The organism is Microbulbifer mixtoriginis (SeqCode), from assembly GCF_052466715.1.
In genome coordinates, this window is record NZ_CP174288.1 from 925244 (window position 1) to 1383810 (window position 458567).

Below are 458567 nucleotides of genomic sequence, written 5' to 3' on the forward strand. Positions count from 1 at the left end.
CATAAGCGGGTTGTTTTGTACAGCCCGCTTAAGGAGCTTGGAATCTAGGTGGCCGCTGCCCTTGTTTCTAAAATGACTGAATAAATTCAGATGTTTTTTTAGTCCTTTGCTTTTATCGGTAAGATTTTTGGGTTCTTTGATTTTAAGGGCTTGTATTGCGTCGTCTACATTGGAGAGGGAGATGGAAAGCCCGCGGACTGCTCTAAGAGAATCAACTTTTTATGTATATCTATCGGAGGGTAGAGGAGGGTGGACTTATAGTGGGATATTTCATCCTCAAGTAAAGTAAGCCTAAGGTAATTAGACTTCAATTCAATTTGATACTTTTCTTCTGACATCTGAACTTCCTTCAGTGCTTGGAGGGCATCTTTTGTACCCAAATTCTGAATTTATCAGTGATGTTGATGAACTTATCTAAGTGATTAGTCCCTGTCACTCGACATAAGTGAAAGAGGGTAAATTCATTACGTATGTATACGTAGGTGTTCTTAGCGTTAGCGCTATTCGAGAGTGGATCGAAGCGACTTTTTAAGTTTGGGCAAACTGGTGAGGGTGGTGCTCTAGGAGTGAAAACTTGCCTTAGGATCAAAGCAAAGGTTCACGCAGGGATAGCTAGTTTTGGGGTTAGCGGTAAGAGAGTTATGCAGGTGATACAAGTTGGGCTTTATGTTGGGTAAAGCACCGAGACATCCCTAACTCATTGATTTTAAAAGAAAGATGGTACCAGAGGCCGGACTCGAACCGGCACGCTTTTAAGGGCGGGGGATTTTGAATCCCCTGTGTCTACCAATTTCACCACTCTGGCACTTTCGCTGTTCGACCTTGGGGTCGGTGCGAAGAGGGCGTGATTATAGCAATGCTTTGGTCTGGGTCAACCAGTGATTTCAATAACTTAGCGCATTTTCTGTCGTCCCAGTTAACAGCTCCTAAAATTTCCTATAACCTTCGCGGCCTCTCCATAGTTTCTAGATTTCCAGGATTCCATGCAGCGTCAGGACTTTGACTTTCATCTGCCCGATGAGCTGATCGCCCGCGCGCCTACTGAAGAGCGCCGTGGCAGCCGTCTTTTGTGTCTGGATGGGCCCAGTGGGGCCATTGCACATCGGCAGTTCCCAGATATTCTCGACCAGGTCCAAGCTGGTGACCTGATAGTCTTTAACGATACCCGGGTGATCCCGGCGCGTTTGTTCGCGCAGAAGGAGACCGGCGGTAAGTTGGAAATCCTGGTGGAGCGGGTGCTCAACGAGACGGATATCTGGGCCCATGTGCGCTCCAGCAAGTCGCCCAAACCCGGTTCTACCATTGTTCTTGAAGACGGTACCCGTATAGAGGTGACCGGCCGCAAGGATGCACTGTTTGAATTGTCCTTCCCAAAAGAAGAGGGTGTGCTGGCGATTCTGGATCGCCTCGGCCATATGCCGCTGCCTCCTTATATTGATCGTGAAGACGACGCCAGTGATCGCGAGCGCTACCAAACCGTATACGGCCGCAACGCCGGTGCTGTAGCGGCGCCGACGGCGGGGCTGCACTTTGATGATGAAATGATCGGTGCGCTGCGGGATAAAGGTGTCGAGGTTGTCTTCGTTACCCTGCATGTGGGTGCCGGTACTTTCCAGCCGGTGCGCGTGGACAATATTTACGAGCACCAGATGCACAGCGAAGTGCTGGATGTCTCCCAAGAAGTGGTGGATGCGGTAACCGCTTGCCGCGCTCGCAATGGCAGCGTGATTGCGGTGGGTACCACCAGCGTGCGCGCGCTGGAAAGTGCGGCGCGCAGTGGCCAGTTACAGGCCATCGTGGGAGAGACAGATATCTTTATTTATCCCGGTTATGAATTCCAGGTTGTGGATAAGTTGGTCACCAACTTCCATCTACCAGAATCCACCTTATTGATGCTGGTGAGCGCCTTTGCCGGGTACCAGCATACGATGGCCGCCTATAAGGCCGCAGTTGAGGAGCGTTACCGCTTCTTTAGTTACGGCGATGCCATGTTTATTACCCGCGATCCCAATGCCAAAAAAGAAGAAGTCGCACCAGCGAAAGGAGATACCCAGTGAGCCGCGAATGTTTTATGCAGTTTGAAGTGGATACCACTGATGGCAAGGCCCGTCGCGGCCGCTTGCGCTTCCCTCGCGGTGTGGTGGAAACCCCGGCGTTTATGCCGGTGGGTACTTACGGCACCGTGAAAGGCATGTTGCCGAGGGATATCGAAGGGATCGGTGCACAAATTATTCTGGGCAATACTTTCCACCTGATGCTGCGCCCGGGTACCGAAGTGGTTAAAGCCCACGGCGATCTGCACGATTTCACTCAATGGTCCGGACCGATCCTCACCGACTCCGGCGGTTTCCAGGTGTTTAGCCTGGGTGAGCTGCGCAAGATTACGGAGGAGGGGGTTTCCTTCCGCTCGCCGATCGATGGCAGCCCGGTATTCCTGGACCCGGAAGAATCCATGCGGGTTCAGCGGGACCTGGGTTCCGATATCGTCATGATCTTCGATGAGTGCACCCCTTATCCGGCCACTACCGATGAAGCGCGTAAATCTATGGAGTTGTCCCTGCGTTGGGCGGAGCGCTCCAAGAAGGCCCACGGCGATAGCCCATCGGCGCTGTTCGGTATTGTGCAGGGTGGTATGTACCCGGAGTTGCGCGATGTGTCCCTGCGCGGCCTCACCGAGATTGGTTTCGATGGCTATGCCATTGGCGGCCTGTCTGTGGGTGAGCCGAAAGAGGAGATGATCAAGGTATTGGATCACCTAGCGCACAAGATGCCGGAAGATAAACCGCGCTACCTGATGGGCGTGGGCAAGCCGGAGGATATTGTCGAGGCGGTTCGCCGTGGGGTGGATATGTTTGACTGCGTCATGCCCACGCGCAATGCGCGCAACGGCCACCTGTTTACCTTCGAGGGTGTGGTGAAAATCCGCAACGCCAAGCACCGCCACGATACGGGCCCCTTGGAGGAAGAGTGCGATTGCTACACCTGTGAGAACTTCTCCCGAGCTTACCTGCATCACCTGGATCGCTGCGGTGAAATTCTCGGTGCGCAGCTGAATACCATTCACAATCTGCGCCACTACCAGCGCCTGATGCAAAAGCTGCGCGATGCCATTGCCGCCAACGAGTTGGAGGCGTATGTCGCGGAGTTCTACCGCGGCCTGGGCCGTGAGGTGCCGCCGCTGCAGGCCTAACCCTGTCGCACTTTTATCCTATCTGGGGCGCAGTCGATCGCACGATTGTGCCCCTGTCATTTGTCCGTTCATTCGATCCCCGTATAATCGCTCCCACTTTTGTCGGCGGCTGTGCACCTTGCAATTTGTGTACTGCGCCCACATATCCAGGCAGATTGCCAAGATTTACCGGCCCTCGGGGTCACACTAGAACAATGAGAACAGCATGAATCGCTACCCGATCTGGAAGTACTTTCTGATTCTCGCGGTTGTGGCCTTCGGCCTGATCTACGCCGCGCCCAACCTCTACAAGCCGGACCCTGCGGTGCAGATTTCCGGGCAGTCCAGTGCCATGGAGATGGACGAGAACGTCCTCACCAAGGCGCGCAAAGCCCTGGATGAGGCGGGTATCCCCCACTTCGGTGGTGAGGTTGGTGACAAGGCGATTTTGATTCGCCTCGAGTCCATCGACCAGCAGCTACCTGCCAAGCGCGCGATTCAGGAGGCTCTGGGGCACAGCGACTATGTGGTTGCTCTAAACCTGGCATCGACTACCCCCCAGTGGCTCAGTGATATCGGCGCCAGCCCGATGAAGCTGGGTCTCGATCTGGCCGGTGGTGTGCACTTCCTGATGGAGGTGGATACCAACACCATCGTAAAAACCAATATGGAAGGCTATGTGCAGGATGTGAAAACCAAACTGCGCGCGGCCAAGGCCCGTTACCGTAGCGTTAACCTGATCGACGATCGCGAGATTGTGGCGCGTTTCCGCAACGAGGAGCTGCGCAGCCTGGCCCTTTCCACCATGCGCAAGGAATTCCCGCAGTTGCAACTGCGCGAGACCGGCAGTGGCGAGAACCTGGAAATCCGGGCCACCTTGTCTGAGCAAGAGATCAAGCAACTTGAGGATTACGCGGTTTCCCAGAACCTCACCACCCTGCGCAACCGGGTGAATGAGCTGGGTGTGGCCGAGCCGATCGTACAGCGCCAGGGGCGCAACCGTATTGTGGTGGAGCTGCCCGGTGTTCAAGACACTGCCGAAGCCAAGCGGATTATCGGTAAGACCGCGAACCTGGAATACCGTATGGAGGCCCGCCCCGATGAGCTGGTCACCAACAAAGAGTACTTCGAGTACCGCAGCGAGCGCCAACAGCAGATGTACGGCGGCGCCTGGCTGGAGCGCAAGATCATCATCAAGGGTGACAGCGTAACCAATGCGCGTGTCGGCTACGATGAGAGCGGTCTTCCCCAGGTGAATATCACCCTGGATTCCCGTGGTGGTGAGCTGATGCACCGTGCCACCTGGAAGAATGTCGGCCGCCGAATGGGCACCCTGTTTATCGAGACCCGTTTTACCCCGCAGACCAAAACGGATGCCGAGGGCAATGAGATTGTCGAGCAGGTTAGAACCGAAGATAAAAAGATTATCAGCCTGGCCACCGTGCAGAGCGCCCTGGGTAAACAGTTCCGTGTAACCGGACTGGACAGCCCGGCAGAAGCCCAGGAACTGGCCCTGCTGCTGCGCGCTGGTGCGCTGGCCGCTCCCATGTACTTTGTGGAAGAGCGTGTGATCGGCCCGTCCTTGGGTGCGGATAACATCAAGGTGGGTGTGCAATCGGTACAGATCGGTCTGCTCGCAGTCATTATTTGTATGCTGATCTCTTACCGGGTATTTGGTCTCGCCGCCAATATCGCCCTGGCGGTCAATATGATTCTGCTGGTGGCGGTGATGTCGATTCTCGGCGCCACCCTGACGCTACCGGGTATCGCCGGTATCGTATTGACCGTGGGTATGGCGGTGGATGCCAACGTGCTGATCTTCTCGCGAATACGGGAGGAGCTCAGGAATGGGATGCCTCCCCAAACGGCGATTAGTGCCGGTTTCGATAACGCCTACAGCACCATTGTGGATGCGAATATCACTACCCTGATTGTGGCGGTGATCCTCTATGCTATCGGCTCCGGCCCTGTACAGGGCTTCGCGGTGACCCTGTCTATCGGTATTCTCACCTCTATGTTTAGTGCCATCATGGGCACACGCGCAATCATCAACTTGTTCTACGGCGGTCGCCGTGTACAGAAACTCTGGATTTAAGGAGGCTGGCCATGAGTGAGACCAAAGTGGAAAGCGGAAAGATTACCGAGTACATGGGCAAGCGCGTGTACGACTTTATGCGCTGGCGCAAGTTTGCCACCGTACTATCCGTTGTACTGGTGCTGGCTTCGATCGGGATACTGGCGGCCAAGGGCCTGAAGTTCGGTCTGGACTTTACCGGCGGTACCCAGGTAGAAGTGGGTTACGAGGTTACTCCGTTTATTAACGACGTGCGCACTCAGTTGGAAGATGCCGGCTTCGAAGGTGCCACGGTTGTTAACTACGGCTCCGATAACGAGCTGATGATCAAGTTGCCCCCAGAGGTAGCCGAAGAAGAGACTCGTATTAGCGCCACCGATCAAGAGACCACTACGCCTATTGGTGACAAGGTGGTTGAAGTTCTACGTGCCGGCAGTGAGGGCACCGTTACCCTGCGCCGGGTCGAACTGGTCGGCCCGCAAGTGGGTGCTGAGCTGCGCGACGACGGCGGCCTGGGTATGTTGGTAGCGCTGGCACTGGTGATGATGTATGTGGCTTTGCGCTTCCAGTACAAGTTCTCGGTTGGCGCGGTAGCGGCATTGGGCCACGACGTCATTATTGTGCTGGGCTTCTTTGCTCTGATGGGGCTGGACTTCGATCTGACCGTGTTGGCGGCGGTGCTGGCGGTGATCGGTTACTCGTTGAACGATACTATCGTGGTATCCGACCGTATCCGAGAGAATTTCCGTAAAGTGCGCAAAGCAGAGTCGGAGGAGATTATTAACATCTCTATTAGTCAGACCCTGGGCCGTACCTTTATGACCTCTTTCACCACCTTGTTAGTGCTTTGGGCACTGCAGTTCTTTGGTGGTGAGCTGATCCACAACTTCTCCCTGGCGTTGATCGTCGGTGTGGTTGTGGGTACTTACTCGTCTGTTTACGTCGCAGCGAACGTGCTGATGGCATTGAAGATCAGTAAAGAGGATCTGATGCCGCCGGTGAAGGAAGGCGCAGAGCTGGAAGAAATGCCCTAATCAGGAAGAGCTTCCAAATAAAAAAAGGCCGCTGTTTAGCGGCCTTTTTTTTGCCCCGATTGTTCAGTCCTGACAAGCAAATACTGATCCCGGGGTTTTCACTGTGGGGTGATTTGCGTAGCTAGTGGCAAACAGTTAGCTGCGAGGTTTTTTGCCCAGAGTGATATGTTTGGGGCCGGAAGTGTTGGTCTGGCCGCTGACACCCTTGGGGACCTGCTCGATCTCGCCACCCTTCTCCAAAAAGGCTTGCACTTGCGCCTCAATACTCTCGCTGGTCTCTAAGGGGGCGGTCTGCTTACGACTGGAAGAGGAGGATGCTTTTTTGGCCACGGTGACTGTCCGGTGTTTTGGGTTGGCCAGTCATCATACAGCAAATTGGATAAAAAAGCATCCAACTGCCTAAGTGGCACTCATAGTGCACAGTTTGCCGCCATTAAAGCAGCAAGGATATTGCCGCCGCCAGCAGTGGCGACTTACTTTGTACGTGATAATGGGAACTTAGCAGTCGCGCAAAATAAGGCGTCCCGCGGAACCCCAGAAGGGGGGAATAAACTGCTTGGCGCTGTTATGTGTGATCATTATCACCAGACTTTGAGAAAAGCCAAGTTCCATCCTGGATTAGGATGCGTAATGTGATTGGGAGAATTGCAATCGCTACCAGCATCTTCATTGAAAATGCCACCCACTTAGGTACACCTTTAATGGCGGAGTAGATTCCTATAAGCCAGCAGATGGATAAAGCTACGTAGAAATATGGAGAATCCAGCAGTGAAAACATCCAATCCCCACGTATGTGAGCAGAGCTAGAGCCTCCAGCGCCCCCCAAAAATACAAAAGGAATCATTAAACCAAAGACGAAGCCTGTGGCGAGTACACAATATATTACTGCTTTCGCAACAACCTCCGGCTTACTCGGTTTGTACTCCACCATTACCTCACACAATAAGTGATTAAGAATCGCGAGAGCGATGATCGCCTCTCCAGCTCCACCTGGAGCTCACCTAAGTAAGAGGCTCGCAGAGAATTATTCGGTCTCCTGCTCCAGGAGTTCGGTATTGGCCACTGGCCAGCCACCCAGCTCCCGCCATTTGTTGACGATACCGCAGAACAGGGTTGCGGTTTTTTCCGCGTCGTATTCGGCGGAGTGGGCGCAGCTATTGTCGAACTCAATGCCGGCTACCTGGCAGGCTTTCGCCAGCACGGTTTGGCCGTAGGCGAGCCCGGCGAGGGTAGCGGTGTCAAAGCAGGAGAAGGGGTGGAAGGGATTGCGCTTGATCCCGGTCCGTTCAACCGCGGCATTCACAAAGCCCAGGTCGAAGTGGGCGTTGTGGGCAACCATAATGGCGCGGGTGCAGCTGTGTTTCTTCACGGCACTGCGGATCTTGCGGAACATTTCCGGTAGGGCGATTTCCTCGGGCCAGGCCTCGCGCTCGGGGGATTCCAGATCGATGCCGATAAAGTCGAGCGCCGATTGCTCCACATTGGCGCCATCGAATGGTTCCAGGTGAAAGCTGTGGGTTTCCAGCGGGAAAAGTTTCCCCTCTTCATCCATATCCAGGATTACCGCCGAAATTTCCAGCAGGGCATCGGTGCGCGCATTAAAGCCGCCGGTTTCCAGATCGATCACAACCGGCAGGAAGCCGCGAAATCGCTGGGCAAGGGAGCTCTTTGGTCCTGTGGGTTCTTCGGCCGGGGTCACTTTGGGTCCTTGTAAATCTCAGTTGTGCCGGGGTAAATCCGGCGGGGTAGGGGATTCGCGGGCTTGGGCCCGCGAGGGTTTGAACTGGAATTATACGAGCTTCCAGTTCAGGGTTTCACCGGCGGCCAGGGGGATCAGCTTTTCGCCGCCCATATCCAGCGCTTCGGGAAGTGCCCAGGCCTGCTTCACCAGAGTGATGGTGTCCTGATTGCGCGGCAGACCGTAGAAATCCGGGCCGAAATTGCTGGCGAAGCCTTCGAGCTTATCCAGCTTACCGGCGCGCTCAAAGGCTTCGGCGTACAGCTCGATAGCGGAGTAAGCGGTGTAGCAACCGGCACAGCCGCACTCGTGCTCTTTCTTGTGGTGCGCGTGGGGGGCCGAGTCAGTGCCGAGGAAAAATTTCGGGCTGCCACTGGTGGCGGCTTCAATCAGTGCGGACTGATGATCGCCGCGCTTGAGAATTGGCAGGCAGTAGAAATGCGGGCGAATACCGCCAACCAGCATATGGTTGCGGTTGTACAGCAGATGGTGCGCGGTAATCGTCGCAGCAACGCCTTCGCGGGCATTTTGCACAAACTCAGCGGCATTGGCGGTTGTGATGTGCTCAAAAACCACTTTTAGAGTGGGGAAATCTTCTACCAGGCGCGCTAGGGTCTTCTCGATAAATACCTGCTCGCGGTCGAAAATATCGATATCGCTGGTGGTGACCTCACCGTGTACCAACAGCTTCATGCCGCAGGACTGCATTTCTTCCAAAGCCGGGTAAATATTGGCGATGTCAGTTACGCCGGAATCGGAGTTGGTGGTGGCACCAGCCGGGTAGAGTTTTGCTGCGATTACGCCGCTGGCGTGGGCCTGGCGAATCACTTCGGCATCGGTTTTGTCGGTGAGGTAAATCACCATCAGCGGTTCAAAGGTGCGGCCGGCTGGGATATGCGCGAGAATGCGCTCGCGATATGCGGCTGCGCCTTCACCGGTGGTGACGGGCGGTACCAGGTTTGGCATCACAATTGCGCGGTGGAATTGTCGGGCGGCATCGCCAACGGTGCGTTCCAGGGCGGTGCCATCACGCAGGTGAATATGCCAGTCGTCGGGGGCGCGAAGAGTGATTTGCTCCGTCATGGTACTCCAGGATATCAATTGCTGTAGAAGTGTCTCTGTGCGGCGCGCATGCTACCCGATGCAGGGTCAAAATGCGATGCGCGGTCCGGTTAAAAGTTAATCAATTGTATAGACTCTCACCTTGGCGCTAGTCGATTGCGAGCAGAGGCGCTACAATCGCGCCCCGATAAAGTGTGTGGGTATTAATTGTGCCCATAAATACCGAGCCTGGGCATACCTCCAAGAATAACCTCCCCCAGAACGAAACAAACTTCACAGATAGGTGATTCCAATCGCCGCACTTTGATCGTGGCGGCAAAAATCCAGCAGCAGAGGACAGCAATGAGCAAAATCGAGAAGGTAGTACTGGCATATTCCGGCGGACTGGATACTTCAGTGATTGTGCGATGGCTGCAGGATACTTACGGCTGTGAAGTAGTGACCTTCACTGCGGATATTGGCCAGGGTGAGGAAGTTGAACCGGCGCGGGCCAAGGCCGAGGCGCTCGGTGTGAAAGAGATTTATATCGACGATCTGCGCGAGGAATATGTGCGGGACTTCGTTTTCCCGATGTTCCGTGCCAATGCGATTTACGAGGGCGAGTACCTGCTGGGCACCTCTATCGCGCGTCCGCTGATCGCCAAGCGCTTGATTGAAATTGCCAACGAAACTGGTGCCGATGCTATTTCCCATGGTGCCACCGGTAAAGGCAACGACCAGGTGCGCTTTGAGCTGGGTGCCTACGCACTGAAGCCGGGTATTCAGGTAATCGCGCCCTGGCGCGAATGGGACTTAAATTCCCGCGAAAAGCTGATGCAATACTGCGAACAGCACAAGATTCCAGTGGATTTCTCTTCTACGAAGAAAAAATCCCCTTACTCGATGGATGCCAACCTGCTGCATATTTCCTACGAGGGCGGCATCCTCGAAGACCCCTGGGCGGAAGCCGAGGAAGACATGTGGCGCTGGAGTGTGAGCCCGGAGGCCGCACCAGAAGAGCCGACTTACATCACCATCGGCTTTGAGAAAGGTGATCCAGTCTCAATCGATGGTGAGCGTTTGAGCCCGGCCACCCTGCTGGAAAAACTGAACAAGTTGGGTGGAGCTAACGGCATTGGCCGCCTGGATATTGTGGAAAACCGCTATGTGGGTATGAAATCCCGCGGTTGTTACGAAACTCCCGGTGGAACAATTTTGATGAAGGCGCACCGCGCTATCGAGTCCATTACGCTGGATCGCGAAGTGGCGCATATGAAAGATTCCTTGATGCCGCGCTACGCGGATCTTGTGTACAACGGTTACTGGTGGTCGCCTGAACGCCGCATGTTGCAGGCCGCTATCGATGAATCCCAGGAAGTGGTGAATGGTGAAGTACGCCTGAAACTCTACAAGGGTAGTGTCAGTGCAGTAGGCCGCCGCTCTGTAGATAGCCTCTTCGATGAGCGTATCGCAACCTTCGAGGATGATGCTGGAGCCTACAACCAAAAAGATGCAGAGGGCTTTATCAAGCTCAATGCTCTGCGCCTGCGCATCGCCGCCGGTAAAGGAAGAAAATTGATTTAGTCGGCTTAGTTGATTTAGATCAGTCAAGGCTGGAAATGGATGCGCTTAAATCCTTTTCTGGCCAACAGTGACAGTTATGTGTATGCCTTCGACGTTATGAGCGGGTTCATACATGACTGCTGCAGACCCAGTGGTGGGCCAGGCCCGCTCAGTGGAACCGAATTTTAAAAGCAACGGAAGTAAAAACATGACGACAACGGTGGCAAAGACCGGCCCTGTGCCGGACTATGACTACAATATCGTGCGCCAGTTCACCATCATGTCCGTGGTCTGGGGCATCTTTGGTATGGGCATGGGCGTATTGATCGCGGCTCAGCTGGCCTGGCCCGAGCTGAACGATTTCTGGCAGCCCTTCTCGCACTTTGGGCGATTGAGGCCACTGCACACTAATGCGGTTATCTTCGCATTCGGTGGTAGTGTTCTGTTTGCCACCTCCTACTATGTGGTGCAGCGCACCTGTCAGGTTCGCCTTTGGGGCGGCTGGCTGATTCCCTTCACCTTCTGGGGATGGCAGGTCGTTATCGTGGCAGCGGCTATTACCCTGCCGATGGGCTTTACCTCCACCAAGGAATACGCTGAGCTGGAATGGCCGATCGATATCCTGATCGCCGTAGTTTGGGTTGCCTATGCACTGGTGTTCTTCGGCACCATCATGAAGCGCAAGACTTCCCACATCTACGTTGCCAACTGGTTCTTCGGTGCTTATATCATCACCATTGCCGTACTCCATATTATTAATAATTTGGAAATTCCGGTTGCTCCGTTCAAGTCTTACTCCATCTACTCCGGTACCAAGGATGCGATGATCCAGTGGTGGTACGGCCACAACGCGGTAGGCTTCTTCCTGACTGCAGCCTTCCTCGGCATCATGTACTACTTCGTACCTAAGCAAGCTGGTCGTCCGGTTTACTCCTACCAGCTGTCTATCGTTCACTTCTGGGCACTGATTTCCCTGTACGTTTGGGCCGGTGGTCACCATCTGCACTACTCAGCGCTGCCCGACTGGGCGCAGAGCCTGGCGATGGTAATGTCCCTGATCCTGTTGGCGCCTTCCTGGGGCGGTATGATCAACGGCATCATGACCCTGTCTGGCGCTTGGCATAAGCTGCGCACCGATCCTACCTTGCGCTTCCTGGTGGTATCCCTGTCCTTCTACGGTATGTCCACCTTCGAAGGCCCGATGATGTCCATCAAGACTGTGAACGCTCTGTCTCACAACACCGACTGGACTATCGGTCACGTACATTCCGGCGCATTGGGCTGGGTTGCGATGATCTCTATCGGTGCTCTGTACCACCTGGTTCCGGTTCTGTGGAAGCGTCGTGAAATGTACAGCACCAAGCTGATCAACGCGCACTTCTGGCTGGCCACTGTAGGTACGGTTCTGTACATCGCTGCGATGTGGGTAAACGGTATTACCCAGGGCTTGATGTGGCGTGCATTTAACGCCGACGGCACCCTGACTTACAGCTTCGTGGAAAGTGTTGTTGCGAGCCACCCGGGCTATGTGGTGCGCTGGTTGGGCGGTGCCATGTTCCTGGTCGGTATGCTGCTGATGGCTTACAACGTCTACCGCACGATTACTGAGAAAGTAAACGATGCCGAAGCCGATAACACCGTTCGTGCAGTGCCTGCGGCATAGGAGTTTAGATCGTGAAGAATCATGACATCGTAGAAAAAAATATCGGCTGGATGATCTTTTTCACCATTATCGCCATCAGCTTTGGTGCTCTGGTAGAGATTGTCCCGCAGTTCTTTACCAAGGCGAACTACACTCCGCTGCCGGGTCAGAAGCCGCTGACCGCAATAGAGCTGGAAGGCCGCGATATCTATATTCGCGAAGGCTGTCACGTATGCCACACCCAGATGGTGCGCCCACTGCGCGCCGAGGTGGAGCGTTACGGCCACTATTCCATGGCACAGGAATCCGTGTACGAGCATCCCTTCCTGTGGGGCTCCAAGCGTACTGGTCCTGACCTGGCCCGTGTGGGCGGCCGCTATTCCGATGAATGGCAGCGTGCTCACCTGTACAACCCGCGCAGTGTAGTGCCTGAATCCATCATGCCGGCCTACCCCTGGTTGTTCGACAATGTGGTTACTGGTAATTACACCGCGCGTAAGATGGAAGCGCTGCGCCTGGTCGGTGTGCCCTACACCGATGAGGATATCGCCAATGCCGCTGAGCCTTTCAAAGGTGGCAAGGTGAAAGAAATTGATGCGCTGGTCGCTTACTTGCAACAGCTGGGTACCCTGGTTACCCAAAAACGCTAATAGCGAGGAAGGAAACTCGTGACTATCGAAACTTTGCGGGAAATCGGACTGGTTCTGGGATCACTGGCCTTTCTGGCTATTTGCTGGTGGGCTTTCTCTCCGAAGCGCAAGAAGCGCTTCGAAGAAGATGCCAATTTGCCATTTGCCGATGATGAGCAGCAAGCCGATAAGGATGATTCGTCGGCTGCTCAGAAGGACGAATCCAAATCCGGGCAAAAGCCCGGGACTGAACGAAAACAGGGGCAGGATAAGTAATGAGTACATTCTGGAGTGTGTGGGTAATTGTACTCACCCTCGCCAATCTGGCGTTGATTACCTGGGTGTTGTTCGCCAACCGAAAAGTAGCGGTTGACGACCAGGCTGAACCGGAAAACAAAACAACCGGCCACGTCTACGACGGTATTGAGGAGTACGACAATCCTCTTCCCAAGTGGTGGTTCTTGCTGTTTATCGCCACACTGGTGTTCTCAGCAGTTTACCTGGTGATCTACCCAGGCCTGGGTAACTTCAAAGGCCTTGGTGGTTGGTCATCTGTCGGCGCGTTGGAAGCTTCTCAGGCTAAGGCCCAGGAAAAGTTCGACGAGCAGTTTGGCAAATACCTTGATATGCCTATTGAGCAGATTGCGCAGAGCCCGGAAGCCCTAAAAATGGGTTCTCGAATCTTCGCTAACAACTGTGCGGTGTGTCACGGTGCCGATGCCGGCGGTAACTTTGGCTTCCCCAACCTGACTGATAACGCCTGGTTGTACGGTGGTACCCCGGAGAAAATCCTTGAGACCCTATACAATGGGCGTCAGGGGATGATGCCTCCACAGGGTCCGATTATTGGTGAAGAGGGTGTGCGCAATGCCACCGAGTATGTGCTCTCCCTCAATGGCCTAAACCACGACAAGGCGATGGCTGCTGAAGGCCAGAAGGTGTTTAACACTGTATGTATGGCCTGTCACGGAATGGACGCCAAGGGTAATCAAGCCCTGGGCGCTCCCAACCTGACCGACGATCTGTGGCTCTACGGCAGCAGCCGGGAGCAGATCCAGCACACCATTCGCAGTGGGCGCTCCAATATGATGCCCGCGCAGAGAGATAAACTGCGTGAAGACAAAATCCGCCTGGTAGCGGCTTATGTCTACAGCCTGTCCCAGCAGGACGAAGAACAGCAGTAATTTACTATTGAGGCCCGGCATTTGCTGGGCCTTGTTTTTTCAAGGGACTCCGGGCGCTGCAGGGACGGAGAAAAAAGCCTCAAAATAAGTGGCTACCTGGCCCGCGTACAAGATGTGTCCGTGCGAGAGTGAGGTTTGTGTGAGTGATTTAATTCCAACCCGTGAGGAACAGGAAGGTGATGGCGAGGTTCGCTATCGCATGCTGTATGAGTCGGACGATAAAATTTATATCCGACATATCAAGGGTGTTTTCACCCGTATCCGCAAATATACTGGCCTGCCGTTGTTGCTGGCTTTCTTCTTTCTTCCCTGGATCAATATCGACGGGCGCCAGTCAGTCTTTTTTGATCTTCCCACCCGACAATTTCATATTTTCTGGACAACCTTTGGCCCCCAGGACGGCTTCCTACTAGCTTGGCTGCTGATTATTGCCGCCTTCGCCCTGTTTGCTATTACCACCTGGATGGGGCGGGTCTGGTGTGGCTTCACTTGCCCTCAGACCGTATGGACCATGATGTTTATGTGGGCAGAGCGTATCTGCGAGGGTGATCGCAACAAGCGCATGAAGTTGGATAAGGCGCCATGGAACGCGGAAAAGGTTCTGCGCAAGGGCGGCACGCACGCTTTATGGCTGTTGATTTCTCTGGCTACAGCCTTGGCTTTCGTTGGCTACTTCTATGGCATTCGTGAGCTGGTTGTAGACCTCGCCACCTTCCAAGCTCATCCGCAAGGTGTCTTCTGGGTAGCCTTCTTTACCTTTGCCACTTACATGAACGCGGGCTTCTTGCGGGAACAGGTATGTAAATACATGTGCCCTTATGCGCGCTTCCAGTCGGTGATGTACGACGAGGATACCCTTGCGGTTTACTACGATGCCAAGCGTGGTGAGACTCGCGGGCCGCGCAAAAAGAACGTGGACTACAAAGCCGAAGGTATGGGTGACTGTATCGATTGCTATTGGTGTGTGCAGGTTTGCCCGGTGGATATCGACATTCGCGATGGCTTGCAGTTTGAGTGTATCAACTGCGGTCTCTGTGTCGATGCTTGTAACAGCGTCATGGATAAGATGGGCTATGAACAGGGCTTAATTCGCTTCACCTCTGAAGACGAGCTACAGACTGGCAAGACGAACTTTTTACGTCCGCGACTGTTTGGCTACGCAGTCGTTTTGCTGGCCATGATAGGATTGTTTTCGCATCAGGTGGCAACTCGCAGTCCTATCGAGGCAGAAGTCACCCGTGACCGCGGTGCCCGTATGTATCGGGTTTCACAAGGGTTGGTGCAGAATGTGTATACCGTGAAGATCAACAATATGGATCAGGCAGCTCATGAGTTCACGATCCGTGTTGAGGGCAATCCGAATTATGACTATTCGGTGCGCAAACCGCGCAATATTTACCTGAAGGCCGGGGAGATCTACCCGGTACCGATTCGGGTGAGTGTGCCCGAGACCCAGCTGAAGGACACCAAGCACGATATTGATATCGTGGTGCAGGCTGTCGATGACCCGGAGCTGGTCAATAAGCATCGAGCGGTATTTATTGGTCCCAAGCAGTAGACGGGAAGCCGTTCCCGTTGCAAAGTACGGGCCCGCTCAGGCGGGCTCTGCTTTTCTGCATAAAACGGTAATTTTGGTAACGCGATGAATGAACCAACGTCGAAACCCTGGTATCGGGAATTCTGGGCCTGGATGGTCTTGGCACCGTTGATTACGGTGGTTGTAGTCTCCTCTATTACGGTCTCCATTGCCGTGCGCTTTGCTGATGATCAGGTCAGCGATACCTACTACAAAGACAGCCGCATGTACCATTTTTCCGCGGAGCAAGACCAGCGTGCCAAAGCTCTGGGGCTGGCGGCCTTGGTGCAGTTCCAGCGCACTGAAGGTGGCGTTACTGTCGAATTGAATGGCAATACCGACTACCCGGAAAAACTTCTGCTGACTTTGAGCCACCCGATGGAAGAGGATCTGGACCAGCATATCGAGTTGTCACAGCTCTCTGTGGGGCGCTATTCCGGTGAAGTACCGGGCGCCTTAAAAAGCCGCTGGTACCTGCGCCTGATGCCTGAACTTGACCCAAGTGCACATCAGCAAGCCGAGTGGCGTTTGAAAGGCGAGATTAACTTCGACCTGGGCAACGCGGCGCCCATGAATCCCGGCAGTCAATGAAGTCACCCTGTTATCACTGTGGGCTACCGGTTCCCGCTGGCAGTAATCACTCTGTTGTGATCGAAGGTGTCCCGCGCAGCATGTGCTGTCCGGGGTGTGAGGCCGTGGCGAGTGCAATTGTCTCCGGGGGATTGGACGGCTTTTACCGTTATCGGGAAAAACAAAGTGATCGCCCGGAGCAGAACCAGCCACAGGATCGCTGGAGTGCTTATGATCTTCCCGAAGTGCAGCAGCAGTTTGTGCACGACTGGGACGGCGGGCGCCAAATGGCGGCGCTGCTGATCGGTGGTATTACTTGTGCCGCCTGTGTCTGGTTGATAGAAAAACATCTGGGGCAATTGGCCGGTATCGAGAAAGTCTCGGTCAACGCCAGTACCCAGCGCGCGCAAATTGTTTTCGATCCTGAGCAGATTCAACCCAGCGCCCTGTTTGAGGCCCTGGAGCAGATCGGCTATCGCCCTGCGCCGGCGACTGCCGCCAACCGCGAAAGTGTAATTCAGAGTGAGCATCGCGCTGCCCTGCGCCGCCTTGGGGTCGCTGGTCTCGGTACCATGCAGGTGATGATGTTCGCCATCGCCCTCTATTTTGGTGCCGGCAGCGGTGATGTGGGTGAGTTCGAACGTTACTTCCGCTGGGTCTCTCTGCTGGTAGCCACTCCTGTAGTGTTCTATGCCGCGCGGCCTTTCTTTAGCGCGGCCCTGCGCAGTCTGCGCACGCGCCACTTGAGTATGGATGTGCCGGTTTCCCTCGCTATTGGCCTGGCCTATGGGGCCAGTTTCTATGCCACCGTATTCGGTACCGGCGAGGTATATTTTGAATCCATCTCCATGTTTACCTTCTTTTTGCTGTTGGGGCGCACTGTTGAGATGCGCGCGCGCCACCGAGCGGGACTAGCCAGCGGTGGGCTCGCGCAGCTGTTGCCCATGACCGCGGCAAGGTATGACGGCACTGAGATTACCCACGTCCCCGTAGCAGCCCTGGCGGCTGGCGACCGGATTTTACTGCGCCCCGGCGATACGATTCCCGCTGATGGTGAGGTACTCGAAGGTGAAAGTGGCGTAGATGAATCGCTACTCAGTGGTGAATCTGCGCTACAGCAAAAGACCGTGGGCAGTCCTGTGTATGCAGGCAGCGTCAACGGCGATTCCAGTCTTACCGTGCGTGTCACCGCCGCCGGAAAATCCACGCGCTTGTCGGCGATTGAGCGTCTTGTGGAGCGCGCCCAGCTGGAGAAACCAGCTCAGGTAGCCCTGGCGGATCGGGTTGCCGGCATTTTTGTCGGAGTCGTACTGGTTGCAGCCCTGAGTGCTTTCGCGGTCTGGTGGCAACTGGACCCGAGTAGGGCATTTTGGGTGGCCTTGTCCGTGTTGGTGGTGACCTGTCCCTGTGCTTTGTCTTTGGCGACACCTGCAGCATTGGCCTCAGCAACTCTGCGCCTGCAAGAGCTGGGCTTGTTGGTTGCTGGCGGCAGTCTTTTAGAAACCTTGCCCCGTATCAGCCGCGTGGTGTTCGATAAAACCGGTACCTTGACCCGTGGCGAACCCCGCATCCTGCGTATTGATTTACTGCGTGATGGCTGGACCGAACAGAAAGTCAAAGATGTGGCTGCAGCACTCGAGTCCCAAACTCACCATCCACTGGCGCGGGCATTTCGTGCCTGGCGTGGCAACCTTACTGCAAGCCAGCTCAAGGTACATACAGGCTGCGGCCTGGAGGGGCAGATAGAGGGCAACCGCTACCGCCTGGGCCGTGCCGATTTTGCCATCACGCAATCTATTGCGGCTCCACAGGGAGAGGGGCAGTGGCTGTTGCTGGCCGATGATATTGGCGCTATCGCCTGGATCGCGCTTGGCGATAAATTGCGGGACTCCGCCGCACAGGCGGTTGAGCAGCTGGGCCAAATGGGCCTGTCAGTTGAATTGTTGAGCGGCGACCAATCCGCTGAAGTAAAACGGTTGGCTGCCCAGGCGGGCATTGAAGGTTTCCGCGCTGGCGCATCGCCCGAAGACAAGCTCTCCCATATGAAGCAGCGGCAGGATGCGGGGGAGAAAGTCCTGATGGTGGGTGATGGCCTCAATGATGTGCCGGTATTGTCAGGTGCTGACGCGTCGGTGGCGATGATGTCTGCCGCTGACCTGGCCCAATCCCGCGCAGATGCGATTCTGCTCAACGGTGATCTGCGAGTGTTGGCGCAGTCTATCGCTCTGGCGCGTAAGTGTCGCCGGGTGGTACGTCAAAATCTGGCCTGGGCCCTGGGGTATAACGTCATAGCACTGCCCCTGGCGGTGTGCGGCCTGGTGCCTCCATGGGCTGCCGCTATTGGTATGTCTCTGAGCTCTCTGGTTGTGGTTATCAATGCACTGCGCTTGTCTCGAGCCGCACCTTCTACAGAGGACACCAGCCGTGTAGAGCCCAATATTCGCCCCAGATTGGCGGATTAATACAGAGGAGTGAAGCGTGGACAGTCTCTATTTCCTGATTCCTATTGCGGTGGTATTTGTTGCTCTCGCCATAAAGGTCTTCTTCTGGGCCGTAAATAATGGCCAATATGACGATCTGGAGACGGAGGGACGACGAATCTTGTTTGAAGATGATCTGCAGGCATCATCCACAAAGACTGAGGAAAAGGAGTAGTAGTTCGTGGGGGATTGGGGTTTTTTGGCGGCTGCGCTCGCCATTGGTTTTCTCGGCAGTAGTCACTGTATTGGTATGTGTGGAGGGATTTCTGGCGCGCTGGGCATGGCGGTGCCAGGTAGGCAGACTGCCTGGGTGCAACTGGGTTCCTACCAGTTGGGGCGCGTTGCCAGTTACACATTGATGGGTGGCCTGGCCGGTGCCCTGGGGGCTGCCGTCATTCCGGCACTGACACCCTTGCGGTTTGCTGCAGGAATAATGTTGATTGTGATGGCGCTCTATGTAGCGGGCATCTGGCGCGGCCTGGTGTGGCTTGAGAAGGGCGGTAGCTATCTCTGGCGCTATGTTCAGCCGCTTTCCGCTAAGTTGTTGCCGGTGCGTTCCGCGGGACAGGCTATTGCACTGGGTTCTCTGTGGGGTTGGTTGCCCTGCGGTTTAGTCTACAGCGCCCTGACTTTTGCTTTGGCCCAGGGCAGTGCGGAACGCTCGGCGTTGGCGATGCTTGCTTTCGGCCTGGGCACCTTGCCAGCCATGTTGGCCACTGGCGCCGCCGCCGTACAGGTGCGTAATTTCGTGCAGAAGCCAGGGGTGCGTCTGGGGTTTGCCGCTGCGATTATGCTGTTTGGCTTTTGGACATTGTGGGGCGCTCTCGGCCATGGGGGGCACGGAGATCACAGCAATCACGGTGCTATGAATGCTGTGGAATCTGTTGAGGAGAAGCCACAGGAAGAAAGCCACCACCATCATCACTGATTGTTGTTGGCGGGCTTGTGGGGCACGGCAGTAGCAGCACTGTGCCCCTTCAAATCTAAAATTCGATACGCAGCGATAGGTCGACCGCACGCAGGTGCTTGGTCAAACTGCCAGAGGATATGTAGTCGACCTCCAGTTCCGCCAGCTGTGCGATTCGCTCCCGATCTACACTGCCAGAAATTTCAATTCTCGCGCGCCCCTTGGCCATATCCAAAGCACTGCGGGTGTCCGCATCGTTGAATTCATCGAGCATTATTACATCTGCACCGCTATCTAGCGCTTGCTGGAGTTCTTCGAGAGTTTCCACCTCAACCTCTACCAGTGCCTCCGGTTTGATCGTTCTCGCCTGGGCTACGGCCTTGTCGATACCACCGGCAGCGGCGATATGATTTTCCTTGATAAGAAAAGCGTCGTAGAGGCCGATGCGGTGATTGTGGCAGCCTCCGCACAGTACGGCATATTTTTGCGCGCTGCGCAGGCCGGGGATGGTTTTGCGGGTATCGAGGATTTTTACCTCGGTACCGGTGGCGCGTGCGGCGAACTCTGCGGCAGTGGTTGCTGTGCCGGACAGGGTCTGCAGAAAGTTAAGCGCGGTGCGCTCGCCGGTGAGGATTGTGCGGGCATTGCCCTCGAGTTCAAAAATCACGCTATTGGCGGAAACTCTATCGCCATCGGTAAAATGCCAAATTAATTGCAGGTCGGGATCTAGTTGTCGAAAGATCTCCTCAACCCAGGCGCGCCCGCTCAGGGTGCAGTCCTCGCGGGTGATCACGCGGGCGCGGGCACTGCGATCAGCGGGGATCAGTTGGGCGGTGATATCGCCATCGCCAATATCCTCCTCCAGTGCCGTTCGCACAGCCCTTTGCAGGTCGGTCATGATGTTTGGGATGGTGGAGTCTTTAGGGTGCATTGGCAAACCTCGAAATAAACGCGCGGGCAGTTTACCAAAACCCATGGGATTTGGATTGCCTGGGGGGCCATGCCACTCCTTTGCATGTATTTTTCCCGATAGCAGCTGCCCCAACATTTCGCTGTGACAAGTGTCTCAAATGTGTCGCGAAACTGTGTCAATAGGGCAGTTATCATGGGTAAAATCCAAGGCGGATGGGTATCGGCGTAGGCGCACGTTATCCCTGTCTTCACTATTCAATTTATCTGCATTAAAAAGCTTGAAATCTGAGCAAAATCAAGAGGTTATTGGTTTTTTTCAAGCAAAATGTCGATTAATTTCAATTAGTGGTGGCGGTGTGCATCCCAACCTGTTTCCACGGATTGATAGAAGTGGTGTAGGTAAAAAGTAAGGCTTGGTTATTTACCGCGACTTGTGCGGCCAACAAGATTTAAGCCAGCAAATACGTAATAGCCGGATGGTATTTGAAGGACCTCTTGGAAATGAGTGAATCCAGCAAGGTAGTTTCCCTTTCAGAGAAAAGCGCAGAGCGATCTACGGCGCTTGCAGGTAAAGCCATGGTGCTTCCATCGGCCGTTGCAATGTTGAAGGAGAAGGCTTGCGCCGAGTTATTCGAGCGGGTCAAGTCACTGTTTGGCAAAGTGGATGACTCACTTTTTGCCATGGCCGAGCGTGCCCATGGTCAGGAAGAGCAAGATGGATTGTTCCAAGCCTTGCGCCTGTTGCGGGTTGAGCGCCGCAATATTGCAGAAAACTTCATCGGCAATGTCCAACAGGCTTTTCAGATTCGCCAGGAGGCTCAGGACACACCCAGCTTTGCTCCAGATAACCTGTCACTGGTCCACAACGATGATCTAGAGCAGTTGGTGGCTGCAGATACCATGGTGGCTTCTGCAAAACGCGATTTTGCAGAACCTTTAACGGAATTGTGTCTGCGCCTGGATACCCTTTATTCGGTTAAGATTTACGACAAGAACAACCCCTTGGGGCCCGATGTTATTTGCGACGCCTTTGTGGAGGCAATCCAGCCCCTCGATCTACATATTCGCGCCCGCCTCACCCTGCTGAAAAAGTTTGAGCAGCTTGTTATGCAACAGCTGCGGGGGTTTTATGATTTTTGTAACCAGTTGTTGGTGGAGCAGGGAGTATTGCCCTCTCTGAGGGAGCAACAGCGTGCGGCGCGCCAACGGCCTGCACATTCTACGCCGGTGTCAGGTGGTGCCCAGACTACAGTGGGTACCGGCCATGCTGCGGCTGAGGGACAGGGGCCGGTTGCTTCAGGCGTTCCAGTTAGCGGCCACGTTGCTCCGGGCCTAGTACCTGCTACAGCTGGTATGACCCCCATGCCGGCGGGAGATCTGCTCAGCCACCTGGGCGCCTTACAGAGCGGAGCTCATTACCAGGGCGGTGGTACGGCCCAATTGCTCAATGTGGGTGAGCTATTACAGCAGCGTTTGGTAGAGGCAAACCAAGCGGCATCGCTGGCGAAAGTGGACAGTGATGTTATCAAGCTGGTGGAGATGCTGTTCTCCTTTATCCTGGAAGATCGCAGTCTGGCAACGCCCATTAAATCCTTGTTGGGTCGTTTACAGCTGCCTTTGCTAAAGGTGGCTATCGCCGATAAGTCATTCTTTAGTAAAGGGGGGCACCCCGCACGTAAGCTGCTCAACGAGCTCGCCGATGCAGCCACGGGTTGGCAGGCTCCGGAAAACTATGAGTCCGATCCTCTTTACCGGGAAATCTCCCAGATTGTTGAGCGCGCCCTGAATGAGTTTGATCAGGATATTCATATCTTTTCAGCCTTGTTGGAGTCCCTGCGTGAATTTATAGCCCGCGAGCGCAAACGCGCCGAGATGCTAGAACGCCGGGTGGTGGATGAGGCCGATGGCCGTGCAAAAACCCAGGCCGCGCGAGCGCGCGTTGCCGCTGTTATGGATGCGTTGGTGGCGGAGCGCGATCTGCCGCCGGTTGTGCAGGATTGGCTCAATAAGGTTTGGAATAACGTTTTATTCCTCACCTGCGTTAAAGAGGGCACTGACAGTGAGGCCTGGAGTCGCGATGTACGCACCGCTCGGGACCTGGTCTGGAGTGTGCAGGCGCCGATGCCGGAAGCACGTAAGCAGCTTTTGAGCCTTCTGCCAACTTTGCAGGAGCGCCTGAGGGAAGGTATCGAGGCGCTTTCCTACAATGCCTTTGAGGCCCGTAGTCTGTTTGCTGGCCTTAAGGAAATTTATCGCGAGCGCTTCGCCTTGGCACAACGCTTAACAGAGGAGCGCGAGCGCTTAGTCAAAGAGCAGGTAGCCAGGGAAGTCCAAGCGGCTACTGCCGTAGAAGTGGTGGCGGAAACACCGGCTGAAACAGCCAAGATTGAAGCAGTTGCAGAATCGCCAGAAGCCGAAGTGGCCTTGGCTGAGGATCGGGTAGCGGTTGATAGTGCCGAAGCCAAGGAGGAAGTTGCTCTGCCGCCTATGGAGGAGATTGAGCAGGCGGTGGCCCAAGCTGAAGTCGCCCCGATTACCGAAGAGCAGCAGGGACTGGCACAACTCGATGAAGACGATCCCCACTGGCAGATGACCTTTCGCCTGGCTCAGGGTAGCTGGTTCGAGCTGAAGCGATCCGAAGAGGAACAGTTCCGCTGTCGTTTGGCGGCGGTGATCCGGGATATCGACCAGTTTATTTTTGTAAATCGCAATGGTGCCAAAGTAGCGGAATTTGCCCGCCTGGAACTGGCCCATGCCCTACGCTCAGCACAGTTGTTACCCCTAGATGACGGCATGCTGTTCGAGCGCGCCCTGCAGTCAGTAATCGGTAATGTACGTAAAAAGCGCAGTGAACAGCGTTAGGGAATAAAAAGGCAATTTCATATGCCCGGCAGTCTAGACCGGGTTTCCACTTCTGTCGTCAGACAGTTCCAAACGGATTGGCATATCGATCAACGCTTCCATAAAATGGTTACTGCTGAAATCCCGGGCTACTCGGGTTGGTAGTTTTTTGGAGCGGAGATCGCAGATTGAAATATCAAGTGGATTCCGGCTGGTTATCAGGGGCGCGTCGTGTTCCCAGCCCACACTGCAACAGCCGGCCGGATAACTGCCCTGTAGACCTACTGGTGATTCACAGCATAAGCCTGCCCCCAGGTCAGTACGGTGGCCCTTATATTGATACGTTTTTCCTTGGGCAGTTGGACATTGATGCCCACCCTTACTTCACGGAAATTGCCGCTTTACAAGTTTCTGCCCACTTGCTTATCAATCGCGACGGCATCGTCACTCAATATGTGCCTTTGGACCGGCGAGCCTGGCACGCGGGCAAGTCGGAGTTTAGGGGGCGCAGCAACTGCAATGATTTTTCCATTGGTATTGAGCTGGAGGGCCTGGATACGGATATTTATACCGATGCTCAGTATCTGGCGCTGGCAGAAGTTACCCGAGCGATAATGCAGGCTTATCCGGGGATAGGGGTCGATAAAATTACCGGGCATTCTGATATAGCTCCTGGGCGCAAATTAGATCCGGGCCCAGGCTTTGACTGGCAGCGCTATCTGGGGGACGTAAAAAAAGGCGCCGAGTAATTGTGAGCGGTATTATTGGCACATATTTATTAATTAAAGAGTCTTACAATCGAATCTCGGCACTTTTGTGCCGGTAACTGAATTTCTTTACGCACTATCACGGCAACGTTATGACCTTGCTGATTATTTTATTGACCTTGGGTTTGGTACAAATTTGGGGATCGGGCGCGCCTTTACATCGCGATCACTGGTTCGATCGCTGGAGTACCCACATCGAGGGGCTTTCCCCGCTACAGGGAAAAGAAGGCTTGCTAATCGGATTTAGCGTCCTGCCGCCGGTTCTGGTGGCGGCGCTGGCAATGGCTTTTGCCCAATCTTCCGCTGGGGCTTTGGGGGGGCTTTTGCTAGGGGTCCCTCTACTGCTCTATTGCCTGGGACGTGGAAATTTTAATGAGACTTTGAGTGCTTATCTGCGCAACTGGTATCGGGGTGATTTTAACGGGGCCGCCGAAGCGGCACGCCCCCTGTTGCGGGAAATTCACGAGAGTGCCGCCGAGGGCGGACGTTTGCATGAGCAGGTATTTCGCGGAGCGGCCTATTCCGCCTTCGAGCGACTTTTTGCCGTTTTGTTTTGGTTTATCCTGCTGGGTATTCCGGGGGCGCTGCTGTTTCGCCTGAGCGCTCTTTACGCGGAGCGTGCTCGGGGAACCGAACGAGAGGCTCTGGCCGCGCGCTGGCTGTGGTTGCTGGAGTGGGTGCCAGTAAGGTTGATGGGGCTAAGTTTCGCCATTGTCGGTAACTTTGCCGGCTGTTACAGGGCCTGGAGGCAGTGCCTGATGTGCCGGGAACGGGATACTGATCAGGTTCTCGAATCCTATTTGGAGGGGGCCCTGGGGGGGATTGATGCCAGTGAGTGCAGTGCCTCTGCAGATCTCTCCCATATCCAGCGCCAGAGTGGTGCGGAGATCGAAGGTTTGCAGGCGTTACTATCCAGGTCCCTACTGCTGTGGATTACCGCACTGGCACTTACTGTCTTGTTTTTCTAAGTGTGAACACTCGCACCCATTGGGATCAAAGTTCCACAAAAAATTATAAAGTGGGATTAATTTGCTAACAGTTACTTGACTTAACACCAGTATCCAAGAAGATTGCGCCCGCTACAAAATCCAGGTTCTTTGCCTGGCTGCGGGCGACATATACTTAGTGGAGGATGCAGGGGTTGAAGGTTTCATTACTGGAAGCACAAATGCTGTCAGATCTCAGTGTGGCAAGTGGTGGCAATACCGCAGCTTTGGTTGCTGGCCTCAGGGCTTATTTCCGTAGTGGTGCCACTGTGGAACTGAGCTGGAGACGCCGGCAGTTGAATCAACTGCGCAAGATGCTCAGTGAAAATGAAACCCGCTTTATTCAGGCCCTGGGTGAAGATTTACATAAGGCGCCACAAGAAGCTTATCTGACCGAGATTGCTTTCCTCTACGCTGATATCGAACATACTCTGAAACACTTGAAGCGCTGGGTTCGCCCTCGCAAAGTATCCTCACCACTTTTGACCCAGCCCGCAAACAGTTACATCCAGCCGGAACCGCTTGGGGTGGTTCTGATTATTGGTGCCTGGAATTACCCTTTGCAGTTGTTGTTATCGCCATTGGTTCCCGCGATTGCTGCGGGTAACTGCGCAGTAGTGAAACCCTCGGAGCTGGCTCCCAGTACCTCCCAATTGATTGCTGAACTGCTGCCACGTTACCTCGACCACGACGCTTTTGCCTGTGTTGAAGGCGCTGCGGCCGAGACCTCTAAGTTACTGGAGCAGCGCTGGGATCATATTATGTACACCGGTGGTGCTAGAGTCGGCAGGATTGTTATGGCGGCTGCAGTTGAGCACCTGACGCCGGTTACATTGGAGCTGGGGGGCAAGAGCCCCTGTATTGTGGCTGACGATGCCGATATTGAACTCGCCGCCCGCCGCATTGCTTGGGGAAAGTTTACCAATGCAGGGCAGACCTGTATCGCACCGGATTATGTGCTGTGCACCCGCCACACCGCCGATCTCCTGGTGCCTGCTATTCAGCAGGCGGTGACAAAAATGTTCGGAGAGGACCCGCAAAAGAGCTCGGACTACGGACGTATCGTCAATAGCCGGCATACTCTGCGCCTGGCGGATCTTCTCAGTGGTGGAGATGTTATTTATGGCGGTGAGGTAGATGCCGACAACCGCTATATAGCGCCGACACTGATGCGCTGCGTCGATCTCGAAGCTTCAGTGATGCAGGATGAGATCTTCGGGCCAATCCTGCCGGTGGTCGAACTGGATGACTTCGGAAAAGTGGAGGGATTTGTCAATCAGCGGGAAAAACCGCTGGCCCTGTATATTTTTACTAAAAGCGATAGCTTGGCCGAGCGGATTCTTTCCAGCTGCAGCTCCGGTAACGCCTGTGTGAATGACTGCATGATGTTTATGCTGGCCCAAGATCTGCCATTTGGTGGGGTGGGAGCCAGCGGTATGGGTTGTTATCACGGTGAACATGGCTTTAAAACTTTTAGCCACTATAAAGCGGTAATGAAGCGCAAAAATATTTTGGATGTTAATTTACGTTACGCCCCTTACAGCAAACGCAAATTCAGTTTGTTGAGAATGCTGCAGAAGTAGAAATACTGAGAAGTGTGACCAGCAGCGGGGATTTTACTGGTTTTTTGGGGGGCTGAATTGGTACATTCAGCAAAAATTATTTAGATAAAAATGCTATGCCCTCGGATCGTAATGACCTACCCACCAGTGCGGATGTTTTTTGTGCCGCGCAAACCATTGCTGACTCTGTCCACCGAACACCGCTAATTCGCTCCCAATTACTCGACCAAGTGGGGGGCGCTAACCTCTGGTTCAAGTGTGAACACCTACAGAAAGTAGGTGCCTTCAAAGCCCGCGGTGCCACCAATGCCCTTGCCAACCTGCCCGCTGGAGCTGAAGTGGTAGCGACTCACTCCTCGGGAAATCATGGTGCTGCTTTGGCCTGGGCTGCTGCTGAGTTGGGCCTACCCTGTATTGTGGTGATGCCCGAGACGGCGCCCAGGGCTAAGCGTGAGGCTGTACAGAGTTATGGCGCACAAATAATTATTTGTGGTCCTACCCAATCGGAGCGCGAGGCCGCACTGCAAACCGTAGTAGAGGAAACGGGGGCCCATGTGGTTCCGCCTTTTGACGATAGTCGTATTATCGCCGGGCAGGGTACCGTTGCCCTGGAAGTGGTGCAGCAATGCCGCGATCAGGGTTTTACTCCGGATGTACTCCTGGCACCCGTGGGGGGTGGGGGGCTACTCGCCGGAATTGGTTTGGCCATGGCAGCCCTGGCACCAGATGTCTTGGTAATTGGTGCGGAACCCGCTGGCGCTGATGACGCTCAGAGATCACTACGTGGTGGTGTGCATGTCACCACCCAGCAGCCGCAAACTATCGCAGATGGTCTGCGCACCACACTGGGGCGCAGAAATTACTCTGTAATTCGGCGCACGGTGCGAGATATTGTGACAGTTTCAGAAAATGGTATCGTGCGGGCAATGGAGCTGTTGTGGACACGTACCAAGCAATTGGTTGAGCCCTCTGCGGCAGTTGGCCTGGCAGCTGTGCTAGAGCACAGCGCGCGCTTTCGCAATAAGAATGTTGCGATTGTCCTTACCGGCGGCAATATGGATTTGGACCGGGCTTCAAGCTTGTTGGCCGAAGCCGAAAAATAACTACAGGACGATTGAATATGAATTTAGGATTTGGCCGCTTTATTTACTGCAAACTCAGAGCGGGCCTGGTGGCATCGGCCCTTTTCCTGGCGGCAATGGCTGCACAAGCTGGGCAGCTGACGCTCACTTCCAGCTCATTAAAACCCGGTGGCAAAATGCCGCTGGCCCATGTGTACAGTGGATGTGGTGGAGAAAACCTCTCCCCCGAATTGAGCTGGAGCGGCGCCCCTGAAGGTACTAAAAGCTATGCGGTAATGGTTTACGACCCCGATGCGCCAACTGGCAGTGGCTGGTGGCACTGGGTGATGTTCAATATTCCCGCTGAGGTAACCAGTTTGCCAGAGGGCGCGGGCGACCTGAAAAATGGTTTGGTACCAGAGGCCGTTCAGGGGCGCAATGATTACGGCAACCCCGGTTATGGTGGCGCCTGTCCACCAAAGGGGCACGGCGATCATCGCTACCGTTTTCGAGTCTATGCCCTGAAAGTAGACTCACTGCCATTGGATGAGAACTCCTCCCCCGCTAAAGTGGGTTTCAATGTAAATGCCAATAAATTGGCGGAGGCTGAGCTCGAGGTTCTGTGGGGCCACTGAGCGCATCAGTTCTAAATTGATGGCCAAGTGCGGGCTAGTTGCCCGCATTATTTTACCAAGGCCAATTATGGGGTTTAAGGGGAAAGGTTGAATATGTCGCAGCAGCAACTGACATGGGGGCAAGCCCTCGGTGCTTACCTTAAGCCTCGTGTACTCACCATGTTTTTTCTTGGCTTTTCTGCCGGCCTTCCGCTCTTATTGGTCTTCTCTACCCTGACCGCCTGGCTGAGAGATTTTGGTGTAAGCCGCACAGCTATTGGTTTCTTCGCTTGGGTGGGAATTACCTTTTCGATAAAAGTGCTTTGGGCCCCAATTATTGACCAACTACGATTGCCTTTTTTCACTGATAAGTTGGGTAAACGCCGCGGTTGGATGTTGGTATCTCAAGTGGGGATTGCTATCGGGCTAGTGGGTATGGCCAGCGTTAACCCGCAGCAATCACTGATGGAAGTAGCCCTGCTCGCTTTATGGGTTGCCTTCTGTTCGGCTTCGCAGGATGTGGCAATTGACGCATACCGAATAGAGGCCATGGATGAAGATTACCAGGGTGCTATGGCGGCTAACTACGTATTCGGTTACCGAGTCGCAATGCTGATTGCCGGAGCCGGGGCGTTATTTATTGCGGATGCTTTCAGCTGGTCAGGTGCTTATCTTGTGATGGCAGCCCTCATGGGGGTGGGGGTGATTACATGCTTGGTAGTCTCCGAGCCTGATCACAGCAAGGTGAACAAAGAGGCAGATAAGCTGCAAAGTGAGTGGGAAGAACGCCTGTTGGGGAAGGGGGAGCACAGCCGCCTGAAACAGTGGTTTATTCGAGCTGTAGTGTGCCCTTTTGTTGAATTCTTTCAGCGCAATGGTCGCTTTGCCCTCGTTTTATTGGTTTTTATCGGTATTTTCCGTCTCAGCGATATTGCGATGGGGATAATGGCGAATCCGTTTTATCTGGATTTGGGGTTCACCAAGACTGAAATCGCGGAAATCAGTAAACTATTTGGGTTTTTCTGTACCATTATCGGTTCCTTTCTCGGCGGGGTTTTAGTTGTTCGCTATGGTGTGCTGCGCCCATTAATACTCGGTGCAGTGATGGTGGCATGTACCAATCTCTTGTTTGCTCAGCTTGCACTGATAGGGCCGGACAAGGCGTGGCTCGCGCTGGTGATTAGTGCCGACAATATCAGTGGTGGTATGGCTAATGCTGTGCTCGTTGCTTATCTTTCCAGCCTGGCCAATAAGGCCTATACAGCCACCCAATATGCACTGTTCAGTTCACTCATGACACTGCCGGGTAAATTTATCAGTGGCTTCTCCGGTATCGTGGTGGATGCTCAGGGCTACGCCCAGTTCTTTATTTATGCGGCACTAATGGGGCTGCCGGCCATATTCCTTTCTATCTATTTTTGGCGGCGGGAGAGACGTGGCTGGAGTGAAGAACAGCCCCAGCCGGGTTAAGGGCTTATCGCAGCCATAGTGTGCCCCCTCTCTTTTCGTTTTTCCTATCGAAGGCTTATCGATTTTCTTTTTGGCCACTGAACGTGGCCTTTAGCGTTTTTGGTTACCAGCTATTTGTGCATTGGGTGACGGTAGTCACCGAGCATTTTTGTCAGCTTGTGTCTATGTTGGTGGAGGGGAAACCACTACCTCTCCTGTGCGCCGCTAATACTCCCCCCGCATTTGGGTTTATCGCTGTGTTAATTGGAGAGCGCACATTTTCAATTGCAGAGTTAACAAATAAACGCGACAAACTATGTCCCACGAAACAGTCAGGGAAGCGGTATTTAACCGGAGAATGCTGATCTGTATCGGCACCGGCTTTTCCTCGGGGATGCCGCTGTTTGTGCTGATTCAGCTGGTACCTGCCTGGCTGAGAACTGAAGGGGTGGACCTGGCGACGATAGGCATCTTCTCCCTCTTGGGATTGCCCTATACCTGGAAGTTTATCTGGGCGCCGCTTATGGAGCGCTACGCATTTCCAATACTGGGGCGCCGCCGGGGGTGGATGTTGGTGATGCAGCTGCTGCTGATCCTTTTTATTGGCGCATTGGGCATGTTCAATCCCCAGTTTAATATTTGGACGATCGCGGCCCTGTGTTTTGGCGTAGCCTTCTTTAGTGCAAGCCAGGATATTGTCCTGGATGCTTTTCGCCGGGAAATTCTACCGGACTGGGAGTTGGGGCTTGGTAACTCTTTTCATGCTAACGCATACCGGATTTCCGGCTTGGTACCGGGCTCTCTCAGCTTGATTCTCTCTGATCATCTGGCCTGGGGACAGGTTTTCTGGGTGACGGCAGCTTTTATGCTGATCGCAGTTTTTATGACCTTGATGGTAGCTGAGCCGCAACACCCGGCGGAGCGGCCTAGGTCCTTGCGCGAAGCAATTGTCCTGCCTTTTGTGGAATTCTTCGGTCGTAACGGTGTTAAGCATGCCATTTTAGTATTGGCATTTATGTTTCTTTACAAGCTGGGCGACAGTATGGCAACAGCCCTGGCGACACCTTACTACCTGGATATGGGCTACTCCAATACGGATATTGGTATTGTTGCTAAAAATGCTGGACTTTGGCCGGCGGTAATTGGCGGCTTTCTAGGCGGCCTGTTAATCGTTCGTATCGGTATTAATAAGTGCCTGTGGATTTTTGGGGTTATTCAGCTTGTTTCGATCTTCGGCTTTATGATTCTGGCCCAAGCCAATGAGGGCTTGGTTGCCACCCCGGGCTTTAAGCCCAGCCTCTGGTTACTGGCAGTGGTGATTGCTTTTGAATACTTAGGGGTGGGGCTCGGGACAGCGGTGTTTATTGCCTTTATTGCTCGAACAACCAGTAAATTACACACTGCGACACAACTGGCACTTTTTACAGCATTGACCTCCCTGCCCAGAACTTTTGCCAATGCCTCCACGGGGTACTTGGTAGAGTCTATGGGATGGACCAACTTTTTCCTGTTGTGCGCAGCGCTTGCGGTGCCGGGGATGCTGTTACTCTTTGTCGTAGCCCCCTGGAGAGGCGAGGGCGAGGAGGCCTAATAGGCAAGATCACTCCATGACTGTGCAGAGGATGCTTGATCTAGGGTTTCCAGCGATATTTCGCCATATCTACCCGTCCCTGAAGAAAACTAACCCCTTCACTCTCCAGCCGCTCCCGCTGGCGAGAGGCTCCTGGCTCTGGCAGGGAGATACGGCCCTGGGCATTAATCACCCTGTGCCAGGGGAGGGTTGTGTCTTTGGGTAACTTCCTCAGTTGTTGGCCCGCAAGTCGTGCAGCTCTGGGGAAGCCGGCCATTTCCGCCAGATCCCCATAGGTGACTACATGGCCACATGGGATTGAGGCCAGAACGCGGCATATTCTGGCAAGTGTATCGCTGGCTTGTTCTTTGCTCACAAAATTTCTCTGCTAAACCATTTACCGGAAGTTAGCTTCAGTTTGCCGCAATTGATGCCGAATAGGCTATAAATGAGCATCTAAAGAAGTCTTGCCCATGTATTGCCGTGGGTAGTTGGGTAGTAACGGCGTGCCAGATTAATGACAGTTATGGCATTATTGCAGCTTGTTTTGTTTTTTTAGAACGGTTTTCACTGTTGGTTCACCCAGAAACTTTAAGGTCCTCCTGTGGTTCTATCGACACGTTTGTCTAGGTTTTTCACGCAAACTCTTCTCTGTCTGGCGTCTTTGCCACTCCATGCTGGTGTGCTCACCCTTGAGAATGGTGACCGTATTCAGGGAGAGTTGGTGCTGGTTGATAGCGAACAGGTAATTTGGAATTCAGAAACTTTTGGCCAGGTCAAAGTCGATAAGTCCAAAGTCGTCTCTATGGACGTTGATACCGACTTGAAGATTGCCGGGCGCGATGAGCCCTGTACCCTGGCGGGGCACCGGCAGGAGCAGTGGGAAGTCTACTGCGCAGAGGGAGATGGTTGGTTAATTGATTTCCCTGGAGTCGAGCGGGCGGAGCCGTATCCGCACTTTGTCAGTAACCCACTGACTTTCAAAGGCAACGTGAGTGCTGGGGGTGTCTTTGAATCTGGTAACCGTGAGCGAAAAGACCTGGATACCAAACTCAACTTGGATGTACGTCATGGGGATTTTCATCATCTGATAGGAGCTCTCTACCAGAACCAAGATAGTGAAGATGATGGTGCCCTGGAAAAATACCAGCTGGCCTATGACTTGCGCTGGATCTTCGCAGAAAAGTGGTTTGCCGAGGCAAACACTGAGTGGGAGCATGAAGAGGCGCGCAACTTGGATTTGGGGACCACTATGGGTCTCGGTCTTGGTTACCTATTCTACGATACAGACAAGACTGCATTTTCACTGGCAGGTGGTGTCAGTAGCCTGCAGGAAGATTTTATCGATACCGAGTTGAGTGAAGACCAGGACGACCAATATGTGGCGGGTCGAATTAAGCTAGATTATCGCTATAAATTTTCCCTGGGTCCGGAAATTTACTTTAACCAGGAAACCCTACAGTCTTTTGATCATAGCGATGATTACCAAGCAAATGCCGAATTGGGTGTACGCACGCCATTGGTTGAAGGCGTATTGATGGAAATCGGCTATCAGTGGCAGTACGACAACACACCATCACTGGAGAGTGAAAAAGAGGATACCAAGGTAACCGTGGGTGTCGGTTATGAATGGTAGTATCTTGCTGGCAACCTGCTTTTAAGAAGGTTGCCAAGGCACAGCAGTAATAAAATTTAAAAATAAGGAGTTCATCATGCAGATTGCCGGCAGCATAGTGGCGATTACTGGCGCAGGCCAGGGTTTGGGGCGAGCAATGGGGGAATACCTGGCTGCACGCGGAGCCCGGCTTGCATTGATTGATGTAAATGAGGAAGGCCTCAAGCAGAGCGTTGCCGCTTGTGAAAAGCATGGCGCCGAGGTTCGTAGCTATATTATCAATGTTGCCAGTGAAGAAGAGGTAGATAAGGGCTTCCTGCAAATTGCCGAAGATTTTGGTGGCCTGCAGGTGCTGATCAATAATGCCGGAATTATGCGCGATGGCATGTTGTTGAAATGCAAAGAGGGCAAAGTGACCGATCGTATGTCTCTGGCCCAGTGGCAGTCTGTTATTGATGTTAATCTGACAGGTGTCTTTCTTTGTGGCCGAGCGGCAGCGGGCATTATGGCGGAGAGTGGCAAGGGCGGGGTGATGGTTAATATCTCCAGCCTTTCCCGAGCAGGTAATATGGGGCAGACCAACTACTCTGCCAGCAAGGCGGGTGTTGCCGCTATGACCGTAACCTGGGCCCGTGAACTGGCTCGCTACGGTGTGCGGGTAGCTGCAATTGCTCCAGGTTTTATTGGCACTGATATGGTTGCGCAGATGCGCCCGGAAATCCTGGAAAGTCTGGTTAAGCAAGTGCCATTGAGACGCCTGGGTGAGCAAGAGGAAATTGCCTCAACCGTGGCGTTTATTCTGGAGAATGATTATCTAACTGGTCGAGTTTTGGATATCGATGGTGGTGCACGTATTTAATAATTAAGCAGTGCGCGATCAGAAGAGGGTGAACTTTGTTCGCCCTTTTTTATTTCCCTTTCAGTAATGACTCTAAGGTTTATCTATCCCTTCCTTGCATATCGCGTGTTGAGAGTCTTTCGATAAAACAGGTAAACAAATAAGGAAATAATGAGCCAAGCCAGGATGGATGCCACTTCGTGAAATACGGTTTGCTCTAAAGATAAGTGAAAATCCCGCATCACAAAGCCTTTGATTAGTGCCGACCAGGCATACAACATCTTGCACATATGCAGGGCCCACCATGGTCGGCCTATTATTTGTGGTCGGAAAAAAAACGTATAGACATCGAGTCCAACAAAAAACAGCATTAACGCGGATGGAGCCAAGTAAATGTTGGCATAATTGGGGTGTTTACCAATATCGTAAAGAAAAACCTGGAAATAGAAGACCGCGACCCAGGCAGCTATAGCAGCCAATACCCAATCGATAATATTGGAAGTGATTCTGCCATCATTAGAGTGCTTGATTCTCGGCCATATTCGGTAAGCAGAAAATATGGAGTAGCTGAATATACTGATCAATCCCAGTAATAAAAGGTCTGGGTGGGTATTGTAGACATAGGCAATATCGATCTGGTATTTGGGAATATCTGCCTTGAGATGCGGGATGATGTAAGGGTTGAATAGCATCAGCAGGGCACTGATGGAAAAGATAATGGCAATCAACAATGAGCTGAGGCCACCGATCCGATGGTAACGGCTACCCTTCTTCATCAGAAGAGTTAATGGGATAGTAATGAACGTTAAGATGATGGCTGCAACCGTATGAACCTCGATAAATAGATTTAGTCCTTCAGGGGTTGTGAATAGATAATGCATTTAGTAAAGACCTGGCGGCAGCAAGTATTAATAAGGCTTACAGGCAAATGGCGATAGTTAATGGATTTGATTATCAGGAGAAAGGTCTGGGGAAGCTTTGATAGAAGTAGAGCTTAATCGCTGCTACCAATTGCTCCCCCAGACTTTTGGAACTCTCAATGTTGGAAGAATTTGAAGTCTTTAATCAAAAATTTCTTGAACTAGCAAATTCTCTCCACACCGCCAACCCTATTTTTTGAGAGCATCCATTGCCAGAGCTGTACTCTGCGAACTCTAAATGTAGCGGCGCAGAACAAAAGGTAATAGCGCCACATACGATAAAAGCGTCTGCCGTAACGATCGGCAAAGCGCGGCCAATTTTCCTCGAAATTTTTATGCCATGCCATCAGGGTTTTATCGTAGTCAGGCCCAAAGTTATGCAGATCTTCAAGTGTGAGAAGGTCTTGGGCTGCCTTGGTTATCTGCGTTGCAGCCGGTATTTCCCCATTGGGGAAAATGTATTTTTCAATCCATGGATCGGTATTGGCTGGTCTTGCTTTACCGATAGTATGGAGCAGTAAAGTTCCATCTTTCTTTAGGCAGCGTTTAGCCACTTCCATAAAAGCTCGATGATTTTTACGCCCAACATGTTCAAACATTCCGACACTGGCAATACGGTCGAAAGGCTCATCAAGCATTCGGTAATCCTGTAGGGAGACGGTAATCGGTAGGTTGGCATAGCGTTCGGAAACATAGGCTCTTTGTTCGCGGGAGATCGTTACTCCGACACACTCTACCTGGTATTTCTGGGCGGCATAGCCGATCAGGCTCCCCCAGCCACAACCGATATCCAATAGACGCATCCCAGGTTCTAGTTGCAGCTTACGGCAGATAAGGTCGAGCTTGGCTTCTTGAGCTTCGTCCAGGGTTTGAGCATCCTTCCAATAACCGCAACTATAGGTAAGGCGGTTATCGAGCATACCTGTATAAAACTCGTTTCCGAGATCGTAATGGTGCTCACCAACCTCGAAGGCGCGACGACGGCTTTGCAGGTTGATTAAGAAACTGCGCAGGTAGCGCCAAGCATAGCGCCAGGTCTTGGCATGGCGGCCAAGGTCGGCTTCCAGAATTTTGTACACAAATTGGTCCAGCGCTTGGACATCCCAATCTCCGCGCATATAAGTCTCACCGAGTCCCATACTGTGACGAGCGACAATCTCGTCTAGGGCCTCCTCGCGGTGGACTTGTATATCCCAGGGCCTATCACCATTCACCTGGATGTCGGCCTCGGCTAATATTTCGTCTACCAAGTGGCGACTGCGGCCAATGGCCGGCACTTCTATGGTGTCCTGCTGCTCGCTTGCCATCAAAGCCTCCCTCTCTCCTAGTTGCTGTGGGTTGATTGAGGCGCCCTTGAATAATTTGCCTCCCCACTCCATTTACTTCAGCATATTGAAAAACCTTGATCGTCCCAGCTTCGTAGAGCTGGTTTATTAGGAATTCCCTCAATGCGCCCATTACTGCTTCTATTTATAGTCCTACCTGTACTTGAAATGTGGGTTTTAATCACCGTAGGGAGAGAAATCGGCGCCTTGCCCACGATTGGATTGGTATTTTTAACCGCTATTGTTGGCGTAACCCTGTTGCGGCGGCAGGGCATATCGACCCTAATGCGGGCTCAGGAGAAGATGCGAACAGGCGATATACCTGCCCAGGAGATGGTTGAAGGAATCTTTCTTGCCGTGGGCGGGGCATTGTTGCTCACTCCTGGATTTATCACCGATGCCCTCGGATTTGCCTGCCTGATACCGGGTTTACGCCAACTGCTACTGGGGAGACTGGTGCGTCATATCACCATTGTGCGGCCTGGTGACCCCCGCAGCTCGGACCCCAACCAACGCGGTCCAGATATTATCGAGGGGGAATTTTCTAGGGATGAGCGAAAACCTATGGATCAGGTAGATCACAAGCATCATAAAGATTGAGCTGGTTAAATAGTGCACTATTTTGTGCTTCACCCGGCACTTTTGTAGTTTTTTTATTGAAGACTGTTGAAATCCATTCTCGCGCCCATAGATAGGGTTCAACTGAGAATTAAGCCCCGCCTCTGGGAATCAGAGAGGGGTGAGGTTACCGGCCCATAAAGCCAGTGCCGCCGATGTTGAAAACCTTAAAAAAACGACTCAATGGAGAACTTATCCATGAAAATTCGTCCTTTACACGACCGCGTCGTAGTACGCCGTAAGGAAGAAGAAGCGATGTCAGCTGGCGGTATCGTGCTGCCAGGTGCTGCCAAAGAAAAGCCGAACCAAGGTGAAGTGGTAGCCGTGGGTGAGGGCAAGCAGCTGGACAATGGCGATGTTCGCGCACTGTCTGTGAAGGTGGGTGACACTGTTGTTTTCGGTCGCTATGCCGACAGCAATACCCTCAAGGTGGACGGCGAAGAGCTGATCATCATGAGCGAAGGTGACATCTACGGCGTGTTGGAAGGCTAAGAAAAGCCTTTAACTTTACTCGCAAAAAGAATTTGAGGAATAAGAATCATGGCAGCTAAAGACGTAATTTTTGGTGACGACGCTCGTCAGAAAATGCTGAAAGGCGTAAACATCCTGGCAGACGCCGTTAAAACTACCCTGGGTCCTAAAGGCCGCAACGTAGTTCTGGACAAGTCCTTCGGCGCACCTACCGTAACCAAAGACGGTGTTTCCGTAGCAAAAGAAATCGAACTGAAAGACAAGTTCGAAAACATGGGCGCGCAGATGGTGAAGGAAGTTGCTTCCAAAGCTTCTGACACGGCCGGTGACGGCACCACCACCGCTACCGTTCTGGCCCAGGCTATTGTAACCGAAGGCCTGAAATCCGTAGCCGCTGGCTTTAACCCGATGGATCTGAAGCGCGGTATCGACAAAGCGGTAACCGCAGCGGTCAACCACATCGCTGGTCTGTCCACTCCTTGTGCAGACACCAAGTCTATCGCTCAGGTAGGTACTATCTCCGCTAACAGCGACGAGAGCGTTGGTACCATCATCGCCGAAGCCATGGAAAAAGTGGGCAAAGAAGGCGTTATCACTGTTGAAGAAGGTTCTGGCCTGGAAAACGAGCTGGACGTAGTAGAAGGTATGCAGTTCGACCGCGGCTACCTGTCTCCTTACTTCATCACCAACCAAGAAAACATGACTGCTGAGCTGGATAGCCCTTTCATCCTGCTGGTAGACAAGAAAATCTCCAACATCCGCGACCTGCTGCCCCTGCTGGAGCAAGTAGCTAAGGCTTCCAAGCCGCTGCTGATCATCGCTGAAGACGTAGAAGGCGAAGCGCTGGCAACTCTGGTTGTAAACAGCATGCGCGGCATCGTTAAAGTTGCTGCTGTTAAAGCTCCTGGCTTCGGCGACCGTCGTAAAGCCATGCTGCAGGACATCGCTATCCTGACTGGCGGCACCGTAATTTCTGAAGAAGTTGGTCTGGAGCTGGAAGGTACTACTCTGGAGCACCTGGGTACTGCTAAGCGTGTAACCCTGTCCAAAGAAAACACTGTAATCGTTGATGGCGCTGGTGATGTTAAAGACATCGAAGCTCGCGTTGGCCAGATCCGTGCACAGATCGAAGAGTCCTCTTCCGACTACGACAAAGAGAAGCTGCAAGAGCGCGTAGCCAAACTGGCTGGCGGTGTTGCAGTAATCAAAGTAGGCGCCGCTACTGAAGTGGAAATGAAAGAGAAGAAAGCTCGCGTAGAAGACGCTCTGCACGCTACCCGCGCTGCAGTAGAGGAAGGTGTAGTACCTGGCGGTGGTACCGCTTTGGTTCGCGCTACTCAGGCTATCTCTGTAACTGGCGACAACGAAGACCAGAACCACGGTATCGCTGCAGCCCTGCGCGCTATGGAAATGCCCCTGCGTCAAATCGTTGCCAACGCTGGTGATGAAGCTTCTGTAGTTGTTGATAAGATCAAGCAAGGCGAAGGCAACTTCGGTTACAACGCTGCTACCGGCGAGTACGGTGACATGCTGGAAATGGGCATCCTGGACCCTGCTAAAGTAACCCGCTCTGCACTGCAAGCGGCAGCTTCTATTGCTGGTCTGATGATCACCACCGAAGCTATGGTTGCTGAGATCCCGGAAGACAAGCCGGCTGCTCCTGACATGAGCGGTATGGGTGGCATGGGCGGTATGGGCGGCATGATGTAAGCCGGCCTAACAGCCTATCTAAAAAGCCCCGCAATTGCGGGGCTTTTTTTTGTCCAGAACAAAATACTAGATAGCTGCTGTGACGAGTCGAAGCATGCCTGGATATTCCCAATGATGGTTAGACTTGGGAAAAGTTTATGGACTCAATGTGAGTGCCTTTGCTTGTTGTGCAAGTAACTTTGCTGTTTCTTCGGGAATACCCGTGATGGGAGGAGTATTTAACTGCGATAAGCCTACTAGATGGAAAGCAAAGACTAGAGAAGATAGATAGACACCCTTACGGTTGGGATGGCTTCCATCATGAGTGTAAAGGTCGATGTTTTTATCTAAAGAGTGAATTGCCTCCCACGCAAGGCCGACTGGAACGATTTCTGAGAATGTTGTTTTAGCCATATTTTGGTAGCCTTCTAGCAGACGAGTTTGCATTTTGCTGCGAGTATCGTCAGGAATATTTTGAATATCTCCATGTTTGCGTCCCCAGGTTAGAAAGAGCAGAGGGGTGGCTCCGGCTTTTCGAACCTCATCCGTCAGTTTTTTCGCGTAAGGGTAAATCTCTTTTCGTCTCTGTTCTTCAGGAAAAGATGGAAGTTGGCTCTGTTCCTGAAGCACTACATAGTCCCATTTTCTCTCATGAATAGCTTCTAATGTCTCTTCAGACTCAGAATGTTTTCGCAAGGTCCATCCACCTGGGGTTAAGGATCTATAGGTGATTTGTGTCCCATTAATTTCAGCGATTGACTGGATCATTGTAGGAAGCGGGCGAGTGTAGCTATTACCAATAAAAAGCACGGAGAGAATTTTCTGGTGTTCTTGATCAGTTTGCGTCTTTTGCGCTACTAATAAAAAAGTTCCTACTGCTAATAGAGAGATAAGAAAAAATATTTTAAGTTTTAAATAAATTTCGGGTTTTTTCATTGTTTCAGGCTTTCAAATGGGTCAATTTCTGCTTAGATTAAGTTAACTCTCGGCTTATTTCTGTGCAGAGCGTTTAAGATCTATATCCTTATTTGGTGAAACAGGTAATTGAGTAGATAACTCTTTCTTTTGAAAATAATCCTTCGATTGTTTTTGTTTATTACCTTCTGAATTGTAACAAGGATGATGAATATAGGTCGGCAAAGACTCGATATATTTTTATTTAATACTAATTTTGAGAAGAAACATTACATATATTTAATGTTCAGTCCAGCAAAGGGTTAGCATGTCCTTTTAGACTCCCCTTTCAGTAAATGGGAGGAAAGAGCAGATATGTTGTTATCAAAAGGTAATCTTGTACTAGCTGCCTGTCTTGCAGTACTAGGCTGCAAGGATTCGGGGGGCTCCGGAGAGGGGCAGGCGTTAGAATCCAGAAGTTCGCAAGTAGACTTAAGCCAAGCGTCGGCTGGTTTTTTCGCGCACTATACCCGTGTCAACTCAGTAGATATTCCGGAAAAGATCACAGGGCTTTATGCTGACATCATTGTGAACCTTGAAGGGAAAGGTAAGCTTGTTTTTGCTCGTGATCATAGTTACCGGCCTGTCTGGCATTTTGGAAACAATTCTAATCCTGTAGCGCATTTGGCTGATATTTCGAGTGATGCCAATACTCGCTTTGATAAATCAAATGACTTTTCTTATGTTCGTATCTTAGAACAGTCAGATGAAAAGGTTGTTATTCATTGGCGTTACTTTCCGAAAGCTAATGCGAAAATGGGGCGAGATCCCGAAGGGGTAGTCCATGAGATTTATACGATTACTCGAGATGGCAATGTAACCAGGTTATACCGGCCAGGCACTGATACCATCACAGACTGGGATATGCGTAGAGGGGCCATTATTCAGACTATGCGTCTCACGGAAAATGGCATAGCTGATATACAAAATAAGTCTGGAGAGCTACAGGCAGATGTGTCTCAGGGTAATGGAAATGCGATAGTCAATTATACTCCCCCTGGCTTGCCAGTGGCTCATTGGAAGTTTGATGAGGGTAAGGGCACGAGTACTGTTGAGAGCTTGAAATCAGCGACTGGATATATTGATAGCCACGGAGGAGATTGGGTCGCTGGTGTGTCTGGTTCGGCCCTTTTTTTTGACGGTTATAGATCAGCAGTGGTGGTCGCGCAGGATGAGGCACCCATATTTAAGGAGGCTCTTTCCATTGAAGCCTGGATTAATCTAGCCGCTTATCCATGGAATAACGCCCCTATCATTCACCAGTCAGATAATATGGGAAATGAGGGGTATTATTTTGGAGTAAGTTCTGACGGTAAACTCCTTTTTACGGTAAATGGAAAAACTTTAATCTCTGATAGCGTAATCCCAGTTAATCAGTGGGTTCATGTTGGTGTTTCTGCAGAAAAGAATTTATCACTCTATATCAATGGTGTTTTAGATAAGAGTCAACCTTATGATGTCAATCTTTCAACTCCAGATATGCCAATGATTGTGGGGATGAATAATTCACCTTTACCGGCAACCGATGGGGTTCGGGAGAGTGAATTAAATGAATTCAATCACTTCTCCAGTATATTCGGTATTGAGGGGGCAATAGACGAAGTTGCCATTTATAAGCGCTCTCTGACATCTAAGGATTTTTATGATAGTTACAATGATTTTTTATTAGCACAAAAGAAAGCTCCAGATCCTAGTTTTACAAAGCGGCAATTGCCAGATTTGGAAAAATACCCTCAGAAGTTTGGTGGAATTTATACAAAGTTAGACTTTCATGATGCTTGGGATAACCTATGGAGGGTTACGGATAACGAAGATATTGTAGTCCGGTTCGATAATAAGCCGATTAGCTATGTATATTGGCGAGGAACATCACACGGCATGAACTTGGTGACGGATAATCGGTGGATGTCTGATCAAAGTGTGGAGTTAGTAATTCCAGATCCAGATGATCCTGAAACTCCAGCTTCAGTCAATCCAATTGTTTCTTTGGCTGAACACATGTCTGATAAGGCGGCTCTACGAACCCATGTTCGCATGATTGAAAATACTCCTGCACGGGTTAAGGTTCACTGGCGTTATGCTGCTGCAGATGTATTTGATTTACTCGTTATGGATACTGCTTATATTGATGAGGTGCATACAATTTATCCCGATGGGGTGGCAATCCGGGATGTTTTTTACCATCCTGCAGCTGATGAAGGTGGAGTAGAATTTTACCAGGACTTCCAATGGTTACTAGGACCTGGTCAAAAGGCTGAGGACTTCCTGAATTATAATGCAGTTTCGATTGCAGGGCTTAAGGGGGACTCCTCTGATATAATTTATCCTATATCCTTAGATAGACCTAATGATGGAGTGGACCCCAGCCCTTTGCCCGGTAATATTGCGGTGCTCAATAGCCAAACAAACTGGAAGGTCTTTGGAGTAAGTCAGGCAGGTGGTTTTTTTCCCTCTGCTAATGAGGAGAGTTCAGAGCATATAGATTTCCTGGGAGGTATTTTTCCGTTTGCAGGCCCTTGGAATCATTGGCCAATAGCTCAAATTCCTTCCGATGGTCGATTCTCCGTTGCCAATGATAGAGTTTCTCACTTCGCGGTTGGTAATCTAGAGGCCTTTGAATATGGTTCTGGATCTATGATGTATGGATTTACTCAGGGAACACCGGTTGATTTACAAGACTTGGCAAGTTCATGGATTTCTCCACCTGTCATAGATGCGGTTCAAGGTGTTAAGGACAATGCAATTACTTTTATCACAGATGAAAGAGCCTATAGCCTGACATCAGATGGGATATCAGGAGATATTTCTTTGCTGGTGAAAGCTAATGATAGAAGTCCTTTGGTAAACCCATCACTAATTATTCGCCAATGGGGAACAAGTAAAACTCCGAAAGTAAAATTCAATGGTAAAGCACTATCCGATGTAAAATTGGGTATTATCAGAGATACTGATGGATCTCAGACTTTGATTGTATGGTTGCCTGTAACGGCGACCATGGATTCATCCATTGAAATTATTCGTGATTCTGTTGGTGAGAGATGACCTTCTTGTTGGTTGTTATATTTTAAGAATAAGCAGAATTGCCATACCATAGTATGGCAATTCTGCTTTGTAAGTGGAAATTAACTATAAATAATTTTTTATTTTCCTCTTACAGATAAACACTCAATATAATTTAGTGGGCTTGCTTTCTTGAGAATTTAAAGGATGGGCGGAATGTGGTTCTGTGATTGATGGGATATCTATCTGTATCTTTAATCCATTGCAGTTAGCTAAATGAATCTTGGCTTTGTGTAAATTGCAAACAGCTAAAACAAGACTTAATCCAAGCCCGTTGCCTTTTGTATGCCTATGCGATTCCAACCGGTAGAATCGTTCAAAGACCTTTTTTTGATCATCTTCTGGAATTCCTGGACCGTTATCGTGTAGCTGCAGACGAAGATAATCTCTACCCTTCTGAGATTGGGCTGAAAGCCTAATATCCAGATTGCCACTTCCTGCCGCGTACTTAATTATATTATCAAATAGATTTGCAATAGACTGAGACCATTGGTTTTTATCCCCAAAAATCATATGCTGCTCATCATCTAAAGTGATGGTTGGAAGTATTCCCTGATCATGAAAAGTCGGTTCATAGACTTCTATTAGGGTTTTAAGGAGTTTGTGTAGTGAAAAGTGTCGAAATTCTGACCTTTTCGTTCCTTGCTCAATTTGTGAGATCCTGAGTAATGCATTAAAGCACTCTATGATCTTGTCATTTTCATTAATAATGGCTTCTATGGTATCTTTATCTGGTTTTTCTATATGCAATAATAGTTCTAGCTGGCCTCGTAGCCGAGAAAGTGGGGACTTTAGGTCATGGGCAATGTTGTCGGAAACCTGCTTTATCCCCATCATCAACTGTTGAATTTTGTCCAGCATTGTATTGATATGTATAGATAATTGATCATAGTCTCCGCCATTACTATTATATGGGATCCGTCTGTTCAGATCGCCAGACATAATTTGGCGGCATACTTTGTTGATCTCGCTTATTCTTCTGACTGATTGCCTAGATACAAGATATCCACAAATTAGACTAATAATTGTAGTGATCAAAAGCCCATAAAAAATAGCTGAGTTAAGGTTTTTCAATAAGTGAAATTCTTGGGTGAAATCCTTTCCCAGTATGAGTTCTCCTCCATCACTAAGTTGAGAAGATTTTGCTAGGCATATGTGTTGTTCATGTTCTTGAGAAAATGAAGAGTCTGGATTGTAGGTTGCTGTGTATGTAGACTTATAATTCGTGCTTTGTGGGGAAGTTCCTTCGATATTGCTGAGTATAATATTTCCCCTTCTATCCTGAAGCTGTACACAGAGGTCCTCTGTATCTAAAAAATACTCTGTCTCAATATAATATTTTGTAAGTAGTGTTGTATCTATGTGACGTTTTTTATGTTGTTGGGGCCAGTGGCTAAATCGTTCATCAGTAATCTGGTCTACATAATCGTGAAAATCTTCGGGAAATTCGCTGTTAAGTAGATGCCAGATTAAGTTGGCGGGAATCTTTTCTAGAGGGGGATTTATGTCCTCTCCCAATGCGAATAATCGCCCTTGAATAGCAAGTTTCTCTTGCTGACTTAAGCTGCTTTTACTTAAAAGGTTTTTGAAGTGGTGTATGTAATCGCTAGTGAATTTTTCTGGTGAAACGTGGTTGTTAATAAAATTATTAGGTTTTACATTTTGGAAGTTTGGAAAAAGGTCGGGGTGAAAAAACTCTAGGTCATTGATTGCCGCAATAGATTCTTTTGTTATATTTTCAACTTTATGAAATGTTGGATGTGTCAAGGATTTCTTTGTGAGTAAATAGATGCTTGCCAGTGAAATGCTGGAGCTAAGGCAGACGCAGCTGAATGTAATAATTGCCAGTCTGAAACTAGAGCTTTTATGTAGCTTAATTTTTTTCGTGAAGGACATAACCGGCCCCCCTTACTGTGTGAATAAGAGGGCTATCCTGAGATTGGTCAACTTTTTTTCTCAGTCTGCTTACGTGTACTTCTACTACATTGGTCTTGGGGTCAAAATGAAGGTCCCAGACTTGCTCCAAAAGCATTGTTTTTGTAATAATTTGACCTTCATGTCTCATAAGATATTCTAGGAGTTTGAATTCTTGGGTTAATAGCTCAATACTACGGCCTCTGCGTTGTGCCTTTCTTGTTAAGAGATTGAGCTCAAGGTCTGAAACAATAAGGGTTTCATAGGTATTGGACTGAGGTTGGCGCCTACTAATGACTTCGACTCTGGCTAAAAGCTCCGTAAAAGAAAAAGGTTTGGAAAGGTAGTCATCACATCCACTACGTAAACCTTCAACGCGATGGTCAACGTCTCCAAGGTTACTTAGCATTAAAACTGGTGTACTGATTTCCATTCCCCTCAGGGACCTTAATAGCTTTAGCCCATCCATACCAGGAAGCATTCGGTCAAGGATGATTACATCAAAATTTTCGGTGCTAGCTTGAATTAATCCTGTTTTTCCATCATGGCATAGCTCTACACTATGCCCTTCCTGGTTGAAGCCCTTGTGAAGGTAATGGCTTAATTTGATGTCGTCTTCTATTATAAAGATTCGCATATATCTTTAGCTGGTAAATAGTTTTGGTTGCCAGTTACTTGTTGATCGAGTTCTTTAAATTGATTTTTTAAGTTTTTGATTTATCTCAGGCTAAGTCATGTGTGCATGGTGAATATTAAAGGGTAACTAAATGTTGCCAGGAACTTTCAGCCTTTTAGACATGAACATAATTAATTTAAAAGTGATAAATGCTATTTTTACACCATACTGAAGGGTTGGGAGTAGTGAAGCCTTTCTAGATTCTTGCATGTGGAGAACACTAGCAAAAAACAGTTGTTAGGCTAAAACTGCGTCTTAAATTGTGTGTTAAGTGTGCTTCATGCCCCTTGTAATATCAATGCTATATAAATCAAGTACCAAGAGAATACCCTGTTGTTTAAGCCCAGGCTGGTGTAATCAGTGTATGAATGTTAGAACGCTGGGTTTACGGAGTCACAGTATATGACTCAATTGAGGTAGAGGTTCTTACTCTCCAGAGTGGACAGTGACGCGACCATAAAGTCACAGCATCAAAAATAATAAGTAACGGTAGCCTGAATACACTGAATTTTAATAGGTATGGTATATACGAGGGCAATGGTCACCGCTAGTGAAAGCTACTCTAGGAAATTATTCCGTCTTTACCCAAAAGTAGCGTCTCTCAAGTTCTGGGGTTGCGATTTCAATACCCTTAATACGAGAAACGAGATCTCGAGCTTATTTCATCGTTTCTGAAAAAATCTTAGATAAGTTGAAACTATCCCTTTGAGCGATGGCATGTTTGGATAGCCAACCGGCACAATCGGATTCTTGGCTGGCGTCTTTAGTATATATACTGATTCTAAGATTAACACTTGGGAGACAATTTGATGGAAGCGGCACTTATCACAGGAGCCTCTGGTGGTATTGGTCTGGAGTTGGCCAAGATACATGCGGCTAAAGGTGGCAACCTGGTTCTGGTTGCTCGGTCTGAGGGGAAGCTTTTATCACTCAAGCAGCAGCTGGAGAAAGAGTTTGGTGTCCAAGCAATGGTAATTGCTGAAGATCTATCTGACCCGTTGTCCGCACAGAGAATTTTTGAGCGAACCCAAGGTGAGAATGTGGAGGTTGGTACCCTGATCAACAATGCGGGTTTTGGTGGTCATGGCCTTTTTCATCAGCGGGACTTGGAAGCTGAGCAGAGTATGATGCAGGTAAATATGATTTCCCTTACCAATCTCACCCATCTGTATTTAAAGGGTATGGTTGCCCGAAATAGTGGGCATATCCTTAATGTCTCATCTACAGCCTCTTTTATTCCCGGCCCTTTACAGGCGGTTTACTACGCAACTAAAGCCTATGTAACTTCATTCAGCCAGGCACTGGCTGAGGAGCTGAACGGCACAGGTGTGACAGTAACCGCTTTGTGCCCCGGCGCTGTTGCAACAGGATTCGTCGCGGCAGGTGATCTTCAGGGTGTCGATATTTGGAAGAATGCCCGCTCAGCTGAGTCTGTTGCCAGATGTGGTTATCAGGCTATGGAGCGTGGAGATCTGCTTGCTTTCAATGAGACGCGGCTAAAGTTGTTTCTGAATTGGATAATGCCTTTATTGCCTCGTAAAATGCTACTGAAGTTTTCCCGTCAGACGATGGAAAAGTCTTAATTGTAGGAAGGCCCGGTAATGATCAGGCGTGCAGCTAAATTTTTGGTACCTCCCAGCTGGAAGTTGATATTACACGATATGAATATCGATACAGCGCTGGCTCTGGCCTATGCCGGGTTACCTGCGGATTTATTACAGCGGGAGTCTGTGACACTGACTCCGGTGGAATATTTCCGCTTCTGGTGTGGTATTGACCAGGCTTCGAAGGATAAGCCACTGCCGCTCTTATTGGCAGAGCATCTTACGGCTGAAACATTTGATCCCCCTGTGTTTGCGAGCCTTTGCAGCGAAAACCTGAAGCAAGCTTTATTGCGGATACAGCAGTACAAACCATTGATTGGTCCAATGGAATTGCACTTGGATATTACTGATAAGTACACAAGGCTTAATTTAGAGTGCTATGGCAGTGATGAAATTATCCCCACAGCTTTGGGATTGAGTGAATTAATTTTCTATATCCGCCTGGCTCGATTGGGAACCCGGGATAAAATTCAACCTTTGGAATTGGCTCTACCGCAGTTACCGGAAGAGCAAACGCCTTATCAGAAGTTCTTTGGTTGCTCAATTAAGAAATCAGACCGGGTGAGAATTTGCTTCTCAGCACAAGATGCACAAAAACCGTTTCTGACTGCCAATGCCCGTATGTGGGATTTCTTTGAAGGTAAATTGAGTCAACAGCTAAAGGACCTGGGCAGCGAAGCCACAATGGGAGAGCGGGTCGGGTCCGTGTTAATGGAGTTATTGCCAGCTGGTGAGAGTTCTATCGAGGCTGTATCTGAACGTTTAATGATCAGCAAAAGAACTTTACAGAGAAAACTTGGGGAGGAAAATCACACTTTCCAGTCTGTCTTACAGGAGATTAGGGTAAGTTTGGCTGATCACTATCTCTCTAAGTCTAATCTCCATTTGGGAGAAATTTCCTTTATGCTAGGATTTAAGGAGCCTAATTCATTTATACGCGCTTACCGAGGATGGAAAGGGGTGACACCTCTTCAATATCGGAATTCGATTTATTGATCATATTTATCTTTGGTTTTAGTGCTGCTACTAGATTGAAGGTAAATCATACTGGGCCCTAGCGGTGTAGTTAATTATGCTTCTTCATAGTCAGTATAAAGTCGTAAGTCTATTTAAATGCTCTACTTTAAGGCCAGTTGGGAGTTTGGGGCGGACAGCTAGGTAATCTCAATATAAGTTAGGATACTTTCTCTTAAAATTATACACGGCTTCAATGGTGTAAGGAGTGGCAACTTCTACTTTGCGGCCTAATTTAATAATAAAACCATTCAAATAGGAAAGCTCAGTAACTTTATTTTCTCTAGCATCCTGGTAGGTTGAAGTGTAATGATCCAAATTTTTGGCTTGTTGGGTGAGTTTTTTCCACATCTCTTGTTTGTCTTGATTGATCTCAATTTCTTTTGAGAGAACTTCGTAGGATTCATAAAGTACATTTTTCATGTGCTTGGTTATTTTGTCGTCTGCAAAAAGCTCCCTGAGGGTTCTTGAATAGGTGGCAGAAAAGATATTTGTTGTGCAATTGAAGATAGTCTTTTCAACACGATGCTGTACTATGTTGCTGGTTGTTCTTGTCTCGATAAGTGAGTTTTTGAATAGCTGTAGTAAGCTTTCTGAATATTTGTCATTTCCAACGAGAAACCCAGAACCTTTTGTATGCTTCAGTTTATTGTTATTCAGATTGAAGCCGTCATATACCAAGACGCTCGTGAAGTCTTTCTGATAAGTGTGTTCAAACTCTGAGATATCAAAAAGGCAGTTTTGTAATAGAATAATAATTTTTGATTTTGGGCTTGTCTTGCTTAAATTGATGAGATTTTTCTTTAGGTCATAGATTTTGCATGTTAAAAAAACAAAGTCATAGGTTGATTGAGTACTGATCTCTTTTGAGGTGGGCGGGAAGTTATATCTCTTAGAGTTGATGAGGAGGTGTTCTCCAATTCTATCCGCTTTTCTACCTATGACATCTACATGATAGTTTGCCCGGAAAAATTTTGCCGCTAGGTATGACCCAATGGAACCTGCTCCGAGTATTAATATTTTTCCTTTTTTCATAAGGTTGGTTCAGGATTTTCTTGTTACCTATTGGCTGGTCGATCTGCAAAAATAATTCCATTATCTGGGTTTACTTCCAAGGCTCGGAGCTCGCCCTGGTAAACTGCTTGAATCTTCCAGCGCCCCCCCACGAAGCGCATACTGGTTATAGGCTTAAACCCCAGATTGTAGAGTTTTGCCCTAATAGTCGATGGATCTAGAGCAATAACCGAAGGCGTTGCTCCGTAAAGATCGGGGCTATCATAGATTGGGGCGGGTTTGTTCGGGTCTAGCCCTGGGGGAATGGGGTTTGTCAAATTACTAACGAGCATGACCGTTACAATAAAACTCACGCGAGGCTCCACACTACAACTAAGCCATGTTTTTAGTGTGGACGGTGGATGATCATTACGCCAGTGATTTTAATTAAATGTTTGAATGAATCGAAAATAATAACCCGGCGTATGGGTTCGCCGGGTTATTATTTTTAAATACGATTATGCTTTCCAGTACCTAATTTTATCGGGTCATCTTGAGCATAAGGTTCAATAGTTTATTGGAAAGTTTTCCATAGGGGGGGCGCATTAATTTCAATAGGTCGATTGGTCCCTGTTGGTAGATGGGGCGCAATTTGGAGAAGGTAAGGAAGCCTTCGTAACCGTGGTAATGACCCATGCCACTTTCCCCAACCCCGCCAAATGGAATATCGTGCTGTCCAACATGTAATACACAGTTATTTATCGACACACCGCCAGACATAATTTGCTCAATATAGCGATTTTGCAGGTTCTTATCGTTCGTGTAGGGATAAATTGCCAGTGGTCGTGGCTGAGCATTGATATAGTCAATGACTTCTTCAGGCCTTGAATAGGTCATAATTGGCAGAAGCGGGCCAAAAATTTCCCGCTGCATTGCCAGCATGTCCCGATTTACGTTGATTAATAGATGGGGAGGGAACTTTCGCAGGCTGTCATTTCGTTTGAGTTCTCCGGCACTCAGGTCGTAAACCTTAGCCCCCTTATCGACGGCATCATCCAGTGTTTTCCACAGGCGCTGGTAGGCTGCGTTGTCAATAATGGAGGTATAGTCAGGGCTCTGCCAGTCGGGGAAGTGCTTTTTTATTACCCGCTTGGCATGCTCAATAAAGGTATCCAGTTGGTTCTCAGGGATGAAGAGATAATCTACATTGACACATATTTGCCCGGCATTGACCATTTTCCAGTGGATCAGACGCTCCGCAGCTTTTTCGATGGGAAAATCGGGGGCGATGATAGCGGGGGACTTCCCTCCAAGCTCTAGTGTGACTGGAGTCAGGTTTTCTGCAGCGGAGCGCATCACGGCCCGCCCAGTAGTGCTGGAGCCGGTGAAAATTAGGTGGTCAAATTTTAGGCTGGAAAATAGTGGACCTATTTCACCATAGTCAGCAATAAAAGAGAGTTTCTCCTCTGGAAAATACTTGGGGCTAACCTCTTTTAACAACTCAGCAAGCCGACAGGAGTTGGTAGACATCTTTACCATTGCGTGATTGCCTGCGGCAAAGATATTGGTTAGAGGTGAAAAGCTAAGGTTAATGGGGAAGTTCCACGGCACGATTACCCCAACTACTCCCAGGGGTTGAGGTACTACAGTATTTTTTGACAGGGGGTAGGCTTTGAAGTCGATATGGCGCCGCCTGGGCTTCATCCATTTCTTGATATTCTTTATGGCATCCTTGATGCCGGAAAGCGCAGGATATATCTCCAATAGCAGGGTTTCTTCCCGCGAGCGATTGCCGTAGTCACAGCATATGGCTTCAATGATGGCTTCCTGCTGTTCACGCAGCATTCGTGCCAGGGTTTTTAGATCTTGAACACGCTGCTGATAGCTGGGAACAGGGTTGGCGTGATGGGCTCGGCGCTGGTTGTCTAGCTGGTTCTGGAGTAGCGCCTTGTCTGCATCCTGCCGAGTAAGCGTCTGGATGGTCATTTTATTATCCTTTGGCGTTTGTCTTAGACCAGACTAACGCATTCATCCTCGCGGTGCTTGACCAATTACGTCAGTGAATAGACATAATCACTGTGGTTACGTGAGTTGCCACCACATTGGTAAAAACTGTGATGAATTCAGGCCCTCCCTAGAGTATCCCTAATCCGGGGAGGGCTGGTAGGAATGATCGCAGACTATGCGAGTCAGCTGTTATCGGGTTTTTCGGATTGGACCTCTGCTGAATTAGGATCCACAATCAGGTCGTATTTCTGATCGCCCTTGTAGGCCTCCACTTTCCAGCGTCCTCTTTCCAGGTCTACCTCCACAATAGGGGTGTAACCCTGTTGCTCTAACTTTGTGAGCACCATAGAGAGTGCCATAGCCCCGGGAGGGGGTTTCTCGTCGGCGATGGCGACTTGTAGCGTGGTTGCGGCGATTAGTGCCAGCAACATTCTGCTGAAGAACTTCATTTTTCACTACCTCGCTTGCGGACCCGGTTGAAAAATTGACCGGGTAATAGAAGGTTTACATCTCGCTTTTACTCAGCAAGATACTTGGCCTTTTGATTGCCTTACAGGCCCTGGTCACCGGGGTGACTGAGACGTTTCTGAACTGCTAGACACCACTCCGGGCTGCCGGGCTTTACATCGGCCAGGTTGCCGCCCGTCAGCTTGGTGATTGCGTCAAACCACTCTGCACTGCCAATGGGGGGGAGACCTGATGGGTACATTTTTTTCAGGTCGCCATCTTGTTGGGCCATCACTTGCCGCTGTACCCAGGTAAACCAGCCCGGTGTACAAATGGTTTCACTACCCGAAGCGGTAGCCTGTAGCTGATTGGTGGGGTCTTCCGCCGTGCTGCTCGCGTTTTGCTTAATCGGCTGTTTCATTGCCTCGCTGGCTGTTTGACCGGCGGTTACTTCACTACCCGATGATTGGGCCTTATGTGGCTCACCCTTGCGGTCGCAGCCGGATAAGGCAAAAACCAGAGCGAATGGCAGAATAAGGTAATGCATAGAGCCTCTGCAGGTGACTGGCTTGAATCTAAGCATAAGCATAGGAGGGATTTTGCGACTTTGCTGGGTATAGAAGTTCCAGGTTGACATTAATACCTTTCCAAATGAGAATGCTTCTCAAATTAACCCCAGGGTGATAGGACTCCCATGTTTACCAGATCTCTATTTCAAAAAGCGATTGCAACTGTTGGTTTGATTGGTGCCATTGGGGCCAATGCCGCTGAGCAAGTAAATATTTACTCCTACCGACAACCTTTCCTGATTGAGCCGATCTTGCAGGAGTTCACCGAGAAAACCGGTATTGAGACCAAAGTGGTCTACGCCAGCAAAGGCTTGAACGAGCGGTTGCAAAGGGAAGGGCGCAACAGCCCTGCCGATCTGGTTCTGACTTCCAATACCAGTAGTCTGATGGACCTGCTTAATAAGCAGCTGACCCAACCGGTAAGCAGTGAAATCCTGGAAGACAATATCCCGGCGCAATTCCGTGATAAGGCCGGTAACTGGTTCGGCCTGACAACCCGGGCGCGTTTAATTTACGCCTCCAAAGACCGCGTTAAACCCGGTGAGATCACTCGCTACGAAGAGCTGGTAGAGCCTAAGTGGAAGGGCCGAATCTGTACCCGCAGCGGCAAGCACCCCTACACCCTGTCCTTGATCGCCTCCATGATCGCCCATCACGGTGAAGCAGAAACTAAAGAGTGGTTGCAAGGCGTGAAAGCGAATCTGGCGCGTAAGCCGCAGGGCAATGACCGTGCACAGGTGAAAGCCATTAGCGAAGGTGTCTGCGACCTCTCCCTGGGTAACAGCTACTACTTCGGTAAAATGATTACCAATAAGGAGCAGCCGGAGCAGGTGGATTGGGCCAAGTCTGTAAACCTGATCTTCCCTAACCAGAAGGATCGCGGTACCCATATGTTTATTTCCGGCGCGGCGCTGACCAAGCATGCCCCCAACCGTGAAAACGCCGTTAAGCTGCTGGAATTCCTCAGTGGTGCCGATGCTCAATACGCTTACGCTGAGAAAAATTTTGAGTTCCCTGTACGCCCCGGTACTGCTCGCTCTGAGTTGATCAAGGAATATATGGGTGAGTTTAAAGAAGACGATCTGAGCCTCACGGAAATCGGCTCCTACGTTCCGGCGGCTTCCCGTATGGTTGATGAAGTACGCTTTGACTTTTAGAATGATTAACTGAATGGGAGTTGTTGCCCAGCCTATTGGCAGCACTATCTCAGCCTTATTCGAACGGCCCTGTCGAGAGACCAGGGCCGTTCTTTTATAATGAGCTTTTGATTTCTTAATTCATGCTAAACCGAGCGAATTTATCAGCGTCGCGCTGGCTGCTACTGGTAGCTACTATTTCCCTACTGGTAGCCCTGCCAGTGCTATCTATCTTTTGGTTGGCATTTTTCCCTGAAGAAAATATCTGGCCGCACCTGTTAGACACGGTGCTGTTTCACTATGTGTCCTCCACATTGATTCTGGCTGGTGGTGTCGGTTTAGTAACGTTGATAGCAGGCGTGGGCAGCGCTTGGCTGGTGAGTATGTGCCAGTTCCCCGGACGCCGGTTGTTCGAGTGGGCGTTGCTACTGCCGTTTGCAGTTCCCGCCTATGTGATTGCCTACGTCTATACAGATTTACTGGAGTATGCGGGTCCAGTGCAAAAGTCCTTGCGGGCTTGGTTTGGTTGGCAGACGGCCAGGGATTACTGGTTCCCTGAGATCCGCAGTATGGGTGGGGCGATTGCCATGCTGTCACTGGTGCTCTTCCCCTATGTGTATATGCTCTCGCGCGCGGCCTTTATCGAACAGTGCGGCAGTATACGGGCCGCGAGCCGGTCATTGGGCTGCACGCCCTGGCAGAGCTTTTTGCGCGTATCCCTGCCAATGGCACGCCCGGCAATTGCGGTGGGCTTGTCACTGGTGCTGATGGAAACCCTGAATGACTTCGGCACTGTCGATTTCTTTGCCGTGCGTACCTTGAGTGTCGGAATTTACGATACCTGGCTGAGCCGCGGTAATTTAGGAGGCGCGGCACAAATTGCCTGTAGCACCCTGATTTTTGTTGTTCTGTTAATTACGCTGGAGCGAATGGGGCGGGCGAGACAGAAGCACTTTGTACAGTCGCCAAATTCTCAGCGTGAACGTTATGTATTGTGCGGTTGGCGGGCTGGCGTAGCTCTGTTGTTCTGCGGGTTACTGTTGGTGGCCGGTTTTATTATTCCCCTGCTGGTTCTGGGAGGATACGCACTCAGTAACTTTTCCAGCTATTGGAGCGAAGATTTTATACAGATCGCCAGCAATAGCTTGTTGCTGTCTATTGCAGCGGCACTGGTTTCTGTATTGCTGGGCTTGCTGTTAGCTTACGGTAAGCGGCTGCAACCCAAGAGGTCTGTGAAGCTTTTGGTCGGCTTTTCCAAGCTGGGTTATGCAATGCCCGGGGCGGTACTGGCGATTGGTGTCCTGATTCCACTGGCCGCATTTGATAATGCCGTCGACGCTTTTTTACGTGAGCACTTCGATATTTCCATAGGGCTACTGTTAAGCGGCAGTATTTTTGCCATTATTTTTGCCTATACGGTGCGCTTCCTGGCGGTATCCACGGGGGCCATAGAATCCAGTCTGGAGAAGGTAACCCCATCAATGGACAGGGCTGCCCGCTCCCTGGGGCGCAATAGCTGGCAAACCCTGTGGGCCGTGCACCTCCCCTTGGTGCGTACAGGGCTGCTAACGGGTGGCTTGGTGGTCTTTGTGGATTGTATGAAAGAACTGCCGGCAACTTTGCTACTGCGCCCCTTTGGCTTTGACACCCTGGCGACCTATGTTTACCAGTTTGCTTCCGATGAGATGCTGGAGCGCTCGGCCCTGGGGGCTTTATTGATTGTCCTGGTGGGATTGATACCGGTAATTTTGCTGAGCCGTTCCATTGGGTGGCGTAGAGGTGAGGAGCGCACAGCCCTGGCGAGCTCTGAAGCGCCCGCCCTGTCTTGATAGCTGCTATCGGGCCTGGTCAAACACCAGTGCAGAGGAGAGGCGTAGGGGAATTTTATCACCGGGAGCGGCTTGAACATTTGCATTCAAAGCGGCCTCGACAGTTTCCCCTTCGGCTAACTGGAAGCGATAGCTCACTTGATTGCCGAGAAAATTCTTTTCCACAACCTGGGCCATAACCGCACTGGGATGTTCGCCTGCGGCAATATCCTCACTGCGCACAAACAGTTCGAGCCTATCTCCACTTTCGTATGCAGCTGTTGGCATATTTACTTCCCCTAATGGGGTGCTGATTAGGTCATTGCCCAGGACAGTGCCGGAGATAATATTCCCTTCACTAACGATTCTCGCAACCGCCAAATTCTTTGGCTTCTGATAAGTATCCTGTGGGCTGTCCCACTGCTGTAATTGACCTTGGCTGAGTACTCCCAGCTTGTCTCCAGCAATAAAGGCCTCGTGGCGGTCGTGGGTAACAATAATCGCAGGGATCTTCTCTTCGCGCAGTATATGGCGGACTTCGGCGGCGAGACTGCGGCGCAGCTCGGTATCCAGGTTAGAGAAGGGTTCATCCAGCAGCAACAACTTGGGGCGCGGTGCCAGTGCCCGAGCCAGAGCGACACGCTGCTGCTGACCGCCGGATAGTTGGTGCGGATACTGTTGCCCAAAACCTTTCAGGCGTACTAGCTGTAGCAACGACTGGGTACGAGATTGCCGTTGGCCTTTCGGCATTGACTGGATACCGAAGGCAATATTTTGCTCAACGGTGAGGTGTGGGAAGAGGGCATAGTCCTGAAATACCACCCCAATTTTCCGCTGCTCCGCTGGAACCTTTACTTTGGGAGAAGAGATTACTTCTCCAGACAGTTGAATATTCCCTGCAACGACTGGCTGAAATCCAGCGATGGCGTGCAGTAGGGTTGTTTTGCCGCAGCCGCTGGGGCCCAATAAGCAGGCAATCTCCCCGGCCTGTAAAGCAAAGGAAACTGATTCGATAACCACCTGCTCGCCGTAGCGGCACTGCAGGTTTTCTATGGAGAGTATGGGGTGCACGGGTTTTCCGGTAGTTTGGATTTTAAACACATCGGGCAGCGTTCGGGTGTAGTTGCTGATCATAGTTATCACTAAGCTAGCCGGCAACCAGTCCCGTGTGAAGCATACTATTAGCAGCCCAGCGGAGGCTTCTTCTGATTGGAAAAGAGTTGAGTGTTTTTTAAGCAGGTGGGTTATTATAACACCTACCCTAAACCTCATATGCCAATGTACCCTTTCTCATAGAGAATAAGTTCTTGCCTATCCCAGAATCACAGTGGTCAGCTGAATAGAATCAATATCTAACTGTAAAATAAGCCGACCCAAATCAGATTGTACCATCAGCCTCGGTATAGATATCTTGAACCGCCTAATGCTTGTTGGTAAAGGTTTACTTTAGTGCTTTGCTTTACTGCCAACCATGTTGATCATTTTTAGAGCTTCCTCCGAACAATCGCTTAAAAAGCTCGGAAAAAATACCTGCAACGATATCCTCTTTGTTGATAGAGTCTTTTTCTCGTAGCTTCTCTGCCTTTCTGTCCAGCTGTTTGGCCATGGAATAATTATTGTTTACTCTGGCGTCTTCAGCCTGTGCTTCTAGTTCATTAGCTTTGGCATTTCTCTCATATATGTTAGCGGTAGAAACACACCCGGAAATAAATATAACTGACAGAGTGAAAAACAATCTTCTCATACTCGGCGAAACAAATTTGAGATTCATAATATTTTTATGGCCGGTGTTGGCTGGTATAGTGTTGTTTGCACTATACCATAGTCTGATGCAGTAACGCGTTATGTGATGTTGAAAGCAGGCATCAGGTCAAAAGCATAGCATCCTTAGATCCTTAAAAAACTCCTTGCAGGTCTTTCCCTTTACGCCGTGGCCAAATTAGCTTTGCCTCTACAATTATCATGCCTGTTTTTTAATCTTTGCTTTATAATCATTCATTAATAGAAAATAAATCCATAAGGTAGATAATGCAGCAAAGAAACACCAGGTTGATACCCACGTTTCACGCTGTGTAAAGTAGATGATAACGCCGAACAGCATGACAAGTGCCCAAAATTTCCTAAAAACTTGGTTGCTTGATAATAAAAATAAAAAACCTAGTGAAGAATAAATAATGTGTCCTGCTGTAATGGAAAACAAGCTGCCATCGGACAGTATGTAACATAAGCTATGCCCACATACGCTGGTTTTTACTAAATGTCTTGGTCCTGTTTCCAATAGGACGGGTGTCCAAAGATATAAGCCAAAAACAAAGCCTATGATGATTAATGTGATAAAAAAAATCCTTTTCCACTTTTTTGTTTCAAGGCTAAAGGCTACGGTTGGTATCCAGGCAAGCCAAAAAAGCAGAGCAAAAAACAAATAGAAAATGGAGGCTGCGGTTGTCAGTGATGTTAAATTTCCGTTGTATCCAATCCATACCACACCTTCACTCGCTTGTTGTAACGCGAAAAAGATAGGGGTAATCGCAAGCAACAAATAGGTTTTATCATTTTTTATAGCGTGTCTTGTACACAAAGCACCACCAACAAGAAGAACAGCTGCTGATCCGAATGATGCTGTGGCTGAAAAACACATAATGGTTTTCTCTGTATGTGAAATATTGTCATTTAAGCCAGAGTCCTAAAGCTTAATGAACTATATAACAATAGCCTTAACCTAAAAAATAGGTTGAAATTCTCTGTTTTGTACTAAGATTTTTAATTAATCTGGAAGGGCTGAGCCAATCTCAACGCCGTCATTTCACCCGGTGGGTGAGATTGAAAAAACCATCAAAGATGCGTCGAATTTGTCTATGGGGATCAATACTTATGCAGATAAATTCTATATCGGATGAGGGCAACTAGTTGCTTAGTGGTGTGTCCGTTGTTAATCGGCAGGAGTTTTTTAGGCATCTGTTTCCTTATCAGTTGTAGTGAGGTATAAGAGCACGATGCCAATTATGACAACTAAGCGAAAAGCAGCTTGTTGTCCATTCCACATATTGGATTGCCACATCAGGAACCACTCTCCGCCAATGGTTATGAATCCTGAAAACCACAAAACAATACCCAGGGTTAATCCGAGTATTGCGAAGCCTTTGGCTTTATTAAATAGATTTGGTTTTTTTGCCAGCTTTAATAGACGGAAACCTCCTAGCCAACAGAAAATTGCAATTAAAGCCTCTATAAAAATTATGAATCTGTATACCAAGTGATAAAGCAAGGTGGAGTTTGTAGACCGCCACATACCCTTGTTATTAGAGGATATAGTATCCATCTTAAGGACATGGTAAACGAACTGATAGTTGGTATCATAATCAGTAAGGTTATTGAAGACCACTATTGAAGAGAAAAATGCAACTGCCCAGACGAGAGCAACTTTTGAAAGTCTTGTATACATTATACTTTAAATTGTTAAGTTAGTGGTGCCTTACGCCTCAATTGGGCGCTGCTTCAGCGGTCAGCCGCATTGATTTGTTCTGACTTTTTACACATAGGAAATACGCCCATGCAATTAATATAATTTGTAGTGGTTCACGTATTAATAAATAAACAGGTCCCCATTGATGTCCTCCAAGACCAGTATCGTTAAATGCCGCATAAATATTTGCCGGGAAGAAAATAACGAAAACTACAATTGCAAGTCTTGCAGCAAGTGGCTGATATCTTGGGGTAAAAAGAGCTATACCTATCAATAGCTCAATCAATCCAGTGAGATAGACTAATGCTAAGCGGAAAGGAATCCAAGGCGGTAACATTTCTACCATTTCTACCATTTCTACCATTTCTACCATTTCTACCATTTCTACCGTTTTAAATAGGTGTCCAATGAAAAAGAAGATAAAGGATATTCCCAGTCCCCAACAGGAATACTTGGTAACGTTCAGAGGTCTGTCATTAAACTTTGAATAAAAAAAGGCGATGCCCAAGGGGCTGACTAACAGTAAAAGAATAATTGTAGGAGTTACCATAAGTCTCTCATGAGGTTATAAAGCTATAGTCAACCATAGCTTACTTTGTTAGGTGCGACGATTGGCTCGCTTATACTTTTCCTGGTACTCGCGGCGCTGCTTGGTAACTTCATACAATACAATCCCAGAAGTTGTTCCAAGGTTTAAGCTTTCTATCATTCCAAACATTGGAATAGATACGCAGAAATCGCTATTTTTGACTGCAAGATCACTGATACCTCTAGATTCGTTACCAAACCATACTGCTAATCTTGGCTGAGTGTAATCGGCCTCATGCAATATAAAGTTGTCTTTTCCTTTTACATGCGGAGAGGTAACAATCGAGGTAAATCTGTTGTTCGCCAAATGATCCAGGCATTCTTCGGTACTATCAAATCGCTTTACAAAGCTCCATTTGATTGCTGAGACAGACGGTTTTGAGAGTGATTTCCTTTCTCGCATTTCCTGCCATTCATCAGGCAATGAGTTGCGTGGATCAATAATATAGGTTTTTTCGACGCCTAAAGCATTGACGTTTCGAATGACTGTCCCTATGTTCTTCATATCCATCGGGTATTCAAGAACACATATTAGATTTTTACAGCGATAAGGCTTAATTTGATTGGCTCTTTTTCGAGCGTCGCTTTTATCAACTTTCATCTTCTTGAAGATCTCAGATAATTTATTCAGACCTAACGTTGCCAGCAGGAAGCCGAAGTGGGACGTTGTTTGTAGCATAATAGGGATACAGGTCCTTGCACAAGAAGGTGTATAGCTTTGGGCGTTGAATGGACCCCATTGTTAAGGTTATTCACAAATTACGGTACCGGCATTGTATGGAGTAAAACTGAAAGTACATTTATCTGATATGCATTGCGCAATGACATATGAGCCCCAGCCACAACCATTTCCTATATGGCTCACATAATAATGGCACTAATTGGTCACTGTACCGTCACATTTGCTAACTTCAATACTTTCACCATCATAGTTATACCGTGACACATAGGAGAGATATTGCAATGCAATAGTTCTTACAACTGAATACTCCACTCCCGAAGATTCAATTTGAACCTGAAACTTTGGCTCCGGCTTTCTCTGCTCTTTGGTACTTGTACAGGCTGAAAGCAATAAGACAATTACTACCAATATCGTTCGATACATTGCTGTCTTATCGTCAACAGAGGCCTAAAGGGCCGGAACAAGCTACCTGCGAGTGTTAGGGCGAGATACCACAGCGTTTCACCAATGGAGGATTATATGCTTTTGCCTGCATAACATACCTCATGGAGCTTTCCATCGCTTCCTCTCTTGCACGCTCGCTTAGCCCATAAGATTTCCAGTTTATAGTGTCTTCAGAGATAGATTGTTGTCTTCGATATTCATCGCAGACATATTTCTCCAGAGTTTCTGAAATAGTTAAATTTTGATTTTTCTGGGACTCGGAGAGTAAATCAGTGATTGCGACCATTGCTCTACCTCGGATTGTTAATGCACTCGCATCATGATGAATCCGCCACTGATTAGCCATAATGAAGTATGATGCAGCACTTCCTATTGCGATACCCGATAAGAAAATCACTATTTTTGATTTCATTGCACTAACACCCTGGGTATGCCGCAGATCGCACAAAGCATGGGCCGTCTGGTGGAAGCCACGTAGTGACTGGAACGAAATTCATCGTATTGTCATTAGTTTTACTACAGATCATCTGAATTCCCAATTGCAGTGCATAGGCAGCACACTTCTGGTTTCCACGATACAGAAATTTATGGGGTGAGCTCTTCTTTTTTCCATATTCGTACAACGTCCGCCGTACAGGCGAGCAGCTCGTTACGAGCCCAGCGACGTAGTGCATGATTGTGTCGGCGCTCCAAAATTATCGATGGTTTTGGAGAGTCGACTTATTCTGGATACCTTAAGGCCTCATGCTGCGTTGCGTTGCGTTGCGTTGCGTTGCGTTGCGTTGCGTTGCGTTGCGTTGCGTTGCGTCCGGCAGCCTTGACTTGTTATTTTTACTTGTAGTGTGCACATATAGTATTCACTTTAACTCCTTTTGAGAAAGTTACTCTATGACTGATATTTGCTACCTCTACCGATGGACTTAAATTGAAGTATTGATTTCTGCTTTGCCAAGCACTCATGGGGTAACACTTAGAAACACGTTCAAGGTCACATAGAACTTCAAAAGGTTCGTTTGAGCTTACTCCATTGCAACCTTCCTTTCCGAATTCGCACAGTTCGGATTTATAGAACATTGCCTTGTGAGTAGGTGGGTGTTGCTTAAGGCATAATTTTTCATGCTTCTCAATTGGCTTCTCATTCTTCCTGAATGTGAAACTATCCGCGAAAGCACAAGAAGAAAATATTAAAAGCAATACTATAATTCTCATGAATTTCCCTTGAAAACATAACGCTCGGCACACCGGTGTAGTAAAACTGGTGACTTTTGTGTACAAGTATAAAGGTGACAGATTTTTCGGAATCTGTGTGCTACTTTTTGTTATGCGCTGATTCTTTCAATGACTGCTTCTACTTCACTTTTCCAAGCGTCGAGATCTTCAGTCTCTCCCCAAAGCTCGTTGAGCTCGGATTCTTCACCCAAGATAGCATTTGCTGCTTTGACAGCTTTCTCTATTAGTTCTTTTGATGGTTCAATGCTGTTTTTGGACACCCATTTATCAACACTTTCGGTATAGCTATCTTTCTTGCCGAAATGGCCTTTCACACGGGCTAGTGTATCAATAGCGGCCAATGCTTCGCTTCCTATATCAGAATCGATGTAATCGTCTTCGAATACAGCATTGATAGCACTCTCTATCACTGAAAGATCAGAACTTTCTACAAGTGCATAAGTCCAATCACCAGCAGAATCGTTATCGAAATTTCCTACTCCCCAAGCACCCATTTTCTTTCTCCTTAGTTAGTTTATTGACTGCGCAGAACACTTGCCTATGGGGTTCCTTAGGCGTCCCACGAGCGAAGCGAGGAACACTATGCTCTTGTTATGCTTTGGTTGCAAGGACGGTACCAGTTCCAATCATAGTTGCACCGGCAATACGGTTAAGTGTCTTTTGCGAGTGTCTGTTATTTAATGCTTTCTTTGCTCGTATTGCTGTATATCCGTAGAATAGTAAAGTTGAACCCAACACTATTGCTGCCATTGAACTTATCGCCAAAACATCTATGGCTAAAAGTGTTTCTAAGTTCATAAATGTTGGTAAGAATACAAGGTAGAAAAAGATTACTTTGGGGTTTCCTAAGGTTATGAAGAGGCCAGCGAAGAAACTTTCTCGTTGAGAAGTTACTTTTGCTGACTCAATCTCTGCTATATCTGGCTCGGATGACCAGAGTTTCCATCCTAAATATATAAGGTATGCAGCGCCAAAGTATTTAATCAGTATGAATAACCAATGTATTTTTTTAGCTACTGCACTTAAGCCATAAATTGCAAATAGCAGGAAGATAATATCTCCGACAACGATACCTAAAACAACAATGGAAGATTCCTTCATTCCAGATGTTAGTGCTCTTGCGATCGTTGCGAAAACCCCCGGGCCAGGAGTAATAGCAAGGAGCAGCATCGCTCCAGAAAAGATAAGAAGTGAAGTTAATGACATAGTTCCCTCAAAAACACAACGCTGCGTTCAGTCGCAGCTTTGGATGTCGAGCTGCAACGTCTTGAAATGTTTGTCCAGTTAATCCTTTTGCACCCAAACCGTTAGAGTTTCGCCTTCCTCTGATTGGGAGATTTCGGATACGTAATCGATCTCATCAACGTTAATGTAATGAAATTTACTTTTGGCTATTTCTAGGTCCCTTTCGGCCATATTCCTATATAGAACGTCCATGTTTAAAATAGTAGCGCCGAATCCAGATCTTCTTTGAAAATGGAAGGCGCCCAAATAAATGGGCTTTCCCGGCTCAACAGTAAATTTTGTTGAAAAATTATTAGAAGACCAAAAGCTAGCCATACCACTGTTCGATTGCCAAGAGTATATTTCATACTCTCCAGCCTCTAACTCTGAAACATAGACATTTCCTCTCAATCCCGGCTTTTCAATATCCCACTCCATCATTCCTGGCGGGATTAATGCTGCGTTTGAACCTAGAACAAAAGTAATTGGTTTATTAGAGCCCTTTTTTCTTAAAAATATTTAATATTCTGCAAACGAGCCTGTGTAGGATAAAGATGTGATCACCACACCTTTGCCGCTCTCCGCCGACAAGTAATACTCTTTTGGTACATTTACTTTTAAATTTCCAGATGTGCACGCCTGAAGTAAAATGAGGCTAAAAATACATATTATTTTTTTCATAAATGTTCCTTGAGACATAGCGGTACGCTTCAAAGCTGACGTTAAGCATTTTGCTCTTTTTTGTTTCGTAATCGACTTGCATTGATTTTACAGTTGAGGCCACTTGGTGACTATTGCATCAAATACGTTTTTCATCTCTTCGAGTGTGTTAAATGGAAATCCCCGATCCATAGATGGTGCAATTTCACATCGCTCCAGTGAATTACCTTTGAGCCTTTTTTTGTGTCTCAATAATGTCATCATCATTATCTGCTTCACGCTAAGTAGGTAGGCAAAATATTATAGTGAGAGCTGAAGGCGAAAAATTATTAGCCTTTATCTCGAGATTTCTTCAATAATTTCTTTGATAGTCATTACAATTTCAACATATTGCGGCTTAATAACCCGAAACTGAATCGTAGTGAAGCGGAGTGTAAGCTTTCGGGCGCCAAATGTACGTAGTTAATTGACTTGTTAAATGTACTTATGTCAAACATGTAGCGTCCCCTTGGTGTACAAGCTGGAATCATCAGAATAGGTATTACCTACGACTTGCTCCATATTTGTCATATTGTGCTTGTAGCCAAAAGGCAGCTTACAATGATGTTCACTAACTACTGAAGTACGTATTTGGCCAGCTTGCTTATCTAGCCAAGAATAAAAAACTATGGCTGAACCACTACGTTTCCGCTTGTAAATATCAGCACATTTGCCCAAAAAATATTGAACAGAATCATACTCCCACTCACAGAGTAAGCCCTGGTTAAAGTCAAAAGAAAATATGTTTGAGGTTGCCTCTTCATTAATTTAAGCGGCAGAAACAATCTCAACTTCTGTTTCTAGATCTTTAAGGTATCTTTTAAATGCGCTATACATGTTTATGAAATTTAACGCCTGCATCACTGCGACTTTTATGGTGGATGATTTTTTCGATAAAGTGGCTTGCTCACTCGAAAATAGCACACGCTATAAAATGGCCGGTGCACGCCCTTGCTAGCTCTCGTGTTTTTGTGTGAGCGTTATATCTCCCAAATCCGTGTCTTTGTTAGATTGCATTACAAAGTCGACTGCTCTGACTATATCTTCTACTGGTATTGGAATAATGCCAGCTAATTCACCGGACTCGATATCAGCCAGAACTTCATCCGTTCCAACAAGACCTGGGTTTATCGTAGTAAATCCGATGCCTTCATTTTTATAGCTAATTCGAAGGGAGTGGACTGCTCCACGGAGTCCGAACTTAGAGGCGCTATACGCAACTTCGGATGTGGTGGATGAATCAAGCCCTGAAGTAGCACCTATAAATACCGCCCGTGGATTTTCAGCTTTACGGAGATTATCTAGCAGGCCTTTTACAATCTCAATAGGAGCTATTTGGTTTACATTAATTACGGTTTGAGTTTCGAAATAAGAGGTTCTTTCAAAGTCATATTCTTCAGTGAATGCGTTATGTTCCCAAACACCTCCCATAAATAAGAGACCATCTATAGCTAGCTCAGATACTGTGTCCAGTACCTTTTCGATGCCATTTGGTATTGAGATGTCAGCCTCTATCCATTTACCCACTGTTGGTGGTGTTCTTGAGACAGAAATAACATTGTCTCCTTTTGCGTCGTAGAATTCGGCAACCGCCAATCCAATCCCACGACTTGCTCCTACAATAAGAAGATTTTTGCTCATAAGACAATCCTTATCGCTAACGCCCCAATAAGCCGAAGAAAGAAGTGTAGCGTATTGAAGTCGGATTAATTGGCTTGCTAGACTGATTTATGCAATGCATAGATATCTCTACTCAAGCCATCATTAAACTTTTCCCGCCTTGTTTTTTTGCCACCTAGCCTTTCTACTAAGGCTCGCGCAGCAATATTCTCATCATTCATATAGGTTTCAACTACATCCCATTTAAACTCGTTATAAGCGTACAATAAAGCTGCATTAGATGCTTCTGTAGCTATACCTCTCCCGCGCCCTTCAGGTATGACCCACCAAGTAAGTTCTCTTGGCCAGTCTTTACCCTGCCAAAAACCACACGTTCCAATATAGTTATTGTCTGATTTTAACTGGATTACCCAAACACCAAAACCCAGCAAATGCCATGATCCCAGGTCGGCTTTCAATCTAGTCAAAACTTGTTCTTTATTAATAGGTCCGCCATACATTTTCGATGCTTCTTCGTCTGTATAAAATTTCTCATATGCATCAAAGCACTCTAGGCTTGGCGGAACCAATTTAAGCCTTTCAGTTTCTATTGTTGGTATCATACTTTTTATTTGAGCATAACGTTGACAGCAAGGGCAGCTCAGTCTCAGCAATCTTGCCTAGCTTGGTTATAGCTGGTACGCACTGAATCGCTTACATTCTTCCTGTCAGACACTGTCCGATAAAATTTTAGGGAAAATACCATACTTTCCCCACTAATTAACTATCTGATTGACACTTTACAATGGGGCAGCTAGCTTACAGAACTTATTAACTTAAAACGAAGGCACTAGCATGAAACTGCGGTGCTCGCTTGTAGCAAAGTTCTTTGGAGGAAAGTGTTCAGGTAGAGATTGGTACTTACAACAACTGCAAACCATCTAAAAAATGATCTCCGCAATAACGCTGTCCCATGGAGGCCCAAAGTGAATTTCCCGGCCTTTTTATGAATAGCTACTTGTTGCTGTCCTGGATAATAAGCGACTCTATATCTCTGCCACTACTGTATAGAAGACAATGCCGCCCACCCGGATGATTGAGGGACATATCTCTCTTCGACAGTTTGTTTAATCCACCGACAGCCCTTTGGGCTCAAAATATTCGGTGACGTTATTGGCCAAATCCTGCAGATCTTCCACCAACAAAATTGAACTTGTATTCAGCCTCCGTTCCTTAACAGGGCCCCAACGGAAAACTTTAAACTGCTGCGATTGGTTATCATGCCAGCGCTGCACACCACCAATGCACTGACAAGTAAAGTAGCCATGATCCATAACCAATCTGGCTTGTAATTAATGCCAAATTGAGACTGATAGATCAATTGAGCTGTAAGGTTGGTACCTAAAATAGCCCCCACGCTAGCAATTAAAGAAGTCAGCAACCACTCGAACAGGCTTAGTTTACAGCACGCAAGACGTGATTGGCCAAAGCTGATCAGTAAAGCGTTCTTTTTACGCTCATCAGCTTCATAGCCTTTGACCGACGCACTGATCACCAGCAGTGCCAGTAAAATAATCATCAAACTAAATCCAGATACCAGCTTAATCACCATCGACAAAGTATCGTCAAAGCGTTGCGTCAATTCGCGCACCGAGATTAACCGCAATGATGGGTGACGCTGCCAAAGCTCTGCCAGCTGACCCCAAGCAGTGTCCGCAAGCTCAAGGCTACCCATATAAAGTGGCGGTGTTTGAAGCTGGTTCTTGGTGCTTTGTGGCACATTAAACCAAAAGGTGATGGAACCTTTGCCAGGCACGTATTTGTGACTGGCTTTGATTTCAAAGTTCAAAGATTGCCCCGCAACTTCAAACTGTAATTGGTCGCCGAGTTTCAACCCCATATCAGTCATGACTTCTTGCTCTACCGATACTTGTTGCCAGTCGGCATCTCGATCTTGCCAGCGTTGGCCTGTCACCGTTTGGTTGTTGGTTGCTTGCTGAATACTGAAATGCAAGCGGACAGGCTTTTGTAAACTAGCCAAACTTTCGCTGGGGCTGGTGGCAAATTCCGCCAACGTCTGGCCATTGATATGGCTTAACTGCCCGTACCAAAACGGCTTTAATTGGCGAATGCCACTGCCAGTTTGTGCACTCCACTGGCGAATGTCTTGCACCTGTTGTTCATTGGCCTGGGTGATGATCAGATTACCATCGTGCTCGCGGGTATAGCCTTCCATGGTTTGGCCAATGTCTTTCATCAAACTCAAGGTGAACAGCAACAAGGTGGCACACATTCCAATGCCCAAAATTTGAATGGATTTGCTAAGTAATCGCTGTTTCATCATATAAAAACCAAAAGCTATCATACCCATTGCATGGCTCGACACCGTATGGCCCAAACTCAGTACCAACCAAGTCAATACCATCATCAGTATCAAGGTCGCTGCCATAGCGGATAGCGTCATGGCCGTGAGCAGACCGTTGTCGGAGTAAACAAAAGCCACCGCAGCCACACTGATTAACGCAAATCCATAGCGAGGCAATAAGTGATTCGGACTCGACATTTGGCGAATCAACTGTGCCGGGGTTACTTTGGCCATCACTAACCAATTGGGAATTTGGAAAATTGCCAATAGAGCCAACAATAGCGCGTAACTGCTGAGGAAATCTGTCCATACCCAGGTGGTGGTTAGGTCAGCAAACTGTGTCTGCATCTGCTGCAAAATTAGGTATTCGGCCCCCCATGCCAAGGCGGTTGCCGGAATTAGCCCTGCAATGACGGTTAATAGCCATTGACCAAATGATAAAGCAAACACTCGGGGTTTATCGCTGCCCATGGCCAGACACACCGCCACAAAACGCTGCTGGGATAACAACTGACGTCGACCGGCTTGGTCGATGGCAATGGCCGCCATCAAAAACAACAGTACCGATGCTAAGCCCACAAAATTCTCAACCCGTTGCCAAAACATTGCCAGCGGATGGCCACTGTTTTTGTCATAAAGCTGTGCAGTTACTAGCTCAGTGGTGGCCCATTGTTTTAGGGTGTTCAGTTCGCTTTTATCCCCCGTAAGTAAATAGCGAAAGTGGGCATTGTTGGCTTGTATCAGTGAAAGGTCATCTAGATGCACCAATGCCCGCATCGCCACCGAATGGCCTTCGAGCAGACGGTCGGGTTCATGTTGTACCAAACCTGTGAGCTTTAATTGTCCATGTCCCATATCTAAGGGTTGGCCAAGGGTAAGCTGCAGCGAAGCAAACAATCGGTTATCTACCCAGATTTCACCGGATTTAGGCCCATGGCTCAGGGATTGTCCTTGTCCATCCGTCTCAAACGCCACTTGCACGGTGCCTTGCACTGGATAATGATCATCCACTGCTTTTAACTGCACCGCTTGCCAATGGTGATCATGGGTCAAGGTTACGTTCACCAGCTGGCTCACGCTCAACTGCTGCGCATGCTGGTGCAACTTGTTTAGTTGCGCATCGGTTAGGGCTTGATGCTGAGAAATTACCAAATCGCTGCCGAGCATTTGCTGCAAATTATTGGCCAAATAAGCCTGAATGGAACTGCTGGTTAAACTGAGCGTTAAAATGAAGAACATCAAACTTGCTTGGGTCCAGCGAATTAAGCGCGCATCCCCTTGATGGTATCGCTGGCGGAATAATTGCCACACTAATAAAATCAGCATAATGCGCCTACCATAGACGTAGCTTGGTAGCGCGCCTTGACCGTTAATTTGCCTTGACCCAATTGCAGTAAAGTATCGGCCTGCTGCGCTAATTCCATCGAGTGAGTGACGAGTACCAGCCCCGTGCCGCTTTGCTGACAGCAATCAAACATCAATTGCGCGATATGTTGCGCGGTTTTTTCATCTAGGTTACCCGTGGGTTCATCGGCAAAAATAAATTGCGGCTGCATGACAAAAGCACGGGCAATGGCCACCCGTTGTTGCTCACCACCGCTGAGCTGTTGTGGTTTATGACACATTCGCTCAGCTAGCCCCACTTTGTCGAGCCATAATTTGGCTGTGGTTAATGCACGTTTATCGCCTTTTAGTTTTAAAGGCAGCGCGATGTTGTTTAAGGCATTGAGTTCGGGTAACAAATGAAACTGCTGAAAAATAAAACCTGAGCTTTGACGCAGGCTCTTTAATAGCTGCGGCTTACCGTTTTTCTGGAATTGCACTTTGCCAGAAACGGGAGGTTCAAGACCCGCCATTAACAGTAATAAGCTTGATTTACCTACTCCAGAGGGCCCCACAATGGCATAAGACTGACCACTGTGCAGTTCAATATTTAAATCCTCAAACAGGCTGACCTGTTGTTTGGCCAAGGCAAAGCGATGGTCAATTTGCTTTAAGTGAATACTGCTAGACATGGCTAGCTCCTTTAAAGAACTGGTTGAGCATCACTTTAAAGAAGCAGAGGTGAAATGAAGGTGAAATCAGTAGAAACAAGTTGCTAAGTTGTCAGAGTACAAGTAGTGAGACTTTATGTTGTTTGATAACGCCTAGCTTATCAGTGAGGGTAACGAGTCCAATAGAGGCTGCTGATCGGAACGTAGTGCATCTGCTTGTTAAATTTATTGCTTGGAACTGCCTTTGACCGTGAATTTTTTTGTTAGCTTACGATCGGTGAGTAAATTTAGGTTTTCAGCGTAGTAATTTTGATCAATAGATAACACCCAGATGGTACCAGAAAGATTAATGGTAGCTTTAAGAGGAAATGTCACCGAGAACCTCGTTAAGATTGCTTTAGCTTCAACTCCATCTTGTGGTAACGCACCAGTCAGCAGTTCTGGTTCACCAGTGCATTCAAGCTTTAAAAGTTGAGAACCTGGTTGCTGATTATAAAGCTCTGTTTCTACATCCTTTACTACAAAGCTACGATAATCCGTTCCCAGTCCTAGCCACTCAATCATATGAGTGCTTTTATCTGCACAGTCAAAACCCGAGATTTCAATGTGCTTACCTTTGTTAATGGACTCAATAGACTCTGCCAGTACCGACATACTCAATAGTGTAAATGTTATAAGTTTCAGAATCTTTAGCACGATATCTCCGTGAATTTAATGCCCGTCGCAAAGGCGAGCAATTTGTTGTGAGTCCAGCGCAAGAAGTGCGTGCATATGCCGGCTTTCGTTAGAGAAGTAGCGCACTACCGGCACTGATATGAAACGGTTCTCCAACAACCTCAACTATTTCTGGGATAGGAAAGTTGTTACCACTACAGTCTATTTCTATGTATTCAACCATTCCTGATTTTCCAGAGAATATTAGGATCTCTAACGTTTTACCTGCTTCTGCAAGATTAAAGTTTGCTTCAAAAATTACACCATATTTACCTGGAACTGCAATGGCCTTGGTGAAATCCGGGACCAGAACTTTGAAGCTATTACATCCGCACTGACAGAACTCAGAAAACACGGCTTTGTCGAGATGATTCTTTAGCGCTTGTGTATCAGGGAACTGACATCTCTCTAAAATGAAGTTAATCCAATCCCTTGCTCTGTATTCGTTATTCATAGTTTCTCTAACATTGACTGCATTGTGTATCGTTAAGGTTTGTAACCTGAAAGCTCCACAATTTTTTCTACACGAGCCTGCTCCACTGGAACATCAAAACGCTCTAGCCAGCTATACGAAAACGGCAAAATCAATTCACAAAAATCAACCGTACTATTTTTAATTAAAAAAATGTATTTCTCGCTAATTGAAAGTTGTAAAGAATCACGGCTCTGTATATTTAATTTTCTTCCCAAATTTCCTTTAAGCCAATGCTTGACCGAAAGTTGGTATTCATACTCATCTTTTGCGTTCAGATCGTACTTTCCTGAAACCACTTGGGCAACAATAACTCTGGGGCGCTGATTCTAGAATTCCTCTATGCAAATTGGCGGATCACGCTCGGCACATTCCCAGCTGTAGCAGGTGCTGGAACAAAGAAACAAAAATATTGGTAGTAGTTTCATAGTGCTTTAACGTCCGCGGAGGCCCGCTGGGCCTTAGCATCCTGCTTGCGTTTGTTAGATTTAGTCGAAGCAAATAGCATGGTTTACCATACCTAGCTCGACATTTGCCCAGCGACCACAAGGATTATTGGAGGTAGAGCACTGACCCATGGCAAAAACGTTGCCAGCCTTACTCTCCGAAACCCTACATTCACCCTGGCATTGTGAGCTACTTAGACAGGATTTTCCGGCATCTGAATAGTTAACGATGCACATTCTAGTACCGGACATACATACAGGACGAAGCTCCCCACCAACCGCGAGGCACTGTTCTGCTGTTTCAATTGCATTGAGTCTGGCAAGTTCTTCTTGCTTATCTTTAGAAAGCATCCACTGCTTCATAGCAAATAATATCAAGATTACTAAAACAACGGTTGATAATGACTTGACCATGGCAATCTAACGTCTGCAAGAAACGTGAGCGTTGTGAGTCGAGGCCGATAGGCCGGTTTGTTTGCGTTTGTTAGCCAATTCTATCCACTATAGTTTGATCTTTGATATATCCCAATTGAAATAGCTCTAAGGCAATTCTTTTAATCTCAGATGTCTCTTTTGCATTACGACCTTTTTTCACACTAAGGATCTGATATCTCTTTTGCATCAGCTTAATGTTCTGATCATTTTTTCTGCAGTCGACGCATTTGGTACAATCGGCATCAACATAAAACCCCAGCCCTTCAAACCAGTGCTTCTGCTCGTTAGCAAAAAAAATAAACCATCGCCTGCATTGAATACAACAGCGTTCTATATCTACGTAAAACTTACGCGGAAATATTGAATAGTTCTGCCTATCAATATTTGCCGGGATAGCCGTTTTGGGGAAAACACTATCTTTATCAAGGCTCCAATGAGCAGACGCAGCCATTTCAGCCGTCATCTTGCTTCCGGAGTATATTGGTTTGGAACCATATCGTGGATGATCTACGTACTCTCTGTATCTCATTTTACGCTTCTTTGACATTAGTTTTTGGTTAACGCCCAGTTAAACGGCTCGCGCTTGTGCGAGTCCGGCGATCAAAGGGAACGTCTGCTGCGGTTTGTTAATTACTTTGTATAAGAGCATAAGGAATTAGGACTGTTGCAGCCAAGGCTCCCAGTAAGATTGGAATCAGGAAAACCCAAGCTATAGGCCGCCACCAGTCACTCCATATAATAGAGCCCTCTAAATGGTTGATAGGTCCATAAGTTAAAACAATAAATAGTCCTAAATTGGTCCACACCCATAGCATTACCAGCAGTGCCGTGGAGGCAGGAGACAAACCTATAAAAGGAAGAAAAAAGGACACAACTAATAACCACCTATATGGATAAAGCTTAAGTGCAACCTTTGTATAAAAATCAGTAAATAGTCTCATAGTGTGTACAACAGTCAGCGCCGAGTTGATCGGCGTGTTAATAGGGCACTTCTCGGTAGCGACCATGCTGCGCGGCGGAAGAAAAGCGCCCGGTGACTCGTCCGCCGTTAGGTCGCAGTAGTTCCAGAACCCATTTGGCGCAGGATAGCATCAGCACACTCGAATCCCCATAGGCCAAGGCTCAGCCCCCCGTTTACCGAAAGGTCGAATCCAGGGAAGAATAGGGTGGACTCAACGATGCTAAGGCTACGGCCATCGGTCCGAGGCATTAGGCGGGACATCTCGTCATTCCATTCTAGGAATCTTGCTGGCTCCTCGAACAAGTCATCTAACCCCGGCTCCATTCCAGTAGCAAATACGACCAAATCAAAATCTTCGTGGCCATTTTGGAAGACGGCGCCCCTCTTGCTCAATCGTTGCAGGGGGTTCTCTTTCGCATCAATTACTTTGATCCGTCCCTGGTTTATCGCTTTTACGGTGCCTTGATCCATCCACGCTACTCGGCCGTGCAATGAGATTTGGGTCGCCGGGCCCGAATCCGGCGGATGGATTCCATACTCGCTCATATCGATTGAGAAGGTAGAGAGGAACCTGTCCTTCTTTGCGAGTTTCTCCCGAAACGCTGGGTGAGAGCGCGTATAGGCGTGCGACTCTTCAATGTGCTTTGAAGTGAACCCGGTCTTGAGGAACCGCGCAACACGGGCAGCGATTCCCAGGCCTCTCAATGACAACACATGGCGCGGGCCTCGGATGAGCATCTTGACTTCGCGGGCGCCACCCTCAGCGAGATCCAAGGCGATTTCTGCGGCAGAGTTTCCACTTCCGATTACAAGGGTTCGCTTGCCTTTGAACGGGGTCGCATTGTGATACTGTCGACTATGTATCGCCGTTCCCCCGTATTCGCTTAAGCCATTAAGCTTCGGCCAAATTGGTTTCCGATTGGACGCCGTGGCAACTACCAAAAACCGTGATCGGAATTCCGACTTAGAGCTCCTTATCGACCAGCGCCCGGCGTCCAGAGCAATTGACGAAACCTCCGTGTCTGCCACGATATTGCCGAGCAAGTTGTGGCGTGCTGCGTATCGTTCGAAATATTCGATGAGGTCGTCTCTCGGAAGGAACTCAGGGTAGTCGCGGCGAATTCCACCGTCATCGGGCAATTCGTGAAACGGCGTGTGAAGGCGGATCCGGTCATAGTTCCCACGCCAGAATCCTCCGCATCCTTCCCCCTTCTCTAAGATGGCCAAGTTGGTGAGACCTGCGCTCTTCAGTCGGGCGGCACAGGAAAGTCCGGCGAATCCGGCTCCAATCACTACTACAGCGTGCTCGTTATCCATCGGACGCCTCCAGCTGATGGTCGAAGCGGGGGAGCACTTATGTCACCTAAACGCCTCAATAACCGGCAGCAGGCTCGGAGCGAAGCGCAATATAAGCTGTCCGGCGCCGCAGGCGCGAAGTTAATTGACTTGTATGGTTGTTCTTGCCCGATTCTGATGTTGAAAATCCTTTTCGCTAACGAGTCAATTGAGACCCACCTTCAGCGGCCACCGAAGGCCTTGTTTATCACAGTTCGCTGCCTGGCAGGTCCGTAAAAGACCGATAACAAGTATGAACGTGAAAAGCACTCACTAGGCATAACTCGAATAGCCATGTGGGCCTTGAGCCCGAATAGCAAGATGGAGATGGCTTATCTTATGGAACCTCAAGAGATCAATGTCGGTATTTATTCCAGTAGTAAACAACTCGATATTTATGTGAGATCTACTGGCCAATTCTTTAGTGTTAACAATGCCAAAAATGGCATTAAAGATGCCATTAAACAACTACAACCTCTTAAACCTCAGAGCGTATTAATAGAGTCTATTGAAAGACGCGAATTAGAGTTTGTTTGCGCCGCAGATAAAGCAGGATTACCTATTGTCGCTTGCAATCCGTCTCAGATAAGAAGCTTCGCTAAATCCGAAGGACGCCTCGCCAAACCGACGGGCTAAATGCAATTGATATTGCACATTCTGGTGAGGCCATGAAGCCAAGACTATCGGCGCTAAAGCCAGAAAAACTCAGGGAGATCAGTGACTTACTGACTTTAATAAGCCAGTGCTTAGAGATGAGCACAATGCAAAAGAATCGACTTCAGAGGATGCCTAGGTCAGTACTCAAACCTATACAGACCATTCTAAACACCATAAAGAAAGAGCTACAAGGTATCGACAAGCAACTGGATAAACTGGTTAACAGTGTGCCTGAGTGGCGGCAAAGGCGCGACCTACTGTTGAGTGCTAAAGGGGGCGGAAATGTATTGGCTTATACGTTGATGAGTGAGCTTCCCGAGGTAGGAAAATTGAACCGTAAAAAAAACGCTGCACTTGGCGGTATCACCCCGATGAACCGTAATAGTGGCAGCTTCCAGGGTTAGCCCTATATTCGAGGCGGACGACATCGTGTGCGTACAGTCTTATTTTTTCTATGATGTCGGCAATACAATGCACCCTAAATGAAAACCAATGTATGAGCGCCTAGTCGCTGCTGGTAAACCAAAAAAGATGGCTTAAATAATTGACTAAGGACCATAGTCACTTGTTATGCCACCTTAACCAAGGGAGCTACATGTGCCATATAGTTTACCTTTCCCAAAGGAACCCCTTTCATTCGCATGATGTTGTAAGCAGAAACCATATGAAAATAAAAGTTGGGGATTAGAAATTCTTGAATGTAATCCTTCCCCTCTAACTCAAGATATTGATTTCCACCAAGGTTTATTCGCTTTAGTTCTGACAATTTTGAATCTCTTAGCTCCGAATCTTGAAGTTGAGATTTAGTTCGCTCAATTAGGTTCTTAGCTACGGTTAAGGACTCAATTTTAGGAGATAGATTATCGGATTCCTGATTTTTGCACCAAAGCGAGAAATTGTAAGGCTGATTACATGCGTAGGCGATCTGTGTGCCAAAAGGAAGCATGTCTTCAATTAGTCGAAAATCCAATATGGATTCTGACTCCTCATGGAAGTGCTGTTCAGAAATTTCAAAAATATGACCAAGAGTCGTTAGTCTAGACGAAAATAAATCGACTAAGCTCTTAGTTCTTTCCTTTGACATTGTATTACCTCCTTAACAGTGGAAAATATAACGCCCAAAGCACTGGCCGGAACGTAGTTGGTTGATTTTGTGCTATTAAAGCACAAAATAAAGCGGCGCAGTGGAGGTCAAGTGCATTGCTTTGTCAGTTTTTTGAATCGCAAAATGATAGCTTATTGCGTAAAACCAAACCAATAATCCCATTAGGATCTGAAGAAAGCTCGACGATTGATTGTTTGTTATCGCCGATTGGTATTCGATGACACGGATTAGACTGGATTTGATCATTTTTCCGATATAGAAAATACAGTTGAACTGAACCCAATTCAACAGGTATCCATGAGTCATTAAATGTAAATCGATCCCCTATTTCAAAAGTACTCTTGATTGAATTCAATACCAAGAAAGTTGAGTCGATACCTCGATTCAGATCTTGCAATCTCTCCCACGCTGGAGAGTCACGCCACTCAATAGGCTTTGCGTTATATGAGCTAATTTCATGTGTCATATCTGCGTACGCGATGCGGCCTGAGATTTTCTTAGCAATAACAATGTCAGTGGCATTATTTAAATCAACGCTTAAATTCTTATGATCATATTCAAACGAAATGGCTCGCTGAGAATAAAGGATGATTAATAAGGTTAGATATATAACGTTCATTGATCGAAGCCCGATGAAAACTAACGCCTTGCAGCAGAGGTCGGCACGTAGCGACGGTCCTGCTGACTGCGACTGTTATATTTCGTTTTTCTTGAGCTGGTTTTCAAGGCTCTTTAAATCACCCAGTACCCATACATCAGAGATTCGATCACCTTCAAAGGTAAACAAGGCACACCCATTCCAAGTTACGCGTTTATGTGATGGTAAAAAGCCCATAAACTCATCTCTATGAAATCCGGTAAAGGACATCTTTGCAAAAACCTTGTCTCCCTCTTCTACGAGATCTTCAATAATGCATCTGTAATCACCCAGCGCTTTGTGAACCATATCGACATATTCAGCGAAACCTTTGTGACCTCGCTTTTCCTGCCCCAATGATCCTCTAAAGGAGAAGCTCTTATGCAGGATCGATGGCATTGCTTTCTTATCGTGGGCATCCCAAAGAACCTCATAAAATCTTCGAACTTGATTTTTATGCACTAGTCATCCTCAGAAACATAACGAAGCGGCGTGTAAGCTGTCGGGCACCAAAGGCGCGTAGTTAATTGACTTGGTACGCCCAGCATGAGCGTGAACTAATGGGGTGAAAGTCCCCTGTAGGAGGATCACCATTTAATGGATTCCATTAAATGCTAACTACTAGCGAATGGCAACTGCAACACTGTGAGGTCTTTTGGGGAGGAAGCCGCTAGCAAAACTACGAGCTGACGAATAGAAACATCCTATAAGGCTTAGCCTGGATGCGAGGTGGAAAAGGACATCGAAGCCATGTGGCTAATGGGCCGAGCTAATGATGTAGTCGTGTATTGAAAGTTCACGTTCTTATCTGGAGGGGTCTGTTTAGCTTGCTACTGTCTGCGTGGCCCAGCAGTCACAATAAGACCTAATCCGCCAGTCTCGATTCAGTAAGCCCACTTTATAGCCTATGTAGATCTCAAGCCGATCGGTGCCATTTCTCAAAAGACGCAGCCTATCCTTGAGTGGCTGGGCATCTCAGCAAAACACTGGCTCTATCTTAATCGGAATTTTGAAAGTCGCTTCAAAGGGCTGGTGGGATCAGCAGAGGTTGTACGGTAAGCCTGTATTCAGCTCAATAAACGTTGGGTACATGGCTTAGGGGACTGCCAACGTTTCCTTTCGGCAAGCCCTTCCTAATTCCCACCCAGCCTTTCGAAACTATTCCTTCCGGTTGGCTAAAATCACGCAACTTTCAAACCTAAATCATAAATTTTCAGTATTTCACCTTGCTCGATACCAGAGCAGGAGAAATGGCCGTTAAAGTGGAAGGCCCGTACCGCTTCCGGTGTCATATTTCAATCTGTGGGTGTCCTAGTATTGCTTTACATTTTTTAGAACGCTGTATCAAGCTCAATCCCTCGGCTACATAAAAAATCAATAATGTCTGAAAAGAGCTCTGATGTAGATTGACCTCCAGATGTCCTATATATCAGATGGTCAATTGAAAACTTATAGCACTGAGCTTTTCTCGGATTGTAGAAACCTGCATATTTCCAGCGTCTATTGCCTGTAGAATGTTGCAACGCCAAATAAATCAATAGTTGCTTAATATCTTTTCCTGCTATGTTTCTAGAAACCGTTTTTACTTCATAAAGAGTGTCATCGATCGATAGATCAGCTTTGCATAAACCCAGAAACCCTGCTCCTGCCACCTGCGGGCTAAATTCGACGTTGGTTGCGCCTTGTTTATCAATAAAGTAATCGTATTGCTCTGCAAGTATAAGAGATTCTTCAACCTCTTTTTCATTTAGAACAATGCTTTCATCTTCTGTAGAGTATTTTTTAAGAAAAGATACTGCGCTCAAATAAGCTGAATCAATGTTGTTTTTATCAAGCTTTAACTCGTCAATCCACAACGATTTTTCTTGTGCCAACTTAGCTAGCTGAAAGGCAAATTCTGCTACCAAGTCATGCTTTTGTACTTGGCTGCCTATTGGCACTCGTTTTATTTCTGTCAGGGGATATTCAGTTAAGTCATTAAGGTTTGCCTCATTAAAAACTCTAACAAAAGAAGAGGTTAGCAATGGCAGTGATTCGTTCCAAAACCCCTTAAATTCTGAAGCAATACTTTTTTCAGAAATCATAATGGAAACTTCATTTTTTTTTGGAATCTGTTTGAGTACCAGTCTCTAATGATTTTTTCAGGCTCACCCCATGTATCTTTTGTGTGGATTCGCCAATGCTTCCCCTCATCACCTAATGAGTAAGATGCAATTATTAGAGCTCTCTTTTCCCATTCAGTAAATCCACTATACTGACCCTTAATATCAGTTAACCAATAGTGGCACTCCCAACTTGCCATCACCATAATCACTTGCCTCTTAATTAACGGCTTTGTCGTTCTGTCAAAAATACTTATAAGTATTTCTTCCTTCGTAAGCGATCTTCGTTTTGATAAGGCTAATACATAATAACTTATGTTCAGGTCGACACTTAACAGCTGCGACCCTTTCTCGTAGAGGGCAACCAATTGTTTATCTATGAACTCTTGGCCATAGTCTGGTATATCGTCATAAACACCTTTGATAGCTCTCATTACCAGAACGAAAACTGGTGAAAGCACTGTGATGTTATCTCCCTCAAGAAGAGTAGATATCGCCCCATACTTTTCATGTGGCTCCAAAGCATCAATAGCATTGATTGCTTGCTTTGTTACTGTCGCGTCTATTGTTGTTTTAGAAACTTCTCTGCCTAGAATGCCAATAATATCTACGTCTTTGACTGCTGACTTGAGCGCTTCATAGTCCTCGTCGGCTGTATCTGAATAAGGATCATAACGCAACGATATATTTAGTAGTTTTTGTTCTTCTTCTGCTAAAGGGTCTTGTTGACTGGCAGGGTCTAACATTCTTGCAGTTTCCCTGAACTCTTCAGTTGTGATTATCTTTGTTTTTTTCTTCTGCAGCGATAATCCCTCATTATGTAACTTCTCCGATAAAAGCACTAAAACTTTATATGCATCAGACTTACTTTCACAAAAAATACAATAGTCATCTGCATATCGACAGAACTTTATATTTCTTCTAGAAAGTTGGAGATCAGTTGTGACTAAAGCAAGTTCGGCTAGAATTCTCGACGCAGGGCCTCCTACAGGTAGGCCATATGAGACATTCTTGGAGAATGAAAATAATAAGTCCATTATTCGCTTGGGCGTATCGCCAACATCTGGCAGCCGCCGAAGCGCATTCTCAATTCTATGATGATAGATTCTTGGATAAAAATCAGCTATGTCCGTAACCACAACATACTGATAATCATTGCTCAGCTCTAATCCCTTTTGCTTATAGTCATGCCATGTGCTAGGTAGGAATAGTTTAGCTGCATCCTGATCCCATGAGTATCTATAAGAATAAACTGAGCCTTTTTCTATAGGTTCTCTAGTAGCTTCAATTTTCTCTGTAATTGAAATAACTAATGCTAGATAATAAACATTCCAAAATGGTTCTATTTGGGTAGCCCATCTGAATCCTGTATATCCGACTTGAGTAAGAGTTTCTAAGGTTGATGGTGGCGACTGCGCCATGTAATTTTCAAAGTTAGCATGCATGTCTAACAAGATCTTTTTGCATTCTTCTGGATGGTCAAAAAATACATGAGTCTCAAAAGGAAATGGGAATACATCAGTATCACCATGGCGAGCAATATTTTGAATTGCCAAATCTATTGCTGTTTCTATATTCATTCATTTTCCTTGTGGTGCACTTTCTTGTTGCGAAATGTAACGCAAAGCACATGGGCGATTTTGTGTTTTGGCCTGCTTTATAGGTCGAAACACAAAATTTTCCTCGTGCCGTGTATTGTTATGTATGGAGTGTCTAAGCATATAGAGCGTCAATCAGTTCTTTCAGCGTCTCTGATTTCGCCAATATTCTTAGCAACTACACCTACCTGATTGCGGGAAATAAGCTTGTTAAAAACTGCCTTGAATTCCATACCATTATTTTTCTCACGCCATTCCCTTTCAACTGCATCAATTTTGAACGTAATCCCGTCCTCTGAACTTTCAAAAATCAATTCAGCCATATCGCAAACTAGAATATCAATATCCTTCATATACTTCCTTAATTACACATAACAGTTTTATTATGTTTTTATGCCCAGTTCTATGGCTGCAGTTTCATGGAGCACTTGTAGAACAAAGATGGTTTGTGGAATATTGACGTATTCAGTACTCTTTTCATAAATGTACCGCCAGTTAACGAAAGCATGATTTATACTTTTCAGGTGGTCTTTGAATAAAACCCCTTGCTCCACCTCATACTGGAATTCAAAGTTTTTACAGGTTTTGTTTATTCTGTCTTTTACTTTGTTAGGCAACGACTTAAACAAGGCAGTTAAAACATGAGATTCTGTAACCTCACCATGAATTTCTTGAAGGCACTTAAGGTACATCTCGGCGCTGAAAGCCGCATTAACAACAAAAGGAGTGATCCCTTGCGGGTTTCTGGGTAACGACTTTAAATCCTTCTCATATATATGTGCGGATGCGTTAGCAAATGACTGAGCCTGGTTATAGATCATCTCTGCCTTTGGTATGTCGCGCCAAAGCCCTTTAGACTTGAGTAGCTCCTGAGCTAGCTTAGCGGCCTCTTCTTGATCTTCGACATCTTTGACATAGCCTACAGGCTTGTTGTCACACATCACTGTTTTCATACCTTTCGGTGGCTTAATGTCGATATCCATATTAACTCCGAGCTATCCCGAAATAGAACGCCCGCATTTGCGGCTGGTTTGGAGCGCAGCGGAAAACCAGTCCGACAACATGCGCTTGTTACGTTTATTCATCAAAGAGCTCATGCTCTTCAATTTCAATAAGTTCCCCATTATCAGGGTCGAGTTCTATGTAAGAGTCTTCGATATAAACTTCATTTAGTGCTGTATTTACAGCTAAGCCATCCTCGAAGTCTATCCATGCATAAGCTTTGCAAGTTACTATATCTCTGACTTTTCTACTCGTTTGAGCCGTAAATAGGTATTTCTTATCTTCGGAATCCCAGATCGAACGGTCATAATCTGTCAAGCTATGCCAAGCTTCGACAGCAAACTTAACAGTTAATGAAAACTCTGCATACTCTCGATCAGCTTTAATAATGTTGGTATCAACAATCTCTAGATCGTATGCGTTGACATCAGTAACTTCATCATCAATATCGTAGCCTGAAGTTGAATATTCAAGATCATTAATGCTTTCTTCAAGGCTTCTTGTGATCTCATCCAAACACTCACCAAACCTGTCATTAGCGAATTTCGCGAGATCTTTGAGTTCTTCATCGTTGTTAATGACTAAATTGATAAACCCATCGAGATCTGAAACAGCTTCAAGCCAACCATCAGAGGTATTACAAAAGCTATCCATATCTCCGTCTTTACTCAAAATATAAACACGCGCATTCTTTTGCTTTGCCCATTCCAATAGTGAAATAAGCATTAAAGCATCTGGGAATTCATCTTTTTTCTTACCACTGAATGGAGGCGTTTTCTTGAAATAATGCTCAGTAACAACGGATGGTTTAGCTAAATCAATATCCACCCACTCATGGACTGCTTCATCTTTAAATTCTGCATATTTTTCTAAAAGCAACTTTTCAGTATCACTTTTAGTTAACTCTTCGAAAATCCCATGATGCTTCAGATCAGGAAGATTTCTAAGAACCTTAATTGTTTTTTTAAATTCTTTTACATGCTTCGCAGCTTCATGAGCTTTCTCTGCAAGGTGGGAGGTTATTTCTCCATCAATTACAGGGCTCATTAGTAAATAGAGATTTTGCTCACTGCATAAACCTTTGAATCTACCGAGTGCGTGCTGATGAAACTGATAGTTTTTACTCTCATACATTGAGGTATCAACAAACACATATCTTGTTTCTAACTCTTCTGGCACTCATGTCTCCTTGAAACGTAACGCCGCTAGCACCGAGCGAAGCACGCAGTGCGTAGTCCGGTGCCTAGCCTGGTTAAATGCATGATTAGGCATCTGCTCGTCTTTTCAGCTTGACGCAGCACAACGTTGTAAACATGTAGCTGCCTTTTTCATGCTCTACTTCTACAACGACATTATCTTTTTCTAAAACGTTGTCTGTTGTAACCCATTGCAAAAATCCTTCTTCTAGTTCGCTGTGAGAATAGTCTTCTCCGAGCATTACAACATTTGCAGATACGAATTCGTTTGGGCCCACATCGTATTCAACGATATCACCCAATTTTACTTCTTCTCCAGATTCGTATTGCATAAGCATTTAACGCCGCCGGCAGGGGCAGCTTACCTTGTGCGCATTTTGCGCGAAAATGGGAGCGCAGCGACCTGCGCAAAACGTGCACAAGGTAAGCTGTCCCGCGGAGGGCCGTCGGCCCGGAGCAAACTGCCCGGCTTTGTTAAGGTTTGCGGGGGCGGATGTCACTAGGATTTACCCCTACGCTCTTTACTTGCCACAAACCAGAACTCATATGAAAAGCTACTATTTTTTCTCCGACCTGGACATTAGGAGAACCGCACGAGCCAAGCTCAATTTCGACTAATTTCTCTTCTAAGGCGGCGCCTAATAATGTTTCCACGAGCGATACTTTAATGGTGCGATCATATAGGCCCGATATTTCCATGGGAGGGAATTGGTCTTCAGTAACATTTTCGATGCTTTTTACTCTGAGACTAGTGACATACCCTACATAAATACCTTTCGAATTTTTTATCAAGTGGGCAGTGGTTTCCTGCGGTATTTCACAAGCATTTGTCACTTGGCAGATAAGACCAAGAAGTAGAACCACAATGTATTTCATACTTGAAACCTTAACGCCCCAAGCTGCGGCGCGAAGCGTCCGACAGCCTTGGCTTGTTAACTGCTTTAACTGTCGTTGGCATCTAGTGCATAAAGTGTAAATTTTATATCAAAACCTAGTTCGACTACGTTGCGAAGTAAGTCCTGAGATAACAAGTTGGTTACGTGCCCTTCGTCACCGCTATCATAGCCTATATCGAATATGCGCCTGCTACACCTTGAAACTAATGCTTTTGATTCTGACGATAACGAATCTAGTAATTGAATAAACACTTCCAAAACATCCGCTGGATTATCACTATTCATTGAACATTCAAAGGCCAGATTATATTCGCCATCAACAAATTGATCCGTCAGCGGATATATCTTTTCCTTGAGTTCTCTTCCGATTGAAGACAAATCTTCTACAGAGAAGAGTTCAAGATCTACGTTGATGAACGATGTTTGAGTCATAGTATTCAGTTAACAGCTATATAGTAATCATTCTGACCACTATTATCCTGATTGTTATCTCAGAATCAATTTCTACGCTAAGGCCTAAATTTTTATTTAAGACCATAGACTTAAAGTATCCTGATACATCCGTACAAACTGGAAAAACGATCACTTTGACTACTATCCTAATTTTAACGTTAGCCCGTAACCCATTGATTTCATGATTTTTTTTTGGGTTTATCTTCTTGTTCTCCAATATCACGGTCAATATGATCGCAAATCCCTAAGCTAGCACTCGCCAACTTTTACAGGCTGGTATTAGTTGGGGAGTGGTTAAGGTATCCAGGGTTCCTCTGAATCACTCTGTAATATCTCTGCGGATCTTGAAGGCTAAAGATGTTAGGTGCAGTTCGCCGCGAATGGACGTAGCCCTTTGCAAGCGTTGCAAAGCAGCAGATGTGGTCTTCAAGGGTCGGCCTGAGGGGCTTTCATAGCGATTTATGCACCATGTTGAGACTTCTTCTAAGGTCTAGTCATTCCTGTGGAACTGCGCTTTTATTGAAACCACTCTGTAAGTAGAGGCATCACTGGGTTATTCAGAGGCTCTTAAGTCTCGCAGTAATATTCTAAAAGTCTGCAAGTTACTTTGGTCTATGGAGAGATTTTTTCTGTAGATATGTGGAGTACGTATTAAGTCGAAGCATTGATGATCTAATGTTGTCTGAACTCCAGCGTGGGAGCGGTGGGTATATTAATCTAAACGGCCATTTTTATATGCAACCGAAATTTTTAATGAGTGAGTAACAAAAAATATAGGCACAAAAATAATCTTATTAGATTTTATTAGGATTGTTTTAGTGTCAAAGCCACGTAAAATCGATAGATATTTATTGGTAGTTTGGCCGCGATTAATAAGCCATCTAAAGGCAACAATCAAAGCAGCTCGGTTCAAGAGTATCGAGAGAATCAAGAACCCAAGAATCCTCTAAAAATCACCCCTCAAAGGAGAACGGTAGCGTGAAGTAAGAATAAGTAAAAGGCGCTGACCCAAGGTGCTGGAACACCTGGGGCCAGCTAACCAAGTTGATAATCACAGTATCAAAGTGGCTATATGCATAGTACGCTACAAACCCGCTCGTCTTCAATAAAGTGGAGCACAATCAGCGGCTTGGAGAGTTTCCCCAAGTCCTGGGGGCGTTGCGTCTGCCTTTTTTTATTCTATGCCTACCGTTCTCGCGCACCTCCTCGTAGTTACTCAAAACATTTCTATTCAAGCTTTCCCATTATGGAAGGTCTATCTTTGGTTTGAGTATCAGTAGGAAACAAATATGTTGATCTTAAAGCGCCGTACAGGCGAAAACTTACGGATTGGAGCGAATGTCTCAATCACAGTATTAGGCGTTAAGGGTAATCAGGTAAAGGTGGGAATACTTGCTCCAAAATCCCTGCCCGTACACCGTGAGGAGATTTATAGGCGGATCAAAAGGGAAGGAAATATGGACAATGGGAATCGCTGAGAATTTGATCGAGATGGTGGCGCTTAGCCATGAATGGGTTGTGTTGCCATTGAAGGGCTAACTAATGATAGTTAGCCCTTCAATTTTCAATCGAACCAGACGAGCCTCTCGCTGCGACTAGAGCCAATGTTTAAGCTCAGGAATAAGCTTTATTAGTGATGCTTAAACCCAGCGGCAAATTTGTCTGCTAATTTAAAGTATTCCTTTAGGTCCTTACGGGTCTTTTCTGTGCGGTTGTTCTCGGAGTTAAGATGGATATTCTCCACAACAACGGCAATTTCTTTTGCCAGCTCTTGCTTGTCACCCTTTAGGTTCTCAGCGAAAAACTCAACACTTTTCTCAAGCGTGTAGGTGATGACATGTATCTGGTGAAGCTCAGCAGCATCAAGCTTTTGCTTGCTCTTAATTTCTGCGGTTTTCTCAACGAAAATCTTCTTGGCATCCTTCATCGAAGTAACATCCGCGACTTTAAGGTGCTGAATGGGCTTTTCTCCAGAAGCATCGCTAGCTTGCGCTGTGGTAGCAAAAGTAACCGCAAAAAGTAGTGCAATTAAAATTCTCATCTTTCCTCTCTGACGCCCAAACTTTAAGGGTTGGTAAGGCATTGATCGGGCGAGGTGAATGCCAAACGCTTAACAGTGATCATTTTGCTCACTTTGATCGCTATCGTAAATGAGGATAACTATCATTAAGATTTATGATACAGGAATTTTTAGGTGCTCAAAACATTTGTCGTAAAAATTGCGATCAAGCTGATCGAAATTTGTAAGGAATAAGAAAATTGAATCTGGAAAGGATGCGCAGGGGAGGGGGCAACGGAGGTTTTTAGCCAGGAAGAGGCGACTCCCGTATTATGGAATTTGATCTGTTAACCCTCTCTTCGTGTAATAAAGAGAAGGTTATTTACAGAAAGAGCCGGTTAACTCTGTATTATTGAGACCGGTTTCACAAATTAATTGGTACGAAGGCTAGGAAATCTCTCCCAGAACATTAACCATCGCCGAAGTTAATTGGCTGAGGTCTTCTTTCGAAATCACATAGGGCGGCATGGCGTAGACCAGCTTGCCGAAGGGGCGCAACCAAACTCCGCGTTCGATTAGAGCTTCCTGTACTTTGGCCGTATTTACCGGCTCTCGCATTTCCACCACGCCAATTGCTCCAAGGGCTCGAACATCGGCGACACCCGGTGCGGATTTTAATGGGGCTAGCTGTTCGGTCAGCTGTTGCTCGATTGCGGTTACTCGCTCCTGCCAGGGTCCGCTGAGTAGCAGTTGAATACTGGCATCGGCGACGGCACAAGCCAGGGGGTTACCCATAAAAGTGGGGCCGTGCATAAATACACCGGCTTCCCCTCGGCAAATACCTTCAGCTACTTTATCGGTACAGAGAGTGGCGGCGAGGGTCATGGTGCCGCCGGTGAGGGCTTTGCCCAGTGTGAGGATATCCGGGGTGATATCGGCGTGTTCACAGGCAAATAACTTGCCGCTGCGGCCAAAGCCGGTAGCGATTTCATCGGCGATTAATAGCAGATCGTGCTCGTCACAGAGCTCGCGTACACGGCGCAAATAATCGGCAGAATAAAAACGCATGCCGCCAGCGCCCTGGACGATCGGCTCTAAAATAATCGCGGCCAGTTGATCGCGGTTTGCTTCCACTTGCTGGCGCAGTTCGGCGATATCACTGTCACTACAGGTGTTGCCAAAGGGAACCTGTGGTGCGGGGGCGAACAGGTGCTGGCTCAGCTGCCCGGCAAACAGGTGATGCATTCCGGTGACCGGGTCACAGGTGGCCATAGCTCCGAATGTATCACCGTGGTAACCATTGCGCAGGGCGAGCAGTTTGCTCTTCTGGGGTTTTCCCTGGGAGTGCCAGTATTGAATGGCCATTTTAATGGCCACTTCCACAGACACTGAACCGGAGTCAGCCAGAAATACCCGGTTGAGGCCGGGTGGAGTGATTTCCACTAATTTCTTGCACAGCTCGATTGCCGGCTCGTGAGTTAAACCCCCGAACATCACATGGGACATTTTGTCCATCTGATCGCGCATGGCCTGGTTTAGCTCGGGCACATTGTAGCCGTGCAGGGCACTCCACCAGGAGGACATGCCGTCGATCAGGCCGCGCTCGTCTTCCAGGTAAAGTCTTACCCCTTCGGCCCGCGCTACCGGATATACCGGGGGCGGGTCGATCAGGGAGGAATAGGGATGCCAAATATGTTTGCGATCGAAATCCAGGTCCATAAAAACTACATCTTTATTCTCAAGAGCCGACATTCATCAGTTAGGCCAGTTCGCGCAATACTCTGAGCGGGGGCTGGCTGATCGAGCTGTAACAGGCCAGGGTACCGGCGGTGCCAACCAGTACTGCACCGGTGAGTGGTCCGGTTAGCCAAAGGACTGGGTGCAATATCACCGGCAGTTCAAAGACCCAATAAGACAGCACAGCCAAGGTGGCTTCAGCACCGATAGCCGCGAGCAAACCGGCGGCAAAACCCAGTAGGCCAAATTCCAGTATCAGGCTTCTCAGTAACAAGCGCCTGCGGCCCCCCAGTGTGCGGATAATTGCCGCTTCCTGCAATCGCTCGGCGATACTGGCGCGGACCCCGGCGATTAATACCAGGACCCCGGCAACCAACATCAGGGTCATAACCGATTCGATAGCGAAGGACACCTGGTTAATGGTGTCGCGGATACGCTGGATGATCTTATCCAGCTCTATCACACTGACGCTGGGGAAGGCGCGAACCAGATCGTTGACCAGCAGCTTGTCCTCCGGTGGGAGGTAAAAACTGGTGATATAAGTAGCCGGGAAATCATCGATAGTGCCCGGTGCAAATATCATATAGAAGTTGGGGCGCATGCTGTTCCAGTCCAGCGAGCGGAAGCTGGCTACGGGGGCTTCTACTTCGAGTCCGCCGATTGAAAAGCGCAACTGATCTCCCAGTGATAGCTCCAGCTGGGCTGCCAGCTCCACTTCTACGGAAACACCTTCGCTGGCTTTGTCCCACCACTCGCCTTCCAAGATGCGGTTATCCGGCGCCAGGGTATCGGTGTAGCTCAGGTTTAATTCCCGGCGAACGCCGCCGGGACGATCTTTTTTCTCCTTAATTGAGACGCCGTTAATTGCCACCAAACGGCCGCGCACCATGGGGTAAAACTCGGTGCTGCTTACCTCGCCCTCTGCCAGCATATTTTCCATGGTTGGAACATCGTGGGGGGCGATATTCAGGAGGAAGTGATTGGGGGCTTTTTCCGGTAATTGCATCCGCCATTCGTCCACCAGGGCGGTGCGGGCAAAGACCATGGCCAGCATGGCCAATAATCCGGTGCCAAAAGCGGCAATCAATAGGGTGTTAAACGCGGCTCGGCGTTGCAGGCTACCCAGGGCAATACGCCAAGCGCCCCCAAGGGAGGCCAATTTGCCGCGCACCAGGAGGCGGTTAACCAGGGCGCTGCCCGCTACCAACAGGAGCATGCCGACAAACAAGGCGAGCGTCATAAGCAGGCTGCCGGACAGCCACCAGATCAGAAGCAACATGGCGCTGGGGCCGAGAATCAGCCCGAGCCATTCGCGTCTGTCCGGGTTACTCCAGTCGTGCCTCAGGGTTTGCATTGGGTCTGTACGCGCCAAACGGAAAAGTGGCGGCAGGGCGAAGCCCAGGGCGCAGGCGAGGCCGGTGGCGAGTCCAATCAGCAGTGGGCTCCAGCTGGTGGCCGGCGGTTGAACCGGGAAGAACCCTTCCATCAGGTTGACTGCCTGGCTCTGGATAAAGGTGCCCAGTGCCAGCCCGATAGCGGTGGCAATCAGGGTGAGGGCGGCCAGCTGCCCCAGGTAGATACCGAGAATTTTATTGCGCCCGGCACCGAGGCTTTTCATTACGGCTACGTAGGCGCCGTGGCGCAGTCCGTAGCGTCTGGCTGCCAGGCCAACGGCGACGCTGGCGAGCAGTACGGCCAGGCTGGCGGCGAGAAACAGGAAGGACTCGGCTCTATCCAGGGCAGAGGCAACCCGGGGCTGGCCTTCGCGCAGGTCCAAGATCCGCTGGTGTTCAGTCAGTTGAGGTTTGAGCCAGTCAAAGTAATCCTTCAGGACTTGGTCATCGCCAGCAAACAGATAGCGGTAGCGCACACGGCTGCCGGGCTGGATTACACCTGCGGCGGGCAGGTCGGCGGTATTGGCTAATACTCGCGCGCCCATATCAAACAGACTGGTGCCCCGGTCGGGTTCCCGCTCCAGTATGGCTGTCACTTTCAGTTGGGTGTCGCCGAGGGCGATAGGATCGCTGAGCTGGATTCCCATCAAGGGTAGAAGGCGGGACTCCACCCAGGCTTCTCCCGGGGGAGGTCCTTGCGGTGCCACTTCCCCTGGGCCGTCCGGGGACTTGCTGATTTCCAGTTGCCCCACCAATGGATAGCCTTTGTCGACGGCTTTGACCGAGACAAACTGGAACTGGTCGTTGGCAGAGATCATGGATGAAAACTGGACTATCTGGGCCTGTTCCAATCCCTTTTTGTCGGCTTCCTCCAGCCATGCGCTATCCACAGGCTTACTGCTGCGCAGCACCCGCTCTGCGGCCAGGAAGGTGAGGGATTGCTGCTCCATGGCGCGGGTAAGGCGGTCGGTGAAATGGGCGATCGCAGTGACACAGGTAACAGCCAAAATCAGGGCTGAGGCAATTAGCGCCAACTCGCCACCGCGCCAGTCCCTGAACAGCAATCTAAGTGGCAGCATCAGGCGGATACCTCCGAGAAGTTGTCGTCACCGGCGAGGGGCTCGTAAGACTCCACGGCACCTGCAGACATACGCAAGTGAGTGGCGCAACGTTCAGCCAGGCGCTGCTCGTGGGTCACCAACACCAGAGTGGTGCTGGATTCGGCATTGAGCTTAAAGAGTAAATCGATGATCTTGGCGCCGTTGCCGGCATCCAGGCTGCCGGTGGGTTCGTCGGCAAAAAGGATAGCGTCCTCGCCGCTGAAGCTGGCGAATGCCCTGGCAATGGCGACCCTTTGCTGCTCCCCTCCGGAGAGTTGGCGCGGGTAATGGCCCAGGCGATGCTCGAGTCCGACCTTGGCCAGGAACTCCTCCGCGCGTTTGGCGGCGCCGCGTTCACCGCGCAGCTCACTGGGCAGCATGACATTCTCGCGAGCGGTGAGACCGGGTAGTAGCTGGAAGGTTTGGAAGACAAACCCCACACAGCGGGCGCGCACCGCCGCACGTTGCTCTTCATCCATGGCGGTAATTTCTTCCCCGGCCAGCCAGATTTTTCCCTCACTGGGCTTGTCCAATCCAGCTAATAGACCGAGCAAGGTGGACTTGCCGGAACCTGAGGCACCGGTCACAGCCAGACTCTCTCCACGCGCCAGCTGCAGGGAGATATTGTTTAATAGGGTCAATGGCCCTTCGCTGGTGGAGACTCTGTGATACAGGTTTTCTGCCGTAAGAATGGCGGACATACTGTGTTCCCTATACGGATGCGCGAATTTTTGGAGAGTATGACATGACGACAGCCATTTTTCGGCAGATGGCGGCTCAATTCAGCTTGGTACTGTTGCTGTTTATCCCCATTGGAGCTGCCCAGGCAAGTAAGGCAGATACCTTGTTGGTCTTGGGTGACAGTATCAGCGCGGCCTACGGTATCAATGAAGAGCAGGGGTGGGTGCAATTACTGCAGGAGCGTTTGCAGGAAAAGGGCAAAAAAGTTCGGGTGATCAATGCCAGTATCAGCGGAGAGACGACTTCTGGTGGATTGACGCGTCTGCCGCGCCTGATGCAGGAGCACAATCCGCGTTGGCTGATTGTAGAGCTGGGCGGCAATGATGGTCTGCGGGGATACCCTCCCCAGTCTTTACAGCGCAACCTGATGGAGATGGTGAAACTGGCGAAGAATTCTGGTGTAGAGGTATTGCTGCTCGGCATGCGTATCCCGCCCAACTACGGCCGCGCCTATACCAATGCCTTTGCCGCTGTTTACCCCAAGGTGGCCAAATCCGAGCAGGTCGGGTTGGTGCCCTTCTTCCTGGAAACTGTCGCTCTTGAAGACGGCGCCATGCAATCCGATGGTATCCACCCAACTGCCAAAGCACAGCCTGCCTTGCTGGAGCATGTTTGGCCCTGTGTTGAGTTCTTGTTAGCGGATAAGTCGGATGGGGAGTCGTGTACTCCGTGATCGAAATGCGTACAATCGCGCCCCCTAGCAATATGAAAGCCTCGCTCCACACAGATAGGCGATGGCTGTGACCCCCAGCCCCGGTCACCGGTACCGAAATAGTTAGAGAGACACCATGTCCGAAGTGGAAAATCGCCGCGAGCGACTCGAATTCAACAAACTGCAGAAACGCCTACGCCGCCATGTGGGTCGCGCTATTGCCGACTTCAACATGATTGAAGAGGGCGACAAAATCATGGTTTGCTTATCTGGCGGTAAGGATTCTTACGCCATGCTGGATATTCTGCTGAACCTGCAAAAAACCGCCCCGGTGAACTTTGAGTTGGTGGCGGTGAATATGGACCAGAAGCAGCCTGGTTTCCCTGAACATATACTGCCGGAGTATCTTCGCTCCCTCGGCGTGCCACACCATATCGTAGAGAAAGATACCTATTCGGTGGTGCAGGAAGTGGTGCCAGAGGGCAAGACCACCTGTAGCCTTTGTTCACGACTGCGTCGGGGTACCCTTTACGGCTTTGCCGAGGAAATCGGTGCTACCAAAGTGGCCCTTGGTCACCATAAAGACGACATTGTCGAGACCTTGTTCCTGAATATGTTTTACGGTGGTCGCCTGAAGGCGATGCCGCCCAAGCTGCGTGCCGATGATGGGCGCAATATTGTGATTCGCCCGCTGGCTTATTGCCGAGAAGAGGATATTGCCCGTTACGCGGAGTTCAAGGAATTCCCCATTATTCCCTGTAATTTGTGTGGTAGTCAGGAAAACTTGCAGCGCCAGGCGATCAAGCAGATGTTGCGGGAGTGGGACAATAAATTCCCAGGGCGTAGTGAAAATATCTTTGCCGCATTAACACGTATATCCCCGTCGCAATTGGCGGACAGGGATCTCTACGATTTTGAAAGTCTGGAATTGGACCGCTCTAAGCCGTCGGCTGCCGAGCGCCCTGACCATTTAATTCAGCGCCAGGTGAATTCGTGGGAGCCGGACGATGCCCAGGAGGTTGAGCCCCAGTATATCTCGGCGCTGAATTTGTAGGATCTGCACCGCTTACCAGCTGGGCATAGCTGCATTCAAAATCCCGCGTAGTGGCACTGGGTCCGTGATGGAAGTGCTGGTGCCACAATCGCGCCATTTTGGCCACATCGTGGGTGTCTGATTCGGGTATTTTGTGCACTTCTGCCGAGCGGTAAACCAGCCAGGCGATAGCGGTGGCATAGCGCAGGTTGGTGGTCAGTTCGCTGTGGGGGTGGTCGAGAAAATCCCGTTGGCTGGCGAGCCCTCGAATTTTTGAGGCCAGTGCGGGGTGATCAATCAGGTAGTTATCCCAGATTTCCCGGTGTGTATGTGGCTGGATTTGATAGATCCCCAACCCGTGGCGCCGTCCCTGCTTGAGATGAAAGCCCAGCTGTGACTCCTGTGCAGCGGTGCCCAGCAAAAGGTTTTCCATGCCCTGGCTCCAGGCTCTCAAGTGCTTGAGGGTTGGACGGATAACCTGGAGGCGCAGTTCGTCCAGACAGATGCCCATAGTATTGTCTTTTTTCTGTGGTTGTTCTGAATATTTAGTTTGTGGATTGAGTTGGCGCCAGCCGTTAAGTAGATTTACGCGCAATAAACATAATTATTTTTGAAGTGGCTCCGGTTCTGTAGTGCATTTTGCTCAAAAAGCGAGCAAGTGTCGCAGTCATTGCCTTCTTTCGGTGCCATTCCGTTTTTGAGCAGAAGGAATTCCCATGTCCGCACAGTGGCTCGTCGCCCTAACTTTTATCGCCTACCTGGCTCTGATTCTGGTGATCGGTATTTACGCCTATTTACGCACCAAAAATGCCAGTGACTATTTCCTTGGTGGCCGTTCGCTGCCCCCAGCTGTAGCAGCCTTGTCGGCTGGCGCTTCGGATATGAGCGGATGGTTACTGCTGGGTTTGCCCGGAGCTGCCTATGCTGCAGGCCTCTCTGCAGGCTGGATCGCTATAGGCCTGTTCTCGGGAATTGTGTTGAGTTGGGTTAGCATGGGGCGTCGCCTGCGTATTTATACCTATGAGTTGGATGACTCCCTCACAGTTCCCGCTTACCTGGATCGTCGCTTCAAAATGGGGCACCCCTACCTGCGCACGGTATGCGCGGTCTTTATCCTGCTGTTTTTCCTCTTCTATGTGGCTTCTGGTCTGATTGCCGGCGGTAAGCTATTTGAAACGGTATTCGGTTGGGATTACCACTGGGCGGTAATTGTTGGTGCTATAGCTGTCATTTCCTACACGCTGTTTGGTGGGTTCCTGGCGGTATCCTGGACTGATGTGTTTCAGGGCTTATTAATGAGCGCTGCTCTGATTGCCGTACCATTGGTTGTGATTTCTGACCAGGGCGGTTTCTCCGCCAGCTGGGCCCAGTTGCAAGCGCAGCAACCGCAATTAACGCATTGGCTCACAGATGGCAGCGGCCAGGCATTGGGCTTAGTGGCGATTCTCAGCTCTTTGGCCTGGGGGCTGGGTTACTTTGGTCAGCCCCATATCCTGGCGCGCTTTATGGCAGTGCGCAGCCCTGATGATGTGCCGGCAGCGGCAACCATTGCCGCGGTGTGGTCCCTGATCGGTTTTCTCGGCGCCATGGCGGTGGGTCTCTTTGCCCATCTGCAAATGGAACAAGGGCTGCCCGATGGTGAGACTGTCTTTATGGAGCTGGTTCAGGTGTTGTTCCACCCGATTGTTGCCGGTGTGCTGTTGGCAGCGATCCTCTCAGCCATCATGAGTACGGCAGATTCCCAGCTGTTAGTGTCATCTGCGGCACTGGCGGAAGATATCTATCATGTTTGGTTTGGTCGCAAGACCAGTCCGGAGGCCATGGTTAAAGTGGGGCGCTGGGCTGTTGTTGGGCTCTCCCTGATCGCGGTGTGGATCGCGATGGACCCGGATTCCAAGGTTTTGGATGTGGTGAGCTATGCCTGGGCAGGACTCGGTGCCGCGTTCGGCCCGGCACTGTTGATCAGCCTTTACTGGTCCCGTATGACGGGCAGTGGAGCCATTGCCGGGGTTGTTGTCGGTGGGCTTACTGTAGTGATTTGGGAGCAGCTGTCTGGGGGAATCTTCGATATCTATGAGTTGCTGCCAGGTTTCATTTTCTCAGCAGCTGCTATCGTCATAGTTAGCGCGCTGACGAAATGCCCGGAAACTGTGGCCTCCCAACACAAGAAACTGCTGGGATAAGCCCGGGGGCTGCGGGGCCCTGTTGCATTGGCCCGGCCACTTGTCTGCAGTGCAGAGGACGCGTCCTACTCATGGGCGCGACTGTTGTGAAGCGAAAAGGATTTCCATCCGCAGCGATTATTCAAATAGCGGTTGGAGATACTGAGTGATCAAAGTTCATCTCGGTGATATCACACGATTGAACGTCGATGTCATCGTCAACGCCGCCAATACACGCCTGCTCGGCGGTGGTGGTGTGGACGGGGCCATTCACCGTGCCGCAGGTCCTAAGCTACTGGAAGCTTGTCGAAGTATCGGCGGCTGTCCAGTTGGCGAGGTCCGTGCTACCAGCGCTTTCTCAATCCCCGTTAAACGTATTTATCACACGGTCGGACCCGTTTGGCGCGGGGGCCGCCTGGGTGAGCCAGAGCTGCTATCGAGCTGCTATCGCCAGTGTCTGGCCTTAGCGCGGCGAGAGAGCATGTACTCTATAGCCTTCCCCGCGATTAGCTGCGGTGTTTACGATTACCCTCCCAGGCAGGCTGTGGAAATTGCTGTAGAGCAGGTACAGCAACACCAGGAGAGGGAAGGGGCGCCAGTGAGTATTGTTTTTTGTTGTTTCGACGAGGAAATGGCAGAGCTCTATCACACCCAACTGGATGCCTATGTGCGGCGTTAGCTGATTACTTTGCGCTTTTGCCTGATACATTCGGCCATTGATTGCGTTGCAGCTGTTTAGCAAGATGAGCGTCTGACAATAAAAAATAAGAAAAGGAGATTGTCATGCGCAGTGCCCAACAGTGGTTTGCCGAATATGGTGAAAGCCATCAGAACCCCGTCAATAAATCGATTCACTGGATTGCGGTACCAGTGATTTACGCCACCGTCGCTGGCCTCTTATGGGCCATACCCCAGCCGCAATTTATGGCATCAATACCCTGGTTAAATTGGGCCGTAGTGATCACAGTGCCGGTGATGTTGTTCTATTTCGCCCTGTCATTCTCCATTGGCCTGGGGATGACTGCACTAACGCTGGTGTGCCTGTGGGCCTGGTCTGTGGTAGAGCGGCTGGGAATACCCGTCTGGCAAACCGCGCTGGGACTGTTTGTGCTGATGTGGATTTTTCAGTTTATCGGTCACCATATCGAAGGAAAAAAACCTTCCTTCTTCAAGGATATTCAATTCCTGCTTATCGGCCCCGCCTGGGTGATAGGCTTCATCTATCGAAAGCTCGGAATTCAGTACTGATTTCATGTGCTGTTAGCAAGCAAGAGAGGCGATGGATCAGTCGTCTCTCTTGTGATCTAACTCCGCAAATTGGGGCTAACGGTTGTAATGGACCGGCACCTCTAAAGTCTCTTTCACTTCCTCCATTACCACATAGCTGGTGCACTCCTGTACCTCCGGTAGGGTCAAAAGGGTCTCACCATAAAACTTACGGTAGGCGCTCATATCGGCAACTCGTGCCTTGATCAGGTAATCGAAGTTGCCTGATACCAGGTAACACTCCTGTACTTCCGGCAGGGCTGCTACAGCATTGCGGAACTCCTCGAAGGCGTCCTGGGCGGAACGGTTTAGGCGAATCTGCACAAAAACCACCAGGGCTGCGTCGAGAAACTCTGGATTGATCAGCGCGGTATAGCCCTGAATAACCCCATCGTTTTCCAGCCGTTTCACCCGCTCGACACATGGCGTAGCAGTCAATCCCACTTGACGAGCTAGCTCTGCATAGCTGGTACGGCCATTTTTTTGCAGAACCCGCAAGATATTGCGGTCTACGGTATTCAGCTCTCCCGCGCGCTTGCGCATATCTTGTTTCCTTTGTGGGCGATCAGATCAAAAAACAGTCTTGTTACTATTGTAAGCAGTTGATTCCACTAGTTTGTTAAAAATTCTTGTAGAAATCCACTTTTAGAGTGGCCCTATACTGGGTAAAACACAGAAAGTAGGTGTAGCTCCAAGCTTTTTGCGGAGACTACGCCAAACGCAGAGATTAAGGAGCAGAAAATGTTGATTGGCGTCCCGAAAGAGATCAAAAACCACGAGTACCGTATTGGCCTGACGCCGTCTAGTGTTCGCGAACTGATCGGCCATGGTCACCAAGTAATCGTACAGAAAGATGGCGGTGCTGCTATCGGTTTTACTGATGAAATGTACGAGCAGGCCGGAGCCAAAATCATCGAGACTCCGGAAGAGATCTTTGCTACTGCCGATATGATCGTCAAGGTGAAAGAGCCGCAGCCCAATGAGTGCGAAATGCTACGCCCAGGGCAGGTTCTCTACACTTATCTCCATCTTGCTCCAGACCCCAAGCAAACCGAGCTGTTGGTGAAATCTGGTGCAACCTGCATCGCCTATGAAACTGTGACTGACCGCTTTGGCGGCCTGCCTTTGCTGGCCCCCATGTCCGAAGTTGCCGGCCGTATGTCTGTACAGTGTGGTGCGCATCATCTGGAAAAAGCCCAGGGCGGCCTCGGTGTACTGCTGGGTGGTGTTCCCGGTGTTGCACCTGCCAAAGTGCTCATTATCGGTGGTGGTGTTGTTGGTACCAATGCCGCCAAGATGGCGCTGGGTATGGGTGCCGACGTCACCATCTTGGATCGTTCATTGCCACGTCTGCGTCAGCTGGATGACATTTTTGGTGGTGCTGTACGCACCGAGTACTCCACGAATGATGCGATTGAAAAGCACGCCCTGGAAGCAGACCTGGTCGTAGGTGCAGTGCTGATTCCTGGCGCCGCAGCTCCCAAGCTGCTGACCCGCGATATCATCAGCCGTATGAAGAAGGGTGCAGTGGTGGTGGATGTAGCTATCGACCAAGGTGGCTGTTTCGAAACCTCCAAAGCGACCACTCACCAGGAGCCCACTTACGTTGTCGATGGTGTAGTGCACTACTGTGTGGCCAACATGCCCGGTGGTGTAGCGCGTACCTCCACCATGGCTCTGAACAACGCTACCCTGCCTTACGCTGTAGCCTTGGCAAACAAAGGCGCTAAGCAGGCGTTGCTGGATGATGCCAACCTGCTGGAAGGTCTGAATGTTCACGCCGGTATGGTGACTTACAAGGCAGTTGCCGATGTACTGGGATATGAGTTTGTAGATCCGAAGCTGGCTTTGCAAAAAGTAGCTGAGGCGGAAGGCGCCGTAGCTTAATGTGGTGCGGCTGCGTCAGCCGCACCTTGAACAAGAAAGCGGTAACGCGCTTGTTTTGAAGGGAAATTTTCCCCGGAGCGCTCTTTGGCGTTCCTCTCTGTGAGACCTGGTGGCTTGTGCCACCATTGTAGCCGCGTTTAAACGCGGCTTTTTTATTGCTAATTTATCGTTACCCTTGAACGATAGCTCCGCTCCCCCTAAAAAAATAATTTTACTCCTTAACTATTTTTCATTTCTCAACAAATACAGTGAATTGTGTCGTAAAAAAGGAGGCCGCGGTGGCCTCCCTTTAGATATCTATTTATCCAGCCTTATTCGTTTCTTCTTCCCTGATTCTGGCCGGACTTTAATGGCTAGAGTAGCCAAACTTCAACTCGACGATTTTTAATTTTTGCGCTGGAGTTATTCGAGGCGATTGGGAGGTAAGCACCAAAACCCTGCACTGGCGCAGTACTAATTTTATAATCGCGCAGAGCTGAACGTACGGTAACTGCGCGAAGTTTGGATAGGATAACCGAACGTTCAGGGCTGACCTTCTCATCGCCAAACCCGACAAGTAATAGTTTTCGTCCTTGGTTCTGTGGCTTTTCCATGTACTTTGCCAGTCTTTCAATATCCTGCTGAGCCTTGTTATCCAGGGAGGCACTGCCCTCGGAGAAACGGAAATTGATACTGAGTCGCTCAGCATTTCGGGTAAGCTTCAAATATTCATTTGGTCCTTCCCGAGAATCCTCTGGTTTAAAGCCGATGGGAGTTTGCGCGACGAATCCAGAGGATTTCACCTGTTCCTGTCCCAGCTCACTCTGTACAAAACGCAGAAATTCTTTCGCTGTAGAGTTGGAGGAATAAATCGGAGTGTATAGGAAAAGGCGGCGTGACAGAGGGTAGTCTTCCGTAGCAATGGTTAGGTACTCTGGAGCCTGCGGCAGTGTATTTTGGTCAGAAACGGCAACAGCCTTTGCTTGACGGATGGATGCTAGCCCAACAAAACCGATTCCGCGCGGGTCAGAGGTAACACGGTCGGAAAGTTGATCATTGGACTCGAAGCGCTTGGCCCTGCTGGTGAGAGCGTAACGCTTGCCAAGCACCAAGCTTTTAAAGGTATCCCAGGTGCCTGATTGGTCGTCTCGGGCATAAACGTTAATTCGCCCTTTGCCTTTACCGAGTTCCGACCAGTCTTTAATTTGACCAGAAAAAATAGCACTTATTTGCTGTAGGGTCAGTTGGTGAAGTGGGTTGCGTGGATGCACTATTATGGCCAGTCCATCTATGGCAATGACATGCTCCGCATTGCGGCTGCGCATATCGCCCAGCATGCTCAGCTCTGTGAATTCACCGTCTTTGATCGGGCGCGAAGCCATGGCGATATCGGCCTTTGCCAGTTTTAACCCAGTAAAACCCGTACTGGAGCCATGTGCAGCAATATCGACAAATACAGAATTGCTGCCAACTTTTGCCTGAATACGGACTTCGTTGGGGGCGTCTAGTGGCTGGACACTAATGTCACTCGCCCCTTTCGCAGTGAAATAGTCTTGAACCAAGTTGGGTGCCAATTGTGCGCCAATAGTATTGGAGCCGTGTAGGCTAAATAACTTTCCATTGCTGTCTGAAGGAAAAGGAGGAAGTTCAGCGGTGGCGAAAGGGCTTAGAAGGTTAGTAGCAAGCAGTATTAATAGTATTAATGAGCGGCACAGTCGTTGAAGAAAAAGGTACATGTGATCTCAGAGCCTAGGGAAGTAAAACGAGGCCGCAAAATATGTCTTAATTGTGACAAAATGATGAAATATTCATGAAGGAAGCGTGCAAAAGTCACAAATTTGAGTCCAGGACAATTTGCGGTAAACAAGACCATATTGCCGTAGCTTTTTGAAAGCTTGGGGAGAGCGATATTAATGGCTTGTGAAATAAATATGAGAAGTATGGATCACATGCGCTGTGAAATTGGCATGTGATCACGACTCGAGACTTACACTTAACAGGAGGGGAAAAGTCGGCTAACCAGAACTGGTAGGGCTGTTTCCACTCGGAGAATTCGTGGGCCCAGGTGTACAGAGTGAAACCCCGCTTCTTTTAACTTCTCAACTTCGTAGGCAATAAACCCCCCTTCAGGACCAATTGCCAGGGTGCAGGCCTCTCCGATGTCTACTGGGCAAGCAGTGCCACCGACCGGGTGAGCAACCAGTTTTTGAGAGCCCTGACACAGCTCAGGTAGCTCATCTTCCACAAAAGGTTTAAAGCGTTTGCGCAATAGAATTTCTGGCATTTGTGTGTCGACGGCTTGCTCGAGCCCAAGCAGGCATTGTTCAAAAAGCTTTTCCTCTTCTAGCCATGGGGTTTGCCAATAAGACTTTTCCACCCGGTAGCTATTGATCAAGACCAGCTTTTTAACTCCCAGTGCGGTGACATGCTGGATAATGCGCTTCAGCATTTTGGGGCGTGGCAGCGCCAGGATCAGGGTGATGGGAGGAGGTGTTGGAGCGTTTTTACTTAGCTCCACCCGGAGCTCTACTTGCTGATCGGCGAGAGTAGTGATTTGCCCATAGCCGATATTTCCGTCCAGCAGACCTACGCGCAGTTGCTGACCGGGCTCGGCCCGGTGGACACTGACAATATGCTCTAGCCTACGGCCAGAGAGGCGGACGACATCAGGGCTGATAAAGTCCGTTTCTTGCAAAAGAATCAAATTCAAAATCAAGTCTCTTGAGACTATGGAGAATTGTTGGTTTTAGTGGCTTTTACAGGGGCTAGAGTTTAGCACTGGCAATGGCTCCTTTGCCGAGCCCCTCATAGGCGCGCACTTTGACTTCACTGCCGGGGTACTGTTCGGCAAGAGTCGTGGCGATATATTGAGCCAGCTGCTCAACAGTGGTATCGCAATCCAAAATTTCACAGGCGTTTGCGGGCAACTGCAAAGTGAAATCTCCCTGTTGGGCTCTATAGGCGAAGACCAGGCTATGTCCATTCTCTTTATTTTCTTCACGCAGGTCTTCACGGGTACCCAGGTAAATATCTTTCCAACGTTGAGACCACTTTTCTTCTAGCGATTTGTCTCTCTTTCCATTAACAAAAATTTGGATGCGAGAGCGGTGGCCGTGGGCAATACGTTGGCAATTGCCCTGATGTTTTTTCAGTCCGTGGCTGTAGTGGTAAAAGGCATCCTGAATTTGCTCGTCTTCAAAAGATAGCTTGAGCTGCTCAACACTGGCAGGGAAGGAGTTAGCCAGTTGCTGAACACTCCAGCGGGCAACACTTTCAGCATTGATGCTATCACTCTCTACCAGGGCGAATGCCTGTTCTGGTCCAGATACTGAAATCTGCTCGCCGCTTGCGAGTTGCCACTTGAGAGAGATATTGCCGTCTTGATGGGCTAGCGCCAGGCCAGGGGCGAGGATCGGAACCAGGAGGCGGTGATCCAGCTGATCATCTAGCCAGTGGCGCAATGTCTTTTTAACGATACCAAAATCGCAAACCATGCCCTGGTGATCGAGAGCCCCATCCAGGGCGGCATTCGCTAGCCAGGTTTCGCCCACTAAACCACGCTGGTGGTCCAGGTAGCTGAAATCAACATTGGTCAAATTATCGACAAACAGATGCATGGTTAACTCTTCAGAAGGGGATAAAGTAGTAGTCGCCTATTATAACCTGTTAATAGGGCTGGAACTTGCGCCTTTAACCCTCTATAATCGCGCCCTCTTCGGATGCACCGAAGATCGTTGTGGTGGCCCTTCCGGTCCCCTCGCAATGAGCAGCTGCGAACCCCGCCAGGCCCGGAAGGGAGCAACGGTAGCAGTGGTATCATGTGCCGAGGGTGTTGCTGGTTGGGCTGCCTCCTTAAACGCCTTCCTTTTCAAAGCTTTCCCTGATTCTTCGCCAGATGGCCTCTGAGGCTAATCGTCCCGCTGTCTGTTGGCAGCTGTACCCGATCACGCCGTATTTTTCCCCAGAAACCTTCGAATACGTGAGATTTTGTGTCGATCTGTAGCTAACTCATAAGCTTACCGTCGCTGCTAGCAGCTTGCTTATGCTATAAACGGCGACAGTTATAGCTAGACCCAATAACGATTATTTGAGGGGAAGATGAAGAAAGTTGCTCTTGCCATTGCCGCTGCAGTAGCGCTGTCTGCCTGTGACAGCAATCAGCAGTCACCAAAATCCATGGGGGTGGCTCAGGCTACCGCAGAAAGCCCAGCGGCCAAAAATGGCCCGCTGACTGCTGAGGATGCCAAGGCATTCCTCAATGATGCCCAGGCCCGCCTGGAGAAAATGGCTCAGGAAATGAGCCACGCCGCTTGGTTGGCATCCACTTATATCAATCTTGATTCGCAGTATGTAGAAGCCCTCGCTTCCGAGCGCTATACAACGATGGCTGTGGAGCTCGCTTCGGAAGCGGCAAAGTTTAATGACTTGGAGCTCGATCCAGATACCCGTCGCCAATTGACCATGCTGAAGCAGGGTTTGGTGTTCCCGGCGCCGAAAGATCCCGCTTTGACCGCTGAGCTGGCCCAGATCGGCTCGAAAATGCAGGGTATGTATGGTGCCGGTAAGTACTGTCGGGAAGAGGAAGGGGCTGAAAAGTGTTACACCCTGACCGAGATGGGTCAGGTTATGGCTAGCAACCGCGACCCAGAGCTGCTTAAGGATTTGTGGGTGGGCTGGCGTAAAGTTTCCCCTCCAATGAAGCCTCTGTATGAGCGTCAAGTGGAGATCGGCAATGCCGGCACTGAGGAGCTGGGTTACGATAACCTGAGTGTTTTCTGGCGCTCCAAGTACGATATGGAGCCAGATGCCTTCGCTGCCGATATGGATGCTCAGTGGGGCAAAGTGAAGCCTTTGTATGAGGCATTGCATTGCCATGTACGCGCCAAGCTAAATGATCACTACGGTGATGAGGTAGTACCTGCTCAGGGTAAAATCCCCGCACATCTGCTTGGTAATATGTGGGCTCAGGAGTGGGGCAATGTCTATGACCTGGTCAAAGACGATGACATGCAGGCACCCTATGACCTGACTCAGCTCGTTGTTGACTCGGGGATGAGTGAGCAGGATATGGTCAAGGCGGGTGAGAAGTTCTTTACTTCTCTCGGCTTCAAACCATTGCCCAAAACTTTCTGGGAGCGTTCTCAGTTCACGCAGCCCCGTGATCGCGATGTTGTCTGTCACGCCAGCGCCTGGAATATGGACGGCCAGGATGATATCCGCATCAAGATGTGTATTAACAAGACCGGAGAAGATCTGGTTACTATCCATCATGAACTGGGGCACAACTTCTATCAGCGCATTTATAAGGAGCAGCCCTTCCTCTATAAAGAGGGGGCCAACGATGGTTTCCACGAAGCTGTCGGCGATACCATTGCCCTGTCTATCACACCTAAGTACCTGAAGGAAATTGGCCTGATGGATGAGGTGCCGGATGAGAGTAAAGATATCGGTTATCTGATGCAGCAGGCGCTGGATAAAATTGCTTTCCTGCCTTTTGGTTTGCTGGTAGATAAGTGGCGCTGGCAGGTTTTCAATGGTGAGGTTCAGCCGGCTGATTACAATAAGGCTTGGTGGAAGCTGCGTGAGGAATATCAGGGTATCCAGGCCCCGGTAGAGCGCACAGAAGCGGACTTCGATCCGGGTGCCAAGTACCATATTCCCGGCAACACTCCTTATGCCCGCTATTTCCTTGCTCGCATTCAGCAGTTCCAGTTCCACCGTGCATTGTGTGAAGCTGCTGGCGAGACCGGGCCACTGCATCGCTGCTCTATTTATCAAAATGATGAAGCGGGCAAGAAATTGCGTACCATGTTGGCTATGGGTGCCAGTAAGCCTTGGCCGGATGCGATGGAAGCTTTGACTGGCCAGCGCGATCTGGATGCTTCTGCAATTATCGATTACTTCCAGCCTTTGATGGCATACTTGGAAGAGCAGAACAAGGGTCGTCAGTGCGGCTGGTAATTTGCTAACTTTGCGAGAAGTGGCCAAAAAAGGGGAGTGTTACTCCCCTTTTTTTGTGCTTAAAAAATGTCAGGGCTGCATTTGAGTTAAGGGGACTTCAACTTCAGAAAAGTCTACAGCGGCTTTAATAAAAGCCTCCATTGGAGGGTGAAGTGATCCAGTGCCGGCCATATAGCGATTCATATTTTTGTGTGCCAGGCCGGAGTTGATTGTTGGGGTTGTATTGGTCTTGACGATCTTTAATAGGTCGAATCCAAGCGGTGGCCCCCGATCATCAATACCTGGAGTTAAGAATGAATCACTCTCTGAGTGTGCAATGCTATACATCTTGAGAGTGTTGTCGATCGTGTCCAGGTTTGAACCGGATAGTGATTTCACAGTACCACCAAGCCCTACGGTTTCGGTTATTGCGCTGTCACCCATATCGCGGTTGACATCCGCAGGTGTAATTCCGGGCATCAAAAAACCGCGTCCAACACCGGCCAAGCCGGTAAACCATTTTTCACCGAGTCCTGATATCTTGATGCCGAACTCGGTACCATTACGCGCCATGGTTGTGATAATACTGCTATGTGGTATGCCATTACCCGCATCTGCAATTGCTTTACAGGTGGCCATAATGGCATTCAGGGAAAATGATTCATCTTGGTAAATCTGTGAGGCAATTTTCTCTATCCACTCTTTTTTAGGGCTGGCCTTGATAACACCAGGGAGGAGAATTCTGGAAAATATTAAAGTGGCAGCATTGGTCATTACATGGCAGTCATCGCCCATAAGTAGGCTTCTGCCGATGATTGGCAGGAAGTCAATCCCATCGACATCGACATCGGCAATGGCTTGATTGAGAACTGGGGCCACATTGTTCTCAACCCAGTGGAGGTAATCGATAGCGCTTTTTTCGTAAACGCCAAAGCGAATGGAGCTTCCACGAAAATCACCTCTATCATCACTGAGGTTGGAGTAAGTTCTATAGCCAGAGAGTTGGTCCTCAACAATATACACTGACATCGAAGAGGTAATAATGCCGGCCATTGGTCCAACGGCATTGTGATCATGGCAAGGCTCTAAATCCACCTCCCCTTTTTTCATCATCTCTATGGCGGCTTCTTTGTTTTTTGCGAGCCCTTCAAATAGGAGGCCGGCAATAATTGCCCCCTTTAAAGGGCCAGAGGCCTGGTTCCATGTGATTGGTGGGCCGGCGTGTAAAATCAGATTCTTGCGCATGCCGGGTATGTGATCCCCAGCTTTGCCAATCCCTATTAATATCGGCACGGACTGCTTCATACGTTTTATGGTTTCGTCATTAGCTTGTTGATTTAGGCCTCGGAATTTTGGCGTTGCCAGCTTTTCCAGAAGCTCCTCCATACTGGGCCTAAATTCAACATCTGTTTTCATGGCTATTCTCTTGAGTCCAGCAAGTTGGCATATTGCTTGGTAACGACATCCATATCGCGCAGCATCAAGTCTGTAGTGCCAGTAATTACTTGAATCTGACGCTGTTCAGATAGTTTCATTTCCCCTTCAAAGCCTCGGCTGGCATAACTGAGATGATCCTTGGCTTTGAGAAGGTTGCTGCTGATTTCAGGGGTGTTGAGTGTGCTCTCCAAAAGGCGGGTTAGGCGACTGGAGTACTCTGTAAGATCTTGTTGTAGCCCTTGCTCCGCTTCAGCTGGTAAGATGTCCCAAAGTTTAGCAGCATAATTCTTGCAAATTCTTTGAGAAAGCATTCGCTGCCGACCGGCAATATTGATTAGTTCGGCAGAGTTGTGATTGGCGAGTTGCTGTAATTTAACCACGTAGCTGTGCGTTTCTGTTAATAGCTTATTACTGCGCAGGAATAACTCGGTTGCTCCTTCCCTGGTTACCGGTTGCAGACTGAGTTGCTTAAAGGGTTGCCATTCGCTCTGTACTTTTTTTAGCTGATCTTTGATTTTTTCTGCAGCTGGGAACGTATTGAGTTTCTGATTGTTACGCTCGAATTCCTGCACTGATCGTTTCAATACTTTCTGGTGGCGTTGTGCTTCGGGTTGTATACCGTTTAGGATAAATGCTTGCGTAATTCTTTGAGATAGCATTCGTTGACGCCCTGCTATATTTATCGCCTCTCCTATGGTTAATGCTGCAACATCAAGGCTTACTATAAGTAGGAAAAATACTGCGGTTAACTTCATGTTTTGCTCTTTTGGTTTGACTTTTTAAGTTTGAGGTTTTGGGCTTGTCTGCTAGTTTTTTTGCTACCCCTTTTCAGACTTATTAGTGAGAGGGTTACCTTTCTTTTTTGGAGTCACTGTTGTCGCTTACTGTGGCATGTTACAAAAATTATCTAGAAGGCTGGTGTTCGCGATAAAGTCATTTTGTTTTTTTAAGTGAGCGTTATTAGTTTGTATGTTTTCAATAATGAATCGATTTTCGATGTTGTGTTGTTTTTCTAAATTGTTGAGGTGGCTATATAACAAATTACTTTCGATAGATATCTAACCACTAATTCTTAATATTGCTATTAAGTGGTATTGGTGCTGATGGGGTGAGGTGTTGGTGGGTCTAGAGGTGGTGGGGTGAGAGGTCGATAGGAGAATTAAAAAAGGCCCTACCGGGGTAGAGCCTTTTATTTGCCGAGAGGGCGAAATTACTTAGAAGCTGTAGTTTATACCTGCACTGAATAGCCAGGCCTCAGTCTTGGTGGTGCCGCCATCGTAGTATGCGAAAACAGCTCCAGGCTCTGAAACTTCCTGGATTCGCTCATCATCACCCCAGATGAAAGCGAAGCCAGCATCAACACTCAGGCGATCATTGTGAGTGTAGGTGCCGCCCAGGGTCAGCCATTGACGGTCGGTATCGGGGATAGACAGTGTGCGCCAAGTAATTGGTAAATCGAAGCCTGTCTCTTCTCTAATAACTTCCTCTTCGTGGCGATTGAAGCCGTCACGAGCTGCACCTTCGTCATGGGCGTAACCAAAGCGTACGGTTACATTGTCATTAAAGAAGTATTCGGCCGCAAGGCTGAAGCGGGAGCCGCTCTTAAAGTTTTCCTCTTTAAGTACTTTGGGGTCCCACTCGGCGCCGCCCGCTGGAACAAATGCGGCTAGGCGCTCGAAGCGATCCCAGTTAGTGTACATATAGCCAACAGCGATAGCCCAGTTGTTATCGTAACGATGGTATAGACCCAGCTCCAGGGTGTCGGGTAGGTTCAGGGTCAGGCTGCCGCTGGCATCATCAAAGGGATCTTCTGCGGGGGTAACATCCGAATTAACATCACCCTTTAGCTTGGGGTCGTACTTTGCGTGGTAAGAAATACCTGCGCGGGTGTTGTCACTAATGCGCCACAGGGCGCCGACTGTCCAGCTTACATCCCAGCCATCCCCTTTAACATCCAAGATAGTTGCATCGGCCAGAGCAGGAACAACATCGTAATCTGTGGGGAAGGTGGTTAATAATTCTGCTTCGGCGTAGAGGAAGTTAATAGATGCGCCGATACTAAAGGTGTCATTAATATCGTAAGCAACAGAGGGCTGGATATTAAGGGTCAACAAGTTGGTTTTGTTGGCGATGATGGTGCCGGGGAAGCTGTCGGGGAAATCAGTCTCAAGACCGAAATCTGTGTACATAGCTAAGCCCCAGGACCAATCGTCATTGATTGGTGCTGCCAGATACCCATTGGGGATAAAGGCGCTGGTGGCATAGTCACTAGCGTCAGCCACAGAAGAGCTAACGGCAACATATCTGCCAAGTTCAGGGACAAAAGCGTAGTTAGTAACTGTTCCGGCCACGTCGATTTCGGGGTCGACGTAGGTGAGGCCGCCAGTCAAAGTATAAGTATCAAATAGTGCAGAACCAGCCGGGTTACGGGCTAGGATGGAGGCATTATCACCGATAGTGTTTTCGGCAGCGAAGGCACGGCCAAGGCCGGATGCGCTGGTTTCCTGTAGGTAGAAGCCCGCGGCCATAGCGCCTTGGGAAACGGAGCCGATTGCTGCGGCTAAAACTGCATGTCGCAGGTATTTCTTATTCATGAGAGCCCATCTCTAAGTCTGCTGATTACTGAAAACCATAAGTAGCATTGGAAATGCTGGGATATGGAGGGAAGGCCATTAGATTTATATAGATGCCTTCCGTTTTCGTAGCAAATCCCTCGCTTTTAAACAGGTTAGGCAACAAGGAATTGCCTGAGCAAGGGAAAGGAGTCACTTTATAAAGAGAAAGGAGGCAAAAATCCATCAAATGTGAACATTTTTTTTGCCTCTGTAAAAAAATGGTAATTTATTGGCCAGCACCGACACTTTTGCCATTGATAGATAGCTTTTTCAAAGTAATTTGGTACTTTTTGCCATTCTCCTCACGTTGTACCAGCTTCACTAGGGCGTAGTTCCATTGAGGCGCAATCCAGACGGTCGTCTCTCTTTCTGAGTCCGCATCTCTAACCCGGCGTACCTTTATTGCTTCTACTTTTCCCATTGGTGTTTTTACTACTTCGGTGCCCTCTTTGGCGAAAGTGTACTTGCGAATCTTCTTACCATCGGCGACCTCATATTGGAGATTTTCTTTGCCTGCGGCGACATCCAGTGTTAGCTGCATTTGGTAGCTCAATTTATCCAGGATGTTTGGCGATACGTTTTCCATATCCCGTTCTGGGTTGGAGACGTTGAACACCATGCCTTTGTCGGGTTCGAAGCTGAGAACTGTACCGCGATCGCGGCCGAGTCCTTTGCGGCGATACTCATAGTGGTAGGGGGTAATATTGCCGTCCTGGCTGATAAAGCGGGAATATTCTTTAATACTGGCAAAAAGCGCAAAGGTATTAAAGTCCAGCCGCCAACTCCCTTCTTGCCCAGTAAGCTCACGAGTGGCTGTAACACTAATGCCGTTGTACCTTGCGGTATAAGTCGCCTTAAAGGGCTCCAATTGGCTGGCGAGTGATTGAGTGGAGAGAAGGAGAAAAAACAGAGAGGAGATAAAAATGCGCACGACAGAGCCTCGCAAAATCTGAACCTCTTTGAATACTAGCTGGCGCGACCCGCAAAGTACATTGCAATGCTGATCCCGCCAGCTTGGCTTTGCTTAACTATCGATTCTGGCGCCACTAAGAGGTAGAAGCTCGCCGTCCAGTTGCGAGCGGTCTGCCAGCATTTTTAGGCGCCCCTGGGCAAACCAGGTAACAGCCATGGGGTAAATGACGTGTTCCTGTACCTGAACCCGCTTTGCCAAAGATTCGGGAGTGTCCCCTTCCTTTATAGGTACGGCGGCTTGAACGATGGGTGGTCCGCCATCGAGCTCTTCGGTGACAAAATGAACGGTAACACCGTGCTCACTATCACCGGCTTCCAGAGCACGCTGATGGGTATGGAGCCCTTGATATTTTGGCAGTAAAGAGGGGTGAATATTGAGCAGGCGACCGCTGTAGTGGCGAACAAACTCGGGAGTGAGGATACGCATAAACCCGGCCAGGACAACCAAATCCGGCTGATGGCTGTCGATTTCTGCGATTAGCGCCTGGTCGAAGCTTTCTCTGCCGGAGAAGTTGCGATGGTCGACCACTGATGTGGGGACTCCGGCCTCGGTGGCGCGCTTGAGGCCGAAGGCCTCGGGCTTATTGCTGATTACTGTGCAGACGGAAAAGTCTGCCCCGGCATTTGCCGAGGCATCCAGGAGCGCCTGCAAGTTGCTGCCGCTACCGGAAATCAGCACGGCAACTTTGCATACTCCCTGTGACATTACAGGCCCGCCAGCTCTACGGCATCTGCGCCTGCCACAGCATCTTCGATTTTGCCCACGACGAAGGCGTCTTCACCTGCTTGCTTCAGGGTTTGCAGTGCTTGGTCGGCTTGTTCCGCAGGTACGCAAATTACCATACCGACACCACAGTTGAAGGTGCGGTACATTTCGCGGGCGTCGATGTTGCCTGCCTGTTGGAGCCAGCGGAACACTTCGGGCATCTCCCAGCTAGTGACGTCTACACGAGCAAGACAGCCTTCTGGGAGTACGCGGGGCAGGTTTTCCAGCAGGCCGCCGCCGGTGATGTGGCTGAGGGCATTTACCTGGACGCTCTTCATCAGTTGCAGCAGATTCTTAACATAGATGCGGGTGGGGGCCATCAATGCCTTGGCCAGCGTTTCGCTACCGCATTCCTGTTGTAAATCGGCGCCACTGACTTCGAGTACCTTTCGGATTAAAGAGTAGCCATTGGAGTGGGGGCCGCTGGAAGCGAGTCCAATGAGCACATCACCACTCTTTACTTTTTTGCCATCAATAATCTCGGATTTCTCCACGACCCCGGTGCAGAAACCGGCCAGATCGTAGTCGTCGCCTTCATACATGCCGGGCATTTCGGCGGTTTCGCCACCGACCAGGGCACAGCCTGCCAACTCACAGCCTATACCAATACCGGAGACAACCTCAGCGGCGATATCCACATTCAGCTTGCCAGTGGCATAGTAGTCGAGGAAGAAAAGTGGTTCGGCACCTGCTACCACCAAGTCATTGACACACATAGCAACCAGGTCGATACCAATGGTGTCGTGGATGCCCAGGTCCATCGCCAGGCGCAATTTGGTACCCACGCCATCGGTGCCGGAAACCAAGACTGGCTCTTTATAGCCGCTGGGGAGTTGGCAGAGAGCGCCAAAACCGCCCAGGCCTCCCATGACTTCCGGGCGGGAAGTGCGCTTGGCGACATGCTTGATACGCTCTACCAGGGCGTTACCCGCGTCGATATCGACACCGGCGTCTTTATAAGAGAGGGATGTTTCAGCGGATTGCGGCTTGGAATCGCTCATGATTCTTCCTGCAGTGGGTCTTCGAAGGGCGCGTATTCTAGCCGGGTCTTGGTCCGGTAGCCACGCCCAGTGGGCATCTCAATGAAGGAATCTGGTATTTATCTTCAGTTAAACGGCTAGAAACCCTCTAATAGTGAGAACTCGGGGCTGAGAGAAGTCGCCGACGCTGATACAATAGCCCCAATTTTTATCCCAGCCGTGGATTTTGGCGTCTTGCGCAATAACAACGATTTCGTGCAAGCTCACGGGTTGGAATGAGGTTTGGAGAAGAATCCTATGCACAAGCTGCTCCGGCAGGGATTGGTGTTGCAGTTTTTGGTCCTGTTGTTCGGTGCCCTAATTCTGCCAGTCCAGGCTCGAGTTATCTCGGACCTGTATGAAGTGGTCGAGGCTGTACCGAGCCGTGGGGCTACTGACCGCGCGAGTGCTGGCAGCCGGGGGCTGGAGCGGATATTTGTGCGTGTCACCGGAGACGCCGCAATTGGCAGTAATCCAAATTTGCAGCCTATCCTGAAGAAAGCTCAGCATTTCCTAGAAGGTTACCGCTACACCAGCGAAGATAATCAGCTCTACCTTCATCTCTCTTTCGATCCCCAAGCTATTTCCAGGCAAATCCATCAGTTGGGTTTGCCGATGTGGCCCAATAATCGCCCCGGCACTCTGGTGTGGCTGGCTGTGGATACCCTAAAGGAAGGGCGCAGTATCCTCAGGGAAGAAGATGCCCCGGAGCTCTTTTCGGTATTGGATGCTATGGCTGTGGAGCGCGGTGTGCCATTGGATTTCCCGGTGATGGACCTCAATGACCAGCACAATATGCCTCTTGGTGACCTTTGGGCTCAGAGTGAACAGGCCGCAGAGCGCGCTGGTTTACGCTACAGACCGGATGCCACTTTGATGGGGCGCTTGCTTCAGGCGTCGGGACGCCGCTGGCAGGCTGATTGGTTATTACTGCACGGTGGTCGCAGTTATGCCTTTGATAGCAATGGTGGCTCTTTGGAAGAGGTTGCACTGCGCGGTGTTAATCAGATGGCTAACTTGCTTGCCCAACGCTATGCCGTGCGCCCCGGTATTGAGGATGCCCAACAGGGCTCAATTTTTGTGGAGTTATCTGGCGTGGATAGCTTTGCCGATTACGCAGAGGCCTCGGCCTATTTACAGGGACTGGCGCAGGTGAGCAGTGCAAATCTCCTTTCTGTGGAGGGAGATCGGATGCGCTTGGCATTGAGTGCCACCGTAGGCCTACGCAATTTGCGCGATACCCTGGCGTTAAATCATAAGTTGCGAGCACATGGGGACGAGGATGCCATTGAGTTGAATGGGCACCGTGCACCTTTGGGCAGCGCTGATAATCCGTTGCGCTATCGTTGGGATTGAGATGAGTATTCCGCAACAGTTGCCGCTGGGAGTATCCCTGCGAGACGATGCTACCTTCGATAACTTTTATCTGTCGGAGTCGGACCCCAACCGCCAAGTTGTAGCTCTGCTGCAGTCATTTGCCAGTGGGCAAAATCCCGAAGCGGTGATTTACATCTGGGGGGATGCAGGAAGTGGTGTTAGCCACTTGCTGCAATCTGCTTGTCAGAGTGCCGAGGCCAATGGTCGCAGTTTCCAATATATTCCTATGGCTGAATTGATGGCCATGGACCCGGTTGTACTGCTCGACGGCCTCGAGCAGTTGGATCTGGTGTGTATTGATGATCTGCACTTGTTAGAGGGGCAGCCCGAGTGGCAGACGGCGATGTTCCATTTATACAACCGGGTCAGAGACAGCGGTAGGCAGTTATTATTAGGGGCGCGAAAATCTCCGCGGGGGATGGATATCTCCTTGGCTGATTTGTTGTCGCGCCTGCAGTGGTCGCTGGTATTCCAGTTACAGCCAATGAATGATCGCGACAAAGTGGCGGCCTTGCGCAGGCGTAGCCGCCTGCGCGGCTTCGATCTGCCCGAAGACGTGGCACAGTACATTTTGCACCGAGCGCCAAGGGATACTCGCGCACTGTTCCTGCTGTTAGAGCAGTTAGATAGGGCCTCCCTGATGGCACAGCGTAAAATTACCATCCCCTTTGTAAAGCAGGTGCTGGATATCTAGGGTATCCAATTTGCCCCTAAGCCTAACTCAGTAGTTGACCTAGGAGACTGTCAAAGAGTTCTGGGTCATCTGCCGCCGCCCCTTCTATAACCCCCCCTTTGCTTCCTCTTTTGTTCCCAGGTTTGTATTCAATCTGGTGGTGACTAGAGCTGCACTTCTATTCTTCTTCTGTGAATTGGCTTTCATCGACCATATTAAATGGTGGTGGCCGCAGGGGCTGCATGGTGGTCTCCGTCTGCTTTTACCTCCAATGCCCTCAGTTTGAGGAAATTGTTATGCCGAATATTCATAAAGTCCTCTATGTGAGCCATGCTGCTGAAGATGAGTCCAGTGGGTTGTTACAGGCTTTTGCCATAGCCCGCAATAATCATGCGGAGATTAAGGTGCTGCTGGTTTGCCCAGCGGTACCGGCGGGGTTTGAGGACTTTAGTAGCTTCTGTGTTAAGGCAATGCTGGAACGTGTAAATGAAGGAATTGCCGCAGCTCGAGAGCGTATGAAGCTGTCGAAAGAGCAGGTGAATATAGAGATCGAATCTGACTGTGGTCCACGCCCTGCAGAGAGAGTTATTCGCCGCGTACTTAGCGAAGGTTACGATCTGGTAATTAAAAATGTGGAGGGGCTGAGCCAGCTCAAGGGCTTCAAAGCCATTGATATGGAGTTATTACGCAAGTGCCCCTGCCCAGTGTGGCTGTGTCGTCCCATAGAGCGTGCGCACACTGAGATAAGGGTGGCCGTGGCGATTGACCCCGAGTGTGATGAGGGGAGTACTTACGATCTGGCTATCCGCTTACTACGTTGGGCGCGGGTATTGGCGGATAGTTGTAACGGTATTTTGCACGTTGTTTCCTGCTGGGACTATGACGTTGATGAGTTCTTGCGTCGTCACTTCCCTATCAGCGCCTCTGAAGAGGAGCTGGATCAGGCTACAGAAGCGGCTCGATCTCAACACCGCTCAAAATTGGATGTACTTATTCGGGCTGCGGGTATCGGCGGGGATATTCAAGTTCACCATGTCATTGCTCACCCAGATAGCTATATTCCACTGCTGATCGATGAGGAGGAGCTGGATCTCCTCATCATGGGTACTGTGGGCCGTGCGGGTATACCCGGTTTTATTATGGGAAACACTGCCGAGAATATTTTGCAAAAGGTGAGTTGCTCTCTGCTTGCGTTAAAGCCCAGTGATTTTGTTTCTCCCATCAAGATATAGCGCTTAATATGGGTGTGCGGTGTGTCGGCAGTATAATTTTTTCTATGACCTAGCTGGCCATGACTCACTCAGGGTAGGGCCGTCATGGGGCGGAGAGGAGTTAGAACCGCAATATCTATATTAGGAGAATAAAAAATGATTAAAACGTTGGCCAAATGGCTTGGCGGTATTTTGTTATTGGGGGTTGCGGCGGTTTCTGTTGTTGCGGTCAACGCGATCTATTTTAAACCCTGGTCAATAGATGTGTACTTTGAGCGGGCCTTTTTCAAGCTCGGCAGTACCAGTCCAGAAATTCTCTCCCAGTTGCGATTGCTCGAGCAGTTTGGAATCGATGGGCACAATGCCCATCTTGATGACGCTTCTGAGGCTGAACAGCAGCGTCAGATGCAGATGATTAAGGATGAGCTTGCCGTTCTGAAGGAGTACGATCGTGCAGGTATGGATGGCCAGCAAGCGATCTCTTACGATGTATTTGCCTACTTTCTTGGCAATATGGTGGAGGGGGAGCGCTGGAAACACCACAATTATCCGCTTAACCAAATGTTTGGAGTGCAAAACAGCCTGCCGGAGTTTCTTGCGGAAGTGCACCAGATTCATAATGTCAAAGAAGCGGATTATTACCTTTCCCGCCTGAGTGAGGTTGACCGCAAATTTTCACAGGTGCTTGATGGTCTAAAAATCCGTGAGCAAAAAAACATCCTGCCTCCCCGCTTTGTTATCGACAGCGTGCTGGAAGAGATGCAAGATTTTATAGCGGTACCGGCCCATGAGAATATTCTTTATACCTCCCTTGAAGAACGCCTAAATAAAGTTGAAGGTCTGGCCGATGGGGAGCGGGTGCGTATCCTTGCTCAGGGAGAGGCCTTGATTGATGCAGAAGTATATCCTGCATATAAGAATCTGATTGCTTACTATCGTGAGTTACAGCCCAAGGTTTTCGAAAATAATGGTGTTTGGGCGCTTCCTGATGGGGAGGCGTTTTACGCGTACCAGGTTCGTAGCCACACCACAACAAATTTGTCCCCCGAGGAGTTGCACCGAGTTGGTATTGAAGAGGTGGCAAGAATAGAGGGGGAGATGAATCGTATTTTCTCTTCAATTGGGCAGGATAGCGGCAGTATCAGCGCCCGCTTTTCTGTGATTAACAATGATCCCCAGTTTTTATACGAAGATTCGGATGCAGGGCGCGAGCGCATAGTTGCCGACTACCAAGCGATGATCGATGAGATTAATGCTGGGCTAGGAGATTATTTCGATGTGAAGCCGGCGATGGGGGTTGAAGTACGACGGGTACCGGAATTTAAAGAGCAGGGCGCACCGGGGGCTTACTACAACCCTCCGGCTATGGATGGCTCCCGTCCGGGGGTTTTCTATGCAAACCTGCGTGATGTTCATGAAACCAAGAAATTTGGTATGCGCACGCTGGCCTATCACGAAGCGGTTCCCGGCCACCACTTCCAGTTGGCGATTGCTCAGGAGCTAAAAGGTGTGCCCACTTTCCGCAAATTGGGCTTGTTTACGGCTTACGCCGAGGGGTGGGCACTTTATTCTGAGCAGGTTGCCAAGGAAGCGGGCTTTCAGGAAAACCCCTACGATGATCTTGGCCGTTTGCAGGCCGAGATGTTCCGTGCAGTGCGTTTGGTGGTGGATACCGGTATGCACTACAAGCGCTGGAGTCGTGAAGAAGCCATCGAATATATGGTGGAAAAAACTGGCATGACCGAAACCGAAGTGACCACAGAAATCGAGCGTTACCTGGTAATGCCTGGGCAGGCACTGGCTTACAAGGCTGGAATGTTAAAAATTCTGCAGTTGCGTGATCGGGCTCAGGCGGAGCTGGGCGAGACGTTTGATATTCGCCAGTTTCACAATGTGGTGCTGACCAACGGCGCTTTGCCATTGGCAATCTTGGAGCGCCAAGTGGATGACTGGATTACAATTAAAAAAGGATAAAGTATTTTTTAATTCCTTTAGATAGTTGCAAAAAAGGCCACTCTGAGAGTGGCCTTTTTTATTGTGTGCTATTTACCCGGTGAAGTTAGCTCTTAGATTTAATGCTTGCAACCCAACCGTCTACCAGTTCTTCGAGAACATTTAGTGGTACCGCACCGTTAGCCAAAATGGTGTCGTGGAAGCCGCGCACATCAAATTGATCACCCAGCTCGGCTTTGGCTTTCTCTCGCAGCTCAATAATTTTCAGCATACCGATTTTGTAAGCCGTTGCCTGACCAGGCAACACAATGTAACGCTCGATGGCTTTAACCACATCGCCTTTCGGGTTTGGTGTATTTTCAACCAGATAATCGATAGCCTGTTCGCGAGTCCACTTTTTGGCATGAAGTCCGGTGTCTACTACCAGGCGACCTGCACGCCACAGCTCCATTGCCAGGCGGCCAAAGTCTGAGTAGGGGTCTTCATAGAAGCCCAGCTCTTTCGGTACTAACTCTGAATAGAGGCCCCAGCCTTCGGTGTAGGCGGTGTAACCGCCGTACTTACGGAATTTGGGGATATCCTGAAGCTCTTGTGCGATAGAGAGCTGCATATGGTGACCGGGGATGCCCTCGTGGTAAGCCAGTGCTTCCATTTGGTAAGTGGGCATATCTTCCATGTTATACAGGTTGGCGTAGTAAATACCTGGGCGCGAGCCATCGGGCGCCGGGCGCTGATAGAAAGCTTTACCTGCGGATTTTTCGCGGAAAGGTTCCACAGCTCGTACATCCAGGTCGGCTTTGGGCTTAGTGATAAACAGCTCGTCCAGGCGGCCCTTCATAGTGTCGATAATGGCGGTAGCCTTCTCCAGGTATTCCGCTTTACCTTCCTCAGAAGTGGGGTAGTAGAACTGCTTGTCGGTACGCATGAACTCGAAGAATTCTTGCAGGTTACCCTCAAACTTCACTTTGCGCATAATCTCGCGCATTTCATCGTGAATCCGCGCAACTTCCTTGAGGCCAGTCTGGTGGATCTCATCGGCTGTCATATCGGTGGTGGTGTATACACCCAAGCGGAACTTGTAGAAGTCATCACCGTTGGCCAGTTTCCAGGCGCCGTCATCGGTAGTGGCTTTCTTTTCCAGTTCCTGTAAGTAGCTGATCAGTTTTTTGTACGCCGGGCCAGCGCTCTCTTGCAGGGCGGTGCTGGCTTTATCGATCAGTGCTTTTTTCTGTTCGGCGCTGATTTCCAGCTTTTCGACTTTACCTTTGAAGTCAGCAAAAAGCGGACTGTCTTTCTCACCTTCAAAAGGTGCGCCGCTGATCAGGTTTTGTGAGTCGCTGATCACATAGGGGAAGACAAACTTCGGCACAATAGTACCGGCCTTGGCGTTGGCTTTCAGGTTCTCTTCCAGTTGGGCAAAGTATTGGGGCATGCCGTTCAGTCGGGCGATGTAAGCCTCGGCATCACTCACTGCATCGATACGATGCTGGCTGATCAGCAGGGATGCCGCACTGGTATGGGTGGCATACATCTGGTTGACCGGGTAGTAGTGGTTACGCCACTTGTAGCCTTCAATGTCTTGCTCAAGATTGCGCTTGGCAAGACGCAGGCTCAGGCGAGTGGCTTCATCCAAAGTATTGGGGTCAACCTTATTCAGCTCGGCGAGCTGGCGCTTGTTGATTTCCAGTGTTTCTTTGGCGAATTCTGGGGAGAGATTATCCCACTTATCGTAATCTTCTTTTTTGCCCAGGAAGGTTTTGAACTCTGGACTGCGAGACAGATGCTCCTGGAAGAAGTCCTCGAACATCTGGTTTACCTGCTTGATGGCCTCTTGGCTCACCTTGGCAGTGCTGTCTTGAATGGACTTGCTTTCCGCGGTGACGGAGGCAGCATTCTGCTGTGCAGCTTCGGGGGCGCCGCGGTCACAGCCACTGATAACCAGCGCGCTAATGGCAGCTGCGATCAGGGTTGGTTTCAACTTCATAAGCATATTCCCAGTGTTCGGATAATCATTGCTATATTGTGCCACTTGGGTGGCATTCTTTAGGTTTTTGAGCCAATTCTGGCCGCGCTTAACGTGGCGAGAACAGCGCACTCCAGAGGGTATTGTGCGCACTAGATGGGTCTTTGACTAGGGGCAGTATTCTGAAGCCATGTTGGGAGTGATTTCCTCCCATAAAAAAAGCGGGCACTGCCCGCTTTTTAGGTAATTCCGTGATTAGGCGAAATTCTGGTTTACAAATTCCCAGTTCACCAGCGCCCAGAAAGCTTCCATGTACTTAGGACGCAGGTTGCGGTAATCGATGTAGTAAGCGTGTTCCCATACGTCGCAGGTCAGCAGTGGGGTAACGCCTTCATCAGTCAGCGGAGTGGCTGCGTTGGAAGTGTTGACGATAGCTACTGAACCATCGGCTTTTTTCACCAGCCAGGTCCAGCCAGAGCCAAAGTTGTTTACCGCGCTGGTGGTGAACTCTTCCTTGAACTTGTCAAAGCTGCCGAATGCTGCGGTGATAGCTTCTGCAACAGCGCCAGTGGCTTCGCCGCCGCCGTTGGGGCTCAGGCAGTTCCAGTAGAAAGTGTGGTTCCATACTTGTGCGGCATTGTTAAATACACCACCGGAAGAGGATTTGATCACTTCTTCCAGGGATTTATCGGCGTCAGCAGTGCCTTCCAGCAGACCATTCAGCTTGTCAACGTAAGTCTTGTGGTGTTTACCGTAGTGGTACTCCAGAGTCTCTTCAGAGATATGGGGGGCCAGGGCATTCATCGCGTAGGGGAGTTCGGGCAATTCGAAAGCCATGGTGTCTTCCTTCCTTTGTTTAGGGTTATTGGTGAGAGCATTCTACACGCGCCGTATGCCAGAATTAAGCCGGCGCAGTAGAATAGGGGATTTTGGGACGTTTTCCTCGAACTCAAGGGGTGGTGTTTGATGACACCAATGTTTTGCTGTCGTCTATTCTTACTTATGGCCGATTACTTTTTCGTCAATTTTTGGTATAACTGCCGCATAATTCGACGAATCTGTCCCGGCTTGATTGTCTCTAAGTAATGAATTTAGCGGTGCCGGGCGGGACAATCCCGAACTGACCAGTACCGAACCCACCAGATTAGTTACCGGGTGTATTGATACATGCAACGTAGAGAGCCCACACTGGACGGCAGCGCCGCCATCGAACCCGCACTGGAGCCCAGCTCTCCTGAGCGCAGCGAGCAGGCCCAGGAACCACAAGTGATCGTTGAGGAGCGCCGCGGTGGCTTCTCCTTCCTAGGCCTCTGTGCCTTGGTCTTAGCCATGGGGGGACTTGCTGCTTCTGGTTTCCTCTACCAGCAGTGGCAGGAAAGCCGTACCCAGCTGGTCAACGCGGAGAATCGCATAGCCGATGCCGAGAACCGGATTGCTGAGCTGGAGAAGCGCTTTAGTCTCTCTGATGAGGAGTCTACAGCTTCCGTTGAGGTGCTGAGCGCCAAGGCCAAGGAGAACTCCTCCGAGATCCGTAAGCTTTGGGGGGTGGCTTACGATACCAACCGCAAGAGTATTGCAGCCAATAAGGCCGCAAACGAAGCCAACAAGAAACAGGTTGCTTCACTCAACAGCAAGCTCGGTAGCCTCGATGCCAGTGTGAAAAAGATTGCTGCGGTTGAATCTGCCCTGGCGGAATTGCGTAAAGGCAGTATCGAGAGCAAGCGTGAGATGACCGACAAAATTTCACGCCTGGAGCGTCAGTTGGCCTCTGTGCGCAGTGATCTGACTATGCGTGTCGGAGCCAATGAAGAGGCAGTGGAGTCTATTGATGCCTACCGTCGCTCGGTGAACAAAGATCTGGTACAACTGCGCGATGCGATTCGCTCTCTGCAGTCCAGTGAGCCTACAGCCTCCTCAATGTAGTTTTTCAGGGGCTAGAAAAGGCGAACCTTGGGTTCGCCTTTTTTATTGCCTGTGGAAAATTTATCGCCATTTTAATAACAGGCCAATAACCCTACATTTCGTGTAGAATCGCCGGCCTTGAGACGTTAATCGGAGTTGGGCATGACCACTATCCGCCAGGATGATCTGATCGACAGCGTTGCTGATGCGCTGCAATTTATCTCTTACTACCACCCACAGGACTTCATTCAGGCCCTGAACAAGGCTTATGAGAAAGAGGTCAACCCGGCGGCCAAAGACGCCATGGCCCAGATCCTGATCAATTCACGGATGTGTGCCGAAGGCCACCGCCCTATCTGCCAGGATACCGGCATTGTCACCGTGAAGTTGAAAGTGGGTATGAATGTGCGTTGGGAAGCGGACATGAGCGTTACCGACATGGTCAACGAAGGTGTGCGCCGCGCTTATCAAAATGCCAGCAACGTTTTGCGCGCCTCTATTCTTGCCGACCCAGATGGTGCCCGTAAGAATACCGGCGATAACACTCCGGCAGTGATTCACTTTGAAATCGTTCCTGGTGAAACTGTGGAAGTGTATGTGGCAGCCAAAGGTGGTGGCAGTGAAGCCAAAACCAAATTTGCCATGCTCAACCCCTCTGATTCTGTAGTGGATTGGGTTCTGAAGATGGTGCCTCAGATGGGGGCGGGCTGGTGTCCGCCGGGCATGCTGGGTATTGGCATTGGCGGTACTGCTGAGAAAGCTATGTTGCTGGCCAAAGAATCCCTGCTCGATCCTATCGATATCCAGGAGTTGCAGGAGCGCGGTGCCTCCAACCGTGCCGAAGAGTTGCGCCTGGAACTATACGATTCCGTCAACAAGCTGGGTATTGGTGCCCAGGGCCTGGGTGGCTTGACCACTGTCTTGGACGTGAAAGTGAAGGATTATCCCACTCACGCAGCAAATAAGGCCGTAGCAATTATTCCCAACTGCGCCGCCACTCGTCATACCCACTTCACTCTTGATGGCTCTGGCCCCGCGCGCCAGACTCCGCCGAAGCTGGAAGACTGGCCGGAAATTACTCGAGAAGCTGGCAGCAATACTCGCCGTGTCAACCTGGATACCGTTACTGCAGAGGATGTGCAGAGCTGGCAGCCCGGTGAAACCTTGCTGCTGAATGGCAAGATGCTTACTGGTCGCGACGCCGCTCACAAGAAAATGGTGGATATCCTAGCGAAAGGGGAGAAGCTGCCAGTGGACCTGACTGGCCGCTTTATCTATTACGTAGGGCCGGTAGATCCTGTGCGCGATGAAGTAGTTGGCCCCGCAGGCCCAACTACCGCCACCCGTATGGATAAATTTACGCGCACCATGCTCGAAGAGACCGGCCTGCAAGGGATGATCGGTAAGGCAGAGCGTGGCCCAATGGCAATTGAAGCGATTCGTGACAATAAAGCGGTGTACCTAATGGCTGTGGGTGGCGCTGCGTACTTGGTGGCTCAGGCGATTAAAGCCTCCAAGGTAATTGCCTTTCCGGAGCTGGGTATGGAAGCCATCTACGAGTTTGAGGTGGAGGACATGCCAGTAACCGTAGCAGTCGATAGCCAAGGTGAGTCTGTGCATACCACGGGACCATTAATCTGGAAGGCAAAAATTGAGGAGGGTATCGCCTAAGGGCTGCCCCAATTTAAACAAGCCGGGTCCGCGAGGTTCCCGGCTTTTTTGTCTTCAAGCTTTTAGGGATTAAGTTTGGCGGGACTAGGTTGTCTTCTCAGCTAGTCACGGTAAAACAGGCATAGTAAAAGCCTAACCTGATGCCTCAATTAGATTCATCCTGGTACAGCCCACTCCAAAAGCCTCTACATCCCCAGCTCTGGGTAAAGCTGCAAAATGGTTTCTCTTAACCAGCGATGGGCGGGGTTGTTGGTTTGTGACTTATGCCAAATCAGCTGCAGGCTGACCTTGGGGAAATCCATAGGCAGCTCAATTGTACGAACAGGTAGTGCTCGGTAATGAGAGGACTTCATCATCCTTGCGGGTACAACGGCAATTAAATCGGTGGTGGCGACTATATGAGGAAAGGAGGATAGGTGAGGGACGCGCAGGCAAATATTGCGCTGCAATTTATTCGGTCTGGCCAGCCTCTCCATCGGTGAGCCTACGGGGTTTCCTCTCAGCAATGATATTTGTGGTATTGATTGAAAATCCGCCTCAGAGATGGATTTTCCTACCTTCTCATTATGCTCCCCTGCGATCACCACCAATTCTTCTTCGGCAATAATCAGACTGCTGTAATTGGGAGATTCTAATGGTAAATAATCGATAATTAAGTCGACTTCACCATTGCTTACCATTCTGGAAGTCATCTCTGATTCGTCAGGTAATATTGTAAGCTTTATCCCTGGTGCATACTCTCGTAGCCAGGCACTGAGCCCTGGAATCATAAGGGTTTCCACCACATCTGGTAGAACAATCGAAAAATCCCGTTCTGCCTCGCGATGTTCAAAGTCGAGCTGCCGGAAGCTTGATCTCACTGCCCCAAGAGCCGTGTGAATGGAAGGGTGTAGTGCCAGCGCACGCTCGGTAGGGCGTAGGCCTTTTGCGGTGCGGATAAAAAGTGCATCGTTATAGGTGGATCTCAAACGCTTTAAGGCAGCACTTACAGCAGGTTGGCTCATGTGTAGCTTTACTGCAGCCCTAGTCAGGTTGCGTTCGACCATCAGGGCATCAAATACAGGCAGTAAATTCAAGTCCATTGATCTGAGATGATTCGACATTATCAATCTCACAAATAATGCTGTTAATTATTATTTATTAGAATTCAATCATCCGCCTGATTATATTTCTGGTCAATCAAATTCTTAAATTTTCTAGTGCAAATGATGAGGGGCACTCTTTACATCGCTATTAGATGGATGTAATCAAACTGCCGGGTTTTGATTGTTTATATAGTTTTACGGAATTCCAACGCTAATAAAAAGGAGCAAATATGTCGATCAATCACGATGCGGCCCCTTTCAGGGCTGGATACAGGGCGCGAGTGAAAGGCCGTTACCATGGATGGCTTCATCTGATGGGTATTCTAGCTATTGGTGCCGGAGTTTGTATCTTCTGCATGTTTCAATTGGATTTGTTAAAAACTTGGGAGCTGTTAGTGATCCCCGCAGGGACTGTTATATATAATTTTTCGGAATACGCTAGTCACCGTTGGGCTGGTCATAAAAAGATTCGGATTGCAGGGCTGTTTTATCGCAGACATACTGGGGATCATCACAGTTTTTTCTCTCCACCCCTGTTTTCTATTGACTCTACCAGAGACTGGAGAATAGTACTTTTCCCCACTTATTTAACTGCGACTCTTGCTTTAGTGATTGCACCAATTTTAGGGTACTTTTTCTCCATACTTTTTTCGATGAATGCTGGTTACCTCTTGATTGTGACTATGGTGGGAAATCATTTGGGTTATGAATTGTTGCACTTGGGATACCACCAGCCTCTAAATCATTGGTTCCATCGAGTTCCCGTTTTGCGTGAGTTGGCTCAATTGCATCGCATACATCATCAACGTAAGTGGATGAATAAATGTAATTTTAATTTGACTATCCCTCTGTTTGATCTTTTGCTGGGCACTTTTCACTGGAAATCTATTGGATCTTGTCAGAAGAATGAGAGTTAGAGCTCTACAGAGTGCTTGGTTCAAATAGAACCCGTCTTCTCCAGTTGGGTCAACATTAGTTCTCGAATAATCGGCACTGGCGCACTGCCAAAGCTTAGAAAGCTTTCATGGAATTCCTTTAAGTCGAATTTATCTCCGAGCTTTTTCTTTACTTCTTCGCGCAAGGCAAGGATATCAGTAAATCCGGCAAAATAGCTGGTGAGTTGAACCTGGCTGAGAGTTGCTCTACGCCACTTCCCCTCCGCCTCAGCCCGTTGTTGAAAAGCCCCATCAACCATTAAATTCATTGCTTCGGCTTCTGTCATTCCCTTGACTTGTACACCGTAATCCAAAATGGTGTTGGTAATCACGCGTAAATTCCACTTGTAGTACATCAGCCAGAGTTCCGGCGAAAAATCACCGTATCCAGCCTCCAGCATCATACGTTCGGCATAGACCGCCCAGCCTTCAATCATGGCGCTGTTACCGAAGATGGTTTTAATAATACTCGGAGACTGGTTGGCATAAACTAACTGGGTATAGTGACCGGGGATGGCTTCGTGAATGTTCAGTATTTGCAAAGTGTAATGGTTATATTCCCGCAGCAGGCTATTCGCTTGCTCATCACTGTAATTCTCTATGGGCAACACATTGTAATAGGTATTGGCATCCTTATCGTAGGGACCAGGCGCATTGATAGAGGCAACAGCAAAGCCGCGTAGATAGGGGGGGGTAGTGCGTACTATTAGTGGCTTTTCTTTGTCCAGGTCGAGTAGATTGTGCTGTATGACAAAGTTTGCCAGCTGTGGTATTTGCTTTTCTATCACCTCTTTGAATGTATCTTTAGTGGCATGATTAAGGGATAGTTTTTCGAGTAGGCGCCGGACCTTTTCCATTTGATTTGATGGTGCCTGGGTATCGGGAAAATGTTTGGGCCAAAGTTGCTCGGTGAGCGCCGCCATTTTACTGTGGACCTGTTTTTTTTCTTCCAAAGCACGCAGGTAGAGGGCGCTGGCACTGGTATCAATCTGAATATCAAAGCGGAATTTTTCTTCATATAGCTTTTCTCCAATACGGAAATCACGAAACCTTGCAGATTTTTCCAGGCTGGTTTGTAAATTTTTTAAAAAGTTTACATAGTCTTTTATCGCTTCACGGGAGGCGTGCAGACGTTGCCTGAATACTTCTTTTTCATCATCAAACATCTGGCTACTTTCTACCAGGTTTTCTACCCTAGTCCCAAAAACTTCCAGGGCACCTTCGTTCTGCTGAATAGCCAACATTAATTGTGGCGCGGCGGGCCTACGGATAGCCTGCTTTGCGGCTTGGTAGTAATCGGGAACCAAGCGCATACGCGTATTGAAGGTGCGCAGTCGGTTTTTGAGGGGGGCGTACTCGGTATTTAAAATCAGGGCAAAAGGATGGGATACGTTATATATGGAGGGGTCCCACTGGTAGGATTTGAAGGTGGTATATTCCCACTGCAGGCGCTGTAGGAAATTCATAATAAGCGCCATATCGGTGAGGGAAGAAATACTGAGTAATTCACTATCCAGAGCGGCGAACTTGCGTTCATAAGTTTGAGCGAAGTCCAGTAGATAGGCGCGGAAGGCCTTGTCAGGCACTTGTAAATGTATGGCAGCCTCATAATAGCCTTCGCGGACTGCCCAGGAAGGAAACAGTTTCCACAGACCGTTAACGAACTGTTGGCTCAGCTGCTGAAAGGCCAGTTCCATCTCGGCACGCATTTCAATCATCGTTTCAACTTGAGGGGGCACTATGCGCTTCCTATCGGTACCTTGGGGGCCACAGGCACAAACAAGAGTGAGCGACGTCAAAATCAACAGTTTAAGAGGGGCTTTCATGGCGATCCTTGCCAAAAGGGGTTTATAAACGCTTGTGTATCTGCTTAAAAATTATCATATCGGCCGGAGACCCTTGATCAGACTGAGAATGGTTGTTTACATCGTGAATTGATATCCAAGCATTTAGCACACTGTCCCATATTGGCGAGTGAAAACCGTAGATAATGCGTTTTTAACGTCTGCGCTTGTGTCGTGGAAGAGCCCCGGTTAGAGTGAGCCCCACGTGAAATAACCGATAATAAACAAGGTTTTGAGGATTTATTCATGACTGAGCTAGCCCAACAACAGTGTGAAGCCTGCCGCGCCGATGCCCCTCTCGTCAGCGATGACGAGCTGCCAGGATTGCTGCGCCAAATTCCCGATTGGACGCCAATGACCCGCGACGGCATTATGCAGCTGGAGCGCGTGTTCAAGTTCCGGAATTTCAAGCAGGCCTTGGCGTTTACTAACCGTGTAGGTGCCATCGCAGAAGAAGTGGGCCACCACCCGGCACTGCTTACCGAGTGGGGTAAGGTAACCGTGACCTGGTGGAGCCATGAGGCCAAGGGGTTGCATAAGAATGATTTTATTATGGCTGCGCGCACCGACCAGCAAGTAGATGCAGACTAAGCATCTCCCAAGGGCGCATCTAGCGCCCAATTTTCTGCCATCCCGCGTCATTTCTAAACTGAGGTTGCCCTAGAAGGAACCCTTCGGTTCTATTCACTCCCCTAAACACCTCCTGGTTCCGGAGTCGTGGAGTCGTTCGGTAGCCCTGTATATCAATAGTTGAAAGTGTGTGCCCTGGATAGAAGGAGAGAGATTTTGTCTGAGTATACTTCTACAGTGGTCTGGCAACGTGACGACCAGATTTTTACCGACAATCAATACAGCCGCGCTCATACTTGGCAGTTTGATGGCGGTTTGTCAGTTCCAGCCTCTTCATCTCCCCATATTGTCCCAATCCCCTACTCACACCCGGAAAATGTCGACCCAGAAGAAGCTTTCGTGGCGTCGCTATCCAGTTGTCATATGTTGTTTTTCCTTGCAATTGCCGCAAAAAGGGGTTTCGTCATTGATGAGTATCGCGATGAAGCGATAGGCGTGATGGATACAATAGAGGGGGGTAAGTTGGCCATGACTAAGGTCACCCTGAGACCTTTGATCCGCTTTTCTGGCGAAAAGAAACCTAGTCGCGAGCAATTGGAAAAAATCCACCATCTTTCCCACAAGCAGTGCTTTATTGCTAACTCCGTAAAAACAGAAGTGGTTACTGAGATTCGGGAGGTATAACTACTCATTGAAGTGAGTAGGTTTCATAAATACTCATGTAGACGGCAGTATGTTTAAAGTTATTGAAACTGTGGCTTCAGTTGAGGATTTTCTTCGCCTCAGGCAGATTAGTGGGCTATCCCCAAGAAGTCGGGAGGCCGCAGAGAAGGGGTTGCCAAATAGTCTCTATGGCATTCACATTCAAATTCGTTCAACCACCATTGCCATGGGGCGGGTGGTTGGTGATGGAGCCTTAAATTTTGAGATTGTGGATGTTGCTGTCGCCCCTACTTTTCAAGGTCAAGGGTTGGGAAGGGTTGTGATGGAACACATTATGTCTTATTTGGATCGTGAGGCGCTTCCTTCTGCTTATATTACCCTTATGGCGGATGTACCGGAGCTGTACGAGAAGTTTGGCTTTAAGTTAAGCAGCCCTGAAAGTGAAGGGATGTACATGTTGAAGTAGATTTATTTCAAAGTATGTAAATTCTTGGCTGTAATTAAGGCCATATTGGGTATCGGGCAGAGTGTTTTATATTCAGCGATGTTTTTAGAGTAACTTGTACACTTTGTGTTTCTTTCTGTTCATTTTTTTAGTGGCTTAAATACATCAGTGATATCTCCAACCAATTTGGGGTTCTTTGGGTCGGCAACCCGCTTTCCTGTGCCCTTTGAAAAATCGATTCCATGTAAATCTACCCAAACAATATTTGGATTTTTGATCCAGTTGAAATAGTAAATTCGGCGTTTTAAATCAATCACCGAAAGCCACCAAGTGGGATAAGTAGCTGGTTCTTCAGCTCCTTCTTCCTGATTGGGGCGGCTATAAGGTGCGCCAAAAGGAACGGCCACAGTACGGATAGCACTTAGGAGGTAAGAGACTGCCTGAATAGCATTGGCAGGTTTTGGTAGATTGTGTTGATAGTAAGATAATCTAACAAAACGGTCAGCGCCATCAATCCCTCCAGGTACAGATTTAAGCCCACCAAAGCCTTGGTAAAAAGGCAGGTTTTGAAGCTGCCATCCATATGGTGGGTCATTTGTCATGACCGAAAATTTCTTACCGTGATGTACAACTAATTTACCATCGATTATTTCGAAGATAGCTGAATCACCACTTGGGTCCTCTATTGCCATATGTGCACCAAGAACTTCGCCACCAACTTTCACTGGCGATATGCGTATATTTTTCATCCCAATGACAGCATCTGCGACTGTAGCATAGTTATCGAGAATAAAACGCAGCCAGCGCATATAGGATACTCCTGGCGTATTACTTGGTTTGGCGTAGCGGGTTGCTCCAAGATATAGAATATGTGCCGTTAGACCTTTCTCGTTAATTCCGTCGGTAGCACCGTCATTATTTGAGAAGCCATATTGGCGGGCATAAGGAATAATACTTTGTACAACACTTCCATATTTTGAAGTCCATTTGGCGGGGTTATGGCCGTCCTCACCAACCATCTTCATACCTCGAGGATTTATATAAAGAATATCCTCAAAAGAATGTCCCCAATCCATTGATCTGGCGGCAAAAACACCTTGCTCAGTATTCCAGGTAACCCGGGAGCATGCATAGAGTATCGATGGCCAGGAAAATAGGAGCAACGTTATAATCAACGACACTTTATTTGTAGCTGTTTTGATCACTTCATAACTCGTATATTTAGGGTGGTTAAAAGTATGCAGTTTAGTTGTCTTTTCTAAGAATATCTGTCTATCTTGGCTTCAAAAGAGCCAATATTTAACACATGATAAGCTTGTAGATTCCAAATTTTTTAATGGGTTCTTTTGGGGTTCGTGAGGTCGGTCTTATCTATCTCTGCCGAAAGATAAAAGTTTCTGAGCAATGTGCTAGGAATATATATAGATACGTGAGACCTTATGGTTTTGAGCAATTTGTTGTAGGGTTGGTAGGTTGATATTACGTCGTCTTTAGGTGTAGTCATCATTTCCTTATTAGGAGTTTTATTCTAAGTTGCTTATTTGTTAATTGTATTAAGTAGGTTGCAAGAATTTCAATAGATGTTGCGGTAAGTTCTCTAGATGCTTATTTTTTAATCTGTCTAATTTTTATTCTTTCTAATAGTTTATTAATGGAGATGAAAGACTGCGTGTGGGTAGGATGGCCACTGAGTTATAAATCCATAAAAAATTAATGTTACAGCCCCAGTTCTTTGACCGGAATATTTTTATCCTTTATTTTCTCTTTATGTATTCTTGATTGTATTTTGGCCTGTATGTTTTGTTGTTCAGTACGATATATAATGATAGTTTGTCGTGAAAAATTAATGTTGTCTCTATTATGTCGGGATTTGATTATGCGTTATGAAATATGGGCTTGATGGTGAGCGATGCTGCAATATGTTTACACTCAGAGATAAGATAACTGTTTAGACTATGAGAGAGATGAATGTATTGTCTGATTTATGGTCTTTGCAGTGTTACTCGTTAAGTTAGTAGGGTGTATATAGGTCAAAACTAGCTATGCGATTCGATGTTGGTTGAAAAGCTATGAAGCGCTATTGGGTATGTCTATTAAGATAATGCATGTTAAGCGCTTTTAGTTGAGTGGGGGGCTTTTTATCCTGTTTTGTTGATTTGAATTTATCACCAGCTAATAGAAGGAAATTTTAATGATAAAAAAAATAATTAAGGCATCATCTCTTGGTATTATGTTGCTGTTCAGCTTGTCAATTCAGGCGGAGACGAGAAGTGCGCTTGTGGGGGGGCGGCTGATCGATGGTTTTGGTAATCGGCCAATCGCAAACAGTGTTATTTTAATTCGGGGCGACAAAATTGAGGAAGTTGGAACGGTTGAAACGCTTCCCGTCCCCGACGGGTATCAAATTATTTCTACTGAGGGGATGGATGTCTTACCTGGACTTTGGGAAAATCATGCTCACCTAATGCTCAGTGGACACGCGGACTATGTGCATTGGGATAAACACTACCTACATCGCCTGACCAATGAAATAATGCCTGCTAGTGCAATACAATTGCTGCTAGCCGGGGTTACTAGTGTTCGTGATTTGGGTGCTCCGCTAGAAGCATCTATAGAGATAAAGCGCAAAATCATTTCTGGTGAAATTGCTGGGCCAAGACTATTTGTTTCCGGTCCATTTATCCAACATGAAGTTTATCCTGGTACTGAAGCTTTTCGTTGGTCAGTCTCTAGTGCCCCTGAAGCAAAAAAGAAAGTAAACTTACTGGCAACAGCTGGTGTCGATATAATTAAGCTGATTGACCATGACAAGATGACTATAGAAGTTGCTCAAACGGTCGTGGATGAGGCCCATAAGCATGGTTTAAAAGTTGTAGCTCATTCGCACCGCCCAGATGAGATCCGCAGAGGGCTGGCCATAGGTGTCGATAACTTTGAACATACAGGGCTGACAACAGCACCTGAGTACCCTGAAGATATCATCCAGTTATTAAAAGAGCGCACTGCTAAGGGTCGCGTTGCTGGAGGCCCGCTTTTCTGGACTCCAACCGTAGAAGGTCTCTGGAACTATAGTAACACTGTGGATAACCCGGAAAGGCTGGATGATACATGCTGGCACAAAGGACTAAAACCAGACACTATTGACGATATTAAACAGTCATTGAGAAACCCTGGGCAATTGCAGTACATGCAGTTAACTCCCTTACGTAAACCAACTTTGAAAAAGAAAATCTCCCAGCTTAAAGATGCTGGTGTGGTGTTTCTTGTGGGGACAGATAGTGGTATCCCAACTAAATTTCATTGCCAAAGCACTTGGAACGAATTGGCCGTTTTGGTTGAAGAGATGAATTTTTCCGCTATGGATGCAATTCGAGCAGCTACCTACTGGCCCGCAGTAATGATGGGGGTTTCGGACCAATCAGGGACTGTATCTAAAGGAAAATTTGCCGATATCATCGCAGTAAGAGGGGATGTGTTGAGGCATATTAACCTTCTATCCAATGTCTCATTGGTTATGAAAGGAGGAGTCCTCTATAAAAAGGGTGGACAGGCAATAGAATCTTACCCAACCTCCCAAAGGTAAAACCGAAGGAATCTCCTCTTAAAATATCAGCAAACAGTCCCATATACTCCCGTATAGTGTAAGTTATAGGCCAGTTTGGTAGCTCTAATGATTTTTTATTTTGAGCTTTATGGGAACTGTTTGCTTAGAAACTGTTTCATAACTTCTTTAGCGTAATTAACATGCAGGCAATATAGAAAAAAGCTCTGTATGAAGATAAGTAGCGATCCCACCTGACGACTAAACGGCGGTAGTTCCCTAGCCATGCAAAAGTTCGCTCAACTTTCCAGCGTCGCACATATCTCCTAAGCTTTCTGCCATCTTGTTTCGAAGGTTTTCTTCTATTCCTGCGGTGAGGGCAAATTAGGTCAATTTCACGGCGGGCCAAACTATGGCGTAGTGGATCAGAATCTGCAGCCTTGTCGTACACCAGTCGTCGAATTTTTGTATTTTCATAGGTAACATCGAGTAGTGGATGTAATAAATTTACTTCTGCTGGTGAGGCCGAAGTAACGGTGCCTCCCAATGGAATACCTTCGCCATCGACCACCACCATCCACTTTGTACCCTTGCCTCGCTTAGTTTTTCCGACTTCTGCTCCCCTTTTTTTGCTGAAGCAAAGCTACTATCCGAAAAGACTTCTTCCCAATTGAGCAGGGATCTTTGATCGAGCTGTCCGAGAAATTTTCTCCAAGCCTCCAACCAAGCGCCTTGCTCTTCCCAAAACTGGAGCCTTCTCCAGCAAGTACTCGGCGAAGGGTAAGATGGGGGGAGATCCTTCCATCGTGCTCCTGATCGCAAAATCCACAAGATACCTTCAAAACATGCACGGTTATCAATGGGTTTGGGACCTCCTTTTCCACGTTTTAGCTGGGGAAGGCAAGGCTCAATCAATTTCCACTGAGCGTCGGTTAATTCTGACTTAAATCTACTCACACTTACTGGTCTTATCATTCCATGAGGTCGCAAGAATAACTGATTTCAAGTTATGAAACAGCTTCTAGTAGGTAAAATTCATGTTCAGAAAATTTAGTTTTTAATCATCTAAAAAGAATTTGTTTTCCGGATTGTAATAGCAAAAGTCGTGATCTAGGTTCTTGCGAAAGCAGTAGGGGTCTTTTGCTTCCATTTCGTCCCATAACCCTAGGTTGGAGTAGTATGCAAAGTCTTGCTCAATCTTGAATTTATCTCCGCAATAGTAGGCGTAATTCCAAGCGGCTCCTCTTGCAACCATTTCTTGATTGATGTTGTACCCATTTGCAAACAGATAGCCAGTTTCTCTGCCGTATTGATCTCTTCCTGTCGATTGGAAATCCACAGTGCCAACTGACAATAAATGATTCAGGATTTGAGTAGCTTCTGGGCCATATATTTGCGTGCTGGGATAGGTTTCTGGTGCATCAATGCACTGAAGGCGTATCTCAACATATTCACCAGAGACGTATCCGTGAACTGTGTCACCGTCTATTATCCTGTAGTTAGTCAGTGGAGCCGCTTGTAATGAAGTGGAGAGTGTACACAGCAAAACTAATCTTTTCATTGGGGTTATCTGCGTCGTTGTTTTATGTGCGCAGGATAGGGAGTATTTATTACGTGTTTATTTATAGATTGTGATAGTAATAAATAGTTTTTGTTAAAGGGTGAGAGTGTTTTGAGAGGTGAGCATGAGGATGTTTCTTAATTCTAAGCGGTAGGTATCTAAGATCTGTCTGGAAATTTTTATTTTGAAACGTAATCGATAGGGCCCTCGAAATATGATGACCCTAGCGTAAATTAAAATTATGTCAGGATAGAGCGTTCAAGTGGATTCAGCAGTGTAATATTAATTTTTTTTGTTCTCTTAGCTCATGCTTCTCTATATGCAGCCCAGAGTAAGAATTCCCGGTTGCCATCGCCACCTTTAATTGGGCTGTCAATATATTCTTTAATCTCAAGTCCTAGTTCATCACATAAATATGCAATTTTCTGGCGTACTTGTGGGTAGAGGTTTGCATCACGCACCACCCCCCCTTTACCAATGCCCTCAGGTCCCACCTCGAATTGTGGCTTTACCAGGGTCAACAGCTGGCCTTCGGGTTTTAGTAAAGAAGGCAGCTGCGGCAGTATCAACGTTTGGGAAATAAAGGATACATCCATCACGATGGCATCAAAGCCAGTATCTGCGTAAGGAGAAAGTTGTGATGCCTCTAAATAACGGGCATTAATTCCTTCGAAGAGGTGCATACGTGGATCATCTATTAATTTTTGTGCTAGCTGATCTCGTCCTACATCTACCCCTACTACGGAAGTGGCGCCTCTCTGTAACAGGCAGTCACTAAAGCCTCCAGTAGAGCAGCCTACATCCAGGGCGTGCCAGCCCATAGGGTTTAATCCTGTGTGATCGAGTATCGCGGCAAGTTTTAGGCCGGCGCGGGAAACATATTGATCTTCGGGTAGTGCAGTGACTTCTAAGGCGCAGTTCTCACTGACGGATTGCCCAGCTTTGCGCGCCAGCTCCATGGGGCCGCCCTCGGATAGCGTGACCCTGCCGGCTTCAACCAGTTTTTTGGCATGGGTGCGGGAATTGGCGAGTTTTCTCTGTACTAGCAGTTGGTCCAAGCGGGTCATGTTTTGCTACTGGGTCCTGTCAAATGGTTAAGAATAGTGTGGCCATGCTAACCTCTGGCTCCCATAGGTAGAAGTGCGGCTCCGTTTCTAGTCGGGCTACTCTTTACTAAAGAGGGGGTTGTCGATGGCAAAAAGCGTTCTGAATAAGTTCAAGATCCGCAAAGGAAAGGTTTTTGAGGCGCCTTTAGAACAGGCTTTTGGGCGCCTGGTGACACCTTTTGAAGAGTTTATCCACCGGCAGAGCAGCAGTGGTATTTTACTGATGCTTTCTGCGCTGGCGGCGCTCATTATCGCAAACTCCCCCCTGGAAGATGTCTACATAACCCTTTTGCATATGCCCATCAGTTTCACTGTGGGAAATTGGGAGTTTTCTTTATCGCTACACCACTGGATTAATGAAGGTCTAATGACGATCTTCTTTTTTTTAGTGGGCTTGGAGCTCAAGCGGGAATTTATGGTAGGGGAGCTGTCCGATTTACGCCATGCGGTACTACCTGTGATGGCGGCAATCGGTGGCATGGTGGTGCCGGCATTGATTTATGCAGCATTCAATGCTGGCGGTGAGGCGGAGCGCGGTTGGGGCATCCCCATGGCCACGGACATTGCTTTTGCCGTGGGCTGTATTGCCTTATTGGGTAATCGTGTGCCTCGCGCGGTTGTGACTTTCTTAGTGGCTCTGGCTATTGTTGATGACTTGGGCGCCATTCTGGTGATCGCTATCTGGTATACAGAGCAGGTAAATATGACCGCGCTGATCGCTGCGGGTTGCCTGGTTGTGATCATGTGGTTGCTGAAGGCGGCTGGCGTGCGTAACTCCCCCCCCTATGTATTTGTGGGCATTCTGCTGTGGTATGAATTTTATCTGGCCGGAGTTCACGCCACCATTGCGGGGGTCATAACTGCAATGGCGCTGCCGGCGAAGCCCAAGTACGATCCAGTGGCGTTTAGTTCCTTTGTTAAAGATATTATCCGCAGCTTCGATCGCTGTTTCCGTCCCGGTGATAAAATCATTGCCAATGATGCCTTACGCGCACGGGTTATGGCCCTAGGCAGTGGCGTTAACCTGGCGCAGTCTCCTCTGCAGCGTATGGAAACCCGCCTGCACACTCCGGTTGGCTTTCTGGTGATTCCCATCTTTGCGCTCGCTAATGCAGGCATTCCCTTCGATAGCTTTACTAGCTCAAGTGCAGTTTTCAACCCGGTAACCCTGGGGGTAATCGCTGGGCTGGTATTCGGAAAGCTGATTGGGATTGTGGGGGCTACTTGGATCGGTTGGAAATTAGGCTTGGGCAGCTTACCTAAGTTGGCTAATTTTCAGCATATCATTGGCGTGGCATTACTCGGCGGTATCGGCTTTACTATGTCGATCTTTATTGCCGAACTGGCGTTCAGTTACCAGAATAACCTGTTGAATCAGGCCAAGGCAGGTATCTTACTGGCTTCTGTAATTGCCGGTATCGCCGGTTTCCTGGTACTGCGCACTGCGCCGGTTACTGAAGAGTTTGATGTACAGACCGATGGCCGGGAACCTGAGCCTGCGGGGGGCAGTGAAGCTCAGCAAGAAGGCTTAGAGAAGCAAGATAGTTCCGCTCAGGAAAATCCCGGTCGTCAACGTTGAGGGGCTTCCCGGCCTGGTCCTGCCATAGCAGGCCGTTTTGGGGTTTTCCCGGCTGAGTAAACTTCCAGATGTGAAATAAATTTCAAGAGAAATAATAATGAAACAAGTAGTAAAGGCGGTGTGTCTGTTGCCAATTCTGGCTGCACCTCTATTTCTTGCCGCCTGCGAGGGTAAAGCGCGATCAGAGGATAAGTTACGAGAAGCAGTAGAGGTTAAAGGGCAAAAAACTGCAATAGAAGGGAAAGGGGATATGTCCATGGATACAGTGGCCAGGGACTATGTTGCCCTGGTGTTGGAATTGGGTAATCACGACAAGAGTTATGTCGATGCCTATTATGGCCCGGCGCAGTGGCGAGAGCAGGCGGAGCAGAGCCAGGCCAGCCCGGCGGATATTGCCAAACGCGGTAACGCCCTCATCGCTCAGCTACCCGGGGACGGCGTGGTGGATGGTTCCCTTGACGGCCTGCGTCTACACTACCTGCGAACTCAACTGGCTGCGCTGGTGGCTCACGCCCGCAGCCTTGCTGGCGAAAGCGAGCGCAACTTTGCCAAAGAAGCGCGCGAGCTTTATGACACCGAGCCCCCCAGGCAAAATTTCACTAGTTTCGATCCACTCTTGCAGGAGTTGGATGAGCTGTTGCCCGGCAATGAGCCCCTAAGTGCGCGAGTGCAGGCGTTTCGGCAGCAGTATGAAATCCCAGTGGACAAGCTCCAAGAGGTTTTTGATGCAGCCATTGCGGAGTGTCGCAAGCGCACCAAGCAGTATATTCCGCTGCCACAGGATGAAAATTTTGCCCTTGAATATGTCAGTGACAAACCCTGGAGCGGTTACAACTGGTATCAGGGAGGGGCGCATAGCCTGATACAGGTGAACAGTGGCTTGCCGATTACCATTGATCGCGCGATCGACCTTGGCTGCCATGAAGGCTACCCGGGCCATCATACCTATAACGCGCTGTTGGAACAGACGTTGGTGGAAGACCGTGGCTGGGTGGAATACAGCGTGTATCCGCTGTTCAGTCCCCAATCTCTGATTGCCGAGGGCAGTGCCAATTACGGTATCGACCTGGCCTTTCCTGGGGAGGAAAAAAACCGCTTCGAGATGGAGGTACTTTATCCCCTCGCCGGGTTGGATCCACAAAGTGCACAAAAGTATGAGCGGGTGATGGGACTGGTGGATAAGCTCAGTTTTGCCGGCAATGAAATTGCTCGGCAGTATATCGATGGTGAAATTGCCCCAGAGCAAGTTGCGGTACTGTATGAGAAATACACTCTGATGAGCCCGGCCAAGGCAAAGCAGCGCAAGGATTTTGTCGATGCCTACGGTGCCTATGTCATTAATTACAACTGGGGCAAAAAACTGGTAGCTGATTATGTGGAGCGAGATACAAACAGTGCACAAGAGCGCTGGCAGCGTTTCGCCAAGCTGTTGTCGTCGCCACGCTTACCCTCTTCGCTAGACTGGTAGGCGCTAACAATGCACAAGGCGGAACTGCGAAGTTATTTACTTGCGCGACCAGAGGCGATTGAGGACTTCCCCTTTGGTCCCGATGTTGCTGTGTACAAGATAAAGGGGCGTATGTTCGCGACTCTCAGCCGCTACCGCGAGGTAGATGCGACCAATTTAAAGTGTGATCCCGATGAGGCTCAGGCCCTGCGGGATATCTTCCCTGGCGTGTTGCCGGGTTACCATATGAACAAGAAGCACTGGAATACTGTATTGCTCGATGGCACAGTGCCGGATTATGAAATTGAGCGGATGGCGGATCGCTCCTATGGCCTGGTGGTTAAGGGGCTGCGTAAAATTGAGCGGCAATCCCTTGAGCTGGCTTATGGCACGGATACCCTCTACCGCTAGAACCTCAGCAGATTAGCAAGACATTACTCAGGAGAGTTTGTGAACGATTTTATTGTCGATGTAACGGCAGAAAACGCCCAGCAGGTACTCATTGAAGAATCCATGAATCGCCCGGTTCTGGTGGATTTCTGGGCCGATTGGTGCGAGCCGTGCAAACAGCTGATGCCGGTTTTGGAAAAGCTCGCGAATGAATATGCGGGCCAGTTCCTCCTGGCAAAAGTGAATGCCGACACCGAGCAGATGATCGCCGGCCAGCTGGGGGTACGCAGCTTACCTACAGTTATGCTGCTCAAAGAGGGGCAGCCGGTAGATGGCTTTGCCGGGGTGCAGCCGGAAAGCCAGATTCGTGAAATGCTCGATAAATATCTGCCCAAACCCTGGGACATCAAATTGCAGCAGGCCCAGGCGCTGATTGGTGAGGGCAAGGTGGATGAAGCTCTGCCGTTGCTGCGCCAGGCTTACGCTGAATCCTCCGAGCGGGTGGATATTGCCAAACACCTGGCGGCGTTGCTGCTCGATCAAAACCGCGCTGCGGAAGCAGAAACCGTGCTCAGCAAAATTCTGCTGGCGGATCAGGATGCGGAATACCAGCGCCTGATGGCCCAGTTGGAGCTAAAACAACAGGCGGCGGATACCCCCGAGATTCAGGCGCTGCAGAAGGCCCTGGAGCAGAACCCGCAGGATTATGATTCCGCCTATAAGCTGGCGGTACAGTACAGTCAGGCCAATCGTCACGAGGAAGCCCTGGAGCTGTTGTTGGATATCCTGCGCAAGGATATGAATTTTGCCGATGGCGCGGCCAAGCAGGCATTTCTCGATATGGTGAAAAGCTTGGGTGCCGGCGACCCCATCGCCACCCAATATCAGCGCAAGCTGATGACGTTGATGTTCTAGACGTTTCAATCGTATTGCACTGTAAAGGGGCCTTGAAGGCCCCTTTACTTTATACACCGTTGAATAGTGAATCAGCAGAATGCATAAGCTCTGTATCTATATACCCTCAAGTCATCTGGAAGTTGTCAAAAAAGCTCTGTTTAACGCCGGAGCTGGCAGAATCGGCGACTACGACAGTTGTTGCTGGCAGGTATTGGGTGTCGGTCAGTTCCGGCCACTAGCGGGCAGTCAGCCGTTTATTGGTGAGTCCGGGCAGATAGAGCAGGTAGAGGAATATCGGGTTGAGATGGCGTGTGCCGATGAGTCTGTGGATGCAGCACTTGAAGCCCTCTACCAGGCACATCCTTACGAGGAGCCGGCCTTTGACCTTTGGCGCCTGGATGAGCGTTGTGGCGGCAAAATTCGCTAGTGACAGGATATAAACAGTATCCTGCCATTCGCGAGAGAGGGCTTTAAAGGTTATCCAGTGCCTGCTGGCGCTGCTGACTGTTTTCTTTTAGCGCTTGAACCTCTTTCAAAATCTGTGAAATCCGGCTATCGCCCTCACGGTTCTCCTGCAATAGCTGTGCCTGGGGGCCTTGTGGCTGAGCATCGTTGCTGGGTGTGGCGGGCAGGGTATTGATGGGTTTTATCCGATGTATACGTACATGAGTATCCAGGCCCTCGGGTATCGAATCAGAGAAGTGCCAATTGCCCTCACTGTCCCGCCAGCTAAATACCTCCCTGGTCTGTTTATGTTGCTCTTCTGGCAAAAGGCCACTGGATTCCACCAGGGTTTCCAGTTGCTCGGCAGATTTCTGAGTACTGTCGCTTACCGCTTGAATGGCGCGTTGGCCTTGCTGGCGAACTGTGTCCAGAGTCTTCTGATCGGGAAGCCAGTCTTGGGGAGACATAATCGGTTTGCCATCGGGGCCGGGAATCAACATGGGTAAGCCCACGCCTACTAATAACAGTACCGCAAGCATATAGGCGTATTTCATTGGAACATCCTTTTTAAATGTACCCAGGTGGGTGAGTGCTTCTCCCACCCAGAGTCCTCTTCCAGTGCACTATCTTCAGCTTGGCTCGCGCTGTAGCTACCACTATAGCTTCCGCGAAATAACACCCCGGTGCAGCTGGTATTGCCCCTGTTCTGTGTCGTTGAAATAGTGCTTGAGAGTTTTATGCATGATCGGGAAGGCAATTTCAGCCCAGGGGATTTCTTCCTGGCGAAATAGTGACACTTCTAGTGACTCCGGCCCGGGGCCAAAATTCGTATCGGTGAGCTCTCCGCGATACATCAGGTAAACCTGATTGATATGCGGAATGTCATAAATTGAATAAAGCTCGTCCACACGAATGCTGGCACGTGCTTCTTCCCAGGACTCGCGCAAAGCACCTTCTTCACTGGTTTCACCGTTTTCCATAAAGCCGGCGGGCAGGGTCCAGAGTCCCAGGCGCGGCTCAATGGCGCGTTTACACAGTAAGACCCGGTCTTCCAGGTAGGGTAAAACACCGACAATCACACGCGGGTTGATGTAGTGGATGGTGCCGCAATTGCCACAGAGGTGGCGAGGGCGGTCATCGCCTTTTGGGATGGAAAATGTGACGGCATTACTGCCGCATTGGCTACAAAATTTCATGGCGTCAGTATACCCATGCAAGATTCCAGCGCCAGCTTCCAGCTTTTTGACGCCTATAGTTGTTAAAGGTGTTGAAGTTCATAGGGCGGTGCCAGCTTTACTATGGCGCGTATTTTATTTTTTTGGCTTGTGCTGATCGCCTTGGCGGCCTGTGGCGGCAAAGACGATAAGCAAAAGGCACCGCCACCGCCTCCTGTAGAGGTGCTGGTGGTGCGAGAACAGCCAGTGATTCCGCGCTTTGAATTTGTCGGCCGGGTGGAGGCCACCGATGAGTATAAGGTGCGCCCCCGCGTGCAAGGTTATATCCAGAGTCGTGATTTTAGAGAGGGGGAAACGGTTAAGAAAGGGCGCCTGCTATTTGAAATAGATCCGCGCCCATTTATCGCTGAATTGGATAACCAAAGCGCCAATTTGGAGCGCGCCGAGGCAACTCTGCGGATCGCTGAGCGCAATTATCGACGTGGTCGAAAGTTGGTCGCTACAGGTGCTATCAGCCAGGTGCAGATGGATGAATTACTGGGCACTTTTGAAGAGGCCAAGTCACAGGTCGATGCAGATCGGGCCAAAGTGGAAAGTGCTCGCCTAGACCTCTCCTACACAAAGATTTACGCGCCACTTACCGGCCGCATTGGTCGTACCCAGTTCACTGAGGGTTCCCTGGTGGGACCTGATTCGGACCCGCTCACTACCATCGTCAAGATGGACCCAATCTATGTGTTGTTTGAGGTTCCTGAAAACCAACTCTATGCCGTACAGGTGGATGCCGAGCGCCGCCGCCGGGAGGGGTTGCCGCCAACGAGGCTGGATGTGCGTATAGAGCTACCGGATGGCAATTTTTACCCCTATCAGGGCAGGATTGTATTTATCGATAACCAGATAGACCCCAACACCGGGTCCGTAGCGGTACGCGCACTCTTTCCCAATCCGGGCAGCCTACTGGTGCAAGGACAATTTGCTCGGGTCTCAATCCGTTTGTATACCGGCAGTGAGGCACTTAAACCGCTGGTGCCGCAATCTGCAGTGCTGGAGGACATGCAGGGGCGTTACCTCTTTGTGCTGGGTAAGAAAAATATTGCTGAAAAACGCTATGTCACTTTGGGGCAGCGGGAGGGGGAGCTCTGGGCGGTTAATCATGGTTTAGTTGCTGGGGAGTCGGTCATCGTTAACGGTTTGCAGCGGGTTGTTTCGGGCAAGCCAGTGACCCCTCAAAACACGCCGCGGAACCCCTACGACGCATCAGAAAAGCCGGCGGAGCCCGCAAGCGGTGGCGCTTCTCCCGTAGGTAAGCAAAGTACCAAACAGCCTATAGGCTTCGGGCAGGGGACACTGCTCCCCGATGACATGGAACTTCCTGAAGGTGTGGAGGAGGGCGAACGCCACCGATACGAGGGACAAGAGCATGATTATAAATAGCCCGCCTGAAATGGGGGGGGGCTTAGCGAATTTATGATCAGTGCCTTTTGCATACGGCGGCCCCGTTTCGCTTTTGTCATCTCCATACTGATCTCTCTTGCGGGTATTCTCTCGTTGCCATTATTGCCGGTGGCGCAATTTCCAGAAATTACTCCAGCCACAATAAACGTCGCAGCCAATTACGCCGGGGCCAGTGCTGAAGTTGTGCGCGATAGTGTTGCCGTGCCCATCGAATCCCAAGTGAATGGCGTGGAAGGCATGGATTATATGTCCTCCACCAGTGGCAACGATGGCTCTTATAGTCTCACGGTAACGTTTAAATCTGGTTATGACGATGATATCGCTCAGGTCAATGTACAGAACCGTGTGGAGCAGGCCACGCCGCAATTGCCAGAGGATGTAAAGCGCGATGGTGTGGTGGTTTCCAAGCAAAGCACCACTTTGCTATTGGTCGTGAACTTATTTTCTCCTGAGCAGAAATTCGATGAACTTTTCCTAGCCAATTACGCAGAAATTTATTTGAAGGATGAGCTGGCGCGCGTATTGGGTGTGAGCAGCGTAGTTATTTTTGGCTCGCGCAATTACGCCATGCGCCTGTGGCTGGACCCGAATAGGATGGCGTCCCTGGACGTTACCACCGAGGATGTTATCAGCGCGGTACGGGCACAAAATGTGCAGGTAGCGGCTGGGCAGATTGGCTCGCCGCCCATTCGCAAGGACCAGCAATTTCAATACAACATCCTGGTGCAGGGGCGCCTGGTGAATCCCAAGGAATTTGAGGAAATTACTATTCGCGCCAAACCCGATGGCGCCATGGTAAAAGTGAAAGATGTGGCGCGGGTGGAATTGGGCAGTGAGTCCTATTCCTCCTATGGGCAATTGGATAACCAGGCTTCGGCAGTGATCGGTGTTTATCAGTTGCCGGAAGCCAATGCCATTGAAGTGGCTGACGGCATCAAGGCCAAGGTCAAAGAGCTTTCCCAGCGTTTTCCAGATGGCCTAAAGGCAGAGATCCTCTACGACACCACTCTGTTTGTGCAGGCCTCTATCAAAGAGGTGGTGCAGACACTATTTATTGCCCTGATTTTGGTGATCGCGGTGGTCTTCCTGTTTTTACAGGATTGGCGCTCCACCCTGATCCCCGCTATTGCCATCCCTGTTTCACTGGTGGGCACTTTTGCATTGATGCTGGCGTTTGGTATGACTATTAATACCATCACCTTGTTTGCGCTGATTCTAGCGATTGGCATAGTGGTTGATGATGCGATTATTGTGGTGGAAAACACCCAGCGACTGATGAGTGACGGCCTAACGCCAAAGGAGGCTGCGTTGCAGTCTATGCGTGAGGTTACTGGGCCGGTCATTGCCACTACGCTGGTGTTGTTTGCGGTGTTTGTACCGGTCATGTTGATGCCGGGTATCACCGGAAAAATGTATCAGCAATTTGCGGTTACTATTTCTATGTCGGTCGCGATTTCCTCCATTAATGCGCTTACCCTGAGCCCGGCACTTTGCGCCAGTATTTTAAAAGTGGGTAAGGAAGGCGAAGTTGCCGGAGTGAAAGAGACCGGGGTATTTGGTTTTTTCAACCGAGGGCTGCATCGCTCCACCAATTTTTATGTGGGCATGGTAAAAGCCTGCGTAAAGATTCCGCTAATCGGAATTATCTCCGTTATCGGTATTTTCCTGTTGGCCTTTTGGTTGTTTAGTAGTATCCCCACTGGCTTTATCCCTGATGAGGACCAGGGCACGTTTATGCTACATGTGCAATTGCCGGATGGTTCCTCCCTGGAGCGCACTGGCCCGGTGGTGAATCAGGTTACAGACATATTATTGGAAGAACCCGGTATGGCCCATGTGGTGGGTGTGCCCGGCTATAACCTGCTTACCAACAGTGTCTCATCTAATACCGCAATGATGTTTGCGGTGTTAAAACCCTGGGATGACCGCACCAGTGAAGAGGATCACCAGTTCGCCATTATGCAGCGGGCACAGAAAAAACTTGCGCAGATACCCAACGCACAGATTATGCCTTTTGTCATACCACCCCTGCCGGGTATCGGTACCGTGGGAGGGTTTGAATTTGTGCTGGAGGATTTGCAGGGGCGCAGTATTACAGAATTATCACAAGTAATGATTGATCTGCTGGGTGCGGCCAATCAGCGATCGGAAATTTCCCAGGCCTTCACCAGTTTCCAGGCGGCTACCCCCCAGTTGGAATTAAAGATCGATAAAGAAAAAGCGCACGTACTCGGTGTGCCGTTGCCAGAGGTTTATTCGACACTGCAGACTTTTCTGGGCGGATATTACATAAACGACTTTAATTTATATGGCAAAGTATTCCGAGTGATCGCCCAGGCAGATGCGCAGTTTCGCGATGACGAACAAAATCTGGCGGGCTTCTATGTGCGCGCCAACAGTGGTGGTCTGGTGCCGATTACCTCGGTCTCCACTATTGAGCCGGTTGTGGCACCACAAACTATCACCCGCTACAACCTCTATAACAGCGTGACGATTAATGGCGCTCCAGCGCCGGGTTACTCCAGTGGTCAGGCCATGGATGCCATGGAGGAGCTGGCCTCCAGGCTGCCGGAAGGCTACGGCTATGAATGGACCGGGATCAGTTTACAGGAGGTTACCTCGGGCAATCTGGCTCCCATCCTGTTCAGTTTGGCCATAATATTTGTGTACCTGTTTTTGGTGGCCCAGTATGAGAGCTGGAGTATTCCTATTGCGGTGCTCTTGTGCGTGCCTATTGCGATTTGCGGTGCCATGTTGGTGGTGTGGATGGCCGGATCTATCAATAATCTCTATACCCAGATCGGTTTGGTATTGTTAATTGGTATGGCGGCGAAGAGCGCAATTTTGATTGTTGAATTCGCCTGTGTGGAACGGGATAAAGGCAAGTCTATTGCCGAGTCTGCGATTTCAGCCACCCGCCTGCGTTTCCGGGCAGTATTGATGACGGCTATGTCGTTTATTCTCGGAGTGATACCGTTGCTGGTAGCCACAGGCGCGGGTGCCGTAAGCCGTATTTCCCTGGGGTTGGTCGTGTTTGGCGGTATGCTCGCAGCCAGCCTGTTCGCCACTTTACTGGTGCCTGTGTACTACGCGTTGGTGCAGGCGCTTCGTGAGAAGCTCAAAGGGGGCTATACGCCCCAGTCCCAGCTGGATGCAGCTTCGGCTGAGCGGCAGTAACTGGCTGGGAGCCGCAAATGGAGATTGCGGTATACAGCTCGGTGTTATCACCGGGAATCGGTATGATGAACTTTAGGGAGCCTTTGTTGTATGAGGCGGGATAAGTGGATATGTTATCGATTATCGAAAAGAAAATTTCCCAGCAAATAGAAGAGCTGGAGGCTGGCGTACCAACAGGGCCAGAATTGTATGGCCATGCCGCAGTGTTGATTGCTCTTACCGAAGAGCCAGACCCTCATGTAGTGCTGACTAAGCGCGCCGATACACTATCTACCCATTCCGGAGAAGTTTCCCTACCGGGCGGGCGTTGGGATGCCACTGACCCCTCCCTGCAATATACCGCCCTGCGCGAAGCTCAAGAGGAAGTGGACCTGCCTATGAATCAGGTGCGGATGCTCGGCCCTCTGTGGCCGCGCACTACTCGCTGGCAGGTACATGTCACTCCCTGGGTGGGGGTGATCTCACCGGATACCCATCTCAGGCCCAACCCTGGTGAGCTGGATGCAATTTTTCGTGTGCCTTTGTCGTTTTTTCTTGACGATCCCCGTATCCGCACTGACCGAATCACTATCGATAATCAAGCTATTTATCTACCCGCCTACCAGTTTGGCGACTATGAAATCTGGGGCTTTACTGCCGGAGTATTAACCGAGTTCCTGGTAAGAATACTGGGCGCTTCTATTGGGCGCAGGGATGATGTGCCATTACGTACATTGAATTAGCCCTGCTCTAGAAGAATATTTCACGGATTCGGATTTTTTGATACTCGTTATATTGGTAGCTTTAATCTAATATCAGTTCACCCAAGTCTTTCCAGGCATCCTCTAAAAGACTTAACTGGTCACGAGTATTGGGATCAGCAGTAAGTATGGGAAAATCAGGATCATTCGGTAGCTTAGCAATAACGCCACGGCGGCATTGAAATAGCCAGCTGCCGTCTACCTTGACTAATTCATCATGGTATTCTGCGGCTACGGCAACGCGATAACCAGAGCGAGTCACTAAAATAAATACTGTAGTTGCTTTGCCTGAGGCAGATTGCCCATCTTCTGAAATATGATGTAATGGCGAACAGGTAATATGCCGGCTACCCAGTTTGTTGTGGATGACTGCATAGCGCTCTAGTTTTTCCCTTCCTCGGATTACTCGATTGCCATGCTCGAAGCGACCGTCAAGTGTAAAAAGTGACGCCCAACCTCGGGCATCACAGTTATCGATAGTTAAAGTGTAGCGAGCAAGTAGGTCGCTAATTGCGAATCGGTCTCTGAATAGCTGAAGTTCACTCATCATTTTATCCACTGATTATTTCGTTTCACTATTTATGAAAATAGCTCCTAAGCCGTGTTTCTGGAGATCACTTACAGGTGCAGCTTCTCCAGCCTGTACCCTGGTGTAGAAAAAATTAGGATGCCGCCGAAATAACTTTTGGGTACAAAGAGGCTTTCAAAAATCTATTATTCTTGCTTAATACCATAAATGGGCAGCTTAAGGATAAGCATGTCATGCAGACTGATGTTTCGATGGATCGCGATAAGACTCCGTTTTTTGACTGGGTGGCCAGGACAGATGATTTTGTAGTTAATGAACGCTGGCGCCGCTGGAAGGAGCTGATGGAGGCTGGTCTACCTTACCGCTGTGAATTGTTGCTCAAGTCTCATCATAACAGCGCGTATTATGGGGAATTTGCAGTATCTTCCAATCCTGAAACGGGAGATTCATTTGCTCGAGCCTGCTTCTCTGGGAATTCTTTTCATCGAGCAAGCAATCACTTGAGTGATGGCTATGCCAATTATACATTGATATATCTTTTATCTGGCCGTGGTGCTATACAGCGTGGGAGTTATTTTACCCCGATGAATCCCGGTGGACTCTACTTGGTTGATCTGGCGCAGACAATTACTCATGATTTGGTTCATGAAAGTCGCTCGCTATTGTGTCGCATTCCCCGTGAGAAGCTCGAGGGGTTTCGTTCAGGTCCCAAGGATAACTGTCCTCTGACCATAGATGGTAGCAGTGGTCCCGGCCTCTTATTACGTAATTATCTTTTGCTGTTTCCCCAGGCCAAACAAAGGTGCACTTTTGCTTCTTCCAGCTTTCTCTTTAATCCGATAGCCGAATTAATTATTGCCTGTATCCAGGAGAGTCGTGGCAATTTGCAGGCGGAGTCGGAAACTCCGAGTCGCTTAAAGTCTATTTTTCAACAGGCTTGCAGGCTGATTCAAAAACACTGTTGTGACTCGGATTTGTCCGCGCCACAGCTGGCAGCGTCATTGGATATCTCAACCTCCTATTTACATAGAGCGCTGCGTTTTCATAATACCTCTTATATTAACTTGGTGAGACGTGCCAGGGTGGAGGCCGCATCCGCACAGTTATTGGCAGCCGGGAAAAATGCAAGTATTTTACAGGTGGCGTTCAATTGTGGATTTAACGGCACCAGCCAGTTTTCCCGGGCATTCAAAGAGGAGCTGGGTCTTAGCGCTTCTGAGTTTGTAAAGCGCTCTTTTGTGAAGCGGGAAAGAACTCTGGCACTTGAAAATTGACCCTATCTTTAGGGATTTTTCTTTTCATTTATAATGAATTTTATCGGATACTAAGGCTAAGGTCCTACCTGTGCTCAATAGCCCCTCAGTCGAAGATAACTCGGAGGCTAGTGATAAGATGACATTAATCTTCTCAGAATCTTGATGAAGTGTTGAACCTTTGGCGGAGGCCTTTTAGAAAAAAGGTGCATATAGTGAACGGGAGTTGAAGCTATTGTGACTAGATGCCTTAAGGAGTCTTCTCTAACCAATTTTTCTGCAACAATGTCTGGTAGTCTTGCAACCCCTAAACTCATTGTTGTCATTTGTAAAATGTTATGTAGTGAGTTGCAGCGTATCTTGGGAATAACTCGAATCTCTTTTTTACTACCCAGCTGATATTTCACCGGGGTGCCTTGCCAATCATTGATGATATGTTGCCAGTTGCGTAATTCGGTAAGATCGTCAGGTATTCCTCCCTGTTGCTCTATATATCCTCTACTCGCATAGAGGCTTTCCCGGAGTATTCCCAGCTTTGACACTTTGGCGGATTGCATATCCAGGTTGCCTACACGAATTGCCAAGTCTACTTGGGAATCAATCAAATTCATTGGGGCATCATCCGCCAGTAAACGAACCCCCAGCTGTGGATGCTGCTCGTTAAGCTGTCTAATTGCAGGGACTATAACCGGCTCGCAGAGCGCGTGGGGAGCTGTTATTGTCAGTGTGCCCGAGAGTTCTTTGTTATTACTTTTTAAATCGGCCAGGGCGTTGTTGTAGATATCCCGGATCTCGCGACAGTGAGCGTAGAATTGGGTTCCTGTCTCCGTCAGTGAAAGCGAGCGGGTGCTCCGGTAAAGCAACCTTGTACCGAGATCTTCTTCCAATCTAGTCACTGCCTGGCTAATTGCCGACTTGGTACGTACCAGCTTGTCTGCTGCGGCAGTAAAGCTGCGGGCCTCAACTACGGCTAAAAATATTTGCATGTCCTCTAGACTGGGTTTCATAGTTTAATTTCACTAAACACTAATTTGATTGAATGTGTGTTTATCACAGGCGGTGCGTTAGGGCAATATGCTTGTGGAAGTTAAAGATCAAGCCTTTATCAAGAGGAGTTGGATATGAACAAGATACTTATTGAGAAAACTATTGTGGCCAGCGAACAGTGGAAGTCGTTTTTTAATCAAGGGAATGCTGAGGGCTGCGCTTCAATGTATGAACAGAATGCTCAAATGAATGCCAGGCCGTTTGGTGTATTTCTAGGTCGGGAGCAGATAAAAGCTTTCTGGCAAAACCTAGTGGCTCAGGGATTCTCTGATGTGGCTTATCAAGATACCGAGATTGAGGTAGTTGATGGTTCCTCAACAGTTCTTACCAGTAAGTGGAAGATGAACAATGCGCAAGGAGTTATCACTCGGGAACTATGGGTCCTGCAAGAGGATGGAACCATGCGCCTGCGCGAGGATGACTTTGAGGCTATAGAACCAAGCTGAAGGTAACAGTATAAATACTTCTGATTTTCGCTGCTAACTAGCAGTATCGCCAATGCTCGCTGGCCAAGAATTTTTGGTCAGTTTTAATGAATAGATATTTTATAGGTGTTAAGTGTAACAAAAACAGATCCACCCTCGACTAAGAGGTGCTTTTTCAATTAAAGGGTGTGTAGTTTTCTTTGAGAATTAAAAAGCAGTTTTTAATTTTTTAATTAAATTGGGTTAACGTAAAGGATATACAGGATGCCAGAATATCATCATAAGTTTCAGTGTAATAAGTGTGGTATTTTTGTGGTTGAAAATGGTTCTCCGTTACCTCCTCCGGTGATGGAACATGCCTATTACCATGCCCATAATGTTATCAGTCAGTTTGGTCCTATCTACAAGGGAATAGCCCCTAAGCGCCGGCCAATGTTGCATTGCCAAAAATATGTCAAATATATTCAGACAGTACCGAAGGCTGGCTCTGCCCAAAATTTAGGGAATCAGGCCGTCAATAAAGTTAGAACACTAGCCAGGGACCGTGGCGGAAATGGTTCGAACACACCGAGTATGGTAGCAGTTATGTACGACAGTGTATTAGAACAGTGGTTTGAAGGATCAACAGGGAATGGAACCAGTCGAGGATATATCCCGAATACGATTTGGAACACTATTCCGGCAGAACTGGATGTAGACCGATATATCTTTGGTCGAACCTGTGCTGAGGTAGACTGCCTGAGAAGGGCATTCAGTCAGCGGCGTAAATCAGGAGAAAACAGTCAATCTATCAAAAATAGTATTTTTGCGGCTCGTCAGCCCAATAAGCACAAAGGGAAATCGGATAGAAGGCCTCCTTGTGGTGCATGTAAGGCATGGATAGCCAGAGCTGGGGCTAAAGCATATTAATTCTTTTATTTTATTATCGAGACATTGCGGCTTAGCATAGTGAGTGGGGGCCGATCATCAATGTGTTTCTACTCGCTGCACTAAGTGTACTGACGGATGCGCAATTGAAGCCCTATTTCTAGTCAATGATTAGCCCTCTGAGGCTGGAGTGGGAGGCTTTTTTATTACATTCCCTGAATTTAGGCAGATTGCAATATCAGAGCCAATTGCGTTAAGCCTGGATAGATACTGATTGAAGTGATTATCTCTCCACAAGGCAAACATAGAATACAGCAAATCTTATTTCTGTTTTGGTCAGGTGCTGAATCATTGTTTTCTTTTTGATTTTCCATATTCTTGCAGTATGGCTAGTGCTCGTGTAGCTGTCATAGGGGCTTCGACAATTGGTGTCATCAATGCCTGATGGGTTCGCCCAGTTGCTGCCATGCATCTAATAAGGGTTTTATTACATGTGCAGTTTGCTGATCTGCATTGAGTAATGAAAATTCTGGATCTTCAGGTAAACCAGAAGCGATGGCACTTCGGCGCAGGAATAGCCGATCACCATTAACCTTCACAAGTTCATCGTCATACTGGCCCGCCATTACCACGCAATAACCCGCGCGAGTTGCTGCAAAAAACTACTATGGTTGATTTTCTCTTATCGGTCGCCCTATCGAGAGAAACAACATAAAGATATGAAGACGTGATATGTCGGGTACCCAAACGGCTGTGGACAAGCAGCTATTCATAAAGTTTTTGCCGCCCTTTAATCATCAAACTAACGTTTTCAAAGCGACCATTTCCGTAAATAGCGAGGCACAGACCTTGGCGTCTTGATTATCTATAGTGAGAATAAACTTTGACAGCAAATCGAAAATTGCCAGCTGTTCAAAAATAATATTCTCATCCTCCATAATAATTTATATGTTCTTTCACTATAGCTATGGTATTTAGGGGCAGAACTGGCTTTCAGGAATTGAAAGAGGGGTGTTGACAGAAAGTATCAGTACCTTTGTCGATTCTTTGGAGGATGGATTAAGCGCTTTGTGACCCTGTTGATTTAACGGCACCCCCTCCAGTGGTAAATCTCCACCAAAGTGCACATCACCTGGTTGGTAGGTTACACAAACCCCATCTTTTGTTGTTGTTCTCCATCGGCCGGATAAGGTAATGACCCATTGTGGACTGGGTGTTGGGTGAAAATCACTTTCCCAGCTGGGAGGTAAGATGGCAAACTCACTGTTTATTACCTCTGGCAAATCTTTGTAGTGATATTCTGGATTGGGGTTGGAATATTGGATTAATCTAAAGCCAGTTAAATAGTGCTCTGTTGTCCTGGAAATATGACTTTTGTCAGTCCAAAGGTGGTAGTACTTTTGCTGGGTTTCATGGTTTGTTTTCATGTTTTTCATTAAGTTTCAAGATAGTAAATGGCATTATCTGAAGTGGCGTATAGCCCTCCTTCTGCCATTGCTATGTTTACAAAGTTAATATCCTCAGAACTTTCGTAGAGGCACTGCAAGTTTTCTCCTTGTGCTGAACAGGTCATCAACTTATTTAAGCAGGTAAATACTAGCTGTTTGTTCTCTCCAATAATTATTCCATCGATAAAACCCTGTGGGGGTATTTTGATGATTGTTTCTGTTTGAGCATTGCTTGACCCACAGCTGAGCTGGAGGGTGAATATAATTTGTTCATGGTTGGGGTCGTAAAAAGGCTTTTCTTTTGTGATACTGCAGTTATCAACTAGAAACAAAGTTTCTTGATTGCGGGAGAGTGCAAGCCCGTGAGGAACAATAAATTCGTCGCCCAGGCAAAATAATTGCGATGCTTGTGCATCATAGGAGTATAGGCCGGTGGGCAATTCGCTTTGTGGTTTAAACCCCTGGTAGTAACCATAATCGGGGTCGGTAAAGAAAAAGTGGGAGTCTGCTTGAACTATCTTGTTAGGTGAGTTAAAGGGTAGTCCTTTGAAGTTGTCAACAATAATCTCTCGGCAAAAGCTATTTAAATTTATGCGGCTAATACATCCAGGACTATCATGGAATCCCTGTTCAGCCACTAGCAGGTGATTTTTATCAGCTGTCAGGCACATACCATTAGCCATATTGCTTCGCTCAATTACCGTATGTATAGACCTGTCTTTAAAATCAAAATAACGAATGGCCGATGGAGTTCGATAATCACTTGAAGGTTTGGAGGTGAAATATAATCTCTTTTGCCAATCGACCCATACGAGGCCTTCATGTGCATCGGTTTCAACTAGTGGGTGAAGGCTATATTGCATAGATTTACCCTTTGATTTTGTTGTTCAGTGCTAAAGATACTTATCGCCTAGACGCTTGTGATTTTTAAAACCGATAATTTTTTCTTCGCAGTAACTCACTGGCTTAAAAATCTAATAATAGCAGAGCTGGATTTTCTTAAATGTGCATCTAAGGACCACTTTCTACCACCCGTTAACACGAACGATAGGCAGATAAATGACCAAAATAAGGGGTATTCCCATCCACCATAAACGGTTTGCTCTACACCATTAATAACAATGCCGCTAGTATGGTCAGCCCAGGAGAAGCCGGCGAGATAGTGACGCCCTGAAAACAAGGCGATGAGCAAATAAAGTGACGTTCCTATTGCTGCGAAACGAGTGAATAGGCCAAAAGTGAAACCAATAAATGCGGCAAATGCGCAAAGCCCAGATATAACTACCATGATGCTGGAGAAACCTATAGCTGTGAAATATTGAACGACTTCTTCGTAAGTCTTGGCGCCTAGAAGTCCGAATTTTTCAGCAAAATGGTGAGTAAAGTTAAGCCCAATATAAATACGTATCAGCGCTAGTTGTAAATCGGCGGGGTTGCGATAAGGCTTTTCCATTAATTTTTGCATTGAGCTTTCTCTTTTGATTTCTGTCCATGGCATCTAATCTATTTTACTGAAATCACACTTTTAACGAGGCTTAGTTTTCTTGCGGTCGTATATTTACATGTCTTTCATATGTTCTTTATGGAGGCATGAAAATATTCTTTGGCCGATTTGTTGGTTGGCATATCGCACGGTGATACTAGGCTTTTATATAGCTAACCTAAAATTAAGGAATTCCTTCATAATTCTTTAGGCTGCTTTGAAAGCTAGAAGGCTGATGTTGAAGGTTGCAACTGCTGGGTTTCAGCTCTTGCAAAGGCCATTGGCCAGGAGTTTTGTCTAACCTCTACAGCCTTAGGGGTCCACAAATGTATTACGGAATTTTTCAGGGACTCCTTAACTATAAGTACTCTCTTCATCAATACAGTAATTATCGACTTTGGCAGTGCCGACTATGGGAAAACTAAGCAACAAAGTCGCCATTGTTGTTGGCGGTAATGAAGGTATCGGTGATGGGACTACTCATCGCTTTGCGGAGGAGGGCGCCAAGGTGGCTATTTTGGCGCGCCGCGCTTTGGAGGGGCGAAAGGTGGAGCAGTCCATTCGTTCTTCCGGCGGAGAAGCTACTTATATCCCCTGCGATGTCACCGATAACAAGTTAGTCAGTCAAGCAGTGATGGAGACAATCAGTTGCTATGGGGCAATCAATATCCTGTTTTACGGTGCAGGGACGGGTGCGCCGAATATGTTCCCCTACGAGGGCTTACAGGAGTGGGAGGAGGTTTTTAAAGTCAACCTGACTGGCTGTTTTCTGATGTGTAAAGCGGTTTGGCCCTACCTGATTGGCGCAGGGGGTGGTGCCATTATTAATGTGTCTTCGCTTGCTGCGCAGAGTGCGCCAACCGATACGCAATTGGAGCAGGTTAGTTTCCTGCCATCAGCTTCTTACTATGCCTCGAAAGCAGGGGTGGAAGCCTTTACTCGTTATATTGCCGGAATTGGGGCACGTCACAATATCAGAGCCAATTGCTTGCGGCCTGGTCAGATACTGACCGAGGCGGTTACCTCTCCAGAGGGCAAGCATGTCTTTACTAACTTCTTAGAGCCCGCGCAGATGCTGAAGGGGCCAGGATACCCGCTCGATGTTGCTAATGCTGCTGTGTTTTTGGCGTCAGATGACTCTCGCTTTATCACGGCAGAAACGATTAATGTGGATGGAGGCTTGGTAGCCAAGGTTTGAGATTTGCTGCTCAACTTTTGGTTTAGGGGTGCTGCATCCAATCGGTTTCTGCGATTGAGCGTCTATATAACCCTTTAAGTCTATTTATAATAGGCGGCTATTTTTCCTTCCGGAACTGATTATGCCGAGACCCAAGTCCACTGTTTCTCTGGACGAGGTGCACTGGGGTGCGCTGAAAACCCTGTTCCCCTACTTATTGGAGTTTCGCCGGGCTGTCGCCCTGGCAATTTTGTGCCTGATTGGGGCAAAAATTGCGGGGGTCACTTTACCCTTTATCCTCAAGCATATCGTCGACAATCTGGATAAAACCGGTGGTGTTGCCCAAGCCATAGCTCTGCCACTGGGGCTGTTATTGGCTTATGGTGCGGTGCGATTCTCCAGTACTCTGTTTGGTGAGTTGCGGGATACCATCTTTGGTCGGGTGACGGAACGGGCTCAGCGTCGAGTTGGCCTGGAGGTATTTCGGCACCTACACAAGTTGGATATGGACTTTCACTTGGATCGGCGTACCGGGGGGCTCTCTCGGGATATTGAAAGGGGTAATAGTGGCATCGGCTTTTTGATGCGCTTTATGGTGTTCAATATCGTACCCACTCTGCTTGAGATTGCCATGGTGGCAGGTTTGCTCTGGTGGAATTACAGCGGCGTGTTTGCTCTGGTAGTGCTGGTTGCCGTTATTGTTTATATCGGTTTCTCTGTCGTGGCCACCGAGTGGCGCACCCGTTTTGTACGCGCCCTGAATGAAGCCGAATCCCAGGCCAGCAGTCGTGCGGTAGATAGCTTGCTCAACTATGAGACGGTGAAATATTTTGCCAATGAGCGGCACGAATCGAATCATTACGATCGTGAGCTGGCGGTGTGGGAGCGGGCCCGGCGTAAAAACCGCCTATCGCTGTTTAGCCTAAGCACTGGTCAGGCACTGATTATTGCCTCTGCCATGTGCGCAGCGATGATTTTGGCGGCAGTAGGTGTGGCCAAGGGGCAGATGACCATCGGAGATTTTGTCCTGGTTAACGCCTTTATGATGCAAATTTTTATCCCGTTGAATTTTCTCGGTTTTGTCTATCGGGAAATGAAAGGTGCCCTGGCCAATATTGAAAAGATGTTCTCTTTGCTCAGGGTTAAGCCAGCGGTGGCCGATCAATCCGAGGCCTCAGATTTGCAAGTGCAGGAAGGGCGAATTGAATTTGATGCCGTGCGCTTTGGCTACAAAGACAATCGTGAAATTTTGCGCCAGGTTAGTTTTTCCGTGCTGCCACGCCAGAAAGTGGCGATTGTGGGAGCCAGCGGGGCCGGTAAGTCGACCCTGTTTAAGTTGTTGTTCCGCTTTTATGATGTAAGTGATGGGTCGATTCGCATTGATGGCCAGGATATTCGTACGGTCAGTCAGGAATCCTTGCGTCGCGCTATTGGTGTGGTGCCCCAGGATGCGGTGTTATTCAATCAATCAATCAAAGAAAATGTGCGTTATGGGCGGGTGGATGCCACTGATGAGGAAGTGATGGCTGCAATTCATCATGCTCACCTGTCGGATTTTGTCCGCCAGCTGCCCCAGGGAGTGGATACTCTGGTTGGTGAGCGCGGCCTTAAGCTATCCGGTGGTGAAAAACAGCGGGTTGCCATAGCGCGGGCGCTGCTCAAAAAACCACCGATTATGATTTTTGATGAAGCCACCTCCTCTCTGGACAGCCGTTCGGAACGCAGTATTGTCGCCTCTCTGAAAGAAATTGCCCGCGAACAGACCACACTGGTGATCGCCCACCGTCTTTCGACAATTGTGGATGCCGATAAGATTTTGGTCATGGATCAAGGCCAGATCGTTGAGCAGGGTTCCCACAGCCAGCTTCTGGAGGAAGGCGGGCACTATGCGACCCTGTGGCGTATGCAGCAGCAGGAGCGTACGGCTGGAATAGGAGAGGAAACTCCTGTGGCTTCTCAGGTGGCGGAGCCATAAAAGCCTGTCTTGATAATTGTGTGTAGCCAGACTAATGTGGCGCCGAAACAAAAAAATGATAGGCAGAGCGATATGACCATTCCCTTTAACACTACCAAGATCGCTGCCGCACTGCTGGCCATGGCGCTGGTGGGCGGCTGTAGCAAAGACAAACAGGCCGAGGAAATCCGTAAAGATGAAGCGGAGGCACAGATTGTAGAATCTGAGACGGTCACACCGCCCGCAGGCCAAGCCATAGAAAACGCTGATAAGCGTTTTAATATTTATGTACCGGTAGAACTTACCGCTGATATGAGTAATCTTAGCGAGAATCAGCGTAAGATGATCGGCCTGTTGATTGATGCCAGCCGGATCATGGATCGACTGTTCTGGTTGCAGTCCTACGGCCCAGCAGAAGTGCTGCTGCCCGATATCGAAGACAACCGCGCGCGCAAGTTTGCCGAGATTAATTACGGTCCTTGGGATCGCCTCAATGACAATAAGCCGTTTATCACTGGCTACGGTCTCAAACCCCTGGGTGCCAACTTCTATCCGGCAGATATGACTCGCGAAGAGTTTGAGAACTGGGACCAACCTGGAAAAGATGGCCTCTACTCTCTGGTGCGCCGCAACGATGCCGGTAAGCTGGAATTAATCCCCTACAGCAAAGCCTACAATGCTGACCTGAAGAAGGCAGCGGATATCCTGCGCCAGGCAGCCGCGCTGGCGGAAAGTAAAGAATTCGCCAACTATCTGGACATGCGTGCCGACGCGCTGCTCAATGATAATTTCCGTCCCAGCGATATGGCATGGATGGACATGAAGGAAAATGATATCGACGTAGTGATCGGCCCCATTGAAAACTACGAAGATCAAATGTTTGCCTATCGCACGGCTTACGAGTCTTACGTACTCCTCAAAGATAAAGAGTGGAGTAAGAAGCTGGCCAAGTTTGCTGCGCTGTTGCCTGAATTACAGGAAGGCTTGCCGGTAGAAGAAAAGTACAAGGCCGAAGAGCCGGGTACCGATTCTGATCTGAATGCGTACGATGTACTTTTCTACGCAGGTCACAGCAATGCGGGTTCCAAGACGATTGCCATTAACCTGCCTAACGATGAAGAAGTTCAGCTGGCGAAAGGCACTCGTCGCCTGCAGCTGAAAAACGCTATGCGTGCCAAGTTTGACAAGATCCTGGTGCCCATCAGCGATGTATTGATTGCTCCAGATCAGCGCAAGCACATCACATTCCCCGCTTTCTTTGCCAATACCATGTTCCACGAGGTGGCGCACGGCCTGGGTATTAAGAAGACTGTGACCGGCGGAGCAAATGTACGCCAGGTGTTGAAGGAGACTTCTTCCTCTCTGGAAGAAGGCAAAGCCGATATTCTCGGCCTTTATATGGTGACCCGCTTGCATGAGAAAGGCGAGATCCAAGAGGGCGAGCTGATGGATAACTACGTTACCTTCCTCGCTGGTATTTTTCGCAGCGTGCGCTTCGGTGCAGCCAGTGCCCACGGTAAGGCCAATATGATGCGCTTTAACTTCTTCAAAGAGCAGGGCGCCTTTACCCGCGATCCGAAAACCGGTCAATACAGTGTGGATTTCGAAAAAATGCAGCAGGCCATGACCAACCTGTCGCGCCTGATCCTGACTATTCAGGGTGATGGTAACTACGAGCAGGCCAAAACTCTGCTCGCTGAAAAAGGGGTTATCGGTCCTGAGTTGCAGGCTGATCTGGATCGATTGGCAGAGGCGGATATACCCGTGGATGTTACTTTCATCCAGGGTAAAGAAGTTCTTGGCTTGAAGTAAAACTAAGCAAATTTTCACCTTAAAAACCCGGCATTTGCCGGGTTTTTTATTTTTACCTGGAATAAACTCTTAGGGAAAAAGTAGGGGAAAGTTTAGATGCAACTTATATTGAGTATCAGATGTTGCTTTTACGGAGACTCTTTTATCGTTTGATAGAAAAAGCTAAGTGATTAATCACAAAAAATGAGGAGGTTTACATTGAAGAAACACTACAGTAGGTTGATCATCATTTTGGATTTATAGTTGAGTCTATTTAATTACCCTGTTATCTGTTTTAAAGACCGTATCTAAAAATTTTAAGGGAAAAACATGGAACGTATTTTATACACTGGTACTAAAAATGCCTCCAGCTGGGCTTTTCGGGCATGGCTACCTTTTAGGGAGCTGGGTATTGAATTTGAAGAGCAGGTTGTTGATATTCGCAAGCCGCAGCGCTTTGAAAATCTTCGCCGGATTGGTGAGATATCTCCCGCTGTTTCAGTACCCGTATTGGTTGAAAACCAGAGTGTTATTTTTGATTCCCTAGCCATTATGGAATATGCCAACGATATTGGCGGCGGAAGTTTACTTCCCTCAGATCCTTTGGCCAAGGCTAGAGCACGTTCTTTCTTAAGTTGGCAACATTCGGGTCTCTCAGGGCTGTGTCCACGACTTTCTTTTGAAAGCGCTTTTTATCAGGATAAGCGTCAGATGACCCAGTCTGAGCAGGCAGATGCGGAGCGACTGTTTCACTGCTGGGAGCAAGAATTAGCCCATAGTGGTGGCCCTTACCTTTGTGGTGATCTCTCCCTCGCAGATCTGGTACTGGTGCCCACGGTTATCAGGTTGTATGCCCATAGCCCGGAAATGTGCGATTGGCCCCGGGCTCATCAATGGGTAATGAGGCTTCTGGCAAGAGAGAGTGTGGAAGAGTGGATGTCGGAAGCCAAAAGCTTGCCGCCGGTAATTCTGGATGACTACCGAAGGTAAAGAGGAGAGAGGCTTTCCGTATTGGTTTCCTCACTCAATGGGTACTTTAGGAACTAGTTCTTGTGCCTCTTTGTGTCGTCCTCAAATGGCGTATATAACCTGAAAAATGAAGGAAGCTGCGTATTTTCTGTGGGAAGATCCGCAAATGTGAACCTATAGATTATCCAAGAAAAAAAGACGACTAGAATAGGGTTTGATATACGTCAGATTTGCCCAGTGGAATTGGGCGGTCCATATCTAAAAATTAAGGATAATTATTAGAACTATGAAAATACCAGCCCTGGTTCTTGCCTTCTTCTTTAGTCAGTATGTACAGGCGTCTTGTCAATTAGAGGAATATGAACGTTTTCTAAACACCCAGAGTTTGGTGATGTTGGAGGCGTCCGTACAGTTGTTTGAAGAAGATAAAGATAAATTCAAAATAATAAAGCCGTTTGTGAAGTTGGAAGTTAGAAATAACAAGCTGAAAGTCTATATCGCCAAGAAACTTAGTGAGTTGAATCCCGAGGTGTTAAATCTAAAGGGGCCAATTGCAAACTATGTGCCCAGTGTGTCTGTTCAGATAATGCCGGATGGGTCAATACGGGATAAGGTTGACCTTGCTATGTCCAAGGATAAATTTTATAGAAGTGAAAAGTCGGCCATGAAGCCGATTGAAAAATTATACCTCTATCATGACGGCATGACGGAGCTTGAGAAAAAACGCTTTCTCTCGGCCAGGAATTCCTTGAGTGCACACATGGAAACCAATGAGCAGTTTGAGTTTATGAAGCGGGCTTTCACTACCTCCCTGGCAAGTGTTTGCCCTTTGGATTGATAGAGTTCTGGAGTATGCGGTATGGATAAGGTGAAAATTTAACTTAACATTTAAAGCCGGGTTTATACTTAAAGGGGCACTAAGTTGTCCCTTTTTTATATTTGTTAAATTTGTGCTGCATTGTATATGTTGCCTGTAATAGAGACGCTACTAGTAGTAATCTAGTTGTTATTTTATAGTTGGGAAGTTTAGAAGAATATGGAAATTAATATTTATCAGGTAGATGCCTTTGCATCCAGAATTTTTTCTGGTAATCCGGCCGCGGTTTGTCCACTTGAAGAGTGGCTCACAGATATACAGATGCAGAATATTGCTGAAGAAAATAACTTATCTGAAACGGCTTTTTTTGTTCCCGAGGGAGAGGGCTATAGACTGCGATGGTTTACACCTGAAGCTGAAGTGGATCTCTGTGGCCATGCCACCCTGGCGGCAGCCCATGTTTTGTTTAAACATTTATCGTACGCAAAGCCTGTTATTAACTTCGAAACTCACAGTGGCTTGTTAAAAGTGGGGCTCTGCGAAGGCGGCTATAAAATGCGATTTCCTATCAGTATCCCTGTCCCAACGGAATGTCCCTCAGGTTTGGCTGAGGCTTTAAGTGTGGTTCCTGTGAAAACTTTGGCTGCCTTTGACTATATCGTTGTACTGGATAGCGAGACTCAACTAAAGAGTGTTAAGCCTAATTTCATGTTGATGGCTGAGCTCGATTTAAGGGGTGTGGTGATTACCGCACCGGGGGATCACTGTGATTTTGTCAGTCGCTGTTTTTTTCCCAAGCTGCGAGTCAATGAAGACCCAGTAACAGGATCTGCACATTGCGAGTTGGCATTCTATTGGAGTCAGGTTTTGGGTAAGTCACATCTCAATGCAATGCAGCTATCAAAGAGGCGCGGAGTGCTCACCTGTGAGGTTGTAGGTGATGAGGTTATTCTTATCGGCCAAGCCGTTGACTATATGCGCGGTCAAATATCGCTTCAATAAACCTTTGTAAACATAAAGCCCCGGAACTCGGGGCTTTATTGCTTTTATAAGGGCTTTACTATGGCAGGCTTATAGGAACCGCACAGGCGAGATAGATATCCAGCTTGTTATTGGTGAGCTCCAATCCGCCAAGAGTCAGGCGTACCTGGTTAAAGTCTGCCTGAGTATTTGCCAGTAACAGGCGGTGATTCTGGGCACCATTGACCTTAAATGGAGCCAACCTATAACCGCTGATGCTTTCACCTGTAGCAGTTCCGTCCAGATAGGTACTGATGGTAATACTGTTGAGGTAGATAAGATCCAGTACTGAGCTCGTATTTTCCACCAGGAAGCTAAGTAGGTAGCGACCACTTTTCACGTTACTGTGGTTGACCTGGATATAAGTGCTGCCTCCAGCGCCACTCGCAACTTCCATTCTGGCGGCATCGGAGAGCATTCCATTGCCTACTTTGGCCAATGAAACTACTGAGCAGCCATCGCAGGGAGCATTGATACCATGTTCCAGCTCTGTGCTAGCGCCATCCATTATTTCAAGCCCCTCGAAGGAAGTGCAGGAAAGGGCAGTATCGTAGTCACAGGCGTCACCAATGCCGTCCTGATCCGAGTCTTCTCCATTCGGATTCCAGGTTTGAGGGCAGTTATCTGAGGTGTTTTCCACGCCATCGTTATCTACGTCGGGGTCGCAGGCGTCGCCCTGTCCGTCTCCATCACTATCCGTTTGCGTTGGATTGGAAATAGCTGGGCAGTTATCTGCGCTGTCATCCAGGGTGTCATTATCGATATCACTATCACAGGCGTCGCCGTTGCCATCTTCATCCCCATCTTCCTGCTCCGGGTTTGGTACATGTGGGCAGTTGTCTAGGGTGTCCTCGATGCTATCTCCATCGACATCATTGTCACAATGATCACCGCTTCCGTCGCCGTCACTATCGCTTTGATCATTGGGAACGAAGGGACAGTTATCTTGTTCATTTGTCGTACCATCGCCATCCCGGTCATTGTCACAAATGTCTCCCAGGCCATCGTTGTCCTGATCTGACTGATTCGGGTTAGCTACTGCGGGGCAATTGTCCACACCATCGTCGAAGCTATCGTTATCTACATCGGTATTGGTATCGCATGCATCCCCGACGCCGTCCCCATCATGATCCTCCTGAAGTGTGTTGGGGTTATGGGGACAATTGTCATTGCTATTTACGATGCCATCGTTATCCAGATCGGGGTCGCAGGCGTCACCGAGGTAGTCGGCATCGCTATCCTTTTGGTGGGCATTGGGGTTGAAGCGACAGTTATCGATCAGGTCGATGATACCGTCGTTATCATCGTCGCTGTCACAGATATCACCGAACTGGTCACTATCGTTATTGGCTTGGTCTCGATTGGGAATGGCAGGGCAGTTATCTTCTGTGTTGGCACTGCCGTCACCATCCTTATCGTTGTCACAGGCGTCACCAATACCGTCTCCGTCTCGGTCGAATTGGCTGGTATTGGCAATGTTTACACAGTTGTCGACATAGTCAGTAATTAAATCCCCGTCGATATCAGAGTTGTTATCACAGGCATCGCCGAAGCTGTCACCGTCGGTATCTACCTGGTCCTCATTGGCCACGAGGGGGCAATTGTCTGCATCGTTGTCTACCCCATCGCCATCCCGGTCGGAGTCACAAAGGTCGCCTCTGCCATCTCTATCGGTGTCGGTTTGATCTGCATTGGCATCGACGGGACAATTATCGGCATGGTCTTCAATGCCATCCGCATCATCATCGCTATCACATAGATCGCCCTTTCCATCGGAGTCGATATCACTTTGGTCGGTATTGGCGATAGCAGGACAATTATCAGCTTCATTATCAATGCCGTCGTTATCGAGGTCCGGATCGCAGACATTGCCTAATCCATCGTTGTCCTGATCCTCTTGTGCTGGGTTTGGTTTGCCAGGGCAGTTGTCACTGATATCTTCGATGCTATCACCGTCATCGTCGTTATCGCAGGCGTTGCCCGTGCCGTCGTTGTCGGTATCCACTTGATCTTCGTTGGACACTTGCGGGCAGTTGTCTACACCATCATCCAGGCCATCATTGTCGGTATCACTGTCGCTATCACATAGATCGCCAATGCCGTCATTGTCTTGATCGGTTTGGTCTGGGTTGGAGACGGTGGGGCAGTTATCGAGGCTATTGGTGAAGTCATCGCCATCGAGGTCGTTATCGCAGCTGTCACCGACACCATCGCCATCCATGTCACTCTGTTCATGGTTGGCGTTTGCAGGACAGTTATCCGCATCGTTGACTACTTCATCACCATCAAGATCTTCATCGCAGGCATTGCCAACTTTATCGCCGTCACTATCTGCCTGATCGATGTTGGCGATTTGTGGGCAGTTATCTTCTAAGTCCAGGTGATTATCATTGTCATCATCGTTGTCACAGGCATCACCGCTACCGTCGCTGTCGAGGTCATCTTGGGAGGGATTGCTGATGCTGGGGCAGTTATCGTCGGAATTGCGAACGCCATCTCCATCACTGTCTGTCACATTGGAGCCCGGGGGAAAGTTATCGGCGGCTCGGGCTTTTCCTTTGTCCGATCCGCAGGCACTCAATAGCAGTAGCGAAAGAAAAAATACAATTAACGAAATTTTTGGCATGCTTTGAAATCTCTGGAAACAAATATTTTTTTGTTATCTGCTGGGGAAGAACTGTCATTTGCTACGAAAAAATAGAAGTGAAAATAAGTGCCCACTTCTTGAAGGTTGCTTCCCTATAGATGTAATTGGTGGAGTAAATACCTGATTTTTATTTCTTATCAGAATAGATGAGCCACCGAATTTCGATGTTGGTAAATATGTGTGATTTCTATGAATAAAGGTAATGATTAAAAAAATAATGGCAGTTTATTTTTTTAGTTTTTCTTGTTGGCAGTGAGGGGAGTGAAAATGCCCGCACATTTGTGCTGAGAAATTTTCAGCTTGTTGCCGGTGTGTATTTTTGATGGGGAATAAGCGGAAAGACGTTGATGGTTTTGAAAATTTCTTGTGAGCTGTAAAGAGTAATCAGGTGCGTAAATTAATCTGGCAACCGGATATAGTCATTGCCGCGACAAACGTTGGTTATGTGAATTTATTTCTCATGATAACGAAGGCTTGAGTCTTGTTATGACTATCGGGTCTAATGGTTTTTGGGTCAGTTCCGTTTTTGACTAGTTTCCAAGGCAGCGTGGAAATACACTGTAGGTCAGATTCGGGAGGGTAAATGAAAATTGATGCGGCAATTTGTTCCAGTGCGCGGCTTGCCCGTGATCGGCGTTTTGATGGGCGTTTTTTTACGGCGGTGAAGACGACAGGTATCTTCTGTCGACCCATCTGCCCCGCTCGGCCACCGTTGGAGCGCAATGTCACTTATTTTGAAACTGCGGCGGAGGCGGCCAATGCGGGCTTTAGGCCCTGCCTGCGCTGTCGCCCCGATTCTGCGCCGGGCAGTCCAGCTTGGGGATTGGTTTCGACCACCGTGCAGCGCGCTTTAAAACTGATGCGCAGTGAGCGCGAGCCTCAATCTGTGGAGCGATTGGCAGAGCGTCTCGGGGTCAGCAGCCGCTATTTGCGCCGTCTGTTCTCTGAGCACTTGGGGGTAAGCCCCTTGGCGGTTTGGCAAACCGAGCGGGCACTGTTTGCTTTTCGTTTACTGCGAGATACGGACTTGCCTATTGCTGAAATAGCCTACGAGGCTGGTTTTAACAGTTTGAGACGCTTTAACGGCGTATTCAAACAGATCTATCAATGCACTCCATCCGAGGTGCGCAGGGAGGGACACGCAGTGCGCGCCGAGACGGCGAGTGCCACACGGGTGCGGTTGTACCTGGATTACCGCCCGCCGTTAGATTGGCAGCAACTCCTGGCTTTTTTGGGAACTCGCGCTTTGGCGGGGGTAGAGCAGGTGGAGGGGGAGGTCTATTCACGCAGTTTCGAACTGGATGCTTGTCGCGGCGTGATGGAGGTCTCCCACGACCCGGAACGCAATCGCCTGGTAGTAGAGGTTTTTGGTCAGGAAGGTGGGGCAGGGTTATATCTGCTGAACCAGCGCCTGCGCCGGCTGTTTGATCTGGATGCGGATATTGAGGAGATCCAGACAGTATTAAACGAAGATCCATTGCTGGCAGATCAGTTGGCGAAGAATCCGGGCCTGCGCTTGCCCGGTGCCTGGGACCCATTCGAATATGCACTGCGGGCGATTCTCGGTCAGCAGATCAGTGTCGCGGCGGCGACCACTATTGCCGGACGTATAGTGGCCCGCTACGGGGAGTCGTTTGTGGACGATGCTGGCAGAGAGCGGTTTTTATTCCCAACGGCGGAGCGTCTCGCCGAGGCGGATTTTGCCGATCTGGGCTTGACCCGGGCTCGGGTGAAAACCCTACAGGAGTTTGTCGCCGCAACTTTGGATGGCCGTGTGAGTTTTGCCGATCAGTCCCTGGAGGATTGGTGCAGCCAGGCCACAGCACTGCCGGGTATTGGCGATTGGACAGCGCATTATATTGCTATGCGCGGCCTGTCGATGCCGGATGCTTTCCCCGCGTCGGATTTGGGTATTCTGCAAGCCCTGGGCAGTGATGGTGAAAAGGCAAAACCCAAGCAGGCCCTGGAGCGGGCAGAGCAGTGGCGGCCCTGGCGGGCATATGGAGCCATTTTGTTGTGGCAGTCCCTGAAATCTGGAGAGAAAAAATGATTGTCTATGAGAGTTACACCACGGAATTGGGGGATGTTGCCATCGCAGCCTGCGAGCAAGAGGGGCTCTCCCGAGGCGCCAGAGGTATAGTTGCACTCCAGTTTTATGACGATGAACGACCATTGCGTTTGGGGGCCGGTTGGCAGCAGGGCGCCTCGGAGCTGACGGATTTGGCCGTCCAGCAGTTGCGGGAATATATCGCCGGCCAGCGCAAAAGCTTCGATCTGCCTCTGGCGCCAAAGGGTACTGAATTCCAGCGCCGGGTTTGGGATGCGCTGTTGCAAATTCCCTTTGGCGAAACCCGCAGTTACAGCCAGCAAGCCCAGTGGCTGGGCCAGCCTCGGGCTATTCGCGCGGTGGCGCGGGCCAATGGTGCGAATCCGATTGCCATCGTTATTCCCTGCCATCGTGTAATCGGAGCCAATGGTAGCCTTACCGGCTACGCCGGCGGCCTGTCTTTGAAAGCGCGCTTGCTCACCCTTGAGGGTGCCAACTTTGTCCAGCAGGGCGAGCTGCTCTAGCGGGTAATATTGGGAAAAGCGCAATCATCTCTCCCTAGCCACGGCCTCTTTGGCGCGAGATAATAAGCGGTTCATAATCATATCGAGCCGGAGGCCAAATGCTGTACAGATTGGGGGATAAACAGCCACAACTGGAAGGTGAGGGCCACTATATTGCGCCCGGTGCCCATGTGATTGGAGATGTGCGTATGCTTGCGCACAGCTCCGTATGGTTTAACGCGGTGGTGCGCGGCGACTGTGCGCCGATCACTATCGGTGAATACAGCAACGTACAGGATGGCTCGGTTCTGCATGCCGATGTCGGTGTGCCATTAACAATCGGTACCGGTGTCACCGTAGGCCATAAAGTGATGCTGCACGGCTGTGACATTGGAGATTACAGCCTGATTGGTATCAATGCCGTGATCTTAAACCGGGCCAAAATCGGCAAGTGCTGTATCATTGGCGCCAATGCGCTGGTGACCGAGGGCACAGAAATCCCCGATTACTCTATGGTGCTGGGCTCTCCCGGCAAGGTAGTAAAATCTCTCGATCCCGCCACCTACGAGCTGCTCAAAGCCAGCAGTGATCACTATGCGGCCAACGGCAAACATTTCGCCAGTGAACTGGTCCCGCTTGAGGCTAAAGATGTCTGAACAACCGGTAAAAACCGTGGAGCCGAAAGAGCGCCCGGTGAAATCCCCCTGTATCTCCGTATGTGCCCTGAATGAGCAGGACCTGTGCGAGGGCTGTTTTCGCAGTGGTAACGAAATCAGCCGCTGGGGCTCCATGAACAATGATGAGCGCCGTGCAGTGTTAAAACTCTGCACCGAGCGCGCGCGGCAAATGGGCCGAATCTGGTAAACAATCGATAGCGCTTTGTCGGGGCCGGGCCTCGCAGGGCCCGGAACTAAATGCGACTATGACCCAACCCTTTGTCCACCTAAGAATTCACTCAGAATTTTCCCTGATCGATGGCCTTGTAAGAATCAAGCCGGCCATCGCCCGCGCCCAGGAGCTGGAAATGCCGGCCCTGGCGATTACCGACCAGTGCAACCTCTACGGGCAGATTAAATTCTACCGGGCCTGTTTGGGCTCCGGCATCAAGCCGATTACTGCAGCGGATTTTTGGCTCAGCGAAGGCGGTGAGGGTAAGCCGACGCTGATCACGCTCTATGCGATGAACACTGATGGCTACCGCAATATTACCGAGCTGATTTCCCGCGCCTGGATGGAAGGCCAGTACCACGGTAACGCCTATATCAAACGCGAATGGGTTAAGGAGTACAGCGAAGGGGTGCTGATGCTGTCCGGTGCCAAATACGGCGATGTGGGCCGTGCACTGGTAGCGGGGCGCCGTGCCCAGGCAGAGGAGCTGGCACGGGAGTGGGCGGAGTTATTTCCCGGCCGCTACTACCTGGAGTTACAGCGCACCGGTCGCGCCGGCGATGAAGACTATCTGCACTCGGCAGTGGATTTGGCGCAGGCATTAAATTTGCCAGTGGTGGCCACCAACGATGTGCGCTTTATGGAGGAGAGCGAGTTTGAGGCCCACGAGGTGCGCGTGTGTATTCACGAAGGTCGCGCCCTCGATGACCCTCGCCGCGAGCGCCGTTATTCCGCCGAACAGTATTTCCGCACGCCGGAAGAGATGTGGGAACTGTTTGGCGATATCCCCGAAGCCCTGCAAAACACCGTGGAGATTGCCAAGCGCTGTTCGGCGCCAATCCAGCTGGGTAAATACTTCCTGCCGGAATACCCGATTCCCGAGGGTATGACCGAAGACCAGTTCTTCGAAAAGGTCTCTTACGAGGGTATGGAGCGGCGCCTGGAAACTATCCTGGACAAGTCCGCCGCTGACTATGCCGAGCGCCGCCAGGTCTATGAAGACCGCCTGCGCTTTGAGCTGGATATCATTATCCAGATGGGATTCCCCGGTTACTTCCTGATCGTAATGGACTTTATCCAGTGGGCCAAAGACCACGATATACCGGTGGGCCCGGGGCGGGGTTCCGGTGCCGGCTCCCTGGTGGCTTACTCGCTGGACATTACCGATCTGGACCCGCTGCAATACGATCTGCTGTTCGAACGATTCCTGAACCCGGAGCGGGTGTCGATGCCCGACTTCGATATCGACTTCTGTATGGAGAAGCGCGATCGGGTAATTGGCTACGTTGCGGATAACTATGGCCGCCAGGCGGTGAGCCAGATCATTACTTTCGGAACCATGGCCGCGAAGGCGGTGGTGCGAGATGTGGCGCGGGTGCAGGGCAAGTCCTACGGCCTCGCAGACAAGCTGTCGAAGATGATTCCCCCTGATGTAGGTATGACCCTGCAGAAGGCCTTCGATCAGGAAGAGATATTGCGCGAGTTCCTCGAAAGCGATGACGAGGGCCAGGAAATCTGGGAGATGGCCCTGCAGCTCGAAGGGGTGTCTCGTAACGTGGGCAAGCACGCGGGTGGTGTGGTTATCGCCCCCACCAAGCTCACCGACTTTGCGCCGCTCTACTGTGACGAGACCGGCGCGGGTCTGGTAACTCAGTTCGACAAAAACGATGTGGAAGATGCGGGCCTGGTGAAGTTCGACTTCCTCGGCCTGCGGACGCTGACCATCATCGACTGGGCCAAGCGCATGGTGGATGAGACCCGTGCGCGCGAGGGGCTGGAACCTCTGGATATCGCCGCGCTGCCACTGGACGATGATGAAACCTTCAAGATGCTCAAGCGGGCAGAGACCACTGCGGTATTCCAGCTGGAATCCCGGGGGATGAAGGACCTGATCAAGCGCCTACAGCCGGACAACCTGGAAGATATGATCGCCCTGGTGGCTCTGTTCCGTCCGGGTCCGCTGCAATCGGGCATGGTGGATGACTTTATTAACCGTAAGCACGGTCGCGCTCAGGTGGCCTACCCGGATGCCAAATACCAGCACGAGAAACTGCAACCGATCCTGGAGCCCACATACGGCGTGATCGTCTACCAGGAACAGGTGATGCAGATCGCCCAGGAGTTGGCGGGCTATACCCTCGGTGGCGCTGACCTGTTGCGCCGGGCGATGGGTAAAAAGAAACCGGAGGAAATGGCCAAACAGAGGGCCACTTTTGAAAATGGGGCAAAAGAGCAAGGAATTGACCCCGAACTTGCGATTAAGATCTTCGACCTGGTAGAGAAGTTCGCAGGCTATGGTTTTAACAAGTCGCACTCTGCGGCTTACGCACTGGTGTCATACCAGACCGCTTGGCTGAAAGCGCACTATCCCGCCCAGTTTATGGCGGCGACCATGTCTTCGGATATGGATAAGACCGATAAGGTGGTGACCTTTATCGAAGAGTGTCGCGCCATGGAGCTGGTGCTGGTGCCGCCGGATGTGAATCTGGGTAGCTTCCAGTTCTCGGTGGATATCGATAACCGCATTATTTACGGTCTCGGTGCCATCAAGGGCCTGGGTGAGGGGCCGATTGAAAATATTATTGCGGCGCGGGAAGAGGGCGGTCCCTTTACCGATCTGTTCGATTTCTGCTCGCGTGTCGATCCGCGCAAGGTGAATAAGCGCGCACTAGAGGCGCTAGTGCGCTCTGGTGCCTTCGACAGCATTGGGCCGGATACTGGCGGCAGTGATGGCTTGGATTATTCCCGCGCGGTGCTGTTTAACGCGCTGGATGAAGCGGTGAAGGCGGCGGAACAGCAAAAGGCTAATGCCAATGCAGGCATGATGGATTTGTTCGGTGAGGTGGTGCCGCAATCTTCCGATGGTGATGTGTACGAGGACTTCCGTCGCACTCGCTGCTGGAGTATTCGCGAGCGCTTGGAGGGTGAGAAAAACACCCTGGGTCTGTATCTCACCGGCCACCCCATTGACGAATATGCCGGTGAGTTACAACACCTGGTGAAGGCGCGAATCGCCGACTTAAAACCTGGCCGCGAAGCGCAAAAAGTGGCGGGCCTGGTGGTTGCCATGCGGGTGATGAAGACCAAGCGTGGCGATTCCATGGCTATTGTTACCCTGGATGATCGCAGCGGCCGTATTGAGGCGGCCATGTTCAGCGAGGCATTTGGCGAACACCGCGACAAGCTGGCTAAGGATGCGCTGCTGGTACTCGAAGGCCCCGTGGCCAATGACGATTACAGCGGCGGTCTGAAAATGACCGTGAATGGGGTTTCCACCCTGGATGAGCTGCGTCAGAGCCGGGTGACCGGTGTGCGTCTGCAAGTCGATACCGGTGTTGTGGCCCCTGGGTTAGCCAAGCGTCTGGCCTCGTGTTTGCAGCCCTATACCGGTGGCCAGTGCGGGGTCAGTCTGGAAGTGTTGCGCCACGATGCGCGAGGTCTCTACCGCCTGCCTCCACAATGGAATGTGGAGCCGAATGATCAGATGGTTCAGTCCCTGCGGGAGTTGCTGGGGCGTGAGCGGGTGGCACTTCAATACGCTGAGCGGCGTTAAAGTCCACTGGGCTCGACTGGTCGGTTCTGTACAGTTAAGCTATGTCGCTGTGATTGCCCAGAGGCATGGAAAAGAGTTAAGGCGCAGATTTCATGAATTTCAACTTTCTCGAGTTTGAGCAGCCGATTGCAGAGCTGGAAAGCAAAATTAAAGAGTTGCAGCTGGTCGGGGACGACAATGAGCTGAATATCGCCGATGAAGTGACCCGGCTGCGGGATAAGAGCAGAACTCTGACCGAGTCCATCTACGCAGATCTGAGCCCCTGGCAAGTAGTCCAGGTGGCCAGGCATCCGCAGCGCCCTTACTCCAAGGACTATATCGAGCGGCTGTTCACCGATTGGGATGAGCTGCACGGTGATCGCCATTTTGGTGATGACAAGGCAATTATTGCCGGTATCGCACGCTTAAATGGTAAGCCGGTAGCCGTTATCGGTGAAGAGAAGGGCCGAACCGTTAACGAAAAAGTAGCTCGTAACTTCGGTATGCCTAAGCCTGAGGGCTACCGCAAGGCTCTGCGTATTATGGAAATGGCCGAGCGCTTTAAAATGCCGGTGCTGACTTTGATCGATACTCCGGGAGCCTATCCGGGTATCGACAGTGAAGAGCGCGGCATCAGTGAAGCCATCGCCCAGAACCTGGCAGTGATGTCCCGCTTGCGCACACCGATTATTTGCACCGTGATTGGTGAGGGTTCTTCCGGTGGTGCCCTGGCGATTGGTGTCGGCGATCAACTTAATATGCTGCAGTACTCCACCTACTTTGTGATCTCTCCTGAGGGCTGCGCCAATATTATTTGGAAAACCGTAGAAAAGGCTCCGCTGGCGGCCGAGGCTATGGGGGTGACTTCCAGTGTATTGGAAGAGCTGGGTATTGTGGATGAAACCATCCCCGAACCCCTCGGCGGTGCCCACCGCGACCCGGATGCCATGGCGGTGAGCTTGAAGGAGCGCCTTGGTGAGCAGTTGGAGCAATTGAGTGCTATTCCTATCGATGAGTTGCTGGAAAAGCGCTACCAGCGTCTGATGAGCTACGGCAATATTGTTTCTTAATATCCTTAAAATGGGCAGTCCCGATGATGAGGCTGCCCCTTTCTTTCTTTAGAGTCCAGCTTCTTTTTTCGAGGTCTGCTCTATATCTGGCGATTCCCCTTTTTATCGGGCTGGTTGTTCATCTTCTGTTGTTTGCTTACCCGGTGTTTGAAAGCGCCCAAGGCACTTTACGCTGTCCCTATTGCCCCCATTTTTAGCCCCCCTTATCGAAAACCGCTGCGTCGCATCTGTGCCTCCATGGTAGAAAGCAAGAAGAATAACAAGTGTTTAAGTGCTGGCTTGCCATTTAAGGTTTAGTTACGGCAGAAGTTTCTGGGACATAAATATGGCAATTTCGCAAAGTAATACGGCAACGGCTGCTGGACAGTTGCAAGCTGGCGATCAAGCGGGGCAAAAATTTGCGCTAGTAGCTTTGACCTCACTGTTTTTTATGTGGGGTTTTATTACCTGTTTAAACGATATCCTGATTCCCTATCTCAAGGGTATTTTTGAGCTGAACTATGCCCAGGCAATGCTGGTGCAGTTCTGCTTTTTTGGAGCCTATTTTTTAGTTTCCCTGCCGGCGGGTAGCCTGGTGAGTAAAATCGGTTACCAAAAAGGTATCGTGACAGGCCTTACTATTGCGGTGTTGGGTTGCCTACTATTTATTCCCGCGGAGCGTATGGAGGTCTATGGGTTATTCTTGGGGGCTTTGTTTATTCTCGCTTCTGGTATCACTATCTTACAGGTATCGGCAAACCCCTATGTTGCCGCCTTGGGAAATGAGCGCACGGCACCAAGCCGACTAACCTTGACCCAGGGCTTTAATGCACTAGGTACCACCGTAGCCCCACAATTCGGTGCATTATTAATTCTCCCAGCCGCGGGAGTTGCCGTCGGTGCAGTCAGTGCCTCGGTGATCGAAGTGCCCTACCTGATTCTGGCGGCTACCCTAGCCGTGTTGGCTCTGGTTTTTGCGTTTTTGAATCTGCCGTCTATTGTCAGCAATACTTCACAGATCCCATCGGAGATAGGTGAAGCTTCGGCCTGGAATTATCGCCATCTCGTATTAGGGGCGGTAGCGATTTTCGTTTATGTCGGCGCGGAAGTTTCTATCGGCAGTTTCCTGGTGAACTTTATTGCCGAAGACTCCATAGCAGGTCTCGAGGAATCCGAGGCGGCCTTTTATATATCTCTCTATTGGGGGGGGGCCATGGTTGGGCGTTTTGCCGGTGCCTTGATTATGCGCTTTATTTCCGCGGGAAAAGTGCTGGCAATTTGTTCCCTGGGTTCCTGCCTACTTCTGCTTATCACTGTAGCCGGTAGCGGCTACCTGGCAATGTATGCTGTTTTGGCGGTGGGCTTGTGTAACTCCATTATGTTCCCAACAATTTTCAGTTTGGCTCTTGCGAGACTTGGCAAGGCGGCTAGTCAGGGTTCTGGTATCTTGTGCCTAGCTATAGTCGGCGGCGCTATAGTGCCGTTATTACAGGGATTATTGGCGGACCAAGTGGGTATTCAGTTGGCATTTGTGCTGCCTATTTTCTGCTACCTCTATATTCTTTACTACGGTGCCATTGGTCACCGCCCAGACAAACGCTCTTAATTTTTTTCTTCTCTTCTGAGCTCGTTTAGCCGGTATTTTTTTGCCGGCTTTTTTTTTGTAAAGATAGGGGCTCTCTGTATTAACTGGATGGCGTGGATCAGATATTGCTTAGGTTGGTTATTTTGCTGGTATACCGGCGAGTCCCTGCCGGTATTGAGTGGCGTTGAAGGGCAAGCTGTTTAGGAGGCTTCTGAAGCTATGCGTCGGTTGGCTTCGAGAAATTCCTTGATCGGTAGGCGATAGTTACGGCTGACTTTGACTTTAGCGCCGCTCGTTAAGGTGAGAAAGTACTCTCCTTTAGTTAGTACTTTGATGTGTACGATATAGTTGAGATTCACCAGGGTGGAGCGGTGAATACGCTTAAAATTATCCGGGCACAGCTGTTTTTGCAGGTCTTTGATGGTGCTGCGCATAACATGGGTTTCCCCTTTTACATGCACACACATGTAGTCACCGGCGGCATCTATCCACTCGATATCCTGCTGATTGACCATAGTAATACTGCCGCGATCCTTAATCGCCAGGCGATTGTTGATCACTGGGGTGCGAGTCTCAGAGGCTTGTCCCTTGGTTGAACTCATTTCCTCAATAGAGCGCAGCAGCCGGTTTTTTTCTTCCTGGTGGATGTCTTTTTTGCCGGCATGTGCCAATTGCAAGCGCTGGCGCGCGCGATCAAGGGCGGTTTCTAGGCGAGCGTTATCCAGGGGCTTTAAAACATAATCGACAGCGTGAACCTCAAAGGCTTTAAGGGCATATTCGTCGAAAGCGGTGGCGAATATTACCAGTGGCATGGTGTCGGCTTGTAGACGACTGACCACATCAAAGCCATTCATCCCGGGCATTTGCACATCCAGAACCAATAGGTCTGGACTGTATTCAGATACGGCTTGCAACGCCTCGCGCCCATTGCGGCAGCAGGCGGCAATTTCTATATCAGGGAATTCCTCAAACATGCTTTGCAGCAGGCGCAGGGCTAGGGGTTCGTCGTCCACCAGCACGACAGTGAGTTTGTTCATTGGACTTCTCCCTGTGTTTTATTGGTGGGATAAGTGGCTATTTCTAGTGGAATATTGATTCGTATCGACATGCCGCAATCAGGTTTTTCCTGTTGCTCCATACGGTAATTTTGTGGATAGAGGTTGGAAAGTCGCTCCCGTACATTCTTCAGTCCAACACCGGTGGAACTTGCTTGGAAATTTCTCTCGCCGGCGCAGTCTTCCGAACAGCCGGAATCCTGTACCTCCAGCAGTAGGCGCTCACCGGTACTTTTCGCATGAATTCCGATGGTGCCGCCCAGTTCATTGGGGGCGATGGCATATTTTACTGAATTTTCTACCAGTGGTTGTAGCAACATGCTGGGCACCAATGCTTGCCGGGCTGTTTCATCGACATTGAGATCTACAGCCAAACGGTCAGCAAAACGGGTTTTTTCAATCTCCAGATAGAGGAGTGCTGCTTTGACTTCCTGTTCAAGTTCTACTTTTTGCATAGGGCTCTCCTTAAGGGAGAGGCGTAAAAAATCGCTGAGACGTACCACCATTTCGCGTGCTTCATCGGCCTGTTGAAAGCGAATCAGGGCGTTGATGGAATTCAGTGTATTAAACAGAAAATGTGGGTTGAGCTGATAACGCAGCATTTTAAGCTGGGCCTCATTGGCGATGGCCTCTGCCTGGAGCCTGCGCAGCTGCTCGCGCTCGTTGACCGCAGCTACCTCAAGCATTTTCTTGTGCTCACTCTGAAGCAGTATGTGGTATTTAACCCCGCAGTAAAGTGCACTCCAGAAGAGAAAGACAAAGAGGGAGGCATAATACCAGCCGCCGAATTCAGACCAGATGGAGTGCTCCCCGCTCAAGCGGATATAGGCCTCCATGCGCACCAGGGTCCAGATGCCGGAAATCACCGCAACGGCGAGTAGATAGATAACTGTGCGAACGGCCAGTTCAGAGTCCCAAGCGATATCAAAAATGGGTCTCAGGAATACCGAGAGAACAAAAGCCACAGCACACTGGAAAATAGTATTTGCCGGCTCGAAGCTTGGCCACTCAGTGGGTGAATGCCAGAGAGTCAGGGAGAGGAATGTCACCAACAAAATGCCAATCCAGCTGACCAGCTGTAATTTCCAAAACCAGCCGGTCGAAGGAATTTCCGCAGTTGCATTCCAGTATTGACGGGTAGAGTACTGCATGATGTCCCGTATATTTAATTTTGTGAAAATGACGGGAGAGACGCTCATCATCGCGTTCATTATTATCCGGAAGATATTACCTTGGCTTACCGGTGCCCGCCAGTGGGCCTGCACGCTGGGATTCCAGCTTAGCCCTTATTTGGTCCTTTTTGTCGCTTTTCGGGGTGATTAGTCAAGTTACTTTCGGCAATCTGGACCCATAAGACAACTTTCATTGAGTGAAAGTGTTTTTTATTAAGGGTTATAAAAAATTGCACATTTTGTCCTTAATTTTCCGCTGGCGACTCAAAAGCGTTTAGGAAGAACAGTATAATCGCCGAGAAACGAGTTTGAAATTTGGGGATCGGTTTCCAATGCGCCAGATGTTGCCCGATTCGAGTCTTCACTCGAACGAAATGGCTGTTTGTGATTCAGATGCCCAGGCTCAAGAGGGGCGCTCTCCAGGGTATTTAAATCTTGCAGCGTTGACTTCGCTTTTCCTTCTGTGGGGTTTTATCACCGGGCTGAATGATGTTCTGGTGCCACATCTTAAAAATGTTTTTGAGCTGAGTTATACCCGCGCTGTCCTGGTACAGTTTTACTTTTTTGCAGCCTATTTTCTGGTTTCCGTTCCTGCTGGGTTGCTGTTGCGTAGAGTTGGCTACCAGTTGGGGTTGGTCTTTGGTTTATTAGTGGCTTGTGCTGGTTGCCTGGTTTTTATTCCTGCTGCGCGCCTGCAAATCTATGAAGTGTTTTTATTGGGGCTTTTTGTACTGGCTTCTGGTATTACAGTATTGCAGGTATCAGCAAATCCCTATGTTATTGCTTTGGGTAGTGCCAAAACGGCTCCAAGCCGTTTAAACCTAACCCAAGCATTTAACTCTCTGGGAACTACCTTGGCGCCGGTTGCCGGTGGTGCCGTTTTTTTTGCCGCGATTTCAATGGGCGCCGATCCCGATACGGCAACTAGTGTCGATGAATTTCGCGCCAGGGAGGCGGCCCTGGTGGAAAAACCCTATTTCTGGTTGGCAGTAGTGCTGTTGATGATGGTGGCTTTTTTCTCCTGGATTCGCTTGCCGACAATCCCCGAACACCGCCTTTCTCACAGTACAAGCCCGCCCCGCAGTGAGACTTTTTCCATTTGGCGCTTTCCCAGATTGACACTGGGGGCAATTGGTATTTTTGCCTATGTAGGCGCCGAGGTAGCTATAGGAAGTTTCCTGGTTAGCTTTTTTAGTGAATCCTCTGTTGCTGAAATGCAGTTATTTGAAGCGGCAAAGTATGTTTCCTACTACTGGGGTGGCGCTATGGTAGGCCGCTTTGCCGGGGCTCTGCTGCTGCGCTATGTCTCTGCGGGAAAAACACTGGCGGTGTGTTCGCTGGGTTCCGTAGTGCTTATCGTGGTTGCGATGCTCTCCTCTGGTTATCTAGCTGTATGGTCGATTGTCGCTGTGGGGGTTTGCAACTCCATTATGTTTCCAACCATATTCAGCCTGGCGTTGCGAGGTTTGGGTCAGTACACCAGTCAGGGTAGCGGTGTACTGTGCATGGCCATTGTTGGCGGTGCGGTTATTCCTCTGCTACAGGGAGTACTCGCCGATGAAGCGGGTATCCAGATTTCTTTTTTAGTACCGCTGCTGTGCTACTGCTATATCGCTTATTACGGTGCTTTTTCTCCGGCTCTGCGTGGCGCTGCGATAGAGTAGTGGGCAAAGGCAACTGAAACTTTTCTCCAGGCTATTTTTTAAGTAGTCCAGCTAGAAATTGTTTTCCGCTTTATCTGTGATTTAGCCCAATCTATCGGATTTCTATTGGCGCTCCTCGGCAAGTATTGCACTTTGCTCCGTTGATACCGTTGCGTGGAATACCTGAAATCCAATCGGGGCCTTATTGGCTGTGGCTGGAGTATGGGATTTACACTGAAATAATAATATCTGTGTTACTCATTCTGATAGCGATGGAATTGGTAGGACAGAAGGGCTCGCGTGGGAAAACTTTGGGAGTTATCCGTGAAATTTAAAAAACGATTTTCACTGAGCTTAATGCTCTGTGTTTCGGCACTTGTTGGCTGTCAGCCGCAGGGGGAAGAAGTTCCGTCAAAAGAGGATAACTCCCAGATAAGCAGTGGCGGTAGCCTGGAAAACTGGCCGCTACTCGAGCCCGCGTTTCCACGCAGCGAAAAGCTGGAAGCGCGTATTTCCGAAATTATGTCGCGCATGTCTTTGGAAGAGAAGGTGGGGCAAATGATTCAGGCGGAGATCCGCCACGTCACCCCTGAAGATGTTAAGAAATACCATCTGGGCTCTGTGCTAAACGGTGGTGGTGCCTTTCCAAACAACGATAAGTTTGCCACGCCTAAAGATTGGCTCGCGCTTTCCGATGCTTTTTTCAAGGCTTCCATGGACACTTCCGATGGCGGTGTTGCTATTCCCCTGATTTGGGGCTCCGATGCGGTGCACGGTCACAATAATGTTATTGGGGCAACTCTTTTTCCCCACAATATTGGCCTCGGGGCGGCGAAGGATACTGAGCTGATCGAGCGTATTGGTCGCGCGACCGCCCGCGAGGTCGCTGTTACCGGTATCGACTGGACCTTTGCCCCCACTGTGGCGGTAGTGCGGGATGACCGCTGGGGACGCACTTATGAAAGCTATTCTGAAGATCCGGCTGTAGTGGCTGACTATGCGGAAGCCATGGTGAAAGGGTTGCAGGGGGGCAAGAACGAAGTCGATTTTCTTCGCGGGGAAAACCTAGTGGCTACGGCTAAGCATTTTGTCGGTGACGGTGGAACTACACGTGGAATCGACCGCGGGGATAACGCTGTGCCTGAAAAGGAACTGGCAGAAGTACATGCGGCAGGTTACCTGACCGCTTTGCCTGCTGGTGTGCAAACGGTAATGGCTTCTTTTAATAGTTGGAATGATGAGAAGCTGCATGGCCATCAATACTTGCTGACAGATGTCTTGAAGGAGCGTTTGGGTTTCGATGGATTTGTAGTCGGGGACTGGAATGGCCACAGTTTCGTACCGGGTTGCACTCTGGAAAGTTGTGCCGCGGCAATTAATGCTGGTCTGGACATGTTTATGGTGCCTGCGGATTGGAAGGCCCTCTACAACAATACCTTGGCTCAGGCGAAAAGCGGTGAAATCCCCACTGAGCGTTTGAATGATGCGGTGCGCCGCATACTGCGAGTGAAACTTCGCGCCGGCTTGTTCGAGCGTAATATGCCCCTAGCGGGCAAGGCTGGTATTCTCGGTAATGCCGAGCACCGCGCTATCGCCAGAGAGGCAGTGCGGAAGTCTTTGGTGTTAATGAAAAACAATGATCAATTGTTGCCGCTAGCCGCGAAGCAGAATGTTCTAGTCGTCGGCGATGGGGCCGACAACCTCTCCAAACAAAGTGGTGGTTGGACAATATCCTGGCAGGGCACTGGTAATACCCGTGAAGATTTTCCCGGTGCTACTTCCATCTTTGAGGGCATCGCCGCAGCCGTAAAGAGCGTGGGTGGTGAAGCCATACTGAGTGAGGATGGAAGCTTTACCGATGCCAGCTTTGCCAATGGCAAGGCACCCCAGGTGGCTATTGCCATTTATGGTGAAGAACCCTACGCGGAATGGCATGGTGATATCACAAATCTGGAATACCAGCGCGGTAACAAGAAAGATCTGGCACTGTTGAAGAAATTGCGTGAACAGGAAATTCCAGTTGTCAGTGTTTTCCTGTCCGGTCGCCCGCTTTGGGTGAACAGTGAATTAAATGCATCGGATGCTTTTGTGGCCGCTTGGCTGCCGGGGTCTGAGGGTGCCGGTGTGGCCGATGTATTATTCCGAGGTGCCAAAGGTGAGATTCGATACGATTTCACTGGTAAGTTGCCCTTTAGCTGGCCGAGGTACACCAATCAAACGGTTTTGAATCCATACCACGAGCACTACGATCCCCTGTTTGCTTTGGGTTACGGCTTGAGTGTGAATGAGGAATCCCTGGTCAGCAACGACTTGCCTGAGACCAGCGAAAATATGGCTGCGGCTGGACTGGAGGATGCCTGGTTATTGGTTTCCCGTCCGCGCGCTCCCTGGGTATTGAATATTGCCGAGGACGGAGCCAAGGAAGTACCAGTGAATGGCAACCGAGCGGCCAGTGGTGAGGATAACAATATCGTTGTGACCTCGATTGATATGTCCTCTCAAGAAGATGCGCGTTTGATCGAGTGGAAGGGCCTGCGCCCCGGTGCTGTGCAGTTGTCTGCGGAGTATATGCAGAACTTGGACATTTATTTGGAGGAGGGCTCAGCCTTGAGTCTGAATATTCGCGTTGATCAGAAACTGCGTGAACCGTTACAAGCGGCGGTGACCTGTGGAGAGGACTGTATTGCCAGAGTGCCGCTGCAAGTCACTCTGAAAACCATGCCGCTGAATGACTGGACCCCTCTCTCGGTGGACCTGCAATGCTTCGCCAAAGCTGGCGCTGACTTTAGCAAGGTTTTCAGTGCCTTCCGCTTGGAGAGTGAGGGGGCCGCAGCGATAGCCGTAGCCAATGTTCGATTGGTACCCTATGCGGCAGCTTCTGCTGATATTCGCTGTGCGGGTTAGTGATTTTCATCTCTAGCTGTTTTTGGTAATTAAATGCCCGGGTCTGTAAAAATTGAGGTCTGGGCTACACCTCTCTTTTAAGTGGTTGAGTTGCTGAAGAGCTGTAGCTCTGCAATATCCCGCTTCCCGCTCAGAAGTCCATCAACTCAAGTTGCCAGCACCGGTATACTGTGTCGATCTCAGTTTCAGGGTATAGGCAGTGACCTCCAAATCCGCAGCAAACTCTTTACCGCAACTTATAAAGTCTTCGATGCAGCGCCACCCGGCTCTGGGACAGCTATGGGTTGGATTTTCTGGTGGCTTGGATTCCACTGTCTTGCTGCATCTACTCAACCAGAATGGTATCCCCGTTAAGGCAGTGCATGTGCACCACGGCTTAAGTAGTAATGCAGAGTGCTGGCTTGGCCACTGCGAAGCTGTTGCCCGTGAGCTGCAAGTGCCTTTTGTTGCGGTGCGTGTGCAAGTCGATAGAAGCGGTGGTGGGATAGAGCAGGGGGCGCGTAAGGTCCGCTACAAGGCTTTTGATTCGGTGATGTCCTCCGGTGATCAAATTTTGCTCGGTCACCATGGGGATGATCAGGCAGAAACCTTTCTATATAGACTAATGCGGGGAGCGGGCGTCCTTGGGCTTTCGGGTATGGCGGAGAGTCGGCCGTTGGGTGAGGGTAAATCCTTACTTCGTCCTTTGTTGTCAGCGGGGCGCCGTGAGCTGGAAGCCTGGGCCCTTGAACACGGGCTCAGCTGGATTGAGGATGAGAGTAATGCTGATGAGGCTTTTGAGCGCAACTATTTACGCCAACAGGTCATGCCTGTTTTATCCACCCGTTGGTCGGCACGGCAGAGTATTCAGCGGGCTGCAGATAATCTTAGGGAATCTGCATTACTGCTAGAGGAGTTGGCGCTTGCTGACTTGCAGATCTGTGATATCAGGCGAGAGAGGTTAGGAGAGAGCCTCTTTTTAGCGACGTTCATGAATTTAAGTATTGCGCGGCGCAAAAATCTACTGCGCGGTTGGGTGTTGCTGCAGGGTGGTATGGCGCCGGAATCCGTGGTTCTGCAAGAAGCTTTGGCGCAAATTGAGAAAGCGGGTGCGGATGCCCAGGTGGAAGTACGACTGGGTGGGTGTGTAGTGCGACGCTTTCAGCGGCGCCTCTATCTGACCCCTGTCATGGAGCCCTTTTCTACCACCGAAGAAAGCCTTCAATGGGATGGCGTGTCAGCACTACTGTTGCCCAGAGGTGGTGTACTGGAATCGGTGCAGGGTTGGCCTCAGGGGGTATATCAAGTGAAATACCGCCGGGGCGGTGAGCGCGTCCAGCCTCTCGACCGACTTCGCTCCCAGACTCTCAAGAAGGTGTTGCAGGAGAGGGCGTTGGAACCCTGGCTGCGAGACCGGATACCGCTCGTGTATCTGGATGGAGAGCTGGTGGCAGTTGCCGATTTATTCTGCTGTAAGGCGGGCTGCTCCACTTTGCCAGTAGCACCTTCGGTGAAACCGCCCAGCTGGCGGTTTTTCGATTGAGCGGAGAGGGGTTTTCTGCTACCCTGGCGCCCCGTCTCAAAGGCACCGGGAGAAGCTGGATTATCCGCCCGGGCCAGCCCTGTAAGCTCGACATTCATCGAGCGCTCAACTGACCAAGGTTTTGCATGACGCGCTATATTTTTGTAACTGGTGGCGTGGTTTCCTCGTTGGGGAAAGGTATCGCCTCCGCCTCTTTGGCCGCCATTCTCGAGGCCCGCGGCCTCAAGGTTACCATCCTCAAACTGGACCCCTACATCAACGTAGACCCGGGTACCATGAGCCCCTTCCAGCACGGTGAGGTGTATGTCACCGAGGATGGTGCCGAGACTGACCTGGACCTGGGTCACTACGAACGCTTTATCCGTACCCGGATGTCCAAGCGTAACAACTTCACCACCGGCCGTGTGTACGAGACCGTACTGCGCAAAGAGCGCCGTGGTGACTACCTGGGTGGCACCGTACAGGTGATCCCCCATATTACCGATGAGATCAAACGCCGCGTTGTAGAAGGTGGCCGCGATGTCGACGTCGCTATTGTTGAAATCGGTGGCACCGTAGGTGATATCGAATCCCAACCGTTCCTGGAATCTGTGCGTCAGCTGCGTGTGGAAATGGGCACCAACCGCGCCCTGTTGATCCACCTGAGCTATGTGCCCTTTCTTGCCACTGCTGGTGAAACCAAGACCAAGCCGACCCAGCACTCTGTTAAAGAGTTGCGTTCTATCGGCTTGCAGCCGGATATTCTGCTGTGCCGTTCCGAGCGTGAGATCGATGAGGACTCCCGCCGCAAGATTGCACTGTTCACCAATGTTGAAGAGCGCGCTGTTGTACCGCTGCCCGATGCCAAGACCATCTACGGCGTACCGCGTCTTCTGCACAGTTACGGCCTCGACGATATCGTTGTGGAAAAACTGCAGCTGGAATGCCAGGCACCAGACCTTTCCGAGTGGGATGAAGTGGTCGATGGCAAGCTGAACCCCCAGCACGAAGTGAAAATTGCCATGGTTGGCAAATACATGGAGTTGCTGGATGCCTATAAGTCCCTGATCGAGTCCCTGACCCACGCGGGTATCAAGCATCGTTGCAAAGTGGATATCGACTTTATCAACGCTGAAGACGTTGAGGGTGAGAACGGCATTGACCTGATCAAGGATGCCGATGCAATCCTGGTTCCCGGTGGATTTGGTGAGCGCGGTTTAGAGGGCAAGCTTGAATCTGTTCGCTACGCTCGTGAAAACAATATCCCTTACCTGGGCATCTGCCTCGGTTTACAGTCTGTGGTTATCGAGTTCGCGCGCAATGTGCTCGGCCTCGAAGGTGCCAACAGTACTGAATTCAATACTAAAACCCCGCACCCGGTTATCGGCCTGATTACAGAGTGGATCGATAGTGAAGGCAATATCGAGAAGCGCGACGAGCAGTCTGACCTGGGGGGCACCATGCGCTTGGGTGGCCAGGAGTGTCGCTTGGCTAAAGATACCAAGGCTCGCGATATCTACGGCGCAGACGTCATTGTAGAGCGTCACCGCCACCGCTACGAAGTGAACAACAACTACGTTGATCGCCTGCAGCAAGCCGGTTTGAAAATTGGCGGCTGGTCTGCAGACGATACCCTGGTAGAAATGGTTGAATTGCCGAACCATCCCTGGTTCGTTGCTTGCCAGTTCCACCCGGAATTTACTTCAACTCCGCGCGACGGCCACCCGCTGTTCGAAAGCTTTGTTGCCGCCGCAATGAAGCAGCGTGAAAACCAGGGTTAATCAGTAATCCGCCCCCGGTCTCTGTGATTGGGGGTGAGATGACAGGGAGCTGACAGTGAAAACAATTGAAGTCGGAAATATTCAGGTCGCCAACGATAAGCCCTTTGTGCTTTTTGGCGGTATGAATGTACTGGAATCCCGCGACCTGGCGATGCAGGTGGCTGAGCACTATGTAAAAGTCACTGAAAAACTGGGTATTCCCTATGTTTTTAAAGCGTCTTTTGACAAGGCCAATCGCTCTTCCATCAACTCCTATCGCGGACCGGGAATGGAAGAAGGCCTGAAGATTTTTCAGGAAATCAAAGACACTTTTAAGGTCCCCTTGATTACCGATGTCCACGAAGTACACCAGGCTGTTCCGGTTGCCGAAGTCGTGGATATTATCCAGCTGCCGGCCTTCCTGGCCCGCCAGACTGATCTGGTCGCCGCTATGGCAGCGACTGGTGCAGTGATCAACGTCAAAAAGCCCCAGTTTATGAGCCCGCCGCAAGTTAAAAATGTGGTGGAGAAATTTGCTGAGTGCGGCAACGAAAATATTCTTTTGTGCGAGCGCGGTGCCTGCTTTGGCTACGACAACCTGGTTGTCGATATGCTGGGCTTCAGCACCATGATCAATGCCTCCGGCGGTGCGCCGCTGATTTTTGATGTCACCCACTCACTGCAAATGCGCGATCCTTCTGGTGCAGCCTCTGGTGGTCGCCGTGCACAGGTCACTGAGCTGGGCCGAGCAGGTTTGGCTATCGGTATTGCCGGCCTGTTCCTGGAAGCACACCCGAATCCAGATAAGGCATTGTGTGATGGCCCCAGTGCATTGCCACTGGAGAAGCTGGAACCATTCCTCGCACAGATGAAAGCTGTGGATGATTTAATCAAAGGCTTTACGCCTCTGGATACCGAATAAAAGTAAGAAATACATAGCGCGCGCCCTTTTTGGGCGCTTGGTACTTATTCTGTAGCTATTATTTATGGAAGCTACGATTAGAGATTCTCACAAAAACTGTGAGGAAAAGTTTCACAAGAGTAAGAACCCTTAATTGTTGCGTGCAGCTATTGGAAAATTTCTTTCAGTAATTACCTTTTTAATAAGTAACAAGTTTAGTTAGTACTAATACGGAGCCCATTGTTAATGAGCAAGATTGTCGCTGTTAAAGCCTACGAAGTGCTGGATTCCCGCGGTAACCCTACCGTCGAAGCCGATGTAATCCTGGAAGACGGTTCCATTGGTTCCGCTTGCGCTCCTTCTGGTGCCTCCACTGGTTCTCGTGAAGCTCTGGAATTGCGCGATGGCGATAAGAGTCGTTACCTGGGCAAAGGTGTATTAAAGGCTGTTGAGAATATCAACATGACTATCGCCGATCTGTTGAAAGGTATGGATGCTACCGATCAGCGCACCCTGGATAAGGCAATGATCGATGCCGACGGTACTGAAAACAAAGCTAATCTGGGCGCTAATGCTATTTTGGCAGTTTCACTGGCGGCCGCTAAAGCCGCTGCAGCTTCCAAAAAAATCCCCCTGTATCAGCACATTGCTGAGGTAAACGGCACTCCGGGTGAATACTCCATGCCGGTTCCGATGATGAATATCCTCAACGGTGGTGAGCACGCGGATAACAACGTGGATATCCAGGAATTTATGGTTCAGCCCGTTAAAGCTGAATCTTTTGCCGAAGCCCTGCGCCAGGGTGCTGAGATCTTCCACTCCCTGAAAAAAGTACTGTCCAGCAACAGCCTGAACACTGCGGTTGGCGATGAAGGCGGCTTTGCTCCGAACTTGCCATCCAACGAAGCCGCTCTGAAAGTGATTGCTGAAGCGGTAGAAAAGGCCGGTTACACCTTGGGTGATGACATTACCCTGGCTCTGGATTGTGCTTCTTCCGAGTTCTACAAAGATGGCAAGTACGACTTGGCTGGCGAAGGCAAGCAGTTCGACAGCGAAGGTTTCGCCAGCTATTTGGCTGAGTTGTCCGCCAACTATCCGATCCTGTCTATCGAAGACGGTATGGACGAGAGCGATTGGGACGGCTGGAAAATTCTCACCGACAAGATAGGTGAAAAAGTACAGCTGGTAGGCGATGACTTGTTCGTAACCAACACCAAGATACTAAAAGAAGGTATCGAGAAAGGCGTGGGTAACTCTATCCTGATCAAGTTCAACCAGATCGGCTCCCTGTCCGAAACTCTGGACGCGATTAAGATGGCAAAAGATGCAGGCTACACCGCTGTAATCTCTCACCGCTCTGGTGAAACTGAAGACACCACCATTGCTGACCTGGCTGTAGCTACCGCTGCTGGCCAAATCAAAACCGGCTCCCTGTGTCGCTCCGACCGCGTAGCTAAGTACAATCGTCTGCTGCGTATTGAAGCTGAACTGAATGGTTCCGCTCCTTACCGTGGCCGTGCTGAATTCAAATAATCAATATTTGAATCGCACATTGGTATTGCAGAGGGATTCCTCTGCAATACCTATAATACGAACAAGCGAAATATCGTAATCTCGTATGAAATGGCTGCTGGGAATTCTTACCTTTATTCTGCTTGCCACTCAGTATCGTCTCTGGGTTGGTGATGGCAGTCTTGCCGAAGTTACCCGTCTCAAACGACAGCTTGCTCAGCAACAGGAAAAAAATGCAGCTTTAGCGCGGGAAAATCGCCAGTTGTTGAGAGAAGTACGAAGCCTGAAAGTGGGCACTGATGGTGTCGAAGCCAAGGCACGCTATGATTTGGGATTGATTAAGGAAGGGGAAACCCTGTTTATCTTCCTGGACTCGGAAGAGGCTAAAAAGTGATTACAGATTATTGGGTGGTTGTGCCCGCTGCGGGTGTTGGTAAACGCATGGGAGCCGATCGCCCCAAGCAGTATTTACCATTACTGGGGCGCCCTTTATTGTCCCTAACTCTGCGGAATATTTTAAGTTGGCCGGGACTTGCTGGCGTTGTTGTGGCCCTATCAAAGGATGATGAATTTTTCCCGCACTTGAAAGAAGCCTCTCACCCATTAATGCACACTGTAATTGGTGGCGCTGAGCGAGCGGATTCTGTCCTCTCAGCCCTGGAATTTCTTGCTCAACGGGAACATGGCGACACCCCAGTGCTTGTACATGATGCCGCTCGGCCATGTGTTGCAATGGAAGACATTAGTGCATTGTTGCACAGCCAGGTTGCACAGACCGCGCTGCTGGCGCGTCAGGCCAGCGATACTGTAAAGAGAGGGTCTGAGATAAGCGGTGTTCAATGTGTTGAACAAACCCTGGATCGCAAACAGATATGGCTTGCGCAGACCCCTCAGCGAGCGCCTCTTGCGCTACTTCGCTCCTGCCTCAGTCAAGCATTACAGCAAGGTGAAGCTGTTACAGATGAGGCAAGTGCGTTGGAAATTTTTGGTCACTCTCCGCAACTTGTTGAAGGTCGGAGTGACAATATCAAAGTGACCCACCCCACCGATATCGTAATGGCAGAGACCATTTTACGTCTGCGCTACGCTCCCACCGAGGATTATCGATAGTGAGTTTTAGAATTGGCCAGGGCTTTGACGTGCATGCGTTTGGCCCTGGCGATCATGTTGTGCTTGGTGGAGCAAAAATTCCCCATAGCTTTGGTTTAAAAGCCCATTCCGATGGGGACGTGTTATTGCATGCACTTTGCGATGCGCTTCTTGGTGCTTTGGCTCTCGGTGATATCGGTCATCATTTCCCCGATACGGATGAGCGTTTTAGTGGCGCGGATAGTCGCGCCCTTTTACAACATGTTATGACCCTAATTAAGGAAAGGGGATATCGCCTGGTGAATGCTGATACCACTCTCATTGCGCAGGCTCCCAAGATGGCTCCTCATATAGAAACCATGCGCGGCTATATTGCTGCGGATTGCGGTGTGGATATCGCCGATATTAGTGTGAAAGCAACGACTACCGAGAAGCTTGGCTTTACCGGGCGGAGTGAAGGAATTGCGGCCCAGGCCACTGTTTTACTTGAGCGATATGATGTCTGAAGTCTGGAATCTAAATTGGCCCCGCGCTTTGGGTGGGGCGGCAATCTCTGCTGATTTTCGTACTGTTGCGGAAGATTTTGTTGTCGATGAGATGGCTTTTCCCGAACCTACAGAGGACGGGGAGCATGTGTACCTGCATATTAAGAAGCGGGGGGCCAATACTGTCTGGGTGGCAAAACAGCTAGCCAAACTCGCCGGAGTGCGCCCTCTGGATGTCAGCTACTTTGGGTTGAAGGATCGACATGCCGTAACCACGCAGTGGTTTAGTGTTTGGCTCGGACAGAAGCCAGAGGCAGATTGGTCGCAGATCAATAGTGAAGAAGTTTCACTTCTGAGGTTTTTTCGGGGCGGCCGTAAACTACGTCGCGGGGAGCATGTAGGCAATCGATTTAAAATTCGCCTGCGTAATGTAAGCGGTGATCGGGCGGCTGCGGAAGAGGTGCTTAAACAGGTAGGTGGCGGAGTGCCAAATTACTTCGGTGAGCAGCGCTTTGGTATCGATGGCGGCAACCTGGACCTGGCGCGTCACCTGGCGGAAGAAGAGGGACGCTGTCGTAAGAATGAAAAGGCCTTTGCCATGTCGGCTGCGCGCAGTTGGCTGTTTAATCAGGTATTGGCAGAAAGAATCACTCAAGACTGCTGGCAGCAAAGTATTGAGGGTGAGCCACAAAGTGAGCCCAGTGGTCCTTTGTGGGGTCGCGGTAGAAACCTCGCCACAGGTCCTCTAGGCGAATTGGAGCAGCAAGTACTAGAGAAGTGGCTGAGCTGGTGTAACTGGCTGGAACATTGCGGGCTCAAGCAAGAGCGAAGACCACTGGCCCTACGTCCAGAGGCTTTTCGTTTTGAGTGGCAGTCTGATGACCTCCTCTTGGAATTTGCGTTGCCGCCTGGGGCATTCGCAACAGCCTTGCTAAGGGAGGTGGCACAGCTGGTCAATGTGAACTCGGACACATAAAATTTGTGGCTGAAAGCGAGAGTTATACAGGGGATGGAATAAAAGCTTATGGACCGCTTGAGACACGAAGGCTTGGGAATGACCTCCCAGCGAACTCGCAATCGCCTGATCCAACGCTTGAGGGATGAGGGCATTAGCAATGAAGAAGTCCTCGATGTGATGGCTTCGACCCCCAGGCACCTTTTTCTGGATGAAGCCCTGGCGATCCGCGCCTATGAGGATACAGCTCTGCCAATTGGCTATGGCCAGACAATATCCCAACCTTACATTGTTGCCCGCATGACAGAGTTGCTGCTGAGCAGGGCCAAATCCCTGCATAGGGTTTTAGAAGTTGGTACGGGTTCCGGCTACCAAACCGCAATTCTTTCTAGGCTGGTTGAACAACTTTTTTCTGTTGAGCGTGTCGAACCCTTGCTCGATAAGGCCCGCCAGCGTCTTAACGAGTTGGGATATCAGAATATTGAATACAATCTCAGTAGTGGTGGTTTTGGTTGGCCGGAAAAAGGGCCTTATGATGCAATCCTGGCAGCAGCGGCTCCCTCAACGGTTCCCGATGAACTCAAGCAACAGTTGGGACCAAATGGCGTGCTGGTTATTCCTGTGGGTTCGGAGCAACAGCACCTGATGATGATCTCTCGTCGCCAGGATACCGATCAGTTCGATGTGGAAAAGCTAGAAGCAGTGCGGTTTGTGCCGCTGCTTAGTGGTGTGGTTCGATGAAATTTAGAGAGCTCTTTAAGAGCCGGTACCCGGGTGTAGTGCTGCGTGGTATGGGAATGGGTGCTGCAGATGTTGTTCCGGGGGTTTCCGGGGGGACCATTGCTTTTATTACAGGGATCTACCAGGAGTTACTCGACTCTTTGAGCCGGATAGGACCTCACTGTATTACGATAATGCGGGAGGAAGGGCTATCAGCGACTTGGAAGCACATCAATGGCAGCTTCCTGTTATCCCTGTTTTTAGGGGTGTTGATCAGTATCTTCAGCCTGGCGAGGATTATTAGCGGCCTTTTGGAGCAATATCCTATTCTCGTCTGGTCTTTCTTTTTTGGCCTAGTGCTGGCTTCTACCTTCCCTATTCTTCGCAATATCCCCAGGTGGTCTCTTTCGACAGCGGTCTTTCTCTTTCTAGGCATCGCGCTGGCAGTTGTTGTCAGTGAGCTTCGCCCTGGGGACATCCCAGCTACGCCACTTACTTTATTTTTATCTGGAGCATTGGCAATTTGTGCCATGGCTTTGCCCGGAATTTCAGGTGCCTTTATCCTGCTTATGATTGGGATTTATCCCAAGGTGCTCACTGCAGTACATGAGCTGCAATTGTCGAATTTATTGTACTTTGCGGTTGGGGCCGCTCTGGGGTTAATGCTTTTTAGCCGATTGCTTTCCTGGTTGATGCACAAATATGTCGCTCGCACATTGGCTTTTCTTGCAGGGATCTTATTAGGTAGCCTGAAAATAATTTGGCCCTGGAAGCTACCAATCAATGGTGCCGAAACTGTTTCCAGTAAGCTTGCGCCATTACTCGCCAATACATCCCCGTCGAACTTTATGGCCCAGACAGGTGAGAATGCGAATCTGGGGCCTGCGATTATTGCCGCTTTGGTTGCTGCGGTACTGGTTCTCGCGGTGGACTATTTCGGAGGGGGGCATCGAGGTAAATCCTACGCCACACCGCAATAAGATCTGGAATATCTCGGTATGGCAGCTTTTTATGAAGCTTTTCCAATGATTTTTAGAGCTTTTCTTTAGACACTTTTTCCATAAATGCCGTGGTCTGATGTAAAAAGAGAATAATGGAATGTCATCTTTTACGACAAGTTGAGGCCCATTTTTGGCGGAACAATAAGCCTAATATTGGTCATTTTTTGACTTTGATGTTAAAAATATTAGGCGTCTGTGTCGTGGCTATGGCCCTGGTTTCCTGTGCTGGCCACAGAGCACCGAGTAGTTCCCTAAATCAGCCTCCAAGTATCCGTCTCAATCATCATACTGTGAGCCGCGGGGATACCCTGTATTCTATTGCCTGGCGTTACGGTCAGGATTTCCGCAAGCTGGCGGCTATCAATGGCATTAAGCCTCCCTATAATATTTATCCCGGCCAACGCTTACAGTTGAATGGTAAAGTGCCGCGTCAAGTCGCCTCAAGCTCCCCTGTAGCCAGAAAAAAAACTGTGGCTAAGCCTGTGCCCACAAAAAAAGCTATTCCCGCCAAGAATACAAAATCTTTAACGAGAAGCTCTACGCGCCAGAAGCCTCAAAGTAAGCGAACAGGGGCGATTCACTGGCGTTGGCCTGTCCGTGGACAAGTCATCAGTAAGTTCCGCTCTGGAGACCCCTTGCGGAAGGGTGTTGATATCGCCGGTGAAAAGGGAGAATCTGTATCGGCAGCAGCTGATGGCACTGTTATCTACGCTGGCAGTGCACTGAGAGGGTATGGAAAACTGCTGATCGTTAAGCACAGCGATGTTTACTTGAGTGCTTATGCCCACAATCACCGACTGCTGGTGAAAGAGGGTAGTAAGGTCAAAGCTGGACAACGGATAGCGGAACTGGGTTCGAGTGGTACCAACCGCGACAAGCTCCACTTTGAAATACGAAAAAACGGTCAGCCAGTGGACCCTCTCGCGTATCTGCCTTAAGTCGGGAGAGTGCTCTAAAGCTCTGCAAATAAAAATGGACTTTTAACTAATACCACTTGGGGTGGTCACAGCAATCGTGGCGACCAAATGGTCAAGCCGATTCTGTGGCTGTCGCACATGTGTACTTGATTGGTCGTTTTTTAGACCGATTCTGGTCTCATGCTATGCGGTTGATATTGGCAAAGTACAAGGAGCAGGGGAAATGGAAGCACAACGGCAAGACCAGTCCATGACTGGCCAGGCAGAAGACTTTCCTCCTGAGTTGGCGGTAGAGAATGATGAGCAGAAACTAAATTCCGAAAAAGGTAAAAGTAGTGGCCGTACGCGGAGAAATGCGGCAAAAAATAACTCCGTTTCCTCCCCCACAGAGAAGAGTCGGGTTAGCAGGTTGGATGGCGATGGCCATTTACAGAAGAACCTGGATGCCACCCAGCTCTATCTCAATGAAATAGGCTTTTCCCCCCTACTGACCGCTGAAGAAGAGGTTTATTACGCACGCAAGGCCTTGCGTGGTGATGCTGCATCAAGAAAGCGTATGATCGAGAGTAACCTACGCCTTGTTGTAAAAATCGCCCGTCGCTACGTTAGTCGTGGCCTCGCATTGTTAGACCTAATCGAAGAGGGCAACTTGGGGTTAATTCGTGCTGTTGAGAAGTTTGATCCGGAGCGAGGTTTCCGCTTTTCTACTTATGCTACTTGGTGGATACGTCAGACAATAGAACGAGCCATTATGAATCAGACTCGCACTATTCGCCTGCCAATCCATGTAGTAAAAGAGTTAAATGTGTATCTTCGAGCATCTCGTGAGCTTGCACAGAAGCTGGATCACGAGCCATCTGCAGAAGAGATTGCTAACTTGTTAGAGAAGCCTGTAGAGGACGTCGAACGGATGCTGGGGCTCAATGAGAGAGTCACCTCCGTAGATACCCCTATAGGCCCTTCTTCCGAGAAGACGTTGGTTGATACTATACCCGACCAGCAGGAGTCTGATCCGGCAGAACTCCTTCAGGATAGCGACCTTTTCGATAGCATTAATCGCTGGCTTGGTGAGCTTCCCGACAAGCAGTGTGAAGTTGTTTCCAGGCGCTTCGGATTACGTGGATTTGAGGCGAGCACCCTAGAAGAAGTTGGGCGTGAGATTGGTCTCACTCGTGAACGGGTTCGCCAAATCCAAGTTGATGCACTGAAACGTTTAAGGGAAGTGATGGAAAAGCAGGGACTTGACGGGCAATCCCTGTTTGGAAATCTCTAATTTTGGCCCCTAAATAGGGAGGCCCCATGAAAGGTGTGTTTCGTGGGGCTTCCTCAAACTAACTGTGATAGCGATGTAATACGTCACAGTTTCCGTTTTTCTAATCCAAGAGCGCTTATTTTCTCACCCAGCGACCAAGGTTGTCCTGGTAGTACTCCCCACGGGATAGGCGGGCCTCTAGTTTCTCGGCAGCACGTGCCGCAACTTGGGCAATATCGACATTGTGGCTTTTGGCTATCTCGGTATAGGCCTGCTTACGTTCCGCATTTATTTTTTTTACCAGCTTCTCCAGTTCAGGCGAACTGGCGTCCACAATAGCGATATAGCCACTGTTTGCTTCTCCCACTAACCCTTGCTTTTTGGCCTCTTCTAAGGAAATCGCCATTGCGGGTAACGCCATTATCAAGCCCAGAACTAATAGAGCTTTCTTTACCATACTCATATTCTATCTCCTCAGAAAATGCCTTCCTTGTCGTCAAACAGGTTTTCAAGATCCTTGTCCACTTTGACCCGGATTTCATGTTCAATCTTAACATTCAGGTTTACAGTAATTGGCTCGCTGGGGGCCTTCACTGCTACAGTAGGTGTGCAACCTATAGCAATCAAAGTGTACAGTACTCCTAAAAGAATCAGCCGGCTGGCCCTCATCTGATACTCCTTATGGTGCCACTTAGGCGCCTTTTATTTGTTGCATCTTCAGCAGTTACGTCAAAAATCAGGCCAGGTTCGCCAACTGCGTCGGGAGTGACCACATTTGGCAATTGTAATGGCTCTACCTTAACCCGCTCTGAATTAGTCGACCTTATGCACTAGTGGGGAGAGCCTACTGTACTAGCAACCTATTGGTCCAGTTGCTTTTCTAACGCAGTTGTCAGGTCACGGCTGGCCTGTAACGAGCGCAACATTGCAGGAATATTATTCTCAAGGTTGAGGTTAATAATCAGGTCTCTTTCTGAATCCATCGATTCACTACGCCCGACAAGTTTTAAGTTGAGTAATAGGTCTCCACTGGGAGGATATTGCAAATTGCCTTCCAGGGTGCGGAAGTCATAGTCTTCAAGGGCATTTGAGATCAGTTTCAGTTGGGGATTGCCCTTGAGCATCTGCTGAGAAAATGCACCATAATATCTTAGCTCTCCGCCAGGCTCGACTGCTTCCAAATGACCATTTTTAACGGTAATCCCTTGGGGGCCTGTGCTAATAGGTATGGTTAAGTTTAGACGTCCTTTGGCCTTGAAACTTTCCGATTCGGTTTCTTGAGCTAGCTTTTCAAGAGATACATGCTCTGCGTACAAGGTACTGTTGCGCTCTATATTATCCAGATTCCAATACAAAGCTTCGGAAGACAGTTTTCCATCAAGAAACTCTGCAGAAAAATCGTTTAGGATAAGATCTTGTGTTTTATTTACAGACAGAGAAAAGGACAAATTATTTAGAGGTAATCCTGCGTTGATGGATTCTATAGTCAGAGGCTGTGGTTTAGATGTAAACCATTTTCCTCTATGAGTTTCCACCAGAACATTCCCATTAACTCCTGCAGCGAAGCTACTATCGTAGATCGCAGCGATATTAGTTAAACTTATGTCGATAGTATCAGTTGATTGGCGAGGCCATGATATAGCGCCACTGGCAGAAAGACCCCCAGAAACGATATCTAAAGGTAAGCCTTGGAAAACCTTACTGAGGGGTGCTGCGGAATTGAACTCAACATATGGCAGTGAAAATTGAAAAGCGCCAACTGCTAACTCGATATCATGATGCAAACTTGATGTGAGTTGTAAATTACCGGCCTTAACTTGGCTTTGTCCCTCAAGCTTACTCCCGTCCAGGGAGAGAGAGCCAGTAAGAGAAGTCTCAAGGGTATAATTTTCAGGGGTAACGACCTTAAGTCTGTTACTACTAAAGTCACTGCTGAACTGTGTGCTATCTCTTGAAGATATTACTTTTATATTATTCAGATCTAGTGTTCCAGATAAAGTCGCATGCTCACTGGAGAGATTGCTAAAATGGTTGCTTGATTTTTCAATAATGCAACTTTTGATACCTGATAAAATTTCACAGTTGACTTTAGGTGCTATAAGTTCCGCTTCCCTAATCTTGAATTCTTTAGCTTTCAGCTCTCCAAGTGAGGCTTTAACTTGTTCCAATTTTAAATTCTGAATGTTGCCATCTTCCTGGAAGTGAATGGTAGATGAAATATCCACTTTTCTGAGAACAACACCCGCGGGCATATCAATTATTACAGGAGATTTGGCCTCGAACTTAAACCTGCACTCGGTAAAATTTTTGATGTTGCACTGAATGTGTTCAATTTTTGAAGAGGCTGAATTAGGGGTGTTTTTGGCTTTTAGCTGAGTGACAATTAATCCATCGTGAATTTGTAAGTTGAAGGAGTTGGATTCCGAGGGGCTCCCGGTAATATGAATGTTCTTCTTAACTTCGGCTTGAATATGATTATGATTTAACCCGCTGGTGAGTAAGGGAGACTCTTCTTTCAGACCGGTTATTTCTGCATCAAACAGTAAATTGCTTTTTGGTAAGATAGCTAGACGAATTTGCTCAAGCCAGTTTTTATTTATAGACGATGTTTCGGTAAAATTTAAGTGAGCCTCACTTTGAAAACTGAGATATCCTTTGGGATTGGTAATTTCGAGTGAAGGAAAGTAATTCTTAGTCAAAAGGGGCTTGATTAGTGGTTCTGCGCCAGCCAGATCGACAGAGCCCTTCAATTGGAACTTAGGGTTGGGTGTTAGATCGCTATATTCGAACCTAAGATTTGCCAAAAGATTTTTGCTGCCTGAATCTTTTAGTGTTGAAACCTCAATTGAGCCAGAACCAGTGACGGACTCTAACTGAATAGGATTTAGAGTCTTTAGTTTGAGTTCTATGGGGGACTTAGTTGACAAGTGAGCTTGTATCTTTTTATTGGAAGATTCAATGGGTAAGATCAATCCCAGGTTATCACTCTCAACTTTAAATAGAATATCCTGATAGTTTGCCTTGGATAAGATTTCGTCTGGAATGAAGGCGCGAGCATTAATCAGTATACTCCCACTGGCTCTCATTCCATCTACAGGGGTTTCGGCCAATACTTCAGAGATGTTTAGAATCGACTCAATGGAATTTAGGTTTGATGATGCACTCGCATCTAGTTTCCATTGATTTTTATGGGTTTTGGATATATCTATTTCCAGTCGAGAAGGTTCTTTAATTAAGTCAGAGCTTATTTCTGTAACTGTAGTAATGTCGCTTGAAGTCAAATTGGCTTTTAGTGAAAGTTCGTGATTTCCGGTTTTGACTGAGCTGAAAGGTGTTTGTATATGGATCTCTGTATTATGCCGGTTAATTTTCAGCGGGCCAGCCTTCAAATCACCACCAAATTCAATTTCTCTTACGAATACTGATCCGGGTATAAAGTTTATTATATTCTGAGTTAAATTACTTAAGGTGAGAGTGTTTTCTTTAGAGGGTATCTTTTCAGTTTTGTTAGGTTTGCTTGATGTAGAGTTTTTTATTTCAGAGTATGTGAGTTTGCCAATTGATAGCTCAATCTTTTGGGTATTATCCCGATCAAAAATAATATGAAAAGGATAGAGTATTTTAACCTTGTTCAGGATAAGGCTATTTTTTCGGTTGGACTGAAGGCGGACTTGTTCGATAGAAGCTTCCTTGATGCCTAATTTCAATCCGGATAATTGCTGAATAACAACTTCGCCTGCAAATAGGTTGATCATCTGAGAGACAACAATATCTTTTTTCCACCAACTACCAACTAGAAAGGTAGCTAAGAGTACTGTAGTCACAATGATAAGAATACGGGGTTTTCGCACTTTAAAACTCTTAACTTATAGAGTGGAGGTGATTTCGTATAATCGCTAAAAACTGTAGCAGTCATGTAACGGGTTAATAGCGTCTTTTGCAGATCTGTAACAAGATATCTTATCAGACTGTCAGGATAATACTTTGTGAGAATTAGATTATTGACTACAAAGATGGTTCACTTGCCCACCAAAATGAGAAATGAATATTGGGTCATAAGGTGTAAGCCACTCTGTCCTGCAGCAGTTTTAGGTGTCATTGCATCTGTTATTATTCTCCGGCTTTGGGGGTAAAAGCCAGAAAGCAACAGGCTTAGCCATGCAGTCCCATTCGAATGAAGTATTAAGGCTGTATTGGGCTTTGATAGCAATGCAGATACATCATGAGAGAGGGGTATCTTGACCTGCAACACCTGGAATCTTTTGTAGGCTCACTCAGTGATTAAGGTGCATATTAAATAGTTTTAAGCTATCAGTAGGAGCCTTATAATTGTTTTTGTTGTGAGGGCTCTCACGTACGATAGGGGGCAGTCCGCACGTGGTTAAGGTTGCTGTCCAGGCTGAAATCTGCCACAGGAGTGGCGGGCGGGTAACTAGAAGTTTTCATTGATTAGAAGATGATCAGTTTACCCCTACTAAACCACTGCCTCTGTCAATGGACCAACAAACAGTCCAAGAACCCCATTCTTATCAAACTAAAAATATAAGATTTTTAGTCGGTGATTGGTGGAGAGAGGCTTACATAGCTAAAAAATTGACCATCCGCTAGAGGGATAAACACGGCGATGATTCTGGGTGGGTATTGAATCTGTTTAGGAAGCGTTGCTTGAGCTGTGCAAAATGAGCCTAATTTGTGATTGGTAAACGGGGGATGGATCTTAAAGATATTCAAGATTAGAAGAGGTATTATCTATTTATGTTTTCTTTAGCCTGTGTTGGCATATGCGAGCCCAATTTACACGGAATTAATCTTCCATGGGGGCGAATTGAATGAGGATATCTAAAAAATGCAAGACGCTCAGCCGAAGACTATTTACCTCAAAGATTATCAAGTACCAGATTATCTGGTAGATAGCACAGATCTTCATTTTGAATTGGAGCCCAAGGCGACTCTGGTAAAGTCACAGCTAAAAATCCGTAGGAACCCCAAGGCGGGTCAAGGTTTGCCGCCTTTACTTCTGGATGGCGTCGATTTAGAGCTGTTATCTATTGCAATTGATGGTTCAATTCTTCCCGAGGTCTCATATCAAGAAACCCTCCAGGGATTGTCTATATTGGTGGATAAGCCTGAATTCATATTGGAAATCCATAATAGAATTAATCCTGAAGATAATACTTCTTTAGAAGGTTTGTATCTTTCAAATGGTATGTATTGCACACAATGTGAGGCAGAAGGGTTTAGAAAGATAACTTTTTACCCCGATCGTCCGGATGTGATGTCGAAATTCACCACTACTATCGTTGCGCCAAAAGATCATCCTGTATTGCTATCCAATGGTAATCAGATTGATTTTGGCGATTGTGAGGATGGTCGTCATTTTGCGACCTGGGAGGATCCTTTTGCGAAACCATCTTATCTATTTGCTTTGGTGGCAGGGAATTTGGAAAATGTAGAGGATACTTTTGCTACTAGTAGCGGGCGTGAAGTAAAACTGCAAATTTTTACTGAAGCAAAAAACATCGGTAAATGCGAGCATGCCATGCGCTCCCTGAAAAAGGCTATGAGTTGGGATGAGGAAGTATATGGCAGAGAATATGATCTAGATATTTTTATGATCGTGGCGGTAGATCATTTCAATATGGGGGCCATGGAAAATAAAGGGCTAAATATCTTCAATTCAGCTTGTGTGCTGGCGAGTCCTGAGACAGCAACCGATTCTGCCTTCCAGAGAATAGAATCTATCGTTGGGCATGAGTACTTTCATAACTGGTCGGGAAATAGAGTTACATGCCGGGATTGGTTTCAGCTCAGTTTAAAAGAAGGTTTTACGGTGTTTCGTGATGCCGAATTTTCTGCTGATATGAATTCTCGGGCTGTTAAGCGTATCGAAGATGTTTCACTATTACGAACCAACCAGTTTGCTGAAGACGCGGGCCCCATGTCTCACCCAATAAGGCCAGATTCATACATAGAGATTTCCAATTTCTATACATTAACAGTATATGAAAAAGGTGCGGAAGTAGTCCGGATGTTGCACACCCTATTGGGGAAGGAGAAGTTTCGCAAAGGTAGCGATCTCTATTTTGAACGACATGATGGAAGTGCAGCAACCTGTGAAGATTTCATCCTGTCGATGGAAGATGCTAATCAGGTAAACCTCACCCAGTTTCGACATTGGTATAGTCAAGCTGGAACTCCAATCTTAGAGGTTACAGACAGCTTTGATCAAGCAACGGGCAGATATAGCCTCAAAGTTTCTCAGTCTTGCCCAACTAGGGCGAACCAGGATCAAAGTCTACCACTTCATATCCCGATTAAAATTGGTTTGCTGGATGTGGATGGAAATGACTCTATCCTCAACAATGGAGGGGACATTGAGGAAGTTCTGGAGGTTACTCAGCCTGAGCAACTCTTTGAGTTTAGTGGATTTCGGAAAAAACCCCTGCCATCACTTCTGCGTGATTTTTCTGCGCCTGTCAAGGTTCGTTACCCCTATACCGGGAAACAGTTGATTTTCCTGATGCGAAATGATTCAGATACGTTTAACCGTTGGGATGCATCGCAGCGTCTTGCATTTATGGCCCTTACACAACTACAGCAAGACTATCGTAGTGGAGAGGCACTTCAGTTACAGCCTGAACTGATAGAGGCATACCGGGATGTGCTAATAGATAGCACACTAGATCCCGCCTTAGTGGCAGAAATACTACGATTGCCAAGTGAGCAATCCGTTGCAGAGATGAATGATCTTATTGATGCTGAAGCGATAGTTGTAGCGCGAGATTTCGCCTTAAAAACTTTGGCAACGGCATTGGCTCCTGAGCTGTTACAAAGATATACAGCGTTGGATCACCAGAAACCCTATAGTCCCAATGCAAAAGATATTGCTGAGCGAAGCTTGAAAAATACTTGCTTATCTTATCTTGCAGCTACAGAAAAAGATGATGCGTTAAATATTGTACAAAAGCAGTTTGAGACAGCTGGGAATATGACTGATAGCGCCGCAGCACTTAGTGCATTGATTAACTACGGAAGTGCTCCGAAGGTTGATTCGGCAATACAAGAATTCTATCAGCGCTGGAAAGATGATACTCAAGTTGTGGAGCTTTGGTTAGGGCTGCAAAGTAGCAGTGCCCGAAATGGAATTCTTGCCAATATCAAAAATTTAATAAAGCATCCCTCCTTTGAGATTAAAAATCCAAATAAAGTTCGAGCTGTACTCGGTGGCTTTGCTAATCGAAACTTTAAGCAATTTCATAAGGAAGATGGTAGCGGCTTCTTCTTTATTGCTGAGCAGGTCGTTATGCTAGATAAAATTAATCCACAGATAGCAGCACGGCTTGTTGTGCCGATTACACGCTGGCAAAAATACAGTGATGATCTTTCGGGTAAAATGAGAGAGGCTCTTCAGGGTATTCTTGATTCTGGTGGGTTATCTAAGGATGTTTTTGAGGTGGTGAGTAAAAGTATAAACTAAAGCTCAGTTGTCAAGTTTGTTAAATGGGGCGATAAATTGCCCCATTTGTGACTTGAGCGTGAAGTACTCTAAATTTCTTTATAATATTGGTCTTATCCGCTCGCTGCCAAGTCTAACTAAGTTAAGTTTTTCGTTGAGTAGTTTTAGTTCGGTAATGGATGTGTAGTCAGGACGGAACTGCTGAATTTTAGAGTTATCCAGAACATGTGCTACTACAGAATTGATTACCATAAAGTGGCAAAATACTATAGTGTCTTCTTGAACACTTAAAAGATAGTGAATGATTCCGTCACGCCACTTCTTTTGTTGTGTATTGTTGGGGTCCCAATTCTGATCTAATAAAGAACGTAGCCAAGGTAAGCGTTGCTGTAGTGTGACCCCTTTGGGTGTAGGGATTTCGCTGACTCTGTTTTCTAAAGTAACGATTTTCCTCCACTTCTCTGCTAAAGGTTGTGCAGTTTGCTGTGCGCGAATTTTGGGACTGCTAACTATATTGAGATCCGTATTTTCAGTGAAACTTTGAGCTAAAGTTGAGGCTTGTTTATGTCCCAAGGTGGTGAGAGTTGGGTCAGGTATTAGAGGACCTTTTTCGGCCTCACCATGACGGGCAAGTAGAATTTTTATCATGCTTTTGATTTTATAGGTATTTATTTAAGGCTTCATTGGGAATATCTTGCCATAAGTTGAGTAAATCCGTGGCATTAAATTCTCTAGAGGTTGAATTTTGGCCTAATCGCTTACTGTTGGTGCCTGAATAGACAGCCCAATCCCCTCCAGGAGTACCTATTTCAGCAAAGCTAAGCCAGGCTCCCTGAATAGAGGCGCTGAGCAGATGGGCCTCGGTTTCTCCACCGTACAGCATCTTAAGAGAATCTTCGCCATGGGTTCCAAATACATAGCCGAGCTCTACTGCATGACAAGCCCCTAACAGAGGTTGAGAGGCAAGGGGTTGTGTGAAATGGTAGTGAAAACAATTACCGGGATATCCATTGAGATGCCTGAGGCCTGGGAGGGTAAATACCATATCTGTAAGCATTAGATTCCAGGTTTTACTCCATATTGGCCAATGATTATCTTTAGTTATAGAGGCTTGTTGATAATAATAATTGATAATGGGTTTTAGCTTATCTTCAGGAATTAACCACTCTAGGTGTTTACAAATCTTTTGATAAGTAAGTGTATATATTTCCGGATTGGATGCACTAAACAAATTCCATTCTTCTAGATTGCTTCCTAAAAGGAGTGGGAGGCCTTTTTCTGTTGGTTTTCTACTAAGTTTTGTATCTTCTATAAGTTTATTGTCAATAACGGGTTTAAACGGAAGTTTTCCCCATTTTTGATGTAGCTGTGTAGCTTCTAGAATTTTTTTCTGTGCTTGTAAAAGTTCTTTTGCTGTATAGTGATAAAGTGATTTTCCTTTACTTATTTTCCTGAGATGAAAAGTAAAGGCTTCTGCCATCTGGTTTGCCTGCTCGATAGAGTGAAGGGCTCTGGGGTGGCCGCTTTGCACAATGGCACGGGCATATAATCCTTGGCATTCAGAAATATTCAAAATAGAGGCGATACTCATAGCGCCTGCAGACTCGCCAAAAAGTGTTATATTGTCTGGGTCTCCACCAAATACGGAGATGTTATTCTTTACCCACTTAAGTGCGGCAATTTGATCCAGAATGCCCTCATTACCGGTAGAGGGAATCTCGCTGATGTCCTTGAGGCGTAAAAACCCAAAAGAGCCTAGTCGATAGTTGAATGTAATGATGATGGCCCTGCCACTGGCAGCTAAGTAACTACCATTGTAAATAGGTTGACAGCCAGAGCCCATATAGAAAGATCCCCCATGAATCCAGAACATAACTGGAAGCTTCTGTGAGGGGTTGACTGGGGGAGAAAAAATGTTGAGATGTAAACATTCCTCCCGCTCAGGAATTTCGCCATCTCGTCCTCGGACTTCCATTAATGTGGATGGGTTTTGCGCAGCCGGCATGCCGAATTCTTCTGCATGATATGGAGTTGTCCAGGGGGGTAGCTCTTCAGGAGGACTCCAGCGTAGTTCTCCTACGGGGGGGCGGGCATAAGGTATCCCAAGAAACTTATGGATCCCCAATTTCAAATCACTTTTACCGATGATGGGGCCAGAGCTAGTTTCAATTATTGGCGTCAGATTTTTATTTAAGTGTTTGCCAATATCTGGATCCTTAGTCATTTCTGGCGCCCCTATCTCTAAAGCGAAATCTCAGATTTGTTTTTTCAGTGTGAATGGTTGCATGACTGTTACAGGCTCAACTGAAATCATATTTACAAAAAGGCGCTGTTGGGGAGTGCATACTTCTACCCTGAGTGTAATTTTAATGAGGTGAATTATAATTTAGTCAGCGGATTGCTGGCGGTGGGGTATTAGCTGTCTATTAGTCTGAGGTTTGTTTAGATTAGGGTTTTGAAGGATGATTAGTCATGGGGGAGTACACTGCTGGTCGGGTATTAAGCGATGGCCTTAAGAAGTGGTTGGAGATTTCATGAATTTTATGTTGCAAGCTGATTGGTCATGTTACATTCATAAAAAATTCATATTTTCAAATTTCTTGTCTTTGAAAACGCTGACTTCACTATTTATAACGTTTATGAGAAACATACCTCGTTTGAGATAATTTGTCCCACTTTTTAGTCGCTTGTTATTCTTATGAGATTGAAGATCTTCATGCGTTCCCTTAATGATGACCACTGTAACTTAGTTTGTGTGTTTAGTGATCATATCCAGTTGATATATTGTGGTGGAGAGATGGTTGCTTGTTGCTTGGGCTTCGCATTCAAATTGATTTTTTGAAGTTTAGAAACTGCCTCTTCAATATTGCCATTCATTGCATAGATGATACTAATTACTGCTGCTATGCGATATAAAACTTCGTTACTTGAGTTTGGTAAACTTATCTCTAATTCTCGGTTTGGTAACTGTAGGGAAACCGAGTCATCATTGTCGTTTGCGCATGTTTTATTGATACGGACTTCGGCATTAGTGCTTTCCCCAAATAGAATAACTCTTCGAGCGTGTTTCTTAGCCTTTTTGAATATATAGTCAAAGCATTGAAGGTGTTCTCCAACTATTGCAATAGCAGGACCGGTTAAACCTTCAAAGATTCGGGAACACAATTTGGCCATGTCGGCTACTGAAGTTGCCGTTTGGTTAGTGGACGGTAAATCAATTTCAGTAATTAAAGATATTGTCGGTTTAATACGATGTGTAATTGGCCCAGGCTTCATACTGAGGGCACTTTGCGTAACTTCAATAATCGCAGCTTCATGATCCTTATTTAGACTGGCCAACACACATGGGGCTGCTATGCATGAGTTGTCTGCATCAGAATTGGTTAGAACTTTATCCTTTGGACCAAGTGTATGTGTGATCATGTTTCGTATAGGAAGCCCCTCTGATGTGCCAGTAATAGCAATGACTTCACCATCGAAACGCTCGCGGGCTGCAAAACCTAGCTCTATGATCGTCTTAAGAGGGTCATCCACCTTTAACACTGGCAGTCCTTTAGGCAGTCCGGGGATAGGGCGTGAGACTATAGCTCCGGCAATTCGGTCAGCAAACGATGGTAGTTTTTTGTGAGAATCCCAGAATTTTGCTGAGACCTTCGGAATCGGCGCATGGTAGGAGCGATCCAAGTTTGTATGTGCAACGAAGAGAACTGGCTCTGATGATGCTTCAATAAATCCACTATCTGAAACTACACTGCTTACGAACCACTCTTTATCTTTAGGGGGAGGTTCCAGCCAGGTGCCTCCAGAGATAGTGGCCAGCTGTTCTGCATTCCAAGTTTGCCCAGGTAGATGATTATAAATAATGTCTGGAAACTTGGTTCTATAAACTGGAATTTTGCTCTTTTGGTATTCACGTTGCGGAGTGAGGCTTAGTTTGCTCATTACTCCTGGAATAGGTATTGGCTTGATTTTAGTTTTATTGGAAATCAAACCGACATATAGATGTAGCTTCGCATCACTAAGATCTCTGCTTGCAGGGGCTCTAAGCCCAAAAAAATCACGGTAAATCGTGTTGGGCTCCCAGTGGCTAGTGGGGAGCTGCCAGTCACAGGGGTCGTGATCCATAGAGGTTCCCCAGCAGGGCATGGAACTCTGCAAAGTTGGTATAGCGCGGAAGTCCAGTCTGAAGTCCTCAGAGAGTTTACTTTCGATTTTCCAAAAGGACTCCACCCATAGCATCTGCCGGGATATTAGCTCTCTAGGAGTTAATTTAACCCCCAGTAGCACTAGAGGGCCAATTTTTTGGGGGGGGATTTGGGCATCAACAGGTACCGAAGGAACCTGCCATTGGGGGTTTATTGGGCGTTTTGCTAATATCTTTTCTTGCCGATAAGTGGTTTTCCTACTAATAGAGAGTTTTCTTGCCAGGCGTGAGGGCGGAGTAAGCTTTAGATTGGCTGTGCCGTCTTCACATAAATTGAGTTGGGTTCCCAGTGACAAACAAATTTGGGAAAACCTTTTACAGTGTGCTTTAGCAGCTTCACCATATAATTGCTTTGAGTAGCCAAAACCAGCTTCAACAGGAGCAAATGTGATTTGCTCAATGCCACTGGTACTTAGGTGCAGGCGAAAAACGCCACTATCGGACACGCTTTCACGGATACAATCAAAGAGTAAGTCCCCGGCACCGTGGATAATAGGGCGCTGTTGATAGAGTTCTATACCTTGTAGATTGTGACTGCCAGAGCCCAGAATACCATCTGCGCCAGCCTCTATAATTTTGTGGGCTGCGATGACTTGCTGCGGACAGGGGTGAGCCTTAGGGTTTGCTTCCCAGTGCACGGCTACCAGAACCACCTGGGCTTTCTTGCGAGCTGCAGTAATAAGGGGCCGCAGAGTGTCGTACCATAGCTCTGGTACTGATAGGGGGAGGTGAGCACAACCAGGATGCGTGGGGCCGGCAGCATAACGAGGCTGACTGGCATCAAGAGAGAATATCGCTACATTGATATTTCCAGCAGGTCTGATTACAGGGCTGAGTGCCTCCTCTAGATTCCTGCCGGAACCTGAATGTCCAATCCCTGTGCAATCAAGCCACTGCCCCTGTTCCATTAATGCGGCAGGCCCATAATCGCCACTGTGATTGTTAGCTGTACCGGCTATGTCTATTCCTGCATGAATGAGTATGGACAGCATCTCTGGTCTAGCGCGGTAATAACATGGGGAGGCCTCTCCCTTTGGAATACCCTGCTCACCGCTAGTGGCGATCACGCACTCCAGATTGATAACGCTGAGATCGGCATTATTCATTGCTGGGACATGCCCCAGAACCTGTTCAATGCCCAGCTGGGCTGTACGGTAGTGTTGTCTGCGCCCCAGATTTACATCACCGCCCCAGGCAATCACTGGCTGATCTTGAACGATAGGGGGCGCGGTGGCTTGCCCATCAGTAATGATTTTGGAATGGTATAGATTGGCGGTTGCCCCTGTTTTTTTAGGTGCTTGGGATAAAAGATATTTCCTATAGGCGATCAAGCTAGAAAGACAATGACTCACTTCGTCTAATCTGACCCTGAAGTTTTCATGGCGAGTAAAAAAACTGCCAGTGACTCTCGTCGGATTCTTAAAGAACATGGCAATCTCAGGCCAAAAATAGCCGTTTAATAGGTGATTGGCCCTACCATGTAATGCACGATAAAAGTGTTCAAGATCAATTTGGTCCAGTAGATATTGATATGCCTCTTGGGTGTTTAGATCCGAGATCATCTTTGCCGCAGCTATCATTAACTCGAGTAACCTTGGGGATGCAGTTATATGCTTCTCGACAAAGTCCAGAATACTGGCAAAGTTACGGATACCGAACTGATAGTATTTCTCCTTCGGCCTATAAATCGTGAGCAGGTTTACACAGTGGCTCACCCAGTGATCGTGAGTGCGCCAGTGCTCAGTCGCTATAAAATGATCCAAGCTTTTCTCTACCAGCGTTAACCAGCGCGGATTCTTATCCCAGCCATAAAGACATATTAATGCGAAAGCTGCTTTACCCAGAGGGTTATTCGAGGCCGGCTGTTGTTTAATGGTGAGAGAAGAAAACTCCAGAGCAAGGGGAAGCTGCCCAGTGTCCAGGTTTTGTATAAATTCTATGCCCCTGGCTAATTGCTCCATCAGGTCTGCATAAGTCCTGCACTGCAAAGCCTCAGAATATTTAACCAGAGCTAATAGGCTTGCCGCGTTACTAGCTAGGTTGATTTCACTATGCTGTTCTACCCAAAAGGCAGCGGCTTCACTTGTGTTTGGGAAAGTTATTTGGATTAATTTAGAGGTAAGATATTTCAATGCCTCCTCTATGGCTTCCAATAGAGAATACTCTTTGGTGACTTCCCAGGCCTCAACCATCGCGCAGATGCTACTTGCGTTGCATAAGTTTTTGTTATTGATGATCTCTTGATCGAAACAGGCATACCATCCATAGTGAAAATGCCCACTGGGCTTTACCTGACTAGCTAGATAATGGCTGCTACTTTCAATAATCTTTGTAACATTCTGGCTATCCAGCTCTTCAATAACCCGGCGTCCAGTATTCAATCCCGATTCATATAGGCACAAAGGCTCCAGTTCTTTTTCACAAAAAAGCCCTGCAGTGGTCAGAAGTACAATGCTTCGTTCATCGGAGAAATCCAGATCTTCTTGCTGGTTAAAACGTTTCTTGAAGTATGAAGTAAAATTCTTTTCATTGAGGAATCCATGCTCGATTTTATCGCCGCCATGTAGCATGGCATTCCCGTTAAGCTCTTGTTCGAGAAAAGCAAATTTGCAATCGACATCCAATGCAAGGCCGTAGCGGAAGTAGGAGCGCTTGGTGTCCTGGAGAAGTTCATGTAAACCGGCAAGAGTCATTGTGCTCCTGCGGGTAACCCAATCTACCCGTAGCCAGCAGGGTTCTATTTTGGAGCTTTTAGCTGCCTTATGGGTAATTTCAGTGAGAGTCTGCCAAGCGCTTGGGAAGTCCTTAGCATGGGTGTGCCGTACTTGAGCTCGTTGCTTGGCGTCACTGATAGAAAAAAAAAGCGTATAGGGTGGGCTGAGATCACGCAGTGCCCGTTCTACCATGGGGCGTGCTCGTCTAAGCATGCTGGATAGGGACATGTCGCTATTATTCTCTGTGGATCGGGGTGACGGCTACATTATTCGTATAGCTTTGCGGGGTAACTAAAAGAGGACTTTCCTGCTGGAGTATAGACATGCGAACAGATTCTGCTGGTAATGAGAGAAATCTTGCAGGAAAAATCTGATCAGATAAATTTTTTATGAATATAGAAAATTAGGTTTTCAAAACTAATCCACTTGGATAGTATTAGGGATACCGCGCTTAAGAATGGAAGGCACGCAAAGTGCCGAAGGTTCTCACAATTAACCCTTAAGCAACTTAAAAGGGTTAACTCCAGGTTGAATGAGTTTGCAGGTTATACGCTTGCCAATCCCTAAAACCCGAAAGGCGACCCTTTCGGGTTTTTTGTCAGAAAACTATTAACCGACCAATTAAAAATTGGTTCTCGCGGTTGATTACCCTGTCGACTTTTAAGGCGGCACATGGGCGTTAAGTCTGTGTGAAGGGTTGTCCTCCCTGGTTTTGTTTGAATCTTACTACCAGGTGCGGAGCTCAAAGAGTCTTAGAGGGCCTTTAGAGAACAAGGAAGAAATAGAAGTGGAGTATTAGGCAATGCGTTGGAATTGGTGGCAGAACCTCAGGGGATTTCCTCCTCTGGTCTGGATAATATTAGTAGGCAGTTTTTTTAGTCGTGGCACTTATTTTATGGTTTGGCCTTTTCTGGCCATTCTTCTTTTCAATAAATTTGAGTTGGGTGCAGCGGAAATTGGTTTGATTCTCAGTGCCTCAGCAATTGGTGCGGCGCTATTGGGCTTTTTTGTGGGGGCCTTGTCTGATCGCTATGGGCGTCGGAATATCCTGCTATTAGGTTCGCTAATAAACTTATGTTCTTTTGCGCTGTTGGCAGTGACCCAGACATTAGCGGGATTTATTCTGGCGATGACTCTTTGCTCAATTGGTCGCGCTGTTTGGGAACCGCCAGCCAGCGCATTGATTGGCGACTTAATGGATAACCAGGCGAGTCGTGAGTTAGCTCTGCAGCTGCGTTACTTCCTTATTAATGCGGGAGCGGCATTAGGGCCCATTGTTGGTGTCTGGGCGGGGCTTAGTGCGCAGCAGTCCACCTTTGGCTTAACTTCTCTCAGTTATCTGCTTTTGGCGCTGGCGTTTATTTGGGGATTTGCAAAAACAGAGAAGGGACAGCTCTCAAAGAGCAATGGTGATGGTTCTGTCGATTTAGGCAGTACCCTGGCGATATTGCGCAGGGACCATGTGTTTATGGTGGTGATTGTTGCCAATATTCTCACGATGTTTATCTATGCCCATATGGATTCCAGTCTGGTGCAATATCTGACACGGGCGGAGGCCCCGCGATTGGTTGAGCTGATATCCAGTATGATCTTTGTGAACGCAATGACCATCGTGTTATTGCAGTTTCCACTTATGCAATTGATGCGCAAGCTGGATATTAATGGGCGAATTATGATCGGGCTGGTGATATTGGCCGCGGCACAAATGTGGTTTGCCCTCAATCCGGTGCACTGGTTTTGGGGCTGGATGGGGGCGACCTTTGTCCTCAGTTTGGCTGAAGCGATTCTCTTTCCAACCATGAGTGTACAGATAGATCGGTTGGCGCCTGAGCATTTACGCGGTACCTATTTTGGGGCCTCTTCCTTTTACGCTCTTGGTTGGGCCCTGGCTCCTTTGGCTGGAGGGGTGGTTTTAGAGTGGTGGGGTGGACCGATGCTTTATTGGATGTTGCTGGCGCTTTGCGGTGTCGTATTCGCGCTTTATCGCACAACAGCTTACCTCTCCCGCCCACAGTGGCCGGAGCAGAAAGAGCAGACAATCTCTTCAGGTGAAAATGCCAAAATCACTGGATAGTTAAAAAGAGGTTTTTCAGATATAGAAATAGATGGAGTCTGTGAGGCATAAAAAACGGGAAATCCAGTAGTAAGCATGGAATTTCCCGTTCTGATTTGCCTGAGAAAATCCCCGACAAGAATATTGCCGGGGAATTTTTTTAGATCTCTGCGGCGAGGCGTGAGCCTTGATCAATGGCGCGCTTGGCGTCGAGCTCCGCGGCCTCGTCGGCACCACCGATCAGGTGGGTCTTCACTCCGCGTTCCTGCAATGCTTCATAGAGTTTGCGAGCAGGTTCCTGGCCAGCGCAGACAATAATGTTATCCACCTCTAGCAGTCGCTCTTCATCGCCTACGCGAACATGCAATCCCTGCTCGTCAATTTTGTCGTAAAGAGCACCGGCAATCATCTCAACCTTGCGGTGTTGCAGGCTGCCACGGTGAATCCAGCCAGTGGTTTTACCCAGGCCCGCACCCACTTTGGTGGTTTTACGTTGTAGCAGATAAACCTGGCGAGGGGTGCTTACCGCTTCGCGGGGTTTCAGGCCAGAGCGCTGTTCCAGCTCAATATCCACACCCCATTCACTAAAGAACTCTTCTTTATCGCTGGCAACTACTTCCTCTTCGGTGGAGTGGGGGCCGTCGTGAGTCAGGTATTCCGCTACGTCGAAACCGATACCGCCCGCGCCGATAATGGCCACTTTTTCACCGACTGGTTTCTTGTGCTTCAGTACGTCCAGATAACCCAACACCTTGTCGCTCTCAATACCGGGGATCGGTGGAGTGCGCGGCTCGATACCGGTGGCGATTATCACTTCGTCAAAAGACTGCAGGTCTTCTGCGGTAGCGATAGTGTTGAGTTTGACCTCAACGCCAGTCACTTCCAGGCGGCGTTTGAAGTAGCGCAGGGTTTCCTGGAATTCTGCCTTGCCGGGAATCTGCTTGGCGATATTAAACTGGCCACCGACTTTGTCGCTGCCTTCAAACAGGGTTACCTGGTGTCCGCGCTCGGCGGCAACGGTGGAGGCAGCCAAACCAGCGGGGCCGGCACCGATAACAGCAACTTTTTTCACGTTTTCGGTAGGCAGGTAGTTCAACTCAGTCTCATGACAAGCGCGTGGGTTGACCAGGCAGGAGGTGAGCTTCAGCTGGAAGGTGTGATCCAGGCATGCCTGGTTACAGCCAATACAGGTATTGATTTCATCGGCGCGGCCCTCTGCGGCCTTGTTGACGAAATCGGAATCTGCCAGGAATGGACGCGCCATGGAGATCATATCGGCCTGCCCGGAGGCCAGCACTTCTTCGGCCACTTCCGGCACATTGATGCGGTTACTGGCAACTACCGGGATAGACAGGTGCTGTTTCACCTTGGCGGTAATATCGGTAAATGCGGCGCGGGGTACATTGGTGGCGATAGTGGGAACGCGCGCTTCGTGCCAGCCGATACCGGTATTGATAATCGTGGCGCCGGCTTTTTCGATAGCCTGGCCCAGGGCAACCACTTCGTCGAAGTCACTGCCGTCTTCCACCAGGTCCAGCATGGACAGGCGGTAGATAATAATAAAGTCTTCGCCAACAGCCTCGCGCACACGGCGAACGACTTCGATCGGCAGGCGGATACGATTCTCGAAGCTGCCGCCCCACTCATCGGTACGTTTGTTGGTGCGCTTTACGATGAACTGGTTAATAAAGTAACCCTCGGAGCCCATGATCTCTACGCCGTCGTAGCCGGCTTCGCGGGCCAGGGTAGCGCAGCGTACGTAATCATCGATCTGGCCTTCGATTTCCTCACTGGTTAGCTCGCGCGGAGTGAAAGGGTTGATCGGAGCCTGGATGGGGGAGGGAGCAATCAGGTTTTCGTTGTAAGCGTAGCGGCCGGTGTGCAGGATCTGCATACAGATTTTGCCGCCTTCGGCATGAACGGCCTCGGTCACTTCCCGATGCTGTTGCGCCTCTTCTGGGGTGTTCATTTTAGAGGCACCCTTAAATACGCCACTCTCTTCGTTGGGCGCGATACCCCCCGTTACAATCAGGCCAACGCCACCGCGGGCGCGCTCAGCGTAGAATGCCGCCAAACGGGTAAAGCCACCGGGGTGTTCTTCCAGGTTGGTGTGCATGGAGCCCATCAGCACCCGGTTTTTCAGGGTGGTGAAGCCCAGGTCCAGGGGGGCAAGCATATTAGGGTAGGCTTGGGACATGGCAAAATTCTCTTCTTGTAACCTTTGGGGTTCATTTATATATGCAAAAAAGTGCATATCGTTGCCCAGCAGGATAACAAGAGCCTTTGACGCGAAACAGTGACCTTTCCGGTCGAATTCAGTGATCAATTCCTGACGTTTTATTAAGCTATTTGCGTCCCATTCTCATTTGGCTGAAATGCTTGTTTTTAAAGGGATTTTCCTCTGTTCACTTATACAGCCAAAACCGCCAGAAGTTGCTCTCGCAGCCAGCGATTGGCGGGATCTTCTTGTAGATTTTTGTGCCACAACAGATGCCAGTCCATTAGGGGTATTTGGAACGGCAGTTCAAATAGGCGTGCCGAATACTGACTGGCCAGACTTGCTGGCACGGTCAGAGCTAAATCTGTGCGTAATACGATTAAAGGCGCTACTCGGTAGTGTTGTACACGCAGTTTGATGGTGCGTCGCCGCCCCAGTTTGTTCAGTGCTATATCCGCCAGGCCAGGACCCGTGCGCCTACTGGAAACATGGATATGTTCCAGTTGTAAATACTGTTCCAGTGTCAGGCTCGACTCCCCAGCCAAGGGATGCTCATTGCGCAACATACAGAGATAACGGTCCTGGTGCAGGCGCTGTTGTTGCAGTTGGGGCGCTGTCGCCAGAGGGACATCCAGGGCGAAATCCAACGTATTGGCGGCCAGTTCCTTGGCAAGCTGATCCCTGGGAACGTGAAATGACTCTACTGTTACACCCGGCGCTTCTTTTTCCAGGCGCTCTAAGAGAGGCGGCAGCAGTAGGGTTTCTGCCATGTCGTTCATAGATAGTCGCAATGTTTTGCGTGCCAGGGCGGGGTTGAATTGGCGGTGTTCATTCAGGCTGGTGCCCAGTAGGGAAAGGGCCTGCTGCACCCTAGGCATGATGGACTCCGTAAGAGGGCTGGGAGTCATGCCGGAGGGGCTGCGAATAAATAATGGGTCGTCCAGGGTACGGCGCAGACGTGCCAGGGCATTACTCACTGCCGGCTGGGTGATATGCAACTGCTCAGCGGCTCGGGTGAGGTTGCCCGAGTTATAAATGGCCTCCAGAACCAAGAACAGGTTCATATCCATTTTTTGCAACTGCATCTGTGCCTCAATCATAACCAGTGTGAATGATCATATATTCGCATAATAAACTTTGATGATTCAAACGAGAGGACTAGGGTTGGAGTTCCATAAAAAGAGGAACTCGCTGTGGCCGAATCAATCGTGGTGCGCCATGGACAGGCGTCCTTCGGCGCCGATGATTACGACAATCTCTCCGATATCGGCTGGCAGCAATCCCGCTGGCTGGGGGAATACTGGCGGGGCACTGGCCAGAAGTTTGACCGGATTTTCTGCGGCAGCCTGCGCCGTCATCGGCAAACTACCGAGGGTATCTGTGCAGGCCTTGGCATCGGCTTAGAGGGCCACTTGACGGTGGTTCCCCAATTGAATGAGTTCGACTTCCTTGAAGTAGCTCGCCTCTACAGTGAGAAAAAACCCGCAGCTACCCCCGGCCCCAATGCACCCCGTGCCGACTTTTACCGCTTTCTAATGCAGGGCATGCTCGCCTGGTCTGCAGGGGAAATTGCACCGGCAGAGAGTTGGCAGGCATTCGAAAATCGCATTCGTGAAGTTTTGGATTTAATCAGCGATAGCCCCAAAGGCAGTAAAACTCTGGTGGTCAGTTCCGGTGGGGCTATTGCCATGATGGTGCGGCAGGTATTGGGCGGTCCCCCCGAGTCGGTGATCAAACTCAATATGCAGATACAGAATACCGGCACTACCCGTTTTTTCTCTAGCGCAGGGCAGGGGCTCAGCTTGAACAGTTTTAATCACGTGCCTCATTTGGAGAGAGATGAGCGCCACACTTCCGTGACTTACAGCTGAATTAAAACCTACAACACAATTAAAGGTGAAAAGACATGGAGTTTGAATATTCAGAAAAGGTGCAGGGCCTGTTGGAGCGGCTCAAAAACTTTATGCAGGAATATGTGTATCCCGCTGAGAGTACCTATATACAGCAGTTGCAGGATGACCCCTGGGGCGAGCCCCCTATTATGGAGGCTTTAAAAGAAAAAGCCCGTGAGGCTGAGCTGTGGAATTTATTCTTACCCGATTCCCGCTATGGTGCCGGCCTTACAAACTTGGAATATGCGCCTTTGGCGGAGGAGATGGGCAAGGTCTTATTTGCCTCAGAAATTTTTAATTGCAGCGCCCCGGATACCGGCAATATGGAAGTGCTGACCCAGTACGGATCGGAAGCGCAGCGGGAAACCTGGCTGAGGCCATTGCTGGAGGGCAATATTCGCTCGGCATTCGCCATGACCGAACCCAAGGTGGCCTCCTCCGATGCTACGAATATTGAAACTTCTATCGTGCGCGATGGCGATGAATATGTGATTAATGGTCATAAATTTTATATTAGCGGCCTGATGAATAAGCGCTGTAAGGTCATGATTGTGATGGGCAAGACCGATCCCACTAATCCGGATCGGCATCGCCAGCAATCGCAAATCCTGGTTCCCACAGATACCCCTGGGGTAAAAATAATTCGGCCCATGCAGGTATTTGGCTACGACGATGCTCCGGAAGGTCATGCGGAAGTGATTTTTGAGAATGTTCGGGTGCCTGCGTCTAATCTGATTTTCGGAGAAGGGCGTGGTTTTGAAATTGCCCAGGGGCGTTTGGGGCCGGGTAGAATTCACCACTGCATGCGTTTAATTGGCCAGGCCCAGCGCGCCCTGGAAATGATGGCAGGCCGAGCGGAAAATCGTATTGTATTTGGACGCCCGATGAGCAAGCAGGGCTCAGTGCGGGAGGATATTGCCAGGTCTGCCTGTGAAATTGAGCAGGCACGTTTGCTAACTTTAAAAGCTGCGGCGCAAATGGATCGGCTTGGCAATAAAGCGGCCAAAGACCTGATTGCCATGATTAAAATTGTTGCACCGCAAATGGCCTGCAAGGTGATTGACCGCGCTATCCAGATTCACGGTGCGGCAGGGTTGAGCCAGGACTATAGCTTGGCCCACCACTATGCTTACGCGCGGACTATCCGTTTAGCCGATGGACCAGACCAAGTACATATGATGCAGCTGGGGCGCAACCTGGCTGCCCGTTATGCCACAGAGACTGCACAGGGAGAGGAGCATGTCTGAAACCGTAAAGGAGTCACGTAACTCAGTGGAAGCTTTGCCGCTGGAAAAGTTGCAGGAATACCTCAGCGCAAATGTTGAAGGTTTTTCCGGGCCACTGAAAGTCAGTAAATTTTCCGGCGGTCAATCCAATCCCACCTTTAAGCTGGAAACGCCTTCAAATACCTATGTATTGCGTCGGCAACCCCCGGGAAAACTATTGAAATCTGCTCACGCAGTGGATCGTGAGTTCCGTGTTATGTCTGCACTGGCAGATACCGATGTACCGGTGCCCAAAGTTTTTCATTTATGTGAAGACCGGGAACTGATCGGCTCCATGTTTTACCTGATGGAATACTGTGAGGGGCGGATTTTCTGGAATGCGGAAATTCCCGAGGCGGATGCTCCTTCGCGCAGTGCTATGTACGATGAAATGAATCGGGTGCTCGCCGCATTACATAGTCTCAACATCGACGCCATGGGGTTATCCGATTACGGCCGCCCGGGAAACTATTTTCAGCGGCAGCTGGAACGCTGGACGGGGCAATACCGGGCTTCCGAGACACAGCCTATTGCGGCGATGGAAGAGTTGATTGAATGGCTTGGCAGTGCGCTCCCAGAAGACGATGGTCGGATAGCTCTGGTACACGGTGATTACCGCCTCGACAATATGATTTTCCACCCTAAAGAAGCAAAAGTGATCGCCCTGCTGGATTGGGAACTTTCTACGTTGGGCCACCCATTTGCCGATCTTGCCTATCAGTGCATGCAAATGCGTATGCCTGCTGGGGGTGACAAGATGTCCGGCCTGTTGGGGCTGGATATTGCCTCGCTGGGTATCCCCTCTGAACAGGCCTATGTGGCCAAGTATTGTGAGCGTATGGGGATTGAGGGCATTGATCACTGGCCTTTTTATTTAGCGTTTAGTTTTTTCCGTTTAGCGGCGATAGTCCAGGGCGTGGCCAAACGCGCACAGGATGGCAACGCCTCTAATCGCAATGCGGCCAGCCTCGGCGCCCTGGTAGCGCCACTGGCACAAACGGCAATGAGCATTGCCAGTGAGGCGAGTTAGTTAGAAGGTCATCTCGATACAATTTATTTCGCTTTTTATTGTGCTTTGGAAAAATGATAAGGATAAAAAAATGGCAAAGAATCTTTTTGATCTCACCGGAAAAATTGCTCTGGTAACCGGTGCGAGCCGAGGTATTGGTGAGGCAATTGCAAAGCTTTTGGCAGAGCAGGGCGCCCATGTGCTGGTATCCAGCCGAAAAATTGAAGGCTGTCAGGCTGTTGCCGATGCGATTGTCGATGCCGGCGGTAAAGCGGAAGCGGTGCCTTGCCATATCGGCAATATGGAAGATATCCAGAAAATGTTTTCCGATGTCCGCGAACGCTTTGGGCGGCTGGATATCCTAATTAACAATGCGGCTACCAACCCCTATTTTGGTCATATTCTTGATACCGACCTCGCGGCTTTTGAAAAAACGGTTGAAGTGAATATTCGTGGCTATTTCTTTATGTCTGTGGAAGCGGGCAAGTTGATGCGTGAGCAGGGTGGTGGTGTGATTGTGAATACTGCCTCGGTCAATGCCCTGCAGCCTGGTGTGGGGCAGGGAATCTATTCCATCACCAAGGCGGCAGTAGTCAATATGACCAAAGCCTTTGCCAAGGAGTGTGCCCAGTTCAATATCCGTGTTAATGCCCTATTGCCTGGGCTGACCAAAACCAAGTTTGCCGGGGCACTCTTCACCCACGAGGATATTTATAAAACCGCAATCGGCCATATCCCTATGCACCGTCACGCCGAGCCTGAGGAGATGGCGGGTACAGTACTCTACTTAGTTTCCAACGCCTCCAGTTACACCACGGGCGAATGCGTAGTGGTGGATGGCGGAATGACTTCCTGTGGGGGAATTTAATATGCAAGATCCAATATTGGATTTCGACAACCAGGTTGCTCTAATTACCGGCGCCGCCAGTGGTTTTGGCAAACTGCTGGCTAAAGAGTTGGGATCTCGCGGAGCGCGCTTGGTACTTGGAGATATTAATGAAGAGGGTCTGATGCAACTCGCTGATGACCTGGGTAGTGATGGTATCCAGGTGCGCGCTCAACGTTGCGATGTTTCCTCTGAAGCGGATTGCGTTGCTCTGGTGCGACTGGCCGAGTCTGAGTTCGGTGGCCTGAATATGGCGGTTAATAATGCCGGTATCGCTCCGCCGATGATGTCCCTGAAGCAGACTGACGAAGCAATGATGGACCATCAATACAATGTAAACCTGAAGGGCGTATTTTTCGGTCTCAAACACCAGCTGCCATTAATGAAAGATCGTGGCGGTGTGGTTCTCAATGTTTCCTCTATGGCAGGGCTGGGGGGTGCACCCAAAATTGCCTCCTATGCGGCCGCCAAGCATGGGGTTATTGGACTGACCAAAACTGCAGCAATGGAAAATGCCAAGTATGGTATTCGAGTGAATGCCATTTGCCCATTCTATTGCCTGACGCCAATGGTGACTTCTGTGGAGGCCCCAGGGGCCAGCCCGGAAGAGGTTCAGGCTTTTCTCGCCGAAGGTTGTCCGATGAAGCGTCTTGGTGAGTCGGAAGAAGTAGTAGCGGCTATGTTAATGCTACTCTCTCCGAAGATGACTTATGTTACCGGCCAGGCACTGGCTGTGGATGGCGGTTTATCGGCTTATTGATAGCTGAGGTGAATCAAAATAGGTGCTGTTAATACCTGCACTGCCACCCCTGAAGATTTATTGCCGAGCAAGGGAGAAGGCAGATAGGTGTTAACAGCCCACAACCTGATATTTTTTTGGTTGATGAAAATCAGTCCGCGATGGAGAATCCTAAAAGCAAGCTTATTGCGAAAGGTTTTTGCAGATGTTGGCTTCTGGTGCAACGCTATATCGCTTTAGGAGAGCTTCGTATATTCCTTTATTGCATAGCTGTCTGAGACCGTGATTGAAGGCATCTCTGTCTGCTTTGTTTTTAAATGCCATTTTAAATGTCAGAACAGGTACAACGATTGTATGGATATCGACCTCATTCATAGAGTGGCCATCTTTAGAGGAGAAATAAGAAAAAATACTTTTATCAATGATTATAATTGAGTTGTCTTCCCTCCAGAATTCCCTTACCTGATCTTGAGAGCTTTCTAATTCTACATAATTCTTTGCACCTATCTTTCCGGGAAAGAAGAGCTGGCTAAATTCTGGCCCAAGATCCTTGTGTGCTCCTGTCCAGGTTATTACGTGGTGTCCTACTAGATCCTTTAGTTGATTGATTTTAATTTGATCTTTTTTACGGCTAATTGCGTAGTTGATAAAAGCTATATAGTCATTTGAATAATAGAGGTCTCCATTATTTCCGTGTACGTTCGCTTCGGCCTCTGCCATACCTCGCTCTATTGCTCCAAGAATCTCCCCCCAGCCCATTTGGATAAAAGAGATGGTGTAATCTGGAAGAGACTGGGTGATGACATCAACTTCTAACCCACTCTTCGCCTGATTGATGACATAGGGGGGGGCATCCTGAGATATGGCAATTTTCAATTCTTTGGCGTGGCTTGAGAAGGCGAAGCAGATCAGGAGTAGGCTAAGATGCGATAATATTTTTGCTGGCATATTGATTTCACTTGCTTAGCGGATATCTGAGGTTAATAGGGTAATGTAGATATATTAGGCTAAAGACAATATTTTTTTTGATATGGAGTTTTTGTCTTTTTTTCAAAGGGGGCAAAGGAATATGAGTCTTCGATGTAATAAGTTATTAATGAAGATAGTGTTCTAAAGGGAATATTCAAAGTAAAAATTGATTTCTAAAGAGAATATGGGAAGTCTTAAAGGCGCTGGAAGAGACTCTATAAGAAGATTAGAGATTACTCAGCGATGAATTAACTGTTTCCCGAAGTGAATCATGGGTAAACCATCTATTGATACGAACCCAGAAGCAGCCAAGAAACCAGTTTGGGAGTAGATGGTTGAAATTAAGTGATCACTTATGCTGAGGAAAACTGCTGGGGTTTATGAGTAGGTTATCTTTTTGCTCTCTCTCTAGAGTTTTAAGGGTAAAGAATTTTTGTTGCTACTTTTTATCGCTGTCTTTGAGTTTAAGAAGTCAGAGCGAAGCAAGAGATTGACGGACGATGTTTAAATGGGAAACCGGCATCCCTCTTCTAAAGAATGCACCGGTAAAGTCAATTTCTTGAACTTTTATAAAGTTAGAGACTAGTTGGCTTCCCCAGTAAGGATTTGTTCCCCACCAGCCATATCGACCAGCGCTTCTGGGGTTTCTCTGCAGAAAATTGATCGCTTGCTGAACATTGTCATATCTGAGATAAAAAATTCTATTATCGAAGACACTATGTGCATCGAAGATTATCAGGTGGTTTAGGGATATGCCTTTGCGACCGAGTAAATTGGCCAGGTTGATGGCCGTGGTTCCCCCACGGCTGTAGCCAAGCAGTAATAAGTGCTTCTGCTGTAGAGATGCCCCCACTAGAAAATCCCGGGCTTTACTTTTTTCAGTTGGACCGAACATGGCCCCACCCATTTCGGTAACCCAAGCTCTCAAAGCTTGGTTATCACCGGCATTGGAGCCACCCGCGCCATAGATGCCCACCACGGCCAGCTCACCCTTTGTAACTTTATTGTTTATAAGTGTCATTTTGCACTGCAACGACACTGATGCTTAAGTGTAGAAATAGACGTAGCACACTGGTAAGAGAGCTACTGTTTCTATGGCAGAATCCGACAGCGTTTCTGCGCTGCCTTACGCAGTTCTCGGGGTAAGACCGGTTCCGCAATATTATTTTGTTGTTGGCGCCATTCTTGGCAAAGAGCAACATAGTTTTCGGCACTAACCTGGCTGCGTAATGTTCGCCATGGGTCTTCCTTTACTTCAGGTTCTGGCCGAGGAGGTTGCCACTGGGCAATTTCCTGAGTGGTTAGTTGAATCTCATGATTCTGAGTCATAGCGGGGGTTCGGGCACCAAGGTGCTGTGCCGGATGTACCAACATTAAAAAAGCGGTCACCAAAGCGCAACTCAGGGAGGCTCCGGATAAGATTCGGCCTATATCCTTTTTCGGTTGATAGCCTTTTGCCTGTAATAAGATTCCACTGTCTAACTGTTGCGGTGAGGTAAAAGCTGACGCCTCTTCGCGGTATTGGTGCTCCCAGTTACTCATGCTTCTACCTCAATCACTCTTTTATGGCCTCCACTTGCCAGGGTTTTGCTTGAGATCCGTAGATCAGGGTTTCAATTTGTTGTCGAGCCAACTGGTAATACTCTCGACATTTTTTCAGTGAAATACGCTCTATATCCGCTACTGAGGCCAGGGAGAGTTTGCACTCCATATGCAGTAGCAATACGTTGCGCTGAAGCTTGGGGAGTTTTTGAATAGCTGCGACAACCTTACTCTCACTGGTTAATGCCTCAGATTGTGTAGTGCTGTCTACGTGTTCCCGCAGAGCTTTGTTGACTTGAATAAACAGCCAGTTTCTAAATAGCCGGCCATTAAGTTGCGGAGGGTTCTGTAAGATATTTTCCCACAGGGCCTGTAGCAACTGTGTGGTTGAAGAGGGTGCCATTTGTACGCAGTAGCGATAGAGAGCGTCTTTGTGGCGGTTATACAGTGGCTCAAATACAGCAAGACTGCGTTTCTCCCGGTAATGCTCGAGCAGTTTTTCATCAGAAAATTGTTGGAACGCTTTGCGAGACAAAGTGTTGTGCCTCCGTACGCAGTGAACCCGAAAGCCAGAGGTGGCTTAGGTCTGGATTTATGCGTCGTTGATCATAAAAATTGTAGTCGGTTTAGACATTAAATTTTTTATCCAAGTGAACAACTTTGGGTGCCTATTGCTTTTAGATCCGCCCAAGTTCTCTTGGCCTGCGAAGTATAGATGCCCCTGCTTAGCCAGGGCTTACAGAGGGTAACGGGTAACGCCATAACTTGATGAACGGTCGTTTGGCGCTTTAAACCTTTTTCTGAGGGGTAATTGGCGCGCAATGAATTTTTTTGACTCAAAAATTCTCTTAATAAAGAGTGTTTTCTTTAAAATTGTCGATGTTCGCTTTGTTTGAAAATATGACAGAAAAAATGCGACCGGTTCTGCGGGGGCAGGGCAAACTATTTATAAAAAATAATTTGCTTGAGAAGTCTCCCGGTTAGTGATGTGTCGGCAAATCCGGCAGTGGTAGAGGCAGTTGTAAGGGACCGTGTTCGGCGCGCAGATCTGTTAGCCTCAGACCTACGCCAAGCAGGCGAATGGGAGTCGATCGTTTATCCCAGCATTCCTGCAGTAACTGGCGAAATTCAGAAATTCGACCTGCGCGACTATTGCGTTCATGAGTACTCTGGGAAAAGTCAGCATATTTTACCTTTACGGTGGCACCATTTACCTCATAACGATCGCCGAGTTTTTCCAGGCGTTCCAGCAGTCGCGTATACAGGTGAGTCATTTCCTCCAACCATTCGTTAAACTCACAGAGATCCTTGTTAAAGGTGCGCTCCACACTGACACTCTTGCGAGAGCCATCTCCACTCACTGGGCGATCGTCGATGCCGCGGCTCAGTTCATAGAGACGGCGCCCAAACTTCCCAAAGGTTTTACTCAACTCCACCTGGGAATAGCGCCTGAGGTCGGCACAGGTGTGAATTCCTTGGCGGTGCATTTTCTCTGCTGTTACTCGGCCCACACCATGGATTTTGTTCACCGGTAAACGCAATACGAATTGATCTACTTCCTCTGGCGTGATTACCGTGAGTCCATCGGGTTTACGCCAGTCACTGGCGATCTTGGCCAGGAACTTGTTTGGGGCAACGCCGGCTGAGATCGTAATGCCAAGGGTCTCTCTCACTCTTTGGCGGATCTCCTCCGCCATTAATGTAGCGCTACCCTGGCAGCGCCCACTATTACTGACATCTAGAAAAGCCTCATCCAGCGAAAGGGGCTCAATATCGTCACAGTAATCGAGGAAAATTTCGCGGATCTGCTGACTGACTTCACGGTATTTGGCCATGTTGCCGGGTACTACAATCAAGTCAGGGCAGAGTTTTTTGGCCTGGGCGGTTGGCATGGCGGAGCGCACGCCGTAACTGCGAGCTTCATAATTGCATGTAGAGATTACCCCGCGGCGGTCACTGCTACCACCTACGGCTAGTGGGCGCCCGCGAAGATTGGGATCGTCTCGCATTTCGACCGAAGCGTAAAAACAATCACAGTCGCAGTGGATAATCTTTCTCATGCTGTGATTATATACAGTGTTTTATGGCGCCAGGAAGTTATTTCTGCCATTAGACAGAGTCGGTTTGACAACGGATAGGTGAACGATGAGTAGCATTCCTTTAGTGGAGACCCCTGATTCAGATGAAGCCATCAGGGTATTTGCAGAAATTCAGGATGAGCTGGGTGGGATTCCCAGCCTGTTTAGGATTTATGCCCACCACCAAGGACTGCTGCTAGCTAATTGGCAGAAGTTCAAGGCAGTGATGTTACACGGCTGTCTTTCCGCCCAGCTGAAGGAGGCTATTGGCTTGGCGGTCTCTGCGGATAATCACTGCGACTATGGCATTTACCACCACAGTACCTCCCTGCAAATGCTCGGGGTAACCCCCGATGAAGTCATGCGTATTCGCACAGACCCAAAGAATGTGCACTTTTCCGAGAAGGAGCATGCACTGTTTGACCTAGCTCGCAACGCCAATACATCCCCAGACGATCACCGGCAGCACCTGATCGCTGAGGCACGCAAGCTGGGAGCGGGGGATGATGAGTTATTGGAAGCCCTGGGGGTTATGGAGCTGGTGCTGGGCTTCAACCACCTGGCAGAAGTGTTGGACCTGGTACCAACCAGAACGCCCCACCAAAAATAACCCCGGTGAATTACCGGGGTTAAATTTTGTATAGCGCAAGGGTACTACTTGGGTGGCCGGCCCCTGCCAAAAATCAATGTCAGGACAAAAAGCACAATAAAGATGAAGAAGAGGATTTTAGCGATTTCTGTCGCTGTGGTGGCGATACCACTGAAACCGAAAAATGCGGCTATCAGTGCAATAACCAGGAAAATGATGGCCCAACGTAGCATGGTGGTCTCCAGTTAAGATAGAGGGAACCGGTTGCAAAACTTTGGGGGGCAGACTCCCAACCTCTTAATTGGTAGTGAATGGAGTCGCTAATTACAAATTTCTATCACCGCCAGTATCTGTGACCTTATCCAGGCTAACAAAGTAAAACCCCTGTTTCGTGGTCTGTGCATGGATGAGAGGCAGTGCTGCTGTCACCTCCTCACCATGCGCATACATTGGGTGCAGCATCACCACGCTGCGGTCTTTGGCATTCTGAACTATGTAGTCGGCGATGCGCTCGGGCCTGCTCATATCCACATGCAGGTGAGGCTCCAGGTCCCATTGAGCCAACTCGAAGTTTTGTGCAGCCAAAAGGCTGCCAAGTTCTTCAGAGATACGGCCAAAAGGGGGCAGGATCGCTGGTTTTTCTCGATAGCCATGATGCTGTAAAAGCAGACAAGTCTTTTTGATCTCTGCTTTGGCACTACTCAAAGGTAGATTTGCCAAGTCGACATAGGAGTAACCGTGACTTCCCACCTGGTGGCCGGCACTCACTATGGCGTGTGTTTGATTGGGATAACGCTCCATATCCTTGCCAACCAGAAAGAAAGTTGCGGGTATTTGCAGGGCTTCAAGCTGGTGTAACAGGGATTCGGTTATGCCCGGCACAGGCCCGCCACTAAAAGCCAGGGCAATGCGTTTTTTCTCTTTGGGTTCTGCCAGTACTGCCAGAGACAGGCATAGGAAAATGCTCGATACCGTAAATATTATTATTCTCATTTAATGCGGCAATTTTATCTGGACCAGAAAAGAAAAAAGCCGTCAGAGACGGCTTTTTGTGCTTTGCTATCGCTCGAGAAGGTCGAGCTTGCCTTTCTTGCCATCCCACTCTTCGGCATCGGGTAGCGGGTCTTTTTTCTCGGTGATATTTGGCCAAACCTCGGCGAGTTCGGCATTCAACTCGATGTATTCCTGTTGATCATCGGGCACTTCGTCCTCAGAGAAAATCGCATTGGCGGGGCACTCAGGCTCGCACAGGGCGCAGTCGATACACTCGTCGGGATGGATCACTAGAAAGTTAGGGCCTTCGTAAAAACAGTCTACCGGGCAAACCTCTACACAGTCGGTGTATTTGCACTTAATGCAGTTTTCCCCAATTACGAATGTCATGATTGTCCCTCAATAGTGCACTGATTCTTTCGAGCACGGATTCTATCAATTACTGGCGCGAATTGTAGTGGCTTTTCAGTCGATTTAGTTCACTGTTTATAACAAGTTGCACTGGGCGACAATTGCCGCCCGGCCTTTTACTTCAATAACTTGCGTAAAGCATAGAGCGCTTCCAGGGCCTGGCGCGGGGTCAGATCGTCTGGGTCGAGCTCCTCCAGCGCATCCACTGCAGGGTGGCTGGGACTGCCGAACAGATCGACCTGTTGGGGAGAATCAGCTTGAGTTGGTGCTGAGAGCACTGGCGCTATAGTCGTTTCCGTTGCCTGCTCAGGTGCTTGAGTGGACTCGGGAGTCACTACGGGTACATCTACTGACTGGGCGCCGGCCTCCAAGGCCGCCAAGCGAGTACGGGCCTCTGTGAGTACATCGGCGGGAATCCCCGCCAACTTGGCCACTTGTAAACCGTAACTTTTGGAGGCGGGTCCCTCCTGAATGCGATGCAGGAAGACGATGCCCTCACCGTGCTCTGTGGCGTCCAAGTGGATGTTGGCTGCTTCGGCACATTGATTGGGTAGATCGGTCAGCTCGAAGTAATGGGTGGCGAACAAGGTGAAGGCGCGCACTTTTCCGGCCAGGTAATGAGCGCAGGCCCAGGCCAGGGAAAGACCATCATAGGTACTGGTGCCGCGGCCGATTTCATCCATCAGCACCAGGCTGTGTTCACTGGCATTGCGCAGGATATTAGCGGTCTCGGTCATTTCCACCATAAAGGTGGAGCGGCCACCGGCCAGGTCATCGGCACTGCCGATACGGGTAAAGATGCGATCCAGCAGACCGATCTGGGCGCTGTCTGCTGGGACATAGCTGCCGCAGTGCGCCAGCAGGGCAATCAGCGCAGTCTGGCGCATATAGGTAGATTTACCACCCATATTCGGGCCGGTAATGACCAGCATACGGCGATCGTCGCGCAGCTCGATATCGTTGGCGACAAAGGGTTCGTCCAATACCTGTTCCACCACCGGGTGACGTCCACCGGTGATATGCAGGCCAGGATCGGTGCCCAGCTCAGGGCGGCACAGGCGCAGGTTGTCGGCACGTTCAGCCAAGCAGGCCAGAACATCCAATTCAGAAATACCGGCCGCAGCGGCTTGAAGCTCAGCCAGAGATTCATTCAGTTGATTAATCAGCGCCTCATAGAGGGCCTTTTCCCGCGCCAGGGCGCGGCTCTTGGCTGAGAGCGCCTTGTCTTCGAACTCTTTTAATTCGGGAGTAATAAAGCGTTCGGCATTCTTCAGGGTTTGGCGGCGGATATATTCCGCCGGTGCCTTGTCACTCTGTCCACGGCTGATTTCAATAAAGTAGCCGTGCACCCGGTTGTAACCCACCTTCAATGTGGGGATACCGGTGCGCTCTTTTTCGCGCAGTTCCAGCTGTACCAGGTAATCCCCTGCGTTCTCACTGATAGCGCGCAGCTCATCCAGCTCTTCATCGTAGCCGGTGGCGATTACGCCGCCATCACGTATAACGACAGGCGGATTTTCAATAATCGCTTTTTGCAGCAACTCAACAGTTTCAGGCCATTCACCGATCTGACCGCATAACTCTTTTATTAGAGTGGCATTTGATTCATTTAGCTGCTGTTGGATTTCGGGGAACTGTGCCAGAGACTGACCCAGCCTTGCCAGGTCGCGGGGGCGTGCGGAACGCAGTGCCAGGCGGCCTAGAATGCGCTCCATATCACCCACGGGTTTGAGGGCATCGCGCAGGGGCTCGAAACCATACTCTTCAATCAATGCAGCAATGGCATCCTGGCGGTTGCGCAGGGTAGTGAGCTGGCGCAGCGGGTTGTTCAGCCAGCGGCGCAGCAGGCGACTACCCATGGCGGTTTTGCAGCTGTCGAGAACCGACAGCAGGGTATTATCATCGCCGCCATTCAGGTTCAGATCGATTTCCAGATTGCGACGGCTGGCGCCATCCAGGGCCACGGTTTCATTGCCGCTTTCGGTGTGCAGGCCGCGAATGTGTGGCAGCTCGGTGCGCTGGGTATCCCGTGCATATTGCAGCAGGCAGCCAGCGGCCACTATGGCGCCGTGCATATGACTGCAACCAAAGGCTTCCAGGTTCATGGTGCCAAATTGTTGATTGAGCAGGCGAAGGGCGGTTTCCAGCTCGAACTCCCAAGGCGCACGGCGGCGTACACCGGCACGGCGTTCAATTTCCACTGGCAAAGAGAGATCTTCTGGCGCGAGTAGCTCAGCCGGGTTATGGCGCTGAACCTGCTCGGCCAGGGCTTCCAGAGAATCTGTTTCCTGAACCACAAAACGGCCAGTTGCCAGGTCCAGCAGTGCCAGGCCAAATACATCGCCCAAGTGCGAAATAGCAGCCAGGAGGTTATCGCGGCGATCGTTGAGAAGTGCCTCGTCCGTGACCGTGCCCGGAGTAACAATACGTACTACCTGGCGCTCAACCGGCCCTTTGCTGGTGGCGGGATCACCGATTTGTTCACAGATGGCAACGGAAACACCAGCTTTAATCAGCCGCGCCAAGTAGCCCTCAGCTGCATGGTAGGGAATACCGGCCATGGGTATAGGCTCACCCCCGGACTTGCCACGCGCAGTAAGAGTGACATCCAACAGCTCAGCCGCCTTCTTGGCATCATCAAAGAACAGCTCGTAAAAGTCCCCCATACGATAGAACACCAGCTCTTGGGGATGCTGGGCCTTGATGCGCATGTATTGCTGCATCATGGGGGTGTGTTCGGGTTTCGCGGCCTTAGTCTTGTTTGCGGTTTTTGGCATTTTTCTCTAAGAAAATCAGTAAGTTACAAAAGTGTTCGCAAACCCCAAGAGCTCCGCAGGAGTGGCGGTCGGCTCAGATTGGGGTAGGGGGCAGGTTTCCTGGGGGCTTAATGAGCAGAAGCGTTCGATCAAATAATGAACGGCAAGCCCAAACCTGATGTTCTTGAAGCATGCAATCGGGGTAGATCTGAACAGAAAGGTCCAGGCCAAAGTTCGAAGAGCTTCTTTATAGGGGGCGCAGAATAGCAGAGTGGAGGACAAACCACTATGGATGGCTTATCAAGCGCTGGAGAGATGGCTATTAGCGACCCTGTGATTTTATGAGAACTTTAATAGAGAAGCGGGATGTTTTGCTTTTGAGGTAAGGGCTTTCACTTTTCTTTACTCCAAAAAGACTGTTGTTGATTTTTTCAAGGGGGGTATCCGACTCTTCAAGACCGTGTACTAAGAAAGCCAATTTTCTACTTGGTAGTGGATCCTTCCAGTTAGGACATGTGTGCATAGTAGGTTGGTGAAATACAGTACTGATAGCTAAGCCCTGCTTCGTATACCAGAATTCAAAAGACGCTGCTCCTATTTCTAGGGAAAATTCTATAACTTGTTGATTTTTAACGGATGTGAAAAGTGATATAAAGCAGGGATAGCGTGGAATTATAAAGACGCTGCTATATATCTACCTGTTTTATTTTGTGACACTCAATGTAGTTCTTTGACTTTACTAGGTTTTTAAGTTGGCTTTGATTGAGGACAGCAGAATTATATAGAAGGGTGATATGTAGACGCTGCTTTTGAATTAACTGTTATAAATAGGACTAAGTAATGAGTAGTGAACCAAAAGAAAAATCAAAATTGCTGAGGGTTATTCAATCTATTTGCTCACTATCTATAGTTGCCGTTATTTGCTACAGCATAATCTATGGAGTTGAATTGGTTTATTCAGCTATTGCTGTATCCGCAATAGCTGGCCTTGTATTACCGACTGTTATTTCCGAGTCTACCATGGGTATCGTTGAGATTTTAACCGGTGTTTTGGAAGCCTTCGTAGAAGGTTTGGTTGGTGCAGTTACAGGTGTGCTTGAGGCTATTGGTTCAATTTTTAGTTAGCATCATAGAAATTTATAACAAGTTGCTGCATCCGACAGCCTACACTCCGCGCGCTTTATGCTATACGCTACGCTAGCACAAAGCGGCTTCATTTCGGCAGCGGCTGAGCAAGGCGTTAAGCATCAAGACACATATGCCTAAAAGAATTCAGCCCTTTTTTATCGTTTTGGCCATTGTCAGCGGCGGCTATGCAGCGACATCTGCTGTCTTGGGTGAAGTGATTGCATATCAGAGAGCTGGACTATCCGAGACTATTAATGCTTCAGATAATCCGGAAAAATTCTGGAGTGTAGTACTAATGTATACGGCCATAGCCTTTGTCTCTGCCATCCTTGGGGTGAAATCCTATTTCCATCCTAGAATACAGGCGTTTCTCAACTTTGGAATGGAGACGAAGCTTTCTCGAGTGCAAGTCATATTCATCTTATCATTTGCGTTTGCTGTGTTTATGAGTATTACTTGGATGTCCGGTGTCCTAGCAAATGCTTAACAAACGCAAGCAGGATACTCCGGCCCTTCGGGCCTCCGCGGGACGCCCAAATCTGTGCATCTTTTGCGCGGTCGCTTCGCTCCCATTATTGCGCAAAAGGCGCACAACATTGGTCGCCCCTGTTGCGGGCGTTAGCTGAATCGACTAAGAGGGAACTTTATGCTCCATTGGGTGGTTGTTGAGAGAGATGGAAAAACGCACTATTTAGAGATGCCCCATCGCCTATATTACGAGTTCGCCGTCAGGTCATTCTCTCGATATCAAGCTATTTCGAATCACCTCAAATCAATTGATTCCAGTTCTCAGCCGGATGAGACTTCTCTTTACGAGAGGCGGCAAGCAATGAATAGCGTTGCCATTTTTGCTGCTCTTTCTCTGGAGGCATATATAAACTACTACGCTGTGCGCTATGAGATTCCATTTCATAAAGACACAGATCGTTTATCCACTTCTCAGAAATGGAATATTTATACAAACTGGAAGGTTAAAAAATCCGTCAAAGAGCAGACCATAGCCAATATTAGAAAAATATTTAAGCTACGGAATACACTTGTTCATGCTAAGCCAGAGCTAGGAGAAATGGGCGGTGATTTACCTCCAGAAGGAAAGAGTGGTCAGGCACAAATAGAGTTAACCGGATTAGGTGAGTTAATAATTGACTTAAACTCAATTTATGAAGATACGTTTAGTATTGATCCTGATGAATCTTCAGAGTACAAGGAGAGCAGTTGGCTTTATGCACTTCGAAAAATCAGCTAACAATGCAATGCAGCCGACGTCCAAGTTTGTGCGCTTTTTGCGCGGTCGCTATGCTCCCATTTTCTCGCAAAAAGGCGCACAAACTTGGCCGCGCCTGATTGCGGCGTTATGCGAGTGAATGGCATGAAGATTCTAGCTATTGCTTTAATTCTGATATTCAGTGTTTCTGCTCATGCAGAAGGATATTTCCAGATATTGGACGAGTCGAGATATCCAGAATATAGCCAAGCTGCAATGAGAGCTGTAGTTGCAGATCTGAAAAAGAGTGGCAAAAATCTCGAAAAATTATACGCGGAAGTGGAGTGTACAGAGCGATTCTGTGATGTCACGATTTCTCTTCTCGAAACTTTCGGGAGTAGGGAAAGCGTCAGAGGTTGTATGAATTACTGCGTGCATTTCGGTTTTAATAACGTTGAAGGCTACATTGTCAAGAAAGCACATATCAGGTAGCCATCGCATAACAATGCGCTGCAATGGGACGGCTTACTTTGTGCACTTTATGTGCAGTTCGCTTCGCTCCATATTTGCACATAAAGTACACAAAGTAAGCCGCTCCTGAGCGCGGCGTTATGTACCCAGAATATGAGAGATAAACGAGCCATATTTGCGACAGTTGAACTCTGGTGTTCCGAGCGCAAAGGCATTTTTTTCGCAATCTTGGTTACGCTAGGCATTGGAGTACTCTTCCTATATGTCGGCCTGCCTAAAAGCACTGAGCTTGTTTCGGGTGTCGCGCAAGCTCAGGTCTATGATGGCAGCCAAACTGGAAATGAGCCTAAGCTCTCGGTCAAATTAGCTAACGGCAGCTTAGTTCATGTGGCGGTAAGCTCTCCTGGTCAAGTAAAAATAGGCTCAGAACTTTGCCTATATAAAAAGACAAGCCATGCAGGTACAGTACACTATTCAATTAAGGCAGTTGGCAAATGCACATAACAAATTTAGGCATGCGACGTCTGCTGCGCAGCCGCACATGCTAAAGGCGTTAAACGGTAATCGTAGATATGAGTAAGAGAAAGGCATTTAGCTTCACGAAGGGTTATACGTTTATATTCGAAGAAGACGGAGCCGTAGTTGAGGCTTGGTTCAGTGCTCTCTCTGGACTTGAGAAAGTATTTGTAAATGACGAGTTAGTATCTTCTCAAAGAAACTTATCAACTGATTCAACCAATAACTTTTCTATTGGAGAAAATGAATATTCGACAAATCTCAACGTAGTGAGCTTATTGAAAGGTCCGTTTGTATGCACACTAAGTAAAAACGGCAAGGAGTATAAGAGGCAAAAGCTAGTTTTTCCCAAGGCCGAATCATCGAGGAAAGGCCTGCCTTTTATTATTAGGCTTTCGTTCTTCATTCTTTTAGGCGCATGCTTTGGCGTTGCGAGTTCTTATTGGCAGCTTTCCAAAGAGTCTATTTACGTGTTTATCGCTCTAATATTCGTAGTTGTATTCGCCTATCACACCAAGAGCTACAAAGGAAAGGGACCGGTGATTGAGCATGAAGAAATCGTTTAACAAGGCCATTAAATTCGTTTCGGTCGCAAAAGACGCGCCCTCCACCGGACTGCCTACGCGTTGCTTCGGCATCCGTTTATGGCGACGTTAAATGTACTCGAAGATGAATGGCATTGACCTAAAGCCCGCAGCAATAATGATTACTTTTTGTCTTCTATTTGGATTGGGCATCCAGTACTTCACTGGATTCTACTGGCTAACAGCAATGTTACTGGTAATGATCGCTGTTTTGATTAATGGCCTCATCATCTTCAACGAAGATCTTGATGAAGGAGGGTTCGATCATCAAGTAGGAGTGACTGATACACCTGAAGCCAAAGCTGAACAAAGTAAAGCCAATAAAATCCAAGTGGCAATAATAGTTCTACTTATCATAGGCGCAGTGTGGTCTTACATTTAACAAATCAATTAACTACGCGCCTTCGGCGCCCGACAGCTTACACTCCGCTTCGCTGCGTTTCAGCTGCGGGTTATTGAGGCGTTATACGAAAAAGAGATCATGAGATTTAGCCAAGCACTTGAAATAGTATCTAAATGGGTTGAAGTAATTACTGAGGGTGTAGCCGAAGTTAGTGCCGTTGAAGATAAACCTTATGGCTGGGTGTTTTATTATCAAGCTAAGAATTACAATCCGAATGATATTTCAACTTATCTAGGCGGCAACGCGCCCATAATTTTCGATCGTATAGATGGAGAAATTCGTGTCACAGGCACGGCCTATGAAACAGAGCAATACCTTAAAGAATATGAAACAACATTGCCTGAAGCTCGGCTACTAATGTCGCCAGAAGTTTCAGGGTTCAAAAACAAGTATGAGTAATCGTATAACCAGGCCAGGCAAGATCGCCCAGCCGGTGGCTGGGCTGGACAGCCTACGCTTTGCTTCGGCTGCCCTTGCTGGCAACGTTATGTGATCGAGACTCCAGGGACATGAAGAGTATTCTGATAGTTGTTTTTTTAGTGTTGGTAGCTGGCTGTACCAGTCGGATTGCTATGCTGCAAACGGATAACCCAGAAGAAAATGAGTATAGGTTTATTTTTGGCAAGATGATTCTTGACTACGATAAGGCTAAATCAATGAGCCCTGAAGCGCGAGCAGCAAACTATGAGAATCAACTTAACCTCATTTTAAGAGGTGACAAGAACACAAGTAGCTGCTCTATTGTTCCTGGCACAGTTAATTTTGGCGAGCCAGGCTCTCAGGGCACAGCTAGAGTGCGCTGCAAAAATCCAGTCAGCGTCCAAGTTCAAGAGGATATATTTAACCGAGATGGCTCTCCTTTCTACTCTTATACTTTGCCCAATGAGTAGCATGCGAGCAAAATCACATAACAAGGCGCTCAACTACACTCCGGCCGCAAGCGGCCTCCGTCGGACAGCCAAAAGCGTACTTCGCACTGGCTGCCGGTTAGCTTAGCGTTATGAGTAAAAGTAATCGGAGAGATTATGAAAGCTGTGCTTGTCAGGCTACTGAAAGTAATCGCTTTTTGCTTGGCATGGTTTCTCGTGGTTTTAATTTTGTCCACTTTGTACGTAGGCATTGGGCAGTGTGTTACAGATGAATGTGGCCCGCCACCGCCCTGGTGGGAAAACTATCTCTTTGTAGTTATCTCTATTGGGCCGCCGGCTATCTATGCCTTATACACTTTTAAGCGACTAAGGAGGTAGCATGAAACAAACACATAACAAGCAGCGGCACAATCGCCCGCAAAATATGCGGGCTGGACTCACTACGCTGCGCTCCGTTCGCCTGTGCGCTGGGCGTTATGTGCAGTGCAGAGATTTGAGTGATGATATTTAACGAGAAAGAGAATAAGTGGCTTACTTCTACTTCAGAAGTTGAAGAAGTAAACCTATCTGGAACAAAAGACTCTGTAGATGCTAAAAGTGTCTCAATGCTCAATTATGTGGAAGCTAATTATCATAAACTACTTGATGATTGTGTTAGCTATATTAATGAAATCGTCGCAAACCCGATTAAATGCAAGCTAGACGTTCAGTTTATAGATATAGGTCTTAATGAGTGGGGTGAGCACTCAGAGTTTGAGATCTTCTTCACTGCTGAATCTGACTATCTATTATGGAGCGTCAGGTTTAGTTATAGTGAGGCTGAATTCAGAAAAGATAAACCAGCCGCGCCCTTCGCTTTATCCAGAAGAAATTGGTGAGCACATAACAAGTCAAAGCACGCGGACTTGGCAATGCTGTCACCTTTTTCGCTTGCGCAAAAAAGCCGCCATCCTCACCAATCCGGTGTTTGAGGCGTTATGTGGTCGCACTTGAGAAATGAATCAAGAATTGGAAGAGCAGGAATTTGAAAAGTATTGCCTTGCTGAAGAGGCAATCAAAGATATCTTGTACATGTATTATGTGTGCGCCGATTATCGCTGCCTGTTTAGCGATTTCGGTACAGAGGATGGGAAATTCGATCCGTTTGCGTATGTAGATTGCACAGCAGAATCTATTGGTGGCGAAGGGTTGGACATAAATTTACTTCATGAGGGGGCTGCGATAAAAATGGCTTGCTATATTCTGCAAGCTTGGGACCAAGGTGGCTATCCAGAAGTAAAAACGGATATGATTCTCAATATTCAGGAATGTTTGAGGCAGGGAAGGCTTGATCATTTGCCGCAGCTGAGAGAGTTCATCGAGTTAGCCCTAAAGTCTGGTGTCGAAGCAGAAGAAAAGTCGCCCGAAATTTACAAAGAATATGTCGCAGGCTATTTCAGAAGGTTAATCGGAGAAAATACATAACAAATACATGCAGCATAGCCCAGCTGCGCTGGGCTGGACCTCCGCAAGCGTGGCTTGCTCCGGCCGCTGATGCAGGCGTTATATGGCCAAACCACCATTGGAGAACGAATGAGAATATTTCTAACTTCACTATTTGTATTGGTTTTGTCGGCGTGCGGTTCCAATATGCCAGCACCATCTGTATCAGAATATGTCAAAACAGAAGGCGGTGGCTTTCTTATGGAGCGCAATGCAGGCGTCAAGTACGCAATGATATATACCTTGCTCAAGCCCAGTGAATCTGCCACTTCCTATAAAGCGGTTTTCGAAAGCACTATCCCAAATGGCAGACCGGTTTATGCTGAGGGAGCCATTGAGCCTGGCACATTAGAGCTTCAGTTGCAGTCACCAGTAATACCTGGCGTTAAAAATAACCAAACATATTCAGTTTCGCTAACTCTTTTCGAGGGTGAAACGCAGCTAACCACACACAATGACCAGGTTAAGTTTTCGTTGCCTTCCAATATTTTGTCTCAATTTGGGGTTGCAGAGCATTGAGCCATATAACAAGTTGCTCAAGTACACTCTGGTCGCAAAAGACACGGGCTCCGTGGGACAGCCTACACTGCGTTTCGGCTGCCCCTTAGCAAGGCGTTATGCGTAAATCAATATGAGCATTTTATATTGGCTGGGTTTAGGTGGCTTGGCCGTTATTGCCTTCTACTTATTTAAGAAGTGGAAGGTGCGTTTGGTTGAGTGGAAGCCTGAGGAGGTTGCAAATCTCCTTGAGTCATGGATCAAGGATGATGTTGACTACAAACGCTGGGATTACTTTGAGGCCTGTGAGATTGCTAACCCAAAATTAGAAGTAATTCGGCAGCGAGCTATTAAAGCAATACACATAAATTCACCTTATATCGAAGTTTGTGGCCGGGATGAAGGTAAACTAAATGAAAAAGGCAAAGAACTATTTAAGGAGCTAAGAAAGCAATGCTTTTGATTTATTATTGGCTATCCACAGTACATAACAAGTTACCGAATCCGATCACCTACACCGCGCGCGTTTTTGCTGTACGCTACGGTAGCACTTTCCGGTGCCTGCTGAGCAAAACGTTATGCGATCACGTTTTTTGAACCCTGAATTTTTCTAGATATTTGAGGAAGAAAATATGGCAGACTACCCAGAAGCGCTCGACTATATGCTGGCGGCATGGAACGAGCCTGACTCTACCAAAGTGCGCGATCACCTTGAAAATGCCCTAAGTAACAATGTCCGGTTTGTTGATCCGTCCATTGATGTCTCTGGTATTGATGGATTTGAAAAAAATGTCCATGAAGTGAAATCAAAGCTTCCAGGTGCGGTTTACTCTCGAACTAGCGGAGTAGATTCTCAGCATGGGTTTCATCGCTACCATTGGGCTATACATCAGGAAGGCAAGTTACTTATGGCTGGGTTTGACGTAACAGAAATAGATGAGCATGGGAAAGTATCTTGTGTAATAGGTTTTTTTGGCGATATCCCTGATCGCTAGTGGCAATGGTATTGTGTGCGGTAGTGGAAAGGCGCATAACGAGGCGTTGAACCAGGCGTAAGGGGTTTGAGGGGTTTTTTGATTTAAGTGCTAAAGTAATAACTTTATTGTGCTAACCGGCTTCGTACCAGAACACCCGCGCAAGTTGGCTTTACGTTAAGTGAATAGCTATGAATCGATTTCTAATCACTCTTGTATGTCTGGTTGCTTCTAGTTTGGCGTTTGCTTGTACCGCTCCTAAAATGGGGTCTGAGTTTGATAAGCTCATTAAAGTAGAAAAGATTGCATCGAATACATTCCAGGCGACTATTTCTATGAATGCTGAGGGCTTAAATTACGGAGCTGAAGCAACTATAGAATACTATCCGGAAAATTCTGAGCATAGCTTCGGTGAATATTCAAAAAGAGTTCATTTAAAAGAAAGAGGCACTGAGTATGTTTCTACTTTCGAGCTAAAAAAAGATTGAAGGGCATATTCCATTCTTACGAGTGTTTTGGTATCCAGAAATGTGTTGCCTGTGTGGTGCTTACGGTAAATCAAATGACCTTGCACTTGAGTGAACCACTTAACAATGCATGTTGTCGGACTGGTTTTCCGTTCCACTCTAAACTAGCCATAAATCGTGGTGCTGGTTTTTGCCGTCGTTTAGTGTCACATTAAAATTAAGGGAAATTAAGAGTGTTGCATTGGATTAAAGCTGAATATTCGGGTGTGGATTCGTTCTTAGAGGTACCTCATTGGCTTTATTATGAGATTTATATGAGATCTTTTAATTCGGCTCAAGGATTAAGGCTCACTATTAATGGCAAATAAGGAAAGCCAGTTCTTTAGCTTTTGTCGAAGAGGCCATTCGTCATGGGTTGTGTTTGCGACTGTAATTTTGGAATATATTGTGGGGAGTGTTATTGCCTAAGTCTTCCATATTTATTAACTACTTGTGCTTCTCGCATTCATATTGTGGAGTGCAGTTAATTTTTCAAGGTTTATGGCTCGGCAAATGGAAATTCTCAGAAGGTATCTTCCGTGGGTAAAATATAACACATAGCAATCCGCAGCAATCGCTCCCTTTGCTCGCTGGGACAGCCAAAACACTGCGTTTATTTGTTCGTCCCTTTGCGGGGTGTTAAGTGATACAAGGAGAGTAAATGAAATCATTCACAATAAATTTTTTTGGTCTAGTTGGAGCTTGGTACATGATAGATCTAACTTCCGAAACTTTGCTTAATTCAGTCTTCGCTCCGTTAGTATTTACGGGCTTCCTAATTTCTAGTGTACTGTGGTTTATAGTGAAGTTTGGAGTAACTCAGGGCTCTAGCTCGGACGGTCACTTTAGCGGAGGTGATTCTGGAGGTTTTGGAGATGGAGGGGGTGGTGATGGTGGGTGTTAAATCAGTTAACGAGGGCATGTTGTTCGCCGCTATCGCAGGCGAACGGCTTATGCTTCGCTTCACCCACCGCATGTGAATGTTATGTGGCAAGCTGCAAACGAAAGGTTGAGAGATGGAATTACAACTGCTAGCCGAGAATAAACAAGCGCTACCAATTGTTGCGGAGTGGTATTTTACGGAATGGGGTTACCTAAGGGAAAGCAATAGCCTGGCTAAAACTCGAGAATCGCTTTCTGACTACCTAAACACCGATAAAATACCACTTCTCGTTATAGCAGTTGATTCAGGAGCAATCTTGGGTGCGGCACAGTTGAAATATTGTGAAATGACTATTTACCCAGAAAAGGAACATTGGCTCGGTGGTGTGTATGTTTCCAAGTCCCATCGCGGAAAGAAAATCGCAGAAGCAATCATTGACAGAATCATCTCACTAGCAGAACAGCTTGGTGTGTCGAAGCTCTATCTCCAAACGGAGCATCTAGACGGCGGTCTTTATAGTTGTTTGGGTTGGAATCCAATAGAAAAAGTTACTTATTGCGGCTTAGAAGTCCTTGTAATGGAGAGAGAGCTCACCGTATAACAAGGCAATGAATCAGATATTTTGAAGTATGCTTCCGCTGCGCTATAGCGCGTATTTAGAATGCCGGTTATAGTGACGGTCAATTTTTGGAAGGATTGTAGTTGCTGCAAGCTTCAATCTCTACCTGAGTACATTTCCCCAGAGAGTTTTCCTTCAAACTGCTAGTGCAGTTTCATTCAAGTGCCTTTCTTTTAAATCAATAAGTCCTACAAGCCTGATGCTCCATTGTGGAGTGCTAATCAGATAGTTAACTGGTAAGGAAAATATGCTATTTTACCCTGCAAATTTACCAGGCTGTAGCCAGTCAAAAATGGTTGGCAGGGAGCCAGTTGGTTGATCAGCCCGCTTTGACCGTAAATGGTCTGGCTGCTCCTGTTGGCAATGTTAATTGGCTATGTGGCTGATAGAGCCAAAGTTTAGGAATATGAATGCATGGATAATGTGAAGTGGTACAAAAAACCTGAGATGGTTGTTGCTTTCTCAGCTCTATTAATTAGTTTCGTTACGGCTATAGTTAGCATGTATTCTGCTTATGTAGATCGTGCTTATGCTCGAGCTTCTGTTTGGCCAAGATTGGAAATACATCGTAATTTTAACACCACACGTTTTGAGTATAGTGTAACGAATAGTGGGAATGGTCCTGCTGTAATTAAGTATGGGATAGTTCAATACAAATCTGAGCCTATCAAACTTTGGAATGACATTCCAAATTTACCTAGTATTACTCAATCCCACATTAGCAATAGAATACTGTCGCCACAAAATACGGTTAAGCCATTATCATATACAGGCAAAGAATCAGATAAACTTGGCGAAACCGATAAATTTATAGGTATAGAGCTCTGTTATTGTTCAATCTATGAAGAGTGTTGGCTTATTGACAAACTTAATGAGCCCAAATCTGTTAATGGCTGCTTGGTTGACAAAACAGTAGCTTTCTCGGAATAAGAAAATTCTTAACAGCATCAATCGTGATTCCAAGCTCGGCGACTTTATTGTAAAGGGTACAATAAAGTCGCCAAAATTATGCCACAAACTATATTGACGCTATAAGCTAAGAAATTACTGACACCGTTTTTAGTGGTTGTTTATTTCTTAGTTTTTAGGCTGGTATCTCCAATGCCTAGAGGGAAGGTGACCAAAGAGCAGTCCGGTGAGGTATTTTTATCAGGCAAGCGGTTGACATTGAGTGATGCTTAAATCAAGATGATTAAATGAATACAATTTCAACGCAACCAACTGCTCGAATTATTCTTATCATTCCATAAGAATGGTGGGATTGTTGATGTGTTGCTAATTTATCAAACCCGCCAAAGAGGCGGGTTTTTTGTTTCTGCCTTTGGGGGTTGCACTAGATGAAGGAACTGGAATGAAAAAAATAGCAATCTTTGGCAAGCCAGCTAATGGGAAATCTACTTTAGGTAAAAAGCTAGCGTCAGTAACCGGTATAAAATTGTATGCTTTGGATTCCATTTTATATCAGCAGAGTGGTCAAGAGGTAGATCTTCATAGCTATGAAGAGACTTACGGGAACATTCTCGCTTCCGAAGAGTGGATTATTGAAGGCTTTGGGCCAATAAGCTCATTGGATTCTTTTAATAGGCGTTTAGACGAAGCCGATACGCTTATTTATATAGATTTACCTTACTTTGTTACCTATTGGTTAGTGACGAAGCGGCTCTTTACAGGATTGTTTAAGAAACCAGAAGGCTGGCCTAATGGGAGTTCCATTTTAAAGGGAACGCTTGAGAGCTACAAAATATTAAAGTTCTGCCCAAAATTTTGGAATGATAGATTTTTACAAAGGTTGAAAAAGCTATCGGCAAATAAAAAGTTGTTTGTTATTCGATCGATTTCTGAGTTAAATAGCTTCGTTGAGAAGAATGTGTAATAAATCACATTTAGTAATGTGGTACAAAAATTTCTATATCCGGATTTTCTGAAAGTGTCGAATTTTTTTCCTTCAGTAAGCTTCTGGTTGAGCTTGAATCGACATCTGTGGGTAAGTCTGAGGTGATCAGTAGAAATATTCATTTATCAGTTTTCGAATTTTAAAGTGATGAAACTCATAAAATCAATGAAAACGATTGTTTGGATTTTCTGAGTCTTAACTTATGTTTTATAAATGTTGATTTAACTAGCCCTTTTTTTATGTGATTTCTATATAATTCCAGATAGAGTATACATTGTATTTATAGTACGCTTAATGCAGAATTGTCTGTTGCATGTTTATTTCGGATGTTTTGGGATCACAACTAAAGGTATGTATTCATGATAAAGATCAGGAAGCCCAATTTACAGTTAATTTATGTTTCGGATATACAGCACTCTACTGAATACTATCAGAATTTATTTAATTTTGAACCCTACTTTGTAAGCCCTAGATATGTAGTTTTTAAGGTTGATGGGGTTGCGGATTTTGCTATTTGGTCAGGTGGCGAGTCTCCAGAGCATGAGTCACCAAGATTTGCAGAGATTGGTATTAATCTTGAGACTGATAACGAAGTGAAAGAGCTTTATAAAGAGTGGAAGGCGGATGCTGGGATAAATATATATAAAGACTTATATACAGATGTCTTTGGTGAGACCTTCTTGGTTAAGGATCCTGATGGTCATGTTATCCGTGTATCTTCTGCGGACTAAATGCTATGTTTGTGGGGTTAATATGAATTCAATACACTGTCCATATATGTGAAAGGTTTACCTGCGTTTTTATTGTCCGTAGTGATTTTTTCTAATGTATATTGGGGTTTATTGTGGTGTGCTAAGAGCCAGTCAATGTGCTGCTTTTAAATACACAGGTGGAGAAATTTATGCTTCAAGTATTGATATCGGCAGGTGTGGTTTTTATCTTGTTAAAGTTCCTTGAGCGGGGTAAAAATCGAGGGTTGGATGGGTTTGTATCTATAGCTTTTGTTCTTGTGCCAGCACTACTGATCTTATTGGCCAATATTGGAGCTGGAATAATTGGAATTGATAAGCGTTTTTTGGTTCCGTTAGCGCTTTTGTATTTTATCGTACCCTTGTTTATGTTGCGTCTGCAGTTTGATTTATCTTGGGGGCGGTCATTTTTATATAGCTTTTTCGTTTTCTTGGTTGTGATAATTGTTGATAGTTTGTTTTATCTGATAATCGGTTTTATTCGTAGATGATGGTTTTTCATTGGTTTCTATTCTTATTTGAAGGGTTATTTATTTAAGTGATTATGCAGTGTAATCATTATTAGACTAAGGAAGACTTTTTCTGCCGCTGCGCTCCACTTGTGTGATCCTGCTTGTTTTATCGTAGGTGCTGTGTTTAGTATTGGTCGATGAGTTTTAATTGTTGGTAGAAATTATGTTGCAGAAGTTAAAGGCCTCTCTGGGAATTGGTGCGGCTAAGGTTGATACGGTACTGGAAAGCGCGAGTGTATTTCAGGGAGGACTAATCACGGGGAATGTCCATGTTCAGGGGGGTGATATTGAACAGGCGATTGAAGCTATTAACTTAAAGCTTTGTACCGAAGTGAAAGTTGAAAATGACAATGGTACTAGCTATATCAACATGATTTTGAGCGCTGTAAGAATTATGGAGCCATTTACCATTGGTGCCGGTGAGGGTAGAGAGATTCCCTTTGAATTCAAACTAAACGATGAGACACCCATCACTGCATTGGTGGTTCGAAAGAATCAGTGTCGGGTTTGGTTGGAAACGGCACTGGATATTGATTTTGCCATTGATCCTAAGGATCGAGATTACCTGGAAATAAAGCCCTTGCCGGTGGTGCAGTCTATTATTGCAATGATTGAGAGCGAAGGCTTTGATTTGGTGAAGACAGATGTTGAAAAGGGCTATTTGAATGGGGGCGCTTTCTCTTCTAAATCTGGGTGCTACCAAGAAATTGAATTTAAGGGTGGTGGCTTCTTCGGGGCGAAGGAAATAGAGCTTTCATTTATTTTGGATGGTGAAATGGTGCATTGCCTGGCCGAGATTGACCGTAGATTTGGCGGGAGCGGTGATGAATATCGGTCTTTCTGCCTCGGTATCAATGCTGGTGATAATGAGGTTCAAACTGCGGTTGGGGCAATTCTCTCCCGCTGACCTCGATTGTTATGTAACTTTCGGGCGATAGCCTCAGATGATCAACAATAAACCAAATGTTGCCGGGTAATAGCCCGGCTATATTTTGATTCGCTGCTCCTAAAAACAATATCTTACGTCAATTACCCTAAACAGGAGTGATTGTAGTGATTTCACATATTTCACTTGGTGCCAATAACCTGGAGCAGGCTCGCAGTTTTTATGGTCGGTTAATTAGCTTACTTGGGGGTAAGGAATTTTATGCGTCTGGTAGAGTGGTCTTTTGGGAATTTCTCAACGCCTCTACGAAACTCGCGCTCACTGTGCCGTTCAATAATGAGTCTGCCAACTTTGGTGATGGCACTATGGTTGCTCTTAAAGCCGAAAATAAAAAGGAGGTTGATCGTATTTTATGGCTCTTAGCTTGGGTGCTGTGAGCGAAGGTGAACTTGGCCATAGAGACCCTGGAGCCTTCTGAGGGGCTTATTTCCACAATCTGGATGGAAATAAGATAGCGATCTTTTCCCGCTGATGCCCTTCAGCTTATTTTGTGGCTTCCAGTTCGGCCACCAGGGTAGTAATCAGCTCTGCTGCGGGTAGTGCCCGGCATAGAGGGGCTCCCTGGCCGGCCCATTGCACGGCAAAGCTATCACTGTCTGCTGTACTTGAAGCGTTGGCGAGCGCTTTGCCAGCACTGTAGCAGATTGGGTAGTCAGGTCTTGTCGGGGCGTTGTGGTTTAGATCAGTGTAAAAGCGGTTGGAGATACCGCGAGCAGGGCGCCCAGAGATATTCGCAGTAACAGCAGTGTTATGGGCGTGCTCACTTTTAAGTGCTTTTCGGTAGTTTTCGTCAGCGGCGGACTCTGGGCAAAGTATAAATGCGGTTCCCATTTGCACAGCACTGGCGCCCAGGGAAAGAGCCGCATGTATTCCGGCTCCATCCATAATGCCTCCTGCAGCAATAATAGGCAGGTTGCTTTGGCAGCAAAGCAGGCGAACCAAAGCGAGTGTACCTATTTCCCGGTCTTCCTCAGGTACAAACACCCCTCTATGGCCACCGGCTTCTATACCTTGAGCAATTAAGGCATCCATTCCCGCTTCTTCTGCGGATTTTGCTTCCTCTGGGGTTGTAGCGGTGGCAATCAGGGTGATACCAGCATTTTTTAAAGCATTGATTGTGGCTTGATCGGGCAATCCGAAATGAAAGCTTACCACTGCGGGCTTTTCCTGCAGGAGCATCTCAAGCATCTCGCGGTTACCAAGAAAGCTTGGGTAGGGTTCGTGTAATGTTTGTGGAGGTGTTGCCCCTAATTCTGAGAAATATGGAGCCAGGAAATTGAGCCAGGTGTCCTCACGTTGGGCATCTGCAACTGCAGGTTGATGACAAAAGACATTGACGTTGAAAGGGTGCTGAGTAAGTGCACGGGTTTGTTGGATTTTTTCGGCGGCTTTTTGCGGGGAGTAGGGGCCGAGCCCGATGGCGCCGAGTCCGCCCGCATTGGAGACGGCCGCAGCCAATTCAGGGGTAGATACACCGGCCATTGGTGCTTGAAGAATGGGGTGGGAAATTCCTAGTGTTTGCAGAAAAGGTTGCACTGCCCGCTCGCCTCGCTGTTCATGCTCAAAGGAAACTCTGGAGAGTTTACTGTGTTTCTGCGGCCCTCAGGAATACCTAGCGGGATATTAAGCGGTGATGTTGAGAGAGGTTCGTGCTTCGCATTGCGGTATCTCAAGGGGCGAAATTATGAACCTACCTTAGGGGAATTCCGGCGCGCTAGCTATAGCGTGCCGGAAGTAATTTGCGAATCGATGTGAATGATTCAAGGCTTGGGCTTAGAGGTGAAGGTTGAGACCAATATAGGCCCCTTTGATTTCAATATCGCTTTGCAGATCATCCAGCTCATCCAGATTTAAGGTCATTACGCGGTAGCCGGCTTCAATCGCCAGGTCCACAGCAGGTACGAAATCCCAGCGAACTTTTGCAGTAAAATCTGTGAGAGTATCGCCGCGATAAGCTGTGCCATTGCCCTGAGCAATAATGGACCAGCCGCTAAATGGCAAGTCAAACCGGGCCATTCCGTAAGCCATTGGCAGGTAGCCAGTTAGCTGGATATTTTCGGCGCGGTCTTCACTAATGGCGGTAAACTCACCTTCATACTTACGCGCGGTAATTCCCAAGTCCAGATTTACCCAGTTATCCAGAATTTCGTAGTAGAAGGTGGCGTCGGTATGGGTGAGGTCGAGATCGGTGTTGATGGTTGCGCCGATCTGGAAGGTTTCATCGTCGAAAGTCACAGTGCTTTGCAGTTCAGCGCTGCCATCGGTATCAATATTGCTGTGTGCAAGCATGATATTGGGTACTAAGGGGATCGGGTGCTCCAGTGCGGCCTGGATAAAGGTGATGTGGTCCTCGCTGAGGGAAAGCTCATCTACATTGAAATCATCTTTACCAATATCCCCGTTGTAATTTGGCAGCCAGGCACCGATGCTGGCATCAAAACCGAGAACTGTATCCGCGTTGGCGGTAGCGCTGCCGAGAAGGGCGCACAGTGCAATAGCAGATTTCTTCATGAGCTTCTCTCCGTGATAAATTTGTCGCGGAGTGTACAGGGTTATTATTTTTCTGTTGCTGTAAGTTGCACATTTTTACAAATTTGTCGGCCAATAGAGCGAACTGACGTTTATAAGATGTTTCTGTTTCCTTGAAAAAGTGTGAAGTCATGTCAGAAAAGTGGCATGAATTTAGAAGGAATCTCGATCAACCAATTGCCAAATAGAAATTCACGGGTTTGCTTCAAAAAGCATCTGCTGCAGTGCGCTGGCAGCATTGCTGAGCGTGCGGCCACGATGGCTGATTACGCCGAGGTTACGCAGGACCTGCAATTTTTTTACCGGTAATACCGCCAAACTCTCATCCACCAAGGTTTGGGGTAAAACGCTCCAGCCCAGTCCGACACAGGCCATCATTTTGATCGTCTCCAAAAAATTGGTGGCGAGCTTGGCGGTGAGCTTTAAGCCCAAGGCGTCGAACTCCCGCTTGATCAGCCGCCCGGTATAGGTGTTGAGATCCGGCAAGATCGCGGGGTAGTTGGCTAGGTCAGCCAGTTCCAGCTCAGGGATTCTGGTGAGTGGGTGGCCGGGTGCAGCCACTACCACACAAGGGTCTGGCCAGATAACTTGTGCGTTTAGGTGGGGGTAATCCTTGAGGGCCAGGGTAACTACGGCCAGTTCGTACTTGGCGGCCATTAGGGCTTCGTAGGCCTGCTCAGAATCTACAAAGTCGATATCCAGGGCAACCTGTGGGTAGCGATTGCTGAATTCCTTCAGCACTGGCGGCAGATGGTGCAGGCCCACATGGTGGCTGGTGGCGATACGCAGGCTGCCGCTGACATTATTGCCCAGGGCGCGCAACTCTTGCTCGGTATCGCTGATTTCGTTGAGGATATGGCGGGCGCGAGGCAGTAAGGCGCGCCCGGCATCGGTTAGTTGCAGGCGCCGGCCGATGCGGTCAAATAGCGGGGCTTGCAACTGCTGCTCCAGGGCTGCGAGGCGCTTACTAGCCGCGGGCTGGGTCAGGTGCAGCTGTTCTGCAGCCCCGGATACCGAGCCCTGCTCGGCAATTGCCAGAAATGCCCTCAACCACTGAATTTCCAATCGGTATACCTCCTAATAAGGGAACTCTGGCCACGGTAGCGCCTCAGAGTAAAGTTCAAATTCCATAAAGGAATAGATTGAATAATAAATATAAATTGGTGTTATTTTCCAGGCCTAGTTAGACTCGGGGTCACAATTATTGAGAGGAACGGCTGTGGCAGGGCAAACACTCTACGACAAACTCTGGCAGGACCACCTGATCAAGACCCGTGACGATGGCTCCGCACTGATATATATCGACCGTCATCTGATTCATGAGGTGACTTCCCCCCAGGCCTTTGAAGGGCTGCGCCTGGCTGGCCGCAAACCCTGGCGCAGGGACTCCCTGGTCGCTACTCCTGATCACAATGTGCCATCCGAAAGCGCTGAACGCGCCGCCGGTGTCAGTGGTATCCGCGATGATATCTCCCGTATTCAGGTGCAGACCCTGGATGAGAACTGCCGGGATTTCGACGTGGTGCAGTTCGGTATTAACGAGCCGGGGCAGGGTATTGTGCATGTGATTGGCCCGGAAACCGGCGCCACTCTACCGGGAATGACGGTCGTATGCGGTGATTCCCACACCTCCACCCATGGTGCTCTGGGGGCTTTGGCCCACGGTATTGGCACCTCAGAGGTGGAGCATGTAATGGCCACCCAGTGCCTGATCCAGCGCAAGATGAAGAATATGCTGGTGCGTGTGGATGGGACTCTGCTTCCCGGTGTTACTGCCAAAGATGTGGTACTGGCGATTATCGGCAAGATCGGTACTGCCGGTGGTACCGGCTATGCCATTGAGTTCGGTGGTGAAGTCATCCGCAAGATGTCCATGGAAGGTCGCATGACCGTGTGCAATATGGCTATCGAAGCCGGTGCCCGCGCGGGCATGGTGGCGGTAGACCAGATCACCCTCGATTACGTGAAAGGCAAGCCCTACGCGCCAAAAGGCGAACAGTGGAATCGAGCAGTTGAGGCCTGGAGCCATCTGCATTCCGATGACGATGCGGATTTTGATCAGGTTGTAGTACTACAAGGTGAGGAAATTGAGCCCCAGGTGAGCTGGGGGACTTCGCCGGAAATGGTTGTGCCCATCAGCGCCAGTGTGCCGGACCCCGCCGCCGAAACCGATGCCACCAAGAGTACCGGCATGCTGAGAGCTTTAGAGTATATGGGGCTGAGTGCCGGGCAGAAGATCAGTGATATTCGCCTCGACCGCGTCTTTATCGGATCCTGTACCAATTCCCGTATTGAAGACCTGCGCGCAGCAGCCGCTGTAGCCAAGGGCCGCAGCAAGGCCGACAGTGTTAAGCAGGTATTGATTGTACCGGGCTCCCAGGCGGTCAAGGCCCAGGCGGAGCGCGAGGGGCTGCACGAAATTTTTGTCGAAGCCGGTTTCGAGTGGCGCGAGCCCTCCTGTTCTATGTGTCTGGCAATGAATGCGGACAAATTAGGAGCTGGAGAGCACTGCGCCTCCACTTCCAACCGCAACTTTGAAGGGCGCCAGGGTTACGGCGGTCGCACGCATCTGGTTAGCCCAGCGATGGCAGCTGCGGCGGCGATTGCCGGACACTTTGTTGATGTGCGTGAGATGGCACCAGTGCAAGCGCAAGAGGAGATGGCCTGATGAGAGCATTTACCCAGCACCAGGGCATCGTGGTGCCTATGGATCGCGCCAATGTCGATACAGATCTGATTATTCCCAAGCAGTTTCTGAAGTCCATCAAGCGCACTGGCTTCGGCCCCAATCTGTTTGATGAATTGCGCTATCTGGATGAAGGTTTTCCCGGCCAGGACTGCTCGAACCGCCCGATCAACCCGGATTTCCCCCTGAACTTCCCCCGTTATGTGGGTGGCTCGGTGCTGCTGGCGCGGGAAAATTTTGGCTGTGGTTCCAGCCGTGAGCACGCCCCCTGGGCGCTGGAAGACCATGGTTTTCGCGCAATCATTGCACCCAGCTTTGCCGATATTTTCTTTAACAACTGCTTTAAAAATGGGTTGCTGCCAATCGTTTTGCCAGAAGAAATCGTGCACCGCCTGTTCGAGGAAACTCACGCACAGGAAGGTTACACGCTTACGGTCGATCTTGAGCAGCAGCATATACATAAGCCCTGTGGTGAGGCGATTGCCTTTGAGGTGGATGCCTTCCACAAGCACTGCCTGATCAATGGCCTCGATCATATCGGCCTGACCCTGGAGCACGCTGATGATATCCGCTCCTATGAGGCGGCTCGACGAGAAAAAGCCCCGTGGCTTTTCGATGCGGTTCAATAATTAAAGGAAATTCCTGTGACAAAGAAAGTGATGATCTTGCCGGGTGACGGCATTGGCCCGGAAATTGTTGAACAGGCCATGGCAGTGCTGGAGGTCGTATCCGGCAAATACCATTTGGGCCTTAGCTTTGAGCAGGGTCTGATTGGTGGTGCCTCCATCGATGCGCAAGGCGAGCCCCTCACCGACGAAACGCTCAAGGCCGCAAGCGAATGTGATGCGGTATTGCTCGGCGCTGTCGGTGGGCCCCAGTGGGATACCCTGGCGCGTGAAATTCGTCCGGAAAAGGGGTTGCTGAAAATTCGCAGCGGGCTTGGCCTCTATGCCAATCTGCGCCCGGCCATTCTCTATCCGCAACTGGCCGACGCCTCTTCGCTCAAGCCCGAAGTGGTGGCTGGGCTGGATATTCTGATTGTGCGCGAACTCACCGGTGGAATTTATTTTGGTGAACCCCGCGGAATTCGCACCCTGGAAAATGGTGAGCGCCAGGGTTACAACACCTACGTGTACAGCGAATCGGAAATCGAGCGTATCGCGCGCTCCGCATTTGAAGCGGCGCAAAAGCGCAATGGCAAGCTCTGCTCCGTCGATAAAGCGAATGTATTGGAAGTCACCGTGCTCTGGCGCGAAGTGCTGGACCGCCTGGCGCCGGAGTATCCGGATGTGGAGCTGTCGCATATGTACGTTGACAACGCCGCGATGCAGTTGGTGCGTGCTCCCAAGCAGTTCGATGTGATGGTAACCGGCAATATGTTCGGCGATATCCTCTCCGATGCCGCTGCCATGCTCACCGGTTCTATCGGGATGCTGCCGTCTGCCTCTCTGAACGAAAATGGTTTTGGTCTGTATGAGCCCTGTCATGGCTCCGCCCCGGATATTGCCGGGCAGGGCATTGCCAACCCCCTTGCCACTATCCTGTCTGCGGCGATGATGTTGCGTTATTCCCTGAATATGGGGGAGGCGGCGGATGCCATTGAGGCTGCGGTAAGTGAAGTACTGGAACAGGGGCTGCGCACTGCTGATATTTACACAGAAGGTTGCCGTAATGTTTCCACGGCGGAGATGGGTGCCGCTGTTGTCGCCGCGCTGTAAGCGCGTGGCGTCACACATTTACCTTTTTTACTATCGCGCCGCTTTCTCGGTGGCGCACGCTGATCACATCACTAACAGGACAAAGCAATGCAGAAAATAGGTTTTATCGGCTGGCGTGGAATGGTCGGCTCGGTATTACTGGAACGCATGAGCGCCGAGGACGACTTTGCGCATATCGCTGAACCGATTTTCTTCTCCACCTCTAATGCTGGCGGCAAGGCGCCGGATATTGGCCGCGATCTGCCGCCACTTGGAGATGCCTACGATATTGATGCGCTGGCAGGGCTGGATGCCATTGTCAGTTGCCAGGGCGGTGATTACACCAAAGAGGTTTTCCCTCGCCTGCGCGAGGCCGGCTGGCAGGGCTATTGGATCGATGCGGCATCCAGCTTGCGTATGCAGGAAGACGCGGTAATCGTACTGGACCCGGTCAACCGCGATGTGATCGACCGCGCAATTGCTGTCGGGCAGAAGAATTTTATCGGCGGCAACTGCACTGTCAGTCTGATGCTGATGGCTCTGGGCGGACTGTTCAAGGCCGGTCTGGTGGAGTGGGTGAGTGCCATGACCTACCAGGCCGCCAGCGGTGCCGGCGCCAAGAATATGCGTGAGCTGATTACACAGATGGGGGCGATCCGCGACGGCGTGGCAGCAGAGCTGGAAAACCCTGCCAGCGCCATTTTGGATATCGATCGCAAGGTGGTTGCGGACATGCGTTCGGCAGATTTCCCCACTGCGCAATTTGGCGCGCCTCTGGCCGGCAGCCTGTTGCCCTGGATTGATACTCAGTTGGAGAATGGCCAGAGCCGTGAGGAGTGGAAGGCCCAGGTGGAAGCCAACAAGATTCTGCAAACCCAGAGCCCAATTCCAGTAGATGGCACCTGTGTGCGTATCGGCGCGATGCGCTGCCATAGCCAGGCCTTTACCGTGAAGCTGAAAAAGGATTTGCCGCTGGTAGAAATCGAGCAGTTGCTGAACAGTGCTAACGATTGGGTCAATGTAGTACCCAATGAGCGTGAAGCCACTTTGCAACAACTGACGCCTACGGCGGTTACCGGCAAGCTGGATATTCCGGTGGGGCGCCTGCGCAAGTTAAGCATGGGTCCAGAGTACCTGAATGCCTTTACTGTGGGCGATCAATTACTCTGGGGGGCGGCAGAACCGCTGCGCCGTATATTGCTGATTTTGCTGGGTAAGCTGTAACTGGTACAGTTTGGTATAAGTTATCTGGAGGCGCTTATTGCAGCACTTGTTAATAGAGGACATTTTGCCAAGCTGTGAACCCCATCAAGTAAAAAGCCGCTACTGGTTGTCATAGCGGCTTTTTCGATTTTTCCCCACGGGTATAATCGCCCCCTCATTTTTCCTTTCCAACTCAACGAAGTGAATAGCCATGTCCGAAGCCGCCCGCGAATTGGTCATCGTCGGTGTTGATAACGCCGCCTTTGCCCCTCTGCTTGAAATCCTGGAGGAGCGGGAAATTATTACCGCCGAGCAGCTGTGTTTGCTGGAGAGCGAGGAGCGCGAAGTGGACCCCCAGGTGTTCGCCAATCGCAGTATCTCTGTACAAGCCCTGGAAAAATTCGCTTTTGCTGAGGGGCAGGTGGTGATTTTGCTGGACTCCAGCGATGCCATTAACGCGGCGATGACCAGCGCTGAAAACAGTGGTGCCTGGGTGGTGGATGCGGCCAACAATACCCGCGGCGATGAGAGCGTTGCCCTGATCCATCCGGCATTTAATGCGGCGGAACTGGCTAACGCAGAGCGCCGTCTGGTGGCATTGCCCAGCGCCGGTGCGGCCATGGTAGCCGAAGCGCTATTTCCACTGGCAGAACAACTGCAGGGTGTACAGGTGCAACTCAATCAGCCTGTATCCGCACTGAGTAAAGCCGCTATCGATGCTACAGCGGCGCAGACAGCGCGTATGTTCAGCGGTCAGGAAGCGGAAGTCGACCCCGCCATTGGGCACCGCCTCGCGTTTAATCAGCTCAGTGCCAGTGAAGCCCTGCTCGCCAGTGGCCACACGCTCGGCGAACTGACGTTGATACACGATTTGCGCCGTTTGCTCGGCGATAACGTTGCGGTGGATGCCAGCATTAACACCGTTTCTGTGTTTCACGGGCAGCTGGCCAATTTGGGTATCGTTTTACGCGAAGACGTGGACCTGGAAAAAATACGCGCATTGTTAGCCAATGGTGTGCGCCTTCAGTTGGCAGAGCAACCCTCGGCGGAAAACGCTGTGGGCAGTGATGTGACAATCATCGGTCGCCTGCGCCAAAGCCTTTTGGGCAAGCGTCAGATAAATCTTTGTGCGGTGTCGGATAATCTGCGCAAAGACGTTGCAATGAACTGTGCACAAATTGCTCACTTGTTGCTAAAAAACTACTGATACTTAATACTTAGCCGCCATAGTGAAGGTGTTATCTTAACTTTGGTCCGGCTGCAAATGGCGAAATAATCGCCAAGGTTGGTGGCCGCCTGTACGGCGGTCAAATAGTCGAACGATTACTGTTCAGTAATGGGGATTTTCTGAAGGCGCGCTTTTCAGATGCCCTGGGAAGATTCTAACAATAAAGGGAATCGGATATGCGTGTGCGTAAGTTGGCACTTGCAGTTGGTCTAGTCGGTGCACTGGGAAGCAATGCGGCTCTGGCGCTCGGACTGGGGGAGATCAAACTCAACTCCACCCTTAATCAGCCACTCGATGCGGAAATTGGCCTGTTGCAAATCCGCGGTCTAGACGATGCTGAGATCAAAGTGCGCCTCGCGGGGCCGGATGAATTTGACCGCGCAGGTGTGGAACGCTCTTACCTACTCACTTCACTGCGTTTTGATGTGGATTACTCTGGTGGCAAGCCGGTGGTCCGTATTACCAGCCGCGAGCCAATCCGCGAGCCTTTCCTGAATTTCCTGGTGGAAACCCGCTGGCCCAGTGGCCGCTTATTGCGTGAATACACCCTTTTAATGGACCTGCCGGCGTTTTCACCAAACAGCGCCCAACAGCCGGTGCGCGCCGCTGAGCGCGAGCGCCAGCAGGTACGCCGCGACACCCAGGTGCAGAGGCCCGCGCCGCGCCCGGTACAGCCTGCCCAGCAACCGGTTGCCCAGCCTGAAGTGGAGCAGCCCGCAGAAACACCAGCGGCGCAACAGCCCGAGCCTGTGCGCCGTCAGCCGCAGCGCGCTGCCACAGATAGCAGCGACAGCAGCCAAGTTTACGGTCCGGTTTCCTCTGCCGATACCCTGTGGGAGATCGCCCTGGAAAATCGTGTGAGTCGTGATTTTTCCGTTCAGCAAACTATGTTGGCGATTCAGCGCCTGAACCCGGAAGCTTTTATCAACGGCAATATTAACCTGTTGAAAAAAGGTGCTGTGCTGCGTCTGCCAAACAGTGATGATTTGCGCAGCCTGAGCCTCACCGAGGCAATCTCAGAGGTCGCCCAACAGAATGATTCCTGGCGCCAACGCAGCAGTGTTGAGGAAGTCGCCACGGGTGCGCCGCTGGATGCGCGCCCGGTGGAGGAAGAACGTATTGTCAGCAATGAGGTTGAGGGGCGTGTCAGCCTGACTGCGCCCGGCGACAATGAGTCTGTAATTTCGGGTTCCGGAAGCGGTGCAGAAGACAGCGAGGCGCTGGAAGGCGACCTGACGGTGGCCGAGGAAGAGCTGGATAAATCGCAGCTGGAAAATACCGAGCTGCGGGAGCGTATCGCCGAACTCGATGAGCAGATCGATACCATGGAGGCCTTGGTAGAGGTTTCCAATGAGGAGATGCTTGCGGTGCAAGCCGCAGCCGAATTGTCTGATCCGCTCCTTGATACCAGTGATATTGACAGCGCTGAGCTGGCAGATAATACGCTGGGGAGTGATGAGACGCAGCTGGACGAGTCCCTCGCCGCTGAGGCTCTGGATGACGCAACAGAACAGAATGATACGCAGGTCGCTGAAACTGAACCGCAGTCGCGCAATCGCGTAGTGTCTGTTCAGACCCAGCCCGAGCCCAGCCTGATGGAGAAGCTTGGCGACAATATGCAACTGGTCGGCATCGGTGCCGCGGGTTTGCTAGTGGGCCTGTTTGGCTTCTTTACTTGGCGTCGTCGCCAGGCTGAGCAGGAAGCAGAGCAGCAACTGGAGCAACAGTTGGCCGCAGAGGAATCTCTGCAGGTGATGCCGGAAGAGACCGCTGAAGCTGATGAGACATTGGCTGCCGTAGAGAGCATGGAAGCCGATAACGCTTTTGACCTCGGTGATCTGGGTGATGTGGGCACCGATGACCCCATCTCCGAGGCCGAGATTCACCTGTCCCTTGGGCAGTACGAAGAGGCAGAAAGTAAATTGCTGCTGGGCCTGGAAAAAGATCCCCAGGTGGTAGATGCACGCCTGATGCTGATGGAAGTTTACGCCCACAATCAGGACGTTGAGAAGTTCGACGATCACTACATCCAATTGCTAGCTATCAGCGATGGCCCTGCGGCCGACCGCGCCGCGCGCCTGCGTGAAACTATTGCAGATGCTCCAGACTTTGAAGCCCCGGCGATGGATTTTTCCAGCGAGTCTCTGGAAGCGGCGCAACTGGATGATATCGGTGCTGCACTGGATCAGGATTTCTCCGCAGCAGAACCGGCTCAGTCCTCTATAGACGATTTTAATGGCGACAATTCACTGCTTGACGACCTCACCATGGATCTCTCCCAGGATGGTGAGAAAGCAGATGGCGAATTAGCCTCTGAAGAACTGTCTCTCGATTTGGAGGATAGTTTTACAGAACCTGCGCTGGAGGCGGGTGAATCCCTCGATCTGGACAATGAGTTCAACCTTGATGACCTGGATCTCGATGGTGCTTTTGACAGCGAGCAGGATGGTTCCCAGCTGGCGTCCAACAATAATGAAGAACTAAACCTCGACGACCTCGATCTTGGTGAGTTGGATCTCGGCGATCTGAATACAGGTGAAACTTCGGAATTGGCATTGCAAGACTCGCCAGTAGAGGAAGTTGCCGCCGAGAATGCGTCAGACTTGGCGCCAATTGATTTCGATACCTCAGAATTGGATCTTGATTCCCTGGCGCTGGATAGCGCTGAGAGCCATGAGGTGGGTGCCGACGAGCTGGTAGCGGAGCCTGAAGAGGCTGCAGTGGCGGCTGACAAGGCGAAGTCCGGTGGTTCCATTGGTGGTCTGGACTTCGAGTTGGATCTCTCCATGATGGAAGAGGCCGCGCAAGAGCCGCAAGCCGATGAGGCCCTGGCAATTGAGGAGAGCCTTGAGACCCAGGAGCTGGACTCTCTGGAGGCTGATCTCGATATTACGTCCAGCGCGGGTAGCGAAGATGAGCTCTCACTGGAGACTTTCTCCGAGAGTGACCTGGATATGATTGGTTCAGAGCTCGATGGGGAACTGGACCTCGATAGTATTAATCTCGATGATATTGCCGGGGACCTTGCCTCTACTGAATCTCTGCAGAGTGAAGATGGCGCCGCTGTAGCGGATACTACTGTGCCCAATAGCCTGCCCCAGGAAGAGGATCTCGATTTTGATATGGCCTCTCTGGAAGCGACTGGAGAGGAGCTGTCCCTCGATGGGGCTTCAGTAGAAGAAGAGTTTTCTCTCGAGGAGGAGCTGGCCCTGATTGATGAGTCCACCGATGGGGATCTGTCTACCGGTCTGGACCTCGAAAGTGATTTGGGGTTGGAGGCTACGGCAGACCAAGCGCAGGGACTCTCTGAGCAAGAGTCCCAGCAGCAAGCGGGTGAGGCTGTTGCCACTCAGCAGCAGGAGACCGAGTCTGAATTTGCCGGCTTGGATTTCAACTTGGAAAATGATCTCAACTCCGAACTGAGCCTACTCGAAGGCGGCGATGAGATGGGTACCAAGCTGGAGCTGGCCCAGGCCTATATGGATATGGGTGACAAAGAGGGCGCCAAGGATATTCTCAAAGAAGTGGCCCAAGATGGCGGCGGCGAGCATAAGAGTCGCGCAGAGGAGTTGTTGGAGCGCATGGTTTAAGCGCTTCTCAACTCCGCCTGAAAAAACCTCGCACTGGTTGCGAGGTTTTTTTATGTTGTCGGAGAATTCCCGGTTTCCCCCAGTTTATATCCAGATTGTTGGATTTTGCTTTTTTACGCTCTCCTCGACTTTGAGGTGGCATCAATAGAGTAATTTTGCCGTTATGACGCAGGCAATTGAACGCGAATATATTTACAAGGCCAATGGCGAAGTTCCCCCTGGCGAGCAACTGCCCGAGGGGTTGCGTCGTATTGCGCTGGGAGTTGAGTACTGCGGTGCGCGGTTACACGGTTTTCAAAAGCAGAAGTCAGCGGCGGAAACTGTGCAGGCCCACCTGGAGCGTGCCCTGTCAAATATTGCGGCAGAGCCGGTCACCCTGGTCTGTGCTGGGCGCACTGATGCCGGTGTGCATGCCACCAATCAGGTGATTCATTTCGATACCCGTGCCCAGCGCCCGGAGCGCGCCTGGGTTCAAGGGGTGAATACCAAGTTACCGGATTCTGTGCGTGTGCGCTGGGTTCGTGAGATGCCGGCGCAATTTCATGCGCGTTTTTCCGCCCATGCGCGGACTTATCGCTATTTGATTCACAGTGCCCCGACCCGCTCGGCGCACAGCTCGTCAGAGGTGACCTGGACCCAGCATCCACTGGATCTGGATGCCATGCGCGAGGGGGCGAAGCACTTGATTGGCCGCCAGGATTTCACCAGTTTCCGCGCTTCCCAGTGTCAGGCCAAAAGCCCTGTGCGGGAAATTACCCGCTTGGATATTGCCCGTGTTGGCCAGCTGATCGTGCTGGAAGTGAGCGCCAATGCGTTCTTGCATCATATGGTGCGCAATATTACCGGTGTGCTGATGGCGGTGGGCCGGGGTGAGCGCAGCTCGAGTTGGGTGGGAGAAGTGCTGGAGAGGCGCGACCGCTCCGCGGGTGGAGTTACCGCGCCGCCATTTGGTTTGTATCTGGTGGATGTGCAATACCCGAAGGAGTTTCAGTTGCCTAGCTGTGATCCGGGTCCTCTGCTGGTGCCTCTGCCGCTCGGCTCACTGGCACAGCCTTAACAGCTAGCTTTTGCTTCCGATGCAGCCGTGAGGCTGCTACGCCACTTGAATAGCACGCGTTTCGCCCCCGGTGTCAATCTGCTAGTATCCAGCGTTCCCTCATTTTTGTTGGCCGCTCGGCTGGCTCCAGGTTAAGCGATGCAAGTGAAAATTTGCGGCATCACCCGTGTAGAAGATGCCCTGATGGCGATTGATGCCGGTGCGGATGCACTGGGATTGGTTTTCTACAAGGCGAGTCCCCGCTATATCGATCCGCAGGTTGCGGCAGTGATTGCCGAGGCGGTTCCTCCCTTTGTTACCCTGACCGGCCTGTTTGTGGATGCTGCCCAGAGTGAAGTGGACCAGACTTTGGGGTTGGTTCCTCTTAATTTATTACAATTTCACGGTGAGGAAGCTGCCCGTTACTGCGAACAGTTTCGCCGGCCCTATATCAAGGCCCTGCGTATGAAGGAGGGCTTGGATGTTGTCGCAGCAATGCAGGAGCACCCCAAAGCGCGCGGGTTTTTACTGGATGCCTATCGCCCTGGTGTTCCCGGTGGTACCGGTGAGACTTTTGACTGGGATAGGGTTCCTCAGGAAAGCGGCCGGTCCATAGTGCTTGCCGGTGGACTGACAGCGGATAATGTTGTTGCTGCAATATCGGCAGCGCGGCCTCTGGGAGTGGATGTCAGCGGCGGCGTAGAGCAGGCGCCGGGTATCAAGGATCGGCAAAAAGTGAGTGCTTTTATTCGTGCAGCTAAGAACAACTAGCTGGCTAGACAGAATATTTTAGCGCCACAAGAATGTGTCGCTGCCGGCAGTGCCGGCGCGAGCCAGTAAATACCAGCAGATCCACGCATCTGCGCCAGTATTTTCTGACGATGCTTGAATAGCTCTGGAAGGGCTATCTCTACATAAGATAAAAGCGGCATAGGGAAGTGCCGCCGCCGGCAATGCCGGCGCGAGCCAGTAAATACCAGTAGATCCACGCATCTGCGCCAGTATTTCTGGCGGTGTTTGAATAGTTCAGGAGGAGCTATCGCTACATAGGATGAAAGCGGCACAGGGAAGTGCCGCCGCCGGCAGTGCCGGCGCGAGCCAGTAAATACCAGCAGATCCACGCATCTGCGCCAGTATTTTCTGGCGATGCTTGAATAGTTCAGGAGGAACTATCGCTACATAGGATGAAAGCGGCACAGGGAAGTGCCGCCGCCGGCAGTGCCGGCGCGAGCCAGTAAATACCAGCAGATCCACGTATCTGCGCCAGTATTTTCTGGCGATGCTTGAATAGTTCAGGAGGAACTATTCAAGCATTAATAAATAGGCAAATAGTTTAAAAACCACGTGACCCACGGAGTATGAGTGTGAGTAAGCCAGGTGCTATCGATTTTTCCACCTTCCCGGATGCGAGCGGACATTTTGGTCCCTACGGCGGTCGCTTTGTATCGGAGACGCTGATCAGCGCACTGGATGAGCTTCAGGCAATGTATAGTCGCCTGAAAGATGATCCGGATTTCGTCGCTGCCTTTGATCACGATCTGGCGCACTACGTAGGCAGGCCATCGCCGCTGTATCTTGCTGAGCGACTGACTGAGCAGGCGGGCGGTGCGCGAATCTGGCTTAAGCGCGAAGATCTCAATCACACCGGTGCACACAAAGTAAATAACACCGTGGGCCAGGCGTTGTTGGCAAAGCACAGTGGTAAGAGTCGTGTTATTGCCGAAACCGGCGCAGGCCAGCACGGTGTGGCCACCGCTACCGTAGCCGCGCGTTTGGGGTTGCAGTGCACCGTTTATATGGGCGCTGAAGACGTCAAACGCCAGTCCCCCAATGTCTACCGCATGAAGTTGTTGGGTGCCGAAGTCGTACCGGTGGAGTCCGGTTCCAAGACCCTCAAAGACGCCATGAATGAGGCCATGCGTGACTGGGTAACGAATGTCGATAATACTTTTTACATTATTGGTACAGTGGCTGGCCCTCACCCCTATCCGCAATTGGTGCGGGATTTCAATTCTATTATCGGTCGCGAAGCGCGCCGTCAGAGTCTGGAGCGCTTTGGTCAGTTGCCCGACGCCCTGGTGGCGTGTGTAGGTGGTGGTTCCAATGCTATTGGTCTGTTCCACCCCTTCCTCAATGATTCAGAGGTGAAGATGTTTGGCGTTGAAGCTGGTGGTGAAGGCCTGGCCTCTGGTAGGCACGCGGCGCCACTCAACGATGGTATTCCCGGTGTTCTGCACGGCAACCGTACCTACCTGATGGAAGATGAGGACGGCCAGATTATCGAAACCCACTCCGTTTCAGCGGGCCTCGATTACCCCGGTGTTGGCCCCGAGCACGCCTGGCTCAAAGATATCGGCCGTGTGGAGTATGTTACCGCCGATGATAAAGAAGCGCTCGATGCCTTCCGTCGCCTAACCCGCACCGAGGGTATTCTGCCGGCGTTGGAGTCTAGCCACGCGGTTGCTTATGCGATGAAGCTCGCAGCTGAAATGGCGCCTGAGCAAAATATCGTGGTGAACCTCTCCGGCCGGGGGGACAAAGATATTTTCACCGTTGCCGCTATTGATGGCATTGAGGTTTAGCGGCGTTCTGCCCACCTGCCCGGGTGGGCATATCGAAATAATCGTGACCAAGTGAGCTGGCACTAGGCCAGAAGTAGCTCAGGGAATACACAGTGACAGAACAAAATAGAATTGATCGCCGCTTTGCGAGACTGCGAGGTGAAGGCCGCAAGGCCCTGGTAACTTATATCGTCGCCGGCGATGGCGGCTTGGAAAATACCGTACCCTTGATGCATCAGTTGGTGGCCAATGGGGCGGATATTATTGAACTGGGGGTGCCTTTCTCCGATCCCATGGCCGAAGGGCCGGTAATCCAGAAAGGGCATGAGCGCGCCCTGGCCAACGGCGCCTCTTTGCGTAAGTGCCTGGCGCTGGTGAAAGAGTTTCGCCAGGTGGATGCGGAGACCCCGGTTATCCTGATGGGGTATGCCAATCCGATCTTGCGAATGGGTGAGCGGGAGTTCGCCGATGCGGCGCTAGAGGCCGGAGTTGATGGCGCCCTTACGGTGGACCTGCCGGCGGAGGAGGCGGGGCCGCTCAACAAGCTCTTGGCGGAGCGCAACCTGCGCAATATCTTCCTGCTGACGCCCACCACCACCGAAGAGCGTATTCGCGAGATTACCGGCCTGGCCAGCGGTTTTGTGTATTACGTCTCCCTGAAAGGGGTCACCGGTGCTGGCCATTTGGACCTGGATTCTGTGCGCGATAACCTCGAACATATTCGCCGTTTCACCGATCTGCCCTTGTGTGTGGGTTTCGGTATCAAAGATGGCAACTCGGCGCGCTCAGTCAGTGCCCATGGCGACGGGGCGGTAGTGGGCAGTGTACTGGTGTCCGCGGTGGATGAAGCTGCGGACCTAGTCGCAGCCAAGGCGAGGCTGGGGGAAATCGTCAGCGAGATGCGCCAGGCACTGGACCGCTAGGCTTTCACCCAAGTTTAAGCGAAAAACTGGCCAGATCACCAAAAATAGCGGCTGATCTGGCTCAGTTTGATGTTCAGCTTAGTGTTTTAATTCGTAGCCTGAAACTCACCGGTCGGTAAAATGCACCGGCCTACAGAAAGCATCCGGATTTGGAAACGAGATGAGCTGGTTAGAAAAAATTGTTCCCGCGGTAATTCGCACCGAGCGACGTGCCGGCAGCAGCAAGGTCCCAGAGGGGGTATGGAAGAAGTGCGTCAAGTGTGACGCCATGCTTTACCGCCCGGAGCTGGAGCGCAACCTGGATGTGTGCCCCAAGTGCGACCACCATTTGCGCATCGGCGCCCGCCGTCGCCTGGATATATTCCTCGATGAAGATGGACGCGAAGAGCTGGCTACCGATGTGTTGCCAGTGGACCGCCTGAAGTTTAAAGACGTCAAAAAGTACAAAGACCGTCTTTTGCAAGCACAAAAATCCACTGGCGAAAAAGATGCACTGATCGCCATGCAAGGCACCCTGAATGGAGAGCCCTTGGTAGCGGTGGCCTTCGAATTTGCCTTCCACGGCGGCTCCATGGGCTATGTGGTGGGTGAACGCTTTACCCGCGCGGCCCAGCGCGCTTTGGAACAGCGTATTCCGCTGGTGTGCTTTTCTGCCACCGGTGGGGCGCGTATGCAGGAGGCCCTGATCTCTTTGATGCAGATGGCCAAGACCTCGGCGGTGTTGGAAAAAATGAAGATGGCGGGAGTACCCTATATCTCCATTATGACCGACCCTGTGTACGGCGGCGTTTCAGCCTCTTTGGCCCTGCTGGGCGATATCAATGCGGCCGAGCCAGGTGCGCGTGCCGGATTTGCCGGCCCCAATATTATCGAGCAGACCATCCGCCAGAAGTTGCCCAAGGGCTTCCAGCGTAGTGAATTCCTACTGGAGCATGGCGCCATCGATATGATTATTCCACGCAAGGATATGCGTACCACCGTCTCGCGCTTATTGGGTAAACTGAGCGGTAATTAATTATTTCCCAATTCCCCGGAGGTCCTTAAGAGCAGTCGGTAAGAACGTCTGGCTGCTGCCTCCCACCAGCGATCTATCCAATTATGTCCTCACTACAAGATTGGCTCACCCGCCTGGAGCGGCTGCACCCCTCTGAAATCGAACTCGGTCTTGAGCGTGTCTCTTCGGTTGCAGCTGCACTGGGGGTGCAAAAACCCGCCCCTACGGTGATTACCGTGGCTGGAACCAATGGCAAGGGCTCCTGCGTAGCGACAATGGAGGCACTCTTGTGCCGTGCCGGCTACTCCGTCGGCGCTTACAGTTCTCCACACTTATTGCGTTTCAATGAGCGAATACGCATCAATGGCGAGGAGGTATCGGATCAGCAGTTGGTGGAGTCCTTTGTCGCAGTGGAGGCTGCTCGCGGGGAAACCAGTCTTACCTATTTTGAGTTCACGACCCTGGCTGCCCTGTGGTTATACCAGCGCATGAAGGTGCAATATGCTTTGCTGGAAGTCGGTCTCGGTGGTCGGTTGGATGCGGTCAACTTGGTGGATGCCGACTTGGCGATTATTACCAGCGTGGCAGTAGATCACGAGGATTGGCTTGGTAGCGATCGGGAAGTCATCGGCCGCGAGAAAGCGGGCATTCTGCGTCCCGGGGCTCCTTTTGTCTGTGCAGATAGCTCACCACCCCAATCTGTGCTGTCTGCGTCAGAAAAGCAGGCCAGTTCCAGTTATTTTATCGGGCAGGATTTTAATATCTCTTCAAGTGGTGAGAGTGAGATTTATCACTTTGGCGATTTGGTTCTGTCAATACCGGATATCACTCTGCCGCGACCCAGTATTGCTGCTGGGCTTACCGCGCTGACACTTCTGGATGCTTTACCCCAGGAGGGAGTAGAGGCTGCCTTGGCTCAAATAGCCCTGCCTGGGCGCTGCCAGCAAGTCTACTGGCGTGAGCGAAATCTGCTGTTGGATGTGGGGCATAATCCGGCGGCGGCTGAACACTTGGCTGCTTGGTTGAAGGCCAATCCGGTGGAGGGGAAGACCCACGCCTTGGTTGCGGCGATGGAAGATAAAGATCTCGTCGGTCTATTTGCTCCTCTGCGTAAGTTGGTAGATCGTTGGCACCCGGCCTTGCTGCCGGAAAATGGTCGTGCCGCAGAGGGTGAGGCACTCTGCACTGGCCTCCTGGAAGCTGGGGTAGATGAGACGAATGTGGATCGGCGCTGTCCAACAGTGGCTGAAGGGTTGAGGCAACTGCTGCCAACCCTCAATCCACAGGATAGGTTGCTTGTATATGGATCCTTCTTTACTGTGGCGGAAGTTCTGCAGCAGATGCGAGACGAGGGTAATGGAGAATTGCGAGGATAAGGCCTCCCGCAGAGGGCGGCTGAACGACGGCTTTAAACAGCGTATCGTCGGTGCGCTGGTGCTGATTGCGCTCGCCGTGATTTTCCTGCCAAGTCTGCTGGACCGGGAGTCAAAGGGGCATATCAGCGAGGTAAGCCAGATCCCGGCTGAGCCGGATATCAGCCCTATTGAGATTGCTCAGCCGGAGCCTGTTGCCGGTGTGGCGCCAGCACCGAAGGCTGGGGAAATTTTTCAGCCGGAAGTACCCGAGAAGTTCTCTAACCCCGCAGAGGGTGCGGCAAAATTTGCTGTCTCCGATACACAGCCGGAGAAGGGAAAAGATACAAATGATTCCACTTCATCAGTGGAAGTTGATACTGCCAAGCAGGCGGCATCGCCATTGGTTGATGATCAGGGGCAGCCGATGGCCTGGGTGGTTCAGGTGGCCTCCTACAAAGATGATTCCCGTGCACAGCAGCTGCGCATGCGCTTGATGGATGAGGGGTATCGCGCGTACACCCGCGCTGTGGAAACCGATAAGGGGCGCTTTGTGCGGGTCTTTGTAGGGCCGAAAGTGAATAAAACCGACGCACAGACTATTAAGCGGGAGCTGGACGCACTACTGCAGGCGCAAACCCTGGTGCTTCGCTTCAAAGCTTGAGGTTTCTGTGGCTTGCGGCGGGCTGGCACTTCGGTAAAGAGGGTGTGCCGGTCTGGTCACCAAAGTAGCGGCAACCGATCCAGCTTGTGCCAGTATTTCGCGGATGGCTGGGATATTGGCCGGGCTTCTTTCACTTCTTGCTCTGGTTGTTTGCCCCGTGGCTGTCCTCACGCAGAGGCACGTCTAAAGGGCAATTCATCTGCGCTTTTTTTGGCATAAATCCACTGCCGTAAGGTGATTAATCTACGGAGTTTTGCAGTTTGGAAAGGAAATTCCAATCGATTCGTCTACGGCTTCACGCGCTTAGCCCCTTAAGTTAGAATGCGCGCTCTTCGCGGCAGCAGCCGCCACGCAGGTAGGGTTGAATGAATTGGGCTGACTGGACCATTCTGGCTATTGTGGGTATCTCCACACTTATCGGCCTTAGTCGAGGTTTCGTGCGCGAAACCCTGTCACTGCTCACCTGGATCGCCGCTTTTGTGGTCGCGATGATGTTTCGCGAACAGCTGGCGCCACTGCTTTCAAACCTTGTCGACACCCCATCCCTCCAGGCGATTGCCGCCTTCGCCATTCTGTTCTTCGGAACGCTCCTGGCTGGGGCGCTTTTGAATATGATGCTCTCCGCTTTTGTTGAGGCCACTGGCTTATCGGGTACCGACAGGGTACTGGGCATGGTGTTTGGTCTGGCGCGTGGGGCCATTGTGGTGATGGCACTGCTGATTCTGGCCCCGGCACTGGTGCCGGTGGAGCAGGATAGTTGGTGGAGTGAGTCGGTGTTAATCCCCCATTTCCTCGAATTTGAGGGCAGTGCGCGGGAGCTGGCCAAGTCTGTGAAGGACTATTTCGTAGAGTTATTTTAATCGGGCGCTAGCGCCGCTTTTTCGATCAATAGGGTCAAATATATGTGTGGTATCGTCGGTATCGTCGGTAAGAGTGATGTCAATCTGCAGCTCTATGATGGGCTCACTCTGTTGCAGCACAGGGGGCAGGATGCTGCGGGCATCGTGACCTGTGACGATGATCGCCTGAACCAGCAAAAAGCCAACGGTCTGGTGCGCGATGTGTTCCGCGCGCGGCATATGGAGCGCCTGAAAGGTAACTTTGGTATCGGCCATGTGCGCTACCCAACTGCGGGCAGTTCCGGTCCCGCCCTGGCGCAGCCTTTCTATGTGAACTCTCCCTATGGCATTGCCATGGCACACAATGGCAATCTCACCAATGTGCGGGATGTGGTTGAAGAGATCTTCCAGCAGGATCTGCGCCACATTAATACGGATTCCGACTCCGAAGTACTGCTCAATGTATTCGCCCATGAGCTGCATAAGTTACATAAGCTGCAGCCTAAGGCTGAAGATATCTTTACCGCCATGCGTGGTGTGCACAAGCGTGTGCGCGGCGCCTATGCCTGTGTGGCCCTGATTGTGGGTTACGGTATCGTCGCCTTCCGCGATCCCAACGGTATTCGCCCACTGGTTTACGGCAAGCGTGAGACCGAGAAAGGCACCGAGTATATGGTGGCCTCTGAGTCTGTTGCCCTGGATGTACTGGGTTACACCCTGGTGCGTGATGTGGCCCCTGGTGAAGCGCTGTATATCGAGCTGGACGGTACTGTGCACTCTGAGCAGTGCGCGGAAAACCCGACCCTGACCCCCTGCATTTTTGAACATGTGTACTTCGCCCGCCCGGATTCCATTATGGATGGCGTTTCCGTACACAAGGCGCGTTTGCGTCAGGGTGAGCACCTGGCAGATAAGATTCTGCGCCTGCGCCCCGACCACGATATCGACGTAGTGATCCCCATTCCCGATTCCGCCCGCACCGCCGGCCAGACTGTGGCACACCGGCTGGGGGTGAAATTCCGTGAGGGGATGGTGAAGAACCGCTATATCGGTCGTACCTTTATCATGCCTGGGCAGAAACAGCGTAAGAAATCAGTGCGCCAAAAGCTGAATGCCATTGAGTTGGAATTCCGCGGTAAGAATGTGCTGTTAGTGGATGACTCCATTGTGCGCGGTACCACTTGTAAGCAGATCATTCAGATGGCTCGCGATGCGGGTGCTGCGAAAGTCTATTTCGCCAGCGCGGCACCAGCGGTGAAGTACCCCAACGTGTACGGTATTGATATGCCGTCTGCCAGTGAGCTGGTGGCGCACGACCGCACGACTGAAGAGATCTGTGAAGAAATCGGTGCAGACTGGTTGATTTACCAAGACTTGGAAGACTTGGTCGTAAGTTCCAGCGGAGGTAAGCAGAAAATCGATCAGTTCGACTGCTCCGTTTTCGACGGTAACTATATTACCGGCGATGTGGACGAAGATTACCTCGATAGCCTTCACGCGGCGCGCAACGACGAGGCCAAGCACAAGAAGGCCGACACCAGCACTCTGTAAGTTATCTCCGGCGGCGCTCTGTTCACGGCAGAAGAGGGCGCCATGCACGACTGTTTCGGTTAATATGACCGCTTCCAAAAAATACTGACTAGGAAGCGGTATATGTTTGAAGACGACGGTTACGCTCTGGAAACTCTGGCCGTTCGCGCCGGGCAGGTCCGCTCGGAAGAGGGCGAGCACTCCGAAGCCCTCTATCTCACCTCCAGTTACGTATTCCCCTCTGCTGCAGAAGCCGCTGCGCGCTTTACCGGCGAGAGTGTCGGCAACGTTTACTCTCGCTACACCAACCCCACTGTTCGTATGTTCGAGCAGCGCATCGCCGCGCTTGAAGGTGGCGAGGCTGCGGTAGCCACGGCCAGTGGTATGGCCGCGATCCTCAGTATTTGTATGGCACTGCTGAAAAGTGGCGACCGGGTGATTTGCTCCCGCAGTGTGTTTGGTACCACCACCGCGCTGTTTGGCCGCTATATGGAAAAATTCGGCGTGCGTGTGAGCTATGTGGATCTCACCGATATGGATGCCTGGAAGCAGGCGGTGGATGGCTCCACCAAGCTGCTGTTTATGGAAACCCCGTCCAACCCCCTGTGTGAAGTGGCGGATATCCGCGCGCTGGCGGAGGTGGCTCACAGCGCCGGCGCTCTATTGGTGGTGGATAACTGTTTCTGTACTCCGGCCCTACAGCGCCCGCTGGCGCTTGGCGCCGATATCGTGGTGCACTCCGCAACCAAATTCCTCGATGGCCAGGGGCGCACCCTGGGCGGTGTCGCCGTGGGGCGCAAAGAGGTTATGGATGAGCTGGTGGTATTCCTGCGCACTGCCGGCCCCAGTATGAGCCCGTTTAATGCCTGGGTTTTCCTCAAGGGCTTGGAAACGCTCAAGCTGCGTATGCAGGCCCACTGCACCAACGCCCTGGATCTGGCCTGGTGGCTTGATGAACAGGAGATGGTGGAAAAGGTCAACTACACCGGCCTGCCCAAACACCCCCAGCACCGCTTGGCCCGCGAACAACAGGATGCCTTTGGTGCGGTGTTGAGCTTTTCCGTGCGCGGTGGTCGCGAGGAAGCCTGGAAGGTGATCGACAACTGTAAAATCCTGTCTTGCACCGCTAACCTCGGCGATGCCAAGAGCACTATCGTACACCCGGCCACTACCACCCACGGGCGTCTCAGTGATGATGACAAGGCTCGCGCGGGCATCACCGAAAACCTGATTCGTATTTCCGTCGGATTGGAGAATGCAGAAGACCTGAAGCGCGATCTGATGCGGGGGCTGTCTTTGTTGTAGGCGCTTTGCAGGGCCTTTGCTTAAACCAGGGCACTCCCTGTCTTCCTATGATTAATAGCGGGTGCCAAATTCGCTTTTTTGCGAGTTTGGCACCATAGTACTCGCCCTTCAGCGTTGGCGGGTGCTTACACCGGGCCGCTCCTTGGCCTGAGAAAAAAATGAGCAGTAATGGATTTGCCGTGCAAAAAATAGTTTCCGCCATCGTTTCCGATATTGGCAGTGTTTTACTGGGAAAAGAGCGTCAGGTGAAGTTGGCCTTGGCCTGCCTTTTGTCAAAAGGTCACCTGTTGATTGAAGACCTGCCAGGTATGGGCAAGACCACCCTGGCCCATGCTCTGGCGCAGGTGTTCGGTCTCTCCTATAAACGTGTGCAATTTACCAGCGATATGCTGCCGGCGGATATTCTCGGTGTATCAATTTTTGAGCGGGAATCCGGGCAGTTTCATTTTCATGAGGGGCCGGTTTTCAGCCAGCTACTGCTGGCCGATGAGATCAATCGTTCCTCTCCCAAAACTCAGAGTGCTTTGCTTGAGGCAATGGAGGAGCGCCAGGTCAGTGTCGACGGCGAAACCCGCGCGTTGCCACAGCCTTTCTTTGTGATTGCCACCCAGAACCCTCTGCAGCAGTCCGGTACTTTTGCCCTGCCGGAGTCACAACTGGACCGATTCCTGATGCGCATCAGCCTCGGTTACCCCAATCGCGAAGCTGAGCGGGCCCTGTATTTAGGCGCTGATCCCCGCCAACAGCTGGCCAAGCTAAAGCCGCGTATCGACCTCGCTACTCTGAAAAAAATGCAAAGTCTGGTGGTGCAGGTGAAGGCCTCTGACAGTCTGCTCGATTATTTAGAGCGTTTGGTGCTGCATACCCGCCAGAGCCCAGATTGTGCGGTGGGTTTATCGCCCCGAGGGGCACTGGCGCTGCTGCGTGCTGCCAAGGCCTGGGCGCTGATTCATAATCGCGGCCATGTCCTGCCGGAAGATATCCAGGCGGTGCTGCCCTCGGTGGCTGGGCACCGTTTGCAGAGTGATGGCGGCAATGGCGATCAGCTGGTAGAGCGCCTTATGCGCCAGGTGGATATTATCGCGGCCTAAACAGATGAGTGTGATCCGCGACCTTCCCCGACAGGCTTCCAGTACAAGCTCGCGCAATTTTTTTCGCAGGCTGGGTGAGCGCTGGCTCAGCCGACGAGCGCCTCGCTCACGGGACATCACCCTAAATCACAGCCGCCTATTTATCCTGCCCACCCGCGCGGGGCTTGGTTATTTATTGATAACCGCTTTGCTTTGGCTGCTGGCCACCAATTACGAGAACAATCTGGTTTTTGCCCTGACCTTTTTGCTGATCAGTGTCTTCGTTATCTTGCCTGTGCATACCTTCGCCAATTTGAGTGGACTGCGCCTGCAATTGCTGGGCACTGAAGCGGCCTTTGCCGGCGATTTCGCCGAGGCACAAATTAATCTGAGCCGAGCGGACAAACGCCAACGGGAGTGGATACAAATTTGTTGGCCACCGGAAGAGGGCGCATATGTGGATCTCTGTGAGGAGCCCTCGGCGGACTTCCGTATTGCGCTGCCAGCCCTGCAGCGGGGGCGAATTCAGGCGCCGCGCTTAAAAGTTGAGAGCCGCTTTCCACTGGGGCTATTTCGCTGCTGGAGCCGCATCGACCTGGATGTTGAATTCCTGGTGTATCCGCGACCACTCGCCGCTGGCCCCCTGCCGTTGGGAGAGGCCCAGGCAGAGGGTACATCCGGCCAGGTACGTCGCGGCGGGGATGATTATGCCTCTCTCAAACCCTACCAGCCCGGTGATTCCTTGCGCCATTTGGCTTGGAAGCAATATGCCGCCGGTCGCGATCTCTATAGCAAGGAGTATGAGAGCCGCACCGATACCCGTCTCTGGCTCGACTGGGAGTTGTTGGATGGGCGCGATGTAGAGACCCGCCTGAGCAACCTGTGTGATTGGGTCTTGCAGGCGGAGAAGCAGGGAATTGCCTATGGCCTGCGCATCCCCGGCACTACTTTGCCGCCCTCTCTCGGCACCGAGCACCAGCAGCGAGTGTTGTCAGCGCTGGCCCTGTTTCCCAAGTGGGGTGGCTGATGGCGAGCAACCGGGATCTATTGCCGCGCGAAAGCCTACTGTGGATTTTCGCTGCGCAGTTTGTCGCCCTGCTGCCACAGCTGAGCCAGTTGCCACTGTGGATTGGTATTGCCTGGGCTTTTGCGGTCTATTGGCGCTTGGAGGTCTTTCGCGGGCGCCGTGATCTGCCAGGGCGCGCCCTCAAACTATTGGTGATTGCGCTTACAGTGGCGGGTTTGGCGCAATCCTACCAGCGTTGGTTTGCACTGGAGCCGATGGTGGCGCTGCTGGCTCTGTCCTTTACCCTGAAAAACCTGGAATTAGTCAGCCGCCGCGATGCCTTTGTCAGTTTGTTGCTGGCCTATTTTGTTGCCGCGACCCTGTTTGTGCGTGAGCAATCGATTCCCTATGCCCTCTACGGATTGATCGCGACCCTGGTGATTACCGCTGCACTGGCAGCACAGCTGGGAAGCTTCAGTGCGCGGCCGCGTCGGGCCTTGGGGCTCTCCTTGAGATTGTTGGCGCAGGCTACACCCTTGATGCTGCTGCTGTTTGTGGTTATGCCGCGCCTGGGCCCTCTGTGGAATGTGCCCCAGGATACTTCTGCCGGCCGCACTGGTGTGAGTGACTCTATGGCACCGGGTGATTTCACTCGCTTATCCAAATCCGCCAAGCCGGCACTGCGTATCTCTTTCGATGGACCCATACCGCCGCCGGAGCAACGTTATTGGCGAGGGCTGGTGTACTCCGAATTCGATGGGCGTACCTGGCGGCAGGGTTTTGGTGTGGACCCGCGCAATGGTGGCCGGGTGTACTGGAATAGTGGCGAGCGTCCACTGCCACAAGTCGGCCCGCGCTACCGCTACCAGGTGATCCAGGAGGCGAGCCGCAGCCCTTGGTTGTTCGCCCTGGCAAGACCCGCCTCGGACAGCGCGGGAGTAGGAGAAACTGCGGATGACCGGTTGGTAAAACGTTCCCCGGTATATAGTCGCTTTGCCTATGAGGTACGTTCCTGGCCCCGGGATTCCCAGGTTATTCAGTCCACACTCAGCGGTGCCGAGCGCCGTCGCAATCTGCAGCTACCGGCAGATGGAAACTTGCGCATCCGAGACTGGGTGGAGCGCCTGCGCCGCCGGGGGTTGAGCGGTGAGGAGATCTCGTCACAGTTACTGGCCCTCTACAATCGCGAATTCACTTATACCCTGAGCCCACCGGCACTCGGCAGAGACAGTGTGGATGAATTCCTGTTTGACAGCCAAAAGGGATTCTGTGAGCACTTTGCCGGCAGCTATGTTTTTGCCATGCGCGCCGCCGGAGTGCCGGCACGGGTGGTGGCGGGTTACCAGGGTGGCGAGTGGGTGAGTGGTGAGGAGTACCTGCTGGTGCGCGAGTACGACGCCCATGCGTGGGCCGAGATCTGGCTCGATGGACGCGGCTGGCAGAGGGTGGACCCCACTGCTGCGGTTGCCCCGGAGCGGGTCCGGGATGGTCTGGAGAGCGCTGCCGGGGAGGAGTTTATGCGGGATTCGCTACTGCCGGTGCACCGCTTCGATATTCTGGTGAAGCTGCGCCTGCAGTGGGACATGATCAATTACCGCTGGTATCAGACCGTGATTAGTTTTGATAGTGAGAAGCAGCGGGACACCTTGCAGCGCCTGGTGGGAGAGCTCTCCCCCCTGCGGATGGCCCTTTTTTTTGCCACACCGGTGGCGGTTGTACTATTTGGCATTCTTCTGTGGACCCGTTTTACTGGGCGTGGACGAAAACAGCCTGTGGTAGAGCGCCTCTATGCGGTTTTCTGTAAGCGCATGGCTCGGGCAGGTATCACACGGCGACCCGGTGAGGCGCCGCGGGACTTCGCCGAACGTATCGCACTGGAGAGCCCCCCATTGGCAGAGTTTTCCGGGCGTGCGACAGACGCCTTTGAGCGCGCCGCTTATGGCGGGGATAAAGAAGCATTGAATGAGCTGCGCCGACTACTGCGCTGGCGCTTGGGGCTCTCTTTTAGGGTGTCGGCACGTAAAAACCGGCTGATGGGTCATTAACTCTTGGAAAGTCTATCGCGTAAGATGCCTCATAGGCTGCAAAAATTTCTGCTGGGCTACAGCGGCACTTCCCTGGCTACCGGGCTGCAGGTGATTCTCCTGCCCTGGATTGCGCTCACCGTGGTGGATTTGCCGGCTCTGCAACTGGGCTGGGTGCAGGCTTCGGTGCTTTTGCCCAATCTGGTGTTCCTGCTGTTCGGCGGTGCCCTGGCCGACCGCCGTGATCCGGCCACTGTCTCCGCACTGGCTTGCATTGGTCTGGTCCTCTGCCACACAACTCTGCTGCTGGTTTACCTCCTGTCCATGATCTCCCTGCCGATATTGATGCTCTACGGTATTTGCCTTGGGATTTGTAGCGCTTTCCTGCAACCGGCGCGGGACAATCTGGTACAGCGCAGTGCACGCCAAGGCGGTGGGCAAACCTCCGAGCGACGGGTGCAGAAAACTGTGACCTGGATGATGTTGGCCCAATACGGTGGTCAGGCTGTGGGGATGTTGCTGGCGAGCCGCTTCGAACACTGGGGGCTGCAAGCCCTGCTGTTAGTACAGATAGGAGTATTGCTGTTGGCGGCCACAGCCTTGATTAGTCTGCGCGCGAATGGGGCCAGCCGCATGACTAAGGAAAAAATCACCCACAGCCTGATTCTCGATGGCTTATCCCAGGCCTGGCGGCATCCAGTACTGCGTGAGTTGACCGCGTTGATGGCCTTTAATGGGTTTGTGCATATCGGTGTTTTTCTGGTGGTACTGCCGCTGCTGGCGGAGGATTACGGTCGCGGCGCCGGTTATTACGCCACGCTGCAACTGGCCTTCGTAGCTGGTACCGTAATTGCTACGGTGACTATGTTGCGCCGTGGCCAGGGGGCTGAACCTGGGCGCGGTATTCTTATGTGCCTGCTCTATAGTGCAGCGCTGTTGATTGCCATCAGCCTCGGTCCTACGAAGTTTGGCCTAATCCTGCTGTGTCTGTGTTGGGGAGCGGTGGCGGCGGCTTCCGCTGGCCTCGGTCGCGGCATAGTACAGTTGCTCGCCCCAGCGGAATACCGCAGCCGCATCATCTCCATTTATCAGTTTGCGCTGTTTGGCTCCGCCGCTCTTGGGGCACTGGCCGCTGGAGTCTTGAGTGAATACGCTGCCCCCCTGACGACCTTGCTGTGGGCGGGGATTTTAAGTCTGCTCGCCTTTGCCCTGGTGGCTTTAAGTGGTGCCCTGCGCCGGGTCAAAATCACTGACAGCGAGGTCTGAGTTGCTTCGTGCGACCAACATAGACGCCGCCACCATATAGTTAGGTGGGTCAGCCAAGAGTGGAGGTGTTGGTGAGTCCCGCCAAAAAGGCCAATTGGTCGGAAGAGGTCACGCGCCACAGCCATGCCCTGGATTTGAGTGGGGGCCTCTTTAGCCTGGAGGACCCGAAAGCGATCGCACAGGGATTGAAAGCGGCTGCGGAATCCAGCCAGCGGCGCAAGTCTGACCCCTATCGCTCCGCTATGTCTATGCTGACGTTCTATATCAACCGGGCGGGACAGAGGCTGCCGGCGAAAAGGCGGCGACTACTGGAACAGGCCAAGGAAGAATTGCGCGGGCTTTACGGGCGTCCGCGCCGGCATTGAGCCGGCGGCGGAATGTGGTGTTGAGATGAAAAACTTTAGGGCGCTTGGCAGGGCAGGCAGCGCACATAGAGGGCGCGCGGGTCGCGATAACTCTGCAGCTCGGCGATTGGCGCCAATACCGGCTGCACGCTGTTTAGCCAGGCGCCGAGTGGCAGATTGGCTTCAAGGCTCGCGGCAATTTTCGCGTCTACATTGTCGCTCAAAGCGCGCAGGAATTTTTCGCCGGGGCTCAGTTCACGCTGGATCTCTACTACGTCGTATTCTTCGATTTCAGCAAGCTGCGCGGCGTCGGCGATGGCGTCGCTGAGATTGCCGAGATCGTCTACCAATCCTAATTTCTTGGCGGCGCGACCGGTCCATACCTGCCCCTGGGCAATTTTGTGCACCTCTTTGGGAGTGCTGCCGCGGGCTTCGGCGACAATGCGCAGGAAGCGTGCATAGGTGTTATCCACCCCTTGCTGCAGAATGCTGGCTGCTGCTGGCGACAGGGCGCGATCCAGGCGCATACTGCCGGCCAGGTCCGAGGTACCTACGCCATCGGTGTAAACACCGATATGCTCGAGGGAGTTCTCAAACGTCGGGAAGGCGCCAAATACACCGATAGAGCCGGTGAGCGTGGCCGGGGAGGCCCAGATGCGATCGCCGCCAGTAGCGATCCAGTAGCCACCGGAAGCGGCGAGACTGCCCATGGAAATCACCACTGGAATTTTTGCTGCACGGGTAGCCAGCAACTCCTGGCGAATGGCCTCGGAAGCAAAGGCGGAGCCGCCGCCGCTGTCGATACGCAGTACCAGGGCATCCACTTCTTTTTCTCGGGCGCGTTGGATTAATTTGCCGAGACTTTCACTGCCGATGCGACCGGCAGGTGCCTGGCCGTCGACAATAGAACCACTGGCGGTAATCAGACCAATTTTCTTGGATTCCCGGATAGGCTTGGCTGCCTCGGCAAGTTTATGGCTGCGCAAGTAGGCGAGGGCGTCAATAAACTTGTACTCGCGCTTTTTACTATCATCTTCGCCGATGGTCTTTTTCAGCTCCTCCATTGCCTCAATGCGGCTGGCGAGCTGGTCCACCAGTTTATTGGCCAGTGCGGCTTCGGCCCAACTGCCCTGATGCTGCTGCAGTTTTTGTGGTAACTCGTTGATAAACAGGTCGATGCTCTCGGCGGGCAGGTTGCGCAGACCGGTTACCTGCTCGCTGTATTCTCCCCAGAGTTCATTCAGCCAGCGCTGGTTGTTTTCACGCGAGGCGGGGGACATATCGTCACGGGTGTAGGGCTCGATAAAGTCTTTGTAATCGCCCACGCGGAACACATGGAAGTTGACTTTGAGTTTCTCCAGGGCGCTCTTGTAATAGTTGCGATAAACACCGAAGCCGGTGAGCATCACTGAGCCCATAGGATTGAGGTAGACCTTATCTGCGTGGCTGGCGAGGAAGTACTGGGGTTGGGTGAAGTTGTCACCCACAGCGTAAATAGGTTTGTCCGCAGCTTTAAAGCGTTGTAGAGCAGCGCCTATTTCATCGAGCTTGCTGAGACTGCCACCCACCATGTGGTCCAGCTCTAGCACCAGTGAGGAGATACGCTTATCCGTGGCGGCATTGTCGATAGCGTCTACCAGATCTTTGACGCGCACCTCTGCGGGGCCGCGGTTGCCGCCCAGGAAAATCGGTAAGGTGGCTGGCTGGGCCAGTTCATCCACAAGAAAACCATGGGGTGCTACGCGCAGGGCCGCGCCCTGTGGAACCACTAAACGCTCGTCCTTGCTGAAAATGACGATACCTAGAAACAGCAAAATCAGCAGGAAGACGATATTCGTGAATACTCGTCGTAACCAAGTGATGGAGCCGCCAATCGCAGCTAAAAAGCCTCGGGCAAACCCTTTTTTCTGGGGTGAATCAGTCAAACCTCAAAACTCCTCAGTGCGTGGAAAGCGCATGTTTCCACGCCTTTGTGTCTGGAACCATTGGCGGAAATTCCGTCATGGGGTTACTGCATGCGATGCCAGCGACTGCTCATCATTGCAGAAAAGAATAGGATAAGGCTCAAAACCATCATTACGCCATCCTCCCAGCCTCGTGTAGGCATCATTACGCCGACAATGCTAGTGGTAATGTACAAAAGCAGAATAAAACAGAGCCAGAGATAACTGCGATAACGTTGCTTGATCAGGCCCGGCAGCACCAGCAGTAACGGTACCGTCTGAATCAGCCAAAGGGAGAGAGAGCCCCCCTCGACAAACAGGTTACGCACCACAAACAGCACCAACAGGCCGATATAGCAAAACCAATTGATACGGAGCGCAATGTGTAGTTTGCGCTGAATAGTGTCGTTCACGTTGAATCCTTTATTTGGCAGCTGGAACCGCTAGGGTCTGGGCCAGTTGGCCGACACGTGTACCGAGCGCCCTGCACAGGGTGATTTCATCTTCGCTCAGGTCGCTGGTATGCCCTTTATTCCAGTGAGAAGCGCCGTAGGGCGTACCACCAGTACTGGTCCGCATGAGGGCCGCTTCAGAGTAGGGGATGCCAGCAATCAACATGCCGTGATGCAGGAGTGGCAGCATCATTGAGGTAAGTGTGGTCTCTTGCCCACCGTGTAGGCTGCCGGTGGCGGTAAATACCGCAGCCGGTTTGCCAGTGAGGCTGCCATCCAGCCAAATGTCGCTGGTCTGGTCGAGAAAATAGCGCAGCGGTGATGCCATATTGCCAAAGCGGGTGGGGCTGCCCATCAACAGGCCCGCACACTGACGCAGGTCGTCGAGGGTGCAGTAGGGCGCGCCCTCACTTGGCACAGGGGCCAGGCTGGCCTCGGAGTCGGGAGACACTGCGGGTACGGTGCGCAGTCGCGCGGCGATACCGCTGGCTTCCACCCCCCGCGCTAGCTCAGCAGCCATGCGCGCAGTGGCGCCGCTGCGGCTGTAATAGAGAATCAGCACATAGGCTTCGCTTTCGGGCGACATTTAGAGTAGCTCCAGCGCATTTTCTGGTGGGCGGCCGATCGTGGCTTTGTCGTCTCTTACTACGATCGGGCGCTGGATCAGGATGGGATTTTCTACCATGGCCTTGATTAGCTGAGCTTCGTCAAGGTCCCCGTCTTTCAGGTTGAGTTGCTTATACGGCTCCTCTCCGGTGCGCAACAGGTCGCGTGCAGGGATGCCGAGTTTTTGCAGTACCTGGTTTAGCTCTTCAGCAGAAGGAGGGTTTTGCAGGTAGAGAATCACTTCCGGTTCCACACCGTTGTCCTGCAGCAATTGCAGGGTTTGACGGGATTTTGAGCAGCGCGGGTTGTGGTAGATCGTCCACATTATGTCGGTATCCTGTTACTGTTTGGCGTATTCTAACCGAATACCGTAGCGGAATTCTAAGGCGCAGGTCGAGTACTCGCTGCATTTGGCGGAGGTCGCACACAGGGAATGAAATTGAAATCAAGCGTGAAAGACTGGCTCGTTCAATGGCGGCGCTTTGCGACCTCTTTATGGTCTTTATTTGTGGAGAAAAACTGCCAAAAAAGTGCGGCGGCTCTCACTTATATGACTCTGTTTGCCATAGTGCCGCTGGTGACAGTGAGTTTTGCGATGTTGTCGCTGTTCCCGGACTTTGCCGGGCTGCAGACTCGCTTGCAGGAACAGCTTTTTTCCCACTTTGTACCGCAAAGTGGGCGTGAGGTTCAGGAGTATATCAGCAGTTTTTCCGCCCAGGCGCAGCGGCTTACCGGGTTGGGTATTGCCATGCTGGTGGTAACTTCGGGGCTTACACTGCGCAGCATTGAGGGCACCTTTAATTCTATCTGGGATGTATCCCGTGGGCGCAGTGGGGTTTCGAGCTTTCTATTGTACTGGGCCATTCTCAGTCTTGGGCCCATCTTATTAGGGGCAGGGCTTGCTGCCAGTACTTTCTTGCTCTCACAGAAGCTGTTTTTAGGTGGGGAAGAGGGTATCGGCATGATGGCTGTGGTGCTGAGGGTGCTGCCTTTTATTTTCACCACGATTGTTTTCACCCTGCTTTTTGTCGCTGTGCCTAACTGCTATGTGTCCCTGCGCCATGGTATTGAGGGAGGGGTGGTCACTTCAATTGCCTTTGAAATCATGAAATACCTGTTTGGTGCCATCGTTGCGCGCAGTTCTGTACAGGCTATTTATGGGGCCTTTGCCTTTGTGCCTTTGTTCCTGTTGTGGATTTATATGATGTGGATGTTGGTGCTGGCAGGCTGCGTACTGGTGCGAACCCTTTCTGTGTATCGCGCTGCAACCCAAGGCCGTCAGCATTCAGACCTGGTCGCTACTTTGATTGTCCTCTGGCAAATGTTTAAAGGTGGGTGGCATGGCAAACCGTTGCGCGAGCGTGATATTTCTTTGCTGGGAATTAAATTTGGCCAGTGGCGTCGCTTGCGGGACGTCTTACAAGCACACCGGGTGATTGCCCAGACCGACGGAAGTGATTATGTCCTACTGCGCGATCTTAATGCGGTATCGCTTATGGAGCTTTCCAGTTGGTTGAATCCTCAGTGGATTCCCAGTGGTAATCCAAGCGATTTACAAGGGTTCGAGTGGTACAGCGAAGTGGAGAGTCGTTTTGCCAAGGCGCGCGGGACTGCCGGGGAACAGCTGGGAATCACAATTGGATCTCTTTTTACCGCAGCCTTGGAAAAGGAGCAGGCCGAAGCCAGTGAAACGGAAATACCAAAACACTTAGAAAATGAAATTATGGAAGCGGAGGGTCAGGATGATGTTGCTGATAATAAAAAAAATGAAGAAAACTCTGGTAGTAACCTCTCTATTCTTGGTAAGCGTAATCGGCGCTTGTGAGAGTGACAGGCGTTTGCACTCCGTGAGTGGTGCGCCGGTTGTTACCGAGGGGAAAATAGTCCTGGTCAACTATTGGGCGGAGTGGTGCAAACCCTGTCGGGAAGAAGTGCCGGTACTTAATGAGTTGGCGCAAACCAATAGTGATGTGGTAGTGGTGGGGGTTAATTTTGATGGTTTGCCCACACCTGCAGCAATGGAGCAGGCGCAGAAACTGGGCATAGAATTTCCGCTGTTGGCCCAAGAGCCAGATGGCCGCTGGGGGCAACCCTGGCCTGAAGTACTGCCTACAACTTTAGTGATTGGTGAAGATGGTCGCTGGATAAAAACACTGGTTGGCCCTCAGACTGCTGAGGACTTAAAGGTGGCTCTCCAGTAAGGTTGTCTCTCTAAGATAATTAAAAAAAATTAATCAATATAACTATAACCAAAGTATCTATAACCAAGGTAACTATAGGGCATTGGCATATCGCTGATAGCATGCCGCCACTTTTTTAGTTTGCCCAGGGTGGGATTCTCATACCATGCACATCGGCGCTTTTGTTCTGCTTCTCGGTTTTGTGGTTTTAATGTTTGGCTTGTACCGCTGGCAGCGTGGCAGGGACACCCTGGCCCCTGGTGTGTTTGCTGGGCTGTTGCTGGGTGTGGCTTTTGGGGCGCTTCTACAGCTATCGCGTAACTGGGGTGTTGCTCCGGGTGAGGTTCTGCCCTGGATTGAGATGTTGGGCGATAGCTATGTAAACCTATTGTACATGTTGGTTATGCCACTCGTACTCACTTCTATTCTGGTGGCAGTGGTAAAAGTGAGTCACACTCAGGCGCTGGGTAAAATTAGTGTGTCGGTGCTGGGGGTTTTACTCGGCACTACTGCAATTGCCGCCCTGATAGGTGTGGCCATGGCCGATTTGTTTGGGCTCTCTGCTGCGGGTCTTGTCGAAGGAACCCGTGAGGCGGCAAGGGTTGAAGTGCTCAATGAGCGAATTGGGCGAGTCAGCGATCTCTCGATTCCCGAAATTATCACCTCTTTTATTCCGCGCAATATTTTCCTGGATTTGACCGGGGCCCGCTCCACCTCTGTAATTTCAGTGGTTATTTTTGCTGTGCTATTGGGGCTTGCGGCCCTGGCTGTACGCCGTGAGTTTCCGCAGGAAGGTGCCGCTATCGAGCGATTTGTGCATGTCGCACAAGTCTGGATTATGAAGTTGGTGCGTTTGGTTATGGCATTCACGCCCTACGGAGTTATGGCGCTGGTCGCTGGACTGATTGCCAAATCCAGCTGGGCGGATATTGCCAATCTGTTTGGTTTTGTCGTGGCTTCTTTCTGTGCGATAGGCCTAATGTTTTTGGTGCATGGTCTATTGCTGTTGGTAAATGGAGTGAATCCACTGCACTACTTCACCAAGGTCTGGCCGGTGCTGGTGTTTGCCTTTAGCTCCCGTTCCAGTGCCGCCACCATTCCTCTGAATGTGGAAACCCAGGTAGATGAGCTGCGCAATTCACCGGCTATTGCCAATTTCTCTGCATCCTTCGGTGCCACTATTGGTCAAAATGGTTGCGCGGGAATTTATCCTGCGATGCTTGCCACCATGGTGGCGGTGCCGATGGGTATTAACGTGTGGGACCCAATGTGGTTGGGCACCCTGTTGGCAGTGGTGGTCATCAGCTCCTTCGGTATTGCCGGAGTGGGTGGTGGGGCAACTTTTGCCGCACTGGTGGTGCTGCCGGCAATGGGTTTGCCAGTTACCATCGCGGCGCTATTGATTTCTGTGGAGCCGCTGATTGATATGGCGCGAACTGCTCTCAATGTGAATGGCGCTATGACGGCGGGTACCTTGACCCAGCGCTGGCTTGGGGATGAGGTGCCCGGTCCAGAGGTCGTAGAAGGATAAGTAAGAGTTGCAGGCCTATGGAATAAGCACCTGAAAAAATAAAATTTCTTGTCAACCTCTGATCCAGTAGAGCGTTCTAATCAGTGCAGTTTAAACCTTATTGGTTTTCCTCAAATGGAAATGGAGTGATTTATGAAAAAACTGATTGGACTCTCGCTGTTGACTATTGGCCTGGCTTTTCCTTGCTCCCTTTATGCACAGAGTGATGAGAGCGAACCGCATGACCACGGTGACCATGTTGAAGATCGTCTCGATCAAAAAGGCGATCGCATAGAGGCGAGATTGGATCAAAAGGGAGATCATATTGAAGAGCGCCTCGATAACAAGGGTGATCGCATCAATGAACGCTTGGATCAAAGAGCTGAGCAGGCTGCTGCTAATGGCAATGATAAATTGGCTGAGCGACTGGACCGCAAAGGGGACCGTATCGACAACCGGCTTGACCAGAAGGGCGAGCGAATTAACGAACGCTTGGATAACAAGGGTGCAAAAATTAATAACCGGCTAGACAAAAAAGGAGAGCGCACAGATCGCCGTATGGATCGACGTGCCAAGGCTCGCAAGCGTGAAGAGGGATGATCCCGAGAACTGGGGTGGCATAAATAAAAAAGTGCGGGCGAAGTCTTTGTATGACGACTTCAAAATCAATAAAAAGAATCTGAAAGAGTATTCTGTGCGCAAGGACTTCAGCCGGTTTCTATGAATCAGTTCCTCGCCCAGGTGGAGAAACGGGCATTCACCATGGCGAATTACGCTGTTGGCAATCGGGATGATGCATTGGATATCGTGCAGGATTCCATGTTGGCGTTGGTGAGGAAATATAGTGGCCGCGATCGGGCCGAGTGGCGGCCGCTGTTTTTCACTATTCTCAACAACCGGATTACCGATTGGCACCGGCGTAACAATAAGCTATCCCGCTGGCAACTATTTCGGGAAAAGCTACCGGCAAACAGCGATGAGCTAGATCCAGCGCCGCTGGAATGGGTCGATAGCCATAATCCCGCCCCGGATAAGGTCCTTGCTGGCGAACGCCTATTGGAAGCCATCGATAGTGCTGTGGCCAAGTTGCCCCTGCGCCAACAGCAGGCCTTCCTGCTGCGCTGTGTCGAAGAATTCGATGTTGCCGAAACTGCGCGGGCAATGTCCTGCAGTCAGGGGAGTGTTAAGACCCATTTATCAAGAGCTATGCGCAGTTTGCGCAACCATCTAGAGGCATTCCAACTAGAGGCAACGCAATGAATAGTCGGCAAGAAAATCCAGTCGTGCAGAGTGATTCATTAAAGAAAGCTGCGCAGCATGCAGTTGTCCGGCGGGAGCGTGATATTGATACAGAGACTCTATCGCGGCTTGCTGCAGCCAGACAACGCGCAGTGGCGGCAAAGAAATCGTATTATCGCGACTCTCCCGGCTGGCTAGTTTTCACTGGCGCTTGTGCATCATTGTTGTTATTGCTGTTTTGGCCTGTATCCAGCGAGCAGGCCGCTACCGAATTGCTGAGTGCCACTGACTGGTATTTATATGAGGAAATGGATGTCGAAATGGTTGAGGATATGGAGTTCTACCAGTGGTTGGCGGAAGAGTTGAATGGGCAATCCTCCTAGTCATGAAAAAGTCCTTTTTCCTAAGAAAAGTATCGCTAAAGGCCTTTTCTATACGGTGCTCTTTTTTGCAGCCCCGCTACTGGCGCAGGATCTGCAGCCACTGGATGAGGACTTCCTGATGTTTGTCGGGGAGTGGGCCGATGAGCAGGGAGATATACAAGCGCCGGAAGCGCTGGAGATGTTGTTACCCAAGCCGGAAAAACCAGCCATAACAGGCAGACCAAATACCGGGGGAGGGGAGACCCACGAGGAGCTGAGCGATGAGTGAGCGAAGAACCATATTGATTGGTTGGCTGGCCGCCGTGTATTTATCGCTCTTTGTGAATGTTTCTCAGGCACAGGATTGGCAGAGTCTCAGTGACAGTGAGCGCCGACTTTTACAGAATTTTGAGACGCGCTGGTCACAACTGAGTCAAGATCGACAGGAACAATTGTTACGCGGGGCCAGGCGTTGGAGTGAAATGAACCCCGAGCAGCGCCAAGAAGCGCGTCAACAGTATAAGCGCTGGCAGGATATACCCAGAGAGCGGCGCGCCCAGTTGCGGGACTCTTATCGCCGCTTTATGGACCTACCCGAGGAGGAGCGCCAGCGTATTCGCGAGGCGCGCAAGCGCTTCCGTCAGATGCCTCCCCAGCAGCGTAAACAGTTGCGGGAACAATGGGAGAAGGATAAACGCGGCCGTGCGGAGAATCGGGAAAGGCGGAACCAGCGGGAACGGCGCCGCAGGGAGAGACAGGAGCGGCGGCAGCAGAGGCGAGAGGAAACGGAGAGAACCTGATGTTTCTTACCACCTCAGGTGTAATTCAGCGTCTATTCAGATGAATTTGACTACTCTGGCTCCCGTTGATGAATAACGGGAGATCGATTGTGCAACTCTTCAAGCAGTTTATCGCTGGCGCGGCAGTCGCCGCGCTGGTGGCCTTGAGTGCTACCGCCAAAGCGGGCCCCAATGGCTACACAGACCCCTACGGTGCGGATAGCTACGACTTTGCCCGCGTCACCGAGGTTACTCCCGTTTACACCGATATTCAGGTCCGTAACCCGCGCACTTACTGCCGGGATGAGCAGGTGGCCTACCGGGAGCCCGCTTCTCCTGCGGGTACTGTGGTTGGCGGGCTGATCGGTGCCGCTGTTGGCAACAGCTTGGGACGTGGCGGTCATCACGGTCGCTATCACCACCATCACGGCCAACGGGCTGGAGCCACTGTTGCGGGCGCACTAGTGGGAGCGCTGGTGGGTAACCAGATCAGTCGGGCCAACGCCCCGACTTATTACGCCACGGAATCTCGTTGCCAGGTTGTCGACGAGTTCAGTACACAGCGGGAATTAGTCGGATACGATGTGCGCTATCGGTATAATGGTCAGGTTTATCTGACTCGTACAGATTACCACCCGGGCGAGAGAATCCGGGTTCGTGTCGCAGTCTCGCCGGCGCCTTGAGCCGGCGGAAGGCGGTCGAAATAGTAAAAGGTGGAAAACCAGGACATCCACAGGAGCCGCACAGTGAAATCGAGCCGCACTTTTATACGGCATTTTCTTTTCCTTATCGTTTTGTTTCCCGGTCTATGTGCTGCCTCCTGGCAGGGTGGGCCGGCTCCGCAGAGGGAAAACTTCCGGCATGAGTTCCGCTGGGTACAGGACGGGGGCGTTTCCCGGGAGAAGGCCGCTTCGATTGTGAAACGGCGTTTTGGCGGCAAAATATTATCGGTCTCTGAAACCCGCAAACAAGGCCAGGTGGTCTACCGGGTAAAGGGGCTGTCCGATAAGAGTCAGGTCTATGTAGTTTTTGTGGACAAGAAGAGCGGTAGGATCTCCCGTTAATCACCCGCTACCACAGACTCGCAGTACAAGGGAAAGAATATGCGCGCACTATTAGTCGAAGATGAAGTTTTACTGCGCCAGCAGCTGGCAGAATCACTACGCGGCGCTGGCTATACCGTAGATGAGGCGCCGGATGGAGAAGAAGCGCTCTACCTGGGGCGTGAATATCCTTACGATGTTGCGGTTATGGATCTGGGGCTGCCAAAAATGGATGGCATTCAGGTGATTCAGACACTGCGTGGCGAAGACAAGCATTTCCCTATCCTGATTCTCACCGCTCGCGGCCACTGGCAGGAGCGTGTGGCCGGCTTGGAAGCTGGTGGTGACGACTATCTGGTAAAGCCCTTCCACACCGAGGAGTTACTGGCGAGATTGAATGCGCTGGTGCGGCGCTCCGCCGGGTTTTCTTCACCCACGATCAAAGCGGGCCCGATACTGCTGGATACCAGCTCTCAGCGGGTCACAGTCAACGACACCGAACTGGAGTTGACCTCTTTTGAATACAAGGTGCTCGAATACCTGATGCTGCACCCGGATGAAGTAGTCTCCAAGACCACCCTCACCGAACATATCTATGAACAGGACTGCGACCGGGATAGCAATGTGATCGAAGTGTTTATCGGGCGTCTGCGCAAGAAATTTGATGCGGCCGCACAGCTTAAGCCCATCGAAACTTTGCGTGGCCGCGGATACCGCTTTATGGCTCCCAGTTGACCCTAATTTGTAATGCGACTGTTTTCCTTTTGGCTGAATTCCCTAAAAGGCCGCCTGGCACTGGTTACCAGCCTGGTGCTGGTGGCATTTGTGCTGTTGATTTCCGGGGTGCTGGAGCACGCTTATCGCACCTCTTTGAATGAGGCCAAACAGCGCGAGCTGCAGCTTTATATCTACACCCTGTTGGCACTGGCAGAACCCGAGGGCGAGAGTCTGGTGCTGCCGCCTGAGCTGCCCGAACAGCGCTTCAACCAGCCAGATTCTGGCCTGATTGGCGCAGTTTTGGATGGGCAAGGGCGGGTAATTTGGCGTTCTGAATCGGCCCTGGCAATGCCAGAGGTGGAATTTTCCCCGCTGCCGCAAGGGCAGCAGTCTTTTATGCGTATTTCCCTGCCAGGTGGCGATGCCAATTACAGCAGCTTCCGCCAGGGAGTGGCTTGGGGTCTGGAAAATGAGCACCCTTTTACCTTTGTGGTGCTGGAGGATGCGGCGCCGCTACAGGCACAGGTCGGGCAGTTCCGTTCGACCATCTGGCAGTGGCTGGGGGTGGCGGCGCTGTTGCTGGTCTTGGCTCAATGGCTGGTATTGCGCTGGGGATTTGCGCCGTTAAGCGCACTGGCGCAGGCCCTGCGCGATATGCAGCAGGGTGGCAGCGATCGCCTAGAGGGAAACTTCCCGTTGGAGTTGCGCCCGCTTACCGACAACCTGAACCTGTTGATTGAAAATGAGCGGCGTCAGCGTGAAAAGACCCGCCATACCCTGGCGGACCTGGCCCACAGTCTGAAAACGCCACTGGCGGTACTCAAAGGGTTGAGCCTGGAAAAGGACCCCGATGCCGCCGGAAAAACCCTTGCGGATCAAGTACAGCGTATGGACAGCATTATTAGCTACCAACTTCAGCGTGCGGTAGCCAGCTCTCCCAAATCTATCCTGCGCGGTATTGCCGTGGCGCCACTTCTGGAAAAGATCCTGGATGCCCTGGAAAAAGTCTATCGCAGCAGGCCCTGTGAAGTGCGAAGGGAGTGTACTGAGAACGCTCTGTTCTATGGGGATGAGGGCGATTTGATGGAGCTGCTTGGCAACCTGCTCGATAATGCTTACAAGTACGGTGCCGGCCAGGTTCGAGTTGTTATTGAGAACCCCGAGGAGGGGCGTAAGCTCTCTATCCAGGTCGCTGATAATGGGCCCGGCCTAGATAGCGATAAATGGCGCGAAGTAACCCAGCGCGGAGTACGTGCCGACCAGCAGCAGCCTGGCCAGGGTATTGGCCTGGCTGTTGTGGTGGACATTGTTGAGAGTTACCAGGGGCAAATCAGCGCTGAATCTCTTCCCGAGGGGGGCACGGAAATTACTGTACTGCTGTAGTTGCTACGTGGCCCCTCCTGATCGTCACTCGCTAAAACCAATCGACTCGCATATCGAACGGCAGGTTATTGCCACTTTGCAGCAGGCTTATTTGCGGCTGGATATTGGGTAGTTCCCATTCAAAATAAAAGAGGGCGGTGTGCAACTTGCCACGGTAAAAATTGCCATCTTCCTCGCTGGTAGTTCCTTCCAGGGCATTCGCGGCGATAACCGCCTGTCGCAGCCAGATCCAGGCCACCATAATGCAGCCGAAAACATCCAGATAGAGAGTGGCATTACTGAGCCCGCGATCCACATCCTCCTGTAATTGCGTAAACAGGGCCATGCCCGTTTCGTCGAGCTTTTGCAGGGATTCCTCCAGGGTATCGGCCATGCTAATCAAGCTCTCTTTCTGCCGTGCTTCCAATACCGTTTTACGGATTTCTGTTTGTAACAGCTGGTAGGCCTGGAAATTTTTGCTGGGCACTTTGCGCGCGAGTAGATCGAGGGCGTGGATACCTTCAGTGCCCTCGTGAATGGCGTTCAGGCGATTGTCCCGATAAAGCTGTTCCAGGGGGAATTCCCGAATATAACCGGCGCCGCCGAGTACCTGGATGGCCAGTTCATTGGCTTTCAGGCAGTATTTGGAGGGCCAGGATTTCACTACCGGAGTAATTAGGTCTAACAGAGTGGCTGCCAGCTGGCTCTCTTCTTCCGTGGGTGCGCTGTGCTGGTCTTCATAAAGAGAAGTGGCGTACATACTTAAGCCCAGGCCACCCTCGGCATAGGCCTTTTGCATCAGCAGCATACGGCGAATGTCTGCATGTTGAATAATGGGAACTTGCTTGGCGCTGGGGTCCTGGTTGGAAGGCAGGCGTCCCTGGGGGCGGTCCTTGGCATACTGCAAGGAGTAGGCATAGCCCTGATAACCTAGAATAGAGGCCCCTGCGCCGACACTGATACGAGCCTCATTCATCATCTGGAACATATATTTGAGCCCCTGATGAGGCTCACCGATCAGGTAGCCCACTGCGCCCTGATCCTCACCAAAACTCAATACTGTAGAGGTCGTGTTGCGAAAGCCCATTTTATGCAGTAATCCCGCCAGTTTTACATCGTTGGGCTGGGCTACCTGGCCGTTTTCATCAAGGAGCATTTTAGGTACTAAAAATAGGGATATTCCCTTAACGCCGGCGGGAGCACCCTTGATTTTTGCCAATACCAGATGAACGATATTTTCTGTCAGAGACTGGTCGCCGCCGGAGATATACATCTTTTGTCCGCGAATACGGTAGCTGCCATCTTCAGCCTGTTCGGCACTGGTGCGGATATCGGCCAGAGCTGAGCCCTGATCGGGCTCTGTGAGGGCCATAGTGCCGGCGAAGCGGCCATCGAGCATCTGCGGCAAAAACTGTGCCTTTAGGCTGTCACTGGCAAAAGAGCGCAGTAGGTTGGCGGCGGCAATAGTCAGGAAGGGGTAGCAAGCGCTGGCAATATTTGCGGCACTAACATAGCCAAGGGCCGTGCTGATTATCGCTTTGGGCAGCTGCATACCGCCTTCATCAAAATTACAGTGCCCCGCGAGAAAACCGGCCTCCGAGAAGGCATCCCAAGATTGCTTGGTCTCTGCGATCATCTGTATTTTTTCGCCGTCAAAGTTGGGCTCATTGGCATCGCCCTTGGCATTGTGATTGGCGAAAAATTTTTCGGCAATAGTGCGTGCGGTTTTCAGTGTTGCATCGAAAACTTCCCTGGAATGCTCCTTGTAACGTGGTCGCTGTAGCAGCGCTTCGGTATCGAGAAATTCATAGAGGAGAAATTCGGTATCACGGTCGTTGAGCAATGAATTAGTCATGCTTACCTCATTATTTTTTTTATGGAGCAAATGTACATATTAGTCCGACTACAAAAATTTCAAATCCACTGCACTATTGCTTGAGATAGACTCTCGTGCCGTGCTGATCAAATATTTTTTTGAGAGCTGGATAACTAAATGTCTAGTTGGTGATTGAATGGCAGATAAGTAAACGCTGAGGCTCAAAATTGGGCAATGACTTTTTGTGTGAATGCGCTTGGCGATATGGTGGTAGAAGGCCGTGGGCCATAGACTGGCAATGGTCATTACAACTGTGGATAGCGCAAAAAAAAGAAGGGTTAGTCGGTAGCGTTCTGGTAGGTGGGTGCAGACCCTTCGGTGGGGCGGGGGGTCACTTGTCGCCATAAACTGCTGGCTAGATCTGCGGGGTCTCGCTTGCAGCCCTGTGCTATCCAGGCAGCAATAGCTTGTGCGACATCTGGCCATTGGATACGTACAGATTTTGGCCCCTCCTGCAACCAGGTGTGAATACTATTGGCATCTATGGAGCGTACGATTTTCGCCAGCTTTAGTTGTTCCAGTGCTTGGGCATTGGCTTCCTGTTCAAATTGATAGGCCAGTGGTCGGCTTAGGATGGGTTTGCCTTGAGCCAGGGTCTCTGCCAGTAATTCAAAACCACTGTTACAGATTACTGCACGGGCATTGACCAAGTCCTGTTGGAATCCTAGTGTGGAAGGCGACTTTATCTGGATATTGTTTGCCGTGGGCAGATTTTCTGGCACACCGTAAACAATAAATTGCCGTTCTACTTTGGCCAGTTCCTCCAGCATGGGTATTGGGTGTTCAAAGGGCAGGTAGACCAGAATGTAATCTTCTGTGTCACTCACGGGTTTGGGTTGAGGGGGGACTATGGGCGGTAATATGGGGTTGCCAAAGTGATGCCAGTGCAAACCCAGGCTTTTTTTTGTGGGAGCAAAGATACGTAAAACGGTATGAAAAGGCCAGTTATACCTGGGCATGGGAATCGAGTGTAAAAAAGCGTATTGGTGACCGATACCCACACTGGGCTTTTTGCGCATTTTCGCCGCCCAGGCGGTGACAGGTTCATAGTCACTGATGATTAGGTCGTATTCGCTAACTGGCAGTTTGCGGACATCCTGGATTAATTGGCGCAATTTAGCCTGGGCAACCGTGGCCAAGCTTCTGAGGCGCCCCTCACTGTGGACAATGGTCATTCCCTCCCGCCACCAATAATCGCCAAACAATTCCATGCCAAACAGGTTTTCCTTTGGTCGACCTGAAAACAGCCATTGGATTTCAAGTTCTGGGTATTGTTGCAATGCCTTTGCCAATGTGCGCGAACGGGCAATATGTCCATTGCCGGTGGCCTGAACGCCATAGAGTATTTTCATAAAAGGACGGCGCCAGTGGCTATTGCGACACATGAACCGAGAAGGGCACCGGCGAAAATATCAGAAGGGAAATGTACTCCCAGGCCTACACGGGCGGCGCCCACCCCGGTCGCCCAGATATAGCCTAATCCCCACATTGGGCTGACTTGTTGAGTCATAAATGTAATAAAAAGAAAGGCTGCAGAGGTATGTCCCGAGGGCAGGCTGAAACGGTCATGGGCGATAATAATCGGGCGCATACCGGGGATAGCCTGAGGTGGACGCCTGCGGCGGGTCGTGTTTTTGATTGTCCAATAGAGAGAACGCTCTACCGCCAAGCCAGAGAATGCGGCAATAAAAAGCTGAGTGGCGGCGTTGGAAATAATATAACTGAGGAGTACGGCGACGGTGAGCCAGCCATCTCCAGATTTGGATAGCCAAAGGTACCGTCTGCGTGAAGTGGGACGTGACGCCCGTTCCGTGAGATACAGAACCAGGGACACATCAATACTCTTCAAATTCATGGATAAGTCTCGCATGCCGCAAACTTAAAAATTGATTATTGCACGGAGTTGACCAAATGATGTCGTAATAGTGAAATCTCAAAATAGATGTTATTTACGCCTATATGCCGCTTTTAAAAGCTTGGCAGAAAATTGATCCAGGATAGGTGAATAAGGCGCTAAGAAAGGAATGGCTGGAAAGAGAGTCGGAGCAGCTGTCCGCGGCTCCATGATTTGCCCGTTAGAAAAAAGCAGAAAGGTTTTGAGAATAGTGGCTAGGCCGGCTTGATTTCGATCGTTCCAGAGCCGTGTAGATCCTCCACCAGCTTATGGCCGCAGAGTTTTGATGGCGTGAAATAGCCCCCCTCGCCCTGATAGTCGAGGAGATATTGCATGATTGCCAGGGAACCAGAGACGGTGACATCGTAGCCGTTGGCGGTGGTGAGTCGGCCAACTTTACGCTCACCGCGACGGTCATTGCGCACTTCTCCCCAAACCCAGGTTTTCTGGCCGGCACGACGCTCTTCACTGGGGCCTCGAACAGACTTGCTCACTTTTGCTTTCAGCCAGTTTTGTAGCCACTGGGTACGAAGCAGCCAACGAAATCCATTCAGGCGCTTTAGCTTCTTTGCCCTTGCCGGGCTCATGGGGATGTAGGCCTCAATATTTTGGATACCGGTTGAGTGGAAGGCAGTAGAGATATCGCCCCAGGGAATTGCGACAGCAAACTTTTCACCTCGGCCAAAATCGATGGTGCGAGTAAGCTGCCCATGGCCAATGGTTTCGATTTTGCCATTGCGCCGAATGGCGCCTCCCATACCGAGGCTTTCGATAGAGGTCTTGGCTGTACCGGGGCTTAAACTCGACTCCGAGTCGAAGCCAAGCGCCAGGTGCGTGGCTGACGGCAGAGCCTTGTGTAATGCGGCAGCGAGGCAATCAGTAGGAATGACATCGAATCCCGCACCAGGGCAAAGTACGACGCCCTTGGCTTTGGCTTCATCATCAAGACGATGTGCGGTCTCATAAACGGAAATTTCACCAGTGATGTCCTGGTAGTGGGTACGGGTGTTGAGGCAGGCCCTCATCATGGATTCAGCGGTAGCAGAAAATGGACCGGCGCAGTGGATAACCAGATAAACGTCCCGCAAGCTGCGTTCCAAGACTTCCGTATTAGCCAAGTCGATGGCCATGGCCGGGAGATTAAGGGCTTCTGCCAGAGGCTGTAATTTTTGAGCATTGCGACCAGCTAGAATGGGGCGATAACCCAGCGCTACAGCTTGGCGGGCAATCAGCTCACCAGTGTAACCATAGGCGCCATAGATCATAATATTCTTGTTGTTCACCGGTTTTCCTTGTGGGTTCGAGAGCGGGTTGTCCGAGAGGATCAAGCTTGTTTGTCAGGCGCCAAATTTTATCGATTAATATCGGCTTCTGTCTGACACGAGAGGTTATCCCTCTGGCATTAAATGGCGCAAGACAGGGATTGGAGACTGATTGGATTTATTTATTCTGGCGCTTTTTTTACGTGGGTGTTATCCATCATTTCGAAGGCTTTTTCGAGTTTAAAGCGGGGGAATGTTTTTCCATCCTCTGAGACTGTGTCGCTAAACATAGCGTAGGGCCTAGCCGAAACAATATAGTTTCCGTAGAGCGCGCGATAGATCACCAGGAGCTCTTCTGTTTCGCTATGGATGGCCGTGTGCAGGACTTCGTAAAGATTTCCTTTGTAGTGGCGATAAAGGCCGGGTTTCATCAACAAATACCAAGTTAACTCAAATGGTGTGGAGACAGCTGTAGCTGCTCAATACGGCGGCCGTGGAGAATTGCTACACCGGAATAGCGATGTTCTCCAGTGGAAGTAAATTCAAACTCATAACTGCGTTGCAGGCTGATCTGGCCTCGACGGTCACGCCTTAAGCGGGTGCGTACCAGCACAACCGTATCGTCGAGAAGTTGCACTCCCAGTTGTTTGCAGTGATTGGCCGCAGCGCGCCTGACATGTTCTTTTGCTGCCATATTGGACCAGATATACCAAGCCACGGTAGCTAATAGTAATAACCAAAGTAGATTGTCGGGTGAGTAGTACATTGTTCTACAGTTGCTATGATCGCGATCCGCAAGAATAACACTGAAGGAGAGGCGATGTCTGGCACCATAATGATCACCGGCTGTAATAGAGGCATAGGCCTGGAGTTGACTGCCCAGTTTGCCAAGGATGGGTGGCGTGTATTTGCCTGTTGTAGAGATCTGAAAAAGGCCGATGAACTCAACGCCTTACAGGCTAAATACCCATTGATAGAGCCCATCCAGTTGGATGTAACCGACTATGAGCAAATGATTGCTCTCGGTAAGGCCTTGAAAGGGGAGCCTATCGATATCTTGCTCAATAATGCGGGATATTACGGCCCGAAAGGCATTGGTTTTGGCAAAGTGGACCGGGAAGAGTGGCGCCGCGTATTGGAGTCCAACACCATTGCGCCATACATGATGGCGGAAACTTTTTGCGATAACGTAGCGGCCAGCGACTACAAGCTGATAGCCATGATGAGTAGCAAGGTGGGCAGTATCGCCGATAACTGCTCTGGGGGTGGTTATATTTATCGAAGCTCCAAAACAGCACTCAACCAGATCGTTAAAAGCTTGTCGATTGATCTCCATGATCGCGGAATCACAGTTATGGCCCTGCACCCGGGCTGGGTGAAAACTGCGATGGGAGGTCCCGGTGCCCTGATTTCAACGGCACAAAGTGTGGCTGCACTGAAGAAACTGCTTACGCAAGCGGGTCAGGGTAAGAGTGGGCGATTTTATAATTACGATGGCAGTGAAATCCCCTGGTAATCCCCATATCCCCCCAATTGACCTCTGTTGATCACCTACTAAGAAAACGCCCTTTGGGTAGGTAGAACCACTCCCTGAATTTGCCGCATGTTTGTACCGATTGCAAGATTGGGCAAGGATGCGGAAGAAGTCTGCTACCCGCAAATTCAAAAGACGCGAGAAAATACACTTAATGGAGGGATGACTATAGCTCCTCCACTTATTGTTATCAGTAGTCAGCGTGGCGTAGAAAGCATTTAGGCAAGGAATTGCCAGTCATTAATGCGTGCAGCGGAGATTGAGAGAAAGTAATGAATAGCGTAACTGAAAGTCTCGAACATAGTAACGGGCAATCTCAGGAACGTCTTTTTACTGGGTTGCGGATTTTTCTGAGTGCCTCTTTGGCGATTGTGGCAGCCCAGCTTGTTGGTGTGCCCAGCTGGGTGGCGGCCCTGGGTGCTGTTACCTATTTTGCCAGAGGCGGCAGTTTGCGTTCCGGTGGCTATAACCTGGCCTGTGCAGTTACAGGACTTGGGCTAGGATTGGTCGCAATTGTGGGAACTGCAGGGTGGCAACTGGAACAACCATGGTTAGCTTTACCTATGGCCTTATTATTATCGGCCATTGGGGCCTGGGCAATGGGTTTGGTTACTGGGGTTGGCAATATTATTAGTTATGGGATTGGTATCTTGATCGCTTTCACAGCTCAGCAACCGATCTCTTTAGATGGTTATTTCCTGCTTATTACTGCTGCTGTAGTTGGCGCGATAGTCGCGGGGTTGGTTGATTTTATCTGGCCGGGAAAACTCTTTATCTCTGGATCGACGAAAAGCAAATAACTTGTGGCTGTTGAAGAAAGAGAGAGTACTCCGGACTCCCATTACATCTGTGAAAGAATTGTTCTGAGGTATCGTTAATGTTGAAGAGCATCGTATTTACAGGAGCCTTTGTTTTTTTAACTGCACTGGCTTTCACTGAGCCCGAGGCTTCCGGTCCTGAAGCAGAGTCTGAACTGGAATACCTTTTATATTAGGTTTAGTGAGTGTGAAGGATCTCTGAATTATCCGTCAGAGTTATCAGAAATAACCGTTAGAATGCACACGGGGGTGCAACATGGAAGCGACATATTGGCATGAGAAGTGGAAGAAAAATAATATAGCTTTCCACGAAGCCTGTGGTAATTCCTTACTGTCGGAGTTCTTTTCACAGCTTTCTCTCTCCAAAGGCGATAGAGTATTTGTTCCACTATGTGGCAAAACCCGTGATATCGCCTGGTTGCTTTCTGGAGGTTATCGAGTCGTTGGTGCCGAGCTGAGTGAAATGGCGGTAGAGCAACTATTTCAAGAGATGGATATAACCCCAGAAGTCGAGCAAATTGCCAACCTTAAGCGCTATAAGGCCAGCAATATTGATATTTATGTAGGGGATATTTTCGACCTGGATAAGGAACTACTACAGGAAGTTGATGGTATCTATGATCGTGCCGCCTTGGTGGCGTTGCCACAAGACATTCGCCCAGTGTATGCCCAGCACTTGATGGCGATGACAAAAGTGGCCCCTCAATTACTGATATCTTTTGAGTATGAGCAGTCTGAGTTAGCGGGTCCCCCCTTCTCCATCAGCTCTCAGGAGATTTTTGAGCGTTACAATGCGGATTATCACCTGAAGATGCTGGCCTCCAGGGATGTGCCAGGTGGCTTAAAAGGGCTGGTACCAGCGATGGAAGTGGCTTGGCTGCTTACCAGGCGCTAGTCGCTTAGGGCTCACGAGGGCAAAATGATGGTTAGCTGGGTAAATCAGGCAATGCCATTGTGCCGACAATAAGCGCTTCTTTTTTATGCTTGGGCCACCTCTTGATGGCGATTTCCAATTTCAGTGCAGAAGATTTATCCTGAGTTTTTACCTGATATTCAAGTGTGAGAGGCCCTTTACCGCGAAGGGCCTTGGCCGCTTTGGCCCCGCCACCACAGTGCTCGGCAAAGCGTCGTTGAATATCTTTAGTTATCCCCGTATAGAGGGTACCGCTGGAAGTGCGGATTAAATACAAAAACCAGGCATCCATTAAAATCTTGTCCGCAAGGGGTTTTTCTCAGTTTCTTGTAGGTTAAAACGCATAGCTCAGTTAAAAAAGAGACTGCTGCTCGCCGGCTAGGGGTGGTGTTTTAAATTGGCTGCTATCCAGGGATAGGCGCCGGTGATTTAACCCCAATTTCCTAATGGCGACAATAAAACGCTGCCGCAGTAACTGAGCAAAAACCCCTGTACCGGTTCTGCGTTGGGAAAAGTCACTTTGATAGTCCCGCCCACCGCGGCTCTGTTGTATCAGACTCATTACATGGTCGGCCCTTTGTGGGTAATGTAGTGATAGCCACTCACGGAAAAGTGGCGCCACCTCATGGGGTAGCCGCAGGAGGATATAGGCCGCCCTCTCGGCACCTGAATCCCGCCCGGCCTTCAAAATAGCTTCCAGCTCACAGTCATTAAGTGCCGGGATCATTGGAGCTGCAAGTACGGCCGTGGGTATCCCAGCCTTGCTCAATTGTTCGATAGTACGCAGGCGGGCAGAAGGCCCCGCTGTGCGGGGTTCCAATTTCCTTTTTAAATCCCTCTCCAGAGTAGTCACGCTAATTGCCACCTGAGCAAGGTTGTCCTGTGCCATCTCAGCCAAGATGGGAAGATCCCGTAAAATCAGCTGGCTCTTGGTGACAATGGTGACCGGTTGTCGAAACTGCTGCATTACTGTTAGCAATGCCTGGGTTATGCCTTTCTCTTTCTCCAGAGGCTGATATGGGTCTGTATTCGCGCCTAGTGCTATGGGACTACAGGTGTAGCTTGGTTTGCGCAGCGTCTGCTCCAACAATACGGGCGCGTTAGCCTTAAAAAAGATCTTGCTTTCGAAGTCGAGCCCTGGGGAAAGATCCATATAGGCATGAGCTGGTCTCGCGTAGCAATAGACACAACCATGCTCACAGCCACGGTAAGGATTGATAGACTGAGTAAAGGGGATGTCGGGCGATTGATTGGTAGCGATAATCGACTTGGCCTTCTCTTCAATGGCGGTAGTCAGTAGTCGCTCCAGAGGCTCAGCCTCGGTTTGCCAACCATCGCTTTCCCGTGTACTGATGTGCTCGGCAAAACGACCAGTGATATTACTGGCGGCTCCGCGCCCTTTATGTAAGGGCTGAGGATTGTTTGATTCTATTTTTTTCATCGGAACTAGGGTGCTGTATGTTTGTACAGTTTACGGTTTTGGTTCAGTACAAAGCAATGGCCAATCAATCTTTGTAATTGTCTATCCGCGGCTACTTAGTCAGCTCACTCAGGAGATGGAATCTACGAATGGCTCAGGTCCAACCTTTCAGGATTGATATACAAGAATCTCAGCTGGCTGATATGCACCGAAGGATACGGGAGGCACGTTGGCCTGAGGCAGAAACCGTAGATGGATGGGCGCAGGGAATCCCTTTGAATTATCTTAAGGATTTCTGTGATTATTGGCTAAATGACTATGACTGGTATGCCACTCAGCAGAGGCTGAATCAATATGACCAGTTCATAACAACCATTCACGACCTGGAAATTCATCTAATTCATGTCAAAAGCAGTCATAGAAGCGCCACGCCAATCGTAATAACCCATGGTTGGCCCAGTTCTTTTGTGGAATTTCTCAAAGTGATAGGGCCCCTGACTGAGCCGACTCAATATGGGGGGAGTGCTGAGGAGGCTTTCCATGTGGTATGCCCATCGCTCCCTGGTTTCGCTTTTTCGGGTAAGCCTGTAACGACGGGGTGGGGTATCCCAAGAATTGCCGCTGCCTGGGATACCCTAATGCATCGCCTGGGGTATCAATCGTACTTGGCTCAAGGGGGAGATTGGGGCCGGTCGGTGACCACTGAAATTGGCATACAGAATCTGGGCGCGTGCAGGGCTATTCATATCAATAATCCCAAGGAAGAGCCAACCGCTGAAGCCTTGCATTGGCCCAGCGAGGAAGAGAAAGAGGCTCTGGCCGGAATACGATTCTTCAATTGTTGGGATTCCGGTTTTGCCAAGGAACAGAGCACCCGCCCTCAAACACTGGGGTATAGTCTTGCGGATTCTCCCATAGGACAGGCTGCCTGGATATTAGAGAAGTTTCATTTATGGAGCAATTGCCAGGGAACTTTGGAGAGTATTTTTACCAGGAATGAATTACTAGACAATATCATGCTTTATTGGCTGACAAATACAGCGGCCTCTTCTGCGCGACTATTTTGGGAAAGCTTCGATGCCCCCTATGGCCCCGATCAGGAAAAGGTAGTGCAATTGCCTACTGGAGTCAGTATTTATCCTGGGGAGATGGTAAGAATACCCCGCTCTTGGGCTGAGGGGCGTTATAAGAACATTTGTTATTGGAATCATTTGAAACGGGGAGGGCACTTTTCGGCTTTTGAACAGCCCGAATTATATGTCGAGGAAATAAGGGCCTGGAAGAGAAGCTTGCAGTAGAAGCTGGTAACTTCTCCCAATTAAGATAGCCCTCACCCTTCAAGGCGAGAGCCGGCCCCCTATAAAGTTCTCATCCATTGATAAGAGCCTCAGTGTTACGCAGACAGAAACTGGCATCACTTGGTCATATCAAAAATTGGTAGAGTTTCTCTACTAACTGGCTACAGATTATTTCCTCAGTTTCCAATACGAAAGGGTTTTATTGAGCTTAATGAATCTAATTGCCGAGTTATCAATTATTCTGGGGCCAATTTGGGATTACGAGACACTTTCGGTCTCGGGGTTATATTTAGGTGGCATGGTTAGTCCGGGTCGCTCATCATCCCAAATCATATTGACTATTTTCCATGAATGCCCATCGTGATAAAGCTGAATGCTGTTTATCCCCCGCTTGATAAACTGGGTTTTATCACTATCTCTCCAGGCTTCGTAACTACTGAATGCGTGAGCGATATTGCCGAAAGACTCAATAATATTGTGAATTTCAACCTCATAAAAAGCGGCATCTCCAACCACCCTCTGAAAATTTTCAGGGTAATCCTGGATATTCATGACCAGCGCCTGGGGATTACCTTCACCATCTAAAGAGGTTCGAATGACTTTAGCGTAAGGTGTGAATAGCGATAATTGTTTTTTCCAGTCGCGCTTGAATCCTTCTGGGCCAGAAATCACTTGATACAATTCTGTAAGAAGCACTCTGATTTCACTATGAGATCTCATTTCTAAATCCCTCTAGGTTTTTTAGGGGCTACTACTGTTTTATTGTTTAACTTTTACCTGTAAAACATTTTGTATTACTTTCTGGCTCGGAAGGGAGCCAGGATAAGATTTTCCACCCTTCTTCAGTCTTGGCCAATGTATAAGTGCTGCATTGATGATCCAGAACCTGTCTTTCTGAGCTGTAGCGTTTAAGCAGTATTGTTGTAACGGACATATTCTCACCCTGAAAGAATGTCTTGAATTCAAGGATCTCGGAATTTTTATAGCCTCGCTTGGCTAGACCATCACGTATTTTAGATAGTACTTCTTCTACTTGTGCTGAATCTTGTGGGGTTAAAATGTGTGGGCCAAAGATAAAGTGAGGTGATTCTGTGAAGAAGTGAGATGCGGAGCCTTTTATGTTGTTCGAAGAAAATTTATTAATGAAGTCTGTGATATGTTCTTCGACTGTGGGCTCTGCGAGTGATTGAAAGCTGGTACACATGAGCAAGGTTGCTAGGAAAATAATTCTTTTCAACTTGATTTCCTTTAGTTAAATTGGGGTAACTCTCTTAGGGTTCGCCATTCTCAGTAGCGCTTATTTATCGTGATTGCATCCCAATAACAATCATTCTTTTAAGATGATAAATTAAATAATATTCGAGTGTAAATATGTCCTTGTTCTTAGCGATGTTTGGGTTTTCGCTCACTATGTCGATCACGCCAGGGCCTGTAAACATGGTAATCGTCTCATCTGGAGTGCAGTATGGTTTTGCTCGTACCATTCCATTTGTATCTGGGGCGACAATAGGATTTACCTTACTGCTTGCCATGATCGGCTTTGGACTTTACCAGGTATTGGAGCGTTATCCACAGGTGTTGCAGTATCTTGCTATCGCTGGATCACTCTATGTCATCTATCTGGGGTACAAGGTTGCCAGCGGGCCCACGGAAGAGATAGCTGTTGCTGAACGTACCCTGCCGCGCTTCCATGAGGGGTTTCTTCTGCAATGGTTAAATCCAAAGGCATGGATTGCCTGTGTAACTGGTGTTGCCTTGTTTTCAAGCCCTCAGAGTAACAGTTTATTTTATTTTGTGGGGATTTATTTTTTTGTCTGTTATTTGTCATTAACCGCCTGGGCTCTTATGGGGGATAGAATCAGGCTGGTGTTAGGGACTGAAGTGAGAATTAAAATATTTAATAGAGTGATGGGGGCATTGTTAGCAACTTCCGCAATCTATCTGCTATACAGTCAACTTCTTGAAAAATAGCGCCTTACAGCTAAGGTGCTTGGCTTGACTGGTGAGCAGGATCTCTTGCGACCATATCGTTACATATATTCATTGATTGTGGTTTCTAACCCTGTGAGATTGATGCTCGCAATGACATAGGGAAGCCGGGAGGGGATATTGATTTATGATTAAGCCTTATATTATTTCTTTTCTATACTAATTGGCAGTAACCTCCCTTTAGGGGTGAGCCTGCTATGAAAAAAACAAAACCTTTTCGTAAGCTTGGGGCTCAGGAGGCTCTCTTTGTAGAGTTGACCGAGAGGTCTAAGGGTGCAGTACAACTGGTTGTCTTCTTCAGAGCATGCAAGTCTATAGGTGTTGAAGAGTTAATGGAGGGGATGGAATACCTACATAATCGTCATCTTATGCTCCGTTCTCGTGTGGAAAAAAAATCTTATGCTCAATGGTTCTGTGATGTAGGATTCCGAGATATTCCTACTGAGATTAAGAGCGATACATCTTCTTTTGATTATCAAGCAGAGTTTAACCGCTTGGGAAATGAAATTCTTGAGTTAGATAAATATAGTTATCGCTTGACGATTTACACCGATAAGCATGGATGTGTAATGTGGGTTGCTCTTGTTGTAAGTCATGCTGCCATTGATGGACGTTCAGCATTAATTTTGATCCGTGACTTGGATAGGTTCTTGAGGGGGCAGCAAAAAAACCAGTTTTCCGCCTCCATAATGGATAAATCTATGGTGGAATATATTAGCTCAAGGCAGAGGCTTAAAAATCCACAATTATCCGTTTATAACAATAATTGTAAAACCGTAAAATGGCCGGTTGAAAAGGCTGAACATGCTTCCTCTCGGAGTGGGTGCTCTATTTATCGGCTTCTCCCTAAAAAGCTGCACGATCATTTTTGTTTACTTGCAAAACAGGAGAATGTTCAAACCACTTCAATCTATAGTGCTATTGCTGTCCTCGCTGCAAGATCGTTACCAAGCTTCCATCCCATGACAGAATTAATGTTACCTATTAATGCCCAATACTTGTGTAAATCTCAAATAGATCAAGATGTTGTAGGAGAGTGTACGACTACAATAACTTTATCCTTATCCGCAAAAGATACCAGCCTCGATTTGTTGAGTCTTGCACGGCTAATACAAAAAAAAGTTCGTTTATGTTTAAGGCGTAAAAGTTTTTTTGAGCCTCCTTTGAAGCTCGATTATAGGCTCGTGGAGATAGAAGATCTGGCTGAGTATTATGCTTCTGAAAAAAATTATTTCCCGTCAGGTCTTTGTGTTTCTAATGTGGGGGATGTGTTTGGGTATACGGGTTTATTGGAATTCTTTGATTTTGGTTTGGTTATGACTGTTCAAACTCATGGGGCGCACCCCATCATGCTGGTGACTTACGCTCTAGGTGGGGAAGGTGTTTTTGTTTTTGGTTATTGTGAGCCACTTATCAGTAAGGAGAGTGCGCTTAAATATGTGAAAACTTACATGGAATTAATTGCCGATATTTCCAATGGTTATGCTGTTGAATAAAGCTGCTTTAAAAGTATAGCAGTTCTTCCTAAGTTTATAGTTAATAGATGCATTCCTGAATCCCCCAGTTTTTCACTCTCATTTGAGTTGTTTCCAGAGTATAAGGTTTCTCAAGTTTGCGGTGATTGCCGACAGTAGAGGTTAGATAGGCTATTGATTGCAGATGAATAGATTTAAGGGTTTACAGGTATATTGACTGCACCTTGGATATCGGTCTCTTTTTGTTTAAAGAATTTTAAATGAAAATACGTTTCGGTGTGTCGATATTAAGTAATCTATTTACTTTTTCTATACTAATTGAATAGTCATCTTAACTTGTGATTTACATCTGTGCAGGATTGAAGCTATGCAATCAGAGCCATATTCACGAGAGTTAGGTGCGGTCGAGGCCTTGATGGTCGAGTTTGCCAGGGAGTGTCATGGGGGGACTCAAATTGTCTCCTTTATTAAGGTACTTCAACCATTAAATGTGAAGACTTTGCAAGACGGGCTGGCCTGGGTGCACCATTTGCATCCTATGTTGAGAGCAAGGGTTAAATTGGGGGCGAATTTCGAATGGCATTGTAATGTGGACTTTAGCTCAATCCCTTTAGAAGTTTATGTGCTTGATCATGGTTTCAATTTTGAGTTGGAGTATGTGAGGCAGTCTAAAAAAATTATAGATATAGAAAAGTATATTTATATGATAACACTTTACATTGGTAATAACCAGTGTGTGGAATGGATTTCCTTAGTTGCAAATCATGCGGCTATTGACGGTAGATCAATAATGGTCTTGTTCTTTTATCTAGATTTATATTTGAATAAAGGTGGAAACCTAGAGCTAGAGCCGCTGCCATTATATAAGCCTATAGAGGAATATCTCAAGGAAGCGGGGTACAGTGGTGGTGATCATCTGCTTCTACCAGGTAAGGACTATCTTGCATGGCCGGTCGAGCAAACCGCAGACTTGGCCAGGCGTCAAAGTAGAGCAATCCTGCGTACTCTATGTTTCGATGATGTAGAAAAATTAGCCTTAATAATCAAAGAGAAAAAAATAGGCTTTACTGCGCTGTTCAGTGCTTTGGCAGTTATTTCATCTCAGCAGTTGGCCAATCATCGATCCTGGACAGAGATCGTATTGCCAATGGATGTACGTAGTCTGTGTAAACCAAAGATAGGTTTAAATGTTATTGGGGCCTTTACAGCGATAACAACAGTGGAAGTTTCACCGCACAATTCTGGTGTGGGAGTTTTGGACTTGGCCATAGAAATACAAAATAATTTGAATGAAAGATTTAATCCCAGCGAGTTGAAAGGCTTGATTTTTGAGTCTAGTTGCAGGCTAAAAGATATCATGCAAGCTGCAAATGAATACTCCCATAAAAGAGAGTCATTTCCAGCGGGCATTTGTGTTTCCAATTTAGGCAGTATGAGAGGATTGTGTGGTGAATTGAAATATTTTGATATAGCTGCTGGTATGCTTGTTCAAAATCATGGTCACTACCCTATGATGGTGATTGCCTATACTACCAATCAAAATGGGGTATTTGTTTTTGGGTATTGTGAGCCACTTATTAGTAAAAATAGTGCGAAAGCTATGGCTGATCAGTATATGGAGTTATTGCAAGAGCTTGTTTGTTCCTCATGAGGTCTGAACTGATGAACCCTTGTTTGTTCAATTTTTAAATTGATATATTGCCGTTCATTTCCCCCCTTTCTCCTATACTGAATACTGATTGTGTAGCCTTTCTATACGACAACTTCCACCAATGTAGGGCTCAAACATGCACTTAGAGCCATTTTTTCTCGAGCGGCATTCCCAAGATACTAACTCTAAGAGGGTGACTGTCGGGTCGGATTTTGGGGGCCAAATTTCACTTTCTAAGCGGGGGAGCATCAAACCTCTGAGCAGTACTAGTGCTGACTTTCTATTGAGTAATATTGTCCGACAGGGTGAGAGATCCTTGTGATGTAGTTCGGTTGGATGAATATTAGTCATGAACTTTATCGGCATTTTTGATGAGTTATCGACCCTAATAAATTGTGATTGCTAGGAATTTTTACAAATTGATCAAAGTCATCAAATCATATGTAGCTAAGGCCTTGTGGTTATTTAGGAGTTTATTAATTAGCTGGCGGGAAAGAGTTAATTTCATAGTGCTTTATACAGATGATGGCACAAGGTTGTATCCTTCTGAAGAGATGGGTGATAGTACATTCCACTGGAGAGTAAACTTGTGAATGATGTGATTGTCATTGTAGGGCAAGGGCTCTATTTGGCTGTGGCAGCAATCATTGGTTTGGGTATTTCCCGGATATTAAGAATTGATAATACACTAGGATGCTTATTGGCTGGTGTATTGGCTGCTTTTCTGTTACCGGTAATCGATTATGATACAGGGTTGAGGGCAACCAGCTTAAGGGAATTGGTTTTTTTTGTGATTTTGCCCGTTCTAATTTTTGAGTCTGCTTGGCAGCTTGAGCCAAGGATTTTAAAGCGCTGGATTGGTCCGATTCTATTATTTTCGACTCTAGGGCTAGTCATTTGTGCCTTCCTGATCGCAGCAATTACCTATTATGGAATTGGCCATCCGGCGGGATTTCCCTGGATAGCGGCATTGTTGACTGGTGCTATTCTGGCGGCTACCGATCCTGTAGCGGTAGTGAATAAGTTGCGACAAGAAAAAACTGGGGAAGATTTACTTTCTCTTATTGAAGGGGAAAGCTTATTTAATGATGCCGCAGCAGTAGTCCTTTATTCTCTGGTCCTAGGGCTGGCCACTTACTCAATTGTACAGGGGACAGGTGTAAGCGCTGAGGCTCCATCGCTGAGTGTTAGTTCAGTAACGCTGTATTTCTGCATGATATTCTTTGGTGGCGTTGCTGTAGGCTTGATCTTGGGGTTGCTGACAACACTGGTTATTTTGTTCCTACGAACACCAAGTGCAGCATTAATGACTCTAGTGATTGTGGCTTTTGGTAGCTTTTACCTTGCGGAAAGCATTTTGCATGTATCTGGTATTATTTCTGTTATGACCTGTGCCATAGTGGCTAGAGCCTGCTTGCGAAAACAAAGGAAAACCTATCTGGTAGATGCAGAAACCACTTGGGAGTGGTTGGGGCTTCTCTTTACTTCAATTATCTTTGTGATCATGGGGTTGGTCATTACTTTCGAAATGTTTACCCATCAATGGTTGGCGATGTTAATTGCCACGGCCGCAGCACTGGGCGCTCGGGCCCTGTCGGTGGTGCTGGTAGCACCATTAACGCGCTTCGTAGGTCCGCCAATTCCAAAGTCTTGGCGACTGCTGATGAGTTGGGGAGGGTTGCGTGGAGTGATTGCTGTAGCCCTGGTACTTTCTCTTCCCGTTGAATTGCCCTACTGGTGGACTATCCAATCTATGGTTTTTGGTGTAGTACTTTTTTCCTTGCTAGTGCAAGGAACTACCAGCGGGCGTTTAATCAGAAAGCTGGATATCTAAAGCTTAACTACTGGATGTTTTCTGTCCGATTTTCAGGCAGGAGTAATCTGGGAAAAAGTTTGAGAGATATTTTTTATATTTCTGCTTAATTGTGTCGTGATTTGAGGTTTATCATTTGCTGTTGTGCTTTTCTATTTATGTTATGGCGGCTTTTAGTAAGAGCCTGCTTCAGGCAGGGATGATTTGAATGAGATAAACTGGTTGGCTGTAGTTTTCGGAGATTCAAGCATTGGTAAATGCCCAATGTCTTTGATCAGCTGTAGTTGGGAGTTAATAATTTCTCTTGATAGGATTGTGCCTGCGCTAGGATGAAGTATCCTATCCTTATCGCCCCAGGTAATTAAAGTAGGCTTGGAAAACCCCTTTAATCTTCCCTCTAGTGGAGATGAAAATTTGATACTTCCATCTTTAATCTGATGAATGTCTTTAAATATCTTTTGGTACAGTGAGAAGTTATTTTCAGCTATTTTTGATAGCTCTAATATTGCAAAGCCTGGTATAAAAGGTCTTTTGTGGAAAACATTATCTAATAGCGATTCATACTCCTCTCTGTTCTTGGACAGAATAACAGGTAATTCATCGCGTAAAATTTTCTCAAACATTGGACTGCTGGGTGAACTTTCCACTCCAAGAGGGTTTAAAAGCCATAAGCTATTTATCTTTTCTGGAAACTCTACAGCATAGTTTCCAGCTATGTATCCACCCATTGAATTGCCTGCAAGGTGAAAGTGCTCTAAACCCATTGCATTCACAAAGCTGTTCAGGCGTTGAGTTTGGGGTAGGACATCATAGTTTAAGTCTGGATCTTTAAAGCTCTCTCCAAATCCAGGTAAATCCGGTGCAATGATCTGAAAGTGTGGGGTTAAATATCTAGCTAAGCGAACCCAGTTATCTTTGTCAGCCCCGAAACCATGTAAGAGAACGAGCGGTGTACCTGACCCACCCTGCAAGTAACTAATTTCCCCCTCTTCAATTTCAATTTTTTTGAGCTTTAGGCCCGATATTTTTCTTTCAGCAAAAGTTCCAAGCGTGAAAAGTGTATGGGTAATGGAAGTTAAATTCATTGTATTGGTTGTAGTGGTTATAATTACTTAACTGAAAAATCGATGTTGCTCAATAGGACATTGATCATTCATTGATCAGCCCATTTGATTGATATCCACATTGGTTAGAAATTTTGAGTCAACGATTTAGTTGTTTGAAGTTTGTATAATCCTTCAATACTAACAGGGCTGTAAAGGCTATCAAATTGGAATGTATGATATGGACCTATTTTGGCACATAATATTTCCTCAAGAGAAGATGTTGGATTTCTGCTAACTTGCAGAGAAAGGATGCCGGGTTTAATAGATATGCTATGAGCATATTGCTAGGTTGCCATTGCCAGCCAGTGTTGTTTTTCGTGTCTAAAGCATTTAATTGCCAATCACTCTTTTTTAGATCAACATAATTGGATTGTCTAATGCTATCCATAATGCCACTGAGAGCAAGCTCAAAGAAAATAGCATTCCCTGTACTCTTTGGCTTCTATCATTAGTAGCGAATTTTGCGAGTGCACTTCCGAATACAATCCAGCAGAGGTGTGTTGATAGATTAAGGATAGTCATTAGTGCGATTAGTAATAGGATGGTTGTGGTGGGTTCGTACTGAAGGTTAGGCGCAAAGATAGAAAACATGGTAAATGTTATAATCCAGCCTTTAACGTTTAGAATTTGAATCAACATTCTATTCCATATTGAAATCTTCGGCGCTTCTCCCTGGCTCATTGGCGACTTAGGTTTGGCGAAATGATAAGTGAGATAGATTAGATAGATTACACCGCCAACTTGAAGTGCTCTTAAGGCAAAAGGGTCGCTGGTTAACCAAGTCATTAAGCCAAAGCCAACTAAGAACCCTTTCACAATAAAAATAAAATCTATTCCGGCCATTAGTGGCAGTGACCTGCGGATACCCAAGCTTGCGCCGGCTGCAGCGAAGGTGATATTGGCAGGACCAGGGCTAAAGATAAGTGGAAACATAACAGCCATCCACGCGAGAACAAATTTCATACTCATAAGACGTACCTATGCCAAACATTCAGAAGTTACCAGTTGAGGGTTGTGGAAACAGCTTTACTGGCGGTGAGGGATGAGTCTATAGAGAGGAGCTATTACTATCTTGTATAAAATTGCGCTATATCGATTTTAGATAACGCCCAGGCGTAATACCAAAAGTCTTCTTGAAGTTTCTACTCATATGGCTTTGATCAAAGAAACCACACTCGGTTGCTGCTGTGGCAGCATTTAGCCCTTGCTGTAGCAAAAGGCGGGCCTGATGAATTTTGTAAAGAACCAAAAATTGATGGGGAGCTATACCATAGTGCTTGCTAAAGCAGCGGATTAATTGGTATTGGCTCATTTCCGTGAGCTGACATAGTTGCTCAAGGGTTACGTTGTATTGCCAGTGATCACACAAATAGTTGCGGATTTTTATTGCAGCTGAGATATCTTTTGTATTTCGAGGGCTGATGTTCTGGTCGCCATGATTGGCGAATAGCTTGGTAAGCGCCAACGTTAAAAGGCTATCTACGGCAAGCGGTAAGTGAGTACCATTCAGGCTGCAGTGAAGTTGAACGAGTAGCTTGAAAAGCTCAGGATCATGAATAATAGGGCCCTTAAGGAAAGGCATCGGGGTTTTACCAGGGCTACTATGTTGCCGCAATATTTGTGTAACCAGCTTTGTATCAAAATAAAACATCCGGTAATGCCAGCCTTGCTCGCTACCGCTGTAACCTGTATGTATTTCACCGGGGTTAATGGCGACAATGTTCCCCTGGGGGATGATATTACTTTGCCCGCGATAATCTAATTTCTCCGCGCCTGCCTGGATAATGCCAATGGCTAATTCATCGTGCCAATGTTTATTAAAGGCAAAACTGCGAAAGTGTGCATGAAATAGTTCTATGCCACTGTGTTTTGGGCTACGCCAAATCGCCGAAAATTCCTTTTGCATCTATAGGTCTAATTCATCAGATCTTATTTATCAATACAGCTGTTTCAGCTGCGAGCATTACAAGATACAAAAAGAGGAAGAGCTGGGCAAAAAATCTATTAGTAGAGGGGAAAGCGGGAGGTAAGGCCGTGGAGTTATCCACGGCCAAGAGCAATAGTTATTGCCAGTTGAGGATCACTTTGCCGGACTCACCAGAGCCCATGGTGTCGAAGCCTTTCTGGAAATCGTCGATTGGGAACTGGTGGGTAATAATCGGGGTCAGGTCCAGACCGGATTGAATCAGGCTGGCCATCTTGTACCAGGTTTCGAACATTTCGCGGCCGTAGATCCCTTTTATGATCAAACCTTTGAAGATGACCTGGCTCCAGTCAATAGCCATTTCGCCGGCGGGAATACCGAGCATGGCGATCTTGCCACCGTGGTTCATTGCCTCGAGCATATCGCGGAAGGCAACGGGAACCCCGGACATCTCCAAGCCCACATCGAAGCCTTCGCTCATGCCCAATTCTGTCATCACATCTTTAAGGTTTTCCTTGGAGACATTCACGGCACGGGTGGCCCCCATCTTGCGGGCCAGATCCAGGCGATATTCGTTGATATCAGTGATGACCACATGGCGTGCGCCAACATGTTTGGCGACTGCTGCGGCCATAATGCCGATAGGACCGGCGCCGGTGATCAATACATCTTCGCCCACCAGATCGAAAGAGAGGGCGGTGTGTACGGCGTTACCGAGGGGGTCAAAAATGGAGGCCAGCTCATCGGAGATGTTGTCTGGAATTTTAAAAGCGTTTAGTGCCGGAATAACCAGGTATTCGGCAAAAGCGCCCTGGCGGTCCACACCAACACCGTAAGTGTTGCGGCAGAGGTGGCGGCGGCCGGCGCGGCAGTTGCGGCAGTGGCCACAGGTGATATGGCCTTCGCCGGAAACGCGGTCGCCAACTTCAAAACCGGCAACTTCCTGGCCCATACCAACCACTTCACCCACATATTCGTGCCCCACTACCATGGGCACTGGGATGGTCTTTTGCGACCACTCATCCCAGTTATAAATATGCATGTCGGTGCCGCAGATGGCGGTTTTGTGAATTTTGATCAGCAGGTCGTTATGGCCCGGCTCGGGGATTTCCACATCGGTAAGCCAAATACCCACTTCAGACTTCAATTTAGAAAGTGCTTTCATTGTCATTAAAACTACAAAAAGAAAGGCGCAGCACCATCTGGCAATAGGATTGATCCGTTGTTAGACAGCGCCGCGATTATTTGGGAATTAAATAATTTTCAGCTCGCGGCCCACTTCAATGAAGGCATCAATGCACTGATCGAGTTGCTCTTGAGTGTGTGCCGCAGACATCTGGGTGCGAATACGGGCTTGGCCTTTAGGTACTACAGGGTAGAAGAAGCCCACTACATAAATGCCGCGCTCCAGCATCTTGTCTGCCATTTTCTGAGCCAGAGCGGCATCGCCGATCATGACCGGAATAATTGGATGGTCGGCACCAGCCAGGGTGAAGCCAGCTTCGGACATACGCTTGCGGAAATACGCAGAGTTTTCGCGTAACTGCTCCCGCAGTTCGCCACCTTCCATTAGCATATCGAGCACTTTCAGGGAGGCAGTGACAATAGCTGGGGCTACTGAGTTGGAGAACAGGTAGGGGCGAGAGCGCTGGCGCAGCAGATCGATAATTTCCTTGCGGCCAGAGGTGAAACCGCCGGAAGCACCGCCCAGGGCCTTGCCCAGAGTGCCAGTAATAATATCGATACGATTGATGACATCACAGTATTCGTGGGTGCCGCGGCCGTGTTCACCGAGGAAGCCTACCGCGTGGGAGTCGTCGACCATCACCAGGGCATTGTAGCGGTCAGCCAGATCGCAAATCGCTTTTAGGTCGGCGATCACACCATCCATGGAGAAGACACCATCGGTGGCGATCAGCTTGGTTTTGGCGCCTTCGGCGTCAGCTGCCTGTAGTTGTTTCTCCAACTCCGCCATATTGTTGTTGGCGTAGCGGTAGCGCTTGGCCTTACACAGACGAACGCCATCAATAATTGAAGCGTGGTTCAGGGCATCGGAGATTATTGCATCCTCTGGACCCAGCAGGGTTTCGAAAAGGCCACCATTGGCATCAAAACAGGAGGTGTAGAGGATGGTGTCTTCGGTGTGTAGGAATTCCGACAGGCGCGATTCCAGTGCCTTGTGGATGTCCTGGGTACCACAGATAAAGCGCACTGAGGCCATACCGAAACCGTACTGGTCCAGGCCTTCTTTGGCGGCTTTGATCAGGTCCGGGTGATCGGCCAGGCCCAGGTAGTTATTGGCACAGAAGTTCAGTACCTGGGTGTCGTTGTTCACCTGTATCTCGGCGGCCTGCTGGGAGGTAATGATCCGCTCCCGCTTATAGAGGCCGTCGGCTTCGATTTGTTTTAGCTCGTTGCGCAGGTGCTCAAAGAATTGTTCTGGCTTGGACATGATATTGTTTTTAGCTCCTGTCGGGTGCTCGTGGCACTAGGTATCTGGCGCGAATCAAAATGGCGCCACTGGATTCTCGTTTATCCCGCCAGCTCGCAGGCCTTGTGGGCAGTGATTGGCTGCTCACTGGCACGGCAGCTGGTGGCGAATTTTAAAGCTTCTTCCGCGGTGTCGAACAGTAGTTGCCACAACAATTGCCGATCGGCCCGTCTCACGGCTCTCACCGCGGTGCGGCTGCGTTGGTTGGCAATTTGAATTTCTATAATGTCTTTACTGGATAACGGTGATTCGGACATGGTCCCTCCAAGGGTAAAACTTTGGAGGGCTGACGTGGAAGCGGCGAAAGGGTATTCGCTAATCCGGTTGGATTGCTCTTGTAGAGCCCCATCCTCCCCGCAGGCTTTGGTGTGCCAGCAGAGAGAGAACCACCTTGCCCCGGTCGGCAGGTTGGCGTTGGCGTCAGCCACTCTCGTGATGTGCGAGCAAAGATAGCGGGGAGGGGATTGGCAGTCAACTGCACCGCCCACGATTGCAGGCGGTGCAGAAGTTTATGCCGGCAGTTGCACGGATTTCAGTTCGATAAACTCGCCGAGGCCGGCCTCGCCAAATTCGCGCCCATTGCCAGAGCGCTTGTAGCCGCCAAAGGGTGCGTCGTAATTAAACTCGCCGCCATTGACGAAACATAGGCCTGCCTCGATGCGGCGCACCAGAGGCATGGCGCTCTCTGCATCTTTTGCCCAAACACCGCTGGATAGGCCGTATTCGGTGTCATTGGCGATGGTAATTGCTTCATCCATATCCTTGTAAGGGATCAGGCAGGTCACAGGGCCAAAGATCTCTTCGCGGGCGATGCTCATATCGTTGTGTACATCGGCAAATACCGTGGGCTTCACATAAAAGCCCTTCTCCAGCCCAGAGGGCACCTCGGCGCCGCCAGTGACCAGGCGTGCACCCTCGTCGATACCCTTCTGGATATAGCCGCGCACTATCTCGCGCTGGCGCGCGGAAGAGAGTGGGCCCATAAAGGCATTTTCATTGGTGCCCATGGCGATGTCTTCGGCCACCTGGCGGGCGATTTCTACCGCTTCGTCATAGCGTTCGGCAGGTACCAGCATACGGGTGAGAGCGGTACAGGTTTGGCCACTGTTGATAAACACATCTTCGCAGCCCCAGCGTACGGCGGCTTCCAGATCTGCATCGGGGGTGATAATCAGAGGGGACTTACCACCTAATTCCTGGGTTACGCGCTTCACCGTAGGCGCAGCGGCCTTGGCCACTTCCACACCGGCGCGAGTGGAACCGGTGAAGGAGACCATATCGATACCGGGATGGGCAGAGAGCGCCGCACCCACTTCGGAGCCAGCACCGGGTACCAAGTTGAATACGCCGGCGGGGACCCCGGCCTCTTCAATAATTTCCGCCATCACAAAATCCTGCAGCGGTGTGATCTCGGCGGGCTTGGTGATCATGGTGCAGCCGGCGGCCAGGGCCGGGGCCACTTTGCCCACAAACTGGTGCAGTGGGTAGTTCCAGGGAGTGATAAAACCACACACGCCCACGGGCTCGCGGAACAGAACGGAATGGCCGGCCTTCTCTGTTTTTTCCATTTCCGCGGTGCGCTCGGCGTAGTAGCGCATGGCATAGATAGGGCCATCCACGTGCAACCAGCGGGTGATGTGTTCGGGACAGCCGAGTGCCTGGGATACGGCTTGTACCAGATCTTCCTTGCGCTTTTCCATACCGTCGGCGATGGCGTTAAGCAGTTCGCGGCGCATCTGTGCGGTGCTGTTGCGCCAGCTGTGGAAGGCTTGGCGCGCGGCTTCCACGGCGAGATCCACATCTTCGGCCGAGCCTTCGGCCACTTGGCAGATTAATTCTTCGGTGGCCGGGTTGATCACCGGGTGAGTCCCGGTACCCAGGGGCTCGCGCCATTCGCCGTTAATAAACAACTTGCCTGTGGGCAGTTTGCTGAGATCTGTCATGTCACGCTTCCATTTATTCTGCGCCTGAAGGCGCGCTGATTTCGATCAGGGTTGGGGTCTGGCGGCCCAGGGCATCGGCTACTGCGTGTGCCAATTGGTCGGGCTGGTCGATACGACAGCCCTCGGCACCAAAGGCCTTGGCCAGGGCGACAAAATCCGGGGTGCTCAGGTTTACACCTTCCTGCGGTACTTCCGCCGCATCCATAAAGTCGCGGATTTCGCCGTAGCCGGCGTTGTTCCATACCAGGATGGGCAGAGGTAAGCATTGCTCAACGGCCACAGCCAATTCACCCAGGGTAAACATCAGGCCCCCATCGCCAATCAGGGCGATCACATCTCGCTCGCTAGAGAGCTTGGCGCCAACTGCCGCAGGCAGGGCGAATCCCAGGGTGCCATAACCGGTAGTGCAGGTCACATGGCTGCGCGGATGATACAGGGGCAGGGCGTGGTTAGTGTTATAGGCCAGCTGGGTGGAGTCTGTCACCAGGATACCGTTTTCCGGCAGGGCTTCGCGCAGGGCCACAACCCAAGGGAAGCGTTGTTCGGAGCCATCCCACCACTCTTTGCGGCAGTCCTTCAGTAACTGGGCAACCTCTTTCACAGACTGTTCGCCTGCTGTTGTATCGCGTTGGGCCAGCGCGGCCTCCAATTGCTGCAGGCTCTCTTTGGCGTCTGCACAGATGGCCAAGTCTGGTTGGGCGTTGCATACCAGCTGTGCAGCATCTATATCGATACGAATCAGTTTGCCGGAGAAGGCGTAATTATCCCGCACCAGGTTGCGATCGGTTTCGGATAACTCGGTGCCTACGGCCAGCACTACATCCGCACTCTCCACGCGGTTGCGCACACAATCGAAACTCAGGTTGGCACCGCCACACAGTGGATGGCGTTCATCTACAACGCCCTTGGCGGCGAGTGACAGAAACACCGGTGCAGCGATTTTCTCGGCGATTTGGGTGGCCGCCTCTCCGGCGCTCTGGGCGCCGCCACCGAGGAGGATGACCGGGCGCTGGGCGGATTGCAGCCAGTCGGCGGCAGTGGCGATAGCGGCAGTATTTGCTGCTGGGGCCATAGCGGCTGGTGCGGCTTTGTAATCTTCCAGCTGGCCGGGCATGGGAGCCGGGAACAGGTCGATGGGGATTTCGATATGCACTGGGCCCGGGCGACTGGATTGCAATAGCTGGAATGCCCGTGCCATCACCTCAGGTAATTGCTCTGCCTGGGTGAGCGTGTGTTGCCAGATACAGAAGCCGCGGCTGGCATCGCTCTGTTGTGGCAGTTCGTGCAGGCGGCCGCGGCCCATGCCCAGGTCTTCGCGGCGATTGATTGCGGAGATCACCAGCATGGGAATCGAATCGGAATAGGCTTGCGCCATGGCGGTGGCGGCGTTGGTGAGACCGGGGCCGGTGATCAGGAAGCAGACACCAATCTTGCCACTGGCACGGGCATAGCCATCCGCCATAAAGGCGGCACCCTGTTCGTGGCGCGGAGTGATATGTATCAGGTCACTGCCGGGCAGACCTCGGTACAGTTCGATGGTGTGGACACCGGGGATGCCGAAGACTTTTTCCACCTGGTAGTCGCGCAGCAGGCGCATGAGCACCTGGGCGCATGTGGGCGCAGAGGACATAGCCACCATTTTCCTTATTTGTGTAAAAATGCCGTGAGCCTAGCGGCCCACTAAAAAGCACGCAAGCGCCCGCAGAGTCTGCACCTGCGAGGGGAAATACGCAGGAAAATTGAGATTCGTCCCGTATCGCGACAGGAAACTTGGCGCCCGAGCCGCAAGATTCCTTGTGTAAAGGGAGTTGCGATACAAGAAGATTTGTCGCGTAGCTGGAATAAAAATCGCTTTGCTTCAGCTGGCTGGATATATTTTGAGCTTGAATAACTTAGGAAGTAGCACCATGGAAATCGATCAATGGCGTCGTGAATATCTGCTTGGCGGTTTGCGCCGTTCGGAGTTAAAAGCCACCCCGGTGGAGCAGTTTCGCGAATGGCTTGAGGAGGCACTGGCGGCCAAACTTTCTGACCCTAGTGCCATGTGTCTGGCCACGGCCGATAGCAGCGGCCAGCCCTCCCAGCGCATTGTATTGCTAAAAGGTTTTGACGAGCGCGGCTTTGTTTTTTACACAAACCTGCAGAGCAAAAAAGCGCATGATATGGAGAAGAACCCGCAGGTATCCCTGCTGTTCCCCTGGCACAGCCTGGAGCGCCAGGTCATTGTTAGCGGCAATGTGGAGTCTGTGACGCGTGAGGATGCCGAGCAGTATTTCCAGTCCCGGCCACTGGAAAGCCAGCTGGCCTCCTGGGCCTCGCGCCAGAGCCAGCCACTGTCATCCCGTGAGGAGCTGCAAAAACAGTTTGACCAAGAAAAGGCGCGCTTTGCAGATGGACAAGTGCCGCTGCCAGATTTTTGGGGCGGTTATCGGGTAGTGCCACATGCGGTGGAGTTTTGGCAGGGTGGTGCCAATCGCCTGCACGACCGCTTTATTTATCGCGCCGATGATAGCGGTTTGTGGACGCTGGATCGCTTGTCTCCCTAATGGCCGCAGAACTTTAGCTAAAGTGTGGCGTGAAAAATTTGAGCGGGGTTATGACTCCGCTTTTTGCTTTGATTTTTATCATTTTACTTTCTGGCAAAATAGAAAAGGGTAATGAATGTTTGCCAAATTAAAAAAGCTTACCCGTGAAAATGTCATTTTACGGCTACAGATTAAATAGATGTTTTATTCTAGAAACCCTGCATTTATTAGTAGGGCGGATCAGGCCTTTTTTTCGCCTTCGCGATTGAGAAAGTCCAAGCCTTTGATGAGAGCCTCAACCCGGCTTTCTACAAAACAATCCTCGTCCATCCAATCCCGGATATGTAATTTCTCCAACCTGTCCAGTGTTGGCTCATTGGGGCAGTACAGATAGACTTTGCAGCCCAAACTAATGGCATCACGCATGGTGTTTTCCAGTGCCAATGCCGCGGTGGTATCAATCATGGGCACTGTGCTCAAATCCATAATGATGACTTTAAATTTACCCACTGCGGCTTGCTGGCGAGTAATGGCCTTGGATACCCCAAACAACATTGGGCCCGATAAAAAGAAAAACAGGATCTGTCCTTTTGACTGCCGCAGCATCTCCCGTTCCCGCCGGTTGAGAGGATCGCCTTCCTCGACACCGGAAATCGCTTTAACACTTTTTTCCTGAATACGGCTGAGCCGCTCAATGGTGATGATATTGACAAGGAAAACACCGATGGCCACAGCGTAAATCAAGCCCACAAACACGGTCATCAACAGAACGCTGTACATAATAAAGGTTGGGAATATTGCCACCTGGTGATGGTGAACGCGTCGGATATAACTCCAGTCGAGAATATTAATGCCGACGAACACCGCGATACCGGCTAATACCGCCATAGGAATTGGTTGCGTCAGGGGGGCAAACCAGAGCACTACCAGCAGTAGGATCAGCGCACGCACTATACCGGCCAGAGGAGAGCGCGCCCCTACCTGAATATTCACCACGGTCCCCATAGTGGAACCCGCGCCGGGCAGCCCGCCAAACAAACCGGATACGGTGTTAGCGATGCCCTGGCCGATCAATTCCCGGCTGGGGTTGTGCTCCCTGCGCGTCAGGCTGTCCGCTATCACCGCAGTTAACAGGGTATCGAGACAGCCCAGAGTGCCGAGCACCAACGCTTCAATCAGCATGGTGGACAACATATCAAAAGTGATGTCGGGTAAAACCAGGGAGGGCAAGCCACTGGGAATTTCGCCGATGCGCCGGATCTCTTCGTTGTCGAACAACACCATGGAAAGCAAGGTAATGGTGACTAGTGCCACCAGTTGGGGGGGAACCAGCTGTTTGAGTTTCTTTGGTAAAAAAAACAGCATTCCGAGGGTGAGCAAACCGAGGAAGAGTTCCCCATAGTGGGTATTTCTGACTAGCTCCGGCAATTCCTGTACGGTTTCCATCGGCCCGCCAGGGGGCGTGGGCTGGCCGAGTAACGGACCAATCTGCAAAATTACCAGAATAATACCCACCCCGGACATAAATCCTGAGACCACGCTGTAGGGCATCAAGACAATATATTTGCCAAGCTTTAACGCCCCCAAAGCAATTTGAAAAATGCCCGCCATGATGACCACGGTAAAGGCCATTGCCAGTCCCTGGTCTGGGTGCTCTGCCATCATGGTGGTGATCACCGCAGCCATTACTACTGTCATGGCACCGGTAGGCTCAGAGATTAAGGTTCGGGTACCCCCAAACAAGGAGGCAAATAGCCCGATCAGAATGGCCCCCCACAGCCCTGCACTGGCTCCTGCCCCGGAAGCAACCCCAAACGCCAGTGCCATGGGTAGCGAAACCACGGCTGTGGTAACTCCACCAAAGAGATCCCCTTTGAGGTTCACTCCTTCAAATCTACCCGTCAACAAGGCCGCGCCTCTTCGTGAGTTTCGAATGACTCTAAGGATATGGCAGTTATGTGGAACTGCCAGAAGGAGGGTTGTTCTACGGCCAGTCTATTTGTGTGGTTTTCAGCACTTGCCTTTCGTGTGCTTGCACTCTCTGGCTATTTTTGTGCAGGGACGCTTAGAATATCGCGCCAACCAGATTGCGGGAAATACCGTATAAAAACCCGTTGGTACGACTGTGCTTGATCAAGTTTTAAGAAAAATAGGTAGGGGGATTTATGGCCATTATTGGTATTGACCTGGGTACCACCAATAGCGCCTGTGGGGTTTTAACGGAAGATGGCGTGAAGCTGATTCCCAATCGCCTGGGAGAGGCCTTGACCCCATCGGTGGTTGGTTTGGATGACACTGGCAAGCTAGTGGTGGGGAAAACCGCAAAAGAGCGCCTGATCAATCACAGTGATACCACCGTTGCCGCCTTTAAGCGTCTGATGGGCACCGATCATCAAGTCAAACTGGGTCGCCAGCAATTTACCGCAACCGAACTTTCCGCCTTGGTACTGCGCTCTCTCAAAGAGGATGCCGAGGCTTTCCTGGGGGAAGAGGTCAGCGAAGCGGTGATCAGTGTGCCCGCCTACTTTAACGATAACCAGCGCCAGGCGACAAAATTGGCTGGAGAGCTGGCAGGCCTCAAGGTAGAGCGCCTGATCAACGAGCCTACCGCTGCGGCAATTGCCTACGGTCTACACGATAAGCGGGAGGGGAATTTCCTGGTGCTAGACCTGGGCGGTGGTACCTTCGATGTCTCCATCCTGGAATTCTTCGATGGCATTATGGAAGTACATGCCAGTGCTGGGGATAACTACCTGGGCGGTGAGGATTTTGTTGAGGCAATGATCGACAGCGTTCTGGAAGAATTGCAGCTGAAAAAATCTTCCCTGAAACCGCGCGAACTGCAGAATCTATATATGCAGATGGAAACGGCCAAGCGCCGTATCAGCCAGCAGGCAGAGCAGTTACTTAAATTAAACCTCGGTGGACGTGAACTCGAATGGAAAGCGACTCCCGAATGGTTTGAGAAACTCAGCACTCCGTTGCTGCTGCGAGCCAAGCGCCCGATTGAGCGCACCATGCGCGATGCCGATTTGCCACCCGCTAAAATTGACGAAGTGGTATTGGTGGGTGGCTCCACCCGCCTGGCCCTGTTCCGCTCTATGGTGGGGCGTATGTTTGGCCGCTTACCCTCCTGCCACCTGGACCCAGATACCGTTGTCGCCATGGGAGCGGCTATTCAAGCCGGGCTCAAGGAAAAAAACTCCGCGTTGGATGATATCGTCCTCACCGATGTATGCCCCTACACCCTGGGTACCGGCATAGTGAACGAAGACAGCCCGCAGTTGGGCAATTACTTCCTGCCGATTATTGAGCGCAACACCGTGGTACCTGTCAGTATTGTGCGCAGTGTCTGCACTGCCCGCGATGATCAGAGTGAAGTCTGTATCGATATTTACCAGGGGGAAAATCGCCTGGTAAAGAAAAATGTCTACCTGGGCGAACTCACGGTGCCGGTACCCAAGAAACCCCGGGGCGAGGAAGTGGTGGAAGTGCGCTACAGCTACGATATGAACGGTTTGCTGGAAGTGGATGTCACCGTCGTTTCCACTGGCAAAACATTTAATAAGCTAGTGGAATTTACGCCGGGCGCCCTGAATGAACAGGATAAAGCCCAAGCCCTGGAAAAACTGGCCAAGCTCAAGTTTCATCCCCGTGAAGATGAGGAAAACCGGGCGCTGCTCGCCCGTGGTGAGCGCTTGTATGAAGCGAGCCTCGGCGAGCAGCGCGATTATATTGCTCAATTACTCGCCAGCTTCGATCGGGTTTTGGATAAACAAAACCTGGTGGAGATTGGTAAGGCGCGTGCTGAACTCACTGAAATTTTCGATAAGCTCGACGGTGAGGATTGGATTTAATGAGCCCCTGGGAGATACTCGAGCTAGCGCCCTGCGATGATGCGCGGGCAATCAAGCGCGCCTACGCAAAAAAACTGAAGCAAACCCGCCCGGATGAAAAGCCTGAAGAGTTTCAGCAGTTACATAGCGCCTATAAATGGGCCCTGAAAGCCGCTGAGGAGCTTAAAGAAGAGAAAAAGGAAAGTGAGGAACCGCAAAGTACCGAGGTGCTTGCGGAAGTTGCCAGTGTTGAGCGGGCTGCACTCTCCCCTGAGGCCGTGCAGGCAGAGCCCCAGGTGCAACAAAATAGTGAGCCAAATCATCAAGACCACTCCCCAATCTCTTCAGAAGCTATTGAGCAAGCTCCATCAAAAGTCTCTCTTGACCTGAACCAAGCCCAGGATCAGGAAGCTGGGGGTGAGAGACAGCAGGGGGCCTCGACAGAGAAACATGCTGATGAGCAGCATTCTGAAGGTAAGAATGCACAAGAAGATAATGTGCAAGAAAATCCTATTGAAGAGGATGACACTGAACAAGACCCACAGCGAGCACTGCGAATTGCCGAGTACCATCAGGTGTTGGAGCAAGTGGATAGGCTGCTGCAAGAACCCAGTAATTTCAATGTAAAAGAGCATTGGCGTTTTCTCACCGATACACCCTATATGCTCGATGAGGAATATAATTGGAATCTGGGCCTCTCAATCTTCGAACGTTTTGCCAGAATAAATTTGCAGGCCAGTGAAGCTACCTCTAAAGGTAAAAAACAAGCTCAGGTTTCTAACAATATTCTTCAGTACTGCAATAGCTTGTTCGACTGGAATGGTAATGCCTCCTATTTATACGGCGCCTTGGATGAGTCCCTTTGTGATTGCATATTTAATTCGCTGCAAAGCGAAGAAGTTACTGTAGACCCCGCCCAAGGGCTTAGAGGCGGGCGCAAGCTGATCCGGCAGAAAATCACCCAGCCGGAGGAAACCTATGATCAATACTACTTTGGCCACTTGCTGGCCCGAGGCGTAGCGGTCTTACTGGATGTATTGTTGTTGTACGTCGCGGTTGGCTTTATCGCCTCCATTGTGATGATGAAGGTTTACGATATGCCAGAAGGCGCCGCCACAACCATGGCGTTGGGAATCTGTTGCCTGGCCTATCTGCTGATGGCCTGGATTGCAGAGAGCTCCCGCTTTCAGGCGACGCCGGGTAAATATTTGATGGGTTATAAGGTCACCAACAAAAAATTTGAGCGAATAGGCTATGGCCACGGCCTTTGGCGCCTACTGAGCTTCACTCTCACCCTACCGCTGGGAAAGATCGGTTGGTTGATTAACTGCTTCTTAGGTGGAAACCTGATGCACGACCGCCTCAGCTCAAGCCATGTCATCAACATGCGTAAATCCCGCGAGGAGTATTTGCGGAGATTGCGGGGGGAGGATTGATGGCTGTCGTCTCAAAAGAGAATGCTGCGCACTACTCCTGGGGGGAGGGCTGCGATGGCTGGCACTTGGTACGAACCAATTCTCTCAGTGTGATTCAGGAGAGAGTGCCTCCTGGTTGCTCAGAAGTTCGACACCTGCACCGGCAATCTGAACAGTTTTTCTTTGTACTACAGGGCACGGCCACTATTGAATGTGATGGCGAAGAGTATTTACTCTCTCCCGGCCAGGGTTTGCATATAGCCGCTGGGATTCCTCATCAGCTGTTCAATATGGCTTCTATAGATTTGGTTTTTATCGTTACTTCAACGCCGCCTAGCCATGGGGATCGGGTGGAGTTGTAGAGCAAATTTATTAGTGCAATAAAGACTTGATTAGCTGCTTGCTCCTTTGTAAGCAGTTTTGCTTTTCTAGAGGTGATATGACATTTAAAGCAGATGTTCTTGCGGCAGCCAAACTGAAGGCGGAAGAGCTTGAAGATTGGAAGTTTGTATCTAAACGGTATCGATATCGCCCAACGAAATTTTGCGATCTATTAATAGATCCTTTCTGGACTTTTTGTGGCTCTCCTGCGTCGGTAACAATGCAGCCGGCTGCAGGTGTATACATCAAAGAGGTGGAAGATATTTTATCTCATTTATCCGGTCTCTCTTTGAGTCGGGTTCCTACTTTTTCAGTAAGTGTTAGAGATATTGATTTGGAAACCCCTTATAGCCAAACAACTTACGCTAAAGATTTTGATAGCCAAGAAAAAGCTGTGGCACATGTTATGCGTGATCTGGCTAATATAATCGGGTTTGGGGAGGCGTACTTAAGAAAGCAATATTGTCTAAATAGCCAAGAGTCATTTTACCTAAGTGTCCCTGAAAAAACACGTGGTATCTGGGCTTCATACTACTGCATTGTGCGTGGATTGCTTGGAGATACGGATTATATAAAACGAGTACTTCGCAAAGAAATTGATCCTAAGGGCTATCAGGATCTAGAGCTTATAGGTAAGATATTCGATTATTTTTCCTAAAAAATAGCTGTAAGGTTGGGTGAGTTATCTTTTTGTGGTGGGTTGTTAATTACTTGATATGTAATTTCTGGTGAGTTTTCTATTCAAGTTTTTGTTGTGCGACTGTAGATAACGGAATTGAGGTTTAATATGAATGTTTTGTTAATAGTTGGGGCTGTTGCTATATTGGTTGCACTTTACCGTGCAGCAACCAGTAAGAATATACCGCAAAGCCCGGCGGCATGTGGTATAGCATTCTTTATCGTTACTGCGGGTTTGGCCTCTTGGTTGTATCTATTATCTGCTATTCCTTTCTATTCCCTGTACTTGCTGTTGAGTATTATCTCATTACCCCTGATATTGTTATTGGGTGGTGCTATGGCGGCGCGCACAAGTGAGGATACTGCCTCAATGAATGCCAAAATTGTATTGGCTGTTGCAGCAGTCCCCTATTTGCTGGTTACCTTTATTGCTTTTATGAATTCTTCTGGGTGGGCCATTATTTATGCATTAGCAATATATATTCCCTGTATTATTGGTGGGCGATATATTGGCAGTAAATATTTGCAAGTAAAATGATGTAGAGATGGGTGGCCTTGTCGCTTCTATTGTGATAGTAAGATGGTGCGCGTAGCTACTTATGGGACTGGAAATCCGTTACCTGGCTTATCTATTGATGGCCTGGATCGCAGAGAGCTCCCGTTTTCAGGCGCCCCCCGGTAAATGCTTGACGATTATCAACAACAAATTTAAGTGAATAGACTATGACCACGGTTTCTGGCAGCTATTGAGCATCTTCTTGTCGCTGGGCAAAATCTACTGGTTGATTGACTGTTTCTTAGGTGGAAACCTAAAGCACGACCGTCTCGGCTCAAGCCTGGTTATCAATATACTTAAATCCGGTGAGTTCTAATTGCGCAGATTGCGGGGAGATCATAAAAATTATGACGCTATAGATTAACAGGTGGGGTCTTTGATATATTTCCGCCTCTAAGGCTATGATTTAAAAAATTTAAAGAGAGTTAATAGATGGGTAAAATTTTACATTCTGCCAAGTGGTTATTCAGTGGTTTAGTTTTACTGAGTGGGCAGGCTCTTTCTTATGATGTGGGGAGTAGTCCTGTTGAGTATCTTCGTACCTATAAGGGATATGCTGTTGCCACTCTTACCGATGAGGGGCCGAACCCTAACGGTTGTACTGCGACTTGGAAGAATTGGGGGGCTGGAAGGTATATAGCTATTGAGTTTGACACAGAAGAAGGTCAAGAGATGTACAGCGCCTTACTGGCTGCCTACTTAAGCGGAAACAAGGTGGCCTTTGGCGCTTATGACGGTAAAGATCGCTGTAAGGTTTGGAATGGAACAAATACTATTCCTGTTGCTTATCGAATAGATATTCTACGTAAATAGTAATAATTTTGTAGAGTGATCATATCTTTTTAGATAGCGTGTGTTAGTCCTTCAGAAGAGGCGGTTCCAACATAGAATCGTTCCATTTTGAGACTGTAAATATTCTATGTAGTAACAATCAATTCTTTAAATTGTAAGTTTATATAAGCGTTAATGTGTGGGTGAAATGAAATATGTATTGGTTTTGGCTTTATCTTTGATTTCCTCGGTAAGTGCAGCTGATTGGTATCAGGGGAAGTTAGAATATGTTGGGGTGGGTTATGACGGGGAGACAATAACTTTTTCTCAGGTTGGAGTTTCGAGAAATAATTGCACCTGTTACCCTGCGTGGCCAACAAGGAATTGTCTTGATAGAAGTCGTGATAGCTTTGATCAAGAATATGCTTTCTTATTGTCAGCTAAAGCTCGGGGGGTAAGTGTGTCAGTGAATGTTGATGAAACCACCTGTAGGGTTATTGGAATGTTCGAGAAGTAGAGTCGGTCTTAAGTAGTAATAAGTGGCTTTGGAGCTTATGATGACAGAGACCACTGTAAGGCTTGGAGTGGGCGAATATTTTTCCTGTTGCTTATCGAATAAAATTTCTGCGTGAATAGTAGTAGTCAGCCTAAGTGATCATCTGCATTTAAATGACGGTATGTGATCCCTACAAAAGAGGTGGTGTAAGTATAACATCACCTCTTTTTAGTTTTAAATTATCAGAATTAAATGTAGCGAGCATTCGCAGCTGGTGGGTATCTTTATTTAAATGGGGTGCAAAGACTTCACTCTCTCCATATTTGAATGGAGATTAATTCAGCACGATTTCCTGCGCAGACATCAGATACATAGATTGCTACAGGTTTGTTTGCCATTTGCGCGGCCAAGGCAATGGATAATATTTGATCCATCATTGCGTTATTGTTCTTACTGACATATACACTACTTCCCCAGTTGCAATTTGGTGCCGTGTCGCTATAGGTGATAACTCTATCGAAGTTGATTACAATTCCGTCTTTACTCCACCCGGTTTCAATCCATCTAATATAAAGTTTATTTTCCTGGTCTGACTTAGCGCCAGCTTGAGCAAAGCTAGAAAGTAATAGGAGGAATACTAAAGCTGTTGTCTTCATTACTGATTTTAACCTTTATGTGTAAATAGATATAGATGTGATAAATATATGTTAGTTGTAAGATATGGTTAGACTGGAAATAAAAAGCAGTCATTTGTTACTGTAATGACTGTAACCTGCTAATAGATGACTGCTTTTAGAGTTACTTTAATTTGAATACAAATAGACAGAACTTATCTTTGGATATTGATTAGACTGCCCGCCGCATCCACTTACCCAGAAATTTACCTTTTTGTTGGCTAACTGAGCGGCTAAAAGAGTTGAATGCAAAGCTTCATAGTTAGCAGTATCCGGTTGAAGTGCATAGTAACTACTATTGGGGCAGCTATCGGGGTTGTTTTTACTTCCAGGTTGTGCGCCATCTAGAGCGGGTAGCCGAACCATCGTCCAGCCTCCATGGACATACATAACCTCAATTACACCAGTGTCAGTAGAACCACCAGTGGAAAAGGCAAGGCTAGGCAGGAGGAGTGAGAAAAAAAATAAAAATTTTGGCATATCTAAAACCAATTTCTTTGTCTTCAGAGTGGTACTAGAAGGAATCTTCTGATGAACTATCTTATAGTTGCTGAGCTCAGTTCAGATGTAGATGATATCACGCTTTAAGGTGAATTGGTTAGTGTTGCAATGTAGAATGGCCGATACGATAAGTTGTAACGGTTACCTTCTGCTGGGGAGAGCTCTAATATTTCTTGGTGGTAAAAAATTTATAGGTGATTTCATGATCTTTAAAGCAATCTTATAATTGCTAATAGATTTTTTGCTATTCACAGCTTTACATTTCTCAGATGCTGAAAGTAATGCAGATTACTGTAAGTCAAAGGTGTCTGAGATAGCAGTATTTTCAACAACCCCATTAATATGGCCTGCAGAGTTTGTACATGAGCTCTCTAAGCTGATCTGGGTAATTATTTAACTTTGCCTACTTCACTAAGTAATCCTGAGAGGGTACATGAAACTATTCTATCTAATTATAAGTCATAGTGTGCGGGAATGAGAGGCTTACATTTTTTATTTGCTTCCTGTTATGAGCTTGCAAGAACGTCTAGCCTCTTTCCTAGGTCATTTTGGGAGTGCCAAGCTCCTTACGTTCAGATGCTTTTGCTGGGGATGTCTTCTTCTCATGTCAATGTACCGTTTCCGCTATAATATTTCTTGCTGGTTAAGTTGTTTCAAACTTACTACTTTGGTGAGAGTTGGGTCTCAAAGCCAATTTTTACCTGTTTGCATTCATTGACCCTTCAGCTCCCCCCCTGGTACTATCCGCGCCCAAATTTACCTTGATAAAAAAGCTAGATTTTTCTGATTGGTAAAAGCCGGGTGAGTGACAGAATTAAGGCACCGTACTGTGTCTAGTATAAGTTTATGTTTTCACATTATATCAACTGAGTAAAAACATAAAAATGAGATCATTAAAGAATTTGATTTTGGCTTGTGGGGGGCAAATGGGAATTAAGTCGCTAGGAATTGTAAGTGCAATAGTTTTAGGGGTGGCGCTATTTGGGATGCAGAGTGATGTCCATGCATCTGTGATTAGCCCTTGGTCTAGTCACGCAGATGAAATTACCCTTATTGATAATGAAAGTGTCGACACGTTACGAATTAGGCCCGCGAATGCAAGCGGAATCTCTTATAATCGCTTTAATACCTTTTCGGTGTCTGGCCAACCTCTTCAGCTTCTAAATATTCCAGGTGAGCTTGAAGATTCTACAGCGGAGGAACCGGCATTGGTGGAGCCGGCAACGCTAATCGTAATAGTGGCTAATGATATCACCCTAAATGGTGCTGTTGAGGTTTTAGGTACGCCCGCTGATGTACTTTTTATATCGAAAGATATTGAGAGTGGTAGTATAAAGTGTGCTAATTGTAGTTTTGAGAATATTCCCCGAATTACTATGGCAACAGCGCGGGGTAGTATTGGCGACAGCACGAATAGTATCGGGGAACTACTCACAACGGATGGGTCCATTTCGATAAATGGATTGGATGCACCGGGTGCCCTTATCTTAGAGGTATTGTCAGCACAATTAAGTATAAATGGCACCATTAATTTGCAGCAGCCTGTGGATAAGGTTAGTGGCGGTTTTATTCCATCGGATAGTGGTAAATATATACTCGGTACCGGTATGGTTAATGCCATGGTTACGGTAAACAAATGGGACTATACGTCTCAGAGTATAACTGAAGTATATCATGGCTGGAGGCCTACTGATCATTCTACGTTGTTGGAGGGTGAAATACGCAGTGCTGCTGTAAAGCTAACGACAGGTGACTGTTTCCTGCTTGATGCAGATATAGATACTACTAATGATTTCTTATCCTCTGTACGCTATGGAGATAAAATACTACTATCTGGGGAATCAGTAACCATTCAGTCTTTTGGAGACTGTACCACTAAAATTGAAGGGGATATCAAAAGTGATGGTGATATTGCTTTTAAATCAAACAGTGACCTGTTATTCCCCGACGCTAACAGTAGTATTGAAGCGCTTAGCCTTAAAGCGATTGCGAAAGGGCGTATTGAGAATAAAGCAGAATTATTTGCACACAATCTTGAGTTAGCTGCGAATGAATTTGTAAATTTTGGCCAACTGGAAAGTGGAAATATACTGGCTGTATGGGCAGAGGAAAATGTCTATAACCAATTTGGTGGTCGCCTCGCTGGAGGAACCGTAGACGTACAGTCGGAGAAAGGATTTGTTAGGAATGGATCGCGTACACCTTATCTGGCGCCGGAATCGAGTGTAGATGATTTATTAGAATTTGTTTCAGATGATTTGATTCTTACTGCAGCTGAAACATCGGAGCTTGGTACCTACTACAGAAATGGTGTGAATGTTAGTACTAAACAAAATTATAGCCAGCCTACAGATACTTCCGCGCAAATTCATGGCCAACGAGTAAGAATTAAAACGAAGGGTTTTGAGAATATAAACCCTTACTGGGAGCAGGTACCTGATACACAATATACGCTTCTGATGCGTAGTAGGGTAAATCAAACCGTTGTTGCTGGAGAGGATAGCCTGGAAGTTGAGGCTGCAAATTATATATTAAATTCATCTGCTATTCTGCGTACAAATAATAAAGATGGGGGGATGAAGCTAGAAGCCCCATATATTACTAATGAGCGGTATAGAAACCTTACGCTACTAGATAGGAATTTTTACTCAAGCACTGACTCCTTAAGCTTGGATATCGAGACCCAAGAAACCATTGATAGCCGATCGTACACATATTCGCCTCCTGGCATTATCGTATCACTTGGTGATTTGGAGACTTATACTTCTAAAGGCTTAGTAAATAATGCCAGCTACTTGGAGATATTTGGCGATGCCACTTTTATAAGTGGAGTGCTTAATAGTAAAGGCGATACGGTTGTTATAGGCCGCTTAAATGATTATGGAATAGAACATAAAGGAATAAGTAAAACCAGTATTGATAAGTTTGATATATGTTTAGGGTCATCTCATCTTCCAAGAGGTTTCGATATTGTCTGCACCGACCAAACGGGCCCAGATACACAAATCGTAATTAGTGATGCGCGGTATGCAGACTCTTTGTTTTTTATTCATGGCGATGTATCTAGTAACGCGGACTTTGAAACTAGGACTTTAAATACCTTTGATGGTTTTCAAGATGTAGCTGTCGGGAAATTAGTTGCTGCTTATGCCCCTGATTGGTGGGAAGACGAAACTTATTATGCGTTACCGGTACCCTGTTTAAGTTGTGATGGCGTACCTGTTCTTTGGGGGGTCATGAAAGACCAGACTTTTACGGAAAGCTCACAGGTTGTTCATGACACTCTTACGGTTTTCTGGAGTCATGATTGGTATTTTGAAGCAAATGAGAGCGCAGGTTGTTCTACTTCTAGCTGTATCCCCATTAATATTACTAGTGGCGAAAGAAATAAGACTGAAAGCAAAGATTTTTCTTTTTTCGATACCATGAAGGATATGTACGATTCACTAAAAAGTACTATTGCGAATTTCTTTGCAGAATTCGACTGGTGGAGTTAAGGATTAGGTTTTAAAAATGAATAAAGAAATAAATACCAGTCAAAAGAAAGGTATGGGAATGCGTTTCTTCACCCATTTGATTGTTTTCTGCTTCTTGTTTCAGGTGATGTTACCTGCATATGCTGTGGCGCTATCATCAGGGCAAATTCAGCAAGTTTTGGATTCAATTGCCGAAATAGAATTTTCCTCGGGAAATGGAAGTTATCAATATACTGTAGCACCTTATATTGATACTACATCCCAGAGAGGCTTCGACGATATTGAGGGCTTTTATAATCGCTTAAAAGATGAGCATATAGAGTCTCTTGGTGAAGTTACTTACGTTCCAATTGGGGTGAGTGATATCACTACCTTTATACCAGTTTATGAAAACCCTAAGCTGGTAGGGGATTCTTTTGTTCAGTCGCGATATGTACGTGATCAAATTCATGAGCTATTGGGGCGCCACCTTATTGATTCTGATCATGCGCAAGGATTGTATAAAGATGAAGCTACCCAGCTAAAGACACTTTACGATAATGCTTATCTTTATGCGAGTGCTGCTAATACTTCTGAAATTTACGGCGATCCTATTCCTGCTAGTAAGTTTGACCGGGAAAGCAGCCCCTACGATATGATCTGGCCAGAGCGTAGGGTTATTCGGGGTGAAACAGTTGTTGTTCCGGTTGTTTATCTCAGTGCAGATACGATTAGTAAGTATAAAGTTACCAACCATCGAGTACAGCTAAATGGTAATGCTAGTTTCGGGGGTATAACGCTTCACGATGTAGATATCAAAACAGGTCGTAAAACATTCCTTGAGGTAGCAGGTCATTTCACATCTGAAAATAGCAGTATTAGTGCTTGTAACCTGAGTATCGTGGTAGGTGGCTCTTTACGTTTGCTGTCCAGTCAAGTTGACGCCACTTGTGGCGATTTAACAATTGTTGCAAGTAGTATAGAGGCCAAGACACTCGTCCATCAATATGACTTAGGTGATGAAACTGGTGGATTCTTTGGTGAAGTTACCTCTATATCTGCTAAAGGAAACCTTTCAGTCAGAAGCCACTCTGATATTGTTCTGAATGGCGTTACTATCAATGCCGGTGACCATTTGACATTTGCTGCAAATGGAAATATCGAAATTGGAGGTGTACCACTAACCTCGAGTTTCGATGGGAAGCAAGGGCGGTGGTATATAAGAAAATCGGGTGTTAGCTATCTGCAGTCAAAACTTACTGCGGAAGAAACTATTCAGTTGATTGCCGGCGGTCAAATTGCTCTGAATGCAGCAGAAATAAGTAGTGATCAGGGTCATATCGAACTACTTGCTGGTTTGGGTATAACTATTGAGGATGAGCTGGAAACAACCGAGTCCTATAGAAAAGGTAAGTTTGGTAAGAAGAAAATTGAAGAGTCGGTCTACCAGACAGTCGCAATTAGATCGTTGCTGGATGCTGGAAAAAATATTCGCCTACATAGTGATTTTGGTGATATTACCCTTAAAGCTGCTGATATCAAGAGTGGTTTAGGGACAGAAGTTAATGCATCTGGAGGGAAAGTTAATTTATTGCTAACAACGGAAACAGATCACTATAGTTACAGCTCGGTTAAAAAAGGCTTATTTACTATAACGACCAAGAATAAAGGACATGTTATAGAAAATGCTGTACCTAACACTATTGTGGGTGGTTTTACAGTCAAGGCTTTACGTGGAGTTTCTGTTGAGTACGAAGGTGATCCAAACCTGTCACTGGATGAACAGGTCCAAGTGCTTAGCCAATTCGAAGGCATGGAGTGGATGGCGCAAGTCCGTGCTGACTTCCCTGATGCAGACTGGACAGCTATTGAGCTGCAATACGAGAAATGGAACGAATCCAATACTAGTATTACCCCAGCATTTGCTGCCGTTATATCGATAGCTATGGCCGTTGTTACGGGTGGTGCGGGTGCTGCGGCCCTTACTTGGGTAGATGCAGCTATCGCTGCAGGTATGGCAGCACTGGAGACCCAATTTGTTATTGCCTTAGCAAATGGCCTAGTGAACGGTGATGTTGCCGGATCAATGGAGGATATGGCATCTTCAGATACTCTTAAGAGCATAGCGGTATCAATGGTTACTGCTGGTGCTTTAGCAAAAATTGATGCTACATTTTTCAAAATTGATTCCGCTAAAGTTCAGGAAGCCGCTGATAATGCGAGAAAGCTAGCAGAAGCTGGAAATAGTACAGCTGCTCAGATTCAGCAAGCGGTAGCGGATGCTATCAATAAGGCAAGTAAGCTATCTTTAAAAGCGCAAGCGCTCCAGGCCGTTTCGCATGCTACTGTCGGGGCTGGAGTTAAGACTTTAGTTACAGGCCATAGCTTCGAAGAAGGTTTTACACTTACTCTTGGTCAATACGCGGCCTCGTCTATTGGTGAGGTAATGGCGAATGAAATTAAAGGTGCTTGGGACGGGCCTCAAGCTACTAATATTGATACAGCAATTAAATATATTGCTCATGCTGGCGCAGGCTGCATTATAGGTGCTGCTAAATCAGATCTAGAAAACAATAGTGGTGAGAAGGGATGCCAAGCTGGTGCGCTTGGTGGAGTTGTTGGTGAAATTATCGCTGACGTTAATAAAAGTCTTTCTCAAGTATCGGATGATGTTGTTGTTTTGGAGCAATATTTGGCAGAGAGAGGTTTAGTACACCCTGCCCAACTTACTCTCGAGCAAAGAGTTGAATTGCTGAGCTTGGTTGATGATCCCTCTTTAGCAGTCAATGAGATGCTAGAGTTGCAAAAACAGGGAATTGACCTAGCTAAGTTAGGTGGGGCCCTGTCAGCTTTCGTAAGCGGAGCAGACGCATCTCAGGTATATATTGCTTCGGATGCAGCAGAGAATGCAGCCGAAAATAATGCTCTTTTTCTAATACCAATTGCGATTGCCTTGCTTAAAGCTGCTGATCTGGCATTCACCCTTAAAGAACTTCACACCTTGTATGTAGCTTGGGCTAGTGGCGAGGAAGGTGCTTTTAGGGAAGCTTTATTAGAGTGGGGTGGTGAAGCGGCTGTCGAGAAGTTGATCGGTCTAGCCGTCCCTGGTGCAAAAACATTCTCAGAATTTGCGAAAAAGTTAGCTGATATGGGGGTTATCCCCCAAAGTGTACTTAAAAAAGTCGAAGAGACTAATCCAAAACCTGATAATGGAGATGGAAGCATATGTACACGATGTGAAGGTCATTGTTGTTTTGTTGCTGGTACTCAAGTTGTCACCAAGGATGGTTTTAAGGCAATAGAAACCATTGAAATAGGGGATTTAGTACTATCTAAAGATGTTGATAGTGGACAACAAGGCTGGAAGCCGGTAACGCAGTTGTTTACTAAATATCGCCAAATTTTTGATGTTGTTGTTGAAAGTGATGCCAGTGAGGCCTCGAAACAAAAGCTAATAGAAACTACTGATGACCACCCCTTTTATGTCCAGGGCAAGGGATGGGTAGCAACTATTGACTTGAAGCCCGGTGATAAGATAGAAACCGATGAGACATCCGTCGCTGTAGTAAAAACTGTTCGGGCTTCGAATAGAAATGATACTACTTATAATTTAGAAGTGGCGGATTTTCATACTTATTATGTTACTAAGCTAAAATTACTTGTACATAATTGTGATGATCTTCCTAAGCCACGATTAGGGGATCGAAGAATTTCTAACGAGCTATATGAAGAGCTAAGGAAGAAAACGCCTACTCAAGAACTAAAGGATCAAGTTAATGTTGGGAAAATACCACCGTACCCGGATGAGGCTCTTCCTGGGTTTACAGTTCTGAAGAAGCTTGAAGCTGATCATATTGTGCCTATGGCACGAATTGCGAAGATGGAAGGTTTTGATAAGCTTTCTAAAGAGCAGCAGTTATCAATATTAAACTTCCCTGATAATTTTATCGGCTCCAGTAGGTCTGCAAATGCCTCGAGAGGCGATAAAACGTATTCTGAATGGTGGGGCCATAAAGACTCAAATACACCTGTGAATCCAGCTTTTAAGGCTAAAATGATACCAATTGAGACAAATTTAGAGCGTGTTATTCAAAAGAAAATTGATGATTTTAAAAATGGATCTGACTCTTAAAACCTGGAGTTTATTCGATGAGTAATACTGATTTAGTTAGTTTTTTAAGTGGATACGTGAGAAATCCTAAGATTGTAGAGTTGGGACAGCTGGATAGTCTTGAGAAGGAGAAGTTGCCTGATAGCTGGCTTGATATATTGTCTAGAAAGTCTAGTGATAGAGTTGCTGTTACACTTTCTTATTGGAATGAATTTAAGGCAGAGTTTGAGCAAGTTTTAGAATATTTGCGTGATAACCTGGTGAGCATTGATCTACTGCATTCTGAATTTGGAAGTTTTGCTGGCTATTCTCTCTTGTATGGCGTGAAAGCTAACGACTCAGAAAGAATACTTTACTACGAGGGACGTAACCCCAAATTTAAAAAAATAAATCCAGAGGTTTTGGTGTTTTGGAATGATTTGCCAAGTAGTCTAAAGAGCTTTTATGAGTTGCATAATGGTTGGAGATACTTACCCTCTGGATCTATGGGGTTATCACCTGTTGAAGACTTTTTCCTCTTAGAAAGTGAGGAGTGGGGTATTTTAGACACCATTGGCAAAAGCCCTGTAGATTTGAGTAAAACATTAGCTCTTTATGAGAATGGTATGGGTGACTATCTTTGTATTGAGTTTAAAAATGGATCGCAAAATTGTTTGTTGTGGTCTAGTAGTGGAGCCCCTAAGTTAGGGTTGGATTTTTGGCCGGTGGTGGATTCTTGGACCGTAATGGGTTTTTGAGGATTGTTATAGAGCAGAGCCTAACAGTTTTGCTTTCGGCTTAAATGAAAGAATAGTAAGGCCTGAAAAATTCTGATTTCAGGCCTTCTTTTAAATATAGAGTGATGACATTTTCTTTTTGATTAATTCAAGTTCTAAAAAGTCACGATATTTTTGGTGGAACTCCTTGGTTTATGATTTGTATATGGGGAATTATTAATGAATGGTTTTTTGAGATTATTGGCTGTATTTCTTTTGTTGGCGTCTCCTCTGAGTAGGGCCGAATGGACTCCCTATTCCAAAATTTCCTATATGAAAGTCCACGATGCTGGAGTTGAAATTAGATTGCAAAATTTCACCAATACCAGCTCAGAAATAAACTGTAAAAGTAATGTGGATTTCCATCTTACTGTTGAGGATACAAAACTATTTGATACAAAGCTCTCATTCTTACTGTCTGCGTATATGGCAAAGGAAGCGGTTAGCTTTAGCTATTATGAATGCAATAGCACAGGCTCCAAAATACTGTTGTCTTCAGTTATGTTTCCTGAGTAAAAAATTAATGATGCTACCGTGTTTTCCGGTACATTTGTCTTGCCCAGAACATAATCGATCTGAATGATTCTGAGTTTGTTAACGGTCGAGGCTTTGAGTTAGTAGAATGGGACGATCTATTTTTTATTTGATTTCATTCCCTTGCGCATATAAACCGGCATTCAAAATATGAGAGATCGAGTTGAATGCCAGTTTGTTTAGTGGGTAGATTGTATTGCTTTAAGCTCGACCTACTTTAAAAAGTTAAACGGAAAATCGATGGCTATATATTCTCTATGGCATAACAGAGAGGTTTCTCAGGTCTGCAACCTTGCTATAAGTGCAGGTTTCAGTACTTTTCAAAGTGACAGTCTGCTGGGCGGTGAGAGCACTTAACAGTAAGCTTAGGTATACTTTGCCTTCTTCGTCTGTGCCATCAAATGAAAAGCTAAAGTTCGTATTCTCTGAGCAAGATACCTCTCCAGAAGGGGTTCCCTGAACTTCAACAAAAATTCTACCTTGATACTGTGGGCCTGTATGAATCTGACTTAACTTTCCTGTAAAGACAAATTCGGCCAGGCATGAGGTGGGTAAAACAATAAACAGTAAGGCGAATAGTTTTTTCATCTTGGATGTGAGTGGTTTTCATTGCAATATAATTTTGGAATTATACTAAATTACTTACCTCAGTAAAATATGTAGTTTTTGATAAGCATATCTTCTGGGGCTGGATATCCTCAATCTCTTATCCTGCCCTTTCGATATTTTTTTAAGCTAAAAGATAAGGTTAAGTTAAGAGCTGCTCTAAAGGAGCAGTTTGGGAGCGCCATATTGCTGCAAGCTTTGCAGCTAACTAACCGTACTTGGAGTGGGTTGGTTGATAATTGATCTTGAAATTCAAGAACAACAAGGTTGATAGCTAACCTATACGGTATTTGACAGGAATATTATAATAGCAAGCTGCTGACCAGTTGTTGTGAATTGCTATTTTTTCGAGGTATAGATGAAATCTTTAAAAGCTCAAGGCTTGGCTCTGATACTCTTATCGGGTGATGTGCTGGCTGTAGGGGATGCTAACGAATCCACAGTGCGCTATATCGAGGTGTTTTCGAGTGCTTCCTCAAGAGATGGCGAAGTGGTCGTGAAATTGGACGCTGAAACTGAGAGTTGTAATCAGTATTGGATAAAGTCGGAAGAGAGCGTAGGCCAGAAAAACTCGGTGGCTTCTATCTTGGCGTCACTCCATGCCAAATCTACAGTGCGTATTGTTGGTGATACTGACAGCCTTTGGAGTGGAAGCAGCGCCTTTAAGACCTGTGAGATTATTTCATTGCGTGTTCTGTAAAGGTTTTTGTAGTTTGAAAACTGGTGATGTCCTCTAGCTAGAGCAGCCCCGCTTTTGCTTGGTACAACATTGGTAAGTAGCTGCTCTTAGGGGCGCGTTTGCCCGCTTTGCGATGTAAGTAGCTTGTATTAGGTGGTCGTATTTATTATGCGGCCTTTTAAAATGATCGTGTGATAGGTAGAGTACCCTCTAGTTGCTTGGCTCAAAACACTTTTTCAGTTCTCTTATCCCCCCTTATATTGGATTATCCCTACTCCACAAATACTCCTTTTGCTGATGCCCTCTTGTGTAAATTCTTCCTCTGCCTTCAGTTGGGTCGTAATATCCTGACTTCATGAGCATTTCTCATGAGGTGTCGCGATACAGTGAGAAGGTTAAGATTGGTAAAGAGAAATGGCGCTCTTCTTATATATGAAGCGAAGAATTCCTATTGAATGTTACTTTGCCCTGTCTTACCCCCATCTCGTCTCAAGGTTTGTATTTCTTAGTGTGTTTGTAATATAAGTTCCTTTAAGTTTGAATCCTGATAACTTTCTATTAATATTATCGGACTTTTGTGTTTGATAGTGAGGAATCTTATTAATGTTTTAAATCTTAAATCGGTGAACATATGTTAAATCCATTATGGTTAAGATTTCTCCCTGTCAGTTTTATTTTTGTTTTTTTGTCTGGTGGGGTATTTGCTAATCAAGTCAATTATAAAGGGGAGGTGCTAAGTGGTAGTGCAAAGCTGCACCTAGAGGTGTCTGGTAGTGACCCTTCTAAACCATTAATCCTATTTCTACATGGCGGCCCGGGAGATGTGGAGTTGGGGTTGGTTCCATTTCAAGTAATTGTTGGGCGGGCACTCGAAGAAAGGTATTTAGTGGCTTATCTTCATCAAAGAGGGGCCGGCAAGTCTCTAGAGGTGAGCGAAGACACATTAACGATAAAGAACAATATTCAAGATGTGCACAATGTGATTTCTTTTTTAAAAACGCATTATAAGAAAGATAAGGTTACCTTAGTTGGTCACTCTTGGGGCGGGGGGCTTGCAGCTCTCTATGCGAGTGAGCATCCTGAGACATTGGAGAGGTTGGTGTTTATCTCTTCCTTCCAGAATGCGCAGAAGCAGGCAACAACCAGCTTTGAAGCAACTCTGAAATGGGCGGAAAGGGAAGGCAATCAGTTAGCCATACAGGAGTTGAAGAAATATCAAGACTCTCCCTCTGAGCATTATTTGCTGCTATCCAAGTGGGCGAGTCGAGCGAATGGTGGTATCGCGAACGGAGTTGATATTCGAGGTTTTTTAGCCGCTGAAAAAATTGATGAAGAGTTCCCTGGATGGCAGGAGCGGCGTGGAAGCTTAGCCGAGAAGATGAACGATGAGCTTCAGGCGATGAGCGTTAATGGAGCTATCGATCATTTACAGATACCAGCTCTATTCGTTGTCGGTGAGAATGATTCCATTACCACGCCTTTACAGGTAAAGGCAGATTATAAAAGGTATAAAGGGAGTAAATGTTTCTCGGTACTAAAAGATAGCCATCACTTGCCTTTTATGGACGCAGCAGAAAGTCTGGGGAAGACTATGTTGGTCTTTTTAGAGGACGAGGAGTGTATTAGTGGCGCGTATGAGTAATGGATAGCAAGCCAGGCGAGTAGTAGTCAGGGCCCTGTAGCGTTTCTCTGCTCTAGGGCCGGAAAGTTCGATTAAAACGAATACTTTCGTGGTAGCACTTTGCTTTTAAAAACCTGTTCTATCCCTTTATCGTAACCTGGATTAACTACGGTATCGTGGTTTTCACCCTTGATGACTCGCTTGCGTAGAGTCAAATTTTCATAATCTCGGGACTTGAGTCGCTGGGCTAGGTCCCTAAAATCTTGAACGCCGCAAACTTCCCCTTCTTCTAAGCAGATTTCTTCCCCACCGATAAACATATATACGCTCTTGGGTAAATCGGTTTGGCGTTCAGCGTAGGCGAGTTCACTTTCTAGAATTTGCTTATCGGCCCACCAGATGCTGGGGCTACCGATCACATAGCGGTCGAAGCTATCGGTGTGATTGAAGAGGGCGTGGAGGGCTAGGAGCCCGCCGAGGGAGTGGCCAGCCAGTGTTTCGTCGCTTTCATCTCCCTTGAAAGAATTATTGATAAAAGGCTTGAGTTCGTTCTCCAAAAACGCCAGAAATTGGTTGGCGCCACCACCCAGAGTATTCCCCCTAATCTCTCCAGGTACTGGAGTAAAATCCGTTAAACGTAAGGTGAAGTTAGAACTGTCTAGAGGGTGTGAGATACCCACCAAAATCACTGGTGGTAGCTTGGTATTGCCTTGCTCATCGGGTACCTGTTCGTGGATCAGGTTCGGTGCCACCATAGGGAAATTCATATACCCGTCGGTCATATATATGACCGGATACCGGGTATTGTCTTCCGGGTTAAAGGAGAGGGGCAGTAGCACATCAATTACAAATCCACGCCCCAGTAAGTCGGAATGAAAGTTGTAAGAGAGAATGCCCTGGCGGGTAAATGTTGTGGGTTCAGCGGTGCCGGCTTGCACAAACTGAGTGGCCAAAACCATTAAGCCTATAAACAATATTTTAATTATTTTCATCTTTATCCCTTAATGAGCCACGCTTAAGTGTGCTCAGCCGCGTCCTAAGGCGGTCAAGACTGACAAGCCTATCAGATCGGATACGAAACTAGCTACCTTGCGCTGTGCCAACAGTCGCAAAGATGAGTATATAAGTTGGAAAGGGAGTTGTGGGACGCAGTTTGGCGGGTGGAGTGGCGCCAGGAATACTCCCCTGGCGCTTCCACATCCTGTGAGGGAGGATTTGGTTATCTAACAGTTGGAGCAAAGTGCCTGGGCCATACGCAGAGAGCCGACCTCGCCAGAGCGGCCGGCGAGTTTTGGTGGGACTATAAAAGAGCGGATATTGCCCTGGGATACCTGGGGGAAATAACCACCTGCCAGGTCGAGAAACTTATGGCGAATGCGTGGGAACAGGTGTGTTTGTTCCATAACGCCGCCACCGAGAATAATTCGTTCCGGTGAGTAGCAGCTAGTCAGGTTTATACACATGGTAGCTAGGTATTCCGCCTGTAGATCCCAGGCTGGATGGTCACTGTCCATACTCTGGCCGCGCAGGCCCCAGCGGTCTTCAATAGCGGGGCCGCAGGCAAGGCCTTCCAGACAATTGCCATGGAATGGGCAGTGGCCTGGGTAGGGGTCTCTTCGTCGATCCTGTGGCATTAACATATGGCCGATTTCCGGGTGCATGGCGCCGTTGACTAGTTTGCTATCTACCATTACCCCGGCGCCGATACCGGTGCCGATGGTGACGTAGACAAAATTCTTTACACCCACAGCGGCGCCGCACAGGTGCTCTCCCAGCGCCGCGCCATTCACATCAGTGTCGAAAGCTACAGGAATAGAGAGTGCCCCCTGTAACTGACCGGCCAGGTTGGTATTGGACCATCCATTTTTAGGGGTGTTAGTGATAAACCCGTACTGGCTCGATTGCGGGTTCAAATCTACCGGACCGAAACTTGCGACACCCAGTGTGGAAATAGGGCCATGGCGTTGGACACCGGCCTGGAAAAATTCAATGACCTGACCGAGGGTTTCTTCCGGTGTGGTGGTTGGGAAGCTAGCCCTCTCCCAGACATCATCGGGATTTGTGGCAATTGCACAATTAAATTTTGTGCCGCCGGCTTCTATGCCTCCAAGCAAGGTATTTACTGCGTTGCCTTGCACTTCCATCCTAATTCGCTCCACTGGCTGGGTATTCTATTTAAAGAAATATTTGGTCGGTTAATTTTAACAGGCTACTCCACTGGAGGAGTGACTGCAGTAAGTTTCTCGTTGAAGAAAAAGACCGGGTGCCAACGGGGAGGCTGGACACCCGGTGTTTGCAAGCGGCCCTAAACGGGCTGCAAACGACTTACTGGAGTAGGGAGGACAACGATCAAAAAGCGTAATTGAAGCTGACACTGGTGGAGCGGCCGCTGATGGCTCTGCCGCGAACAATATCTCCCGCCTCTGCGTAAGACTCTTCAACCTCAGTTACAACAAATTCATCAGTAAGGTTGTTTACGTTAAAGGAAACGGTGAGATCCTCAGTAACATAATAAGAGCCGAACAGATTTACCAACACATAACCATCTTGTTTCAGCTGGTTGGAATCGGAAACGTAGTACTCAGTAGAGCCCTGCAGGCTGGCGCCGAAGGTTAGGCTGTCACCAAAATTATACTGCGGGGTAATGGTGTAAATGATATCTGCCTGACGACGGGGAGTATTGCCGACTACCGATGGGTTATTCGCATCTTTGCTGATTTCTGCATCCGTCCAGGTCAGGTTGCCGTTAACCGAGAAATCGCCATAAATATAGGAGCCTTCCAGCTCTATACCTTGTGCTTCATACTCGCGTACGAAAGTTAGGCCGCTGGTGATTTCCGCATTGGTTTCTTCGGTGACGGTATTGAAATAGGTGGCAAAAATATCAAAATCACCAGCGGTAAACTTGTAACCGATCTCTAGCTGGTCAACAGAATCAAAGCCATCGGTGGTGTTGCTGAGGCTGCCATCACTATTTAAAGCGCCGCTAATTTGCAGCAGGCGATCGGCAATTGCGCGGCCACCTTCACTGTAACGAGCAAAAACCGCCATGTTGTCATTGATTGCATAGTTGCCGCCAAGGGAGAAGGAGGTGTTATCTGCATCATAGTCGACTAGCTGAGTATTACCGTTAGCCAGAGTGATAATGCCACCGGTAAAACCAAAGGCATCTGATGCGCTCGCATCTTCCACATCGCTGATAATGCCATCTCCGTTGATATCGTAATCGGTATCGCCACCACAGCAACTGGAAACCAGAGAGCCCTTTGCATTGACCATATCGTGGCGTGCACTGACGTCGAAGGTGAAGTCCCCAACATCGAAAGACACGTTCATATAAGGAGCGTAGGTCTCGTATTCCAGATCCCAGGCATAGGACAGGAAGCTTGCCGACCAGAGGCCATCATCGACTAGTAGGTCTCCGTTGGCATTCGCTGTGATAGTTAGATTCTGGGAGTCACTGCCATCCACGCTTTGGATTAGGGCATTCCAACTATTCCAGCTGGTCTTGATATTTTGCTTGGAATAGTAAAAGCCTGCGGAAACAACAATATTGTCATTAATGAGCTTGTCGACTTTGAAATCGTTGACGATCAAGCCCAGATCATGGATTTCTGTATCGAACAATAAGTTCAGATAGGCTAATTCATCGACTTCTTCGCCATTGGCGTAGGTCACAGTGGTTCCTGCACTACAGTCCACTGCAGAACCCTCTCCGCTAACGGCATTGGCACAGATCAGGTCTGCCATACCTTGTGCGGATTGTGGGCCGTAATTGCCAAAGGTGTCAGTAAATGGAGAGATAAAGCTACCGCTTATATCAGAAATTCTGAACTTGTCAGTAATGGTCCAGCCATTCTCAAATTCAAATTGACTCTCAAATCCATAGGCTTCTACCAGGGATTCAATACCGTCGCTGAGATCCCGATTTGCCGGGTTGCCATAGGCATCGAAAGTAGAAATATCGCGGTAATTGTCTGAGTGCAGGGTCTGGCTGCTGGCATCGAAGTTGGCTACAGTACCGAACTCTCCATTGCCTTTATAAGTTACCGGGCCGGGTAGGTAAGTGGTTACCCGATCGTCAAGGTGTTTGTAGTAAAGGCGCACATAGCCGTTGTCAAAATCTTTGGTGAGATTGGCCTTTAATTGGCCACCGGAATCGCCATCAAAGCCGGTTTCACGAACACCTTCCCCCTCGCGCAGGAAGCCGCCTACATAAAACCGCAGGGTATCGCTGAGGTGGTGCCCGTAGCCGAAGTTCAGGCGGGTTTCATCGTAATCTGCACCAAAGGAGAGGCCTATATTCCCGCCTTCCTCTTCTCCGGTCTTGCTGATCATGTTGATCACACCGCCGGGGGAGTTGCTGGCAAAGGTGGAGGCGGAGCCACCGCGTACACTTTCAATGCGGGATAGGGAGGAATCGGCTCGAATAAAGTTGTCGGTATTGCCGAAATTGACATCGCCGTATTCGAGTACTGGCAGCCCATCCTCGTGGATCTGCATGTACTTGGAGCCACCAGTGGCAAGCGGAATTCCCCTTACCGTGATATTGGCATTGCCACCACCACCAGAAGATTCAGCGCGTATACCTGGCAGGCTACGGAAAACTTCTGCGGTTGAGCGGGGAGCGTAGTGAGACAATTCTTCGGTATCTAGGGCGCTAACAGAGATGCTGGATTCCATTTTCGTTACGGGGCGGGCCGTAGCGGTAATGATGACTTCCTCAATCTCCAACTGCTCTTGGGCGGTTACCGCAGCGCTAACACTGGATGCCACCGCTATCGCCAGGGCGATTGAACTTGGTTTAAAACCTCTGACCCATTTGCAATCGGCTTGAAAGTCTTCTGCCTTCACGACGCTCTCCTCAATCATCACTTATGGTTATTAGTTTTTGCTGGCGGCCCATTTAGGTTGGGCTCTTCTTTTTTCTTGATTCGCATGGCGGGATGGCCATTTTTTATTTATTAAACCACTGTGATTTAATGTGGGCAATAGAATTTTTCGGGAAATTTGCCTATTGATTTTAAGAGTGTAACTAAATCAATCAGTGAGAGTTACTCTTCAATGGAAGGAGCCCGGGTACTGCTTGGGTGCTGAAGAAAATTTGCTTGGTTTGTGGGGAGTGGGGCAAAGGGAAGGGTTTTTACTGAGATCTAGGGGATAAATATCTAAAGAAACTGCAATCAGTGGGAAGTTTTCAGCTATTGATTGCTTACAGGTTAGGTGAAGTCTTCGGCCCTGGTGGATATTTGGCAGGCGGCACGGCACCGGTACTTTCGCAAGATGCCGTTGGCCATCTATCGCTACTCTGCCAATTTTAGTTGTCCATTCGCAAGAAATTCGATCTTCTTGGGATCACAAATCCCGCCGATAAAATTGCCTTGTGCATCGTCGCGGTTAAAGGCGAGCAGATACCAGTGTTGGTCTGGCCCCTGTATCACCCGACCGGAATATAGGCTGCCCTGCTCGTCAGCACCGAGGAATCCATCACCAATAACGGTGTATGGCCCATTTAGGGCATCGGAGACAAAATACTTGGTGCCGGTAAGTGGTTTTCCGCTCATAGAATGGCGGTGGGCTTGGCTGTGAAACTGAGTGGAGACAGAGCAGAAGAGATAGTAGCGGCCCTGGATTTTTTCAATCTGCGGGACTTCCATTTCTCCATACCAGCCCGGTGCCAGTATGGGTTCTCCAACTTTCCAGTGCAGGAGGTCGGTGGAGCTGGCATAACCCACTGCGCCACGCCCGTCGGGACTGCCTTGATTACAACGGGCAGTGACATACATATGATAAAGGGCTTGATCGGGATCTTTGACAATCCAGGGGTCACGCCAGGAGGCATCATGCCAGTATTCCAGGTTTAGACCGTCATAAAACTTGGGGTCTAACTCCACCAGAGGATTTTCCGGACATTTTTGCCAGTTTAAAAGATCTTTGGAGGTAGCCAGGCAGACCCGCTGAATAAGCCCTTTTTCTGTGTGTTTGGTACCAGTGTAAAACATGTACCAGGTGTCGCCCTCTTTATGTACGCAGCCGGTCCAGGTTGTGTAGGAGTCTGCAGCCTCATCGATGTCACCCTCTTGATATTGGGAGGGTTTTATCGCGTCTTGCGTTGGGGCCCAATGAATCAGGTCGGTGGAAATGGCGTGACCGATCGAGACATGCCAATGGCGTAGCTCTGGATCGCCGAGGGATTTATCCGCTTGTAGATAAAACATATGGTATTGATCGCCATCAACGGCGAACCAAAAATCCCAAACCCATTTGTCTTTTAGGTTAAATGCCATCTCGCTGGTCACCTCACTGTTATGATTATGTAAAACGAACCAATACGGTTTTAATGCCTAATTAGTTGAGCCTTGTTTTTCCGCTATATTTCAGGTTAAACCGGAACCCGCTCAGGAACTCCACCCTTCAACAGCACGGTCTTATCTGGTGCAAAATTGGAGTAAAAGGGCAGGATGGCACCGCCAATCGCGATGGCATCAATACCGATCTTACCGCTCATTATCTGGGGCTTGAAAACTCCGGACGGGGCGGCTTGCTGCATTCGCCTGGAGATGATTTCCACCAGCTCCTCCAGCAGGAATCGCGGGAGGTGCGCATCGATAATAACGGCCTCAAGGTCCAGTACGCTGACTGCGGAGAGAATGGCGTAAACCAGGGCATCAGCGCAGTCGTCCAGCCATTCCTGTATGAGTGGGCGGGCCTGATCCATCACCGACAATAAATCAGCAGAGTCATTGATATTAATTTGGTTGGCGCGCAGGTGTCGGCGCAAGCCAAATAGTGAGGCTCGATTAAGTAAGGTCTCGAAGGCCCCTTCGGGTTCTGGGGTGCTACTGAGCTTGGAGGCAGGGACTGGCATGGTGGCCAGGTTGCCTGAGTTGCCATGTACACCAGTCTCCAGGCTGCTATTAAGCACCAGGCCGCCGCCGATAAAAGTGCCAACGAAGATATAAAGAAAATCGGAAACTTCAGTGCCTTTGCCGAATTGCAGTTCGGCAACTGCTGCAGCAGAGCAGTCATTTTCAAAGAAGACGGGTAGGTGGGTGCCTTTGGAAACCTCTTCTGCGAAGTTAATTTCTCGCCATTCGTTCGCCAGGGTATCGCTCATTTCCAATTCTTTTGTCCAGGCACCGATAAACCAGGGCATGGCGATACCAACGCCGACGAGCTTGGATTGGTCTTTTTTGACTAATTCTGCACTTAAATTATCGATACCCGAGTCTATATTTCTGAGAAGAAAGTCGGGCTCAGGGCATTCAAATTCCTGGCATATTTTCTTCAAAATATTGCCGCCAAAATCCATTAACAATAATTCAACATTACGCCGCCCAACTTTAATGCCTATGGAGTAAGCACCGGTGGGGTTGATGGTGTACATGATGGAAGGCTGGCCTTTGCCGCCAAGCCTGCGCCCCTCACGCATAACCATGCCAGTACTCTCCAATTCATCCACGATGCGTGTAACGGCCTGGGGTGTGAGGTTGGTGAGGCGCGCCAGGTCGGACTTGGACGCGGTACCTGTTTTCCTTAGCGCGGTTAGCAAAACCCGTTCGTTATAGCGACGCAGGCCGCTGGAATTACTTCCCTTACCCATCTCTGTGCCCCTTTTGTAGAAAACGCGTATCCGAGAGTTTGATCTGAGACTATTTGTGACAAATAGGTCCATATAGGATTTTATTGCGTTTACCTAGCGTAAGCAATGAAAGTGAGATGAACGGTTTTTTCCATAACTGATTGATTTTAAAGGATTTATTGATATTTTGATGGTTTACTTTACTTAATTAAACCACTGTGATTTAATTTTTTGCAAGCTCCGCAAACCATAAAAAATACGCAGCTAGCGGTGAACGAGGAAGTTATGTCGGTCGATTTTGGTCTCCACCCCATCGATGCGATCATTTTGGTCGTCTATTTCGTTTTCACAATTGGCCTGGGGCTCTATCTCAGTCGTCGCCACGACACCGCTGAAGACTACTTCCTTGCTGGGCGAAAGATGGTTTGGCCGCTGATAGGGCTTTCCCTGTTCGCTTCCAATATCTCCAGCACCACTCTGATTGGTTTGGCCGGCGATGCCTATAGCACTGGCATAGCAGTCTTCAACTATGAGTGGATGGCTGCTGTCATCCTGGTGTTTTTCGCGATTTTTTATCTGCCGACAATACTTCGCTCCCGCATCTACACCATGCCCGAGATGCTGGAGCGGCGCTTTAATCGCACCGCCAGGACTTACTTTTCCGGTCTGACAATTTTCCTGAATATCGTGGTGGATACCGCCGGCAGCCTCTATGCCGGAGGCTTAGTGATGAAGCTGATTTTTCCTGAAATGCCGATGTCAGTGACCATTTCGATTTTGGCGGTGATCGCAGGTATTTACACGATTGCCGGCGGTTTGGCTGCGGTAATTTACACCGATACTATCCAGGCTCTATTACTGATTTTTGGCTCAATTCTGATCAGTATCTTCGCTCTGGATCGCGCTGGTGGCTGGGAGAATGTGGTTTCCCAGGTATCCGCCCATCAATTGAGTTTGATTCGTCCAATCGGAGATCCCAGTGTGCCTTGGCTGGGGTTGGTTACAGGAGTGGCCTTACTGGGGTTCTATTTCTGGTGTACCAACCAATTCATGGTACAGCGGGTGCTGAGCGCCAAAGATATTAACCACGGACGCTGGGGAGCGTTGTTTGCCGGTCTTCTGAAATTGCCGGTGCTGTTTATTATGGTCCTGCCCGGCACTATGGCGATTGTCCTATTCCCCGAGCTAGAACGGGCAGACATGGTTTATCCAACCTTACTATTTGAATTGTTACCTGTGGGCATTTTGGGATTGGTCTTGGCTGGTTTTGTTGCAGCCCTTATGTCTCAGATTGACTCCACGCTGAACTCTGCATCTACATTGGTGACGATGGATTTCGTGCGACAGCGTTTTCCATCTTTGAACCAGCATCAGCTGATGCGCGTGGGGCAACTGGTTACCTTCATTTTTATGGTTCTGGCTGTGCTGTGGGCGCCGCAGATAGAGAATTTTGGTTCTCTGTTCCAATATCTGCAAAAAGTACTTTCCTATGCCGTACCCCCTGTTTTGGCTCTATTCCTAATTGGCTTTTTTTGGCGGGGAGCGACCTCCAAGGGCGCAATGACCACTTTGGTTTTGGGCACTGCCGGAGGAGTAACTCTATTCCTCGCTAATGAGGTGCTGGGTTGGACTAATTTACATTTCCTTTATATAGCGCCAATCCTCTTTGTTTTCTGCTCCATGGTGTTGGTGGCTTCCAGCTTGATAAGCCCGGCAAAGATTAGTGAGGAAGCTAGGCAGTTTGTTTGGTCTCGCAAAGACTTTGATGCGGAAACCGAGGCGCTGCGCAGTGAGCCCCTATGGCGCAATTATCGTGTACTTTCAGTATTACTGCTGATTACTACTGCCCTGGTGGTGGGCAGTTTCTGGTGATTGTTGAGTTTGTGTTCCAATAAATATAACCGATAAAAGCTATTCACTGATTTAAAAGAATCTCACACAGGATGGAACCCCTTAATAAGCAATTAAAGAAGGTGCGAAAAGAGAAAGTACTCAGGTGGTAGAGGTAATGAGGTAACTAACAATGATAGACTGATAGCACAATTAATAAAAGGGTAATGCCATGAGGTATATCTTTACAGTGGTGATCGGGTTTTTTCTTTCTGCCCCAGTTTTAGCAGCTACCAATATATTGGATCTCTATTTTAATACCGCAGATAAAGGCGGAACCTTACGATATGATGAAATATTCTCCTATGGTAAGAGTGGTAATGGCAGTGACTTTGACATGTGTGATAGCTATTCCACCAAGCGTGTGCCGGGAGATAAAATAGCTGCTATTACCAGTTATAGCGGGGATGAGCGCATCAAAGGCTTAAAGCTTGAATATCTATACGCTGATGATGACGAGGTGGGTAAAACGACTGGTTCAGGATTCCGCAAACTCCTCGGAGATATGGAATATATCCAGGGTTGGCGTTTTTATAAGAAACGCGATGGCAATATTTCTCGTATCCGTGTTTACTTAAAAGATATGTCAAATAACTCTACTAGAGAGATAACTTTTGGCAGTAATAATGGTTGGCATAAGTGGCAAGAGTATCAGCTAAGTATTGGTACCCGTTCAGTTGTGGGTTTTGCTGGTACCGCAGGAGATAGCAAGATTTGGAGTATTTACCCTTGTGTGGCTGACCGTTTTGATCTGGTTGAGAGTGGGGTTGAAATACACTGGGATCAAATTGTGGAAACCCCTGAGAATACAAAAACCTTCTTTGGTGAAAGATTGTTAGAGAATTTTTCTAGCGTAACTCAGAGTGATAGTACCGAAGTTTGGTATACGGATGGCAAGAGCGAAACTGATACCTGGACCAATACACTCGGTATCTCGGTGACTGCGGGCGTGAGCTTGACTGAGGGTTACAAGGTTGGAGTGCCGGGTACCGTTGAAAACAGTGGCTCGATCACGTTCAACTTTTCTGAAACTTTTTCAGCCTCAACTACGGTTGGAGAAACTTCGACGGTTAGTAATCAGAGAACCGTTAAGGAAGCGATGCCCGCGAGTGTACCCGCTTATAGCCTACTGGTGGCACATATGATGGTAGAAAATAGCGAGGTTGAAATCCCTTATACCACTACTGTGACTAATCCCCATAACGGTGACGAGTTCAATTTCAATGGTGTGATCAAAGGATCAAGTTATTCTAAATCTCGTAAACGCTGGGATGTGGTGGGCAAAGCTTTCCCAGACCGCTATGAAGTGTATGAAAGTTATGAGTGGATAATTGATTACTATGGCTTGGATAACGCTATGGTAATTGATGATCCCATCCTTGATTAGTATCCTAGTTTTTAAAGTGCCCGCTAAGTAGCGGGCGCTTTTTATTGTGGTGCAGAAGTGGGTATTTGTTCGGATTTATCCCCTCGAAGAATTCTTTCGGTTTCCTTGATTTTAATTCGCCGGCGCTCTTGTTTTTCTCCTCGTATTCTGACTCGTTCACCAGATCTCATGCCATTTTTTTTGATTTCCTTGGCGTCTATAAAATAATACTGCCCTGTGTTTTCATCTTTGATGGAAAAGCGATGATCAATTTTTCCTGTCTTAAAGTTTTCTGATACCTCTTCTTCCAGTACTCCCGTTATAGTTTCCTGGCCAGAGGCGGTGGGAATTAACAGCAAGGCAGAAATTATTGTGAGTAAGTATCTCATTGCTATTTCTCTCTTTAATTTGTATAGCTTACTGAAATGGTGGCGGTATTCATTTCATCACTTCTGGATTTAAACTCTATGGTGACTCCAGCAGCCGAATCTGTGAAGCTGCTGCCAGGCTCTTCAAGAGTGGCCACTTGGTTGGCGGTGTCATCTTTCAGATAATGCACAGTAACGGCCTTATCTTGCTGTGAACGAGGGTTTAGAATGGGGTGGGAAATATGATATTCCACGAAATAGTGATTTTCTCGATTGCTGCTACCGTTACTCTCCACCTTTATAATCTGTGGCATTGTTTCATTTAATTCGCCAGCGGTAAGTTCGATAGCCTGAATTTGAACCTCTGAAGCATTCCCCATACTCTTAGAAACAGATTTGGAATAGCCAGGGAAGCTATTGTACCAACCCATAAAGTCCCTATGAGCGCTGCCAAATAAGCGTGACTGCCAGCTATTGCCCATGAAGGCTGCGGCAGCGCCATATTCACTTTCCCCTCGGTCGCTGGTATCCCCATCGTTGTTGTTATCATTGCCTGCATGGCCTAAACCAATGTTATGACCCAGTTCATGCCCCATAATTAGTTGATCGCTATCTGCAGTAACGATACTCCAGCGGCCATTGACCGCCGCGACCCCTGTACCAACTAACCCGGCATTGTAAGCGGCGGTTGGGAATATAAATACTCGATGGCGCCATGCGTTGAGGTCTACTGGGCGATTATTGGCATCGACAAAATTGCTTTCTACCCAGCGGCTTGCGTTATCTCTCCAAGTATAACCTCCATCGGAATATTGCACATCCTGAGAGCTTGTGGCACGGTTCTGAGCATTTTGAACACTTAAAATCCCTCCGTTTTGATTGTCGGGGATGCTGTATATAAAGCAGTCAATAGAGCTTTCTTCTTTATTGTCCTCACCATAGCAATATTGTGCTAGAGAATTATTGCTGCTGAGATGGCGCTGGAACTTTAGCTGGCCCAGTGAGTTTTCTTTGTAAGTGTTATCGAGGGAGTCGGTAGCGTTGAATGTCATATCCGCAAGCTGGGAGATGCTGACATCATCCGTTACGGCGGCATCGGAAAAATTAACCAATATAAAAACGATACTATTTTGGGTGGCTTCAATCGTTTGGATCGCAAAAGTTATGTTTAGCTGATCTCCGTTACTGAGAGAAAAAACGATAGTATCTTCTACCGAGGCGCCGCTGTTTAAATCGTTGGCATTGTTGTTCAGTTGGTATTCCCAATTGCCGCTGTCATATAGTTTGAAGTCACCATACTTTCCGGCATAAGTCCCAGACTGAAAGGTGGGGCTGGTACTATCGGTATCCTCTAATTGCAGTGTACCCTGGGCATATTCACTAGTTCCTACCACCAATGTACTTAGCGGAGTGCTAGGATTGAATCTGTAGTCGCCAGTATCGGTGTTGCCCCCATCATTATCATTGTTGTTATCGGCATCTGTGCCGGTGTTAGATCCGCCATTTGTTTCATTATTAGGCTGATTATTATCAGAATTATTACTGCCTCCAGAGCCTCCACTACAAGCGGCCAGAATTACGGTTAATGTGAGAGCGCTAAACGTTTTAAGTGGACCAGGCATTGTTCCCCCAATTTATCTCTATAAGGTCATAGCCGGTGTTTAATGAGTTAAAAGATGGACTCCTATCAACTGGTACGGTTCCACCAATTGTGATTTAAAGAGTATTTTTTATTGATTTCGTCGCGGGAAGCTAAAAATTTTCACTTCTTATGTGCCTGTTTTGTGGTTTGGTGAGCACAGGAGGGTTCCTAGAGGAACACTTCTGATGGCCTGAAGTGAGAGACTTTTTGCACTGGGTGACAGAGCGTTTAGATATAGAGCGTTATGGCCCACCGATCACTTTGGTTGCTGTTCAGAATTGATGATGGTGGCCTCATTACTGATCTGTGAATTGGCCAGCTTTATTCGTCACTCGCTGGCCTGCACTAGCCGCTATCCACCATTTATCCCAACCATCTACGGCTTGTCCATCATGGAGACCACTCATCACTTGGGCTGGAGACAACAACTCGTGTTGCTAAATTGCTTCTATCAAGTTGGAGGTGATGATGAAAAGGAATACTTTTTGGCTGCTGTTGATGATGTCTTTGGTGGGTGAACTCAATGCTCAGTCACTTACTCAGCAGTGGGAGTTGGCAATGGCTGTTAGCGCTAAGAATCAATCGAAAAGTGCCATCTTCGATTCTGGGTCAGGTTATGAGCGCCAAGTTAAATTACAAGGTGCGCTGCAGGTATCGGACTGGGAAGGACAGGTTTCCATGCTGCATGAGGCAGGTAGTGGCGCTGGTGAGGAATCAGAACTTGTTGTGGAAGAGTTATTTTGGCAGGGGGATAGCTTCGGGTGGGACCTGCTTGCAGGTAAGCGTCGCCTGGATTTTGGTGTTAGCTACGCTCACAGACCTTTGGATCTATTCCTGCCTATGGAGCGCAACCCGGTATCTCTGCGGGCTGATGAGGGCGTTGCCGTCGTATCAGCCAGCCGCTTCACAGAAAGTGGAGAGCTGAGCCTGATGTTGGTAGATGCTAATGCTAGTCAACTGATTAATGAAGAGCTTCCGAGAGGTTTGGCTGCACGTTGGTACCAGCTGAAAGGTGTGAGTGAATGGCAACTACTCGGTTATCTGGATGATCAGCGAGGCTTAAATATCGGCGCCAGCTGGGTTACGACCTATGGGGAGTCATGGGAATTACATAGCGAAGGCCATTACCAACAGCGTTATCGTCAATGGCTAAAGCCCGCTTCTCCAGGAGCTGGCACTTTACCCCGAGAGGGAGAACAGAGCGATGGCTGGCAGGCTCTGTTGGGCATGACCTGGACCCATACCGCAGGGCATACGATCATCGCTGAATACTGGTTTGATAGCAGGGCGTGGCATACTCGCGATTGGCAAAGGCTTGCAGACAATGCCAGCTGGTACAGTGAACAGGGGGAAGGATGGGATGCTACCAGATATGCTTCTGCTGCAGCTTTTTTAAGCGAAGCACGCAATCGCCATAACCTGATGATGCACTGGAGCTTATCTAATCACAATTACAATCCCAAATTGGATATTTTATATTCCCCTGTCGATAGAGGCATGGTTTTGACTGCTGGTATTAACCATGAAATGAAGGGCGATTGGACTCTGGGTGCATCAGTAAGGTATTTTGGCGGCGCTAAAAAATCGTATTTTACACAATTGCCTAATGAAACCCTTGTTACTTTGACTGCGAACATGAAGATATAAAAGGAATCATGGTGAAGTTGCTCAGTGAATATTTACGTATATTGATTCTTTGTATTGTTGTGGCCCTAATCACTAAACAAGTGTGGGGAGGGAGTTACTCTCTCAACTTTGGTATATCCCTAACCTATGGCTTTGTTGCTTTTTCTACGCGCAAGCTTATGCTCCACCTAAAACCGAACTGGCCACATGTACTCAAGTATGCAGTAACCATTTCGGCAACGACGGTGCTGGGTTCTATTAATGTTTGGTGGTGGGTCTCTGGCTTTGGAGTTTTTCCTGCGGTTAATGCCCTGATTTACTCACTAATTCTGGCAATCTTTTTGACGACTTTACTCTACCAGTTTTATCTTAATCGTGAACAGTCCCACAAGCTGGAGACTGAGCGCAAGGAAGCAGAGTTACTACAGGCCCAGCAACAAAAAACTCTGGTGCAAAGCCAGCTGAAAGTATTACAAAGTCAAATAGAACCTCACTTTCTGTTTAATACACTGGCCAATCTTAAGATGCTGATTAGGCACGATCCACAGAAGGCAGAGCTACTACTGGACAATTTTAGCGATCTCTTGCGCTTTAGTTTGAATAAATCGCGTTCTGACTATGTGTCCCTGAAAGATGAACTTCGCAGTCTTGAAAGCTATTTGGCTATTCAGCAAATCCGACTGGGTGAGCGCTTGCAGTATAGGGTCGAACTGGCAGAAACCGTTAACCCTTCAACGGAAGTTCCGCCCCTATTAATACAGCCATTGGTGGAAAATGCCATTTTCCATGGTATTGAACCTTCACAGAAAGGAGGGCTGGTCTGTCTCAGGGTGGCTACGAAAGCTAGTCAGTGGATCATAGAAGTGGAGGACAGTGGAATTGGGTTGCAGGCTGCAACCAATAAGTCAAAGTCAAACAAGCACAATGGTTTGGCTTTAAATAATATCAAGGAGCGTCTTGCCACTCTATACCAGGAAAAAGGCAAGCTGCAGATAAGTGGTAATCAACTGGGCGGGGTTACCGCTAGATTGGAGTTTCCATGCGCGCAATAATTGCCGATGATGAACCCTTGTTGCGTCATCATCTGGATAAAATGTTGGCTGATGTTTTTCCGGAACTGGTGGTAGTTGGTAAAGCAGCTGATGGTCAGGAGGCATTAACCCTTTGCCAGCAAGAACAGCCTGATGTCATTTTTCTCGATATCCGAATGCCGGGTTTGGACGGTATTGCGGTTGCTGCCGCGCTTAACAAGCTGGAAATCAAACCCGTAGTGGTCTTTATTACTGCCTATGATGAATATGCAGTAAATGCTTTTGAGCAGGAAGCCGTAGATTATTTGTTGAAGCCCATTGATGATGAGCGACTTCAGCTAGCTTGTGAACGTATCAAGAAGCGTCTGGAAAGTAGAGCGGAAGAGCAGGCGCAAGTGAGTCCGAATATTGCGGCTTTATTGCAGCAACTCAATGTCGGTAAGCCGGAATATCTACGCTGGATCAGGGCTAGTAAGGGAGAGGATGTACACCTAATCTCCTGTGATGAAATTTCGGCTTTTGTCGCTGAGGACAAGTACACCACTGTTTACTCAGACCAGGGCCAGCATATTATACGCACACCGCTTAAGGAATTGATGACGCAGTTGGAGCCTGATCTTTTTTGGCAGATACACCGATCAACGATTGTCTGTATTAAGCGAATCGATAAGATTAACCGAGGGCTGACGGGCTCAGCTACGGTAATTATGGATGATGGGCAAAAGTTTTCTGTGAGCCGTAGGGCCGCAGCAATGTTTAAATCTATGTGAATGTTTTTTTTGTTTGTTACATAGAGAGAATAAATTTAAGGTGGTAAGGCGGATTAATTATAACCGGTTTACAGTAAGCGCCGGTTCTTAATTGTCCTAACTAAGAATGACATGGAGTCACGATGCAAGATTATTACTCTTCCACAGAATTAAGAGATTTTGCCAGTGCTTTATTCCAGCGTATGGGGCTCGCTAAGGACAGGGCCGACATAATCGCTAATGTATTCTTGCAGGCAGACTTGCTCGGTTTTACCACCCATGGCTTGCACCGGGTTGTGAGCAATTTAGAGTGGTTACAAAGTGGTGAGTCCAAGCTTAGTGGTGAACCCAAAGTGTTGTCCGATAGGGGTAACTGTTTTAACTGGGATGCACAATTTTTACCTGGTCCCTGGGTGCTTAGCAAAGCCATTGAACAGGCGTTATCACGAGTATCTGAACAGGGTGTCGTTACCGCTATTATTCGCCGCAGCCAGCATATTGCCTGCCTAGCTGCCTATTTACCTCAGGTAATCGAAGCGGGTTATGTGGCGATTCTAACCTGTTCAACTCCGGGAGAAAATACTGTATCGCCTCAAGGGGGAATTGATCCATTGTTCTCTGCGAATCCCCTGGCATTTGCGGCTCCGGCCGGAGATTACCCTCTGTTGTTTGATGTGAGTATGTCTATCACAGCTGGTGCCCATGTGTCACGCGCAAAGCGAGAGGGTAGGAAAATGCCTTCAGCTTGCCTTAAAGATCATAATGGCAAGATTTCCGATGATCCCTCGGCGTTCAAAAATGGTGGCAGTATTTTACCGATTGGTGGTGCTGATCACGGTTACAAGGGGGCGGCACTAAGTGCGATGTTGGAGGTGTTGTCGATGGCACTTGGAGGCTATGGCCGTGACGATGATTCAGCCAAACACGATAAAGAGGCCAACTCGGTTTTCTTACAGATAATTGATCCCCAGGCTTTTGGGGCAAAAGCAGACTTTCTTCGTCAAACCATTGCTTTAAGTAACCTCTGGGAGCAAAACCGTAGTGATAGTGATGAGCCAGTAAGAGTGCCCGGCCAGCGTGCTTGGGCGAATCGAACACGGCAATTGCGTGATGGGGTAGAGTTATATCCCTCTATTATCAAGGATCTTCAGCCCTGGGCTGAAAAATTACAAGTCCCCCTTCCCTCTGTATTAACTAAGAGCTAATTTTTACAGACAAATTCATTCTCTTAGAGTGATCACTTTAGTTACAGCAAAAGCATCAGCTCAACACTACATTAAAGGCGAACCCCTTGGTGCGCCTGATAGTGTGTCGGTGGGGACGTTAAGAGGATGTAATAAAAAAGAGTGGCTCAAGGGCTGATATTTGTAAGGATGTTATGAGTGAGCATGGAAAGTTGATGGTGAACATCTTGCATAATCACCCTAGTGGGTCTTATACATAAAATGCTGAACCACCTAAGTTGGTACATATTGCGGGCTTATCTTCTACTTTCTAAAATTGTTGTTGAGCTGCTAAGAGGTTGTTTGCCTGATTCTTTGATTTATAGGGTCTTTGCATGAGGAATGTGTTGATTTTGGCTGTAGCTCTGTTGATTTTTCAAAAGTGGGATAAGATAGCGCTGTATTTTAATCCGCTTCCGGATTACGCCTCTCTGCGGCCGGGTGAGGTTATTCTCTACGCTACCGAATGGTGTGGCTATTGCCAGAAATCACGTGAATTGATGAGAGAGCACAATATACCATTTTATGAGTATGATATTGAGAAGTCCCAGCAGGGCAGGTCTCAGTATAATCGCCTAGGTGGCAAAGGTGTTCCTGTCTTGCTTATTAATGGAGAGGTAATTCATGGATATAATGCTAAAAAAATATTAAGTGCTTATTCAAAAGCTCAGAGCACAAGCTTTTTGTGATTAAGGTTGAGAATGATAATAAAAAAATCGTTTCGTACAATAGCCCTTGCAATTACTATGGCTGTGGTATGTAGCTGTTTAGGATTCAGCTCTATAGCAGTTGCAAATACTATTAGCACCAAGCTGGAAAAGAAGGGAAATGGTAACTGGTTTGTTACCTTTGTGTCAGAAAAGCCAATAAAGAAGCTCGCCTTTAAAAGCTCTCCGGATAACTCAAGAAGCAAGCGTTGGGTTCCTACTTCTAACGGGTATCAGTTTGAGTTTGTTGATGAGGTAGAGAGTTTAGTGCGTGAGGACGGCAGTGCCTTTACAGAAGCTACTTTTCATCTTACCCCAACTTATACGGCCCTCCCCAAGGAATATGCCCCTTTCTCCCCGTTTTCGGATGGAAGTTATTTATTGCATACGGGGAGATTTTTTGCCTGCGCAGATTCTTGCGAACCTAGCCTAAAGAAGTGGTATTTGACGATTGTTGCTCCCGAGTCTGACAATATTATCCTGCATGGCAGGATCTATCAGGGAAGTATTGAGTGGGCGGCTTTTGATGAAGGCAGCAAGGTCTATATTGGTCATGGAGAACCGATACAGAGTGATCACTTTGTAAGTGTGATCGATGAACTTCTACCAGAGAAGCTGCAACATCAGATGAGCACTCAGTTGCCTGAGTTGATGGATTTCTTTGCTGATAAAATGGGCACACTTGGCTATAGGCCCGCGTTGTTTGCTTCTTTTAGTTCTACAGACGATGGTCGACATGGTCATCAAGGTGGAACTCTGCCAGGCCAGATATTTATGCATTGGTATGGTAAGAAGTCTGTTGTTGAGGCAATTGATGTCGATGAATTGTTTTGGCTTTTTTCCCATGAAGTTGCCCATTTATATCAGAGAGAGGGCGCAGATGTTATAGATACAGCTGACTCCTGGCTTCATGAGGGAGCGGCTGATTATTTTGCCGGTTTGGCGTTCGAGAGTATCCTTTCTAAGGGTTATCTGTCACAGAAGATAAAGCAAGCAGAGCAGAAATGCCTTGCCAGCCTGGGGGAAAATCCGGTTTATCTGGATGCGTCACGTAAGAATCCACGCATTCACTATAATTGCGGTCTTCTGATTATAAATGCGATAGATACATACCTGAAAGAGCAGGGCTCTATTTCCATTTATGAATTATGGAATCTCTATTCTTCTAAGATTTCAACTGAATCACCGGCCGGGGCGGCTCAATTTCTGTTTGCAGCCAAGCCTTATCTACCGTCAGCAATGGTTAAAAATTTAGAAAAATTAAACACCCCTGGCTTCTCTGCTTTAAAATTTATTAGCAAGTTGGTAGCTGACAGTACCTAATAATCAATTTTTCAATACTAAGGTTTTCTTACAGATGGGTGAGTTTGGGCTTACCCTCTCAATATGTTGGACCTAATTTTTATATATGTGTTCGAGCTGATTTGAGAGGTCGCTTAGGGACAATATCAATTAACTGGTTCTGCTGTACCACCTACTAGGAAGTAACTTGCCAAAATAGTTTACGCCTCGCCATTTACCACTTATCTGTGGCTTCTAACTCCATTCAGCCCAAAGATTCCCCGTTTATCCCTCTCCTTCCCCTTTTGTCGCACGATCAAGACCCCCTCCATAACCAGCGCTAATCTGCTCCCAACCTAAACGCAAGGAGAGAAATCATGAAGAAGATTATTGCAGCGGCACTGATTCAACTGGGTATGTCTACTTCCGCTTTTGCCGCAGTGGATGCGCAGTTAGAAGGGCTATATAACAAGGCGGCGCAGCAGGGTGGGGATGCCATTGAAGTTTCTTACGAGGCTTTCAAAGTTGCCCAGCAGCAAGATCCCACAGACCCTGCAGCCCTATTCTACCTGGGTGCCAGTGAGACTCTGATGGCCAAGGAGAGTTGGTTGCCTTGGAAGAAGGTGAGCTATGCAGAAAATGGGATCGCCCGTATGGACAAAGCCCTATTGATGTTGGAGGAGCTTGAAAATCCTGGCCGCTCGGCTAGGGGGGTGCCCCGGGATTTGCTTTTTAAAGGGATTGCGGCCACCACTTTTACCAAGGTACCTGCTTTTTTCAATGCTTTTGATCGAGGATTTGAGCTCTATGGGGAGCTGATGAATGATCCGCGTCTGTCGCACATGCCGGTACAGGCAGTGAGTTGGATCTACTGTGGTGCCCTGGAGGCTGCGGATTTGGGTGAAAAGTCAGATCAGAAAAGTGAGTGGCAGGCAAAGGTCAATATAAGAGGGGCTCAGGCACTTTGTAAGCTGGATACTGAGTAGTAATTGGGATTGGAGAAAGACCGATGTTGCAGCTGACACATATAGAAAAGACCTATACAACAGGTGAAATAAAGCACCAGGCTTTGCGAGATGTCAACTTGGCCATCCGCCCCGGTACTATGGTGGCCCTCTGTGGGCCCTCAGGCTCCGGTAAAAGTACCATGCTAAATATCTGTGGCTTACTGGACCAAGATTATTCCGGTGTGGTGCATTTTGCCGGTGAATTAATGACCAGGGACTACCAGCAGGCAATGAAGATACGTCGCACTCAGATGGGGTTTATTTTTCAGAAATTTAATTTGGTTCCGGTGATGAGTGCCTTTGAAAATGTCGCCTACCCATTACAGCTCAATGGTGTGGATTCTGCAGAGGTTAAACAGCGGGTAATGCAGATGTTGGATTATGTGGGTTTGGCCGAGTTTGCCCGATATCGCCCCGACCGCCTCTCCGGCGGCCAACAACAACGGGTGGCGATAGCTCGAGCACTGGTGCACAAGCCCAAATTGGTGATAGCTGATGAGCCCACCGCTAGCTTGGATAGTGTAACGGCTCAGCAGATTATTGAATTAATGAAATACCTTGGCAGGGAACAGAAAACGGCCTTTATTGTGGCCAGCCACGATGATCGTATGACTCAGCACTGTGACAGAGTGATCAATTTACAAGACGGTGTGATTTTGCAGGAGGAAGCCCCATGCGTCGCTTAAAACTGGCAGTTTTGAATTTATTACGCAACCGCCGCCGCAGTCTTTTGACCGTCGCAATTGTCGCTATTGTAGTGATGGCTCTGATGACTTCAGGGGGCTTTGGTCTATACACTTATAAATCCCTGAAAGAAGGCGCGGCGCGCAGTCAGGGGCATCTGGTGTTTACCCAGCCGGGATATTTCAATAGCGATGAAGAGTATCCATTACAAAATGGCTTGGAAAATGCCGACGAATTGAGAAAGCGCTTATTGACCGATAGCCAGGTTAAGGCGGTACAACCACGTATCTATTTGAATGGCTTGATCTCCAATGGCGATAAGTCGACCATATTTTTGGGGCAGGGGATTTTGCCGAGCGAGTTTCGGGTAAAAGGGCCTTTCTTAAATATGACCGAAGGTGGCATTCTGAGTAAGAATGAAGATCCTACCGATCCGCAGATTATGCTGGCCAAGGATCTGGCCAGAAATCTGAATGTAAAAACCGGGGACTATATCACCCTGATGTCTACGACTGTAGATGGGGCGCTTAACGCACTGGATTTTAAAGTACAGGGTGTTTTTGGAACTGGTGTTCCTGACATGGATAAGCGTCAGGTGTATCTCTCGATAAATTCTGCTCAGTTTATTCTCGATAGTGGAAAGGTCAGCACCATGCACCTGTACGGCTATGAGCTGGAAGACACCGAAGTATTAAAGGCGCGTCTGGCTGAGCAGGCTCCCGAGTTGGAAATTACCACCTGGGAGGATCGCGCCTTCTTTTACCAAGGGGTGAAAAGTCTTTACGACCGAATTTTTGGTCTGATGGGCGTGATCATGGCGATGGTGATTTTTGTTTCTCTCTTCAACACCTTGGCGATGTCGGTTACAGAAAGAACCCGTGAGATCGGCACTCTTTCCGCATTGGGTACGTCCCGCGCCGAATTACTGCTGGGCTTTGTGTTGGAGGCATTGGTGTTGTCCCTGGTAGGAGCGATCGTGGGCATCTTGCTGGCAGCTGCGGTGAGTATGGGTTTGATGGTGTTTGAAGTCACCATGCCGCCCCCTCCCGGTAAAACCGAGAGCTATCCCCTGGTGGTGTATTTCTCAATGAATCTTGCTTGGATGATCTCGTTAGCAGTAGCGGCAATCTGTGTTCTGTCTTCCTTTATGGCAGCGCGCAAAGGTGTAAACAAACCGATAACAGAGGCATTGGTACATGTATAAGTTAGCGAAACTAAAAACTGCTTGGAAAGTTTTGGGCAGCGCTCTGGTAATAGCAATGGCTCCAATGGCATTGGCCAATTCACTCAATACCAATAGCGGGGCCAGCAACGAGATTATCTACACCACGCAGCAAGTGGAGGGCATGCTTGCCAAAGCCGATTTTTACCGTCTGCAAGAAAATTCCGCGCGAGTAGTCACTGAGGTGCAGGTCTACAAAAATGGCGAGCTGGACAGTATGGATAATTACCATGTGTACACCCGCCCACAGCGCAAATCTCTAGTGGTATTCAAAGGCAAGGGAGAGGAGGGCACCAAAATGTTAATGCTGCAGGATAACTATTGGATGCTAATGCCGCGTAGCCGCCGCCCTATACGGATTACACCCATGCAAAAATTGTTGGGGGGGGCATCGGTGGGGGATGTGGCCACACTTACCTGGAGTGAGGATTATCAGGGCGTTTATGCCGGGCAGGAGACATTACAGGATCAGCTGGTAAACCGTTTGAGCCTTACCGCTAAAACCAAAGGGGCCAGTTATCAGCGTATTAACTTGTGGGTGGATAGCAAAAGTAATTTTCCGGTAAAAGCCGAGCTTTACCTGAAATCCGGCAAGTTGGCTAAGGTTGCGCACTTTATCTCTGGGCAAAGAGAGGGGCGGCAGGTAGTGGCGGAAATGCGGCTGCAGGATACGATCAATACTGGCACCGAGACGCGGGTTATTTATGAGAGTGTCCAGGCCCATGATTTGCCGGAAAAGTATTACAACCCGGCTTACCTAAGTCGCCAGTCAACCGCCGAGCTTTAACGAACTTTGCAGCCGCTATTAAGCGGCTGCAATAGCTTTCTGGTTAATGATTTCCTGGGGTGACTCCAATTCCTGGGAAAAAATGGCCTCAATAGCCTCAGCCTCGCGCAGGCGTTTAAGTTTCTCAAAAAATACCTGGGCCTCTGGAAACGCGAGCTTGAGATAGGCGAGCCACTGCTTGATCCGGTTACCCAGATACTTGGCCGGGTAGACTTCCCGGGTAATTTGATAGTAACCCCAGAGTAACTCGACAATCTGCGGCCATGCCATCGGCTGATATTCTACTCCGGCGCAGAAGGCCTTGATCTGCAGCCCCAAATCAGGCCTTGCCAACAGGCTGCGGCCAAACATAAAGGCTTGGCAACCGGTTTGCTCGTGGCAGCGCTGAAATTCCGCCAGTGTCCAGATATCGCCATTGGCGACTACTGGAATCTGTAGTTTTTCCCGAATCTCACCGATATATTCCCAGTAGGCCGGAGGCTTGTAGCCATCGACTTTAGAGCGAGCGTGAACCGCCAACTCATTGGCTCCACCGGCGGCTGCGGCCAGGGCATTTTCCATATAGGTGGAGCGGTCGTTGAACCCCAGGCGGATTTTCGCGGTGACAGGGATGTGATCCGGTACGGCTCGGCGCACAGCGCCGACAATCGCCTCTACCCGATGCGGGCTTTGCAATAGGCAGGCGCCCCCATCGCTGTTATTGACCGACTTGGCTGGGCAACCAAAATTCAGATCGATCGCCTTTGCCCCCACGGCAACCGCTTTGGCGGCATTGATGCCCATGGCCTCGGGATTGCCGCCCAGAAGTTGCAAGCGTACCGGGATATCATTGGCCGTTTTGGCGCCTTCCAAGAGCTCCGGACACAGACGAGTAAAAACCCTGCGGGGTAGGCGGGTATCTGTAACACGCACAAATTCGGTTACACAGATATCGACTCCGCCAATCGTTGAAAGCAGTCTGCGCACATGGTGGTCGATAACACCTTCCATGGGGGCCTGGTAAATCTTCGGCTGCAGGGAAATTGTCTTATCGGTCATAAAGTTGGAAATAGGAAAAATTGGTGTGATGGTTGGCGCATATTCTATCAGCAAGTGATCGCTATTCCGTAACAATGATCATTCGGCTGGTAGTTTTAATAGGAGATTTGAACTCAAATTCGAGTGTGTTTGCACCAATAAAGGGCGCAATGAACCATGCGCCACCGTTGCCACTGAAACCATTAAGTGTTTGATTTTAAAAGCAACTTGTATTGATAATAGAAAATTGACTGCACTTCCATGCTGCAGAAAAACCCTCTGGCAGTAGATAGTATGGTTACTTGTCGGGGTGGAACCGCCAACGAGGTTGTATTTGCCCTGCTTGAAGACTAGATTGCCGGGCATAAATGGGTTGCCAGCCAGGCAGGTTACCAATTAGATCACTGCGTTCAGTCGCAGAATTTTGGGGATTGCAGTTGGGGTGGCTTGGTGTTGGTCAAGCTGGGAATTGTGCGGAAGTTTAGCGGTGTTGTTTGGCAGTTTTTATAGGCGCCCAAGCAAAGTGGCTGCTTAACATTAAACGGCCACAGGCCGAAGAATAATCGCCCGGATATTAACCTTTTATTATCCGAAGGCTTAGGGGGATACAGAGTGCAAGATACGCTACTTCAACAGGGGTTGGACATTACCCTGTTCGGTATGGGAATTGTTTTTACCTTCCTGCTTTTACTGGTGATAGGCACCGGTATCATGTCCCGAATTATTACTCGCCACTTTCCCGAAGCGGAACCAGTTGCCACTCCGCCCGCTAGCGGTAACGATGACAATGCCCGCTTGCACGCCATTATCAAGGCGGCCATCGAACAACATCGAAAAAAACGTTAATCGCCAAATTTCGCTTCATTACAACATCCAATAATTTCTGCCGAGAGAGATAACCCATGACTGAGGTTAAAAAGCCATTGGGGATTACCGATGTAGTCCTGCGTGACGCCCACCAGTCACTATTCGCCACCCGCCTGCGACTGGACGATATGCTGCCGATTGCAGAAAAGCTCGATCAAGTCGGCTTTTGGTCGCTGGAATCTTGGGGGGGCGCCACCTTCGATGCCTGTATTCGCTATCTCGGCGAAGATCCCTGGGAGCGGATTCGCGAATTAAAAAAAGCCATGCCCAACACCCCGCAGCAAATGTTGTTCCGTGGGCAAAATATTCTGGGATATCGCCACTACGCCGATGATGTCGTAGAAAAATTTGTTGAGCGCGCCGCGGTCAACGGGGTGGATGTCTTCCGTGTATTCGATGCCATGAACGATATGCGCAACCTGAAGACGGCCCTGGCCGCGGTAAAAAAACAAGATAAGCACGCTCAGGGCACTATCTCCTATACCGTGAGCCCGGTACATACCATGGACTTGTGGGTAGAGCTGGGGCGCCAGATTGAGGATATGGGGGCGGATTCTATTGCCATTAAGGATATGGCCGGCCTATTGCGCCCCTACGAAGGCTACGAGCTGGTGAAGCGACTTAAAACGGCGGTGGATATTCCCATCCATCTGCATTGCCATGCTACCACGGGCCTTTCTATTGCCACCGCACTCAAATGTATCGAGGCGGGCGTCGACAATGTGGACGCAGCCATCAGCTCCATGTCCATGACCTATGGCCACAGCCCCACAGAAACACTGGTTGCCATGCTTGAAGGCACTGAGCGGGATACTGGCCTGGATATCCATCTGCTCGAAGAAATTGCCGCATATTTCCGCGAGGTGCGTAAAAAGTACGCGAAATTTGAAGGTTCCCTTAAAGGCGTGGACTCGCGTATTTTGGTGGCCCAAGTGCCCGGTGGCATGTTGACCAATATGGAAAACCAACTGCGCGAGCAGGGCGCCGGTGAGCGCCTGGATGAGGTACTCGAAGAGATTCCCCGCGTACGCCAGGATCTTGGTTATATCCCCCTGGTAACGCCCACCTCACAAATTGTAGGCACCCAGGCAGTATTAAATGTGCTGACCGGTGAGCGCTATAAATCTGTCTCTAAAGAAACGGCAGCCGTTTTGAAAGGGGAGTATGGCGCGACCCCTGCCGAAGTGAATCAGGAGTTGCAGGTGAAGGTATTGGAAGGCGCAGCGCCAGTGACCTGTCGCCCTGCGGATTTGATCGCTCCAGAGTTGGACAGGCTCACCTTGGAGTTACAGGAAAAAGCTGGGGCAGAGGACATTGCCCTGACCAATGGCGAAGGTGAAATTGACGATGTGCTCACTTATTCACTCTTCCCACAAATCGGCCTCAAGTTCCTGAAAAATCGCGGCAACGCCGATGCCTTTGAGCCAGTGCCTACTGGCAATGAAAACGCCGCAGTGAAAAATGACAACGGGGAAGAGGTGTATACGGTCACTGTGGAAGGCCAGAGCTACACCGTGACAGTGGCCGATGGTGGCGATCTGACCAATATTGCCCCGGTAGGTGCGGCCGCCCCTGCAGCCAGTCTAGCCAGTTCGGTTCCAGCCACTGGTGGTGAGCCGGTCAATGCGCCCCTAGCGGGCAATATCTTTAAGGTGATGGTGATGCCCGGTGACAAGGTCAGCGAGGGCCAGGCCATTATTGTGCTCGAAGCCATGAAGATGGAAACCGTAGTGAGTGCGCCGCGCAGTGGCAGTGTTGCCAGTGTAGCGGTAAAAGAGGGCGATTCCGTGGCGGTGGGTGATGCCCTGCTGTCTATCGCATAGATTGGGGTAGGAGTCGCAAGTGGATAATTTACTCACGCTTTGGCAGTCCTCCGGCATCGCACAAATGATGCCGGGGCAGCTGGTCATGATCTTTGTTGGATTGGGGCTGCTGTTTCTGGCTATTCGCAAAAACTTTGAGCCACTGTTGCTGGTGCCAATTGGCTTCGGCGGTATCCTGGCCAATATTCCCGGAGCAGATCTGGCACTCTCTGCAGCAGAGACCGCATTGGCCCAGGGAAATGCAGCAGTTCTTGCCCAAATGGCCCAGATCTTGGGGTTGGATACTGTTGCCAGTCTCGAGGATTTAAAAGCTGCCCTGGGTGCTGCCCCGGCTGCGGTGCAGCTACAGGCCGCAGAGTTTGCCAGCGATGCCGGTTTCAGCAACGGCATGCTGTATAACTTTTATTCTGTGGCTATTGCTTCGGGTGTCGCGCCGTTGGTGATTTTTATGGGGGTGGGGGCCATGACCGATTTTGGCCCGCTGCTCGCTAATCCGCGTACCCTGTTTCTGGGGGCGGCGGCACAGTTCGGTATCTTTGCCACTGTACTGGGTGCTGTCGGACTCTCAGTTGCGGGGATTATGGACTTTTCCATCGCCGATGCCGCGGCCATTGGTATTATCGGCGGGGCAGATGGCCCCACAGCAATCTACGTTTCCAGCATTTTGGCCCCTGATTTGCTGGGTGCGATTGCGGTAGCAGCCTATTCCTATATGGCATTGGTGCCCATGATTCAGCCACCGATTATGCGCGCACTCACTACAGAGCAGGAGCGCAAAATCGAGATGGTGCAGCTGCGCCATGTAAGCAAGCGCGAGAAAATTACCTTCCCGCTGTTGCTGCTGATTCTGGTTGCCCTGTTCCTTCCCGCTGCAGCTCCGCTGTTGGGAATGTTCTGTTTCGGTAATCTGATGCGTGAGTGTGGTGTGGTGTCTCGCCTTTCGGATACTGCTCAGAATGCGTTGATCAATATCACCACGATTTTCCTAGGTCTCTCGGTCGGCTCCAAACTGGCCGCAGATAAATTCCTCGACCCAAAAACTCTGGGAATCCTCGCCCTGGGTATCGTGGCCTTTGCCATCGGTACTGCCGCAGGGGTACTGATGGCAAAGCTGCTCAATGTATTCAGTAAGCACAAGGTAAACCCACTGATCGGTTCTGCTGGTGTATCTGCCGTGCCCATGGCTGCACGGGTATCCAATAAAGTGGGGCTCGAATCCAATCCGCACAACTTCCTGCTGATGCACGCTATGGGCCCGAATGTGGCTGGGGTTATTGGCTCTGCGGTTGCTGCGGGAGTCATGATCAGCATGGTACGCAGTTTAACCGGCAGCTGACTTGGTCCACAAAGCCATTCCTGACAAGGCGAACTTCGGTTCGCCTTTTTCTTTGATAAAATTTAAAGTGGAATATGGCTGTATTTGCAAGGTATTTGTCAGGAATATCTATTTACCTGTTTAATTTTCGGTGGACAGGCAAACAAAATACGGCTCCCTAGATCCCTGAATACTTTTAAATGGCTTCTTACTACATATTCTCTCAAGAGCTGCGTAGGTAGTATTAATGGGTGCTCAATACGATTCATTTTGAGTTAAGGTTTTTTGCGCTATATTCCTTCCCGAATTTTGGCTTGTAATAAGAAATTTTACTGGAAGTAAGACCATGCGTAGTTTACCGCTTTTGATTTCCCTTGCTCTGTTCTCCTCTCCTCTACTGGCCCACGACAATCATCGCACCGCTGAAGATCTGCACGAGATTAAAAGAGAGATGGTAAAACTTCGCAAAGAAGTACATGCCCTGAAGGATGAAAATCAAGAGGCGGTTGAAATGCGCAAACTCAAGAAAGAGGTTGTCAGGTTGCGCAAAGATATTCGCTCCATGCAGGATCTGATTGTGGACCTACAGGCCCTGGTAGAAGGTCAATCTAACAATGCCCAACCAGAAGTCGTTCTCCATCCAGTAAAGGAACGCCCCAGATGGGCCTGCTATATGAAAGATATGCGGGCTGGCGGTATGCATTCCAAAGGCTTTTCTGAGGTAGAGGCCAAAGGCAAACTACTGGAAACCTGTTCTACTCGGGGCGGTGTTTGTTTTGAAAATAGAATTACCTGTTCAGCTGAGTAACATTAGGTTCACTAGAACTTAAGAAGCTCGGGGGGAGATCTGGGCCATTTCTAAGGAAGCTTTGCTGGCCAATGAAGTATACGTTGTTTTAAGGCCGAATTTCAGTGTAGGGTGGTGGCTATATATTTCTCTGTTTTAGGGTTAAAGGCTTTTTCGACGGGTAATAATGTTTACGTTAACTTTTAAAGCAAGGCTGTAGTGCTTGGTTAAATCAGGAGCGTGAGCTTTGATTTTATTGAATTTTTGGTTTTTTTTGGCTTAAAATTATATTTTTTTGAGCCAAGTAAGTTTGATATGTGATTTTTAGATACACCAGATTCCAGGTCTGGTGTATCTAAAACGTTAACTTTCAAATGTCTTATTGACCCTCAACTGTAATCAATAACATACCCGTAAAAGGTCCGTCAGGTTCTCTACCATTCCATACTGTGGCTGGGATATCAATATCAAATCGTGCATTGTCATTAAAGCAATTACTTGCCTGTATTCCCTGTCCGCCCAGAGGAATACCAGCCATTACAGGCTGTGCTGGTCCTCCAGTACTATTGGCGTAGCCTACATTGTACGAAATTGGTCCTGTGCCATTACTACTCTGTAAGAGAAAGGTTGGGTCTGAGCCCACATTGGCAAATGTGATGCTAAAACTACCAAAGCCACTTGCTGCAACACAGAAGGTATCTGATCCCATTGCATCGGTTCCGGGCATTGGATCTGCAATAGTGACTGGATCTACATTCTCTATGATTATGAAATCAGAAAATGTCAAAGTGATCATGCTTGTTTCGCTATCTGTGGCTTGAGATAGCGCGGTGTTGGTGGCTCCCATAGCTAAGCAGGTTGTAGCAATGGAGAGGAACAGTTTAGGGTATTTGGTTTTCAAATGAAGCTTCCTTTAAAAAAGTGACAATTTCATTTAACAATGCCAGTAAAATTTGAGAGTGGAGTAACTTTATTCGGCGGTCACTGTTAGCTCTAGCATTCCTGTAAAAGGTCCATCTCCTTCTCTGCCACCCCATTCAGCAAAGGGGATTTCAATGTCAAATCTTGCGTTATCAAATGTGGGGTCGGGGCATGCGCTTGTCTGAATAAGGTTGCCCGGGATTGGTACATTAGGCGTAACAGGTACCCCTGGTCCTGGAGCAGTGTCATTTTTAAAGAATACGTTATACGAGATAGGTAGGGTCCCAGTTACCGAAGGCATCAGAATAAAATCAGGGCCTGTAGCAGCCGGATTTACAAAATTAATACTAAAAGTGCTAAATCCAGTACCGGCAACACAGAAGAAGTCTACACCTACAGCCGGGTCCCCAGGCGTGGGATCTGCAATGGTGACGGGGTCAACAAAAGCAATATCAATATTTTCCGTAAAGGTTAGCGTGATCATGCTGGTTTCGGAGTCTGTGGCTTGAGATAACGCCGAAGTGGAGGAGCCAAGGGCTATACCCGCAGTAACTATTGATGCCATTAATTTTGCAGTGAAAATCTTCATTTTAAACTTCCTTATAAAAAATAATATAGGGCTCGAAGCGCTAAAGCTGGATTCGAGACATGTATAGTCGGAGTGATTCTGCCTAAAAATGATAGCTGTAAAGAGGTTAAAGGTTTATTGAAGTTGTGTTTTTGTGAGTGATTTAGGAAGGTTTTACTATTGGTTGAGAGTGACTACCTATGTCTTTTGATATATTTTCATTTGCCATATTAAGTGGATTTTTGTGTTTCTCCGATTTTTACCACAGGGGGTGATTGCGTCTCACCCTCTAAGGAAAGCTGTCAGTAGGCTATTTGAAGGGTTTTAGTGCCTGATTTTGAGATGTAATCTATGTAATAAAAATTTCTTTTTAGCCATCTGAAAATGATGCGGCCCTTGCTGATTGCCTAAGATTTAATGGGCACTAAATCCTAGCCAATGATAGAGGGCCGCTCAATCCGAATTTATTTAATATGCGTTTATTCTGCTTCTACTGTAATTACCAGCATGCCCATAAATGGAGCATCACCGGCTCTGCCTTCCCATTCTGCTGGGGGAATTCTAACGTCAAATCTTGCATTATCATCTGCACAATTATTGGCTTGGATGGCATTGCCTTGTAGGGGGACTCCTGCCGTAACCATGGTGCCTTGTCCCTGAGTACTGTTTGAGAAGAAAACTTCATAGGTCATTGGGCTTGCACCGGCAACGCTGGGTTGAAGAAAAAAGCTTGGATCTGTGCCTGCATTAGCAAATGTGATACCAAAGCTGGTGAAGCTGCCAGTTCCTGCAACACAGAAAACATCCGATCCCGCTGCAAAATCTCCAGATCCAGCTGGGGGGGCTTGGATGGGTACATTATCTACGTTTGCTATTTGAATGGCGTCCATATAAGTCAGGGTGATCATACTTTGTGCACTGTCGGTCGCTTGAGATAGTGCAGATGTCGCTGAGCAGAGTGTCAGGCTAAATAAAGCGGTCGATAGAAATGTCTTGGAGGTGAAGAGGTTCATCAGATACTTCCTTGCGTAAAAAACAGCAACGCTTCTGTTGAGAAAAACCAAAACACATGACAAGCCTAGAAGCTTGATGAGGAGGCCTTGGTCTAAAAATAATAGCTGCTAATCCTGGGGTGTGAATTGAAAGGGGTGATTTCAAAAGGTGGGAATGATGATTGTTAGTCGTTAGTGGTCGTTGTTTTATTTTTTCGGGTGATTTTTTAAGGTGATACTGCACCAGGGGTGGTGCAGTATTATTTTGTATTCATGTTTAGAATATTTTATAGGTTGAGTTTGAGGTTGGTTTCTTTCTGCTTAAAAACGTATGTTTAGGTTTATATCCTGCTTCGTTGTGCCAAATAACTATCGGATTTATTCCGATTCCACAGTGATCAATAACCTGCCCCTAAATGGCGCCATGCCTGCCACAGGTTCCCACTCTGAAGCGGGGACTAAGACGTTGAAAAGCGCATTGTTATTTATGCAGTTGTTTGCTTGAAGCGTATTGTTGGTGATAGGTACGCCAGGTAAAGCTGTAATTGGAGCGCCCCCCGAGGTAGCATTTAGAAAAGAGACTTGATAGTTTAGTTCTGCTCCTTGCCTGCCGCGCAGAATAAATGGTGTTCCAGTGCCTGTGCCTAAACCTGTAAATATAATACTGAAGGCTGGGAATCCATCGCCGGCAACACAGAATAAATCTGTGCCCTGGGCGGGGGCTCCAGGAGTTGGGTTGAGATTTATATCGTCTACATCTTCTATTGTAATGAACTCATTGATTGCAAATGAAATCAAGCTTTGTCCGCTACCTTGAGCCTGTGAAAGAGAATATGAAGCTGTAGTAGCTGTGAGAATAAATAAAATCGCTAGTATGACACTTTTTAGGGTGTGGAAACTCATTGGAAATTCCCTTTAGTAAGAGCAGTGGCGTCTTTGTTATATTGACGGTTAATGATAAATAAGCACAGGATTCGGCCAATAATGTGTATCTAAAGCTTTTGGTGGTTACTTTTGGAGGGTTTTGAGTGGGGTGTTTTTAAATGGTGCTTTTGAGTTTTTTTGATAAATGTAGGTGGTGTTATTAATGTTTTTCATGTGGGTCTAATCCAATCTTTCCTTGTGGTTAATGGTTGCACCAGAAATGGTTCCTGGTGCAACCAATGGAAAATGGTGAGGGTTACTCAGCGGTTACCGTTAACTGCAGCATGCCAGTAAATGGGCCGTCGGCCTCTCTGCCTGTCCATATTGGAGCAGGAATGACAATGTCAAATTTCGCATTATCATCTACGCCTGGGGTCGCACAGACACTTGCCTGTAACATGTTTCCTGGGATGGGCACAGCTGGCGTTACCATCATGCCCGGTCCAGGGCTAAGATCATTCTTAAAAAATACGTCGTACATAATTGGCGGGGTAGCATTAGCACTTTCCAGTAAAAAGTCTGGGCCAGTAGTAGTTGGATTGAAAAACTCAATACTAAAGGTGCTAAAACCAGTGCCGGCGACACAGAAGAAATCTAAACCGACAGCCGGATCCCCAGGAGTTGGATCTGAAATGGTAACAGGGTCAACAAAAGCAATATCAATTGTTTCCATAAAGGTCAGCGTGATCATGCTGATTTCGAAGTCTGTGGCTTGGGATAATGCCGTTGAGGAGGAGCCGAGCGCTATCCCGGCGGCGGCTATAGAGGCCAATAGTTTGGGGGTGAAAATCTTCATTTGAAACTTCCTTGTAAAAAACAATAACACTTATATCAGAGTGCCAAAGCAGTTTGCGAAAGAGATATAGTCAGGGCGCTTTGGCTAGAAAATGATAGCCATAAAAAATAAAAGGTGGTATTTCCGTTGTACTTTTAGAAATAAATAGGGAAGTATTTACTAGTGGTTGAGAGTGTTTTCCTACTTTTTAAATATGGCTGTTATCCATTTTAATGACGTTGGTCTTGGTTTGGTTGTGGTGGCAATCAGGTGGGAAGGGTTAACTAGTTTATAGGAAAAATTTCTTATTCTAAGAAATCGCCAGATATAATTTAGGCTGTAATCTATTTAAGAGTCATTTATTTGACAGTTCTTTAATAAAGTGCTGGTTTAGTAGCTTAAAGAGCGCCTTGCGACTGGCGCTGTGATTGTTCACGCTGGAACCGTGTTTCTGGAAGTGCTCTGGGAAAAGCCGTGCGACCTGTTGTTGTGACCACTCCAAGTGGAATTGTAAACCGAGTACGTTTTCTCCATATAGAAATGCCTGATTCGGGCAGAGCGCAGAACTGGCCAAGTGCTTGGCGCTTTTAGGGATGTCAAAAAAATAGCTGTGTGCTTGGAATACTTTGTTTAAGGTTAGGGCTTCAAGTGTTGTCCAGTGGATTGGGTGCCAACCTAGTTCTTCCTGCTTCATTGGTTTGATATCGGCACCCAGTGCATGAGCAAGAATTTGTGCGCCAAGACAAATGCCCACAATGGGGACTTGCCGATTAATAATACTTTTTACCCAGTGTATTTCATCGGCAAGCCAAGGTAGAGAGATGTGATCTTTTACGTTCATCATACCTCCTAAAATAATCACTCCTCTAAAGCCCGTATTGGGTAATGTTGAGATCTGTGGGTTGATAAGAATTGTCGGAATTTGGCGTTGACTCGCCCAATCTGCAATATATCCAGGCCCTTCATGTTCTTCATGCTGGATAATAAGAATTGGCTCTTGCATTTTATTGGAAGTCCCGTGTTTCCAAATAAACTTGTCGACGAAAAGCAATACCTGCTTCTTTGAGAGCTTCAGGCCAATTTTTTTCTGATATAGGAAGTTTGCTGCCGGTATCTATGGATTTGGATACAGTTGCTTTTGCTGTAACTTCGACGATTTGGTCAAAACTTGGCGGGGAGGCTATTTCATGAATAAGTAGACTCGTGTCGCCCAGATGCACCAGGCGGTAATGACCATTCTTTTTACGGGAAAGGGGTAGGTCTAATAGCTTGTCGGTTACCGTGAATTCTATCGAGCTAAGCAGAATTTTGCCTTTTCGCTCAAAGTGGCCATTAAATACTTCGCCGCTAAAGAGGCCTAACTTACCGTTGCGCAAATGGTTTAAAGAGAAAACTTCAGGCTTGAGAGAGATAAGCGGCGTGTTCTGGGTCAGATTCATCATTTCTTTCTTATTTTTAGATTCCAAAGCAAGAATAAGCTGATGGCCGTGGCGTTTACCGTGAAGAGGCATATGCGATGCAATAAGTTGCCCGTTAACTGAAAATAACGCCATTCCGTGAGTGCCAATGGAATCGTCTGCATAACTGATTGTGGAGATCATGGCTAAGACAGCTGTGATGGTAATACTCCAGAGCCTATTAAGCGTGATCATAAATTATTCAGCTCCTGATCTTTACGGGTTAGCGGCAGGGTTTGCTATTAAACCTCTGCGTACTTGGCAGTAAGCGATTCTAGACGTACATTAGTTACGAATCGATTCATTTTGGGTGGCTTTTGATTCCAATATGGAAATAGAAGATCTTGAAAAATTCCTTGTTATTGCCGCGACAGAAAACCTGCAGCGCTCGGCAGACCGTTTAGATACAACGCCAGGGGCCTTAAGTAAGGTTTTACGTCGCCTGGAGACGGCGCTGAATACTCGTGTGTTCGACCGGGTAGGTAAGCAAATCCGACTAAATGATGCTGGTCGCCGGCTACAAGATAAAGCGGCTGAAATCACTTCCATTGCACGCCAGGTGCACTTTGAACTGGGTGAGCTAGGAAAGTTTTCGGAGTGTCGGATAGCAGCTCCAGCAGTCTTGCAATTGACTTGGGCTGCTTTTATTCAAAGCAAGTTGGCAGAGGTCCAGCCAAAAGCCTGCCTTTCATTAACTTCCGCCTATGAATCCTTGGCCCTGAGAATGTTGGTTAGGGGAGAGGTGGATTTGGCCATGATTACCGGTGCGCTGTTGGGGCAGGTCCCCGCCCAGATAACAACGCGTAAGCTGGGAACAGAAAGCTTGTGTATTGTCGCGGGCTCCGGCCACCGATTGGTTTCTGGGGAGTGGGCAAATGCGGAAGTGCCAATCGAAGTTATTCAGAATTATCCCTTTGCGGCTCCTAGAATCTCTCCTTTCTGTGGCGAGGAGAGGGGTATTGGCAGTGATGGGTGGGGGGATAACCTACCTGTCCGCAAGGTCCAGGTTGTGGTAAATGATTACGGTGTCTTGTGCGGCCTAGTAAAAACGGGACAGTTTCTTGCCTTATTGCCAGAGGGGCTGGCAGAGGATATCGGTGGGGCAAAAATCGATGTTGCTGGCAACTTTACTGAGCCCAGAGAAGAGATTTTTATTGCCTGGCGAGGGGGAAGTGATGGCTGGTTAGAGGATTTGGCTCAGGCCCTCTCAAGAATTGAGGGGCTCAATTAGCGCCCCTCTTATTTGGCTTTATCAGGGGTTAACTTTTAGGGGTTAACTAGATGGTGCCTGGGGTGGGCAGGGCGTTCCCGCGGCTATCCAGCCTTTCAATGCCTCAACTAGCTTGCCGTGGGGGATATTGACGGGTTCTCGTTTACCCCCAGGGTTCCATCCCCATAAAGCTAGGGGGTTCTCACTCATAAACAGCATCAACTGCTCTGGGGAGCGGCCGCCATTGTCCTGGGGAGTGGTTAACAGCGCACAGATTTGGGCCGAGGACATACGAGACCAATTAAGGGTTATTGGAGCCATAGCCCAGCCGGGTGCACCGGGTGCGCCTGTCACAGGGTTGTTCTGGTCTGAGTGACAGTTACTGCAGCGCATTGTCCCCATCCCCATATTTTCGGGTCCTCGCTCAACCCGGGGTACATGGGGGGAGCCCTGATTAATAAGTGGCAATTCCAGCTGGTGACAGTTTAAGCAGCGGGGGTGCAGGAGAACTTCGACAATCGTCTCCCAGTCTTGATGGCCAGTATTATCAACCTGGGAAGTTTGTGACTGGCTATCCTGACCGGTAGTGTCCTGTCGGTTTCCACATCCTGTAAATACCAGTAATAAAAGAAGACTTATTGTTATGTGGCGCAATAAGTCTACCTCTTGCCGCAGTTTCATTTAGCTGTTCCTCATTTCCTATGAGAATGCCCTGTACATCATTGTGGCAGATAGCGGGGGACTGTTAGGCAACTAAATGTACCTGGCAGTGATCGAAGTGACGGCTTAATGTGAGGCTCATTTGACCTTTTGGTCACGCCTGTCCGTTGACGCTCTCTTACACGTGGTAAGATAGGCCGGATGTAAATGTTTGATTTAGATGACAGTGGAGCGCTATTCGGCGCTCAGAGGAGAGAATATGTCCTGGTTAGGGGCGGGTATAGGTGCCGGATTTGGTTTTATGTTTGGGGGCCCTATTGGTGCGGCCTTGGGTGCCTGGATAGGTAGCTCCTTTGGTTCTGGCCTCAAGCGCCTGGGTAATGCCGCTGCGGTTCTGAATAGGGAAGGGGCCCAGAAAGTTTTTATCGTTACCCTGTTTTCCATGCTGGCGAAGATGGCTAAGGCGGATGGCCAAGTATCCAAAGCAGAAGTTCAGCTGATTGAGGATTTTATTCAGAATAATCTTCGTCTGGGCGCTGAGGATCGCAAGCATGCCATCAAGATTTTTGAGAATGCGAAAACGGATAAGTACAGCATTTACGATTACGCCAAACAGTATCGGATGTTGGTGCAGAATCAGGCGATGCGGGAAATGGTTTATCGCCTTCTATTTGCAGTGGCGTATGCTGATGGTGAATTACATGCTTCTGAAGAGGTAATTCTCAGGAAAATTACCGCGGATCTTGGTTTACATGAATCGCTTTTTGATGCCATGCAAAATCAATTTGGGCATGGGAGGGGAGGCAGTGCTTCCGATCTTCAGCAGCATTACGCAGTGCTTGGTTGCACTGAGGAAACTAGCGATAAGGATTTAAAACTGGCCTATCGCCGCAAGGCTGCTGAGTATCACCCTGATAAGATCGCTTCCAAGGGGCTTCCAGAGGAGTTTATGCGCCACGCTGAAGATCAAATGAAGAGTATCACCGTTGCTTATGAAGCAATTGTTGATGCGCGAAAGAGTAAGGCAAAAGTTGTCAGTTAATCCTGGTGTGGTATCAGCGTATTAGAGCTTGCCAAACAGCTGGATAATCTGTTGGTAATTTAGCGGTTTGCCCTGGCTAGATATTACATAGGTTGATTGTTTAAGCGCAATTTTTGAATTTAAAAATCTGTATTATCATCTGGAACACTGCGAAGAGAGTTTATGAGTCTTGCAAAGCAAATTGAAGAAAAGTTAACTGCCAATTTCCATCCCCAATTTATTGAGGTTCAATGCGAAAGTCATTTGCATAATGTCCCGGCAGGATCTGAAATGCACTTTCGCGTGGTGCTTGTGAGTGAGGTTTTTGATTCAGTTCGAAAAGTCCAGCGCCATCAAAAGGTCTATGCAGCGCTTGCGAATGAAATGGTTGGCCCGATCCACGCCCTTGCTCTTCATACTTATGCGCCGGATGAGTGGGATGGCGATGCTCCAAAAAGTCCTGAATGCCAGGGTGGCAGCAAGAAAGGGTAAGTAGCAGCAGAGTTTAGCGAGCAAGCTCTAGAATTTTTTTGCAAATTTAACCTGCTATTTCTCGCAGGTTTTAGTGGCGCCCCTTCCTCAGAAGTACACTATGGGTTGGGGCGTCTGAGATCAAAAAGTTGGCTGGAGTTCCACTGGATTGAATAGCCTGAATCCCTTTTACCAATGAAGTCACAATTTCTCTATGTATTTGTTTGTTGTTTCTTATTTACCTTTTACCGGCTAATTAACCTCTGTGTGCATCCAGTTGGATTTTACTTCTCCCGAAATATCATAACTTGGCGCTTTTCGGCGTCTTTGTCTTTTTCTTTGAGTGAGAATATTTCAGCTTCTGTTCAAAACGGGTTGTGGAATTCGAAGCAGTGCACGTTGTCCAAATTTGCAGTGCAGTAATAATGGGTGTCGTTGGTTTTCTTTTGGAAGCAATACCAATATGTGAATTTCAACGACAAAAGATATTTTGTGTGCCATAAAAACGTAGAATTATATTTGAGCGCCAACATTTGTTTGTTTTTTCTACATCTGTGATTTCGTGCGACTAGACTGACCATTGATTGGGCTGATTGCTGTTTGATCTGCTGAATATCAATGGAGTTACCACAAATGAAGATGACGCGTATTCTGATCCCCGTTATGACGCCCCTCGCCTTAGCAATCTCTAGTGTCGCTTCGGCAGGACCTGCTGGCTATGCCCCACCACCCCCTCCTCCTACCCAGGAGTTTAAGATACGGATTGGCGGTTCATACTGGTCACCAAACTCAGACAATGTAACCTTTGCTGATCGGTGGCTGCGCTTTTACGATGACGATGATTATGATGATGACTATCATCGTTTCCGTGATTGGGGTGCTTTCCGAACCAATCTTGATCCAGATGGCGAGTGGGGTTGGTTTATTAATGCTGAATGGAAGCCTATCGATCACTGGAGTGTTTCACTGAGTTACCAGCAAGGCGATCGCCATACTGGTGGTAGTCGTGATCCCTGGCTTTATCGTTTTTGGGATGATGACTGGGATGACGACATATTATTTGATCGTCGTCGTCGCGGTGATTTTGCTCGTTGGAAGCCCCAAACGACTGCTGCATACTTGAATTGGTATCCACTGGATCCCAGCTGTTTGGTGCAGCCTTATATTGGTATCGGTATTAACTATACCGACTTTAGTGATGAGCGCCTAAGACACTGGGGCTTCTGGCATCGTAACGATGATGATGATCTGGTTTTCCGTGACTGGGATGGCCGTGTGAATTTTGGCGATAGCTGGGGTTATACATGGCAAATTGGTGTTGATTTCACCTTTGGTCATGATAGTAGCTGGCTGATCAATCTGGCGGCTATTTACTATGATGTCACTACCGATGTTGAAGTAGATACCTTCTATCGCAACTTCCGTGATGATGATGATGACTTCGGTCGCTTCTGGGAGCACAGATTCGGTGGTGACTACGAGTTTGATCCCTGGGTGTTCCAAATCGGTGTAGGCTATAAGTTTGATTTCAACTGGTAATCACTCTTATCCTTTGAAAAGGGGCGCGTTGCGCCCTTTTTTATTGTGTTTATAAACACTTGGAGGGTGAGGTTGAGGTTATTCTGAGTTGTGTTTAGCGACTTTAACCTAACCTTCTTCCGTACCTGCTACATTTATTTTTTCTAAATTTGTCTCGGTATTTTCGAATTTTTCCTTTCCATTCATCCATTTTTTTGCCTGATCCGCCCTTTTTCCTTTTTTCCTGGTAGTGCTCAATTTTATTGCTCCAGCTTTGGCACTGTTTCAGCGTCGCACTCTGGGCTAGAGCTATAGAAGATGTAGAGAGCGTAAGCAAGAAAAAAGGTAAGGCTGAAAATACTTTTATTTTTGTTTTTTTATTGGTTCTTTGAAACATATCTATCTCCTAAGATTGCTGGGCTTATGTTATTGCCGATACATCAAGGGAGGCTTGATTGTTTAGGTGGGGAAGGAGTGCTTAAACGGTTAGAGGGCGGGTATCCGCCCTTAACTTTAATAATTAGCCATTGCTAGGGAAACTGTATTGTGCTCCCTCTCTCACCCCACTTGCAGGCCAACGCTGGGTGATGGTCTTACGCTTGGTATAGAATCTTACAGAATCAGGTCCATAAGCGTGCAGGTCCCCAAATAAGGAGCGCTTCCAGCCGCCGAAGCTGTGGTGTGCAATAGGTACTGGCAAAGGCACATTGATGCCGACCATGCCTACTTTAATGTTGTCACTAAAGTAACGGGCAGCTTCCCCATCCCGAGTAAACAAACAAGTACCGTTACCGTACTCGTGAGCATCAATGATATTCATCGCTTCCTGCATGGTATCTACACGCATTACGCAGAGGACGGGACCAAAAATTTCACTGCGGTGTATCGCCATCTCCTCGGTAACACGATCAAATAGGCAGGCTCCCAGATAATTGCCACTTTCGTAGCCTGGAACCTTCATATTGCGGCCATCTACTACCAGCTCCGCGCCTTCTTCGATACCGGCACTGATTAAGCCTTCCACCTTGTTTAGGTGTGCTTGGGTAACCAAAGGTCCCATATCGTTTTGGTTGTTCATGCCATCGCCAATCTTTAGTTGGGCAATTTGCTCTTTAAGCTTTGCTACTAAAGTATTGGCTGTATCGTCGCCTACTGCGACGGCTACGGAAATTGCCATACAGCGCTCGCCACAGGAGCCGAAGGCAGCACCCATTAACGCAGCTACCGCATTGTCCAGGTCAGCATCCGGCATTATGATGGCGTGATTTTTTGCGCCACCGAAGGCTTGAACTCTTTTGCCGTGGGCAGTCCCCGTGGTGTAGACATATTCCGCAATAGGAGTTGAGCCAACAAAACTGACCGCTTGAATACGCTTGTCTGTCAGCAGTGTATCTACTGCCTCTTTGTCGCCGTTGACGACATTTAAAACCCCAGCTGGGATGCCAGCTTCGATACCCAGCTCGGCAATAAATAAGGCGGAGGAGGGGGTGCGTTCAGAAGGCTTTAAGATAAAGGTATTGCCGCAGGCAATCGCCATTGGCCACATCCATAAAGGCACCATGGCGGGAAAGTTAAACGGGGTGATTCCCGCACAGACGCCCAGAGGCTGGAATTCACTCCAGGAGTCAATAGCCGGGCCTACATTCTTACTGTGCTCGCCTTTGAGCATCTCTGGTGCAGAGCAGACATATTCAATGTTCTCGATGCCCCGCTGCAGTTCACCCATGGCATCATTAAGCACTTTGCCGTGCTCCAGAGTGATCAGCTCGCAGATCTTCTCCGCATTTTCTTCCAGCAGGTCGCGCAAGCGGTACATGATGCGTACACGCTTTGCTGTGGGTAGATTGCGCCAGGCGGGGTAGGCAGCTTCTGCGGCAGAGATAGCCTCTTCAACGGTAGCTTTGCTGGCCAGCGCGACCTTGCCGATTATTTCATTAGTTGAGGGATTGGTTAGGTCTTGTAGGCGAGGGTGCTGGGCCGAATCGTCGCTGGCAGATGGCTTGCCATTAATCAGGTGACCAATAACTTTCATGGTTTCCTCTCGTTGGGGATTTATACGTTATTTTTTACCTCTTTGTGCCTTTGTAACACAGGTAACCCCAGGTGGGAAAATTCATCAGTTGTTGTAGCCCGAAATAGAATGGACCTCTTGTACCGCTTTAATTTCTTACTAATTTAATGAGTTTTTGGTCCTTAATCATGTTTGGGGAAGCCCCTAAGTACGGCGAGAAAAGCATCGCCGAAACGTTCCAATTTGCTATCGCCAACACCGGAGACGGTCAGGAGTTCACTGTGGGTTTGCGGGTGTGCTTTAACCATTCCGCGCAAGGTGGCATCGTGAAAGACGACATAAGGCGGTACCCCGCGCTCTTCGGCCAGTTGTTTACGGCAGCTGCGAAGTGCTAGCCAGAGGGGCTCCTCTTCTGGCTCTAGATCTTCTAGAACTGCCGTATTTCGGGTTTGCGCGCGAGGGGCTTTCTTGGGGAGTTTGCGCAATTGCAGTTTTTCCTCTCCGCGCAGTAATGGGCGGCAGTTTTCTGTGAGTTTGAGCCCCTGGAATTCACCTTCAACTTCCAAATAGCCTCTTACAATCAATTGGCGCACCACAGCCTTCCACTCACTGCCGCTGAAATCCTTGCCAATACCGTGGGTAGTGAGCTGGTCGTGGTTGAACTTGCGAACCTTTTCATTATCCGAGCCCCGCAGTACGTCAATGACATGACTGGCACCAAAGCGTTGTCCTGTGCGGTAAACGCAGGAAATCAACTTGATAGCGGCTTCGCTGCCATCCCAGGTAGCGGGTGGCTCCAGGCAGATATCACAGTTGCCACAGGGTTGCTCGAGAGTTTCAGCAAAATAATGCAATAGTGCCTGACGTCTGCAGCTGGTCATTTCGCATAGCCCCAGCATGGCATTGAGGCGTGTGCGTTCATGGCGTTTGTGCTCTTCACTACCCTCGGAAGATTCCACCATCTGTCCGAGTTTGACTACATCTTCCAGGCCATAGAGCAGTAATGCTATAGAGGCCTCTCCATCGCGCCCCGCTCGCCCGGTTTCCTGATAGTAGGCCTCGACGCTTTTGGGCAGGTCTAGATGCACAACGAAGCGCACATCCGGCTTGTCGATACCCATACCGAAAGCAATGGTTGCGACTACGATTACTCCTTCCTCGCGTAAAAAGCGACGCTGATGTTCTGCGCGGGTTTCCGCCGGCAGGCCCGCATGATAAGGCAGGGCGGTATAGCCCTGCTGGCTGAGCCATTCGGCGGTATTTTCCACTTTGGCGCGGGACAAGCAGTACACGACGCCTGCTTGGCCTTCTTGTCCATTTTTTAGAAATTGCAGGAGCTGTCGTCGCTGGTTGTCCTTGGGCTCGATCCGGTATTGGATATTCGGCCGGTCGAAACTGCTCACAAAGTGCCGAGCGCTTTCCAAATCGAGGCGCAAGGCAATCTCCGCGCGGGTGCGTTTGTCCGCCGTAGCAGTCAGCGCTATGCGCGGTACTCTGGGAAACTGCTCGTGCAAACAGCTGAGTTGCAGGTAATCAGCGCGGAAGTCATGGCCCCATTGGGAGACACAGTGAGCCTCATCGATGGCAAACAATGAGAGTTCTACTCTCTGGAGAAGAGCCAAGGTTCTGGGTTGTAGCAGGCGTTCCGGGGCTAAATAGAGCAAGTCGAGTTCGCCGTACAGTAACTGGCTCTCAATGGCTTGAGCCTCTTCATAAGAGATGGAAGAATTGAGGTAGGCGGCTCGAATACCGGCTTCCTGTAGGGCTTCCACCTGATCCTGCATCAGGGCAATTAATGGAGAGATCACCACGCCGCAGCCGGGCCTGGCCAAAGCAGGAATCTGGTAGCACAGAGATTTTCCGCCTCCGGTGGGCATAAGTACCAGGGCGTCATCGCCGGCCATTAGTGTATTGATTACCGCTTCCTGAGGATCGCGGAAGTGGGTATAGCCGAAGACGTGTTCGAGAATATGTTGTGGGGAATTCATGGCGGCGGAGTATACCCCGCGTAGCGACTTTGTGCGGTGGGTTTTAGGATGGGGTTGCCTTGAAATACCGTGCAATGGCAGCTTAGGAGTTGTGACTGAATTCACGGGTTATAATCACATCTCACCCCGCATCTCATCACAGCGATCGCCTAAGGATAGGTCTATGCGCACATTGATCGTGCTTTTTGTGTTGTGGTTGACAGTTCTGGCCGGGCTTTCTGGCTGTTCCTCTAGTGCTCCGCGTAGTTTTGCGCAATCTGTTGTAGCGGATACTCATCTGGGCTGGCGGCCAGCACCGGAGAATCAGTTAGTTTTCTCCCTGGCGACAGTTTCCGGTGTTGCGCAGGTTGAGCTACAGCCGTTACCGGAGCAATTTACTCTGGTAACTTTGGAACTCCCCGGGATGCGCAATGTGGAAGGGATTCAATGGCAGGGTGAAGAGGGGGAATCCACCATGCTTTACGATGGGCAAGCCGGGCTTGATGGCGTCAGCTTGCAGAGTCGTGATCATGGCTTTCGGCTGCAGTTGCAGCTCTCCTCTATGGACTACTTGCGCAATGGTGGTGTGCTGACGGTGATAGACCGCAGGCGCTAACTTTATTGGACTGCGCTTTTTCTAAACCCCAGCCCTTCAGGCCGGATCAGGTACAGTTGTTTCCAAAATTTTCCTGTTACCCAGAGACCATTTCGCTTCTTATCCCAGGCGATCCCATTGGCAACCGTGTCAGGGTGTTTACGGACATCGGGATTTAACCGATTCAGGTCAACAGCACCGCGCACTTCTCCGCTTATGGGGTCTATGGCGATGATGCGGCTGTCTTGCCAGATATTGGCCCAGATCAGGCCCTCGGCGAATTCCAGCTCATTCAGATTCGACCAGACCTCCCCGGCGCCATGTACCTTGAGCTGGCGCTTGACTTCAAAAGTATCTGGATCGCGGTAGGTCAGTTTATTACTGCCATTACTCATAATCAGGGACTCGCCGTCACTGGTAAGGCCCCAACCCTCGCCGTTGTATTGCTTAACCTCCAAATGTTGTAGGTTGCTGGCATTGTAAATATGCAGCTCACCGGCTTTATAAGTCAGTAGGTAGAGCTTATCGCCCAGAACAGTAAGACCTTCGGCAAATAGTCTGCCCGGCAACCACTTTCGCCTTACAGGTTTTTCACTGGGGTCGGTATACTCGGCAAGCCAGGAGCGACGGTAAAGGCCACTGCTTTCCCACCAGCGCTGGCCATCGAAATAAAGCCCCTGGGTGAAATGATTCCCACCACGTTGACGCTCCTCCAGAATGGAGAAGGGGGTTGCCTTCAATTGTGATTGTGCTGCTATTGGCAGCAGGCAGGATAAGAGCAGCAGTATGTAGCTGCGGATAGTAAGTCGGTACATCAATTATTTATGACCAGAGTAAAAACCTTTGTCACCTTGACCCTTTTGGGTGGTTTGGCGGTAGTGCTGCCCATCGCAATCTTAGTACTTTTATTCCAGTGGCTGTTTGGCCAGGTCAGTGAAATTGTCGCCCCCGCCGTTACCTGGCTGGAAGCCCATACGGAGTTTAAGGATACCCTCGCCAGACTTGTGGTGATAGCACTGATTCTTGGGGGCTGTTTCTTGATTGGTCTATTGGTAAAGACCAGCATTGGTAACTGGCTACACCGCCATGTTGACCACTGGCTTGGTCGCCTGGCACCTGGGTATAGCACTATTAAAGATTTGGTTGTGCAATTTATTGGCGGTGGTGGTGAGGGGGTACTTTCCGGGCCTGTGGCTCGGGTGCGTATCCACGGTGCAGATAATCCGCTTGCGGTAACGGCGATAGTGACCTCTCAGCATGCCAATGGTGAGATGACGGTTTACGTGCCAACGGCTCCAGTACCCACTTCGGGTTTTGTTTTCCATGTGCCGGCGGAGTGCGTGGAAATACTGCCCGGTGTTAGCGTTGAGGCTGCCATGAAAACCATCGTGGCCTGTGGCGCCGGTAGTGCTAGTCTGTTGGCCCCACCGGGGAGGCCTCAGGCAGAGAAAGCTTAGGGAGGGGGCGTTTAAAAGCTTTGCGATAAGAGGAGCCTAAGCCCCACTCGACTAGCGATTTTTACCCAGGTTGCGGATGGCAAAGCGCGCTGGATGCAGGGCTTTCGCCAGATCTGCGCTAACAGGTAGAGGCCCGCCCATAATCCAGCTGGCGAGTACTTCGGCGGTTAGCGGTGCGTAGGTAAAACCGCGGGAGCCCAGGCCGCCCATTACATAGAGTCCCGCCTGATAATCTGAGTGCTCGGGGATGAATAATTTGCGGTTTTTACGCAAACTTGCGTAAGTTTTGTCCATGGATGCCCAGTCGGGAATTGGTCCGGCAACTGGCAAGTAATCCGGTGTAGCGGCGCGCAGTGCGGCGCGGCCATTGAAATCCTGGCTGGAGAATTCCTCGGCAAAGTGTGGCAGCAGTTCTGCCAGTGTCTGCAGGTTCTCCTTGTGTTCACTTTCACGTAACTCTGTGGCGGTTTCCTTGAGCTTGAAGGTGGCGCCGAAGCTTTGGCGCCCCTCGTGGGCCGGAGTGATATAGCCTTCACCACAGAGGGCAATTTTTAATTTTGCGGAGGTCTCTGTGGCGCGCACTCGGGAGACCTGGCCGCGTATTGGCCGCAGGGGCAGGGCTGCAGCCGGTGCAAAGCTGCGGATATCATTGGCCCCACAGAGAATGACCGCTTCAGTTTCTATTTCTTTGTCTTCGATACGCAGGAACCACTTGCCATATTGGCGCGTCAGTGTTTCTACTGCACTGCCCTGATATCGAGTGATGTTTCGGTGTTCCAGTAGCGCAGCACATACCTTTTGGGGTTCCAGCCAGCCTGCATTGGGGAAGTAGAGCCCGTCAAAAGGAAGATCTACGCCGGCGAGCTGACAGGCCTCCTCACGAGTAACTATTCTGGCCAGGTTTTGCCCTTGGTGTTCTGCCAGGCTAGCCGCGATCTGTTTCTGTAGCAGCTTTTCCTTGTCACCCTGAGCCAGTTGCAAGAGGCCGTTAAAATGTGCGAGCTGCGGGCATTGTTGCTTGTAATATCGCTGGGCGAACATCAGGGCATGCAGGTTGAAGTCTCCATTTGGGCCCGGTTTGGGGGATAGCTTGCCGTAGAGTATGCCCTGGTCGTTGCCGGAGCCGCCGCTGCCGGGGGCCGGCCCGCGTTCAATAATTTGTACCTGCACGCCGCGCTCTGCCAGTGCCCTGGCAATGGTGGCGCCGGAAATACCGCCGCCGATCACTGTGGCAGATTGCGGATGCTGTGCTTCGGTGCTGGGTAGGTGCCAGGGGGTGCTGTGCTGCTGGCAGCCGTGTAACAGCTCCAGGGTGCCGCACAGCATTTCCCGCTTGCTGCCAAATCCCGGTACTTTGCGCAGGGCGAAGCCCGCCTCTCGCAGTCCACGCTTAACCAGCCCTGCGCAGGTAAAGGTGGCGAAGGTAGCACCGGGGCGGCTCAGGTGGGACATATTGGTGAACAGCTCTTCTGTCCACATGTCCGGGTTCTTGGCCGGCGCAAAACCATCCAGAAACCAGGCGTCGATGTAGCGATCGCGATTCTCTTGTTGTAAGCGCAGGCTATCCAAAGCCCGGCTGGCCTCCCCAATAATCAGAGTTAGTTTTACTGGGCCGAACTGTAGGCGGTGAATACCTTCGGCCAATAATGGTGGGTAGGCTTCAATCAGTGGCTGGGAGTAGGCCTGCAGTTGTGGCCACAGTGCCAGGGCACGCTGCAAATCCTGGGGGTGCAGGGGGAATTTCTCCACACTAACAAAGTGCAGCTGTGCACTTTTTGGAGCGGTTTTCTGCCATAGCTCCCAGGCGGCGAGAAAGTTTAAGCCGGTGCCAAAGCCGGTTTCGCCGATAGTAAAAGTGGCATTCTCGGGCAGGGTCGCCCAGCGCTCCGCCAGGGCATTTTGTTGCAGGAATACGTAGCGAGTTTCCTCCAGACCGGAAGCTGTGGAGAAATAGATATCGTCATAGGCGAGGGACAGGGGTTGACCGTCTTCGCGCCATTGGATGTCCGCGTGTTTGCCGGATTTGCTCACTTCACTACTATCCTCAGGCTCCGTCCTTAAGGCCGAATTCATGCATTACCTGGTCACACCAGCGGCCAATACGCTCTTCACTGAGGTCAAATTCATTCTCTTCATCGAGGGCGAGGCCGACAAATTGGCTGCCATCCTCGGTCAGTCCTTTGGATTCCTCAAATTCATAGCCCTCGGCAGGCCAGTAACCTACGGCGCGGGCGCCGCAGGCGAGCAGTTGGGCATGCAAATAGCCCAGGGCATCCTGGAACCACTGTGGATAGCCTTCTTGGTCCCCGAGCCCAAACAGGGCAAAAGTCTTACCGCTCAGATCGAGCTCGGCCAGGTCGTCCCAGATATTCTCCCAATCTTCCTGCAGCTCACCGTAATCCCAGGTGGGAATGCCAAATAGTAGGAAACCGTAGCTTTCGGCCTGGGCAATATCCGCTTCGGCTACGTTGTGTAGGTCGATCCACTGGGGGCCAATGTATTGGCGGATTTTTTCTGCAGCCATTTCGGTGTAGCAGGTGCTGGAACCGTAAAACAGGCCTATTGGAGCTTGGGAGCTTGGCATAACAAAAAATTCTTACTGCTGGTCTATGGCGCCGTTGAAGTCGAGCTGTCGCCAGGCTTCATAGATCACAATGGCGGCGGCGTTGGACAGGTTGATACTGCGGCTCTCAGCGCGCATAGGAATGCGCAGGGTGTTTTCTGGGCCCACCATTTGTAGAAACTCCACCGGCAGGCCGCGAGTTTCGGGGCCAAATACAATCGCATCGCCGTCTTGGTATTCCACTGAGGTATGGCTGTGGCTGCCTTTAGTGGAAAGGGCCAACACCCGCAAAGGTTTCTCACTATCGACAAAAGCCTGCCAGTCTGGGTGTCGAACCACGCGGCTGTATTCACTGTAATCAAGCCCGGCGCGGCGCAGGCGTTTGTCGTCCATATCGAAGCCAAGGGGTTCGATTAGGTGTAGCTCGGCGCCAGTATTGGCGCAAAGTCGAATAATATTGCCTGTGTTCGGGGCAATTTCCGGTTGGAATAGAACAATTTTGAACATTACTTGGCGGATGCCCTGGAGCGGTACTATCTAGCTTGAATGATTTGAGCCGGGCGGTGGGCCCGGCTCCGCATGGCAGCGGATTATTCCACAATTAGAGGGGAGTGGCGATCTCCTCGCAGTCGATCTCCACCCCCAGCTCATTGGCGATCTGGTCGAGTTCGTCGCGCAGGCCATCGAGATCCATATCTTCATCCACATTGATCTTGCACTCGGCAGTAAACAGAGGCTCGCCACTCCACGGAGTACTACTGTAAGTAGTTTCCAACTGATCCATATTGATATGGTGAGCGCTGAGTGCGCGGGATATTTCCCGCACAATACCGGGGCGGTCGTTGCCTACCAGCTTCAATGTCAGTGTCTGTTGAGGCTTAGTGGAAACGGCGATCGCGTCTTCAACGATCAGGTTATAGCCATCCTGGGCGAGGCTAGTGAGAGCGACCTTTAAGCCTTGGGTTTTGTCACCGGGAACAGCAACGCGCAATATACCGGCAAATTTTCCGGCAAAATGGGCCATATGGCTGTCTTCCCAGTTGCCACCGTTATCCGCGATGACTGCAGAAAGCTTTTCCACAACACCGGGCTTATCGTTGCAGATCATGGAGATAACGAGATGCTGTTGCATATAGTGTTCCTTTGCTTCAGTGGAGACGTATCATATGCATTGTAATAGGATCTCGTCGGATAACTCTATCGTCCAATCTCAAAGCCATTTTTCTTTTCCCGGCAACAGGTAACTTAGCGAGGGACTGTCAATGAAGGTCATTGCCGATTTGTGCGTGATACCCATGGGTGTGGGGGTGTCTGTCAGTAGGTATGTTGCGGAGTGTGAAAAAGTACTGGCGGAAGCCGGACTGACACACCATCTACATGCCTATGGCACCAACATAGAAGGGGACTGGGATACGGTGATGGCTGCGGTAAAAACCTGCCATGAGCGAGTACACGCGATGGGCGCCGATCGCATCACTACCAGTCTGAAATTGGGAACCCGTATAGACCGGGACCAGTCATTACAGGATAAGATCGACAGTGTGCGATCGAAGCTGGATTAACGATAACAACACAGGAACGATTATGACGATCAATATCAAGAAATCTCTGCTCGCTATGGCCGGCGCTCTGGCCCTGGCTGGTGGCGCCCAGGCTGCCGACTTGAATTCTGTCATTCAGGGGGATCACCGCAGCAAAGAGTACGTTGCGCGAGACCAGTACCGTAACCCGGCAGAAACCCTGGAATTTTTGGGCATTAAGCCAGATATGACGGTAGTGGAGGTTACTCCTGGCGGTGGCTGGTATACAGAAATCCTAGGGCCCTACCTGGGCAAGAAGGGCAAGCTCTATGCAGCGCACTTCCCCGAGGATAGCGAGTCTTCTTACTATCAACGTTCTTTGAAAAGCTTTAAAGACAAGCTAGCTGCCGACAAGAAGGCCTATAAGAATGTCGTAGTGACCGAGTTTTCACCGCAAACCGGCCGTGAGATAGCCCCAGCAGGCAGTGCCGATGCGGTGGTGACTTTCCGCAACGTACACAACTGGATGTACCGCGGTTATGAAGATAAGGCTTTTGCCAGCTTTTACAGCGCTTTGAAACCCGGCGGTGTACTCGGTGTGGTTGAGCATCGCGCCAAGCCTGGTACCAGTAAAGAGGATATGGTCAAGAGCGGTTATGTGACTCAGGAGTATGTTATCGAAGCAGCCAAGAAGGCTGGTTTTGAGTTGGAAGAGAGCAGTGAGGTCAACGCCAACCCGAAAGATAGCGCCAAGCACCCGAAAGGTGTCTGGACTTTGCCACCCTCTCTCCGCTTGGGTGATGAGGACAAAGACAAGTACCTGGCCATCGGCGAGAGTGACCGCATGACTCTACGTTTCCGCAAGCCAAAATCCTAAGTTTAAATAACCACTTACCAATACAGGTAAACACCGGGAGCGGCGTTCGTCGCTCCCATCTCACCTAGATATGAAAGTTGTATGATCATTCCCTTTGCGCAGTTGGATCCCAACACTTTGCAGAACCTATTGGAAGAGTATGCTACCCGTGAGGGCACCGAGTATGGTGAGCGCGAGGTGGAGCTACCGGAGAAGGTGGCTAGCTTGCGCCGTCAGTTGCAGTCCGGTGACGTGGTAATTTGGTTCGATCCCGGCGAGGAGACAGTCAATCTGGTGCTGGCCGAGGATCTGCCTACCGATGTCTGAATACCTTATTGATGTGCCCCAAGCACCTCAAGCGCGCTTTCTGTTTGCCCATGGTGCCGGTGCGCCCATGGACAGTGAATTTATGCAGACGTTGGCCACTGGGTTGTGTGAGCAGGGTATCGAAGTGGTGCGTTTCGAGTTTCCCTATATGGCCCAGCGCCGCAGCGGAGGTGGCAAGCGGCCGCCTAACACTATGTCGCAGTTACAGGAGAACTTTAACGCCCAGATTGAGCAGTTTGCCGGTGATTTACCCCTGTTTATTGGGGGCAAGTCGATGGGAGGGCGGGTAGCGAGCCTCCTGGCCAATGACAGCTATGCGCAGGGGGTGGTTGCCGGACTTATCTGCCTGGGGTATCCATTTCACCCCCAGGGCAAGCCGGAGAAGCTCCGCACTGAGCACCTGCTAGATTTTGCCTGCCCCACTTTGATTGTGCAGGGAGATCGCGATCCACTTGGCAGCCTTGCAGAGGTGAATACTTATGGATTGGCAGAGGCTATTGAGATTGAGTGGCTGGCCGATGGTGACCACGATTTTAAGCCCCGTCGCGCGAGTGGATTTACCCAAGCCCAACACTGGCAGATTGCGGTGGATAAAGTGGCGGGGTTTATGCAGCGGTTTCCAGGATCGTGACGCGTTCTTCCCCCACTAGCAGTGGGGCCAGCTGGGCCATTTGGGCGCGTCGCTCCTCGCTGGTGTACCAGTGTTGCCAATGCAGTTCTGACTGCCATTTAGACAGGGTAAAGCGGCGCAATGGATTGCCCTTTTCGATATAGGTTTGTCCCTCGATAAAACCGACGGTGCGGTAGGCACAGGTAAGGACTCTTCGTGCGGCCTCCTCGTAGCTGCTCTGCATCTCGGCGGCAATTTCCCGCTCAATCAATACATAGATCATCATCTCCCCACAATGCGATAGGGCCTAAATGGATTTTAGCGCGGCTGTCAGCGGAAGAGTCGGCAGCCAGTTTCTAGATGACGAAGTGCGCTAAATTGCGCACAATAAATACTATGAAGTTTGATCACACCCTCGATGCCCGCGGCCTGTTGTGCCCGGAACCCGTAATGATGCTGCACTCAGCGGTGAGAAATGTTGCCGATGGGGAAGTATTGAAAATGATGGCCACCGATCCCTCGACGCAGCGGGATGTGCCCAAGTTCTGCCAGTTTCTCGGCTATGAGCTGGTGCAGCACGCAGAGGAGAACGACGAGTTCGTGTATTGGATCAAGAAAGCGGAATAGTTGGTCAGATAGCGCCCCGGTCCCGCTTCGACGGCACCGGGGGCACACTCCCGAATAAGTTTTGTACTGACTCTATGGCCTGTTAACTCTTATGGCGCCGTTACTAGAGCGGCGATCGCGGCTAGTGCCTCAGGGTCCTCAGATTTGATCTTGTTGGCGATATGATGTTGGAAGAAGTAGCGAAAGCCTTCACTCTCCTGTGCTGGGTATAGACAGTGATCTCCCGGTAGTACCGGAGTGGTCTCAACGACATCGTGATCGATCAGCATACCGTGAATAACGCCGTCGGCGTGCAGCCTCCAGCTGATGACCTCGATCAGTGTCAGGTTCTCCCTGTCCTTATCCATAAACACCGCATGGGTGCCGATGGTATCGGGAATCTCCTGCAGAACTTCCTCGGGTTTGCTGCTCTCAAACTCAAAGTATTCCGCCGCAGTCTCCAACTCGACGACTTTGTGGATTGGGGGATGGTGGAAGATGTCTTCAATACCGGGATCGTAGTAGCCTTCGAAGCGTCCGTCCAAAGGGTCCTTGATATCTGGACAGGCCACTATGGTGTTTAACCAGGGAACGAGGCCAACGACCTCGCCATTCGCTTTAAGCCCCCAGCAGAGTATTTTTAAGCTGTATAGGTCTGTACCGCTGGAGTTGTTGGAGTAGAGCATTTCCAAGCCGTCTAGCTCCGGCGAAAGGCGAATAAAGCGCCTGTCCGCAGAAGTTTCGATCGGCTCGCCGGTGAAGAGGTCAACCACATTGTTGATGCTGTGGTCTGTCATGGAACACCTCCTGGCAGGGCCGGTTATATACCGTCTCCGATCAGATCAAGGTGCGACTGCCAAGGCCCTATCTCTGAAAGAAGACCGGGGCAGGAGGGTATTTGACTGCATTAGACCCCTCCTCGGGGAATACGCTGAAAAGGCAGGTGTTCAGCGGCCTCCCTGTGAGTAAAGGTATATGTTGATTTCCGGAAATACAACCGGCCCGCTAACGCCTGCAGAAACGGCGCGGCTTTGATCGAGGCGCTCCCGTTGATATAGTCCCCGCCTTTGCGGTATCCCGGAGAATATCTTGCCCGTCACTCACTTAGAAATGGCTCCAGTTTCTAATACTCCCCTTGCAGCCAGATCCACTGCCGAGCGTATTGTGGCGGTCTTCAATCGCTGTTTTTCCAGTCCAAAAGGGCTAAATACCCGACTTTGCGGCGGTTTTTCCGAACCTTACTATCGGCCCGCCGGGGGCCAGCAGGGCCATCATCAGGTCGAGTTCACTCTCGACTATGCGGCCAGCGCACTGCACGAGGTGGCCCATTGGTGTGTGGCCGGTGAGGCCCGCCGGCAGTTGCCCGACTATGGCTATTGGTATGCTCCAGATGGGCGCAGTGCCGAGCAACAAGCAGAATTCGAGTTGGTGGAGGTCAAACCCCAGGCGCTGGAATGGATTTTCGCCCGTGCCTGTGGCCTCCGTTTCCGTGTCAGTGCGGACAACTTGGAGAGTGGCCTTGGTCCCAGCACCAGTTTCAAAGAGGCTATTTGGCGCCAGGTTCAGCGCTATTGTGCGGAGGGGCCCAATGAGCGGGCGCGCACTTTCGCTCTTGCGCTCGCAGGGGCGTTTACTCAGCCAGATCCATTGAGCGGCGATGACTATCAGCTGCGGGAGCTGTCGTGAGCAGTTTTCTGGTCGACTCTTCTGTCTATATCTTTCGCTATTACTTCGCTTTGCCACCCAACTGGCAGAGTCGCAGTGGTTACGACACAGAAGCGGTCTACGGCTTCACCAACTTCCTGCTGGATCTTTTGGCGAGAAATCCACGTCATATCGCCTGCGCTTTCGATGAATCTCTCGGCAGTTGCTTCCGCAACACGCTTTACCCGGACTATAAATGCAGTCGCGCATTGCCAGATGAAGCCCTGGCCTTTCAGTTGGCGGCCTGCCGGGAGATGGCGGAAGCCCTGGGTATCGCCAGTTTCTCCAGTGAGCGTTATGAGGCGGACGATATTCTCGCCAGCTTGACGCGAAAACTGCGCAATCATGCCCCAATCATTGTGAGTCGGGATAAAGATTTGGGGCAGTTACTGGCTCGTGGAGCCTCCAGTCTTTGGGATTTTGCCGCAAACCAGCATATGGACAGCGTGGCCATTGAGCAGAAGTTTGGGGTAAAACCCGCGCAGATTGCCGACTACCTGGCGCTGGTGGGGGATAGCAGTGACGATATTCCCGGAGTACCCGGCATTGGTGCCAAGACTGCGGCGCGATTACTGGGCGAGTTTGATGATGTCGAAGCGCTGTTGGCACAGCAAGAGAGAGTGACAACACTGCCCATTCGGGGTGCGAAAGGGCTCGCCCAGCGGCTGGAGGAATACTCCGACCAGCTGCGCTTGGCAAAACGCCTGGCAAGCCTGGTGGAGGATATCCCCCTTGGCATTAAGGTGAGTGATTTGCGTCCGCAACCTGTGGATGTTGAATTGGCCACGGCTCTGGCCAAGGAGTTCGGGATCGGCGGGCTGGCAGGAAAAATAGAGCGCACACTGGTGAGCGCTGAAGGAGAACCTACATGAGTGAAAGCCACGCACAGGGCGTTGGCCTCAAGATTGTTGCCGATGAGAATATACCGGCACTGGAGCAATATTTTGGCGATCTGGGTAAGCTGGTACGCTATCCGGGCCGCACACTGACGCGCGAGCAATTGATTGATGCCGATATCCTACTGGTGCGCTCCGTCACACGAGTGAATCAGAGCCTGCTGGAAGGCACGCCGGTACGTTTCGTGGGTAGCTGTACCATCGGCACCGATCATCTGGATACCGATTGGATGGAGCGCAATGGTATTTACTGGAGCGCCGCGCCGGGCTGCAATGCCAACTCCGTGGTTGAATATGTATTTTGTACTTTGGCCGCCCTAGACGTGGACTGGCGCGGGCGCAGCTTTGGCATTGTCGGTTGTGGCAATGTGGGAGGGCTGCTGCAGAAGCGCTTGCATGCCCTGGGTGCGAGCTGTGCTGTCTACGACCCCTGGCTGCCAGATAACCCCGACTTTGCCCCCCTTGAGCAAGTACTGAGTCAGGACATTGTGTGCCTGCACGCCCCCCTGGTTAAAGATGGGCCCTTCCCCAGTTTGCATATGATCGGTGCTGAGCATTTGGCACAGATTCGCGACGGCGCTGTTTTGATTAGTGCCGGTCGCGGTGCGGTGGTGGACAATCGCGCGTTATTACAGGTGTTACAGCGGGCAAAGCGTTTTAAGACGGTACTGGATGTCTGGGAGGGGGAGCCGGGAATCAACACTGAGCTGTTGGAGTTGGTGGACCTGGGTAGCCCGCATATTGCCGGCTATAGCCTGGATGGCAAGCTCACAGGCACCCGCATAATTCGTGAGGCGCTCTCCAATGCGCTGGATCTGGCCCAGCCAGAAAACACTGGCGTCACCTGCGATACGCAAGCTGAAGTCTCTAGAAGGCAACTTGAGCCGGTGATTAGTGGGGCGGCGCCAATAGCGAATTTGTTATTGCAAATGTATGACCCACGCGAAGATGATGCGCGCCTGCGCGAAGCTGCTCGAGGGATAGAACCTATGGCCAAGGCTTTCGACCGCCTGCGCCGTGAATATCCCGAGCGTTTGGAGTTTTCCCATTACCGCGCCGCAGCGCAGGCCCTGGGTAAAAAAGAGAGAGAAGAGTTGGCAGTACTGGGGCTCATGTGCGATTAGAAAAACAAGTTAAGAAACTGGGTTTGATTATCAATCCTTGGGCCGGTGTTGGCGGCCCAGCGGGGCTTAAGGGCAGCGATGGAGCTGAGACAGTGGCGCAGGCCCTGACGGCTGGTATTGAGCCGCAATCCCACAAGCGTGCCGCGATTGCCCTGGAGGCCTTGCTACCGTTTCGGCAGCAGCTGGAGTTTTTGTGTTTTGCCGGTGATATGGGGGCGGATACGGCTAGTGCACTGGGCTTTGCCGTGCGTGAGGTGGGTGCAGCCGAGTCCACCCCGTCAACCCCCGAGGACACCGAGAGAGCGGCAATGGCGATCCGCGACGCCGGTGCCGACCTGATCGTCTTTATTGGCGGTGACGGCACTGCGCGCAATATGACCAACGCCCTGGGTGATCACTTTCCAGTACTGGGTATTCCCGCCGGTGTCAAAATGCACTCCGCTTGTTTCGCGATTTCCCCCAAGGCCGGTGGAGAAGTTTTGCGTAAATTACTGGCCGGTGAGCTGGTGGATTTGTGTGAGCGCGAGGTGCGTGATATCGATGAAAATAGCTTCCGCCAGGGGCGGGTGAGCACTCGCCACTACGGCGAGCTGCTGGTGCCCCAGGAGGGCCACTTCCTGCAGACAGTAAAGAACGCCGGGCGCGAGGTGGAAGAGCTGGCTGTGGCGGATATCGCCGCAGAGATTGTCGAGGAACTGGAGCCGGATACCTTGTATATCGTCGGTCCCGGTTCAACTACCTTAGCTGTCTTGAGTGAATTGGGGTGTGACGGCACCCTGCTGGGGGTGGACCTGCTCTGTGATGGCGCCCTCTTGCAAAAAGATGTGAGCGCGCCGCAGATTGAGGCAGCGATTGCCGCACACAAGAGTGTGAAAAAAAATGGTCAGGTAAAAATTATTCTCACTGCCATCGGAGGCCAGGGCCATCTGATCGGCCGCGGTAACCAGCAATTCTCCCCCAGAGTCCTAAGCCAAGTGGGTCGTGAAAACCTGGTGGTTGTCGCCACCAAAACCAAAATAACCGAACTCGGCGGGCGCCCCCTGTTAGTGGATAGTGGTGACCCCGAACTGGATCGGCAGTGGAGCGGCTTTATCCGTGTGGTAACCGGCTACCGCGATGCGATCCTCTACCCCCTAAGCAATGGAGAAGTCTGAGTGTCTACCGATTGGCAAGTGTTGCTGCAGCAAGTAGAGCCCAAGTTAGTTCAGGGCGGCGGTGACAGCCGGCGTTTGTTTCACGGGCGTGGTCGCTGTTTTACAGGCCTGGAGCAGGTTTGTGTCGATAGTTTTTCCCCTGCATTACTGGTTACTTTTTTTGAGGAGTACGAGGGGGAAGGGGAGTTGTGCGAGAAGCTCTGGCAGATGGCCGAATCATACGGTTATCAGGGGGTGGCCGCGCAGCGTCGCTATCTCCCCGGTGCACCATTGGAGTGGTTGTGTGGCGAATCGGTTGCCGCACCAGTGGCACAGCGCAACGGTCTGCAGTTTCCGCTGACCTTTGATCGTCAGAATGTTGGCTTCTTTCTGGATATCGAACCCGGCCGCGCCTGGCTTGAAGCGCAGGTGCGGGAGCGCTCGGAGCGCAAATCGGTGAAGATGCTGAATTTGTTCGCGTTTACCTGTGCTTTTTCTGCTGTGGCTCGAGCCGCTGGGGATATTGAGATCGTCAATGTGGATGTGAATCGGGGCGTTTTGAATCGCGGCCGAGAAAACCACGAGGTGAATGGCCTGTCCCTGCGGGGCATTCAATTTTTACAATTCGATGCGCTGCGCCAGTTCAAGCGCTTCGATCGCCGGGGGCCCTTTGATCTTGCTATCGTAGACCCACCCACACGCCAGAAAGGCCGCTTCGATGTGAGTCACAACTACGAAAAACTGCTGCAACAACTGCCTGCCTGCCTCGCGGATGAGGCAGACCTGCTGATGGTGATCAACTCCCCGCGCCACAGCGAAGCGCACTTTCGCGAGTTGATACTCGGTGCCGATAGCGGCTATGAAGTGGTAGAGCGGCTGGCGCAAAACCCGGATTTCCCCGATCGGGACCCGGATGCCGCCCTAAAAATGCTGCACGTTAAATATCGTCGTCAGAATTAGCGATACTAAATAGCGGTGATACCCAAACCACTCTATTTACAGTGCGGCAAACTCCCGCATCAGGCGCTCCACCAGCGCCTGTAACTTTGCAGAGGAACCATCGCGCACGGCGCTGTTGAGCAGCTGTGCGTTACTCTGGCCAGAATTTTCCTCCTTGTTGATCAACAGCAGAAATCCCCGGTGGCTCAGTACCACTTCCTCCGCAGCTTCCTGGCGCACCAGCTGGGAGAAGTGAATGTAACCGCTCTGTTTTAACCAGCTGAGGGCACCCAGGCACGCCAGGTGCCGTGGCGAGTGCAGGCCGAATTCGTCGGGGGTGTCTGGCCCGGCAATGTCCTCTACGTAAATGGTGGAGGGCAGGGGGAACTGGCCAAACAGTGCCAGCAGAATTCTGCCGGCATCGCGATAAAAGTCGTGGATATGTAAATCGTCCAACATCAGCGGGTATATCGCTCCAAAAAGTAACCCAACCGCTCAATTGCGTGGGAGAGGTCGTCGGCGCGGGGCAGAAAGACAATACGCAGGTGATCGGGCGCGTCCCAATGGAAAGCGCTGCCCTGTACCAACAGGATTTTTTCCTGGCGCAGGAATTCCAATACCAGCTGTTCATCACTATCGATTTTGTGGTGGTCCAGGTGCAGCCTGGGGAACAGGTAGATGGCACCACTAGGTTTGACACAGCTGACACCGGGAATGTCGTTGAGCATGCGGTAGGCCAGATCGCGTTGCTGGCGCAAGCGGCCGCCGGGCAGTATCAAGTCATTAATACTCTGATAACCCCCCAGTGCGGTTTGCACGGCATACATGGCCGGTACATTGCCGCACAGGCGCATAGAGGCGAGTATTTCCATCCCTTCAATAAAGCCTTTGGCGCGATGCTTGATTCCACTGATGATCATCCACCCGGAGCGGAAGCCGGCCAAGCGGTACGATTTGGACAAGCCATTGAAGCTCAGGCAGAGCACATCCGGGGCCAGTTTGGCCATGGGGGTGAACTCGGCGTCGTCGTAGAGGATCTTGCTATAGATTTCATCGGCAAAAATCACCAGATTGTGGCTGCGCGCCACCTCTACAATCTCTTCCAGCAAAGCCTTGGGATAAATCGCCCCCGTGGGGTTGTTGGGGTTGATCACGACAATGCCGCGGGTGCGAGGCGTGATTTTTGCTTTTATGTCCTCAATATCGGGCAGCCAGCCGGATTCCTCGTCACAGCGGTAGAGTACCGGGTTGGCACCAGCGAGATTGGTAGCGGCCATCCACAGGGGGTAGTTGGGCATGGGCAGCAGCAGCTCATCGCCATTGTTGAGCAGTGCCTGGGTGGCCATGGAGATTAACTCGGAGACACCGTTGCCCAGATAGATGTCATCAATTTCAACTCCCTGGATACCCAGGGTCTGGCACTCCTGCATAATAGCTTTGCGCGCGGCGAATAGTCCCTTGGACTCCACATAGCCCTGGGCTTGGGAGAGATTGTGGATGACGTCCTGGATGATTTCATCGGGGGCGTTAAAGCCGAAGGGGGCGGGGTTGCCGATATTCAGCTTGAGGATACGGTGGCCTTCCTCCTCCATGCGATGGGCTTGCTCCATCACCGGGCCGCGAATCTCATAGCAGACGCCGTGCAGTTTTTCAGATTTATGGATGTCCTTCATGTTGGTGCGGCAGCCCTGTAGCTTGGCAGGAGCAGCCTCAGCCGCGAGCGAGCTGCGCGATAGGCGGGATGTCCACTGGCGGCGGTTACCGCTCCTGCGAGAACGATTAAAACGGAACGAGACAGTATGGCAAAAGCAAAAGACGATAACTACTGGCGAGATCAGCTGACAGATGAGGAGTTTGAGGTCTGTCGCAAAGGGGGGACAGAAGCGCCATTTAGCGGGGAATATTGGGATGTTTTTGACAAAGGTCTCTACCGCTGCCGCTGTTGTGGCGAGGTTTTGTTTGATGCGGGAGCAAAATTCCAGAGCTACTGTGGCTGGCCCAGCTTCGATGAGGAATTTAGCGTGGGGATTATTCGAGAGCTAGCCGATAATAGTTTTGGTATGGAGCGTATCGAGATTCGCTGCAGTCAATGCGACAGTCATCTAGGGCATGTGTTCGATGATGGGCCTACTGAAACCGGCCTTCGCTACTGTGTCAATTCCTTGTCGGTGAGGCTGGACCAGGAGTTCAACGAAGACGGCGAAGAGGAGGGCAAGTGAGGAGAGTACACTGGAGCCGCTGGCTACTCAGGGTGCAGTGGGGGCTACTCGGGATTATTGTGCTCGCAGGTATGGCACTGCGGTTTGGATTGCTGCGCTTCGAATTGGTCTTCATGATATTTACTTACGCGGGTGGGGCGGCACTGATTGTCGCACTGGTGAGTTTACTGGTGTTTGTCTGGGGGTCGCGCAATCACAGGCCTCAGGCACGCAGCAATGCCCTCTGGGCTGCGTTGCTGGGACTGCTGCCAGTAGCTGTGCCCCTCATTACTGTGGGCAAAGATAATTTCAATGCGCCAAAAATCCACGATATCACTACCGATACCCGCAACCCCCCGGCATACCAAGCAGTCCTCGACTTGCGTAATCCTTGGGACAATAGTGCCGCATACGGCGGCGAGCCTGTGGCGAGCCAGCAGCGTGAAACCGATATCTATTCCGACATCTATCCACTGCATGTCCATATGTCTGTAGCCCGCACCACTGAGCTGGCGGCGGAGGTTGCCAAGAAACTGGGCTGGAAGATTGTGTCTTACGAACCAGAGAAGGGGCATATCGAGGCAACCGACCGAACCCTGTTGTTAGGCTTTACTGACGACATAGTGGTGCGAGTACGGCCGGAAGATGATGGTGGCTCGCGGGTGGACGTGCGTTCCAGTTCCCGTGTGGGAGTCAGTGACCTAGGGGCCAACGCAAAGCGTATCCGTGAGTTTATTGAGGAGCTGCACCTGCGTGTACTCAGCGAGCAGTACGGAGAGCCCTCTGACGCCTAAATTATCTTTCCGCAACCGGCAGTGTTAGGTAAGTATCTGACAATAAAAGAAAAAAAATTCAATTCGGGTGTTGACAGTATCCCGAACGGTACATAGAATGCGCCCCACTTCTGACGCAGAGCTACACTTTAAAACGCAGCGAAACGACAGAAGGTTTCTGGGTCCCCATCGTCTAGAGGCCTAGGACACCGCCCTTTCACGGCGGTAACAGGGGTTCGACTCCCCTTGGGGATGCCACGCGGGAATAGCTCAGTTGGTAGAGCGCAACCTTGCCAAGGTTGAGGTCGCCGGTTCGAACCCGGTTTCCCGCTCCAAGTTTCCGCTTTGCGAGATGATCTCTAGTCAGCTCACAAAGCACGCCACCGAGAAATTAGTGGCATTGCCATGGACAGCATGGCAGCACCGGACCATAAGGTCGAAGTGCAAGTTTCTGTCCCCATCGTCTAGAGGCCTAGGACACCGCCCTTTCACGGCGGTAACAGGGGTTCGACTCCCCTTGGGGATGCCAATACGACCCGGTAGCAATGCTACCGGGTCAAATTGCGGGAATAGCTCAGTTGGTAGAGCGCAACCTTGCCAAGGTTGAGGTCGCCGGTTCGAACCCGGTTTCCCGCTCCAATTTTATTTTTGGATGGATCTTTGGCCCCATTCAAAAGTAAAGTCACCGCGAGGTGGCAAAGCCATGGACAGCGTGGCAGCACGGGACCGAAGAGGTTGTAGTGCAAAGTTTCTGTCCCCATCGTCTAGAGGCCTAGGACACCGCCCTTTCACGGCGGTAACAGGGGTTCGACTCCCCTTGGGGATGCCAATACGGCCCGGCAGCAATGCTGCCGGGCCAACACAAAATGCGGGAATAGCTCAGTTGGTAGAGCGCAACCTTGCCAAGGTTGAGGTCGCCGGTTCGAACCCGGTTTCCCGCTCCAAAATAAAAAAGCCGCTCAATTGAGCGGCTTTTTTATTTTCCGATATATTGCTTCTAAGTTTATTACTTGCACTGGTATTGCCGGAGTGCGACTGTGCGCCTGGAATTCCGCCTCCGCGGCTTTGGGCTTCCCTGTGTTTCCGCCGGTTGAAATTATTCGGGCAAGCACGTTGAATGGCGCCTTCAGCATAGGAATTCACAATGACCGCCGCGCTATCTATCCATAACCTGCAAAAAACCTACGAAGGCGGCTTCCAGGCCCTGAAAGGGATCAGCTTCGAAGTGCAGTCGGGGGACTTCTTTGCTCTGCTGGGCCCCAATGGTGCAGGTAAGTCCACTACTATTGGCATTATCTGCTCATTGGTGCGCAAGACTGCCGGTAGCGTGTCGATTTTTGGTGTCGATATCGACAGTGATTTTGCCGCTGCCAAGCGTCTTTTAGGCGTGGTGCCGCAGGAGTTCAATTTCAGTCAGTTTGAAAAAGTCTTCGATATTGTGGCTACTCAGGGGGGATTCTATGGAATGCCGCGCAAGTTGGCAGAGGAGCGCACAGAGCAATATCTGAAGCAGTTGGGACTTTGGGACAAGCGACACACCCAGGCGCGTATGCTGTCTGGGGGGATGAAGCGCCGCCTGATGATTGCACGGGCGCTGATTCACGAGCCAAAACTACTGATTCTGGATGAGCCTACTGCTGGGGTGGATATCGAGCTGCGTCGCTCCATGTGGAGCTTCCTGGAGGAAATTAACGCTCGGGGTACCACCATTATTCTCACTACCCATTACCTGGAGGAGGCGGAGAGCCTGTGCCGCAATATCGCCATTATCGATAAGGGTGTTATCGTTGAGAATACCTCTATCAAGTCCCTGCTGAAGACTCTCAACCGCGAGACATTTATTCTCGATTGCAGCGAATACCTAAGTAAGGCTCCGGAGCTTACGGGGTTTAAATGCTACCTGTTGGATAATCACTCCCTGGAAATCACGGTAGAGAAAGGGCAGTCACTGACAGAGGTCTTTGTCGAGCTCAAGGCCCAGGGCGTTACCGTGACCAGTATGCGCAACCGTGCCAACCGCCTGGAAGAATTGTTTATTTCCATGTTGTCCGAGGAAAAAGAAGAGGGGTTGGATTCGTGAGCGGTAAGTTGACCTGGATATCCTTCAGCACCATTTTCCGCCGGGAGGTACGCCGCTTTATGCGTATCTGGCCACAGACCCTGGTGCCGCCGGTGATCACCATGACGTTGTACTTTGTGATTTTCGGCTCTCTTATTGGCAGCCGTATCGGGGAAATGGGCGGATACCCTTATATGGAGTTTGTGGTGCCTGGGCTGATTATGATGTCAGTGATCACCAACTCCTATGGCAATGTCGTGTCCTCTTTTTACAGTGCTAAGTTTCAGCGCAGTGTTGAGGAGCTGCTGGTATCGCCCACGCCAAATTGGGCGGTGATGGCTGGCTATGTATTGGGCGGTGTGGCGCGTGGCTTGGTTGTAGGCCTGATTGTCACTCTGGTAGCGATGTTTTTTACTTCTCTCAGAGTCGAACACCTGGGAGTCACCATCGCTATTGTGTTTCTCACATCGGCGCTATTCTCTCTGGCGGGTTTTATCAATGCGATTTATGCCAACAGCTTTGACGCCATATCGATTATTCCCACTTTTGTTTTGACCCCGCTTACCTATCTGGGTGGTGTTTTCTACTCCATCGATCTGTTGTCGCCCTTTTGGCAAGGATTGTCGAAATTGAACCCGATTCTCTATATGGTGAACTCCTTTCGCTATGGAATCCTGGGTGTTTCCGACATTAATGTGGCCTGGGCATTTGTTGGGGTCTTGGTTTTTATTGCGCTTCTCGCCAGCTGGGGACTTTACCTGATGAGTCACGGCAAGCGATTGAGGCACTGAGGTTGAGTATGAGCAGAGAAGATTGGCAGAACCTCCCGCTGGGTCGGGAAACCGTTTACGAATCCAGCTATAACCCAGAGCTACTGCACCCGATTCAGCGATCCATTTCCCGAGCCCAACTGGAGCTGTCCGTTGGCGCCCTGCCATTTTTTGGGGAAGATGAGTGGTGGGGATTTGAGCTCTCCTGGCTCAATACCAGGGGCAAACCCCAAGTGGCGGTGGCGCGCTTCAGCTTTCCCGCGGAAAGCCCCTGTATGGTGGAGTCCAAGTCCTTCAAATTGTACTTAAATTCCTTTAACCAAAGCCGATTCGATTCCTGGCAGCTGGTTCAGGATACCCTGGTGCGGGACCTAAGCACTGCGGTGGGTATGGCTGTGGAAGTGACCCTGCTGGAGGTGGAAGATATCTCCCTGGATGTGCAGAGGCCGCAAGGGTTTTGTCTCGACCAGCTGGATATTGCCGTAGAGCAATACCAGCCGGACTCGACACTGCTGGCGCTGGAAGAGAGTGGTGTGGAGGTTACTGAAACTCTCTACAGCCACTTGCTGCGCAGTAATTGCCCGGTTACCGGCCAGCCGGATTGGGCGACGGTAATGGTGGAATACAAGGGGCCGATGCTGCAGCGCGAAGCGCTATTGGCTTACATTATTTCCTTCCGTGAGCATCAGGATTTTCACGAACACTGTGTGGAGCGGATTTTTTGCGATCTTCAAAACCTTGCGGACTTTTCCGAGTTAACAGTTTGTGCCCGCTATACCCGCAGGGGAGGGCTGGATATCAACCCGCTGCGCTCCACCCGTATTGAGAAGCCTCTACCGCCGCGCTTCGCCCGTCAGTAAATTATTGCTAATACAGGTGATATTGGTCTCAGGTATTTCTGTGGCCAATATCGTCAAATCCCACAGCATTAAAACACTCCGGCCTTAAATCTTGTGTCACACGTGGCGCTGTTCCCTCTTGGGCTAAGCTTTCCTGGATAGCTTTTTGGGTGCAGGTGTATTGGATGTAGCCTATCAATGGGCCTGTACAGTTACATTAGTGGCTATTCACTTTTCTTGGTTCGATAAAAAGTAAATAAGCTGCAATTGGTGTATCGCCAATGATTTACACAGATCCATAGGCCCCCTAGATATGGAAATCCAAACACAGTCTCCAGCGCTACCCGCTGTGCTTGTGGTTTTCATCCAAATTATTTCCTCCACTCCCGCCAATGCCCAGGTTTATGTTGAAGCCGATCAATTGATGAAGGTGATCGAAGCGCAGCAGCGCCAACTCGAGGCACAGGAAGCGCAAATCCGACAGCAAAAGGCTGATCTAGAGGCTTTGCGGCAACAGGTGGAGGAGCTGCGCAGGGCGAGGCCCCCAGAAAATTCCCCGGCTGCGCCAGTTCCGGCAGTACCAATGCCGTCAGTTCCTCCATCGAGAGAATACAGTGAGCCTGTGGATAGCGTTGCGCTCGATGATTTGCGCGATCAATTAGAGCTCATACGCAAAGATATCCCGCCTGGCTCCCTACCGCCCCCTCGGGCCAGGGGAGACCCAAAGCATCCGGAACAGACGGATATCGAAGAAATCATTTCCAGTGTACCGACCGACTGGCCGGGGTCTATCCCTGTGCTCGGCAGTCGCACTCGAATAAAAATTAATGGCTTCGCCGAGCTGGATGCTAACTATGACACCGGCGCCATTGTCAGCCCGGCTGAGTTCACGACCAGTGCTATTGTCACCAGCAATAGAACCGCAGCGGAGGGTGAGGATGGTCAGACCAATGTTTCCGTTCAGGTATCGAGATTGGTGCTCAAGTCAAGAACGCCCTGGGGCGGTCGTTTAATCGAAAATGAATTTTCTATGGATTTCCTTCGGGATCCGACAGTCAGTGAGCCTTTGCTGCGTCTGCGCAAAGCTTACGGCCAGGTCAGTGATATTTTGCTGGGCGGAGATTTACGGCTGGGCCTTGATTGGTCCACGTTCAGTAATTTAACCGCCTCACCAAACACCCTGGATTACGAAGGCCCCAACTCACTGTTAGCGCTCATGCGTCCGGTTGCACGTTGGAGCCGTAAATATGATCCAACTCTCACCCTGCAAGTCTCCCTGGATGCGCCAACTGATCGGGTTTTTCAGAATGCACTGGAAGTGTCTCGCTGGCCAGACTTTGTGGTAGCGGTTATTTCCCAAACAGACCGCATTAACTTTCAGGGCAGTTTTATCCTGCGGGACCTTCGTGGCAGTGGAGAACCACAGTCTGCTGTTTCGGATACCGGATGGGGCATCAATTTAAGTGGTGTGATTGATATGCCCGGTAGGCTTGCGCCGGATTTTGCCTCCTACTCCGTTAGCTATGGCTATGGCTATGGAAGCCTTCTGGATGATGAGCCCCCCGACGCAAGCTATGACTTCGTCAATAATCGGCTGGAGGCGATTCCGACTCTGGGTTGGTATCTGGCTTATCAACACTGGTGGAGCCCGTGCCTCTATACCGTGGCAACCTATGGACTGGTGCATCAGGACAACCTGGATTTCCAACCGGGCTCCTCATTTTATCAAACCCAGTACAGCAGTATTAATCTGACCTGGACCCCGACGCCGCATTGGCTGTTTGGCGTTGAGGCCCTTTATGGAACCAGGGAGGACAAAGATGGTGCTTATGGTTCAGTCTGGCGGACCCAGTTCACCAGCCGCATCTCGTTCTAGTGGTTTCAAATGTGCGATATCAATAATGTTGCGCTTTATTTTGCTATGCGGTTTTTTAACCTCCTGTAATTCACCGAGAACAGTGGTAACTGACACTTGGCATTCGCCACTGATTGCGGAGCGCTCACTGGGAAAAACTTTGGTCCTGGCCTTTACCTTGGTTCCTCGCCCAATAGTTGGCATCTATGTGGAGAGTATTTGGGTGGAGCAGTTGGGCCGCTATGGCGTGAATGCCCTCTCATGGAGTGATTTTGCGACCGATGGCAAGGTTCCCACGATGGGGGAGCTGGCTGATGTCCTGGCTGAATATCAATTTGATACGCTATTGGTGACACAGTTGATCAGCTTTAAACAACTGAATAGGAATGTTTCCAACTCTCAAGTGGCCATTGTCGAAACCCGTTTATATTTTGCGCCATCGGAAGAGGTGTATTGGTCCCTGGAATCTGAAAGTTTCCTGGCGAACTATATGATGGGGGAGATTCGCCGTCCCAGGGAGGGAGATGCCCTGGAATATGTGGAAACAGTGATTCAACAAATGATGAAGGATGGTGTTTTCTAGGCGCTGATGCCATCGTTTCATGGAGTTGGTCACCACAAACCATTTCCTCCTGCGGGGTAGGTGAAGTTAAAACATAATTTGTTCAGCTATTCTGGTGAGAAGAGCCGTGCGGAAGAGTGTGCTGAGCACCTAATGTGGTTTATGTGTACGGTGAATTTTTTGTGGCGGGTAATCTGATAGGAATGCCTGCTGAATCCTAAGGTCGGTAGGCATTGCAATGGATTGGAATACCGTGGCCCCTGTCAGGTTTGTGCATTACTGGGTTCGCTACTGGGGATGTATTGAGCACCGATCCTTCTGGTTAGTATGCCTTCTTTTCGCATTTCTTTTTCTTTTTTTGATTCCCTCTTCAAGCTCTGCCACTGAAAGTTTTCTGATGCCTTTGGGGCCCGTTGCCCATGAACAGAAAACCCATTTTTTCTGGGCGACAGCACTTACCATGGTAGCGGTGTTGCCCGTGTTTATTCTGGTGCCAGTCATTCTATTTAAGTATCGCCGTAAGAAGGGAAAAGGTATTTATGCGCCCAAGTGGGAGTCTTACGGCCCTTTGGAAGTCGTCATGTGGGGTGTTCCCTTTATGGTGATTTTTGTTCTCTCGTTTATGCTTTGGCGCGCAACCATTGCTCTGGATCCCTATGAGGAAATAGAAGGCGTATTTCCTCCTGTCCAAGTGCAAGTGGTGGGACTGGACTGGAAGTGGTTGTTTATCTACCCAGACTTAAAAATTGCCACAGTGGGTGAACTGGTTGTTCCTGTACACACCCCGGTCTCCATGATTTTAACCAGCGATACCGTGATGCAGTCTTTTTGGATTGCGGCGTTAGCGGGGCAGATCTATGTGATGCCGGGCATGACCACACGACTCAATTTTATTGCGACTAAGAATGGTAAAACCCAGGGTGAAAACACCCAATATACCGGCAAGGGATTTACTGAGCAGAAATTTGATGTATTGATTAAGAGTGAAGAGGATTTTCAGGCCTGGGTGGCACAGGTCCGGGCTAGGGGGATTGAGCTGGATGCTCAGACCTATAATCGCCTGGCTGAAAGAAGTACCCGCAAAGAGATGCAAAAGCAGTTGGCCACGCCTCAAATGCCCAGCAATGCCCTCTATTTTACCATTGCCGATCCCGAGCTGTTTCAAAGCATTGTTATGCGATATCACTCGGGCAAGCCCCTTAGTATGGAAGAGCAACCCGGCACGGTGAAGTTTGGTCAGGGTGAGGATAAAACAGAGGGTGCGCAGCCATGAATATTACCGACTATGGCTGGCTGGGAAAGCTGGGCTGGGATTCTATCGTTTTTAGCAAGCTGTTTACCGATTTTTCGGTAAGTGAAGTGGTGGCCAGTACTGCTGGTGCCATTGTTGTTTTTGCCACCATCGCCATCCTCGCTCTACTGACCTGGTTTCGCGTATGGGGCACTTTATGGTCTGAATGGCTGACCAGCACAGACCATAAAAGAATTGGCATCATGTACATAGTCTTTGCGCTGGTGATGATGACCAGAGGACTGCTGGAAGGCATGGTGATGCGGGCACAGCAGGCTGCAGCCCCAGATGGTTTTCTCTACGCAGATCACTTTGCGCAGCTATTTAGCACCCACGGCACTATTATGATTTTCTTTGTTGCCGTGCCTTTTGTTGTGGGTCTGGTCAACTTTGTAATGCCATTACAGATTGGTGCCCGCGATGTTGCTTTCCCAGTACTTAACCAGATTAGCCTGGCGGTCACCGTGTCTTCTGGGATTCTGTTGATGGTCTCGCTGGTGGTGGGGGAATTCTCTACTGGGGGCTGGTCTGCTTACCCGCCTTATACGGGGGCGGACTTTAATCCCGGCGTGGGACCAGACTACTGGGTGTGGGCGATTGTATTTTCCGGGGCCGGCACCACCCTTACGGGGATTAACTTTACCGTCACCATTTTAAAATGCCGTGCTGCGGGCATGAAATTTTTCCGCATGCCCATGTTTTGCTGGACGGTATTGTGTTCCTCCATCCTGATGATTTTTGCTATGCCGCCACTCAGTGTTGCGGCGTTAATGCTCGGTTTCGACCGCTATTTGGATTTTCACTTTTTCACCAATGATCTCGGTGGCAATATGATGAACTATGCCAATTTATTTTGGCTGTTCGGACACCCGGAGGTCTATTTGTTGGTGCTGCCGGCCTACGGTATTTTTTCTGAGGTGTTCTCCACTTACTCCGCCAAGCGCCTATATGGCTACAAGTCATTGGTAATTGCCACCATGTCTATTGCCGTATTGAGCTTTACCGTGTGGCTTCATCACTTCTTTACCATGGGGCAGAGTCCCACCATCAATATTGTATTTGGTATCGCCACCATGCTGATCGCGGTGCCAACCGGGGTCAAAGTTTACGATTGGATGGCGACGATGTATCGCGGGCGAATTCGTTTTACCACTCCAATGATTTACGCCATCGGATTTTTGATTTTATTCGTGATCGGTGGATTGTCTGGAGTGATTCTGGCGAACCCCACGGTAGATTTCCAAGTACACAATACCCTGTTTTTGGTGGCGCACTTCCATAATGTGCTAATTCCAGGAGTGCTATTTGGTTTGTTGGCCGGATATAACTACTGGTTCCCCAAGGCGTTTGGTTTTCGCCTGGATGAGCGCTTGGGTAAGTGGTCGGCATATCTTTGGGTAGCCGGGTTTATGCTCACTTTCTTTCCCCTTTATGGTGCAGGATTACTGGGGATGCCAAGGCGCTCATTCAGCTATATGGATCTGACTTTCAAACCCTACATGGTGGTGGCTTTTATCGGGGCCATGGTGGTGTTATGCGCATTGATCAGCCTGGTATTGCAGTTGCTGGTCAGTTTACGGGATCGCAAGAAAAATCGTGTTCCTGTGGGGGACCCTTGGGATGGGCGCTCTCTGGAATGGTCGATCCCAGCCCCTGCGCCTTCCTACAATTTTGCGGAACTGCCGAGGGTAACGGACCGGGATGAATTTAACGAGGCTAAGGAGCAGGGGCGTGCTTATTTACCGCCAAAAGTCTATCGGGATATAGAGATGCCCAAGAATAACCCTTTGGGATTTATTCTCTGTGCTCTGAGCGGCATCCTGATGTTTGCATTGGTCTGGTACATGTGGTGGTTGGCCCTGATTTCCGTTCTGGCCATTATCATTGTGGTAATCGCCTCTACCTTCCGCTGGGACAGTGAGCAAATTATTCCGGCGAGTCAGGTACAGCAGGATACGGAGAAGTGGCTGACGCTAGTGAAAAATACCGAACCGGTGGGCAGGGATCTGGAAAATACTCCGCAAAACCATGGCTACGCTAAGTTGGAGCATTAGTTACCGATGAACGGGAATTCATCAGCGCTAAATAAGGGGATGAGAGAGAGCCCTGGAGCCATTCATAAAGACCCGGATATGGTGATCTTTGGATTCTGGGTTTTTATGATGAGCGACCTGATTTTTTTCGGGGTCGTTTTCGCTATCTATATCACCATGATTGGTGCGACCGCAGGCGGCCCTGGTCCTAGGGAGCTATTTGATTTCGGCAGCCTTTTTGCGCAGACCATGTTGCTACTCACCAGCAGTCTCACTGTGGGGATAGCCACTATCACCATGAAGCACCAGCGCAGCCAGGGTAGTTTCCTGTTTTGGGTGGTGGTGACTTTACTATTGGGGCTGGGCTTCTTAACTCTTGAGTTGCTCGATTTCTCTGAAATGGCAGCCAAGGGAGGGACGCCCCAGCGCAGCGGCTATCTATCAGCCTTCTTTGGTTTGGTGCCCCTACATGGTTTACATGTCAGCTTTGGCTGCCTGTGGATGCTGGTCATGATCGCACAGGTACTTACAGTGGGCATGACTGATTTGGTGAAGTTGCGCTTTTTACGGTTGGCGCTGTTCTGGCATTTCCTGGATTTGATTTGGATTGGGATTTTCTCAGTAGTTTATTTTGGTGGCTGGGTCTATGGCTGAAAAATCCGGTTTTTCCGCACATTTGCGCACCTATCTTACCGGGTATGTGCTGTCGGTTGTGTTTACGTTGGCTGCATTCTGGGCGGTACTGGCTCTGGGTAAGGAATACAAGAGTGTACTTATACTAGTAGGTTTACTTGGGGTGGCCCAATTGGCGGTACAGCTCAAATGCTTCTTGAATGTGACAACGCAAAAGGAAGGGCGGGATAACCTGGCTCTGATCCTTTTTTCAACGCTGATTTTACTGATTATTGTCTTGGGGACTGCCTGGATCATGGGGAACCTGGCAATGAGAATGCATACCACAATGTGACGGGTCGCTAAGCTCAGATAATCACTTTGCTTTTAAGGCTGGTTGTGGCTTTTTCCAAGGATTGCAGTACCTTGACCTTGTCGTAGTTGCGAATCTTATCCAAGTCTAGGTGCATAGAAAAGCCTGGGGCGTGCTCCTCCAGGTAACTCTGCTGTCCGCCGAGATTCTTACGCAAGTCGGTGACTTGGTAGACTTTAACCGGGGTGCTGATGCCCTTCACCGTAATATGCCCTTTGTCTCGGCACATAACAGTGTGCTTGATCATTGCCCAGGTCTCATGGCTAATCAGGATTTCCCCCGGCTGTGCTGCGCCTTCAAGGCGGGAAGCCAGGTTCACGTGGGTGCCCATTACGGTGTAAGACTGGTAGTTGGCTGTGCCGAAGATACCCACGGTGCAATAGCCAGTGTTAATGCCCATGCGCACCTGCAAAGGGCGGGAAATCCCTTTGTTGTACCACTCCTGCTTCATTTCCCGTACCCGCTTGCGCATCGCCAAAGCCATAGCCACACAGCGCAGGGCGTCGGATTTGGGGCCCTTACTTTCATCATCCCCAAAGACCACCATCACCGCATCGCCAATAAATTTGTCGATGGTGCCCCCATACTGGCCAGCGATTCGGGCCATCTCTGAGAGGTAGTTGTTGAGTAGGAGGGTAAAGGTTTCCGCTTCGAGCTCTTCGGTCAACTGGCTGAAATCTTTGATATCGGAAAAGAACACCGTAAGCAGCTTGCGCTGGGTAGTCAGTGCTTCTTCATCGCCGGTGGTTACGGAGCGCCACAGGCGTTGTGGCAAATACTTGGAGAGTTTGTAAGAGCGCACCTTGCTTACGCGCTGCTCTGTTGCCAGGGTGTGGTTGGCTTCCTTGAGCTTGCCAATCTGGCGGTGAGTAAAAAAGGCATAGGCACAGAGGTAGACCAGGATACCAATCAGGCTCATGGTGCTTATGGTGAGGTCGGCGTTAATCAATAATGCCGGCCTGTGCATCAGATAACCCAGTACCACGCCGACTAAAAGGCCGGTGTTGTGCTCAAACCACTGGCGCCCCCCTCCCAGGGAAAGCGCATTGAGTTGAACCATCGTAATGAATAACAGAGATGGCAGCATGCTGAAATTAGCCAGGGCAACGGTAATGCCTACCAATACGGTATCGGAAAATCTCAGGATGCGACGGGTTTTATAAGCCTTCTTATCGCGGGATCTGTAGAGTATGAATTGAGCAAAAGTGCAATAAACCAGCATAAAAGCCGCTGCACCAACATTGAGCAGTTTGTCCGGTTGCCAAGAAGATGACCACTCGATTGCAGTTACCAGGGTTCCCGCAGCCGCAAAAAGAATTAGGCAGCGAAAATAAGTCGAGTAATGCGGGCTGATATTTCGCCCTTTGTTCCCCTCAAGCTGGTCCTGCATTTGTGGTTATCTTTTTGTCCGTTAAGCAGTAATAAACAAACCGCAGGCAGGCCACAGATTGGTCCCGGAAAGTTCTGGGAGCAAGTGGTTGCGCAGTGATTTACTGGGCGAAGTGTACTCCTACAAAAGCCAGATTGCTAAAAAACCGATGCCTGTACAGGGTTTTTATGTGGGGCGTACGTATGCGCTGCGCAGATGGGTTAGGGTACACTCAGCGCTCAGTCAGTAAATGGAGAGAACGATGGATGCCCTGACCGCCCTGCATAATAGAGTTTCAACGGGCAAGCTGGTCGAGCCTGCACCCAATGAGCAGCAGCGGCAAAATATCTTTCGCGCAGCACTGCGTGCAGCGGATCACGCCTGCCTACGCCCCTGGCGGTTTCTAATGGTAGAGGGCCAAGAGCGCGAGCGCCTTGGGGAAATATTTCTAAAAGCGGCTGAGCAGTCTGAAGGTGTTCCCCTAACTGAAGCTCAGCGTCAACGCACCTTGGCGATGCCCCTGCGCGCCCCCTTGATTATTGTGGCAATTACACGGTTACAGGAACACCCCAAGGTTCCCCATCTGGAGCAACATATGTCTACAGCAGGGGCGGTGCAGGCAATGCTCACAGCCGCTTATGCCGAGGGGGTGGGTGTTTACTGGCGCACCGGACCATTAGCCAATAATCCCCAGGTTGCCCAAGGTTTGGGTTTGGCTGAAAATGAACGTATTGATGGGTTTATCTACTGTGGAACCCCCGATAAAGCGGCACGCCAGGCACCGGATTTACAAGTGGATGATTTTTTTTCACAGTGGAAAGCAAATTAGTACTTGCACAACCGGAAACATTTGGGTAAAGTGCGCGCTCTCTCGATGAGACAGCAGCTATCTTCCTGATTTCCTTGAAGATTTTGCTAAAGAGAGAGCTCCTCTGAAAAGAGGATTACCCTCGCGGAGGGTGACAATTTGGTGAGGTGTCCGAGTGGCCGAAGGAGCACGCCTGGAAAGTGTGTATGTCGAAAGGCATCGAGGGTTCGAATCCCTCCCTCACCGCCATATTTTAAAGCCCGGCTGATGCCGGGCTTTTTCGTTTCAAGAACCTTCAGTCCCCTGTCAGGCCTCCGCTTTGCTCTTTAACAGGCAATTATTCAATGATGGCCGTAGATAGAGAGCAGCTCGGCTTCGACCTAGCATTATGTTCTGCTATTAAATCTTGATTTCCTGGCTTTTGCAGCCCACGGCTTCTGGGTCTATTTGTCGCTGATGAGGATAGCTGCCCTCTTTAATCATTCGGTAAATGCTGTTGCGCTTATAACCTGTAGGTCCTTCGACTTTATGTCTGCGAGGTATGCTGCGAGATTTTCTAGATATTAAGGTTGATGCCATTACATATCCCTCACCATAGTAATTTTTATTGCTCATGCCATAAATAAATGTAATTCCCTCTGTATATTGCGCATTGGGGCTGCAAGCGACAGCGCCAAGTATTTGGGTAATTGTTGTTCTCGTGGCATACCAATCGCTGACATGCTAGGCAATGTAGGTTGTCAAGCAATAAAGGTAGAGCACATGGAAAAGCAATAGAAACCGCTCTACGAGTTACGCCGGAAGATAGCACTGAACATTCATATAGAGGCTGAAAGGGTTTATTTGGTAGAGATCCACAAATAAAAGAAGGTCCCGCTTATACAGTCCGCCTAAGAGCTTAAGCGAGTTTTCTTAGCGGCAGGCCAGGAGCAAGAAGTCGGTGCCCATCCTGAATACTTCCACGCTGGAAGGCCTGTGATATGCAACTGATATAGCGTTCAAACTCTACACCCGCACTGAAGTGATAATCCAGAAGCAGCAGTTTTTTGTTATCACCCTGGCGATTAAAGAATAGCCGGGGAATCACCAAGTTCGTATAGAGGTATTGTCGGACTTAAAGGTGGCAGTTGTGGGGATTCAGCTGCTTTCCCTGAAGTTGGGAGGTAAGGTCAAAGGGCTAAAACTTATATTTGGGGTACAATGGATTGTCTGTTATTAGAGTCTGGTTCGCCCTTCTCTGGCTTGGTTCTTGAATCAATAGTATGCATTATCATTCCTGCTGGCATTTCAGAGATCCAGTTGGCGATCCTATATGATTTGGATTTGTATAAGTTTTCGGATATATGCCAGTTATTCTCTTCCATTTTCCAAGCTATAGCGGCAATAAGTAGTTTTCCTTCAATACCAAGTTTTGAGCCATAACCAGACACTACATACTCGGAGTTTTCGAGATCTAACTCTATGTTGTAGTTCGCGCTAGCAACCCTGATGGTTATGTTAAGAAAGTCTGGGTTACTCTGAGATTTTTCCGTAATAAATCTTACTGATTGACCATCAACAGATAAATCTGCCTGTATGGATGCGTTAGATTCTTCTACTTGAAACTGCGCTCTATTTGTGAGTTGAACTAAGTCTGAGCGAGAAATATCTTCATTGGCTATTGAACGTTCGGATACGGATTTTAGCGAATTATAATTCGAATCCTCTAATACGTTATCCATGCTTTTATTGGCGAATGTATTACTTGAAGAAAATAAGTTAATTATTAATGCAAAAATTATCGGGTAGGCCCTCATTGGTCCTCTCCATTTTTTGATTAGGCGGCGATGTAAAATTTAATGTGAGGCGAAGTTAATATGTCAAGCGGTAAACCTATGCTGGCATTTTAATAAGCAATAAAAGTTAATGTGGTGCCATATTGGCAAGTAGAAAACCTTTGACTTTCTCTTTGTCAGAACTATATAGAAGCCCCATACTGGGATAAGTACGAAATTCCTTAGCTAAATGTCCAAAAATTCCCTGAATGCGGGGTTTTTTGTTCCAGTTTGGTGAGTTGAAACTTAAGTCAGTGCATATGGCTGTGTATATATACAGTTGTATATATTGACAGTGTATGTTGGCGGGGGTTACTATACCCATAGCTGCTCTGGTTTTCATGCAGCGACCGTTCATCCTTTCTTAAGCCGGCCCCCCAGCCGGTTTTTTTATGCCTAAAATTTGAGACTCCCAATGCCTCAAAACGACTATTTCACAGAGCCGGAGTTCGCCTGTTGTTGTGGCAAAAACCATTTCAAGATGAAACGCTCAATCGCCTGATTAAAATCAGGGAGTGCCATGGCAAGCCAATAGTCATTAATTCCGGTTGCTGCTGCCCCGCACACAACGCCCGTGTTAATGCCACCATGACTCATGCTGCCGGGCAGGCTGTCGATGTGCAGGTGGCTTTAGGAAGAGCCTGCTGGTTAATCCAAATAGCCCAACAGGAAGACTTCACAGGTATAGGGTTAAAGTAGAAGGGGGTATTCAAAGGGCGATTCCTTCACCTGGATGACCTTGAATCTATGCCAGGTGAGCGCACCCGCCTTACAGAGTGGAGTTACGATCCACTAACAGCAATTTTTGATGCAGGCACAATGGCTATTGAGCGCAGTTAGCCTGACCCGGTTAAATGTGCTGGGGAAGTACAGAAGCTGAAGGAACTCAAGCAAAGGGGCAGCTTAGTAGAGCTAAATACTCAAATTCAATTGCTTCTCGGACAGCTGGAGGTCAACAAAGCCGAAGCCCGGCATAAAAGCATATTTGTCGCTGGCTGGCGTCCCTGGATTGGATGGATTGGATGGGTTGGGGGCTTGGCCTTCGCTTATCAGTTTGTTTTATATCCATTGCTGTGTTGGGTCTGGGCCCTCTACAGTGCTAAGGGTTCAATACTTACAGGGGTGACTCCACTGCTAGTGCTAGAAACTGGTGCGCTGTTCTCGATGATAGCGGCCATGCTCGGAATGGGTGCCATGCGTTCATATGATAAAACGCATGGTACTCAGACGGACAAACTATAAATAGTGATTTTTAAGGGTTGTCAGTTAATCAAGCTTCACTTTTTGGTTTATAGTTTTCCCAGATTTCAGGGTATCTTTCCCAGGGAGGGGCCTCAGGACTGAACGCGCTATCAGAGTTAGCGGCATCTTGATACCAAAACTGTATTCGTTTCATGAAATCTGCGTCATTCCTGTTTCTATAGATAAATCTAATTTCTGCATATGTAATTACACGGTTTTTTAAACCATTACCGAAGTCATACTGATACATTGTTTTTCTTTCAAATGGAAATTTTGCTTCTACTAAACCTTCACCTTGTCCTGGTTTAGTAATTACGGCATTCCAATCCATATCATAGTCTATTGCAAAATGTATGAAGTGATGGTGTTTTACTAAGAACTCGATTCCAGCTTTACTCTTTCTTCTGAACCTTTTGTTGTCTTCAGATTCCTCCCCTGTTTGGGGTGGCTCTGTACTGGAATCATCTGATACAACACATTTATATTTCTCTTTACTACGACAGAAATTATTAAAGTCTTCATTTAAGTAATGACAATCGTGTACAGCAGTGCCGGTTAGTAATTGATCAAGCCATGCGACCGTGTTTTTGCTGGCAAAATCCTGCATGGTTCTTTGCGTTAGCTGTTGAATTAGCCTCGCTCTACTTCCCGAAAACCCATAAAAAAAGTCTCCAGAACAGTATCTTCTCCATGGTTCAGCGAATGGCATAGTGACTCTCCTTGTAAAAGCACCACTAGGTGGCATGAGTAGACTTTTATACTAACTAAATAACCTTGCTCTAACATGAACAATCTACTTGGATATCGCTTGGCTAGTTTTAAGTTTTGGACATAAATTTTTAGATTTTGGACTTTTTTTAAACCGAGGGCTGTCGAAATATGGGCACCAAAGACCTGTAATCGAAGCCCCTTTTGCTCTCAAAGCAAACCTTCTACCAATCAAATTTCATAGAAAATTATTTCTGCTTGGTAAAGCCTATGACCCAAGCAGCAGAATGTTGGCATCTTAGTAAAAGTATAATTATTACCCAAATTGCCAGCATTATCTTATTGGTGGCTGGTTTTTTCATATGGGGTTCTGATGTTGAGAAAGGGATAACCGCCAACACCCAGGCAATTCAGCATGAATCAGCTATGCACATTCTGGGGCAAAAACACATGGTTGAGTTTAAGGGCGACATTCAAACCAGGCTCCAGCGCATTGATAGCAAGTTGGAGCGGTTGATTGAGCAGGCCACAAAGCTCATTGAATTGGTTCTGGCTGACAAAGAGCTAGGCCAATTCTTTGAGGCAACACAGCAAACAATCAACAATTGGAAGAATAAGCATCCCGAACTTTTTGAGTCAAAAAAAGGGTAAGAATTTAGCTGATGCCAACTTAGCGGAGAGCCTCTTTCGAACTATAGCTATGAGACCGTAAAGAACATGCAGTACAACGGCAATTCTATCATTCAGGAATATACAGAGTACTACCCTCCAGACGCTACAGTTTGTTTAGTCTGGCCTCACAGTCATTCATTGGGTGGCTCAGTTCCAGAATGAGCACGCTGGCAAATAGTACAAGCCGATTCCTGTGAGTGTGAAACTCCCAATAGATGTAGAGGCTACAGCAGGTTTGTTACCTCACCTGCTTACCTCAGCAGAGGTATTTGTCTTGGTTGGTAGCTTGAGGGATTAAAGAAATAAGTCTTGGCGTGGCATTGAGGGTCAGCTAATAATTTACTGTCACTCTTACTTACCACAATACTCTTCAAAATCATCTGAGGTGTTTGGAAAACCAGCCTTCTCTGCCAGCTCCCATGGGCGTTCACACGCGTTTGTTTTTGCGCACCAAAGGTAGCCAGCTGAAGCTATACATCCATGTTTATCCTTATCTGAGCCTACACCAGGGCTAGAATCTCCAGAATTTTCTGAAGAACATCCCATTAAAAGTAGCATCAGAGTAAAGCTGGTAAGCTGCAAATGTTTCAATATAAAAATCCTCGTTAAGTTAAAAATTGAGACACTGGTTAAATGTGTGTGGAAATCTAGGGTAAAGAAGTTTCTTATGATCTCAAATGATAGTTTTGTACTATTCCAGCCAATAGTAGCAGAAGTGTATCCAGATACCATTAAGTGGCTGGATAAACGGCAATCTACTTCTGTTAGAGGAATGTCTTGTGTATGACTAAGTATACAATAGTGGTTGTATGTTCGATGAGGATGTAGGGGTTGCACTTGGCTATTGATTTGGATGCCGAGATTGTGTTGGCTTCTTTCTTTTTGCCCTTTACTGGCTGGCTGGTCAGCCTATCTAAAATTTTTTTATAACATTGATTTTCAGGCTCTTTCAAACTGATTGTTGGCCAGCAGTTGAACGCTTGTTCTTCTTGGGATTTGGTTCTTTATAAGCCTTCTTCTTAAGGTTAAATAGAATAATGATCTTTTTTCTTAAGTTAGGAAGTGGGGGTTTGTTGAGACTTTTTTTATAAGTTTATGGTTTTAAATATTTAAGGACGGTATTGCAATGATTTTCTATTTCTGGTTTCGTTTATGAATGCTGATTATTTTGATTGGGTGAAGCTGTAAATTATTTTGTGCTTATAATATTCATTTATTGGATTCTGGTTCTAGATAATAGTTGCTGAATGGGTTGTTATGTTTGTAATTTCAGTTTAAAAAAATTCACATGGCTTATCTTTTAAATATCATTAGAGGTTGGCCTTTTACTTAATTTTCTCCAGAACTGCTAATTTCTATTCAAGCAGATTAATATCTAATTAGAGTACTTTTGTTATTTCCAATTAGTCTTCTCGGAAGCGGTTAGTGGTTTGAGCAGGTTAAATCTTGCTGAAAAGTTGATTGAGAGTCATTTGATTAGTGGAAAAATGGTTCCAGGGGAGGTTTTACAGCTCAAAATTGATCAGGTTCTCAGTGAGGATGCCACGGGTACATTGGTCATGCTAGAGCTTGAGGCTCTGGGGGCTAGATCTGTAAAAGCTGAGCTTTGTGCGCAGTATGTAGATCATAATCTTCTGAAGGCAGACCACAGAAATGGGGATGATCATGTTTTCCTGGAGAGCGCCTGTCGAAAATTTGGACTTTGGTATTCGCGCCCCGGAAACGGGATTAGTCACCCTGTACATATGTCTTGTTTTGGAATTCCTGGCAAAACAATGCTTGGAGCTGATAGTCATACCTGTGCTGCAGGTTCACTTTCCATGCTGGCAATGGGCGCAGGGGGAATTGAGATTGCTTTAGCGATGATAGGGTGTCCACTCACCTTGGTCATGCCGAAAGTTTTAGGGGTGTATTTGGAGGGTAATCTGCAGTCATGGGTAAGTGCAAAAGATATTATTTTGGAGCTTTTACGTAGATACACCGCTAGTGGCTGTTGGAATAAGATTGTTGAATATCACGGACCCGGATTAAAAAACCTAACTGCTATGGATCGGCATGTTATTGCTAATATGGGGCATGAGATGGGGGCTATAACCAGTGTTTTCCCGGCTGATGATCAAGTTAGGTTTTTTCTTCGCCAGCAGTCTAGAGAGGAAGATTTTACGGAGCTGAGTGCTGATGAAGGTGCTACTTATGATGAAGAGGCCTTTATTGATCTGTCCGAGCTTGAGCCAATGATTGCTTGCCCTTCGCGACCAGATAAGGTGGTGAAAGTTAAAGAAGTTAGCGGCAGATCGGTCTCCCAGAGCTATATTGGGTCTTCGGCAAACCCCGGATTACGTGACTTCGCTATACCGGCATTAATAGTGAATGGTCTTCATGTGCCAGATAATATGTCTTTCGATATAAACCCCTCCTCACGCCAAGTGCTACATGGTCTGATCCAGAGCGGTGATCTCGAGAGGTTAATAGGGGCGGGTGCTAGCTTACATGATACCGGTTGCGGCGGTTGTATTGGGATGGGGCAGGCCCCAGCGAGTGGTCATAATAGCCTCAGAACGGTACCGCGCAACTTCCCTGGCCGCTCAGGAACCAAAGAGGATCAGGTTTATTTATGCAGCCCAGAAACCGCTACTGTGAGTGCGCTCACTGGGAAAATTACAGACCCCAGAGAAATGGAGATGGATTATCCCGTTTATGAAGAGCCGGAAACCTTGTTGGATATGCGACCGCTGATGGGGGCCCCGCAAGAAATTCCTGTAAAAGTGGAGTTAAAAAAAGGGCCCAATATTAAAAAGCTGCCAGTTATGGAGAAGATGCTTAGCGTGATTGATGGGCCGGTTATTTTGAAAGTAGAAGATAATGTCACTACGGATGACATTATTCCCGCTGGTGCTGAGGTATTGCCAATGTGGTCAAATATCCCAGAATTGAGTCGCCACACCTTTTCCAGAATTGATAACTCCTTTTATGAGCGAGCGATAGAAATTGAAGAGGATCTATTTCTTGTAGCGGGGCACAATTTGGGGTATGGATCTGGACGAGAACATGCGGCAATTACTTTGCGCTATTTAGGTGTTCGTTGCGTCATCGCTAAAAGTGTTACTTTGCCCTATAGGAAAAACCTTATTGATCACGGAGTATTGATATTGACCATGGGGAATGAGAGTGATTATCAGTTTTTTGGTGAGGGAGATAGGCTTCAGTTTTTTGATCTTGCGAGTCTCACTGGTGACAATACGTATTTGGAGCTTAAGAATCTTAGCCGTAATAAAACGATATGGTTAAGGAATGACTTATCTGATAGGGAAGTTGAGGTAATTAAGTTTGGTGGAAGGATTAACTACATCAAGGGTGTTTCTGGTGGATTAATAGAAGATGGTGGAATATTTTAATTACAATTGTAGGTTTTGTTGGTAGGTTGGCTTATCAGAAAATTGTATACTTATCAGGATAAGCGTTTAGAAGTGTTGTTACTTTTTCGGGTTGTTTTTTGATGTTCCTACGTATTATATGCATGGTATTGATATTTGTAATTGTTGGTTGCAATGAGGGTACATTGCAATCGCCATCCGGTTTGGCGGGGCCTATAGAAGGAGAGGCTTCAGAGGGTTGTGAAAGCAATCGGTATAAGTTGTTAGTCCGCCTTTCCCTGGCTCCAGTCACACTGGGCGGAGAAGATGGCTGCAAGGTAGTCTCAGGTTTGTGGATGGACCCCTATAGCGGCAAGTTTATTCAACAGGCTTCCGATCTGGATGTTGAGCCAGTTGTTCCTGAGTCGTGGGCTCTTCGTCATGGCGGGAGGGGCTGGAGTAGCAAGCAACGTAGGGTCTTTGCTGAAGACCCGGCCAATACCTGGTTGATTGGCAAGGGGCATGGCCTGAGCCGGAATGGCCGAGGGCCTGATAAGTGGTTACCTCCTTATCAGCCCGCTCGTACTATTTATATGCAGCAGTTTAGAGCTATTGCCAGAAAGTACAGGCTCGCTCAGTAAAAAATTGAGAAGTACACCCCATAGCAAGCCACTTATTACTGGCTTGCTATAAAGTGATCTCTTACATTGCGTGTAATCATTTGCAATCAAATTATATTGTTTCAAGGCTGCTAATTCTGTTATCGATCCCTCCTCTTCTTTTTTGAATTTCCAATATCCCATTTTACTTTCTTGGCTGGCTAATTTATTTGCTGGTAGCTGGTTGTTGTATCTGAATTGCGGACATCAATAGAAATCTCTTTGGGGTTCTTAAAGAATTCTGACATTAATGTTAGCTTAGTGATAAGGGACACCTTCTACCTTTGGCTTAAAGGCTAGGTTCTGCGATCACTTGAACTTCTAGTGCGTTGGGGATTGTGGTAGTGATTATTGAAGGCTGCATAATTGAAGATACTCTTGGTCCGTTAGGCATCATAAATTGGTAAAGTAATTCCTTAAATCAGTTTCCAGTTAGAGGAGGGGGCATGAATAGAATTGCAGGAGTTTCGGCCATAGGTATGGGGCTAATCTATATCGCTGCTTTTATATTTTTTGGTTTATTTTGGGCTTTCCCGTCCGCCGGAAGCCCTGCTGAAAAAATGAAGTTTTTGGAGGAAAGTCAATTACTTTTTAATATTGTATACACATTGATGTATTTAGTCTTTGCTGTCTTGTTGGGGTGTTTGGTAGTAGGTTTATATGAAGAGCTAAAAAATGAAAATGCTGGACTCACCATTTTGGCGTCGCTGTTTGGGGCAATCTGGGTGGGATTGGTGATTGCTAGCGGTATGATTGCCAATATTGGGCTTGCCTATGCCATTGGATTGATGGAGCTCAGCTCGGATAAGGCCTTTGAAGCTTGGGGTGTGATTTACCTGATGGTTGAAAGCCTGGGGGGTGGCAATGAGTTGGTGGGTGGCCTCTGGGTACTCATAATAAGTTCAGTCGCTTTGCGAGCGAGAGTGTTTTCAAGATACCTGAATCTAGTTGGCCTGATCGTTGGTACTGCAGGTGTCGCCACTATTTACCCAGAGGAAATTTTTAAGGAAATATTTGGCGTAAGCCAGATCGTCTGGTTTATCTGGATTGGAATTTCCCTGCTTGGGAAAGAGCAAGAGGGAAATGATTGGGTGGGAGCAGAGATAGTTAATAGGTAGCTGAGGGATCAAGAGAATTTTCCGACGGTTTTTTGAATGGCACGCCAAAAAATGAAAAAAGCGTCTATCCTTTCATTGGGTCAGGTAGTCTTTCACGAGGTGCCTTGGCTAGTGTTTCCGCTGTTATGGAGCTGGAGTGAGGCCTGTAAGGTAGTAACTCGCTATATTGCGCACAGCCCAAAGTGACCAGTCGGTGTCGGCTTGGTCTGCTCCTGGGAAGCGAGCGGATTGCATATTACCTGCTGTCAATTCACGGGGTAATGCCCCTGAAAACCTTGGAGATTTTATTGTGAAAAGCACGCATTTCATCCTTCCCTTGGTAATTGCCAGTCTTGCTGCTTCTGCTGCCCTGGCAGACAAACACCCCAAGAAGCCAGCAAAGGACTGGACCTGTGCTGACTTCCTGGCTATTGACGATGAATTTAAGCCAAAGGCGGTGTACTGGGCTTCAGCTTACTCAAAGCGCGGTAAGGAAGAGGGTGACATGTTGGATATCGATGGCACTGAAAAGGTGACACCGATGATTATTACGGCTTGTACCAAAGCGCCGAAGGAGTCTTTTTGGGCCAAGTTTAAGGATGAATGGCATAAAATGGGGCGTCATCACGGCAAGGACAAGTCTGATAATAAGATGATGAATATGCAGGGTGGTAGCGGTACTAATAATACAGGTACCAGCCCGAATGGCACTACGAATCCAGGCACAACCCCCAATGGCACTAATGATGGCAGCGGTAACAATAATATGCAGAAGCAAAAGCAGAAACAGTAGCGCCTATCAGCTAACTAAGGTGATACAAGCCCGGCTCAGCCCGGGCTTTGCTTGTTTGGGAGAGGGGCTTGGGGAGGCCTCTAAGCGTGCTGTTTTGAGGAGGAGCTGCTATTGTTGCCCGATAGTGCGCAACAAAGGGAGTTGAGTTATGACGAAGGCGGCGAGGGAAGAGGCGAAGCGAGGCAGGAATATAAACCGCTCTGCTAGGATGTTTTGGGGTGGTCTTCTTCTGGCGGGGCTTTTTCTGGCGCTTTTTATGCATTCAGCTAAAGCACTGGTTTCATAAGCTGACAGAGGTGCCGAAGTAAAGTTGATGCGTTGCGGGGGAGTGATTAATGGCGCCCCCGGGTGGACTCGAACCACCAGTCCGGACTTAGGAGGTCCGTGGTTTATCCTGTTAACCGACGGGGGCAGATCGCAGTTGGTTGCGAAGGGCGGCCATTCTATCTGTTACGAGGACAAATGTCATGTCATGTCGTGTTTATCTTCTCTGTCTATCTGAGAGTGTCCCCTTACTTTCCCCCGAAACCGCTAAAAATTTGAACCTTGTCACTTGAAGTAACATGACGGCGACAGGGTTACTGCACTTCCCGCAGTTTCTCTTCTCTTTCACTTTCGGCAATTCTTGGTAATTTTCTCAACTTATCTTGTTAGCTTTGTAACATTTAATGGGTTAATTCGCGGATGATTTTGCATGACGGAATTTTAAAATATTCTGCAGTAAACCTGTCATAGTTGTCTTGTAAATTTCTGCTTGACCAGGATTGTTTGGCATCGCTAATCTGCCAATGCACCGTAAAGTGCGATAAGGATGTTTCTGCTTTCACGGATCAAGATTATGGAGTTTCGTATGGGTGTTAACGTAAACGAAAAGCACATGGTTTTTGATGATGTGGATATTCCACAAATTGCAAATGAAGTACTAAGGCAAGCTACATCTCAGCCGCCACGGGATGCTCGTCGCATGGTTGAGGATAAACTGGAGGAAAGACGCTTAAGTCGGGAATTAATGGATTACGACTTTGATGCCTAGTCAAAAAACAATTAACCAATAGTCTTAGGATAGTGCGGTGTCTGCCGGGTTGATGTAGGTGATATAAGAGCGTTAACAGGGTTCACCGCACAATTAAATTTTTCGCCTTTGCACTCTTTCTTGTTAATGCTTGGTTTGCATTAGTACCAGCTAATTGACGCAAGCTGGATCTACGTTATAAATATCTCCCCTACTTTCTTTCGTCTCTTTCGGTTGATAAAAATCAAGTGGCCAACAGCCGGTCATTGAGCTTTACCCTGAGGGTTTTTGGTATTTTTAAACCATCTCTGGTGCTGATTTCTAAAATGGGAATTAATTTTGGGGTTGGGTAGGAAGGGGGTGCCGGCCATAGGCCAGAACCCTCTGTGAAACATGAATGGCCAGAACAATTTACATTTGTGTAACCGTATCTTCCTTGTCTTCTTTTTTCTTGCCGCCAAACCAGCCCATCAACTGCTTGAGTTTGTAAGAAAACTTTCCTCGCTTGGCTTTGCGTTCTTTATCGGCAGCGCTTACCAGCCAGGCAACTTGAATAACCAGGCGCTGTCCCTCAAAGGGGAGGTGGCCATGGAAGGAATTCTCGGCGCGCTTAAAAGCAGCAAGTGTTCCGTAAGAAGGGGGAACTTCTGGGGCGACGGTATCTTCGAAGTCGTCAATGCGCTTTAGAAAGCGTAAGCAGCCGTTGCCATCCAGCGTCCATTCAGGATTGAGGTAGAGTAAGGCCGTGGCAATTTTCGATTTGCCATCGGTGTGAATTCTGCCGTGACGCTTTTTCAGGGTACGGCTGATAGATACATAGGTCGGATACTGGGAGAGTTTTTCTATTCCTAGATTTTCCCCAATCGCATCGGCGAATTCTGGATGGGTAAATTCCTCAATCAGGGTATTGATGGAGTCTCCACATTCATGTTTCTCGTAGGGGAGGTAGCCGGCTCCTTTTAATTGGGGAAAGTCCTTTAGAAATGAAGGCATCATCTCTTTGGTTAGAACGTCGCTGGCCACAAAGAATGGGAAGGGTTGTTGATTGACTAAGGTATCGTCGCTTTTAATGGCGCTGGTATCAAGCCAGCGTTTGGCATCCACAGCTAGGCTAGTCATTATTGTGTGTCCTTACAGGCTGGTCCGGTGCTTTTATTCAGCACCGGGTTACATCAAAAGTTTTTGTTGATGTTGACTACTGAGTCTCCCTCGAATTCCTATGAGGGGTGGTACTGGGTACCAACTCACAACCCTCAGGAAAATATCAGAGCTTGGGCATGGGGCCAATACTGGCGTAAAAAAACCCGCTGAATTCCTAAAGATTCTTGCTTGAGATCAAGTTAGTGAGGTCATGAGTGTTGAATATCATGCAATTAGCACAAGTGCCGGTATAATGCCGTTCAGATTTTTGTCAGAGTGGTTTTATCCAAGCAATGTCTGTGACTCCCAAGTCCCCAGCTGTATTGCAAGTGCGCGATCTCGCCTGTGAGCGAGATGGCCGGCGCTTGTTTGAGGGTCTTGATTTCTCCCTGGATGCCGGTGGGGCAATCCAGATCAAGGGAAGTAATGGTGCCGGTAAGACCACACTGTTACGTACCTTGATCGGCAGCACCAGTGATTTCAATGGGGAGATTCTCTGGCGCAATAGCCCCTTTCCCAAGGGACTGCGCGCTATGCGTGAGTCCCTTTTGTATATCGGCCACCGTGGTGGGGTTCGGGGAGGTCTTACGCCTCTGGAAAACCTTACTTGGTATGGGGCTACAGAGACCTCGGCGATGGAGGCTCTGGACAGGGTTGATCTATTCGGCTTTGAGGGTGCTCTTTGCAGCAGCTTATCGGCGGGCCAGAATCGCCGAGTGGCGCTGGCGCGACTCTTTCTTCCCCTGTCGCCCTGTTTGTGGATTCTCGATGAGCCCCTGACCGCTCTGGATGTCACCGGTGTTGCGGCACTGGAAAAACAAATGGCTGACCATCTTACATGTGGCGGCTCTCTCCTTCTGACCTCCCACCAGCCTCTCAACCTGCCTGGCTTGGACTTTGTCGATTTGTCTGACTATGCAGTTGAGGAATCTTTTAACGAAATGGGGGGAGAGCATGTCTTTAACTGATGTCCAACAAAAGTCTGTTGGAGCACGCGCTACCCCAGGTTTTGTGGCGCTCTTTAAAATTGAAATGCTCCTGGCACTGCGCAAGCGAGCAGATATTGCCAACCCACTATTATTTTTTGTAACGGTTCTCGCTCTCTTACCATTGGGAGTGGGACCAGAGCCCGAACTATTGGCGAAAATGGCGCCGGGAATGATTTGGGTGATGGCGCTGCTTGCCACCATGCTCTCTCAAGAGAGTTTGTTCCGTGGGGACTTTGAAGATGGCACTTTGGAGCAGTTAGCACTGTTGCCCCAGCCCCTGTATTTTGCCGTATTGGCTAAATCCCTGGTGCACTGGGTCGCAACGGGCCTGCCACTGGCACTTTTATCTCCGCTCTTGGCGTTGATGTTGAATTTGCCCTCTGAAGGGTATTTGTGTTTGTTTGTGTCGCTGTTTTTGGGGACCGCGAGCCTCAGTCTGATCGGCGCCATAGGTGCGGCGCTCACTGTGGCTCTGCGCCGCCCCGGGTTGTTGCTGGCGTTAATTGTTATGCCACTCTATGTGCCCGTGCTAATCTTCGGCACCGGCGCGGTGCAGGCGGCAATAGATGGCTATGCCTACAGCGCGCAGCTGGCGATTCTGGCCGCACTGTTGGCTGCTGCCGCAGCCCTGGCACCACTGGCGGCAGCGGGGGCAATACGTATCAGCCTGGATAATTGATTCGGAGGTCTTCTTGGCTTGGCAATGGTTTCACCGTTTGGGTTCACCGCGTTGGTTCTATCAAAAAACCAGTGGCTGGTTGCCCTGGCTGGCATTGGCCAGCGTTGTTTTGTTGGTGACGGGTTCGGTATGGGGTCTGGGGTTTGCCCCTGAGGATGCCAAGCAGGGCAATAGCTACCGTATTATCTTTATCCATGTGCCGGCGGCTTTCCTGGCCCTGGCAGGCTATTACATTATGGCGATCAGCGGCGCCATAGGCCTTATCTGGAAGATGAAACTCTCCTTTGCGGTGATGCGCGCAGCGGCTCCAATCGGCGCGGTACTCACCTTTATATCCCTTTTTACTGGCGCGGTCTGGGGAAAGCCCACCTGGGGCACCTACTGGGTTTGGGATGCCAGGATTACCTCAATGTTGATCCTGCTGTTTCTTTATATCGGTGTGATGGCGCTGTCCCAAGCGGTTAGTCGCGAGCAGGTGGCCGACAAGGCCAGTGCGCTATTAGCCCTGGTCGGGACGGTGAATATCCCAATTATTTACAAGTCGGTAGACTGGTGGTTTACCCTCCATCAGCCGGCAACTATCCGCCTGACAGAATCCAGCAGTATCGATCCCAGTATGTTTTACCCGCTGCTGGTAATGATTATCGGTTTCTATTGTACCTATGCCTGGACCCTGCTTATGCATACTCGCGCGTTGATACTACGCCGCGAGATGAAAACCCAATGGGTACAGCAGGAATTAGCTGGGGAGAAGTAAAGTGCAGTTTCAATTTGCCAATTTTGCAGACTTTCTGGCGATGGATGGCCACGGCATTTATGTGTGGATTTCCTTTGCTGTTACTTTTGCGGCTCTCGCAGCCTTAGTACTCTACCCACAGTTGGCGCGGCGGCGTCTACAGCGGGAGTTGCTTAAGCAGCAGCGCATTGCACAGCGCCGGCGCAAGGCTAAGGCGCAGCAGGCAGATATGGAAGAGCCAGCCTAGCTGGTAATCGATAGGGTTTTTCGCCCGGTGGCTACTGTGGCCGGGCAGATAAGATCAAAAACTTATGGAGTTCACCTAAACAATGCATCCCGTACGCAAGCAACGTCTGATCCTGGTACTTGTTCTGGTCGCCCTTTCCAGTGCCGCCGTAGGTTTTGTCACCTATGCGATGCGAGAAAATATGGATTATTTCTATGCTCCCAGCGCATTTGCCGCAGGTGAGGTGCCTTTTGAGAAGCGCATCCGCGCCGGTGGTTGTGTCGTACCGGGCAGTGTTCAACGCGCGGAAGACAGCCTGGATGTTCAGTTTGTTATTACCGATGGTGAGGCGGAATTGGCGGTCGTGTTCGATAAGATTCTGCCGGACCTATTTGCAGAAGGTGAAGCTGCAGTGATTAGCGGGCAGCTGATGCCCAGTGGCGTCTTGCGTGCCGATCAGGTACTAGCCAAGCACGATGAAAACTACACGCCTCCTGAAGTTGCGGAAAGCATGGTTTCCCACGAAGGCTGCACCGATGGAGCGAAGATATGATCCCTGAACTGGGCCATTTTGCGCTGATAGTCGGCTTGCTGCTGTCTCTTGCGCTTTCGATATTGCCAATAGCAGGCAGTTATAGTGCGCGTCCCCTGTGGATGGAGGCCGCCAGGCCACTGGCCTTGGGCGTCTTTGCGTTTGTTTTTATCGCTTATGTCTGCCTGACAGTCGCTTTTATCCAGAGCGACTTCACCGTTAACTATGTAGCGCAAAACTCCAACAGTATTCTCCCGATTTACTATAAGGTCACCGCGGTGTGGGGTGGTCACGAGGGCTCTATTCTGCTGTGGCTGTTGATCCAGGCAGGCTGGGCTGCGGCTGTGGCGCTATTTGGCCGCCAGTTACCGCCGGAGCTGCTAGCGCGAGTGCTTTCAGTGCTGGGTGTGGTACTGATCGGCTTTTTCCTCTTTATTATATTGACGTCTAATCCCTTCGATCGCACTTTGCCATTCCCGCCCATGGAGGGTTCCGACCTGAATCCGCTGCTGCAGGATCCAGGGATGATTTTCCATCCGCCTCTATTGTATATGGGCTACGTGGGATTCTCTGTCGCCTTCGCTTTCGCCATTGCTGCGCTCTTGGGCGGGCATTTGGATGCGGTTTGGGCTCGTTGGGCCAGACCCTGGACGGTAGTCGCCTGGGCTTTCCTCACTCTTGGAATCGCTCTGGGTAGTTGGTGGGCCTATTACGAATTGGGCTGGGGCGGTTGGTGGTTCTGGGACCCTGTGGAGAATGCCTCGCTGATGCCCTGGTTGGTGGGCACCGCACTAATGCACTCATTGGCAGTCACGGAAAAGCGCGGCTTGTTTAAAAGCTGGACTATTCTGCTGGCAATTTTTGCATTCAGTTTGAGCTTGCTGGGCACCTTCCTGGTGCGCTCCGGGGTAATTACTTCCGTGCATGCTTTCGCCACTGACCCGTTGCGCGGTAGTTTTATCCTCGGATTCCTGGCGGTGGTTGTGGGGATCTCCTTGCTGTTGTTTGCGCTGCGCGCGCCAGCAGTGAGTGCTCGCAGTGTATTTTCCTTCCGCTCACTGGAGACCTTCCTGCTCGGTAACAATATCCTGCTGATCTTGATTATGGCGATGGTGCTGACTGGCACTTTATATCCGCTGGTGGCAGATGCCTTGAACCTGGGCAAAATCAGTGTTGGCCCTCCCTTCTTCAACCTGTTCTTTGTGCCCTTGATGGTGGTGCTTTGCCTGCTGCTGGGGATGGGGGTGCGTGCGAACTGGAAAGACAGCCGCTGGGACAAGCTTCTCAGCGCCTGGCGCCTGCCATTCCTGGCAGCCCTGGTGGTGGCTCTGGTTTGGCCTCTGGCCTTTGACCATTACCACTGGGGTGCGGTACTCGGCCTCTTTATTGGCGCCTGGGTATTTTGCGCGAGTCTTGCAGATATCGTTTCCAAAACCCGCAATGCCAAATCTTTTGTCGCCGGCCTTAAGCGTCAGCGCGCCAGTTACTACGGGATGCATCTTGCCCATATAGGCTTGGCAGTGGCAGTGCTGGGGGTAGTGTTAACGACCGTATACAGCGTGGAAGAAGATTTGCGTATGGGTGCTGGCGACAGCCATCAGGTGGCTGGCTACGACTTTGATTTCGGTGGAGTACGCCTGGCACAAGGTCCAAATTACCGTGCTTTCGAGGGCGTGATTCATGTTAGCAAGAATGGCAAGCCGGTTGCAGAGTTGTATCCGCAGAAGCGCAATTATTTCTCTGGCGGCAACACGATGACCGAAGCGGCAATTGATACTGGCTTATTCCGTGATATTTACGTTGCCCTCGGCGAGCCATTGGACCGCAGTAATCCCAGTGGGGATTGGGCCGTGCGCCTGCAGTACAAGGCCTTTGTGGTGTGGATTTGGTTGGGTGCCCTGCTAATGGCTATTGGTGGTGGCATTGCCGTGGCGGATAAGCGTTATCGCAAAGCTAAGGCGGCGCGTGAGGCATCTCTCAGCGGTAATTTGGCGGCGGCCTAAGTTTCGGGAAGAATTAAATGTCGAGATTAAAACTGTTTTTACCCCTGATAATTTTTGTGGCCCTGGCGCTTTTGTTTTGGCGTGGTTTGTTTTTGAATCCCCAGGAAATGCCTTCGGCGCTGCTGAATAAGCCAGTGCCGGAGTTTTCCCTGGAAAAGGTTGCTGATAACAAGCAAGTCATGCAAAAAGGCGACCTGCCCAAGGGGCCGCACCTTCTCAATGTTTGGGCCACCTGGTGTGTGGCCTGCCGTGTTGAGCACCCCTACCTCAACGCCCTTGCAGAGCAGGGCGTACCTATTATTGGTGTTAACCTCAAGGACGATGATTCAGCGGCCATAAAATGGTTGGATAAATTTCACAACCCCTATCTCTTTAGCGTTGCCGACAGGGACGGGCGCCTGGCCCTGGACCTGGGCGTCTTTGGTGCTCCAGAAACCTTCCTGGTGGATGCCGAGGGCACTATCCGTTGTAAACACGTTGGCATCGTGGACGATAAGGTGTGGCAAACTAAGCTACAGCCACTTTACGAAAAACTAAAAAGCCAGCACTGGGACGCATTTGCCGGTGACCTATCAGATTCCCTCATCTCCCGTTGTCAGTGAGACTGAAGAGAAGAAAAGCCGTTTTATCTGTTGGTTGGGACCAGTAACAGATAAAACGGCCTTTCAGCATCAACTCAAACAAATTCGCCAGCAGTACCCGGATGCCAGTCATCACTGCACGGCGTTGATTATCGGCAATCCCGCCAACCCCACTATGATGCAAGCCGATGATGATGGTGAGCCCGGCGGTAGTGCGGGGCGCCCAATGCTGGAGCTGCTCCTCAAGCAGGGTGTTGGCAATGTGGGCGCTATAGTGACCCGCTATTTTGGTGGAACCAAATTAGGGGTTGGCGGCCTGATGCGTGCCTATCGGGGGTCGGTGGGTGCTGCTTTACAGGCTATGCCTTTGGAGAGCTTTGTGCCGTTACAGCAGGCTTCTGTATGTTGTGATTTTGCCCAGGAATCTCGCTTGCGTTTTCTGGTGGCCCGTCATCAGGGCAGTTGCGGCCAGGCGGATTATGCCAGCAAGGTAACAGTGTCTATTTCTTTACCGCAAGATCAATGGCAGTCCCTACGAGAGCTGCTGCTAGCGGAGGCATTTGAGTTTAAGGACTAATTTTTCCAGCTTGCTCGAGGTGTTTAAACAATCCCGAGGAAGCTGAGCTATTTGGGCTAGATGATACCTTGTTTAGCGAATTTTCCGATCTCTTCGGCTGAGTAACCCAATTCTTGTAAGATAGACTCATTATCTTCCCCCATATGTGGAGCTCGCCGGAATTCTACCGTTTCATCTCCACAGTGTATTGATGGCGCCAGGATTTTGATCTCGTTGCCCGCATCGCTAGTCATGGAGCGAATTCTGCCGGTTTCCGTAACAAAAGGATTATTCAGGGCTTGCTCTACATCATAAATAGGAGCTGCAGGTACCCGCCCGGTTAATATCTTGAGCCACTCTGTTGTAGTTTTTTTTGAGAAAACTTTGTCCAGCTCTGTCGTTAGGCTGTCGCGGTGTTTTAAGCGCGCTTTAAAGTCAACAAATCTTGGGTCTTGGCACAGCTCTGAGTGCCCTACGGCATTGCACAGCTCAACCCAGAATTTTTCCTTATTGCACATCAAGTAAATCCAGTCATCTTTGGTGGTGTATAGCTGGCAGGGGGTTAGGGAAAAGTGTGCAGAGCGAGGCGGTCTCTGTTGATTGTGACCGGCATTTAATTGCCACATGGCGACGTAACAGAGGTTATACAGCGCGTTATCAAATAAACTGACATCTATATCGCGGCCGCGACCCGTTTCCCGGGCGCTGAGGATGCCGGATACCAGGGCCAGAGCCATAGCCACTCCCGTAGATAAGTCCACCAAAGAGAGCCCACAGCGTGTAGGGGGGCTGTCGGGTTCTCCTGTTAATTTGAAATATCCCGCCTCTGCTTGCATGGGGTAATCATAACCGGGCCAAGTTGCCCTGCTTCCACTCCTGCCATAGGCCGTAAGGTGGGCACACACAATTCGTGGATTAATTTTTCTTAAGGCTTGGTAGGTGATGCCTAGCTTTTCTGGGACATCGCCGCGAAGGTTACAGCTAACTCCATCGGCAGTGGCAATAAGTTTTTGCAGTATCTGCTGTCCCTCCTCGGTTTTGAGGTTGAGTGACAGGCTTTTTTTATTGTGGTTAAACCCTTGGAAAAATAAGCTGGTGTTATCCTTGTTTTCCTCCTCCTCTTCGCCTTTTACAAAGTAAGGGCCAACTGTCCGGCCTACATCACCACCCTGAGAGACATCTTCCACCTTGATGATTTCCGCACCTAAATTGGCCAAATAGAGTGTGCCAAAAGGACCGGCACCATATTGCTCTACAGCAACTACGCGTACGCCTTTCAGGGGGAGCATAGAGCGACATTCCCGGTGATTTCTATATTGGTGAGTGCAAGTTTAGGTTAGATAAAAAGCGTATAGCGGGAAGGTTCTTTGCATAGGCAAGGTTATTGCTAAATCTAATGTACCTTTTATTTTAAAGCGGAGGTCGGCTGCTACTATGCATGGGTACTTGAACGGTCGGGGAATGGGTCCAATAAGTGAATACTACTGCCATGTACTTAAAGAAGAGTTTTCTTTGTCGCAGTATTTTATTTGTGCCTGCCAGCCGACCGGATAGGTATCAAAAAGCCTTCACGAGTGGCGCAGATATAGCCTGCGTAGATTTAGAGGATGCCGTCGCCCCAGAGTTTAAAAATGTGGCGCGACAGAATGTAGCAGAATTTTTTCCACCTCCAGACACTCAATCGTCCTTGAGAGCGCTGCGTATCAATCAATTGTCATCAGAGGCGGGGTTAAGAGATGTTTTGTTACTGTTGGGGCAGGGGCCAAAACCAGATATTGTAATTCTCCCCAAAGTGGAATCTGCCGAAGAAATCACCTGGTTTAATGACTTGTTGGCGCCAGTTGAGCAATCAATCGGGCTTTTGCCGCTGGTTGAATCGGCAAAAGGCCTGCAGAACAGTTTGGATATCGCTAGTTCCGATAATGTAATGGCCATTGGTTTTGGTTTTGCAGACTTTTGCGCAGAAGTGGGGGCAGATATAAGCTGGGAATCTTTACGTTATGCTAGGGGGCGTATTCTACAGGCTGCGGCATACGCGAATATAGATGCTGTGGATGGCCCATATCTGGATCTAGAGGATCTTGAGGGTTTGTTACAGGAAACCCAAAATGTAGCCGCATTAGGTTTTCGTGGAAAAATAGTTTTGCACCCAAGGCAAATCGACCCTGTTCACCAAGGGTTTTCCCCCACAGAAGAAACTGTGCAAAGAGCGCGAAAAATCGTACAGGCGTTTAAAGAGAATCCCAGTGGCGTAGTGGTGGTTGATGGGCGCATGGTGGATCTACCAGTGGTAGAACGGGCGAGAAAATTGGTTACCTTGGTAGATAGGCAGTAATTCAAGCAGGACTACTGGTATTAATGCCTAAAGCAGAGGGCTCTTATGGATCGATATCGTTTCCCCGCGTATATTTTTCTTGGCAATAATCGCTACCGGGAGCGTTATGGTTTGGATTTCGAGGATTTTAAGGTGGGGCAGGTTTTTCGTCACCGACCGGGGGTGACGATCAGTCAGCAAGATAATGTCGAAGAGTGTGTGAATACTTTTAACCAGGCGATGATTCATTTTGACGAGTACTATGCCGAACACACCGAATTTAAAAGACCTCTCATTAATACAACTCTGATCGTTCAGCGTTTAATGGGTATGATTTGGAAAACTTACTACCGTCGCAAGAGAATTGTTGAGTGGGGTAGTATTGATATGCTGGCTCCGGTATTTGGAGGTGATACTTTATATGCCGAGAGTGAAGTGCTGTTTGTCGGTGCCAATCTGAAAGATTCAGAGTCTGGCCTGATTGAGATTTTACTGAGCGGCTCCAATCAAAAACAACAAAAAACTTGTGAGATACGTTGTACCATGCTGCTTTACAAGCGAGAACATCTGCCATTTTCCGCAAAAAATTATTGATTACTATTTTGCTTGGGAGAAAGTTGTGAAGGATTCGTTGCATTTTCTCAGGGAGGTTGAGCCAAATACCTATATCGAAACCTGTGGCGTTGACTTTGAAGATTTCGAAGAAGGGCAGGTATTCGAGCACCGGCCAGGCCATACTTTCTCTGAGGCTAGCTGCTTACGCTATGCGCGCCACTCTTTTGATTTGAGCCCTGGATATTCTGACCAACGCTACGCTCGTAGAGTTTATGGTGACAGAGTTAGAGTGCCTGAGACCTTTGTTTTGAGTGCAATGGCTTTGACAACCCGGACATTTGGTAAAGTGGTTGCCAACTTGAGCATGGTAAATTGCAAAGTGGATGCGGTTTACGCTGGAGATACTTTATATTTGGAGTCGGAAGTATTGGGTAAGCGAAAATCCAAATCACGCCTCGATCAAGGTTTACTGCATGTTAGTTCCCGTGCTCTCAACCAACATGGTGCCTGCGTATGTTCTTTTGAGCGTAAGCTATTGATCTATCGACGCAATCTTGGGCCCTATGAAAGGGCTGGATATTAACTTCGATACAATCGAGATGCTCCAGATTCTTGTCCAAGAGCGCCTACAAGAATTCCTGATGTTCAACCAGTGTAATAATGCCCTCCCTGTGGGACCTATAGGTCCCTGAAAATAGCTGCCCTTTACTGACAGCGATACACAGATCGCGCTTGATAGTTAATACTAATTTGTGGTTTTTAGAGTCAATATGCACTATTTCGGCATCGAGAAAATCGAAGTATTGCTTAACAGTAGGGTAGAGTGCCTTAAATAAGCTCTCTTTAGTAGAAAAGGCAATGGTCATCCACTGTCGGAAGGGTAACCCGCTTCCACTAAGGAGGATTTCCTCTGCTCGGTTGATTATATGGCTTTTTATTTCATTCGCAGTATTTATAGCGATTGTCGGCTCATAATCAATGCCTAGGGCCTGTGGCTTATTATTTACGGCACATATGGCAAGGTTATCCGCATGGGTGATAGAGCCTGAGATATCTGCTGGCCATAGAGGGCTTCGGTTGGGGCCAATGGGTATAGGTGTGTTAATAAGCCCAAAATAACTTAGTGCAAGGTGCGCACAATACCTGCCCGCAAGGAATTCGGCTTTGCGTTTTTTATAAGCGTGGGTGATTTCAGATGGGAATTGAATACCCAGCTTTGAAAACAAATCATCCTGATAATTGTCCTGGTCGAATTGGCATTCCAGTACCAGGCCTGAAAAACTCAGGGGCTCAATGGATGAAGCATCTGTAATAAATCCAAATTTATAGTTTAAAGGTGCTTCTTGCTTGGTGTGTAACATTACGGCTATTGGTGCTTGTGGCTGCTGCCTCTACCTGCTTGTAGAGTGAGTTTTACAAAGTAAATTTTTGTAAGACATTCTGCCATAGAGCAGTTGCCGATGCAGCTGTACTTGGCTGCACCGGGGCATGTTGTATGAATGACTATGCTCCAGAACTAAAAATCAGTAATTTTTATGGGAGCCGGATGCATCTAATTAAAAAAGCCAGTAAGGGCTATTTTTGGCGTAAATCTGCCACAATCGTTCCAAAACTCCGTGCCTCCTCCTCATGAGCGGTCTCCCTCCAGGGTTCTTGAATCGCATCCGCTATCCACTTTTGCATTGAAGGAAGATTGTGAATCAGCTCAATATACTGCTTCGCGGTTTTGCTAACAGGTAAATGATAGTTTTTGGCCCTAATTGTTACTGGAGCAAAGAAGGCGTCGACAGCGGTAAATTCCTCGCCAGCCAAAAATGGTCCGCCGAATCTCTGGATACCTTCATTCCATAACTCATCAATCCGCTTGATATCTTTTTGCAGGGGCTCTGAAATTTCATGCAGCTCAACGCTTAGGCCGCAGTTCATTGGGCAGATATTTCTCAGCGTAGAAAAACCAGAATGCATTTCTGCGGAAGCGCTGCGTGACCAGGCACGAGTAACTCGCTCACTCGGCCAGACCTGCGGGAAGTCTTCGGCAATGTACTCAGTAATTGCTAGGGAATCCCAAATCGTCACGTCTTCTGTTTTCAGACAGGGCACTTGTCCGGTTGGAGAGAAGCCGTGAAATTTTTCCCAACTGCCGCCTTCCTCAAAGGTAACCAGCTTTTCATTAAAAGGTATCTCCAAATGGTGCATCAACAACCAAGGTCTAAGGGACCAGGAGGAGTAGTTTTTATTTCCAATAAACAATTGATACATAAGCTTCCTCTATATGTACTTTTGGTGTTGGAGGCATGGTTGGAGAGCGGTTTTTGGCTTCCATCATCGCCGGACGATATTTGATCAATATCACTGCCTGAGGAATAGTATCCTCATAATTGCTATCCGCTGCGATTGGCCTGAAGGCCAATTAGCGCTAACTTTGCGCCAATGACGTTTTCTTTGTGGTTTAGTCGGAACGTGCAAGGAATTTGGTTATTAGGAGTGGAGACCAGCATGACAGGAAAGGGGGAGACTTTACACGTAGACATATTGGCACACAGTGAGGTTGCACAGGTTGAATTGGGGTGTCCTACATAGAAAGGCGCTGGAGTCGGTGAGTTATCAGCCCAGCTGGTCGGTTTTGAAAGTTGCACCACTCTTCGTCACCACTTTCGCAGAGCCTTCGGGGTTTCAGTCAGTCAGTACCGCGGGAAGTTTTCTGCTGAAGTCGGGTTCTCTGGTGTTTTGGCGTTAGGGACAGCGATATACGTACTCCGGTATGGCTGGAGCAAGGCCTGGAAGTGGATGCCTTCGGCTGATACAACCTCGGGCGCGAACAGGTTATGATTCCTCCTCTATTGCCTGAACTCAGTACGGAAAACGAAGGATTTATGAGCAAACAGCGCGTATTGACCGGTATCACGACCACCGGTACTCCCCATCTGGGTAACTATGTTGGTGCGATTCGCCCGGCCATCGCCGCAAGCCAGGACGAGAACAACCAGTCTTTTTATTTCCTGGCGGATTATCACGCGTTGATTAAGTGCCAGGACCCGGAACAGGTGCATCAGTCCACCTTGGAGATTGCGGCAACCTGGCTGGCGCTGGGATTGAATACAGATAATGTGGTTTTTTATCGTCAGTCGGATATCCATGAAATCCCCGAGTTGACCTGGCTGCTTACCTGTATGACTGGTAAAGGCTTGATGAATCGCGCCCATGCCTATAAGGCCGCCGTGGATTCCAACCGTGCAGATGGCGAAGACTCCGATTTTGGCGTCACCATGGGGCTCTATAGCTACCCGATCCTAATGGCTGCAGACATATTGATGTTCAATGCCAACAAGGTGCCGGTGGGTAAAGACCAGGTGCAGCATATTGAGATGGCCCGCGATATCGCTCAGCGCTTCAATCATCACTATGGTGAGCATTTTGCCCTACCTGAGGCGGTAGTGGATGACCACGTGGCTGTTCTGCAGGGACTGGATGGCCGCAAGATGAGCAAGAGCTACGGCAATACCATCCCCTTATTCCTGCCTGAGAAAAAACTGAAAAAGCATATCAACAAGATCAAGACCAATCTCTTGGAACCGGGCGAGCCCAAAGACCCAGAGACTTCCACGGTTTTTCAAATTTGGCAGGCATTTGCTACTCAGGAGCAAACTGCTGAAATGCGCAGGGCCTTTGCAGAGGGCATTGCCTGGGGTGAGGCCAAGAAGCAGCTATTCGAACTGGTCAATGGCCAGATTGGTGAGGCGCGTGAACGCTATAACGCTCTGCTTGAGAACCCCTCCCAAATTGAAGAGGAGCTGGAGAAAGGCGCAGCCAAGGCCCGTGCCTACTCGGCACCGTTTATCGAGAAGTTGCGTCACGCGGTGGGTATTCGCAAGATTGGTCAGTAGTCATTTTTACAACGTGGGGAGTCACTGATAAGAAGTTCTTCCCACGCCTTTCACTCTAATAATAAATAACGAAAGTACAGGGTTTCGATATGGAAAACGTTCAGGCAGGCCCCACTGGGGGCGATGATGCCAATAACAAAAATGGTTGGATCAACCGGGCTCTAAATTTTATTGAGGTCGTGGGTAATAAACTGCCCGACCCCGCGGTGCTCTTCCTGGTATTGATGGTGGTCATTTGGGTGCTGTCCTGGCTGCTATCTGGTGTGAATTTCGATACTTTGCACCCAGCCACGGGAGAAGCGATTCAGGTAACCAATCTTCTCTCCAGTAGTGAGCTGGCCCGCTTTCTCTCCAGTATGGTGACAACCTTTACAGGCTTTGCGCCTCTCGGCGTCGTGTTGGTGGCTATGTTGGGTGTGGGTGTCGCGGAACAGAGTGGCTTTATCAATGCAGTGTTGAAAAAGCTGCTGGCGATAACTCCACAGATGCTGCTTACCCCCATGTTGATTCTGGTGGCGATTGTCAGTCACACCGCAGTGGATGCTGGCTATGTGCTGGTGATTCCCTTAGGTGGTGTGATTTTCTATGCGGCCGGTCGTCATCCACTGGCGGGAATTGCCGCCGCTTTTGCCGGCGTGTCAGGTGGTTTCTCGGCGAACTTTGTGCCCTCGGCAATTGATCCCTTACTCCAGGGCTTTACTCAAACCGCGGCACAGATCGTTGATCCGGAGATGCAGGTCAACCCGCTTAACAACTGGTTCTTCACCTCTGCGTCCTGCCTAGTGGTGACCATGTTGGGCTGGTGGCTGACCGATAAGGTGATCGAGCCCCGCTTGAAGAATGTTGCCATTGATGGCGATAAAGAAGATATGCCGGTAATGCAGGAGCTGGGCGCCCGCGAGAAGAAGGCGATGTACCTGGCAGTTACCGTAATGGTTGCCGGTATTGTTGGCCTTATCGCTTGGATGTTGCCAGAAACCTCCGCATTGCGCGATTCCCAGGGGCAGCTCGCCTCCTTTGCTGCGCCGGTGATGAAGTCTATTGTGCCGCTGATCTTCCTGTTGTTCATTATCCCGGGAGTCGTTTTTGGGTTTGCCGCTGGGACTTTCCACAAGAGTAAGGATGTAATTGATGCGATGTCCAAGACCATGGGTTCCATGGCCTATTACATCGTGATGGCCTTTTTCTGTGCGTTGTTTATTTCCGAATTTGCCCGCTCAGGCCTAGGTACTTTGTTGTCGATTGAGGGGGGTGGTCTACTGGCGGCTATGAACCTGCCGGGCCCGATCACCCTGATGGGGATTATTGTACTGGTGGCGTTCATCAATCTGTTTGTAGGGTCTGCCTCCGCCAAGTGGGCGTTGCTCTCCCCGATTTTTGTGCCCATGCTGATGCAGATTGGATTCTCTCCGGATCTGACTCAGGCGGCTTACCGGGTTGGTGACTCCTCCACTAATATCATTACGCCATTGATGCCTTACTTCCCGCTAGTAGTAGTTTATTGTCAGCGCTATGTGAAGAGTACAGGTATAGGTACTCTGGTATCTATTATGCTGCCTTACTCGGTGGTGTTCCTGATCTGCTGGACGTTGTTCCTCGTTCTTTACTGGAACCTGGGTATGCCTTTGGGTCTGCAGGCCAGCTATACCTATCCGACGCCTTAGCAGTTGGCTCCGGTGAGGGTTAATCCGCGCTGGAGCATAAAATTATTTTACCTTCGGAGGTGCCCGAGACTCAGGGCGCCTCACCTCCCGTGAAGTGCCGGTTGAAAATTAACCGAACACCTTCCAACCGGCTCTTCACGCCCCCGCCAAAATGTAAAAATATTGGCTAATTTCAGCTCTTTACTGATTGGCTGTATTAATCAGCTCCACCGGGCCTAAGGCCTTCAGCATATCTCTTTTACTGCGCCAGTTACGTTTGCACTCTTGGTTTGGGCCTGTTTGTTTACAGGCCTTTGACTCTTGGGTGAGTTGCACTAGTAAAAAAATGTTCTAATAATGTTGTAAGTGATAACGATTCCTATTAAGATCCGCGTCATCAAATGTCGGCAGCAGTAGCTGTGGCAACAAAAATCTTCCAATGATTGTTGAGGGATCCCCATGGGCACCGCTCGTTTCCAAGGTTTACGCCAAAACTCCTCTCCTGTTATCTCCGGCCTTAGCCGTTCTCTGTTGGCGCTGGCTGTTGCTGCAGGCAGTTCAACAGCTTTTGCTGCCGAAGATAAAAATGAAATTCTTGAAGAGGTTAACGTAACCGGCGAGTTGAACCTGTCCCGCCAAACTTCTATTGGTAAGCAAGATATTCCGGTTGATGAAACACCGTTCTCTATCTCTCTGCGCGATAAAGACTTCTTCGATGTTACTGGCTCCAAATCTGTGCAGGATATCCTGCAGTACTCTGCTGGAGTGAATGGCGGCTTGTTTGGTGTTGATGCTCGCGGCGATTGGTCTACCGTGCGTGCTGTTGACCCAGTCATGTTTGTCGATGGACTAAAAACAACCTTCGGTAGCTATACCGGCTCACGTGCAAACCTCTACGCTTTTGAGCGCGTGGAAATTCTTAAAGGGCCGTCTTCAGTCCTTTATGGGCAGGGTTCTACTGGAGGTATTGTCAACTTGGTTTCCAAACGCCCCAAAGAGGAGTTTGGTGGTGAACTGATGGTGCAGGGCGGAGACTATGATCGTAAGGTAATTGCTGGCGATGTCACCGGAGCCCTGGATAGCGATGGAGAGTGGCTCTACCGCGTAGTGGGTTATGCTCGTGATGCCGATGCTCAGGTTGATCATGTCGATGACGACAGCATTCTGCTTATGCCTTCCATTTCCTGGCGCCCCAGTGCGGATACCGAAATTACTTTCCTGGTGAACCATCAAGAAGAAAACACAGGTACCACTGCGGCCTTCTTGCCTTGGGGCGGCACCATTGTTGATAACGTAAACGGTGAAATCCCGACCGATACCTTTATTAGTGAGCCAGGTTGGGATAAGTACGACACGGAACAAACCGCTTATAGCTTGTGGGTTGATCATCGCTTAAACGATAGCTGGGGCATCAATGCAGGCCTCCGTTATTCAAAAGGGGATGTCGACTACAACTCAATGTATGCTGACTACACTCATGATCTGCGCTTACAAAAAGACCTTCGTGAAGTGTCGCGCACTGTCTATATGAAAGATGCGAAAAGCGATCTTTTGATTTTTGACCTGCGCTTATCAGGCGAGTTGACTACTGGTGCTTTTGAGCATCAGATTTCTGCAGGTATTGATAGCCAGAATGCAGAAATCGATAACAGCATTCTGAGAGTGCGAGGCCTCGGTGGCGACATTGATATTTTTGACCCGGTTTATGGTTCTGTACCAGAAGGACTGGAAGAGCGGGATAGAGAAAATACCGATGTCAATGCTGAGCAGGTAGGTATTTATTTCCAAGACCAAGTTAGCCTTGGTAACTTTATTTTTAACTTGGGCTTGCGTGAAGATAGATTATCATCGAGAACACAAAGTAATGTTGCTAAAAATGTAAGTGGCAAACAGAGAGAGACGGAACTCACTAAAAGATTTGGCTTAATGTATGCCTTCGACAGTGGTATATCGCCTTATGTTAGCTATTCAGAATCTTTTGAAGCTGTTTTAGCCGATCCGAATAGCCAGGGTGGTACCTACGAGCCTGTTAAAGGGGAGCAAGTTGAAGCCGGTATTAAATACCAGCCAGAAGGTACTAATATCCTGATGACTGCTTCTACTTTTGAGATTAAGCAGAAAAATCGCTTAACTTACGGTCTTGACGGATCTTTCCGACAAATCGGTGAGGCGCAGATTGATGGATTTGAGCTTGAGGCCAGTGGACAGTGGGGCAATCTGACGCTAGTGGCTAATTACAGCCAGATGGATACTGAAGTGCTAGAAAGCAGCAATCCATTTGAGGTTGGCACTGAGATCGAGACTGTACCTGAGGAGCAATTCTCTCTCTGGGGCAACTATGACTTTAGTGAGTGGGTTCCCGGTCTAAGCGTTGGGGCAGGTGCTCGTCATGTTGGTGAGAGTTATACCGGTATTGATAAAGTGCTTCCACTTTATGCACTTTATTATGGTGGCCTTCCTGCTGGCTCAGCAGATTTTCCCACAGAAAATCCATCCTACACCTTATATGACGCAACCATCGGCTACACCCTGGAAAGCTGGAAATTCCAGCTCAATGTGAAAAACCTGACCGATGAAGTTCACACCACCTCTTGTTTGAGCCGTGGTGATTGCTTCTACGGCGAGCGTCGCTACGTGACTGCTGAGGCACGTTACACTTTCTAAGTTAGAGTAGACTGGGAGTTTGTCCGCAGGGGGAGTCTGTGGGCAAGCTCCCTTTTTTGCGTTTCGCTATCGGGCGGGAGCCGAAATCTCCCAGTGTGATATTTATGCCGAGTTCCTTCTATTTTATTGCCGGACTGGCCACTATTTTTGCCATTGCCGGTATTTTTAGTCTCTATTCAGCCTGGCTGCGTAGCGGCTCCCAGCCGTTGCGCCGCTGGAGTGGCTGGGGCCTGCTGTTGCTATCGGCATTCGCTTGGAGTGCAGTGGTGGGGGTGGAATATGGTGTGAGTATTGCCACTCTCCTGGCCATGCTGGTCGCCCTGACCTTGCTCGCATTAAAAGGTGATTGGCCGAGCGGCCCCCCTCGGCAGGAAAAACAGAGATCGGGCGGGGCGGCATCCAATGAGGCCTTGCTGCAATTATGGCTGCGAGGTGTTTTACGTTTCCTGGCTATCGCATTGTTACCAACAGCCAGTGGTCTTTTGGCCGGCCTTCTTTATTTTGGCTTCACCGGGTTTGGTGAGAGTGCCCGTCTTGTAGGGGGCGCTTTTGTTGCCGTTATTGTTTGGACCCTGGCGATGGTTTGGTGTAGTGCGGATAAGAAATTGCTGCGCCCCAGTGCAGCGCTAGTAGTTTTTTCACTGGCGAGTGGCTTTGCCGTAATGCCAGCGGCGTAAGCTAATAATGATTTTGAGATCAAAGAGACCTCACTAGGAATTCAACGTGAAATTTTCTCTAAAGCCAACCCCTGCTTTTGTGCGTGATATGACTGACGGACATTCAGTTCTCGGTCTGGCCATTTCCACTTTGCTCTATATCGTTTGTGTCAGTGGAACACTTGCGGTTTTTTACAATGAATTTGAACGCTGGGAGCAGGCTTCAGAGCTGGAAAATCTCGATGTCAGTCCCTCTGTATATCAGCTTGCCACTGAACAGGCGGTTGCCCTGGCGAAAGAGCAAAACGAAGAATTTGAATCAGTAAAATTTACCATCCCCAACTCAGATATGCCCAGGTTGACTGTGGAAGTGGGTGATATTGAGCGTTATGTCGACGAGGATGGTTCTTTGCTGGGTGAGGTTCAGCACGAGTGGACGCACTTCCTCGCCTATTTGCATTTTGCACTAAATCTGCCCTTGGGGTTGGGGGTTCCTCTTGTAGGCTTGATCGGTGTATTGATGACCGCACTGATTATCTCTGGATTATTGGCACACCCGAAAATCATTAAGGATGCTTTCTCTCTGCGCCTGGCGGGTTCAAAGCGTTTGCAGCAAGTGGACTTGCACAACCGGCTGGGTGTCTGGGCTGCACCATTTCACCTGGCGATCGCTATTACCGGCGCTTTTATTGGGCTTTCGCAGGTTGCGGCTTTTGCAATTGCTGGTGTTTTCTTTGCTGGGGATACCGAGAAGGTTGAGCATATGTTGTATCGCGAGCACCCGGTGATGAAAGAGAATGCCGCACCGGTGCCTCTTCCAGATTTTGCTGAGATTCTTGCGCAAATGGAGCAGATCGCACCCGGTGAGGAACGTACTAAACTTGAGGTTGCCTTCCCTGGCCGCGAGGGGCAGGTAGTGGAGGTTTGGACGCGGGTTCCCGAAAAGCTGGTTTGGGGAGAGCGTTACCACTTTAATGGGGATGGCAGCCTGATAGAAAAAGAGGGTTGGTCTGAAGGTGATGCCGCCAAGCAGGTATACCTCTCCACATTCCGTCTGCACTTCGGGCATTTCTCCGGCTTCCCAGTAAAAATTGCCTATTTCTTACTGGGCATTGGCATGTGTGTGCTGGTGGTTTCAGGTATTAATATCTGGTTGGTGCGCAAGCGCCAGCGGGGTCAGCCAGCGGTGCGCCTTGAGCGTATTTGGATGGCTCAGGTCTGGGGAATCCCTTTTGCTATTGCATTCAGTGCTGTGACTTACCTGGCCTTTGCTATTCCTGCCGCTCAGGTATTCTGGTTGACCACAATCGTTTTAAGTGTGATAGCTGCTTTTGTGGGGACTGTTGTCGGTTGGTCTATGTTGCTCCGCGGAGCTACCACCGCAGCCTGCATTCTGGCTGTGGTTGTTCACGCTTCCCTGTATGGGGCGGATTCCTTTGTGAGGGCCTCACTGGTTGCCAATGCTGTGTGGCTGCTGATTGCTGCAGGTATCGCGGCCTCCTGCCTCTATACCTGGGTGCGCCACCGGGATGGCGCCTTTGCTTCCACTGTTGGTGAGGCAGTTGGAAGTAACTAAGCTGGGTATAGCCCGGTATCTACTCCGATGCCGGGCGCAACATTTCGATATGAGGTATACCGTCTTCCTCGTAAGGGGTGGAGACCTGCTCAAAGCCAAAATCTCCATAAAACTTACGTAGGTGCTCTTGGGCGGAAATACGAATCCCCAAACCTGGATATTCATTCAGGGTTTGTTCTACCGCGCGGCGGATCAGTTCTTTGCCCAGCCCTGTGCCACGGCTAGACTCTGCGGTAAGCACACGGCCTATTGAGGGCTCGGAATATTTTCTGCCTGGAAATACCACTCGCAGGTAAGCCATCAATCGTGGGGATTGACTCTCCTTGTCCCAGCAGATTAGGTGCCAGGCTTCTTGATCTTTGCCATCTGCATCTTGATAAGGGCAATCCTGCTCTACTGTAAAAACTTCCTGGCGTGCCCGTAAGATTTCATAAAGCTGATCGATAGAGAGTTGTTGAAAGCTACACCATTGCCACTGCACTTGTATTGCCTCTTGGTTTACTGGGTTTGTATTTTTTATTAGGAGTAGATTGGATATTAAACCGGCAGGTAGGGTAAAAAAAGTCAGTATGTAGTGGGCCTCTGATTTTTTCACAAAGGCCCAGCGGCTGGTTGCTATTTTAATTGAGAGGAGCCTCCTGAGTACCCCTTGCAAAGGAACCGTGCGCGAGATAATGGAGTACCTGCGCAATAACCTTTTTGTCCTTCATCATGAAGACATGGGTGACAGGCATTTCCAAGTGATCATTCATGCCTTCCAGCTTGGTACTGGCAACAGAGACTTTTCCGTCATCAGTCTCAGGGATTAGTCGTGACAGTATCAGGTTGATACTGCGAGTACCCGCAATAATACCTACATCAAAATTAGCGCTGCCTAGTTTATTGGGGATGCTCAGCTCGCCTGTACCTAGTTGTAGGCCGGCATCTCCAAAGGCAAATTCAAACCCTGGGAAACTACCGAGCTTATCCACCACCTCACTGCCCTTATTGGGAGGGCCCAGCATAACCACTCGGTTGAGGTTCTCAATCTCAACTTGGCTCAGATACTGGCGAACCAATATGCCCCCCATGGAGTGGGTAACAAAATTGATTTCGGTCTGTCCTGCGCAATGATCCAGTGCCGGGGCTATGGCCCTGCCGGCCAGTTCCTCAATGGGGAAGCGGGTAGAGGGGTAATCTACATTGACGGTCTTGTAGCCGGCGGCGCTGATCGCTTGCTCCAGCTTTGTCATGGAACTATCCGATTTGGCCAGGCCGTGCAGCAATATTACACAGGCCGAGTGGGCGTTTACTGGCGGTGCGCCCACGAATACAGACCCAAGGCATAGCGATAGGGTGAGAAAAAACTTCTTCATTGATTTTCTTTCAGCAGTGGCTCTCGTGGCTGCAGTATGCTGCGGGGCCTGTAAAAATCCAAGATGCTCGCTCAGTGAGGAGGGGAGCATCATTGAATGGGTACCGCTTAGTCATCTAATACGTTGTCGCAGTAATTCGGCCATGCGTTCGGGTTTGTCCGGGGTGATGACCAGAGTTTTACCGGGGAAAAATAAAACAACAGCTTTCTCTTGATCCGTGACGAAGGCCCGATAACGACCCAGTTGCTGGTTTTGGAAGAGCCCGATGTAGCCAAAGAGGCCGGAATTGCCAAAGATGCGGACCGATCCTTGCATGGCTGTTGGGTCGACTTTGACCTCCTGCAAGCCTTCTAGGGAGATGGAGGTTCTCCAGCCTGGCCTTAGTATCTGCAGGCAGTCGTTGGCGAGGGTATAACCGCGGATGGCAAACACGGCACCTAGTAGCAAAATGACCGGTGGCAGGGCAATAGCAACACTATAGAGGAGGGAAGGGCTTTGCTGGGATTTTGCTATCAGCACGAAGGGTATTGCCAAAAGTAGAAAAGCACTCAGTGCGCTAATTATTTTCAGTTGGCGGCTCCAGGGGGCTTGAAAAACAACAAGAGGCATAAATTACTCAATAAGTAATGGACAGTTTGAATGTCTCAATCATAGTGCTGATGGAATCGGCTTGGCAAAGTCGCAGTCTATGTAATTGGCCCTTTATAAAAGGAGAGGCTAAATAGATTTAGCGCGGCTAAGGTTTTCAAAATTAGATTTTGAGCAACATCGATTTTCACAATGGATTAACTATGGCGAATCGGATTGAAAAGCGAGATAGCACGTCAGCCCTTGTGGTAGAGGGGGGCGCTATGCGCGGAATTTTTGCAGCCGGAGTCTTAGATGCTTTTATCGAGGTGGATTTTTGCCCCTTTGACTTCGCTATTGGCGTTTCTGCGGGGTCAACCAACCTGATTGGCTACCTGGCGGGAGACCATGGCCGCAGCCGCCAGATTTTACTTGACCATGCTACGCGCGCGGACTTTATTGACTGGCGGCGCTATTTACGAGGGGGGCACTTTTGCGATATCAGTTGGTTATGGCATGCCTCTTACAATGATGTCCCTCTGAATATTGAGCGCTATACGGAAAATGGCGTGCCTCTCTATGCGGTGACAACTAGCATCAACAGCGGGCAGCCCCATTACGTATGCGTCACGCCCGAGAATATGCATGAAGTGTTCCCTGCATCCTGCGCTATCCCCATGGCTTACCGTGAGTTCCCTCCTGTTGCTGGGGAACCAATGACCGACGGTGGCCTGGCTGATTCAATCCCGGTTATTCGAGCATACGAGCAGGGGGCGCGGGATATTACTGTGATTCTGTCTCGCCCACTGGGTTATAGAAAACCAGTGGGTTCAGCCCCTAAGTTCATCAAGCAGTTTTTCCACGATCACGCCCGCCTGTTTGAAGCGGTCTTGGAGCGCGGAGAGCGCTACAACCGCGCCTTAGACTTTATCCAGACACCACCACCGGATTGCCGGGTGTCAGTGATAGCGCCTCCTGCGAACTTTCCCGTTAAGCGTTTCACTCAGGAGGTTGAGTTGTTGGAGAAAGGGTATCTGGTTGGCAGTGAGCTGGGTCGAAGCTTCCTAAGAAATTCAAGGGATTAGTTGCCGCCAATAGGACCTGACAGTCCGTAAAGGGCTGCGGGTGCTCACCACTAGGGTGGCAGCTGCATGTATGCCAGTAAGGCTGGGGGCGTGTTGGCTGGAGGCTTTACTGGAGTTTGCCCAGTATTGGCATTTACTTCTTCTTTGACCTGTAGGAGTCTTGTGTGAAGGGGGGAGAATGTTGCTAACCTAAGGAACCTTTGAATTTTCATAGTGTTTCTGCCGGCTTGAAGGGTTGCCTGGCTCGGGTTTATTAAGTTGCCCCTTCTTGCCGTGATGGGATGAGTTGTAGGGCTATAAGGAGAATGGTTCTGTGACTCGTGGGATTCCAAGCAAAATTTTGAATAACAAACTTAAGGTAAAGGAGTAGATAATGAACGGAAAGTGCCTCTGCGGCGCTGTTGAGTTTCAGCTGGAAGAGCCGCTGCCCGGTCTCTATCAATGCCACTGCTCACTCTGCCGCAAGTTAAGTGGTTCCGCATCAGATACCGCATTATTCATCAGTCGTGAACAGTTTCGCTGGGTGCGTGGATTGGACAAAATTTCCTCTTATCGAAAACCTACTGGTTTTCGTTCCGACTTCTGTAGTGAATGCGGCAGCTCTGTTCCTCACCTGATGAGTAATACTACGCACTTTTGGGTGCCGGCTGGACTACTAGACGGAGAGTTTCGCGGTAAGGTGATGGCCCACTTACACGTTGATTCTAAAGCGTACTGGGATGAGATTGGTGGTCAGGCCGAGCATTTTGCGGAGATGCCTGAAATGGATGAGCTGAGTAGACTGCTGCACGAAGTGATCGAAAGAGAAGAGGGTGAGTTACTGGAAAGTTGAGGCGCAGCAAACTCTAAAAAGCCATTAGGCAATTCTACTTCCCTCAATCTCTGTTGATTATTGGCGCATACAAAAAAGCCCCGCTCTTGCGAGCAGGGCTTTTTTGTATATGGCGGACCGGACGGGACTCGAACCCGCGACCTCCGGCGTGACAGGCCGGCATTCTAACCAACTGAACTACCGGTCCGCATTCCTGCTTCTCTTGATGGCTCTTGCCTGGCAAGAGTAAGAGAAGTGGTGGGTGGTACAGGGGTCGAACCTGTGACCTACGGCTTGTAAGGCCGTCGCTCTCCCAACTGAGCTAACCACCCCGTGTCAGGAGCTGCGTATCTTAATGATTTTTTATCTGTGGTAAATAGCTTTAACAAAAAAAATTAAATAAAAATTTATTTAGATCGAAAAATCATCAATTCTCAATTGTTTTTTTTAATTTACCTTTTAGCTGAATGTTTTTCCGGCAGATAAAGAGCTGTTCTGTCTTTGCTGGTCGTCAGTAAAAAATAAATCTAAAGAATATTTCGGTGTGGACTGGCAGATTATTTCATCGGGTGAAGTGATTGATTTGTGTGGTCCACAAAGGAAGCTTTTGGTAAGAATTTGCTTCGATGAGGTTTTCTGTAGCAGGCTGGCGATCACTCAGACTTGCGCCGCCCCTTTAACGGGTTGCCGGATATAGTTTCGAAATTTAATTAATTTTTTTAACAAAAATTTCTTTGAGCTGCTTATGGGATCGGAGCATATACAAAAAAGCCCCGCTCTTGCGAGCAGGGCTTTTTTGTATGTGGCGGACCGGACGGGACTCGAACCCGCGACCTCCGGCGTGACAGGCCGGCATTCTAACCAACTGAACTACCGGTCCGCATTCCTGCTTCTCTTGGTTGCTCTTGCCTGGCAAGAGTAAGAGAAGTGGTGGGTGGTACAGGGGTCGAACCTGTGACCTACGGCTTGTAAGGCCGTCGCTCTCCCAACTGAGCTAACCACCCCGTGTCAGGAGCTGCGTATCTTAATGATATTTTTTTAGCGGTCAACAACTATGGCAAAAAAATTCTAAAAACTTGATTTAGGATAAAAAAACATCAGTTAGGTGGTGGGTTTTCTTTCGGAGTTTTATCCGCTGAATTTATTTTACTTAAAATAACTTGCTGGTTTTTTATCCTGCTGACAATTAAATGGTACTGAAAGAAACCCGTTTCGGGTTGGGAATTGCTGGTTGCCTTGTTACTGGCGATTAAAATTGTGTGCACGCGAGGCTGGTAATAATGGTTGTGCGGGGAGTGATTTTTTACTGCCGCTTATTGTTGTTAATTGCTTGAGTTGCTACAGGTGGGTGTTGGGTGTGGCGCAGGAGCTTGGAGAAGGAGTTTTACAGGGTATTAATGTCTGCACATACAAAAAAGCCCCGCTCTTGCGAGCAGGGCTTTTTTGTATATGGCGGACCGGACGGGACTCGAACCCGCGACCTCCGGCGTGACAGGCCGGCATTCTAACCAACTGAACTACCGGTCCGCATTCCTGCTTCTCTTGATGGCTCTTGCCTGGCAAGAGTAAGAGAAGTGGTGGGTGGTACAGGGGTCGAACCTGTGACCTACGGCTTGTAAGGCCGTCGCTCTCCCAACTGAGCTAACCACCCCGTGTCAGGAGCTGCGTATCTTAATGATATTCTTTGCGGCGTCAACGCCTTTTTTGAATTTTTTTTTGTCTTTCAATGAGTTAAGGCGTTTAAGAACGAGATGGTGGGCGTGTCCGGCAAGTGGCGACACTGTTATAATCGCGTAAATTTCCAGGGTGTGAGCGTGGAGTAAGCCGTGAAACAGATGAGCTGGTTGGGGCAATTTCTACTTGCGTTTGGCCTCTTGTGCCTATCCGTAGTGGCACAGGCGGTGGTGGAGACGGAGAAGTTGTCCTCTCCGGAACTGGAGGCGCGCTACCGGGTGCTGATCGAAGAAATGCGTTGTCCAAAATGCCAGAACCAGAACCTGGCCGACTCGGATGCGTCGATTTCCGCAGATTTGCGGCGGGAAATTCGCCGGCTACTGGAAGAGGGTTTTACAGACAAAGAAATTACCGACTACATGGTGGCCCGCTATGGGGACTTTGTTCTCTACAGGCCCCCGGTACAGCGCAATACTCTGGCGCTTTGGCTGGCTCCCGGCATCTTTGCCTTGGTGGGTCTACTGGCTTTGATTGTGATTGTGGTGCGTTCTCGCAGTGGCACTGGTGCCAGTCAGGACGATGACTCTGGAGAATTGACTGCAGAAGAGAGGCGCCGTCTGAAAAAACTGCTAGGTGATGACCTGGACGATTTGACTGACCCTGGGAAGAAGAGCAAATGACTGATATTTGGTTTGGTTTAGCGATCCTGTTATTGCTGTTGGCATTTATCTTCCTTTTACCGGGATTGCGTGGAGCCGGTGCCCGGCGTTCCGGTGGAGATAAGCGTGAAGCCCTGGCGCAGCTGTATCGAGAGCGCACGCGGGAGCTTCGCGCAGCGGTGCAAAGTGGCGCTATGGATGAGCGGCAATTTGCCCAGCTGGAAGCGGAGATGGCACGCGAATTATTGAGCGCCAAAGAAGAAGCGAATGCTGTAACTCCCTCGCGTAAAGGCTCCGGGTTGCTGATTGGTCTGGCCGTTCTTGTGCCTGCGATTGCAGTGGGGGCCTATGTCCTTTCTGAGCGCCCCCAGGAAGTATCTCTGTATCGCGAAATGTTGGCCAGTCAGCAGGGGCAAACAGACCCTTCAACTGAAGAGCGCATCACCCAGCAGTTAAAGCAGCGGGCAGAAACTCATCCTGAGGATTTGAGTAGTCGCTTTGTTCTGGCTCAACGGCTTCTGGTCACTGGTGATATCGCCGGAGCGGTAGAGGCCTATCGCTATGTGCTGGCACGGGAACCCGAGGCAGTTATGGTCAAGGCCGAGCTGGCGCAAGCGTTGTTTTTTGCGGGCGGCTCTAAAATAACGGATGAAATTCGCACTCTGGTCGATCAGGTGCTAGAGGCCCAGCCCAGCAATGGGACAGCATTAGGCTTGGCGGGAATTGCAGCCTATGAGGACAAGGATTACCGCAAGGCGCGTGATCATTGGCAGGGTGCCCTTGCGCAGCTGGCTCCAGGGTCTGCGGCGGCAGAGGCATTGGCGGCGGGTGTTGCCCGCGCCGAAAAGGCCCTGGGCGAAGAAGGTAAAGATGGTGCGGTTGAGATAGTTCAAGCCGCTGTAGAGGAAAATGCTGGAGTTGAGGGTGAGGCCGCAGCGGAAATTCGAGTGCAAGTGAGCTTGGGTGACCAAGTTAAAGCAGATCCGTCAACGCCGGTGTTCATTTATGCCCGCAGCACTGATAGCCCAATGCCTTTGGCGATTGTTCGGCTAACCGCTGGCCAGTTACCAGCCGAAGTGGTGCTGGATGAATCCCGGGCTATGATGCCTGGGCGCTCCATTTCAACCGTAGATACGGTGCAATTGGTCGCACGCTTGGCTTTGCGTGGTGACGCGCGCCCCGCGGCGGGCGATTGGCAGGGCTCTATCAAGACCCTACCTAAATCAAGCTGGAGTGAGTCGCAGTCTATCGTTATTGACCGGGAGCTTTAGGCCCTATCCAAGCATCGCGTTGGCAGGCTGCAGTGTTCAGGAGAGTGCTGCGGCCTGAGAACTATTTGGCGCCTGGGCGGTCACAGCCGCACTGGTAGAAATAGATTTTGTTTTGCCACTGGTGATGATTTTGTGCCGCTTGAAATGTTGGCATTGGGTACCAGTTAAAGCCATTGCGCGATCTTGACTTGACCACTGGCCATTCCGGCCGATAATCCGCGTGAAAAGATACTGTGAAAAGCCGCGCTGAAAGTCCCGGTGGCGCCATGTACAATTGAGTGCTTGGTGATCGGGCCGGCAAAGATAAAAATACCGAGTTTAAGAATACATGCGTCTGAAGTGCATCAAGCTTGCGGGTTTCAAATCCTTTGTTGACCCCACCACTGTTTATTTCCCGACAAACCTCAACTCGGTGGTTGGCCCTAACGGCTGTGGTAAATCGAATACGATCGATGCTGTGCGCTGGGTAATGGGTGAGTCGTCTGCAAAAAATCTGCGCGGCGACTCTATGACAGACGTTATCTTTAATGGCTCCAGTGGTCGTAAACCTGTAGGCCAGGCCTCTATTGAACTGGTATTTGATAATTCTGCCGGCAAATTAACTGGCGCCTATGCCGCATTCTCCGAAGTTTCGGTAAAACGTAAGGTCACGCGCGAAGGCCAGAATAACTATTACCTAAATGGGGAGAAGTGCCGTCGCCGCGATGTAACTGATCTGTTCCTGGGGACCGGTCTCGGTCCGCGTAGTTATGCGATTATCGAACAGGGCATGATTTCCAAGCTGATTGAGGCCAAGCCCGAGGAACTCAGGGTCTATATCGAAGAGGCTGCAGGCATTTCCAAATACAAGGAGCGGCGGCGGGATACGGAAAACCGTATGCGCCGTACTTCTGAAAACCTGGAGCGTCTCACCGACATTCGCGATGAACTGGATCGGCAATTGTCTCGCTTGGAGCGACAGTCCGCCGCGGCAGAAAAATACAGCCGATTTAAAGAGGAAGAGCGCAGCCATAAGGCAAATTTGCAAGCCCTAAAATACCGCGAACTCAATGAGCAGGCTGTCGCCAAGCAGCAACAGATTGGCGAACTGGAGCTTACCGTTGAGGAATTGGTAACCCGGCAGGTGAACTGTGATACCGGCATTGAGCAAAAGCGCGTTGGCTATCACGAGTTATCCGATGGTTTTAATGAAGTGCAGGGACGCTTCTATGCGGTGGGTGCGGACATTGCCCGCCTGGAGCAGAGTATCGCCCATGCCCGCGAGCGCTCCACTCGCCTGCATTCCGATTTGACCCAGACCGAGCAGGAGTTCCGCGAAGCGGAGACCAACCTGGAAGTAGATCGCGAGAAGGCAGCCCAGTTTGAGGAAGAGCTAGAAGTAATTGTTCCAGATCTGGAAATGGTGCTCGCCGCAGAGGAGGATTCCGCCACCGGGCTACTCGAAGCCGAAGAGCAGATGCGCAACGGGCAAAACGAGTGGGATCAATTTAATCAGGGGGCTTCTGGCTCTCGCCAGAAAGCAGAGGTGCAGCAGTCTCGCATCCAACATCTGGAGACTTCCGGGCAGCGACTACTGGAGCGGATTAACAAGCTCACCGCAGAGCAGTCCGGCCTTCAGGTTTCCGAGGATGATGAGGAAACCCAGCAGTTAAATGAACAGCTTGCCGAGCTGGAAATGCAGGTACAGGAGCGTCGCGAGGAAGTTGCCGAGCGAGCAGAATCCCTGCAGGAAATACGCAATCGCGAGCGGGAGCTGGCGACAGAGCTGGACCAGCTGCGCCTGCAGTTGCAAACAAGCCGGGGTCGCCAAGCTTCTCTTGAGGCGCTGCAACAGGCTGCGTTGGGGCAGGGCAAAGCGGTGGAAAACTGGCTGCAGCAGCAATCCCTGAGCGATCGCCCACGCCTGGCTGACCAAATCCAGGCACAAGCCGGCTGGGAAACAGCGGTGGAAACCGTTCTCGGTCAACAGTTACAGGCGGTCTGTGTTGAGCAGTTGGAAAGTCTGACCGAGGGCTTGGAGCAACTGCAAAGTGGTCAGGCCGTCTTTATCGATGGCACTGCGGTGGGGGCAGCAGCCGCTGGGCAGCTGCCCACTTTGGCGAGCGTTGTACAGGGGCCATCGTCTCTCACCGGTCTGCTGGCCGGAATCTATACCGCAGGCACTCTTAATGAAGCGCTGGCACAGCGCACTGGCCTGCAACCCCATGAGTCTATTGTGACGCGGGATGGGCTCTGGCTGGGTCCTAACTGGTTGCGAGTGAGCCGTGCCAGCGATGCCGAGACTGGGGTGCTCGCCCGCAAGCAGGATCTGGAAACACTGTCCGCAGAGATATCCCTGTGCGAAGAGCAGATTGAGCAGTGCAGTGAGCAGCGTGAATCTCTGCGCGAACAAGTGACCGGTGTTGAGCGGGCGATTGAACAAGCCCGCAACGACTCCGAACAGCTCGGGCGGCGCGAAGCCGAATTACGCAGCCAGCTCTCTGCCCGCCGCGCCCGCGCCGAGCAGATGAGTGAGCGCCGCAATCGCATCGAGCAGGAAATTTCCGAGGTGCGTGAGCAGCAGGAAATCGAAGGTGAGTCGCTTTCTGAGGCGCGCCTGATGCTGCAGGAAGCTGTGGAGGCTATGAGCGATGACACCGATCGTCGCGAAATGCTGATGGAGCGGCGCGAAGCCCTGCGCGAAGCTCTGGATGCCGCCAGACAGCGTGCGCGCGAGGACAAGGATCGCGCCCACGAGCTAGCTATGCGCGAACAGTCGGTGCGTACCCAGATGGTTTCTCTGGAGCGCACATTGCAAGTGATGGGGGAGCAGCTGGAGCGCTTGCGTAGCCGCCGGGCCCAGCTGCAGGAGCAGATGGCTGAAACCCAGGACCCCTCCCAGGATTTCCAAATGGAGCTGGAGGAGAAGCTGGGTGAGCGTATTGAGGTGGAAACGGAGCTGGCTGAAGCCCGTAAAAAACTCGAAGAGGTGGAGACGGGGCTGCGTGAACAGGAACAGGAGCGGCACAAAGTAGAGGCGGCTTTACAAGGGGTGCGCGCCCAGCTGGAGCAGGAACGTCTCTCCGCACAAACCCTCGAAGTGCAGCGCAATGGCCTGGTAGAACAGCTGCGCGAAGACGAACAGGATTTGGATCAGCTGCTCGAACAGCTACCCGGGGACTTGACGATTCCCCAGGTGCAGGAAGATCTGGAGTTGGTAGCCGCGCGTATCTCACGCTTGGGTCCGATCAACCTCGCCGCTATTGATGAATACAAACAGGAGTCTGAGCGTAAACATTATTTGGATCGCCAGTATGGTGACCTGATGGAGGCGCTGGAGACTCTGGAAAATGCAATTAAGAAAATCGACAAAGAGACGAGAAGCCGCTTTAAGGAGACCTTCGATCAGGTCAATGCGGGCTTGCAGGAACTCTTCCCGAAAGTTTTTGGGGGCGGTAATGCCTACCTGGAGCTGACTGGCGAGGACCTGCTCGATACTGGGATTGCGATCATGGCGCGCCCGCCGGGCAAGCGCAACAGCACGATTCACTTACTCTCCGGTGGGGAAAAAGCGCTGACGGCAATCGCCCTGGTATTCTCTATTTTCCGCTTGAATCCAGCACCTTTCTGTATGCTGGACGAAGTGGATGCTCCTCTCGATGACGCTAACGTAGGTCGCTACGCACGAATGGTTAAAGAAATGTCAGAACACGTTCAGTTCATCTATATTACCCACAACAAGATTGCGATGGAGATGGCGGATCAGCTGTTGGGTGTAACCATGCATGAACCGGGTGTCTCTCGCCTGGTGTCGGTGAATGTGGAAGAAGCAGCTGAGCTGGCTTCTGCATAAGGCGTAAAAGGAGGAGCGCTTAAATGGATAACTGGCTGGTTACGATCCTCGTGGTAGTGCTACTTGTAGTGGTGCTGGACGGCGTACGCCGCGCAATTTTACGGCAGAAAGCCGCGGTGAAGGTATCGCGGAATCTGTCCAAAGCGATGCAATCCGAAGTGGGGAGTGATGCGGACCCCCTTGTGCAGGAACCGGCTCGCCCGCCTGAAACAAGTGGGACCCCCGGAGATTCCCAGGAAGAGACAAAGCCGCGACCGGCAACCAGTGAATTGCCAGGTCAGGTGCGTGTTGTGCAGAGGCGTGCTATGGAAGATGCACTGCATGTGAACCGCCAAGTGCAGGAGAGCTTTATTTCCTCGCGCAAGCCCCTCGCAGGCAGTGCACCGCAGCGCAACTCGCATGAGCAGGGGGTGCTGGACCTGGAGGAGCAGGTGCCCACCTTGATGGATTCTGTGGGCGAGGAGCAGCGCTTTGAGCCGGCGCTGGATGAGTCTGAGAGCTTCAATGCGCTCACCGAAGAGCGGGTAGAGCCCATATCCCCGCGGGATGAGCCCCAAGCCCGCGAAGCCGATACGGTTGTGTCGCCAAACAAAGAATCCGCTGTAGAAAAAAGCTCGGTCCGCGATGAAGTGCTGGTTATTAATGTGATGGCACCCGAAGGCGATTACTTTGAGGGCAACGATCTTCTGCGGGTAATGGTGGCCTCTGGTATGCGTTTTGGAGAGATGAATATCTTCCATTACCACGAGGGAGGCGGTGCCGATGGTGCGGTGATATTTAGCCTGGCCAATATTGTGGTGCCGGGTGTTTTTGACCTGGCACAAATGGAGGAGTTTGCCACCCCGGGGGTCAGTATGTTCCTGGCATTACCGGTTGAGGGCGAGGCGATCCAGGCATTCAATCAAATGCTTTCTACCGCTTACAAAATTGCCGAGTTGCTCGGGGGCGAGTTGAAAGATGAAAATCGCAGTGTTTTCACTGCCCAGACTGCTGAGCACTATCGTCAGCGTGTCGTGGAGTATCAGCGTCGCCGGGCCCTGAGTAAGGCGCAAGGCTGATAACCTGCAACACTATTTGTTCGCATAGTTTTACAATTCTTGCTTTGTTACAACGCGGCCCCAGGCCGCGGTTGAGCCTGAGGGCTTTTCCGCGAGCTGGGGCCGTTGTTGCATTTGAGTTTAATTTTTTTGATTTATTTTCACTCGAACTGTCGATGACCAAACAATCCATACCCCAGTCAATACGCGAGCGAGTAGAGGCTTTGCACGAGCTGCTCCTAAAAGCTAATTATCAATATTATGTGCTGGATAATCCGGAATTACCGGATGTGGAGTACGATCGCCGCCTAAGAGAGTTGCAGGATATAGAGCAACAATACCCAGAGTTGCTGAGCCCGGATTCGCCTACCCAACGGGTCGGCGCAGAGCCGCTATCCTCCTTTTCGGAAGTGCGCCACGAAGTGCCCATGCTTTCTCTGGATAATGCCTTTAGCGACGAGGAGCTGCTGGAATTTGATCGTCGGGTGAGAGACCGCCTGAATAGCAAGGGCGCAATCGAATATGCCTGTGAGCCCAAGCTGGATGGTATCGCTATCAGTCTGCTCTATCGCAATGGCATTTTGGAGCGTGCGGCGACCCGTGGTGATGGCACAACTGGCGAAGATATAACGCAGAATGTACGCACTGTGGGCTCGGTGCCACTGCGTTTGCGTCAAGAGACGGGGGTCACAGCGTATCCGGCAGTGCTGGAGGTGCGCGGTGAAATCTATATGCCCAAGGCGGGCTTTGCCGAGTTAAATCGCAAGGCTGCCGCCGCGGGCGAGAAGCTGTTCGTCAATCCTCGCAATGCGGCGGCGGGCAGTCTTAGACAGCTCGATTCCCGCATTACCGCGCAGCGCCCGCTTGAGCTTTGTGTCTATGGTACTGGGCTGGTCGAGGGGGCCTCTCTGCCGGAAGAGCATCTGGCAACGCTCGAGTTGCTGGGGCAGTGGGGATTTCGGGTGAATAGCGAAATGCGTTTGGCGGTGGATATTCAGGCCTGCATCGAATACCACCGCGAGCTCGGCGATAAACGCGAGGGCTTACCCTACGATATCGATGGCATTGTGTTTAAGGTCAATAGTATCCCTCTGCAGCGCCGTTTGGGCTTTGTTGCCCGGGCGCCGCGCTGGGCCATGGCCTATAAATTTCCCGCTCAAGAAGAAATGACCGAGCTTCTGGATGTGGAGTTCCAGGTGGGGCGCACTGGGGCAGTGACCCCAGTGGCGCGCCTTAAGCCGGTGTTTGTGGGCGGGGTAACCGTTTCCAATGCGACTTTGCACAATCGCGATGAAATCCAGCGCCTCGGTGTGATGATCGGCGATACCGTGGTAATTCGCCGTGCTGGGGATGTGATTCCCCAGGTGGTTTCGGTTGTGGAGAGTAAGCGCCCGAAAGATGCCCGTGTAATTGAATTTCCAGCGCACTGCCCGGTGTGTAATTCGCCGGTAGAATCCACTCCCGGGGAAGCCGTTGCCCGTTGCAGTGGTGGTTTGATTTGTAGCGCTCAGCGTAAGCAGGCGATCAAACACTTCGCTTCTCGCAAGGCGATGGATATCGATGGCCTGGGGGACAAATTGGTGGAGCAGTTGGTGGATGAGGGGCTGCTACACTCGGTTTCCGGCCTCTACCACCTCGATCTCGAGCAGGTTGCCGGGCTCGAGCGCATGGGACAGAAATCTGCACAAAATCTACTCGATGCCTTGGAGCGCAGCAAAGATACAACCCTGCCCAAATTCCTTTATGCCCTGGGTATTCGCGAGGTGGGAGAGGCGACTGCACGCAACCTAGCTCGCCATTTCGGCTCCCTGGAGGTATTGATGGCGGCCAGTGAAGAGGCACTACAGGAGGTGGAAGATGTGGGACCTGTTGTTGCCCATTTTGTTGCCGAGTTCTTCCAGCAATCCCACGCCCAGGAGGAGATCGAAGCCTTGCGCCAGGCGGGTGTGCACTGGGTGGTGGAAGAAGTCGCAGCCGAGGAGCAACCCCTAGCGGGCCAGACCTGGGTGCTGACTGGAAAATTGGAAACGCTGTCACGCAGCGAGGCCAAGGATTACCTGCAACGTCTTGGTGCCAAGGTGGCTGGTAGTGTCTCTGCAAAAACGCACCGTGTAGTGGCGGGCCCCGGTGCCGGTTCAAAATTGAACAAGGCACGGGAGCTGGACATTCCGGTGATGGATGAAGAGGGTCTGATGGATATGTTGCGCCAACGGGGATTTGAAATTTAATCTGTCGCTGCGGGCACTGTGAATTGGTGCTCGCGCTTCTCGTTAAATCTCACAAATTATTTATAAATAAATCGGCGATGGTCATGGTAATGCCAATGATCACCTGTGGAGTTATGGCTTTCTGGCCGCTTCGCCGTTAAAGTGCATCTCCTAGATCTTTTTTGCCCTGGGTACCTGATGTCCGGTGGCGCTGCGGTAAGGAAAGGAATTAATGCTTCAGGGCGATCAGGAATCCATAGTCTACGGTTGTATCAAAGACAGCAATAGCCTTGCCGGAGGTAGCGAACGCCGTCGTATTAACCGCAATGCAGTACTCGCTCTGCCCAGTGCCGACGAGTGGCCCTTTCTCTGTCGCGATATGTTTTCTATTCCCACCATTAAAATGAAGCAATCCCAATACCAAACGGATGTGATCCACTTTGGAGCCTCCTATCGTGCGGTAGAGTATGAATGGGATATGTGGATTCAGAAGTTTGAGGAATTGCTGAGAAGCATGTACTGGGTGTCCGCCACTGTACACTTGGAAACCGAGCTTTCCGGAGTGCACTCCTTTAGTTGGGAGGCTGCTGGCCTCTATCATGAACCCGGTAGTGGCGACATGCAGGTACGCTGTGAATGGACTCAGGAGGGGCGGGTGAGTGTTTAACTTGGCAAGCTCACTCCGCGCCTCAATCCCCGGTATCCTAGGTCTTTTCTTTTAGCTCTTAATACTCCTTCTCTCAGAGACTTCCTCTGCCTAAGGCTTTTCGCGAGGCCTCAGTCACAGATTTTGGCGCTAGCCTTCGGTTCGGCAACTATATTCCCTGGAACCCCCTTTCAGTGGGACTTTGGTCTGGTAAAGTGCTGTTTGCCATCCCACCGCAGAATGTGGGGTTGGTGGGCTGTTCAGCCAGATGATAAGAATTGGCGCCGTAGGCGCCTTATCAGGAAGCAAAGATTATGATCAAAGTGAACTCTCTACTTTTCGCCAGTGCCTTGATGTTGTCGCCGCTGTTACAAGCTGCGGAACACGGCAGCAAGACCGAAGCTGCGGAAAAAGCCCCGCAGCAAACCAAGCTCTATATTATCTCCCCGAAAGATGGCGAGAAGGTGCCACAGACTTTCACTGTAAAATTTGGCCTGTCTGGCATGGGTGTGGCTCCGGCGGGTGTAGAGCGTGAAAATACCGGCCACCACCACCTGCTGATTGATGTGGATGATATGCCGGACCTGAGTAAGCCCCTGCCCGCGACTGAAAATATCATTCACTTTGGTGGTGGTCAGACAGAGACACAAGTCACCTTGCCGCCCGGTAAACATACGCTACAACTGGTGCTGGGCAACTATATGCATGTGCCTCACAAGAATCCGGTGGTATCGAAAAAGATTACCGTTGTAGTCGAGTAGATCCCGGCCAATTCCACATTTCTGAACGGTGCACAGGAGTGCACCCTGAGGGACACAAATGGGCGATAAATTCCGCATTGAAAAGGACAGTCTCGGCGAGATCCAAGTGCCGCAGGAGGCGCTGTACGGAGCACAGACCCAGCGTGCCGTAGAGAACTTCCCTGTCAGTGGCAAGCCCCTACCCGCTGAATTTCTCCGGGCCATAGTGCTGATTAAAAAGTCTGCTGCCGAGGCCAACAGGGATCTGGGCTTGCTGGATAAGGCGAGGGCGAAAGCGATTATCGACGCCTGTGATCGACTTGGCGATGAGGAGTTTGCGCGCCATTTTCCTGTGGATATTTACCAAACCGGTTCCGGCACCAGTTCAAATATGAATGTGAACGAGGTGTTGGCGCACCTCGCTGCAGAGGGCAATGGCTTGTCTATTAGCCCCAATGATCATGTCAATATGAGTCAAAGCAGTAATGACGTGATTCCCACGGCGATACATGTATCGGCTCTGCTGGCAGTGCGCGACAAGCTGCTGCCAGCGTTGCGTAATCTTCATACCGGGATATGCAATAAGAGCGTCGAGCTGGAGAGCGTGGTCAAGACAGGCCGAACCCATCTGATGGATGCTGTTCCTATCACTATGGCGCAGGAGCTGAGTGGTTGGGCGGCACAGGTGGAAGCTGGTAGAGAGCGCATCCGTGGCTGTATGCCGCGCCTGGCACAGTTGGCCCAAGGCGGCACGGCGGTGGGTACTGGTCTCAATGCCCACGCTGACTTTGCCGAGCTTTTTGCGCAAAAGTTGAGTGCACACACTTCTCAGCAATTCCGCCCAGCGGAGAATTTTTTTGAGGCGATTTCCAGCCAGGATACTTCAGTGGAGCTGTCTGGGCAGCTCAAGGTTTTGGCTGTATCCATGATGAAGATTGCCAATGACTTGCGTTGGATGAACAGTGGTCCCTTGGCAGGTCTCAAGGAGATTGAGCTCAAAGCCCTGCAGCCGGGCAGTAGTATTATGCCCGGCAAGGTGAACCCGGTAATTGCTGAGTCTGCTGCAATGGTGGCGGCAAGGGTGATGGGTAACGATGCAACCATCACAGTGGCCGGACAAAGTGGCAATTTCCAGTTAAATGTAATGCTGCCCCTCGTGGCCAGCACATTGTTGGAGAGCGTTCACTTGCTCGCCAATGCCGCACAGTTGCTGGCGGATCGGGCTATCGCAAGCTTTACCGTGAATCGCGCCCATATTGACGAAACCCTGGGGCGGAACCCTATCTTGGTTACCGCCCTGAATCCGGTCATCGGGTATCTGAAGGCCGCTGAAATTGCTAAAGCTGCCTATAAAAGTGGTCGTCCGGTGATGGATGTGGCGCTGGAGATGACGGATTTGGATCGTAAAACTCTTGAGGGACTGCTGGACCCGGCGCATCTGGTGAAGGGAGGACTGGTGGGGGAGTAGTGACTCTTTAAATAGGGGGGGTTAGGCGAAGACCGCGATGCCCAGCATTATCAGGGTGACAATCAGTGTCATAAGTATCATCCAGCGGAAGAGGCGCAGCAGGGTAGCCTGATCTTCGGGTTCCAGCATTCTTCTGGGCATTTGCGCCTCCTGCGGCGTTGACAGATACCTGCCGATCCCTCACGATTCGACGCCGCGTCGGTAGCCGGGAAACATTTGATTAATTTCACAATGTTTCATGGGGGCTTTTTGCAGGCTCTTAGGTGCCGACAATACAATGGTAGCGCCACAAGAAGTGGCTATCTCACCTGTTTTAAAAATCAATGTATCCAGATCACCATGGCCAATAAAAGTCGCCGCTCCTTTATTACCAGCGTGCTCGCCTGTGTCGCATTTGTTGCGGCGGCGATCTTTAGCTGGGACCTGCCTGTCAAGGATGTCCTTTATTACCTGGTTCTTTTACTGTTAGCGCTGTTTGTCATTATTGCAGCTGCGTTGGGTTTTGGGGCCGTATTGAGCTGGTTACGCAGGCGAAAGTAGACAGATGGCGGCATCAGAAGAGGATATTCGTATACCCATTGCCTACCTGGAGCGATTGCTAGAGGAGGCGATACGCCACGGCTGCGACAAAGCCGAACTGCTCGAGTCGGTCGGTATTGATGAGCATGAGCTGGAGGGTGTGGCGGCATTTTCCGCGATAAAATACGGCCGTCTTTACCAGCGGGTTATGTGGCTGGCCCAAAATGAATGGTTTGGCATGCTCAGTGGCGGGCGAGTGCGTTCGGGCTCTTTCCGTTTGCTGTGTATGGCGGTGGTCAATTGTGCCACTCTGCGCCAGGCAATTACGCTCTGTGCCGAGTTTATGGAGATCTGTCGCGGATTTAAGGTGAAGCCGGAGCTGCAGGATGGAGAAAATGGCCGCGTGCGGGTAGAAATCCACGGTATCAGCTCCCTGGAAAAAGGGGAATTTGATCGGCTGTTGGCCGCCACTAGCCCCAGTGTGGTGCGCACTACCTTGGCAGTTTGGCACCGTTTCTACTGCTGGTTGGCAGGGCGTGAAATCCCGCTGGCACGTTTGCATTTTTCTTTCTCCTGTCCGGAAGAGTTTCGCAGCTTGGCTCAGAGCGAAGCGGGCGAACTGTCTTTTGAGCAGCCATTCAATGCCCTCGAGTACGATGCACGTTATCTCGATTACCCGGTGGTGCAGAGCCCCCAGATGGTGGAGGATTTTATCCGCACCGCGCCTTATCATCTGGTGATTAGCGACGGCAGTGCCAACAGCATCAAAACCAAGGTTAAAACCATCCTCAACAGGGATGTCAGCGAATCCATGCCCGCCGCCGAAGCTGTGGCAGAGCGGCTCAATATGTCGGTGACTACTTTGCGCCGCCGCCTGCAGCAAGAGGGTACTTCTTATCAGAAATTGAAAGATGAGTGCCGTATGGAAGCGGCATTCCACTACCTGAGTTGCCCGGATCTCTCCAATGGACAGATTGCCGAGATGCTCGGGTTTGATGAATCCAGTGCTTTTTTCCGCGCCTTTAAGAAGTGGACTGGGATCACGCCAGGCGAATACCGCCGCGGGGGCCGAGCCGCAGCTGGCCTGGATATTTGACTGGCCTGGTCACATTTTTTCGAATTCCCGCCTCGATTTGTCACCGCTTTGGACGGATTTCGCCATAGAGAGGGTTGTAGCCTTACTACTATGATGAACCAATCTTATTAATTAGTCACAAATATGACCGGGCAGTTTCTGGCTGGTCTTAACATAACCGAATTGAGGGTATCAGGATGACCGATATCAAAGTGCCACTGCGTGAAATGCGTTTCGTAATGCGCGAGATGCTGGACTCAGATAAGCATTACGAGTCTCTGGGTTTTGAGGAGGCCACTCCTGATGTCGTGGATGCCATCCTGGAAGAGGGTGCTAAGTTCTGTGAAAACGTACTGGCTCCGCTGAATCAGATCGGCGACCAACAGGGCTGTACCTGGAAAGACGGTGAAGTCACCACTCCAGAAGGCTTTAAAGAGGCCTATCAGCAGTTTGTAGAAGCCGGCTGGCCGGCGCTGCCCCACGACCCCGAATACGGCGGTCAGGGCCTGCCGCCCTCTCTGGGCACCATCATGAGCGAAATGGTGGGTATTGCTAACTGGTCTTGGGGTATGTACCCCGGTCTTTCCCACGGTGCCATGAACACCCTGGAAGAGCACGGTACCGACGAACAGAAGGCGGTTTATCTGACCAAGCTGGTTGAAGGCAGCTGGACCGGCACCATGTGTCTGACCGAGCCTCACTGTGGTACCGACCTGGGTATCCTGCGCACCAAGGCTGAGCCCAACGACGACGGTTCTTACGCGATTACCGGTACCAAGATCTTTATCTCCGCCGGTGAGCACGACATGACCGACAACATCGTGCATATCGTGCTGGCACGCCTCCCAGATGCGCCGGCTGGCACCAAGGGGATCTCCCTGTTCATCGTGCCCAAGTTTATGCCTAACGCTGATGGCTCTATCGGTGAACGCAACGGTGTTGTATGTGGTTCTCTGGAACACAAGATGGGTATTCACGGTAATGCCACCGCAGTACTGAACTTCGACGGAGCTAAAGGCTTCCTGATTGGCGAGCCCAACAAAGGTCTGAACTACATGTTCACCTTTATGAATACTGCTCGTCTGGGTACCGCTTTGCAGGGCCTTGCCCACTCCGAGATCGGCTTCCAGAAGTCCTTGGCTTACGCTAAAGATCGCCTGCAAATGCGCTCCCTGTCTGGCGTGAAGAACCCAGAGGGTCCCGCTGACCCAATTATCGTGCACCCTGATGTACGTCGCATGCTGATGACCCAAAAGGCCATCTCTGAAGGCAGCCGTATGTTGGTTGTTACCTGTGCGCAACTGGTTGACATCACTCATAAAGGTGATGAGGAAGCGAAGAAAGAAGCGGAAGATCTGCTGGCTTTCCTAACGCCGATCGCTAAAGCATTCATTACCGAAGCCGGTCTTGAGTCTGCCAACCTGGGCCTGCAGTGCTTCGGTGGCCACGGCTACATCGCCGAGTGGGGCATGGAGCAGAATGTACGCGATGCGCGTATCTCCACCATCTACGAAGGTACCACTGGTGTTCAAGCACTTGACCTGCTGGGCCGTAAGGTATTGATGAGTCAGGGTGAGCTGCTGCGCCACTTCACCAAGAAAGTGCACAAGTTCTGCCAGGCGGAAATTGATAATGAAGCGCTTGCGCCTTTTGTTACCAAGCTGCAAGAGCTGAACAAGCAGTGGGGCGACCTGACTCTGCACGTAGGCGGTAAGGCCATGGAGAATGCGGATGAAGTTGGTGCGGCTTCCGTGGATTACCTGATGTTCTCCGGCTACACAGTGCTGGGTTATCTGTGGGCGCGTGCTGCTAAAGTAGCTAACGAAAAGTTAGCTGAAGGCACTGCTGAAGTAGATTTCTATCAAGCCAAGCTGAAGACTGCCCGTTTCTATTTCGAGCGCATCCTTCCGCGTACCTCCAGCCATGCTGAAACCATGCTGAGCGGTGCGGCCAACCTGATGGATCTGGACGCAGAACATTTCGCGTTCTAAATCCAACCTCAATAAAAAACCGTCGGTCTTCACCGGCGGTTTTTTTTACCGGCGCCGAAGTGGCCAATGACGGAGATATTCCGATGCAATTGCCGGATTCAGTTCAGGAGCGCCTGCGGCGCATAGCTTGTTTGCACCCACTTGCTCGGGTACAGTTCCGCCTGCCGGATGCCTGTGACTTTTATGTTTACGTAAAAGGAGCTCCGAATGATCTCGAAGTGGTTTCTGAGTTCGGGCAAACGGAAGAACCGGCGCTAATATTGGAAATGGCTAATCACACTTTGAATGCGATTTTGGCTGGCCATTTAAACGCTAGACATGCTTTTTTGTTGGGAGATGTCCAATACTCTGGAGATAGAGAATTGGCCGCTGCGTTGGCAGGTTTGTTTCCTGCGCAGGGTAAAGAGGACGATGGGTTTGGAGAGGCATGAATAAGCCTCTTTTTTATTGTCTCGCAACATACTACAAACAATAAATAAATTCTCGCTGGCTCCGAAAAATGGCAGGTTTCGTCTATAAGGGCGAGAGATGTGAGCAAGCGATAACAACAATCAGGAATGGGAGAAGAGAGTTGGACATTGATCGCGGCATTCTCGATGTATTTAAAGGCGCTTGCGCCAAATTTGGTGACCGACCGGCTTTCACCTGCCTGGGGCGAACTCTAACTGTCGGTGATATCGACACCTTGAGCGCGAAGTTCGCATCTTATTTGCAAAATCACACCAATTTGAAGCCCGGTGATCGCATCGCTATCCAGCTGCCCAATGTACTGCAGTACCCTGTAGTTGTATTTGGTGCTTTGCGAGCTGGACTTGTGGTCGTCAATACCAATCCGCTGTATACCCAGCGTGAATTAAAGCACCAGTTGAATGACTCCGGTGCCAAAGCATTGGTTGTACTGGCGAATATCGCTGATACCGCTTCGGCTGTTGTTGCTGAAACCAGTGTTGAGAAAGTGATCGTTACTGAGATCGCAGACCTGCACAGCCCTTTAAAGCGGGTTCTGATCAACGGCGTTGCCAAGCACATCAAAAAAATGGTGCCGGAATTCTCTTTTGCCCAGCAGGTAAATTTCCGTGAGGTACTGGCTCTCGGTGCACAGAAGGGCAGTGAGGATGTTGAGCGCGCACCAGAAGATATCGCCGTGTTGCAATACACCGGTGGCACCACCGGTGTTGCCAAGGGTGCGATGCTGACCAACCGCAACCTGGTTGCCAATATGCAGCAGGTTCTTGAAGCGTTTGGTAGTGGTATGAAAGAGGGGGAGGAGTTCTATATTGCGCCGCTGCCGCTCTACCATATTTACGCTTTCACCATCCATTGCATGTGCCTGTTCTCCACCGGCAACCACTCTCTGCTGATTCCAAACCCGCGCGATATTCCCGGCTTTGTGAAAACCCTGAAAGGGCAGCGCTTTACCGGCTTTGTTGGCCTGAACACCCTGTTTAACGGCTTGATGCTGAATAAAGATTTTGCCGAATTGGATTTCAGCAAACTGCACTCCACGGCTTCTGGTGGTATGGCTCTGACCAGAGACACTGCCAAGCGCTGGGAAGATATGACCGGCTGTGTGGTTATGGAAGGCTACGGTATGACCGAGACTTCTCCGGTTGTTTCTTTTAACCCCACCGAGGGCGTACAGCTGGGTACTGTGGGTATCCCGGTTCCGGGAACTGAAGTTAAAGTCGTGGATGAAAATGGCAACGATCTGCCGAATAACTCTCCCGGTGAGCTCTGTGTGCGTGGTCCCCAGGTAATGAAGGGATACTGGCAGCGCCCAGAAGCTACTGCTGATACCCTCGATAGTGAAGGTTGGTTGAACACCGGTGATATGGCGGTGATCCAGGATGATGGATACATCAAGATTGTGGATCGCAAGAAGGACATGATTATTGTGTCTGGCTTCAACGTATATCCCAACGAAATTGAAGATATCGTCAGTGCCCATCCAAAAGTGACCGAAGCCGCTGCAATTGGTATTCCCGATGAAAAAAGTGGTGAACAGGTGAAGCTTTTTGTTATCAAGGCTGACCCGTCTTTGACTGAGAAAGAAGTTATCGCTTTCTGTCGAGAGAATATGACGGCATACAAGGTGCCGAGAAAGGTTGAGTTCCGTGAAGATTTGCCAAAGACTAATGTCGGTAAAATCCTGCGTCGTGAACTGCGCGATGAAGAACTGAAGAAAAAGGATGCTATCGGCGCTTAGTTATAAGTTTATCCGGCAATTAATTGGCGGATAACTGCGACACAAGGATGTGTCGCCAACGATAGCCGCTTCCTAAATCCTGCCCCCTAGTAAGCCTGTTTAAATCTGCCATTCTCCGCTGGTCACAATTGTTTCAATATATCTTGAGTTGCGATTAGAACACTTAAGTGCACTTTGAAAAAGTGCTCGGATCTTTCCGCTGTTAATGCTTTCGTGGCCAACTTTTTTTATTGTTAATTTCCTTATCTTTTTTTTGGGAAAACCTAGTGAAGTTAAAGTGGCCATTTATTAGTAGGTAGCTCTCGCCCCGATGTGGTGTAGAAAAATTCAGGCCTTATGGAAGGGGGCTCTCTATAACGCGTGACAATTATCTAGGATTTGCTTGGGTATTTTTATCTTGTGTAGGGGGAGTTTAGCTTTTGTCCGATTGCCATGCCTCGCGATTAAAGTGACGGCAGGTGCTGCAAAGCTGAATGAATCAATTTCCAAAGAGTTTATAGTGGTGGCAAGGTCGATGAGGAGGATATGGACTCTACGGCAGTAGTACTGATGGTATCACTGCCGTAGAGTGGCTGGAGAGAGGGTTACTTACGGGCTTCGGCACTCGCATCGCGAATTGCGCGGAACTCGTTGCCCTCATACCAGTTGGGCCAATCGCGGCTGTTGGCCAGTTTCAGACCTAGTTTTAGGCCAAGCTGCAGGTCCATTGCCGAACCCTTCAGGTTCCAAGAGGGGTCGTATTCATCGCCAGGCTTGTGGTAATGCTGGCTAACATACTCAGCACCCTTTGCCTGGGCCCACTCGCGGCCATGCTCAAAGTTGTCGCTGCCGGAGTCGAAATACAGCATGGGCACGCCTTTCTTCGCCAGGCTGAAATGATCTGAACGATAGAAGTAGCCGCGCTCCGGGTGCTCTTCCGGGGCTAAATAGCGGCCTTGTCCTTTGGCAGATACCTCCAGCATTTGCTCCAGCTCACTGCTGCCATAACCGATTACAGTAATGTCGCGGGCTGGGCCCAATACGTTCATGGCATCAAAGTTAATGCCTGCAACGGTTTTCTCCAAAGGAGCGACAGGTTTTTCGGCGTAGTACTTGGAGCCGAGCAGGCCTGACTCTTCTGCCGTTACGGCAACGAACAGCAGTGAGCGCTCTGGGCGATCCAGCTTCACCGCCTCAGCGGCCATAGCGATTAAACCAGCGGTACCGGTGGCATTATCGACG

The 458567-nt window shown here is 49.4% G+C and carries 430 protein-coding genes, 15 tRNA genes, 1 other RNA gene, 1 pseudogene and 1 riboswitch (2 of these 448 running past the window's edge); of the genes and pseudogenes, 268 read left to right on the forward strand and 179 right to left on the reverse strand.

Features of this window, described 5'->3' with window-relative positions; genetic code table 11:
* Both ACJJH9_RS04100 and ACJJH9_RS04105 read right to left on the reverse strand, forming a co-directional pair.
* Positions 1-3: the 5' portion of a hypothetical protein gene (locus ACJJH9_RS04100; protein WP_444924408.1), read on the reverse strand. It extends 453 nt beyond the left edge of the window; 3 of the gene's 456 nt are visible here — the first part of the coding sequence; its start codon is at positions 1-3; the stop codon falls past the left edge of the window.
* Between the two features lie 715 nt (positions 4-718).
* Positions 719-805, reverse strand: a tRNA-Leu gene (locus tag ACJJH9_RS04105).
* Positions 806-983: 178 nt separating this feature from the next.
* Between ACJJH9_RS04105 and queA the strand changes: the two genes are divergently transcribed.
* From queA to secF, 4 genes are all read left to right on the forward strand, one after another.
* Positions 984-2057, forward strand: coding sequence for a tRNA preQ1(34) S-adenosylmethionine ribosyltransferase-isomerase QueA (gene queA, locus ACJJH9_RS04110; RefSeq protein WP_444924409.1), 1074 nt, complete (start codon positions 984-986; stop codon positions 2055-2057).
* Positions 2058-2071: 14 nt separating this feature from the next.
* Positions 2072-3190 carry a tRNA guanosine(34) transglycosylase Tgt gene (gene tgt, locus ACJJH9_RS04115; RefSeq protein ID WP_444885925.1) on the forward strand — a complete coding sequence of 373 codons (1119 nt, stop codon included), beginning with the start codon at positions 2072-2074 and terminating at the stop codon, positions 3188-3190.
* 205 nt (positions 3191-3395) lie between these two features.
* Complete coding sequence (gene secD / locus ACJJH9_RS04120; protein WP_444888287.1) at positions 3396-5264, forward strand: protein translocase subunit SecD; 1869 nt, start codon at positions 3396-3398, stop codon at positions 5262-5264.
* A gap of 11 nt (positions 5265-5275) precedes the next feature.
* Positions 5276-6277 (forward strand): protein translocase subunit SecF, encoded by a 1002-nt coding sequence (gene secF, locus ACJJH9_RS04125; RefSeq protein ID WP_252084940.1) that lies wholly within the window; start codon positions 5276-5278, stop codon positions 6275-6277.
* Positions 6278-6412: 135 nt separating this feature from the next.
* Here the strand turns inward: secF and ACJJH9_RS04130 are convergent, their stop codons facing one another.
* The 4 genes from ACJJH9_RS04130 to pyrC form a co-directional block, all read right to left on the reverse strand.
* Positions 6413-6607: a PFL_1563 family small protein gene (locus tag ACJJH9_RS04130; protein ID WP_252084941.1), complete on the reverse strand. Its 195-nt coding sequence runs from the start codon at positions 6605-6607 to the stop codon at positions 6413-6415.
* Between the two features lie 235 nt (positions 6608-6842).
* Positions 6843-7208 carry a hypothetical protein gene (locus ACJJH9_RS04135; RefSeq protein ID WP_444924410.1) on the reverse strand — a complete coding sequence of 122 codons (366 nt, stop codon included), beginning with the start codon at positions 7206-7208 and terminating at the stop codon, positions 6843-6845.
* A 93-nt stretch (positions 7209-7301) separates the two neighbouring features.
* Positions 7302-7976, reverse strand: a complete 675-nt coding sequence (gene rnt, locus ACJJH9_RS04140; RefSeq protein ID WP_252084942.1) for a ribonuclease T — start codon at positions 7974-7976, stop codon at positions 7302-7304.
* 90 nt (positions 7977-8066) lie between these two features.
* Positions 8067-9098, reverse strand: coding sequence for a dihydroorotase (gene pyrC / locus ACJJH9_RS04145; protein ID WP_444924411.1), 1032 nt, complete (start codon positions 9096-9098; stop codon positions 8067-8069).
* 321 nt (positions 9099-9419) lie between these two features.
* Between pyrC and ACJJH9_RS04150 the strand changes: the two genes are divergently transcribed.
* The 10 genes from ACJJH9_RS04150 to ACJJH9_RS04195 all read left to right on the forward strand — a co-directional run bounded on the left by ACJJH9_RS04150 (position 9420) and on the right by ACJJH9_RS04195 (position 19628).
* Positions 9420-10640 carry an argininosuccinate synthase gene (locus ACJJH9_RS04150; RefSeq protein WP_252084944.1) on the forward strand — a complete coding sequence of 407 codons (1221 nt, stop codon included), beginning with the start codon at positions 9420-9422 and terminating at the stop codon, positions 10638-10640.
* Between the two features lie 187 nt (positions 10641-10827).
* Positions 10828-12282 carry a cytochrome-c oxidase, cbb3-type subunit I gene (gene ccoN, locus ACJJH9_RS04155; RefSeq protein WP_252085974.1) on the forward strand — a complete coding sequence of 485 codons (1455 nt, stop codon included), beginning with the start codon at positions 10828-10830 and terminating at the stop codon, positions 12280-12282.
* An 11-nt stretch (positions 12283-12293) separates the two neighbouring features.
* The gene (gene ccoO, locus ACJJH9_RS04160; RefSeq protein WP_252084945.1) at positions 12294-12911 is read left to right on the forward strand and encodes a cytochrome-c oxidase, cbb3-type subunit II; all 618 of its coding nucleotides are present in this window, start codon (positions 12294-12296) and stop codon (positions 12909-12911) included.
* 18 nt (positions 12912-12929) lie between these two features.
* Positions 12930-13166, forward strand: a complete 237-nt coding sequence (locus tag ACJJH9_RS04165; protein WP_252084946.1) for a cbb3-type cytochrome oxidase subunit 3 — start codon at positions 12930-12932, stop codon at positions 13164-13166.
* Positions 13166-14074, forward strand: a complete 909-nt coding sequence (ccoP, locus tag ACJJH9_RS04170; RefSeq protein ID WP_252084947.1) for a cytochrome-c oxidase, cbb3-type subunit III — start codon at positions 13166-13168, stop codon at positions 14072-14074. Before ACJJH9_RS04165 ends, ccoP begins: the two co-directional genes overlap by 1 nt.
* Before the next feature lie 139 nt (positions 14075-14213).
* The gene (gene ccoG, locus ACJJH9_RS04175) at positions 14214-15632 is read left to right on the forward strand and encodes a cytochrome c oxidase accessory protein CcoG (protein WP_444924412.1); all 1419 of its coding nucleotides are present in this window, start codon (positions 14214-14216) and stop codon (positions 15630-15632) included.
* A gap of 84 nt (positions 15633-15716) precedes the next feature.
* On the forward strand, positions 15717-16241 hold the full coding sequence (locus ACJJH9_RS04180) for a FixH family protein (protein WP_252084949.1): 525 nt from the start codon (positions 15717-15719) through the stop codon (positions 16239-16241).
* Positions 16238-18682 carry a heavy metal translocating P-type ATPase gene (locus ACJJH9_RS04185; protein WP_444924413.1) on the forward strand — a complete coding sequence of 815 codons (2445 nt, stop codon included), beginning with the start codon at positions 16238-16240 and terminating at the stop codon, positions 18680-18682. Before ACJJH9_RS04180 ends, ACJJH9_RS04185 begins: the two co-directional genes overlap by 4 nt.
* 16 nt (positions 18683-18698) lie before the next feature.
* On the forward strand, positions 18699-18875 hold the full coding sequence (gene ccoS / locus ACJJH9_RS04190; RefSeq protein WP_252084951.1) for a cbb3-type cytochrome oxidase assembly protein CcoS: 177 nt from the start codon (positions 18699-18701) through the stop codon (positions 18873-18875).
* A 6-nt stretch (positions 18876-18881) separates the two neighbouring features.
* Positions 18882-19628, forward strand: coding sequence for a sulfite exporter TauE/SafE family protein (locus ACJJH9_RS04195; RefSeq protein ID WP_252084952.1), 747 nt, complete (start codon positions 18882-18884; stop codon positions 19626-19628).
* A gap of 55 nt (positions 19629-19683) precedes the next feature.
* Here ACJJH9_RS04195 and nadC read toward each other — a convergent pair whose 3' ends face one another.
* Positions 19684-20538, reverse strand: coding sequence for a carboxylating nicotinate-nucleotide diphosphorylase (gene nadC / locus ACJJH9_RS04200; protein ID WP_444888293.1), 855 nt, complete (start codon positions 20536-20538; stop codon positions 19684-19686).
* Between the two features lie 482 nt (positions 20539-21020).
* Between nadC and ACJJH9_RS04205 the strand changes: the two genes are divergently transcribed.
* The 8 genes from ACJJH9_RS04205 to ACJJH9_RS04240 all read left to right on the forward strand — a co-directional run bounded on the left by ACJJH9_RS04205 (position 21021) and on the right by ACJJH9_RS04240 (position 31390).
* Positions 21021-23381, forward strand: coding sequence for a DUF1631 domain-containing protein (locus ACJJH9_RS04205; RefSeq protein ID WP_444888294.1), 2361 nt, complete (start codon positions 21021-21023; stop codon positions 23379-23381).
* A gap of 167 nt (positions 23382-23548) precedes the next feature.
* Entirely contained in the window at positions 23549-24109 is a 561-nt protein-coding gene (ampD, locus tag ACJJH9_RS04210) for a 1,6-anhydro-N-acetylmuramyl-L-alanine amidase AmpD (protein WP_444888295.1), read from the forward strand.
* Between the two features lie 110 nt (positions 24110-24219).
* Positions 24220-25095: a regulatory signaling modulator protein AmpE gene (ampE, locus tag ACJJH9_RS04215; RefSeq protein WP_444888296.1), complete on the forward strand. Its 876-nt coding sequence runs from the start codon at positions 24220-24222 to the stop codon at positions 25093-25095.
* Between the two features lie 164 nt (positions 25096-25259).
* Complete coding sequence (locus tag ACJJH9_RS04220; RefSeq protein ID WP_444888297.1) at positions 25260-26696, forward strand: aldehyde dehydrogenase family protein; 1437 nt, start codon at positions 25260-25262, stop codon at positions 26694-26696.
* A gap of 95 nt (positions 26697-26791) precedes the next feature.
* The gene (locus tag ACJJH9_RS04225; protein ID WP_444885771.1) at positions 26792-27778 is read left to right on the forward strand and encodes a threonine ammonia-lyase; all 987 of its coding nucleotides are present in this window, start codon (positions 26792-26794) and stop codon (positions 27776-27778) included.
* A gap of 17 nt (positions 27779-27795) precedes the next feature.
* Positions 27796-28371 (forward strand): YbhB/YbcL family Raf kinase inhibitor-like protein, encoded by a 576-nt coding sequence (locus tag ACJJH9_RS04230; RefSeq protein ID WP_444885770.1) that lies wholly within the window; start codon positions 27796-27798, stop codon positions 28369-28371.
* A 93-nt stretch (positions 28372-28464) separates the two neighbouring features.
* The gene (locus ACJJH9_RS04235; protein WP_444924414.1) at positions 28465-29820 is read left to right on the forward strand and encodes an AmpG family muropeptide MFS transporter; all 1356 of its coding nucleotides are present in this window, start codon (positions 28465-28467) and stop codon (positions 29818-29820) included.
* A 295-nt stretch (positions 29821-30115) separates the two neighbouring features.
* The gene (locus ACJJH9_RS04240; RefSeq protein WP_444924415.1) at positions 30116-31390 is read left to right on the forward strand and encodes an AmpG family muropeptide MFS transporter; all 1275 of its coding nucleotides are present in this window, start codon (positions 30116-30118) and stop codon (positions 31388-31390) included.
* Between the two features lie 40 nt (positions 31391-31430).
* On the opposite strand, the gene ACJJH9_RS04245 is transcribed toward ACJJH9_RS04240, so the two are convergent.
* Positions 31431-31745 (reverse strand): MGMT family protein, encoded by a 315-nt coding sequence (locus ACJJH9_RS04245; protein WP_444898844.1) that lies wholly within the window; start codon positions 31743-31745, stop codon positions 31431-31433.
* A gap of 288 nt (positions 31746-32033) precedes the next feature.
* On the opposite strand from ACJJH9_RS04245, the gene ACJJH9_RS04250 reads away from it, so the two are divergent.
* Both ACJJH9_RS04250 and ACJJH9_RS04255 read left to right on the forward strand, forming a co-directional pair.
* The gene (locus ACJJH9_RS04250) at positions 32034-33005 is read left to right on the forward strand and encodes a DUF481 domain-containing protein (RefSeq protein ID WP_444924416.1); all 972 of its coding nucleotides are present in this window, start codon (positions 32034-32036) and stop codon (positions 33003-33005) included.
* Positions 33006-33081: 76 nt separating this feature from the next.
* Positions 33082-33843, forward strand: a complete 762-nt coding sequence (locus tag ACJJH9_RS04255; protein WP_252084963.1) for an SDR family oxidoreductase — start codon at positions 33082-33084, stop codon at positions 33841-33843.
* An 83-nt stretch (positions 33844-33926) separates the two neighbouring features.
* On the opposite strand, the gene ACJJH9_RS04260 is transcribed toward ACJJH9_RS04255, so the two are convergent.
* On the reverse strand, positions 33927-34703 hold the full coding sequence (locus ACJJH9_RS04260; protein ID WP_444924417.1) for a hypothetical protein: 777 nt from the start codon (positions 34701-34703) through the stop codon (positions 33927-33929).
* Between the two features lie 200 nt (positions 34704-34903).
* Entirely contained in the window at positions 34904-36049 is a 1146-nt protein-coding gene (gene cfa / locus ACJJH9_RS04265) for a cyclopropane fatty acyl phospholipid synthase (RefSeq protein WP_252084965.1), read from the reverse strand.
* 141 nt (positions 36050-36190) lie between these two features.
* Between cfa and ACJJH9_RS04270 the strand changes: the two genes are divergently transcribed.
* From ACJJH9_RS04270 to groL, 3 genes are all read left to right on the forward strand, one after another.
* Complete coding sequence (locus ACJJH9_RS04270) at positions 36191-36667, forward strand: FxsA family protein (RefSeq protein ID WP_444885763.1); 477 nt, start codon at positions 36191-36193, stop codon at positions 36665-36667.
* A gap of 216 nt (positions 36668-36883) precedes the next feature.
* Positions 36884-37177 (forward strand): co-chaperone GroES, encoded by a 294-nt coding sequence (locus ACJJH9_RS04275; RefSeq protein WP_152452204.1) that lies wholly within the window; start codon positions 36884-36886, stop codon positions 37175-37177.
* 48 nt (positions 37178-37225) lie between these two features.
* The gene (gene groL / locus ACJJH9_RS04280) at positions 37226-38866 is read left to right on the forward strand and encodes a chaperonin GroEL (RefSeq protein WP_252084967.1); all 1641 of its coding nucleotides are present in this window, start codon (positions 37226-37228) and stop codon (positions 38864-38866) included.
* Positions 38867-39001: 135 nt separating this feature from the next.
* On the opposite strand, the gene ACJJH9_RS04285 is transcribed toward groL, so the two are convergent.
* Complete coding sequence (locus ACJJH9_RS04285; RefSeq protein ID WP_444924418.1) at positions 39002-39781, reverse strand: DUF4886 domain-containing protein; 780 nt, start codon at positions 39779-39781, stop codon at positions 39002-39004.
* A gap of 333 nt (positions 39782-40114) precedes the next feature.
* On the opposite strand from ACJJH9_RS04285, the gene ACJJH9_RS04290 reads away from it, so the two are divergent.
* Positions 40115-42841 carry a LamG domain-containing protein gene (locus tag ACJJH9_RS04290; protein WP_444924419.1) on the forward strand — a complete coding sequence of 909 codons (2727 nt, stop codon included), beginning with the start codon at positions 40115-40117 and terminating at the stop codon, positions 42839-42841.
* A gap of 123 nt (positions 42842-42964) precedes the next feature.
* Here the strand turns inward: ACJJH9_RS04290 and ACJJH9_RS04295 are convergent, their stop codons facing one another.
* On the reverse strand, positions 42965-44755 hold the full coding sequence (locus ACJJH9_RS04295; protein ID WP_444924420.1) for a sensor histidine kinase: 1791 nt from the start codon (positions 44753-44755) through the stop codon (positions 42965-42967).
* Positions 44733-45410 (reverse strand): winged helix-turn-helix domain-containing protein, encoded by a 678-nt coding sequence (locus ACJJH9_RS04300; protein WP_444924421.1) that lies wholly within the window; start codon positions 45408-45410, stop codon positions 44733-44735. Before ACJJH9_RS04300 ends, ACJJH9_RS04295 begins: the two co-directional genes overlap by 23 nt.
* Positions 45411-46258: 848 nt before the next feature.
* On the opposite strand from ACJJH9_RS04300, the gene ACJJH9_RS04305 reads away from it, so the two are divergent.
* Complete coding sequence (locus tag ACJJH9_RS04305; RefSeq protein ID WP_444924422.1) at positions 46259-47032, forward strand: SDR family NAD(P)-dependent oxidoreductase; 774 nt, start codon at positions 46259-46261, stop codon at positions 47030-47032.
* An 18-nt stretch (positions 47033-47050) separates the two neighbouring features.
* Entirely contained in the window at positions 47051-48049 is a 999-nt protein-coding gene (locus tag ACJJH9_RS04310; RefSeq protein ID WP_444924423.1) for an AraC family transcriptional regulator, read from the forward strand.
* Between the two features lie 168 nt (positions 48050-48217).
* Here the strand turns inward: ACJJH9_RS04310 and ACJJH9_RS04315 are convergent, their stop codons facing one another.
* The 5 genes from ACJJH9_RS04315 to ACJJH9_RS04335 form a co-directional block, all read right to left on the reverse strand.
* Positions 48218-49102, reverse strand: a complete 885-nt coding sequence (locus ACJJH9_RS04315; RefSeq protein WP_444924424.1) for a ketopantoate reductase family protein — start codon at positions 49100-49102, stop codon at positions 48218-48220.
* Positions 49103-49125: 23 nt separating this feature from the next.
* Complete coding sequence (locus ACJJH9_RS04320; RefSeq protein ID WP_444924425.1) at positions 49126-49434, reverse strand: hypothetical protein; 309 nt, start codon at positions 49432-49434, stop codon at positions 49126-49128.
* A 166-nt stretch (positions 49435-49600) separates the two neighbouring features.
* Positions 49601-51046, reverse strand: a complete 1446-nt coding sequence (locus ACJJH9_RS04325; RefSeq protein WP_444924426.1) for a coniferyl aldehyde dehydrogenase — start codon at positions 51044-51046, stop codon at positions 49601-49603.
* A 203-nt stretch (positions 51047-51249) separates the two neighbouring features.
* Entirely contained in the window at positions 51250-51516 is a 267-nt protein-coding gene (locus ACJJH9_RS04330) for a PepSY domain-containing protein (RefSeq protein ID WP_252084977.1), read from the reverse strand.
* A 101-nt stretch (positions 51517-51617) separates the two neighbouring features.
* Positions 51618-52061, reverse strand: coding sequence for a hypothetical protein (locus ACJJH9_RS04335; RefSeq protein ID WP_444924427.1), 444 nt, complete (start codon positions 52059-52061; stop codon positions 51618-51620).
* 147 nt (positions 52062-52208) lie between these two features.
* Between ACJJH9_RS04335 and ACJJH9_RS04340 the strand changes: the two genes are divergently transcribed.
* Positions 52209-53240, forward strand: coding sequence for a Fe(3+) ABC transporter substrate-binding protein (locus tag ACJJH9_RS04340; protein WP_444898831.1), 1032 nt, complete (start codon positions 52209-52211; stop codon positions 53238-53240).
* 122 nt (positions 53241-53362) lie between these two features.
* The gene (locus ACJJH9_RS04345; protein WP_444924428.1) at positions 53363-55048 is read left to right on the forward strand and encodes an ABC transporter permease; all 1686 of its coding nucleotides are present in this window, start codon (positions 53363-53365) and stop codon (positions 55046-55048) included.
* Positions 55049-55054: 6 nt separating this feature from the next.
* Here ACJJH9_RS04345 and ACJJH9_RS04350 read toward each other — a convergent pair whose 3' ends face one another.
* From ACJJH9_RS04350 to ACJJH9_RS04440, 19 genes are all read right to left on the reverse strand, one after another.
* The gene (locus ACJJH9_RS04350; RefSeq protein WP_444924429.1) at positions 55055-56161 is read right to left on the reverse strand and encodes an ABC transporter ATP-binding protein; all 1107 of its coding nucleotides are present in this window, start codon (positions 56159-56161) and stop codon (positions 55055-55057) included.
* Between the two features lie 325 nt (positions 56162-56486).
* The gene (locus ACJJH9_RS04355) at positions 56487-56798 is read right to left on the reverse strand and encodes a hypothetical protein (protein ID WP_444924430.1); all 312 of its coding nucleotides are present in this window, start codon (positions 56796-56798) and stop codon (positions 56487-56489) included.
* Positions 56799-56987: 189 nt separating this feature from the next.
* Positions 56988-57665 (reverse strand): DUF6629 family protein, encoded by a 678-nt coding sequence (locus ACJJH9_RS04360; RefSeq protein ID WP_444924431.1) that lies wholly within the window; start codon positions 57663-57665, stop codon positions 56988-56990.
* Positions 57666-57974: 309 nt separating this feature from the next.
* Positions 57975-58469 (reverse strand): DUF2165 family protein, encoded by a 495-nt coding sequence (locus ACJJH9_RS04365; RefSeq protein ID WP_444924432.1) that lies wholly within the window; start codon positions 58467-58469, stop codon positions 57975-57977.
* Positions 58470-58506: 37 nt separating this feature from the next.
* Positions 58507-59040 carry a DoxX family protein gene (locus ACJJH9_RS04370; protein WP_444924433.1) on the reverse strand — a complete coding sequence of 178 codons (534 nt, stop codon included), beginning with the start codon at positions 59038-59040 and terminating at the stop codon, positions 58507-58509.
* A gap of 48 nt (positions 59041-59088) precedes the next feature.
* On the reverse strand, positions 59089-59679 hold the full coding sequence (locus tag ACJJH9_RS04375) for a TrmH family RNA methyltransferase (RefSeq protein ID WP_444924434.1): 591 nt from the start codon (positions 59677-59679) through the stop codon (positions 59089-59091).
* Between the two features lie 559 nt (positions 59680-60238).
* Positions 60239-60616 carry a hypothetical protein gene (locus tag ACJJH9_RS04380; RefSeq protein ID WP_444924435.1) on the reverse strand — a complete coding sequence of 126 codons (378 nt, stop codon included), beginning with the start codon at positions 60614-60616 and terminating at the stop codon, positions 60239-60241.
* 907 nt (positions 60617-61523) lie between these two features.
* Positions 61524-61928, reverse strand: a complete 405-nt coding sequence (locus tag ACJJH9_RS04385) for a DUF4259 domain-containing protein (protein ID WP_444924436.1) — start codon at positions 61926-61928, stop codon at positions 61524-61526.
* Between the two features lie 97 nt (positions 61929-62025).
* Complete coding sequence (locus ACJJH9_RS04390) at positions 62026-62640, reverse strand: LysE family translocator (protein ID WP_444924437.1); 615 nt, start codon at positions 62638-62640, stop codon at positions 62026-62028.
* Positions 62641-62718: 78 nt separating this feature from the next.
* Positions 62719-63096 carry a hypothetical protein gene (locus ACJJH9_RS04395; protein ID WP_444924438.1) on the reverse strand — a complete coding sequence of 126 codons (378 nt, stop codon included), beginning with the start codon at positions 63094-63096 and terminating at the stop codon, positions 62719-62721.
* Between the two features lie 1215 nt (positions 63097-64311).
* A complete protein-coding gene (locus tag ACJJH9_RS04400; protein ID WP_444924439.1) occupies positions 64312-64998 on the reverse strand; it encodes an SDR family NAD(P)-dependent oxidoreductase in 687 nt (228 codons plus the stop codon).
* Positions 64999-65075: 77 nt separating this feature from the next.
* The gene (locus ACJJH9_RS04405; RefSeq protein ID WP_444924440.1) at positions 65076-65579 is read right to left on the reverse strand and encodes a GNAT family N-acetyltransferase; all 504 of its coding nucleotides are present in this window, start codon (positions 65577-65579) and stop codon (positions 65076-65078) included.
* 596 nt (positions 65580-66175) lie between these two features.
* Positions 66176-68647: an ABC transporter permease gene (locus ACJJH9_RS04410; protein ID WP_444924441.1), complete on the reverse strand. Its 2472-nt coding sequence runs from the start codon at positions 68645-68647 to the stop codon at positions 66176-66178.
* Positions 68641-69336, reverse strand: a complete 696-nt coding sequence (locus ACJJH9_RS04415; RefSeq protein ID WP_444924442.1) for an ABC transporter ATP-binding protein — start codon at positions 69334-69336, stop codon at positions 68641-68643. The genes ACJJH9_RS04410 and ACJJH9_RS04415 overlap by 7 nt, the downstream gene beginning before the upstream one ends.
* Before the next feature lie 204 nt (positions 69337-69540).
* The gene (locus ACJJH9_RS04420; protein WP_444924443.1) at positions 69541-70011 is read right to left on the reverse strand and encodes a hypothetical protein; all 471 of its coding nucleotides are present in this window, start codon (positions 70009-70011) and stop codon (positions 69541-69543) included.
* A gap of 88 nt (positions 70012-70099) precedes the next feature.
* Positions 70100-70483, reverse strand: coding sequence for a hypothetical protein (locus tag ACJJH9_RS04425; RefSeq protein WP_444885742.1), 384 nt, complete (start codon positions 70481-70483; stop codon positions 70100-70102).
* A 32-nt stretch (positions 70484-70515) separates the two neighbouring features.
* On the reverse strand, positions 70516-70800 hold the full coding sequence (locus ACJJH9_RS04430; RefSeq protein WP_444924444.1) for a hypothetical protein: 285 nt from the start codon (positions 70798-70800) through the stop codon (positions 70516-70518).
* A 631-nt stretch (positions 70801-71431) separates the two neighbouring features.
* Positions 71432-71845, reverse strand: coding sequence for a zinc-ribbon domain containing protein (locus ACJJH9_RS04435; RefSeq protein WP_444924445.1), 414 nt, complete (start codon positions 71843-71845; stop codon positions 71432-71434).
* Between the two features lie 585 nt (positions 71846-72430).
* Positions 72431-73660: a flavin-containing monooxygenase gene (locus ACJJH9_RS04440; RefSeq protein WP_444924446.1), complete on the reverse strand. Its 1230-nt coding sequence runs from the start codon at positions 73658-73660 to the stop codon at positions 72431-72433.
* A 39-nt stretch (positions 73661-73699) separates the two neighbouring features.
* Between ACJJH9_RS04440 and ACJJH9_RS04445 the strand changes: the two genes are divergently transcribed.
* From ACJJH9_RS04445 to ACJJH9_RS04455, 3 genes are all read left to right on the forward strand, one after another.
* On the forward strand, positions 73700-73915 hold the full coding sequence (locus ACJJH9_RS04445; protein ID WP_444924447.1) for a hypothetical protein: 216 nt from the start codon (positions 73700-73702) through the stop codon (positions 73913-73915).
* A gap of 102 nt (positions 73916-74017) precedes the next feature.
* Positions 74018-74314, forward strand: a complete 297-nt coding sequence (locus ACJJH9_RS04450; RefSeq protein ID WP_444924448.1) for a hypothetical protein — start codon at positions 74018-74020, stop codon at positions 74312-74314.
* A gap of 32 nt (positions 74315-74346) precedes the next feature.
* Entirely contained in the window at positions 74347-74739 is a 393-nt protein-coding gene (locus ACJJH9_RS04455) for a transposase (RefSeq protein ID WP_444924449.1), read from the forward strand.
* A 164-nt stretch (positions 74740-74903) separates the two neighbouring features.
* Here the strand turns inward: ACJJH9_RS04455 and ACJJH9_RS04460 are convergent, their stop codons facing one another.
* The 11 genes from ACJJH9_RS04460 to ACJJH9_RS04510 form a co-directional block, all read right to left on the reverse strand.
* Positions 74904-75419 (reverse strand): DUF1993 family protein, encoded by a 516-nt coding sequence (locus ACJJH9_RS04460; RefSeq protein WP_444924450.1) that lies wholly within the window; start codon positions 75417-75419, stop codon positions 74904-74906.
* Between the two features lie 124 nt (positions 75420-75543).
* Positions 75544-76059: a hypothetical protein gene (locus ACJJH9_RS04465; protein WP_444924451.1), complete on the reverse strand. Its 516-nt coding sequence runs from the start codon at positions 76057-76059 to the stop codon at positions 75544-75546.
* A gap of 75 nt (positions 76060-76134) precedes the next feature.
* Positions 76135-76539 carry an ester cyclase gene (locus tag ACJJH9_RS04470; RefSeq protein WP_444924452.1) on the reverse strand — a complete coding sequence of 135 codons (405 nt, stop codon included), beginning with the start codon at positions 76537-76539 and terminating at the stop codon, positions 76135-76137.
* Positions 76540-77408: 869 nt separating this feature from the next.
* A complete protein-coding gene (locus ACJJH9_RS04475; protein ID WP_444924453.1) occupies positions 77409-78161 on the reverse strand; it encodes a hypothetical protein in 753 nt (250 codons plus the stop codon).
* Entirely contained in the window at positions 78158-79759 is a 1602-nt protein-coding gene (locus tag ACJJH9_RS04480) for an RNA-directed DNA polymerase (RefSeq protein ID WP_444924454.1), read from the reverse strand. The genes ACJJH9_RS04475 and ACJJH9_RS04480 overlap by 4 nt, the downstream gene beginning before the upstream one ends.
* A gap of 149 nt (positions 79760-79908) precedes the next feature.
* Entirely contained in the window at positions 79909-80130 is a 222-nt protein-coding gene (locus tag ACJJH9_RS04485; protein ID WP_444924455.1) for a hypothetical protein, read from the reverse strand.
* A 30-nt stretch (positions 80131-80160) separates the two neighbouring features.
* Positions 80161-80760: a hypothetical protein gene (locus ACJJH9_RS04490; protein WP_444924456.1), complete on the reverse strand. Its 600-nt coding sequence runs from the start codon at positions 80758-80760 to the stop codon at positions 80161-80163.
* A 94-nt stretch (positions 80761-80854) separates the two neighbouring features.
* Complete coding sequence (locus ACJJH9_RS04495; RefSeq protein ID WP_444924457.1) at positions 80855-81958, reverse strand: PIN domain-containing protein; 1104 nt, start codon at positions 81956-81958, stop codon at positions 80855-80857.
* Between the two features lie 85 nt (positions 81959-82043).
* A complete protein-coding gene (locus ACJJH9_RS04500) occupies positions 82044-82307 on the reverse strand; it encodes a hypothetical protein (protein WP_444909075.1) in 264 nt (87 codons plus the stop codon).
* A gap of 142 nt (positions 82308-82449) precedes the next feature.
* Positions 82450-82851, reverse strand: a complete 402-nt coding sequence (locus tag ACJJH9_RS04505; protein WP_444924458.1) for a hypothetical protein — start codon at positions 82849-82851, stop codon at positions 82450-82452.
* Positions 82852-82916: 65 nt separating this feature from the next.
* Positions 82917-83303: a hypothetical protein gene (locus ACJJH9_RS04510; RefSeq protein WP_444924459.1), complete on the reverse strand. Its 387-nt coding sequence runs from the start codon at positions 83301-83303 to the stop codon at positions 82917-82919.
* Between the two features lie 1310 nt (positions 83304-84613).
* On the opposite strand from ACJJH9_RS04510, the gene csrA reads away from it, so the two are divergent.
* On the forward strand, positions 84614-84802 hold the full coding sequence (gene csrA, locus ACJJH9_RS04515) for a carbon storage regulator CsrA (RefSeq protein ID WP_444924460.1): 189 nt from the start codon (positions 84614-84616) through the stop codon (positions 84800-84802).
* A 152-nt stretch (positions 84803-84954) separates the two neighbouring features.
* Here csrA and ACJJH9_RS04520 read toward each other — a convergent pair whose 3' ends face one another.
* The 4 genes from ACJJH9_RS04520 to ACJJH9_RS04535 form a co-directional block, all read right to left on the reverse strand.
* Entirely contained in the window at positions 84955-85365 is a 411-nt protein-coding gene (locus ACJJH9_RS04520) for a DUF6746 family protein (RefSeq protein WP_252085007.1), read from the reverse strand.
* Positions 85366-85770: 405 nt separating this feature from the next.
* Positions 85771-87075, reverse strand: coding sequence for an adenosylmethionine--8-amino-7-oxononanoate transaminase (gene bioA / locus ACJJH9_RS04525; RefSeq protein WP_444924461.1), 1305 nt, complete (start codon positions 87073-87075; stop codon positions 85771-85773).
* Between the two features lie 7 nt (positions 87076-87082).
* On the reverse strand, positions 87083-89533 hold the full coding sequence (locus ACJJH9_RS04530; protein ID WP_444924462.1) for an ABC transporter permease: 2451 nt from the start codon (positions 89531-89533) through the stop codon (positions 87083-87085).
* On the reverse strand, positions 89533-90255 hold the full coding sequence (locus ACJJH9_RS04535) for an ABC transporter ATP-binding protein (protein WP_252085010.1): 723 nt from the start codon (positions 90253-90255) through the stop codon (positions 89533-89535). The genes ACJJH9_RS04530 and ACJJH9_RS04535 overlap by 1 nt, the downstream gene beginning before the upstream one ends.
* 44 nt (positions 90256-90299) lie before the next feature.
* On the opposite strand from ACJJH9_RS04535, the gene ACJJH9_RS04540 reads away from it, so the two are divergent.
* Positions 90300-90968 (forward strand): arylesterase, encoded by a 669-nt coding sequence (locus ACJJH9_RS04540; protein WP_252085011.1) that lies wholly within the window; start codon positions 90300-90302, stop codon positions 90966-90968.
* Between the two features lie 115 nt (positions 90969-91083).
* Positions 91084-92001, forward strand: coding sequence for a tRNA 2-thiocytidine(32) synthetase TtcA (gene ttcA / locus ACJJH9_RS04545; RefSeq protein WP_252085012.1), 918 nt, complete (start codon positions 91084-91086; stop codon positions 91999-92001).
* Here ttcA and ACJJH9_RS04550 read toward each other — a convergent pair.
* Positions 91886-92491, reverse strand: coding sequence for a hypothetical protein (locus ACJJH9_RS04550; protein ID WP_252085013.1), 606 nt, complete (start codon positions 92489-92491; stop codon positions 91886-91888). The genes ttcA and ACJJH9_RS04550 overlap by 116 nt on opposite strands.
* Before the next feature lie 205 nt (positions 92492-92696).
* On the opposite strand from ACJJH9_RS04550, the gene putP reads away from it, so the two are divergent.
* The 3 genes from putP (at position 92697) to ACJJH9_RS04565 (ending at position 95390) form a co-directional block, all read left to right on the forward strand.
* On the forward strand, positions 92697-94163 hold the full coding sequence (putP, locus tag ACJJH9_RS04555; protein ID WP_444924463.1) for a sodium/proline symporter PutP: 1467 nt from the start codon (positions 92697-92699) through the stop codon (positions 94161-94163).
* A 145-nt stretch (positions 94164-94308) separates the two neighbouring features.
* On the forward strand, positions 94309-94821 hold the full coding sequence (locus tag ACJJH9_RS04560) for an O-acetyl-ADP-ribose deacetylase (protein WP_252085015.1): 513 nt from the start codon (positions 94309-94311) through the stop codon (positions 94819-94821).
* Positions 94822-94925: 104 nt separating this feature from the next.
* Positions 94926-95390, forward strand: coding sequence for an Mpo1 family 2-hydroxy fatty acid dioxygenase (locus tag ACJJH9_RS04565; protein ID WP_252085016.1), 465 nt, complete (start codon positions 94926-94928; stop codon positions 95388-95390).
* Between the two features lie 75 nt (positions 95391-95465).
* Here ACJJH9_RS04565 and ACJJH9_RS04570 read toward each other — a convergent pair whose 3' ends face one another.
* Positions 95466-95951 carry an Lrp/AsnC ligand binding domain-containing protein gene (locus ACJJH9_RS04570; RefSeq protein ID WP_152452263.1) on the reverse strand — a complete coding sequence of 162 codons (486 nt, stop codon included), beginning with the start codon at positions 95949-95951 and terminating at the stop codon, positions 95466-95468.
* Between the two features lie 198 nt (positions 95952-96149).
* Between ACJJH9_RS04570 and ald the strand changes: the two genes are divergently transcribed.
* Entirely contained in the window at positions 96150-97295 is a 1146-nt protein-coding gene (gene ald, locus ACJJH9_RS04575; RefSeq protein ID WP_252085017.1) for an alanine dehydrogenase, read from the forward strand.
* Positions 97296-97648: 353 nt separating this feature from the next.
* Here the strand turns inward: ald and ACJJH9_RS04580 are convergent, their stop codons facing one another.
* The 3 genes from ACJJH9_RS04580 to ACJJH9_RS04590 all read right to left on the reverse strand — a co-directional run bounded on the left by ACJJH9_RS04580 (position 97649) and on the right by ACJJH9_RS04590 (position 100891).
* Complete coding sequence (locus ACJJH9_RS04580) at positions 97649-99010, reverse strand: substrate-binding domain-containing protein (protein WP_444924464.1); 1362 nt, start codon at positions 99008-99010, stop codon at positions 97649-97651.
* A 257-nt stretch (positions 99011-99267) separates the two neighbouring features.
* Positions 99268-99984, reverse strand: a complete 717-nt coding sequence (locus ACJJH9_RS04585; RefSeq protein ID WP_444924465.1) for a 16S rRNA (uracil(1498)-N(3))-methyltransferase — start codon at positions 99982-99984, stop codon at positions 99268-99270.
* Between the two features lie 55 nt (positions 99985-100039).
* Entirely contained in the window at positions 100040-100891 is an 852-nt protein-coding gene (locus ACJJH9_RS04590) for a 6-carboxytetrahydropterin synthase (RefSeq protein ID WP_444924466.1), read from the reverse strand.
* A gap of 129 nt (positions 100892-101020) precedes the next feature.
* Between ACJJH9_RS04590 and ffs the strand changes: the two genes are divergently transcribed.
* Positions 101021-101118, forward strand: an RNA gene (gene ffs / locus ACJJH9_RS04595) — signal recognition particle sRNA small type.
* Between the two features lie 254 nt (positions 101119-101372).
* On the forward strand, positions 101373-103235 hold the full coding sequence (locus tag ACJJH9_RS04600; protein WP_444885718.1) for a M2 family metallopeptidase: 1863 nt from the start codon (positions 101373-101375) through the stop codon (positions 103233-103235).
* A gap of 69 nt (positions 103236-103304) precedes the next feature.
* On the opposite strand, the gene ACJJH9_RS04605 is transcribed toward ACJJH9_RS04600, so the two are convergent.
* From ACJJH9_RS04605 to purM, 6 genes are all read right to left on the reverse strand, one after another.
* The gene (locus ACJJH9_RS04605; protein ID WP_444924467.1) at positions 103305-104630 is read right to left on the reverse strand and encodes a YlbE family protein; all 1326 of its coding nucleotides are present in this window, start codon (positions 104628-104630) and stop codon (positions 103305-103307) included.
* A 2-nt stretch (positions 104631-104632) separates the two neighbouring features.
* The gene (locus ACJJH9_RS04610; protein ID WP_444924468.1) at positions 104633-105406 is read right to left on the reverse strand and encodes a type IV pili methyl-accepting chemotaxis transducer N-terminal domain-containing protein; all 774 of its coding nucleotides are present in this window, start codon (positions 105404-105406) and stop codon (positions 104633-104635) included.
* A gap of 459 nt (positions 105407-105865) precedes the next feature.
* Positions 105866-107245, reverse strand: a complete 1380-nt coding sequence (locus tag ACJJH9_RS04615) for an OmpP1/FadL family transporter (protein WP_444924469.1) — start codon at positions 107243-107245, stop codon at positions 105866-105868.
* 247 nt (positions 107246-107492) lie between these two features.
* Complete coding sequence (locus ACJJH9_RS04620) at positions 107493-108197, reverse strand: DUF3108 domain-containing protein (protein ID WP_444904135.1); 705 nt, start codon at positions 108195-108197, stop codon at positions 107493-107495.
* A gap of 93 nt (positions 108198-108290) precedes the next feature.
* Positions 108291-108944, reverse strand: coding sequence for a phosphoribosylglycinamide formyltransferase (gene purN / locus ACJJH9_RS04625; RefSeq protein WP_444885713.1), 654 nt, complete (start codon positions 108942-108944; stop codon positions 108291-108293).
* Positions 108944-110005, reverse strand: a complete 1062-nt coding sequence (gene purM / locus ACJJH9_RS04630; RefSeq protein WP_444924470.1) for a phosphoribosylformylglycinamidine cyclo-ligase — start codon at positions 110003-110005, stop codon at positions 108944-108946. The genes purN and purM overlap by 1 nt, the downstream gene beginning before the upstream one ends.
* 276 nt (positions 110006-110281) lie before the next feature.
* Between purM and ACJJH9_RS04635 the strand changes: the two genes are divergently transcribed.
* From ACJJH9_RS04635 to ACJJH9_RS04650, 4 genes are all read left to right on the forward strand, one after another.
* Complete coding sequence (locus ACJJH9_RS04635) at positions 110282-111379, forward strand: DUF2066 domain-containing protein (protein WP_444898800.1); 1098 nt, start codon at positions 110282-110284, stop codon at positions 111377-111379.
* Between the two features lies 1 nt (position 111380).
* On the forward strand, positions 111381-112094 hold the full coding sequence (gene hda, locus ACJJH9_RS04640) for a DnaA regulatory inactivator Hda (RefSeq protein ID WP_252085029.1): 714 nt from the start codon (positions 111381-111383) through the stop codon (positions 112092-112094).
* A 275-nt stretch (positions 112095-112369) separates the two neighbouring features.
* A complete protein-coding gene (locus ACJJH9_RS04645; RefSeq protein ID WP_444885710.1) occupies positions 112370-113305 on the forward strand; it encodes a universal stress protein in 936 nt (311 codons plus the stop codon).
* A 135-nt stretch (positions 113306-113440) separates the two neighbouring features.
* The gene (locus ACJJH9_RS04650; protein WP_444924471.1) at positions 113441-115258 is read left to right on the forward strand and encodes a DUF885 domain-containing protein; all 1818 of its coding nucleotides are present in this window, start codon (positions 113441-113443) and stop codon (positions 115256-115258) included.
* An 85-nt stretch (positions 115259-115343) separates the two neighbouring features.
* Here the strand turns inward: ACJJH9_RS04650 and ACJJH9_RS04655 are convergent, their stop codons facing one another.
* Together ACJJH9_RS04655 and sodB are read right to left on the reverse strand one after the other, a co-directional pair.
* Positions 115344-117221: a DUF885 domain-containing protein gene (locus tag ACJJH9_RS04655; protein ID WP_444924472.1), complete on the reverse strand. Its 1878-nt coding sequence runs from the start codon at positions 117219-117221 to the stop codon at positions 115344-115346.
* Positions 117222-117455: 234 nt separating this feature from the next.
* Positions 117456-118037, reverse strand: a complete 582-nt coding sequence (gene sodB / locus ACJJH9_RS04660; protein WP_252085033.1) for a superoxide dismutase [Fe] — start codon at positions 118035-118037, stop codon at positions 117456-117458.
* 330 nt (positions 118038-118367) lie between these two features.
* On the opposite strand from sodB, the gene ACJJH9_RS04665 reads away from it, so the two are divergent.
* Both ACJJH9_RS04665 and ACJJH9_RS04670 read left to right on the forward strand, forming a co-directional pair.
* A complete protein-coding gene (locus ACJJH9_RS04665) occupies positions 118368-119123 on the forward strand; it encodes a Clp protease/crotonase-like domain-containing protein (RefSeq protein ID WP_444888349.1) in 756 nt (251 codons plus the stop codon).
* Between the two features lie 141 nt (positions 119124-119264).
* Positions 119265-120773 carry a fumarate hydratase gene (locus ACJJH9_RS04670; RefSeq protein ID WP_444924473.1) on the forward strand — a complete coding sequence of 503 codons (1509 nt, stop codon included), beginning with the start codon at positions 119265-119267 and terminating at the stop codon, positions 120771-120773.
* A 185-nt stretch (positions 120774-120958) separates the two neighbouring features.
* On the opposite strand, the gene ACJJH9_RS04675 is transcribed toward ACJJH9_RS04670, so the two are convergent.
* Positions 120959-121876 (reverse strand): LysR substrate-binding domain-containing protein, encoded by a 918-nt coding sequence (locus tag ACJJH9_RS04675; RefSeq protein ID WP_252085036.1) that lies wholly within the window; start codon positions 121874-121876, stop codon positions 120959-120961.
* A gap of 212 nt (positions 121877-122088) precedes the next feature.
* Here ACJJH9_RS04675 and ACJJH9_RS04680 point away from each other — a divergent pair, with 212 nt between their 5' ends.
* Entirely contained in the window at positions 122089-122775 is a 687-nt protein-coding gene (locus tag ACJJH9_RS04680) for a sterol desaturase family protein (protein WP_444924474.1), read from the forward strand.
* 20 nt (positions 122776-122795) lie between these two features.
* Here ACJJH9_RS04680 and ACJJH9_RS04685 read toward each other — a convergent pair whose 3' ends face one another.
* Positions 122796-124532 (reverse strand): DUF885 domain-containing protein, encoded by a 1737-nt coding sequence (locus ACJJH9_RS04685; RefSeq protein WP_444924475.1) that lies wholly within the window; start codon positions 124530-124532, stop codon positions 122796-122798.
* 351 nt (positions 124533-124883) lie between these two features.
* Between ACJJH9_RS04685 and ACJJH9_RS04690 the strand changes: the two genes are divergently transcribed.
* From ACJJH9_RS04690 to ACJJH9_RS04700, 3 genes are all read left to right on the forward strand, one after another.
* On the forward strand, positions 124884-125228 hold the full coding sequence (locus ACJJH9_RS04690; RefSeq protein WP_252085039.1) for a 4a-hydroxytetrahydrobiopterin dehydratase: 345 nt from the start codon (positions 124884-124886) through the stop codon (positions 125226-125228).
* A 195-nt stretch (positions 125229-125423) separates the two neighbouring features.
* On the forward strand, positions 125424-125891 hold the full coding sequence (locus tag ACJJH9_RS04695) for an OsmC family protein (protein ID WP_444888354.1): 468 nt from the start codon (positions 125424-125426) through the stop codon (positions 125889-125891).
* Between the two features lie 49 nt (positions 125892-125940).
* Positions 125941-126336: a GNAT family N-acetyltransferase gene (locus tag ACJJH9_RS04700; protein ID WP_444924476.1), complete on the forward strand. Its 396-nt coding sequence runs from the start codon at positions 125941-125943 to the stop codon at positions 126334-126336.
* A 119-nt stretch (positions 126337-126455) separates the two neighbouring features.
* On the opposite strand, the gene ACJJH9_RS04705 is transcribed toward ACJJH9_RS04700, so the two are convergent.
* The gene (locus ACJJH9_RS04705) at positions 126456-127520 is read right to left on the reverse strand and encodes a bile salt hydrolase (protein WP_444924477.1); all 1065 of its coding nucleotides are present in this window, start codon (positions 127518-127520) and stop codon (positions 126456-126458) included.
* 986 nt (positions 127521-128506) lie between these two features.
* Between ACJJH9_RS04705 and ACJJH9_RS04710 the strand changes: the two genes are divergently transcribed.
* Positions 128507-129898 (forward strand): amidohydrolase family protein, encoded by a 1392-nt coding sequence (locus tag ACJJH9_RS04710; RefSeq protein ID WP_444924478.1) that lies wholly within the window; start codon positions 128507-128509, stop codon positions 129896-129898.
* 136 nt (positions 129899-130034) lie between these two features.
* Here the strand turns inward: ACJJH9_RS04710 and ACJJH9_RS04715 are convergent.
* From ACJJH9_RS04715 to ACJJH9_RS04730, 4 genes and pseudogenes are all read right to left on the reverse strand, one after another.
* A pseudogene (locus tag ACJJH9_RS04715) lies at positions 130035-130466 on the reverse strand (IS5 family transposase); the annotation flags it as partial.
* A complete protein-coding gene (locus tag ACJJH9_RS04720; RefSeq protein ID WP_444924479.1) occupies positions 130364-130831 on the reverse strand; it encodes a transposase in 468 nt (155 codons plus the stop codon). The gene ACJJH9_RS04720 and the pseudogene ACJJH9_RS04715, both read right to left, overlap by 103 nt.
* 82 nt (positions 130832-130913) lie before the next feature.
* Positions 130914-131417 (reverse strand): thermonuclease family protein, encoded by a 504-nt coding sequence (locus ACJJH9_RS04725; protein ID WP_444898789.1) that lies wholly within the window; start codon positions 131415-131417, stop codon positions 130914-130916.
* A gap of 305 nt (positions 131418-131722) precedes the next feature.
* The gene (locus ACJJH9_RS04730) at positions 131723-132484 is read right to left on the reverse strand and encodes a TlyA family RNA methyltransferase (protein ID WP_444924480.1); all 762 of its coding nucleotides are present in this window, start codon (positions 132482-132484) and stop codon (positions 131723-131725) included.
* Positions 132485-132608: 124 nt separating this feature from the next.
* Between ACJJH9_RS04730 and nhaA the strand changes: the two genes are divergently transcribed.
* The 5 genes from nhaA to ACJJH9_RS04755 all read left to right on the forward strand — a co-directional run bounded on the left by nhaA (position 132609) and on the right by ACJJH9_RS04755 (position 137263).
* Complete coding sequence (gene nhaA, locus ACJJH9_RS04735; RefSeq protein WP_444890955.1) at positions 132609-134102, forward strand: Na+/H+ antiporter NhaA; 1494 nt, start codon at positions 132609-132611, stop codon at positions 134100-134102.
* Between the two features lie 97 nt (positions 134103-134199).
* Positions 134200-135570: a hypothetical protein gene (locus tag ACJJH9_RS04740; protein ID WP_444924481.1), complete on the forward strand. Its 1371-nt coding sequence runs from the start codon at positions 134200-134202 to the stop codon at positions 135568-135570.
* Positions 135571-135579: 9 nt separating this feature from the next.
* Complete coding sequence (locus ACJJH9_RS04745) at positions 135580-135960, forward strand: MmcQ/YjbR family DNA-binding protein (RefSeq protein ID WP_444885694.1); 381 nt, start codon at positions 135580-135582, stop codon at positions 135958-135960.
* A 39-nt stretch (positions 135961-135999) separates the two neighbouring features.
* Complete coding sequence (gene trxA, locus ACJJH9_RS04750; RefSeq protein ID WP_252085049.1) at positions 136000-136854, forward strand: thioredoxin; 855 nt, start codon at positions 136000-136002, stop codon at positions 136852-136854.
* Between the two features lie 79 nt (positions 136855-136933).
* On the forward strand, positions 136934-137263 hold the full coding sequence (locus tag ACJJH9_RS04755) for a YqfO family protein (protein WP_252085050.1): 330 nt from the start codon (positions 136934-136936) through the stop codon (positions 137261-137263).
* Positions 137264-137306: 43 nt separating this feature from the next.
* On the opposite strand, the gene ACJJH9_RS04760 is transcribed toward ACJJH9_RS04755, so the two are convergent.
* Together ACJJH9_RS04760 and ACJJH9_RS04765 are read right to left on the reverse strand one after the other, a co-directional pair.
* On the reverse strand, positions 137307-137834 hold the full coding sequence (locus tag ACJJH9_RS04760; RefSeq protein WP_252085051.1) for a hypothetical protein: 528 nt from the start codon (positions 137832-137834) through the stop codon (positions 137307-137309).
* Between the two features lie 102 nt (positions 137835-137936).
* On the reverse strand, positions 137937-138476 hold the full coding sequence (locus ACJJH9_RS04765; RefSeq protein ID WP_444924482.1) for an NUDIX hydrolase: 540 nt from the start codon (positions 138474-138476) through the stop codon (positions 137937-137939).
* 102 nt (positions 138477-138578) lie between these two features.
* Here ACJJH9_RS04765 and ACJJH9_RS04770 point away from each other — a divergent pair, with 102 nt between their 5' ends.
* From ACJJH9_RS04770 to ACJJH9_RS04780, 3 genes are all read left to right on the forward strand, one after another.
* Positions 138579-139889 (forward strand): efflux RND transporter periplasmic adaptor subunit, encoded by a 1311-nt coding sequence (locus ACJJH9_RS04770; RefSeq protein WP_444924483.1) that lies wholly within the window; start codon positions 138579-138581, stop codon positions 139887-139889.
* 33 nt (positions 139890-139922) lie between these two features.
* Positions 139923-143087 (forward strand): efflux RND transporter permease subunit, encoded by a 3165-nt coding sequence (locus ACJJH9_RS04775; protein WP_444924484.1) that lies wholly within the window; start codon positions 139923-139925, stop codon positions 143085-143087.
* A gap of 110 nt (positions 143088-143197) precedes the next feature.
* Entirely contained in the window at positions 143198-143809 is a 612-nt protein-coding gene (locus tag ACJJH9_RS04780; RefSeq protein WP_252085055.1) for an NUDIX hydrolase, read from the forward strand.
* A gap of 61 nt (positions 143810-143870) precedes the next feature.
* On the opposite strand, the gene ACJJH9_RS04785 is transcribed toward ACJJH9_RS04780, so the two are convergent.
* Entirely contained in the window at positions 143871-144374 is a 504-nt protein-coding gene (locus ACJJH9_RS04785) for a nuclear transport factor 2 family protein (protein ID WP_444888365.1), read from the reverse strand.
* A gap of 215 nt (positions 144375-144589) precedes the next feature.
* Between ACJJH9_RS04785 and ACJJH9_RS04790 the strand changes: the two genes are divergently transcribed.
* The gene (locus tag ACJJH9_RS04790) at positions 144590-145630 is read left to right on the forward strand and encodes a helix-turn-helix transcriptional regulator (protein WP_444924485.1); all 1041 of its coding nucleotides are present in this window, start codon (positions 144590-144592) and stop codon (positions 145628-145630) included.
* A gap of 107 nt (positions 145631-145737) precedes the next feature.
* Here the strand turns inward: ACJJH9_RS04790 and ACJJH9_RS04795 are convergent, their stop codons facing one another.
* On the reverse strand, positions 145738-146595 hold the full coding sequence (locus ACJJH9_RS04795) for a LysR family transcriptional regulator (RefSeq protein WP_444924486.1): 858 nt from the start codon (positions 146593-146595) through the stop codon (positions 145738-145740).
* 135 nt (positions 146596-146730) lie between these two features.
* On the opposite strand from ACJJH9_RS04795, the gene ACJJH9_RS04800 reads away from it, so the two are divergent.
* A complete protein-coding gene (locus ACJJH9_RS04800; protein WP_444904156.1) occupies positions 146731-147102 on the forward strand; it encodes a nuclear transport factor 2 family protein in 372 nt (123 codons plus the stop codon).
* 243 nt (positions 147103-147345) lie between these two features.
* On the forward strand, positions 147346-147990 hold the full coding sequence (locus ACJJH9_RS04805) for a hypothetical protein (RefSeq protein WP_252085059.1): 645 nt from the start codon (positions 147346-147348) through the stop codon (positions 147988-147990).
* 392 nt (positions 147991-148382) lie between these two features.
* Here the strand turns inward: ACJJH9_RS04805 and ACJJH9_RS04810 are convergent, their stop codons facing one another.
* The 4 genes from ACJJH9_RS04810 to ACJJH9_RS04825 form a co-directional block, all read right to left on the reverse strand.
* Positions 148383-148574 (reverse strand): hypothetical protein, encoded by a 192-nt coding sequence (locus ACJJH9_RS04810; RefSeq protein WP_444909020.1) that lies wholly within the window; start codon positions 148572-148574, stop codon positions 148383-148385.
* Between the two features lie 348 nt (positions 148575-148922).
* Positions 148923-149384, reverse strand: coding sequence for a cupin domain-containing protein (locus ACJJH9_RS04815; RefSeq protein WP_444924487.1), 462 nt, complete (start codon positions 149382-149384; stop codon positions 148923-148925).
* The gene (locus ACJJH9_RS04820; RefSeq protein WP_444924488.1) at positions 149384-150259 is read right to left on the reverse strand and encodes an SMP-30/gluconolactonase/LRE family protein; all 876 of its coding nucleotides are present in this window, start codon (positions 150257-150259) and stop codon (positions 149384-149386) included. Before ACJJH9_RS04820 ends, ACJJH9_RS04815 begins: the two co-directional genes overlap by 1 nt.
* A gap of 95 nt (positions 150260-150354) precedes the next feature.
* Entirely contained in the window at positions 150355-150861 is a 507-nt protein-coding gene (locus ACJJH9_RS04825; protein ID WP_444898777.1) for a DoxX family protein, read from the reverse strand.
* A 430-nt stretch (positions 150862-151291) separates the two neighbouring features.
* Between ACJJH9_RS04825 and ACJJH9_RS04830 the strand changes: the two genes are divergently transcribed.
* The 6 genes from ACJJH9_RS04830 (at position 151292) to ACJJH9_RS04855 (ending at position 158589) form a co-directional block, all read left to right on the forward strand.
* A complete protein-coding gene (locus ACJJH9_RS04830; protein ID WP_252085065.1) occupies positions 151292-152077 on the forward strand; it encodes an SDR family NAD(P)-dependent oxidoreductase in 786 nt (261 codons plus the stop codon).
* Between the two features lie 121 nt (positions 152078-152198).
* Positions 152199-154031, forward strand: a complete 1833-nt coding sequence (locus tag ACJJH9_RS04835) for an ABCB family ABC transporter ATP-binding protein/permease (RefSeq protein WP_444924489.1) — start codon at positions 152199-152201, stop codon at positions 154029-154031.
* A 72-nt stretch (positions 154032-154103) separates the two neighbouring features.
* Positions 154104-155822 (forward strand): DUF8614 domain-containing protein, encoded by a 1719-nt coding sequence (locus ACJJH9_RS04840; RefSeq protein WP_444924490.1) that lies wholly within the window; start codon positions 154104-154106, stop codon positions 155820-155822.
* Positions 155823-156131: 309 nt separating this feature from the next.
* Positions 156132-156791 carry a glutathione S-transferase family protein gene (locus tag ACJJH9_RS04845; protein ID WP_444904159.1) on the forward strand — a complete coding sequence of 220 codons (660 nt, stop codon included), beginning with the start codon at positions 156132-156134 and terminating at the stop codon, positions 156789-156791.
* 265 nt (positions 156792-157056) lie between these two features.
* Positions 157057-157608, forward strand: coding sequence for a hypothetical protein (locus ACJJH9_RS04850; RefSeq protein WP_444885676.1), 552 nt, complete (start codon positions 157057-157059; stop codon positions 157606-157608).
* 198 nt (positions 157609-157806) lie between these two features.
* On the forward strand, positions 157807-158589 hold the full coding sequence (locus ACJJH9_RS04855; RefSeq protein ID WP_444924491.1) for a PhzF family protein: 783 nt from the start codon (positions 157807-157809) through the stop codon (positions 158587-158589).
* A 58-nt stretch (positions 158590-158647) separates the two neighbouring features.
* Here the strand turns inward: ACJJH9_RS04855 and ACJJH9_RS04860 are convergent, their stop codons facing one another.
* Positions 158648-161233, reverse strand: coding sequence for a thrombospondin type 3 repeat-containing protein (locus ACJJH9_RS04860; RefSeq protein ID WP_444924492.1), 2586 nt, complete (start codon positions 161231-161233; stop codon positions 158648-158650).
* A 604-nt stretch (positions 161234-161837) separates the two neighbouring features.
* Here ACJJH9_RS04860 and ACJJH9_RS04865 point away from each other — a divergent pair.
* The 7 genes from ACJJH9_RS04865 (at position 161838) to ACJJH9_RS04895 (ending at position 170879) form a co-directional block, all read left to right on the forward strand.
* Positions 161838-163304, forward strand: coding sequence for an AlkA N-terminal domain-containing protein (locus tag ACJJH9_RS04865; RefSeq protein WP_444924493.1), 1467 nt, complete (start codon positions 161838-161840; stop codon positions 163302-163304).
* Complete coding sequence (locus tag ACJJH9_RS04870) at positions 163301-163825, forward strand: methylated-DNA--[protein]-cysteine S-methyltransferase (RefSeq protein WP_444924494.1); 525 nt, start codon at positions 163301-163303, stop codon at positions 163823-163825. Before ACJJH9_RS04865 ends, ACJJH9_RS04870 begins: the two co-directional genes overlap by 4 nt.
* 98 nt (positions 163826-163923) lie before the next feature.
* Positions 163924-164460: a gamma carbonic anhydrase family protein gene (locus tag ACJJH9_RS04875; protein WP_252085074.1), complete on the forward strand. Its 537-nt coding sequence runs from the start codon at positions 163924-163926 to the stop codon at positions 164458-164460.
* Positions 164453-164668, forward strand: coding sequence for a DUF1289 domain-containing protein (locus tag ACJJH9_RS04880; protein WP_108732299.1), 216 nt, complete (start codon positions 164453-164455; stop codon positions 164666-164668). The genes ACJJH9_RS04875 and ACJJH9_RS04880 overlap by 8 nt, the downstream gene beginning before the upstream one ends.
* Positions 164669-164726: 58 nt before the next feature.
* Positions 164727-168245 carry a DNA polymerase III subunit alpha gene (gene dnaE, locus ACJJH9_RS04885; RefSeq protein ID WP_444924495.1) on the forward strand — a complete coding sequence of 1173 codons (3519 nt, stop codon included), beginning with the start codon at positions 164727-164729 and terminating at the stop codon, positions 168243-168245.
* Between the two features lie 92 nt (positions 168246-168337).
* Entirely contained in the window at positions 168338-169294 is a 957-nt protein-coding gene (locus tag ACJJH9_RS04890) for an acetyl-CoA carboxylase carboxyltransferase subunit alpha (RefSeq protein ID WP_444924496.1), read from the forward strand.
* A gap of 325 nt (positions 169295-169619) precedes the next feature.
* Entirely contained in the window at positions 169620-170879 is a 1260-nt protein-coding gene (locus tag ACJJH9_RS04895) for a sugar MFS transporter (RefSeq protein WP_444924497.1), read from the forward strand.
* A 179-nt stretch (positions 170880-171058) separates the two neighbouring features.
* Here the strand turns inward: ACJJH9_RS04895 and ACJJH9_RS04900 are convergent, their stop codons facing one another.
* The gene (locus ACJJH9_RS04900; RefSeq protein WP_444924498.1) at positions 171059-171895 is read right to left on the reverse strand and encodes a LytR/AlgR family response regulator transcription factor; all 837 of its coding nucleotides are present in this window, start codon (positions 171893-171895) and stop codon (positions 171059-171061) included.
* Positions 171892-173064, reverse strand: a complete 1173-nt coding sequence (locus tag ACJJH9_RS04905; RefSeq protein ID WP_444924499.1) for a sensor histidine kinase — start codon at positions 173062-173064, stop codon at positions 171892-171894. Before ACJJH9_RS04905 ends, ACJJH9_RS04900 begins: the two co-directional genes overlap by 4 nt.
* 353 nt (positions 173065-173417) lie before the next feature.
* On the opposite strand from ACJJH9_RS04905, the gene ACJJH9_RS04910 reads away from it, so the two are divergent.
* From ACJJH9_RS04910 to rpoS, 14 genes are all read left to right on the forward strand, one after another.
* Positions 173418-174749, forward strand: a complete 1332-nt coding sequence (locus ACJJH9_RS04910; protein ID WP_444924500.1) for a sugar MFS transporter — start codon at positions 173418-173420, stop codon at positions 174747-174749.
* A gap of 303 nt (positions 174750-175052) precedes the next feature.
* Positions 175053-177632 (forward strand): glycoside hydrolase family 3 protein, encoded by a 2580-nt coding sequence (locus tag ACJJH9_RS04915; RefSeq protein WP_444924501.1) that lies wholly within the window; start codon positions 175053-175055, stop codon positions 177630-177632.
* A gap of 199 nt (positions 177633-177831) precedes the next feature.
* Complete coding sequence (tilS, locus tag ACJJH9_RS04920) at positions 177832-179154, forward strand: tRNA lysidine(34) synthetase TilS (protein WP_444924502.1); 1323 nt, start codon at positions 177832-177834, stop codon at positions 179152-179154.
* Positions 179155-179279: 125 nt separating this feature from the next.
* Positions 179280-180914: a CTP synthase gene (gene pyrG, locus ACJJH9_RS04925; protein ID WP_252085084.1), complete on the forward strand. Its 1635-nt coding sequence runs from the start codon at positions 179280-179282 to the stop codon at positions 180912-180914.
* Positions 180915-180969: 55 nt separating this feature from the next.
* Entirely contained in the window at positions 180970-181815 is an 846-nt protein-coding gene (gene kdsA, locus ACJJH9_RS04930; protein WP_444924503.1) for a 3-deoxy-8-phosphooctulonate synthase, read from the forward strand.
* 225 nt (positions 181816-182040) lie between these two features.
* Complete coding sequence (gene eno / locus ACJJH9_RS04935; protein WP_444924504.1) at positions 182041-183327, forward strand: phosphopyruvate hydratase; 1287 nt, start codon at positions 182041-182043, stop codon at positions 183325-183327.
* Between the two features lie 85 nt (positions 183328-183412).
* The gene (locus ACJJH9_RS04940) at positions 183413-183700 is read left to right on the forward strand and encodes a septum formation initiator family protein (protein ID WP_252085086.1); all 288 of its coding nucleotides are present in this window, start codon (positions 183413-183415) and stop codon (positions 183698-183700) included.
* A complete protein-coding gene (gene ispD, locus ACJJH9_RS04945; RefSeq protein WP_252085087.1) occupies positions 183697-184416 on the forward strand; it encodes a 2-C-methyl-D-erythritol 4-phosphate cytidylyltransferase in 720 nt (239 codons plus the stop codon). Before ACJJH9_RS04940 ends, ispD begins: the two co-directional genes overlap by 4 nt.
* Positions 184416-184901 carry a 2-C-methyl-D-erythritol 2,4-cyclodiphosphate synthase gene (gene ispF / locus ACJJH9_RS04950; RefSeq protein ID WP_252085088.1) on the forward strand — a complete coding sequence of 162 codons (486 nt, stop codon included), beginning with the start codon at positions 184416-184418 and terminating at the stop codon, positions 184899-184901. Before ispD ends, ispF begins: the two co-directional genes overlap by 1 nt.
* Entirely contained in the window at positions 184894-185856 is a 963-nt protein-coding gene (truD, locus tag ACJJH9_RS04955; RefSeq protein ID WP_444924505.1) for a tRNA pseudouridine(13) synthase TruD, read from the forward strand. Before ispF ends, truD begins: the two co-directional genes overlap by 8 nt.
* 48 nt (positions 185857-185904) lie before the next feature.
* Positions 185905-186576 (forward strand): protein-L-isoaspartate(D-aspartate) O-methyltransferase, encoded by a 672-nt coding sequence (locus tag ACJJH9_RS04960; RefSeq protein ID WP_444885658.1) that lies wholly within the window; start codon positions 185905-185907, stop codon positions 186574-186576.
* On the forward strand, positions 186573-187535 hold the full coding sequence (locus ACJJH9_RS04965) for a DUF368 domain-containing protein (protein WP_444904172.1): 963 nt from the start codon (positions 186573-186575) through the stop codon (positions 187533-187535). The genes ACJJH9_RS04960 and ACJJH9_RS04965 overlap by 4 nt, the downstream gene beginning before the upstream one ends.
* Positions 187536-187729: 194 nt before the next feature.
* Complete coding sequence (locus tag ACJJH9_RS04970) at positions 187730-188494, forward strand: peptidoglycan DD-metalloendopeptidase family protein (RefSeq protein WP_444924506.1); 765 nt, start codon at positions 187730-187732, stop codon at positions 188492-188494.
* A 202-nt stretch (positions 188495-188696) separates the two neighbouring features.
* A complete protein-coding gene (gene rpoS / locus ACJJH9_RS04975) occupies positions 188697-189746 on the forward strand; it encodes an RNA polymerase sigma factor RpoS (protein ID WP_252085093.1) in 1050 nt (349 codons plus the stop codon).
* A 115-nt stretch (positions 189747-189861) separates the two neighbouring features.
* Here the strand turns inward: rpoS and ACJJH9_RS04980 are convergent, their stop codons facing one another.
* From ACJJH9_RS04980 to ACJJH9_RS04990, 3 genes are all read right to left on the reverse strand, one after another.
* Positions 189862-190188, reverse strand: coding sequence for a YdbL family probable chaperone protein (locus tag ACJJH9_RS04980; RefSeq protein ID WP_444885655.1), 327 nt, complete (start codon positions 190186-190188; stop codon positions 189862-189864).
* 11 nt (positions 190189-190199) lie between these two features.
* Positions 190200-190394 carry a YnbE family lipoprotein gene (locus tag ACJJH9_RS04985; RefSeq protein ID WP_252085095.1) on the reverse strand — a complete coding sequence of 65 codons (195 nt, stop codon included), beginning with the start codon at positions 190392-190394 and terminating at the stop codon, positions 190200-190202.
* A 191-nt stretch (positions 190395-190585) separates the two neighbouring features.
* A complete protein-coding gene (locus ACJJH9_RS04990) occupies positions 190586-193576 on the reverse strand; it encodes an intermembrane phospholipid transport protein YdbH family protein (RefSeq protein WP_444924507.1) in 2991 nt (996 codons plus the stop codon).
* A 995-nt stretch (positions 193577-194571) separates the two neighbouring features.
* Between ACJJH9_RS04990 and pepN the strand changes: the two genes are divergently transcribed.
* Positions 194572-197202 carry an aminopeptidase N gene (gene pepN / locus ACJJH9_RS04995; protein WP_444924508.1) on the forward strand — a complete coding sequence of 877 codons (2631 nt, stop codon included), beginning with the start codon at positions 194572-194574 and terminating at the stop codon, positions 197200-197202.
* A 78-nt stretch (positions 197203-197280) separates the two neighbouring features.
* Here pepN and ACJJH9_RS05000 read toward each other — a convergent pair whose 3' ends face one another.
* The 3 genes from ACJJH9_RS05000 to ACJJH9_RS05010 all read right to left on the reverse strand — a co-directional run bounded on the left by ACJJH9_RS05000 (position 197281) and on the right by ACJJH9_RS05010 (position 204327).
* Positions 197281-197829, reverse strand: coding sequence for a histidine phosphatase family protein (locus ACJJH9_RS05000; RefSeq protein WP_444924509.1), 549 nt, complete (start codon positions 197827-197829; stop codon positions 197281-197283).
* Positions 197830-197839: 10 nt separating this feature from the next.
* Complete coding sequence (locus tag ACJJH9_RS05005) at positions 197840-199405, reverse strand: carboxylesterase/lipase family protein (protein ID WP_444924510.1); 1566 nt, start codon at positions 199403-199405, stop codon at positions 197840-197842.
* 542 nt (positions 199406-199947) lie between these two features.
* Positions 199948-204327, reverse strand: a complete 4380-nt coding sequence (locus tag ACJJH9_RS05010; RefSeq protein WP_444924511.1) for a CapA family protein — start codon at positions 204325-204327, stop codon at positions 199948-199950.
* Between the two features lie 574 nt (positions 204328-204901).
* On the opposite strand from ACJJH9_RS05010, the gene ACJJH9_RS05015 reads away from it, so the two are divergent.
* Positions 204902-206173, forward strand: coding sequence for an MDR family MFS transporter (locus tag ACJJH9_RS05015; RefSeq protein WP_444924512.1), 1272 nt, complete (start codon positions 204902-204904; stop codon positions 206171-206173).
* Positions 206174-206312: 139 nt separating this feature from the next.
* Here the strand turns inward: ACJJH9_RS05015 and ACJJH9_RS05020 are convergent, their stop codons facing one another.
* On the reverse strand, positions 206313-208349 hold the full coding sequence (locus ACJJH9_RS05020) for an oxidoreductase (RefSeq protein WP_444909060.1): 2037 nt from the start codon (positions 208347-208349) through the stop codon (positions 206313-206315).
* 212 nt (positions 208350-208561) lie between these two features.
* Positions 208562-209455, reverse strand: a complete 894-nt coding sequence (locus tag ACJJH9_RS05025) for a LysR family transcriptional regulator (RefSeq protein ID WP_444924513.1) — start codon at positions 209453-209455, stop codon at positions 208562-208564.
* Between the two features lie 108 nt (positions 209456-209563).
* Here ACJJH9_RS05025 and ACJJH9_RS05030 point away from each other — a divergent pair, with 108 nt between their 5' ends.
* The 5 genes from ACJJH9_RS05030 (at position 209564) to ACJJH9_RS05050 (ending at position 214182) form a co-directional block, all read left to right on the forward strand.
* Positions 209564-210241: a histidine phosphatase family protein gene (locus ACJJH9_RS05030; protein ID WP_444885646.1), complete on the forward strand. Its 678-nt coding sequence runs from the start codon at positions 209564-209566 to the stop codon at positions 210239-210241.
* Positions 210242-210276: 35 nt separating this feature from the next.
* Positions 210277-211509 carry an acyl-CoA dehydrogenase family protein gene (locus ACJJH9_RS05035; protein ID WP_444924514.1) on the forward strand — a complete coding sequence of 411 codons (1233 nt, stop codon included), beginning with the start codon at positions 210277-210279 and terminating at the stop codon, positions 211507-211509.
* Positions 211502-212557: a phosphotransferase gene (locus ACJJH9_RS05040; RefSeq protein WP_444924515.1), complete on the forward strand. Its 1056-nt coding sequence runs from the start codon at positions 211502-211504 to the stop codon at positions 212555-212557. Before ACJJH9_RS05035 ends, ACJJH9_RS05040 begins: the two co-directional genes overlap by 8 nt.
* 70 nt (positions 212558-212627) lie before the next feature.
* On the forward strand, positions 212628-213404 hold the full coding sequence (locus tag ACJJH9_RS05045) for an SDR family oxidoreductase (protein WP_252085107.1): 777 nt from the start codon (positions 212628-212630) through the stop codon (positions 213402-213404).
* Between the two features lies 1 nt (position 213405).
* Positions 213406-214182 carry an SDR family NAD(P)-dependent oxidoreductase gene (locus ACJJH9_RS05050; RefSeq protein WP_444924516.1) on the forward strand — a complete coding sequence of 259 codons (777 nt, stop codon included), beginning with the start codon at positions 213406-213408 and terminating at the stop codon, positions 214180-214182.
* Positions 214183-214344: 162 nt separating this feature from the next.
* On the opposite strand, the gene ACJJH9_RS05055 is transcribed toward ACJJH9_RS05050, so the two are convergent.
* The 5 genes from ACJJH9_RS05055 to dinB form a co-directional block, all read right to left on the reverse strand.
* Positions 214345-215109 (reverse strand): substrate-binding periplasmic protein, encoded by a 765-nt coding sequence (locus ACJJH9_RS05055; RefSeq protein WP_444924517.1) that lies wholly within the window; start codon positions 215107-215109, stop codon positions 214345-214347.
* A gap of 493 nt (positions 215110-215602) precedes the next feature.
* Positions 215603-216151 (reverse strand): hypothetical protein, encoded by a 549-nt coding sequence (locus tag ACJJH9_RS05060; protein WP_444924518.1) that lies wholly within the window; start codon positions 216149-216151, stop codon positions 215603-215605.
* A 71-nt stretch (positions 216152-216222) separates the two neighbouring features.
* Positions 216223-216672: a hypothetical protein gene (locus tag ACJJH9_RS05065; protein ID WP_444888413.1), complete on the reverse strand. Its 450-nt coding sequence runs from the start codon at positions 216670-216672 to the stop codon at positions 216223-216225.
* Positions 216673-216685: 13 nt separating this feature from the next.
* Positions 216686-217207 carry an RNA polymerase sigma factor gene (locus tag ACJJH9_RS05070; RefSeq protein ID WP_444885638.1) on the reverse strand — a complete coding sequence of 174 codons (522 nt, stop codon included), beginning with the start codon at positions 217205-217207 and terminating at the stop codon, positions 216686-216688.
* 445 nt (positions 217208-217652) lie between these two features.
* Entirely contained in the window at positions 217653-218732 is a 1080-nt protein-coding gene (gene dinB, locus ACJJH9_RS05075; RefSeq protein WP_444924519.1) for a DNA polymerase IV, read from the reverse strand.
* A gap of 85 nt (positions 218733-218817) precedes the next feature.
* Here dinB and ACJJH9_RS05080 point away from each other — a divergent pair, with 85 nt between their 5' ends.
* On the forward strand, positions 218818-219360 hold the full coding sequence (locus tag ACJJH9_RS05080) for a carboxymuconolactone decarboxylase family protein (protein ID WP_252085114.1): 543 nt from the start codon (positions 218818-218820) through the stop codon (positions 219358-219360).
* A gap of 44 nt (positions 219361-219404) precedes the next feature.
* Here ACJJH9_RS05080 and ACJJH9_RS05085 read toward each other — a convergent pair whose 3' ends face one another.
* The 4 genes from ACJJH9_RS05085 to mutS form a co-directional block, all read right to left on the reverse strand.
* On the reverse strand, positions 219405-219572 hold the full coding sequence (locus ACJJH9_RS05085) for a DUF1328 domain-containing protein (protein WP_252085115.1): 168 nt from the start codon (positions 219570-219572) through the stop codon (positions 219405-219407).
* Between the two features lie 91 nt (positions 219573-219663).
* The gene (locus tag ACJJH9_RS05090) at positions 219664-220332 is read right to left on the reverse strand and encodes a polysaccharide deacetylase family protein (RefSeq protein WP_444924520.1); all 669 of its coding nucleotides are present in this window, start codon (positions 220330-220332) and stop codon (positions 219664-219666) included.
* Positions 220333-220398: 66 nt separating this feature from the next.
* Positions 220399-220722, reverse strand: a complete 324-nt coding sequence (fdxA, locus tag ACJJH9_RS05095; RefSeq protein ID WP_252085117.1) for a ferredoxin FdxA — start codon at positions 220720-220722, stop codon at positions 220399-220401.
* 137 nt (positions 220723-220859) lie between these two features.
* Positions 220860-223520 carry a DNA mismatch repair protein MutS gene (gene mutS / locus ACJJH9_RS05100; RefSeq protein WP_444924521.1) on the reverse strand — a complete coding sequence of 887 codons (2661 nt, stop codon included), beginning with the start codon at positions 223518-223520 and terminating at the stop codon, positions 220860-220862.
* An 819-nt stretch (positions 223521-224339) separates the two neighbouring features.
* Here mutS and ACJJH9_RS05105 point away from each other — a divergent pair.
* The 23 genes from ACJJH9_RS05105 to ACJJH9_RS05215 all read left to right on the forward strand — a co-directional run bounded on the left by ACJJH9_RS05105 (position 224340) and on the right by ACJJH9_RS05215 (position 238114).
* Positions 224340-224624 carry a hypothetical protein gene (locus ACJJH9_RS05105; protein ID WP_444924522.1) on the forward strand — a complete coding sequence of 95 codons (285 nt, stop codon included), beginning with the start codon at positions 224340-224342 and terminating at the stop codon, positions 224622-224624.
* A 133-nt stretch (positions 224625-224757) separates the two neighbouring features.
* Entirely contained in the window at positions 224758-225114 is a 357-nt protein-coding gene (locus ACJJH9_RS05110; RefSeq protein ID WP_444924523.1) for a hypothetical protein, read from the forward strand.
* Between the two features lie 342 nt (positions 225115-225456).
* Entirely contained in the window at positions 225457-225873 is a 417-nt protein-coding gene (locus ACJJH9_RS05115) for a hypothetical protein (RefSeq protein WP_444924524.1), read from the forward strand.
* Between the two features lie 123 nt (positions 225874-225996).
* Positions 225997-226323 carry a hypothetical protein gene (locus ACJJH9_RS05120; protein WP_444924525.1) on the forward strand — a complete coding sequence of 109 codons (327 nt, stop codon included), beginning with the start codon at positions 225997-225999 and terminating at the stop codon, positions 226321-226323.
* 132 nt (positions 226324-226455) lie between these two features.
* Complete coding sequence (locus tag ACJJH9_RS05125; protein WP_444924526.1) at positions 226456-226806, forward strand: hypothetical protein; 351 nt, start codon at positions 226456-226458, stop codon at positions 226804-226806.
* A gap of 68 nt (positions 226807-226874) precedes the next feature.
* On the forward strand, positions 226875-227384 hold the full coding sequence (locus ACJJH9_RS05130; RefSeq protein WP_444924527.1) for a hypothetical protein: 510 nt from the start codon (positions 226875-226877) through the stop codon (positions 227382-227384).
* 103 nt (positions 227385-227487) lie between these two features.
* Positions 227488-227784 carry a hypothetical protein gene (locus ACJJH9_RS05135; protein WP_444896912.1) on the forward strand — a complete coding sequence of 99 codons (297 nt, stop codon included), beginning with the start codon at positions 227488-227490 and terminating at the stop codon, positions 227782-227784.
* Between the two features lie 99 nt (positions 227785-227883).
* Positions 227884-228204 (forward strand): hypothetical protein, encoded by a 321-nt coding sequence (locus ACJJH9_RS05140; protein WP_444924528.1) that lies wholly within the window; start codon positions 227884-227886, stop codon positions 228202-228204.
* Between the two features lie 110 nt (positions 228205-228314).
* Entirely contained in the window at positions 228315-228695 is a 381-nt protein-coding gene (locus ACJJH9_RS05145) for a hypothetical protein (RefSeq protein WP_444924529.1), read from the forward strand.
* A 358-nt stretch (positions 228696-229053) separates the two neighbouring features.
* Positions 229054-229185 (forward strand): hypothetical protein, encoded by a 132-nt coding sequence (locus tag ACJJH9_RS05150; protein ID WP_444924530.1) that lies wholly within the window; start codon positions 229054-229056, stop codon positions 229183-229185.
* Complete coding sequence (locus tag ACJJH9_RS05155; protein ID WP_444924531.1) at positions 229175-229552, forward strand: hypothetical protein; 378 nt, start codon at positions 229175-229177, stop codon at positions 229550-229552. Before ACJJH9_RS05150 ends, ACJJH9_RS05155 begins: the two co-directional genes overlap by 11 nt.
* 118 nt (positions 229553-229670) lie before the next feature.
* Positions 229671-230138 (forward strand): hypothetical protein, encoded by a 468-nt coding sequence (locus ACJJH9_RS05160; RefSeq protein ID WP_444924532.1) that lies wholly within the window; start codon positions 229671-229673, stop codon positions 230136-230138.
* Between the two features lie 108 nt (positions 230139-230246).
* Positions 230247-230675, forward strand: a complete 429-nt coding sequence (locus ACJJH9_RS05165; protein WP_444888425.1) for a hypothetical protein — start codon at positions 230247-230249, stop codon at positions 230673-230675.
* 112 nt (positions 230676-230787) lie between these two features.
* Positions 230788-231117, forward strand: coding sequence for a hypothetical protein (locus ACJJH9_RS05170; RefSeq protein ID WP_444890897.1), 330 nt, complete (start codon positions 230788-230790; stop codon positions 231115-231117).
* Between the two features lie 169 nt (positions 231118-231286).
* Positions 231287-231649: a hypothetical protein gene (locus tag ACJJH9_RS05175; protein ID WP_444924533.1), complete on the forward strand. Its 363-nt coding sequence runs from the start codon at positions 231287-231289 to the stop codon at positions 231647-231649.
* A gap of 170 nt (positions 231650-231819) precedes the next feature.
* Positions 231820-232116 carry a hypothetical protein gene (locus ACJJH9_RS05180; protein WP_444924534.1) on the forward strand — a complete coding sequence of 99 codons (297 nt, stop codon included), beginning with the start codon at positions 231820-231822 and terminating at the stop codon, positions 232114-232116.
* Between the two features lie 1034 nt (positions 232117-233150).
* Positions 233151-233618 carry a GNAT family N-acetyltransferase gene (locus ACJJH9_RS05185; protein WP_444924535.1) on the forward strand — a complete coding sequence of 156 codons (468 nt, stop codon included), beginning with the start codon at positions 233151-233153 and terminating at the stop codon, positions 233616-233618.
* Positions 233619-234050: 432 nt separating this feature from the next.
* Positions 234051-234566, forward strand: coding sequence for a hypothetical protein (locus tag ACJJH9_RS05190; protein ID WP_444904269.1), 516 nt, complete (start codon positions 234051-234053; stop codon positions 234564-234566).
* A 421-nt stretch (positions 234567-234987) separates the two neighbouring features.
* Entirely contained in the window at positions 234988-235509 is a 522-nt protein-coding gene (locus ACJJH9_RS05195; RefSeq protein ID WP_444924536.1) for a P-loop NTPase family protein, read from the forward strand.
* A gap of 380 nt (positions 235510-235889) precedes the next feature.
* Positions 235890-236261 carry a VOC family protein gene (locus tag ACJJH9_RS05200; protein WP_444924537.1) on the forward strand — a complete coding sequence of 124 codons (372 nt, stop codon included), beginning with the start codon at positions 235890-235892 and terminating at the stop codon, positions 236259-236261.
* Positions 236262-236431: 170 nt separating this feature from the next.
* On the forward strand, positions 236432-236770 hold the full coding sequence (locus tag ACJJH9_RS05205; protein ID WP_444924538.1) for a hypothetical protein: 339 nt from the start codon (positions 236432-236434) through the stop codon (positions 236768-236770).
* Positions 236771-236954: 184 nt separating this feature from the next.
* Complete coding sequence (locus ACJJH9_RS05210; RefSeq protein ID WP_444924539.1) at positions 236955-237698, forward strand: sporulation protein; 744 nt, start codon at positions 236955-236957, stop codon at positions 237696-237698.
* Between the two features lie 146 nt (positions 237699-237844).
* Positions 237845-238114 (forward strand): VOC family protein, encoded by a 270-nt coding sequence (locus ACJJH9_RS05215; RefSeq protein ID WP_444924540.1) that lies wholly within the window; start codon positions 237845-237847, stop codon positions 238112-238114.
* A gap of 106 nt (positions 238115-238220) precedes the next feature.
* Here the strand turns inward: ACJJH9_RS05215 and ACJJH9_RS05220 are convergent, their stop codons facing one another.
* From ACJJH9_RS05220 to ACJJH9_RS05230, 3 genes are all read right to left on the reverse strand, one after another.
* Complete coding sequence (locus ACJJH9_RS05220; RefSeq protein WP_444898719.1) at positions 238221-239273, reverse strand: NAD(P)H-dependent flavin oxidoreductase; 1053 nt, start codon at positions 239271-239273, stop codon at positions 238221-238223.
* Between the two features lie 237 nt (positions 239274-239510).
* The gene (locus ACJJH9_RS05225) at positions 239511-240248 is read right to left on the reverse strand and encodes a TIGR04219 family outer membrane beta-barrel protein (RefSeq protein WP_444910153.1); all 738 of its coding nucleotides are present in this window, start codon (positions 240246-240248) and stop codon (positions 239511-239513) included.
* A 210-nt stretch (positions 240249-240458) separates the two neighbouring features.
* A complete protein-coding gene (locus ACJJH9_RS05230; RefSeq protein WP_252085156.1) occupies positions 240459-241331 on the reverse strand; it encodes a LysR family transcriptional regulator in 873 nt (290 codons plus the stop codon).
* 154 nt (positions 241332-241485) lie between these two features.
* On the opposite strand from ACJJH9_RS05230, the gene leuC reads away from it, so the two are divergent.
* The 8 genes from leuC (at position 241486) to ACJJH9_RS05270 (ending at position 252477) form a co-directional block, all read left to right on the forward strand.
* Positions 241486-242934, forward strand: coding sequence for a 3-isopropylmalate dehydratase large subunit (leuC, locus tag ACJJH9_RS05235; RefSeq protein ID WP_444888435.1), 1449 nt, complete (start codon positions 241486-241488; stop codon positions 242932-242934).
* The gene (gene leuD, locus ACJJH9_RS05240; protein WP_444924541.1) at positions 242934-243581 is read left to right on the forward strand and encodes a 3-isopropylmalate dehydratase small subunit; all 648 of its coding nucleotides are present in this window, start codon (positions 242934-242936) and stop codon (positions 243579-243581) included. The genes leuC and leuD overlap by 1 nt, the downstream gene beginning before the upstream one ends.
* Before the next feature lie 30 nt (positions 243582-243611).
* Positions 243612-244670 carry a 3-isopropylmalate dehydrogenase gene (gene leuB / locus ACJJH9_RS05245; RefSeq protein WP_444925205.1) on the forward strand — a complete coding sequence of 353 codons (1059 nt, stop codon included), beginning with the start codon at positions 243612-243614 and terminating at the stop codon, positions 244668-244670.
* An 87-nt stretch (positions 244671-244757) separates the two neighbouring features.
* A complete protein-coding gene (asd, locus tag ACJJH9_RS05250) occupies positions 244758-245873 on the forward strand; it encodes an aspartate-semialdehyde dehydrogenase (protein WP_444924542.1) in 1116 nt (371 codons plus the stop codon).
* A gap of 190 nt (positions 245874-246063) precedes the next feature.
* The gene (locus tag ACJJH9_RS05255; RefSeq protein ID WP_444924543.1) at positions 246064-247059 is read left to right on the forward strand and encodes an Asd/ArgC dimerization domain-containing protein; all 996 of its coding nucleotides are present in this window, start codon (positions 246064-246066) and stop codon (positions 247057-247059) included.
* A gap of 197 nt (positions 247060-247256) precedes the next feature.
* On the forward strand, positions 247257-250670 hold the full coding sequence (locus ACJJH9_RS05260; protein WP_444924544.1) for a motility hub landmark protein FimV: 3414 nt from the start codon (positions 247257-247259) through the stop codon (positions 250668-250670).
* A 163-nt stretch (positions 250671-250833) separates the two neighbouring features.
* Positions 250834-251727 (forward strand): tRNA pseudouridine(38-40) synthase TruA, encoded by an 894-nt coding sequence (truA, locus tag ACJJH9_RS05265; RefSeq protein WP_444888439.1) that lies wholly within the window; start codon positions 250834-250836, stop codon positions 251725-251727.
* Positions 251728-251865: 138 nt separating this feature from the next.
* Positions 251866-252477: a phosphoribosylanthranilate isomerase gene (locus ACJJH9_RS05270; RefSeq protein ID WP_444888440.1), complete on the forward strand. Its 612-nt coding sequence runs from the start codon at positions 251866-251868 to the stop codon at positions 252475-252477.
* 18 nt (positions 252478-252495) lie between these two features.
* Here the strand turns inward: ACJJH9_RS05270 and ACJJH9_RS05275 are convergent, their stop codons facing one another.
* Positions 252496-252699 (reverse strand): hypothetical protein, encoded by a 204-nt coding sequence (locus tag ACJJH9_RS05275; RefSeq protein WP_444924545.1) that lies wholly within the window; start codon positions 252697-252699, stop codon positions 252496-252498.
* Between the two features lie 33 nt (positions 252700-252732).
* Positions 252733-252960, reverse strand: coding sequence for a hypothetical protein (locus ACJJH9_RS05280; protein WP_444924546.1), 228 nt, complete (start codon positions 252958-252960; stop codon positions 252733-252735).
* A 104-nt stretch (positions 252961-253064) separates the two neighbouring features.
* Here ACJJH9_RS05280 and trpB point away from each other — a divergent pair, with 104 nt between their 5' ends.
* The 13 genes from trpB to ACJJH9_RS05345 all read left to right on the forward strand — a co-directional run bounded on the left by trpB (position 253065) and on the right by ACJJH9_RS05345 (position 267605).
* Positions 253065-254288, forward strand: coding sequence for a tryptophan synthase subunit beta (gene trpB / locus ACJJH9_RS05285; RefSeq protein ID WP_444888441.1), 1224 nt, complete (start codon positions 253065-253067; stop codon positions 254286-254288).
* Positions 254289-254380: 92 nt separating this feature from the next.
* On the forward strand, positions 254381-255190 hold the full coding sequence (trpA, locus tag ACJJH9_RS05290; protein ID WP_444924547.1) for a tryptophan synthase subunit alpha: 810 nt from the start codon (positions 254381-254383) through the stop codon (positions 255188-255190).
* A gap of 160 nt (positions 255191-255350) precedes the next feature.
* Positions 255351-256205, forward strand: a complete 855-nt coding sequence (accD, locus tag ACJJH9_RS05295; RefSeq protein ID WP_252085167.1) for an acetyl-CoA carboxylase, carboxyltransferase subunit beta — start codon at positions 255351-255353, stop codon at positions 256203-256205.
* 83 nt (positions 256206-256288) lie between these two features.
* The gene (gene folC / locus ACJJH9_RS05300) at positions 256289-257560 is read left to right on the forward strand and encodes a bifunctional tetrahydrofolate synthase/dihydrofolate synthase (protein ID WP_444898710.1); all 1272 of its coding nucleotides are present in this window, start codon (positions 256289-256291) and stop codon (positions 257558-257560) included.
* Entirely contained in the window at positions 257541-258200 is a 660-nt protein-coding gene (locus ACJJH9_RS05305; RefSeq protein WP_444924548.1) for an SPOR domain-containing protein, read from the forward strand. Before folC ends, ACJJH9_RS05305 begins: the two co-directional genes overlap by 20 nt.
* Before the next feature lie 365 nt (positions 258201-258565).
* Positions 258566-259060 (forward strand): CvpA family protein, encoded by a 495-nt coding sequence (locus tag ACJJH9_RS05310; protein ID WP_252085170.1) that lies wholly within the window; start codon positions 258566-258568, stop codon positions 259058-259060.
* 42 nt (positions 259061-259102) lie between these two features.
* Entirely contained in the window at positions 259103-260590 is a 1488-nt protein-coding gene (gene purF, locus ACJJH9_RS05315) for an amidophosphoribosyltransferase (protein ID WP_444885603.1), read from the forward strand.
* Positions 260591-260692: 102 nt separating this feature from the next.
* On the forward strand, positions 260693-261874 hold the full coding sequence (locus ACJJH9_RS05320; RefSeq protein WP_444924549.1) for an O-succinylhomoserine sulfhydrylase: 1182 nt from the start codon (positions 260693-260695) through the stop codon (positions 261872-261874).
* Between the two features lie 179 nt (positions 261875-262053).
* A complete protein-coding gene (locus tag ACJJH9_RS05325) occupies positions 262054-262965 on the forward strand; it encodes an AAA family ATPase (protein ID WP_444925206.1) in 912 nt (303 codons plus the stop codon).
* Between the two features lie 4 nt (positions 262966-262969).
* Entirely contained in the window at positions 262970-263971 is a 1002-nt protein-coding gene (locus ACJJH9_RS05330) for a DUF58 domain-containing protein (protein ID WP_444910144.1), read from the forward strand.
* Positions 263971-265995, forward strand: a complete 2025-nt coding sequence (locus ACJJH9_RS05335; protein WP_444924550.1) for a transglutaminase TgpA family protein — start codon at positions 263971-263973, stop codon at positions 265993-265995. Before ACJJH9_RS05330 ends, ACJJH9_RS05335 begins: the two co-directional genes overlap by 1 nt.
* A gap of 24 nt (positions 265996-266019) precedes the next feature.
* Complete coding sequence (locus ACJJH9_RS05340) at positions 266020-267240, forward strand: MFS transporter (protein ID WP_252085175.1); 1221 nt, start codon at positions 266020-266022, stop codon at positions 267238-267240.
* A 71-nt stretch (positions 267241-267311) separates the two neighbouring features.
* On the forward strand, positions 267312-267605 hold the full coding sequence (locus ACJJH9_RS05345; protein WP_444924551.1) for a DUF3175 domain-containing protein: 294 nt from the start codon (positions 267312-267314) through the stop codon (positions 267603-267605).
* 35 nt (positions 267606-267640) lie between these two features.
* Here ACJJH9_RS05345 and sppA read toward each other — a convergent pair whose 3' ends face one another.
* The 4 genes from sppA to arsC all read right to left on the reverse strand — a co-directional run bounded on the left by sppA (position 267641) and on the right by arsC (position 270910).
* Positions 267641-269509, reverse strand: coding sequence for a signal peptide peptidase SppA (sppA, locus tag ACJJH9_RS05350; RefSeq protein ID WP_444924552.1), 1869 nt, complete (start codon positions 269507-269509; stop codon positions 267641-267643).
* Positions 269510-269592: 83 nt separating this feature from the next.
* On the reverse strand, positions 269593-269940 hold the full coding sequence (locus ACJJH9_RS05355; RefSeq protein WP_444924553.1) for a DUF2069 domain-containing protein: 348 nt from the start codon (positions 269938-269940) through the stop codon (positions 269593-269595).
* Between the two features lie 10 nt (positions 269941-269950).
* Positions 269951-270565, reverse strand: a complete 615-nt coding sequence (wrbA, locus tag ACJJH9_RS05360; RefSeq protein WP_444888452.1) for an NAD(P)H:quinone oxidoreductase — start codon at positions 270563-270565, stop codon at positions 269951-269953.
* Entirely contained in the window at positions 270566-270910 is a 345-nt protein-coding gene (gene arsC / locus ACJJH9_RS05365) for an arsenate reductase (glutaredoxin) (RefSeq protein WP_252085180.1), read from the reverse strand.
* A gap of 108 nt (positions 270911-271018) precedes the next feature.
* On the opposite strand from arsC, the gene ACJJH9_RS05370 reads away from it, so the two are divergent.
* The 12 genes from ACJJH9_RS05370 (at position 271019) to ACJJH9_RS05425 (ending at position 279798) form a co-directional block, all read left to right on the forward strand.
* Positions 271019-272410 carry a YihY family inner membrane protein gene (locus ACJJH9_RS05370; protein ID WP_444924554.1) on the forward strand — a complete coding sequence of 464 codons (1392 nt, stop codon included), beginning with the start codon at positions 271019-271021 and terminating at the stop codon, positions 272408-272410.
* Between the two features lie 22 nt (positions 272411-272432).
* On the forward strand, positions 272433-272786 hold the full coding sequence (locus ACJJH9_RS05375) for a TlpA family protein disulfide reductase (protein WP_444924555.1): 354 nt from the start codon (positions 272433-272435) through the stop codon (positions 272784-272786).
* Positions 272787-272931: 145 nt separating this feature from the next.
* Positions 272932-274296 carry an L-cystine transporter gene (locus ACJJH9_RS05380; RefSeq protein ID WP_444924556.1) on the forward strand — a complete coding sequence of 455 codons (1365 nt, stop codon included), beginning with the start codon at positions 272932-272934 and terminating at the stop codon, positions 274294-274296.
* Positions 274297-274428: 132 nt separating this feature from the next.
* On the forward strand, positions 274429-274875 hold the full coding sequence (locus ACJJH9_RS05385) for a hypothetical protein (RefSeq protein ID WP_444924557.1): 447 nt from the start codon (positions 274429-274431) through the stop codon (positions 274873-274875).
* Positions 274876-274995: 120 nt separating this feature from the next.
* Positions 274996-275535 carry an RNA polymerase sigma factor gene (locus ACJJH9_RS05390; protein ID WP_444904287.1) on the forward strand — a complete coding sequence of 180 codons (540 nt, stop codon included), beginning with the start codon at positions 274996-274998 and terminating at the stop codon, positions 275533-275535.
* Positions 275532-275897: a hypothetical protein gene (locus ACJJH9_RS05395; RefSeq protein ID WP_444885591.1), complete on the forward strand. Its 366-nt coding sequence runs from the start codon at positions 275532-275534 to the stop codon at positions 275895-275897. Before ACJJH9_RS05390 ends, ACJJH9_RS05395 begins: the two co-directional genes overlap by 4 nt.
* Positions 275881-276165 carry a hypothetical protein gene (locus ACJJH9_RS05400; protein ID WP_444924558.1) on the forward strand — a complete coding sequence of 95 codons (285 nt, stop codon included), beginning with the start codon at positions 275881-275883 and terminating at the stop codon, positions 276163-276165. Before ACJJH9_RS05395 ends, ACJJH9_RS05400 begins: the two co-directional genes overlap by 17 nt.
* Positions 276158-276676, forward strand: coding sequence for a DUF3106 domain-containing protein (locus ACJJH9_RS05405; protein ID WP_444924559.1), 519 nt, complete (start codon positions 276158-276160; stop codon positions 276674-276676). The genes ACJJH9_RS05400 and ACJJH9_RS05405 overlap by 8 nt, the downstream gene beginning before the upstream one ends.
* A gap of 89 nt (positions 276677-276765) precedes the next feature.
* Positions 276766-277338, forward strand: coding sequence for a glycine zipper 2TM domain-containing protein (locus ACJJH9_RS05410; RefSeq protein ID WP_444888455.1), 573 nt, complete (start codon positions 276766-276768; stop codon positions 277336-277338).
* 63 nt (positions 277339-277401) lie between these two features.
* Entirely contained in the window at positions 277402-277719 is a 318-nt protein-coding gene (locus tag ACJJH9_RS05415) for a PepSY domain-containing protein (RefSeq protein WP_252085190.1), read from the forward strand.
* Between the two features lie 39 nt (positions 277720-277758).
* The gene (locus ACJJH9_RS05420) at positions 277759-278433 is read left to right on the forward strand and encodes a response regulator transcription factor (protein WP_252085191.1); all 675 of its coding nucleotides are present in this window, start codon (positions 277759-277761) and stop codon (positions 278431-278433) included.
* Positions 278434-278445: 12 nt separating this feature from the next.
* Positions 278446-279798 (forward strand): ATP-binding protein, encoded by a 1353-nt coding sequence (locus tag ACJJH9_RS05425; protein ID WP_444910133.1) that lies wholly within the window; start codon positions 278446-278448, stop codon positions 279796-279798.
* A gap of 31 nt (positions 279799-279829) precedes the next feature.
* Here ACJJH9_RS05425 and ACJJH9_RS05430 read toward each other — a convergent pair whose 3' ends face one another.
* The 6 genes from ACJJH9_RS05430 to ACJJH9_RS05455 all read right to left on the reverse strand — a co-directional run bounded on the left by ACJJH9_RS05430 (position 279830) and on the right by ACJJH9_RS05455 (position 285575).
* Positions 279830-281632: an acyl-CoA dehydrogenase gene (locus tag ACJJH9_RS05430; protein WP_444924560.1), complete on the reverse strand. Its 1803-nt coding sequence runs from the start codon at positions 281630-281632 to the stop codon at positions 279830-279832.
* A 299-nt stretch (positions 281633-281931) separates the two neighbouring features.
* Positions 281932-283005: an MJ1255/VC2487 family glycosyltransferase gene (locus ACJJH9_RS05435; protein ID WP_444924561.1), complete on the reverse strand. Its 1074-nt coding sequence runs from the start codon at positions 283003-283005 to the stop codon at positions 281932-281934.
* Complete coding sequence (locus tag ACJJH9_RS05440) at positions 283002-283508, reverse strand: phosphatase PAP2 family protein (protein WP_444924562.1); 507 nt, start codon at positions 283506-283508, stop codon at positions 283002-283004. Before ACJJH9_RS05440 ends, ACJJH9_RS05435 begins: the two co-directional genes overlap by 4 nt.
* Positions 283509-283762: 254 nt before the next feature.
* Complete coding sequence (locus ACJJH9_RS05445; RefSeq protein WP_444924563.1) at positions 283763-284830, reverse strand: saccharopine dehydrogenase family protein; 1068 nt, start codon at positions 284828-284830, stop codon at positions 283763-283765.
* 161 nt (positions 284831-284991) lie between these two features.
* Positions 284992-285240 carry a DUF1653 domain-containing protein gene (locus ACJJH9_RS05450; RefSeq protein ID WP_252085197.1) on the reverse strand — a complete coding sequence of 83 codons (249 nt, stop codon included), beginning with the start codon at positions 285238-285240 and terminating at the stop codon, positions 284992-284994.
* Positions 285241-285254: 14 nt separating this feature from the next.
* Positions 285255-285575: a DUF3301 domain-containing protein gene (locus ACJJH9_RS05455; RefSeq protein WP_444924564.1), complete on the reverse strand. Its 321-nt coding sequence runs from the start codon at positions 285573-285575 to the stop codon at positions 285255-285257.
* Positions 285576-285629: 54 nt separating this feature from the next.
* On the opposite strand from ACJJH9_RS05455, the gene ACJJH9_RS05460 reads away from it, so the two are divergent.
* From ACJJH9_RS05460 to tmpT, 3 genes are all read left to right on the forward strand, one after another.
* Positions 285630-286325 (forward strand): SDR family oxidoreductase, encoded by a 696-nt coding sequence (locus tag ACJJH9_RS05460; protein ID WP_444924565.1) that lies wholly within the window; start codon positions 285630-285632, stop codon positions 286323-286325.
* 290 nt (positions 286326-286615) lie between these two features.
* Positions 286616-287143: a DUF1097 domain-containing protein gene (locus ACJJH9_RS05465; RefSeq protein WP_444924566.1), complete on the forward strand. Its 528-nt coding sequence runs from the start codon at positions 286616-286618 to the stop codon at positions 287141-287143.
* Between the two features lie 274 nt (positions 287144-287417).
* Entirely contained in the window at positions 287418-288056 is a 639-nt protein-coding gene (gene tmpT / locus ACJJH9_RS05470; RefSeq protein WP_444924567.1) for a thiopurine S-methyltransferase, read from the forward strand.
* A 31-nt stretch (positions 288057-288087) separates the two neighbouring features.
* Here tmpT and ACJJH9_RS05475 read toward each other — a convergent pair whose 3' ends face one another.
* Both ACJJH9_RS05475 and ACJJH9_RS05480 read right to left on the reverse strand, forming a co-directional pair.
* Positions 288088-288366, reverse strand: coding sequence for a GIY-YIG nuclease family protein (locus ACJJH9_RS05475; protein WP_444924568.1), 279 nt, complete (start codon positions 288364-288366; stop codon positions 288088-288090).
* Positions 288367-288426: 60 nt separating this feature from the next.
* Positions 288427-289515 (reverse strand): PA0069 family radical SAM protein, encoded by a 1089-nt coding sequence (locus ACJJH9_RS05480; protein ID WP_444924569.1) that lies wholly within the window; start codon positions 289513-289515, stop codon positions 288427-288429.
* A gap of 128 nt (positions 289516-289643) precedes the next feature.
* Here ACJJH9_RS05480 and ACJJH9_RS05485 point away from each other — a divergent pair, with 128 nt between their 5' ends.
* On the forward strand, positions 289644-290792 hold the full coding sequence (locus ACJJH9_RS05485; protein WP_444888467.1) for an epoxide hydrolase family protein: 1149 nt from the start codon (positions 289644-289646) through the stop codon (positions 290790-290792).
* A 258-nt stretch (positions 290793-291050) separates the two neighbouring features.
* On the opposite strand, the gene ACJJH9_RS05490 is transcribed toward ACJJH9_RS05485, so the two are convergent.
* Both ACJJH9_RS05490 and ACJJH9_RS05495 read right to left on the reverse strand, forming a co-directional pair.
* Positions 291051-291512, reverse strand: coding sequence for a hypothetical protein (locus ACJJH9_RS05490; RefSeq protein WP_444898689.1), 462 nt, complete (start codon positions 291510-291512; stop codon positions 291051-291053).
* A 46-nt stretch (positions 291513-291558) separates the two neighbouring features.
* Entirely contained in the window at positions 291559-292029 is a 471-nt protein-coding gene (locus ACJJH9_RS05495) for a DUF6841 family protein (protein ID WP_444924570.1), read from the reverse strand.
* 134 nt (positions 292030-292163) lie between these two features.
* On the opposite strand from ACJJH9_RS05495, the gene ACJJH9_RS05500 reads away from it, so the two are divergent.
* The 4 genes from ACJJH9_RS05500 to ACJJH9_RS05515 all read left to right on the forward strand — a co-directional run bounded on the left by ACJJH9_RS05500 (position 292164) and on the right by ACJJH9_RS05515 (position 297741).
* Positions 292164-292763 carry a LysE family translocator gene (locus ACJJH9_RS05500; RefSeq protein WP_444924571.1) on the forward strand — a complete coding sequence of 200 codons (600 nt, stop codon included), beginning with the start codon at positions 292164-292166 and terminating at the stop codon, positions 292761-292763.
* A gap of 215 nt (positions 292764-292978) precedes the next feature.
* Positions 292979-294277, forward strand: a complete 1299-nt coding sequence (locus ACJJH9_RS05505; protein WP_444924572.1) for a condensation domain-containing protein — start codon at positions 292979-292981, stop codon at positions 294275-294277.
* 346 nt (positions 294278-294623) lie between these two features.
* Entirely contained in the window at positions 294624-295907 is a 1284-nt protein-coding gene (locus ACJJH9_RS05510) for a hypothetical protein (RefSeq protein WP_444924573.1), read from the forward strand.
* Between the two features lie 589 nt (positions 295908-296496).
* Positions 296497-297741, forward strand: coding sequence for a cation:proton antiporter (locus ACJJH9_RS05515; protein WP_444924574.1), 1245 nt, complete (start codon positions 296497-296499; stop codon positions 297739-297741).
* 152 nt (positions 297742-297893) lie between these two features.
* Here the strand turns inward: ACJJH9_RS05515 and ACJJH9_RS05520 are convergent, their stop codons facing one another.
* The 8 genes from ACJJH9_RS05520 to ACJJH9_RS05555 form a co-directional block, all read right to left on the reverse strand.
* Positions 297894-298805, reverse strand: a complete 912-nt coding sequence (locus tag ACJJH9_RS05520; protein WP_444924575.1) for an alpha/beta fold hydrolase — start codon at positions 298803-298805, stop codon at positions 297894-297896.
* Between the two features lie 372 nt (positions 298806-299177).
* Positions 299178-299795, reverse strand: coding sequence for a LysE family translocator (locus ACJJH9_RS05525; RefSeq protein WP_444924576.1), 618 nt, complete (start codon positions 299793-299795; stop codon positions 299178-299180).
* A gap of 118 nt (positions 299796-299913) precedes the next feature.
* On the reverse strand, positions 299914-300732 hold the full coding sequence (locus ACJJH9_RS05530; protein ID WP_444924577.1) for an AraC family transcriptional regulator: 819 nt from the start codon (positions 300730-300732) through the stop codon (positions 299914-299916).
* 157 nt (positions 300733-300889) lie between these two features.
* Positions 300890-301915 (reverse strand): L-threonine 3-dehydrogenase, zinc-binding type, encoded by a 1026-nt coding sequence (tdh, locus tag ACJJH9_RS05535; protein ID WP_444885566.1) that lies wholly within the window; start codon positions 301913-301915, stop codon positions 300890-300892.
* A gap of 87 nt (positions 301916-302002) precedes the next feature.
* Positions 302003-303202, reverse strand: a complete 1200-nt coding sequence (locus tag ACJJH9_RS05540; RefSeq protein WP_444924578.1) for a glycine C-acetyltransferase — start codon at positions 303200-303202, stop codon at positions 302003-302005.
* Positions 303203-303282: 80 nt separating this feature from the next.
* On the reverse strand, positions 303283-303498 hold the full coding sequence (locus ACJJH9_RS05545) for a hypothetical protein (protein WP_252085216.1): 216 nt from the start codon (positions 303496-303498) through the stop codon (positions 303283-303285).
* Positions 303499-303556: 58 nt separating this feature from the next.
* Positions 303557-303685, reverse strand: a riboswitch (SAM-I-IV-variant riboswitch).
* 65 nt (positions 303686-303750) lie between these two features.
* The gene (locus tag ACJJH9_RS05550; RefSeq protein WP_444924579.1) at positions 303751-305184 is read right to left on the reverse strand and encodes an aldehyde dehydrogenase family protein; all 1434 of its coding nucleotides are present in this window, start codon (positions 305182-305184) and stop codon (positions 303751-303753) included.
* Between the two features lie 13 nt (positions 305185-305197).
* Positions 305198-306814, reverse strand: coding sequence for a 5-guanidino-2-oxopentanoate decarboxylase (locus tag ACJJH9_RS05555; RefSeq protein WP_444924580.1), 1617 nt, complete (start codon positions 306812-306814; stop codon positions 305198-305200).
* Positions 306815-307091: 277 nt separating this feature from the next.
* On the opposite strand from ACJJH9_RS05555, the gene pdxH reads away from it, so the two are divergent.
* Positions 307092-307730: a pyridoxamine 5'-phosphate oxidase gene (gene pdxH / locus ACJJH9_RS05560; protein WP_252085219.1), complete on the forward strand. Its 639-nt coding sequence runs from the start codon at positions 307092-307094 to the stop codon at positions 307728-307730.
* Positions 307731-307949: 219 nt separating this feature from the next.
* Here the strand turns inward: pdxH and ACJJH9_RS05565 are convergent, their stop codons facing one another.
* Positions 307950-309614, reverse strand: a complete 1665-nt coding sequence (locus tag ACJJH9_RS05565) for a SulP family inorganic anion transporter (protein WP_444924581.1) — start codon at positions 309612-309614, stop codon at positions 307950-307952.
* A gap of 260 nt (positions 309615-309874) precedes the next feature.
* Here ACJJH9_RS05565 and ACJJH9_RS05570 point away from each other — a divergent pair, with 260 nt between their 5' ends.
* The 6 genes from ACJJH9_RS05570 (at position 309875) to ACJJH9_RS05595 (ending at position 315388) form a co-directional block, all read left to right on the forward strand.
* Positions 309875-311566 carry an Hsp70 family protein gene (locus ACJJH9_RS05570; protein ID WP_444924582.1) on the forward strand — a complete coding sequence of 564 codons (1692 nt, stop codon included), beginning with the start codon at positions 309875-309877 and terminating at the stop codon, positions 311564-311566.
* Complete coding sequence (locus ACJJH9_RS05575) at positions 311566-312981, forward strand: RDD family protein (protein WP_444924583.1); 1416 nt, start codon at positions 311566-311568, stop codon at positions 312979-312981. Before ACJJH9_RS05570 ends, ACJJH9_RS05575 begins: the two co-directional genes overlap by 1 nt.
* Entirely contained in the window at positions 312981-313322 is a 342-nt protein-coding gene (locus ACJJH9_RS05580) for a cupin domain-containing protein (protein ID WP_444898677.1), read from the forward strand. The genes ACJJH9_RS05575 and ACJJH9_RS05580 overlap by 1 nt, the downstream gene beginning before the upstream one ends.
* Before the next feature lie 77 nt (positions 313323-313399).
* Positions 313400-313999: a hypothetical protein gene (locus ACJJH9_RS05585; protein ID WP_444924584.1), complete on the forward strand. Its 600-nt coding sequence runs from the start codon at positions 313400-313402 to the stop codon at positions 313997-313999.
* Positions 314000-314128: 129 nt separating this feature from the next.
* On the forward strand, positions 314129-314557 hold the full coding sequence (locus ACJJH9_RS05590) for a hypothetical protein (RefSeq protein ID WP_444924585.1): 429 nt from the start codon (positions 314129-314131) through the stop codon (positions 314555-314557).
* A gap of 450 nt (positions 314558-315007) precedes the next feature.
* Positions 315008-315388 carry a hypothetical protein gene (locus ACJJH9_RS05595; RefSeq protein WP_444924586.1) on the forward strand — a complete coding sequence of 127 codons (381 nt, stop codon included), beginning with the start codon at positions 315008-315010 and terminating at the stop codon, positions 315386-315388.
* Between the two features lie 762 nt (positions 315389-316150).
* On the opposite strand, the gene ACJJH9_RS05600 is transcribed toward ACJJH9_RS05595, so the two are convergent.
* Together ACJJH9_RS05600 and ACJJH9_RS05605 are read right to left on the reverse strand one after the other, a co-directional pair.
* Positions 316151-316498 (reverse strand): hypothetical protein, encoded by a 348-nt coding sequence (locus ACJJH9_RS05600; protein ID WP_444924587.1) that lies wholly within the window; start codon positions 316496-316498, stop codon positions 316151-316153.
* Positions 316499-316645: 147 nt separating this feature from the next.
* On the reverse strand, positions 316646-317008 hold the full coding sequence (locus tag ACJJH9_RS05605) for a hypothetical protein (protein ID WP_444924588.1): 363 nt from the start codon (positions 317006-317008) through the stop codon (positions 316646-316648).
* 935 nt (positions 317009-317943) lie between these two features.
* Here ACJJH9_RS05605 and ACJJH9_RS05610 point away from each other — a divergent pair.
* The 3 genes from ACJJH9_RS05610 to ACJJH9_RS05620 are packed head-to-tail and all read left to right on the forward strand — an operon-like array spanning position 317944 to position 325320.
* Entirely contained in the window at positions 317944-320514 is a 2571-nt protein-coding gene (locus ACJJH9_RS05610; RefSeq protein ID WP_444924589.1) for a hypothetical protein, read from the forward strand.
* 16 nt (positions 320515-320530) lie between these two features.
* Positions 320531-324604 carry a polymorphic toxin-type HINT domain-containing protein gene (locus ACJJH9_RS05615; RefSeq protein WP_444924590.1) on the forward strand — a complete coding sequence of 1358 codons (4074 nt, stop codon included), beginning with the start codon at positions 320531-320533 and terminating at the stop codon, positions 324602-324604.
* 17 nt (positions 324605-324621) lie between these two features.
* On the forward strand, positions 324622-325320 hold the full coding sequence (locus tag ACJJH9_RS05620; protein WP_444924591.1) for an SMI1/KNR4 family protein: 699 nt from the start codon (positions 324622-324624) through the stop codon (positions 325318-325320).
* Between the two features lie 807 nt (positions 325321-326127).
* On the opposite strand, the gene ACJJH9_RS05625 is transcribed toward ACJJH9_RS05620, so the two are convergent.
* Positions 326128-326460 carry a hypothetical protein gene (locus ACJJH9_RS05625; protein ID WP_444924592.1) on the reverse strand — a complete coding sequence of 111 codons (333 nt, stop codon included), beginning with the start codon at positions 326458-326460 and terminating at the stop codon, positions 326128-326130.
* A 376-nt stretch (positions 326461-326836) separates the two neighbouring features.
* Between ACJJH9_RS05625 and ACJJH9_RS05630 the strand changes: the two genes are divergently transcribed.
* A complete protein-coding gene (locus ACJJH9_RS05630; RefSeq protein WP_444924593.1) occupies positions 326837-327178 on the forward strand; it encodes a hypothetical protein in 342 nt (113 codons plus the stop codon).
* Between the two features lie 610 nt (positions 327179-327788).
* The gene (locus ACJJH9_RS05635) at positions 327789-328799 is read left to right on the forward strand and encodes an alpha/beta fold hydrolase (protein WP_444924594.1); all 1011 of its coding nucleotides are present in this window, start codon (positions 327789-327791) and stop codon (positions 328797-328799) included.
* 71 nt (positions 328800-328870) lie between these two features.
* Here ACJJH9_RS05635 and ACJJH9_RS05640 read toward each other — a convergent pair whose 3' ends face one another.
* The 5 genes from ACJJH9_RS05640 to ACJJH9_RS05660 all read right to left on the reverse strand — a co-directional run bounded on the left by ACJJH9_RS05640 (position 328871) and on the right by ACJJH9_RS05660 (position 336381).
* A complete protein-coding gene (locus ACJJH9_RS05640; RefSeq protein ID WP_444924595.1) occupies positions 328871-329770 on the reverse strand; it encodes an alpha/beta hydrolase in 900 nt (299 codons plus the stop codon).
* A gap of 231 nt (positions 329771-330001) precedes the next feature.
* Positions 330002-330922, reverse strand: coding sequence for an ROK family protein (locus ACJJH9_RS05645; RefSeq protein ID WP_444924596.1), 921 nt, complete (start codon positions 330920-330922; stop codon positions 330002-330004).
* A gap of 205 nt (positions 330923-331127) precedes the next feature.
* On the reverse strand, positions 331128-333632 hold the full coding sequence (locus tag ACJJH9_RS05650) for a TonB-dependent receptor (protein ID WP_444924597.1): 2505 nt from the start codon (positions 333630-333632) through the stop codon (positions 331128-331130).
* A gap of 449 nt (positions 333633-334081) precedes the next feature.
* Positions 334082-335065: a glycoside hydrolase family protein gene (locus tag ACJJH9_RS05655; protein ID WP_444924598.1), complete on the reverse strand. Its 984-nt coding sequence runs from the start codon at positions 335063-335065 to the stop codon at positions 334082-334084.
* 95 nt (positions 335066-335160) lie between these two features.
* Entirely contained in the window at positions 335161-336381 is a 1221-nt protein-coding gene (locus tag ACJJH9_RS05660; RefSeq protein ID WP_444924599.1) for an ROK family protein, read from the reverse strand.
* 249 nt (positions 336382-336630) lie between these two features.
* Between ACJJH9_RS05660 and ACJJH9_RS05665 the strand changes: the two genes are divergently transcribed.
* Together ACJJH9_RS05665 and ACJJH9_RS05670 are read left to right on the forward strand one after the other, a co-directional pair.
* A complete protein-coding gene (locus tag ACJJH9_RS05665; protein WP_444924600.1) occupies positions 336631-338232 on the forward strand; it encodes a sodium:solute symporter in 1602 nt (533 codons plus the stop codon).
* A gap of 190 nt (positions 338233-338422) precedes the next feature.
* On the forward strand, positions 338423-339637 hold the full coding sequence (locus ACJJH9_RS05670; protein ID WP_444924601.1) for a hypothetical protein: 1215 nt from the start codon (positions 338423-338425) through the stop codon (positions 339635-339637).
* A gap of 41 nt (positions 339638-339678) precedes the next feature.
* Here ACJJH9_RS05670 and ACJJH9_RS05675 read toward each other — a convergent pair whose 3' ends face one another.
* Both ACJJH9_RS05675 and ACJJH9_RS05680 read right to left on the reverse strand, forming a co-directional pair.
* Positions 339679-340005 carry a hypothetical protein gene (locus tag ACJJH9_RS05675; RefSeq protein WP_444924602.1) on the reverse strand — a complete coding sequence of 109 codons (327 nt, stop codon included), beginning with the start codon at positions 340003-340005 and terminating at the stop codon, positions 339679-339681.
* A 14-nt stretch (positions 340006-340019) separates the two neighbouring features.
* Entirely contained in the window at positions 340020-341606 is a 1587-nt protein-coding gene (locus ACJJH9_RS05680; RefSeq protein ID WP_444924603.1) for a VCBS domain-containing protein, read from the reverse strand.
* 304 nt (positions 341607-341910) lie between these two features.
* Between ACJJH9_RS05680 and ACJJH9_RS05685 the strand changes: the two genes are divergently transcribed.
* The 11 genes from ACJJH9_RS05685 (at position 341911) to ACJJH9_RS05735 (ending at position 351943) form a co-directional block, all read left to right on the forward strand.
* Positions 341911-342144: a hypothetical protein gene (locus tag ACJJH9_RS05685; protein WP_444924604.1), complete on the forward strand. Its 234-nt coding sequence runs from the start codon at positions 341911-341913 to the stop codon at positions 342142-342144.
* Positions 342095-343273, forward strand: a complete 1179-nt coding sequence (locus tag ACJJH9_RS05690) for a TonB-dependent receptor (RefSeq protein ID WP_444924605.1) — start codon at positions 342095-342097, stop codon at positions 343271-343273. Before ACJJH9_RS05685 ends, ACJJH9_RS05690 begins: the two co-directional genes overlap by 50 nt.
* An 11-nt stretch (positions 343274-343284) precedes the next feature.
* Positions 343285-344304 (forward strand): sensor histidine kinase, encoded by a 1020-nt coding sequence (locus ACJJH9_RS05695; RefSeq protein WP_444924606.1) that lies wholly within the window; start codon positions 343285-343287, stop codon positions 344302-344304.
* Positions 344292-345053 (forward strand): LytR/AlgR family response regulator transcription factor, encoded by a 762-nt coding sequence (locus tag ACJJH9_RS05700; RefSeq protein WP_444924607.1) that lies wholly within the window; start codon positions 344292-344294, stop codon positions 345051-345053. Before ACJJH9_RS05695 ends, ACJJH9_RS05700 begins: the two co-directional genes overlap by 13 nt.
* Positions 345054-345175: 122 nt before the next feature.
* The gene (locus tag ACJJH9_RS05705) at positions 345176-346237 is read left to right on the forward strand and encodes an Ldh family oxidoreductase (protein ID WP_444924608.1); all 1062 of its coding nucleotides are present in this window, start codon (positions 345176-345178) and stop codon (positions 346235-346237) included.
* Between the two features lie 353 nt (positions 346238-346590).
* Positions 346591-346944, forward strand: a complete 354-nt coding sequence (locus ACJJH9_RS05710) for a glutaredoxin family protein (RefSeq protein WP_444904322.1) — start codon at positions 346591-346593, stop codon at positions 346942-346944.
* Between the two features lie 12 nt (positions 346945-346956).
* The gene (locus ACJJH9_RS05715; protein ID WP_444924609.1) at positions 346957-348285 is read left to right on the forward strand and encodes a gluzincin family metallopeptidase; all 1329 of its coding nucleotides are present in this window, start codon (positions 346957-346959) and stop codon (positions 348283-348285) included.
* Between the two features lie 335 nt (positions 348286-348620).
* A complete protein-coding gene (locus ACJJH9_RS05720) occupies positions 348621-349229 on the forward strand; it encodes a hypothetical protein (protein WP_444924610.1) in 609 nt (202 codons plus the stop codon).
* 23 nt (positions 349230-349252) lie between these two features.
* Positions 349253-349936, forward strand: coding sequence for an ABC transporter ATP-binding protein (locus tag ACJJH9_RS05725; RefSeq protein WP_444888509.1), 684 nt, complete (start codon positions 349253-349255; stop codon positions 349934-349936).
* Positions 349924-351138, forward strand: a complete 1215-nt coding sequence (locus ACJJH9_RS05730) for an ABC transporter permease (RefSeq protein WP_444924611.1) — start codon at positions 349924-349926, stop codon at positions 351136-351138. The genes ACJJH9_RS05725 and ACJJH9_RS05730 overlap by 13 nt, the downstream gene beginning before the upstream one ends.
* Entirely contained in the window at positions 351131-351943 is an 813-nt protein-coding gene (locus ACJJH9_RS05735; RefSeq protein ID WP_444924612.1) for an outer membrane lipoprotein-sorting protein, read from the forward strand. The genes ACJJH9_RS05730 and ACJJH9_RS05735 overlap by 8 nt, the downstream gene beginning before the upstream one ends.
* Before the next feature lie 18 nt (positions 351944-351961).
* Here ACJJH9_RS05735 and ACJJH9_RS05740 read toward each other — a convergent pair whose 3' ends face one another.
* Entirely contained in the window at positions 351962-352981 is a 1020-nt protein-coding gene (locus ACJJH9_RS05740; RefSeq protein ID WP_444925207.1) for a tRNA dihydrouridine synthase, read from the reverse strand.
* Positions 352982-353572: 591 nt separating this feature from the next.
* Here ACJJH9_RS05740 and ACJJH9_RS05745 point away from each other — a divergent pair.
* From ACJJH9_RS05745 to ACJJH9_RS05760, 4 genes are all read left to right on the forward strand, one after another.
* The gene (locus ACJJH9_RS05745; RefSeq protein WP_252085251.1) at positions 353573-353806 is read left to right on the forward strand and encodes an OadG family protein; all 234 of its coding nucleotides are present in this window, start codon (positions 353573-353575) and stop codon (positions 353804-353806) included.
* 56 nt (positions 353807-353862) lie between these two features.
* Entirely contained in the window at positions 353863-355650 is a 1788-nt protein-coding gene (gene oadA, locus ACJJH9_RS05750) for a sodium-extruding oxaloacetate decarboxylase subunit alpha (RefSeq protein ID WP_444924613.1), read from the forward strand.
* A gap of 19 nt (positions 355651-355669) precedes the next feature.
* Positions 355670-356986, forward strand: a complete 1317-nt coding sequence (locus ACJJH9_RS05755) for a sodium ion-translocating decarboxylase subunit beta (protein ID WP_444898650.1) — start codon at positions 355670-355672, stop codon at positions 356984-356986.
* A 325-nt stretch (positions 356987-357311) separates the two neighbouring features.
* Entirely contained in the window at positions 357312-357773 is a 462-nt protein-coding gene (locus ACJJH9_RS05760; RefSeq protein ID WP_444924614.1) for a THO complex subunit 7 family protein, read from the forward strand.
* Positions 357774-358131: 358 nt separating this feature from the next.
* On the opposite strand, the gene ACJJH9_RS05765 is transcribed toward ACJJH9_RS05760, so the two are convergent.
* The 7 genes from ACJJH9_RS05765 to ACJJH9_RS05795 form a co-directional block, all read right to left on the reverse strand.
* Positions 358132-358653 carry a hypothetical protein gene (locus tag ACJJH9_RS05765; RefSeq protein WP_444924615.1) on the reverse strand — a complete coding sequence of 174 codons (522 nt, stop codon included), beginning with the start codon at positions 358651-358653 and terminating at the stop codon, positions 358132-358134.
* Between the two features lie 69 nt (positions 358654-358722).
* Positions 358723-359262 carry a hypothetical protein gene (locus tag ACJJH9_RS05770; protein WP_444898647.1) on the reverse strand — a complete coding sequence of 180 codons (540 nt, stop codon included), beginning with the start codon at positions 359260-359262 and terminating at the stop codon, positions 358723-358725.
* Positions 359263-359720: 458 nt separating this feature from the next.
* Positions 359721-360254, reverse strand: coding sequence for a hypothetical protein (locus tag ACJJH9_RS05775; protein WP_444898646.1), 534 nt, complete (start codon positions 360252-360254; stop codon positions 359721-359723).
* A gap of 357 nt (positions 360255-360611) precedes the next feature.
* Positions 360612-361136, reverse strand: a complete 525-nt coding sequence (locus ACJJH9_RS05780; protein WP_444924616.1) for a hypothetical protein — start codon at positions 361134-361136, stop codon at positions 360612-360614.
* Between the two features lie 277 nt (positions 361137-361413).
* On the reverse strand, positions 361414-361953 hold the full coding sequence (locus ACJJH9_RS05785) for a hypothetical protein (protein ID WP_444924617.1): 540 nt from the start codon (positions 361951-361953) through the stop codon (positions 361414-361416).
* A 334-nt stretch (positions 361954-362287) separates the two neighbouring features.
* Positions 362288-362935, reverse strand: a complete 648-nt coding sequence (locus tag ACJJH9_RS05790; RefSeq protein ID WP_444924618.1) for a type 1 glutamine amidotransferase — start codon at positions 362933-362935, stop codon at positions 362288-362290.
* A gap of 1 nt (position 362936) precedes the next feature.
* Positions 362937-363584, reverse strand: a complete 648-nt coding sequence (locus ACJJH9_RS05795) for a hypothetical protein (RefSeq protein WP_444885520.1) — start codon at positions 363582-363584, stop codon at positions 362937-362939.
* 133 nt (positions 363585-363717) lie between these two features.
* Here ACJJH9_RS05795 and ACJJH9_RS05800 point away from each other — a divergent pair, with 133 nt between their 5' ends.
* Complete coding sequence (locus ACJJH9_RS05800; RefSeq protein WP_444924619.1) at positions 363718-364620, forward strand: LysR family transcriptional regulator; 903 nt, start codon at positions 363718-363720, stop codon at positions 364618-364620.
* 42 nt (positions 364621-364662) lie between these two features.
* On the opposite strand, the gene ACJJH9_RS05805 is transcribed toward ACJJH9_RS05800, so the two are convergent.
* A complete protein-coding gene (locus ACJJH9_RS05805; protein WP_444898639.1) occupies positions 364663-365280 on the reverse strand; it encodes a hypothetical protein in 618 nt (205 codons plus the stop codon).
* A gap of 238 nt (positions 365281-365518) precedes the next feature.
* Between ACJJH9_RS05805 and djlA the strand changes: the two genes are divergently transcribed.
* The 3 genes from djlA (at position 365519) to ACJJH9_RS05820 (ending at position 368290) form a co-directional block, all read left to right on the forward strand.
* Positions 365519-366301, forward strand: a complete 783-nt coding sequence (djlA, locus tag ACJJH9_RS05810) for a co-chaperone DjlA (protein ID WP_252085261.1) — start codon at positions 365519-365521, stop codon at positions 366299-366301.
* 162 nt (positions 366302-366463) lie between these two features.
* On the forward strand, positions 366464-366772 hold the full coding sequence (locus ACJJH9_RS05815) for a BolA family protein (RefSeq protein WP_444924620.1): 309 nt from the start codon (positions 366464-366466) through the stop codon (positions 366770-366772).
* 612 nt (positions 366773-367384) lie between these two features.
* Positions 367385-368290 carry an OmpW/AlkL family protein gene (locus ACJJH9_RS05820; protein WP_252085263.1) on the forward strand — a complete coding sequence of 302 codons (906 nt, stop codon included), beginning with the start codon at positions 367385-367387 and terminating at the stop codon, positions 368288-368290.
* A 103-nt stretch (positions 368291-368393) separates the two neighbouring features.
* Here ACJJH9_RS05820 and ACJJH9_RS05825 read toward each other — a convergent pair whose 3' ends face one another.
* The 3 genes from ACJJH9_RS05825 to recQ form a co-directional block, all read right to left on the reverse strand.
* Positions 368394-368666, reverse strand: a complete 273-nt coding sequence (locus tag ACJJH9_RS05825) for a hypothetical protein (RefSeq protein ID WP_252085264.1) — start codon at positions 368664-368666, stop codon at positions 368394-368396.
* A gap of 123 nt (positions 368667-368789) precedes the next feature.
* Positions 368790-370301 carry a CoA-acylating methylmalonate-semialdehyde dehydrogenase gene (locus ACJJH9_RS05830; protein WP_444924621.1) on the reverse strand — a complete coding sequence of 504 codons (1512 nt, stop codon included), beginning with the start codon at positions 370299-370301 and terminating at the stop codon, positions 368790-368792.
* 161 nt (positions 370302-370462) lie between these two features.
* On the reverse strand, positions 370463-372268 hold the full coding sequence (recQ, locus tag ACJJH9_RS05835; protein WP_444885515.1) for a DNA helicase RecQ: 1806 nt from the start codon (positions 372266-372268) through the stop codon (positions 370463-370465).
* Positions 372269-372431: 163 nt separating this feature from the next.
* Between recQ and ACJJH9_RS05840 the strand changes: the two genes are divergently transcribed.
* Positions 372432-372863 (forward strand): hypothetical protein, encoded by a 432-nt coding sequence (locus ACJJH9_RS05840; RefSeq protein WP_444885514.1) that lies wholly within the window; start codon positions 372432-372434, stop codon positions 372861-372863.
* Between the two features lie 2 nt (positions 372864-372865).
* On the opposite strand, the gene ACJJH9_RS05845 is transcribed toward ACJJH9_RS05840, so the two are convergent.
* The gene (locus tag ACJJH9_RS05845) at positions 372866-373657 is read right to left on the reverse strand and encodes a glutaminyl-peptide cyclotransferase (RefSeq protein ID WP_444924622.1); all 792 of its coding nucleotides are present in this window, start codon (positions 373655-373657) and stop codon (positions 372866-372868) included.
* 9 nt (positions 373658-373666) lie between these two features.
* Between ACJJH9_RS05845 and ACJJH9_RS05850 the strand changes: the two genes are divergently transcribed.
* Entirely contained in the window at positions 373667-374299 is a 633-nt protein-coding gene (locus tag ACJJH9_RS05850) for a DUF502 domain-containing protein (RefSeq protein ID WP_444885512.1), read from the forward strand.
* A gap of 51 nt (positions 374300-374350) precedes the next feature.
* Here ACJJH9_RS05850 and mnmC read toward each other — a convergent pair whose 3' ends face one another.
* The 4 genes from mnmC to ACJJH9_RS05870 form a co-directional block, all read right to left on the reverse strand.
* A complete protein-coding gene (gene mnmC, locus ACJJH9_RS05855; RefSeq protein ID WP_444924623.1) occupies positions 374351-376330 on the reverse strand; it encodes a bifunctional tRNA (5-methylaminomethyl-2-thiouridine)(34)-methyltransferase MnmC2/FAD-dependent 5-carboxymethylaminomethyl-2-thiouridine(34) oxidoreductase MnmC1 in 1980 nt (659 codons plus the stop codon).
* A gap of 13 nt (positions 376331-376343) precedes the next feature.
* On the reverse strand, positions 376344-376883 hold the full coding sequence (gene fldB / locus ACJJH9_RS05860) for a flavodoxin FldB (RefSeq protein ID WP_444924624.1): 540 nt from the start codon (positions 376881-376883) through the stop codon (positions 376344-376346).
* Between the two features lie 12 nt (positions 376884-376895).
* Positions 376896-377369: a tRNA (uridine(34)/cytosine(34)/5-carboxymethylaminomethyluridine(34)-2'-O)-methyltransferase TrmL gene (gene trmL, locus ACJJH9_RS05865; protein ID WP_444924625.1), complete on the reverse strand. Its 474-nt coding sequence runs from the start codon at positions 377367-377369 to the stop codon at positions 376896-376898.
* Positions 377370-377463: 94 nt separating this feature from the next.
* On the reverse strand, positions 377464-377994 hold the full coding sequence (locus ACJJH9_RS05870; RefSeq protein WP_252085273.1) for a glycine cleavage system transcriptional repressor: 531 nt from the start codon (positions 377992-377994) through the stop codon (positions 377464-377466).
* 130 nt (positions 377995-378124) lie between these two features.
* Between ACJJH9_RS05870 and ACJJH9_RS05875 the strand changes: the two genes are divergently transcribed.
* From ACJJH9_RS05875 to ACJJH9_RS05890, 4 genes are all read left to right on the forward strand, one after another.
* Positions 378125-378424, forward strand: a complete 300-nt coding sequence (locus ACJJH9_RS05875) for an MTH1187 family thiamine-binding protein (RefSeq protein WP_444924626.1) — start codon at positions 378125-378127, stop codon at positions 378422-378424.
* A 22-nt stretch (positions 378425-378446) separates the two neighbouring features.
* The gene (locus ACJJH9_RS05880; RefSeq protein WP_252085275.1) at positions 378447-379259 is read left to right on the forward strand and encodes a class I SAM-dependent methyltransferase; all 813 of its coding nucleotides are present in this window, start codon (positions 378447-378449) and stop codon (positions 379257-379259) included.
* 81 nt (positions 379260-379340) lie between these two features.
* Positions 379341-379565: a YheU family protein gene (locus tag ACJJH9_RS05885; RefSeq protein ID WP_252085276.1), complete on the forward strand. Its 225-nt coding sequence runs from the start codon at positions 379341-379343 to the stop codon at positions 379563-379565.
* Complete coding sequence (locus ACJJH9_RS05890; protein ID WP_444888535.1) at positions 379558-380196, forward strand: alpha/beta family hydrolase; 639 nt, start codon at positions 379558-379560, stop codon at positions 380194-380196. The genes ACJJH9_RS05885 and ACJJH9_RS05890 overlap by 8 nt, the downstream gene beginning before the upstream one ends.
* On the opposite strand, the gene ACJJH9_RS05895 is transcribed toward ACJJH9_RS05890, so the two are convergent.
* Positions 380171-380458: an antibiotic biosynthesis monooxygenase family protein gene (locus ACJJH9_RS05895; protein ID WP_252085278.1), complete on the reverse strand. Its 288-nt coding sequence runs from the start codon at positions 380456-380458 to the stop codon at positions 380171-380173. The genes ACJJH9_RS05890 and ACJJH9_RS05895 overlap by 26 nt on opposite strands.
* A gap of 113 nt (positions 380459-380571) precedes the next feature.
* Here ACJJH9_RS05895 and tusA point away from each other — a divergent pair, with 113 nt between their 5' ends.
* Positions 380572-380802 (forward strand): sulfurtransferase TusA, encoded by a 231-nt coding sequence (gene tusA, locus ACJJH9_RS05900; RefSeq protein ID WP_444885504.1) that lies wholly within the window; start codon positions 380572-380574, stop codon positions 380800-380802.
* 89 nt (positions 380803-380891) lie between these two features.
* Here tusA and ACJJH9_RS05905 read toward each other — a convergent pair whose 3' ends face one another.
* Positions 380892-381578 (reverse strand): hypothetical protein, encoded by a 687-nt coding sequence (locus ACJJH9_RS05905; protein WP_252085280.1) that lies wholly within the window; start codon positions 381576-381578, stop codon positions 380892-380894.
* 292 nt (positions 381579-381870) lie between these two features.
* Between ACJJH9_RS05905 and ACJJH9_RS05910 the strand changes: the two genes are divergently transcribed.
* From ACJJH9_RS05910 to ACJJH9_RS05930, 5 genes are read left to right on the forward strand one after another with little or no spacing between them, the layout of a single operon-like run.
* Entirely contained in the window at positions 381871-382467 is a 597-nt protein-coding gene (locus ACJJH9_RS05910) for an elongation factor P hydroxylase (RefSeq protein WP_444924627.1), read from the forward strand.
* Positions 382464-383357 (forward strand): 5'-3' exonuclease, encoded by an 894-nt coding sequence (locus ACJJH9_RS05915; RefSeq protein ID WP_444898628.1) that lies wholly within the window; start codon positions 382464-382466, stop codon positions 383355-383357. Before ACJJH9_RS05910 ends, ACJJH9_RS05915 begins: the two co-directional genes overlap by 4 nt.
* A complete protein-coding gene (locus ACJJH9_RS05920; RefSeq protein ID WP_444898627.1) occupies positions 383354-384505 on the forward strand; it encodes a 4-phosphoerythronate dehydrogenase in 1152 nt (383 codons plus the stop codon). The genes ACJJH9_RS05915 and ACJJH9_RS05920 overlap by 4 nt, the downstream gene beginning before the upstream one ends.
* Positions 384496-385659: an ATP-NAD kinase family protein gene (locus tag ACJJH9_RS05925; protein WP_444924628.1), complete on the forward strand. Its 1164-nt coding sequence runs from the start codon at positions 384496-384498 to the stop codon at positions 385657-385659. Before ACJJH9_RS05920 ends, ACJJH9_RS05925 begins: the two co-directional genes overlap by 10 nt.
* Positions 385660-386598 (forward strand): class I SAM-dependent methyltransferase, encoded by a 939-nt coding sequence (locus tag ACJJH9_RS05930; protein WP_444924629.1) that lies wholly within the window; start codon positions 385660-385662, stop codon positions 386596-386598.
* Between the two features lie 36 nt (positions 386599-386634).
* Here the strand turns inward: ACJJH9_RS05930 and ACJJH9_RS05935 are convergent, their stop codons facing one another.
* Together ACJJH9_RS05935 and ACJJH9_RS05940 are read right to left on the reverse strand one after the other, a co-directional pair.
* Entirely contained in the window at positions 386635-387036 is a 402-nt protein-coding gene (locus tag ACJJH9_RS05935; protein ID WP_252085286.1) for a hypothetical protein, read from the reverse strand.
* Positions 387036-388250: a pyridoxal phosphate-dependent aminotransferase gene (locus ACJJH9_RS05940; protein WP_444885497.1), complete on the reverse strand. Its 1215-nt coding sequence runs from the start codon at positions 388248-388250 to the stop codon at positions 387036-387038. Before ACJJH9_RS05940 ends, ACJJH9_RS05935 begins: the two co-directional genes overlap by 1 nt.
* A gap of 126 nt (positions 388251-388376) precedes the next feature.
* On the opposite strand from ACJJH9_RS05940, the gene msrB reads away from it, so the two are divergent.
* The 17 genes from msrB (at position 388377) to cyoD (ending at position 399924) form a co-directional block, all read left to right on the forward strand.
* Complete coding sequence (msrB, locus tag ACJJH9_RS05945; protein WP_252085288.1) at positions 388377-388796, forward strand: peptide-methionine (R)-S-oxide reductase MsrB; 420 nt, start codon at positions 388377-388379, stop codon at positions 388794-388796.
* The gene (locus tag ACJJH9_RS05950) at positions 388793-389569 is read left to right on the forward strand and encodes a DUF1499 domain-containing protein (protein ID WP_444924630.1); all 777 of its coding nucleotides are present in this window, start codon (positions 388793-388795) and stop codon (positions 389567-389569) included. The genes msrB and ACJJH9_RS05950 overlap by 4 nt, the downstream gene beginning before the upstream one ends.
* A 161-nt stretch (positions 389570-389730) precedes the next feature.
* Positions 389731-389806: transfer RNA gene (locus tag ACJJH9_RS05955), tRNA-Glu, on the forward strand.
* 1 nt (position 389807) lies between these two features.
* Positions 389808-389883, forward strand: a tRNA-Gly gene (locus ACJJH9_RS05960).
* Between the two features lie 118 nt (positions 389884-390001).
* Positions 390002-390077, forward strand: a tRNA-Glu gene (locus ACJJH9_RS05965).
* Positions 390078-390111: 34 nt separating this feature from the next.
* A tRNA-Gly gene (locus ACJJH9_RS05970) sits at positions 390112-390187 on the forward strand.
* A 114-nt stretch (positions 390188-390301) separates the two neighbouring features.
* Positions 390302-390377, forward strand: a tRNA-Glu gene (locus tag ACJJH9_RS05975).
* Positions 390378-390416: 39 nt separating this feature from the next.
* A tRNA-Gly gene (locus ACJJH9_RS05980) sits at positions 390417-390492 on the forward strand.
* Between the two features lie 200 nt (positions 390493-390692).
* The gene (locus tag ACJJH9_RS05985) at positions 390693-391628 is read left to right on the forward strand and encodes an ABC transporter ATP-binding protein (RefSeq protein WP_444924631.1); all 936 of its coding nucleotides are present in this window, start codon (positions 390693-390695) and stop codon (positions 391626-391628) included.
* Complete coding sequence (locus ACJJH9_RS05990) at positions 391625-392398, forward strand: ABC transporter permease (protein WP_252085291.1); 774 nt, start codon at positions 391625-391627, stop codon at positions 392396-392398. The genes ACJJH9_RS05985 and ACJJH9_RS05990 overlap by 4 nt, the downstream gene beginning before the upstream one ends.
* Before the next feature lie 8 nt (positions 392399-392406).
* Positions 392407-393237, forward strand: a complete 831-nt coding sequence (gene queF / locus ACJJH9_RS05995; RefSeq protein ID WP_444924632.1) for an NADPH-dependent 7-cyano-7-deazaguanine reductase QueF — start codon at positions 392407-392409, stop codon at positions 393235-393237.
* Positions 393238-393529: 292 nt separating this feature from the next.
* Positions 393530-395092: a DcaP family trimeric outer membrane transporter gene (locus ACJJH9_RS06000; RefSeq protein WP_444924633.1), complete on the forward strand. Its 1563-nt coding sequence runs from the start codon at positions 393530-393532 to the stop codon at positions 395090-395092.
* Positions 395093-395117: 25 nt separating this feature from the next.
* Entirely contained in the window at positions 395118-395654 is a 537-nt protein-coding gene (locus ACJJH9_RS06005) for a hypothetical protein (RefSeq protein WP_444924634.1), read from the forward strand.
* 376 nt (positions 395655-396030) lie between these two features.
* On the forward strand, positions 396031-396906 hold the full coding sequence (locus tag ACJJH9_RS06010) for a ubiquinol oxidase subunit II (RefSeq protein ID WP_444890781.1): 876 nt from the start codon (positions 396031-396033) through the stop codon (positions 396904-396906).
* Positions 396903-398978 (forward strand): cbb3-type cytochrome c oxidase subunit I, encoded by a 2076-nt coding sequence (locus tag ACJJH9_RS06015; protein ID WP_444888549.1) that lies wholly within the window; start codon positions 396903-396905, stop codon positions 398976-398978. The genes ACJJH9_RS06010 and ACJJH9_RS06015 overlap by 4 nt, the downstream gene beginning before the upstream one ends.
* Positions 398979-398984: 6 nt before the next feature.
* Positions 398985-399611, forward strand: a complete 627-nt coding sequence (locus ACJJH9_RS06020) for a cytochrome c oxidase subunit 3 (protein WP_252085297.1) — start codon at positions 398985-398987, stop codon at positions 399609-399611.
* The gene (gene cyoD / locus ACJJH9_RS06025) at positions 399604-399924 is read left to right on the forward strand and encodes a cytochrome o ubiquinol oxidase subunit IV (RefSeq protein ID WP_252085298.1); all 321 of its coding nucleotides are present in this window, start codon (positions 399604-399606) and stop codon (positions 399922-399924) included. Before ACJJH9_RS06020 ends, cyoD begins: the two co-directional genes overlap by 8 nt.
* A gap of 13 nt (positions 399925-399937) precedes the next feature.
* Here cyoD and ACJJH9_RS06030 read toward each other — a convergent pair whose 3' ends face one another.
* Complete coding sequence (locus ACJJH9_RS06030; protein WP_444885488.1) at positions 399938-401332, reverse strand: adenylate/guanylate cyclase domain-containing protein; 1395 nt, start codon at positions 401330-401332, stop codon at positions 399938-399940.
* Between the two features lie 241 nt (positions 401333-401573).
* On the opposite strand from ACJJH9_RS06030, the gene ACJJH9_RS06035 reads away from it, so the two are divergent.
* On the forward strand, positions 401574-402140 hold the full coding sequence (locus tag ACJJH9_RS06035; protein WP_252085300.1) for a nitroreductase family protein: 567 nt from the start codon (positions 401574-401576) through the stop codon (positions 402138-402140).
* A gap of 140 nt (positions 402141-402280) precedes the next feature.
* Positions 402281-402368 (forward strand) — tRNA-Ser (locus ACJJH9_RS06040).
* Between the two features lie 150 nt (positions 402369-402518).
* Here the strand turns inward: ACJJH9_RS06040 and ACJJH9_RS06045 are convergent.
* Positions 402519-402734 (reverse strand): AlpA family phage regulatory protein, encoded by a 216-nt coding sequence (locus tag ACJJH9_RS06045; protein WP_444924635.1) that lies wholly within the window; start codon positions 402732-402734, stop codon positions 402519-402521.
* A 569-nt stretch (positions 402735-403303) separates the two neighbouring features.
* On the reverse strand, positions 403304-403915 hold the full coding sequence (locus tag ACJJH9_RS06050; RefSeq protein ID WP_444924636.1) for a hypothetical protein: 612 nt from the start codon (positions 403913-403915) through the stop codon (positions 403304-403306).
* A 474-nt stretch (positions 403916-404389) separates the two neighbouring features.
* Between ACJJH9_RS06050 and ACJJH9_RS06055 the strand changes: the two genes are divergently transcribed.
* Together ACJJH9_RS06055 and ACJJH9_RS06060 are read left to right on the forward strand one after the other, a co-directional pair.
* Positions 404390-404632, forward strand: coding sequence for a D-Ala-D-Ala carboxypeptidase family metallohydrolase (locus tag ACJJH9_RS06055; RefSeq protein ID WP_444924637.1), 243 nt, complete (start codon positions 404390-404392; stop codon positions 404630-404632).
* Positions 404633-404809: 177 nt separating this feature from the next.
* Positions 404810-405175, forward strand: coding sequence for a 3TM-type holin (locus ACJJH9_RS06060; protein WP_444925208.1), 366 nt, complete (start codon positions 404810-404812; stop codon positions 405173-405175).
* 28 nt (positions 405176-405203) lie between these two features.
* Here the strand turns inward: ACJJH9_RS06060 and ACJJH9_RS06065 are convergent, their stop codons facing one another.
* Entirely contained in the window at positions 405204-405884 is a 681-nt protein-coding gene (locus ACJJH9_RS06065) for a hypothetical protein (RefSeq protein ID WP_252085305.1), read from the reverse strand.
* Between the two features lie 269 nt (positions 405885-406153).
* On the opposite strand from ACJJH9_RS06065, the gene ACJJH9_RS06070 reads away from it, so the two are divergent.
* Positions 406154-406534: a hypothetical protein gene (locus ACJJH9_RS06070; protein WP_444924638.1), complete on the forward strand. Its 381-nt coding sequence runs from the start codon at positions 406154-406156 to the stop codon at positions 406532-406534.
* 372 nt (positions 406535-406906) lie between these two features.
* Here ACJJH9_RS06070 and ACJJH9_RS06075 read toward each other — a convergent pair whose 3' ends face one another.
* Positions 406907-407146, reverse strand: coding sequence for a hypothetical protein (locus ACJJH9_RS06075; protein WP_444924639.1), 240 nt, complete (start codon positions 407144-407146; stop codon positions 406907-406909).
* A gap of 839 nt (positions 407147-407985) precedes the next feature.
* On the opposite strand from ACJJH9_RS06075, the gene ACJJH9_RS06080 reads away from it, so the two are divergent.
* The 4 genes from ACJJH9_RS06080 to hdeA all read left to right on the forward strand — a co-directional run bounded on the left by ACJJH9_RS06080 (position 407986) and on the right by hdeA (position 412457).
* On the forward strand, positions 407986-409950 hold the full coding sequence (locus ACJJH9_RS06080) for an aconitate hydratase (protein ID WP_444924640.1): 1965 nt from the start codon (positions 407986-407988) through the stop codon (positions 409948-409950).
* Between the two features lie 164 nt (positions 409951-410114).
* Complete coding sequence (locus tag ACJJH9_RS06085) at positions 410115-410549, forward strand: HNH endonuclease (protein ID WP_444898610.1); 435 nt, start codon at positions 410115-410117, stop codon at positions 410547-410549.
* A 464-nt stretch (positions 410550-411013) separates the two neighbouring features.
* A complete protein-coding gene (locus ACJJH9_RS06090) occupies positions 411014-411685 on the forward strand; it encodes a hypothetical protein (protein ID WP_444898609.1) in 672 nt (223 codons plus the stop codon).
* 289 nt (positions 411686-411974) lie between these two features.
* On the forward strand, positions 411975-412457 hold the full coding sequence (hdeA, locus tag ACJJH9_RS06095; protein WP_252085311.1) for an acid-activated periplasmic chaperone HdeA: 483 nt from the start codon (positions 411975-411977) through the stop codon (positions 412455-412457).
* A 336-nt stretch (positions 412458-412793) separates the two neighbouring features.
* On the opposite strand, the gene ACJJH9_RS06100 is transcribed toward hdeA, so the two are convergent.
* Positions 412794-412869: transfer RNA gene (locus tag ACJJH9_RS06100), tRNA-Arg, on the reverse strand.
* Between the two features lie 438 nt (positions 412870-413307).
* On the opposite strand from ACJJH9_RS06100, the gene ACJJH9_RS06105 reads away from it, so the two are divergent.
* Entirely contained in the window at positions 413308-413490 is a 183-nt protein-coding gene (locus ACJJH9_RS06105; protein ID WP_252085312.1) for a PA3496 family putative envelope integrity protein, read from the forward strand.
* 390 nt (positions 413491-413880) lie between these two features.
* Here ACJJH9_RS06105 and ACJJH9_RS06110 read toward each other — a convergent pair whose 3' ends face one another.
* The gene (locus ACJJH9_RS06110; RefSeq protein WP_444898607.1) at positions 413881-414588 is read right to left on the reverse strand and encodes a 2OG-Fe(II) oxygenase; all 708 of its coding nucleotides are present in this window, start codon (positions 414586-414588) and stop codon (positions 413881-413883) included.
* A 314-nt stretch (positions 414589-414902) separates the two neighbouring features.
* On the opposite strand from ACJJH9_RS06110, the gene ccmA reads away from it, so the two are divergent.
* From ccmA to ACJJH9_RS06150, 8 genes are all read left to right on the forward strand, one after another.
* Entirely contained in the window at positions 414903-415577 is a 675-nt protein-coding gene (gene ccmA / locus ACJJH9_RS06115; RefSeq protein WP_444924641.1) for a cytochrome c biogenesis heme-transporting ATPase CcmA, read from the forward strand.
* On the forward strand, positions 415564-416277 hold the full coding sequence (gene ccmB / locus ACJJH9_RS06120) for a heme exporter protein CcmB (protein ID WP_444924642.1): 714 nt from the start codon (positions 415564-415566) through the stop codon (positions 416275-416277). Before ccmA ends, ccmB begins: the two co-directional genes overlap by 14 nt.
* Before the next feature lie 13 nt (positions 416278-416290).
* Positions 416291-417034, forward strand: coding sequence for a heme ABC transporter permease (locus ACJJH9_RS06125; protein ID WP_252085316.1), 744 nt, complete (start codon positions 416291-416293; stop codon positions 417032-417034).
* 1 nt (position 417035) lies between these two features.
* Complete coding sequence (gene ccmD / locus ACJJH9_RS06130; protein WP_252085317.1) at positions 417036-417260, forward strand: heme exporter protein CcmD; 225 nt, start codon at positions 417036-417038, stop codon at positions 417258-417260.
* 82 nt (positions 417261-417342) lie between these two features.
* Positions 417343-417792 carry a cytochrome c maturation protein CcmE gene (gene ccmE, locus ACJJH9_RS06135; RefSeq protein ID WP_252085318.1) on the forward strand — a complete coding sequence of 150 codons (450 nt, stop codon included), beginning with the start codon at positions 417343-417345 and terminating at the stop codon, positions 417790-417792.
* On the forward strand, positions 417789-419774 hold the full coding sequence (locus tag ACJJH9_RS06140) for a heme lyase CcmF/NrfE family subunit (RefSeq protein WP_444924643.1): 1986 nt from the start codon (positions 417789-417791) through the stop codon (positions 419772-419774). The genes ccmE and ACJJH9_RS06140 overlap by 4 nt, the downstream gene beginning before the upstream one ends.
* Positions 419775-419791: 17 nt before the next feature.
* On the forward strand, positions 419792-420376 hold the full coding sequence (locus ACJJH9_RS06145) for a DsbE family thiol:disulfide interchange protein (protein ID WP_444885463.1): 585 nt from the start codon (positions 419792-419794) through the stop codon (positions 420374-420376).
* A complete protein-coding gene (locus tag ACJJH9_RS06150) occupies positions 420339-420932 on the forward strand; it encodes an IMPACT family protein (RefSeq protein ID WP_444924644.1) in 594 nt (197 codons plus the stop codon). Before ACJJH9_RS06145 ends, ACJJH9_RS06150 begins: the two co-directional genes overlap by 38 nt.
* Before the next feature lie 56 nt (positions 420933-420988).
* On the opposite strand, the gene ACJJH9_RS06155 is transcribed toward ACJJH9_RS06150, so the two are convergent.
* On the reverse strand, positions 420989-422200 hold the full coding sequence (locus ACJJH9_RS06155; protein ID WP_444924645.1) for a CaiB/BaiF CoA transferase family protein: 1212 nt from the start codon (positions 422198-422200) through the stop codon (positions 420989-420991).
* A gap of 185 nt (positions 422201-422385) precedes the next feature.
* Here ACJJH9_RS06155 and ACJJH9_RS06160 point away from each other — a divergent pair, with 185 nt between their 5' ends.
* Genes ACJJH9_RS06160 through ACJJH9_RS06170 form a run of 3 tightly spaced genes read left to right on the forward strand, consistent with a single transcriptional unit; the run spans position 422386 to position 424363 of the window.
* A complete protein-coding gene (locus ACJJH9_RS06160) occupies positions 422386-423246 on the forward strand; it encodes an HpcH/HpaI aldolase/citrate lyase family protein (RefSeq protein WP_444924646.1) in 861 nt (286 codons plus the stop codon).
* A gap of 45 nt (positions 423247-423291) precedes the next feature.
* Positions 423292-423819, forward strand: coding sequence for a MaoC family dehydratase (locus tag ACJJH9_RS06165; RefSeq protein WP_252085324.1), 528 nt, complete (start codon positions 423292-423294; stop codon positions 423817-423819).
* 25 nt (positions 423820-423844) lie between these two features.
* Positions 423845-424363, forward strand: a complete 519-nt coding sequence (locus ACJJH9_RS06170) for a MaoC family dehydratase (RefSeq protein ID WP_444924647.1) — start codon at positions 423845-423847, stop codon at positions 424361-424363.
* A gap of 43 nt (positions 424364-424406) precedes the next feature.
* Here ACJJH9_RS06170 and ACJJH9_RS06175 read toward each other — a convergent pair whose 3' ends face one another.
* On the reverse strand, positions 424407-425141 hold the full coding sequence (locus ACJJH9_RS06175; RefSeq protein ID WP_444924648.1) for a 4'-phosphopantetheinyl transferase family protein: 735 nt from the start codon (positions 425139-425141) through the stop codon (positions 424407-424409).
* Between the two features lie 214 nt (positions 425142-425355).
* Positions 425356-426039: a glutathione S-transferase family protein gene (locus ACJJH9_RS06180; protein ID WP_252085327.1), complete on the reverse strand. Its 684-nt coding sequence runs from the start codon at positions 426037-426039 to the stop codon at positions 425356-425358.
* 614 nt (positions 426040-426653) lie between these two features.
* Between ACJJH9_RS06180 and ACJJH9_RS06185 the strand changes: the two genes are divergently transcribed.
* The 5 genes from ACJJH9_RS06185 to ACJJH9_RS06205 all read left to right on the forward strand — a co-directional run bounded on the left by ACJJH9_RS06185 (position 426654) and on the right by ACJJH9_RS06205 (position 434203).
* Positions 426654-427664: a tryptophan--tRNA ligase gene (locus ACJJH9_RS06185; RefSeq protein ID WP_444924649.1), complete on the forward strand. Its 1011-nt coding sequence runs from the start codon at positions 426654-426656 to the stop codon at positions 427662-427664.
* An 89-nt stretch (positions 427665-427753) separates the two neighbouring features.
* On the forward strand, positions 427754-429328 hold the full coding sequence (locus ACJJH9_RS06190) for an AbgT family transporter (protein WP_444924650.1): 1575 nt from the start codon (positions 427754-427756) through the stop codon (positions 429326-429328).
* Positions 429329-429766: 438 nt separating this feature from the next.
* Positions 429767-431971: a TonB-dependent siderophore receptor gene (locus tag ACJJH9_RS06195; protein WP_444924651.1), complete on the forward strand. Its 2205-nt coding sequence runs from the start codon at positions 429767-429769 to the stop codon at positions 431969-431971.
* A 38-nt stretch (positions 431972-432009) separates the two neighbouring features.
* Complete coding sequence (locus tag ACJJH9_RS06200; protein WP_444924652.1) at positions 432010-432648, forward strand: hypothetical protein; 639 nt, start codon at positions 432010-432012, stop codon at positions 432646-432648.
* A gap of 46 nt (positions 432649-432694) precedes the next feature.
* Complete coding sequence (locus ACJJH9_RS06205) at positions 432695-434203, forward strand: PepSY-associated TM helix domain-containing protein (RefSeq protein ID WP_444924653.1); 1509 nt, start codon at positions 432695-432697, stop codon at positions 434201-434203.
* 19 nt (positions 434204-434222) lie between these two features.
* On the opposite strand, the gene ACJJH9_RS06210 is transcribed toward ACJJH9_RS06205, so the two are convergent.
* From ACJJH9_RS06210 to ACJJH9_RS06220, 3 genes are all read right to left on the reverse strand, one after another.
* Entirely contained in the window at positions 434223-434684 is a 462-nt protein-coding gene (locus tag ACJJH9_RS06210; RefSeq protein ID WP_444924654.1) for a GNAT family N-acetyltransferase, read from the reverse strand.
* 139 nt (positions 434685-434823) lie between these two features.
* Positions 434824-435558 (reverse strand): esterase/lipase family protein, encoded by a 735-nt coding sequence (locus ACJJH9_RS06215; protein WP_444924655.1) that lies wholly within the window; start codon positions 435556-435558, stop codon positions 434824-434826.
* A gap of 111 nt (positions 435559-435669) precedes the next feature.
* Positions 435670-436167: a PH domain-containing protein gene (locus ACJJH9_RS06220; RefSeq protein WP_444924656.1), complete on the reverse strand. Its 498-nt coding sequence runs from the start codon at positions 436165-436167 to the stop codon at positions 435670-435672.
* Positions 436168-436349: 182 nt separating this feature from the next.
* Here ACJJH9_RS06220 and ACJJH9_RS06225 point away from each other — a divergent pair, with 182 nt between their 5' ends.
* Together ACJJH9_RS06225 and ACJJH9_RS06230 are read left to right on the forward strand one after the other, a co-directional pair.
* On the forward strand, positions 436350-437210 hold the full coding sequence (locus ACJJH9_RS06225) for a patatin-like phospholipase family protein (RefSeq protein ID WP_444924657.1): 861 nt from the start codon (positions 436350-436352) through the stop codon (positions 437208-437210).
* A 373-nt stretch (positions 437211-437583) separates the two neighbouring features.
* Complete coding sequence (locus tag ACJJH9_RS06230; protein WP_252085337.1) at positions 437584-438042, forward strand: GFA family protein; 459 nt, start codon at positions 437584-437586, stop codon at positions 438040-438042.
* Between the two features lie 110 nt (positions 438043-438152).
* On the opposite strand, the gene ACJJH9_RS06235 is transcribed toward ACJJH9_RS06230, so the two are convergent.
* The 6 genes from ACJJH9_RS06235 to ACJJH9_RS06260 form a co-directional block, all read right to left on the reverse strand.
* A tRNA-Asp gene (locus ACJJH9_RS06235) sits at positions 438153-438229 on the reverse strand.
* A 48-nt stretch (positions 438230-438277) separates the two neighbouring features.
* Positions 438278-438353, reverse strand: a tRNA-Val gene (locus ACJJH9_RS06240).
* Positions 438354-438824: 471 nt separating this feature from the next.
* Positions 438825-438901, reverse strand: a tRNA-Asp gene (locus ACJJH9_RS06245).
* Between the two features lie 48 nt (positions 438902-438949).
* A tRNA-Val gene (locus ACJJH9_RS06250) sits at positions 438950-439025 on the reverse strand.
* Between the two features lie 446 nt (positions 439026-439471).
* Positions 439472-439548: transfer RNA gene (locus ACJJH9_RS06255), tRNA-Asp, on the reverse strand.
* A 48-nt stretch (positions 439549-439596) separates the two neighbouring features.
* A tRNA-Val gene (locus tag ACJJH9_RS06260) sits at positions 439597-439672 on the reverse strand.
* A 184-nt stretch (positions 439673-439856) separates the two neighbouring features.
* On the opposite strand from ACJJH9_RS06260, the gene ACJJH9_RS06265 reads away from it, so the two are divergent.
* The 13 genes from ACJJH9_RS06265 (at position 439857) to ACJJH9_RS06325 (ending at position 457346) form a co-directional block, all read left to right on the forward strand.
* Positions 439857-440375 (forward strand): cytochrome c-type biogenesis protein, encoded by a 519-nt coding sequence (locus ACJJH9_RS06265; protein ID WP_444888920.1) that lies wholly within the window; start codon positions 439857-439859, stop codon positions 440373-440375.
* Positions 440372-441625: a c-type cytochrome biogenesis protein CcmI gene (gene ccmI, locus ACJJH9_RS06270; protein ID WP_444924658.1), complete on the forward strand. Its 1254-nt coding sequence runs from the start codon at positions 440372-440374 to the stop codon at positions 441623-441625. The genes ACJJH9_RS06265 and ccmI overlap by 4 nt, the downstream gene beginning before the upstream one ends.
* 328 nt (positions 441626-441953) lie before the next feature.
* Positions 441954-445457 (forward strand): chromosome segregation protein SMC, encoded by a 3504-nt coding sequence (gene smc, locus ACJJH9_RS06275; protein ID WP_444924659.1) that lies wholly within the window; start codon positions 441954-441956, stop codon positions 445455-445457.
* A 23-nt stretch (positions 445458-445480) separates the two neighbouring features.
* Entirely contained in the window at positions 445481-446515 is a 1035-nt protein-coding gene (gene zipA / locus ACJJH9_RS06280) for a cell division protein ZipA (protein WP_444924660.1), read from the forward strand.
* 155 nt (positions 446516-446670) lie between these two features.
* Positions 446671-448722, forward strand: coding sequence for an NAD-dependent DNA ligase LigA (ligA, locus tag ACJJH9_RS06285; RefSeq protein ID WP_444924661.1), 2052 nt, complete (start codon positions 446671-446673; stop codon positions 448720-448722).
* Positions 448723-448933: 211 nt separating this feature from the next.
* On the forward strand, positions 448934-449368 hold the full coding sequence (locus tag ACJJH9_RS06290; RefSeq protein ID WP_152456343.1) for a hypothetical protein: 435 nt from the start codon (positions 448934-448936) through the stop codon (positions 449366-449368).
* Between the two features lie 293 nt (positions 449369-449661).
* Positions 449662-450108, forward strand: coding sequence for a DUF4399 domain-containing protein (locus ACJJH9_RS06295; RefSeq protein ID WP_444885444.1), 447 nt, complete (start codon positions 449662-449664; stop codon positions 450106-450108).
* Positions 450109-450166: 58 nt separating this feature from the next.
* The gene (locus ACJJH9_RS06300) at positions 450167-451555 is read left to right on the forward strand and encodes a class II fumarate hydratase (protein ID WP_444924662.1); all 1389 of its coding nucleotides are present in this window, start codon (positions 450167-450169) and stop codon (positions 451553-451555) included.
* A gap of 339 nt (positions 451556-451894) precedes the next feature.
* Positions 451895-452095 carry a hypothetical protein gene (locus ACJJH9_RS06305; RefSeq protein ID WP_252085344.1) on the forward strand — a complete coding sequence of 67 codons (201 nt, stop codon included), beginning with the start codon at positions 451895-451897 and terminating at the stop codon, positions 452093-452095.
* A gap of 4 nt (positions 452096-452099) precedes the next feature.
* On the forward strand, positions 452100-453170 hold the full coding sequence (locus ACJJH9_RS06310) for an AraC family transcriptional regulator (RefSeq protein ID WP_252085345.1): 1071 nt from the start codon (positions 452100-452102) through the stop codon (positions 453168-453170).
* Positions 453171-453346: 176 nt separating this feature from the next.
* Positions 453347-455140, forward strand: a complete 1794-nt coding sequence (locus tag ACJJH9_RS06315; RefSeq protein WP_252085346.1) for an acyl-CoA dehydrogenase C-terminal domain-containing protein — start codon at positions 453347-453349, stop codon at positions 455138-455140.
* Between the two features lie 83 nt (positions 455141-455223).
* The gene (locus tag ACJJH9_RS06320) at positions 455224-455571 is read left to right on the forward strand and encodes an SCP2 sterol-binding domain-containing protein (RefSeq protein WP_252085347.1); all 348 of its coding nucleotides are present in this window, start codon (positions 455224-455226) and stop codon (positions 455569-455571) included.
* 140 nt (positions 455572-455711) lie between these two features.
* A complete protein-coding gene (locus ACJJH9_RS06325) occupies positions 455712-457346 on the forward strand; it encodes an AMP-binding protein (RefSeq protein ID WP_444898585.1) in 1635 nt (544 codons plus the stop codon).
* A 584-nt stretch (positions 457347-457930) separates the two neighbouring features.
* Here the strand turns inward: ACJJH9_RS06325 and ACJJH9_RS06330 are convergent.
* Positions 457931-458567, reverse strand: the 3' end of a protein-coding gene (locus ACJJH9_RS06330) for a M28 family metallopeptidase (RefSeq protein ID WP_444924663.1). Its footprint extends 1127 nt past the window's final position; 637 of the gene's 1764 nt are visible here — the last part of the coding sequence; its start codon lies beyond the right edge, outside the window; the stop codon is at positions 457931-457933.

Bases quoted from the DNA above. Each gene is read 5' to 3' on its own strand.
- ACJJH9_RS04680 (WP_444924474.1), top strand. From the start codon at position 122,089: ATGTCGATCAATCACGATGCGGCCCCTTTCAGGGCTGGATACAGGGCG.
- ACJJH9_RS04850 (WP_444885676.1), top strand. From the start codon at position 157,057: ATGAAAATACCAGCCCTGGTTCTTGCCTTCTTCTTTAGTCAGTATGTA.
- ACJJH9_RS04820 (WP_444924488.1), bottom strand. From the start codon at position 150,259: ATGCAATATAGCCTTCACCCACTAGTTGAAACCGATGCACATGAAGGC.
- ACJJH9_RS05630 (WP_444924593.1), top strand. From the start codon at position 326,837: ATGAAATCTTTAAAAGCTCAAGGCTTGGCTCTGATACTCTTATCGGGT.
- ACJJH9_RS05580 (WP_444898677.1), top strand. From the start codon at position 312,981: ATGGCTGTCGTCTCAAAAGAGAATGCTGCGCACTACTCCTGGGGGGAG.
- asd (WP_444924542.1), top strand. From the start codon at position 244,758: ATGCAGAAAATAGGTTTTATCGGCTGGCGTGGAATGGTCGGCTCGGTA.
- wrbA (WP_444888452.1), bottom strand. From the start codon at position 270,565: ATGTCGCCCGAAAGCGAAGCCTATGTGCTGATTCTCTATTACAGCCGC.
- ACJJH9_RS04505 (WP_444924458.1), bottom strand. From the start codon at position 82,851: ATGAAATACATTGTGGTTCTACTTCTTGGTCTTATCTGCCAAGTGACA.
- trmL (WP_444924625.1), bottom strand. From the start codon at position 377,369: ATGTTCAAAATTGTTCTATTCCAACCGGAAATTGCCCCGAACACAGGC.
- ACJJH9_RS05165 (WP_444888425.1), top strand. From the start codon at position 230,247: ATGAGAATATTTCTAACTTCACTATTTGTATTGGTTTTGTCGGCGTGC.
- ACJJH9_RS04300 (WP_444924421.1), bottom strand. From the start codon at position 45,410: ATGCGAATCTTTATAATAGAAGACGACATCAAATTAAGCCATTACCTT.
- ACJJH9_RS05790 (WP_444924618.1), bottom strand. From the start codon at position 362,935: ATGCAAGAGCCAATTCTTATTATCCAGCATGAAGAACATGAAGGGCCT.
- ACJJH9_RS04810 (WP_444909020.1), bottom strand. From the start codon at position 148,574: ATGGCGGGCCAGTATGACGATGAACTTGTGAAGGTTAATGGTGATCGG.
- ACJJH9_RS05130 (WP_444924527.1), top strand. From the start codon at position 226,875: ATGAGTAAGAGAAAGGCATTTAGCTTCACGAAGGGTTATACGTTTATA.
- ACJJH9_RS04725 (WP_444898789.1), bottom strand. From the start codon at position 131,417: ATGAAAAGATTAGTTTTGCTGTGTACACTCTCCACTTCATTACAAGCG.
- queA (WP_444924409.1), top strand. From the start codon at position 984: ATGCAGCGTCAGGACTTTGACTTTCATCTGCCCGATGAGCTGATCGCC.
- ligA (WP_444924661.1), top strand. From the start codon at position 446,671: ATGACCAAACAATCCATACCCCAGTCAATACGCGAGCGAGTAGAGGCT.
- ACJJH9_RS04535 (WP_252085010.1), bottom strand. From the start codon at position 90,255: ATGTCCGCCATTCTTACGGCAGAAAACCTGTATCACAGAGTCTCCACC.
- ACJJH9_RS06000 (WP_444924633.1), top strand. From the start codon at position 393,530: ATGGAAATCCAAACACAGTCTCCAGCGCTACCCGCTGTGCTTGTGGTT.
- ACJJH9_RS05780 (WP_444924616.1), bottom strand. From the start codon at position 361,136: ATGAGTTTCCACACCCTAAAAAGTGTCATACTAGCGATTTTATTTATT.
- ACJJH9_RS05090 (WP_444924520.1), bottom strand. From the start codon at position 220,332: ATGAGAATAATAATATTTACGGTATCGAGCATTTTCCTATGCCTGTCT.
- ACJJH9_RS04255 (WP_252084963.1), top strand. From the start codon at position 33,082: ATGCAGATTGCCGGCAGCATAGTGGCGATTACTGGCGCAGGCCAGGGT.
- ACJJH9_RS04455 (WP_444924449.1), top strand. From the start codon at position 74,347: ATGAAGCCAAGACTATCGGCGCTAAAGCCAGAAAAACTCAGGGAGATC.
- cyoD (WP_252085298.1), top strand. From the start codon at position 399,604: ATGGCTGAAAAATCCGGTTTTTCCGCACATTTGCGCACCTATCTTACC.
- ACJJH9_RS05830 (WP_444924621.1), bottom strand. From the start codon at position 370,301: ATGAAAGTTATTGGTCACCTGATTAATGGCAAGCCATCTGCCAGCGAC.
- ACJJH9_RS05940 (WP_444885497.1), bottom strand. From the start codon at position 388,250: ATGAAGGACATCCATAAATCTGAAAAACTGCACGGCGTCTGCTATGAG.
- ACJJH9_RS04775 (WP_444924484.1), top strand. From the start codon at position 139,923: ATGATCAGTGCCTTTTGCATACGGCGGCCCCGTTTCGCTTTTGTCATC.
- ACJJH9_RS04860 (WP_444924492.1), bottom strand. From the start codon at position 161,233: ATGCCAAAAATTTCGTTAATTGTATTTTTTCTTTCGCTACTGCTATTG.
- ACJJH9_RS04880 (WP_108732299.1), top strand. From the start codon at position 164,453: ATGTCTGAACAACCGGTAAAAACCGTGGAGCCGAAAGAGCGCCCGGTG.
- ACJJH9_RS05570 (WP_444924582.1), top strand. From the start codon at position 309,875: ATGGCCATTATTGGTATTGACCTGGGTACCACCAATAGCGCCTGTGGG.
- ACJJH9_RS05730 (WP_444924611.1), top strand. From the start codon at position 349,924: ATGCGTCGCTTAAAACTGGCAGTTTTGAATTTATTACGCAACCGCCGC.
- ACJJH9_RS04295 (WP_444924420.1), bottom strand. From the start codon at position 44,755: ATGTCCTTCACGAAAAAAATTAAGCTACATAAAAGCTCTAGTTTCAGA.
- ACJJH9_RS05880 (WP_252085275.1), top strand. From the start codon at position 378,447: ATGACGATCAATATCAAGAAATCTCTGCTCGCTATGGCCGGCGCTCTG.
- ACJJH9_RS05050 (WP_444924516.1), top strand. From the start codon at position 213,406: ATGCAAGATCCAATATTGGATTTCGACAACCAGGTTGCTCTAATTACC.
- ACJJH9_RS05670 (WP_444924601.1), top strand. From the start codon at position 338,423: ATGAGGTATATCTTTACAGTGGTGATCGGGTTTTTTCTTTCTGCCCCA.
- ACJJH9_RS05615 (WP_444924590.1), top strand. From the start codon at position 320,531: ATGAATAAAGAAATAAATACCAGTCAAAAGAAAGGTATGGGAATGCGT.
- ACJJH9_RS05935 (WP_252085286.1), bottom strand. From the start codon at position 387,036: ATGTTGGACGATTTACATATCCACGACTTTTATCGCGATGCCGGCAGA.
- ACJJH9_RS04570 (WP_152452263.1), bottom strand. From the start codon at position 95,951: ATGCGCAAGCGCGCGGGAGAGCTGAATACCGTAGACCGCAATATCTTG.
- ACJJH9_RS04965 (WP_444904172.1), top strand. From the start codon at position 186,573: ATGAAATTTAGAGAGCTCTTTAAGAGCCGGTACCCGGGTGTAGTGCTG.
- ACJJH9_RS06175 (WP_444924648.1), bottom strand. From the start codon at position 425,141: ATGTTACACACCAAGCAAGAAGCACCTTTAAACTATAAATTTGGATTT.
- ACJJH9_RS04385 (WP_444924436.1), bottom strand. From the start codon at position 61,928: ATGGGTGCTTGGGGAGTAGGAAATTTCGATAACGATTCTGCTGGTGAT.
- ACJJH9_RS04980 (WP_444885655.1), bottom strand. From the start codon at position 190,188: ATGAGTATGGTAAAGAAAGCTCTATTAGTTCTGGGCTTGATAATGGCG.
- ACJJH9_RS04465 (WP_444924451.1), bottom strand. From the start codon at position 76,059: ATGAACGTTATATATCTAACCTTATTAATCATCCTTTATTCTCAGCGA.
- ACJJH9_RS04760 (WP_252085051.1), bottom strand. From the start codon at position 137,834: ATGAAATACGCCTATATGCTTGCGGTACTGTTATTAGTAGGCGTGGGC.
- ACJJH9_RS05610 (WP_444924589.1), top strand. From the start codon at position 317,944: ATGGGAATTAAGTCGCTAGGAATTGTAAGTGCAATAGTTTTAGGGGTG.
- ACJJH9_RS04355 (WP_444924430.1), bottom strand. From the start codon at position 56,798: ATGAATCTCAAATTTGTTTCGCCGAGTATGAGAAGATTGTTTTTCACT.
- ACJJH9_RS04405 (WP_444924440.1), bottom strand. From the start codon at position 65,579: ATGATACCAACAATAGAAACTGAAAGGCTTAAATTGGTTCCGCCAAGC.
- ACJJH9_RS06220 (WP_444924656.1), bottom strand. From the start codon at position 436,167: ATGCCTCTTGTTGTTTTTCAAGCCCCCTGGAGCCGCCAACTGAAAATA.
- ACJJH9_RS05680 (WP_444924603.1), bottom strand. From the start codon at position 341,606: ATGCCTGGTCCACTTAAAACGTTTAGCGCTCTCACATTAACCGTAATT.
- ACJJH9_RS05490 (WP_444898689.1), bottom strand. From the start codon at position 291,512: ATGAGATCTCATAGTGAAATCAGAGTGCTTCTTACAGAATTGTATCAA.
- queF (WP_444924632.1), top strand. From the start codon at position 392,407: ATGAGCAGAGAAGATTGGCAGAACCTCCCGCTGGGTCGGGAAACCGTT.
- ACJJH9_RS05475 (WP_444924568.1), bottom strand. From the start codon at position 288,366: ATGGATGCCTGGTTTTTGTATTTAATCCGCACTTCCAGCGGTACCCTC.
- ACJJH9_RS05425 (WP_444910133.1), top strand. From the start codon at position 278,446: ATGCGACTGTTTTCCTTTTGGCTGAATTCCCTAAAAGGCCGCCTGGCA.
- ACJJH9_RS05450 (WP_252085197.1), bottom strand. From the start codon at position 285,240: ATGAAACCCGGCCTTTATCGCCACTACAAAGGAAATCTTTACGAAGTC.
- ACJJH9_RS04565 (WP_252085016.1), top strand. From the start codon at position 94,926: ATGCGCAGTGCCCAACAGTGGTTTGCCGAATATGGTGAAAGCCATCAG.
- ACJJH9_RS04890 (WP_444924496.1), top strand. From the start codon at position 168,338: ATGAATTTCAACTTTCTCGAGTTTGAGCAGCCGATTGCAGAGCTGGAA.
- ACJJH9_RS04615 (WP_444924469.1), bottom strand. From the start codon at position 107,245: ATGAATAAGAAATACCTGCGACATGCAGTTTTAGCCGCAGCAATCGGC.
- ACJJH9_RS04845 (WP_444904159.1), top strand. From the start codon at position 156,132: ATGGAACGTATTTTATACACTGGTACTAAAAATGCCTCCAGCTGGGCT.
- ACJJH9_RS04445 (WP_444924447.1), top strand. From the start codon at position 73,700: ATGTCACCTAAACGCCTCAATAACCGGCAGCAGGCTCGGAGCGAAGCG.
- ACJJH9_RS05690 (WP_444924605.1), top strand. From the start codon at position 342,095: ATGAAAAGGAATACTTTTTGGCTGCTGTTGATGATGTCTTTGGTGGGT.
- arsC (WP_252085180.1), bottom strand. From the start codon at position 270,910: ATGTGGACGATCTACCACAACCCGCGCTGCTCAAAATCCCGTCAAACC.
- ACJJH9_RS06300 (WP_444924662.1), top strand. From the start codon at position 450,167: ATGGGCGATAAATTCCGCATTGAAAAGGACAGTCTCGGCGAGATCCAA.
- ACJJH9_RS05820 (WP_252085263.1), top strand. From the start codon at position 367,385: ATGAAGATGACGCGTATTCTGATCCCCGTTATGACGCCCCTCGCCTTA.
- ACJJH9_RS06305 (WP_252085344.1), top strand. From the start codon at position 451,895: ATGGCCAATAAAAGTCGCCGCTCCTTTATTACCAGCGTGCTCGCCTGT.
- ACJJH9_RS05180 (WP_444924534.1), top strand. From the start codon at position 231,820: ATGAATCGATTTCTAATCACTCTTGTATGTCTGGTTGCTTCTAGTTTG.
- ACJJH9_RS04905 (WP_444924499.1), bottom strand. From the start codon at position 173,064: ATGCAGTACTCTACCCGTCAATACTGGAATGCAACTGCGGAAATTCCT.
- tusA (WP_444885504.1), top strand. From the start codon at position 380,572: ATGAAGTTTGATCACACCCTCGATGCCCGCGGCCTGTTGTGCCCGGAA.
- ACJJH9_RS05200 (WP_444924537.1), top strand. From the start codon at position 235,890: ATGATAAAGATCAGGAAGCCCAATTTACAGTTAATTTATGTTTCGGAT.
- ACJJH9_RS04865 (WP_444924493.1), top strand. From the start codon at position 161,838: ATGAAAATTGATGCGGCAATTTGTTCCAGTGCGCGGCTTGCCCGTGAT.
- ACJJH9_RS04225 (WP_444885771.1), top strand. From the start codon at position 26,792: ATGCCCTCGGATCGTAATGACCTACCCACCAGTGCGGATGTTTTTTGT.
- ACJJH9_RS04690 (WP_252085039.1), top strand. From the start codon at position 124,884: ATGACTGAGCTAGCCCAACAACAGTGTGAAGCCTGCCGCGCCGATGCC.
- ald (WP_252085017.1), top strand. From the start codon at position 96,150: ATGTTGATTGGCGTCCCGAAAGAGATCAAAAACCACGAGTACCGTATT.
- ACJJH9_RS06020 (WP_252085297.1), top strand. From the start codon at position 398,985: ATGAACGGGAATTCATCAGCGCTAAATAAGGGGATGAGAGAGAGCCCT.
- ACJJH9_RS05120 (WP_444924525.1), top strand. From the start codon at position 225,997: ATGAAGATTCTAGCTATTGCTTTAATTCTGATATTCAGTGTTTCTGCT.
- ACJJH9_RS05190 (WP_444904269.1), top strand. From the start codon at position 234,051: ATGGATAATGTGAAGTGGTACAAAAAACCTGAGATGGTTGTTGCTTTC.
- ACJJH9_RS05340 (WP_252085175.1), top strand. From the start codon at position 266,020: ATGCCTCATAGGCTGCAAAAATTTCTGCTGGGCTACAGCGGCACTTCC.
- ACJJH9_RS05585 (WP_444924584.1), top strand. From the start codon at position 313,400: ATGACATTTAAAGCAGATGTTCTTGCGGCAGCCAAACTGAAGGCGGAA.
- ACJJH9_RS05420 (WP_252085191.1), top strand. From the start codon at position 277,759: ATGCGCGCACTATTAGTCGAAGATGAAGTTTTACTGCGCCAGCAGCTG.
- ACJJH9_RS05715 (WP_444924609.1), top strand. From the start codon at position 346,957: ATGATAATAAAAAAATCGTTTCGTACAATAGCCCTTGCAATTACTATG.
- dinB (WP_444924519.1), bottom strand. From the start codon at position 218,732: ATGAGAAAGATTATCCACTGCGACTGTGATTGTTTTTACGCTTCGGTC.
- ACJJH9_RS04600 (WP_444885718.1), top strand. From the start codon at position 101,373: ATGAAGAAAGTTGCTCTTGCCATTGCCGCTGCAGTAGCGCTGTCTGCC.
- ACJJH9_RS05645 (WP_444924596.1), bottom strand. From the start codon at position 330,922: ATGGAAGTGCAAGGCAACGCAGTAAATACCTTGCTTGGAGGCATAGAA.
- secD (WP_444888287.1), top strand. From the start codon at position 3,396: ATGAATCGCTACCCGATCTGGAAGTACTTTCTGATTCTCGCGGTTGTG.
- sodB (WP_252085033.1), bottom strand. From the start codon at position 118,037: ATGGCTTTCGAATTGCCCGAACTCCCCTACGCGATGAATGCCCTGGCC.
- ACJJH9_RS04365 (WP_444924432.1), bottom strand. From the start codon at position 58,469: ATGTATACAAGACTTTCAAAAGTTGCTCTCGTCTGGGCAGTTGCATTT.
- ACJJH9_RS04580 (WP_444924464.1), bottom strand. From the start codon at position 99,010: ATGTACCTTTTTCTTCAACGACTGTGCCGCTCATTAATACTATTAATA.
- cfa (WP_252084965.1), bottom strand. From the start codon at position 36,049: ATGGCAAGCGAGCAGCAGGACACCATAGAAGTGCCGGCCATTGGCCGC.
- ccoP (WP_252084947.1), top strand. From the start codon at position 13,166: ATGAGTACATTCTGGAGTGTGTGGGTAATTGTACTCACCCTCGCCAAT.
- ACJJH9_RS04895 (WP_444924497.1), top strand. From the start codon at position 169,620: ATGGCAATTTCGCAAAGTAATACGGCAACGGCTGCTGGACAGTTGCAA.
- ACJJH9_RS04305 (WP_444924422.1), top strand. From the start codon at position 46,259: ATGGAAGCGGCACTTATCACAGGAGCCTCTGGTGGTATTGGTCTGGAG.
- ACJJH9_RS06090 (WP_444898609.1), top strand. From the start codon at position 411,014: ATGAATAGAATTGCAGGAGTTTCGGCCATAGGTATGGGGCTAATCTAT.
- leuD (WP_444924541.1), top strand. From the start codon at position 242,934: ATGAGAGCATTTACCCAGCACCAGGGCATCGTGGTGCCTATGGATCGC.
- ACJJH9_RS05405 (WP_444924559.1), top strand. From the start codon at position 276,158: ATGAGTGAGCGAAGAACCATATTGATTGGTTGGCTGGCCGCCGTGTAT.
- pepN (WP_444924508.1), top strand. From the start codon at position 194,572: ATGCAAGACGCTCAGCCGAAGACTATTTACCTCAAAGATTATCAAGTA.
- ACJJH9_RS06005 (WP_444924634.1), top strand. From the start codon at position 395,118: ATGTTGCGCTTTATTTTGCTATGCGGTTTTTTAACCTCCTGTAATTCA.
- ACJJH9_RS06310 (WP_252085345.1), top strand. From the start codon at position 452,100: ATGGCGGCATCAGAAGAGGATATTCGTATACCCATTGCCTACCTGGAG.
- ACJJH9_RS04540 (WP_252085011.1), top strand. From the start codon at position 90,300: ATGACGACAGCCATTTTTCGGCAGATGGCGGCTCAATTCAGCTTGGTA.
- ACJJH9_RS05540 (WP_444924578.1), bottom strand. From the start codon at position 303,202: ATGTCCAAGCCAGAACAATTCTTTGAGCACCTGCGCAACGAGCTAAAA.
- ACJJH9_RS05885 (WP_252085276.1), top strand. From the start codon at position 379,341: ATGATCATTCCCTTTGCGCAGTTGGATCCCAACACTTTGCAGAACCTA.
- ACJJH9_RS05010 (WP_444924511.1), bottom strand. From the start codon at position 204,327: ATGTCCCTATCCAGCATGCTTAGACGAGCACGCCCCATGGTAGAACGG.
- ACJJH9_RS04700 (WP_444924476.1), top strand. From the start codon at position 125,941: ATGTTTAAAGTTATTGAAACTGTGGCTTCAGTTGAGGATTTTCTTCGC.
- ACJJH9_RS05045 (WP_252085107.1), top strand. From the start codon at position 212,628: ATGGCAAAGAATCTTTTTGATCTCACCGGAAAAATTGCTCTGGTAACC.
- ACJJH9_RS04805 (WP_252085059.1), top strand. From the start codon at position 147,346: ATGCCAGAATATCATCATAAGTTTCAGTGTAATAAGTGTGGTATTTTT.
- ACJJH9_RS04830 (WP_252085065.1), top strand. From the start codon at position 151,292: ATGGGAAAACTAAGCAACAAAGTCGCCATTGTTGTTGGCGGTAATGAA.
- ACJJH9_RS06065 (WP_252085305.1), bottom strand. From the start codon at position 405,884: ATGCCATTCGCTGAACCATGGAGAAGATACTGTTCTGGAGACTTTTTT.
- ACJJH9_RS04235 (WP_444924414.1), top strand. From the start codon at position 28,465: ATGTCGCAGCAGCAACTGACATGGGGGCAAGCCCTCGGTGCTTACCTT.
- ACJJH9_RS05905 (WP_252085280.1), bottom strand. From the start codon at position 381,578: ATGACAGACCACAGCATCAACAATGTGGTTGACCTCTTCACCGGCGAG.
- ACJJH9_RS05020 (WP_444909060.1), bottom strand. From the start codon at position 208,349: ATGTCCCAAGCCTACCCTAATATGCTTGCCCCCCTGGACCTGGGCTTC.
- eno (WP_444924504.1), top strand. From the start codon at position 182,041: ATGAGCAAGATTGTCGCTGTTAAAGCCTACGAAGTGCTGGATTCCCGC.
- ACJJH9_RS04720 (WP_444924479.1), bottom strand. From the start codon at position 130,831: ATGATAAGACCAGTAAGTGTGAGTAGATTTAAGTCAGAATTAACCGAC.
- ACJJH9_RS05845 (WP_444924622.1), bottom strand. From the start codon at position 373,657: ATGTACCGACTTACTATCCGCAGCTACATACTGCTGCTCTTATCCTGC.
- ACJJH9_RS04440 (WP_444924446.1), bottom strand. From the start codon at position 73,660: ATGGATAACGAGCACGCTGTAGTAGTGATTGGAGCCGGATTCGCCGGA.
- bioA (WP_444924461.1), bottom strand. From the start codon at position 87,075: ATGTCGGCTCTTGAGAATAAAGATGTAGTTTTTATGGACCTGGATTTC.
- tgt (WP_444885925.1), top strand. From the start codon at position 2,072: ATGCAGTTTGAAGTGGATACCACTGATGGCAAGGCCCGTCGCGGCCGC.
- ACJJH9_RS05735 (WP_444924612.1), top strand. From the start codon at position 351,131: ATGTATAAGTTAGCGAAACTAAAAACTGCTTGGAAAGTTTTGGGCAGC.
- ACJJH9_RS04500 (WP_444909075.1), bottom strand. From the start codon at position 82,307: ATGCAATACGAATCTGGAGAAGAAGTAAAATTGGGTGATATCGTTGAA.
- ACJJH9_RS05660 (WP_444924599.1), bottom strand. From the start codon at position 336,381: ATGGGTAAGGGAAGTAATTCCAGCGGCCTGCGTCGCTATAACGAACGG.
- ACJJH9_RS05035 (WP_444924514.1), top strand. From the start codon at position 210,277: ATGGAGTTTGAATATTCAGAAAAGGTGCAGGGCCTGTTGGAGCGGCTC.
- ccmA (WP_444924641.1), top strand. From the start codon at position 414,903: ATGTCTGTGACTCCCAAGTCCCCAGCTGTATTGCAAGTGCGCGATCTC.
- ACJJH9_RS05460 (WP_444924565.1), top strand. From the start codon at position 285,630: ATGTCTGGCACCATAATGATCACCGGCTGTAATAGAGGCATAGGCCTG.
- ACJJH9_RS04815 (WP_444924487.1), bottom strand. From the start codon at position 149,384: ATGAAAAACATGAAAACAAACCATGAAACCCAGCAAAAGTACTACCAC.
- ACJJH9_RS06230 (WP_252085337.1), top strand. From the start codon at position 437,584: ATGAACGGAAAGTGCCTCTGCGGCGCTGTTGAGTTTCAGCTGGAAGAG.
- ACJJH9_RS05600 (WP_444924587.1), bottom strand. From the start codon at position 316,498: ATGAAGACAACAGCTTTAGTATTCCTCCTATTACTTTCTAGCTTTGCT.
- ACJJH9_RS04135 (WP_444924410.1), bottom strand. From the start codon at position 7,208: ATGGTGGAGTACAAACCGAGTAAGCCGGAGGTTGTTGCGAAAGCAGTA.
- smc (WP_444924659.1), top strand. From the start codon at position 441,954: ATGCGTCTGAAGTGCATCAAGCTTGCGGGTTTCAAATCCTTTGTTGAC.
- ACJJH9_RS06070 (WP_444924638.1), top strand. From the start codon at position 406,154: ATGACCCAAGCAGCAGAATGTTGGCATCTTAGTAAAAGTATAATTATT.
- accD (WP_252085167.1), top strand. From the start codon at position 255,351: ATGAGCTGGTTAGAAAAAATTGTTCCCGCGGTAATTCGCACCGAGCGA.
- ACJJH9_RS04450 (WP_444924448.1), top strand. From the start codon at position 74,018: ATGGAACCTCAAGAGATCAATGTCGGTATTTATTCCAGTAGTAAACAA.
- ACJJH9_RS04205 (WP_444888294.1), top strand. From the start codon at position 21,021: ATGAGTGAATCCAGCAAGGTAGTTTCCCTTTCAGAGAAAAGCGCAGAG.
- ACJJH9_RS04315 (WP_444924424.1), bottom strand. From the start codon at position 49,102: ATGAAAAAAGGAAAAATATTAATACTCGGAGCAGGTTCCATTGGGTCA.
- ACJJH9_RS04490 (WP_444924456.1), bottom strand. From the start codon at position 80,760: ATGGATATCGACATTAAGCCACCGAAAGGTATGAAAACAGTGATGTGT.
- ACJJH9_RS04275 (WP_152452204.1), top strand. From the start codon at position 36,884: ATGAAAATTCGTCCTTTACACGACCGCGTCGTAGTACGCCGTAAGGAA.
- ACJJH9_RS04415 (WP_444924442.1), bottom strand. From the start codon at position 69,336: ATGTCTAGCAGTATTCACTTAAAGCAAATTGACCATCGCTTTGCCTTG.
- ACJJH9_RS04240 (WP_444924415.1), top strand. From the start codon at position 30,116: ATGTCCCACGAAACAGTCAGGGAAGCGGTATTTAACCGGAGAATGCTG.
- ACJJH9_RS05080 (WP_252085114.1), top strand. From the start codon at position 218,818: ATGAGTAGCATTCCTTTAGTGGAGACCCCTGATTCAGATGAAGCCATC.
- ACJJH9_RS05480 (WP_444924569.1), bottom strand. From the start codon at position 289,515: ATGAAAAAAATAGAATCAAACAATCCTCAGCCCTTACATAAAGGGCGC.
- ACJJH9_RS05310 (WP_252085170.1), top strand. From the start codon at position 258,566: ATGAATTGGGCTGACTGGACCATTCTGGCTATTGTGGGTATCTCCACA.
- ACJJH9_RS04770 (WP_444924483.1), top strand. From the start codon at position 138,579: ATGGCGCGTATTTTATTTTTTTGGCTTGTGCTGATCGCCTTGGCGGCC.
- purM (WP_444924470.1), bottom strand. From the start codon at position 110,005: ATGAGCGATTCCAAGCCGCAATCCGCTGAAACATCCCTCTCTTATAAA.
- ACJJH9_RS05640 (WP_444924595.1), bottom strand. From the start codon at position 329,770: ATGAAAATAATTAAAATATTGTTTATAGGCTTAATGGTTTTGGCCACT.
- ACJJH9_RS04960 (WP_444885658.1), top strand. From the start codon at position 185,905: ATGGACCGCTTGAGACACGAAGGCTTGGGAATGACCTCCCAGCGAACT.
- ACJJH9_RS05440 (WP_444924562.1), bottom strand. From the start codon at position 283,508: ATGAATTTGAAGAGTATTGATGTGTCCCTGGTTCTGTATCTCACGGAA.
- ACJJH9_RS05590 (WP_444924585.1), top strand. From the start codon at position 314,129: ATGAATGTTTTGTTAATAGTTGGGGCTGTTGCTATATTGGTTGCACTT.
- ACJJH9_RS05380 (WP_444924556.1), top strand. From the start codon at position 272,932: ATGCACATCGGCGCTTTTGTTCTGCTTCTCGGTTTTGTGGTTTTAATG.
- ACJJH9_RS05525 (WP_444924576.1), bottom strand. From the start codon at position 299,795: ATGAGTATGAAATTTGTTCTCGCGTGGATGGCTGTTATGTTTCCACTT.
- putP (WP_444924463.1), top strand. From the start codon at position 92,697: ATGTCCGCACAGTGGCTCGTCGCCCTAACTTTTATCGCCTACCTGGCT.
- ACJJH9_RS05260 (WP_444924544.1), top strand. From the start codon at position 247,257: ATGCGTGTGCGTAAGTTGGCACTTGCAGTTGGTCTAGTCGGTGCACTG.
- ACJJH9_RS04840 (WP_444924490.1), top strand. From the start codon at position 154,104: ATGACCATTCCCTTTAACACTACCAAGATCGCTGCCGCACTGCTGGCC.
- ACJJH9_RS05175 (WP_444924533.1), top strand. From the start codon at position 231,287: ATGGCAGACTACCCAGAAGCGCTCGACTATATGCTGGCGGCATGGAAC.
- ACJJH9_RS04940 (WP_252085086.1), top strand. From the start codon at position 183,413: ATGAAATGGCTGCTGGGAATTCTTACCTTTATTCTGCTTGCCACTCAG.
- ACJJH9_RS05025 (WP_444924513.1), bottom strand. From the start codon at position 209,455: ATGCAGTTGCAAAAAATGGATATGAACCTGTTCTTGGTTCTGGAGGCC.
- ACJJH9_RS04590 (WP_444924466.1), bottom strand. From the start codon at position 100,891: ATGCATCTGTTTGTCGATAATTTGACCAATGTTGATTTCAGCTACCTG.
- ACJJH9_RS04370 (WP_444924433.1), bottom strand. From the start codon at position 59,040: ATGGTAACTCCTACAATTATTCTTTTACTGTTAGTCAGCCCCTTGGGC.
- fdxA (WP_252085117.1), bottom strand. From the start codon at position 220,722: ATGACATTCGTAATTGGGGAAAACTGCATTAAGTGCAAATACACCGAC.
- ACJJH9_RS05370 (WP_444924554.1), top strand. From the start codon at position 271,019: ATGAAATTGAAATCAAGCGTGAAAGACTGGCTCGTTCAATGGCGGCGC.
- ACJJH9_RS04150 (WP_252084944.1), top strand. From the start codon at position 9,420: ATGAGCAAAATCGAGAAGGTAGTACTGGCATATTCCGGCGGACTGGAT.
- zipA (WP_444924660.1), top strand. From the start codon at position 445,481: ATGGATAACTGGCTGGTTACGATCCTCGTGGTAGTGCTACTTGTAGTG.
- ACJJH9_RS05890 (WP_444888535.1), top strand. From the start codon at position 379,558: ATGTCTGAATACCTTATTGATGTGCCCCAAGCACCTCAAGCGCGCTTT.
- truA (WP_444888439.1), top strand. From the start codon at position 250,834: ATGACGCAGGCAATTGAACGCGAATATATTTACAAGGCCAATGGCGAA.
- dnaE (WP_444924495.1), top strand. From the start codon at position 164,727: ATGACCCAACCCTTTGTCCACCTAAGAATTCACTCAGAATTTTCCCTG.
- ACJJH9_RS05395 (WP_444885591.1), top strand. From the start codon at position 275,532: ATGAATAGTCGGCAAGAAAATCCAGTCGTGCAGAGTGATTCATTAAAG.
- ACJJH9_RS04425 (WP_444885742.1), bottom strand. From the start codon at position 70,483: ATGAATAACGAATACAGAGCAAGGGATTGGATTAACTTCATTTTAGAG.
- leuB (WP_444925205.1), top strand. From the start codon at position 243,612: ATGATCTTGCCGGGTGACGGCATTGGCCCGGAAATTGTTGAACAGGCC.
- ACJJH9_RS05655 (WP_444924598.1), bottom strand. From the start codon at position 335,065: ATGGCATTTAACCTAAAAGACAAATGGGTTTGGGATTTTTGGTTCGCC.
- ACJJH9_RS05465 (WP_444924566.1), top strand. From the start codon at position 286,616: ATGAATAGCGTAACTGAAAGTCTCGAACATAGTAACGGGCAATCTCAG.
- ACJJH9_RS05620 (WP_444924591.1), top strand. From the start codon at position 324,622: ATGAGTAATACTGATTTAGTTAGTTTTTTAAGTGGATACGTGAGAAAT.
- ACJJH9_RS05155 (WP_444924531.1), top strand. From the start codon at position 229,175: ATGATATTTAACGAGAAAGAGAATAAGTGGCTTACTTCTACTTCAGAA.
- ACJJH9_RS05270 (WP_444888440.1), top strand. From the start codon at position 251,866: ATGCAAGTGAAAATTTGCGGCATCACCCGTGTAGAAGATGCCCTGATG.
- ACJJH9_RS04900 (WP_444924498.1), bottom strand. From the start codon at position 171,895: ATGAACAAACTCACTGTCGTGCTGGTGGACGACGAACCCCTAGCCCTG.
- groL (WP_252084967.1), top strand. From the start codon at position 37,226: ATGGCAGCTAAAGACGTAATTTTTGGTGACGACGCTCGTCAGAAAATG.
- ACJJH9_RS05275 (WP_444924545.1), bottom strand. From the start codon at position 252,699: ATGCGTGGATCTACTGGTATTTACTGGCTCGCGCCGGCATTGCCGGCG.
- ACJJH9_RS04400 (WP_444924439.1), bottom strand. From the start codon at position 64,998: ATGAGCAAAAATCTTCTTATTGTAGGAGCAAGTCGTGGGATTGGATTG.
- ACJJH9_RS06195 (WP_444924651.1), top strand. From the start codon at position 429,767: ATGGGCACCGCTCGTTTCCAAGGTTTACGCCAAAACTCCTCTCCTGTT.
- ACJJH9_RS06315 (WP_252085346.1), top strand. From the start codon at position 453,347: ATGACCGATATCAAAGTGCCACTGCGTGAAATGCGTTTCGTAATGCGC.
- ACJJH9_RS04460 (WP_444924450.1), bottom strand. From the start codon at position 75,419: ATGTCAAAGGAAAGAACTAAGAGCTTAGTCGATTTATTTTCGTCTAGA.
- ACJJH9_RS04795 (WP_444924486.1), bottom strand. From the start codon at position 146,595: ATGCAAATATTTTTAGCCGTAGTTGAGGCCCGCAGCTTTACTGCCGCA.
- ACJJH9_RS05795 (WP_444885520.1), bottom strand. From the start codon at position 363,584: ATGATCACGCTTAATAGGCTCTGGAGTATTACCATCACAGCTGTCTTA.
- ACJJH9_RS04970 (WP_444924506.1), top strand. From the start codon at position 187,730: ATGTTAAAAATATTAGGCGTCTGTGTCGTGGCTATGGCCCTGGTTTCC.
- ACJJH9_RS05510 (WP_444924573.1), top strand. From the start codon at position 294,624: ATGCAATCAGAGCCATATTCACGAGAGTTAGGTGCGGTCGAGGCCTTG.
- ACJJH9_RS05805 (WP_444898639.1), bottom strand. From the start codon at position 365,280: ATGAAACTGCGGCAAGAGGTAGACTTATTGCGCCACATAACAATAAGT.
- ACJJH9_RS04340 (WP_444898831.1), top strand. From the start codon at position 52,209: ATGTTTACCAGATCTCTATTTCAAAAAGCGATTGCAACTGTTGGTTTG.
- ACJJH9_RS05125 (WP_444924526.1), top strand. From the start codon at position 226,456: ATGAGAGATAAACGAGCCATATTTGCGACAGTTGAACTCTGGTGTTCC.
- ACJJH9_RS04765 (WP_444924482.1), bottom strand. From the start codon at position 138,476: ATGAAATTTTGTAGCCAATGCGGCAGTAATGCCGTCACATTTTCCATC.
- secF (WP_252084940.1), top strand. From the start codon at position 5,276: ATGAGTGAGACCAAAGTGGAAAGCGGAAAGATTACCGAGTACATGGGC.
- ACJJH9_RS05875 (WP_444924626.1), top strand. From the start codon at position 378,125: ATGAAGGTCATTGCCGATTTGTGCGTGATACCCATGGGTGTGGGGGTG.
- ACJJH9_RS04475 (WP_444924453.1), bottom strand. From the start codon at position 78,161: ATGATTTCTGAAAAAAGTATTGCTTCAGAATTTAAGGGGTTTTGGAAC.
- ACJJH9_RS04875 (WP_252085074.1), top strand. From the start codon at position 163,924: ATGCTGTACAGATTGGGGGATAAACAGCCACAACTGGAAGGTGAGGGC.
- ACJJH9_RS05005 (WP_444924510.1), bottom strand. From the start codon at position 199,405: ATGACTAAGGATCCAGATATTGGCAAACACTTAAATAAAAATCTGACG.
- ACJJH9_RS04730 (WP_444924480.1), bottom strand. From the start codon at position 132,484: ATGACCCGCTTGGACCAACTGCTAGTACAGAGAAAACTCGCCAATTCC.
- djlA (WP_252085261.1), top strand. From the start codon at position 365,519: ATGTCCTGGTTAGGGGCGGGTATAGGTGCCGGATTTGGTTTTATGTTT.
- ACJJH9_RS04395 (WP_444924438.1), bottom strand. From the start codon at position 63,096: ATGGAGTGGGATATTGAAAAGCCGGGATTGAGAGGAAATGTCTATGTT.
- ACJJH9_RS04325 (WP_444924426.1), bottom strand. From the start codon at position 51,046: ATGACCATCCAGACGCTTACTCGGCAGGATGCAGACAAGGCGCTACTC.
- ACJJH9_RS05390 (WP_444904287.1), top strand. From the start codon at position 274,996: ATGAATCAGTTCCTCGCCCAGGTGGAGAAACGGGCATTCACCATGGCG.
- ACJJH9_RS04375 (WP_444924434.1), bottom strand. From the start codon at position 59,679: ATGAAAGTTGATAAAAGCGACGCTCGAAAAAGAGCCAATCAAATTAAG.
- ACJJH9_RS05720 (WP_444924610.1), top strand. From the start codon at position 348,621: ATGAAGAAGATTATTGCAGCGGCACTGATTCAACTGGGTATGTCTACT.
- ACJJH9_RS05775 (WP_444898646.1), bottom strand. From the start codon at position 360,254: ATGAACCTCTTCACCTCCAAGACATTTCTATCGACCGCTTTATTTAGC.
- ACJJH9_RS04270 (WP_444885763.1), top strand. From the start codon at position 36,191: ATGCGCCCATTACTGCTTCTATTTATAGTCCTACCTGTACTTGAAATG.
- ACJJH9_RS04260 (WP_444924417.1), bottom strand. From the start codon at position 34,703: ATGCATTATCTATTCACAACCCCTGAAGGACTAAATCTATTTATCGAG.
- ACJJH9_RS05555 (WP_444924580.1), bottom strand. From the start codon at position 306,814: ATGTCCTCTGCGCCCACATGCGCCCAGGTGCTCATGCGCCTGCTGCGC.
- ACJJH9_RS04790 (WP_444924485.1), top strand. From the start codon at position 144,590: ATGCAGACTGATGTTTCGATGGATCGCGATAAGACTCCGTTTTTTGAC.
- ACJJH9_RS06190 (WP_444924650.1), top strand. From the start codon at position 427,754: ATGGAAAACGTTCAGGCAGGCCCCACTGGGGGCGATGATGCCAATAAC.
- ACJJH9_RS06145 (WP_444885463.1), top strand. From the start codon at position 419,792: ATGTCGAGATTAAAACTGTTTTTACCCCTGATAATTTTTGTGGCCCTG.
- ACJJH9_RS05625 (WP_444924592.1), bottom strand. From the start codon at position 326,460: ATGAAAAAACTATTCGCCTTACTGTTTATTGTTTTACCCACCTCATGC.
- tmpT (WP_444924567.1), top strand. From the start codon at position 287,418: ATGGAAGCGACATATTGGCATGAGAAGTGGAAGAAAAATAATATAGCT.
- ACJJH9_RS05700 (WP_444924607.1), top strand. From the start codon at position 344,292: ATGCGCGCAATAATTGCCGATGATGAACCCTTGTTGCGTCATCATCTG.
- ACJJH9_RS05870 (WP_252085273.1), bottom strand. From the start codon at position 377,994: ATGCAACAGCATCTCGTTATCTCCATGATCTGCAACGATAAGCCCGGT.
- trpB (WP_444888441.1), top strand. From the start codon at position 253,065: ATGAGTGTGAGTAAGCCAGGTGCTATCGATTTTTCCACCTTCCCGGAT.
- ACJJH9_RS05455 (WP_444924564.1), bottom strand. From the start codon at position 285,575: ATGTACTACTCACCCGACAATCTACTTTGGTTATTACTATTAGCTACC.
- ACJJH9_RS06015 (WP_444888549.1), top strand. From the start codon at position 396,903: ATGAATATTACCGACTATGGCTGGCTGGGAAAGCTGGGCTGGGATTCT.
- ACJJH9_RS04180 (WP_252084949.1), top strand. From the start codon at position 15,717: ATGAATGAACCAACGTCGAAACCCTGGTATCGGGAATTCTGGGCCTGG.
- ACJJH9_RS04675 (WP_252085036.1), bottom strand. From the start codon at position 121,876: ATGTCGAATCATCTCAGATCAATGGACTTGAATTTACTGCCTGTATTT.
- ACJJH9_RS05675 (WP_444924602.1), bottom strand. From the start codon at position 340,005: ATGAGATACTTACTCACAATAATTTCTGCCTTGCTGTTAATTCCCACC.
- ACJJH9_RS04650 (WP_444924471.1), top strand. From the start codon at position 113,441: ATGATTAAAACGTTGGCCAAATGGCTTGGCGGTATTTTGTTATTGGGG.
- purN (WP_444885713.1), bottom strand. From the start codon at position 108,944: ATGTCACAGGGAGTATGCAAAGTTGCCGTGCTGATTTCCGGTAGCGGC.
- rpoS (WP_252085093.1), top strand. From the start codon at position 188,697: ATGGAAGCACAACGGCAAGACCAGTCCATGACTGGCCAGGCAGAAGAC.
- ACJJH9_RS05105 (WP_444924522.1), top strand. From the start codon at position 224,340: ATGAGTAGTGAACCAAAAGAAAAATCAAAATTGCTGAGGGTTATTCAA.
- ACJJH9_RS05635 (WP_444924594.1), top strand. From the start codon at position 327,789: ATGTTAAATCCATTATGGTTAAGATTTCTCCCTGTCAGTTTTATTTTT.
- ACJJH9_RS04825 (WP_444898777.1), bottom strand. From the start codon at position 150,861: ATGCAAAAATTAATGGAAAAGCCTTATCGCAACCCCGCCGATTTACAA.
- ACJJH9_RS04835 (WP_444924489.1), top strand. From the start codon at position 152,199: ATGCCGAGACCCAAGTCCACTGTTTCTCTGGACGAGGTGCACTGGGGT.
- ACJJH9_RS04605 (WP_444924467.1), bottom strand. From the start codon at position 104,630: ATGAAAACAGATGTTGAATTTAGGCCCAGTATGGAGGAGCTTCTGGAA.
- ACJJH9_RS06225 (WP_444924657.1), top strand. From the start codon at position 436,350: ATGGCGAATCGGATTGAAAAGCGAGATAGCACGTCAGCCCTTGTGGTA.
- ACJJH9_RS06045 (WP_444924635.1), bottom strand. From the start codon at position 402,734: ATGAGCAATAAAAATTACTATGGTGAGGGATATGTAATGGCATCAACC.
- ACJJH9_RS05170 (WP_444890897.1), top strand. From the start codon at position 230,788: ATGAGCATTTTATATTGGCTGGGTTTAGGTGGCTTGGCCGTTATTGCC.
- ACJJH9_RS05330 (WP_444910144.1), top strand. From the start codon at position 262,970: ATGAGTGTGATCCGCGACCTTCCCCGACAGGCTTCCAGTACAAGCTCG.
- ACJJH9_RS04710 (WP_444924478.1), top strand. From the start codon at position 128,507: ATGATAAAAAAAATAATTAAGGCATCATCTCTTGGTATTATGTTGCTG.
- ACJJH9_RS04755 (WP_252085050.1), top strand. From the start codon at position 136,934: ATGCATAAGCTCTGTATCTATATACCCTCAAGTCATCTGGAAGTTGTC.
- ACJJH9_RS05785 (WP_444924617.1), bottom strand. From the start codon at position 361,953: ATGAAGATTTTCACCCCCAAACTATTGGCCTCTATAGCCGCCGCCGGG.
- ACJJH9_RS06180 (WP_252085327.1), bottom strand. From the start codon at position 426,039: ATGTATCAATTGTTTATTGGAAATAAAAACTACTCCTCCTGGTCCCTT.
- ACJJH9_RS04655 (WP_444924472.1), bottom strand. From the start codon at position 117,221: ATGAAGTTGAAACCAACCCTGATCGCAGCTGCCATTAGCGCGCTGGTT.
- ACJJH9_RS05305 (WP_444924548.1), top strand. From the start codon at position 257,541: ATGGAGAATTGCGAGGATAAGGCCTCCCGCAGAGGGCGGCTGAACGAC.
- ACJJH9_RS04410 (WP_444924441.1), bottom strand. From the start codon at position 68,647: ATGCTGATTTTATTAGTGTGGCAATTATTCCGCCAGCGATACCATCAA.
- ACJJH9_RS04740 (WP_444924481.1), top strand. From the start codon at position 134,200: ATGAAACAAGTAGTAAAGGCGGTGTGTCTGTTGCCAATTCTGGCTGCA.
- ACJJH9_RS05435 (WP_444924561.1), bottom strand. From the start codon at position 283,005: ATGAAAATACTCTATGGCGTTCAGGCCACCGGCAATGGACATATTGCC.
- ampE (WP_444888296.1), top strand. From the start codon at position 24,220: ATGACCTTGCTGATTATTTTATTGACCTTGGGTTTGGTACAAATTTGG.
- ACJJH9_RS05255 (WP_444924543.1), top strand. From the start codon at position 246,064: ATGTCCGAAGCCGCCCGCGAATTGGTCATCGTCGGTGTTGATAACGCC.
- ACJJH9_RS05705 (WP_444924608.1), top strand. From the start codon at position 345,176: ATGCAAGATTATTACTCTTCCACAGAATTAAGAGATTTTGCCAGTGCT.
- ACJJH9_RS05505 (WP_444924572.1), top strand. From the start codon at position 292,979: ATGAAAAAAACAAAACCTTTTCGTAAGCTTGGGGCTCAGGAGGCTCTC.
- ACJJH9_RS04780 (WP_252085055.1), top strand. From the start codon at position 143,198: ATGTTATCGATTATCGAAAAGAAAATTTCCCAGCAAATAGAAGAGCTG.
- ACJJH9_RS05815 (WP_444924620.1), top strand. From the start codon at position 366,464: ATGAGTCTTGCAAAGCAAATTGAAGAAAAGTTAACTGCCAATTTCCAT.
- ACJJH9_RS05850 (WP_444885512.1), top strand. From the start codon at position 373,667: ATGACCAGAGTAAAAACCTTTGTCACCTTGACCCTTTTGGGTGGTTTG.
- ACJJH9_RS05185 (WP_444924535.1), top strand. From the start codon at position 233,151: ATGGAATTACAACTGCTAGCCGAGAATAAACAAGCGCTACCAATTGTT.
- ACJJH9_RS05115 (WP_444924524.1), top strand. From the start codon at position 225,457: ATGAATAGCGTTGCCATTTTTGCTGCTCTTTCTCTGGAGGCATATATA.
- ACJJH9_RS05520 (WP_444924575.1), bottom strand. From the start codon at position 298,805: ATGAATTTAACTTCCATTACCCATACACTTTTCACGCTTGGAACTTTT.
- ccmB (WP_444924642.1), top strand. From the start codon at position 415,564: ATGTCTTTAACTGATGTCCAACAAAAGTCTGTTGGAGCACGCGCTACC.
- ccoN (WP_252085974.1), top strand. From the start codon at position 10,828: ATGACGACAACGGTGGCAAAGACCGGCCCTGTGCCGGACTATGACTAC.
- ACJJH9_RS04985 (WP_252085095.1), bottom strand. From the start codon at position 190,394: ATGAGGGCCAGCCGGCTGATTCTTTTAGGAGTACTGTACACTTTGATT.
- ccmI (WP_444924658.1), top strand. From the start codon at position 440,372: ATGACTGATATTTGGTTTGGTTTAGCGATCCTGTTATTGCTGTTGGCA.
- ACJJH9_RS05055 (WP_444924517.1), bottom strand. From the start codon at position 215,109: ATGCCAGCAAAAATATTATCGCATCTTAGCCTACTCCTGATCTGCTTC.
- tdh (WP_444885566.1), bottom strand. From the start codon at position 301,915: ATGAAAGCACTTTCTAAATTGAAGTCTGAAGTGGGTATTTGGCTTACC.
- ACJJH9_RS04330 (WP_252084977.1), bottom strand. From the start codon at position 51,516: ATGAAGTTCTTCAGCAGAATGTTGCTGGCACTAATCGCCGCAACCACG.
- ACJJH9_RS06110 (WP_444898607.1), bottom strand. From the start codon at position 414,588: ATGACTAGCCTAGCTGTGGATGCCAAACGCTGGCTTGATACCAGCGCC.
- ACJJH9_RS04520 (WP_252085007.1), bottom strand. From the start codon at position 85,365: ATGAGAATTTTAATTGCACTACTTTTTGCGGTTACTTTTGCTACCACA.
- csrA (WP_444924460.1), top strand. From the start codon at position 84,614: ATGTTGATCTTAAAGCGCCGTACAGGCGAAAACTTACGGATTGGAGCG.
- recQ (WP_444885515.1), bottom strand. From the start codon at position 372,268: ATGAATTCCCCACAACATATTCTCGAACACGTCTTCGGCTATACCCAC.
- ttcA (WP_252085012.1), top strand. From the start codon at position 91,084: ATGTCCGAAGTGGAAAATCGCCGCGAGCGACTCGAATTCAACAAACTG.
- ACJJH9_RS06035 (WP_252085300.1), top strand. From the start codon at position 401,574: ATGGATGCCCTGACCGCCCTGCATAATAGAGTTTCAACGGGCAAGCTG.
- ACJJH9_RS04785 (WP_444888365.1), bottom strand. From the start codon at position 144,374: ATGAGTGAACTTCAGCTATTCAGAGACCGATTCGCAATTAGCGACCTA.
- folC (WP_444898710.1), top strand. From the start codon at position 256,289: ATGTCCTCACTACAAGATTGGCTCACCCGCCTGGAGCGGCTGCACCCC.
- ACJJH9_RS04485 (WP_444924455.1), bottom strand. From the start codon at position 80,130: ATGAAGGATATTGATATTCTAGTTTGCGATATGGCTGAATTGATTTTT.
- ACJJH9_RS05740 (WP_444925207.1), bottom strand. From the start codon at position 352,981: ATGACCGATAAGACAATTTCCCTGCAGCCGAAGATTTACCAGGCCCCC.
- ACJJH9_RS05015 (WP_444924512.1), top strand. From the start codon at position 204,902: ATGCGTTGGAATTGGTGGCAGAACCTCAGGGGATTTCCTCCTCTGGTC.
- ACJJH9_RS05160 (WP_444924532.1), top strand. From the start codon at position 229,671: ATGAATCAAGAATTGGAAGAGCAGGAATTTGAAAAGTATTGCCTTGCT.
- nadC (WP_444888293.1), bottom strand. From the start codon at position 20,538: ATGCACCCTAAAGACTCCACCATCCCAAACATCATGACCGACCTGCAA.
- ACJJH9_RS05485 (WP_444888467.1), top strand. From the start codon at position 289,644: ATGGCTCAGGTCCAACCTTTCAGGATTGATATACAAGAATCTCAGCTG.
- ACJJH9_RS05140 (WP_444924528.1), top strand. From the start codon at position 227,884: ATGAGATTTAGCCAAGCACTTGAAATAGTATCTAAATGGGTTGAAGTA.
- ACJJH9_RS04185 (WP_444924413.1), top strand. From the start codon at position 16,238: ATGAAGTCACCCTGTTATCACTGTGGGCTACCGGTTCCCGCTGGCAGT.
- ACJJH9_RS04910 (WP_444924500.1), top strand. From the start codon at position 173,418: ATGCGCCAGATGTTGCCCGATTCGAGTCTTCACTCGAACGAAATGGCT.
- purF (WP_444885603.1), top strand. From the start codon at position 259,103: ATGTGTGGTATCGTCGGTATCGTCGGTAAGAGTGATGTCAATCTGCAG.
- ACJJH9_RS05595 (WP_444924586.1), top strand. From the start codon at position 315,008: ATGGGTAAAATTTTACATTCTGCCAAGTGGTTATTCAGTGGTTTAGTT.
- mutS (WP_444924521.1), bottom strand. From the start codon at position 223,520: ATGCCAAAAACCGCAAACAAGACTAAGGCCGCGAAACCCGAACACACC.
- ACJJH9_RS05110 (WP_444924523.1), top strand. From the start codon at position 224,758: ATGCCTAAAAGAATTCAGCCCTTTTTTATCGTTTTGGCCATTGTCAGC.
- oadA (WP_444924613.1), top strand. From the start codon at position 353,863: ATGACTGAGGTTAAAAAGCCATTGGGGATTACCGATGTAGTCCTGCGT.
- ACJJH9_RS04360 (WP_444924431.1), bottom strand. From the start codon at position 57,665: ATGTGTTTTTCAGCCACAGCATCATTCGGATCAGCAGCTGTTCTTCTT.
- ACJJH9_RS05000 (WP_444924509.1), bottom strand. From the start codon at position 197,829: ATGATAAAAATTCTACTTGCCCGTCATGGTGAGGCCGAAAAAGGTCCT.
- ACJJH9_RS04435 (WP_444924445.1), bottom strand. From the start codon at position 71,845: ATGACGGCTGAAATGGCTGCGTCTGCTCATTGGAGCCTTGATAAAGAT.
- ACJJH9_RS05575 (WP_444924583.1), top strand. From the start codon at position 311,566: ATGAGCCCCTGGGAGATACTCGAGCTAGCGCCCTGCGATGATGCGCGG.
- hda (WP_252085029.1), top strand. From the start codon at position 111,381: ATGAGTATTCCGCAACAGTTGCCGCTGGGAGTATCCCTGCGAGACGAT.
- ACJJH9_RS06185 (WP_444924649.1), top strand. From the start codon at position 426,654: ATGAGCAAACAGCGCGTATTGACCGGTATCACGACCACCGGTACTCCC.
- ACJJH9_RS04635 (WP_444898800.1), top strand. From the start codon at position 110,282: ATGCACAAGCTGCTCCGGCAGGGATTGGTGTTGCAGTTTTTGGTCCTG.
- ACJJH9_RS04220 (WP_444888297.1), top strand. From the start codon at position 25,260: ATGCAGGGGTTGAAGGTTTCATTACTGGAAGCACAAATGCTGTCAGAT.
- ACJJH9_RS04390 (WP_444924437.1), bottom strand. From the start codon at position 62,640: ATGTCATTAACTTCACTTCTTATCTTTTCTGGAGCGATGCTGCTCCTT.
- ACJJH9_RS04285 (WP_444924418.1), bottom strand. From the start codon at position 39,781: ATGAAAAAACCCGAAATTTATTTAAAACTTAAAATATTTTTTCTTATC.
- ACJJH9_RS06105 (WP_252085312.1), top strand. From the start codon at position 413,308: ATGGGTGTTAACGTAAACGAAAAGCACATGGTTTTTGATGATGTGGAT.
- pdxH (WP_252085219.1), top strand. From the start codon at position 307,092: ATGGAAATCGATCAATGGCGTCGTGAATATCTGCTTGGCGGTTTGCGC.
- ccmE (WP_252085318.1), top strand. From the start codon at position 417,343: ATGCATCCCGTACGCAAGCAACGTCTGATCCTGGTACTTGTTCTGGTC.
- ACJJH9_RS04335 (WP_444924427.1), bottom strand. From the start codon at position 52,061: ATGCATTACCTTATTCTGCCATTCGCTCTGGTTTTTGCCTTATCCGGC.
- ACJJH9_RS05430 (WP_444924560.1), bottom strand. From the start codon at position 281,632: ATGACTAATTCATTGCTCAACGACCGTGATACCGAATTTCTCCTCTAT.
- ACJJH9_RS04310 (WP_444924423.1), top strand. From the start codon at position 47,051: ATGATCAGGCGTGCAGCTAAATTTTTGGTACCTCCCAGCTGGAAGTTG.
- msrB (WP_252085288.1), top strand. From the start codon at position 388,377: ATGGCAAAAGCAAAAGACGATAACTACTGGCGAGATCAGCTGACAGAT.
- ACJJH9_RS05385 (WP_444924557.1), top strand. From the start codon at position 274,429: ATGAAAAAACTGATTGGACTCTCGCTGTTGACTATTGGCCTGGCTTTT.
- ACJJH9_RS05685 (WP_444924604.1), top strand. From the start codon at position 341,911: ATGGTGGCCTCATTACTGATCTGTGAATTGGCCAGCTTTATTCGTCAC.
- ACJJH9_RS05710 (WP_444904322.1), top strand. From the start codon at position 346,591: ATGAGGAATGTGTTGATTTTGGCTGTAGCTCTGTTGATTTTTCAAAAG.
- ACJJH9_RS04665 (WP_444888349.1), top strand. From the start codon at position 118,368: ATGCAACGTAGAGAGCCCACACTGGACGGCAGCGCCGCCATCGAACCC.
- ACJJH9_RS05320 (WP_444924549.1), top strand. From the start codon at position 260,693: ATGTTTGAAGACGACGGTTACGCTCTGGAAACTCTGGCCGTTCGCGCC.
- ACJJH9_RS05770 (WP_444898647.1), bottom strand. From the start codon at position 359,262: ATGAAGATTTTCACTGCAAAATTAATGGCATCAATAGTTACTGCGGGT.
- ACJJH9_RS04530 (WP_444924462.1), bottom strand. From the start codon at position 89,533: ATGCTGCCACTTAGATTGCTGTTCAGGGACTGGCGCGGTGGCGAGTTG.
- ACJJH9_RS05040 (WP_444924515.1), top strand. From the start codon at position 211,502: ATGTCTGAAACCGTAAAGGAGTCACGTAACTCAGTGGAAGCTTTGCCG.
- ACJJH9_RS05335 (WP_444924550.1), top strand. From the start codon at position 263,971: ATGGCGAGCAACCGGGATCTATTGCCGCGCGAAAGCCTACTGTGGATT.
- ACJJH9_RS05135 (WP_444896912.1), top strand. From the start codon at position 227,488: ATGAATGGCATTGACCTAAAGCCCGCAGCAATAATGATTACTTTTTGT.
- ACJJH9_RS04745 (WP_444885694.1), top strand. From the start codon at position 135,580: ATGCACAAGGCGGAACTGCGAAGTTATTTACTTGCGCGACCAGAGGCG.
- ACJJH9_RS06290 (WP_152456343.1), top strand. From the start codon at position 448,934: ATGCTTCAGGGCGATCAGGAATCCATAGTCTACGGTTGTATCAAAGAC.
- ACJJH9_RS05725 (WP_444888509.1), top strand. From the start codon at position 349,253: ATGTTGCAGCTGACACATATAGAAAAGACCTATACAACAGGTGAAATA.
- ACJJH9_RS05060 (WP_444924518.1), bottom strand. From the start codon at position 216,151: ATGACACTTATAAACAATAAAGTTACAAAGGGTGAGCTGGCCGTGGTG.
- ACJJH9_RS05985 (WP_444924631.1), top strand. From the start codon at position 390,693: ATGACCGCCGCGCTATCTATCCATAACCTGCAAAAAACCTACGAAGGC.
- ACJJH9_RS06010 (WP_444890781.1), top strand. From the start codon at position 396,031: ATGCCTTTGGGGCCCGTTGCCCATGAACAGAAAACCCATTTTTTCTGG.
- nhaA (WP_444890955.1), top strand. From the start codon at position 132,609: ATGGCAAAAAGCGTTCTGAATAAGTTCAAGATCCGCAAAGGAAAGGTT.
- ACJJH9_RS04670 (WP_444924473.1), top strand. From the start codon at position 119,265: ATGACCACTATCCGCCAGGATGATCTGATCGACAGCGTTGCTGATGCG.
- ACJJH9_RS05210 (WP_444924539.1), top strand. From the start codon at position 236,955: ATGTTGCAGAAGTTAAAGGCCTCTCTGGGAATTGGTGCGGCTAAGGTT.
- ACJJH9_RS06050 (WP_444924636.1), bottom strand. From the start codon at position 403,915: ATGAGGGCCTACCCGATAATTTTTGCATTAATAATTAACTTATTTTCT.
- truD (WP_444924505.1), top strand. From the start codon at position 184,894: ATGTCTGAAGTCTGGAATCTAAATTGGCCCCGCGCTTTGGGTGGGGCG.
- ACJJH9_RS04350 (WP_444924429.1), bottom strand. From the start codon at position 56,161: ATGATCAGCAACTACACCCGAACGCTGCCCGATGTGTTTAAAATCCAA.
- ACJJH9_RS06165 (WP_252085324.1), top strand. From the start codon at position 423,292: ATGGATCGATATCGTTTCCCCGCGTATATTTTTCTTGGCAATAATCGC.
- ACJJH9_RS04610 (WP_444924468.1), bottom strand. From the start codon at position 105,406: ATGAAGTTAACCGCAGTATTTTTCCTACTTATAGTAAGCCTTGATGTT.
- ACJJH9_RS05545 (WP_252085216.1), bottom strand. From the start codon at position 303,498: ATGTCCGAATCACCGTTATCCAGTAAAGACATTATAGAAATTCAAATT.
- ACJJH9_RS05530 (WP_444924577.1), bottom strand. From the start codon at position 300,732: ATGCAAAAGGAATTTTCGGCGATTTGGCGTAGCCCAAAACACAGTGGC.
- ACJJH9_RS04550 (WP_252085013.1), bottom strand. From the start codon at position 92,491: ATGGGCATCTGTCTGGACGAACTGCGCCTCCAGGTTATCCGTCCAACC.
- ACJJH9_RS06295 (WP_444885444.1), top strand. From the start codon at position 449,662: ATGATCAAAGTGAACTCTCTACTTTTCGCCAGTGCCTTGATGTTGTCG.
- ACJJH9_RS04510 (WP_444924459.1), bottom strand. From the start codon at position 83,303: ATGACTCAAACATCGTTCATCAACGTAGATCTTGAACTCTTCTCTGTA.
- ACJJH9_RS04230 (WP_444885770.1), top strand. From the start codon at position 27,796: ATGAATTTAGGATTTGGCCGCTTTATTTACTGCAAACTCAGAGCGGGC.
- ACJJH9_RS05895 (WP_252085278.1), bottom strand. From the start codon at position 380,458: ATGATCTATGTATTGATTGAGCGGGAAATTGCCGCCGAGATGCAGAGC.
- ACJJH9_RS04290 (WP_444924419.1), top strand. From the start codon at position 40,115: ATGTTGTTATCAAAAGGTAATCTTGTACTAGCTGCCTGTCTTGCAGTA.
- ACJJH9_RS05085 (WP_252085115.1), bottom strand. From the start codon at position 219,572: ATGCTACGTTGGGCCATCATTTTCCTGGTTATTGCACTGATAGCCGCA.
- ACJJH9_RS04870 (WP_444924494.1), top strand. From the start codon at position 163,301: ATGATTGTCTATGAGAGTTACACCACGGAATTGGGGGATGTTGCCATC.
- ACJJH9_RS04645 (WP_444885710.1), top strand. From the start codon at position 112,370: ATGCCGAATATTCATAAAGTCCTCTATGTGAGCCATGCTGCTGAAGAT.
- ACJJH9_RS05145 (WP_444924529.1), top strand. From the start codon at position 228,315: ATGAAGAGTATTCTGATAGTTGTTTTTTTAGTGTTGGTAGCTGGCTGT.
- ACJJH9_RS05550 (WP_444924579.1), bottom strand. From the start codon at position 305,184: ATGACAGATCTCAGCAAACTGCCCACAGGCAAGTTGTTTATTAACGGC.
- ACJJH9_RS04855 (WP_444924491.1), top strand. From the start codon at position 157,807: ATGGAAATTAATATTTATCAGGTAGATGCCTTTGCATCCAGAATTTTT.
- ACJJH9_RS05825 (WP_252085264.1), bottom strand. From the start codon at position 368,666: ATGTTTCAAAGAACCAATAAAAAAACAAAAATAAAAGTATTTTCAGCC.
- ACJJH9_RS04480 (WP_444924454.1), bottom strand. From the start codon at position 79,759: ATGAATATAGAAACAGCAATAGATTTGGCAATTCAAAATATTGCTCGC.
- ACJJH9_RS04345 (WP_444924428.1), top strand. From the start codon at position 53,363: ATGCTAAACCGAGCGAATTTATCAGCGTCGCGCTGGCTGCTACTGGTA.
- ACJJH9_RS05760 (WP_444924614.1), top strand. From the start codon at position 357,312: ATGCGTAGTTTACCGCTTTTGATTTCCCTTGCTCTGTTCTCCTCTCCT.
- ACJJH9_RS05500 (WP_444924571.1), top strand. From the start codon at position 292,164: ATGTCCTTGTTCTTAGCGATGTTTGGGTTTTCGCTCACTATGTCGATC.
- ACJJH9_RS04380 (WP_444924435.1), bottom strand. From the start codon at position 60,616: ATGAAATCAAAAATAGTGATTTTCTTATCGGGTATCGCAATAGGAAGT.
- ACJJH9_RS04800 (WP_444904156.1), top strand. From the start codon at position 146,731: ATGAACAAGATACTTATTGAGAAAACTATTGTGGCCAGCGAACAGTGG.
- ACJJH9_RS06155 (WP_444924645.1), bottom strand. From the start codon at position 422,200: ATGCTCCCCCTGAAAGGCGTACGCGTAGTTGCTGTAGAGCAATATGGT.
- ACJJH9_RS06140 (WP_444924643.1), top strand. From the start codon at position 417,789: ATGATCCCTGAACTGGGCCATTTTGCGCTGATAGTCGGCTTGCTGCTG.
- ACJJH9_RS05840 (WP_444885514.1), top strand. From the start codon at position 372,432: ATGCGCACATTGATCGTGCTTTTTGTGTTGTGGTTGACAGTTCTGGCC.
- ACJJH9_RS06320 (WP_252085347.1), top strand. From the start codon at position 455,224: ATGCAATTGCCGGATTCAGTTCAGGAGCGCCTGCGGCGCATAGCTTGT.
- ACJJH9_RS05195 (WP_444924536.1), top strand. From the start codon at position 234,988: ATGAAAAAAATAGCAATCTTTGGCAAGCCAGCTAATGGGAAATCTACT.
- pyrC (WP_444924411.1), bottom strand. From the start codon at position 9,098: ATGACGGAGCAAATCACTCTTCGCGCCCCCGACGACTGGCATATTCAC.
- ACJJH9_RS05920 (WP_444898627.1), top strand. From the start codon at position 383,354: ATGAGTGAAAGCCACGCACAGGGCGTTGGCCTCAAGATTGTTGCCGAT.
- pyrG (WP_252085084.1), top strand. From the start codon at position 179,280: ATGACGCGCTATATTTTTGTAACTGGTGGCGTGGTTTCCTCGTTGGGG.
- ACJJH9_RS05150 (WP_444924530.1), top strand. From the start codon at position 229,054: ATGAAACAAACACATAACAAGCAGCGGCACAATCGCCCGCAAAATATG.
- ACJJH9_RS05205 (WP_444924538.1), top strand. From the start codon at position 236,432: ATGCTTCAAGTATTGATATCGGCAGGTGTGGTTTTTATCTTGTTAAAG.
- ACJJH9_RS05065 (WP_444888413.1), bottom strand. From the start codon at position 216,672: ATGAGTAACTGGGAGCACCAATACCGCGAAGAGGCGTCAGCTTTTACC.
- ACJJH9_RS06030 (WP_444885488.1), bottom strand. From the start codon at position 401,332: ATGCAGGACCAGCTTGAGGGGAACAAAGGGCGAAATATCAGCCCGCAT.
- ACJJH9_RS05800 (WP_444924619.1), top strand. From the start codon at position 363,718: ATGGAAATAGAAGATCTTGAAAAATTCCTTGTTATTGCCGCGACAGAA.
- ACJJH9_RS06215 (WP_444924655.1), bottom strand. From the start codon at position 435,558: ATGAAGAAGTTTTTTCTCACCCTATCGCTATGCCTTGGGTCTGTATTC.
- ACJJH9_RS05225 (WP_444910153.1), bottom strand. From the start codon at position 240,248: ATGAAGAAATCTGCTATTGCACTGTGCGCCCTTCTCGGCAGCGCTACC.
- fldB (WP_444924624.1), bottom strand. From the start codon at position 376,883: ATGCCAAGCTCCCAAGCTCCAATAGGCCTGTTTTACGGTTCCAGCACC.
- ACJJH9_RS05400 (WP_444924558.1), top strand. From the start codon at position 275,881: ATGGGCAATCCTCCTAGTCATGAAAAAGTCCTTTTTCCTAAGAAAAGT.
- ACJJH9_RS06265 (WP_444888920.1), top strand. From the start codon at position 439,857: ATGAGCTGGTTGGGGCAATTTCTACTTGCGTTTGGCCTCTTGTGCCTA.